422 protein-coding genes, 1 other RNA gene, 6 pseudogenes and 1 riboswitch (2 of these 430 cut by a window edge) are annotated in these 450,667 nt (G+C 61.2%); of the genes and pseudogenes, 208 read left to right on the top strand and 221 right to left on the bottom strand.

Translation table 11 applies throughout. The features are described 5' to 3' along the window. The 5 genes and pseudogenes from D109_RS0107875 to D109_RS0107890 all read left to right on the top strand — a co-directional run. Positions 1-603: the 3' portion of a sigma-70 family RNA polymerase sigma factor gene (locus D109_RS0107875; protein ID WP_032868319.1), read on the top strand. The gene continues 33 nt to the left of window position 1, outside the view; the window shows 603 of its 636 coding nt (coding positions 34-636); its start codon lies off the left edge, out of view; it ends in the stop codon at positions 601-603. Further along, a complete protein-coding gene (locus tag D109_RS0107880; RefSeq protein WP_017476415.1) occupies positions 600-1,277 on the top strand; it encodes an anti-sigma factor domain-containing protein in 678 nt (225 codons plus the stop codon). Before D109_RS0107875 ends, D109_RS0107880 begins: the two co-directional genes overlap by 4 nt. A 17-nt stretch (positions 1,278-1,294) precedes the next feature. Continuing rightward, positions 1,295-1,390 (top strand): annotated as a pseudogene (locus D109_RS1000000134855) (outer membrane lipoprotein carrier protein LolA); the annotation flags it as partial. Between the two features lie 123 nt (positions 1,391-1,513). After that, on the top strand, positions 1,514-2,035 hold the full coding sequence (locus D109_RS1000000134540) for a hypothetical protein (protein ID WP_017476416.1): 522 nt from the start codon (positions 1,514-1,516) through the stop codon (positions 2,033-2,035). A gap of 124 nt (positions 2,036-2,159) precedes the next feature. Next, positions 2,160-2,618 (top strand): anti-sigma factor domain-containing protein, encoded by a 459-nt coding sequence (locus D109_RS0107890; protein ID WP_017476417.1) that lies wholly within the window; start codon positions 2,160-2,162, stop codon positions 2,616-2,618. A gap of 65 nt (positions 2,619-2,683) precedes the next feature. Here the strand turns inward: D109_RS0107890 and fdhA are convergent, their stop codons facing one another. The 8 genes from fdhA to D109_RS0107930 all read right to left on the bottom strand — a co-directional run bounded on the left by fdhA (position 2,684) and on the right by D109_RS0107930 (position 12,664). Then, positions 2,684-3,883 carry a formaldehyde dehydrogenase, glutathione-independent gene (gene fdhA, locus D109_RS0107895; RefSeq protein ID WP_017476418.1) on the bottom strand — a complete coding sequence of 400 codons (1,200 nt, stop codon included), beginning with the start codon at positions 3,881-3,883 and terminating at the stop codon, positions 2,684-2,686. A gap of 193 nt (positions 3,884-4,076) precedes the next feature. Next, on the bottom strand, positions 4,077-4,934 hold the full coding sequence (gene purU, locus D109_RS0107900; protein WP_003209192.1) for a formyltetrahydrofolate deformylase: 858 nt from the start codon (positions 4,932-4,934) through the stop codon (positions 4,077-4,079). A 120-nt stretch (positions 4,935-5,054) separates the two neighbouring features. Further along, positions 5,055-5,687 carry a sarcosine oxidase subunit gamma gene (locus D109_RS0107905; protein WP_017476419.1) on the bottom strand — a complete coding sequence of 211 codons (633 nt, stop codon included), beginning with the start codon at positions 5,685-5,687 and terminating at the stop codon, positions 5,055-5,057. Positions 5,688-5,819: 132 nt separating this feature from the next. After that, on the bottom strand, positions 5,820-8,837 hold the full coding sequence (locus tag D109_RS0107910; protein ID WP_017476420.1) for a sarcosine oxidase subunit alpha: 3,018 nt from the start codon (positions 8,835-8,837) through the stop codon (positions 5,820-5,822). Beyond that, positions 8,834-9,136, bottom strand: coding sequence for a sarcosine oxidase subunit delta (locus tag D109_RS0107915; RefSeq protein WP_003209187.1), 303 nt, complete (start codon positions 9,134-9,136; stop codon positions 8,834-8,836). Before D109_RS0107915 ends, D109_RS0107910 begins: the two co-directional genes overlap by 4 nt. 15 nt (positions 9,137-9,151) lie before the next feature. Beyond that, positions 9,152-10,402 (bottom strand): sarcosine oxidase subunit beta, encoded by a 1,251-nt coding sequence (locus tag D109_RS0107920; RefSeq protein ID WP_003209185.1) that lies wholly within the window; start codon positions 10,400-10,402, stop codon positions 9,152-9,154. A gap of 22 nt (positions 10,403-10,424) precedes the next feature. Further along, complete coding sequence (gene glyA / locus D109_RS0107925; RefSeq protein ID WP_017476421.1) at positions 10,425-11,678, bottom strand: serine hydroxymethyltransferase; 1,254 nt, start codon at positions 11,676-11,678, stop codon at positions 10,425-10,427. Positions 11,679-11,935: 257 nt separating this feature from the next. Continuing rightward, a complete protein-coding gene (locus D109_RS0107930) occupies positions 11,936-12,664 on the bottom strand; it encodes a TraX family protein (RefSeq protein WP_017476422.1) in 729 nt (242 codons plus the stop codon). A gap of 90 nt (positions 12,665-12,754) precedes the next feature. Between D109_RS0107930 and D109_RS0107935 the strand changes: the two genes are divergently transcribed. Then, positions 12,755-13,795, top strand: coding sequence for a low specificity L-threonine aldolase (locus D109_RS0107935; protein ID WP_017476423.1), 1,041 nt, complete (start codon positions 12,755-12,757; stop codon positions 13,793-13,795). 39 nt (positions 13,796-13,834) lie between these two features. Here the strand turns inward: D109_RS0107935 and D109_RS0107940 are convergent, their stop codons facing one another. Beyond that, entirely contained in the window at positions 13,835-15,652 is a 1,818-nt protein-coding gene (locus tag D109_RS0107940) for an NAD(P)/FAD-dependent oxidoreductase (protein WP_017476424.1), read from the bottom strand. A 264-nt stretch (positions 15,653-15,916) separates the two neighbouring features. Here D109_RS0107940 and D109_RS0107945 point away from each other — a divergent pair, with 264 nt between their 5' ends. The 5 genes and pseudogenes from D109_RS0107945 to D109_RS1000000134730 all read left to right on the top strand — a co-directional run. Beyond that, complete coding sequence (locus D109_RS0107945) at positions 15,917-17,362, top strand: cytosine permease (RefSeq protein WP_017476425.1); 1,446 nt, start codon at positions 15,917-15,919, stop codon at positions 17,360-17,362. Further along, positions 17,359-18,174 carry a nitrilase-related carbon-nitrogen hydrolase gene (locus D109_RS0107950; protein WP_017476426.1) on the top strand — a complete coding sequence of 272 codons (816 nt, stop codon included), beginning with the start codon at positions 17,359-17,361 and terminating at the stop codon, positions 18,172-18,174. The genes D109_RS0107945 and D109_RS0107950 overlap by 4 nt, the downstream gene beginning before the upstream one ends. A 174-nt stretch (positions 18,175-18,348) precedes the next feature. Beyond that, positions 18,349-18,549, top strand: coding sequence for a hypothetical protein (locus D109_RS0107955; protein ID WP_017476427.1), 201 nt, complete (start codon positions 18,349-18,351; stop codon positions 18,547-18,549). An 88-nt stretch (positions 18,550-18,637) separates the two neighbouring features. Continuing rightward, a complete protein-coding gene (locus D109_RS0107960) occupies positions 18,638-19,171 on the top strand; it encodes a hypothetical protein (protein ID WP_017476428.1) in 534 nt (177 codons plus the stop codon). Positions 19,172-19,291: 120 nt separating this feature from the next. Further along, positions 19,292-19,375 (top strand): annotated as a pseudogene (locus D109_RS1000000134730) (transposase); the annotation flags it as partial. 129 nt (positions 19,376-19,504) lie between these two features. On the opposite strand, the gene gbcB reads toward D109_RS1000000134730, so the two are convergent. Then, positions 19,505-20,605, bottom strand: coding sequence for a glycine-betaine demethylase subunit GbcB (gbcB, locus tag D109_RS0107965; RefSeq protein ID WP_017476429.1), 1,101 nt, complete (start codon positions 20,603-20,605; stop codon positions 19,505-19,507). A 283-nt stretch (positions 20,606-20,888) separates the two neighbouring features. On the opposite strand from gbcB, the gene gbcA reads away from it, so the two are divergent. Beyond that, the gene (gene gbcA / locus D109_RS0107970) at positions 20,889-22,184 is read left to right on the top strand and encodes a glycine-betaine demethylase subunit GbcA (protein WP_017476430.1); all 1,296 of its coding nucleotides are present in this window, start codon (positions 20,889-20,891) and stop codon (positions 22,182-22,184) included. 759 nt (positions 22,185-22,943) lie between these two features. Here gbcA and D109_RS0107975 read toward each other — a convergent pair. The 6 genes from D109_RS0107975 to D109_RS0108000 all read right to left on the bottom strand — a co-directional run bounded on the left by D109_RS0107975 (position 22,944) and on the right by D109_RS0108000 (position 30,698). Beyond that, a complete protein-coding gene (locus D109_RS0107975) occupies positions 22,944-23,714 on the bottom strand; it encodes an electron transfer flavoprotein subunit beta (protein WP_017476431.1) in 771 nt (256 codons plus the stop codon). Between the two features lie 10 nt (positions 23,715-23,724). Continuing rightward, positions 23,725-24,945, bottom strand: a complete 1,221-nt coding sequence (locus D109_RS0107980) for an electron transfer flavoprotein subunit alpha/FixB family protein (protein WP_017476432.1) — start codon at positions 24,943-24,945, stop codon at positions 23,725-23,727. Further along, on the bottom strand, positions 24,942-26,885 hold the full coding sequence (gene dgcB, locus D109_RS0107985) for a dimethylglycine demethylation protein DgcB (protein ID WP_017476433.1): 1,944 nt from the start codon (positions 26,883-26,885) through the stop codon (positions 24,942-24,944). Before dgcB ends, D109_RS0107980 begins: the two co-directional genes overlap by 4 nt. Before the next feature lie 149 nt (positions 26,886-27,034). Beyond that, positions 27,035-29,095: a dimethylglycine demethylation protein DgcA gene (gene dgcA, locus D109_RS0107990; protein WP_017476434.1), complete on the bottom strand. Its 2,061-nt coding sequence runs from the start codon at positions 29,093-29,095 to the stop codon at positions 27,035-27,037. A 15-nt stretch (positions 29,096-29,110) separates the two neighbouring features. Continuing rightward, the gene (locus D109_RS0107995) at positions 29,111-29,641 is read right to left on the bottom strand and encodes a DUF5943 domain-containing protein (protein WP_017476435.1); all 531 of its coding nucleotides are present in this window, start codon (positions 29,639-29,641) and stop codon (positions 29,111-29,113) included. A gap of 79 nt (positions 29,642-29,720) precedes the next feature. Continuing rightward, positions 29,721-30,698 (bottom strand): dipeptidase, encoded by a 978-nt coding sequence (locus D109_RS0108000; protein WP_003216932.1) that lies wholly within the window; start codon positions 30,696-30,698, stop codon positions 29,721-29,723. Positions 30,699-30,917: 219 nt separating this feature from the next. On the opposite strand from D109_RS0108000, the gene D109_RS0108005 reads away from it, so the two are divergent. Next, the gene (locus D109_RS0108005) at positions 30,918-31,319 is read left to right on the top strand and encodes a lysozyme inhibitor LprI family protein (protein WP_017476436.1); all 402 of its coding nucleotides are present in this window, start codon (positions 30,918-30,920) and stop codon (positions 31,317-31,319) included. A gap of 42 nt (positions 31,320-31,361) precedes the next feature. Then, entirely contained in the window at positions 31,362-31,778 is a 417-nt protein-coding gene (locus tag D109_RS0108010; protein ID WP_017476437.1) for a DUF3010 family protein, read from the top strand. Between the two features lie 138 nt (positions 31,779-31,916). On the opposite strand, the gene D109_RS0108015 is transcribed toward D109_RS0108010, so the two are convergent. Further along, on the bottom strand, positions 31,917-32,861 hold the full coding sequence (locus tag D109_RS0108015; protein ID WP_017476438.1) for a GlxA family transcriptional regulator: 945 nt from the start codon (positions 32,859-32,861) through the stop codon (positions 31,917-31,919). Between the two features lie 193 nt (positions 32,862-33,054). On the opposite strand from D109_RS0108015, the gene D109_RS0108020 reads away from it, so the two are divergent. The 6 genes from D109_RS0108020 (at position 33,055) to D109_RS0108045 (ending at position 38,451) form a co-directional block, all read left to right on the top strand. Further along, on the top strand, positions 33,055-33,999 hold the full coding sequence (locus tag D109_RS0108020) for a choline ABC transporter substrate-binding protein (RefSeq protein WP_017476439.1): 945 nt from the start codon (positions 33,055-33,057) through the stop codon (positions 33,997-33,999). An 88-nt stretch (positions 34,000-34,087) separates the two neighbouring features. Then, on the top strand, positions 34,088-34,975 hold the full coding sequence (locus D109_RS0108025; RefSeq protein ID WP_003216924.1) for a 3-keto-5-aminohexanoate cleavage protein: 888 nt from the start codon (positions 34,088-34,090) through the stop codon (positions 34,973-34,975). Positions 34,976-35,062: 87 nt separating this feature from the next. Beyond that, positions 35,063-36,028, top strand: a complete 966-nt coding sequence (locus D109_RS0108030; RefSeq protein ID WP_017476440.1) for an L-carnitine dehydrogenase — start codon at positions 35,063-35,065, stop codon at positions 36,026-36,028. Positions 36,029-36,163: 135 nt separating this feature from the next. Beyond that, complete coding sequence (locus D109_RS0108035; protein WP_017476441.1) at positions 36,164-36,640, top strand: thioesterase family protein; 477 nt, start codon at positions 36,164-36,166, stop codon at positions 36,638-36,640. Between the two features lie 9 nt (positions 36,641-36,649). After that, a complete protein-coding gene (locus tag D109_RS0108040; protein WP_017476442.1) occupies positions 36,650-37,810 on the top strand; it encodes a gamma-butyrobetaine dioxygenase in 1,161 nt (386 codons plus the stop codon). A 377-nt stretch (positions 37,811-38,187) separates the two neighbouring features. Beyond that, positions 38,188-38,451 carry a hypothetical protein gene (locus D109_RS0108045; RefSeq protein ID WP_017476443.1) on the top strand — a complete coding sequence of 88 codons (264 nt, stop codon included), beginning with the start codon at positions 38,188-38,190 and terminating at the stop codon, positions 38,449-38,451. A gap of 120 nt (positions 38,452-38,571) precedes the next feature. Here D109_RS0108045 and D109_RS0108050 read toward each other — a convergent pair whose 3' ends face one another. Next, on the bottom strand, positions 38,572-39,675 hold the full coding sequence (locus D109_RS0108050; RefSeq protein ID WP_017476444.1) for a GlxA family transcriptional regulator: 1,104 nt from the start codon (positions 39,673-39,675) through the stop codon (positions 38,572-38,574). A 540-nt stretch (positions 39,676-40,215) separates the two neighbouring features. Then, entirely contained in the window at positions 40,216-41,592 is a 1,377-nt protein-coding gene (locus D109_RS0108055) for an L-serine ammonia-lyase (protein ID WP_017476445.1), read from the bottom strand. A gap of 436 nt (positions 41,593-42,028) precedes the next feature. On the opposite strand from D109_RS0108055, the gene D109_RS0108060 reads away from it, so the two are divergent. The 3 genes from D109_RS0108060 (at position 42,029) to choV (ending at position 45,064) form a co-directional block, all read left to right on the top strand. Next, a complete protein-coding gene (locus D109_RS0108060) occupies positions 42,029-42,976 on the top strand; it encodes a choline ABC transporter substrate-binding protein (RefSeq protein ID WP_017476446.1) in 948 nt (315 codons plus the stop codon). Between the two features lie 67 nt (positions 42,977-43,043). After that, positions 43,044-43,889 (top strand): choline ABC transporter permease subunit, encoded by an 846-nt coding sequence (choW, locus tag D109_RS0108065; protein WP_003216909.1) that lies wholly within the window; start codon positions 43,044-43,046, stop codon positions 43,887-43,889. Continuing rightward, on the top strand, positions 43,886-45,064 hold the full coding sequence (gene choV / locus D109_RS0108070) for a choline ABC transporter ATP-binding protein (RefSeq protein ID WP_003216907.1): 1,179 nt from the start codon (positions 43,886-43,888) through the stop codon (positions 45,062-45,064). Before choW ends, choV begins: the two co-directional genes overlap by 4 nt. A 163-nt stretch (positions 45,065-45,227) precedes the next feature. Here choV and betT read toward each other — a convergent pair whose 3' ends face one another. Continuing rightward, positions 45,228-47,219, bottom strand: a complete 1,992-nt coding sequence (betT, locus tag D109_RS0108075) for a choline BCCT transporter BetT (protein ID WP_017476447.1) — start codon at positions 47,217-47,219, stop codon at positions 45,228-45,230. Positions 47,220-47,537: 318 nt separating this feature from the next. Between betT and betI the strand changes: the two genes are divergently transcribed. The 10 genes from betI to yccS all read left to right on the top strand — a co-directional run bounded on the left by betI (position 47,538) and on the right by yccS (position 62,367). Beyond that, the gene (gene betI, locus D109_RS0108080; RefSeq protein ID WP_017476448.1) at positions 47,538-48,131 is read left to right on the top strand and encodes a transcriptional regulator BetI; all 594 of its coding nucleotides are present in this window, start codon (positions 47,538-47,540) and stop codon (positions 48,129-48,131) included. Between the two features lie 61 nt (positions 48,132-48,192). Beyond that, positions 48,193-49,665 (top strand): betaine-aldehyde dehydrogenase, encoded by a 1,473-nt coding sequence (gene betB, locus D109_RS0108085; RefSeq protein ID WP_017476449.1) that lies wholly within the window; start codon positions 48,193-48,195, stop codon positions 49,663-49,665. Positions 49,666-49,821: 156 nt separating this feature from the next. Further along, the gene (betA, locus tag D109_RS0108090) at positions 49,822-51,525 is read left to right on the top strand and encodes a choline dehydrogenase (protein WP_017476450.1); all 1,704 of its coding nucleotides are present in this window, start codon (positions 49,822-49,824) and stop codon (positions 51,523-51,525) included. A gap of 189 nt (positions 51,526-51,714) precedes the next feature. After that, complete coding sequence (locus tag D109_RS0108095) at positions 51,715-53,157, top strand: TldD/PmbA family protein (protein WP_017476451.1); 1,443 nt, start codon at positions 51,715-51,717, stop codon at positions 53,155-53,157. After that, positions 53,157-54,473, top strand: coding sequence for a TldD/PmbA family protein (locus D109_RS0108100; protein WP_017476452.1), 1,317 nt, complete (start codon positions 53,157-53,159; stop codon positions 54,471-54,473). Before D109_RS0108095 ends, D109_RS0108100 begins: the two co-directional genes overlap by 1 nt. Before the next feature lie 329 nt (positions 54,474-54,802). After that, positions 54,803-55,693 (top strand): alpha/beta fold hydrolase, encoded by an 891-nt coding sequence (locus D109_RS0108105; RefSeq protein WP_017476453.1) that lies wholly within the window; start codon positions 54,803-54,805, stop codon positions 55,691-55,693. Positions 55,694-55,729: 36 nt separating this feature from the next. Beyond that, positions 55,730-57,157 (top strand): multidrug transporter subunit MdtD, encoded by a 1,428-nt coding sequence (gene mdtD / locus D109_RS0108110; RefSeq protein ID WP_017476454.1) that lies wholly within the window; start codon positions 55,730-55,732, stop codon positions 57,155-57,157. Positions 57,158-57,287: 130 nt separating this feature from the next. Next, positions 57,288-58,625: an ATP-dependent RNA helicase DbpA gene (dbpA, locus tag D109_RS0108115; RefSeq protein ID WP_236260841.1), complete on the top strand. Its 1,338-nt coding sequence runs from the start codon at positions 57,288-57,290 to the stop codon at positions 58,623-58,625. Between the two features lie 160 nt (positions 58,626-58,785). Next, positions 58,786-59,964, top strand: a complete 1,179-nt coding sequence (locus tag D109_RS0108120) for an NAD(P)/FAD-dependent oxidoreductase (protein WP_026077838.1) — start codon at positions 58,786-58,788, stop codon at positions 59,962-59,964. A gap of 219 nt (positions 59,965-60,183) precedes the next feature. Then, entirely contained in the window at positions 60,184-62,367 is a 2,184-nt protein-coding gene (gene yccS / locus D109_RS0108125; RefSeq protein WP_017476456.1) for a YccS family putative transporter, read from the top strand. Between the two features lie 104 nt (positions 62,368-62,471). Here the strand turns inward: yccS and D109_RS0108130 are convergent, their stop codons facing one another. Beyond that, positions 62,472-63,209 carry an ABC transporter substrate-binding protein gene (locus D109_RS0108130; protein WP_017476457.1) on the bottom strand — a complete coding sequence of 246 codons (738 nt, stop codon included), beginning with the start codon at positions 63,207-63,209 and terminating at the stop codon, positions 62,472-62,474. Between the two features lie 221 nt (positions 63,210-63,430). Here D109_RS0108130 and D109_RS0108135 point away from each other — a divergent pair, with 221 nt between their 5' ends. After that, positions 63,431-63,883 (top strand): GNAT family N-acetyltransferase, encoded by a 453-nt coding sequence (locus tag D109_RS0108135; RefSeq protein ID WP_017476458.1) that lies wholly within the window; start codon positions 63,431-63,433, stop codon positions 63,881-63,883. A 115-nt stretch (positions 63,884-63,998) separates the two neighbouring features. On the opposite strand, the gene D109_RS0108140 is transcribed toward D109_RS0108135, so the two are convergent. Genes D109_RS0108140 through D109_RS0108150 form a run of 3 tightly spaced genes read right to left on the bottom strand, consistent with a single transcriptional unit; the run spans position 63,999 to position 66,970 of the window. Beyond that, entirely contained in the window at positions 63,999-64,295 is a 297-nt protein-coding gene (locus D109_RS0108140) for a helix-turn-helix domain-containing protein (protein ID WP_017476459.1), read from the bottom strand. Positions 64,296-64,314: 19 nt separating this feature from the next. Continuing rightward, complete coding sequence (locus D109_RS0108145; RefSeq protein ID WP_010167569.1) at positions 64,315-64,815, bottom strand: M48 family metallopeptidase; 501 nt, start codon at positions 64,813-64,815, stop codon at positions 64,315-64,317. A gap of 43 nt (positions 64,816-64,858) precedes the next feature. Next, positions 64,859-66,970 carry a bifunctional diguanylate cyclase/phosphodiesterase gene (locus D109_RS0108150; RefSeq protein ID WP_017476460.1) on the bottom strand — a complete coding sequence of 704 codons (2,112 nt, stop codon included), beginning with the start codon at positions 66,968-66,970 and terminating at the stop codon, positions 64,859-64,861. A 308-nt stretch (positions 66,971-67,278) separates the two neighbouring features. Between D109_RS0108150 and D109_RS0108155 the strand changes: the two genes are divergently transcribed. The 3 genes from D109_RS0108155 to D109_RS0108165 all read left to right on the top strand — a co-directional run bounded on the left by D109_RS0108155 (position 67,279) and on the right by D109_RS0108165 (position 70,086). Continuing rightward, on the top strand, positions 67,279-67,944 hold the full coding sequence (locus D109_RS0108155) for a polysaccharide lyase family 7 protein (RefSeq protein ID WP_017476461.1): 666 nt from the start codon (positions 67,279-67,281) through the stop codon (positions 67,942-67,944). A gap of 141 nt (positions 67,945-68,085) precedes the next feature. Next, positions 68,086-69,315, top strand: a complete 1,230-nt coding sequence (gene alr, locus D109_RS0108160; protein ID WP_017476462.1) for an alanine racemase — start codon at positions 68,086-68,088, stop codon at positions 69,313-69,315. Between the two features lie 477 nt (positions 69,316-69,792). Then, a complete protein-coding gene (locus tag D109_RS0108165) occupies positions 69,793-70,086 on the top strand; it encodes a hypothetical protein (protein WP_017476463.1) in 294 nt (97 codons plus the stop codon). A 59-nt stretch (positions 70,087-70,145) separates the two neighbouring features. Here D109_RS0108165 and fba read toward each other — a convergent pair whose 3' ends face one another. The 6 genes from fba to tkt all read right to left on the bottom strand — a co-directional run bounded on the left by fba (position 70,146) and on the right by tkt (position 76,359). Beyond that, positions 70,146-71,210, bottom strand: a complete 1,065-nt coding sequence (gene fba, locus D109_RS0108170; protein ID WP_003177554.1) for a class II fructose-bisphosphate aldolase — start codon at positions 71,208-71,210, stop codon at positions 70,146-70,148. 125 nt (positions 71,211-71,335) lie between these two features. After that, positions 71,336-71,671 (bottom strand): MliC family protein, encoded by a 336-nt coding sequence (locus D109_RS0108175; RefSeq protein ID WP_017476464.1) that lies wholly within the window; start codon positions 71,669-71,671, stop codon positions 71,336-71,338. 60 nt (positions 71,672-71,731) lie between these two features. After that, on the bottom strand, positions 71,732-71,959 hold the full coding sequence (locus D109_RS0108180; RefSeq protein WP_017476465.1) for a hypothetical protein: 228 nt from the start codon (positions 71,957-71,959) through the stop codon (positions 71,732-71,734). Positions 71,960-71,988: 29 nt separating this feature from the next. Continuing rightward, complete coding sequence (locus D109_RS0108185) at positions 71,989-73,152, bottom strand: phosphoglycerate kinase (RefSeq protein WP_017476466.1); 1,164 nt, start codon at positions 73,150-73,152, stop codon at positions 71,989-71,991. A gap of 19 nt (positions 73,153-73,171) precedes the next feature. Beyond that, complete coding sequence (gene epd, locus D109_RS0108190; protein WP_017476467.1) at positions 73,172-74,221, bottom strand: erythrose-4-phosphate dehydrogenase; 1,050 nt, start codon at positions 74,219-74,221, stop codon at positions 73,172-73,174. Between the two features lie 140 nt (positions 74,222-74,361). Next, positions 74,362-76,359, bottom strand: coding sequence for a transketolase (tkt, locus tag D109_RS0108195; protein ID WP_017476468.1), 1,998 nt, complete (start codon positions 76,357-76,359; stop codon positions 74,362-74,364). A 249-nt stretch (positions 76,360-76,608) separates the two neighbouring features. On the opposite strand from tkt, the gene D109_RS0108200 reads away from it, so the two are divergent. The 5 genes from D109_RS0108200 (at position 76,609) to D109_RS0108220 (ending at position 81,639) form a co-directional block, all read left to right on the top strand. Then, the gene (locus tag D109_RS0108200) at positions 76,609-77,604 is read left to right on the top strand and encodes a metalloregulator ArsR/SmtB family transcription factor (protein ID WP_017476469.1); all 996 of its coding nucleotides are present in this window, start codon (positions 76,609-76,611) and stop codon (positions 77,602-77,604) included. A gap of 19 nt (positions 77,605-77,623) precedes the next feature. Then, complete coding sequence (gene metK, locus D109_RS0108205; protein ID WP_017476470.1) at positions 77,624-78,814, top strand: methionine adenosyltransferase; 1,191 nt, start codon at positions 77,624-77,626, stop codon at positions 78,812-78,814. Positions 78,815-79,036: 222 nt separating this feature from the next. Further along, positions 79,037-79,378, top strand: a complete 342-nt coding sequence (locus D109_RS0108210; RefSeq protein ID WP_017476471.1) for a hypothetical protein — start codon at positions 79,037-79,039, stop codon at positions 79,376-79,378. A gap of 98 nt (positions 79,379-79,476) precedes the next feature. Beyond that, complete coding sequence (gene ligB, locus D109_RS0108215; RefSeq protein WP_017476472.1) at positions 79,477-81,162, top strand: NAD-dependent DNA ligase LigB; 1,686 nt, start codon at positions 79,477-79,479, stop codon at positions 81,160-81,162. An 81-nt stretch (positions 81,163-81,243) separates the two neighbouring features. Next, the gene (locus D109_RS0108220; RefSeq protein ID WP_017476473.1) at positions 81,244-81,639 is read left to right on the top strand and encodes a DUF1090 domain-containing protein; all 396 of its coding nucleotides are present in this window, start codon (positions 81,244-81,246) and stop codon (positions 81,637-81,639) included. Positions 81,640-81,645: 6 nt separating this feature from the next. Here D109_RS0108220 and D109_RS0108225 read toward each other — a convergent pair whose 3' ends face one another. After that, a complete protein-coding gene (locus tag D109_RS0108225; protein ID WP_017476474.1) occupies positions 81,646-82,095 on the bottom strand; it encodes a cytochrome c in 450 nt (149 codons plus the stop codon). Positions 82,096-82,223: 128 nt separating this feature from the next. Here D109_RS0108225 and D109_RS0108230 point away from each other — a divergent pair, with 128 nt between their 5' ends. Further along, a complete protein-coding gene (locus D109_RS0108230) occupies positions 82,224-83,396 on the top strand; it encodes a murein transglycosylase A (RefSeq protein WP_017476475.1) in 1,173 nt (390 codons plus the stop codon). 140 nt (positions 83,397-83,536) lie between these two features. Here D109_RS0108230 and D109_RS0108235 read toward each other — a convergent pair whose 3' ends face one another. Then, positions 83,537-83,923, bottom strand: a complete 387-nt coding sequence (locus D109_RS0108235) for an MAPEG family protein (protein ID WP_017476476.1) — start codon at positions 83,921-83,923, stop codon at positions 83,537-83,539. Between the two features lie 31 nt (positions 83,924-83,954). After that, entirely contained in the window at positions 83,955-84,788 is an 834-nt protein-coding gene (locus D109_RS0108240) for an EamA family transporter (protein WP_026077840.1), read from the bottom strand. Positions 84,789-84,987: 199 nt separating this feature from the next. Between D109_RS0108240 and D109_RS0108245 the strand changes: the two genes are divergently transcribed. Continuing rightward, positions 84,988-86,157: an MFS transporter gene (locus D109_RS0108245; RefSeq protein WP_017476478.1), complete on the top strand. Its 1,170-nt coding sequence runs from the start codon at positions 84,988-84,990 to the stop codon at positions 86,155-86,157. A gap of 157 nt (positions 86,158-86,314) precedes the next feature. Beyond that, positions 86,315-87,571 carry a sodium:proton antiporter gene (locus D109_RS0108250; protein ID WP_017476479.1) on the top strand — a complete coding sequence of 419 codons (1,257 nt, stop codon included), beginning with the start codon at positions 86,315-86,317 and terminating at the stop codon, positions 87,569-87,571. Between the two features lie 9 nt (positions 87,572-87,580). Here the strand turns inward: D109_RS0108250 and D109_RS0108255 are convergent, their stop codons facing one another. From D109_RS0108255 to D109_RS0108265, 3 genes are all read right to left on the bottom strand, one after another. Beyond that, positions 87,581-89,443: a DUF3857 and transglutaminase domain-containing protein gene (locus D109_RS0108255; RefSeq protein ID WP_026077841.1), complete on the bottom strand. Its 1,863-nt coding sequence runs from the start codon at positions 89,441-89,443 to the stop codon at positions 87,581-87,583. 65 nt (positions 89,444-89,508) lie between these two features. Next, complete coding sequence (locus D109_RS0108260; protein ID WP_017476481.1) at positions 89,509-90,393, bottom strand: formate/nitrite transporter family protein; 885 nt, start codon at positions 90,391-90,393, stop codon at positions 89,509-89,511. A gap of 77 nt (positions 90,394-90,470) precedes the next feature. After that, the gene (locus tag D109_RS0108265; protein WP_017476482.1) at positions 90,471-90,875 is read right to left on the bottom strand and encodes an acyl-CoA thioesterase; all 405 of its coding nucleotides are present in this window, start codon (positions 90,873-90,875) and stop codon (positions 90,471-90,473) included. Between the two features lie 198 nt (positions 90,876-91,073). Next, a riboswitch (S-adenosyl-L-homocysteine riboswitch) is annotated at positions 91,074-91,179 on the top strand. Between the two features lie 21 nt (positions 91,180-91,200). On the opposite strand from D109_RS0108265, the gene ahcY reads away from it, so the two are divergent. The 5 genes from ahcY to D109_RS0108295 all read left to right on the top strand — a co-directional run bounded on the left by ahcY (position 91,201) and on the right by D109_RS0108295 (position 97,771). After that, the gene (gene ahcY / locus D109_RS0108275; RefSeq protein ID WP_017476483.1) at positions 91,201-92,610 is read left to right on the top strand and encodes an adenosylhomocysteinase; all 1,410 of its coding nucleotides are present in this window, start codon (positions 91,201-91,203) and stop codon (positions 92,608-92,610) included. 174 nt (positions 92,611-92,784) lie between these two features. After that, positions 92,785-93,630: a methylenetetrahydrofolate reductase [NAD(P)H] gene (gene metF, locus D109_RS0108280; protein ID WP_026077842.1), complete on the top strand. Its 846-nt coding sequence runs from the start codon at positions 92,785-92,787 to the stop codon at positions 93,628-93,630. Between the two features lie 75 nt (positions 93,631-93,705). Beyond that, positions 93,706-94,788: a hypothetical protein gene (locus D109_RS0108285; RefSeq protein ID WP_017476485.1), complete on the top strand. Its 1,083-nt coding sequence runs from the start codon at positions 93,706-93,708 to the stop codon at positions 94,786-94,788. Positions 94,789-94,858: 70 nt separating this feature from the next. After that, on the top strand, positions 94,859-95,662 hold the full coding sequence (locus tag D109_RS0108290) for an ABC transporter substrate-binding protein (protein ID WP_026077843.1): 804 nt from the start codon (positions 94,859-94,861) through the stop codon (positions 95,660-95,662). Positions 95,663-95,884: 222 nt separating this feature from the next. Then, entirely contained in the window at positions 95,885-97,771 is a 1,887-nt protein-coding gene (locus D109_RS0108295) for a DEAD/DEAH box helicase (protein WP_017476487.1), read from the top strand. A gap of 69 nt (positions 97,772-97,840) precedes the next feature. Here the strand turns inward: D109_RS0108295 and D109_RS0108300 are convergent, their stop codons facing one another. Both D109_RS0108300 and D109_RS0108305 read right to left on the bottom strand, forming a co-directional pair. Beyond that, complete coding sequence (locus D109_RS0108300; RefSeq protein WP_003216844.1) at positions 97,841-98,437, bottom strand: YceI family protein; 597 nt, start codon at positions 98,435-98,437, stop codon at positions 97,841-97,843. Between the two features lie 32 nt (positions 98,438-98,469). Continuing rightward, positions 98,470-99,021 (bottom strand): cytochrome b, encoded by a 552-nt coding sequence (locus tag D109_RS0108305; RefSeq protein ID WP_003216842.1) that lies wholly within the window; start codon positions 99,019-99,021, stop codon positions 98,470-98,472. A 280-nt stretch (positions 99,022-99,301) separates the two neighbouring features. On the opposite strand from D109_RS0108305, the gene D109_RS0108310 reads away from it, so the two are divergent. Continuing rightward, positions 99,302-100,708 carry an adenosylmethionine--8-amino-7-oxononanoate transaminase gene (locus D109_RS0108310; protein ID WP_017476488.1) on the top strand — a complete coding sequence of 469 codons (1,407 nt, stop codon included), beginning with the start codon at positions 99,302-99,304 and terminating at the stop codon, positions 100,706-100,708. A gap of 86 nt (positions 100,709-100,794) precedes the next feature. Continuing rightward, entirely contained in the window at positions 100,795-101,514 is a 720-nt protein-coding gene (locus D109_RS0108315) for a 16S rRNA (uracil(1498)-N(3))-methyltransferase (protein WP_017476489.1), read from the top strand. A gap of 75 nt (positions 101,515-101,589) precedes the next feature. On the opposite strand, the gene D109_RS0108320 is transcribed toward D109_RS0108315, so the two are convergent. Genes D109_RS0108320 through D109_RS0108330 form a run of 3 tightly spaced genes read right to left on the bottom strand, consistent with a single transcriptional unit; the run spans position 101,590 to position 104,125 of the window. Then, positions 101,590-102,492, bottom strand: coding sequence for a transporter substrate-binding domain-containing protein (locus D109_RS0108320; protein WP_017476490.1), 903 nt, complete (start codon positions 102,490-102,492; stop codon positions 101,590-101,592). A gap of 27 nt (positions 102,493-102,519) precedes the next feature. Beyond that, positions 102,520-102,873, bottom strand: coding sequence for a RidA family protein (locus D109_RS0108325; protein ID WP_017476491.1), 354 nt, complete (start codon positions 102,871-102,873; stop codon positions 102,520-102,522). Positions 102,874-102,883: 10 nt separating this feature from the next. Beyond that, complete coding sequence (locus D109_RS0108330; RefSeq protein ID WP_017476492.1) at positions 102,884-104,125, bottom strand: D-amino acid dehydrogenase; 1,242 nt, start codon at positions 104,123-104,125, stop codon at positions 102,884-102,886. A gap of 108 nt (positions 104,126-104,233) precedes the next feature. Here D109_RS0108330 and D109_RS0108335 point away from each other — a divergent pair, with 108 nt between their 5' ends. After that, entirely contained in the window at positions 104,234-105,136 is a 903-nt protein-coding gene (locus D109_RS0108335) for a LysR family transcriptional regulator (protein ID WP_017476493.1), read from the top strand. On the opposite strand, the gene D109_RS0108340 is transcribed toward D109_RS0108335, so the two are convergent. Next, positions 105,131-105,748, bottom strand: a complete 618-nt coding sequence (locus D109_RS0108340) for a hemolysin III family protein (protein WP_017476494.1) — start codon at positions 105,746-105,748, stop codon at positions 105,131-105,133. The genes D109_RS0108335 and D109_RS0108340 overlap by 6 nt on opposite strands. Positions 105,749-105,983: 235 nt before the next feature. On the opposite strand from D109_RS0108340, the gene D109_RS0108345 reads away from it, so the two are divergent. The 3 genes from D109_RS0108345 to D109_RS0108355 are packed head-to-tail and all read left to right on the top strand — an operon-like array spanning position 105,984 to position 108,044. Then, positions 105,984-106,550 carry a chromate transporter gene (locus tag D109_RS0108345; protein WP_017476495.1) on the top strand — a complete coding sequence of 189 codons (567 nt, stop codon included), beginning with the start codon at positions 105,984-105,986 and terminating at the stop codon, positions 106,548-106,550. After that, positions 106,550-107,092: a chromate transporter gene (locus D109_RS0108350; RefSeq protein WP_017476496.1), complete on the top strand. Its 543-nt coding sequence runs from the start codon at positions 106,550-106,552 to the stop codon at positions 107,090-107,092. The genes D109_RS0108345 and D109_RS0108350 overlap by 1 nt, the downstream gene beginning before the upstream one ends. 37 nt (positions 107,093-107,129) lie before the next feature. Then, positions 107,130-108,044: a LysR substrate-binding domain-containing protein gene (locus D109_RS0108355; protein WP_017476497.1), complete on the top strand. Its 915-nt coding sequence runs from the start codon at positions 107,130-107,132 to the stop codon at positions 108,042-108,044. 156 nt (positions 108,045-108,200) lie between these two features. On the opposite strand, the gene madM is transcribed toward D109_RS0108355, so the two are convergent. The 17 genes from madM to pilG form a co-directional block, all read right to left on the bottom strand. Beyond that, on the bottom strand, positions 108,201-108,965 hold the full coding sequence (gene madM / locus D109_RS0108360; protein WP_017476498.1) for a malonate transporter subunit MadM: 765 nt from the start codon (positions 108,963-108,965) through the stop codon (positions 108,201-108,203). 1 nt (position 108,966) lies between these two features. Next, positions 108,967-109,380 (bottom strand): malonate transporter subunit MadL, encoded by a 414-nt coding sequence (madL, locus tag D109_RS0108365; protein ID WP_003216818.1) that lies wholly within the window; start codon positions 109,378-109,380, stop codon positions 108,967-108,969. Between the two features lie 67 nt (positions 109,381-109,447). After that, entirely contained in the window at positions 109,448-110,353 is a 906-nt protein-coding gene (gene mdcH, locus D109_RS0108370) for a malonate decarboxylase subunit epsilon (RefSeq protein WP_017476499.1), read from the bottom strand. Then, positions 110,350-110,946 carry a malonate decarboxylase holo-ACP synthase gene (locus tag D109_RS0108375; RefSeq protein WP_017476500.1) on the bottom strand — a complete coding sequence of 199 codons (597 nt, stop codon included), beginning with the start codon at positions 110,944-110,946 and terminating at the stop codon, positions 110,350-110,352. The genes mdcH and D109_RS0108375 overlap by 4 nt, the downstream gene beginning before the upstream one ends. Further along, entirely contained in the window at positions 110,940-111,716 is a 777-nt protein-coding gene (gene mdcE / locus D109_RS0108380; protein ID WP_017476501.1) for a biotin-independent malonate decarboxylase subunit gamma, read from the bottom strand. The genes D109_RS0108375 and mdcE overlap by 7 nt, the downstream gene beginning before the upstream one ends. Next, on the bottom strand, positions 111,713-112,555 hold the full coding sequence (locus tag D109_RS0108385; RefSeq protein WP_017476502.1) for a biotin-independent malonate decarboxylase subunit beta: 843 nt from the start codon (positions 112,553-112,555) through the stop codon (positions 111,713-111,715). Before D109_RS0108385 ends, mdcE begins: the two co-directional genes overlap by 4 nt. Next, positions 112,548-112,847 carry a malonate decarboxylase subunit delta gene (locus tag D109_RS0108390; protein ID WP_017476503.1) on the bottom strand — a complete coding sequence of 100 codons (300 nt, stop codon included), beginning with the start codon at positions 112,845-112,847 and terminating at the stop codon, positions 112,548-112,550. The genes D109_RS0108385 and D109_RS0108390 overlap by 8 nt, the downstream gene beginning before the upstream one ends. Next, on the bottom strand, positions 112,847-113,695 hold the full coding sequence (locus tag D109_RS0108395; protein ID WP_017476504.1) for a triphosphoribosyl-dephospho-CoA synthase: 849 nt from the start codon (positions 113,693-113,695) through the stop codon (positions 112,847-112,849). Before D109_RS0108395 ends, D109_RS0108390 begins: the two co-directional genes overlap by 1 nt. Then, positions 113,696-115,366: a malonate decarboxylase subunit alpha gene (gene mdcA / locus D109_RS0108400; protein ID WP_026077844.1), complete on the bottom strand. Its 1,671-nt coding sequence runs from the start codon at positions 115,364-115,366 to the stop codon at positions 113,696-113,698. Between the two features lie 370 nt (positions 115,367-115,736). Continuing rightward, positions 115,737-116,366: a nucleotidyltransferase domain-containing protein gene (locus D109_RS0108405; RefSeq protein WP_017476506.1), complete on the bottom strand. Its 630-nt coding sequence runs from the start codon at positions 116,364-116,366 to the stop codon at positions 115,737-115,739. A gap of 62 nt (positions 116,367-116,428) precedes the next feature. Beyond that, complete coding sequence (locus D109_RS0108410; RefSeq protein ID WP_017476507.1) at positions 116,429-116,755, bottom strand: DUF6124 family protein; 327 nt, start codon at positions 116,753-116,755, stop codon at positions 116,429-116,431. Between the two features lie 484 nt (positions 116,756-117,239). Continuing rightward, positions 117,240-117,695 carry a chemotaxis protein CheW gene (locus D109_RS0108415; RefSeq protein WP_017476508.1) on the bottom strand — a complete coding sequence of 152 codons (456 nt, stop codon included), beginning with the start codon at positions 117,693-117,695 and terminating at the stop codon, positions 117,240-117,242. Continuing rightward, positions 117,688-123,528: an Hpt domain-containing protein gene (locus D109_RS0108420; protein ID WP_017476509.1), complete on the bottom strand. Its 5,841-nt coding sequence runs from the start codon at positions 123,526-123,528 to the stop codon at positions 117,688-117,690. The genes D109_RS0108415 and D109_RS0108420 overlap by 8 nt, the downstream gene beginning before the upstream one ends. 198 nt (positions 123,529-123,726) lie before the next feature. Then, the gene (locus D109_RS0108425; RefSeq protein WP_017476510.1) at positions 123,727-125,778 is read right to left on the bottom strand and encodes a methyl-accepting chemotaxis protein; all 2,052 of its coding nucleotides are present in this window, start codon (positions 125,776-125,778) and stop codon (positions 123,727-123,729) included. After that, positions 125,775-126,299 carry a chemotaxis protein CheW gene (locus D109_RS0108430; RefSeq protein ID WP_017476511.1) on the bottom strand — a complete coding sequence of 175 codons (525 nt, stop codon included), beginning with the start codon at positions 126,297-126,299 and terminating at the stop codon, positions 125,775-125,777. Before D109_RS0108430 ends, D109_RS0108425 begins: the two co-directional genes overlap by 4 nt. Before the next feature lie 12 nt (positions 126,300-126,311). Beyond that, positions 126,312-126,677: a twitching motility response regulator PilH gene (gene pilH / locus D109_RS0108435; RefSeq protein ID WP_017476512.1), complete on the bottom strand. Its 366-nt coding sequence runs from the start codon at positions 126,675-126,677 to the stop codon at positions 126,312-126,314. A gap of 47 nt (positions 126,678-126,724) precedes the next feature. Continuing rightward, complete coding sequence (gene pilG, locus D109_RS0108440; RefSeq protein ID WP_003213736.1) at positions 126,725-127,132, bottom strand: twitching motility response regulator PilG; 408 nt, start codon at positions 127,130-127,132, stop codon at positions 126,725-126,727. Between the two features lie 239 nt (positions 127,133-127,371). Between pilG and gshB the strand changes: the two genes are divergently transcribed. From gshB to D109_RS0108475, 7 genes are all read left to right on the top strand, one after another. Next, the gene (gene gshB, locus D109_RS0108445; RefSeq protein WP_010167673.1) at positions 127,372-128,325 is read left to right on the top strand and encodes a glutathione synthase; all 954 of its coding nucleotides are present in this window, start codon (positions 127,372-127,374) and stop codon (positions 128,323-128,325) included. 77 nt (positions 128,326-128,402) lie between these two features. Further along, positions 128,403-129,302 carry an energy transducer TonB gene (locus D109_RS0108450; protein WP_017476513.1) on the top strand — a complete coding sequence of 300 codons (900 nt, stop codon included), beginning with the start codon at positions 128,403-128,405 and terminating at the stop codon, positions 129,300-129,302. A gap of 67 nt (positions 129,303-129,369) precedes the next feature. After that, a complete protein-coding gene (locus D109_RS0108455; protein WP_017476514.1) occupies positions 129,370-129,939 on the top strand; it encodes a YqgE/AlgH family protein in 570 nt (189 codons plus the stop codon). Beyond that, positions 129,939-130,376, top strand: a complete 438-nt coding sequence (gene ruvX / locus D109_RS0108460; RefSeq protein WP_003213744.1) for a Holliday junction resolvase RuvX — start codon at positions 129,939-129,941, stop codon at positions 130,374-130,376. Before D109_RS0108455 ends, ruvX begins: the two co-directional genes overlap by 1 nt. Positions 130,377-130,458: 82 nt before the next feature. After that, positions 130,459-130,965 (top strand): bifunctional pyr operon transcriptional regulator/uracil phosphoribosyltransferase PyrR, encoded by a 507-nt coding sequence (gene pyrR / locus D109_RS0108465; protein ID WP_017476515.1) that lies wholly within the window; start codon positions 130,459-130,461, stop codon positions 130,963-130,965. 24 nt (positions 130,966-130,989) lie between these two features. Then, the gene (locus D109_RS0108470) at positions 130,990-131,994 is read left to right on the top strand and encodes an aspartate carbamoyltransferase catalytic subunit (protein WP_017476516.1); all 1,005 of its coding nucleotides are present in this window, start codon (positions 130,990-130,992) and stop codon (positions 131,992-131,994) included. Next, the gene (locus D109_RS0108475; RefSeq protein WP_017476517.1) at positions 131,991-133,262 is read left to right on the top strand and encodes a dihydroorotase; all 1,272 of its coding nucleotides are present in this window, start codon (positions 131,991-131,993) and stop codon (positions 133,260-133,262) included. Before D109_RS0108470 ends, D109_RS0108475 begins: the two co-directional genes overlap by 4 nt. A gap of 137 nt (positions 133,263-133,399) precedes the next feature. Here the strand turns inward: D109_RS0108475 and D109_RS0108480 are convergent, their stop codons facing one another. Further along, positions 133,400-133,828: a TM2 domain-containing protein gene (locus D109_RS0108480; protein WP_017476518.1), complete on the bottom strand. Its 429-nt coding sequence runs from the start codon at positions 133,826-133,828 to the stop codon at positions 133,400-133,402. Between the two features lie 249 nt (positions 133,829-134,077). Here D109_RS0108480 and D109_RS0108485 point away from each other — a divergent pair, with 249 nt between their 5' ends. Next, positions 134,078-134,713, top strand: a complete 636-nt coding sequence (locus tag D109_RS0108485; RefSeq protein WP_032868331.1) for a C40 family peptidase — start codon at positions 134,078-134,080, stop codon at positions 134,711-134,713. Positions 134,714-134,854: 141 nt separating this feature from the next. On the opposite strand, the gene D109_RS0108490 is transcribed toward D109_RS0108485, so the two are convergent. After that, the gene (locus D109_RS0108490) at positions 134,855-135,889 is read right to left on the bottom strand and encodes a type IV pilus twitching motility protein PilT (protein ID WP_017476520.1); all 1,035 of its coding nucleotides are present in this window, start codon (positions 135,887-135,889) and stop codon (positions 134,855-134,857) included. Positions 135,890-135,946: 57 nt separating this feature from the next. On the opposite strand from D109_RS0108490, the gene D109_RS0108495 reads away from it, so the two are divergent. The 9 genes from D109_RS0108495 to D109_RS0108535 all read left to right on the top strand — a co-directional run bounded on the left by D109_RS0108495 (position 135,947) and on the right by D109_RS0108535 (position 142,686). Beyond that, the gene (locus tag D109_RS0108495) at positions 135,947-136,633 is read left to right on the top strand and encodes a YggS family pyridoxal phosphate-dependent enzyme (protein ID WP_017476521.1); all 687 of its coding nucleotides are present in this window, start codon (positions 135,947-135,949) and stop codon (positions 136,631-136,633) included. A gap of 33 nt (positions 136,634-136,666) precedes the next feature. Continuing rightward, positions 136,667-137,485 carry a pyrroline-5-carboxylate reductase gene (gene proC, locus D109_RS0108500; protein ID WP_017476522.1) on the top strand — a complete coding sequence of 273 codons (819 nt, stop codon included), beginning with the start codon at positions 136,667-136,669 and terminating at the stop codon, positions 137,483-137,485. A 24-nt stretch (positions 137,486-137,509) separates the two neighbouring features. Continuing rightward, a complete protein-coding gene (locus tag D109_RS0108505) occupies positions 137,510-138,097 on the top strand; it encodes a YggT family protein (RefSeq protein WP_017476523.1) in 588 nt (195 codons plus the stop codon). Between the two features lie 230 nt (positions 138,098-138,327). Continuing rightward, a complete protein-coding gene (locus D109_RS0108510; RefSeq protein WP_026077845.1) occupies positions 138,328-139,467 on the top strand; it encodes a homoserine O-acetyltransferase in 1,140 nt (379 codons plus the stop codon). Positions 139,468-139,474: 7 nt separating this feature from the next. Next, positions 139,475-140,095 carry a methionine biosynthesis protein MetW gene (gene metW / locus D109_RS0108515; protein ID WP_017476525.1) on the top strand — a complete coding sequence of 207 codons (621 nt, stop codon included), beginning with the start codon at positions 139,475-139,477 and terminating at the stop codon, positions 140,093-140,095. A gap of 21 nt (positions 140,096-140,116) precedes the next feature. Then, positions 140,117-140,551, top strand: a complete 435-nt coding sequence (locus tag D109_RS0108520; RefSeq protein ID WP_017476526.1) for a DUF4426 domain-containing protein — start codon at positions 140,117-140,119, stop codon at positions 140,549-140,551. After that, a complete protein-coding gene (gene rdgB / locus D109_RS0108525) occupies positions 140,548-141,144 on the top strand; it encodes an RdgB/HAM1 family non-canonical purine NTP pyrophosphatase (RefSeq protein ID WP_008434161.1) in 597 nt (198 codons plus the stop codon). Before D109_RS0108520 ends, rdgB begins: the two co-directional genes overlap by 4 nt. Beyond that, positions 141,141-142,343, top strand: a complete 1,203-nt coding sequence (hemW, locus tag D109_RS0108530; RefSeq protein WP_017476527.1) for a radical SAM family heme chaperone HemW — start codon at positions 141,141-141,143, stop codon at positions 142,341-142,343. Before rdgB ends, hemW begins: the two co-directional genes overlap by 4 nt. A 19-nt stretch (positions 142,344-142,362) precedes the next feature. Then, positions 142,363-142,686 (top strand): DUF3392 domain-containing protein, encoded by a 324-nt coding sequence (locus D109_RS0108535; protein WP_003213776.1) that lies wholly within the window; start codon positions 142,363-142,365, stop codon positions 142,684-142,686. A gap of 143 nt (positions 142,687-142,829) precedes the next feature. On the opposite strand, the gene trmB is transcribed toward D109_RS0108535, so the two are convergent. From trmB to D109_RS0108555, 4 genes are all read right to left on the bottom strand, one after another. Then, positions 142,830-143,555, bottom strand: a complete 726-nt coding sequence (gene trmB, locus D109_RS0108540; RefSeq protein ID WP_010167706.1) for a tRNA (guanosine(46)-N7)-methyltransferase TrmB — start codon at positions 143,553-143,555, stop codon at positions 142,830-142,832. Positions 143,556-143,564: 9 nt separating this feature from the next. Continuing rightward, positions 143,565-144,359, bottom strand: a complete 795-nt coding sequence (locus tag D109_RS0108545; RefSeq protein WP_017476528.1) for a thiazole synthase — start codon at positions 144,357-144,359, stop codon at positions 143,565-143,567. Between the two features lie 65 nt (positions 144,360-144,424). Then, complete coding sequence (gene thiS / locus D109_RS0108550) at positions 144,425-144,625, bottom strand: sulfur carrier protein ThiS (RefSeq protein ID WP_063026500.1); 201 nt, start codon at positions 144,623-144,625, stop codon at positions 144,425-144,427. Positions 144,626-144,696: 71 nt separating this feature from the next. Further along, the gene (locus tag D109_RS0108555) at positions 144,697-145,074 is read right to left on the bottom strand and encodes a DUF423 domain-containing protein (RefSeq protein WP_017476530.1); all 378 of its coding nucleotides are present in this window, start codon (positions 145,072-145,074) and stop codon (positions 144,697-144,699) included. 74 nt (positions 145,075-145,148) lie between these two features. On the opposite strand from D109_RS0108555, the gene mtgA reads away from it, so the two are divergent. After that, positions 145,149-145,871: a monofunctional biosynthetic peptidoglycan transglycosylase gene (gene mtgA, locus D109_RS0108560; protein WP_017476531.1), complete on the top strand. Its 723-nt coding sequence runs from the start codon at positions 145,149-145,151 to the stop codon at positions 145,869-145,871. 135 nt (positions 145,872-146,006) lie between these two features. Here mtgA and rpoH read toward each other — a convergent pair whose 3' ends face one another. From rpoH to ftsY, 4 genes are all read right to left on the bottom strand, one after another. Further along, complete coding sequence (rpoH, locus tag D109_RS0108565; protein ID WP_003176698.1) at positions 146,007-146,861, bottom strand: RNA polymerase sigma factor RpoH; 855 nt, start codon at positions 146,859-146,861, stop codon at positions 146,007-146,009. Positions 146,862-146,990: 129 nt separating this feature from the next. After that, positions 146,991-148,013, bottom strand: coding sequence for a permease-like cell division protein FtsX (gene ftsX, locus D109_RS0108570; protein ID WP_017476532.1), 1,023 nt, complete (start codon positions 148,011-148,013; stop codon positions 146,991-146,993). Further along, on the bottom strand, positions 148,010-148,681 hold the full coding sequence (gene ftsE / locus D109_RS0108575) for a cell division ATP-binding protein FtsE (protein ID WP_017476533.1): 672 nt from the start codon (positions 148,679-148,681) through the stop codon (positions 148,010-148,012). Before ftsE ends, ftsX begins: the two co-directional genes overlap by 4 nt. Continuing rightward, positions 148,678-150,030, bottom strand: a complete 1,353-nt coding sequence (gene ftsY / locus D109_RS0108580; RefSeq protein ID WP_017476534.1) for a signal recognition particle-docking protein FtsY — start codon at positions 150,028-150,030, stop codon at positions 148,678-148,680. The genes ftsE and ftsY overlap by 4 nt, the downstream gene beginning before the upstream one ends. Positions 150,031-150,262: 232 nt before the next feature. Between ftsY and D109_RS0108585 the strand changes: the two genes are divergently transcribed. From D109_RS0108585 to D109_RS0108600, 4 genes are all read left to right on the top strand, one after another. Then, positions 150,263-151,618: a pitrilysin family protein gene (locus tag D109_RS0108585; protein ID WP_003213786.1), complete on the top strand. Its 1,356-nt coding sequence runs from the start codon at positions 150,263-150,265 to the stop codon at positions 151,616-151,618. Beyond that, positions 151,611-153,101 (top strand): pitrilysin family protein, encoded by a 1,491-nt coding sequence (locus D109_RS0108590; protein WP_017476536.1) that lies wholly within the window; start codon positions 151,611-151,613, stop codon positions 153,099-153,101. Before D109_RS0108585 ends, D109_RS0108590 begins: the two co-directional genes overlap by 8 nt. Next, positions 153,101-153,712, top strand: coding sequence for a 16S rRNA (guanine(966)-N(2))-methyltransferase RsmD (gene rsmD / locus D109_RS0108595; RefSeq protein ID WP_017476537.1), 612 nt, complete (start codon positions 153,101-153,103; stop codon positions 153,710-153,712). Before D109_RS0108590 ends, rsmD begins: the two co-directional genes overlap by 1 nt. Positions 153,713-153,801: 89 nt before the next feature. Next, complete coding sequence (locus D109_RS0108600; protein WP_017476538.1) at positions 153,802-154,797, top strand: hydrolase; 996 nt, start codon at positions 153,802-153,804, stop codon at positions 154,795-154,797. Positions 154,798-154,844: 47 nt separating this feature from the next. Here D109_RS0108600 and D109_RS0108605 read toward each other — a convergent pair whose 3' ends face one another. Both D109_RS0108605 and D109_RS0108610 read right to left on the bottom strand, forming a co-directional pair. Beyond that, entirely contained in the window at positions 154,845-155,699 is an 855-nt protein-coding gene (locus D109_RS0108605; protein ID WP_017476539.1) for a sulfurtransferase, read from the bottom strand. A gap of 39 nt (positions 155,700-155,738) precedes the next feature. Next, positions 155,739-156,410, bottom strand: a complete 672-nt coding sequence (locus tag D109_RS0108610) for a TetR/AcrR family transcriptional regulator (RefSeq protein ID WP_003213791.1) — start codon at positions 156,408-156,410, stop codon at positions 155,739-155,741. Between the two features lie 147 nt (positions 156,411-156,557). Between D109_RS0108610 and D109_RS0108615 the strand changes: the two genes are divergently transcribed. The 5 genes from D109_RS0108615 (at position 156,558) to D109_RS0108635 (ending at position 161,136) form a co-directional block, all read left to right on the top strand. Beyond that, positions 156,558-157,985 carry a coniferyl aldehyde dehydrogenase gene (locus tag D109_RS0108615; protein WP_017476540.1) on the top strand — a complete coding sequence of 476 codons (1,428 nt, stop codon included), beginning with the start codon at positions 156,558-156,560 and terminating at the stop codon, positions 157,983-157,985. Positions 157,986-158,013: 28 nt separating this feature from the next. Next, positions 158,014-158,559: a hypothetical protein gene (locus tag D109_RS0108620; RefSeq protein WP_026077846.1), complete on the top strand. Its 546-nt coding sequence runs from the start codon at positions 158,014-158,016 to the stop codon at positions 158,557-158,559. A 33-nt stretch (positions 158,560-158,592) separates the two neighbouring features. Further along, a complete protein-coding gene (locus D109_RS0108625; RefSeq protein WP_017476542.1) occupies positions 158,593-160,188 on the top strand; it encodes a GMC family oxidoreductase in 1,596 nt (531 codons plus the stop codon). A gap of 114 nt (positions 160,189-160,302) precedes the next feature. After that, on the top strand, positions 160,303-160,782 hold the full coding sequence (gene coaD / locus D109_RS0108630; RefSeq protein ID WP_003176711.1) for a pantetheine-phosphate adenylyltransferase: 480 nt from the start codon (positions 160,303-160,305) through the stop codon (positions 160,780-160,782). A gap of 102 nt (positions 160,783-160,884) precedes the next feature. Further along, entirely contained in the window at positions 160,885-161,136 is a 252-nt protein-coding gene (locus D109_RS0108635; RefSeq protein ID WP_003213796.1) for a YfhL family 4Fe-4S dicluster ferredoxin, read from the top strand. Between the two features lie 133 nt (positions 161,137-161,269). On the opposite strand, the gene mutM is transcribed toward D109_RS0108635, so the two are convergent. Further along, entirely contained in the window at positions 161,270-162,082 is an 813-nt protein-coding gene (gene mutM, locus D109_RS0108640) for a bifunctional DNA-formamidopyrimidine glycosylase/DNA-(apurinic or apyrimidinic site) lyase (protein ID WP_017476543.1), read from the bottom strand. Between the two features lie 21 nt (positions 162,083-162,103). Next, positions 162,104-162,916 (bottom strand): HDOD domain-containing protein, encoded by an 813-nt coding sequence (locus tag D109_RS0108645; RefSeq protein ID WP_177325507.1) that lies wholly within the window; start codon positions 162,914-162,916, stop codon positions 162,104-162,106. Between the two features lie 228 nt (positions 162,917-163,144). Here D109_RS0108645 and D109_RS0108650 point away from each other — a divergent pair, with 228 nt between their 5' ends. The 3 genes from D109_RS0108650 to ilvD all read left to right on the top strand — a co-directional run bounded on the left by D109_RS0108650 (position 163,145) and on the right by ilvD (position 167,873). Continuing rightward, positions 163,145-164,341 (top strand): class I SAM-dependent rRNA methyltransferase, encoded by a 1,197-nt coding sequence (locus tag D109_RS0108650; protein ID WP_003213799.1) that lies wholly within the window; start codon positions 163,145-163,147, stop codon positions 164,339-164,341. A gap of 232 nt (positions 164,342-164,573) precedes the next feature. After that, positions 164,574-165,770, top strand: a complete 1,197-nt coding sequence (locus D109_RS0108655; RefSeq protein WP_017476545.1) for an MFS transporter — start codon at positions 164,574-164,576, stop codon at positions 165,768-165,770. A gap of 261 nt (positions 165,771-166,031) precedes the next feature. Further along, positions 166,032-167,873 carry a dihydroxy-acid dehydratase gene (gene ilvD / locus D109_RS0108660; protein ID WP_017476546.1) on the top strand — a complete coding sequence of 614 codons (1,842 nt, stop codon included), beginning with the start codon at positions 166,032-166,034 and terminating at the stop codon, positions 167,871-167,873. Between the two features lie 194 nt (positions 167,874-168,067). On the opposite strand, the gene D109_RS0108665 is transcribed toward ilvD, so the two are convergent. Further along, on the bottom strand, positions 168,068-169,126 hold the full coding sequence (locus D109_RS0108665; RefSeq protein ID WP_017476547.1) for a hypothetical protein: 1,059 nt from the start codon (positions 169,124-169,126) through the stop codon (positions 168,068-168,070). A gap of 241 nt (positions 169,127-169,367) precedes the next feature. Here D109_RS0108665 and D109_RS0108670 point away from each other — a divergent pair, with 241 nt between their 5' ends. After that, a complete protein-coding gene (locus D109_RS0108670) occupies positions 169,368-170,759 on the top strand; it encodes an L-cystine transporter (protein WP_017476548.1) in 1,392 nt (463 codons plus the stop codon). Positions 170,760-170,926: 167 nt separating this feature from the next. Here the strand turns inward: D109_RS0108670 and D109_RS0108675 are convergent, their stop codons facing one another. After that, positions 170,927-171,439, bottom strand: a complete 513-nt coding sequence (locus D109_RS0108675) for a dihydrofolate reductase (protein ID WP_026077847.1) — start codon at positions 171,437-171,439, stop codon at positions 170,927-170,929. Between the two features lie 90 nt (positions 171,440-171,529). Here D109_RS0108675 and D109_RS0108680 point away from each other — a divergent pair, with 90 nt between their 5' ends. Both D109_RS0108680 and D109_RS0108685 read left to right on the top strand, forming a co-directional pair. Continuing rightward, the gene (locus D109_RS0108680; protein WP_017476550.1) at positions 171,530-172,909 is read left to right on the top strand and encodes a DUF2868 domain-containing protein; all 1,380 of its coding nucleotides are present in this window, start codon (positions 171,530-171,532) and stop codon (positions 172,907-172,909) included. After that, on the top strand, positions 172,902-174,275 hold the full coding sequence (locus D109_RS0108685; protein WP_017476551.1) for a DUF3482 domain-containing protein: 1,374 nt from the start codon (positions 172,902-172,904) through the stop codon (positions 174,273-174,275). Before D109_RS0108680 ends, D109_RS0108685 begins: the two co-directional genes overlap by 8 nt. On the opposite strand, the gene D109_RS0108690 is transcribed toward D109_RS0108685, so the two are convergent. The 7 genes from D109_RS0108690 to D109_RS0108720 all read right to left on the bottom strand — a co-directional run bounded on the left by D109_RS0108690 (position 174,272) and on the right by D109_RS0108720 (position 183,282). Continuing rightward, entirely contained in the window at positions 174,272-174,826 is a 555-nt protein-coding gene (locus D109_RS0108690) for a phosphonate degradation HD-domain oxygenase (RefSeq protein ID WP_017476552.1), read from the bottom strand. The genes D109_RS0108685 and D109_RS0108690 overlap by 4 nt on opposite strands. Continuing rightward, on the bottom strand, positions 174,826-175,950 hold the full coding sequence (locus D109_RS0108695; protein ID WP_017476553.1) for a TIGR03364 family FAD-dependent oxidoreductase: 1,125 nt from the start codon (positions 175,948-175,950) through the stop codon (positions 174,826-174,828). Before D109_RS0108695 ends, D109_RS0108690 begins: the two co-directional genes overlap by 1 nt. 125 nt (positions 175,951-176,075) lie before the next feature. Further along, on the bottom strand, positions 176,076-177,092 hold the full coding sequence (locus D109_RS0108700; protein ID WP_017476554.1) for a putative 2-aminoethylphosphonate ABC transporter substrate-binding protein: 1,017 nt from the start codon (positions 177,090-177,092) through the stop codon (positions 176,076-176,078). Between the two features lie 23 nt (positions 177,093-177,115). Further along, positions 177,116-178,840 (bottom strand): putative 2-aminoethylphosphonate ABC transporter permease subunit, encoded by a 1,725-nt coding sequence (locus D109_RS0108705; protein WP_017476555.1) that lies wholly within the window; start codon positions 178,838-178,840, stop codon positions 177,116-177,118. 1 nt (position 178,841) lies between these two features. Then, positions 178,842-179,906, bottom strand: a complete 1,065-nt coding sequence (locus D109_RS0108710) for a putative 2-aminoethylphosphonate ABC transporter ATP-binding protein (RefSeq protein ID WP_026077848.1) — start codon at positions 179,904-179,906, stop codon at positions 178,842-178,844. A gap of 225 nt (positions 179,907-180,131) precedes the next feature. Further along, a complete protein-coding gene (locus D109_RS0108715; RefSeq protein WP_017476557.1) occupies positions 180,132-180,995 on the bottom strand; it encodes a LysR family transcriptional regulator in 864 nt (287 codons plus the stop codon). A gap of 16 nt (positions 180,996-181,011) precedes the next feature. Then, positions 181,012-183,282, bottom strand: a complete 2,271-nt coding sequence (locus D109_RS0108720; RefSeq protein WP_017476558.1) for a heavy metal translocating P-type ATPase — start codon at positions 183,280-183,282, stop codon at positions 181,012-181,014. 85 nt (positions 183,283-183,367) lie between these two features. Here D109_RS0108720 and cadR point away from each other — a divergent pair, with 85 nt between their 5' ends. Then, positions 183,368-183,817, top strand: coding sequence for a Cd(II)/Pb(II)-responsive transcriptional regulator (cadR, locus tag D109_RS0108725; RefSeq protein WP_017476559.1), 450 nt, complete (start codon positions 183,368-183,370; stop codon positions 183,815-183,817). A 125-nt stretch (positions 183,818-183,942) separates the two neighbouring features. On the opposite strand, the gene D109_RS0108730 is transcribed toward cadR, so the two are convergent. The 3 genes from D109_RS0108730 to D109_RS0108740 form a co-directional block, all read right to left on the bottom strand. Continuing rightward, positions 183,943-184,776, bottom strand: coding sequence for a thymidylate synthase (locus D109_RS0108730; RefSeq protein ID WP_003213821.1), 834 nt, complete (start codon positions 184,774-184,776; stop codon positions 183,943-183,945). A gap of 51 nt (positions 184,777-184,827) precedes the next feature. Then, a complete protein-coding gene (gene lgt, locus D109_RS0108735) occupies positions 184,828-185,640 on the bottom strand; it encodes a prolipoprotein diacylglyceryl transferase (protein ID WP_008438947.1) in 813 nt (270 codons plus the stop codon). 66 nt (positions 185,641-185,706) lie between these two features. Beyond that, complete coding sequence (locus tag D109_RS0108740; protein ID WP_017476560.1) at positions 185,707-186,489, bottom strand: sulfite exporter TauE/SafE family protein; 783 nt, start codon at positions 186,487-186,489, stop codon at positions 185,707-185,709. An 89-nt stretch (positions 186,490-186,578) separates the two neighbouring features. Between D109_RS0108740 and D109_RS0108745 the strand changes: the two genes are divergently transcribed. Further along, positions 186,579-187,325 carry an NRDE family protein gene (locus D109_RS0108745; RefSeq protein ID WP_017476561.1) on the top strand — a complete coding sequence of 249 codons (747 nt, stop codon included), beginning with the start codon at positions 186,579-186,581 and terminating at the stop codon, positions 187,323-187,325. A gap of 40 nt (positions 187,326-187,365) precedes the next feature. Here the strand turns inward: D109_RS0108745 and ptsP are convergent, their stop codons facing one another. Continuing rightward, the gene (ptsP, locus tag D109_RS0108750; RefSeq protein WP_010167790.1) at positions 187,366-189,645 is read right to left on the bottom strand and encodes a phosphoenolpyruvate--protein phosphotransferase; all 2,280 of its coding nucleotides are present in this window, start codon (positions 189,643-189,645) and stop codon (positions 187,366-187,368) included. A gap of 22 nt (positions 189,646-189,667) precedes the next feature. After that, positions 189,668-190,147: an RNA pyrophosphohydrolase gene (locus D109_RS0108755; protein WP_003176750.1), complete on the bottom strand. Its 480-nt coding sequence runs from the start codon at positions 190,145-190,147 to the stop codon at positions 189,668-189,670. A 143-nt stretch (positions 190,148-190,290) separates the two neighbouring features. Between D109_RS0108755 and D109_RS0108760 the strand changes: the two genes are divergently transcribed. Beyond that, positions 190,291-190,947: an HAD family phosphatase gene (locus tag D109_RS0108760; protein WP_017476563.1), complete on the top strand. Its 657-nt coding sequence runs from the start codon at positions 190,291-190,293 to the stop codon at positions 190,945-190,947. A 110-nt stretch (positions 190,948-191,057) separates the two neighbouring features. Here D109_RS0108760 and D109_RS0108765 read toward each other — a convergent pair whose 3' ends face one another. Beyond that, the gene (locus tag D109_RS0108765) at positions 191,058-191,471 is read right to left on the bottom strand and encodes a DUF2269 family protein (protein ID WP_017476564.1); all 414 of its coding nucleotides are present in this window, start codon (positions 191,469-191,471) and stop codon (positions 191,058-191,060) included. A gap of 40 nt (positions 191,472-191,511) precedes the next feature. Next, the gene (ilvA, locus tag D109_RS0108770; RefSeq protein WP_003213834.1) at positions 191,512-193,026 is read right to left on the bottom strand and encodes a threonine ammonia-lyase, biosynthetic; all 1,515 of its coding nucleotides are present in this window, start codon (positions 193,024-193,026) and stop codon (positions 191,512-191,514) included. Positions 193,027-193,162: 136 nt separating this feature from the next. Here ilvA and rpiA point away from each other — a divergent pair, with 136 nt between their 5' ends. Further along, the gene (gene rpiA / locus D109_RS0108775) at positions 193,163-193,834 is read left to right on the top strand and encodes a ribose-5-phosphate isomerase RpiA (RefSeq protein ID WP_008438935.1); all 672 of its coding nucleotides are present in this window, start codon (positions 193,163-193,165) and stop codon (positions 193,832-193,834) included. A gap of 118 nt (positions 193,835-193,952) precedes the next feature. Here rpiA and D109_RS0108780 read toward each other — a convergent pair whose 3' ends face one another. The 4 genes from D109_RS0108780 to D109_RS0108795 form a co-directional block, all read right to left on the bottom strand. Next, complete coding sequence (locus tag D109_RS0108780) at positions 193,953-194,867, bottom strand: SdiA-regulated domain-containing protein (protein WP_017476565.1); 915 nt, start codon at positions 194,865-194,867, stop codon at positions 193,953-193,955. A 117-nt stretch (positions 194,868-194,984) separates the two neighbouring features. Beyond that, positions 194,985-195,914 (bottom strand): SdiA-regulated domain-containing protein, encoded by a 930-nt coding sequence (locus tag D109_RS0108785; RefSeq protein ID WP_017476566.1) that lies wholly within the window; start codon positions 195,912-195,914, stop codon positions 194,985-194,987. 245 nt (positions 195,915-196,159) lie between these two features. Next, positions 196,160-196,825 carry a fumarylacetoacetate hydrolase family protein gene (locus D109_RS0108790; RefSeq protein WP_003213842.1) on the bottom strand — a complete coding sequence of 222 codons (666 nt, stop codon included), beginning with the start codon at positions 196,823-196,825 and terminating at the stop codon, positions 196,160-196,162. Between the two features lie 22 nt (positions 196,826-196,847). Then, positions 196,848-198,242, bottom strand: a complete 1,395-nt coding sequence (locus tag D109_RS0108795) for an FAD-binding oxidoreductase (RefSeq protein ID WP_003213844.1) — start codon at positions 198,240-198,242, stop codon at positions 196,848-196,850. Positions 198,243-198,446: 204 nt separating this feature from the next. On the opposite strand from D109_RS0108795, the gene serA reads away from it, so the two are divergent. Further along, the gene (serA, locus tag D109_RS0108800; RefSeq protein ID WP_017476567.1) at positions 198,447-199,676 is read left to right on the top strand and encodes a phosphoglycerate dehydrogenase; all 1,230 of its coding nucleotides are present in this window, start codon (positions 198,447-198,449) and stop codon (positions 199,674-199,676) included. Between the two features lie 141 nt (positions 199,677-199,817). On the opposite strand, the gene D109_RS0108805 is transcribed toward serA, so the two are convergent. Continuing rightward, the gene (locus D109_RS0108805) at positions 199,818-200,258 is read right to left on the bottom strand and encodes a DUF4399 domain-containing protein (protein ID WP_003213848.1); all 441 of its coding nucleotides are present in this window, start codon (positions 200,256-200,258) and stop codon (positions 199,818-199,820) included. Positions 200,259-200,392: 134 nt separating this feature from the next. On the opposite strand from D109_RS0108805, the gene D109_RS0108810 reads away from it, so the two are divergent. Then, on the top strand, positions 200,393-201,172 hold the full coding sequence (locus D109_RS0108810) for a transporter substrate-binding domain-containing protein (RefSeq protein ID WP_017476568.1): 780 nt from the start codon (positions 200,393-200,395) through the stop codon (positions 201,170-201,172). 110 nt (positions 201,173-201,282) lie between these two features. On the opposite strand, the gene D109_RS0108815 is transcribed toward D109_RS0108810, so the two are convergent. Next, entirely contained in the window at positions 201,283-201,777 is a 495-nt protein-coding gene (locus D109_RS0108815; protein ID WP_026077849.1) for a DUF523 domain-containing protein, read from the bottom strand. A 2-nt stretch (positions 201,778-201,779) separates the two neighbouring features. Beyond that, entirely contained in the window at positions 201,780-202,412 is a 633-nt protein-coding gene (locus D109_RS0108820; RefSeq protein ID WP_017476570.1) for a 2OG-Fe(II) oxygenase, read from the bottom strand. A 131-nt stretch (positions 202,413-202,543) separates the two neighbouring features. Here D109_RS0108820 and D109_RS0108825 point away from each other — a divergent pair, with 131 nt between their 5' ends. Next, positions 202,544-203,296, top strand: coding sequence for a DUF2059 domain-containing protein (locus D109_RS0108825; protein WP_017476571.1), 753 nt, complete (start codon positions 202,544-202,546; stop codon positions 203,294-203,296). A 110-nt stretch (positions 203,297-203,406) separates the two neighbouring features. On the opposite strand, the gene D109_RS0108830 is transcribed toward D109_RS0108825, so the two are convergent. Further along, the gene (locus tag D109_RS0108830) at positions 203,407-204,348 is read right to left on the bottom strand and encodes an alpha/beta hydrolase (protein ID WP_017476572.1); all 942 of its coding nucleotides are present in this window, start codon (positions 204,346-204,348) and stop codon (positions 203,407-203,409) included. Positions 204,349-204,459: 111 nt separating this feature from the next. On the opposite strand from D109_RS0108830, the gene D109_RS0108835 reads away from it, so the two are divergent. The 4 genes from D109_RS0108835 (at position 204,460) to D109_RS0108850 (ending at position 207,150) form a co-directional block, all read left to right on the top strand. Beyond that, a complete protein-coding gene (locus tag D109_RS0108835; RefSeq protein WP_017476573.1) occupies positions 204,460-205,044 on the top strand; it encodes a DUF6436 domain-containing protein in 585 nt (194 codons plus the stop codon). 113 nt (positions 205,045-205,157) lie between these two features. After that, a complete protein-coding gene (locus D109_RS0108840) occupies positions 205,158-205,514 on the top strand; it encodes an EamA family transporter (protein ID WP_003213864.1) in 357 nt (118 codons plus the stop codon). Beyond that, positions 205,514-205,927: a multidrug efflux SMR transporter gene (locus D109_RS0108845; RefSeq protein ID WP_008438917.1), complete on the top strand. Its 414-nt coding sequence runs from the start codon at positions 205,514-205,516 to the stop codon at positions 205,925-205,927. The genes D109_RS0108840 and D109_RS0108845 overlap by 1 nt, the downstream gene beginning before the upstream one ends. Then, positions 205,924-207,150 (top strand): DegT/DnrJ/EryC1/StrS family aminotransferase, encoded by a 1,227-nt coding sequence (locus D109_RS0108850; RefSeq protein ID WP_017476574.1) that lies wholly within the window; start codon positions 205,924-205,926, stop codon positions 207,148-207,150. Before D109_RS0108845 ends, D109_RS0108850 begins: the two co-directional genes overlap by 4 nt. Here D109_RS0108850 and D109_RS0108855 read toward each other — a convergent pair. After that, a complete protein-coding gene (locus tag D109_RS0108855; protein ID WP_017476575.1) occupies positions 207,140-208,021 on the bottom strand; it encodes a hypothetical protein in 882 nt (293 codons plus the stop codon). The two genes, D109_RS0108850 and D109_RS0108855, sit on opposite strands and share 11 nt — an antisense overlap. After that, complete coding sequence (locus D109_RS0108860) at positions 208,018-209,103, bottom strand: GNAT family N-acetyltransferase (RefSeq protein WP_017476576.1); 1,086 nt, start codon at positions 209,101-209,103, stop codon at positions 208,018-208,020. The genes D109_RS0108855 and D109_RS0108860 overlap by 4 nt, the downstream gene beginning before the upstream one ends. A 239-nt stretch (positions 209,104-209,342) precedes the next feature. Between D109_RS0108860 and D109_RS0108865 the strand changes: the two genes are divergently transcribed. Beyond that, complete coding sequence (locus D109_RS0108865) at positions 209,343-211,706, top strand: penicillin acylase family protein (RefSeq protein WP_017476577.1); 2,364 nt, start codon at positions 209,343-209,345, stop codon at positions 211,704-211,706. Positions 211,707-211,838: 132 nt separating this feature from the next. On the opposite strand, the gene D109_RS0108870 is transcribed toward D109_RS0108865, so the two are convergent. Continuing rightward, complete coding sequence (locus tag D109_RS0108870) at positions 211,839-212,741, bottom strand: AraC family transcriptional regulator (protein ID WP_017476578.1); 903 nt, start codon at positions 212,739-212,741, stop codon at positions 211,839-211,841. A 99-nt stretch (positions 212,742-212,840) separates the two neighbouring features. Here D109_RS0108870 and D109_RS0108875 point away from each other — a divergent pair, with 99 nt between their 5' ends. Further along, complete coding sequence (locus D109_RS0108875; RefSeq protein ID WP_017476579.1) at positions 212,841-213,194, top strand: carboxymuconolactone decarboxylase family protein; 354 nt, start codon at positions 212,841-212,843, stop codon at positions 213,192-213,194. Here D109_RS0108875 and D109_RS0108880 read toward each other — a convergent pair. Then, on the bottom strand, positions 213,172-214,137 hold the full coding sequence (locus tag D109_RS0108880) for a GlxA family transcriptional regulator (RefSeq protein WP_017476580.1): 966 nt from the start codon (positions 214,135-214,137) through the stop codon (positions 213,172-213,174). The genes D109_RS0108875 and D109_RS0108880 overlap by 23 nt on opposite strands. Positions 214,138-214,404: 267 nt before the next feature. Between D109_RS0108880 and D109_RS0108890 the strand changes: the two genes are divergently transcribed. Next, complete coding sequence (locus tag D109_RS0108890; RefSeq protein ID WP_017476582.1) at positions 214,405-215,046, top strand: HD domain-containing protein; 642 nt, start codon at positions 214,405-214,407, stop codon at positions 215,044-215,046. 119 nt (positions 215,047-215,165) lie between these two features. On the opposite strand, the gene D109_RS0108895 is transcribed toward D109_RS0108890, so the two are convergent. From D109_RS0108895 to D109_RS0108930, 8 genes are all read right to left on the bottom strand, one after another. Further along, positions 215,166-216,053, bottom strand: a complete 888-nt coding sequence (locus tag D109_RS0108895) for an ABC transporter permease subunit (RefSeq protein ID WP_017476583.1) — start codon at positions 216,051-216,053, stop codon at positions 215,166-215,168. Beyond that, positions 216,050-216,970 (bottom strand): ABC transporter permease subunit, encoded by a 921-nt coding sequence (locus D109_RS0108900; RefSeq protein ID WP_017476584.1) that lies wholly within the window; start codon positions 216,968-216,970, stop codon positions 216,050-216,052. Before D109_RS0108900 ends, D109_RS0108895 begins: the two co-directional genes overlap by 4 nt. Then, the gene (locus tag D109_RS0108905) at positions 216,967-218,109 is read right to left on the bottom strand and encodes an ABC transporter ATP-binding protein (RefSeq protein ID WP_003195240.1); all 1,143 of its coding nucleotides are present in this window, start codon (positions 218,107-218,109) and stop codon (positions 216,967-216,969) included. The genes D109_RS0108900 and D109_RS0108905 overlap by 4 nt, the downstream gene beginning before the upstream one ends. A gap of 71 nt (positions 218,110-218,180) precedes the next feature. Then, positions 218,181-219,275, bottom strand: coding sequence for a polyamine ABC transporter substrate-binding protein (locus D109_RS0108910; RefSeq protein WP_017476585.1), 1,095 nt, complete (start codon positions 219,273-219,275; stop codon positions 218,181-218,183). Positions 219,276-219,439: 164 nt separating this feature from the next. Beyond that, positions 219,440-220,534: a polyamine ABC transporter substrate-binding protein gene (locus D109_RS0108915; RefSeq protein WP_026077851.1), complete on the bottom strand. Its 1,095-nt coding sequence runs from the start codon at positions 220,532-220,534 to the stop codon at positions 219,440-219,442. A gap of 208 nt (positions 220,535-220,742) precedes the next feature. Continuing rightward, complete coding sequence (locus D109_RS0108920; protein ID WP_017476587.1) at positions 220,743-222,107, bottom strand: aspartate aminotransferase family protein; 1,365 nt, start codon at positions 222,105-222,107, stop codon at positions 220,743-220,745. Positions 222,108-222,164: 57 nt separating this feature from the next. Continuing rightward, positions 222,165-223,523 carry a glutamine synthetase family protein gene (locus D109_RS0108925; protein ID WP_010167850.1) on the bottom strand — a complete coding sequence of 453 codons (1,359 nt, stop codon included), beginning with the start codon at positions 223,521-223,523 and terminating at the stop codon, positions 222,165-222,167. Between the two features lie 39 nt (positions 223,524-223,562). Then, the gene (locus D109_RS0108930) at positions 223,563-224,342 is read right to left on the bottom strand and encodes a gamma-glutamyl-gamma-aminobutyrate hydrolase family protein (protein WP_017476588.1); all 780 of its coding nucleotides are present in this window, start codon (positions 224,340-224,342) and stop codon (positions 223,563-223,565) included. Between the two features lie 278 nt (positions 224,343-224,620). Between D109_RS0108930 and D109_RS0108935 the strand changes: the two genes are divergently transcribed. Continuing rightward, on the top strand, positions 224,621-225,997 hold the full coding sequence (locus D109_RS0108935; RefSeq protein ID WP_003213894.1) for a glutamine synthetase family protein: 1,377 nt from the start codon (positions 224,621-224,623) through the stop codon (positions 225,995-225,997). A 252-nt stretch (positions 225,998-226,249) separates the two neighbouring features. Continuing rightward, entirely contained in the window at positions 226,250-226,885 is a 636-nt protein-coding gene (locus D109_RS0108940) for a TetR/AcrR family transcriptional regulator (RefSeq protein ID WP_017476590.1), read from the top strand. 151 nt (positions 226,886-227,036) lie between these two features. Here the strand turns inward: D109_RS0108940 and D109_RS0108945 are convergent, their stop codons facing one another. The 8 genes from D109_RS0108945 to D109_RS0108980 all read right to left on the bottom strand — a co-directional run bounded on the left by D109_RS0108945 (position 227,037) and on the right by D109_RS0108980 (position 234,296). Beyond that, entirely contained in the window at positions 227,037-227,252 is a 216-nt protein-coding gene (locus D109_RS0108945) for a molybdopterin-binding protein (RefSeq protein ID WP_003213899.1), read from the bottom strand. Between the two features lie 29 nt (positions 227,253-227,281). Next, complete coding sequence (gene ssuB, locus D109_RS0108950; RefSeq protein ID WP_017476591.1) at positions 227,282-228,088, bottom strand: aliphatic sulfonates ABC transporter ATP-binding protein; 807 nt, start codon at positions 228,086-228,088, stop codon at positions 227,282-227,284. Next, positions 228,085-228,873, bottom strand: a complete 789-nt coding sequence (gene ssuC / locus D109_RS0108955; protein WP_010167854.1) for an aliphatic sulfonate ABC transporter permease SsuC — start codon at positions 228,871-228,873, stop codon at positions 228,085-228,087. The genes ssuB and ssuC overlap by 4 nt, the downstream gene beginning before the upstream one ends. A gap of 9 nt (positions 228,874-228,882) precedes the next feature. Next, positions 228,883-230,031, bottom strand: coding sequence for an FMNH2-dependent alkanesulfonate monooxygenase (gene ssuD / locus D109_RS0108960; protein ID WP_017476593.1), 1,149 nt, complete (start codon positions 230,029-230,031; stop codon positions 228,883-228,885). A gap of 25 nt (positions 230,032-230,056) precedes the next feature. Further along, a complete protein-coding gene (locus D109_RS0108965; RefSeq protein WP_017476594.1) occupies positions 230,057-231,025 on the bottom strand; it encodes a sulfonate ABC transporter substrate-binding protein in 969 nt (322 codons plus the stop codon). 104 nt (positions 231,026-231,129) lie between these two features. After that, the gene (ssuE, locus tag D109_RS0108970; RefSeq protein ID WP_017476595.1) at positions 231,130-231,723 is read right to left on the bottom strand and encodes an NADPH-dependent FMN reductase; all 594 of its coding nucleotides are present in this window, start codon (positions 231,721-231,723) and stop codon (positions 231,130-231,132) included. 317 nt (positions 231,724-232,040) lie between these two features. Continuing rightward, on the bottom strand, positions 232,041-232,679 hold the full coding sequence (locus D109_RS0108975; protein WP_003195267.1) for a peroxiredoxin: 639 nt from the start codon (positions 232,677-232,679) through the stop codon (positions 232,041-232,043). Between the two features lie 273 nt (positions 232,680-232,952). Beyond that, complete coding sequence (locus D109_RS0108980) at positions 232,953-234,296, bottom strand: OprD family porin (RefSeq protein ID WP_017476596.1); 1,344 nt, start codon at positions 234,294-234,296, stop codon at positions 232,953-232,955. A 342-nt stretch (positions 234,297-234,638) separates the two neighbouring features. Here D109_RS0108980 and D109_RS1000000134545 point away from each other — a divergent pair, with 342 nt between their 5' ends. Next, complete coding sequence (locus tag D109_RS1000000134545; RefSeq protein ID WP_177325503.1) at positions 234,639-234,884, top strand: hypothetical protein; 246 nt, start codon at positions 234,639-234,641, stop codon at positions 234,882-234,884. Positions 234,885-234,935: 51 nt separating this feature from the next. Here the strand turns inward: D109_RS1000000134545 and argA are convergent, their stop codons facing one another. Then, positions 234,936-236,234, bottom strand: coding sequence for an amino-acid N-acetyltransferase (argA, locus tag D109_RS0108985; protein WP_010167865.1), 1,299 nt, complete (start codon positions 236,232-236,234; stop codon positions 234,936-234,938). A 140-nt stretch (positions 236,235-236,374) separates the two neighbouring features. Next, positions 236,375-237,523 (bottom strand): acetylornithine deacetylase, encoded by a 1,149-nt coding sequence (gene argE, locus D109_RS0108990; RefSeq protein ID WP_026077852.1) that lies wholly within the window; start codon positions 237,521-237,523, stop codon positions 236,375-236,377. A gap of 158 nt (positions 237,524-237,681) precedes the next feature. Between argE and D109_RS0108995 the strand changes: the two genes are divergently transcribed. Continuing rightward, positions 237,682-239,049 carry an inorganic triphosphatase gene (locus tag D109_RS0108995; RefSeq protein ID WP_003213918.1) on the top strand — a complete coding sequence of 456 codons (1,368 nt, stop codon included), beginning with the start codon at positions 237,682-237,684 and terminating at the stop codon, positions 239,047-239,049. 136 nt (positions 239,050-239,185) lie between these two features. Here D109_RS0108995 and D109_RS0109000 read toward each other — a convergent pair whose 3' ends face one another. Then, entirely contained in the window at positions 239,186-239,656 is a 471-nt protein-coding gene (locus tag D109_RS0109000; protein ID WP_010167872.1) for an Lrp/AsnC family transcriptional regulator, read from the bottom strand. A 127-nt stretch (positions 239,657-239,783) separates the two neighbouring features. On the opposite strand from D109_RS0109000, the gene D109_RS0109005 reads away from it, so the two are divergent. The 7 genes and pseudogenes from D109_RS0109005 (at position 239,784) to D109_RS0109035 (ending at position 245,806) form a co-directional block, all read left to right on the top strand. Beyond that, positions 239,784-240,122, top strand: coding sequence for a hypothetical protein (locus D109_RS0109005; RefSeq protein ID WP_017476598.1), 339 nt, complete (start codon positions 239,784-239,786; stop codon positions 240,120-240,122). 84 nt (positions 240,123-240,206) lie between these two features. After that, the gene (locus D109_RS0109010; RefSeq protein WP_017476599.1) at positions 240,207-241,883 is read left to right on the top strand and encodes a GspE/PulE family protein; all 1,677 of its coding nucleotides are present in this window, start codon (positions 240,207-240,209) and stop codon (positions 241,881-241,883) included. A gap of 87 nt (positions 241,884-241,970) precedes the next feature. Continuing rightward, positions 241,971-242,891, top strand: a complete 921-nt coding sequence (locus D109_RS0109015; protein ID WP_003213925.1) for an SPFH domain-containing protein — start codon at positions 241,971-241,973, stop codon at positions 242,889-242,891. A 10-nt stretch (positions 242,892-242,901) separates the two neighbouring features. After that, entirely contained in the window at positions 242,902-243,348 is a 447-nt protein-coding gene (locus D109_RS0109020; RefSeq protein ID WP_017476600.1) for an NfeD family protein, read from the top strand. Positions 243,349-243,417: 69 nt separating this feature from the next. Then, a complete protein-coding gene (locus D109_RS0109025; protein ID WP_010167882.1) occupies positions 243,418-243,735 on the top strand; it encodes a DUF2388 domain-containing protein in 318 nt (105 codons plus the stop codon). A 160-nt stretch (positions 243,736-243,895) separates the two neighbouring features. Continuing rightward, a pseudogene (locus D109_RS01000000131780) lies at positions 243,896-244,505 on the top strand (outer membrane protein). A 158-nt stretch (positions 244,506-244,663) separates the two neighbouring features. Further along, the gene (locus tag D109_RS0109035) at positions 244,664-245,806 is read left to right on the top strand and encodes a DegT/DnrJ/EryC1/StrS aminotransferase family protein (RefSeq protein WP_026077853.1); all 1,143 of its coding nucleotides are present in this window, start codon (positions 244,664-244,666) and stop codon (positions 245,804-245,806) included. 39 nt (positions 245,807-245,845) lie between these two features. Here D109_RS0109035 and gcvH read toward each other — a convergent pair whose 3' ends face one another. The 9 genes from gcvH to D109_RS0109080 form a co-directional block, all read right to left on the bottom strand. Next, a complete protein-coding gene (gcvH, locus tag D109_RS0109040) occupies positions 245,846-246,229 on the bottom strand; it encodes a glycine cleavage system protein GcvH (protein WP_017476603.1) in 384 nt (127 codons plus the stop codon). 51 nt (positions 246,230-246,280) lie between these two features. After that, positions 246,281-247,363: a glycine cleavage system aminomethyltransferase GcvT gene (gcvT, locus tag D109_RS0109045; RefSeq protein WP_017476604.1), complete on the bottom strand. Its 1,083-nt coding sequence runs from the start codon at positions 247,361-247,363 to the stop codon at positions 246,281-246,283. Between the two features lie 156 nt (positions 247,364-247,519). Beyond that, on the bottom strand, positions 247,520-249,136 hold the full coding sequence (locus D109_RS0109050) for an iron ABC transporter permease (RefSeq protein ID WP_017476605.1): 1,617 nt from the start codon (positions 249,134-249,136) through the stop codon (positions 247,520-247,522). Between the two features lie 197 nt (positions 249,137-249,333). Continuing rightward, positions 249,334-250,338, bottom strand: coding sequence for an extracellular solute-binding protein (locus tag D109_RS0109055; RefSeq protein WP_017476606.1), 1,005 nt, complete (start codon positions 250,336-250,338; stop codon positions 249,334-249,336). A gap of 94 nt (positions 250,339-250,432) precedes the next feature. Continuing rightward, complete coding sequence (locus tag D109_RS0109060; protein WP_177325509.1) at positions 250,433-251,650, bottom strand: 2-octaprenyl-3-methyl-6-methoxy-1,4-benzoquinol hydroxylase; 1,218 nt, start codon at positions 251,648-251,650, stop codon at positions 250,433-250,435. A gap of 9 nt (positions 251,651-251,659) precedes the next feature. Continuing rightward, the gene (locus D109_RS0109065; protein WP_017476608.1) at positions 251,660-252,145 is read right to left on the bottom strand and encodes a DUF4442 domain-containing protein; all 486 of its coding nucleotides are present in this window, start codon (positions 252,143-252,145) and stop codon (positions 251,660-251,662) included. After that, entirely contained in the window at positions 252,138-253,325 is a 1,188-nt protein-coding gene (gene ubiH, locus D109_RS0109070) for a 2-octaprenyl-6-methoxyphenyl hydroxylase (RefSeq protein ID WP_017476609.1), read from the bottom strand. The genes D109_RS0109065 and ubiH overlap by 8 nt, the downstream gene beginning before the upstream one ends. After that, positions 253,322-254,644: a Xaa-Pro aminopeptidase gene (gene pepP / locus D109_RS0109075; RefSeq protein ID WP_017476610.1), complete on the bottom strand. Its 1,323-nt coding sequence runs from the start codon at positions 254,642-254,644 to the stop codon at positions 253,322-253,324. The genes ubiH and pepP overlap by 4 nt, the downstream gene beginning before the upstream one ends. A gap of 20 nt (positions 254,645-254,664) precedes the next feature. Continuing rightward, positions 254,665-255,222, bottom strand: a complete 558-nt coding sequence (locus D109_RS0109080; RefSeq protein ID WP_017476611.1) for a YecA family protein — start codon at positions 255,220-255,222, stop codon at positions 254,665-254,667. Positions 255,223-255,360: 138 nt separating this feature from the next. Here D109_RS0109080 and D109_RS0109085 point away from each other — a divergent pair, with 138 nt between their 5' ends. The 4 genes from D109_RS0109085 to D109_RS0109095 all read left to right on the top strand — a co-directional run bounded on the left by D109_RS0109085 (position 255,361) and on the right by D109_RS0109095 (position 256,779). Beyond that, positions 255,361-255,570: a TIGR02449 family protein gene (locus tag D109_RS0109085; RefSeq protein ID WP_017476612.1), complete on the top strand. Its 210-nt coding sequence runs from the start codon at positions 255,361-255,363 to the stop codon at positions 255,568-255,570. After that, complete coding sequence (locus D109_RS0109090; protein WP_003213956.1) at positions 255,567-255,884, top strand: cell division protein ZapA; 318 nt, start codon at positions 255,567-255,569, stop codon at positions 255,882-255,884. Before D109_RS0109085 ends, D109_RS0109090 begins: the two co-directional genes overlap by 4 nt. Before the next feature lie 30 nt (positions 255,885-255,914). After that, positions 255,915-256,093, top strand: a non-coding RNA gene (gene ssrS, locus D109_RS1000000132680) — 6S RNA. A gap of 56 nt (positions 256,094-256,149) precedes the next feature. Beyond that, positions 256,150-256,779 carry a 5-formyltetrahydrofolate cyclo-ligase gene (locus tag D109_RS0109095; RefSeq protein WP_017476613.1) on the top strand — a complete coding sequence of 210 codons (630 nt, stop codon included), beginning with the start codon at positions 256,150-256,152 and terminating at the stop codon, positions 256,777-256,779. A gap of 7 nt (positions 256,780-256,786) precedes the next feature. Here the strand turns inward: D109_RS0109095 and D109_RS1000000134550 are convergent, their stop codons facing one another. Further along, positions 256,787-256,936: a hypothetical protein gene (locus D109_RS1000000134550; protein ID WP_003213959.1), complete on the bottom strand. Its 150-nt coding sequence runs from the start codon at positions 256,934-256,936 to the stop codon at positions 256,787-256,789. A 196-nt stretch (positions 256,937-257,132) separates the two neighbouring features. Here D109_RS1000000134550 and D109_RS0109105 point away from each other — a divergent pair, with 196 nt between their 5' ends. The 4 genes from D109_RS0109105 (at position 257,133) to D109_RS0109120 (ending at position 262,522) form a co-directional block, all read left to right on the top strand. After that, positions 257,133-257,582 carry an EVE domain-containing protein gene (locus D109_RS0109105; protein ID WP_017476615.1) on the top strand — a complete coding sequence of 150 codons (450 nt, stop codon included), beginning with the start codon at positions 257,133-257,135 and terminating at the stop codon, positions 257,580-257,582. Between the two features lie 139 nt (positions 257,583-257,721). Beyond that, complete coding sequence (locus tag D109_RS0109110) at positions 257,722-258,687, top strand: HlyD family secretion protein (RefSeq protein ID WP_017476616.1); 966 nt, start codon at positions 257,722-257,724, stop codon at positions 258,685-258,687. Then, positions 258,684-261,404: a ribosome-associated ATPase/putative transporter RbbA gene (gene rbbA / locus D109_RS0109115; RefSeq protein ID WP_017476617.1), complete on the top strand. Its 2,721-nt coding sequence runs from the start codon at positions 258,684-258,686 to the stop codon at positions 261,402-261,404. The genes D109_RS0109110 and rbbA overlap by 4 nt, the downstream gene beginning before the upstream one ends. Next, the gene (locus D109_RS0109120) at positions 261,404-262,522 is read left to right on the top strand and encodes an ABC transporter permease (RefSeq protein ID WP_017476618.1); all 1,119 of its coding nucleotides are present in this window, start codon (positions 261,404-261,406) and stop codon (positions 262,520-262,522) included. Before rbbA ends, D109_RS0109120 begins: the two co-directional genes overlap by 1 nt. Positions 262,523-262,640: 118 nt before the next feature. Here the strand turns inward: D109_RS0109120 and D109_RS0109125 are convergent, their stop codons facing one another. Beyond that, positions 262,641-263,048, bottom strand: coding sequence for a flagellar basal body-associated protein FliL (locus D109_RS0109125; protein ID WP_017476619.1), 408 nt, complete (start codon positions 263,046-263,048; stop codon positions 262,641-262,643). Positions 263,049-263,197: 149 nt separating this feature from the next. On the opposite strand from D109_RS0109125, the gene D109_RS0109130 reads away from it, so the two are divergent. The 3 genes from D109_RS0109130 (at position 263,198) to glpT (ending at position 266,431) form a co-directional block, all read left to right on the top strand. Continuing rightward, complete coding sequence (locus D109_RS0109130; protein ID WP_017476620.1) at positions 263,198-264,175, top strand: NADPH:quinone oxidoreductase family protein; 978 nt, start codon at positions 263,198-263,200, stop codon at positions 264,173-264,175. 75 nt (positions 264,176-264,250) lie between these two features. Next, entirely contained in the window at positions 264,251-264,865 is a 615-nt protein-coding gene (locus D109_RS0109135; protein ID WP_017476621.1) for a flagellar basal body-associated protein FliL, read from the top strand. A gap of 228 nt (positions 264,866-265,093) precedes the next feature. Beyond that, positions 265,094-266,431, top strand: coding sequence for a glycerol-3-phosphate transporter (gene glpT, locus D109_RS0109140; RefSeq protein WP_003213972.1), 1,338 nt, complete (start codon positions 265,094-265,096; stop codon positions 266,429-266,431). Here glpT and D109_RS0109145 read toward each other — a convergent pair. Both D109_RS0109145 and D109_RS0109150 read right to left on the bottom strand, forming a co-directional pair. Then, positions 266,428-267,081, bottom strand: coding sequence for a gamma-glutamylcyclotransferase (locus tag D109_RS0109145; RefSeq protein WP_017476622.1), 654 nt, complete (start codon positions 267,079-267,081; stop codon positions 266,428-266,430). The genes glpT and D109_RS0109145 overlap by 4 nt on opposite strands. Positions 267,082-267,121: 40 nt before the next feature. After that, positions 267,122-269,515, bottom strand: a complete 2,394-nt coding sequence (locus tag D109_RS0109150; protein ID WP_017476623.1) for a TonB-dependent siderophore receptor — start codon at positions 269,513-269,515, stop codon at positions 267,122-267,124. A gap of 329 nt (positions 269,516-269,844) precedes the next feature. Here D109_RS0109150 and D109_RS0109155 point away from each other — a divergent pair, with 329 nt between their 5' ends. After that, a complete protein-coding gene (locus D109_RS0109155) occupies positions 269,845-270,321 on the top strand; it encodes a hypothetical protein (RefSeq protein WP_017476624.1) in 477 nt (158 codons plus the stop codon). 151 nt (positions 270,322-270,472) lie between these two features. On the opposite strand, the gene D109_RS0109160 is transcribed toward D109_RS0109155, so the two are convergent. The 6 genes from D109_RS0109160 to D109_RS0109185 all read right to left on the bottom strand — a co-directional run bounded on the left by D109_RS0109160 (position 270,473) and on the right by D109_RS0109185 (position 277,780). Continuing rightward, positions 270,473-271,441, bottom strand: a complete 969-nt coding sequence (locus D109_RS0109160) for a CDP-6-deoxy-delta-3,4-glucoseen reductase (RefSeq protein ID WP_017476625.1) — start codon at positions 271,439-271,441, stop codon at positions 270,473-270,475. Continuing rightward, complete coding sequence (gene ubiD / locus D109_RS0109165; RefSeq protein WP_017476626.1) at positions 271,441-272,907, bottom strand: 4-hydroxy-3-polyprenylbenzoate decarboxylase; 1,467 nt, start codon at positions 272,905-272,907, stop codon at positions 271,441-271,443. The genes D109_RS0109160 and ubiD overlap by 1 nt, the downstream gene beginning before the upstream one ends. An 89-nt stretch (positions 272,908-272,996) precedes the next feature. Then, entirely contained in the window at positions 272,997-274,982 is a 1,986-nt protein-coding gene (locus tag D109_RS0109170) for an acyltransferase family protein (protein WP_017476627.1), read from the bottom strand. Positions 274,983-275,138: 156 nt separating this feature from the next. Next, positions 275,139-276,398 (bottom strand): transcription termination factor Rho, encoded by a 1,260-nt coding sequence (gene rho, locus D109_RS0109175; protein ID WP_008438874.1) that lies wholly within the window; start codon positions 276,396-276,398, stop codon positions 275,139-275,141. Between the two features lie 235 nt (positions 276,399-276,633). Then, on the bottom strand, positions 276,634-276,963 hold the full coding sequence (gene trxA / locus D109_RS0109180) for a thioredoxin TrxA (protein ID WP_003213989.1): 330 nt from the start codon (positions 276,961-276,963) through the stop codon (positions 276,634-276,636). 121 nt (positions 276,964-277,084) lie between these two features. After that, on the bottom strand, positions 277,085-277,780 hold the full coding sequence (locus D109_RS0109185; protein ID WP_017476629.1) for a FadR/GntR family transcriptional regulator: 696 nt from the start codon (positions 277,778-277,780) through the stop codon (positions 277,085-277,087). A 254-nt stretch (positions 277,781-278,034) separates the two neighbouring features. Between D109_RS0109185 and D109_RS0109190 the strand changes: the two genes are divergently transcribed. From D109_RS0109190 to D109_RS0109205, 4 genes are read left to right on the top strand one after another with little or no spacing between them, the layout of a single operon-like run. Next, entirely contained in the window at positions 278,035-278,820 is a 786-nt protein-coding gene (locus D109_RS0109190; protein ID WP_017476630.1) for a transporter substrate-binding domain-containing protein, read from the top strand. A 21-nt stretch (positions 278,821-278,841) separates the two neighbouring features. Further along, positions 278,842-279,510, top strand: a complete 669-nt coding sequence (locus tag D109_RS0109195; protein WP_017476631.1) for an amino acid ABC transporter permease — start codon at positions 278,842-278,844, stop codon at positions 279,508-279,510. Next, positions 279,507-280,157, top strand: a complete 651-nt coding sequence (locus tag D109_RS0109200; protein ID WP_017476632.1) for an amino acid ABC transporter permease — start codon at positions 279,507-279,509, stop codon at positions 280,155-280,157. The genes D109_RS0109195 and D109_RS0109200 overlap by 4 nt, the downstream gene beginning before the upstream one ends. Continuing rightward, positions 280,144-280,881: an amino acid ABC transporter ATP-binding protein gene (locus D109_RS0109205; protein ID WP_017476633.1), complete on the top strand. Its 738-nt coding sequence runs from the start codon at positions 280,144-280,146 to the stop codon at positions 280,879-280,881. Before D109_RS0109200 ends, D109_RS0109205 begins: the two co-directional genes overlap by 14 nt. 4 nt (positions 280,882-280,885) lie before the next feature. Here D109_RS0109205 and D109_RS1000000132685 read toward each other — a convergent pair whose 3' ends face one another. The 4 genes from D109_RS1000000132685 to D109_RS0109225 all read right to left on the bottom strand — a co-directional run bounded on the left by D109_RS1000000132685 (position 280,886) and on the right by D109_RS0109225 (position 285,378). Then, the gene (locus tag D109_RS1000000132685) at positions 280,886-281,434 is read right to left on the bottom strand and encodes a hypothetical protein (protein WP_081585333.1); all 549 of its coding nucleotides are present in this window, start codon (positions 281,432-281,434) and stop codon (positions 280,886-280,888) included. After that, positions 281,406-283,904, bottom strand: coding sequence for a fimbria/pilus outer membrane usher protein (locus D109_RS0109215; protein ID WP_256219484.1), 2,499 nt, complete (start codon positions 283,902-283,904; stop codon positions 281,406-281,408). Before D109_RS0109215 ends, D109_RS1000000132685 begins: the two co-directional genes overlap by 29 nt. A gap of 6 nt (positions 283,905-283,910) precedes the next feature. After that, the gene (locus D109_RS0109220; RefSeq protein ID WP_017476637.1) at positions 283,911-284,624 is read right to left on the bottom strand and encodes a fimbria/pilus chaperone family protein; all 714 of its coding nucleotides are present in this window, start codon (positions 284,622-284,624) and stop codon (positions 283,911-283,913) included. A 100-nt stretch (positions 284,625-284,724) separates the two neighbouring features. Further along, a complete protein-coding gene (locus D109_RS0109225; RefSeq protein WP_017476638.1) occupies positions 284,725-285,378 on the bottom strand; it encodes a DUF1120 domain-containing protein in 654 nt (217 codons plus the stop codon). Positions 285,379-285,871: 493 nt separating this feature from the next. On the opposite strand from D109_RS0109225, the gene ppx reads away from it, so the two are divergent. Continuing rightward, on the top strand, positions 285,872-287,374 hold the full coding sequence (gene ppx / locus D109_RS0109230; RefSeq protein ID WP_017476639.1) for an exopolyphosphatase: 1,503 nt from the start codon (positions 285,872-285,874) through the stop codon (positions 287,372-287,374). A gap of 186 nt (positions 287,375-287,560) precedes the next feature. Here the strand turns inward: ppx and ppk1 are convergent, their stop codons facing one another. Next, complete coding sequence (ppk1, locus tag D109_RS0109235) at positions 287,561-289,789, bottom strand: polyphosphate kinase 1 (protein ID WP_017476640.1); 2,229 nt, start codon at positions 289,787-289,789, stop codon at positions 287,561-287,563. An 18-nt stretch (positions 289,790-289,807) separates the two neighbouring features. Then, positions 289,808-290,821, bottom strand: coding sequence for a porphobilinogen synthase (gene hemB, locus D109_RS0109240; protein WP_017476641.1), 1,014 nt, complete (start codon positions 290,819-290,821; stop codon positions 289,808-289,810). A gap of 229 nt (positions 290,822-291,050) precedes the next feature. Here hemB and D109_RS0109245 point away from each other — a divergent pair, with 229 nt between their 5' ends. Beyond that, a complete protein-coding gene (locus D109_RS0109245; protein WP_017476642.1) occupies positions 291,051-291,689 on the top strand; it encodes a DedA family protein in 639 nt (212 codons plus the stop codon). Here the strand turns inward: D109_RS0109245 and D109_RS0109250 are convergent. Next, positions 291,670-292,905, bottom strand: a complete 1,236-nt coding sequence (locus tag D109_RS0109250; protein WP_017476643.1) for a sterol desaturase family protein — start codon at positions 292,903-292,905, stop codon at positions 291,670-291,672. The two genes, D109_RS0109245 and D109_RS0109250, sit on opposite strands and share 20 nt — an antisense overlap. Before the next feature lie 115 nt (positions 292,906-293,020). Between D109_RS0109250 and elbB the strand changes: the two genes are divergently transcribed. Further along, positions 293,021-293,686: an isoprenoid biosynthesis glyoxalase ElbB gene (elbB, locus tag D109_RS0109255; RefSeq protein WP_017476644.1), complete on the top strand. Its 666-nt coding sequence runs from the start codon at positions 293,021-293,023 to the stop codon at positions 293,684-293,686. Here the strand turns inward: elbB and D109_RS0109260 are convergent. Both D109_RS0109260 and D109_RS0109265 read right to left on the bottom strand, forming a co-directional pair. Further along, positions 293,683-294,135 carry a YaiI/YqxD family protein gene (locus tag D109_RS0109260; RefSeq protein WP_017476645.1) on the bottom strand — a complete coding sequence of 151 codons (453 nt, stop codon included), beginning with the start codon at positions 294,133-294,135 and terminating at the stop codon, positions 293,683-293,685. The genes elbB and D109_RS0109260 overlap by 4 nt on opposite strands. A 2-nt stretch (positions 294,136-294,137) precedes the next feature. After that, complete coding sequence (locus D109_RS0109265; protein ID WP_017476646.1) at positions 294,138-296,033, bottom strand: cytochrome c/FTR1 family iron permease; 1,896 nt, start codon at positions 296,031-296,033, stop codon at positions 294,138-294,140. Positions 296,034-296,340: 307 nt separating this feature from the next. Between D109_RS0109265 and D109_RS0109270 the strand changes: the two genes are divergently transcribed. The 4 genes from D109_RS0109270 to D109_RS0109285 are packed head-to-tail and all read left to right on the top strand — an operon-like array spanning position 296,341 to position 299,490. Next, a complete protein-coding gene (locus tag D109_RS0109270) occupies positions 296,341-297,738 on the top strand; it encodes a COG3014 family protein (protein ID WP_017476647.1) in 1,398 nt (465 codons plus the stop codon). A gap of 10 nt (positions 297,739-297,748) precedes the next feature. After that, on the top strand, positions 297,749-298,120 hold the full coding sequence (locus D109_RS0109275; RefSeq protein ID WP_017476648.1) for a YcfL family protein: 372 nt from the start codon (positions 297,749-297,751) through the stop codon (positions 298,118-298,120). Positions 298,121-298,155: 35 nt separating this feature from the next. Beyond that, entirely contained in the window at positions 298,156-298,743 is a 588-nt protein-coding gene (gene lpoB, locus D109_RS0109280; protein WP_017476649.1) for a penicillin-binding protein activator LpoB, read from the top strand. A gap of 3 nt (positions 298,744-298,746) precedes the next feature. Continuing rightward, positions 298,747-299,490, top strand: coding sequence for a hypothetical protein (locus tag D109_RS0109285; RefSeq protein WP_017476650.1), 744 nt, complete (start codon positions 298,747-298,749; stop codon positions 299,488-299,490). A gap of 142 nt (positions 299,491-299,632) precedes the next feature. Here the strand turns inward: D109_RS0109285 and D109_RS0109290 are convergent, their stop codons facing one another. The 3 genes from D109_RS0109290 to D109_RS0109300 all read right to left on the bottom strand — a co-directional run bounded on the left by D109_RS0109290 (position 299,633) and on the right by D109_RS0109300 (position 302,923). Next, positions 299,633-300,265, bottom strand: a complete 633-nt coding sequence (locus tag D109_RS0109290; protein ID WP_017476651.1) for a LysE family transporter — start codon at positions 300,263-300,265, stop codon at positions 299,633-299,635. 184 nt (positions 300,266-300,449) lie between these two features. Next, positions 300,450-301,013, bottom strand: coding sequence for a mechanosensitive ion channel family protein (locus tag D109_RS0109295; RefSeq protein ID WP_008439307.1), 564 nt, complete (start codon positions 301,011-301,013; stop codon positions 300,450-300,452). Next, entirely contained in the window at positions 301,013-302,923 is a 1,911-nt protein-coding gene (locus tag D109_RS0109300; RefSeq protein WP_003208841.1) for an ATP-binding cassette domain-containing protein, read from the bottom strand. Before D109_RS0109300 ends, D109_RS0109295 begins: the two co-directional genes overlap by 1 nt. Before the next feature lie 50 nt (positions 302,924-302,973). On the opposite strand from D109_RS0109300, the gene D109_RS0109305 reads away from it, so the two are divergent. Continuing rightward, a complete protein-coding gene (locus D109_RS0109305; protein WP_017476652.1) occupies positions 302,974-303,435 on the top strand; it encodes a TIGR02444 family protein in 462 nt (153 codons plus the stop codon). On the opposite strand, the gene D109_RS1000000133965 is transcribed toward D109_RS0109305, so the two are convergent. Then, positions 303,432-304,559 carry an AlgP family protein gene (locus D109_RS1000000133965; protein ID WP_152416342.1) on the bottom strand — a complete coding sequence of 376 codons (1,128 nt, stop codon included), beginning with the start codon at positions 304,557-304,559 and terminating at the stop codon, positions 303,432-303,434. The two genes, D109_RS0109305 and D109_RS1000000133965, sit on opposite strands and share 4 nt — an antisense overlap. A gap of 192 nt (positions 304,560-304,751) precedes the next feature. On the opposite strand from D109_RS1000000133965, the gene D109_RS0109325 reads away from it, so the two are divergent. After that, positions 304,752-305,417 carry an FKBP-type peptidyl-prolyl cis-trans isomerase gene (locus D109_RS0109325; RefSeq protein ID WP_017476656.1) on the top strand — a complete coding sequence of 222 codons (666 nt, stop codon included), beginning with the start codon at positions 304,752-304,754 and terminating at the stop codon, positions 305,415-305,417. Between the two features lie 53 nt (positions 305,418-305,470). Here D109_RS0109325 and D109_RS0109330 read toward each other — a convergent pair whose 3' ends face one another. The 7 genes from D109_RS0109330 to D109_RS0109360 all read right to left on the bottom strand — a co-directional run bounded on the left by D109_RS0109330 (position 305,471) and on the right by D109_RS0109360 (position 311,869). Next, a complete protein-coding gene (locus D109_RS0109330; protein WP_017476657.1) occupies positions 305,471-305,929 on the bottom strand; it encodes an Rsd/AlgQ family anti-sigma factor in 459 nt (152 codons plus the stop codon). Between the two features lie 206 nt (positions 305,930-306,135). Continuing rightward, on the bottom strand, positions 306,136-306,657 hold the full coding sequence (locus tag D109_RS0109335) for a disulfide bond formation protein B (RefSeq protein WP_017476658.1): 522 nt from the start codon (positions 306,655-306,657) through the stop codon (positions 306,136-306,138). Positions 306,658-306,894: 237 nt separating this feature from the next. Continuing rightward, complete coding sequence (locus D109_RS0109340; RefSeq protein WP_017476659.1) at positions 306,895-308,136, bottom strand: heme biosynthesis protein HemY; 1,242 nt, start codon at positions 308,134-308,136, stop codon at positions 306,895-306,897. 5 nt (positions 308,137-308,141) lie between these two features. Beyond that, positions 308,142-309,260 carry a uroporphyrinogen-III C-methyltransferase gene (locus tag D109_RS1000000134860; protein ID WP_017476660.1) on the bottom strand — a complete coding sequence of 373 codons (1,119 nt, stop codon included), beginning with the start codon at positions 309,258-309,260 and terminating at the stop codon, positions 308,142-308,144. Positions 309,261-309,278: 18 nt separating this feature from the next. Then, positions 309,279-310,046 carry a uroporphyrinogen-III synthase gene (locus tag D109_RS1000000134865; protein ID WP_017476661.1) on the bottom strand — a complete coding sequence of 256 codons (768 nt, stop codon included), beginning with the start codon at positions 310,044-310,046 and terminating at the stop codon, positions 309,279-309,281. Beyond that, positions 310,043-310,984 carry a hydroxymethylbilane synthase gene (gene hemC, locus D109_RS0109355; RefSeq protein ID WP_008439333.1) on the bottom strand — a complete coding sequence of 314 codons (942 nt, stop codon included), beginning with the start codon at positions 310,982-310,984 and terminating at the stop codon, positions 310,043-310,045. Before hemC ends, D109_RS1000000134865 begins: the two co-directional genes overlap by 4 nt. A gap of 138 nt (positions 310,985-311,122) precedes the next feature. Beyond that, on the bottom strand, positions 311,123-311,869 hold the full coding sequence (locus tag D109_RS0109360; protein ID WP_017476662.1) for a LytTR family DNA-binding domain-containing protein: 747 nt from the start codon (positions 311,867-311,869) through the stop codon (positions 311,123-311,125). A 564-nt stretch (positions 311,870-312,433) separates the two neighbouring features. Between D109_RS0109360 and argH the strand changes: the two genes are divergently transcribed. Further along, positions 312,434-313,828 (top strand): argininosuccinate lyase, encoded by a 1,395-nt coding sequence (argH, locus tag D109_RS0109365; RefSeq protein WP_017476663.1) that lies wholly within the window; start codon positions 312,434-312,436, stop codon positions 313,826-313,828. A gap of 110 nt (positions 313,829-313,938) precedes the next feature. Here argH and D109_RS0109370 read toward each other — a convergent pair whose 3' ends face one another. Further along, positions 313,939-314,598 carry a glutathione S-transferase family protein gene (locus D109_RS0109370; protein ID WP_017476664.1) on the bottom strand — a complete coding sequence of 220 codons (660 nt, stop codon included), beginning with the start codon at positions 314,596-314,598 and terminating at the stop codon, positions 313,939-313,941. Between the two features lie 125 nt (positions 314,599-314,723). On the opposite strand from D109_RS0109370, the gene D109_RS0109375 reads away from it, so the two are divergent. From D109_RS0109375 to D109_RS0109385, 3 genes are all read left to right on the top strand, one after another. Beyond that, a complete protein-coding gene (locus D109_RS0109375; protein WP_003208814.1) occupies positions 314,724-315,008 on the top strand; it encodes a hypothetical protein in 285 nt (94 codons plus the stop codon). A 148-nt stretch (positions 315,009-315,156) separates the two neighbouring features. Beyond that, complete coding sequence (locus D109_RS0109380) at positions 315,157-315,405, top strand: TIGR02647 family protein (protein ID WP_017476665.1); 249 nt, start codon at positions 315,157-315,159, stop codon at positions 315,403-315,405. 168 nt (positions 315,406-315,573) lie between these two features. After that, positions 315,574-318,414: a class I adenylate cyclase gene (locus D109_RS0109385; protein ID WP_017476666.1), complete on the top strand. Its 2,841-nt coding sequence runs from the start codon at positions 315,574-315,576 to the stop codon at positions 318,412-318,414. On the opposite strand, the gene rnk is transcribed toward D109_RS0109385, so the two are convergent. The 3 genes from rnk to cyaY form a co-directional block, all read right to left on the bottom strand. After that, positions 318,411-318,821 (bottom strand): nucleoside diphosphate kinase regulator, encoded by a 411-nt coding sequence (gene rnk, locus D109_RS0109390; protein WP_017476667.1) that lies wholly within the window; start codon positions 318,819-318,821, stop codon positions 318,411-318,413. The two genes, D109_RS0109385 and rnk, sit on opposite strands and share 4 nt — an antisense overlap. 131 nt (positions 318,822-318,952) lie before the next feature. Beyond that, entirely contained in the window at positions 318,953-319,171 is a 219-nt protein-coding gene (locus tag D109_RS1000000132705; RefSeq protein WP_026077858.1) for a DUF1289 domain-containing protein, read from the bottom strand. Positions 319,172-319,173: 2 nt separating this feature from the next. Further along, positions 319,174-319,506, bottom strand: a complete 333-nt coding sequence (cyaY, locus tag D109_RS0109400; protein ID WP_017476668.1) for an iron donor protein CyaY — start codon at positions 319,504-319,506, stop codon at positions 319,174-319,176. Between the two features lie 239 nt (positions 319,507-319,745). Here cyaY and D109_RS1000000132715 point away from each other — a divergent pair, with 239 nt between their 5' ends. From D109_RS1000000132715 to D109_RS0109430, 6 genes are read left to right on the top strand one after another with little or no spacing between them, the layout of a single operon-like run. Next, entirely contained in the window at positions 319,746-319,907 is a 162-nt protein-coding gene (locus tag D109_RS1000000132715; RefSeq protein ID WP_003208801.1) for a lipoprotein, read from the top strand. Between the two features lie 9 nt (positions 319,908-319,916). After that, positions 319,917-321,164, top strand: coding sequence for a diaminopimelate decarboxylase (gene lysA / locus D109_RS0109410; RefSeq protein ID WP_017476669.1), 1,248 nt, complete (start codon positions 319,917-319,919; stop codon positions 321,162-321,164). 4 nt (positions 321,165-321,168) lie between these two features. Then, entirely contained in the window at positions 321,169-321,999 is an 831-nt protein-coding gene (gene dapF, locus D109_RS0109415) for a diaminopimelate epimerase (protein ID WP_003208798.1), read from the top strand. Between the two features lie 13 nt (positions 322,000-322,012). Then, positions 322,013-322,729, top strand: coding sequence for a DUF484 family protein (locus tag D109_RS0109420; RefSeq protein ID WP_017476670.1), 717 nt, complete (start codon positions 322,013-322,015; stop codon positions 322,727-322,729). 2 nt (positions 322,730-322,731) lie between these two features. Further along, positions 322,732-323,631 carry a tyrosine recombinase XerC gene (gene xerC / locus D109_RS0109425; protein WP_017476671.1) on the top strand — a complete coding sequence of 300 codons (900 nt, stop codon included), beginning with the start codon at positions 322,732-322,734 and terminating at the stop codon, positions 323,629-323,631. Next, positions 323,628-324,323 carry an HAD family hydrolase gene (locus D109_RS0109430; RefSeq protein ID WP_017476672.1) on the top strand — a complete coding sequence of 232 codons (696 nt, stop codon included), beginning with the start codon at positions 323,628-323,630 and terminating at the stop codon, positions 324,321-324,323. The genes xerC and D109_RS0109430 overlap by 4 nt, the downstream gene beginning before the upstream one ends. A 205-nt stretch (positions 324,324-324,528) precedes the next feature. On the opposite strand, the gene sutA is transcribed toward D109_RS0109430, so the two are convergent. The 4 genes from sutA to glnK form a co-directional block, all read right to left on the bottom strand. After that, positions 324,529-324,855 (bottom strand): transcriptional regulator SutA, encoded by a 327-nt coding sequence (gene sutA / locus D109_RS0109440; protein ID WP_017476674.1) that lies wholly within the window; start codon positions 324,853-324,855, stop codon positions 324,529-324,531. A gap of 103 nt (positions 324,856-324,958) precedes the next feature. Beyond that, a complete protein-coding gene (locus tag D109_RS0109445; RefSeq protein ID WP_017476675.1) occupies positions 324,959-325,384 on the bottom strand; it encodes a secondary thiamine-phosphate synthase enzyme YjbQ in 426 nt (141 codons plus the stop codon). 209 nt (positions 325,385-325,593) lie between these two features. Next, entirely contained in the window at positions 325,594-326,934 is a 1,341-nt protein-coding gene (locus D109_RS0109450) for an ammonium transporter (protein ID WP_026077859.1), read from the bottom strand. Positions 326,935-326,968: 34 nt separating this feature from the next. After that, positions 326,969-327,307: a P-II family nitrogen regulator gene (glnK, locus tag D109_RS0109455; RefSeq protein ID WP_002555808.1), complete on the bottom strand. Its 339-nt coding sequence runs from the start codon at positions 327,305-327,307 to the stop codon at positions 326,969-326,971. Positions 327,308-327,779: 472 nt separating this feature from the next. Here glnK and D109_RS0109460 point away from each other — a divergent pair, with 472 nt between their 5' ends. Next, entirely contained in the window at positions 327,780-327,989 is a 210-nt protein-coding gene (locus tag D109_RS0109460; RefSeq protein ID WP_371103568.1) for an accessory factor UbiK family protein, read from the top strand. A gap of 46 nt (positions 327,990-328,035) precedes the next feature. Here the strand turns inward: D109_RS0109460 and cfa are convergent. The 3 genes and pseudogenes from cfa to istA all read right to left on the bottom strand — a co-directional run bounded on the left by cfa (position 328,036) and on the right by istA (position 331,870). Continuing rightward, positions 328,036-329,119 (bottom strand): annotated as a pseudogene (cfa, locus tag D109_RS01000000131800) (cyclopropane fatty acyl phospholipid synthase). A gap of 455 nt (positions 329,120-329,574) precedes the next feature. Continuing rightward, positions 329,575-330,378, bottom strand: a complete 804-nt coding sequence (gene istB, locus D109_RS0109470) for an IS21-like element helper ATPase IstB (protein WP_017476679.1) — start codon at positions 330,376-330,378, stop codon at positions 329,575-329,577. Continuing rightward, positions 330,371-331,870 carry an IS21 family transposase gene (istA, locus tag D109_RS0109475; protein ID WP_152416348.1) on the bottom strand — a complete coding sequence of 500 codons (1,500 nt, stop codon included), beginning with the start codon at positions 331,868-331,870 and terminating at the stop codon, positions 330,371-330,373. The genes istB and istA overlap by 8 nt, the downstream gene beginning before the upstream one ends. Positions 331,871-332,243: 373 nt before the next feature. Here istA and D109_RS01000000131805 point away from each other — a divergent pair. After that, positions 332,244-332,897 (top strand): annotated as a pseudogene (locus D109_RS01000000131805) (ATP-binding protein); the annotation flags it as partial. Here D109_RS01000000131805 and D109_RS0109485 read toward each other — a convergent pair. Next, positions 332,884-333,468 carry a TetR/AcrR family transcriptional regulator gene (locus D109_RS0109485; RefSeq protein WP_017476682.1) on the bottom strand — a complete coding sequence of 195 codons (585 nt, stop codon included), beginning with the start codon at positions 333,466-333,468 and terminating at the stop codon, positions 332,884-332,886. The pseudogene D109_RS01000000131805 and the gene D109_RS0109485 sit on opposite strands and share 14 nt — an antisense overlap. A 114-nt stretch (positions 333,469-333,582) precedes the next feature. On the opposite strand from D109_RS0109485, the gene D109_RS0109490 reads away from it, so the two are divergent. Beyond that, entirely contained in the window at positions 333,583-334,506 is a 924-nt protein-coding gene (locus tag D109_RS0109490) for an ABC transporter six-transmembrane domain-containing protein (RefSeq protein ID WP_017476683.1), read from the top strand. Positions 334,507-334,623: 117 nt separating this feature from the next. On the opposite strand, the gene D109_RS0109495 is transcribed toward D109_RS0109490, so the two are convergent. Next, complete coding sequence (locus D109_RS0109495) at positions 334,624-336,600, bottom strand: methyl-accepting chemotaxis protein (protein ID WP_017476684.1); 1,977 nt, start codon at positions 336,598-336,600, stop codon at positions 334,624-334,626. A 178-nt stretch (positions 336,601-336,778) separates the two neighbouring features. After that, complete coding sequence (locus D109_RS0109500) at positions 336,779-337,699, bottom strand: LysR substrate-binding domain-containing protein (RefSeq protein WP_026077860.1); 921 nt, start codon at positions 337,697-337,699, stop codon at positions 336,779-336,781. Between the two features lie 152 nt (positions 337,700-337,851). Between D109_RS0109500 and D109_RS0109505 the strand changes: the two genes are divergently transcribed. Continuing rightward, positions 337,852-339,255 (top strand): NorM family multidrug efflux MATE transporter, encoded by a 1,404-nt coding sequence (locus D109_RS0109505; RefSeq protein WP_017476686.1) that lies wholly within the window; start codon positions 337,852-337,854, stop codon positions 339,253-339,255. A 128-nt stretch (positions 339,256-339,383) separates the two neighbouring features. On the opposite strand, the gene D109_RS0109510 is transcribed toward D109_RS0109505, so the two are convergent. Next, entirely contained in the window at positions 339,384-341,054 is a 1,671-nt protein-coding gene (locus D109_RS0109510; RefSeq protein WP_026077861.1) for a bifunctional diguanylate cyclase/phosphodiesterase, read from the bottom strand. A 267-nt stretch (positions 341,055-341,321) separates the two neighbouring features. Between D109_RS0109510 and rep the strand changes: the two genes are divergently transcribed. Further along, a complete protein-coding gene (gene rep / locus D109_RS0109515; RefSeq protein ID WP_017476688.1) occupies positions 341,322-343,331 on the top strand; it encodes a DNA helicase Rep in 2,010 nt (669 codons plus the stop codon). Positions 343,332-343,388: 57 nt separating this feature from the next. Next, complete coding sequence (locus D109_RS0109520) at positions 343,389-343,961, top strand: xanthine phosphoribosyltransferase (RefSeq protein ID WP_008439415.1); 573 nt, start codon at positions 343,389-343,391, stop codon at positions 343,959-343,961. Between the two features lie 131 nt (positions 343,962-344,092). On the opposite strand, the gene D109_RS0109525 is transcribed toward D109_RS0109520, so the two are convergent. From D109_RS0109525 to dadA, 6 genes are all read right to left on the bottom strand, one after another. Then, entirely contained in the window at positions 344,093-346,015 is a 1,923-nt protein-coding gene (locus D109_RS0109525; RefSeq protein WP_017476689.1) for an acetyl-CoA hydrolase/transferase C-terminal domain-containing protein, read from the bottom strand. A gap of 135 nt (positions 346,016-346,150) precedes the next feature. Beyond that, entirely contained in the window at positions 346,151-346,567 is a 417-nt protein-coding gene (locus D109_RS0109530) for a cytochrome c5 family protein (RefSeq protein WP_003208757.1), read from the bottom strand. Positions 346,568-346,749: 182 nt separating this feature from the next. Further along, positions 346,750-347,298: a cupin domain-containing protein gene (locus D109_RS0109535; protein WP_003208755.1), complete on the bottom strand. Its 549-nt coding sequence runs from the start codon at positions 347,296-347,298 to the stop codon at positions 346,750-346,752. Between the two features lie 116 nt (positions 347,299-347,414). Then, the gene (gene alr / locus D109_RS0109540; protein WP_017476690.1) at positions 347,415-348,491 is read right to left on the bottom strand and encodes an alanine racemase; all 1,077 of its coding nucleotides are present in this window, start codon (positions 348,489-348,491) and stop codon (positions 347,415-347,417) included. 79 nt (positions 348,492-348,570) lie between these two features. Continuing rightward, positions 348,571-348,924, bottom strand: a complete 354-nt coding sequence (locus D109_RS0109545; RefSeq protein ID WP_017476691.1) for a RidA family protein — start codon at positions 348,922-348,924, stop codon at positions 348,571-348,573. Further along, positions 348,896-350,197, bottom strand: coding sequence for a D-amino acid dehydrogenase (gene dadA, locus D109_RS0109550; protein ID WP_017476692.1), 1,302 nt, complete (start codon positions 350,195-350,197; stop codon positions 348,896-348,898). The genes D109_RS0109545 and dadA overlap by 29 nt, the downstream gene beginning before the upstream one ends. A gap of 156 nt (positions 350,198-350,353) precedes the next feature. Here dadA and D109_RS0109555 point away from each other — a divergent pair, with 156 nt between their 5' ends. Continuing rightward, on the top strand, positions 350,354-350,842 hold the full coding sequence (locus D109_RS0109555; protein ID WP_003206849.1) for an Lrp/AsnC ligand binding domain-containing protein: 489 nt from the start codon (positions 350,354-350,356) through the stop codon (positions 350,840-350,842). A gap of 128 nt (positions 350,843-350,970) precedes the next feature. Here the strand turns inward: D109_RS0109555 and D109_RS0109560 are convergent, their stop codons facing one another. Next, positions 350,971-351,324: a YkgJ family cysteine cluster protein gene (locus D109_RS0109560; RefSeq protein WP_003208747.1), complete on the bottom strand. Its 354-nt coding sequence runs from the start codon at positions 351,322-351,324 to the stop codon at positions 350,971-350,973. Positions 351,325-351,439: 115 nt separating this feature from the next. On the opposite strand from D109_RS0109560, the gene D109_RS0109565 reads away from it, so the two are divergent. Further along, the gene (locus D109_RS0109565) at positions 351,440-352,732 is read left to right on the top strand and encodes an FAD-binding oxidoreductase (RefSeq protein WP_017476693.1); all 1,293 of its coding nucleotides are present in this window, start codon (positions 351,440-351,442) and stop codon (positions 352,730-352,732) included. Position 352,733: 1 nt separating this feature from the next. On the opposite strand, the gene D109_RS0109570 is transcribed toward D109_RS0109565, so the two are convergent. Next, on the bottom strand, positions 352,734-352,970 hold the full coding sequence (locus D109_RS0109570; RefSeq protein WP_017476694.1) for a DUF1127 domain-containing protein: 237 nt from the start codon (positions 352,968-352,970) through the stop codon (positions 352,734-352,736). Between the two features lie 166 nt (positions 352,971-353,136). Between D109_RS0109570 and D109_RS0109575 the strand changes: the two genes are divergently transcribed. Then, positions 353,137-354,561, top strand: coding sequence for a PLP-dependent aminotransferase family protein (locus D109_RS0109575; RefSeq protein ID WP_017476695.1), 1,425 nt, complete (start codon positions 353,137-353,139; stop codon positions 354,559-354,561). Between the two features lie 62 nt (positions 354,562-354,623). Next, positions 354,624-356,186, top strand: coding sequence for a phospholipase D family protein (locus tag D109_RS0109580; protein WP_017476696.1), 1,563 nt, complete (start codon positions 354,624-354,626; stop codon positions 356,184-356,186). A gap of 120 nt (positions 356,187-356,306) precedes the next feature. Here D109_RS0109580 and D109_RS0109585 read toward each other — a convergent pair whose 3' ends face one another. Then, a complete protein-coding gene (locus D109_RS0109585; protein WP_017476697.1) occupies positions 356,307-357,449 on the bottom strand; it encodes an MFS transporter in 1,143 nt (380 codons plus the stop codon). A 155-nt stretch (positions 357,450-357,604) separates the two neighbouring features. Then, a complete protein-coding gene (locus tag D109_RS0109590) occupies positions 357,605-359,098 on the bottom strand; it encodes an aldehyde dehydrogenase (protein WP_017476698.1) in 1,494 nt (497 codons plus the stop codon). A gap of 231 nt (positions 359,099-359,329) precedes the next feature. On the opposite strand from D109_RS0109590, the gene D109_RS0109595 reads away from it, so the two are divergent. Then, positions 359,330-359,692 (top strand): cupin domain-containing protein, encoded by a 363-nt coding sequence (locus D109_RS0109595; protein ID WP_003213261.1) that lies wholly within the window; start codon positions 359,330-359,332, stop codon positions 359,690-359,692. Between the two features lie 71 nt (positions 359,693-359,763). On the opposite strand, the gene rpmG is transcribed toward D109_RS0109595, so the two are convergent. Together rpmG and rpmB are read right to left on the bottom strand one after the other, a co-directional pair. Beyond that, the gene (gene rpmG, locus D109_RS0109600; protein ID WP_003176906.1) at positions 359,764-359,919 is read right to left on the bottom strand and encodes a 50S ribosomal protein L33; all 156 of its coding nucleotides are present in this window, start codon (positions 359,917-359,919) and stop codon (positions 359,764-359,766) included. Positions 359,920-359,930: 11 nt separating this feature from the next. Continuing rightward, positions 359,931-360,164 carry a 50S ribosomal protein L28 gene (gene rpmB / locus D109_RS0109605; RefSeq protein ID WP_003213263.1) on the bottom strand — a complete coding sequence of 78 codons (234 nt, stop codon included), beginning with the start codon at positions 360,162-360,164 and terminating at the stop codon, positions 359,931-359,933. Positions 360,165-360,622: 458 nt separating this feature from the next. Between rpmB and D109_RS0109610 the strand changes: the two genes are divergently transcribed. After that, entirely contained in the window at positions 360,623-362,215 is a 1,593-nt protein-coding gene (locus tag D109_RS0109610; RefSeq protein ID WP_017476700.1) for an ABC transporter substrate-binding protein, read from the top strand. A gap of 28 nt (positions 362,216-362,243) precedes the next feature. On the opposite strand, the gene radC is transcribed toward D109_RS0109610, so the two are convergent. Then, a complete protein-coding gene (gene radC / locus D109_RS0109615; protein ID WP_017476701.1) occupies positions 362,244-362,918 on the bottom strand; it encodes a DNA repair protein RadC in 675 nt (224 codons plus the stop codon). A 130-nt stretch (positions 362,919-363,048) separates the two neighbouring features. Here radC and coaBC point away from each other — a divergent pair, with 130 nt between their 5' ends. The 4 genes and pseudogenes from coaBC to argB all read left to right on the top strand — a co-directional run bounded on the left by coaBC (position 363,049) and on the right by argB (position 367,319). After that, positions 363,049-364,257, top strand: a complete 1,209-nt coding sequence (gene coaBC, locus D109_RS0109620) for a bifunctional phosphopantothenoylcysteine decarboxylase/phosphopantothenate--cysteine ligase CoaBC (protein WP_017476702.1) — start codon at positions 363,049-363,051, stop codon at positions 364,255-364,257. A gap of 5 nt (positions 364,258-364,262) precedes the next feature. Beyond that, the gene (gene dut, locus D109_RS0109625) at positions 364,263-364,718 is read left to right on the top strand and encodes a dUTP diphosphatase (protein ID WP_003213270.1); all 456 of its coding nucleotides are present in this window, start codon (positions 364,263-364,265) and stop codon (positions 364,716-364,718) included. Positions 364,719-364,970: 252 nt separating this feature from the next. After that, positions 364,971-366,392: pseudogene (locus tag D109_RS0109630) on the top strand (phosphomannomutase/phosphoglucomutase); the annotation flags it as partial. Between the two features lie 21 nt (positions 366,393-366,413). Then, positions 366,414-367,319, top strand: a complete 906-nt coding sequence (gene argB, locus D109_RS0109635; protein WP_003213275.1) for an acetylglutamate kinase — start codon at positions 366,414-366,416, stop codon at positions 367,317-367,319. A 67-nt stretch (positions 367,320-367,386) separates the two neighbouring features. Here argB and pyrE read toward each other — a convergent pair whose 3' ends face one another. Next, a complete protein-coding gene (gene pyrE / locus D109_RS0109640; RefSeq protein ID WP_017476704.1) occupies positions 367,387-368,031 on the bottom strand; it encodes an orotate phosphoribosyltransferase in 645 nt (214 codons plus the stop codon). Between the two features lie 82 nt (positions 368,032-368,113). On the opposite strand from pyrE, the gene D109_RS0109645 reads away from it, so the two are divergent. Then, positions 368,114-368,893, top strand: a complete 780-nt coding sequence (locus D109_RS0109645) for an exodeoxyribonuclease III (RefSeq protein WP_003176915.1) — start codon at positions 368,114-368,116, stop codon at positions 368,891-368,893. Between the two features lie 58 nt (positions 368,894-368,951). Here D109_RS0109645 and D109_RS0109650 read toward each other — a convergent pair whose 3' ends face one another. Together D109_RS0109650 and rph are read right to left on the bottom strand one after the other, a co-directional pair. Then, positions 368,952-369,320, bottom strand: coding sequence for a DUF4870 domain-containing protein (locus tag D109_RS0109650; protein WP_017476705.1), 369 nt, complete (start codon positions 369,318-369,320; stop codon positions 368,952-368,954). 22 nt (positions 369,321-369,342) lie between these two features. Further along, on the bottom strand, positions 369,343-370,065 hold the full coding sequence (gene rph, locus D109_RS0109655) for a ribonuclease PH (protein WP_003213280.1): 723 nt from the start codon (positions 370,063-370,065) through the stop codon (positions 369,343-369,345). 217 nt (positions 370,066-370,282) lie between these two features. On the opposite strand from rph, the gene D109_RS0109660 reads away from it, so the two are divergent. The 7 genes from D109_RS0109660 (at position 370,283) to D109_RS0109690 (ending at position 376,400) form a co-directional block, all read left to right on the top strand. Beyond that, positions 370,283-371,146 (top strand): YicC/YloC family endoribonuclease, encoded by an 864-nt coding sequence (locus D109_RS0109660; protein WP_017476706.1) that lies wholly within the window; start codon positions 370,283-370,285, stop codon positions 371,144-371,146. A gap of 11 nt (positions 371,147-371,157) precedes the next feature. Then, positions 371,158-371,778 (top strand): guanylate kinase, encoded by a 621-nt coding sequence (gmk, locus tag D109_RS0109665; RefSeq protein ID WP_003213284.1) that lies wholly within the window; start codon positions 371,158-371,160, stop codon positions 371,776-371,778. A 167-nt stretch (positions 371,779-371,945) separates the two neighbouring features. Continuing rightward, entirely contained in the window at positions 371,946-372,209 is a 264-nt protein-coding gene (gene rpoZ / locus D109_RS0109670; RefSeq protein WP_003176920.1) for a DNA-directed RNA polymerase subunit omega, read from the top strand. 60 nt (positions 372,210-372,269) lie between these two features. Continuing rightward, positions 372,270-374,375: a bifunctional GTP diphosphokinase/guanosine-3',5'-bis pyrophosphate 3'-pyrophosphohydrolase gene (gene spoT / locus D109_RS0109675; protein ID WP_008439435.1), complete on the top strand. Its 2,106-nt coding sequence runs from the start codon at positions 372,270-372,272 to the stop codon at positions 374,373-374,375. A gap of 24 nt (positions 374,376-374,399) precedes the next feature. Beyond that, complete coding sequence (locus tag D109_RS0109680) at positions 374,400-374,780, top strand: RidA family protein (RefSeq protein ID WP_003176922.1); 381 nt, start codon at positions 374,400-374,402, stop codon at positions 374,778-374,780. A gap of 63 nt (positions 374,781-374,843) precedes the next feature. Then, complete coding sequence (locus tag D109_RS0109685) at positions 374,844-375,587, top strand: hypothetical protein (protein ID WP_017476707.1); 744 nt, start codon at positions 374,844-374,846, stop codon at positions 375,585-375,587. Between the two features lie 78 nt (positions 375,588-375,665). Then, positions 375,666-376,400: a hypothetical protein gene (locus D109_RS0109690; RefSeq protein WP_017476708.1), complete on the top strand. Its 735-nt coding sequence runs from the start codon at positions 375,666-375,668 to the stop codon at positions 376,398-376,400. 42 nt (positions 376,401-376,442) lie between these two features. Here D109_RS0109690 and D109_RS0109695 read toward each other — a convergent pair whose 3' ends face one another. Beyond that, the gene (locus D109_RS0109695) at positions 376,443-377,294 is read right to left on the bottom strand and encodes an SDR family oxidoreductase (protein ID WP_017476709.1); all 852 of its coding nucleotides are present in this window, start codon (positions 377,292-377,294) and stop codon (positions 376,443-376,445) included. A 189-nt stretch (positions 377,295-377,483) separates the two neighbouring features. Here D109_RS0109695 and exbB point away from each other — a divergent pair, with 189 nt between their 5' ends. From exbB to D109_RS0109740, 9 genes are all read left to right on the top strand, one after another. After that, positions 377,484-378,470 carry a tonB-system energizer ExbB gene (gene exbB / locus D109_RS0109700; RefSeq protein ID WP_026077862.1) on the top strand — a complete coding sequence of 329 codons (987 nt, stop codon included), beginning with the start codon at positions 377,484-377,486 and terminating at the stop codon, positions 378,468-378,470. A 6-nt stretch (positions 378,471-378,476) separates the two neighbouring features. Beyond that, positions 378,477-378,902 (top strand): TonB system transport protein ExbD, encoded by a 426-nt coding sequence (exbD, locus tag D109_RS0109705; RefSeq protein WP_017476711.1) that lies wholly within the window; start codon positions 378,477-378,479, stop codon positions 378,900-378,902. Continuing rightward, positions 378,899-379,648 carry an energy transducer TonB gene (locus D109_RS0109710; RefSeq protein ID WP_017476712.1) on the top strand — a complete coding sequence of 250 codons (750 nt, stop codon included), beginning with the start codon at positions 378,899-378,901 and terminating at the stop codon, positions 379,646-379,648. Before exbD ends, D109_RS0109710 begins: the two co-directional genes overlap by 4 nt. A gap of 167 nt (positions 379,649-379,815) precedes the next feature. Continuing rightward, the gene (locus tag D109_RS0109715) at positions 379,816-380,151 is read left to right on the top strand and encodes a cupredoxin domain-containing protein (RefSeq protein WP_017476713.1); all 336 of its coding nucleotides are present in this window, start codon (positions 379,816-379,818) and stop codon (positions 380,149-380,151) included. Between the two features lie 3 nt (positions 380,152-380,154). Beyond that, positions 380,155-380,973 carry an FTR1 family protein gene (locus tag D109_RS0109720; protein WP_017476714.1) on the top strand — a complete coding sequence of 273 codons (819 nt, stop codon included), beginning with the start codon at positions 380,155-380,157 and terminating at the stop codon, positions 380,971-380,973. Between the two features lie 20 nt (positions 380,974-380,993). After that, the gene (locus D109_RS0109725) at positions 380,994-381,524 is read left to right on the top strand and encodes an iron transporter (RefSeq protein ID WP_017476715.1); all 531 of its coding nucleotides are present in this window, start codon (positions 380,994-380,996) and stop codon (positions 381,522-381,524) included. A gap of 113 nt (positions 381,525-381,637) precedes the next feature. Further along, positions 381,638-382,558 carry a hydrogen peroxide-inducible genes activator gene (locus D109_RS0109730; protein WP_017476716.1) on the top strand — a complete coding sequence of 307 codons (921 nt, stop codon included), beginning with the start codon at positions 381,638-381,640 and terminating at the stop codon, positions 382,556-382,558. 8 nt (positions 382,559-382,566) lie between these two features. Continuing rightward, on the top strand, positions 382,567-384,642 hold the full coding sequence (gene recG, locus D109_RS0109735; RefSeq protein ID WP_017476717.1) for an ATP-dependent DNA helicase RecG: 2,076 nt from the start codon (positions 382,567-382,569) through the stop codon (positions 384,640-384,642). 78 nt (positions 384,643-384,720) lie between these two features. Beyond that, positions 384,721-386,121 carry an aminoacyl-tRNA deacylase and HDOD domain-containing protein gene (locus D109_RS0109740; RefSeq protein WP_017476718.1) on the top strand — a complete coding sequence of 467 codons (1,401 nt, stop codon included), beginning with the start codon at positions 384,721-384,723 and terminating at the stop codon, positions 386,119-386,121. 135 nt (positions 386,122-386,256) lie between these two features. Here D109_RS0109740 and D109_RS0109745 read toward each other — a convergent pair whose 3' ends face one another. The 13 genes from D109_RS0109745 to tagH all read right to left on the bottom strand — a co-directional run bounded on the left by D109_RS0109745 (position 386,257) and on the right by tagH (position 403,783). Continuing rightward, the gene (locus tag D109_RS0109745) at positions 386,257-386,637 is read right to left on the bottom strand and encodes a hypothetical protein (RefSeq protein WP_008439448.1); all 381 of its coding nucleotides are present in this window, start codon (positions 386,635-386,637) and stop codon (positions 386,257-386,259) included. Positions 386,638-386,762: 125 nt separating this feature from the next. Next, the gene (tagQ, locus tag D109_RS0109750) at positions 386,763-387,686 is read right to left on the bottom strand and encodes a type VI secretion system-associated lipoprotein TagQ (protein ID WP_017476719.1); all 924 of its coding nucleotides are present in this window, start codon (positions 387,684-387,686) and stop codon (positions 386,763-386,765) included. 84 nt (positions 387,687-387,770) lie between these two features. Continuing rightward, complete coding sequence (locus D109_RS0109755) at positions 387,771-389,483, bottom strand: SUMF1/EgtB/PvdO family nonheme iron enzyme (RefSeq protein ID WP_017476720.1); 1,713 nt, start codon at positions 389,481-389,483, stop codon at positions 387,771-387,773. Continuing rightward, the gene (locus tag D109_RS0109760; protein WP_017476721.1) at positions 389,476-390,660 is read right to left on the bottom strand and encodes an ABC transporter permease; all 1,185 of its coding nucleotides are present in this window, start codon (positions 390,658-390,660) and stop codon (positions 389,476-389,478) included. Before D109_RS0109760 ends, D109_RS0109755 begins: the two co-directional genes overlap by 8 nt. Further along, positions 390,660-391,364 (bottom strand): ABC transporter ATP-binding protein, encoded by a 705-nt coding sequence (locus D109_RS0109765; RefSeq protein WP_017476722.1) that lies wholly within the window; start codon positions 391,362-391,364, stop codon positions 390,660-390,662. Before D109_RS0109765 ends, D109_RS0109760 begins: the two co-directional genes overlap by 1 nt. Beyond that, complete coding sequence (locus D109_RS0109770) at positions 391,364-394,381, bottom strand: serine/threonine-protein kinase (protein WP_017476723.1); 3,018 nt, start codon at positions 394,379-394,381, stop codon at positions 391,364-391,366. Before D109_RS0109770 ends, D109_RS0109765 begins: the two co-directional genes overlap by 1 nt. Further along, positions 394,378-395,097 (bottom strand): PP2C family serine/threonine-protein phosphatase, encoded by a 720-nt coding sequence (locus tag D109_RS0109775; RefSeq protein WP_017476724.1) that lies wholly within the window; start codon positions 395,095-395,097, stop codon positions 394,378-394,380. The genes D109_RS0109770 and D109_RS0109775 overlap by 4 nt, the downstream gene beginning before the upstream one ends. Beyond that, complete coding sequence (gene tagF / locus D109_RS0109780; RefSeq protein ID WP_017476725.1) at positions 395,098-395,757, bottom strand: type VI secretion system-associated protein TagF; 660 nt, start codon at positions 395,755-395,757, stop codon at positions 395,098-395,100. Next, a complete protein-coding gene (gene tssM, locus D109_RS0109785; protein ID WP_017476726.1) occupies positions 395,754-399,254 on the bottom strand; it encodes a type VI secretion system membrane subunit TssM in 3,501 nt (1,166 codons plus the stop codon). Before tssM ends, tagF begins: the two co-directional genes overlap by 4 nt. After that, the gene (locus D109_RS0109790; protein WP_017476727.1) at positions 399,251-400,540 is read right to left on the bottom strand and encodes a DotU family type VI secretion system protein; all 1,290 of its coding nucleotides are present in this window, start codon (positions 400,538-400,540) and stop codon (positions 399,251-399,253) included. The genes tssM and D109_RS0109790 overlap by 4 nt, the downstream gene beginning before the upstream one ends. A 6-nt stretch (positions 400,541-400,546) precedes the next feature. Next, the gene (tssK, locus tag D109_RS0109795; protein WP_017476728.1) at positions 400,547-401,881 is read right to left on the bottom strand and encodes a type VI secretion system baseplate subunit TssK; all 1,335 of its coding nucleotides are present in this window, start codon (positions 401,879-401,881) and stop codon (positions 400,547-400,549) included. Between the two features lie 14 nt (positions 401,882-401,895). Continuing rightward, entirely contained in the window at positions 401,896-402,402 is a 507-nt protein-coding gene (gene tssJ / locus D109_RS0109800; protein ID WP_017476729.1) for a type VI secretion system lipoprotein TssJ, read from the bottom strand. A 52-nt stretch (positions 402,403-402,454) separates the two neighbouring features. After that, positions 402,455-403,783, bottom strand: a complete 1,329-nt coding sequence (gene tagH / locus D109_RS0109805) for a type VI secretion system-associated FHA domain protein TagH (RefSeq protein ID WP_026077863.1) — start codon at positions 403,781-403,783, stop codon at positions 402,455-402,457. A gap of 404 nt (positions 403,784-404,187) precedes the next feature. Between tagH and tssA the strand changes: the two genes are divergently transcribed. The 16 genes from tssA to D109_RS0109885 all read left to right on the top strand — a co-directional run bounded on the left by tssA (position 404,188) and on the right by D109_RS0109885 (position 423,350). Beyond that, positions 404,188-405,207, top strand: coding sequence for a type VI secretion system protein TssA (gene tssA, locus D109_RS0109810; RefSeq protein ID WP_017476731.1), 1,020 nt, complete (start codon positions 404,188-404,190; stop codon positions 405,205-405,207). Positions 405,208-405,261: 54 nt separating this feature from the next. Beyond that, complete coding sequence (tssB, locus tag D109_RS0109815) at positions 405,262-405,768, top strand: type VI secretion system contractile sheath small subunit (RefSeq protein WP_010168268.1); 507 nt, start codon at positions 405,262-405,264, stop codon at positions 405,766-405,768. Positions 405,769-405,770: 2 nt separating this feature from the next. Further along, a complete protein-coding gene (gene tssC / locus D109_RS0109820; RefSeq protein WP_017476732.1) occupies positions 405,771-407,267 on the top strand; it encodes a type VI secretion system contractile sheath large subunit in 1,497 nt (498 codons plus the stop codon). Between the two features lie 153 nt (positions 407,268-407,420). Then, a complete protein-coding gene (locus D109_RS0109825; protein WP_003213345.1) occupies positions 407,421-407,909 on the top strand; it encodes a type VI secretion system tube protein Hcp in 489 nt (162 codons plus the stop codon). 78 nt (positions 407,910-407,987) lie between these two features. Continuing rightward, a complete protein-coding gene (tssE, locus tag D109_RS0109830) occupies positions 407,988-408,503 on the top strand; it encodes a type VI secretion system baseplate subunit TssE (RefSeq protein WP_026077864.1) in 516 nt (171 codons plus the stop codon). Then, positions 408,500-410,359 (top strand): type VI secretion system baseplate subunit TssF, encoded by a 1,860-nt coding sequence (gene tssF / locus D109_RS0109835; protein ID WP_017476734.1) that lies wholly within the window; start codon positions 408,500-408,502, stop codon positions 410,357-410,359. The genes tssE and tssF overlap by 4 nt, the downstream gene beginning before the upstream one ends. Then, positions 410,323-411,366, top strand: coding sequence for a type VI secretion system baseplate subunit TssG (gene tssG, locus D109_RS0109840; protein ID WP_026077865.1), 1,044 nt, complete (start codon positions 410,323-410,325; stop codon positions 411,364-411,366). Before tssF ends, tssG begins: the two co-directional genes overlap by 37 nt. Beyond that, entirely contained in the window at positions 411,359-414,031 is a 2,673-nt protein-coding gene (gene tssH / locus D109_RS0109845; protein WP_017476736.1) for a type VI secretion system ATPase TssH, read from the top strand. The genes tssG and tssH overlap by 8 nt, the downstream gene beginning before the upstream one ends. Positions 414,032-414,189: 158 nt before the next feature. Then, entirely contained in the window at positions 414,190-416,136 is a 1,947-nt protein-coding gene (locus D109_RS0109850; protein WP_017476737.1) for a type VI secretion system Vgr family protein, read from the top strand. Between the two features lie 15 nt (positions 416,137-416,151). Continuing rightward, positions 416,152-416,586, top strand: a complete 435-nt coding sequence (locus tag D109_RS0109855; RefSeq protein ID WP_017476738.1) for a DcrB-related protein — start codon at positions 416,152-416,154, stop codon at positions 416,584-416,586. Positions 416,587-416,600: 14 nt separating this feature from the next. Beyond that, positions 416,601-420,923, top strand: a complete 4,323-nt coding sequence (locus D109_RS0109860) for an RHS repeat-associated core domain-containing protein (RefSeq protein WP_017476739.1) — start codon at positions 416,601-416,603, stop codon at positions 420,921-420,923. Further along, positions 420,923-421,510: a hypothetical protein gene (locus D109_RS1000000134870; RefSeq protein ID WP_017476740.1), complete on the top strand. Its 588-nt coding sequence runs from the start codon at positions 420,923-420,925 to the stop codon at positions 421,508-421,510. The genes D109_RS0109860 and D109_RS1000000134870 overlap by 1 nt, the downstream gene beginning before the upstream one ends. A gap of 71 nt (positions 421,511-421,581) precedes the next feature. Next, entirely contained in the window at positions 421,582-421,740 is a 159-nt protein-coding gene (locus D109_RS1000000134555) for a hypothetical protein (RefSeq protein WP_017476741.1), read from the top strand. A 12-nt stretch (positions 421,741-421,752) separates the two neighbouring features. Beyond that, positions 421,753-422,514 (top strand): pentapeptide repeat-containing protein, encoded by a 762-nt coding sequence (locus tag D109_RS0109875; protein WP_177325504.1) that lies wholly within the window; start codon positions 421,753-421,755, stop codon positions 422,512-422,514. Positions 422,515-422,643: 129 nt separating this feature from the next. After that, complete coding sequence (locus D109_RS0109880; protein ID WP_017476743.1) at positions 422,644-422,841, top strand: hypothetical protein; 198 nt, start codon at positions 422,644-422,646, stop codon at positions 422,839-422,841. A 134-nt stretch (positions 422,842-422,975) separates the two neighbouring features. Further along, on the top strand, positions 422,976-423,350 hold the full coding sequence (locus D109_RS0109885) for a DUF4259 domain-containing protein (RefSeq protein ID WP_017476744.1): 375 nt from the start codon (positions 422,976-422,978) through the stop codon (positions 423,348-423,350). A 109-nt stretch (positions 423,351-423,459) separates the two neighbouring features. Here the strand turns inward: D109_RS0109885 and D109_RS0109890 are convergent, their stop codons facing one another. The 3 genes from D109_RS0109890 to D109_RS0109900 all read right to left on the bottom strand — a co-directional run bounded on the left by D109_RS0109890 (position 423,460) and on the right by D109_RS0109900 (position 425,291). Beyond that, positions 423,460-423,735 carry an HU family DNA-binding protein gene (locus tag D109_RS0109890; RefSeq protein WP_003213368.1) on the bottom strand — a complete coding sequence of 92 codons (276 nt, stop codon included), beginning with the start codon at positions 423,733-423,735 and terminating at the stop codon, positions 423,460-423,462. Positions 423,736-423,926: 191 nt separating this feature from the next. Continuing rightward, positions 423,927-425,075, bottom strand: coding sequence for an NAD(P)/FAD-dependent oxidoreductase (locus D109_RS0109895; RefSeq protein WP_017476745.1), 1,149 nt, complete (start codon positions 425,073-425,075; stop codon positions 423,927-423,929). A gap of 48 nt (positions 425,076-425,123) precedes the next feature. Further along, the gene (locus tag D109_RS0109900) at positions 425,124-425,291 is read right to left on the bottom strand and encodes a rubredoxin (protein WP_017476746.1); all 168 of its coding nucleotides are present in this window, start codon (positions 425,289-425,291) and stop codon (positions 425,124-425,126) included. Between the two features lie 196 nt (positions 425,292-425,487). Here D109_RS0109900 and D109_RS0109905 point away from each other — a divergent pair, with 196 nt between their 5' ends. Together D109_RS0109905 and ubiA are read left to right on the top strand one after the other, a co-directional pair. Then, on the top strand, positions 425,488-426,051 hold the full coding sequence (locus D109_RS0109905; protein ID WP_017476747.1) for a chorismate lyase: 564 nt from the start codon (positions 425,488-425,490) through the stop codon (positions 426,049-426,051). Next, positions 426,051-426,941 (top strand): 4-hydroxybenzoate octaprenyltransferase, encoded by an 891-nt coding sequence (gene ubiA / locus D109_RS0109910; RefSeq protein ID WP_017476748.1) that lies wholly within the window; start codon positions 426,051-426,053, stop codon positions 426,939-426,941. The genes D109_RS0109905 and ubiA overlap by 1 nt, the downstream gene beginning before the upstream one ends. Before the next feature lie 32 nt (positions 426,942-426,973). On the opposite strand, the gene D109_RS0109915 is transcribed toward ubiA, so the two are convergent. Beyond that, on the bottom strand, positions 426,974-427,354 hold the full coding sequence (locus tag D109_RS0109915; protein ID WP_017476749.1) for a hypothetical protein: 381 nt from the start codon (positions 427,352-427,354) through the stop codon (positions 426,974-426,976). A gap of 152 nt (positions 427,355-427,506) precedes the next feature. Between D109_RS0109915 and phoB the strand changes: the two genes are divergently transcribed. The 3 genes from phoB (at position 427,507) to D109_RS0109935 (ending at position 431,027) form a co-directional block, all read left to right on the top strand. Continuing rightward, the gene (gene phoB / locus D109_RS0109920) at positions 427,507-428,196 is read left to right on the top strand and encodes a phosphate regulon transcriptional regulator PhoB (protein ID WP_003195617.1); all 690 of its coding nucleotides are present in this window, start codon (positions 427,507-427,509) and stop codon (positions 428,194-428,196) included. 43 nt (positions 428,197-428,239) lie between these two features. Beyond that, positions 428,240-429,562 (top strand): phosphate regulon sensor histidine kinase PhoR, encoded by a 1,323-nt coding sequence (gene phoR, locus D109_RS0109925; RefSeq protein ID WP_017476750.1) that lies wholly within the window; start codon positions 428,240-428,242, stop codon positions 429,560-429,562. 124 nt (positions 429,563-429,686) lie between these two features. Further along, positions 429,687-431,027 carry a hemolysin family protein gene (locus D109_RS0109935; RefSeq protein ID WP_003213385.1) on the top strand — a complete coding sequence of 447 codons (1,341 nt, stop codon included), beginning with the start codon at positions 429,687-429,689 and terminating at the stop codon, positions 431,025-431,027. A 3-nt stretch (positions 431,028-431,030) separates the two neighbouring features. Here the strand turns inward: D109_RS0109935 and D109_RS0109940 are convergent, their stop codons facing one another. The 8 genes from D109_RS0109940 to D109_RS0109975 form a co-directional block, all read right to left on the bottom strand. Then, the gene (locus D109_RS0109940) at positions 431,031-431,681 is read right to left on the bottom strand and encodes a M23 family metallopeptidase (RefSeq protein ID WP_017476752.1); all 651 of its coding nucleotides are present in this window, start codon (positions 431,679-431,681) and stop codon (positions 431,031-431,033) included. A 68-nt stretch (positions 431,682-431,749) separates the two neighbouring features. Further along, on the bottom strand, positions 431,750-432,649 hold the full coding sequence (locus tag D109_RS0109945) for a response regulator (RefSeq protein WP_017476753.1): 900 nt from the start codon (positions 432,647-432,649) through the stop codon (positions 431,750-431,752). 124 nt (positions 432,650-432,773) lie between these two features. Then, entirely contained in the window at positions 432,774-433,535 is a 762-nt protein-coding gene (phoU, locus tag D109_RS0109950; protein ID WP_003213392.1) for a phosphate signaling complex protein PhoU, read from the bottom strand. Between the two features lie 72 nt (positions 433,536-433,607). Next, positions 433,608-434,441 (bottom strand): phosphate ABC transporter ATP-binding protein PstB, encoded by an 834-nt coding sequence (pstB, locus tag D109_RS0109955; protein WP_017476754.1) that lies wholly within the window; start codon positions 434,439-434,441, stop codon positions 433,608-433,610. A gap of 139 nt (positions 434,442-434,580) precedes the next feature. After that, complete coding sequence (gene pstA / locus D109_RS0109960) at positions 434,581-436,251, bottom strand: phosphate ABC transporter permease PstA (protein ID WP_017476755.1); 1,671 nt, start codon at positions 436,249-436,251, stop codon at positions 434,581-434,583. Positions 436,252-436,266: 15 nt separating this feature from the next. After that, entirely contained in the window at positions 436,267-438,300 is a 2,034-nt protein-coding gene (locus tag D109_RS0109965; protein WP_371103569.1) for an ABC transporter permease subunit, read from the bottom strand. A gap of 430 nt (positions 438,301-438,730) precedes the next feature. Next, positions 438,731-439,720, bottom strand: a complete 990-nt coding sequence (locus tag D109_RS0109970; protein ID WP_003213401.1) for a phosphate ABC transporter substrate-binding protein PstS — start codon at positions 439,718-439,720, stop codon at positions 438,731-438,733. A 250-nt stretch (positions 439,721-439,970) separates the two neighbouring features. Then, the gene (locus D109_RS0109975) at positions 439,971-441,260 is read right to left on the bottom strand and encodes an MFS transporter (protein WP_017476757.1); all 1,290 of its coding nucleotides are present in this window, start codon (positions 441,258-441,260) and stop codon (positions 439,971-439,973) included. A 456-nt stretch (positions 441,261-441,716) separates the two neighbouring features. On the opposite strand from D109_RS0109975, the gene D109_RS0109980 reads away from it, so the two are divergent. Further along, positions 441,717-442,121, top strand: coding sequence for an acyl-CoA thioesterase (locus D109_RS0109980; RefSeq protein WP_003176975.1), 405 nt, complete (start codon positions 441,717-441,719; stop codon positions 442,119-442,121). A gap of 58 nt (positions 442,122-442,179) precedes the next feature. Continuing rightward, positions 442,180-443,079, top strand: coding sequence for a D-hexose-6-phosphate mutarotase (locus D109_RS0109985; RefSeq protein WP_017476759.1), 900 nt, complete (start codon positions 442,180-442,182; stop codon positions 443,077-443,079). A 120-nt stretch (positions 443,080-443,199) separates the two neighbouring features. On the opposite strand, the gene D109_RS0109990 is transcribed toward D109_RS0109985, so the two are convergent. The 5 genes from D109_RS0109990 to D109_RS0110010 form a co-directional block, all read right to left on the bottom strand. Beyond that, a complete protein-coding gene (locus D109_RS0109990; protein WP_023659290.1) occupies positions 443,200-443,733 on the bottom strand; it encodes a DUF3299 domain-containing protein in 534 nt (177 codons plus the stop codon). A 78-nt stretch (positions 443,734-443,811) separates the two neighbouring features. Beyond that, positions 443,812-444,057, bottom strand: coding sequence for a GlsB/YeaQ/YmgE family stress response membrane protein (locus D109_RS0109995; RefSeq protein ID WP_017476760.1), 246 nt, complete (start codon positions 444,055-444,057; stop codon positions 443,812-443,814). A gap of 105 nt (positions 444,058-444,162) precedes the next feature. Continuing rightward, complete coding sequence (locus tag D109_RS0110000; RefSeq protein WP_017476761.1) at positions 444,163-445,248, bottom strand: 5-(carboxyamino)imidazole ribonucleotide synthase; 1,086 nt, start codon at positions 445,246-445,248, stop codon at positions 444,163-444,165. Between the two features lie 11 nt (positions 445,249-445,259). Then, positions 445,260-445,751: a 5-(carboxyamino)imidazole ribonucleotide mutase gene (gene purE / locus D109_RS0110005; protein WP_003195648.1), complete on the bottom strand. Its 492-nt coding sequence runs from the start codon at positions 445,749-445,751 to the stop codon at positions 445,260-445,262. Positions 445,752-446,222: 471 nt separating this feature from the next. Beyond that, positions 446,223-447,131, bottom strand: coding sequence for a LysR substrate-binding domain-containing protein (locus D109_RS0110010; protein ID WP_003213413.1), 909 nt, complete (start codon positions 447,129-447,131; stop codon positions 446,223-446,225). Between the two features lie 181 nt (positions 447,132-447,312). Between D109_RS0110010 and aspA the strand changes: the two genes are divergently transcribed. The 3 genes from aspA to D109_RS0110025 all read left to right on the top strand — a co-directional run. Further along, a complete protein-coding gene (gene aspA, locus D109_RS0110015) occupies positions 447,313-448,737 on the top strand; it encodes an aspartate ammonia-lyase (protein WP_003213415.1) in 1,425 nt (474 codons plus the stop codon). A gap of 390 nt (positions 448,738-449,127) precedes the next feature. Continuing rightward, positions 449,128-450,579 carry a sodium:alanine symporter family protein gene (locus D109_RS0110020; protein WP_003213417.1) on the top strand — a complete coding sequence of 484 codons (1,452 nt, stop codon included), beginning with the start codon at positions 449,128-449,130 and terminating at the stop codon, positions 450,577-450,579. A gap of 77 nt (positions 450,580-450,656) precedes the next feature. Beyond that, on the top strand, positions 450,657-450,667 hold the start of the coding sequence (locus D109_RS0110025) for an asparaginase (protein WP_017476762.1). Its footprint extends 967 nt past the window's final position; only the first 11 of its 978 coding nucleotides appear in the window; the start codon lies at positions 450,657-450,659; its stop codon lies off the right edge, out of view.

The raw sequence follows: 450,667 nt of genomic DNA on the forward strand, positions 1-450,667 counted from the left end.
CGTCTTTACCGTCTGCCGTCCCATCGCCCTGTTGCACGTGCCTGGAGAAGCCCTATTTCGACCCACGATGCCGATCAGCTACGGCAATTGCTGGCCCAGTGCTCCCTGGGTAACCGCCAGGCGTTCGAAACGCTCTACCGCAGTGTTTCCCCGCGTTTGCACGGTGTTGCCTTGCGTTTCATGGGCCGCCAGGACCTGGCCGAGGAAGTGTTACAGGAGAGCTTCGTGCGCATCTGGTTCAACGCCTCGCGCTATGAGGCCCACCTGTCGGCGCCCTTGACCTGGATGATCAACATCACCCGCAACCTGGCGATCGACCAGTTGCGCAAACACCGCGAGCAGCCCTTGAGCGACGGCCAGCAAGACGCCATGGCCGATGAAAGCCCCAGCGCCCACGAACAGCTCGACAGCGAGCGCGAAGCCCTCGCCCTGAACCGCTGCCTCGACAGCCTCGAAGGCATGCAGCGCCAATCGATCACCGTGGCTTACTTCCAGGGCTTGTCCTGCTCGGAGTTGGCCGACCACCTGGCCGCGCCCCTGGGCTCGGTCAAATCCTGGATTCGCCGCGGCATGGAGCGCTTGCGCAGGTGCCTTGAATCATGAACTACCAGACCACGTCCCTGCGCCGCGCCCTCGCGGCGGATTACGCCATCGGGCTGATGCCCGCCACCGCCCGTCGACGCTTTGAAGCGCTGCTACTGGACGATGCCGCCCTGCGCGTCGAACTGGGACACTGGCAGGACGCCCTCGCCAGCCTCACCGGGCCGTTGCCTGAACGGCCAGTGCCGGATCATGTGTGGGAAGGGATCAAGGCCCGGATTGAGCCGCAAGTGCTGCATATGCCGGCGAAGAGGCCATTCTGGATGAACCTGCGGTTACTGGTAGCGGCATGCGGTGTGGTGATCGCGGTGTTGGTGGGAGTGTTGTACCAGCGGGATCTTGGGGTGGAGTACAACGCGACGCTGGTGGCGGCTAACCAGCAGCCTGCGCTGAAGATCCTGGCATATGCCGATCATCTGCAGGTGGAACCGCTGACCCTGGCGGCGGTGGAGCCAGCGCGCGCGTTGGAACTGTGGGCAATCCCGGCGGGTGGCAAACCGATCTCGCTGGGTTTGGTGCCGGTGTCGGGTAAAGGCCGGATCCAGTTGAGCAAAGAACACCAGGCGCTGCTGACGGCACCGTTGACCCTGGCAGTGAGTCTTGAGCCTCAAGGCGGCTCGCCAACCGGACAACCTACCGGACCGGTGCTGTATCAGGGCCAATTGGCCTCACTCTAATTCCTGTAGGAGCGAGCTTGCTCGCGAAGGTCGTCAACGATAACGCGGGAAACCTGAAAGCCCACGGCGCCCTCAGGTTTTTCGCGAGCAAGCTCGCTCCTACAGTGGATTGCCCTTTTGAAATAACCCCTGTTCTTTTAATCCGAAGTTGTTCTAGCCCGCTGTCAATCTTGACAGTATCTGCAACGCATCCACACGCCCACCATGAAGGCTCCTATCACGTAAGGGAGTACGACATGAAGCTGATGAACATCGCACTGAGCGCACTGCTGCTTTCGACCCTTGTGGGCAATGCCCTGGCAGATGAGATTGCCACGTGCCCGCCCAAGGCAAGTATCAAACCGGAAGAGCCATGGGGGCCGTGGGATATTTTTTATGCACCCGGCCCTCATAAGGGCGTCTGGGTGGGAGAGAACCCCTTTGGCGACGAGAACCTGCTCAAAAAGCTCCACTTCACCGGGGCGCTTTACCGGGATGTCAGTTCAGAAGGAAATGCATACGTAGTGTCCTGCGACTACGAGGGTGAAGGCTGGTTCGACTTTTTGAGGATGACGCTGTACTCCTTCAAAGGCTGGGCCCCCGTGCCGGGGACAAAATGGGTGGATGAGTCGAAAACGGATGAGAGCAAAGCCAAGGCTGGGGCCTACAAAAAAGCCAAGGAGGTCCAATACTGCTATGCCGATTCCACCGAGCAGCATCCGGAAAAACAATGCGCATTCACGTACAAGGAACTGGTCCTCCCACCCAAGCACCATTGACGCTCGCTCTACGGTTCAGGGCCAATTGACATCACGCAGCCCCAAGGCTCAATACAACGGATGAGGAACCGATCGCCGTTAACTAGGTCCATGAAAGACTACAAAACATGTCAGGAAGAGCCTAATGACTGCGATCAACCCTCAAGTGATTGAGCACAAGCCTTCATTCTGGAACCGCCCACGCCTGTTCATCGGCGCCTGTCTGGTGGTAGTCGCCGGCATCGGCGGCGCCCTCTACACCCAGGACAGCGTCAAGGCTGCCGCACTGCTGGTGAACACCACCCAGCAACCGGCCACGCAGATCGTGGCCCACAAGGATTACCTCGAAGTGCAGCCGATTGCCGCCACGGCACCGGCCCCGGACCAAAGCCTGGAGCTGTGGGCGGTTCCGGCTGACGGTACGCCGGTGTCACTGGGCCTGTTGCCGGAAGACGGCAAAGGCATTATCGGCATCAACCCTCGCCAGCAGGCGTCGATCAGCAAGCCGGTGACACTGATGGTCAGCTCGGAAACCAAGGGCGGCTCGGTGAGCAAGCAGCCGACGGGGCCAACGGTGTATCAGGGGGCTTTGGCGATTCGCTGATTCTCCCACCCAACCGCAGATGCAAAAAAGGCGACCCTGAGGTCGCCTTTTTATTTGCCCGCGATTTAAGCCGCGCTGAACAACTTGTGCGGATCAATCACAAACTTCTTCGGCACGCCCGCATCGAACTCGCCGTACCCGCGTGGTGCGTCATCCAGGCTGATGACTTCCACACCGACGATATCGGCAATGTTGATACGGTCCCACATGATCGCCTGCATCAGTTGGCGGTTGTACTTCATCACTGGGGTTTGCCCGGTGTGGAAGCTGTGGGACTTGGCCCAGCCCAGGCCGAAACGAATGCTCAGGCTGCCCATTTTCGCGGCAGCATCCACCGCCCCCGGGTCCTCCGTCACATACAGGCCCGGGATGCCGATTTTGCCGGCCACCCGCACCACACCCATCAACGAGTTGAGCACGGTGGCCGGAGCCTCCGCCTTGACCCCTTCATGGCCATGGCCGCGCGCTTCGAAACCCACGGCATCGACGGCACAATCCACTTCCGGCTCGCCCAGCAACGCAGCGATCTGTTCGTGCAGCGGGGTGTCCTTCGACAGGTCGGCAATTTCAAAACCCTGGGCCTTGGCGTGGGCCAGGCGGATCGGGTTGACGTCACCAATGATCACCACCGCAGCGCCCAGCAGACGAGCGGACGCGGCAGCCGCCAGACCCACCGGACCGGCACCGGCGATGTAGACCGTGCTGCCTGGGCCAACGCCCGCAGTGACTGCGCCGTGGTAGCCGGTGGGCAGGATGTCGGAGAGGCACGTCAGGTCGCGGATCTTCTCCATGGCCTTGTCGCGGTCCGGCAGTTTCAGCAGGTTGAAGTCAGCGTAAGGCACCAGCACGTATTCGGCCTGGCCGCCGGTCCAGTCGCCCATGTCCACATAGCCGTAGGCGCCACCGGCACGGGCCGGGTTGACGGTCAGGCACACGCCCGTGTGTTGCTCTTTGCAGGAACGGCAACGGCCGCATGCAACGTTGAACGGCACGGACACCAGGTCGCCGATCTTCAGGTTCTCGACGTCGCTGCCCTTCTCGATCACTTCGCCGGTGATTTCGTGGCCCAGGACCAGGCCGGTCTGGGCAGTAGTGCGGCCGCGCACCATGTGTTGGTCGGAGCCGCAGATGTTGGTGGAGACCACGCGCAGGATGACGCCGTGCTCAATCTTCCTGCCACGGGGGTCCTGCATTTTGGGATAGTCGATTTTCTGTACTTCGACCTTGCCGTTGCCGAGATACACGACACCACGATTACCAGACATGCTTTCACCTCGCTGTTGTTTTTATGGAACCGCGTTGCCCAGGCAGGCAGCGCGTTTAAGTGCTCGGGTACAGATGCTGTTTTGCGTTGTTAGTGATGGCCTCTTCGCGAGCAAGCCCGCTCCCACAGTTGACCGAGTCCTACCTTTGAAATGCGGTCGAATGTGGGAGCGGGCTTGCTCGCGAAGGCGTCCATCAGAGCACCACTGTCCGATTGGCGTTCAAGAACACCCGCCGCTCAATGTGATACCCCACGGCCCGGGCCAGGGTCAGGCCTTCGATGTCCCGTCCCTTGGCTATCAAATCTTCCGGATAGTGACTGTGGTCCACCACCTCCACACCCTGGGCGATGATCGGGCCCTCATCCAAATCGTTATTGATGTAATGCGCGGTGGCGCCCACCAGTTTCACGCCTTTGTTGTAGGCCTGGTGATACGGTTTGGCGCCCTTGAAACCGGGCAGCAGGGAGTGGTGGATGTTGATGGCTTTACCGTCGAGCTTGCGGCACAGTTCCGGCGACAGCACTTGCATGTAGCGCGCAAGGATCACCAGTTCAGCGCCGGACTCTTCAATCACTTGCCACACCTGGCGCTCTTGCGACGGCTTGTCGTTGGGGTCCAGGGGAAAGTGGTAATAGGGAATCTGGTGCCAGTCGGCCAAGGGCTTGAGGTCGGGGTGGTTGGAGACCACGGCGACCACGTCCATCGACAGTTGGCCGATGCGCTGGCGGTAAAGCAAATCGTTGAGGCAGTGATCGGCCTTGGAGACCATGATCACCACTTTCGGCCGGTAGTTCGGCGCGGTCAGTTCGAAGATCATGCCGAAGGCCTCGCCGCGGGTGGCCAGGCCATCGCGGAAGGCTTGTTCGTCGAAACCATCGGGCTGGCGGAACTCCACACGGATGAAGAACCGGCCCGAGAGCCGGTCATCGAAGGAGTGGTGCTCAGTGACGTAGCAGCCCTGCTCGAACAGGTAGCGGGTCACCGCGTCCACCGTGCCGAGCACGCTGGGGCAGTCGGCGGTCAAAATCCATGTATCGGGTACGCGGCTCATTATTCGTGACTCCTTGATCGTTCCCACGCTCTGCGTGGGAACGCCGCAATGGACGCTCTGCGTCCGCTCTTGGGACGCGGAGCGTCCCGGGATGCATTCCCACGCGGAGCGTGGGAACGATCAGGCCTGGACGCTTAAACCATACTCAGCCGCCGCATCCTGCAACCACAGCCACCAGTAATCCGAGAAGCTGCGACGAATCACCAGCTCCCAGGTGTCTTCAGCGGTATGGCGAATCACCAGTTGCGACTTGGCGAACACCGTGCCCACCGCCTTACCTACCGGGAAGCTGTCGGGGTGCACGTCGTAGCTGGTGGACTTCATCAGCACATCCCGCACGTTGGGGCCGCTGAGTTCGAGGATCTGCTGGCCGCCGCTGACGTTGACGATCTGGATATGCAAATCACCCAGTGCCTCGCGCAAGCTTTTTTCGGCGGCGAATTCTTCACCGCTCGGCACCACCAGCAGCCACTCGTCCGGGCCCAGCCATTGCAGGCTGGTTTCATCCTTGACGATGACTTGCAACGCGCCGGGCAACTCGATGCCCAGGGCCTTGTGCACGCCGGCGGCGAAGGCTGTGTCGTGGCCATCGCCACGAATGGTCAGGTGGCCGAGGAGTTTCTTTTCACGCACGGTCACGCCGGCGTTCTTGCGGCCCTTGCCTACCAGGCTGGCGAGGTCGGCATGGTGCAGCGACGACTCGGCCTTGGCGCCGGAGGTGGGGCGTTGTTGGTAAACATTGGCTGCTGTCATAAAGCACCTGTGTTGAATTTGATCGTTCCCACGCTCTGCGTGGGAATGCCGCCATGGACGCTCTGCGTCCGCTCTTGGGGCGCAGAGCGCCCCGGGATGCATTCCCACGCGGAGCGTAGGAACGATCAGGTGTCAGATGTTCTGGCGATCGCCTTTAGGGTCAAAGAACACCGAAGAAACAATCTCCGCCTCGATCACGCTGCCATCCGCCAACGGTGCAAACACCCGCTCGCCGATGCGCTTCAAGCCGCCCTTCACTACGCCCATGGCAAACGAATAGCCGAGGGAGTTGTGGGCATAACTGGAGGTGACGTGGCCGACCATCTTCATCGGGATCGTCTGCTTGGCGTCGAACACCAACTGCGCGCCTTCCGGCAGCCACACGTTCGGGTCAATCGGCTTCAAGCCCACCAGTTGCTTGCGGTCTTCACGCACGCAATCTTCGCGATTCATCCCGCGCCAGCCGATCCACGAGAACGGTTTGGTGCGGCCTACACACCAGCCCATGTTCAGGTCGTCCGGGGTCATCGAGCCGTCGGTATCCTGGCCAACGATGATGAAACCCTTCTCGGCCCGCAGCACGTGCATGGTCTCGGTGCCGTAAGGCGTCAGGTTGTACTTCTTGCCGGCCTCGACGATTTTCTCGAGCACGCCCATGGCGTAGTCGGCCTGCACGTTGACTTCGTACGACAGCTCACCGGTAAACGAAATCCGGAACACCCGCGCCGGCACGCCGCCTACCAGGCCTTCTTTCCAGGTCATGAACGGGAAACCGTCCTTGTCCAGGTCGATGTCGGTGACTTCGCTCAACAGCTTGCGGCTGTTGGGGCCGGACAAGGTCATGGTTGCCCAGTGGTCGGTGACCGAGGTGAAGTACACCTTGAGGTCTGGCCATTCGGTCTGCTGGTAGATTTCCAGCCACTGCAGTACGCGCGCTGCGCCGCCGGTGGTGGTGGTCATCAGGAAGTGGTTGTCGGCCAGACAAGCGGTGACGCCGTCGTCGAAGACCATGCCGTCTTCCTTGCACATCAGGCCGTAGCGGGCCTTGCCCACGTCGAGCTTGGTCCAGGCGTTGCTGTAGATGCGGTTGAGGAACTCGCGGGCATCCGGGCCCTGAATGTCGATCTTGCCGAGGGTGGACGCATCCAGCAGGCCGACGCTGTCGCGCACCGCCAGGCATTCGCGTTTCACGGCGGCGTGCAGGTCTTCACCGTTGCGCGGGAAATACCACGGACGCTTCCACTGGCCGACGTCTTCAAACTCGGCGCCGTTTTTCACGTGCCAGGCTTGCAGCGCGGTGTAGCGCACCGGCTCGAAGATGTGCCCACAGTGGCGGCCCGCTACTGCGCCGAAGGTCACCGGCGTGTAGTTGGGGCGGAACATGGTGGTGCCCATCTGCGGGATGGTCACGTTCAGCGAACGGGCCGCGATGGCCAGGCCGTTGACGTTGCCGAGCTTACCCTGGTCCGTGCCGAAGCCCAGTGCGGTGTAGCGTTTGACGTGCTCTACCGACTCGAAACCTTCACGGGTGGCGAGTTCGATAGCGGCCGCGGTGACGTCGTTTTGCAGGTCGACAAATTGCTTCGGCGCCCGTGCGGTAGCTTTCTCGTGAGGCACCTGGAACAGCGCCAGGGTCGGCTCTTCCAGACGGCTCAAGGCTTTGGGCAGCGTCCCTTCCACCGGCGCAAACCCGGCTTCGCTGGCCGCGCGCACGCCACCTTCAAAACCGTCAGCCAGGGAATCGCCGAGGCCATAGACGCCATTGATCCCACCGACGCACACGCGTTTCTGCGGTGCTTCGCCCGGCACAAAACCGAGGATGTCTTCACGCCAGGTCGGCTTGCCGCCCAGGTGCGAGGCCAGGTGAACCACCGGGCTGTAGCCGCCGGAACTGGCGACCAGGTCGCAGTCCAGCCATTCGCCGGGGCTGGTGACTTTGTGGGCTTTCACATCAATGGCCGCAACGCGGGCGCCAGTGACGTGCTTGCTGCCACGGGCTTCGATCACGGCGCTGCCGGTGAGGATGCGAATGCCTTTGGCGCGAGCTTCTTCAACCAGTGCGCCGCGTGGGTTATGACGCGCATCGGCCACTGCAACTACGGAAAGACCGGCGTCAAACCAGTCCAGCGCCACGCGGTAGGCGTGATCGTTGTTGGTCGACAGCACCAGCTTCTTGCCCGGTGCCACGCCGTAGCGGCGCACATAAGTCGATACCGCACCCGCCAGCATGTTGCCCGGCACGTCGTTGTTGCCGTACACCAGTGGACGCTCGCAAGCACCGGTGGCCAACACGACGCGCTTGGCGCGAACACGGTGGATACGCTGACGCACCTGGCCGATCGGCGCACGGTCACCGAGGTGGTCGGTAAGGCGTTCGTGAATGGTCAGGAAGTTATGGTCGTGGTAACCGTTGACGGTGGCGCGAGGCAGCAGCACCACGTCCGGCAGGGATTTCAGTTCCGCAATAACACTGGCAACCCACTCGGCCGCCGGCTTGCCATCGAGGCTTTCGCGGGAATCCAGCAAGGAGCCGCCGAACTCTTCCTGTTCGTCCGCGATGATCACCCGGGCGCCACTGCGGGCAGCCGCCAACGCAGCCGCCAGGCCGGCAGGGCCCGCGCCCACAATCAGCACGTCGCAATGACGGTTCATGTAGTCGTAGGTGTCCGGATCGTTCTCGGTCGGCGAGCGGCCTAAACCTGCAGCCTTACGGATGTACTTTTCGTAAGTCATCCAGAACGATTGCGGGTACATGAAGGTTTTGTAGTAGAAACCCGGCGGCATCAACTTGCCGCCGACCTTGCCGAGAATGCCCATCATGTCGTTGTTCACACTCGGCCAGCCGTTGGTGCTGGTGGCGACCAAACCCTGGTACAGCGCCTGTTGTGTGGCGCGTACGTTGGGGATTTGCGTGGCTTCGGTGGCGCCGATCTGCAGCACCGCGTTCGGCTCTTCGGCACCGGCGGCAAAGATGCCGCGCGGACGGGAATACTTGAAGCTGCGACCGATGATGTCGACGCCGTTGGCCAGCAGTGCGGCGGCCAGGGTGTCGCCTTCAAAGCCTTTGTAGCTCTGACCATTGAAGGTGAAGCTCAGGGCTTTGTTACGGTCGATGCGGCCACCGTTGGACAGGCGATTGATCTGGCTCATACCTTCTCTCCAGAAGCCTTGGCGGTGAATTGCGGCTTGGTGCCAATCTTGTAGGTTTCAAGAATTTCGTAGGTCACGGTGTCGCGGGTCGCGTTGAAATACTGGCGGCAGCCGGCGGCGTGAATCCACAGTTCGTGATGCAGGCCGCGCGGGTTGTCGCGGAAGAACATGTAGTCGCCCCACTCCTCGTCGGTGCAGGTGTTCGGGTCCAGTGGGCGCGGGATGTGCGCTTGGCCGGACGCGTGGAATTCCTCTTCGGAGCGCAGTTCGCCACAGTGAGGACAGAAGATATGCAACATAGGGAATTTCTCCTGTTAGTGGGCGACGGCCGCAGCGCCGTGTTCGTCGATCAGCGCACCGTTGTGGAAACGGTCGATGGAGAATGGAGCTGCCAATGGGTGCATTTCACCCTTGGCGAGGCTCGCAGCAAATACGTTGCCTGAGCCTGGCGTGGCCTTGAAGCCACCGGTGCCCCAACCGCAGTTGAAGAACATGTTCGGGACCGGCGTCTTGGAGATGATCGGGCACGCGTCCGGCGTGGTGTCGACGATGCCGCCCCACTGGCGGTTCATGCGCACGCGGGACAGCACCGGGAACATCTCGACGATGGCCTGGATGGTGTGTTCGATCACCGGGTACGAACCACGCTGGCCATAGCCGTTGTAGCCGTCGATGCCGGCGCCGATCACCAGGTCGCCCTTGTCGGACTGGCTGATGTAGCCGTGTACGGCGTTGGACATGATCACGCTGTCGATGATGGGTTTGATCGGCTCCGACACCAACGCTTGCAGCGGGTGGGATTCGATCGGCAGGCGGAAGCCCGCCAGGGATGCCATGTGGCCGGAGTTACCGGCGGTCACTACGCCGACACGCTTGGCGCCGATGAAGCCCTTGTTGGTTTCCACGCCGATGCACACGCCGTTTTCCTTGCGAAAACCGATGACTTCGGTCTGCTGGATCAGGTCCACGCCCAGTGCGTCAGCGGCGCGGGCAAAGCCCCAGGCCACGGCATCGTGACGGGCCACGCCGCCGCGACGTTGCACGGTGGCGCCCATGACCGGGTAGCGGGTGTTTTTCGAGCAGTCGAGGTAAGGGATCTCGTCGGCCACTTGCTTGGCGTTGAGCAGTTCGCCGTCCACACCGTTGAGGCGGTTGGCACTGACGCGACGCTCGGAATCACGGATGTCCTGCAGGGTGTGGCACAGGTTGTAGACGCCACGCTGGGAGAACATCACGTTGTAGTTCAGGTCCTGGGACAGACCTTCCCAGAGTTTCATCGCGTGTTCGTACAGGTGCGCCGACTCGTCCCACAGGTAGTTGGACCGCACGATGGTGGTGTTGCGCGCGGTGTTACCGCCGCCCAGCCAGCCTTTCTCGACCACGGCCACATTAGTGATACCGTGTTCCTTGGCCAGGTAGTAAGCCGTCGCCAGACCATGCCCGCCGCCGCCGACGATGACCACGTCGTAGACCTTTTTAGGAGTCGGCGTGCGCCACATTTTCTGCCAGTTTTCGTGGTGGCTGAGTGAGTGCTTGAAGAGGCCGAAGCCCGAGTAGCGTTGCATAGTCATTACTCCAAAACCGCGCTCAGCGATAAACCGGGAAATCAGCGCACAGGGCGGCCACATGCTTGGCGACGTTGGCCTCCACATCGGCGTCGCCGAGGTTGTCGAGGATGTCGCAGATCCAGCCGGCCAGTTCCAGGCATTGGGTCACTTTGAAGCCACGTGTGGTCACCGCCGGCGTGCCGATGCGCAGGCCCGAGGTCACGAAGGGCGACTGCGGGTCGTTAGGCACGGCGTTCTTGTTGACGGTGATGTGGGCGCGACCGAGGGCTGCGTCCGCGTCTTTGCCGGTGAGGCCCTGACGGATCAGGCTGACCAGGAACAAGTGGTTATCGGTGCCGCCGGACACTACATCGTAGCCGCGTTTGATAAACACGCCGGCCATGGCCTGGGCATTGTCGATCACTTGCTGTTGATAGGCCTTGAAACCCGGCTCCTGAGCTTCCTTGAAGCACACCGCCTTACCGGCGATCACGTGCATCAGCGGGCCACCCTGGGCGCCCGGGAATACCGCAGAGTTGAGTTTCTTTTCAATTTCTTCGTTGGACTTCGCCAGGATCAAACCGCCACGCGGACCGCGCAGGGTCTTGTGGGTGGTGGTGGTGACCACATCGGCGTAGGGCAGCGGGTTCGGGTACAGACCGGCGGCCACCAGGCCGGCGACGTGGGCCATGTCGACGAACAGCAGCGCACCGACCTTGTCGGCAATTTGACGGAAGCGCGGGAAATCCAGGGTCTTGGAGTAGGCGGAGAAACCGGCCACGACCATCTTCGGCTTGTGCTCCACGGCCAGGCGCTCGACTTCGTCGTAGTCGATCAGGCCAGTGGCGGTGTCGATGCCGTATTGCACCGCGTTGTACAGCTTGCCCGAGGACGACACTTTGGCGCCGTGGGTCAGGTGGCCGCCGTGGGCCAGGCTCATGCCGAGGATGGTGTCACCGGCGTTCAGCAGCGCCAGGTACACCGCGCTGTTGGCCGACGAACCGGAGTGTGGCTGCACGTTGGCGTAATCGGCACCGAACAGTTGCTTGGCGCGCTCGATGGCCAGGACTTCAACCTTGTCCACATGCTCGCAGCCGCCGTAGTAACGCTTGCCTGGATAACCTTCGGCGTATTTGTTGGTGAGGCCGCTGCCCTGGGCTTCCATGACACGCTTGCTGGTGTAGTTCTCTGACGCGATCAGCTCGATATGATCTTCCTGGCGCTGCTCCTCGGCATTCATGGCCGCCAGCAGTGCATCGTCATAACCCTGGATCTGGTCTTGCTTGCTGAACATCGCGTCTCTCCCAGCGGCGGCGGTGCGCCAATCGTATTGTTGGGGCCGCCGCACGACGGAGGGGCCCTTTGATGCGATGGTAGGGCTGGCGCAGAGAGGTCAAATGCCTATGGACGCCACGCAAAGGTGCGTTTACGACATGGCCGGAACAACACAGAACAAATGTGGGAGCGGGCTTGCTCGCGAATACGGTGGGCCAGCCAATACATGTGCTGCCTGACACACCGTATTCGCGAGCAAGCCCGCTCCCACAGGGGTTATACGATGATCTTTCGAAGGAGTAGCAGCAGCAAGAAATGCGCGGGATAAAGCGCATACGCCCAGCGCCGCATGGCCGGCGGCGACATTTGCCCGGCCTGTCGCAACAAGACCAATCCGGCCAGCGGCGCAATCAGGCATGTCGCCAATCCCAGCATCGCCACCAGCGTGCCGCTGTCGAGCAGGATCTGCCATTGATTGGCAGCCAGGCACACCACACCCGGCAGCACGCTGAAATACCAGGGCCGGCGAAACACCAGCAACATCGCCAGCGGCAGCAGTACGCCAAAGAAACCGAACATCAACTGCGCCGAGAAAAACCCCGCCAAAACCAGCGCGATCAACGCCAATCCTCGACCAATAACCGTCTTCTGCTGCCATCCCCGGGCAACCAGCAAGCCCAGTGCCAGGGTCGGCAGCACGTTGAGCGTATCGGCTTCGTCAATGAACATCCGATACGGCACCTCACTGATCACACTGAACAGCAGCAACCAGCCCAGATAGCGCCACTGCCCCGTCACCGGCGCGTCCTTGACCCGATGCAGATTCGCCGCAATCGCCAGGCAAAACCACGGGAACGCCAGGCGTCCCGGCACATACAGCCCGTCCAGGCTCAAACCGACGTAACGCAGGTGGTCCAGCACCATACTCAGCAGCGCCAGCCACTTGAGCAGGTCCAGGGCGCCATCGCGGACGCGGCTTACAGGAAGGTGTTCAGAACCGTGCATAATTCCCCAATGACTTTGCATTAACAGTGCGTGCGCCCGCCCGACAATCTTGGGTAAAGTGCGCACCAACATCGACCACAGGACTGGGCCATGACCGACAAGAGCCAACAATTCGCCAGCGACAACTATTCCGGCATCTGCCCGGAAGCCTGGGCCGCCATGGAACTCGCCAACCAGGGCCATCAACGCGCCTATGGCGATGATGAATGGACCCACCGCGCCGCCGACGGTTTCCGCAAACTGTTCGAAACCGACTGCGAAGTGTTCTTCGCCTTCAACGGCACCGCGGCCAACTCCCTGGCACTGTCCTCCTTGTGCCAGAGCTACCATAGCGTGATTTGCTCGGAAACCGCCCACGTCGAAACCGACGAATGCGGCGCGCCGGAGTTTTTCTCCAACGGTTCCAAGCTGCTCACCGCCCGCACCGAAAACGGCAAGCTGACCCCGGAGTCGATCCGCGAGATCGCCCTCAAGCGTCAGGACATCCACTACCCGAAACCCCGCGTCGTGACCCTGACCCAGGCCACCGAAGTCGGCAGCGTCTACACCCCGGAAGAGATCCGCGCCATCAGCGTCACCTGCAAGGAACTGGGGCTGAACCTGCACATGGACGGCGCTCGCTTCTCCAACGCCTGCGCATTCCTCGGCTGCTCGCCGGCCGACCTGACCTGGAAAGCCGGCGTCGACGTGCTGTGCTTTGGCGGCACCAAGAACGGCATGGCCGTGGGTGAGGCGATCCTGTTCTTCAACCACAAGCTGGCCGAAGACTTCGACTACCGCTGCAAACAGGCCGGGCAGCTTGCATCAAAGATGCGCTTCCTCTCCGCCCCGTGGGTGGGCCTGCTGGAAAACGACGCGTGGCTCAAACACGCCCGCCACGCCAACCACTGCGCGCAATTGCTCAGCAGCCTGGTGGCGGATATTCCGGGTGTGGAGTTGATGTTCCCGGTACAGGCCAACGGCGTATTCCTGCAACTGTCGGAACCGGCGATTGCCGCGCTGACGGCCAAGGGCTGGCGCTTCTACACCTTCATCGGCAAAGGTGGCGCGCGGTTCATGTGTGCGTGGGATACCGAGGAAGAGCGCGTAAGAGAATTAGCCGCTGATATTCGGGAAGTGATGCAGGGCTGAACATCCTGGGCGCGGCCATACCCGCCGCGCCCTCCGGGGTTATAGCTCTACCGGCTTGAGCACCTCCCACGCGTCCACCGGACCAAGGTTTTCGATAAAGGTACCGCCGCCGAATTTCACGGCCAACTTGTTGACCGCATTCAATGCGGTGGTCACCGCTCCCTCCGCCCAGCCGCCGGTCCAGGAAACATCATCTCCCGCCAGGATAAACCCGTCCGGGTTACTGTCCCGAATACCGTTCATGAACTGTGAAAACAACCGGCGCTGATACTCGTACTGCCCCGGCAGGTTCATCTTGAACGCGCACAGAAAGAACGGCTCGTTCTCCCAGTTGATCTCGACAAACGGGTCCACCCAGCCAAACTCGGCCGCAAGGTTCAGCTGCGAGTCGGCATACACCGTGTCCAGCAGCGTCGTGCATAGCTCAACGTGGGTCGGCAGTGGTGCCATACGATCACCGAGAAACTTCAGGCTGTCGTCGTTCCAGGTGTAGGAGAGGAACAGGCCACTGCCTTTGTGCGGTCCCTGGCTGGCGGAATAGTCCAGCAGATAGGTGCCCCGGGTCAGACGGTCCGACAAGGTCACACTCATCCTGTAGTGATCGTCGGCGCCACGCTCGGTCCAGAACGGGCGCTGGGTCGCTGCGAACACTTTGGTCGACTGCATGTAATGCGTGCCCATCACCGCTTCCCAAGTGGGTTGCGGCAACAAGCTGTCCATCTGCGTGAACCGGTCCTTGCCGTCCATATAGCGAAACTTGTCGAGAATCCGCACGTGAGGCGTGTAGATCACTGCGGGAAAGTTGTAGCGGGCATCCGCCCCCAGATTGCGGTCATGGATATGCACATCGAAGGTGCCGTCCGCGCGCCGACAGATCTGGCGGACCTCCTGGTTGAACGGCTGCGGGATCACCTGACGGGTGAGCGCTTGCACCGTAATATCGTCGTTCCAGCCGACCACCACGTCGCCCAAATCCCCCGGCGAACGGCTCCACAAGCGCTGGGGCAACTCACTGGAGCCGTCATACATCAGCGAATGGTTGGTATCCAGCCCGGTGTAGAGCACCCGCAAGACCTCGAGGAAGCAGTTTGGATAGTCGGTGTTCCAACCTCCAGTGCCAAAACCGATCTGGCCAAACAGGTCGATATCCGCACGACTCCAGCCGGCCTTCTCGACCATGGCCTCGAAGAAACTCAGGTTGTCCCAACCGTCGGCAAGGAGCGCATTCCACAGCCGCTTGATCTTGGCCTGGTCCAGTGAGCCTTCAGACATGGCCGTCTCCATCTCGCTGAAATGGATGGGGTCAGTCTCAAGGAACACTTCAAAGAACAGGCGCTCGATTTCTGCGTAGTTCGGCGGCAAGTCGCTGCCTTCGTAGTAGGTCTGGAGGTTTTGATAGTCGACCACGGTGCTGGCCGTTGCGGCTGAGCCGGGATTGGGGAAGTCTGCTGAATTGAGGGTCATGCCGACCTTGTCGAAGTAATGCAGCAGCGCCTTGCCCGACTTGGGAAAACGCATGGCGCCCAACTCGCAAATCACACTGTTGGCAGGGTCCTGTGGGTCGCCCATGACCCGCGAATACAAGCGCCCGCCGATCCGGTCCGAAGCCTCGACCAGCACAGGATGTAACCCCATGCGCAGCGCCTCATAGGCAGCCACCAGTCCGGCCACGCCGGCACCGACGATCAACACCTGGGTGCCAAGATGCCGCGTGGCAATCTGGGCCAACGGCTTGCTGTTGGCGGCAGCCTGGGACAGGTAGCGGCCATAGTGAAAAGGAAAATCCGGAATCAGCGCCGTGACGTCATTGGCCAGCAAGCGCTGAACATTGCGGGTACGCGAGGGGATGGCAGACATGGCGGGCTTCCTTGCAATGAGGGAATGTCCACCCCCGACTACAAGGCTAAAGGTGACAACGACGCGACGTGTGGTCAGCGTAGAAGACCGGGCAAAGCCTGGTTATACCGCTTCGAAATAAATCTGATTGAGTTCCATGGCAACTGACGAACAGGCGTTACTTAAGGAAAGTCTGAAGTAATTATTTATCTATCCCGATTCAATATGCCCTCCACTTACCAGATGCTCCGGCACTCAAACACTATAAAAACAGACCGTGAACCTATGAACGCGCTTTCCGAAAAAACGGCTCCGCCCGTCACCCCCGGCCTGAAAATCGAAACCCGCTCCATCGATTACGTCCCGCGCAGTGAACGCCACGGCAAGGTCTGGCATCAAGGCCCCTTCTGGTTCACCGGCAACTTTGTGCTCACCACCATGGTCACCGGTTTCACCGGCGCAGCCCTGGGCCTGAGCATGGTGTATTCGATCCTGGCGATCGTGATCGGTGTCTGCCTGGGCACCTTTGCCATGGCCTTCCACGCCAACCAGGGCCCGCGCATGGGCTTGCCGCAAATGATCCAGTCCCGGGCGCAGTTCGGTTTGCGCGGGGCAATCGTGCCGTTTATCGCCGTGATCTTCGTGTACATCGGGTTCAACGTGTTCAACGTGATCCTTGCTACCGACGCCATCAATACCGTACTGCCGGGCAGCCGTGCGCCGTGGTATGCGCTGATGATCATCCTGGCGGTGGTGATTGCGGTGATCGGCCATGACCTGCTGCACACCGTGCAACGCTGGCTGACCTACGTGATGATCAGCGTGTTTGCGGTGCTGACCGTGGCAGCCCTCATGAGCCTGACCGCCGATGCAGCGGTGGCCAATGCGCACTTCTCCTGGTCGGCATTCCTGATTCAGCTCTCTGCCGCTGCCGGTTATCAGATCAGCTACGCCGTGTACGTATCCGACTACTCGCGCTACCTGCCGCACAAAACGTCATCGCGCAGTGTGATTTTCTGGACCTACCTGGGCGCCGCCGGCTCCGCGTTGTGGCTGATGTCCCTGGGTGCATTCCTGGCTTCCGCCCTGCCCTCGCCCGACGCCATCGGCAGCGTGCGCGCCGTGGGCAACCAGGTGATTCCGGGGTTCGGCACCTTCACCGTGCTGATCGCCGTGCCGGCGCTGATCGGCATCATGGCGGTCAACTGCTATGGCGCGATGCTGACCGGTATCAGTGCGATTGACGGTTTTGTGAAGATCCAGCCGCGCCTCAAGAGCCGGGTGACGGGTATCGGCCTGGTGGCGGCGGTGATTTTCATGATCACCCTGAGCATTCCCGAGAGCTACCTGGCCAGTTTCAACACCTTTGTGTTGCTGATGCTGTACTTCCTGGTGCCGTGGACAGCGGTGAACCTTGCGGATTTCTACCTGGTGCGCAAAGGCAAATACGCCATCAGCGACATCTTCAACCCGGCCGGTATCTATGGCCAATGGGGCAGCGCAGGCCTGGTTGCCTACTGCCTGGGGCTGGTGTCGATGGTGCCGTTCATGTCGCTGAGTTTCTATGAAGGTCCTGCCGCCGCAGCACTGGGTGGCGCGGATGTGGCATTCGTCATCGGGCTGGTGGTTTCGGCAGTGATCTATTGTGTGATGAGCCGCAACCTCGACCGCGAGGCAGAACGTCGTGCTATTGCCGCCAGCGAGGCGGTGCTGGAAGGAGTTCAGCCATGAATCCTGTACGTGTGATGTGTCATCAACTATCACCACGGATCGCCGATGTACCTTACAACCGCGCGCTCTGCGCCGACGCGATTCGTGGCGCAGCGGGACTGGGCGCACAGGTGGTAGTCCTGCCGGAGCTGATACAAAGCGGCTACGTGTTCAATGACAGAGAAGAAGCCCATGGGGTGTCGGAGACACTGGACGGGCCGACGCTTAGCCAGTGGAAGACCCTGGCCGCCGAGCTGAACATCATCATCGTTGCCGGCTTTTGCGAGCGGCTGTCCGCCGGGCGCGTGGCCAACAGTGCGGCGCTGGTAGAACCCGACGGTGGCCTGACGGTGTATCGCAAGGCGCACCTGTGGAATCGCGAAAAGCTGATATTCACCCCCGGCAGCGCACCGCCGCCTCTGGTGGAAACCGTCGTGGGCCGGATTGCCGTAATGATTTGTTATGACCTGGAACTGCCCGAATGGGTGCGTCTGGCGGCACTCGCTGGCGCCGACCTGCTGTGCGCCCCGGTGAACTGGCCCGACGGCCCACGCCCCGGCGGCGAGCGGCCGGGAGAAGTCGTGCGGGTACAAGCCAACGCGGCAGTCAATCGCCTGTTCATCGCCGCCTGCGACCGCTACGGCGAAGAACGCGGCGTCAACTGGGTGGGTGGCTCAGTGATTGTCAGTGCCGACGGTTACCCATTGGCAGGCGGTACCGCCCACCAGAAAGAACTGCGGTTAATGGTTGACCTGCCACTGGCTGAGGCCCGGGACAAATACATCAGCGACTACAACCATGTGCATCAGGACCGTCGACCGGGGCTGTACTGAGCCCGATAACGGATACTGGCGGAATGCCGAGACTGTTTTTTGATATTTCTGACAGCAATCAACCTGAATTTCTTTGACTAGCCTCTTGGAACCCGGAAAGAAAACACCTCCTTCCGGGACTAACCACCAGCCGAACAATCGGCCGAAAACGGAAATCCAGCAGAGGGCAATACCATGGAAGCACAACGCTACGGCAACAATCTTCTAGGCGAAGGCACTATCAGCACCACCGTCATCGACTGGGACGAGTTCAGAAAAACCGCGAAAATCGGTGACACCATCAGCGAGCCGACGAGGACATTGCGGATCACTGACAAAGTCTATGAACTGACAGCATCAGGCCAGCACTTCGTCGTACACATCTACGCCCAATAACCTCTCACTGATCGTTCCCACGCTCTGCGTGGGAACGCCTCCCCGGACGCTCCGCGTCCAGGCCACACCACGATTCAAGGATGAATTGATGGGCAGAAGCCGCTACACCATTACCGAACCTGAAAAGCCACACTTCCTGACTTGCACCGTCATGGAATGGCTACCGCTATTTACCCGCGACTACCTCGTCGGCCACCTATTGAGTTGCTGGCGATATCAACAAACCCACGAACATCTCAATCTCTATGGCTACGTCGTTCTCGAAAACCATCTGCACTTTGTCGCTCAGGCACCGGACCTGGGTAAATGTGTCAGCCAGTTCAAATCCTTCACCGCCCGAATCATCATTGACGACCTGCAAAAACGAGGAGCGGAGCGAGTGTTGCAGCGTTTACGTTTCAGCAAACGGGCGCATAAAACGGACCGGGTTTATCAGCTATGGCAAGAGGGTTCACACGCGGAGCTGGTTTGCAGCGAAGCGGTGATGCGCCAAAAGCTTGATTACATTCACCACAACCCTGTGAAACGGGGTTATGTGGACGTGGCCGAGCACTGGCGGTATTCCAGCGCTCGCAACTATGCGGGACAGAATGGCCTGATTGAAATTCAGCGCTGGGCCTGATCGTTCCCACGCTCTGCGTGGGAATGCAGCCCGTGACGCTCCGCGTCACACAGCGGGACGCGGAGCGTCCAAGAGGCATTCCCACGCGGAGCATGGGAACGATCTGTCCCTGTGAAAGGGGGTTATGTGGACGTGGCCGAGCACTGGCGGTATTCCAGCGCCCGCAACTATGCAGGACAGGATGGCCTGATTGAGATGGCCTGATTGAGATACAGCGCCGGGCCTGATCGTTCCCACGCTCTGCGTGGGAATGCAGCCCGTGACGCTCCGCGTCACACAGCGGGACGCGGAGCGTCCAAAGAGGCATTCCCACGCAGAGCGTGGGAACGATCATTAGAACTCGATGCGCACATCGCCCTTCGGCACGCTGCAGCACGACAGGATGTAACCCTCGGCTTCGTCTTCCTCGGTGATCCCGCCGTTGTGGTCCATCTCGACCTCCCCGCCCAGTTTCATCACCTTGCACGTCCCGCAAATCCCCATGCCGCAGGCTTTCGGAATCAGCAGGCCAAGCTTGGCCGCCGCCGCATGTACGGTCTCGCCCGGTGCCACACGGATGCTTTTGCCGGAAGCAATGAATTCCACCTGATGCAGGTCGGCCAGGTCGATTTCCGGTGCGTCCGCTGCCTGCTCGGCTTGTTCGACTGCATCCGCGCGAGCTTCCGGCGGTGTCGCGCCAAAGGATTCTTCGTGGTAGCGGCTCATCTCGAAGCCGGCAGCTTCCAGCAGGCGCTTTACCGCGTTCATGTAGGGCGTAGGGCCGCAGCAGAAGACTTCCCGCTCCATGAAATCCGGCACCATCAGTTCCAGCATCTTGTGGTTCAGGTAACCGCGATAACCGGCCCAGGGTTCACCCAAGCCGTGTTTCTCGCAGATCAGGTGCAGGCTGAAGTTATCAATCCGCGACGCCATGTGCTCCAGCTCGCGGTGGTAAATGATGTCTTTCGGCGAGCGGGCGCTGTGGATAAACGTCATGTCGACGTTGGCGTTGGTGTCGTAGAACCAACGCGCCATGGACATCACTGGGGTAATACCGACACCACCACTGAGGTACAGCAGTTTCGGGCTCGGGAAGTCGATGGCATTGAACAACCCCACCGGCCCGTGCACCGCCAACTCCTGGCCTTCATGCAGCGTGTCGTGCAGCCAGTTGGACACCTTGCCCCCTGGCACGCGCTTGATGGTCACCGAAAAGCTGTAAGGCACCGACGGCGAGCTGGAGATGGTGTACGAACGCATGATCGGCTGGCCGTCGATTTCCAGCTCCAGGGTGACGAACTGCCCGGGCTTGAAAAAGAATAGGATCGGCTGGTCGGCCATAAAGCAGAAGGTGCGCACGTCCCAGGTTTCCTGGATGACTTTGACGCAACGGACGATGTGCCGACCATTGGCCCAGGTCTGGGTAGTTACCGGATTCAGGAAGCTGTTGGACATGCTGTTCTCCACCGCCGTAGTTCGGCTTTATGGTGGCGATTCTGCGTAACGCGAGAACCACCCATTTACCTATCTGCGACATTCACATACTTATCGCGACCAGCCCCCATACCATGGGGGTTGCGCGTCGGGAACAGAGTGGGCCATGTCGCTCATGGATAAGGTTCTGGCCTTTGTGGGGCCCACACTCGCTCCCAACAAAGACGCTTTCTTTACGCCTTGCAAAGCACCAACCGTAGCCACTATTCGCCGGCCACACAGAATGGCCATGAGGACACACACGATGGACGTCACCGCAACCTTAAGCTTGGGCGATCCGCTGGAACCCGCACGCAAGGCCACCGCGCAAATGCTGCAAGAGCGCGAGCGCACCTTTTCGCTGCCGCAGCCGTTTTACTCTGATGAGCGGCTGTTCGATATCGACATGCAGGAAATTTTCCAGAAAGAGTGGTTGATCGCCGGCATGACCTGCGAGATCCCCGCCAAAGGCAACTACATCACCCTGCAAGTGGGCAAGAACCCGATCATCGTGATCCGTGGCGCCGACGGCGTGGTGCATGCGTTCCATAACGTGTGCCGCCATCGCGGTTCGCGCTTGTGCACCAGCGACAAGGGCAAGGTCGCCAAGCTGGTGTGCCATTACCACCAGTGGACGTATGAACTGGACGGCCGCCTGCTGTTCGCCGGCACCGAAATGGGCGCCGACTTCGACATGAAGCAGTACGGCCTCAAGCCGGTAAACGTGAAGACCGCCGGTGGCTACATCTTTATCAGCCTGTCTTCGACTCCGCCGGCCATCGACGACTTCCTGTCGACCCTGAGCCACTACATGGAACCCTACGACATGGAGAACACCAAGGTGGCGATCCAGACCACCTTGTTTGAAAAAGCCAACTGGAAGCTGGTGCTGGAAAACAACCGCGAGTGCTACCACTGCAACGCGTCGCACCCGGAGCTGCTCAAAACCCTGCTGGAATGGGACGACGTCACCGACCCACGGGCCGACCAGGCCTTCAAGGACCACGTAGCCGCCTCCGCCGCCGCCTGGGAAGCCGAGAAGATCCCTTACGCCCACGCCAGTTTCGGCCTGCGTAACCGCATCGTGCGCATGCCACTGCTCAAGGGCACCGTGTCGATGACCCTCGACGGCAAACAGGGCTGCAACAAACTGATGGGCCGCATCAAGAATCCGGACCTGGGCTCGATGCGCATCCTGCACCTGCCACACTCGTGGAACCACTGCATGGGTGACCACATCATCGTGTTCACCGTGTGGCCGATCAGTGCCCAGGAAACAATGGTCACCACCAAGTGGATCGTGCACAAGGACGCCGTGGAAGGTGTGGACTACGACGTGGACCGCATTCGCAAAGTGTGGGACGCCACCAACGACCAGGACCGTCGCCTGGCCGAAGAGAACCAGCGTGGGATCAACTCCACCGCATACCAGCCAGGTCCGTATTCCAAGACTTACGAGTTTGGCGTGGTGAACTTTGTGGATTGGTACAGCGAGCGGATGCTGAGCAACCTGGGGGCGGCGCCGGCGCCTTATCTCAAGGGTGTCGCGGTACACGAGTAAGCCACACGCTGGCAGGGACCTGGGTTGTACAAAAAACACCCAGCTCTCTGCCAGCCCTCTGCTTTCCTGCCTTCCAGCCATTGCCCAACAACTTATCCACAAAGCCACCCACAGCAATTGTGGGCAACTGCGCTTTCCCGTCGAAATAAAACCAAGAAAATCCGTGACTTATTCAAAGGTAGAGGTTTTTTCCCGCATTGATCGTTTTTTGATCTAAAGTCTGAAAGCCTCGTTCTGCATGGGCTACAGAGGAACGCAAACACCTTATCCACAGAAGCGCCAACAGACTTTGGGGGCAACTTTGGACCCTCTGTGGAAAACCGGCTGAAACTGAGGAGAGTCGCGGGTTTGAGCGCGGAATCAAGCTGAAATGGTGATATTGATCATATTTTAACCAGCAACCTGCAAGCCACGTTTTATATGGCCCACAGCGGATAGCGAACATCTTATCCACAGAAGCACCAACAGACTTTGGGGGCAACTCTGTACTGGGCATTTTCCTTATCCACAGAAAAACCCAAGGAAAAACCGTCAGTTAGGTTGGTTGTTTTTCGTACAACGAGCTGGAGGGCTTGATTAGCATGGGGTGTGGACAGCCGCGAACAGGTTATCCACAGGCGGGTTAACAGGGATTGTGGGTAAAGCCACAATCGCGGCAAACCCCTGTGGGAGCGGGCTTGCCCGCGAAAGCGGTGGATCAGTCGGTACATGAGTCACCTGACACACCGCCTTCGCGAGCAAGCCCGCTCCCACCGTGGATCAGCGCACCACACCTTCTTCTATAAGCAATTTAAGAATGGCTTCAGCGCCTGCTTCCGGGCTCACCCCCTTGAGCACCTGCCCACCGCCACCGCTGGCCTTGGCCGTTGCAGCCTTCATCCGATCGGCACCGCTTTTGGCCTTGATCACCTTGAGCCGCTTGGGCCGAGGCTTGGCCGGCTGCAATACAGCGCCTGTGAATAACTCATCCTCCAGCACCTCAACGTCGTGGGCTTCCAGCACCCCGCGCTGAGCCGGGCCGTAGGCGCTTTGCCGTGGCTTGGGCGCGGCGTTATCCACCGTGGCCAGAAACGGCAGGCGCACCTTCAGGCGCCGCCGTTGGCCACGAGGCAAGGCTTGCAGCACATGGGCCACGCCGCCTTCGATGGATTCCACCTGGGCCAGGCCGACAATCAACGGCCAACCCAGTTGCTCGGCCAGCAGGAACGGCAACATCCCCGAGCCTTCGCCGGTTTCCGCCTGGCTGCCGGTGAGCACCACCTGGGCGCCCGCGTCCCGCAGATAGTCACTGAGTACCGGCAAGGCATCCGCGCCAGCCGGTTGTTCAAGGACATGCAACTGCGGCAAGCCCATGCCCAGGTAAGCGCGCAGGGTCGGTTCGGCGATGTCGCCGGCGTGGAGCACTTGCAGGTTATCCCCAGCCAGTTGCAGGCCCAGTTCCACAGCGCGCGCATCTTGCTCGGCGCGGCGTGGGCGGCCTGAAGTCGGGTGGGCGCCGATGGACACCAGGCTGATTACATTCGTCGTCATGGCCATTTCCTTAAGCCGCATCGCGCTTGGCGCCGTTGCGGTAGGCCTCGACCGCAACGATCAAGGCTTGCAGAATCGCGGCGCTTTCGCCGATCACCGACAAGTCGGCACGCTTGATCATGTCGCAACCCGGGTCGAGGTTGATCGCCACCACCTTGTCGCAGGCACCAATGCCTTGCAGGTGCTGGATCGCCCCGGAAATCCCCACCGCCACGTAAACCCGCGCGGTGACCCAGGTACCGCTGGCGCCGACCTGCCGATCCCGGGCCATGAAGCCGTCGTCCACCGCCACCCGCGAGGCGCCTTCCGTGGCGCCCAACGCGGCAGCAGTCTGGTGGAACAGTGCCCAGTCCTTGACCCCGTTGCCGCCCGAGAAGATGAATTCGGCTTCGGCCATGGGAATCGCTCCCGGATCGACCGCCACCGCGCCCAAATCTTCAATGCGCGGCAAGCTGCGGGCCAGGCTTGTGGATAACTCCACCGGGAGCGCTTCGTGACGGGTTTCACTGACGGGCTCGGCGCATTCCACCGCCGCCAGGATCATGCGTGGCAGTGGCCGGGCCAGGTCTTGCTGGCCGGCACCCGCACGGCCAATACATTCCTCGCCCTTGATCTGCCAGACCCGCGTGGCCGGACGTTCCTTGAGGCTTGCGGCAAAGCGCCGGCCCAATTCCCCGCCACCGCTGCGGCTGTCCGGCAGCAACCAGTGGCGCGGGTTGAACTGGTTATCCACAGCCCGCAGGCCGTGAACCCGTTGCTCCGGTGAATAACCGTCGAACTCATGCCCGTCCAGCACCAGCAGCCGATCCACACCGGCGGTGGCGAAGGCGCTTTCCTTGTGTTCGCCGAACACCACGGCCAATACCGCACCGTCGTCGCCGGCCAGCTGCCGGGCCAGGCCCAGCAAGTCGCGGTCGTGGCTGCTCAGTCGGCCGCCGACCATGTCCGGCACCACGTTGATGTAGAAAGCGGGCGCCGGTACCTGGTGCAGCGGCAACTGCACTTCCACCGCTGCCGTACGCTTGGCCGCGCCGCCCTGCTGGGCGCCGCTGCGGTCAATACGCTTGATGCCGTTGGGGCCGATAAAACCGACACCGTGCACGTTCTTGCGGATGACCCCATTGGGCCCCATCCAGCTGTGTTGCACCGGCTGCATGGCGGCATGCAGCGGGTGCAGGCGGTTACGGGCGATCCATTCGGCCCGTGGGTCGCGGCGGATAATGTCGCTCATATATGCACCTGCGCAGATTCGCGTTTCGGCGCCTTGGCCGGTGCCGCGTCTTCAAGCAACGCGTCAGCTACCAGTTCGGCAATGTCTTTGATCAACGGACGCGGTTCAACCACGCCTTCCAGCATCGCCGTGCACTGTGGACAACCCACGGCCACCAGTTCGGCGCCGGTCTCGCGGATGTCTTCCATGCGCATGTCGGGAATCCGCTGCTTGCCGGGAATGTCGGTGATCGGCGCGCCGCCACCGCCGCCGCAGCAGCGGGAACGGAAACCGGAGCGCTGCATTTCCTTGACCTCGATCCCCAGAGCCCGCAGCACTTGGCGCGGTGCTTCGTACTCGCCGTTATAGCGGCCCAGGTAGCACGGGTCGTGATAGGTCACGCTGCTGCCTTTGTGCTGGCCCAGGTTCAGGGCGCCTGCGTCGATCAGCTCGGCCATGTAGGTGCTGTGGTGCTGCACCAGGTAGTTGCCGTCGAAGGCGCCGTATTCGTTTTTCAGCACATGGAAACTGTGGGGGTCGCAGGTGACGATGCGCTTGAAGCTGTACTTGGCCAGGGTCTGGATATTGCGCGCGGCCAGCAGCTGGAAGGTGGCTTCATCGCCAAGGCGTCGGGCAACGTCACCGCTGTCGCGCTCTTCAAGGCCCAGTACGGCGAAGTCGACCTTGGCCGCTTTCAGGACTTTGACGAACGAACGCAAGGTGCGTTGGTTCCGCATGTCGAACGCGCCGTCGCCGACCCAAAAGAGTACGTCGACGGTTTTCTTGTCGCTGAGCAAGGGCAGGTTCAAATCCGCCGCCCAGTTCATCCGCCCGCCGGGTGCAAAGCCGCCGGGGTTGTCGGTGGCGATCAGGTTTTCCAGGACTTCGGCGCCCTTGTTCGGGGTCGCGCCTTTTTCCAGGGTGAGGTGGCGGCGCATGTCGACGATGGCGTCCACGTGCTCGATCATCATCGGGCACTCTTCCACGCAAGCGCGGCAGGTGGTGCAGGACCACAGGGTTTCCGCATCCACCAGGCCGTTGACGATTGGCTGGTGCGGGTTGCCACTGTGTTCGCCGATGGCTTTGCCAGGGTAAGGGCTGCCGGCGAACTTGGCGTCGGTGCCACCGGCCAGGCCGACCACCATGTCCTGAATCAGTTTTTTCGGGTTCAACGGCTGGCCGGCGGCGAACGCCGGGCACGCCGCTTCGCACTTGCCGCACTGCACGCAGGCGTCAAAACCGAGCAGTTGGTTCCAGGTGAAATCCACCGGTTTTTCCACACCCAGGGGCGCGGTTTTATCGGTGAGGTCCAGAGGCTTCAAACCGGTGGAACGGCCACCGCCGAAACGCTCGGCGCGGCGGTGCCAGGCCAGGTGCAGGGCACCGGCGAAGGCGTGTTTCATCGGGCCGCCCCAGGTCATGCCGAAGAACATCTCGGACACGCCCCACAACACGCCCAGGCTCAGCAGCGCGGCGAGCAGCCAGCCGCCGAAGTCCGCCGGCAGAATCCCGGCCACCGGCAAGGTCACCAGGAAGAAGCTCACCGAGAACGCCATCAGGCTTTTCGGCAGGCGCATCCACGGGCCTTTCGACAGGCGCGCAGGTGGATGGCGACGACGCAGGTAGACGAACGTGGCGCCGACAAACATCAGCACCGAGGCCAGCAGCAAGGCGTAGCTTAGGATGCGGTTATGCAGGCCGAAACCGTGCACCAGGATCGCCAGCAACGCCGAGAGCACAAAGCCCAGGGCGGTGGCGACGTGGGTGTTGGCGATGTATTTGTCGCGGGCAACCACATGGTGAAGGTCGACCATGTAGCGCTTGGGCATGGCCAGCAGGCCTTTGATCAGGTCGACGTTGGAGGAGCGGCCGCGGCGCCACATGTTCACCCGGCGCAAGGCGCCGAGGACGGCAAGGCCCAGGGCGGCGAAGAGCAGGATGGGAAGAAGGGTGTTCAGCATGGTGAAGCTCCCAAAGACCTCGGGGTCAATGATCGTCCCCACGCTCTGCGTGGGGATGCATCCTGTGACGCTCTGCGTCACGACCTAAGAGCGGACGCAGAGCGTCCAGGGCGGCATTCCCACGCAGAGCGTGGGAACGATCAGGCGGATCAGAAATCCTTGCACAGGCGCAGGGCGTCATAGATGGCAGCGTGGGTATTACGCTGGGCCACGCAGTCACCGATGCGGAACAGCAAGTACCCCTCACCCGGCTCGCTCAGGCACGGCTGCGGCTTGATCGCGAACAAGGCTTCGACGTCTATCTGGCCCTTGTTACGCGAACCTTCCTTGAGCCCGTAGTAGATCTCTTCATCCGGACGCACGCCGTTCTCGACCACCACCTGGTCCACCACGCGCTCTTCCTTGGCCCCGGTGTATTCGTTCTCCAGCACCGCCACCAGCTTGTCGCCTTCGCGGTAGACCTTTTCCAGCATCATGTCGCCGGTCATGATCACTTCCTTCGGGTACATGCTGCGGTAGTACGTCGGGAAAGACGTACCGCCGATGGCCACGCCCGGCTTGATGTCGTCGGTGACGATTTCCACCTGGCAACCCTTGTCCGCCAGGAAATCCGCCACCGACATACCGGTGAACTCGCAAATGGTGTCGTACACCAGCACGTTCTTGCCCGGTGCAACCTTGCCGTCGAGCACATCCCAGCTGCTGACCACCAGGCCTTCGGCCGCGCCCCAGTGTTCGTTCTGCTCCAGGAACGGATGACCGCCCACCGCCAGCACCACCACGTCCGGACGCAGGTCCAGGATGGTGGCCGCGTCCGCCGCCACGCCCAGGCGCAGGTCGACGTTCAGGCGTGCCAGTTCCAGCTGGAACCAGCGGGTGATCCCGGCAATCTGGTCGCGCTGCGGCGCCTTGGAAGCGGTCGTGATTTGCCCGCCGATAAATTCTTTCTTCTCGAACAGCGTCACGTCGTGGCCGCGCTCAGCAGCAACCCGCGAAGCTTCCATCCCGGCAGGGCCGGCACCTACCACCACGACTTTGCGTTTCGGCCCGGTGGATTTTTCGATGATGTGCGGCACGCCCATGTATTCACGGGAAGTGGCGGCGTTCTGGATGCACAGCACGTCCAGCCCTTGGTACTGACGGTCGATGCAATAGTTGGCGCCCACGCACTGTTTGATCTGGTCGATCTGGCCCATCTTGATCTTGGCGATCAGGTGCGGGTCGGCGATGTGGGCGCGGGTCATGCCGACCATGTCCACATAGCCGCCTTCGAGGATGCGCGTGGCCTGGTTCGGGTCCTTGATGTTCTGCGCGTGTAGCACCGGGACCTTGACCACTTCCTTGATACCGGCCGCCAGGTGCAGGAACGGCTCCGGTGGATAACTCATGTTGGGGATAACGTTGGCCAGGGTGTTATGGGTGTCGCAGCCCGAGCCGACGACGCCGATGAAATCGAGCATGCCGGTGTCGTCGTAGTACTTGGCGATCTGCTTCATGTCCTCGTGGGACAGGCCGTCCGGATGGAACTCATCGCCGCACAGGCGCATGCCCACGCAGAAGTCGTCACCCACTTCGGCGCGCACCGCTTTCAACACTTCCAGGCCGAACTTCATGCGGCCTTCGAAGGAGCCACCCCACTCGTCGGTACGCTTGTTGACCCGTGGGCTCCAGAACTGGTCGATCATGTGCTGGTGCACGGCGGACAGCTCCACACCGTCCAGGCCACCCGCCTTGGCACGCTTGGCGGCGCTGGCGTAGTTGCCGATCACACGCCAGATCTCTTCCGGCTCGATGGTCTTGCAGGTGGCACGGTGCACCGGCTCACGCACGCCGGACGGCGACATCAGGGTCGGCCAGTTAAAGCCATCCCAACGCGAGCGACGGCCCATGTGGGTAATCTGGATCATGATCTTGGCGCCATGCTTGTGCATGGCGTCGGCCAGGTTCTGGAAGTGCGGGATGATGCGGTCGGTGGACAGGTTCACCGAACTCCACCATTCCTGGGGGCTGTCGATGGCGACCACCGAGGAACCGCCACAGATCGCCAGGCCAATGCCGCCCTTGGCTTTCTCTTCGTAGTACTTCACATAGCGGTCGGTGGTCATCCCGCCGTCGGTGGCATACACCTCGGCGTGGGCGGTACTGAGCACGCGGTTGCGGATGGTCAGTTTGCCGATCTGGATCGGCGCAAACATTGCTTCGAAAGCCATGGCTGGGTCCTCGACTTACAACGGCTTGACGGTGAACAGGCCGTCGTCGTGGCCCTCTTCGGAGCCGCCGTAGACCTGTTGCGCAACGGTGCGGATCTTGCTGCCGCGGGCTTCGAGAATCTGGTCCATCGCACCGGCAAACCAGCCGGTGAACATGTAGTCGACCTTGCGCCCGACCTTGCCGTACACGTAGACGAATGCCGAGTGTTCGAGCTTGACGCTGGCAGTGCCTTTGTCGAGGTCGATATCCTGGATCTTGAACAGGCCCCAGCCGCGCTGCGACAGGCGCTTCATGTAGTGCTCGAACACTGCGACGCCTTCCAGGCCGTGGCATTCAGCTTCTTTTTCACACCAGTGCCAGGCGGATTTGTAGCCGGCCTTGTAGAGGATTTCGGCGTAGGCGTCGGCGCCCAGGACTTCTTCGATCCCCATGTGGTTGTTGACGAAGAAATGGCGCGGCACGTAGAGCATCGGCAGGGCATCGGACGTCCAGACACCGGTTTCGCTGTCGACTTCGATAGGCAATTGAGGGGCGATCTTGGCCATGGAAACTTAACTCCAAACAATTCGGTTTATTGCCCGCTGCGCGGACGGCGGCGGGAAAGGATTCAGAGGATGCGGTGGCTTATTCGCCCCAGACGTCCTTCAGGACGTTGACCCAGTTCTCGCCCATGATCTTGCGCACCACGCGCTCAGGATGGCCGCGCTTGAGCAGGGTCTCGGTGAGGTTGGGGAACTCGCCCACGGTGCGGATGCCCAGCGGGTTGATGATCTTGCCGAAGCTGGTCAGGCGGCGGGCGTAGCCCTTGTCGTGGGTCAGCATTTCGAAGAAATCCTGGCCATGGCCCTGGGTGAAGTCGGTGCCAATGCCGATAGCGTCTTCGCCCACGATGTTCATGGTGTATTCGATGGCTTCGGCGTAGTCGTCGATGGTCGAGTCGATACCCTTGGCCAGGAACGGCGCGAACATGGTCACGCCGACAAAGCCGCCGTGGTCGGCGATGAACTTCAGCTCTTCATCGGACTTGTTGCGCGGGTGCTCTTTAAGGCCCGACGGCAGGCAGTGGGAGTAGCACACCGGCTTTTTCGATTCGAGGATGACCTCTTCGGAGGTTTTGGAACCGACGTGGGACAGGTCGCACATGATGCCGACGCGGTTCATCTCGGCGACGACCTCGCGACCGAAGCCCGACAGGCCGCCGTCACGCTCGTAGCAGCCGGTGCCCACCAGGTTCTGGGTGTTGTAGCACATCTGCACCACGCCAACCCCGAGCTGCTTGAAGATCTCGACGTAGCCGAGTTGGTCTTCAAACGCATGGGCGTTCTGAAAGCCGAAGATGATGCCGGTCTTGCCCTGCTCCTTGGCGCGACGGATATCGGCGGTGGTCTTCACCGGGATCACCAGGTCGCTGTTTTCGCGAATCAGGGTCTGGCTGGCCACGATGTTGTTAATGGTGGCCTGGAACCCTTCCCAGACCGACACCGTGCAGTTGGCAGCCGTGAGGCCACCCTTGCGCATGTCTTCGAACAGGTCGCGGTTCCACTTGGCAATGATCAGCCCGTCGATAACGATGCTGTCGGCGTGCAATTCGGCTGGGCTCATCAGGCGTCCCCTTATTGGCGATTCATGCGCCGAATCGTCTGCCGGCGCTTTGGGGCCAGCATATGCCCCGGGGCAGAAGGAGCCGGGTGCAAAAACGACAAGGGAATTGCCGAAAGCGTCAATCCGCGACAAAGGCCAACATGACATCTCTGACGGGTGTCTGTTCTTTGTCTTACGCTTGAGCCAGAATTTGCTCATCAACTGATATGAGACGGCGCAATGAAATCGATTTTCCTGGCTTTGGCACTCATCGCAACCGGCGTGCACGCCGCTGAAGACACCGACAACACGCCTTGCGATGGCATCGAGAACGACAAGCAAACCCTGGAATGCGCCACCTACAACAAAACCACCGCCGAGCAACTGCTCAAGGATAACTACCAGGGGCTGCTGGAACGCATGGGTTCGACCTATGGCAGCAACAAGACGCAGCTGGCAGACATTACCGCTCGTCTGAAGGATGCCCAGCAGAAGTGGGAAAAGCTACGCGACGCGGATTGCGCCGTGGATACCTTCCCGGCGGTGGTGGGCAGCAAGGATTATGCGATCCAGCAGAATGATTGCCTGGCGCGGATGAGTGATGAACGGTCGGAGTTTTTGGAGTCGATTGGGCAGGAATAAGCGACAATCCCCTCCACTCTTTACTCAGAACCAAGGCTATTCATGACAATCTGCGGCATCGAAATCAAAGGCAGCGAAGCCATTATCGCTGTCGCCTCGCTCGACGGTCAGGCATTGAGCCATGTCGCCCTGGCCACCAAGAAAATCGCCCTTGAAGACGATGATGAGGCGGCCAATGTCAAAGCGTTTGCCGCCCAGGTAAGTGCGTTTGTGCGGGAAAACGCCATCACCCGCATCGCCATCAAGAAACGCAGCAAGAAAGGCGAATTCGCCGGTGGCCCGACCACGTTCAAGATGGAAGGCGTGTTTCAGCTGCTGGAGGGTGTTGAGGTGACGCTGCTGTCGCCGCAGACCATCAATGCGCAGAACAAGAAACACGACTTTGCCCTGCCGGCGACGCTGAACAAGTATCAGCATGAGGCCTTCAAAGCCGCGTGTTCAGCCCTGCTGAAGAAATAAGCCACATCACACATCCCCTGTGGGAGCGGGCTTGCTCGCGAATGCGGTACATCAGTCGATGCATTCGCCGCCTGGCACACCGCTTTCGCGAGCAAGCCCGCTCCCACATTTGATCTCTGTTGTTCTCGGGAGTGGTGCTCATACCGCTTCCCGGCGCCGATCTTCCCTTGGGCATTTGGCAAACCTTGCCCGGTAACTGCGGGTGAAATACGACGGCGACTCAAACCCGCACGCAATACTCACCTCCAACACACTCAGGTCGCTCTGGCGCAGTAACTGCCGAGCCTTCTCCAGGCGTAAGCCCAGGTAGAAATTGCTCGGGGTGTCGTTCAGGTGCAGCCGAAACAGCCGCTCCAACTGCCGCCGCGTGACCTTGATCGCTTCCGCCAGCGCCAAGGTGCTCAGCGGCGGCTCGGTGTGCTGTTCCATCTCGCCGATCACCTGCACCAACTTTTTGTTGTTGATGCCGTAGCGCGTGGCGATCTGCATGCGTTGGTGGTCTTTGCGCGGGCGGATGCGGCCGAGCACAAACTGCTCGGACACCTGGATCGCCAACTCGGGCCCGTGGGCCTGGCTGATCAGGTCGAGCATCAGGTCGATGGACGCGGTGCCGCCCGCCGAGGTGATGCGCCGGCGGTCGATCTCGAACAGCTCCTGGGTCACTGTCAGCTGTGGATAAGACTCCTTGAAGGCGTCGATGGCTTCCCAGTGCAGGGTCAGGCGGTGGCCGTCGAGCAGGCCGGCTTCAGCGAGGACGCAAGCACCGGTGTCGATGGCGCCGAGGGTCACGCCGTCGTGATCGAGGCGGCGCAGCCAGTGCTCCAGTGCCGGCGTGGCGAACTTCAGCGGTTCGAAGCCGGCCACCACCCATAAGGTCGAGCCTTTCTTCAGCGGCTCCAGCGCGGCGTCGGCGTTGACCGACATGCCATTGCTCGCCAGCACCGCGCCGCCGTCGGCACTCAATACGTGCCAGCGGTACAGCTCGCCACGAAAACGATTGGCGACACGTAAAGGCTCGATCGCGGAGATAAAGCCGATGGCGGAGAAGCCCGGCATCAGCAGAAAGTAGAAATCCTGGGACATGGAGCGCTCTCGTAGGACGGACAGCGTGGTCACTGTGATACGCCAGTTCAATCGGTCATTCAAGGGGGCAGGTCGCTGCAGTGCAAGAGCTGGTCGCCGCCGTGCGTTTTGTCGGGGACCAAGCTGCGTAACTTGGCTGCACGGTGCACAAAGACGCCGGAACCCACAATAACAACCTGCCGAGGGAACCACCATGAACCGACTGATCAGCCGCTGCGTGCTCGCACTCAGCGCCAGCGCCATTTTGAGCACCAACGTCATGGCAGCCGATGCGGCTTCTTGCCAGAACGTGCGCATGGGCGTGGTGAACTGGACCGACGTAATCGCCACCAGCGCCATGACCCAAGTGTTGCTCGACGGCCTCGGCTACAAGACCAAACAGACCAGCGCGTCCCAGCAAATCATCTTTGCCGGGATTCGCGACCAGCGCCTGGACATGTTCCTGGGCTACTGGAACCCGCTGATGACTCAGACCATCACCCCGTTTGTCGAGGCCAAGCAGGTCAAGGTGCTCGACAAACCGTCCCTGGAAGACGCCCGCGCTACGTTGGCGGTGCCGACTTACCTGGCCGACAAAGGCCTGAAGACCTTCGCCGACATCGCCAAGTTTGAAAAAGAACTGGGCGGCAAGATCTACGGCATTGAACCGGGCTCGGGCGCCAACACCCAGATCAAGGCGATGATCGCCAAGAATCAGTTTGGCCTCGGCAAGTTCCAATTGGTGGAATCCAGCGAGGCCGGCATGCTCGCCGCCGTCGACCGCGCCGTGCGTCGCAAGGAGGCCGTGGTGTTCTTTGGCTGGGCGCCGCACCCGATGAACGTCAACGTGGCAATGACTTACCTCACCGGCAGTGATGACGCGCTGGGCCCGAACGAAGGCATGGCCACCGTGTGGTCCGTCACGTCGCCGACCTACGCCGAGCAATGCCCCAACGTGCACAAGTTGCTCAGCAACCTGACCTTCACCGCCGCCGACGAGAGCCGAATGATGCAGCCGCTGCTGGATCACAAGGACGCTTTCGAATCGGCCAGGCAATGGCTCAAGGACCACCCGCAAGACCAGCAGCGCTGGCTGGAAGGCGTGACCACCTTCGACGGCAAACCCGCCGCGGCCAACCTGCAATTGACCAGCAAATAACCCGTTTTGAATCACCGTTTCGCAGCCGCTCCTGGCTGCGAAACGGTATGACTACGCCTGAAAATCACGCCTGTAAGGAACCTGCCCCATGAACCACGACGTCATCATCACCTGCGCACTCACCGGTGCTGGCGACACGACCGCCAGAAGCCCTCACGTGCCGGTCACCCCCAAACAAATCGCCGCCGCCGCGGTGGAAGCCGCCAAGGCCGGTGCCACCGTGGTGCATTGCCACGTACGTGACCCCGAAACCGGCAAGTTCAGCCGCGACGTGGCGCTGTACCGCGAAGTGATGGAGCGCATCCGCGAGGCGGACGTCGACATCATCGTCAACCTCACCGCCGGCATGGGTGGTGACCTGGAAATCGGTGGCGGAGAAAACCCCATGGAGTTCGGCCCCAACACCGACCTGGTGGGCCCGCTGACCCGCCTGGCCCACGTGGAAGAGCTACTGCCGGAAATCTGCACCCTCGATTGCGGCACCCTGAATTTCGGCGACGGCGACACCATTTACGTCTCCACCCCGGCGCAGCTTCGAGCGGGCGCGAAACGAATCCAGGAGCTGGGCGTAAAAGCCGAGCTGGAAATTTTCGACACCGGTCACCTGTGGTTCGCCAAGCAGATGATCAAGGAAGGCTTGCTCGACAACCCGCTGTTCCAGCTGTGCCTGGGCATCCCGTGGGGCGCCCCGGCCGACACCACCACCATGAAGGCGATGGTCGACAACCTGCCCGCAGACGCGGTGTGGGCCGGTTTCGGGATCGGCCGCATGCAGATGCCGATGGCGGCCCAAGCGGTGCTGCTGGGCGGCAACGTGCGGGTCGGCCTGGAAGACAACCTGTGGCTGGACAAGGGCGTGCTGGCGACCAACGGCCAGTTGGTGGAACGCGCCAGCGAAATCCTCAGCCGCTTGGGTGCGCGGGTCATGACCCCGGCTGAAGGCCGCGTGAAGATGGGCCTGACCAAGCGCGGCTAAGGCTCACCACACGACGCCCTGCAAGCCCGTTCCCACATTTTGATCTTGGCTCTCACACAGAATCACCGAACTCTTTAGGAATTTGCCATGAGCTTTATCACTGAAATCAAAACCTTCGCCGCGCTGGGCAGCGGTGTTATCGGCAGCGGCTGGGTATCCCGCGCCCTGGCCCACGGCCTGGATGTGGTGGCCTGGGACCCGGCGCCTGGCGCCGAAGCCGCCCTGCGCAAGCGTGTTGCCAACGCTTGGGGCGCCCTGGAAAAACAAGGCCTCGCCCCAGGCGCCTCCCAAGACCGTCTGCGCTTTGTGGCCACGATTGAAGAGTGCGTGAAAGACGCCGACTTCATCCAGGAAAGCGCCCCGGAACGCCTGGAATTGAAGCTGGAATTGCACAGCAAGATCAGCGCCGCGGCCAAGCCAAACGCCTTGATCGGTTCGAGTACTTCGGGGCTGTTGCCGAGCGAGTTTTATGAAGGTTCCACGCACCCGGAACGCTGCGTGGTAGGCCATCCATTCAACCCGGTTTACCTGCTGCCACTGGTTGAAGTGGTCGGCGGAAAGAACACCGCGCCGGAAGCGATTCAGGCAGCGATCAAGGTGTATGAATCCCTCGGCATGCGTCCGTTGCACGTGCGTAAGGAAGTACCTGGGTTTATCGCCGACCGACTGCTGGAAGCCTTGTGGCGTGAGGCGCTGCACCTGGTCAACGACGGGGTGGCAACCACCGGCGAGATCGATGATGCGATTCGCTTTGGCGCCGGGTTGCGCTGGTCATTCATGGGCACGTTCCTGACCTATACCCTGGCCGGCGGTGATGCCGGGATGCGCCATTTCATGGCGCAGTTCGGCCCGGCGTTGCAGTTGCCGTGGACCTATTTGCCGGCCCCGGAACTGACCGACAAGTTGATTGACGATGTGGTGGACGGCACCAGCGATCAGTTGGGCAAACACAGCATTTCGGCCCTGGAGCGCTATCGTGATGATTGCCTGCTGGCGGTGCTGGAGGCGGTGAAGACGACCAAGGAAAAACACGGCATGACCTTCGCCGAATAAGCCCTGTAAAGATCGTTCCCACGCTCTGCGTGGGAATGCAGCCAAGGACGCTCTGCGTCCCAACGCGTGACGCAGAGCGTCACAGGAGGCGTTCCCACGCAGAGCGTGGGAACGATCACCACTGGAAAATCAACCATGCCCGCACTCACTAGCTACACCACCAAAATCGTCCCGGAGTGGGTCGACTACAACGGCCACCTGCGCGATGCGTTCTACCTGCTGATCTTCAGCTACGCCACCGACGCGCTGATGGACACCCTGGGCCTGGACAGCGAAAACCGCGAAGCCAGCGGCAACTCGCTGTTCACCCTGGAGCTGCACCTCAACTACCTGCACGAAGTGAAGCTGGGCGCCGAGGTCGAAGTGCACACCCAACTCATCGCTCACGACCGCAAGCGCCTGCACCTGTATCACAGCCTGCACTTGGTGGGCGACGAAAAGGAGCTGGCGGGCAACGAACAAATGCTGCTCCACGTCGACCTCGCCGGCCCGCACTCAGCGCCGTTCAGCGAGGCGGTGCTGGGCAAGCTTGCAAGTATCAGTGCCGAACAGACCGACCTGCCGAAACCCGCCCTGCTCGGCCGCGTGATTGGACTGCCACCCCAAAAATAAGGAATCGCCATGCCAACCGCCGCCGCTGTTGCCGACTTCCGTACTTACCCGCTGATCAGTGACCTTGCCGACGTACAAGTGCACAACGACCACCTCAGCGTGCAATGGGCCGATGGGCGGGTCAGCCCGTTCCATCACCAGTGGCTGCGGGACAACTGCCCGTGCCCGTCCTGTGTGTACAGCGTGACCCGTGAGCAGGTGCTGGAAATCGTCGATGTGGACGAAAACCTCACAGCTGTCAGCGCGCGTATCGACCAGGGTTTGCTGACGGTTGAATGGAGTGGCGGGCATCGCAGCCAATACGATCCCGGGTGGTTGCGAGCACATGCCTACGACGATGAATCCCGCGCTGAACGTCGGGCGGCCAAACCGAAATCCCACCTGTGGGACCGTACTTTCCAGCTGCCCGTATTTGACTACGCAGCACTGATGGAAGACCCGAAAGCCCTGCTGCACTGGCTGCTGGCCCTGCGTGACAGCGGCCTTACGCAAGTGCGCGGCGTGCCCACCGAACCCGGCTCCCTGGCGTTGATCGCCAAGCGCATTTCGTTCATCCGCGAAAGCAACTTCGGTGTGCTGTTCAACGTGCAATCAAAAGCCGATGCCGACAGTAATGCCTACACCGCTTTCAACCTGCCGCTGCACAGCGATCTACCCACTCGCGAGCTGCAACCGGGCCTGCAGTTTTTGCATTGCCTGGTGAACGACGCCGACGGTGGCGAAAGTATTTTTGTCGATGGTTTCGCCATCGCCCGTGCGTTGCGCGATGAAGACCCCGAAGCCTTTCGTGCGTTGTGCGAAATTCCCGTGGAGTTTCGCAACAAGGACCGTCACAGCGACTATCGCCGGCTGGCGCCGATCATTGCGCTGGATGCCTTGGGTGAAGTCGCCGAGATTCGCATGGCCAACTTTCTGCGCGGGCCGTTTGAGGCACCGGCAGAGCAGATGCCGTTGCTGTATCGAGCCTACCGCCGATTTATTGCGATGACCCGGGAGGAGCGTTTTCGGCTGGTCAAACGCCTGAATCCGGGCGAGCTGTGGTGCTTCGATAATCGCCGCACCTTGCATGCCCGCAATGCGTTTGATCCGGCGTCCGGCGCGCGGCATTTCCAGGGCTGCTATATCGACCGCGATGAGTTGTTGTCCCGGATATTGGTGTTGCAGCGGTAGACTGAGGCGCGCCCTTCGCGAGCAAGCCCGCTCCCACATTTGACCGAGTTCCTCCTGAAAAAACGCGGTCAAATGTGGGAGCGGGCTTGCTCGCGAAGGGGTCAGCAGAGTCACTACAAATTCAGCCAAAAAAAGCCCCGATCAAGCCGTGACAGGATCGGGGCAGAGTGCTTTGTGTGAGCTGCACATCCCGAGGGTGACCAAACCTTCAAGCTGCTTGCTGGATTCCAGTGTGCACACTCCCGTCCAATGCGAGTTAACCGAAAACGACCTGTTCATAGGTGTGCCGGACATTCGCGAATTCAGGCCTTGCCGACTCGGTGATGGCCTACCAGAATCGACCTCAGTCCCCCGCTCCCCTAACAAGGATAAACGTCATGATGCACGCGGATTTGATTGACCAGGATGACCTGCTGGGCCAGCTGCGGTCGTTGGGTTTCGAAGTGTCCAGCGGCGCTACCGCCGAGCAGGCTTGTGAATGTGCGGTGCGCGGCTTGAGTGAAGCGCGGGCCAAGGCGCTGAAGAACATGGTTGAGCAGATGTACACCGGCAGCGCGACGATCTTGCCGGCGGTGAGGCAGGCGATCGACAAGCAGTTGCTGCCGGCGTTGGTGCAGTTTCGGCAGAACTCTGGCGCCTGAACACCTACCTTGTGGCGAGGGAGCTTGCTCCCGCTGGAGTGCGAAGCGCTCCCAAAGATTTTGGGGCCGCTGCGCAGCCCAGCGGGAGCAAGCTCCCTCGCCACAAAAGCTCTGGTGGTTTTAGAGCCTTACGCTGGCGAAAGTCGACTCATTCCTGGCCTGGCTCAACGCCGACAACGGCCCGGACAACGGTGACAACACCAGCGCCTGCGGAATCGGCATCATCGCCACCTGCTGCGTGGTGTTGGAACCCACGCGCTCATCCCGCGGCGGAATGCCGAAGTATTCGCGGTAGCACTTGGAGAAGTGCGGCGTGGAGACAAACCCGCACACCGACGCCACTTCGATGATCGACATCGGCGTTTGCTTGAGCAATTGCCGTGCACGGATCAGGCGCAACTTGAGGTAGTAGCGCGAGGGCGAACAGTGCAGGTATTTCTGGAACAGTCGCTCCAGCTGACGCCGGGAAACCGCGACGTACACCGCCAGTTCGTCGAGGTCGATCGGCTCTTCCAGGTTGGCCTCCATCAGCGCGACGATTTCCTGCAGCTTCGGCTGGTTGGTGCCGAGCATGTGCTTGAGCGGCACACGCTGGTGATCCTGTTCGTTGCGGATGCGCTCGTACACAAACATCTCGGAGATCGCCGCCGACAATTCACGGCCGTGGTCGCGGCTGATCAGGTGCAGCATCATGTCCAGCGGCGCGGTGCCGCCGGAGCTGGTGAAGCGGTTGCGGTCGAGGGTGAACAGGCGTGTGCTCATGACCACGCGGGGGAAGGCTTCCTGCATCGACGCCAGGCATTCCCAGTGCACGCTGCAATCAAAACCGTCCAGCAGGCCGGCGCAGGCCAGGGCCCAGCTGCCGGTGCACACGGCGCCAAGGCGACGGGACTGGCGCGCCTGGCTTTGCAGCCACGACACATGTTCACGGGTCACGGTGCGCTGGATACCCACGCCGCCGCAGACAATCACAGTGTCCAGGGCCGGAGCTTTGTGCATGGAAGCATCGGGAGTGATTTGCAGACCGTCGCTGGCCCACACCTGGTTTCCGTCCACACTCAACGTCGTCCAGCGATACAGCTCGCGGCCGGAGAGTTGGTTGGCCATGCGCAGGGGTTCGACTGCGGAGGCCAGGGAAATCAGCGTGAAATTGTCCAGCAGCAAAAAGCCGATGGATTGAGGCGCACGGTTCTGGGGTTGAGCCCCTGAGTTGAACGACGTCATCGCGGTATCTCCTCACACAAAGCGGGTGATGGCCTCAGGCGAGGCTCTTGTTATTGCGCTCATCACCTTAAGGAAACTCCCAGGGCAAGAGGCTTTGTATTGATAGAGCAAATGCCATGCCTAAAATTGAATACGTATTCAATAACTCCTGAAAACGACCTCCTGACGCGTCTATATGAGCCCGAGCATGCAGGGGAAATATGACCCGAAAAACGCGCCAAAGGACGTAGGCTCAATGTGTGTGAGCAGTTCGGTAGCACTTGTGGGAAGGGAGAGAAACGACGTAGGAAAAGTCTGTCACCACACGCACGGGTGACAGAGGGTCATGGCGGGAAATCGTTCGGGAGCTACTTATCTAATTACGACGCGCTAAAAGGTGGCGCTTGTGGGTGTCGGTGTTCACTTTATGAGCAGTGTTGCCTGGTCTACCGCATTCGCGAGCAAGCCCGCTCCCACACTTGACCGCGTTTTTTCAGTAGGAACTCGGTCGAATGTGGGAGCGGGCTTGCTCGCGAATGCAGGCGACGCGTTCTGTCTGGATCAACACTCCACCGCACTCACCGCCAACCCGCCCCGCGATGTTTCCTTGTACTTGTCATGCATATCCGCCCCGGTATCCCGCATGGTGCGGATCACCCGGTCCAGGGAGATAAAGTGCTGGCCATCACCCCGCAGCGCCATCTGCGCCGCGTTGATCGCCTTCACCGCAGCAATCGCATTACGCTCGATGCACGGCACCTGCACCAACCCGCCTACCGGGTCGCAGGTCAGGCCGAGGTTGTGTTCCAGGCCGATCTCCGCCGCGTTGCACAATTGCTCCGGCGTAGCACCGAGGATCTCCGCCAACCCCGCCGCCGCCATGGCGCACGCCGAACCGACTTCACCCTGGCAACCGACTTCGGCGCCCGAAATCGACGCGTTCTTTTTACACAGGATGCCCACCGCCGCCGCGCCGAGGAAATAGTCGACCACGTTGGCCTCGGTCACCTCTTCGCTGAACTTCATAAAGTAGTGCAGCACCGCCGGTATGATCCCCGCCGCGCCGTTGGTCGGTGCCGTGACCATGCGTCCGCCGGCGGCGTTTTCTTCATTCACCGCCAGGGCGAACAGGTTGACCCATTCCATCGCGCTCAAGGTCGAGCCGATCACATTCGGCTTGCCCAGCTCCTGCAAGCTGCGGTGCAACTTGGCTGCACGCCGCCTTACATTGAGGCCGCCGGGAAGAATGCCTTCGTGCTTGAGGCCTTGCTCCACGCAATCCTGCATGGCGCGCCACAGCTTCATTAGGCCGCTGCGGATTTCTTCTTCCGAGCGCCAGGTTTTTTCATTCGCCAACATCAGTTCAGCGACCCGCAGGTTGTGGGTCTTGCACAGCTGCAGCAGCTCCACCGCACTGGAAAAATCATAGGGCAGCTCGGTGCGGTCCATGTCCGCCACGCCGCTGGCGGCCTGGGCTTCATCCACCACAAACCCGCCGCCCACCGAGTAGTAGGTGTCGCGGTGCAGCTCGCCGTTATCACCGAACACCACCAGGGTCATGGCATTGGGATGGAACGGCAGGTTTTCGTCGATCAGGCGCATGTCCCGTGCCCATAAGAAAGGCACCGGCAAATGTCCGTCCAGCAGCAGTGTGTGGGTCTCGCGCAGGGTTTCGATGCGGATGCCGATCTGCGATGGATCGATTGCGTCCGGCCACTCACCCATCAGGCCCATGATCACGGCGTTGTCGCTGCCGTGCCCGATGCCGGTGGCCGATAAGGAGCCATACAGCTGAACTTCGACGCGGCGGACTTGTTCCAACACATCACGTTCACGCAATCCTTGAACGAACAACGCCGCGGCGCGCATGGGGCCGACGGTGTGAGAACTCGAAGGCCCAATGCCGATCTTGAACAGGTCGAAAACGCTGATAGCCATTGACGTGAAACTCCTCGATGAGCACAGGCCAGGCGCACATAACGCCTGGTGACGGAGCTGCTACGCTCATGTCGCAATCCGCCGAGATGCGGCCATCATCAAGCTTTTGTTGGCGCTCGCGGCGTCTCACACCGACGTACCCATGCTCATCAGCGCCGCTGTTGTGGAAGGCGACGTTTTGGCCGTTTTTTGCAGTGCAGATCGGTAAAAAGTGCAGTTTTGCCGTTGAAAAAATCTGTAAGCGACGTCACCGACACTGGATACGACCATCCCTGTACTGGATACGACGCCCCCTGTAGGCGTCAGATTTTCACTGGTACATGATCAGTCTCGACTCGTTTGCACAGTTGCGTGGCAGAGCTGTGCCGCACGCCCAACCGCAACACCTATAAGCGCGGTGTTATTGCCGCCAGAAAAACACCAGGAGTCCACCCCCATGAAAGGTTCCCCGTCGTTGTTGTTGGCCGCCATGCTGAGTCTGCCGGTCCTGGCTCACGCTGCAGAACCGGCGCAATGCCAGACCGTCAACTTCTCCGATGTCGGCTGGACCGACATCACCGTCACCACCGCCACCACCAGCGAAGTCCTCAAGGGCCTCGGCTACAAACCCCGCACCACGATGATTTCCGTACCGGTGACCTACAAGTCCCTGGCCGACGGCAAGAACATGGACATCTTCCTCGGCAACTGGATGCCGACCATGGAAAACGACATCAAGCAGTACCGTGATGCCGGCACCGTGGAAACCGTGCGCGCCAACCTGGAAAACGCCAAGTACACCCTGGCCGTACCGGAAGCGCTGTACAACAAGGGCCTGAAAGACTTCGCCGACATCGTCAAATTCAAGGATGAGCTGGGCGGCAAGATCTACGGGATCGAGCCGGGTAACGATGGCAACCGCACCATCCAGACCCTTATCGACAAAGACGCTTTCGGCCTGAAAACCGCAGGCTTCAAAGTGGTCGAATCCAGCGAAGCCGGGATGCTCTCGCAGGTGGAACGCGCCACCAAGCGCGACCAGGCCATCGTGTTCCTCGGCTGGGAACCGCACCCGATGAACACCCGCTTCAAGATGAAGTACCTGACCGGGGGTGATGATTCATTCGGCCCCAACTACGGCCAGGCCACCATCTACACCAACGTCCGCAAGGGCTACACCCAGGAATGCAGCAACGTGGGCCAGTTGCTGAAAAACCTGTCGTTCACCCTGAACATGGAAAGCACCCTGATGGGTAACGTCCTGGACGACAAAATGAAGCCTGACGCCGCCGCCAAGGCGTGGCTGAAGAAGAACCCGCAAGTGCTCGACACCTGGTTGGCTGGTGTCACCACCGTCGATGGCAAACCCGGTCTGGAGGCCGTCAAAGCGTATCTCGCCAAGTAAGTGCTGACCCCGGGCCGGCACGCTGGCCCGGGATGTTTTTCCTCTTCGCATGTGGACATTCACTACCATGCTGACTGAACATAAAATCCCGCTAGGCCAGTACATCGCTGCCTTCGTTGAATGGTTGACCCAACACGGGGCGGCCTACTTCGACGCAATCGCATCGACCCTGGAAACGATGATCCACGGCGTGACGTTCGCGCTGACCTGGTTCAATCCACTGGCATTGATCGGTCTGATTGCGCTGCTCGCTCATTTCATTCAACGCAAATGGGGCCTGACAGTATTTGTCATCGCCTCCTTCCTGCTGATCCTGAACCTGGGGTACTGGCAGGAAACCATGGAGACCCTGGCGCAAGTGCTGTTCGCCACCCTGGTCTGCGTGGTGATCGGCGTGCCGCTGGGCATTGTTGCCGCGCACAAACCGATGTTCTACACCCTGATGCGGCCGGTGCTCGATCTGATGCAGACCGTACCGACCTTCGTCTACCTCATCCCTACCCTGACCCTCTTCGGGCTGGGTGTGGTGCCCGGGCTGATTTCCACGGTGGTGTTTGCGATTGCCGCGCCTATCCGTCTGACTTACCTGGGTATCCGTGATGTGCCGCAAGAGTTGATGGACGCCGGCAAGGCCTTTGGCTGCTCGCGCCGTCAGTTGCTCTCGCGGATTGAACTGCCCCACGCCATGCCGAGCATCGCCGCCGGCATTACCCAATGCATCATGCTGTCGTTGTCGATGGTGGTGATCGCCGCCCTGGTGGGCGCCGACGGCCTCGGCAAGCCGGTGGTCAACGCACTGAACACCGCCGACATCGCCCTGGGCTTTGAAGCGGGCCTGGCGATCGTATTGCTGGCCATCATGCTCGACCGCATCTGCAAACAACCCGACGCCAAAGTAGGGGGTGATGCATGAGCATTATCCGATTCGAAAATGTCGACGTGATCTTCTCCAAAGACCCACGCGAGGCGCTCAAGCTGCTGGACCAGGGCATGACGCGCAACGAGATCCTGAAAAAGACCGGGCAGATTGTCGGCGTTGAAAACGCCAGCCTGGATGTGGAGAAAGGCGAAATCTGCGTGCTGATGGGCCTGTCCGGCTCGGGCAAGTCGAGCTTGCTGCGCTGCATCAATGGTTTGAACACCGTCAGCCGCGGCAAGCTGTTTGTGGAGCATGAAGGTCGGCAGATCGACATCGCTTCCTGCACCCCCGCCGAGCTGAAAATGATGCGCACCCAGCGCATCGCCATGGTCTTCCAGAAATTCGCCCTGATGCCTTGGCTGACGGTGCGTGAAAACATCAGCTTCGGCCTGGAGATGCAGGGCCGCCCGGAGAAAGAGCGGCGCAAGCTGGTGGATGACAAGCTGGAACTGGTGGGCCTGTCGCAGTGGCGCAACAAGAAGCCCGACGAGCTTTCCGGTGGCATGCAACAGCGTGTCGGCCTGGCCCGCGCATTGGCGATGGACGCCGATATCCTGCTGATGGACGAACCCTTCTCGGCACTCGACCCGCTGATCCGCCAAGGCTTGCAGGATGAGTTGCTGGAGCTGCAACGCAAGCTGAGCAAGACCATCGTATTTGTAAGCCACGACCTGGATGAGGCGCTGAAACTCGGCAGCCGCATCGCGATCATGAAAGACGGCCGGATCATCCAGTACAGCGTGCCGGAAGAGATCGTGCTGAACCCGGCGGATGACTATGTGCGGACCTTCGTGGCCCACACCAACCCGCTGAATGTGCTGTGTGGCCGCAGCCTGATGCGCACGGTGGACAACTGCACCCACGTCAACGGCTCCATCAGCCTGGACCCGGGTGGCGACTCGTGGCTGGACCTGGCCGAAGGCAACACCATCAAGGGCGCGCGGCAGAACGGTTCGGTGCTGAACCTGCAGAACTGGGCACCCGGGCAATCGGTGGAAGGCCTGGGCCGGATGCCGACGCTGGTGGATTCCAATATCGGGATGCGTGAGGCGTTGCAGATTCGCTATCAGACAGGCAACAAGCTGGTGCTGCAGGACAACAACAAGGTGGTGGGAATCCTGGGTGACAGCGAGCTCTACCATGCGTTGCTAGGCAAGAACCTGGGGTAAAAAAAAGGGATCGCAGTGAGCGATCCCTTTTAGTTTGATCGTTCCCACGCTCTGCGTGGGAATGCCGCCATGGACGCTCTGCGTCCGCTCTTGAAATCGTGACGCGGAGCGTCACAGGATGCGTTCCCACGCGGAGCGTGGGAACGATCATCACCAATAACCTTTAGCTATAGACACGGCCAAGGAGCTGCCGATGGCTTTCAAACTGATCGAGCACGTCCCGGGTGATCTGCTCCTGGGTGAAGCCCATCAGGTCGTACTCTTGAGGCCCGTTGTGCAGGTAAACCTCGGCGCGGTAGTAGCGCGTGCGCTCTTCCTCGGGCAAGTCGTCCGGTGCCGACGAATAAGCATCCAGGCTCACCTCGTAGACAAACGGATTACCCTCTTCCATCTCGATGCGCACACCAATACAGCGCTTGGATTTGCCCAGCAGGGTCTGCACTTCCAACCCCTGATTACGCAACGCAGTCGCCGCTTCTTCCAGCGCCGGCGTGACGTGCTTATCCATAAAGCGTTGCACGGTACCTTGGCTCGGTTGCAGGTCCAGGGCAGTCAAACGCTCGCTGAAACCACGACGACCACGTTCGGCCAATTGCGCCTGCTCCAGCTCGGTCGCCACGTCCTGGCGCATCGCCTTGTGCAGGCCGAACATGAAGAACACCAGCACCACCGAGAACGGCAAGCCCGCCAGCACCACCATGGTTTGCATGGCTTCGAAGTTACCGGCGAACAACAGGCCTATGGTCACCAGGGTGATCACCGCCGACCAGAAAATCCGCAACCAGTGGGGCGCATCTTCGTCAACGTTGCCGCCTTTGCAGGACAGGTTCGCCATCATCACCGCGCCGGAATCCGCCGGGGTCAGGAAGAGTACGAAGCCCACGAAGATCGACACACCGATGACGATTTTCGACGCCGGGTAATGCTCAAGCAGTTGGTAGATCGCCATGGACGGCTGTTCCAGCGCCGTCTTGCCCAACTCCACCGCGCCATGGTTGACCACCAGGTCCAGGGCCGAGTTACCGAAGATCGACAGCCATGCCAGGGTGAAGCCCAGCGGGATCAGCAGCACGCCGGCCACCAGTTCACGCACGGTGCGGCCACGGGAAATACGCGCGATGAACATGCCCACGAATGGCGCCCAGGAAATCCACCAGGCCCAGTAGAACAGGGTCCACAGGCCCATCCAGCGTTCGGTCTTGTCGGCGTCGCCTTCGTACACGTACAGGTCGAAGGTCTTCAGCACGATGCCGTTCATGTAATCGCCGATGTTCTGCACGAAGCCGTTGAGCAAGTGCAAGGTCGGGCCGAACAGCAGCACGAAAATCAGCAGGCCGCTGAACAGCACGATGTTCAGGTTGGACAGGCGGCGAATGCCGTTCTCCACACCCGACACGGCAGCGATGGTCGCCACGGTGCTCATCACGATGATCACGATCAGCAGGTTGGTGTTGCTGTGCTCCATGCCGAACAGGTTTTCCAGCCCGGACGACACTTGCATCGAACCAATCCCCAGGTTCGTCACCAGGCCCAGCAGCGTGACGAACATGCCGAAGCCGTCCACCGCGTGACCGGCCGCACCTTTGACCCAACGCTCGCCCACCAGCGGGTACAGCGCCGAGCGCAAGGCCAGCGGCTGGTTATGACGGTAGGCAAAGTACGCCACGGCCAGGCCGACCAGTGCGTAGATCGCCCAACCGTGCAGGCCCCAGTGCAGGAACGTCAACTGCAAGGCCTGGCGTGCGGCTTCGCCGGTGGCCGATGCGCCTTCAGGCGGGTTGAAGTAGTGGTCCAGCGGCTCGGACGCGCCGAAGTACAGCAGCGAGATGCCGATGCCCGACGAGAAGAGCATGCCGGCCCAGGCGCCGTAGCTGAAGTCCGGGGTGTCGTCCTTGCTGCCCAGTTTCAATTTGCCGTAGGACGAAAACGCCAGGCCCACCACAAACACCAGGTAGGCGGCGATCACGACCATGTAGTACCAGCCAAAGCTTTTCGACAACCAGGCTTGGGCCACACCGAGCATCCTGCCGGCTTCCTGCGGGGCGATGATCAGAATCGCGGTCAACAACAGAATCAGCGCGGTGGAGGTGTAGAACACCCAACCGTTGACCCGTACCTTTTCCGGCGGGGTCTTTATAAGAGAGGCAGAACTCATGGCACAGATGCTCCGGGCAGTGCAGAGAAACACAAGGCAACGCATGACCCGAGCCATCGATTTTTCGGCAGTCGACGGACGGGTGTATAAAGACACCCCGAAAAACCACGAACCCCGGCGAACCGCTGTGCCGGGCTGTTTCATGGGGTTTCCCGATGTCAGGTGGCACCACATGCACGTAGGAAATACCTGTAGGCAGCGACCATTTGTCGCAGATCTTATTCTTTGTTGATTGAACGTTCAATCAAAACAAAATAGACTGGCCCATAAGTCGACGGACGTTTATCGCCCGTTGGCAGGCCTAAGGAGAGGTGCACGATGCCCAAGGTCGGTATGCAACCCATACGCCGCCAGCAGTTGATCGAAGCCACATTGACTGCGGTCGATCAGGTTGGGATGGGAGACGCCAGCATTGCGCTGATCGCCCGTCTGGCCGGTGTCTCGAACGGCATCATCAGTCACTACTTTCAGGACAAGAATGGCCTGATCGCCGCCACGATGCGGTACCTGATGAACGTGCTGATCGAGAACGTCACCGAGCGCCGGTTGGCGCTGAAAGATGACAGCCCGCGGGCTCATCTTCAGGTGATCATCGAAGGCAACTTCGACGCCAGCCAAGTCAACGGCCCGGCGATGAAAACCTGGCTGGCCTTCTGGGCCACCAGCATGCACCACCCGTCATTGCACAGGTTGCAGCGGATCAACGATCACCGTCTGTATTCCAACCTGTGTTGCCAGTTCCGCCGAGCGTTGCCGTTGTCCGAGGCACGCAGCGCAGCCCGAGGCCTGGCGGCCCTGATCGACGGTTTGTGGTTGCGCGGCGCCCTGTCGGGAGACGCTTTCGACACGGAGCAGGCGCAACGGATCGCTTACGAATACATGGATTTCCAATTGGCCAAGCAGGCGAGTTAGAGCGCACATAACCGCTCAACTCCCGAACCGCGCCAACCACTTATGCACTTGCGAGGACTTTATGGCCCGTTTCGAACTGCAAAAACTCTACATTGACGGCGGCTACTCCGACGCTGGCAGCGATGCCACTTTCGAAGCCATCAACCCGGCTAACGGTGAAGTTCTCGCCAACGTGCAACGCGCCACCAAAGAAGACGTTGAGCGCGCGGTGGTCAGCGCCGAAAAGGGCCAGAAAATCTGGGCCGCCATGACCGCCATGGAGCGTTCGCGCATCCTGCGTCGCGCCGTCGACATCCTGCGCGAGCGCAACGATGAGCTGGCCGCCCTGGAAACCCTGGACACCGGCAAGCCATACTCCGAAACCCAATACGTCGACATCGTCACCGGCGCCGACGTGCTGGAATACTACGCAGGCCTGGTGCCCGCCATCGAAGGCGAGCAGATCCCGCTGCGTGACACCTCGTTCGTCTACACCCGTCGCGAGCCGCTGGGCGTCGTGGCCGGTATCGGCGCGTGGAACTACCCGATCCAGATCGCCCTGTGGAAATCCGCACCTGCCCTGGCGGCCGGTAACGCGATGATCTTCAAGCCAAGCGAAGTCACCTCGCTGACCACGTTGAAACTGGCTGAAATCTACACCGCAGCCGGCGTTCCGGACGGTGTGTTCAACGTCCTGACCGGCAGCGGCCGTGAAGTCGGCACCTGGCTGACCGAGCACCCGCGCATCGAGAAAGTCTCCTTCACTGGCGGCACCGACACCGGCAAGAAAGTCATGGCCAGCGCTTCGAGCTCCTCGCTCAAAGAAGTCACCATGGAACTGGGCGGCAAATCTCCGCTGATCATTTTCGACGACGCCGACCTCGACCGCGCCGCCGACATCGCGATGATGGCCAACTTCTACAGCTCGGGCCAGGTCTGCACCAACGGCACCCGCGTGTTCGTTCCGACCGCCCTCAAAGGCGCGTTTGAAGCCAAGATCGCCGAGCGCGTTGCCCGCATCCGCATCGGCAACCCGGAAGATGCAAACACCAACTTCGGCCCGCTGGTCAGCTTTGCCCACATGGAAAGCGTGCTTGGCTACATCGCCAAAGGTAAAGAGCAAGGCGCGCGCCTGCTGTGCGGCGGCGACCGCCTGACCGACGGCGAATTCGCCAAGGGTGCCTACGTGGCCCCGACCGTGTTCACTGACTGCACCGACGAAATGACCATCGTCCGTGAAGAGATCTTCGGCCCGGTGATGAGCATCCTCACCTACGACACCGAAGAAGAAGTGATCCGCCGCGCCAACGACACCGACTTCGGCCTGGCCGCTGGCCTGGTGACCAAGGACCTGAACCGCGCCCACCGCGTGATTCATCAGCTGGAAGCCGGTATCTGCTGGATCAACGCCTGGGGCGAGTCCGACGCGAAGATGCCGGTTGGCGGCTACAAGCAATCGGGCGTGGGCCGTGAAAACGGGATCAGCTCGCTGAACAACTTCACTCGCATCAAATCGGTACAGGTTGAACTGGGCGACTACGCCTCGGTGTTCTAACCCCTGGGTTTTGTATTGCCCGCGAGGCCGCCATCGCGGGCAAGCCCGGCTCCCACAGTTGACCGTGTGAACCCGGTCAACTGTGGGAGCTGGCTTGCCTGCGATGAGTGCGAAGCACTCGCCTGACCTGACCATATCTAAATGAGGGTGCATTTAATGTCCCAAGAATACGACTACATCATTGTGGGTGCCGGCTCCGCCGGTAACACCCTGGCGACCCGTCTGACCGAAGACGAAGGCGTCACCGTCCTGCTGCTGGAAGCCGGCGGCCCGGACTACCGTCTCGATTTCCGTACCCAGATGCCCGCCGCCCTGGCGTTCCCGCTGCAAGGCCGCCGCTACAACTGGGCCTACGAAACCGATCCAGAACCACACATGGACGGCCGCCGGATGGAATGCGGTCGCGGCAAAGGCCTCGGCGGCTCCTCGCTGATCAACGGCATGTGCTACATCCGCGGCAACGCGATGGACTACGACAACTGGTCGAAACTGCCGGGCCTGGAAGACTGGACCTACCTGGACTGCCTGCCGTATTTCCGTAAAGCCGAAACCCGCGACATCGGCCCGAACGACTACCACGGTGGCGACGGCCCGGTCAGCGTGACCACGCCAAAAGCCGGCAACAACCCGCTGTTCCACGCGATGGTTGAAGCCGGTGTACAGGCCGGCTATCCGCGCACTGAAGACTTGAACGGCTACCAGCAGGAAGGCTTCGGCCCGATGGACCGTACCGTGACGCCGAACGGTCGTCGCGCCAGCACCGCTCGCGGTTACCTGGACACGGCCAAGAAGCGCTCGACGCTGACCATCGTCACCCACGCCCTGACCGACAAAGTCCTGTTCGAAGGCAAGCGTGCCGTCGGCGTGCGCTACCTGATCGGCGCTGCGGAAGAACGTGTTGAAGCCCGTGCCCGCAAGGAAGTCCTGGTGTGCAGCGGCGCAATCGCTTCGCCGCAACTGCTGCAACGCTCCGGCGTTGGCCCGGCCAAACTGCTGGAAAGCCTCGACATCCCGGTGGTCCACGACCTGCCAGGCGTCGGCGAAAACCTGCAGGATCACCTTGAGCTGTACCTGCAATACGCCTGCACCCAACCGGTCTCGCTGTACCCGTCGCTGCTCTGGTACAACCAGCCGGCCATTGGTGCCGAGTGGCTGTTCAACGGCACCGGCATCGGCGCCAGCAACCAGTTCGAAGCGGGCGGTTTCATCCGTACCCGTGAAGACTTCGATTGGCCGAACATCCAGTACCACTTCCTGCCGGTAGCGATTAACTACAACGGCAGCAACGGTGTGAAAGAGCACGGTTTCCAGGCGCACATGGGCTCCATGCGTTCGCCGAGCCGCGGTCGCGTGCAGTTGAAGTCGAAGAACCCACGGGAATACCCGAGCATCCTCTTCAACTACATGTCTACCGAGCAGGACTGGCAGGAATTCCGCGACGGCATCCGCCTGACCCGTGAAATCATGCAACAGCCGGCACTCGATCAATACCGTGGCCGCGAAATCAGCCCGGGCATCGACGTACAGACCGACGAGCAACTGGATAAATTTATCCGTGAGCACGCCGAGACCGCGTTCCACCCGTCCTGCTCGTGCAAGATGGGCACCGACGAGATGGCCGTGGTTGATGCCGAAGGCCGTGTGCATGGCATGCAGGGGCTGCGCGTGGTTGACGCCTCGATCATGCCGATCATCACCACCGGCAACCTGAACGCGCCGACGATCATGATCGCCGAGAAAATCGCCGACAAGATCCGTGGCCGCCAGCCACTGCCGCGCAGCACTGCGGATTACTACGTAGCAGGCGATGCGCCGGTGCGTGGCAAGCCGATGCGTGAAGTAGGTCCTACTGCGCAGTAACTGATAACACTGTGGCGAGGGAGCTTGCTCCAGCTGGGCTGCGTAGCAGCCCCAAAGTCTTGGGAGCGCTTCGCACTCCAGCGGGAGCAAGCTCCCTCGCCACAGGTAATCAGCTTTCCTTGATCAGCTCCCCGCCTCAGGCCTAATCTGTTCGCCTGCCCGCGCCGCGCCGCCCACAAGGAAGGCCCCATGTTCGAACACCACGCCACACTCAAAAAGCAGTTCAGTGCCCTGCGCACCAACGCCGAATTCTTCTCCCTGCGCTATGTCCGCGAGTCCGGCCAGTACCTGTCGGTACGCAAGAACGTCGCCGAGCCGCCACACCTGAGCCAGGACGAAGGCGCGATGCTTACCGTGCGCCTCAATGGCGTCGAAGCCTATGCCGCCACCCACGACATTTCCCTGCCCGGCCTGCAAGCCGCCCTTGAGCGCGCCGAACAGCAAGCCCGGTTGATCAAGCCCCACGCCCTGCTCGACCTGCGCGACCAGCCGGTGTCCAGCGACATCGCCGACTACCTGTCGCCGAGCCTCGACCAGCCCTTCCCGTCCCTGAGCGACTGCTACCAGCTGCTCGGCGCCGAATCCGCCGCCGTGCCCAAGGACGAGCGCCTGGTGAACTGGGAAGTCAGCCTGGGCACCACCCACGTCGAACAGATCTACCTCAACAGCGCCGGCGCCGAACTGCGCCAGGCCCAGCGGTTTGTGTTCCCCGGCGTCAACGTCACGGCCTACGACGGCAACGACAGCCAGACCCGCACCCTGGGCGGCACTAACTTCGGCCAGCAAGGCGGCTTTGACGTAATCAGCCGCTTCGGCCTGGTGGGCGCCGCGCCGCAGATTGCCGACCAGGCACTGCAACTGCTGTTGGCACCAAACACGCCCCAGGGCCCACGCGACCTGCTGCTGATGCCCGACCAGATGATCCTGCAGATCCACGAATCCATCGGCCACCCGCTGGAACTCGACCGCATCCTCGGCGACGAGCGCAATTACGCCGGCACCAGCTTCGTCAAGGCCAGCGACTTCGGCCACCTGCAATACGGCTCCAGGCTGCTGAACGTAACCTTCGACCCGGACATTCCCGAGCAGCTCGCCAGCTACGGGCATGACGACGACGGCACGAAGGCCAGCAAACAATTCCTGATCCGCGAAGGCCTGCTGCTCAAGCCATTGGGCGGTGCGCTGTCTCAATACCGCTCCGGCATGCAAGGCGTGGCCAACAGCCGTGCCTGCAGCTGGAACCGCGCGCCGATCGACCGCATGGCCAACCTGAATATCGAGGCCGGCGACCAGAACATGGCGCAACTGATTGGCGGTATCGAGCACGGCATCCTGATGTCCACCAACCGTTCCTGGTCGATTGACGATGCACGCAACAAATTCCAGTTCGGTTGCGAATGGGGCCAGTTGATTGAAAACGGCGAGCTCAAAGGTGTGGTGAAGAACCCCAACTACCGGGCGATTTCCGCGCAGTTCTGGCGCAACCTCAGCGCCGTTGGCGACGCCAGCACCTTCAAGGTGCTGGGCACGCCGAACTGCGGCAAGGGCGAACCCAACCAGGTGATCCGCGTCGGCCATGCGTCGCCGGCCTGTGTGTTCAGCAATGTGGACGTGTTCGGGGGAGACGCCTGATGAAAAATTTCAAAGCCTTGGTGGACTGGCTCAAGCAGGCCATCACCGACCACGAACAATTCCACCTCGGCTACGCCGACGAATCGTCCGAGTTTGTGCGTTTCAACCACGGCAAAGTGCGCCAGGCCGGCCAGGTGCAACAGGCCAGCCTGAACCTGAAGCTGATCAACGACGGGCGCCACGCCGACCTCGGCATCACCCTGGCGGGCGAGCCTGAACTGGATCGCCAGCGCCTGGCCGACGGCCTGCAACAACTGCGCGAGACCCTGCCGTTGTTGCCGCAGGATCCGTACCTGCTGCTCAACCACAACGCCTGGCAAAACAAGGACCAGCAGGACCGACCACTGCCAGACCTGGCCCAGGTGCTGGAAGCAATCAGCGTGGCCGCTGAAGGTGTGGACATGGTCGGCTTCTACGCCGCTGGCCCGATCAGCCGTGGTTTCGCCAGTTCATCAGGCGCCTTCGGCTGGCACCAGGCCAACAGTTTCAACTTCGACTTCAGCCTGTTCCACGCCAACGGCGAAGCGGTGAAAGCCAGTTACGCCGGCAACGATTGGGACAGCGCGGCCTTCGCCCAGCGTTTCCAGCAGGCCCGCGAGCAACTGGAATTCCTCGGCCGCCCGCTGCACCCACTGGCACCGGGGCAATACCGCGCCTACCTGGCTCCGGCGGCCATGGAAGAGATCATCAGCATGCTGACCTGGGGCGGGTTTTCCGCCCAGGCCATCGCCAGCAAGGGCAGCCCGCTGCAACGGTTGTACAACGGTGATCAGGCCTTGAGCCCGCTGGTGACCCTGGACGAACAGGTCAGTGGGTCCCTGAGTTCGGCGTTTTCCCGCGACGGCTATCCGCGCGGCGACGTGAAACTGATCAACGCAGGCAAGGCTGAAGGCCAACTGGTGAACTCCCGCAGCGCGGCCGAATACGGCCTGAGCACCAACGGCGCCAGCGGCGATGAATCCCCCAGCGCGTTGCAGATGGCCGCCGGCAACCTGGCCCAGGCCGATATCCTCAAGCAATTGGGCACCGGCCTGTACATCAGCAACCTGTGGTACCTGAACTATTCCGACCAGCCCGCCGCGCGCCTGACCGGCATGACCCGCTTCGCCACGTTCTGGGTCGAGGATGGCGAGATCAAGGCGCCGGTCAGCACCATGCGCTTTGATGACAGCGTGTACAGCCTGCTGGGCTCGCAACTGGAAGCGCTGACCGCTGATCGGGAATTGCTGCTGTCGGCGAGTACGTATAGCCAGCGCAATACCTCGTCCAACCTATTACCGGGCGCATTGGTAAAGCGCCTGACCCTGACCTTATAAGCAACGCAAAACCCATGTGGGAGCGGGCTTGCTCGCGAATGCGGCGTGTCAGCCACTACATCTGTGACTGAGGCACCGCATTCGCGAGCAAGCCCGCTCCCACAGTTGATTGCATTCCACATCCAGATTCGTTTCGGCCTCAAAAGCCCACTCCAGACACCTGGTCGTCCGGCCAGTTGTCGCTCGCGAAAAACCTCGTTATAAAGGTTAGTGGCATCTAGCCACGTCCGCGCGGTAAAAAAACTCAAACAACACCCCGCCGTCCTCAACCCACTTGCACGCAAGTGATGCATGACCTTGCCCGGGATAGGGCAAGCTGGAGCGTTGACATGAACCATGGAAGTTTTGTCATTGAAAAGCTGTTCAAGCACTACAACGTTCACGTAGAGCAGCTTGGTAACAACCCAGAGAAGAAAACCGTGCTGTTGGTCAATGGCGCGCTGTCCACCACCCGCTCATTTGCCCGTACCAGCAAGTGCCTGTCCGAGCACTTCAATGTGCTGATGTTCGACTTGCCGTTCTCCGGCTATTCGCGCCCCCACAACACCGACCTCGACCTTGTGACCAAGGACGATGAAGTGCAAATCCTGAGGGCACTGGTGGAGCGCTTTCAGGTCAACCATCTGGTGTCCGCGTCATGGGGCGGGATTTCCACGCTGCTGACCCTGGCCCATAACCCGCCCTCCATTGAAAGCTCGGTGGTGATGGCGCTGGCGCCCAACCTCAATCAGGCGATGCTCGAATATGTGGAACGGGTGCGCGTACTGATCGAGGCCGATGACAAATCCGCCGTCGGCCATCTGCTGAATGAAACCGTGGGCAAATACCTGTCGCCCCGGCTCAAGCGCAACAACCACCGGCACCTGTCGACCATGGCCACCACCGAGTATCGCCAGGCACGCTTCCATATCCACCAGGTGCTGGCGCTGGGTGACGGCAACTACCTGCCGCAACTGACCCGGATCGAAACCCCGGTGCACTTCCTCAACGGTGTACTGGACGAGTACACCCCCGCAGACGAAGCCCAACTGTTCAAAAAATACGTGGGCCGCAGCAGCTTCGCCACCGCCGAACACACCGGCCATTTGCTCGACCTGGAATCCCGCGAAGCGGCCCTGGCCGTGCACCGGGCGTTGATTGATTTCCTGGTGGGCAAAGACGTGGCGTTGTCAGATATAGACGAAGCGCCAGTGGGAAAAGGAGTTGCCGATGGCGCATAATCGCCGACACATAGGCTGCTAACAAAAAGGTAACTCATGCCGAATCGCGCCCCTCTCGATGCCAAGACCGCCCGCTGGCTACCCTGGGTGGTAGCGATTGCCTTCTTCATGCAATCGCTGGATGGGACGATTCTCAACACCGCTTTGCCGGCCATGGCCCGAGACCTGGCGGAGAACCCGCTGCGCATGCAAGGCGTGGTGATCGCCTACATGCTGACCGTGGCGTTGCTGATCCCGGCCTCCGGTTGGGTGGCCGACCGCTTCGGCACCAAGAAGATTTTCTTCGGCGCGATCATGCTGTTCAGCATTGGCTCGTTGCTCTGCGCACTCTCCAGCACGCTGACCATGCTGGTGGGCGCCCGGGTGATCCAGGGCCTGGGCGGGGCCTTGATGTTACCGGTGGGCCGGCTGGTGGTGTTGCGCGCCTACCCGCGTTCGGAGCTGGTGCGGATCATGGGCTTCATCACCATTCCCGGGCTGCTGGGCCCGCTGCTCGGCCCGACCATGGGCGGCTGGATGGTGCAATACCTGACCTGGCACTGGATCTTCCTGATCAACCTGCCGGTGGGCATCATCGGCTGCTACGCCGTCTGGAAATTCATCCCCGACCTGCGCGGCAGCGAACGCACCCGTTTCGACGGCGTGGGCTTCCTGCTGTTCGGCGCGGCGATGGTGCTGATCACCATCGCCATGGAAGGCCTCGGCGAATTGCACCTGCCGCACCTGCGGGTGATGTTGCTGCTGTTCGGCGGCCTCGCGTGCCTGGCGGCGTATTGGCTGCGGGCCGGGCATATCGACAATCCACTGTTCTCGCCGGTGCTGTTCAAGACCCGAACCTTTGCCGTGGGCATCCTCGGCAACCTGTTCGCTCGCCTGGGCAGCGGCGCGTTGCCGTTCCTGGTGCCGCTGCTGTTGCAGGTGGCGCTGGGTTATTCACCGTCCGAGGCGGGGATGAGCATGCTGCCCCTGGCCGCGGCGGCGATGTTTGCCAAGTCCATCGCCCGGCCGCTGATCGAGCGCCTGGGCTACCGCGTGGTGCTCACTGGCAACACCCTGGCGCTGGGCATCATGCTGGCGAGCATGGGCCTGGTCAGCGAACACACGCCCTATCCGCTGCTGCTGTGCATGCTGGCGATCCTCGGGGCGATCAACTCGCTGCAATTTACCGCGATGAACACCGTGACCCTGATCGACCTCGACGACGCCCAGGCCAGCAGCGGCAACAGTTTGCTGTCGGTGGTGGCGCAGTTGTCCCTGAGCCTGGGGGTGGCCTGCGCCGGTGCACTGCTGGGCGGCTTTACCGCCGAAGTGGGCAACGATGGGGTCGACACCGTGCTCGGCGCGTTCCAATTGACCTTCGTCACCGTGGGCATCATGGCGATGCTGGCGGCGGCGATCTTCCTGCAATTGTCGCCAAAAGACGGCAAACGCGTGGTCAGCCGTGAGCACGACATTGAGCATTAACAGGCTTCTCGTCTAGAACTTGCAGGGAAAATCCCACGGGGCTGGTACACTGCGCGACATTTTGTTTTGCAGAGCCAGTCCCGTGACTACCATCGCCACCGCTTTTAATACTTTGCCCCTGTCCGCCGCCATGCTGGCTAACCTCGACTCGCTGGGTTATGTCGAGATGACGCAGATCCAGGCGCAAAGCTTGCCGGTGATCCTCAAAGGGCTGGACCTGATTGCCCAGGCCAAGACCGGCAGCGGCAAGACCGCAGCCTTCGGCATCGGCCTGTTGAACCCGATCAACCCGCGCTACTTCGGCTGCCAGGCACTCGTTATGTGCCCGACACGCGAACTGGCGGACCAGGTGGCCAAGGAAATCCGTCGCCTGGCCCGCGCCGAAGACAACATCAAGGTGCTGACCCTGTGCGGCGGCGTGTCCCTCGGCCCACAGATCGCCTCCCTTGAGCACGGCGCCCACGTCATCGTCGGCACCCCGGGCCGCATCCAGCAGCACCTGCGCAAGGGTTCGCTGGTGCTGGACGGCTTGAATACGCTGATCCTCGACGAAGCCGACCGCATGCTCGACATGGGCTTCTACGACGCCATCGAAGACATCATCAGCAAGACCCCGGCCCGCCGCCAGACCCTGCTGTTCTCGGCCACCTACCCGGTGAGCATCAAGCAACTGGCCTCGAAATTCATGCGCGCGCCGCAGCAGGTCAAGGCCGAAGCGTTCCACTCGGACGATCAGATCGAGCAGCGCTTCTACGAGATTTCCCCGGAAGAGCGCATGGACGCCGTGACCAAGGTCCTGGCGCATTTCCGTCCGGCGTCTTGCGTAGCCTTCTGCTTTACCAAGCAGCAAGTGCAGGAAACCGTGGACCACCTGACCGCCAAGGGCATCTCCGCCGTCGGCCTGCATGGCGACCTGGAACAGCGCGACCGCGACCAGGTGCTGGCGATGTTCGCCAACCGTAGTACATCGGTACTGGTGGCCACCGACGTAGCCGCCCGTGGCTTGGACATTGATGCACTGGACATGGTGATCAACGTCGAACTGGCCCGCGACTCGGAAATCCACATTCACCGCGTGGGCCGTACCGGCCGTGCGGGTGAGACCGGGATCGCTATCAGCCTCGTCGCACCGTCCGAAGCCCATCGCGCCCAAGCCATCGAGCAACTGCAGAAGTCGCCGCTGAACTGGGACCAACTGGACAACCTCAAGCCTCAGAGCGGCGGCCCGTTGCTGCCGGTGATGAGCACCCTGTGCATTGCCGCCGGCCGTAAGGACAAGGTTCGCCCGGGCGACATCCTTGGCGCACTGACCGGTGAAGCCGGGATTCCGGGGGCCCAGGTCGGCAAGATCGCGATCTTTGATTTCCAGGCCTTCGTGGCCGTGGAACGCGGGATCGCCAAGCAGGCGCTGCAGCGCTTGAATGACGGCAAGATCAAAGGCCGTTCGTTGCGCGTGCGTATCCTGTAAAGATCTCAAGCTATACCGAGATCAAAAATGTGGGAGCGGGCTTGCTCGCGAATGCGGTATATCAGTCGACAGATTCGGTGACTGACACTCCGCATTCGCGAGCAAGCCCGCTCCCACATTTGACTGTATTCCAATTCAGAATTTGTATGAGGACATGGCTGTGCGCTCGACCGAAGTTGTGATCATTGGCGCCGGCGCCGCAGGCTTGATGTGTGCACTGACCGCCGCCGGCCGTGGGCGCAAGGTGATGTTGATCGACCACGCGAACAAGGCCGGCAAAAAGATCCTGATGTCCGGCGGTGGCCGCTGCAACTTCACCAATATGTACACGGAGCCTGCCAACTTCCTCTCCCACAACGCGCACTTCTGCAAGTCCGCCCTGGCCCGCTACACCCAGTGGGATTTCATCGCGCTGGTGGCCAAGCACGGCGTGCCGTACCACGAGAAGAAACTCGGCCAGCTGTTCTGCGACAACAAGTCCAGCGACATCCTCGGGATGCTGCTGGATGAGTGCATCCAGGTCGGGGTGAGCATGCACCTGGACACCTCGGTGCAGGAGATTGCCAAGGTCGATGGCGGCTATCAGTTGCAAACCACCCTGGGTGAGTTGCGCTGCGAATCGCTGGTGATCGCCACCGGCGGCCTGTCGATCCCGACCCTGGGCGCCACCGGCTTTGGTTACCAGGTAGCCAAGCAGTTCGGCCATGAACTGCTGCCGACCCGGGCCGGGCTGGTGCCGTTCACCATCACCGATCAGCTCAAGGAGTTGTGCGGTGAGTTATCCGGTACGTCCGTGGATTGCCTGGTGAGCTGCAACGACCAGAGCTTTCGCGAGAACATCCTGTTTACCCACCGCGGCCTGAGCGGGCCGGCGATCCTGCAGATTTCCTCCTACTGGGAACCCGGCGACACCGTGGAAATCAACCTGCTGCCCGACCACGACGCCCACACCTGGCTGCAAGCGCAACAGGTGGAGCGCCCGAACAGCGAGCTGAAAACCCTGCTGGGTGAGATCTTCACCAAGAAGATGGCCAACCTGCTGGCCGAAACCTGGTTCGTTTCCAAGCCGATGAAGCAGTACACCCACGCCGAGATTGCCGACATCGCCAGCAAACTGGGGAGCTGGCAGTTGGTGCCGGCGGGCACTGAAGGCTATCGCACCGCCGAGGTCACCCTGGGTGGCGTGGACACCCGGGAGGTTTCGTCCAAGACCATGGAGTCCCTGAAAAGCCCCGGTTTGTACTTCATCGGCGAAGTGTTGGATGTGACCGGTCACCTGGGCGGGTTCAATTTCCAGTGGGCGTGGGCCTCCGGGTATGCCGCTGCCCAATTTGCCTGAAGCAACGCGGTAAAAAAATGTGGGAGCGGGCTTGCTCGCGAAGGCGGAGTGTCAGCTAATACATCAGTGACTGATACACCGCCTTCGCGAGCAAGCCCGCTCCCACATTGATAATGTCGGGCCCGGAACATATTTTGCTCTCAGATGTGATCGCCACGCTTGCCGTGGCGTCATTACTGGCTCAATTTAGCGGCATCGTCCCGGAAGACCCCAGACTTCATGTCATCGACCTCCTTCAAGCAGTCCATGCGGCGCCTTTGGGCACTGGATAAGTTCAGTTACAGCGTACGGGTATTCATCGCCCTGACCGGCAGCATGGCGCTGTGCTGGTACCAGAATGAGATGGCGCTGCTGATCCCGCTGTTCCTGGGGATTATCGCCAGCGCCCTCGCCGAGACCGATGACAACTGGCAGGGCCGGCTCAACGCCCTGGCCGTGACACTGGTGTGCTTCAGCACCGCGGCACTGTCCGTCGAACTGCTCTTCCCCTATCCCTGGATCTTCGCGATCTTCCTGGCGCTCTCCAGCTTCGGCCTGACCATGCTCGGTGCGCTGGGGGAGCGTTATGGGGCGATCGCCTCGGCCACCCTGATTCTCTCGGTCTACACCATGATCGGCGTGGACCAACGCGGTGGTGCGGTCACCGACTTCTGGCATGAACCCTTGCTGCTGGTGGCCGGTGCCGCGTGGTATGGCGCGCTGTCGGTGCTGTGGCAGGTGCTGTTTTCCAACCAGCCGGTGCAGCAGAGCCTGGCACGACTGTTTCGTGAGCTGGGGCGCTACCTCAAGCTCAAGTCCTCATTGTTCGAACCGATCCGCCAGCTGGATGTGGAAGCCCGGCGCCTGGAACTGGCGCAGCAAAACGGCCGGGTGGTGGCAGCGCTGAATGCCGCCAAAGAGATCATCCTGCACCGGGTCGGCAATGGCCGTCCGGGCTCCAAGGTCAGCCGCTACCTCAAGCTGTATTTCCTGGCCCAGGACATCCACGAACGCGCCAGCTCCTCCCACTACCCTTACAACGCACTCGCCGAGGCCTTCTTCCACAGCGACGTACTGTTCCGCTGTCAGCGCCTGCTGCGCCAGCAAGGCAAGGCCTGCCAGACCCTCGCCGAATCGATCCAGATGCGCCAGCCCTTCGTCTATGACGACAGCTTTGCCGAAGCCCTGGGCGACCTGAATGCCTCCCTGGAACACCTGCGCATCCAGAGCAACCCGGCCTGGCGCGGCCTGCTGCGCTCCCTGCGCGCCCTGGCCGCCAACCTGTCGACCCTGGACCGCCTGCTGGGCGACGCCGCCAACCCCGACAGCCTGGCCGACGCCACGGACAGCAGCCTGCTGGACCGTGCACCGCGCAACCTCAAGGAGATGTGGATCCGCCTGCGCACGCAGCTGACACCAACCTCCTTGCTGTTCCGCCACGCCCTGCGCCTGCCCCTGGCACTGAGTATCGGCTATTGGATGGTGCATTTGATTCACCCGTCCCAGGGCTACTGGATCATCCTCACCACCCTGTTCGTGTGCCAGCCGAACTACGGCGCCACCCGGCGCAAACTGGGACAGCGGATCATCGGCACCGCCATCGGCCTGACCATCGCCTGGGCGCTGTTCGACCTGTTCCCCAACCCGCTGATCCAGTCGATGTTCGCCATTGCCGCCGGCCTGGTGTTCTTTATCAACCGCACCACGCGCTACACCCTGGCGACTGCCGCGATCACGCTGATGGTGCTGTTCTGCTTCAACCAGGTGGGCGACGGCTACGGGCTGTTCCTGCCACGGCTGTTCGATACCTTGCTCGGCAGCCTGATCGCCGGGCTGGCAGTGTTCCTGTTCCTGCCGGACTGGCAGGGTCGACGCCTGAACAAGGTGCTGGCCAACACCCTGACCTGCAACAGCATCTATCTGCGCCAGATCATGCAGCAGTACGCCGCCGGCAAAAGCGACGACCTGGCTTACCGCCTGGCCCGGCGCAACGCCCACAACGCCGACGCCGCACTGTCCACCACCCTGGCGAATATGCTGATGGAGCCGGGGCATTTCCGTAAGGAGGCAGATGTGGGGTTCAGGTTCCTGGTGCTGTCACACACGCTGCTCAGCTACCTTTCTGGCCTGGGTGCCCACCGGGAAACCCAATTGCCGGCGGAGGTGCGCGAGCACTTGATCGAAGGCGCCGGGAAGACGCTGGCGGCGAGCATCGACGAGATCGCCACGGGACTGGCCAACAAGCAGCCGATCGCGATTCAGAGTGATGCGGAAGAAGCCTTGGCGGTGGATCTGGAGCAGATGCCGGATGAAATTGACGAAGGGCAGCGGCTGGTGCAGACGCAATTGGCGTTGATCTGCCGGCAACTGGGGCCATTGCGCACGTTGGCGGCTCACCTGATCAAAGACACCAGCGAAGCCTGAACCCCTTTCGCGAGCAAGCCCGCTCCCACATTTGACCGAGTTCCACCTTTGGAATGCGATCGAATGTGGGAGCGGGCTTGCTCGCGAAGGGGCCATTAGCCTCACTACATCCCATGCTGCTTCATCAACCGCGCATAACTGCCATCCACTTTCATCCTGGCAATCTCCCGATCAAACCCGGCAACAATCTGCTCATGCTGCGGATTTTTCAGGCTGACCAGAATGTGCAGGCTGTTTTCGCTCAACGGTACCGGTAAAAACTCCACCGCGTTGCGCACCGTGGCGGACTCCCGCGCCAGGTAGTAGCGGGCGACGAACTCATCTTCCACCGTCAGCCGCACCCGCCGTGCCGCCAACATGCGCATGGCCATGGCGAAGTTATGCACCGGGACTTTCTGCAATTGCACATCGGCGTCGAACGCCGCCGAATAAGCGTACCCACGCACCACCGCGACGGGATAGTCGTGCAATTGCTCCAGCTTCTGGTACTCGATCGGGTCATCCCGACGCTTTAGAAACAGCACCCGATTGAGCAAGTATTCGTCGGAAAACTGCCCCAGCTGAGTTCGCGCGTCGTCGTACCAGGCGTTGATGAGTACGTCGTAACGCCCATCGCCTACCCCCATCAGCGCGCGAGCCCAGGGCACCTGTTCAAAGTCACTGGCGTAGCCGGCGCGGGCCAGGGCGGTGGTGACGATGTCGGTGGCCAACCCGCCATTGATCAGGGTGGCATCGGTAAACGGCGGCCAGGCATCTGCCACCAGGCGCAAACGTTCTGCCGCCGCCATCTGGGCCAGCAACAACAAACCGATCAAAGCAACGGCACGAGAAAATCGCGGCATGCTTAAGTCCTTGGCGGGCGTTCGATGGCCAGACCTCAGGGTTGAACCCGAGGGTTTAACAGTAGCTCATCAATGAGCCTGTACCGCAGATTACACAAAGACGGCAGCGGCGCATGCACAGAATAGTGGCAATTTGATCTCACTCACAAAAACGGCGCAATTTAGACACCCGCCTCCCACGCGCTTACTATCCTGAGCAGACAATTAGCCGAGAGAACACCATGACAGTCGAATGGGTCTGCAAACACCACAGTGATCTGGGCAAGGAGCAGCTGTACGCCATTTTGCGCCTGCGCTCGGAGGTCTTCGTTGTCGAGCAGAAATGCGTGTACCAGGACATCGATGGCCAGGACCTGGACGGTGACACCCATCACCTGATGGCCTGGAGCGACGGTCAATTGCAGGCCTACCTGCGCCTGCTGGATCCTGAATCCCAGGGCGGCGATGTGGTGATCGGCCGGGTGATCGTGGCACCGAGTGCACGAGGCACCGGGCTGGGCCACCAGATGATGGATGAAGCCCTCAGGCAGGCAGAGAAACAGTGGCCCGAAGTACCGATCTATTTGTCGGCCCAGGCGCATTTGCAGGGGTATTACGGGCGGTACGGGTTTGTGGTGGCGGGCGAGGAATACCTTGAGGATGACATTCCACATATAGGCATGCGCCGGGCATGAGGGCCTCTTCGCGAGCAAGCCCGCTCCCACATTCGAGCGCATTCCAAAGGTAGGGCGCGATTAAAGGTGGGAGCGGGCTTGCTCGCGAAGGCGTCAGCCCGGTCACCACAAGCCTTCAGGGGTAACCCAACACCTGTTTAATGCTCGCCAGGTTCGCCTCGATCCAGCGCCGATCAATCGCGCCCCAATCACGAATCTGATAGCGCCCGGCATGGTTGCGAGCGCCGTCTTCCTGCTCAAACTCACACACAATGTCCAGGTCCGCCAACGCCGCAATGGTGTCCTGGGCAGTGCGTCGGGGCATGCCCGTCACTTCGGTCAATGCCGGGACGCTGCTGGCCAACTGGCTGTCGATCAGATACGCCACATACAGGCGCCGGTAGAAGCTGCTTTTGGTCTTGCTCACATCCATGCTCGATCGCCTTTGAAGGTTAGGGCTTGCCCTGCAGGTCGCGCCAGGTCAGGTAAACCCGCAGGTCGAATTCCACCTGATGGTAGCCCGGCAGCATGTATTCACAGAGTTTGTAGAACGCCTTGTTGTGGTCCGACTCCTTGAAGTGCGCCAGTTCGTGTACCACGATCATGCGCAAAAACTCCGGCGCGGCTTCCTTGAACAGTGAAGCGATGCGGATTTCTTTCTTCGACTTGAGGTTGCCACCCTGCACCCGGGAGATGGTGGTGTGCAGGCCGAGGGCGCGGTGGGTCAGGTCCAGGCGGTTATCGAACAGCACTTTGTCGATGGCCGGGGCGTTGCGCAGGTGTTCCTGCTTCAGGGCCTGGGCGTAGCTGTACAGGGCTTTGTCACTCTGTACGCCATGACGTTCGGGGTAGCGCTGGGTCAGGTAGTCGCCCAGTTGATCTTTGGCAATCAACTGGCGCACTTGCTCCTGCAATGCTGCGGGGTAGGCCTGGAGGTATTTCAGCGCGGTCATGGGGTCAACAACGGGTATTTGAATGGGCGCCAGTGTAGCGAATTCAGCGCAACGCTGCGCGCAGGTGCCAGTCGGCAATTTCATCGGCCATCAACGGTGGCGCTATCTGCGGCCCCTGGATGAACTGGCAACCATTGGCCTTTAGCCACTCCGCTTGCTCCTGGGTCTCGACGCCCTCGGCAATCACCAGCAGGTCGAAGTACCGGCACAGTTCGATAATGCTCCGCGCCATTGCCGCGTCCCGGGATGAGCCTGGCAGGCGGGCCACCAGCTTCGGGTCGAGCTTGAGGGTGTCGAACTCCAGATCCCGCAGGTGCGCCAGCGAGCAGTTGCCCGCGCCGAAGTCATCGAGGGCGATCCGCACCCCTGCCCGGCGCAACAGCTTGAGCTGCTTGGTGGACTCGTCCAGGTTGTGCATTAGGCTTTCTTCGCTGATCTCCACCTCAAGCTGCCGGCCCTGCAGCCCATGTCGCTCCAGCACCTGCTGCAGCTGGCTGGCCAGGTTCGGCATGTTGAACTGGCTGCTGCTCAAGCTCACGCTCAGTACCAGCCCGTCGCTGAACACCGCCTTCCATTCCTGCCGCTGGGCGGCCACCTGCTGATAGATCCAGGAGCTCAGTTGGCTGATCAGCCGCGCCTCTTCCAGCAACGGCAAAAACAGGCCCGGCGGCACATCGCCGACACTCGGATGCTGCCAGCGCAATAGCGCTTCGACACCCCGCAAGTGACCGTCGTGCAGCGAGACCTGCGGCTGGTACACCAGGGTGAAATCCTTGCTGTCGATGGCGTTGCGCACGCTGTCTTCGAGCATCAGCCGCGAGCGAGCCCGGCCGTTCATTTCCTGGTCGTAATAGCGATATTGCTGACGCCCGGCGCGCTTGGCCTCGTACATGGCGACGTCCGCAGCCCGCAGCAGGCCGTTGAGGTCCGAGCCGCAGTCCGGGAAGGTGGCGATGCCGATACTGACGCCCAGCATCACATCCAAACCGTCGACCTGCTGACAGATCGACACCCGCTCGATCAATTTTTCCGCAATCTTGGCCGCCTGCTCCGGGAATTCCAGCTCCAGCAGCGCGGTGAATTCATCCCCGCCCATGCGGCCAAGAATGTCGTAGGAGCGCAGGCACGCCTTCAACTGCTCCGAAACCCAGCGCAGCACCCGGTCACCGGCGTCGTGCCCCAAGGAATCATTGACCCGCTTGAACCCGTCGAGGTCCAGGTACAGCAGCACCAGCGACTGTTCGCTACGCTCGCTGCGCAACAACACATTGTCCACCGCCTGGTGAAACCCGCGCCGGTTGAGCAAGCCGGTCAGCGGGTCGGTAACCGCCTGGAACTCCAGCTGCTGATGCAGATGGCGCACCTCGGACATGTCCAGCACCGTCACCACCATGGCTTTCTGCTCGGCCGGCAACGGCGCGCAGGACATCGCCACCGGCAGTTGCTGGCCGGGCGCGGTGCGCAAGATCGCGTCGTGCAGGCGCCAGGTTTCGCCGCGCTTGTAGCCTTCGTATAAGGCCGAGTCGGGCCAGCCAGGCACGTGGGGCTTTTGCAAAAAAGCGAGGAACTCGGCGCCCTGCAACTCGGCGACCGGCGCATTCAGCAGCCGCGAAATCGCCGGGTTGGCGTAGCTGATCACGCCGTCCTCGCCCACCACCAGGATGCCTTCGGCGGCGTTGTCGAGCACCGAAGCATTGAAGGCCCGGGCTGACTCCAGGTCATGAGTCAGGCGCTGCAAGGCCCGGCGGTTACGCTGGTGCTCCAGCAGGGCCTGGACCTTGGGCTTGAGGATATTGGGGTCGAAGGGTTTGAGCAGGTAATCGATCGCGCCGCTGGCATAGCCTTCCAGCACCGCCGCCGCGGATTGGGCGTGGGCGCTGAGAAAGATGATTGGGGTCATTTGCGTGCGCTGGCTGCCGCGCATCAGCCGGGCGACTTCAAAGCCATCCATGCCGGGCATCATCACATCCAGCAACACGAGGTCGACGTCATGCTCCAGCAGTAATCCCAGGGCTTCAATCCCGGACGCCGCCGTCACCACATACCAGTCTTCACGCTGCAATAGTGCACGCATGCTGATCAGGTTCTCGGGATAGTCATCGACCACCAAAAGCACTGAACAACCATCGCGAGGCTTGATTGGAGCGCATTCCATTGCTGCTTCTCTTTCGTCGGCGTCACTCCGGTCATTTTTGCGACAAAACCGGATGAACAATAAGGACTCACTCTATCCCTGGATCCCATAAAGCAGAAGCCACGACGGTGCCATCATCGCGCCAAAGTCCAGACAACCGACTAACGGTCAGTGTCTACAGCCCGCGGTTTACGGGAAACATGGCTTTTTGACATTTAGCTGACGCCAACAAACCGCCACAAAATCATTAACAATCCATTTCGAGCCACCTATAAAGAAAGTGCCGGCCCCCGAGCCAAGGCCTTCTCTCCCCGTTAAAGGCGTATTCAATGATTGATCTGTCCACCTGGAACCTGAGCATCCCCGTCGGCTCCCCGCCCTCCACCATCGACACCCCGAAACTGCTCAGCGGGTTCAACGACCAATACTTCCAGGCCGAAGGCAGCAGCGTGCAATTCTGGACGCCGGTCACCGGCACGCGTACCGAGAACGCCGTTTATCCTCGCAGCGAACTGCGGGAAACCTACGCCGACGGCCGCCTGCGCAACTGGCTGTACAGCGACGCCGACAACTACCTGCGCGCCACGTTGGCGGTCAACAAGGTGCCGTCGTCCGGCAAGGTGGTGATCGGTCAAATCCACGCCTACGAAAGCCAGAAGCCCCTGATCAAGGTCGAGTACCAATACAAGGAAAAAACCCAGACCGGCAACATCGTTGCCAAGGTGCGCATGCGCCCCGACGAGTCAGAAGGCCGGGTGATCATCGTCGCCGAAAACGTACCGCTGGACCGCGACTTCACCTACGTCATCCACCTGAACAAGGCCGGATTGTTGAGCGTCGACGCCGCCAATGGACAATGGAACGAACGCATCGGCGCTGCGTGGGGCAAACAACCGCTGTACTTCAAGGCCGGCGCCTACGTGCAGGACAACAGCGGCAACAGCAAGGAAGGCGCCCGGGTGACGTTTGCCAAGCTGGACATAGACCACGACTGAAGCTGATTCGCTTCAGCGACCGGTCCCACGACGCTTTAGGACAGAACCGCGACCCAGGGTCTCGACTTTCTTGTAGGACAATCCGAGTATGGCGCCGCGCACGCGCACTACCCCCTATAAGAAAGTCATGGAGACTGCCCAATGCCCTTTTCCCGCACCCTGCTCGCCCTCTCCCTGGGCATGGCACTGCTGCAAAACCCGGCCTTCGCCGCCCCGCCCCTCTCGATGGCCGACGGGGTGGCCCAGGTCAATATCCAGGACAGCAACGCCTGGGTCGAAATCAACAAAGTCGCCTTCGAAAACAATATCCGTACCCTGCAAACCAGCCTCGCTGACAAGTCGAAAATCTGCGCCGTGCTGAAGGCGGATGCCTACGGTCACGGCATCGGTTTGCTGATGCCTTCGGTGATCAAACTGGGGGTGCCCTGCGTCGGCATCGCCAGCAACGAAGAAGCCCGCGTGGTCCGTGAAAGCGGCTTCAAGGGCCAACTGATCCGCGTACGCACCGCCGCCCTGAGCGAGCTGGAAGCTGCGTTGCCGTATAACGTCGAAGAGCTGGTGGGCAATCTGGACTTCGCCGTGCGCGCCAGCCTGATCGCCGAAAACCACGGCCGCCCTCTGGTCGTGCACCTGGGCCTGAATTCCAGCGGCATGAGCCGCAACGGCGTGGAAATGACCACCGCCCAAGGCCGCCGCGACGCCGTAGCTATTACCAAGGTGCCGAACCTACAGGTGACGGCGATCATGACCCACTTCGCCGTTGAAGACGCCGCCGACGTGCGCACCGGCCTCAAAGCGTTCAACGAACAAGCCAACTGGCTGATCAGCGTCGCCGAGCTCGACCGCAGCAAAATCACCCTGCACGCCGCCAACTCTTTCGCCACCCTGGAAGTGCCCGAGTCGCGGCTGGACATGGTTCGTCCGGGCGGCCTGCTGTTTGGCGATACCGTGCCCTCGTTCACCGAATACAAGCGCGTGATGCAGTTCAAATCCCACGTGGCGTCGGTCAACAGCTATCCGAAGGGCAACACCGTGGGCTACGACCGCACCTACACCCTGGCGCGGAATTCGAAACTGGCGAACATCACCGTGGGTTATTCCGACGGCTATCGCCGGGCGTTTACCAACAAAGGCGTGGTGCTGATCAACGGCCATCGCGTGCCGGTGGTGGGCAAGGTGTCGATGAACACACTGATGGTGGATGTCACCGACGTACCGACCGTGAAGAGCGGCGATGAAGTGGTGTTGTTCGGCAAGCAGGGCGCGGTGGAGACCAGCCAGGCGGAGGTTGAAGACATCAACGGTGCGTTGCTGGCGGATCTGTATACGGTGTGGGGTAACTCGAATCCGAAGGTGCTGGTGGAGAACTAAGTCTCCTCACATCTCGTAGGCACTGTCCTATGGACCGAGGGATCATTCGGTGATTAACACAATCGCTTAAACACCACTTATCCCTGTGGGAGCCGGGCTTGCCCGCGATGGCGGTGTATCAGCCAACTTATTCTTCGACTGACACACCGCCATCGCGGGCAAGCCCAGCTCCCACAGGGGCTTTGTGTCCTACAGGGCCGTTGCGGCGAATCGGAGCGCCGCTTATAGTTCGCCCCGTCGCCGGCATTGAACGGCGATAGGGTTTCGCAGCCCTAACGATACGTGTGTAACCAAGCATCATGAATGCAACGACTAGCGCTTCTACGTCCGTCGTTTATTTTATGGTGGCTGTGTGTGGGAGACCTTCGGGTCTGCCGGGTTCCTCGTATCCTCGGTCTGCGAACCCGCACACAGCTACCACCCATTCGTTTCGCAGCGAACAGCGGTAGTCCTTTTTAGATACGAGGAATATTTGCCGTGAAGCCACAACTCTCACCCCGCCGTTTCACCCCTTGCACCGAAACAGCCACCGAATACCCCGTGCTATTGATCGACAGCGATGCACCACTCACGGACCTGCACGCCTGCCTGCGTGCACGCCTCAACGCCGCCCTCGAACACCTCAACCTGATGGCCTGCTCCAGCCTGCCGGACTTTGCCGAACGTGACCTGAACAACGTGGCCAACACCGTGCGCATCCTGGTGCAGGACGTAAGCGACGTATTCCGCGTCATTGAATACCGCGGCTTCGACACACCCACAGCCGCCTGATCAAATTTCAGCCACAAAAAAGCCCGCATCGCTGCGGGCTTTTCATTAACGCGTAAGGCTTAGTTGACCTTAGCGTTCAACTCACCTTTCAGGTAACGCTGGTACATCGCTTCCAGGGAGATCGGCTTGATCTTCGAAGCGTTGCCCGCAGTACCAAAGGCTTCATAACGCGCGATACATACGTCACGCATGGCTGTCACGGTAGCGCCGAAGAATTTACGTGGGTCAAATTCGCTCGGGTTGGTAGCCATCAGGCGACGCATTGCACCGGTAGAGGCCAGGCGCAGGTCGGTGTCGATGTTGACCTTACGTACACCGTACTTGATGCCTTCGACGATTTCTTCAACCGGCACGCCGTAGGTTTCTTTGATGTCGCCGCCGTACTGGTTGATGATCGCCAGCCACTCTTGCGGTACCGAGGAAGAACCGTGCATCACCAGGTGGGTGTTAGGGATGCGTTTGTGGATTTCCTTGATGCGGTCGATGGCCAACACGTCGCCGGTAGGTGGCTTGGTGAATTTGTAGGCGCCGTGGCTGGTGCCGATGGCGATCGCCAGGGCGTCAACTTGAGTCTTTTTCACGAAGTCAGCAGCTTCTTCCGGATCGGTCAGCATTTGGCTGTGATCCAGTACGCCTTCGGCGCCGATGCCGTCTTCTTCACCGGCCATGCCGGTTTCCAGGGAACCCAGGCAGCCCAGCTCGCCTTCAACCGAAACGCCGCAGGCGTGAGCCATGGCTACGGTTTGCTGGGTAACGCGTACGTTGTATTCGTAGTCGGTCGGGGTCTTGCCGTCTTCGCCCAGGGAACCGTCCATCATCACCGAGCTGAAGCCCAACTGGATGGAGCGCTGGCACACGTCAGGGCTGGTGCCGTGGTCCTGGTGCATGCACACCGGGATGTGCGGGAATTCTTCGATCGCGGCGAGGATCAGGTGACGCAGGAACGGGGCACCGGCGTATTTGCGTGCGCCGGCCGAAGCCTGGACGATCACTGGAGAGTCAGTCTTGTCAGCGGCTTCCATGATGGCGCGCATCTGCTCAAGGTTGTTGACGTTGAAGGCTGGAACGCCATAGCCGAATTCGGCTGCGTGGTCCAACATCTGGCGCATGCTGATAAGTGCCATTGTGAGTCTCTCTCCCGGTCGAGGGTCGTTAATCGTGCAAGCCTGCCGTAGCGGCGGCTGCTATTCAAGTTATTGAAAGTCAGGCTTTCAAAGCCTGGCCTGCTGAATCGTTATTGCTGTCGGAGTTACTGTGCTTTACAGCCGCGCCCGATCAAATCGTCGGTGGCAACCCAGTAAACCAGGCCTTCCTCACCTTTTGTGTGAAACGCCAACTGGCCGTCGCTGTACAGCACGCCCGAAGCCGCCACGTCCTGCTTGAGGCGATACACCTGGTCTGAGCCGCCGAGGCGTACATCCACCTGGGTGCGGGCTTGGTCGGCAAAACGCCAGTTGACTTGCGCCTGGCTGTCACACGTCCAGGTGGTCCACTTGTCTACCGGCTCTGCCTTCTTGTCGAACATGTTCAGGTTGGTGCATCCGGCCAATAACGCCAGTGCTGCCAGGGCGAAAACGCCTTTCATTGCCAATCCTCAAGCGGCGACCTGCGGCCACCGCTGCTGTCGGTTAGTGAATCAGACCCGTCAAGGGCAACCCTGTTCCTGACCGTTGGGCGCAGAGTCGTATTTCTCCAAGCCGTCCGGCCCGATGCGCTTGCTGATCACCGGCATGGTTTCGGCTTGCCAGTCAGCCTGGTAGCAACTCTTGCGCGGCTCAGCCCCGGGCTTTTCAGACTCGGGCGCCGCTTCAGGCGTGCTGCCGCAGCCAGCCAACACGCCCGCTGCTATCACCAGTGCCAACGACTTGATCATCGGAATGCTCCTTTTCCTCAGCAAGTGCTTCAGCCCTTCGCTCGGCTTTCCAGCACTTCGACAGCCGGCAGTACCTTGCCTTCGACGAATTCGAGGAATGCACCACCACCGGTAGAAATGTAGGAGATCTGGTCAGCAACGCCATATTTATCGATGGCTGCCAGGGTGTCGCCACCGCCGGCGATGGAGAATGCCGAGCTTTCAGCGATGGCATGGGCCAGCACTTTGGTGCCGTTGCCGAACTGGTCGAACTCGAACACGCCAACCGGACCGTTCCACAGGATGGTCTGGGACGACTTCAGCAGTTCAGCGAAGTTGGCTGCAGTTTGCGGGCCGATGTCCAGGATCATGTCGTCGGCGGCCACATCAGCGATCAGCTTGACGGTGGCTTCGGCGCTTTCAGCGAATTCCTTGGCCACGACTACGTCCACCGGCAGCGGCACGCTGACCTTGGCCGCGATGGCGCGGGCGGTGTCCAGCAGGTCCGGCTCGTACAACGATTTGCCCACCGGGTGACCGGCAGCGGCCAGGAAGGTGTTGGCAATGCCGCCGCCGACGATCAACTGGTTGCAGATCTGGCTCAGGCTGTTCAGTACGTCGAGCTTGGTGGAGACCTTGGAGCCGGCAACGATGGCGGCCATCGGTTGGGCTGGAGCACCCAGCGCCTTGCCCAATGCGTCCAGCTCAGCCGCCAGCAACGGGCCAGCTGCAGCAACTTTGGCAAACTTGGCCACGCCGTGGGTCGAACCCTCGGCACGGTGAGCAGTACCGAAAGCATCCATCACGAACACGTCGCACAGGGCAGCGTATTGCTGGGCCAGTTCGTCGCTGTTCTTTTTCTCGCCCTTGTTGAAGCGCACGTTTTCGAACAGCACGATGTCGCCGGCCTTCACGTCTACACCGTTCAGGTAGTCGGTAACCAGCGGCACCTCACGGCCCAAGGCCTTGCTCAGGTACTCGGCTACAGGCTTGAGGCTGTTTTCTGCCGAGACCTCACCTTCGGTCGGGCGACCCAGGTGGGAGCAGACCATGACGGCCGCGCCTTTTTCCAGGGCCAGCTTGATGGTCGGCAGCGAAGCCAGGATTCGCGCATCGCTGGTGACAACACCGTCCTTGACTGGGACGTTGAGGTCTTCGCGGATCAGTACGCGCTTACCTTGCAGATCGAGGTCGGTCATCTTCAACACGGTCATGGGTGGCAATTCCTGAGAGCTAAAGTTGTGGAGAGGCTGTTTGCAGATAGTGTTCTGCAACGTCCAGCATACGGTTGGCAAAACCCCATTCGTTGTCGAACCACGCCAGGATGTTCACCAGCCGTGGGCCGGAAACGCGGGTCTGGCTGGCATCGACGATGGCCGAATGCGGGTCATGGTTGAAATCACAGCTGGCGTGGGGCAACTCGGTGTAGGCCAACAGGCCTTTGAGCGGGCCGCTGGTGGCGGCGTCGCGCAGGATCCGGTTGACCTCGCCGGCGTCGGTGTCGCTGACGGTTTGCAGGGTGATGTCCAGGCAGGACACGTTCACCGTCGGTACCCGTACGGCTTTGGCCTGGATTCGCCCGGCAAGTTCCGGCAACAGTCGCTCGATACCACGCGCCAGCCCGGTGGACACCGGAATCACTGACTGAAACGCCGAACGCGTGCGGCGCAGGTCTTCATGGTGGTAGGCATCGATCACCGGCTGATCGTTCATCGCCGAGTGAATGGTGGTGATCGACACGTATTCCAGGCCGATCGCCTGGTCCAGCAGGCGCAACAGCGGCACGCCGCAGTTGGTGGTGCAGGAGGCGTTGGACACCAGCAATTCAGCGCCGGTCAGGCAATCCTGGTTCACGCCGTAGACGATGGTGGCGTCGACATCCGCCTCGCTGGCCATCGGCTGGGAGAACAGGACCCGCGGCGCGCCGGCGTCGAGAAACCGCTGGCCATCGGCACGGGTGTGGTAGGCACCGGAGCATTCCAGCACCAGGTCGACGCCCAGCGCCGCCCAGTCGATGCCCTCGGGGGTGGCACTGCGCAGGACCTTCACGCAATTGCCATTGATATGCAGACAGTCGTCTTCGACGCGCACTTCGCCGGGGAACCGGCCGTGGGTGGAGTCAAAGCGTGTCAGGTATTCGATGCTGGCCATGTCAGCCAGGTCGTTGATCGCGACAATTTCAAACCCGGCCGCCGCCCCTCGCTCGAACAGAGCACGCAAGACGCAACGACCAATCCGGCCGTAGCCGTTGAGTGCAACTTTGTAGGGACGCGGTTGAGGCATGGGGTTCTCGATTACCTTGGGTAATGGGGCGAATGTGCCGCCGCCTTCGCGAGCAAGCCCGCTCCCACATTTAGACCGCGATCTAATGTGGGAGCGGGCTTGCTCGCGAAGAGGCCAGTACAGCCACCCAATCTACAGGCTTAGTCTTCCAGCAGCTCTTCAGCCTGACCCAGGATGTTTTCCAGGGTGAAGCCGAACTCTTCGAACAACGCTGGCGCCGGCGCCGACTCACCGTAGGTGGTCATGCCGATCACGCGGCCTTCCAGGCCCACGTACTTGTACCAGTAGTCGGCGTGAGCCGCTTCGATGGCGATACGCGCACTGACCTGCAACGGCAGGACGGCTTGCTTGTAGCCAGCATCCTGGGCTTCGAAGACGCTGGTGCACGGCATGGAAACCACACGCACGTTGCGACCGGCAGCGGTCAGCTTGTCGTATGCCTGAACCGCCAGGCCCACTTCGGAACCGGTGGAGATCAGGATCAGTTCCGGCTCGCCGATGCAGTCTTTCAGCACATAGCCACCACGGCTGATGCCTTCGATCTGCGCCGCGTCGCGGGTTTGGTGCTGCAGGTTCTGACGGGAGAAGATCAGCGCCGAAGGGCCGTCTTTACGCTCGATCGCGTGCTTCCAGGCCACAGCCGATTCGACGGCGTCCGATGGACGCCAGGTGTCGAGGTTAGGCGTGGTGCGCAGGCTGGTCAGTTGCTCGACCGGCTGGTGCGTCGGGCCGTCTTCGCCCAGGCCGATGGAGTCGTGGGTGTAGACGAAGATCACACGCTTCTTCATCAACGACGCCATGCGTACGGCGTTGCGGGCGTATTCCATGAACATCAGGAAGGTCGCGCCGTAAGGCACCAGGCCGCCGTGCAGGGCGACGCCGTTCATGATGGCGCTCATGCCGAACTCACGCACGCCGTAGTACATGTAGTTGCCGCTGGCGTCTTCTGCCGAAACACCTTTGCAACCTTTCCACAGGGTCAGGTTGGAACCGGCCAGGTCAGCCGAACCGCCAAGGAACTCAGGCAGCAACGGGCCGAATGCGTTCAGGGTGTTCTGGCTGGCTTTACGGCTGGCGATGGTTTCGCCCTTGGCGGCCACTTCGGCGATGTAGGCCGAGGCTTTTTCCGAGAAGTCGGCAGGCAGGTCACCAGCGAGGCGGCGAACCAGCTCGTTGGCCAACTCAGGGAATTCGGCGGAGTAGGCCGCGAAACGCTGGTCCCACTCGGCTTCGACAGCCAGGCCGGCTTCCTTGGCGTCCCACTCGGCGTAGATGTCAGCCGGGATTTCGAACGGGCCGTGGTTCCACTTCAGCGCAGCGCGGGTCAGGGCGATTTCCGCGTCACCCAGTGGGGCGCCGTGGCAGTCTTCTTTACCTTGCTTGTTCGGCGAACCGAAGCCAATGGTGGTCTTGCAGCAGATCAGGGTCGGCTGCTCGCTCTTGCGGGCCGTCTCGATCGCAATCTTGATTTCTTCCGGATCATGACCGTCGACATTGCGGATCACCTGCCAGTTGTAGGCTTCGAAACGCTTTGGCGTGTCGTCGGTGAACCAGCCTTCGACTTCGCCGTCGATGGAGATGCCGTTGTCATCGTAGAAGGCAATCAGCTTGCCCAGGCCCAGGGTACCGGCCAGGGAAGCGACTTCGTGGGAAATGCCTTCCATCATGCAGCCATCACCCAGGAACACGTAGGTGTGGTGGTCGACAATATTGTGGTTCGGGCGGTTGAACTGCGCACCCAGCACTTTTTCAGCCAGGGCAAAACCCACGGCGTTGGCCAGGCCCTGGCCCAGTGGACCGGTGGTGGTCTCGACACCCGGGGTGTAGCCGTATTCCGGGTGGCCCGGGGTGCGGCTGTGGATCTGGCGGAAGTTTTTCAGGTCGTCGATGGTGACGTCGTAGCCGGTCAGGTGCAGCAACGAGTAGATCAGCATCGAACCGTGGCCGTTGGACAGGATGAACCGGTCACGGTCGGCGAACGACGGGTTGCTCGGGTTGTGTTTCAGGTAGTCACGCCAAAGTACCTCGGCGATATCCGCCATGCCCATCGGGGCACCGGGATGGCCGCTGTTGGCTTTTTGCACGGCATCCATGCTGAGGGCACGAATGGCGTTGGCACGCTCACGACGGCTGGGCATCGCTGATCTCCTGGAGAGTGAATAAAAGAAACGGAAAAAAGGATCGGCATTTTCCCTCAGCCACGGCCCTCGGGGCAATGACAGATAGTCACTTGAGGGTGTTTTTCCTGCGGATTGGCTGGAGAAACGGTTTACCGCTTCGTCTATGGGTTATAGCGGCTGCTTATAACCACCGATTATCGACCAATATCAAAACTTTTTGATATTGCCCTTGCGGGGTTTTCCCACCGTCACTAGACTGCTGGCCTTATGAACCTAAGCGCATCTTCCATTCGCCCCGACGACAGCGACGAGCTGGCAGCCCTGTGCAAGGCCGGCGGTGATCCGTTGCGCCTGAATGTACTGCGCGCGCTGACCAACGATTCGTTCGGGGTGTTGGAGCTGGCGCAGATCTTCGCCATCGGCCAGTCCGGCATGAGCCATCACTTGAAGGTACTGGCCCAGGCCGACCTGGTGGCAACCCGCCGTGAAGGCAATGCGATTTTTTACCGTCGTGCCCTGCCCCATACCGAACAGTTGGGCGGCAAGCTGCACGCGGCGCTGCTGGAAGAAATAGACAGCCTGGCCCTGCCGGCCGAGGTGCAGTCGCGCATCAGCCAAGTACACGGGCAACGCGCTGCCGCCAGCCAGGACTTTTTCTCACGGGTAGCCGAGAAGTTTCGCGCCCAGCAGGATCTGATCGCCGGCCTGGCGCAATACCGCGAAAGCGTGCTGGCACTTTTGGACAAGCTGAGCTTCAGTAATGAAGCCACGGCAGTTGAAGTGGGCCCCGGTGACGGCGGCTTTCTGCCGGAGCTGGCGCGGCGTTTTCATCAGGTCACGGCGCTGGACAACAGCCCGGCGATGCTGGAGCTGGCCCGCCAACTGTGTGAGCGCGAGGCTCTGGGCAATGTCCACCTGCAGTTGGCGGACGCCCTGAATGACACCAGCCTGCGGGCCGATTGCGTGGTGCTGAACATGGTCCTGCACCATTTCGCCGCCCCGGCAGAAGCCCTCAAGCAGATGGCGAATTTGCTGCAACCAGGCGGCAGCCTGTTGGTCACGGATTTATGCAGCCACAACCAGAGCTGGGCCAGGGAGGCCTGCGGTGATCTCTGGCTGGGTTTTGAACAGGACGATCTGGCCCGTTGGGCCACCGCTGCGGGACTCGTTCCCGGGGAAAGCCTCTATGTAGGTTTACGTAATGGTTTCCAGATTCAGGTCCGCCATTTTCAGCGGCCGGCTGGCGACACTCACCATCGGTAAATATCAGGAAAACATCGAGATGAGCGAATACTCCCTTTTCACCTCAGAGTCCGTGTCTGAAGGGCATCCGGACAAAATCGCCGACCAGATCTCTGACGCGGTGCTGGACGCCATCATTGCTGAAGACAAGTTCGCCCGAGTGGCGTGCGAGACTCTGGTGAAAACGGGCGTGGCGATCATCGCCGGCGAAGTCACCACCTCTGCCTGGGTAGACCTGGAGCAGATCGTTCGTGACGTGATCATCGACATTGGCTACAACAGCTCCGACGTCGGCTTCGACGGCGCGACCTGCGGCGTGATGAACATCATTGGCAAGCAGTCCCCGGACATCAACCAGGGTGTCGACCGTGCCAAGCCTGAAGATCAGGGCGCCGGCGACCAGGGCCTGATGTTCGGCTACGCCAGCAACGAAACCGACGTGCTGATGCCAGCACCGATCACTTTCTCCCATCAGTTGGTGAAGCGCCAGGCCGAAGCCCGTAAATCGGGTGCGTTGCCATGGCTGCGCCCGGACGCCAAGTCCCAGGTGACCTGCCGTTATGAAGGCGGCAAAGTCGTCGCCATCGACGCTGTCGTACTGTCGACCCAGCACAACCCGGACGTGTCCTACAGCGACCTGCGCGAAGGCGTCATGGAGCTGATCGTCAAGCACGTACTGCCTGCCGAACTGCTGACCAAGGACACCCAGTTCCACATCAACCCGACTGGCCAGTTCATCATCGGTGGCCCGGTGGGCGACTGCGGCCTGACCGGTCGCAAGATCATCGTCGACAGCTACGGCGGCATGGCCCGTCACGGCGGCGGCGCGTTCTCCGGCAAAGATCCATCCAAGGTTGACCGTTCCGCCGCCTACGCCGGTCGTTATGTAGCCAAGAACATCGTGGCTGCCGGCCTGGCCGAGCGTTGCGAGATCCAGGTGTCCTACGCCATCGGTGTGGCCCAGCCTACGTCGATCTCGCTGAACACCTTCGGTACCGGCAAGATCAGCGACGACAAGATCGTCAAGCTGGTGCGTGAAATCTTCGACCTGCGCCCTTACGCAATCACCACCATGCTCGACCTGCTGCACCCGATGTACCAGGACACCGCGGCCTACGGCCACTTCGGTCGCACCCCAGAGCAGAAGACTGTTGGCAACGACACCTTCACCACGTTCACCTGGGAAAAGACCGACCGCGCCAACGACCTGCGGACCGCCGCCGGCCTGTAATCGCCTTACGGTGTACACAAAGCCCTGCCGGGTTATCCCGGCGGGGCTTTTTATTGCCGGATGATTTGCGGGCAATGCTCATTTTTTTGGATCCAATACTTGCAGGCTAAATGATGGCCCACTAGAATCCGCGCCCTCCCGGGCCTTCACCTCTTATTGGATATTGCACTGCGCCTGCCCGGGGTCGATAAGCGCGCAGGCAATCGTACATTGAGGTTTTCCATGCGCATTTCCACACTCGCCCCTGCCGCCCTTCTGCTCAGCCTGTTTGCCCTGCCGGCGCACGCCGACTTGAGCGCACTCAGCGGCCTGACTTCCCAGTTGGGCGTGTCTTCCGGCGATTGCGAAAAACAGGGCAAAGACCTGCAAGCCAAGGTCGACGCAGCCAAAGCCAATGGCGAAGAATTGAAAGTGAAGGCCATGCAGGCCGCCCTGGATCAAGTAAACAAAGGTTGCAAAAAAGTCGGCGAGTCCCAGGCCAAGCTCGATGCCAGCCAGCAAAAGCAGCAGGCCAAGGCGGACAGCAACGACACCGTGAAAGCCCTGGGTGGTCTGTTCAAGTAAACCGAAACATCGGGTAAAAAGCCTCGCGGTTGCGGGGCTTTTTTATGCCCGCAGGGATGACTTAGGCTGGGCGCCCTTTCAGAGCAAGGATGCTCATGATGACGTTGCCTATGCGCTTACTGTTCCTCTTTTTACTCAGCGTCTCGTCGCTTATTGCGTGGGCGCAGGAGTGTCCCGACTGGGAGGCCGATCACGCCCAGGCTCAGATCGCCACCCTGGCGCAGCAAGTCCACCTCTGGGATGACAGCTATCACCGACTCGGCCAGTCATTGATCAGCGATGAACTCTATGACCAGGCCCGCCAGCGCCTTGCCCAATGGCGCAGTTGTTTCGCCCCCTCCGCGCCGGCCAAGGACAATCCGCTGGCCAGCGCGCGAGGCACCATCGCTCACCCGACGCCACACACCGGCCTGGAAAAACTGCTGGACGACAATGCCGTTCAAACCTGGCTGAGCTCTCGCCAGGACGTGTGGATTCAGCCCAAGGTCGATGGCGTCGCCGTCACCCTGGTTTACCGCAAAGGCCGACTGAGCCGGGTCATCAGTCGTGGCGATGGCCGGCTGGGGCAGGATTGGTCAGCCTCCGCCCGCAGGATTCCCGGGATCGTCCAGCAACTGCCCGACCCCGTAGACTTGTTGTTGCAAGGCGAACTCTATTGGCGACTGAATGACCACGTTCAGGCCGCCAAAGGTGGCCTCGGCGCCCGCAGCAAAGTGGCTGGGCTGATGAACCGCCGTCAGTTGAGCGAAGCCGAAGCCGCCGGAATCGGCCTGTTTGTATGGGCCTGGCCCCACGGTCCCGAGGATTTTCCCAAACGACTGAGCCAGCTTGCGCAATGGGGCTTCACCGACAGCAGGCGCTACAGCCACCCGATCAAGGACTTTACCGAAGCGGCGCACTGGCGCAGCTACTGGCACAGCCACCCACTGCCCTTTGCCAGCGACGGCGTGGTGTTGCATCAAAGCCAGCGGGCGCCGGCCGAGCGCTGGCGGGTCAGTTCGCCCTATTGGGCGGTTGCCTGGAAATACCCGGTCGTCAAGGCACTGGCCCATGTGCGCAAGGTGCATTTCAAGATTGGTCGCACCGGGCGCATTACCTCCATCCTGGAGTTGGAGCCAGTACTGCTGGATGACCGGAAAATCAGCCGGGTCAGCGTTGGCTCCCTGAAACGCTGGCGGGAACTGGATGTTCGCCCGGGCGATCAGGTGTCCATCAGCCTTGCTGGCCAGGTCATTCCGCGTCTTGACCACGTCATCCTGCGCAGCCATCCACGGGTCGAGTTGCAGATCCCCCAGGCCAGTCATTTCCACCCTTTGAGTTGCTGGCAACTGGCCCCAGGCTGCGAGGAACAACTGCTTGCGCGCCTGACCTGGCTGAGCGGCGCCCAGGGACTGGCCCTGCCACATGTCGGTCGCGAAACCTGGAACACCTTGATCCAGGCCGGTCTGATCGGTGGCCTGCTCGATTGGTTAACCCTGGATGAGGCAGAGCTTGCTAACATTGACGGCTTCGGCGAACGCAGCAGTGCGCGTTTACTCGACAGCTTGCGCAGCGCCCGGCAGCGACCGTTCGCGCAATGGCTGATGGCCCTGGGAGTACCGCCCACGGCCCGTAACAATCTACAAGGCGGCTGGCAAACCCTGGCCGCCAAAGACACTCAAGCCTGGCTGGCCGAAGACGGCATAGGCCCGGGCCGCGCGGCGCAACTGAGCGCTTTTTTTCGCGACCCGCAGGTGCTGGCCTTGGGTGAAACATTACGGGCTGCCGGGATAGATGGTTTTTGACCGCTGCCCGACAGCCTTAACCGGTGCCGGCAGAATTCATCCTGCCCACCTGATCGCGACCTTGTTTCCCTTGGAGCCTTTATGAAATTCCTTGCACCTTTTGCCCTGCTGACCGTCGCCACGTTCATGGCCACACCACTTTTGGCGGCCGAGGAAACCCCGCCACTCACCGGCTGCGCCGCCAAGCGCCAGACCATCAGCACCCAAATCGAACAAGCCAAGGCCCACGGCAACAGCGAGCAGCAAGCCGGCCTGGAAAAAGCCTTGAGTGAAGTCACTGCCAACTGCACCGACGCCTCCTTGAAAAAGGAGCGCGAAAACAAGGTGCTCGACGCCAAGCACGAAGTCAGCCGCCGTCAGGCTGACCTCGACAAGGCGATGAAAAAAGGTGATTCCGACAAGATCAACAAGCGCAAGGACAAGCTGGCCCAGTCTCGCAAGGACTTGCAGGAAGCCCTGGACGAACTGGACAAGTAAGACGCCTCAATGATCGCGAAACTGTTTATGGCACGCGGTGCAGGCATCCTCGACTTTCTGCACGGCCGGACCAAGATTGCTGGCCTTGTAAGGCTGGACCTGGCTGGCGATCACCAATTCACCGGTGGCCGCTTCAAGGTTGCGGGCCATCTCCTGGAAGCGTGCCTGTTGCTGCCATACGTCGTCCTTGGCGCTGGTGTGGTCTTCTTCACGCACGCTCGGGAAGTGTTTCCACGGCTCATGGGACAACGCATCAAGCTTGACCGCGCCTTCGGCAAATTTGGCGCCGTCGAACGGAATGCGCCCGCGCAGCATGCCGCCCAGGTCTTCGCCAGTCTTGAGCATCTGCTTGAAAATGGCCTTGCGCTGGCCAAGGGGCGAATTCGGATCAACCCCGCCGCAGGCGGACAGTGTCAGGCAGGCCAGCAATACAATGGTCAGTCGTTTAAAAGTCATGATGGCTCAAGGTCACGGGAAACGGCGGCCAGTATCCTCGCCCCGCCCGCAAACACCAATACCCCCATTAATAATAAGGGTTGCTCGAGTACCAACCAGCGCGGGCAATCGCTTCAGGAATTGATTGTATGAGTATCCGCTTTAAACCCTGGAGCCGCCGCCTGGCGTGGGCTCTGCCAATGATCGCGTTGCTGGCCGGTTGCGACACCGGCAAGGACGAAAAAGCCAAGCCCCACGCCATCGCCACCTACGTCGGCGCTACCTGGGAAAACCTGCCAGCCGTGTCTGACAGCGACCTGCAAGCCGGTTTTGAATCCTGGCGCAGTGCCTGTCAACGACTCAAGGCTGACCCGGTGTGGGGCACGACGTGCGCGGCATCGGCCACTGTGCCGTCGACGGCAGTGGCGATTCGCGATTTCCTCAAGGCCAACCTCGATGTCTACGGCCTGCGCTCGGCCGACAACAGCCCCAACGGCCTGATCACCGGCTACTACGAACCGGTTTACCCCGGCAGCCTGACCGAAACCGCCACCGCCCATGTGCCGGTGTTCGGCGTGCCGGATGACCTGATCATCGTCAATCTGGAAAGCATCTACCCGGAGCTCAAAGGCAAACGCCTGCGCGGCCGCCTGGAAGGTCGGGTACTCAAACCCTATGACGACGCTGCCGCCATCAACCAGCAAGGCTCCACCGCCAAGCCCATCGCCTGGCTGACCAACCCGATGGACCTGCAATTCCTGCAGATTCAGGGTTCGGGCCGCATCCAACTGGCCGATGGCCGCCAATTGCGTGTCGGTTACGGCGACCAGAATGGCTACCCGTACCGCCCCATCGGCCGCTGGCTGGTGGAGCAAGGCGAGCTGAAAAAAGAAGACGTGACCATGGGCGCCATCGCGGCCTGGGCCAAGGCGCATCCGCAGCGCATTCCTGAATTGCTGGCAAGCAACCCCAGCTACGTATTCTTCAGTGCACGCCCCGACAGCAACGAAGGCCCCCGTGGTTCGCTGAACGTGCCACTGACGGCGGGTTATAGCGTCGCGGTGGACCGCAAGGTAATTCCCCTGGGCAGCTTGTTGTGGCTATCGACTACGCGACCGGATGGCGCGCCGATTGCGCGCCCCGTGGCCGCACAGGATACCGGTGGTGCAATTACCGGCGAAGTGCGGGCCGACCTGTTCTGGGGGACCGGCGAGGCTGCCGGCGAGTTGGCGGGCAACATGAAACAGCAGGGCCAGATCTGGATGCTGTGGCCGAAAGGCGCAGCGCTGCCGAAAGTGCCCGATGCGCCGACAGGCACCTGAAGAACACCACGGTCTATGTAGGAGCGGGCTTGTGTGGGAGCGGGCTTGCTCGCGAATGCGGTGTGTCAGTCACCGGATGTATCGACTGATCCACCGCATTCGCGAGCAAGCCCGCTCCCACATTTGAACAGTGTCAGGCTTCAGATCGAGACAAAGAAGAAACTCGCAATCAACGCCATCCCCACCGCCCATACCACCGACCGCAGAATCGCCCAGTCCGCCAGGTAGCAGATGATGTAAAGCAACCGGCTGGTAATAAACAGCACCGCCAGCACGTTGATCGTCACCAGCGACGCAGCGCCGGCCAAATGGGCAATGATCACCGCCGCCGCAAAGGCCGGGGTCACTTCAAAGCTGTTGAGTTGCGCACTGTGGGCACGCTTGGCGAACCCCTCGAGGGTTTCCAGGAAAGCTCGCGGGTCATGGTTCTGCCGGGGCCCGAACTTGCCGCCGCTGAACTTGGCCACGCCCGTGCACAGGTACGGCAGAAAAATAGCGATCAACACACACCAGAAAGCGACTGTCATAACCCATTCCTTTTTTAGTTTTGTCCGACGGTTAGAGTTTCATCACGAACATGCCGATCAGCACCAACCCACAGGCTATGAGCCGTGGGCGGCCGAAAGGTTCTTTCAGGTAACGCATGCCAAACAGCACCACCAGGATCACGCTGACTTCCCGCAGCGCGGCAGCCTCGGCAATCGAGCCCAACTGCATGGCCCAAAGCACCAGAGCGTAGCTCAACAACACGCACAACCCGACACTCAGCCCCAGTCGCCACTGCGTGCGCCAGAACAGCCCGAACGCCGCCCTTTTGCGCACCATCGCCAGCAACGGAAACGGCCACGCACTGATCAGCGTCAGCCACACCAGGTAGTCCAGCGGGTGTGACCAGCGGCGCAACGCCTGGCCATCGAGGAAGGTGTAGCAACCGATGCACAGGCCGATCAACGCTACCACCGGCAGCATCGACCAAGGCAACCGGTCGCCACCGCCGCCCTGCCACAACAGGCACAGCATGCCGAACGGAATCAGCAGAATGCCAAGAATCTGCTGGGTGCTGAGCACCTCACCGGCAAACACCAACGTCAACGCCAGCACCACCAGAGGCGACAAGCCACGCATCAGCGGGTACACCAAGCCCAGGTCACCGACGCGATAGGCCTGGATCAGCAGGTAGCGGTAGAGCAATTCAAACAGTGCCGAGGCGATGATCCACGGCCAGATTTCCAGCGGCGGAAACGATACAAACCCCACCGCCAGCACCACAAACAACAACGCCACCGTGTCCATGCACGCAATCACCAACAGGCGCTCGCCGCTGAATTTGATCAAGGTGTTCCACGTCGCATGCAACAACGCCGCTATCAGTACCAGAGCTGTTGCAATCACCGGTGACTCCCCAGTCATAAAAAGCAGAATTGATTCGCCATATTTCAGCACCTGTTTATACTAAAGCCGACCACGCCGCACTCAGTTGCGCAAAGACCTATACCAATAAATTTCTGCTGCTGCCCGATCTTCGCCGATCCGGGCCTCGGCATGCGTATGCCTGATCAAAGCGTCACGATTACCGACGGGAGATCCTCGCATGCCGCTCGCCTTGCTTGCACTGGCCGTTGCCGCCTTTGGCATCGGTACCACCGAGTTTGTCATCATGGGCTTGCTGCCCGATGTGGCCCGCGACCTGTCCGTAAGCATTCCAAACGCCGGCCTGCTGATCACCGGCTACGCCCTCGGCGTGGTGTTCGGCGCACCGATCCTGGCGATCGGCACTGCCAACATGCCGCGCAAGGCCACGCTGCTGGGCATGACCGTGATGTTCATCCTCGGCAATGTGCTGTGTGCCCTGGCGCCGAACTACGCAACGCTGATGGCCGCCCGGGTGGTCACCGCGCTGTGTCATGGGGCGTTCTTCGGCATCGGGTCGGTGGTGGCCGCCGGCCTGGTGGCGCCGAACAAGCGGGCGCAGGCGATTGCGATGATGTTCACCGGCCTGACCCTGGCCAACGTGCTCGGCGTACCGCTGGGCACCGCGCTGGGCCAATACGCCGGCTGGCGCTCGACGTTCTGGGCGGTGTCGGTGATCGGCGTGGTTGCCGCCCTGGCCCAATGGCTGTGGTTGCCCAAGCACATCGTGATGGACAAGGCCAACCTCGCCAGCGAGTTCAAGGTGCTGACCAAACCCAACGTGCTGCTGGCCCTGGGCATGAGTGCCCTGGCGTCCACCAGTCTGTTCAGCGTCTTCACCTATATCGCACCGATCCTGCAGGACATCACCGGCGTCAGCCCCCATGGCATTACCCTGATGTTGCTCCTGTTCGGCGTCGGTCTTACCGCGGGCAGCATGCTTGGCGGTCGCCTGGCCGACAGTCGCCTGCTGCCTTCGCTGGTAGGCATGGCCCTGGCGGTGGTGCTGATACTCGCGGTGTTCACCCAAACCAGCCACTCGGTGATTCCGGCCGCGATTACCTTGCTGCTGTGGGGCGTGTTCGCCTTTGCCCTGTGCCCGATCCTGCAACTGCTGATCATCGACCAGGCCCACGAAGCGCCCAACCTCGGCTCGACCCTGAACCAAAGCGCCTTCAACCTGGGCAACGCTGCCGGCGCCTGGATCGGCGGGATGGTGGTGGCCAGCGGTGCCGACCTGTCGGACTTACCGTGGACCGGCGCACTGCTCGGCTGCCTGACGGTGCTGGCGGCACTTTTCTTCATCTACCTGCAACGTCGCAGTACAACTGCGGTCAACGTACCCAACTGATAAATGTGTTCTGTGTGGGAGCTGTCGAGCTTTAGCGAGGCTGCGATGCAGACGCTGCGGTCTTGCAGGCTCACCCAGGTCATGCCATCGCAGCCTCGCTGGGGCTCGACAGCTACCACATTTGATCTCCACTCACTCCTCCATCCAAGGACCCCGGATGCTTGAACTTGTCGCTGCGTTTATTTGCCTGACCACCCTGCTCACTTACGTGAACTACCGCTTCATCGGCCTGCCGCCCACCATCGGTGTGATGGTGACGGCGCTGATGTTTTCCCTGCTGCTGCAAGGCTTGAGCTTTATCGGCTACCCCGGCCTTGAAGAGCGCATCCAGCAGTTGATCGGCCAGATCGACTTCGGCGACTTGCTGATGAACTGGATGCTCTCGTTCCTGCTGTTCGCCGGTGCCTTGCACGTTAACCTGAGCGACCTGCGCAGCTACCGCTGGCCCATCGGCCTGCTCGCCACCTTCGGCGTATTGATTGCCACGGTGGTGATCGGCAGCCTGGCCTTCTACATCTTTGCCCTGTTCGGCTGGCATGTGAGCTTCCTGTACTGCCTGCTGTTCGGTGCGCTGATTTCTCCCACCGACCCGATTGCCGTACTCGGTGTGCTGCGGACCGCCAACGCGTCGAAACCGCTGAAGACCACCATCGTCGGCGAAAGCCTGTTCAACGACGGCACGGCGGTGGTGGTGTTCACCGTGTTGCTGGGCATCGCGCAACTGGGTGAGACGCCTACCGTCGGCGCCACGGCCATGCTGTTTGCCCATGAGGCGATCGGTGGCGTGGTGTTCGGCGGGCTGATCGGCTACATCGTGTACCTGATGATCAAGAGCATCGAGCAGTATCAGATTGAAGTGATGCTGACCCTCGCCCTGGTGATCGGCGGTTCGGCGATGGCCACCGAGCTGCACGTCTCGGCACCGATTGCGATGGTGGTCGCCGGGCTGATCATCGGCAACCTGGGCCGCAAGCTGGCAATGAACGACATGACCCGCCGCTACCTGGACGGTTTCTGGGAGCTGCTCGATGACATGCTCAACGCCCTGCTGTTCGCGCTGATCGGCATGGAGCTTTTGCTGTTGCCGTTCAACTGGCTGCACGTGTTGGCGGCCAGTTTGCTGGCGGTGGCGATCCTGTTGTCACGCCTGTTGACGGTGGCCCCGGCGATCCTGCTACTGCGGCGCTGGCGCACAGTGCCCCGCGGCACCATCCGCATCCTCACCTGGGGCGGCCTGCGCGGCGGGGTTTCCGTGGCACTGGCCCTGGCCCTGCCGCTGGGCCCGGAGCGTGACTTGCTGCTGAGCATCACCTACATCGTGGTGCTGTCCTCGATCCTGTTGCAGGGCTTGAGCATCGGCAAGCTGGTCAAGCATGTGACCAAGGATGAGCCTGTTCCCGAGGCTCACCACTGAAGCTCACAGTCAAAGCGTTTGCACGATGATCTGGCTTTTCAGGTCATTGACCATAGCCTGGATCACCGGCTTCATCTGCGCGAAGAGCTCGGCGCTGCAAACCGCTTCCGGGTGGGCAAACCTGGCCGTGCGTGAAATCAGTACGGTGTTGCCCTCCCGGGAATAGGTGGCGCTGTACTCGAAGCCAGCGCCCTTGAACGAAACCGCCTTGGGCACCGCCAGAATACTGAGGGCCTTGGGAAACTCGAACCGGGCCGTCTCAGTGCTCTCTCCAGAAATGCAGATGAAGGCCTGCGCCCGCTCTTTTTCCACAGCAAGGGCAGATACGTTCTGGGCAATCCCTCCGCCCAGGCTACTCAGCGCCGGCACACCTATCGGGCCCGGCACATTCACCAGGTTGTCCGTGCGCCCCACCATAACGGCATTGAAGCTTGGGGCGTCGCTGTCCAAGGGGTCGGTTTGCAGCGTGCCGCTGCCTGCCTGGCCATAACCGTGCAGGATTTTCTGGATCATCAAGTCACGGTCCGCCGGTTTCATCGACTTAATCGAGGTCCGGGCAAACTCCGCGCGCCAACCGTCCAGGCGCTTAGCCTGGGTGAAGTCTGCAGCGCCACTGGCGTCCACCTTGAATACCAGCTCACTGAACTCTTTGCCCGGCTGAGTCGCCGGCGTGCGGCCGATCTCGCCGGTACGCGTCAACAACACCGGTTTATCCAGGTCGAGGTTGGGCAGGTAACCGGCGGCCGTGCCAGTCGCGGTTGAATCCAGGTACAGGTCCAGGCCAGGGATATAGGTGATTGCGTGGTTGATCGGGCTGACCGCCGCAACCTTGGGCAAGGTGTAGGCACTGCCGTAGCTGATCAGCGCCGGGGAGCTTTCAATGGCGACGGCCTTGAGCAACGCTTCAAGCAGGGCCACATGGTCCTTGCAGTCACCATAGCGGTTGTCCAGCACCGACTGCGCAGCGTGGGGAACCACCCCGCCGGCATCGATGTACACCGCCACATACCGGATGTTCCGGCGTACCCAGTTACTCAATACCAAAGCCTTGGCCCGAGGTGTTGGCAAGTCGCCCGTGAGTTGCTTGGCCAGCGTGCTGATCGCCGGGGTTACTTCGACGGTGGCCCGGGCATCGTAGGCTTTGGCCAATGCCTGATAGCTGGGGAACGTCGAGACCGCCAGACGCTGGCCGTAATCCACGTACGCCACCGCGCCTTGCTCGGGACGGGACTTTTCAGCCGGCACGTAATCCCAGCGATACACCTTGCGCCCGGGCGCCGCCGCCGGCGTAGATTCACTGAAGCCTTTGGCATCGACGTACAGCGGCTTATCCACCGGCAGATCGTAGGTCAGGCTGAACTGCTCCATCGGATTACGGCTTGGCGTTGCGAAGTCAATAAATTCGCCGGGGAACAACGGGGTCTTGCGCACTCGTTGAAAACGCAGGATCAAGCGATCACCCACCGCCACCTCGGGGAATATCACCACCTTGACCCGGGAGTCCTGGAACATCGGTGCGTCGGCGGAAGCCCGCTCCTGCTGCTCCTTGATCTGCTCGGCACTCACCGGCACTTTGCGCCCGTCAGGCTTGTGGGTGAACGCCTCGACAATCTCAAGCGTATCCAGGGAACGGTTGTAGCTCACCGGCTGCTGCGCCTGGGACCGAATGCCACGCTCTTCGTTGATGCGCACCACTGACTCGTAGTCCTGCACATAACTGCCGTCGGCGTTGATCACGAATGACTGAGCCATTTTCTCGACAGTCACGGAGTGGTCTGCACCATCATCCGTGGCCTGCGCAGAACCCAACACACCTGATACCAGCAGCAGCCCCAATAGCCTGCGCCATGGGAAAAGAGGGGAAGCCCGCATAAAGATCCTTCTTGATGAATGAAAAGCCGCGCCGCGACTTTGCCATTCATTTATGACGAATCGGCTTACGGTTCCTTGTTGATCTGATGAGGGTGACGCGGGTCGGCAACCTTGCCCGGCAAGCTACTTTCGCTGCGAATCTGCGCATGGCTGATCAGCGCAAAGATAAAGCTGCCGCCGATGATATTGCCCGCCAGCGTCGGCCCGGCAAACACCAGCCAGAAGTCTTTCCACGGCAGCTCGCCGGCGAAAACCAGATACGACACTTCCGCCGAGCCCACCACGATGTGGGTGAAGTCTCCCAGTGCCATCAGGTAGGTGATCAGGATGATGATCCAGATTTTGGCGCTTTCCATGGATGGGATCATCCAGACCATGGTGGCGATCATCCAGCCCGACACGATGCCCTTGGCGAACATCTGGTAGGCGTCGTTTTCCATGACCTTGCGCCCTATTTCCAGGAAGGCCAGGTCGGTCTTGGTGTCGAAGATCGGCAGGTGCAGCATCACGTACGCCACCAGCAAGGTGCCGCACAGGTTGCCCACCAGCACCACCGTCCACAGCCGCAACAGGCGCCCGGCATTGCCCAGGGTTGGCTTGCTCATCACCGGCAGCACCGCCGTCAGGGTGTTTTCGGTGAACAACTGCTGGCGCGCGAGGATCACGGCAAGAAAGCCGGCGCAGTAACCAAAACTGGCGATCACCTTGAACTCTTCGCCATCCGGCAGGCGCGAGTTCAGCAGGCCCATGCCCATCAAGGACAGGCCCATGGTCAGGCCGGCGGCCAGCGCCGACCACCACAACGCAGCCACGCTGCGCTCCAGTTCCTGGTCGCCTTGAGTGCGGATGATTTCATGCAGGACCGCCGCGCGAGGCGGCTGGTTCTTGTCGACGTCGTGTTGCTCTTCCTGCGACAGATTGGGGGTCTTGCCGTCTTCTTGGGTGGCCATGGCGTACCTGAAACGTGGTCGGGGGTTCCAGTACGACCTGTCACGGGTGAAGAGGGTTCACTGGCCGCCCCGCCGGGTTATTCGGTGATGCCGTCTTCTTGAAACTGATCCTTCACGTATTTGATCTCGGTACGGCCATGGGGCGCCGGCAGACCGTCTTCACCCAGGTTCACGAAGACCATTTTTTCCACGGTCAGGATGCTCTTGCGGGTGATCTTGTTACGCACTTCACAGGTCAAGGTGATGGAGGTGCGGCCGAACTCGGTGGCGGTGATGCCCAGTTCGATGATGTCGCCCTGGCGCGAGGCGCTGACGAAGTTGATTTCAGAGATGTACTTGGTCACCACCCGCTGGTTGCCCAGTTGGACAATCGCGTAGATGGCCGCTTCTTCGTCGATCCAGCGCAGCAGGCTGCCACCGAACAGGGTGCCGTTGGGGTTGAGGTCTTCGGGTTTTACCCATTTGCGGGTGTGGAAGTTCATGTTCACTCCAAAGCGTGTTGCGAAATGATGGGCAACATCATGGCAGAGGCCGGGCCCAAGCTCTATGAGCCATTGCCTATCAACCCCATGAGCGATCTTCATGCCGCCGACAGAAAGGCTTTAGAAGTCAGGCGCAGGCGGCTATAATCGCCTCCGCTTCAAAACGGTCATCTTCGATTGATACCGTTCTCCCGCCACCTGTCCGAGGGGCGCTGCAGCAGGCTCGACCTGTCAGGCTCGGATGGGGCGTTGTCCGGCCTGGTTAGCCAGCTGGATACTAAACGCACAACGGCGCCCATTCGCACACTACGAATGGAGGCTCTTCATGAGCGCTGTAATCACGCCTGCAGGTTTTACCGACTACAAAGTCGCCGACATGTCCCTTGCTGCCTGGGGCCGTCGCGAAACTTTTATCGCCGAATCCGAAATGCCAGCCCTGATGGGCCTGCGTCGCAAGTACGCCGCTGAGCAGCCGCTCAAGGGCGCGAAGATCCTCGGCTGCATCCACATGACCATTCAGACTGCCGTGCTGATCGAAACCCTGGTTGCCCTGGGTGCCGAAGTACGCTGGTCGTCCTGCAACATTTTCTCGACTCAAGACCAGGCCGCTGCCGCTATCGCTGCTGCCGGTATCGCCGTGTTCGCCTGGAAAGGCGAGACCGAAGAAGAGTACGAGTGGTGCCTGGAGCAAACCATCCTCAAGGATGGCAAGCCATGGGACGCCAACATGATCCTCGACGACGGCGGCGACCTGACCGAGCTGCTGCACAAGAAATACCCGCAGATCCTCGACCGCGTCCACGGCGTGACCGAAGAAACCACCACCGGCGTTCACCGTCTGCTGGACATGCTGGCCAAGGGCGAGCTGAAAATCCCGGCCATCAACGTCAACGACTCGGTGACCAAGAGCAAGAACGACAACAAGTACGGCTGCCGTCATAGCCTGAACGATGCGATCAAGCGCGGTACCGACCACCTGTTGTCCGGCAAGCAAGCGCTGGTGATCGGCTACGGTGACGTGGGCAAGGGCTCGTCCCAGTCCCTGCGTCAGGAAGGCATGATCGTCAAGGTTTCCGAAGTTGACCCGATCTGCGCCATGCAAGCCTGCATGGACGGTTTCGAAGTGGTTTCGCCGTTCATCGATGGCGTCAATGACGGCACCGAAGCCAGCATCGACAAAGCCCTGCTGGGCAAGATCGACCTGATCGTGACCACCACCGGCAACGTGAACGTGTGCGATGCAAACATGCTCAAGGCCCTGAAAAAGCGCGCCGTGGTGTGCAACATCGGTCACTTCGACAACGAAATCGACACCGCTTTCATGCGCAAGAACTGGGCATGGGAAGAAGTGAAGCCACAGGTGCACAAGGTTCACCGTACCGGCGCGGGTGATTTCGACCCACAGAACGATGACTACCTGATCCTGCTGGCCGAAGGCCGTCTGGTCAACCTGGGCAACGCCACTGGCCACCCAAGCCGCATCATGGATGGCTCGTTCGCCAACCAGGTACTGGCCCAGATCTTCCTGTTCGGCCAGAAATACGCCGACCTGTCGCCCGCCCAGAAAGCCGAGCGCCTGACCGTGGAAGTACTGCCGAAGAAACTCGACGAAGAAGTGGCCCTGGAAATGGTCCGCGGCTTCGGCGGCGTAGTGACTCAACTGACCAAGACCCAGGCCGACTACATCGGCGTGACGGTCGAAGGCCCGTTCAAGCCGCACGCTTACCGCTACTGATTTGCCTGCTGCCTGCTCCCCATGTGGGGGTGGGCTTTTGTGGGAGCGGGCTTGCTCGCGAAGGCGGTGTGTCAGTCGACTTATCGACTACTGGCATACCGCCTTCGCGAGCAAGCCCGCTCCCACATTGACGGTGTACACCTTCTGGCTTTATGAGTTTCCATAGGTATGACCATGTCCCAAGACCGTCGCTACAGCTTCGAGTTCTTCCCGACCAAGACCGATGCTGGGCATGAAAAACTGATGGCGACTGCCAAGCAGTTGGCCAGCTACAACCCCGATTTCTTCTCCTGCACCTACGGTGCCGGTGGCTCCACCCGCGATCGCACGATCAACACCGTGCTGCAGCTGGAAAGCCAAATCAAAGTCCCTGCGGCTCCGCATTTGTCCTGCGTGGGCGACAGCAAGGCCGACCTGCGCAGCCTGCTGACCCAATACAAGCAAGCCGGCATCAAGCGCATCGTCGCCCTGCGCGGTGACCTGCCGTCCGGCATGGGCATGGCCAGCGGCGAGCTGCGCTACGCCAATGACCTGGTGAGCTTCATCCGTGAAGAAACCGGCGATCACTTCCATGTCGAAGTGGCCGCTTACCCGGAGATGCACCCCCAGGCGCGCAATTTCGAAGACGATCTGCAGAACTTCGTGCGCAAGGCCAACGCCGGCGCCAACAGCGCGATCACCCAGTACTTCTTCAACGCAGAGAGCTACTTCTACTTCGTTGAGCGTGTACAAGCGATGGGTGTAAATATCCCGATCGTGCCGGGCATCATGCCGATCACCAACTACAGCAAACTGGCACGCTTCTCTGACGCCTGCGGCGCTGAAATTCCGCGCTGGATTCGCAAACAACTGGAAGCCTACGGCGACGACGTCAAGAGCATCCAGGCGTTCGGCGAGCAGGTCATCAGCGAGATGTGTGAACAATTGTTGCAAGGTGGCGCGCCAGGGTTGCACTTCTATACCCTGAACCAGGCTGAGCCTAGCCTCGCTGTCTGGAACAACCTGAAGCTGCCACGCTAAGGTCTGTTCCGAAATGCAAAGGCCCTCATAATGAGGGCCTTTGCCGTTCTAAACGCCCACGGAATCCTGCAGTCCATGAATACAACCGCCCCGACGTCCCGCCCGCAACTGGTCTACCTGGTATTCGGCGCCGAGACTTACCATCAGGAAGCGGTATTCAGCATCGCCAGCGCCCTGGCTTTCCTGCGGGATACGCCGGATGCCGGCATCGACATCCAGGTCTTCAGCGACAACCCCGAGCCCTATTGCTTGCTGCCGGTACGGGTGCGCCCGCTGGATGAAGCCACGCGCAAACGCTGGAGCGAGCCCCATGGCTACCACTTCCGCACCAAGCACGTGGTGCTGCGGCAAGTGTTGCAAGAGTCGGAAGTGGCGCTGCTGATCGACACCGACACGTTTTTCCACCATTCGCCCCTGGCGCTGTTTGAGCGCGTGCAGCCCGGCACCCTGCTGTGCAACGCCTTCTACACCAAGTACGGCGACAACCACGAAAGCATTCTGTACAGCGCCTTGTACCAACGCCTGCTGGACATGGGCGTGGCCGACGACGACATGATGACCCTCAACTCCGGGGTCATGGGCCTGACGCAGCAGGACGCGCACATCCTCGACCGCTCGATCGAGTTAATGGACGAACTGTTCCCCCACGCCCAGGGCGCCTACACCCTGGAAGAGTTCTGCCTGTCGATCGCCGCCTATCGCACCCTCAATGTGCGCGAATGCCCGGACCTGATCCACCACTACTGGAGCCGCAAGCAGCTGTTCCGGGCCAAGGTCAAGGCGTGGATCACCAAGCACGGGGCGAACCCCACCAGCGCCACGGCCCTGGACGATACCCGCCAGGTCTCCGCCCACCTGCCCCGCCCGCCGCGCCTGCAACGGCTGATGTACAAGCTGATTACCCTGGCATTGCCCAAGCACCAGCAGCAGTTCATCCGGGAAATTCTCTACGGTTGCTATGAACATGAGAACGAGTTCGACCAGGCGTGTGGCCCGGTTTGGTGGGACAAGGCCCGACAAAATCAGGAAGAGCGCCAGGGTCGGCCCGTGGATGCCCACCTGCTGGAGCACTGGTTTGCCAATCCCGTGGTGCGGCTGATTCTCGGTGAGCGGCGCGAGGCGATCTACGAACACTTGATCAAATCTCCGGGCGGGTAAAACCTGCGGGTGCCCGCAGATCACTGTGCCAGAGCTTCTCTTTAGCCCGCGACAGTCGTAATCTCAGGGCATGCCTGTCACTTTCCGGTTGTTGACTGCTGTTCTTTTCGCTTGCCTGAGCCTCAGTGCCCACGGCGAGAAATTGCGTATTGTCACCGAGCCCTGGGCGCCTTACGTGTATGACGACAACGGCACCATGCGCGGGCTCGACTACGAGACCACGGTGATTGTGTTCCAGCGCCTGGGCATCGACGTGGATTGGCAATTCTTGCCCTGGAAGCGCTGCCTGGCGATGCTCGACCAGGGCCAGGCCGATGGCGCGCTGGATATTTTCCACAGCCACGAACGCGATGCGGTGCTGCTGTACCCCGGCGAGCCGCTGTCTGACGTGGAGTTCGTGCTGTTCTATGCCAACGAGCGCCCGCATCCTTTTCAATCCTTCGACGACCTGCGCGGCCTGACCATCGGCACGTCGCCGGGCTACCTCTATGGCGCCGAGTTCAGCGAGTCCACCCTGTTCAAGCAGGAGCCGGCCGCCAGCCACGAGGCCAACTTCGGCAAGCTCGCCCTCGGGCGGATCGACCTGGTCATCACAGACCGCCGGGTCGGCCAGCATGTGCTCAAGGCCCTTGGACTTGAGGACCAGATCACCCAGGCGCACCAGGTAGTCAGCAGCCAGCCACAATTCCTGGCCGTGCGCCGGGGCGCCGGCATGGACTTGCTGGTGCAACGCTTTGCCGCCGAGCTCAAACGCTTCAAACAAGAGCCGGCCTACGCGGCCTTGAGCGCCAAATATGCCGGTGCGAGCCTCCAAACCAGCGCATCAGCCCTGCCTGCAAGCACCGTTGAGCAGCAGGAAAGCAGCGCGAAGTGATTGCTCTGTTATACTCCGGCCTTTCCGCCAGGCTTACGCCCGGACGCTTCGGTCTTGCAAAAGGCACCCGACCCCGCTACAGCGCAGCTTTCAAGCCCGCGCGAGCCGTCTGAGTGCCTGCCAGCCCCAGCAGGACCGGACGGGATTGCGTTCATCTAAACGCCATTCACGCCAGGCAAGACTATCCCTCTGGGCCAAGCCCTAACTAAAACAGGATTACTCATGTCCTTTGCTTCCCTCGGTCTCTCCGAGGCTTTAGTCCGCGCCATCGAGGCAGCGGGCTATACCGAGCCTACTCCGGTGCAACAGCGGGCCATTCCCGCCGTGTTGCAAGGCCGCGACCTGATGGTTGCGGCTCAGACAGGTACTGGTAAAACCGGCGGCTTCGCCCTTCCGATCCTGGAGCGGTTGTTCCCCAACGGTCACCCGGACAAATCCCAGCGTCACGGCCCGCGCCAACCGCGCGTACTGGTCCTGACCCCTACCCGCGAACTCGCCGCCCAGGTGCATGACAGCTTCAAGCTGTATGCCCGCGACTTGAAGTTCGTCAGCGCCTGCATCTTCGGCGGCGTCGGCATGAACCCACAGGTTCAGGCCATGTCCCGTGGTGTCGACGTGCTGGTTGCCTGCCCGGGTCGTTTGCTCGACCTGTGCGGCCAAGGCAGCGTCGATTTGTCCCACGTGGAAATCCTCGTGCTGGACGAAGCCGACCGTATGCTCGACATGGGCTTTGTCCATGACGTGAAAAAGGTCCTCGCGCGCCTGCCGGCCAAACGCCAGAACCTGCTGTTCTCGGCCACGTTCTCCAACGACATCACCGCTTTGGCGGGCAAGTTGTTGCACAACCCGGAGCGTATTGAAGTCACGCCGCCGAACACCACGGTCGAGCGTATCGAGCAGCGCGTATTCCGCCTGCCGGCCGCTCACAAGCGTTCGCTGCTGGCCCACCTGATCACCGCCGGCGCGTGGGAACAGGTGTTGGTCTTCACCCGCACCAAGCACGGCGCCAACCGCCTGGCCGAGTACCTGGACAAGCACGGCCTCACCGCCGTCGCGATCCACGGCAACAAGAGCCAGAACGCCCGCACCAAAGCCCTGGCCGACTTCAAGGCCGGTGAAGTGCGCATCCTGGTCGCCACCGACATCGCCGCTCGTGGCCTGGACATCGACCAACTGCCCCACGTGGTCAACTTCGAGCTGCCAAACGTCGACGAAGACTACGTGCACCGTATCGGCCGTACCGGCCGGGCCGGTCGTTCGGGCGAGGCCATTTCCCTGGTCGCACCGGACGAAGAAAAGCTGCTGAAAAGCATCGAGCGCATGACCAAGCAGAAAATCGCCGATGGCGACCTGATGGGCTTCGACTCCAGCGCCGTTGAGGCTGAGAAGCCTGAAGTGCGCGAGCGTCCGGACGTGCGTAACCCGCGCAACAACCCACGCGGTCCGAAGGGCGATGGCCCGAACGGCGGCGGTGGCGGTGGCGGTCGTAAAGACAAAGGCAAGGACAAGGGCGGCAAGGACAAGGCTGCGACCAATGGCCGTGGCGAACGCCCGGCCCGTGAGCAAAAGCCCCGTGAAGGCACCCCGGCCCGCGAACAGCGCCAGCCGAGCCAGCCGCCACGTGCTGCTGCCGACCGTGCTCCGGACGAGTTCCTGGACGACGACGTAGACAACTTCGGCAACCGCGTTGACTACGTGCCCCAGGCCAAGCCGGCCCAGGGTCGTGGTCGTCGTCCGGGCGCTCCAGCCCAGGGCGCAGGCGCAGGTTCCGCACCCCGCACCGGCGGCCAGCCACAAGGTCGCCAGAACGGTCCGCGCAGCAGCAACGGTGCCACCACCGGCACCCCGCCTGCCAAGCGCAGCGGCCCGCGCAACGGTGCACCCCGTGACGGCCAGGCCCGTCGCGAAGAGTCGCGCAACCGTCGCCCGGCCCGTGATGATCAACCTCGCCTGTCTGAGCCAGCGGTGCAAAACCCGCGCGGCGGCCCGGCACCGAAGATCATCCACAAAGAGTCGAAAAGCGATCGCACGCTGACACCTGAGCAGCTGGATCAACTGCCGGGCCGTCCACGTGGCGAAAAACCGGCGTTGCTGACCCGCAACCGCTGAGTTTTCAAAGCACCATAAAAAATGCCCCGGATCGCGAGATCCGGGGCATTTTTGTGTGGCTGGCGAAAATTACTTCGCTTTCACACCTTCAAACGTCACGTACAGCTCAACGTTGTTGGACGCTGGGCCCAGGTCCATCTGCTTGCCGAAGTCCTGGCGATTGAAGGAGGTAGTGCCTTCAAAGCCGGCACGGTAGCCGCCCCATGGATCCTTGCCTTCACCCAGGAAGGTCGCCTTGACGACGATCGGCTTGGTCACGCCGTGAAAGGTCAGGTCGCCGGTCACGTCAGCAGTGACTTGGCCAGCAGCGTTCTTACCAGTGGTCTTGACGCTGGTGGAGACGAACTTGGCGTCGGCAAACTTGCCAACGTCCAGGAAGTCTTTGCTGGCGATGTGCTTGTCACGTTCGGCGTGGTTGGTGAACACGCTGGCGGTACGGACGTTGAACTCAATCTTGCTGTCTTCAGGCTTGGCAGCATCGAAGCTGAACTTGCCGTCCAGGTCCTTGAAGGTACCGGTGATGAAGCTGTAGCCCAAGTGGCTGATCTTGAAGTCAACGAAGGCGTGCTGGCCTTCCTTGTCGACAACGTAGTCAGCTGCCATCGCCTGACCGGCAGTCAGCAGGGCAGAACCGATGGCCAGAGCGGCGAGAGTCTTTTTCAACATGCTTTCTATTCCTTGTGAGTCGAGGTTGAACATCAGGCTTTGCGCCCCAGCATACGAACCAGGGTCACATCACGATCAATGAAATGGTGTTTCAACGCGGCCACGCCATGCAGGCCGGCGAACACCACCAATACCCAGGCCAGGTACAAATGCACCACGCCTGCGGTGTCTGCCTGGTCCGGTAGCCCGGAAACCAGTGCAGGAATCTCAAACAGGCCAAACACCGGGATCCCGACACCGTCTGCGGTGGAAATCAGGTAACCGGCAATCATCACGGCAAACAGCCCGAGATACAGGAATGCGTGGCCAAACGCAGCCCCCAGACGCGTCATGCGGCTATAGCTGGCAAGCGGTGGCGGCGGCGGGCTGACCAGGCGCCAGACGATCCGCACAAGCATGATGGCGAACAGCGTGATGCCGATGCTTTTGTGCAGGTCCGGGGCGTCTTTGCGCCAGGCACTGTAGTAGTCGAGGCCGACCATCCACAGGCCCAATGCGAACAGACCGAACACCACCAGGGCCACGCCCCAGTGCAAAACGATGCTGACCCAGCCATAGCGCGCCGGTGAATTACGTAGTTGCATGTCCCAAATCCCGTAAGAGCTGTGGCAAGACTATCGATTTACCTATCGAATTAAAGCGGAAAATTTCGCTTTGAAATATCGAGAAATACGATCAAGAGCGTATGCAGAGTAAGTTAACAAGAGATTAAGGACTATCCAGAAGAAACGTGACGGACTGTCCTGCGTTTACCACCAATTTACCCTTCAGACTCGCAATGGGTTGTGACACAGGTCTGCATTGCATAGGCTTGCGCGATTGTTTCGCCCGCGCACGTCGCGAGCCGCTTCGAGGAGAATGAACATGGGTTTGAATAATCAGTGGATGCAACGCGACCTTGCAGTGCTGTGGCATCCCTGCACCCAGATGAAAGACCACCAGCAACTGCCGTTGATCCCGATCAAGCGCGGTGAAGGCATCTGGCTGGAAGACTTCGAAGGCAAACGCTACCTCGACGCCGTCAGCTCCTGGTGGGTCAACGTGTTTGGCCACGCCAACCCGCGCATCAACCAGCGCATCAAGGACCAGGTGGACCAGCTGGAGCACGTGATCCTCGCCGGGTTCAGCCACCAGCCGGTGATCGAACTGTCCGAGCGCCTGGTGAAGATGACCCCCGAAGGCCTGACCCGCTGCTTCTACGCCGACAACGGTTCGTCGTGCATCGAAGTCGCGCTGAAGATGAGCTTTCACTATTGGCTCAACCGCGGCCTGCCGAACAAGAAGCGCTTTGTCACCCTGACCAACAGCTATCACGGCGAAACCATCGCCGCGATGTCGGTAGGCGATGTGCCGCTGTTCACCGAAACCTACAAGGCCTTGCTGCTGGACACCATCAAGGTGCCGAGCCCGGACTGCTACCTGCGCCCCGACGGCATGAGCTGGGAAGAACATTCCCGGAACATGTTCCTGGCCATGGAGCAGACCCTCGCCGACAACCACGACACCGTGGCCGCCGTGATCGTCGAACCGCTGATCCAGGGCGCCGGCGGCATGCGCATGTACCACCCGGTGTACCTCAAGCTGCTGCGGGAAGCCTGCGACCGCTATGGCGTGCACCTGATCCACGACGAAATCGCCGTGGGCTTTGGCCGTACCGGCACGATGTTCGCCTGTGAACAGGCCGGCATTCGCCCGGACTTCCTGTGCCTGTCCAAGGCCCTGACCGGCGGCTACCTGCCATTGGCGGCGGTGGTCACCACCGACGATGTGTACGACGCCTTCTACGACGACTACCCGACCCTGCGCGCCTTCCTGCACTCCCACAGCTACACCGGCAACCCGCTGGCCTGCGCGGCGGCCCTGGCGACCCTGGATATCTTCGAAGAAGACAACGTCATCGAAAACAACAAGGCCCTGGCCCAGCGCATGGCGACCGCCACCGCGCACTTGGTGGACCACCCGCACGTCTCGGAAGTGCGCCAGACCGGCATGGTGCTGGCCATCGAGATGGTGCAGGACAAGGCCACCAAGACCGCCTACCCGTGGCAGGAACGCCGTGGCCTGAAGGTATTCGAGCATGCCCTGGAACGTGGCGCGTTGCTGCGGCCATTGGGCAGCGTGGTGTATTTCCTGCCGCCCTACGTGATCACCCCGGAGCAGATCGACTTCCTGGCTGAAGTGGCCAGCGAAGGGATTGATATCGCCACCAACAGCAAGGTCAGCGTGGCGGTGCCCAAGGATTTCCACCCGGGGTTTCGTGATCCGGGCTGATTGAGTTGATCGTTCCCACGCTCCGCGTGGGAATGCAACCATGGACGCTCCGCGTCCGCCCTGCACACTATTTCCAGAGAACAGAAATGAGACTGTCCCGCTTTTTTGTCGACGCCCCCCTGAGCCTTGGCGACCACGAGTTGCCGGAGGCCCAGGCGCATTACATCAGCCGCGTGTTGCGCATGAGCGAAGGCGACGCCGTGCAACTGTTCGACGGCTCCGGCCAGGAGTTTCGCGCCAGCTTGCTGGAAGTCGGTAAAAAACGCGTGGTGGTGCAGGTCACCGAAACCTTCGCCGGGCAGGTCGAATCGCCCTTGCAGATTCACCTCGGCCAGGGCCTGTCCCGTGGCGAGCGGATGGACTGGGCGATCCAGAAAGCCACCGAGCTGGGGGTAAATGAAATCACCCCGATCTTCAGCGACCGCTGCGAAGTGCGCCTCAAGGACGAACGCGCCGACAAACGCCTGCAGCACTGGCGCCAGGTGGCGATCAGCGCGTGCGAGCAGTGCGGTCGCTCGCGGGTGCCGGTGATTCACCCACCGCTGCTGTTGGCGGATTGGCTGAAACAGGCAGAGGCGGACTTGAAACTGGTGCTGCACCCGGTAGCCGAGCCGCTGGTGAGCCACGCCAAGCCGGGAAGCCTGGCCTTCCTGATCGGGCCGGAAGGCGGCTTGACCGATGGCGAAGTCGAGACGGCACAAGGTGCAGGTTTTCATTCTGCACGCCTGGGCCCACGCGTACTGCGTACCGAAACCGCGCCAGTTGTGGCGCTGGCCGTAGCCCAACAACTCTGGGGCGACTTCTAAACCCTGCCTTGCAAACCCAATCAAATGTGGGAGCTGGCAAGCCAGCTCCCACATTTTGATCGGGTTTCCACTCCACTACTCCACCGGGTCACTCACAGGCGTCGCAATAATCGCCTTCAACTCACTGGTCATCGGGAATTCCAGGTTCAAGCCCTTGGGCGGAATCGGCTGCTCAAACCAGCGCTGGTAAATCCCGTTGATCTCCCCCGAGCTGTACAGCCCGGCCAGGGTTTCGTTGACCACCGCGAGAAACTGCGGGTCGTCCTTGCGCACCATGCAGCTGTAGATTTCCCGCGACTGCTCCTCCCCCACCACCACCCACTTGTGCGGGTCCTTGGCCTTGGCACGCTCGCCGTAGAGCAATGCGTCGTCCATGTAGAACGCCGCCGCCCGGCCCGATTGCAGCATCTGGAAGGCTTCGCCATGGTCCTTGGCGCTGATCACCGACATGTTCAGTTTGTGATCAACGTTGTAGCTCTTGAGAAACCGCTCGTTGGTGGTACCGGCGGTGGTTACCACGTTCTTGCCCTGCAGGTCGGCGAAGCTTTTGATGCCGCTGTCGTTGGCGGTCAGCAACTGGCCCTTCACATAGATAAACCCGTAGGAAAACGCCACCTGTTTCTGCCGCTCGGCCGTCACACCGGTGGAACCGCATTCCAGGTCCACGGTGCCGTTTTGCACCAGAGCAATGCGGGTCTGGGAAGTCACCAGGTTGTACTTCACGTTGAGCTTCGGCACGCCGGTTTTCTGCTGGATGCGCTCGACGATCTTGTTCGCCAGCTCCACCGAATAGCCCATGGGCTTGCCGCTGTGATCCCCCACATAGGAAAACGGCACCGAGGCATCGCGGTAGCCGAGGGTGATGCTCTTGGCGTTGGCGATCTTGCTCAGCGTGCCTTCCAGGGGTGCCTCGTTGGCGTGGGCCTGAGCACCCAATAAAAGCCCCAGGGTGCAACCGATCAACGTGATTTTTTGCATTGTTATTCTCCGTTGGTGTTTAAAGGTTCAGGTACGGCGCACCGCAATGACACTGATCTCGACCAGCACATCCGGTCGCGCCAACTGCGCCTGCAACGTGGTACGCGTCGGTGCCTGCCCCGGCGACAACCAGGCGGACCAGACTTCATTCATCGGCGCAAAACCCTCCTGAATATTGTTCAGGTAGATGGTCGCATTCAGCAGATGATCCTTGTCGCTGCCGGCCTCCGCCAGCAGCGCATCAATCTTGGCCAACACTTCCTCGGTCTGGGTCGTCACATCGCGCCCGTCCCCCGGCACCTGGCCGGACAAAAACACCAGGTCCTGAAACACCACGGCGCCAGACAGACGACTGTTGCTGTTGATTCGGGTGATGCTCATCGAAATATCCTCAAGCGGCACGGGGCGCGAAGCCCTGCATATCAATGGAAGTGGTCTGCCGGTCAATCAACTCGGCCAGCACCTGGCCGCTGCCGCAAGCCAAGGTAAACCCAAGGGCGCCGTGGCCGAGGTTAAGCCACAGGTTGCTATAAGCGCTGGCGCCAATCAGCGGCACACCGGTGGGCGTGGCCGGGCGCATGCCGGCCCATTCGACCGCATGCGAGTAATCTCCGGCCAGCGGGAACGTCTCAAGTGCCTGACGTTTAATCAGCGCCAGGCGCTTGGGTTCAAGGCGGGTGTCGAAACCAACGATGTCCACCATCGCCGCCACCCGCAGCTGCTCACCGATGCGCGCGTAAACGATCTTGCGGTCGTAGTCGGTGATGCTGATGTTCGGCGCCTGATGCTGCGCACCAATCGGCACGCTCAGGCTGTAGCCCTTGAGGGGGTAGACCGGCAACGACATGCCGGGCAAGGCCAGCTCGGGGCCGCGGTGCCCGGCGGCCAGCACCAGGTGTTCCACCGACAGGGCCTCCTCACCCATCTCGATCGAGTGCACCCGGCCCCCATGATGATGGATCCGGGTCACCTTGCGCCCCAGCAGGAACGTGCAACGCCCCGACGCCTCAAGGCGCGCCGCCAGTTGCTGACAGAACGCGTGACAGTCGCCAACTTCTTCATTGGGCGTATAGATACCGCCAGCAAAACTGGCGCTGTCCAGGGTCGGCTCCAGCCTTGCGCAATCCGCCGCCGAGAGCACTTGTTGCTGCAAAGGGTCCGTCACTTTATTCAGCGCGCGTTCATAGCTGTCGAGGCTGCGAAAGGTCACCAGCTTGCCATTGCGCCGCCAGTGGAAATCCCCCAACTGGTCCTCTTCACGCCAGCGTTGCAGGGTGTCCTGGCTCAGGGACGCCAGGCGCAGTAGATGGGCCGCATTGCGCTGGTTCACCGAGCCACGGCAGGCAGCCAGGAATGACGCCATCCAACGCCACTGCGCCGGGTCCATGCGCGGGCGCAGCTTCAGCGGCGAGTCACCGCGCAGCATCCAGCCAATGGCTTGCAGCGGCACGCCCTTGTCGGCCAGCGGCGCGACATAGCGGTAGGACAGCTGCCCGCCGTTAGCGAAACTGGTCTCGCTGCCCAGGGTTTCCCGAGCTTCGACCACAGTCACCTGCATACCGGCACGCACCAGGGCGTAGGCACTCGCCAGGCCGATAACCCCACCACCGATGATGCAAACCTGCTGAGCCATGTGCGTCCCTTAACCGTGCGATGTCAGGCTTGAAGGTTAGAGGCAGGTGACAGCGGCGGGACAATGAATAAAGATGGGTCACCCATAAACAAAGGTTATGGACTGCCCATGCGCTTGCGTCATATCGAAATCTTCCAGGCCATCCGCCAGACCGGTTCCATCAGCGCCGCCGCCCAGTTGCTGCATGTCTCGCAGCCGGCGGTGAGCAAGGTGCTGCAGCACGCCGAGTTGCAGTTGGGGTTCCCGCTGTTCCTGCGTATACGAGGCAAGCTGCAGCCGACGCCGGAAGCGTTGGCGCTGGAGCGCGAAGTCGACAAGGTGACCGAAAGCCTGCAAGGCGTACGGCGCTTGGCGCAGAACCTGCGCCGCGAGCCGGGCCAGAGCCTGCGTATCGGCGCCACACCGGCGCTGGCCCTGTCGTTGCTGCCGCCGGCCATCCGCGAATGGACCCAACGCTACCCGGACATCGCCTGCGAGCTGTCCAGCGCCCACAGCCGCGAGCTGGTGCAAAACCTGTTGATGCGTGAGGTCGATGTGGCGCTGACGCTGCAACCGCCCGATCACCCAGGGCTGAGCGCCCAGCCGTTGGCCCACGGCGTGCTAGTGGCGCTGGCACCGCAGGGTTACTGGAAGGAAAACGAGCTGGGCAAACCGTTGCCGCTGATGGCCCTGGCGGGCGCGCCGTTGATTGGCCTGTCCAGCGCCGACCCGTTGTCGGCGAAGCTGGACAGCTACCTGGAAGCGGTCGATCCACCGCCACGGGTCAGCATCGCAGTGCAGACCTATTCCCTGGCCAGGGCCATGGTCGAATCCGGCGCCGGGCTGGCGGTGATCGATCCGTTCACCGCCCTCGGCGCATCACCGGCCACCACCTGCATTCGCCCGCTGGCGCCACCGCTGCCAATCACCTTGTACGCCCTGACCCGCGCCGACGAACCGCCGCCGCATATGCTGGCGAGCCTGCTGGAGATCTTCGGCAGCCGGGCCCAGGAGCAATTGGACCGGCTATAACACGTACCCCATAATCGCCACGAAATGCAGCAGGCTGCCGCCGATCACGAACAAATGCCAGATCCCGTGGGAGTGCCGCAGGCGGTCCTCCAGGGCAAAGAAAATAATGCCCACGGTGTACAGCACCCCGCCCGACGCCAGCCAGGCAAAACCCGTGGGGCCCAGCGCAGCAATCAGCGGCTTGACCGCCACCAGCACGATCCAGCCCATCACGGCGTAGATCACGATCGACAGGATCCGCGCCTCGGAGCGTGGCTTGATCTCCTGCAGGATGCCGATCACCGCCAGCCCCCACACAATCCCGAACAACGTCCAGCCCCACGGCCCGCGCAGCGTCACCAGGCAAAACGGCGTGTAGCTGCCGGCGATCAGCAGGTAGATCGAAAAGTGATCCACCTTCTGCATGATCGCTTTCTTGCGCCCGCGCACGCTGTGGTACACGGTCGACGCGCTGTACAGCACCAACAACGTGAAACCGTAGATCGCCACGCTGACAATCTTCCAGGGGCTGCCATCCATACTGGCCACCACCAACATCCATACCGCACCCACAAAAGCCGCAACCGCCCCGAGCAAGTGGCTCCAGGCGTTGAATCGTTCCCCGTGATACATGTGTCACTCACCTCGAATAACCGTTATCACCCAGACCATTCTGACGTCACCCACCCAATATCAGGTAACAACCTTTCTTCATTTGCCCAAATACACGAGCCGATGGATGATTCGCTTCATCCTGTGGGAGCTGGCTTGCCCGCGATAGCGGTGGGTCAGACATGCATCTGCTGCTGATACACCGCTATCGCAGGCAAGCCTGCTCCCACATAAAAACCCCTCATCGGTAACGCCCATGCCTGACCTCGAACCTGCCCAGCCTCATCCCAGTCTGTGGCAGTTGTTTTACAACTTCGCCATGGTCGGCCTGTTTGGCTTCGGCGGTGTGATGCCCTGGGCGCGGCAGATGATGGTCGACCGCAGGCAGTGGGTCAGCGAGCAAGGTTTCAACGAGCTGCTGACCACCGGCCAATTCTTCCCCGGGCCGAATATCGCCAACGTCGGCATCATCTACGGCCGGCGCCTCCACGGCTTGCCGGGTGCGGTTGTGACCGTCGTCGGCTTGTATCTGTTCCCCTCGCTGATCACCGTGCTGGCCGGCTTCGCCTATGCCAAATGGTGGAGCCATGACGTGGTGCAGCAGATCTTCGGCGCGGTGATGCCGATCGCCACCGGGCTGATGCTAGGCACCACTCTGCGCCTGCTCAAGGCCATGCCCAGGACCCTGGCGAATTACAGCGCGTTCGTCCTGACCTTCGTGTTGATGGCGGTGCTGGTGCTGCCGTTGTGGATGGTCTTGCTGATCTGCATTCCCAGCTCCCTGGCCTTGAGTTTCATGGGCAAGCAGCAGGTGGCCGGCTGATGCAGAGCGTGCTGTTCCACCTGATGATCCAATGCGCGCTGTGGTCGTTGATGGCGATTGGCGGCAACACCGTGGCCCTGAGCGATATCCACCGCTACACCGTCACCGACATGAACTGGATCACCGACGCCCAGTTCGTCGCCTTCTTCGCCCTGTCCCAGGCATTGCCAGGGCCCAATGGCATGTTCCTGGTGTTTATCGGCCAGCAAGCCGCCGGGTTGCCGGGCGCGCTGGTGGCGCTGACCGCCAAACTGCTGCCCTGCTCGGTGCTGACCTACTTCGGCGCCGGCTGGCTGGAAAAACACACTGAGACGCCATGGGTGCAGCGGGTCAAAGGCAGCCTGCTGCCGATCTCCATCGGGCTGATCCTGGCCGCCAGCTACATCCTGATGAACAGCCTGGAAAACAATGCCACCAGCCTGGTGCTGACCTTGGCCAGCGCCGCCGTGGTGTATTACACCAGGCTCAACGCAATCTGGCTGATCATCCTCGGCGTGCTGCTGGGCCTATGCAGCGCATGGCTGGGAGTGAACTGGTTTTAGGGGCACAATCGACGGCATTCGAACAAGAGTCACGCCCATGCTGATCGACGAAGAGTTCACCCTCAAAAAGCTGGAAATCTTCCTGGCGTTCATGCGCACCGGCAACCTCGCACGGGCGGCGGCTGAATTGCAGACCAGCAACGTCAGCGTGCACCGGGCGATCCACTCCCTGGAAAACGCCCTGCGCTGCCCGCTGTTCAAGCATGAAGGGCGCAACCTCACGCCGCTGGAAAGCGCCTATGTACTGGAAGAGCGTGCGCAGAAGCTGGTGCAGGACGTAGTGGACAGCGTGCGGGTTACCCGCGAGGCCGCCGGCTTTTCCGCCGAGCGCTTCAAGCTGGGCTCGCTGTATTCGCTGACGGTAAAGACCGTGCCGCAGTTGATCATGGGGCTGAAGATCCGCCGCAGCGAACTCAACATCGACCTGATCCTCGGCTCAAATTTCGACTTGCTCTACAAGTTGAAGAACATGGAAGTCGACGCGATCCTGATCTCCCTCGACGAGCACGCCAACGATCCCGACTGCGAGCAGATCGCCCTGTTCTCCGACGATATCTTCCTCGCCACCCCGGCCGATTCTCCCTTGGACCGCGAGCAGGAAATCGACCTGGCGGACGTGCGTGATGCCACCTTCATCACCCTCACCCAAGGCTTCGCCACCCACCAGGACGGCAACCGCGTATTCAAGCAGGCAGGGTTCGAGCCGAAGGTGGCGATGCAGGTCAACGACATCTTCACCCTGCTGAGCATGGTCAGCTCGGGTGTGGGCTATGCGCTGCTGCCGGGACGGATTGCGGCGGTGTATGAGAACCGGGTCAAGCTGATTCCCCTGCAACCGCGCTACCGTTTGCAGCAGCACATTGGCGTGGTGTTTCTGAAAGCCAAGGAGCGCGACCCGAATTTGCTCGCGCTGTTGGCGGAGTGCCGGATGTATGCCAATCGCCAAACCTGACAATGATCCCCTGTGGCGAGGGAGCTTGCTCCCGCTCGGCTGCGCAGCAGTCGTAAAATCAGCGCCCGCGTTGTTTCAGGAAGAATGCATTGGGACCGCTTCGCGCTCCAGCGGGAGCAAGCTCCCTCGCCACAAAAGCGGTCGACACATCTCGGGTTAGCCGACAATCCCGCGCACGATGAAGTAGAGCAACGAAGGCCCCAGCAAGCACCCAAGCCCGGTGTGAAAGGTGGCGGTCAACGCGCCATACGGCACCAGCCGCCGGTCCGTCGCCGCCAGGCCTGCCGTCACGCCGCTCACCGTACCGGCCAGGCCACCGAACACCATGGCCGAGCGCGGGTTATCCAGGCCCATCCAGCGAGCCGCCACCGGCGTGCCGACCATCACCAGGATCGCCTTGATCAACCCAGTCGCGATGGACAGCGCCATCACATCGGACGTCGCGCCAATCGCGGCCCCCGTGACCGGCCCAACGATGTAAGTCACCGCGCCCGCACCAATGGTGGTCATGCTGATCGCATCGCGATACCCAAATGCCCAGGCCATACTCGCGCCCACAATAAACGGCAACACTGTGCCCAGCAGCAAGGCAACCGCACCAATCAAACCGGCCTTGCGCGCCTCGGTGGCCTGTACTTCAAACGCCGTGGCCACGATCGCAAAGTCCCGCAGCATGGCGCCGCCCATCAAGCCGATCCCGGAAAACAGCGCCACGTCCGCCAAGCCTTTCTGGCCGCCGGTCAACGTGCCGCCCACCCAGGCCAACACCAGCCCGATCACAATCGCGATGGCCGAACCGTGGATGCGTCCGAAGGTCAGCCGCTTGGACAGCACCACCGAAATCCACATCACCACGCCGACAAACGCAAACGCCGTCACCAACCCGTTATTTTCCAGGCCTTTCTCGATGAGGTTCCACATATCAGCGACCTCCCGCGACAGGTGCAGCCGCAATCAGCGGCTCTTCATCGGGCAGCGGCTCGCCCTTGTGTGTGCGGCTGATCAAGGCAATCGTGCAACCGCACACCACCACCGAACCAATCGCCGCCAGCACCGCCACCGGGCCGCCGTGCAGCGCGGTCACGACGTTTTGCTGGGCCGCCATCGCCACCACCACCGGGATGTACATAGCGCCCCAGAAGCCGACGCCCATCTCGCATTCCTTGGTCATGCCGCCGTGCTTATGCATCCACAGCCGTGCGCAGATCAGCAGGATCATCGCGATCCCGACTCCGCCCACGTTGGATTTCACGCCCAGCAACACCCCGAGCATGTCTCCCAGAATCACGCCTGCCAACATGCAGATCGCCAGCAACGCCACACCGTAAATAATCATGATGGTTGTCCTCAAAGTGCTTCATCGAAATTGTTGTTTTTGTGCTTCGAAAGCCTTGGGTGGTGCTTTATCGGTGGTGGGCGCCCTCCTCTCGCAGCAAGGCCTGCAAGGTGTCCAGGCGGGCACCTTCGAAGGCGATGACGGTGCCTTGCTCGAACACCCGCCGCGCGAGGCCCGTGAGCACGGCGCCGGGAGGCAGTTCGAGATGCAGGCGCACACCGCGCTCAAAGGCGCTTTGCACGGTGCCGCGCCAGTCGACGATGCGGCACATGTTGAACGCGAGGTCGTCGCGCAGGTGTTCGGTGTTGTGGATCGGCCGGACGCGGGTGCTGCTCAGGTAGGTAACGTTCGGTGTTTTCAGCGGCACTTCAGCGAAGGCTTGAGCCAGTGTTTCGGCAGGCTTTTCCAGCAGCGCACAATGGGACGGCACGCTGACGGCCAGGCGTTTGGCGACGCCGTTGCCGCGCACCAGATTGGCGACCGCCTTCATGGCCTCGTCGCTGCCGGCGATGACAGTCTGGTTGTCGGCATTGATATTGGCCAGGTAAACCGGGGTTTGCGGGCTGTGGACCTGAGCAAGCAAGGCTTCGACGGTGGACAGTTCCGGGCCGATAAGGGCGGTCATGCCGTAGCCGTGGGGATACGCTTGTTGCATCAACTCGCCCCGCAGGCTGACGAGTTTCAGCGCATCGGCAAAGTCCAGGGAGCCGGCAATCACGGCTGCTGGATAGGCGCCGATGGACAGGCCGGCGACGTAATCGGGGGCGTGTTCCAACAAGCGCGCACTGGCCACGCCGGCAATCAACAGGCAGAGCTGCACGGCCCGGGTCGAGGCCAGGGCTTCGGCAGAATCAAGCTTGCGCACATCTTCGTTCAGGGCTGCACTGGCTTCGTCCAACACCGCGCGCGGCAACTGCTGGAGCATGCCGGGACGCTGGGCGCCCTGCCCCGGGAAGGCCAGGAGGCTGCTCATGCAACGGCCTGCCACGGGTCGATCACCAACTGCGCGCCACCGGCATTTTTCAGCAGCACGCGACGTGATCCACCGGCCCACTCGCGCAACGCGACGGCGCCAAACGGCGTTTGCAGTTGCAGGTCTACGGCGCATACCGCCGTATCGAGTATTGCCAGCAAGTCTTCGGCATCGCCGCGATCAAGTCGCTCGGACGTGCGCAGAATCAAATCCAAATCACTCTTGGCGTGCAGCGCTTCAATGCCACTCGCCAGTTCGAAACCGGCACTGCCGGTGACGCCCCAGTTCTTCTTCGCCAGCACCGGACGCAGTTGAGCAAGGGCCTGCAACGCCGGCAAATCCCGTGAAGAGATCGCACCGCGCAAGTCTTCCGGCACCACGCGCCGTTGCACGGCGGCCATCGGCATTACGGCGGCGAAGCGCTGCTCGCGCAAGCGCCCACGTACACCCACCGGCACATGGCCCGGCGGCGCGATGGCACGCCGCACCACCACCGGGTGCCCAGCGGCCAATGCCTCCAGCACCCAGGCCGGCGCGTCAGCGGGGGCATGCACCGGGGTCATGCCCCAGAGCAAGTCGTGGGCGTTCACCATTGTTCCCGCAGCAGTTGGCGCACATGGCTGGAGGCCGCGCGGTTGGTGGCACCCAGGCGTCCGCTCAGGTCACGGCCGCCCGCTTGCACATCCTTGATCGCCTGCATCAGGCAATCGCTGACCCGCGCCACATCTTCGGTGGTGGGTTGCTCAATCTGGCGAACCGACAAGGTCTCCCAGAGCAAGCCGAGGCTGGCATAACTGTCGATGTCATAGGCCATCGGCGGCACGCTGGCGGCCAGGGCTTCCAACTCTTCGACACTGCGCAGGGTCACCCGCGCCGCCGAGGCCTTGCCCATGGCATGCACCATCACGCCGGGATCGCGCAGGGCAATCAGGCGGTTGGCCTGGTAACCGTGGGCGAGGAAGGCGCCGGACATCGCCTTGCCCACCAGCAGCGCGATCACCGGGTGACCGGCCAAGCGGGCGCGGGCGTAGCTGTCGGCAGCGGCGGCCAATGCCTGGTGAATGCCCAAGGCCTCTTCGCGACGACCGTAGGCCTGGCTCGGCACATCGACGATGGCAATCAGCGGACGCTTGTCGCCGGTGTTGATCGCTTCATCAACTGCCTTGGCCAAGCCCCAGCCTTCCAGCAAACCGACTTCACCGTTGCGAGCGCGGGGAAAGCGGTTTTGCGCATCGGTGACCACCGCGATAAAGCGCACGGGCTGATCACCGAGCACACCGTCGGCGACTTTCAGCGAGTTCGGCAAACCGCTCACAAGCGCTGCACCGCCGCTCAATGCGTTGAACCACTGCAAACCTCTCATGAGCGTTCTCCCTGATACAGATCACGAACCGTCGCCGGGTCGATTTGCGGTTCGGCGTTCAGTGCGGCCAGGCGTTCCAGATAGTGATCAACCTGACGGCTGCGCTGTTTTTCCGGCAAGCCTTGTTGCAGCAGTTCGGTGATTTGCTGCTGAATCTGCGCCACGTCGTCAGCCACATAGCGGTCGGCCAAGCCGCTGTTGAAGCGCTGCTCGCCGCCGGTCAGGCTCCAGATAAAGGGCCGGTCGCGGGAGTCGTATTCCTCAAGCCCGGCTTCCTGTTCGATCACCTGCGGGCCGTTCAGGCCAAGGCGCGCCTCGCGGGTCACCAACAGATAACTGCACAAACCTGCCGCGATGGACATGCCGCCAAAGCAACCGACGCTGCCCGCCACCACGCCGATCACCGGCTGGTACTGACGCAGGTCGACAATCGCCGCATGGATATCGGCGATGGCGGCCAGGCCCAGGTTGGCTTCCTGCAAGCGCACGCCGCCGGTTTCCAGCAGCAGGATGGCGCGCGTCGGGATGCCGTTGCGGTTGTCTTCAGCGGCCAGCTCCAGTGCGCCAGCCATCTTTGCGCCGCCGACTTCACCGAGACTGCCACCCTGGAAATTGCCTTCGATAGCAGCGATGACCACCGGCAAGCCGGCGATGCTGCCCTTGGCGATCACCACGCCGTCGTCTGCCTGCGGCACCACGCCCTGGCGACTCAGCCATGGCGACATGACGCGCTGGAACGGATCGATCAGTTCGCGATAGCTGCCCGCGTCGAGCAAGGCCTTGGCCCGCTGCCGGGCGCCGAGTTCGACGAAGCTGTGTGTGTTCAGCAAGTCAGTCATGACCGATCTCCTCGAAGCCCTGCTCCAGGCGCAAGCGCACCACGCCGGGTGTGGCGCCGAAGTCGTGGATATCGATGTTCAGTGCGGGAGGCGTCTGTTCCTGGAAGATCCGTTCGAACAGGTGCTGCCAACGCAGCTGCGCACCGCTCACCGAGGTCTGCACCTGAATCGTCAGGGTGCCGGCGGTGCCCGGTTCCAGCAGCACTTCGAGGTCGCCGGAGCCGACGCAACCTACCAGCGCACGGCCCTTGGCGGGCTGCCCGGCGGGGAATTCAAAGGATAAGGTTTCCATCACAGCGCTCCGTCGAGGCGGTCGATAAACAGGCAGGCGGCCAACAGGTCGGCGGCGCCACCGGGGGAGGCATTCAGCGCCAGCAGTTGCTGGTCCAGCTCATGCAGTTGGCGGCGGCCGGCGAGGCTCGCACTGCCGCCGGCGTCCAGCACCGCTTGAGCGCCTTGTTGCATGGCCTGCAAGCCTTCGGGGCCGGCGCGGTAGAGCACGCAGGTGTCGGCCAGTTCGGTCATGATCGCCAGCAAGGCATCGAGGCGCGCGTTTTGTTCGCCGTGTTGTTGCAGGCGGCTTTGTTTCAGCTGTGGCAGGCCGCGTTGCAGCACTGACGGGAAGCCCAGTTGCGCTTCTTCACGGGCACCGCGAGCGCCATAGCGTTGTGCGACCTGGGCGCCGTGGCTCAGCGGTTGCGGGGCGTAGCGGTCATTGAGCAAGGCCAGGCGGGCAGCGCGCAAAGTCATTGCGTTGGCCGTGCAGGATTCGGGTTGCAGTGCGGCGGCGGCGACTAACAGGCCGAGCGCCCAGATCGCACCCCGATGGGTATTTACGCCGCTGGTGGTCACGAGCATCGCCTGTTCGCCTTCGCGACCGATCCGCCCGAGGGCTTCACGCAGGGGCAGCCCGACTTCGCCACATTCAATCGCGGCCTCGGCCATTTCCTTGAACGCCGGCCACAACGACAGCGCCGACGCGTGCATCAAGCCGAGGTGCAAATCGGTATGGGCGCCGTTGCCGCGACGGTCCACCAGGGCAGGTTTCGGCGACAGGTCGGCTTCATCAATCAATGCGTCGACGGCCATGTCGGCCAGGCGTTCGGCCAGTGTCAGGTCGTGCAGTTTGAGTGCGTGCATTTACCAGCTCCTGAACTTGGCGGGCGGGTTGTACAAGCCACCGGACCATTCCACCAGATCGGCCACGCTCTTGGCGGCCAGCAACTCGCGGGTGGCGTCGGTGCGGCGGATGCCGAGGTCTTCGGGCAGCGCGATCAGGCCTTCGCGGCGCATGCGCGCGGTGTCCTTGGGGTTGTGGCGCATGCCGATGGCGGTCACCCCGGCGACAGCGGCGATCATCGCCTGGCGCTCCTCCAGGGAACGGGCCTTGTACAGGTAGGCGATGCCTTCTTCGGTGAGCAAGTGGGTGACGTCATCGCCGTAGATCATGATCGGCGCCAGGGGCATGCCGCTTTTGCGTGCGACTTCCACTGCATCGAGGGTTTCAACGAAGGTCGGTTTGCCGCCTTCCTGGAAGGTCTCGACCATTTGCACCACGAGCTTTTTGCCGCGTTCGAGCAAGGCTTCCGGGGCATCGTCGTGGCGCATGTCGAGCCAGGCGGGCGTGCCATGGCGGCGACCGCGCGGGTCGTGGCCCATGTTCGGCGCACCACCAAAACCGGCGAGGCGGCCACGGGTGACAGTGGAGGAATGGCCGTCGCCATCGACCTGCAGGGTGGCGCCGATAAACAGGTCCACCGCGTACTGGCCGGCCAGCTGGCAAAACATTCGGTTGGAACGCAGCGAGCCGTCGCGCCCCGTGAAGAACACATCCGGCCGGGCGGCGATGTAGTTTTCCATGCCCAGTTCGGTGCCGAAGCAATGCACGCTTTCGACCCATCCGCTTTCGATGGCCGGGATCAAGGTTGGGTGCGGGTTGAGCGTCCAGTTGCGGCAGATCTTGCCCTTCAGGCCCAGGGATTCACCGTAGGTGGGCAGGATCAATTCAATGGCCGCGGTGTTGAAACCGATGCCATGGTTCAGCGACTGAACGTTGTGTTTTTCGTAGATGCCACGGATCGCCATCATCGCCATCAACACATGCACCGGCTTGATGTGCCGTGGGTCGCGGGTGAACAGCGGTTCGATGTAGAAAGGCTTGTCGGCGACCACCACGAAATCTACCCAGCTCGCGGGAATGTCAACGCGAGGCAGGTCGGTGACGTCATCCACCAGTTGGTTGACCTGGACAATGACGATGCCATCGCTGAAGGCGGCCGGCTCGATCAGCGCTGGCGTGTCTTCGGTGCTGGGGCCGGTGTAGATATTGCCGGCGCGGTCGGCCATGAAACCGGCGGAGAGCACGACGTTGGGAATCAGGTCCACCACCAGCCGTGCGTAGAGTTCGATGTAGGTGTGGATCGCACCGATTTCCAGCAAGCCGTCTTCCAGCAACTGGCTGATGCGCAGGGATTGGGTGCCGGCGAAAGAGAAGTCCAGCTTGCGGGCGATGCCCTTTTCAAACAGGTCCAAGTGCTCGGAGCGGCCGACACTGGGCATGATCATGTGCAGGTCGTGGAGCTTGGCGGGATCGGCCTTGGCCAGGGAGCGCGAGAGGAAATCGGCCTGCTTCTGGTTGTTGCCTTCCAGCACCACACGGTCGCCGGGGAGGATCAGGGCTTCCAGGGCTTCGACAATGCGCTCGCTGGGGAGCACGGCGCCATCGGCGAAGGATCGCACCAATGCGAGGCGGCGCTGCTTCTCATCGCGCCGCCGCGTCCAGCGCGAGTCGGGGGAAGTTGTTGTTGTCATGGTCGCTCCACGGGATTTGCTGTCGTGGGCTGTACCTTAGGAGGGTATTGGGGGGGCATCAATCAAGCTGCGCGGTGGATCGTTACGATTGGAGTAATGGTTTGCCAGAAAACGCTGAGGCTCCGGCTAAGCGCAGTTCAAATGTGGGAGCGGGCTTGCTCGCGAATACGGTGGGTCAGTTGATAAATCGGGTACTGACACACCGTATTCGCGAGCAAGCCCCACATTTTGTTCAGCGGTGTCTGTGAGAGGTGCGAATCAGTCCCAAAATGGGAACGATCAGTCCCTTTTGGGGACTGATCTAACTTCATCACCCAGCCGCTATTTCTGATGAGTCACCCACTGTTCGACCTCCACCTTCAAGCCACCACTACGTTGCAGGTTCTCCAGGTTTGCCTTGCTGTCCATCCTTGGACTCCACGGGGTTTTCCCCAATCAGGTTGATCTTGTCCTGCTCCGCCACCCTCTGCACAAAACTATGACCGGCATTCCATTTGCCGATCCAGTCTTCGGGGGTATAGAGCGTCGGGTTGATGGTGCGGCCCAGTTGCTCTTCCAGCGGCATGAGCTGCTCCATGACTTCACTGTAGTTGAGGCTTTCGCCGATCAGCATCAGATCTATGTCACTGGATGAGTGCGCCTCACCCTTGGCGATGGAACCGTAGATAAATGCCCACTTCAGTTGCGCGGCAAATGGAGCCAGTGCGTTGCGCAATGGCTCATCCAGGCTCAGGGTCTTGCGCACGATGGCCAACAGCTCCGAGTAGATGGGGCACTGCGGATTGGCCTGGTAGTGGGTTTGGTTGCCCTGGCGCGTCAACGTCAGGATGCCTGCCAACTGCAAACGCTCCAGCTCGCGGGTCAGGCTGCCCTTGCCCACCTTTGCCCAGCGGGCGATTTCATTGGTGAAGAAGCTTTGGTCGGGCTTGCCAAAGAGCAAACCCAAGACTTTCTGCTGAGTCACGGTGAATAGCGCAGTGATAAGGGGCAAGGTTTGCATGGCAGCGACCGAAGAGTCCCAAAAAGGGAACGATAGGTCCCTTTTTGGGAACGATCAAGTTTTTAGGCTGCGCTAGAAGGAGCAACCTGCTCCAGTGCCTGATCAACCAGTAACTGCCCCAGCTCACTCATCTGCTGAATGGCCAGCACCACACCGCGCTGGGAACCTTCCAATTCAAAGGCTAGGTTGGAAGTCAGGGCGTTGAGTGAGGCAAAGGTTTCAGAAGCGTTGGCCAGCAGGGCTTCGGTGGATTGAGAGGGCGTGACGGTAAAGAGTGACGATGAAGCGGAAGTCGGAAAGTAATGATCCATGGCACGCTCGGCGGCGGCCTGGAGTTTGCGGTGTTCGATTTCAGCGCTGTGGGGCGGATTGGGGGTAGGTTTGAACATGATGAAACTCCTAAACAGATGAGGAGCGCCACCGTTCGCTTGCACGCGAATGAGGGTGGCGACCGTGCGCAGGTGTGCAAGACCGGGCCTGTTTAGGACACCCAGCAGGTCCGAAGACCTCCTGCGCGCAGCCGCCATAAAGCAGCGAGCACAAAAAACGCCCGTTGGATGGCTGGGCGTTTGTACGCCTAAACAGTTTCGTCGGACTTGCACGTCCGTGTCACCGTTTTTTGCGATGACGGACGAAGACTAGGCGCGATCGCAGGGCACAACAAGTTCATGCACAGCGCGAGAGGTTGCAGGAAAAATCCGACTGTAAAGCGCACGCCGATGCGATCGTTCCCACGCTCTGCGTGGGAATGCATCCCGTGACGCTCCGCGTCACCACAGCGCGAGACTTGAGCCTTGCATCGCCAGTTGGACGCAGAGCGTCCGAGGCTGCATTCCCACGCGGAGCGTGGGAACGATCATCAACATGTGTAGCTCAGGCCAAACCCGCCTCCACCAGCAACGCCTCCAATCCCATCAAGTCCGGCACCTTCGCCACATGCTCTCCCACCTGCACCGCCGCCAGTTCCAGCGGGCACAACGGCACATCCACATAGCTCAACTGGCTATCAAGCTTGTACGAGCGCGGAATCCCCTGGATCACCAACGCAATAAACTTCAACGTCGGCCGTCCGCCCAAGGTGTTCAACACCACAATCCGTGCCCGCTCCCCCACCACGCCCGACTCGCCACACGCGGCCTCAAAGCTGATCAACGGCAACTGCCGATCCCGCCAGGTGACTTGCCGCAGGTACCACGGCGGCGCATCGCTGGCCGGTTCGCCGCGCTGGAAGTCGATCAACTCGGCCACGGCGACGTTGGGCAGCAACAGGTAGCGATCCGCCAATGGCAGCAGCAAGCCGGTGAGTTGGGTAGCGCGGTGATCAAGCACGGGACTTGCTCCAATAAGCGATGCTTTCCAGCAGCACCGACTCTTGATAAGGCTTGCCGAGGTAGTCGTTGACGCCAATCGCCATCGCACGATCACGGTGTTTTTGCCCGGTGCGGGAGGTGATCATGATGATGGGCATGCGCATCAACCGTGGGTCGTCGCGCACCTGGATCGCCACTTCGAAGCCGTCCATGCGCGGCATTTCAATGTCGAGCAGCATCAGGTCCGGCGTGTGTTCTTCCAGCACGGCCATGGCGTCGATGCCGTCCTTGGCGGTGAGGACGTTCATGCCGTTGCGCTCCAGCAGGCGGCTGGTGACTTTGCGTACGGTGACCGAGTCGTCCACCACCAGCACCAGCAACGGGCGCTTTTTCAGGGGGTCGTTGAGGATCAACGGTGCATCGGCTGCCTGGGCCGGCAACGCCGGTGGCCGCGCGCGGATATGCGCCAGCAGGTCGATGATCAGTACCACGCGACCATCGCCGAGGATGGTTGCACCCGACAGGCCCTTCACCCCGGCAAATTGCGGGCCCAGGCCCTTGACCACGATCTCCCGGGTCCCGGCCATGGCGTCCACCTGCACCGCCACGCGCCGTTCGTTGCACTGCACCAGCAGCACCGGCAGCGGCTGGTACTGGCCCAGCAGGTTCGGGCGGCCGACGGTGTGCAGCAGGTCGCCAAGGTAGAACAGTTCGTAGCGCTGGCCGGCGTACTCGTAACGCGGCGGATTCAGCTGATAGTGCCCTTCCAGCTCATGGGGCATGACCCGCACCAGGCCTTCGATGGTGTTCAGCGGGATCGCGTATTGATCGTCCGCGCACTGCACCATCAACGCCTGGTTGACCGACACGGTGAACGGCAGGCGAATGCGAAAGTGCACACCCTCCCCCGGCGTCGAATCGATGACCATCGAACCACCCAGCTGGCGCACTTCCTCATGCACCACGTCCATGCCCACGCCACGCCCGGAAATCTGGGTGATTTTTTCGGCAGTGGAAAACCCCGGTTGCAGGATGAACTGCAACACGTCGCGGTCGCTGATTTCCAGGTTGGGGTCGAGCAAGCCACGCTTGATCGCCTTGCGCCGCACGGCTTCAAGCGGCACGCCGGCGCCGTCGTCGCGCATGTCGAAAACGATGTCGCCGCCTTCGTGGGTCAGGTCCAGGGTGATCCGGCCTTTCTCGGGCTTGCCCGCCAGCAATCGCGCATCGCGGGATTCCAGGCCGTGGTCGACGGCGTTGCGCAGCATATGCTCCAGCGGCGCGACCATGCGCTCCAGCACGTTGCGGTCCATCTCGCCTTCGGCGTTGCCGACGATGAATTCCACATCCTTGCCCAGCTCGCCCGCCACTTGCCGCACGATGCGCTTGAGCCGTGGCAGCATGCGTTCGAAGGGCACCATGCGCGTGCGCATCAGGCCTTCTTGCAGCTCGGTGTTGATACGCGCCTGTTGCTGCAAAAGGTTGTGGGCGTCCTGGTTGCGACGCTCGAGGGTTTCCTTGAGGTCGAGCAGGTCGGAGGCGGACTCGAACAGGGCCCGGGACAGTTGTTGCAGTTGGGAATGGCGGTCCATTTCCAGCGGGTCGAATTCTTCGTAGCCCAGGCGTTCCGCCTCCGCCTGCTGTCGGCTGAGGATACGGCCCTGGGTCTCGGTATCGAGCCGACGCAGTTGGTCGCGCATACGCTCGATGGTGGTTTCCACTTCGTTGAGGGCAATGCGCGCATCGTTGACCTGCTGCTCGATACGCCCACGGAAGATAGAAGTCTCACCAGCCAGGTTGACGAGGTCATCGAGCAAGTCGGCAGAGATCTTCACCATGTCGGCGGCCGGATCGCTGGCCGGCACCGCGTCGGTTTTGGTCGCCGCCAAGGCGACTGGTGCGGCGGTCACTTCAGCCGGATGCACCAGGCTTTTGATCCGCTCGATCAGCAGATCCACCGAGCCCACCGGCATACCCGCCGCCACTGCATCGATCATCTGCGCCAGGCGGTCGTGGCAGCCTTGCAGCAACGCGAAGAGTTCCGCCGAGGGCGCCAGCAAACCGGCCGACAAGCCTTCGTAGAGAAACTCCAGCTCATGGGCCAGGTCGCCAATCGGGCCGATTTCGACCATACGCGCGCCACCCTTGAGGGTGTGCAGGTCACGCAGCAGTGTCTCGACTTCCTGGCGATTTTTCGGCTCGGCCTGCCAGCGCAACAGCGCGGCGCCAGAACTGTCGAGGATGTCAGCGGCTTCTTCGAGAAAGATATCCAGCAGCTCGGGATCACTGCCCGCCGTCTCGACTTCGGCGGCTGCGGCGGGCGCCGCTTGTCCGATGCCGTGGCGCAACTCACGCAAATGGCTGATCAGGTCGGAGGAGTCGCTCAACGGTTGCTGATGTTGCAACTGCTCAAGCAGCAGTGCCAGTCGCTCATGACTGGCCATCAACACGTTCGCCAACTCGCTGGAATAGCTGTAGCGACGGTCCACCAAACCTTCGTAAAGGTTTTCCAACTCAAGGGCCAAGTCGCCCACCGCGCCGATTTCAGCCATGCGCGCGCCACCCTTGAGGGTGTGCAAATCCCGTTGCAGCGACGACAGCGGTGCTGCGTTATCCGGGTCCAGCAGCCAGCGCTTCAGGGACTGGCCGGCGCTGTCGAGGATGTCCACCGCCTCTTCAAGGAATATCTCGACGATCTCATCGTCTACCGCAAAGCCTTGGTCCAGCTGCGCCGTGGCGGCACCCAGTTCAGAGATGCTCAGCGCGCGGCTGCCATCGGTTTTGATCAGCCCAGTGGCGGACGGGTCGAGGCCTTCATCCAACAACTCGCGCAGGGCGCGAACTCGTGCCGCAGCTGCGCTGATTTCCTGGCCGGCGGCGAGCTGGTCAAGCATGTTGATCAGGGCTTCGTGGGCCTGTTCCGCCTCGTGGAAGAAGCGTTCGCTGACCGCCAGGCTGCTTTCTTCCACCGCGCCGTAGAGGTCGAGCAAGGCTTCGCACAATTCATCCATCGGGTGCAGGTCGGCCAGGTGCGCACCTTCGCCGAGGGTGGTCAGTTCATCCAATAGCGCACTCAGTTCCTGGCGCTCGCCGGGATGCTGCTGCCAGCGACGCAACAGGCTTTCGGCGTCCAGCAGGATGTCCATGCCCTGGGCCAGGAAGTTGGTGATCAACTGCGGGTCGCGCTTGATGCGCAGCCCTGTGCTGGGTGCATTCAGCAGGGCTTCAAGCTGGCTGTTCAGCAGGTTTTGCGTGCGTTCGATCAAGGCTGCTGCGCCGGTGATAGGCGCGTGGGGATCACTGTCCAGCTGGCGCACACCACGCTGGAACAGCGCCTCGGCTTCCAGCAGCAATTCGATTTCATCCAGGTCCAGCGGCAGGCGATGGGCCTTGTATTCGCGGGTCAGGTGATCCAGCGGGCGCGCCAGTTCGGCGATGGGCAACACGCCGGCCATATAGGCGCTGCCCTTGAGGGTATGCAGCGCCCGTTGCAATTCATCACTGACTTGCAGCGGCAGGTGCTCGGTGGCCTGTTGCAGGAAATGGTTGAGGCTGTCGAGGTGGCTCTGGGCTTCGTTGCGGAAGATTTCCAGCAACTGCGGGTCCAGGGTGGCCGGGTCGGTGGCCGAAGGCTCGACCCCGCTGGCCAAGGCATGCGCCCGCGCCGCCAGTTCGTCTACGTCATCGCGCTGGCGCTGGGCATCGTCGGCGAAATCGGTGATCAGCTCCGGCAGCAATTCCAGCACATCATCCAGCACCGCTTGCACATCAGGGCCCGGCGCAACGCTGCGTTCCAGCACGCGGTTGAGCAGGTTTTCCACGGCCCAGGCCAGCTCCGCCAACACCAGGGCGCGGACCATGCGACCACTGCCTTTCAAGGTGTGGAAGGCGCGGCGCATTTCGCTCAGGGTGGCCTTGTCTGCCAGGCTCGCGGTGCCGGCGGGTACGTAGCGGTGCAGCACGTCGAGGACTTCGGCGGTTTCTTCGAGGAAGACTTCCCGCAGTTCGTCGTCGATGGGCTCTTCGCCGGCAGGCGGTGGCAGCAGGCTGCCAGGGCGTTGGAGGGCTGGCGGGTTAAGGCGTGAGGTGGGGCTGGCCAGCGCATCCGCGAGGAACGGGGTTTGTTCCGTCGGCGTATCATCCTGGGCGAGCAGCGCCTGGCGCCACGGCTTCTCGGCCGGCAAATAGCCCAGCGCTGCCAGGCCTTCGGCGGCCACTTCCAGCACCCGTTCGCCTGGGGCGTCGTGGTCCTGCAGCATGCGCTCCAGGTAGTACTCGAGGCTGGTGAGCACATCGGCAAAATGCTCAAGCTGCGCCTCGGAAGGCGCGGCCTCACTGACCATCAATTGCTCGTTGACGTAATCGTTGCAGCCACGCATCAGGCTCGCCGCACGGGGCAGCGGAATCATCGCCAGGGCACCGCGCACCTGGGTCAGCAGCTCGGGCAGCGACTCCAGGCGCTGGCGGTCCCAATGGGCCTCGATGCAGTCGATCACCAGCTCTTTGGCCTGGGTCAGGCACTGGCAGGATTCGCGGATCACCAGGTGGTGGATCTGCGTCAGGTCGGTGGTGGGCAGGCGGCTTTCTTCCCGGCGCTCCGGCTCGACCGTGCCGACCATCCCCGCCAACGTCGCTTCGACGTAGAGCAAGGCGCCGGCGACGTCCATCAACACCGCGTCGTTGGGCTCGCGCTGACCCTGGGCCAGGCCGAGCACCACCGCCAATTGGTCGATGATCACTTTGCGCGGCTGGCCGAAACCCAATACCGCCAGGGTATCGGCGATCTGGCGCAAGGGCGCCAGCAAGGCCTCAAGGTCCGAGGCGTGCTGACGGTCGCTGCGGACGAACAGGTCCAGGCGCTCCTTGACCCGTACCAACTCCTCGCACAACGCGCCGAGCACCGAGCCCATCGCGTCGCGGTCCGGGCCGGCCAGGCGGGCACGTTCGGCGTCTACCACGGCGCTGTCGGGCAGGGCTTCATCGAGGCCATAACGTTCTTTCAAACTTTGCATCCGTGGAGTCGGTCGGGTGACTTTGGCGACGTAGAACAACAGGCTCTTGAGCAACTCATCCGGGGCCGGGGTGTTGATTCCGTTGATGCCCTGGGTCAGCAGGCGCTTGAGTTGCTTGTCGCAGGCCTTGAGCAAACTGCGCAACGCCGGGCTGTTGGCGACCACGCCAATGAGCATGCCTTCCACCAGCGCCGAGGTCACCTGCCACAACGGTAACAGCGGCGCACCATGGCACAGGGCTTCGAGGCGGGCGAACACCCGCGCCATGTCTTCCAGGTTGCTGGGGCCGTGGTCTTCGCGCAGCAAGCCGACCAGCGCCTGTTGCAGCATTTGCCGCCACTGACGCAGCAGCTCGGGAAAATCCTCCGGCGAGCGCTGGGCCAATGCGTCCTCGGGCAGTGGCGGGATCACCAGCAGTTGCGGGCTGAACAGGCTGGTTTCCGAGAGCAGGCTTTCACCGCGCACGCTGCGCAGGTCGTTGAGCAGCGGCAGCACCACCAGGGGCAGGTCGCGCCGGGCGCTGTGCACGCGGTCGAGGTACAGCGGCAGTTGGCCGAGGCCCTGTTGCAGCAGGCGAATGCCTTCGTCGCGCTGGCTGACGCGCGCGCCTTGCAGGGCGAGGGCCAGTTGCTCCATTTCTTCGGCGAACAAGGCTGCGCCGTAAAACTCGACCATCAGCAAACTGCCATGGACCTGATGGATGCATTCCAGGCATTGGCCGATGGCCTCGCTGCTGCCTTCTTCAACATAGGCGTCCAGCGCCGAACGGGCCTGTTTCAGGGTTTCGGCAATTTCGCCCTTGACCCATTCGAGGGCCACGTAGTCGTGCCGATCAACCATAACCGCTCCCGTCTGAATTCATGAGTTGCTGGTACTGCTGAGTCATGCGTACACCGATCTCAAAACAAAGGAGATCAACTGTGGGAGCGGGCTTGCTCGCGAATGCGGTGGGTCAGCTAAAGATGAATCGACTGACACGCTGCTTTCGCGAGCAAGCCCGCTCCCACATTGGTTCGGTGGGGTTCTTGAGGGCGCATTTCACTCATCCACCTGCCGTGCCGCCGGCAAGGTGAATCCCGACACCGACCGCCGCAACTGACTGGCCATTTTTGCCAGGTTGCCGATGCTCTCGGCAGTGGCCGTAGAGCCCGACGAAGTCTGAGTGGTGATCTGTTGAATCACGTTCATCGTCAGGGAAATCTGCCCTGCCGACGACGTCTGCTGCTGCGCGGCGTTGGAGATACTCTGGATCAACGCCGCCAGGGTTTTCGACACGCCTTCGATCTCTTCCAGCGCCACCCCGGCGTCCTGGGCCAGCCGCGCACCGCGCACCACTTCAGTGGTGGTCTGCTCCATGGAAATCACGGCTTCGTTGGTGTCCGTCTGGATCGCCCGCACCAGGGTTTCGATCTGCCGCGTCGCCGCCGAAGAACGCTCGGCCAGGCGCTGTACCTCATCGGCCACCACCGCAAAACCACGGCCGGCGTCACCGGCCATGCTCGCCTGGATCGCGGCGTTGAGGGCAAGGATGTTGGTCTGCTCGGCGATGTCATCGATCAGGCTGACGATGTCGCCAATCTCCTGGGACGATTCCCCCAGGCGCTTGATGCGCTTGGCGGTGTCCTGGATCTGTTCGCGGATGTTGTCCATGCCGTGGATGGTGTTGTGCACCACCTCATTGCCCTTGTTGGCAATCTCCACCGAACGCTCGGCCACGGCCGACGATTCGGCGGCGTTGGCCGATACCTGGTCGATGGACTGGGCCATCTGGTTGATCGCCGTGGACGCTTCGGCAATCTGCTGCGCCTGATGCTCCGACGCTTGGGCCAGGTGCATGGCGGTGGCCTGGGTGTCCTGCACCGCGCCGGCCACCTGGCCGGCGGTGAGGTTGATGGTCGCCACCAGGTCGCGCAGCTGGTCCACGGAATAGTTGATGGAGTCGGCGATGGTGCCGGTGAAGTCTTCGGTGACCGAGGCGGTGACGGTCAGGTCGCCGTCGGCCAGGTCTTCAATCTCATCCAGCAGGCGCATGATCGCGTTCTGGTTGCGCTCGTTCTTCTCGGCGGTTTCCCGCAACTGGCGGTTGGTTTCGCGGACCATCACCAGGCCGATCAGGATGATCGAGGCCAGCGCAAGCAAGCCCAGCACGTAGCCGCCGATGGTGTCGAAGGTGCGCCCGTCCGCCAGGTTTTCAAAACCGGTGGCCAGGTGCGAGGCTTCGTCCAGCAGGGTTTGCGACAGGTTGAAAATATTGCTCGCCGAGGCGCGCACCTGGAACAGCTGCGGCGAAGTCTCGAGGATTTCATCCACGGAGCCGGAGACGAATTCGAACAGCTCGGAAATCTCCGCCAACCGGGCGCGGGCGTCGTGGTCTTCAACCTGGGTAATACGCAGCCCGGGATTGCCGTTGAGCATGCCGTTGAGCACCACGCCGAAACGGTTGGCATCGCGGCCAAAGGCATCGGCGGCCTGCACGGCGGTTTCGTCGCCCGCCAGCACGGTGTTCACCGCACCGAGGATGCGTTCGGCCAGCAACGATTGGCGCTGGGCCAACGCCACCTGGCTGGCCGGAGCACCGCGCTGCAGGAGGATATCGACGACCTTTTCCGACTCCATCTGCAATTGCGGAACGGTTTCCGCCAGGGTCGCAGCCACTTGATGCAGTGACAGCACCGTTTGCTCGCTGGCCAGAATCGCATCGGCGTTTTTCAGCAGCGCTTCCCAGTCGGTCTGCACGGCACGCATTTCTGCACGCACGGCGGTGGGTGCGGCGGGCAGACCGGTGGCCGGGTCGCCTTTTTTCAGGTAACCCCAGCGCTGGGCAAAATCATTGCGCGCCTCCCCCAGCAGCTTGAACGCAGCGGCCTTGCCGGCGGCGGCCTCGGTGGCGTTCTTGGCGATGCGCTGGGATAGCACCCGCAGCTCCCCGGCGTGGCCGATGTACTGTTTGTCGTAGGTGGACTGGGTATTGAGGTACGCGAAGTTGGCGAACAGCAGCATGATGAATACGATCAGCGCGATAAACAGCACGATGATCTGCGAGCGGCTGCGGGACGCTTCCTGGGGTTTGGCGGGGGTAACGGTACTCATGCGGCAACATCCATGAAGCCTGGAGCCTGGGCCAGGGCGAAGGGGCTGAAGACCTGCCACAGCTGGTCGCCGTCGAACTGGCCCTGGATAAACGGCGCGCCGCCTGCGCTGCTCGTCGACAATGCGTCTTGTGCGAAATGCTGCATGCCCACCACCTCGTCCACCAACAGGCCGACAAACACGTCCTGATATTCCACCACCAGCACCCGCCGTTGTTTACGCGCCACCGACAGCTCAAGGCCGAGGAACCCGCCCAGGTCCATCACCGGCAGCAAGCGCCCGCGCAGGTTGGCCACGCCCTTGACCCACGGCTTGACCCCGGGCATCAAGGTGCAGCGCGGCTCGTGCAGCACTTCCGCGACCTCACCCATGGGCGCCACGTACCAGTGCTCACCCAGGCGGAACCCGATCCCGCTCCAGCTGTGCAGCCGGGTTTCCTGGGACGGCAGGTCGGCGGCCAGCAAGCGGCAGCGGCGGTCGATGTCCAGCAGCAGCTCGAAGGCGGTTTGCGACTCGGTCATGGGAACGTGCCGTCAGCCGGCCAGCACCTTGTTCAGGGTGGCGATCAGGGTTTCTTCGTCCACGGGCTTGGTCAGGTAATCCTTGGCGCCCTGGCGCTCGCCCCAGATCTTGTCGGTTTCCTGATCCTTGGTGGTGATGATGATCACCGGGATGTGCCCGGTTTCAGGGTCTTTGGTCAACTGCCGGGTGGCCTGGAAGCCATTGAGGCCCGGCATGACGATGTCCATCAATACCGCGTCAGGCTTTTCCTGGCGGGCCAGCGCGACGCCGTCGCCGCCGTTCTGGGCCTTGAGGACTTCGTGACCATGCTTTTCGAGCATTTCAGTCAGTTTGTACATTTCAGTCGGCGAGTCGTCGACGATCAGAACACGTGCCATGGTTATCCCCACTTCTTTAGTAGACGCAAGCCCTCGTGGGGCCCTCGTCAGTGTGCTTGTTCTACTGCGGCGAAGCCCGGTACATAGGCCTTGATCGCGCTCAGCAGTTCTTCCTTGCTGAAAGGCTTGGTCAAAAACTGATCAGAACCGACGATGCGCCCCTTGGCCTTGTCGAACAGACCATCCTTGGAGGACAACATGATCACCGGGATCGACTTGAACGCCGGGTTGTTCTTCACCAGCGCGCAGGTCTGATAGCCATCCAGGCGCGGCATCATGATGTCGACAAAGATAATGTGCGGGTGATGGTCAACAATCTTGGCCAAGGCATCGAAACCGTCGATGGCCGTGATGACGTCGCACCCTACGTTCTTCAACAGTGTTTCGGCCGTGCGGCGAATCGTTTTCGAATCGTCGATCACCATCACTTTCAAGGCGTTGGAATGCTGTTCCATATCTGCTCTACCATCGCCACAGCGAATAGGTTTTCGGTGTGTACTGCCTGATGTTGCACAGGTCGAGCGCCAAAAGCCTCGGAATTCAAGGGCTGATGTGCCATGGCAGCCTTTTTAGCACAGTCTCAGAACGCAATCTATCGGCCGACCCGCGTGGTGGTTTTTCCTTGACCCACAACAGCCGCAGCGCCACTCTGACGCCACTTTTATGCGCCCTTATTTGCTAGAGGAAATCCCCCATGAGCGTTCGCGTCGGCATTGTCATGGACCCTATCGCCAGCATCTCCTATAAAAAGGATAGCTCGCTGGCCATGCTGCTGGCCGCCCAGGCCCGCGGCTGGAGCCTGTTCTATATGGAGCAGCCGGACCTTTACCAGGGCGACGGTGAAGCGCGGGCGCGGATGCGCCCCCTGCAGGTGTTTGCCAACCCTGAGAAATGGTTCGAACTGCAAGACGAAATCGACAGTCCCCTGAGCGACCTCGACGTGATCCTGATGCGCAAGGATCCGCCGTTCGACATGGAGTTCGTCTACTCCACCTACCTGCTGGAGCAGGCCGAGCGCGCAGGCGTGCTGATCGTCAACAAGCCCCAGAGCCTGCGCGACTGCAATGAAAAGCTGTTCGCCACCTTGTTCCCACAGTGCACGCCGCCCACCGTGGTCAGCCGTCGTGCCGATGTGCTGCGTGAATTCGCTGCCAAGCACGGTGATGTGATCCTCAAGCCGCTGGATGGCATGGGCGGCACCTCGATCTTCCGCCATCGAGCGGGCGACCCGAACCTGTCGGTGATCCTGGAAACCCTGACCGCGCTGGGCACCCAGCAGATCATGGGCCAGGCCTACATTCCGGCAATCAAGGACGGCGACAAGCGCATCCTGATGATCGATGGCGAGCCGGTGCCTTATTGCCTGGCGCGCATTCCGGCGGCCGGCGAGACCCGTGGCAACCTGGCAGCCGGCGGCCGGGGGGAAGCCCGCCCGCTGACGGACAAGGATCGCTGGATTGCCGCCCAAGTCGGCCCAACCCTGCGCGAAAAGGGCCTACTGTTTGTAGGACTGGACGTAATTGGCGAGAACCTCACCGAAATCAACGTCACCAGTCCGACCTGTATTCGCGAGATCGACAATGCATTTGGCACGAACATCGGCGAAATGCTGATGGCGGCCATTGCCTCCAAGCTACAAGCCAAGTGACATAGAACAGCCGGACACAAACCAACATTGCGTTATCATGCGCCACCTGTGAAACGCGCGATGTTGGTTTTCTTGTCATGACGCTCCCGCCCGATCTGCCCCCCGAACTCTCCCACAGCGGCGTGCGCCCGGCTGATCGGCTCGGATTTACCCTGTTTCTCGCGGCGTTGATTCACCTGGCGTTGATCCTCGGCCTGGGCTTCACCTTTGCCGAACCCAAGCAGATCACCAAGACTCTGGAAATCACCCTCGCCACCTTCAAAAGTGAAAAGAAGCCGGAGAAGGCTGATTTTCTCGCCCAGGACAACCAGCAAGGCAGCGGCACCCTCGACAAGAAGGCCGTGCCCAAGACCACCGAAGTGGCGCCGTTCCAGGACAACAAGGTCAATAAGGTCACGCCACCGCCAGCGCCCAAGCCGGAGGTGAAACAGGCTGCACCCAAGGCCGCTGTCACTACCGTCGCACCCAAACCGCAAAAAGCCCCGACCCAGCGCGAAAAGGCCAAGACCGAACCCACGCCCGCCCCGCCGGCCCCGACGTTTGACAGCTCGCAACTCTCCAGTGAAATCTCCAGCCTGGAAGCCGAACTGGCCCACGAACAACAGCTGTACGCCAAGCGCCCGCGGATCTACCGCCTGAATGCTGCCTCCACCATGCGCGACAAAGGCGCCTGGTATAAGGACGAGTGGCGCAAGAAGGTCGAGCGCATCGGCAACCTGAACTACCCGGACGAAGCCCGCCGCCAGCAGATCTACGGCAATTTGCGACTGCTGGTGTCGATCAACCGCGACGGCACCTTGTACGAAGTGCAGGTGCTGGAGTCCTCCGGCCAACCGCTGCTGGACCAGGCAGCGCAACGCATCGTGCGCCTGGCGGCGCCTTTTGCGCCGTTTACCGGGGACTTGAACGACATCGACCGTCTGGAAATCATTCGCACCTGGCGCTTTGCCAAAGGTGATCGGCTGTCGAGCAATTGACGCTGACGGTGATTTCCTGCGCATCCTCAGCTTGTCAGTTCGCCCCTCCAACGCCACACTAGCGGACATGAAAAATGTCAGCCCGACCTACCTCAAGCACCAATTCCTGATCGCCATGCCCCATATGGCCGACCCGAACTTTGCGCAGACCTTGACCTACATCGTCGAGCACACCGCCAATGGTGCGATGGGGTTGGTGGTCAACCGCCCGCAAGACCTGAACCTGGCCGATATCCTCGAGCAACTGCGCCCGGACATCGACCCGCCAGCCAACTGCCAGCACGTACAGATCTACATCGGCGGGCCAGTGCAGACTGACCGGGGTTTTGTGCTGCACCCCACCGGGCCGAAATTCCAGGCGACCGTGGACCTTGAAGGGCTGTCGCTTTCCACTTCCCAGGATGTGTTGTTCGCCATCGCCGATGGCATCGGGCCTGATCAAAGCGTGATCACCCTGGGCTACGCCGGCTGGGAAGCCGGGCAACTGGAGGCCGAGCTGGCGAGCAATGCCTGGCTGACCTGCCCGTTTGACGCCGACATCCTGTTCAACACCCCCAGCGAATTGCGCCTGGAAGCGGCGGCCGCCAAGCTGCGGATCAACCTCAGCCTGCTGACCAGCCAGGCGGGGCACGCCTGATGGCCTTGCGTCTGATCCTCGGTTTTGACTACGGCACCAAACAGATCGGCGTAGCGGTCGGCCAGGTGATCACCGGCCAGGCCCGCGAGCTGTGCACCTTGAAAGCCCAGAACGGCGTGCCGGACTGGAACCAGGTCGAAGCCCTGATCAAGGAGTGGAAGCCCGATGCCGTCGTGGTCGGCCTGCCCTTGAACATGGACGGCACCCCGAGCGAGATGTGCCTGCGAGCCGAAAAATTCGCCCGACGCCTGAATGGCCGCTACAACCTGCCCTTCTATACCCACGACGAACGCCTGACCACCTTTGAAGCCAAGGGCGAGCGCCGCGACCGTGGCGGGCAGAAAGGCAGTTACCGCGACAACCCGGTGGATGCCATCGCTGCGGCCCTGCTGTTGCAGGGCTGGCTGGATGAAAACACTGCTTTATTTGAATCCTGACTGACGCGGCTTGCCGCGTCTTCTTACGTTTGAGCCCGGACCTTGCCGGCACCCCGCCGCGCAAGGCCTTGAAGGAGCCACCATGAGCCTGCCCAATCCCGCCGACCTGATCAGCCAGATGGCGATCCGCCTCAAGGCGCACCTGGAACACCGTGCCATCAGCGAGCCGCGTTTTATCGGCATTCGTACCGGTGGCGTGTGGGTGGCCCAGGCGCTCTTGGAAGAACTGGGCAGCCACTCGCCCCTGGGCACTCTGGACGTGTCTTTCTACCGTGACGACTTCAGCCAGAACGGCTTGCACCCGCAAGTGCGCCCTTCGGCCCTGCCGTTCGAGATCGAAGGCCAGCACCTGGTGCTGATCGATGACGTCCTGATGAGCGGTCGCACCATCCGCGCCGCCCTGAACGAACTGTTCGACTACGGCCGCCCGGCCAGCGTGACGCTGGTCTGCCTGCTGGACCTGGACGCCGGCGAATTGCCGATCAGCCCGGACGTGGTTGGCGCCACCCTGTCCCTGGAAGCCCACCAGCGGGTAAAATTGTCCGGTCCCACGCCGCTCGAACTCGAACTGCAAGACCTTGCCCTTTAAACCGCCTTGTAAAGAGTCCCCGCGATGACGCCTCTAGATGCCAAGCGCCCGCTGCAGCTCAATGCTCAGGGCCAGCTGCAACACTTCCTGTCCCTCGACGGCTTGCCCCGCGAACTGCTCACCGAAATCCTCGACACGGCCGACTCGTTCCTCGAAGTCGGCGGCCGGGCGGTGAAAAAAGTCCCGCTGCTGCGCGGCAAGACTATCTGCAACGTGTTCTTCGAGAACTCGACCCGCACCCGCACCACCTTTGAGCTGGCGGCCCAGCGCCTGTCGGCCGACGTGATCACCCTGAACGTGTCCACCTCGTCGGCGAGCAAGGGCGAAACCCTGCTCGACACCCTGCGCAACCTGGAAGCCATGGCCGCCGACATGTTCGTGGTGCGCCACGGCGACTCCGGTGCCGCACACTTCATTGCCGAGCACGTGTGCCCGAATGTGGCGATCATCAACGGCGGCGACGGCCGTCACGCCCACCCGACCCAGGGCATGCTCGACATGCTGACGATCCGTCGGCACAAGGGCAGCTTTGAAAACCTCTCGGTGGCCATCGTCGGCGACATCCTGCACTCGCGGGTTGCGCGCTCGAACATGCTGGCCCTCAAAGCCCTGGGTTGCCCGGACATCCGCGTGATCGCGCCCAAAACCCTGCTGCCGGTCGGCATCGAGCAGTACGGCGTGAAGGTCTACACCGACATGACCGAAGGCCTGAAGGATGTGGACGTGGTGATCATGCTGCGCCTGCAGCGCGAGCGCATGGCGGGCGGCCTGTTGCCGAGCGAGGGCGAGTTCTATCGCCTGTTCGGCCTGACCACCGCGCGCCTGGCCGGCGCCAAGCCGGACGCCATCGTGATGCACCCGGGGCCGATCAACCGTGGCGTGGAGATTGAGTCGGCGGTGGCCGACGGCCCGCAGTCGGTGATTCTCAACCAGGTGACCTACGGCATCGCCGTCCGCATGGCCGTGTTGTCCATGGCCATGAGCGGGCAAACCGCACAACGTCAATTCGAGCAGGAGAACGCCCAGTGAAGCTCAGCATTCTCGGCGCCCGAGTCATCGATCCGGCCAGCGGCCTGGATCAAGTCACCGATCTGCACCTGGAAGCCGGCAAGATCATTGCCATCGGCGCCGCACCCGCAGGCTTCAGCGCCAGCGAAACCATTGAAGCCAAAGGCCTGATCGCCGCGCCCGGCCTGGTAGACCTGAACGTCGCCCTGCGCGAGCCGGGTTACAGCCGCAAGGGCAACATCACCAGCGAAACCCGCGCCGCCGCGGCCGGTGGCGTCACCAGCCTGTGCTGCCCACCCCACACCAAGCCGGTGCTGGACACCTCGGCCGTGACCGAGCTGATCCTCGACCGCGCCCGTGAAGCCGGCAACTGCAAAGTGTTCCCCATCGGCGCCCTGAGCAAAGGCCTGGACGGCGAACAGCTGGCTGAGCTGATCGCCTTGCGCGACGCCGGCTGCGTGGCCTTTGGCAACGGTCTGGAGAGCTTTCGCAGCACCCGCACCCTGTGCCGCGCGCTGGAATATGCAGCGACCTTCGACCTGACGGTGATTTTCCACTCCCAGGACCGCGACCTGGCCGAAGGCGGCCTGGCCCACGAAGGCGCCACCGCCAGCTTCCTCGGCCTGCCGGGCATCCCGGAAACCGCCGAGACCGTGGCCCTGGCCCGGGACCTGCTGCTGGTGGAGCAAAGCGGCGTGCGCGCGCACTTCAGCCAATTGACCAGCGCTCGGGGCGTGGCCCTGATCGCTCAGGCCCAGGCTCGCGGTTTGCCGGTGACGGCGGATGTGGCGTTGTATCAGCTGATTTTGACGGACGAGGCGCTGATCGACTTCTCCAGCCTGTATCACGTGCAGCCACCCCTGCGTACTCGCGCTGACCGTGACGGTTTGCGGGCGGCGGTGAAGTCCGGGGTGGTTTCGGCGATTTCCAGCCATCACCAACCCCACGAGCGGGACGCCAAGCTGGCGCCGTTCGGCGCGACAGAGCCGGGCATCAGCAGTGTCGAGCTGCTGCTGCCGCTGGCGATGACGTTGGTGGAGGATGGCTTGCTGGACCTGCCGACGCTGCTGGCGCGTCTCAGTGCGGGCCCTGCCGAGGCCCTGCGCCTGCCGGCGGGCAAGTTGGCAGTGGGTTCGGCGGCGGACCTGGTGCTGTTTGATCCGGCCAGCTCCACGATTGCCGGGGAACACTGGCTGTCCAAGGGCGAGAACTGCCCGTTCATCGGCCATAGCCTGCCGGCGACTGTGCGGTACACCTTGGTGGATGGGCGGATCAGCTACCAGGCCTAAACCCGATGATGATCGTTCCCACGCTCCGCGTGGGAACGCATCCTGTGACGCTCCGCGTCACGATTTTCAGGAGCGGACGCAGAGCGTCCAAGGCGGCATTCCCACGCAGAGCGTGGGAACGATCCGTTCCACAAGGCCTACCGGCCGCCAAGCCGCTCGGCATTGCGGATCGAAACCTGCGTATTCAGTGTCCAGAAGTCATACAACACGCCAATCAGGAACAAGCCCCCAGTCAGCAAGTAAACAATCCCGCTGATCCATTTGCCCTGATACATGCGGTGCAACCCGAACACACCCAGGAACGCCAACAGGATCCAGGCCACGTTGTATTCAATCGGCCCGGCCGTAAATCGCAGGTCCGCTTCCCGGTCCATTGCCGGAATTAGGAACAAGTCGATCAGCCAGCCGATCCCGAACAAACCGAAGGTGAAAAACCAGATCGTCCCGGTCACTGGCTTGCCGTAATAAAAGCGGTGAGCACCGGTAAAACCGAAAATCCAGAGCAGGTAACCGATCACCTTGCTGTGGGTGTCTTGTTGCGAAACATCCTGTCGATAGGTGTTCATGGAGTACCTCTTTTGCCTCGATAGATAAATTTTTTCATTTTCTTTGTGACTTTTTTACGGGCGCCCGACGCACGGCAAATGGTATCTTCCTTCCCGCAAAGCCTTATGCCACCTGACCTGAGTAGGACAATAACGACAATTCGTCGCGTTTTTCCTGAATTTGACCCCAGGGTTCAGTCGACAAACGGCCTTAGAACGACACAAAAAGCTGTTATAAAGTTGCGCGCAAACCTAAAAGAGCCACGCCTAATGCGACCATTTTTCAAGACATGGCTAACCATTTGCCTATTAATGCCACTGGCCGCCCACGCCACCAATCGTGAGCAACGACTTCCCAACGTTAACGGTTTCACCCCTAAAGTTCACGCTACCACCAGCTCCGCCAAATCGGTGAAGCTGACCGTGAAACGCCCGACTCAACTGAGCAAGGCCCACGGTAAAACAGCGCCAGGGCTGATGGCCGTCAACACCAAGCAAAGCAGCAACGTCCTCAGCCGTGCCGTCAACGTGCTCGGTACCCCTTATCGTTGGGGCGGCAGCAGCCCAAGTAAAGGGTTCGACTGCAGCGGTTTGGTGAAATATGCGTTTAACGACGTAAAAGCCGTGGATTTGCCACGCACTTCCAACGCCATGGCCGCCGGCCACGGGCTGAAGGTTGAGCGCAAGGACTTGAAACCGGGTGACCTGCTGTTCTTCAAACTGAAGAGCCGCCAGGTGAACCACGTTGCCATTTACCTGGGCAACGACCGTTTTATCCACGCACCGCGCCGTGGCAAGTCCGTGAGCATCGATACGCTGAAGAAGCCGTTCTGGGACAAGAACTACGTGATTGCCAAGCGTGTCCTGCCTAAAGAGCAGAACAATCTGCGGATTGTGCAGCGCTGATACCCGGCCGACTTGGGAGCGGGCTTGTGTGGGAGCGGGCTTGCTCGCGAATGCGGAGTGTCAGTCGATACATGCTTGACTGATACACCGCATTCGCGAGCAAGCCCGCTCCCACATTAGTTTTTCAGCGCCCACGCGACCTCAAATATCCCCAGGCACCCTCGCCTTCTCCCGGGCATGTTCCCGGCTGATCAGCCCCTGGCTGACCAACGCCTTCAAACTCATGTCCAGCGTCGTCATCCCCAGCGCCCCACCCGTCTGGATCGCCGAATACATCTGCGCCACCTTGTCCTCGCGGATCAGGTTACGAATTGCTGGCGTGCCGAGCATGATTTCGTGAGCCGCAACCCGCCCGCCGCCGACTTTCTTCACCAGCACCTGAGACACCACCGCCTGCAATGACTCCGAGAGCATCGAGCGGACCATGGCCTTTTCCCCTGCCGGAAACACATCCACCACCCGATCCACGCTTTTAGCCGCCGACGTGGTGTGCAACGTGCCAAACACCAGGTGCCCGGTTTCCGCCGCCGTCAGCGCGAGCCGAATGGTTTCCAGGTCCCGCAGCTCGCCCACCAGAATCACATCCGGGTCCTCCCGCAATGCCGAACGCAGGGCGGTCGAGAAACTGTGGGTGTCGCGATGCACCTGCCGCTGGTTGATCAGGGCGTTTTTCGGTTGATGGATAAACTCGATCGGGTCTTCAAGGGTGAGGATGTGCTGGCGACGATGGGTGTTGAGGTAATCGATCATCGCCGCCAGGGTCGTGGACTTGCCGGAACCGGTCGGCCCGGTGACCAGCACCAGCCCTCGGGACAGGTCCGCGATGCGCCGGAACACCTCGCCCAACCCGAGGCTTTCCAAACTTTGCACCGTTGAGGGAATGGTACGAAACACGGCGCCCATGCCCCGGTGCTGCTGGAACACGTTCACCCGAAACCGCGCCACCTCGGGCAACTCGAAGGCAAAATCCGTTTCAAGAGATGTTTCGAAATCCTTTTGCTGATGATTGTTCAGCAAAGGGTGGAGTAACTCCGCCACTTGCGTAGGCTCAAGCACCGGCCGATCGAGGGGCCAGACTTCGCCATCAACTCGCAACATCGGCGCCAACCCGGCCGACAAATGCAGGTCCGAGGCCCGCCGGAGTACGCCGGCAGCCAGCAGTTCAGTGATATCCATAGGGCTTTCCATTTCCAGTAGAATGCCGCGGACTCCATATCCACGGGCGCAACTTGAATGTCGACCATAGCAGACAACATCAGCCTGGTTTCCCAGCGGATCCGAGCTGCGGCCCAAGCCTCGCAGCGCGACGCAGACAGCGTGCACCTGCTGGCCGTGAGCAAGACCAAACCCGCACAAGCCGTGCGCGAAGCCCATGCCGCCGGAATGCGTGATTTTGGCGAGAACTATCTGCAGGAAGCCCTGGGCAAACAGGTCGAATTAACCGACCTGCCCTTGAGTTGGCACTTCATCGGCCCCATTCAATCGAACAAGACTCGTGCGATCGCCGAGAACTTCGCTTGGGTGCATTCCGTGGACCGCCTGAAAATCGCACAACGCCTGTCCGAGCAACGCCCGGCTGACCTGCCGCCGCTGAATATCTGCATCCAGGTCAACGTCAGTGGCGAAGCCAGCAAGTCCGGCTGTACACCCGCCGACCTGCCTGCCCTGGCCGAAGCCATCAGCGCCCTGCCGCGCCTGAAGCTGCGTGGCTTGATGGCGATCCCCGAGCCAACAGACGACCGTGCAGAGCAGGACGCAGCCTTCGCCACCGTACGCGACCTGCAGGCGAGCCTGAACCTGGGGCTCGATACACTTTCCATGGGCATGAGCCACGACCTTGAGTCGGCCATTGCCCAAGGGGCCACCTGGGTGCGGATCGGTACCGCGCTGTTTGGTGCCCGCGACTACGGCCAGCCGTGAAATGGCTGACTTCCATCTGAATAAGGACCTGTCATGAGCAACACGCGTATTGCCTTTATCGGCGCCGGCAACATGGCGGCCAGCCTGATCGGCGGCCTGCGGGCCAAGGGCCTGGAAGCACAGCAGATTCGCGCCAGCGACCCGGGAGCAGACACCCGCGCCCGCGTCAGCGCCGAGCACGGCATCGACACCTTCGCCGACAACGCAGAAGCCATTGAAGGCGTTGACGTGGTGGTGCTGGCGGTTAAGCCACAAGCCATGAAAGCCGTGTGCGAAAGCCTGCGCCCAAGCCTCAAGCCCCATCAACTGGTGGTGTCCATCGCCGCCGGCATCACCTGCGCCAGCATGACTCGCTGGCTCGGCGCCCAGCCGATTGTGCGATGCATGCCCAACACCCCGGCGCTGCTGCGCAAGGGCGTGAGCGGCTTGTACGCCACGTCCGAAGTCACTGCCCAACAGCGTGATCAGGCACAAGAGCTGCTTTCCGCCGTGGGTATCGCCCTGTGGCTGGAGCAAGAGCAGCAACTGGACGCTGTCACCGCCGTGTCCGGCAGCGGCCCGGCCTACTTCTTCCTGCTGATCGAGGCCATGACCGCCGCCGGCGTGAAACTCGGCCTGCCACAGGAAGTCGCCGAGCAATTGGCCGAGCAAACCGCACTGGGCGCCGCGCAGATGGCCGTGACCAGTGATGTCGACGCCGCCGAACTGCGCCGTCGCGTGACCTCGCCGGGCGGTACTACCCAAGCGGCAATCGAATCGTTCCAGGCCGGGGGCTTTGAAGCCCTGGTGGAAAAAGCACTGGGTGCCGCAGCACATCGTTCGGCCGAATTGGCCGAGCAGCTGGGCAAATAGTCGTCCCCCACATAGGAATTAAACATGCTCGGAATCAATGACGCTGCCATTTTCATCATCCAGACCCTGGGCAGCCTGTACCTGCTGATCGTGCTGATGCGTTTTATCCTGCAACTGGTGCGGGCGAACTTCTACAACCCGCTGTGCCAGTTCGTGGTGAAGGCCACGCAGCCGCTGCTCAAGCCACTGCGCCGGGTAATCCCGAGCATGTTCGGCCTGGACATGTCCTCGCTGGTGCTGGCGCTGCTGCTGCAGATTCTGCTGTTCGCAGTCATCCTGCTGCTCAACGGCTACCAGGCCACCACGCTGCTGTTGCTGCCGTGGGCATTGATCGGGATTTTCTCGCTGTTTTTGAAGATCATTTTCTGGTCGATGATCATCAGCGTGATCCTGTCCTGGGTCGCTCCCGGTAGCCGCAGCCCTGGCGCAGAGTTGGTGGGGCAGATCACTGAACCGGTGCTGGCGCCTTTCCGTCGCCTGATACCAAACCTGGGTGGCCTGGATATCTCGCCGATCTTCGCGTTTATTGCGATTCAGCTGCTGCAAAGCTGGGTGATTCCGCGTCTGGCTTTCTATGCATTCATGCCCAAAGAACTGTTCGGTCTGATCTGACGACAATGTGGCGAGGGAGCTTGCTCCCGCTGGGCTGCGCAGCAGTCCCAAAAAGGCCGACCGCGTTGCATCTGCAAAATCGCGGCAGCCGGACTGGGACCGCTTCGCGCTCCAGCGGGAGCAAGCTCCCTCGCCACAAAAAGCCTTAAAAACACCGGCAGCAGGCCTTCGCTTGCCGCTGGGTGCAGCGGTCTTTAGACTTACGCCTCATTTAAACGAGAGCAGGGTCGATGCCAGCTGCCTTCCCCCCCGATTCTGTTGGACTGGTCGTGCCCCAAGTGGCGCACTTCAGCGAACCGCTGGCCCTGGCCTGCGGCCGTTCGCTGCCCGCCTACGACCTGATCTATGAAACCTACGGCCAACTGAACGCCACGGGCAGCAATGCCGTGCTGATCTGCCACGCCTTGTCCGGCCATCACCACGCGGCTGGGTTCCACAGCATGGACGAGCGCAAGCCCGGCTGGTGGGACAGCTGCATCGGCCCCGGCAAACCGATCGACACCAACAAGTTCTTCGTGGTCAGCCTGAACAACCTCGGCGGCTGCAACGGTTCCACCGGCCCCAGCAGCCTCAACCCGGAAACCGGCAAGCCGTTTGGCGCGGATTTCCCGGTACTGACCGTGGAAGACTGGGTGCACAGCCAGGCGCGCCTGGCCGACGTACTGGGCATCGCCCAATGGGCCGCCGTGATCGGCGGCAGCCTGGGCGGCATGCAGGCCCTGCAATGGACCATCACCTACCCGGACCGCGTGCGCCATTGCCTGGCCATCGCCTCGGCCCCCAAGCTGTCGGCGCAGAACATCGCCTTCAACGAAGTGGCGCGCCAGGCGATCCTCACCGACCCGGAGTTCCACGGCGGTTCGTTCCAGGAAGCGGGAGTGATCCCCAAGCGCGGGCTGATGCTCGCGCGCATGGTCGGGCACATCACCTACTTGTCGGATGACTCCATGGGCGAGAAATTCGGCCGTGGCCTCAAGAGCGAGAAGCTCAACTACGACTTCCACAGCGTCGAGTTCCAGGTCGAGAGCTACCTGCGTTATCAGGGTGAGGAGTTTTCCGGGCGTTTCGACGCCAACACCTACCTGCTGATGACCAAGGCCCTGGACTACTTCGACCCGGCGGCGAACTTCGACGACGACCTGGCGCGCACCTTCGAGGCGGCCACCGCCAAGTTCTGCGTGATGTCGTTCACCACCGACTGGCGCTTCTCCCCGGCCCGCTCGCGAGAACTGGTGGATGCGCTGATGGCCGCCAAGAAAGACGTCTGCTACCTGGAGATCGATGCACCGCAAGGCCACGATGCCTTTCTGATCCCGATCCCGCGCTACCTGCAGGCCTTCAGCAACTACATGAACCGAATAGCACTGTGAGAACGCCATGAGAGCCGACCTGGAAATCATCCAAGACTGGATCCCCGCCGGCAGCCGCGTGCTCGACCTGGGTTGCGGCGATGGCGAACTGCTGAGCTGGCTGCGCGACAACAAGCAAGTCACCGGCTATGGCCTGGAAAACGACCCGGACAACATCGCCCAGTGCGTGGCCAAGGGCATCAACGTGATCGAGCAGGACCTGGACAAGGGCCTCGGCAACTTTGCCAGCAACAGCTTCGATATCGTGGTCATGACCCAGGCGCTGCAAGCCGTGCACTACCCCGACCGGATCCTCGACGAAATGTTGCGGGTCGGCCGCCAGTGCATCATCACCTTCCCCAATTTCGGCCACTGGCGCTGCCGTTGGTACCTGGCCACCAAGGGCCGCATGCCGGTGTCGGATTTCCTGCCCTACACCTGGTACAACACGCCCAACATCCACTTCTGCACCTTCGAAGACTTCGAAGCGCTGTGCAGCAAGCGCGAAGCCAAAGTCATCAACCGCCTTGCGGTCGATCAACAGCACCGTCACGGCTGGGCGAGTAAGCTATGGCCCAACCTGCTGGGTGAGATCGGGATCTACCGGGTCAGCAGCCCGGGCCTGACGGACCACCAGATTGCCGTCTAACCAATTTCAAGGAGGACGAACATGAGTCGTTTGGCTACTTTTTTACTCACCGCGTGCCTGAGCGTCAGCGCTATGGCGGCGGATGTTATCGACGGTAATCGCCAGAAAGAATTCGGCGATATCACGGTGCACTACAACACCCTGACCACCAGTTTCCTGACACCGGAAATGGCCCAGGAAGCCGGGATCGTACGCAGCAAAGAGCTGGGCATGATCAATGTGTTCGTGAACAAGGGCGTCGAATCGATAGACGCCACCGTCACCGGCACCATCAAAGACCTGAGCGGCAAGAGCGAGATGCTGACGTTCAAGAAAATCACCCAGAAAGGTTCTACGCTTTACGTCGCCCAGTACCCGGTGCCACAGCAGGAAACCAAGATTTTCACCATCAACGTTGAAACCGGTGGCAAAGCCCACGGTTTCAGTTTCAACCAGGAACTGTTTCCGGCCGAATGATGAACCTCACACAACTCGTACTGGCCAGCCATAACGCCGGCAAGCTCAAAGAACTCCAGGCCATGCTCGGCGACTCGGTGCAATTGCGCTCGATTGGCGAGTTCAGCCAGGTAGAGCCGGAAGAGACCGGCCTGTCGTTCGTCGAGAACGCCATCCTCAAGGCCCGTAATGCTGCGCGCATTTCCGGCCTGCCGGCACTGGCCGATGATTCGGGCTTGGCCGTGGACTTCCTCGGCGGCGCCCCGGGCATCTACTCGGCGCGTTACGCCGACGGCAAAGGCGACGCGGCCAACAACGCCAAACTGCTCGACGCCCTCAAGGACGTGCCCGACGCGATGCGCGGTGCACAGTTCGTCTGCGTGCTGGCCTTGGTGCGTCACGCCGATGATCCTTTGCCGATCCTCTGTGAAGGCCTGTGGCACGGTCGCATCCTGCACGCGGCCAGCGGCGAGCACGGGTTTGGCTACGACCCGCTGTTCTGGGTGCCGGAGCGCAATGTCTCCAGCGCCGAACTCAGCCCGGCTGACAAAAACCAGATCAGCCACCGTGCTCGCGCAATGGATTTGCTGCGCCAGCGTCTGGGCCTGAAATGACCCAGAACACCTCCGCGCAGCCACTGATTCTCGGTGGCGCGCAAACACCTCGGGCGGCCCTGCCTCACCTGCCGCCCCTGGCGCTGTACATCCACATCCCGTGGTGCGTGCGCAAATGCCCTTATTGCGACTTCAACTCCCACACCGCCAGCAAGGTGCTGCCGGAAGAAGAGTATGTCGACGCATTGCTGGCGGACCTCGATCAGGACCTGCACGCGGTGTATGGCCGTGAGCTGAGTTCGATCTTTTTCGGCGGCGGCACCCCGAGCCTGTTCAGCGCCGCGGCGTTGGGCCGGTTGCTCAAGGGCGTAGAGGCGCGCATCCCGTTTGCCAGCGACATCGAGATCACCCTGGAAGCCAACCCCGGGACCTTCGAGCAAGAAAAGTTCGTGGCGTACCGCAAGCTGGGGATCAATCGGCTGTCGATTGGTATCCAGAGTTTCCAGCAAGAAAAACTCGAAGCCCTGGGCCGTATCCACAACGGTGACGAAGCCGTGCGTGCCGCCGGGATGGCGCGCCAGGCCGGGTTCGACAACTTCAACCTGGACCTGATGCACGGCTTGCCCGATCAGTCCCTGGACGACGCCCTGAGCGACCTGCGCCAGGCCATTGCCCTCAAGCCCACGCACCTGTCCTGGTATCAACTGACCCTGGAACCCAACACCGTGTTCTGGAACCAGCCGCCCGTGCTGCCGGAAGACGACACCCTGTGGGACATCCAGGAAGCCGGCCAGGCGTTGCTTGCCGAACACGGTTACGCCCAGTACGAAGTCTCGGCCTACGCCCAACCGGGCCGGCCGGCGCGGCACAACCTGAACTACTGGAGCTTTGGCGATTTTATCGGCATCGGTGCCGGTGCCCACGGCAAGCTCAGCCACCCGGACGGGCGCATCGTGCGCACCTGGAAAACCCGCGCACCGAAGGACTACCTCAACCCGGCGAAAAACTACCAGGCCGGCGCGAAAGAACTGACCAACGAAGAGTTACCGTTCGAGTTCCTGATGAACGCCCTGCGCCTCACCGACGGCGTCGAAGCCCGGCTTTACGCCGAGCGCACCGGCCTTGAGCTGGCGAGTCTCGATGAGGCCCGTCGTGAGGCAGAACAAAGTGGCTTAATGCAGGTCGAACCGTCACGCCTGGCGGCCACGGACCGCGGGCAACTCTTTCTCAATGACCTGCTGCAGAAGTTTTTGAGCTGATTGCTCTTAAGGAAATCAAATGGATCTGGTACTCGACCTGCTCGCCACCGTATCCCGCTGGAGCCGTAGCAACCTGTCGGAAATCTCCCTGGCGTTGGTAGGGTGCCTGCTGGTGCTGTTTGGCGCCGACATCAAGGGCTGGGTCGAAGCACGACTGGGCAGCATCGCGGGCGCGCTGCGCGTACCGCTGATGGCGCTGGTGTGCATGATCGGCAGCGGCGCGGCACTGATCTACGCCACGCCGTGGATTGTTCGCGGGTTGAGCCAGTTCAACAACTACAGCCTGGCACCGGTGTTGTTGGTGGTGCTGGTGCTGATTGGGGTGGTGGCGGATCGCCGCTGACCTTAAGCGCGGCACAAAACAAATGTGGGAGCGGGCTTGCTCGCGAATGCGGTGTGTCAGTCAGCGTAAATGTCGACTGATCTACCGCATTCGCGAGCAAGCCCGCTCCCACATTTTTTACTGCATTCCAGGCCAGGAACTTATCAGTCCACTTTCTCGAACTTCAAATCCCAAACCCCATGACCGAGTCGCTCGCCGCGACGTTCGAACTTGGTGATCGGCCGTTCGGCCGGGCGCGGGACGCATTTGCCGTCTTCCGCCAGGTTGCGGTAGCCAGGGGCGACGTTCATCACTTCCAGCATGTATTCGGCATACGGCTCCCAGTCGGTGGCCATGTGCAGGATGCCGCCCACTTTCAGCTTGCTGCGCACCAGTTCCGCGAAGGAAGCCTGGACGATGCGGCGCTTGTGGTGGCGGCTCTTGTGCCATGGGTCCGGGAAGAACAGCATCAGGCGGTCGAGGCTGTTGTCGGCGATGCAGCGGTTGAGCACTTCGATCGCGTCGCAGTCGTAGACGCGCAGGTTGGTCAGGCCCTGAGTCAACACGCCGTTCAGCAGCGCGCCAACACCCGGACGGTGTACTTCAACCCCGATAAAGTCCTGCTCCGGCGAAGCTGCAGCCATTTCCAGCAGGGAATGACCCATGCCGAAGCCGATTTCCAGGGAACGTGGCGCCGAGCGGCCGAACACCTGGTCGTAATCCACCGGCGCGTCCACCAACGGCAGGACGAACAGTGGCGTGCCCTGCTCCAGGCCTTTTTGCTGGCCTTCGGTCATGCGACCGGCGCGCATCACAAAACTCTTGATGCGGCGGTGCTTGGACTCGTCGCCTTCTTCCAGGGTGTTCGGCGTTTCGTTTGATTCAGTCATCAATGGCTCTTACTTGATCAGACCATCCAGCGGCGAGGAGGCGCTGGCGTAAAGTTTTTTCGGCATGCGCCCGGCGAGGTACGCCAGGCGGCCGGCGACGATTGCGTGTTGCATGGCTTCGGCCATCATGACCGGTTGCTGGGCATGGGCGATGGCCGAGTTCATCAGCACCGCATCGCAACCCAGCTCCATGGCGATGGTGGCGTCGGAGGCAGTGCCCACGCCCGCATCCACCAGCACCGGGATCTTGGCTTCTTCGAGGATGATCTGCAGGTTGTACGGATTGCAGATGCCCAGGCCGGAACCGATCAGACCGGCCAGCGGCATCACCGCGATGCAGCCGATTTCGGCCAGTTGGCGGGCGATGATCGGGTCATCGCTGGTGTAAACCATCACGTCGAAGCCTTCCTTGACCAGGGTCTCGGCGGCCTTGAGGGTTTCGATCACGTTGGGGAACAGGGTTTTCTGGTCGGCCAGCACTTCCAGCTTCACCAGGTTGTGGCCGTCGAGCAGCTCACGGGCCAGGCGGCAAGTGCGCACGGCTTCGATGGCGTCGTAGCAACCGGCGGTGTTCGGCAAGAAGGTGTAGCGATCCGGCGACAGCACTTCGAGCAGGTTCGGCTCGCCCTCGATCTGGCCGAGGTTGGTGCGGCGCACGGCGAAGGTGACGATCTCGGCACCCGAGGCTTCGATGGCCAGGCGGGTTTCTTCCATGTCGCGGTACTTGCCGGTGCCGACCAGCAGACGCGACTGGAAGGTACGACCGGCCAGGACGAAAGGCTTGTCGCTACGAACGATGCTCATGGGAAATCCTCGAGTTGGGGTGAGGTTCTGCAGAATACGGGTTGGCGCTCTTGAGCGCCGTGCGGCTAGCCGCCGCCGATGGCGTGGACCACTTCGACCTGGTCACCTTCGGTGAGCGCGGTCTCGGCGTGCTGGCTACGCGGGACGATATCCTGGTTGAGCTCCACTGCGACGCGACGACCGGTCAAATCCAGACGGGTCAGCAGGGCCGAAACGGTTTCACCGTCGGGCAGTTCAAAGGATTCGCCGTTCAACTGAATGCGCATGCCACGGGCCGCCATCGTTTTTAGGGGCCCGCATTCTAGCGTGATTGCCGTTGCTGGCCCAAGCCCCTTGGTCAGGCAGTCTGTAGACGCCATGCTGCCAAACCGAGGAAGAACCAGCCCAGCAGGAACGCCAGGCCACCAAACGGGGTGATGATGCCGAGCTTGCTGATGCCGGTCATGGTCAGCACATACAGGCTGCCGGAGAACAGCAGGATGCCCACGGTGAACGAGATGCCCGCCCAGGTGACCAGTCGACCGGGAATGTGCACCGCCAGCAATGCCACGCCGAACAGCGCCAGGGTGTGCACCAGTTGGTAGGTCACGCCGGTGTGGAAAATCGCCAGGTACTCGGCGCTCAGGCGATTTTTCAGGCCATGGGCGGCAAACGCGCCCAGGGCAACGCCGGTAAAACCGAAAAAGGCAGCCAGCATCAGAAAGCCACGCAACATGAGGAACTCCAGTCAGACTCAGTGGGCAGGGTCTGTATAATGGCCCGCTCAACGGGTTCGGCCAAGCCATCTCTATGCTGCGTCTCCTCTTCAAGCGTTTTCTCAAAGTCCTCAAGTGGTTTGCCATCGGCAGCGTGCTGCTGGTGCTGCTGTTCCGTTTCGTGCCGCCACCGGGAACTGCGCTGATGGTTGAGCGCAAGGTCGAATCCTGGGTCGACGGCGAGCCGATTGATGTACAGCGCACCTGGGTGCCCTGGGATCAGATCTCCGACGAGCTTAAAGTGGCGGTGATGGCCGGCGAAGACCAGCGCTTCCCGCAGCATTGGGGTTTTGATTTCGACGCGATCCAGGCGGCGTTGCTGCATAACGAGCGCGGCGGTTCGATTCGCGGCGCCAGCACCTTGAGCCAGCAGGTGTCGAAGAACCTGTTTTTATGGGCCGGTCGCAGCTATTTCCGCAAGGGCCTGGAAGCCTGGTTTACCGGGCTGATCGAGATTCTCTGGCCCAAGCAGCGAATTCTTGAGGTCTACCTCAACAGCGTGGAGTGGGATGAAGGCGTGTTCGGCGCAGAGGCGGCGGCGCGGCATCATTTTGGGGTGAGTGCCAAGGCGCTGACCCGCCAGCAGGCCAGCTACCTGGCGGCGGTGCTGCCTAACCCACGGGTGTGGAGCGCCAGCCATCCAACATCGTATGTGGCGCGACGGGCGGCGTGGATTCGGCAGCAGATGAGTCAGTTGGGTGGCGACAGCTACCTGAATGAGCTGAACAACTCGCGCAAGGCGCCTTGGGCTGACTGACACCCCACAAAACAAAAGTGGGAGCGGGCTTGCTCGCGAAAGCGGTGTGCCAGTCAATACCTCAGGTGACTGATCCACCGCCTTCGCGAGCAAGCCCGCTCCCACATTTCGATCGCGCTGTCCTGGCTACCTGTGTCAGGCGGCGATCGACAGTTTCAGCTTGTTCATCGCACTCTTCTCGAGCTGGCGAATCCGCTCGGCCGACACGTTGTACTTCTGCGCCAGGTCGTGCAGCGTGGCTTTTTCTTCTGCCAGCCAGCGCTGGTAGAGGATGTCACGGCTGCGGTCGTCCAGCACTTCCAGCGCTTCGTGCAGGTTGTGGTTGGAGTTGTCGCTCCAGTCAGCGTCTTCCAGTTGACGCGCCGGGTCGTACCGGTGGTCTTCCAGGTAGTTGGCCGGCGATTGGAAGGCGCTGTCGTCGTCCGCTTCGGCGGCTGGGTCGAAGGCCATGTCATGGCCGGTCAGGCGACTTTCCATCTCGCGCACTTCACGTGGCTCTACGCCAAGGCTTTCGGCCACGCGATGCACTTCTTCGTTGTTCAGCCAAGCCAGGCGTTTCTTCTGGCTGCGCAGGTTGAAGAACAGTTTGCGCTGGGCCTTGGTGGTCGCGACTTTCACGATGCGCCAGTTGCGCAGGATGAACTCGTGAATTTCCGCCTTGATCCAGTGCACAGCAAACGACACCAGGCGCACACCCATTTCCGGGTTGAAACGCTTTACCGCTTTCATCAGGCCAACGTTGCCTTCCTGAATCAGGTCAGCCTGGGCCAGGCCGTAGCCGGAATAGCTACGGGCGATATGTACGACAAAACGCAGGTGGGCGAGCACCATCTGCCGAGCCGCCCCCAAATCCTGCTCATAGTAGAGACTCTCGGCCAGTTCACGCTCCTGCTCGGGCGTCAGCAATGGAATGCTGTTGACCGTGTGCACATAGGCCTCCAGGTTCGCACCCGGGACCAAGGCATAAGCAGGTTGCAAAGAAGTGGTCATACGAAAAAACCTCCGACTCACATAACTCGTGCAGTTCAGCACTGCGAAAATTGACCGGGAACCGTAGTACAAGTTCCCTAAACCACTGATACGGTCAATACAAACGAAACCACATTACCCTGACATTAACTACTTCGGTGCCAGCTCACGTAAATGCCGTGCGACCGCAATCCACGCACCGATATACCCCAAGAGCACTGCCCCAAGCAACAATGACAGACCATCGGCTGCCGGCACGCCGGCCAGGGCAAAATCACTGCCGTACAAACCGGCGAGCCCTACCACTGCGTCGTTCAGCCAGTTCAAGCCAAAAGCCAGTACGCCCCAGGATAAAATCCCCGCACCGAAGCCATAAAGCGCGCCCATGTACAGAAAAGGACGACGCACATAGCTGTCCGTGCCGCCGACGAGTTTAATCACTTCTATCTCGGTGCGACGGTTTTCGATATGAAGACGAATGGTATTGCCTATCACCAAAAGTAATGCAGACACCAGCAACACCGTCAGGCCGAACACAAACCGGTCGCCCAGCTTGAGAATTGCCGCCAACCGCTCTACCCAGACTAGATCAAGTTGGGCCTGCTGCACCTTCGGCAGCTCTGCGAGTTTTTGTCGCAGGGCTTCCAGGGTCGTCTTGTCGACTTCGTTCGGGGTAACCAGCACCACGCCTGGCAGCGGGTTTTGCGGCAGCTCCTTGAGCGCCTCACCCAGGCCGGACTGTTGCTGGAACTCTTCCAGGGCCTGATCGCGGCTGATGTATTCAGCCTCGGCCACACCTGGAAGCTCTTTGATCTCGTCGCGCAGGGACTCGCCGTCCTTGGTGCTGGCATCCAGGTTCAGGTACAGCGAAATCTGCGCCGCCCGCTGCCATGAGCCGCCAAGGCGCTCGACATTATTGAGCAGCAGCGACAGCCCCATCGGCAGGCTCAAGGCCACGGCCATCACCAGGCAGGTAAAGAAGCTGCCGATCGGCTGTTTGCCCAGGCGGCGCAGGCTGTCTACCAGGCTGGCACGGTGGCTTTCGATCCAGGCGTGCACCAGGGTGCCGAAATCCGGGCCATCGTCTTCGTCGCGTTTTTTCTTCTGTGGCTGCGGGTCGGCCGCCTTTGGCGCGACGCGTTCGGAAACCTTCGGGCTGCGTGTAGCACTCATACCCCAGCCTCCCCGTCACCAATCAGGCGGCCGCGTTGCAGGGTCAACATGCGGTGACGCATGCGGGCGATCAGCGCCAGGTCGTGACTGGCGATCAGCACGCTGGTGCCCAGGCGGTTGATGTCTTCGAACACGCCCATGATTTCTGCCGCCAGGCGCGGGTCGAGGTTACCGGTGGGTTCGTCAGCCAGCAGCAAGGCCGGGCGATGGACGATAGCGCGGGCGATGCCGACGCGCTGTTGCTGGCCGGTGGACAGGTCACCCGGGTACAGGTCGGTCTTGTCCGAGAGCGCGACGCGCTCCAGGGCCGAATCCACGCGCTTGATGATTTCGGCCTTGGACAGCCCGAGAATCTGCAACGGCAAAGCAATGTTGTTGAACACCGTGCGGTCGAACAGCAACTGGTGATTCTGGAACACCACGCCGATCTGCCGGCGCAGGAATGGAATCTGTGCGTTGCTGATGGTGGCCAGGTCCTGGCCCGCCAGCAGCAGTTTGCCGGTGGTTGGACGCTCCATGGCCAGCAGCAGGCGCAGCAAGGTACTTTTACCGGCACCCGAATGGCCGGTCACAAACAAGAATTCGCCGCGACGCACCCGGAAACTCAGCTCATGCAAGCCGACATGCCCGTTGGCGTAGCGTTTACCGACCTGTTCGAAACGAATCATGAACGCTCCCGCTCGGCAAACAGTGCCTGTACAAAGGGTTCGGCTTCAAAAGTGCGCAAGTCGTCGATGCCTTCACCGACGCCGATATAACGAATCGGCAACCCGAACTGCTTGGCCAGGGCGAAGATCACACCGCCTTTGGCCGTGCCGTCGAGCTTAGTCAATGCCAGGCCGGTCAGTTGGACCGTCTGGTGGAATTGTTTGGCCTGGCTGATGGCGTTCTGACCAGTACCGGCGTCCAGCACCAGCAACACCTCGTGGGGCGCGTCGGCGTCGAGCTTGCCGATCACGCGGCGAACTTTCTTCAATTCTTCCATCAGGTTGTCTTTGGTGTGCAGGCGACCGGCGGTATCGGCGATCAGCACGTCAATGTTGCGGGCCTTGGCAGCCTGCACCGCATCGAAGATCACCGAGGCCGAGTCGGCGCCGGTGTGCTGGGCGATGACCGGGATCTTGTTGCGCTCGCCCCAGACCTGCAACTGCTCCACGGCAGCAGCACGGAAGGTGTCACCGGCGGCGAGCATGACTTTCTTGCCTTCCAGTTGCAGCTTCTTCGCCAGCTTGCCGATGGTGGTGGTCTTGCCGGCGCCGTTGACGCCGACCACGAGGATCACAAATGGCTTTTTCTGCGTATCGATGACCAGCGGTGCTTCCACCGGCTTGAGCATGTTGGCCAGCTCGGCCTGCAGCGACTTGTAGAGCGCATCGGCGTCGGTCAGCTGCTTGCGCGCGACCTTCTGGGTCAGGCTCTGGATGATCACGGCGGTGGCTTCGACGCCCACGTCGGCCGTCAGCAGACGGGTTTCGATGTCTTCCAGCAGCTCGTCATCAATGGTCTTTTTGCCGAGGAACAGGCTGGCCATGCCTTCGCCGATGCTGGCGCTGGTCTTGCTCAGGCCTTGCTTGAGGCGGGCAAAGAAGCCGGTCTTGCTGGTTTCGGTGGGCGCAGCAGGTGCTTCGACTTCGATGACAGCAGGAGCGGCAACCACCACAGGAGCCGGTGCTGGCTCGACAACCACAGGAATCGGCGGTGCAACATGCTCGGCCTGCACATCCTCAACCAGCGCCACCGGCTCTTCGGCCACCGGCAACTCCGGCCATGGCGTGTGCTCGGGTTCAGGCTCTACCTCGGCTACCGGCTGCAACACCGGCTCGGCCATCGGCAACACCACCGGGGCCGGGGTTTCGGCAACCGGTTCGGCTTCTACTGGGGATTCAGGGATCGGTTCTGCTTGAACCTGTGGCTGTTCGACGACGGTTTCCTGCGGCTTTTTGCGCAGCCATCCGAACAGGCCTTTTTTCTCGCCAGCCGCAGCTGGGGTCTTCTTGTCGTCGTTGGAACCAAACATGGAGACGGCTATCTCAAGGTAGCGACGCGCCGAGGGGCACGTCGGTAAATAAAATTCGATGCGTAACAGACTGTTTTTTAGCCAGCTCGTTCATGCGCAACATTTTGTAAGGCCTAAATAGGGCCTCAACAAGACAGCCGTAGTGGCCGTCCCTAGGTCGGATCAGTATCCTAGCACCTCCTCGCCCGCCGACGCTAAGACCAAGCGGGCAGCTCAACAGGTTTAAAAACGAATGAATGCTCTAGCCCGCCGCGCCGCAGGCCTGCTGCTCAGCACAGTTTGTCTGCCCCTTTCAGCTTTGGCTGCCGACCCACAACCCACCCACGAATTCACCCTGGACAACGGCCTCAAGGTCGTCGTGCGCGAAGACCATCGCGCCCCGGTGGTGGTTTCCCAGGTCTGGTACAAGGTTGGCTCCAGCTATGAAACCCCGGGCCAGACCGGTTTGTCCCACGCCCTGGAGCACATGATGTTCAAGGGCAGCGCCAAGGTCGGCCCCGGCGAAGCCTCGCTGATCCTGCGTGACCTGGGCGCCGAAGAAAACGCCTTCACCAGCGACGACTACACCGCTTACTACCAAGTGCTGGCCCGTGACCGCCTGGGCGTTGCCTTCGAACTGGAAGCCGACCGCATGGCCAGCCTGCGCCTGCCGGCCGACGAGTTCAGCCGCGAGATCGAGGTGATCAAGGAAGAACGCCGGATGCGCACCGACGACAACCCGATGTCCAAGGCCTACGAGCGCTTCAAGGCCATGGCCTACCCCGCCAGCGGCTACCACACGCCGACCATTGGCTGGATGGCCGACCTGGACCGCATGAAGGTTGAAGAACTGCGCCACTGGTACCAATCCTGGTACGTGCCGAACAACGCCACCCTGGTAGTGGTGGGCGACGTGACCCCGGATGAAGTCAAGACCCTGGCCCAACGCTACTTCGGCCCGATCCCCAAGCGCGACGTGCCACCGGCGAAAATCCCGCTGGAGCTGGCCGAGCCCGGCGAACGCCTGCTGACAATGCACGTACAGACCAAACTGCCGAGCGTGATCCTTGGTTTCAACGTGCCCAGCCTCGCCACCGCTGAAGACAAGCGTTCAGTCAACGCCTTGCGCCTGATTTCAGCCCTGCTGGACGGCGGCTACAGCGCACGCATCTCGACGCAACTGGAGCGCGGCGAAGAGCTGGTGTCCGGCGGTTCGTCGAGCTACGACGCCTACACCCGCGGTGACAGCCTGTTCACCTTGACCGCCACCCCGAACCTGCAGAAGAAAAAGACCGTGGCCCAGGCTGAAGCCGGCCTGTGGCGCCTGCTGGATGAACTGAAGGCCAAGCCACCGAGCGCAGAAGAACTGGAGCGTATCCGCGCCCAAGTCATCGCCGGGGTGGTTTACCAGCGCGACTCGATCACCAGCCAGGCCACTGCCATCGGCTCCCTGGAGACCGTCGGCCTGTCCTGGAAACTCATGGACACCGAACTGGCCGAGCTGCAAAGCGTCACCGCCGAAGACATCCAGAAAGCTGCACGCACCTATTTCACCCGCGAACGTCTCAGCGTCGCCCATGTCTTGCCTGAGGAGACCGCTCATGAGTGAACGTAAAAACAACCGTCTGGTGCTGCCCGGTTTGATCGTGGTCACGTTGGCTGCCGCGTGCGCGGTGTATTTCCTGCGCCCCAGCGAATCCGTCGCCAGCCAGGCGCTGGAGCAGGCCAAGTCCGCCAACACGCTGCAATCCCTGGCCGAGCTGGACGACAAGGCGCCGACCAACCGCAAGCTCGACGTGCAAACCTGGACCACCGCCGAAGGCGCCAAGGTGCTGTTCGTCGAAGCCCATGAACTGCCGATGTTCGACATGCGCATCCTGTTCGCCGCCGGCAGCAGCCAGGACGGCGACACACCGGGCCTGGCGCTGTTGACCAACGCAATGCTCAACGAAGGCGTGCCGGGCAAAGACGTCAGCCAGATTGCCGCCGGTTTCGACGGCTTGGGTGCCGACTTCAGCAATGGCGCTTACCGCGACATGGCGCTGGTTTCCCTGCGCAGCCTGAGCGCCAGCGACAAGCGTGACGCCGCCCTGTCGCTGTTTGACGACGTGATCGGCAAGCCGACCTTCCCGGCCGACTCCCTGGCGCGGATCAAGAACCAGCTGCTGGCCGGCTTTGAATACCAGAAGCAGAACCCCGGCAAACTGGCGAGCATCGAGTTGTTCAAGCAGCTCTATGGCGACCACCCTTACGCCCATCCGAGCGAAGGCAACGCCGAGAGCGTGCCGAAGGTCACCCTTGAGCAGTTGAAGGACTTCCACGCCAAGGCCTACGCCGCCGGCAACGCGGTGATTTCTGTAGTCGGCGATCTGACCCGCGCCGAGGCCGAAGCCATGACCGCCAAGGTCTCCGCTTCACTGCCTAAAGGCCCGGCGCTGGCGAAGATCGCCCAACCTGTGGAGCCCAAGGCTGGCACCACACATATCGAGTTCCCGTCCAAGCAGACAACCCTGCTGCTGGCACAACTGGGTATCGACCGTGCCGACCCGGACTACGCCGCGCTGTCCCTGGGCAACCAGATCCTCGGCGGCGGTGGTTTCGGCACTCGTTTGATGAGCGAAGTGCGCGAGAAGCGCGGCCTGACCTACGGCGTATACTCCGGTTTCTCACCGATGCAGGTGCGCGGCCCGTTCATGATCAACCTGCAAACCCGCGCCGAAATGAGCGCTGGCACCTTGAAACTGGTGCAGGACGTGCTGGCCGATTACCTGAAGACCGGCCCGACGCAAAAAGAACTCGATGACGCCAAGCGCGAACTGGCCGGCAGCTTCCCGCTGTCCACCGCGAGCAACGCCGATATCGTCGGGCAGCTGGGCGCCATGGGTTTCTACAACCTGCCGCTGAGCTACCTTGAAGATTTCATGAAACAATCCCAGGCGCTGACCGTTGATCAGGTCAAAGCTGCTTTGAACAAACATTTGAGTGCCGACAAGCTGGTCATCGTGACCGCCGGCCCGACGATTGCGCAAAAGCCACTACCGCCCCCCACAGATAAACCCGCCGAGCAGCCGCTCGGGGTTCCGGAGCATTAATGGCCCGTCCATCCCGTCCCAAGAAACCTGTCCACAACGTTCACAACGGTGTGGGCCAACTGCGCATCATCGGTGGAGAATGGGGCAGCCGTAAGCTGAGCTTCCCCGACGTCGTGGGCCTGCGCCCGACGCCCGACCGCGTGCGTGAAACCCTGTTCAACTGGCTCGCGCCGTATATCGCCGGGGCCAAGGTGCTGGATCCGTTTGCGGGCAGCGGCGCGTTGTTCCTCGAAAGCCTGTCCCGTGGCGCTGCCTTGGGCCAGGCGCTGGATGCCAGCAATGTGGCGGTTGCCAGCCTCAAGGAACACCTGGGCACCCTGCGTTGCACCACCGGGCAAGTGCAGACGGCTGACGCGCTGCGCTACCTGGAAACCCAGGAAGCCCGTGAGTTTGACGTGGTGTTCCTCGATCCGCCGTTTAACCAGAACCTGCTGCCGACCGTTTGCGCGTTGCTGGAAGAGCGCCAGTGGTTGGCACCGGATGCCTGGATCTACACTGAAAGCGAAACTGCACCGTCCACACTCGGCCTGCCGGGCACCTGGCGCCTGCACCGCGAGCAGAAATCCGGGCGGGTGTATTACGCGTTGTGGCAACGCACGACACAAAACTAACCTGTGGCGAGGGAGCTTGCTCCCTCGCCACAGCAAGCTCCCTCGCCACAGGTTGCTCACCCGCTCTGCCACCTGCCGCGAGAACCATCGTGTCAAAAACGTCCGACCGCTTCACCCCCGCCTTCGGCCTCGGCAACCCGCACCTGCAAACGTTGTGGGGACCACTGTGGCGCAAAACCACCCACATCGAACGCCAGCGCGAACGGCTGTGGCTGGCAGACGGGGACTTTCTCGACCTCGACTGGCACGGGCCTCATGAGGCAACCACCCCGTTGGTGCTGGTCCTGCATGGCCTGACCGGCTCGTCCAACTCGCCTTACGTGGCCGGCCTGCAAAAGGCCCTGGCGGCTCAAGGCTGGGCCAGCGTGGCACTGAACTGGCGTGGCTGTTCCGGCGAGCCCAACCTGCTCGCCCGCAGCTACCATTCCGGCGCCAGTGAAGACCTGGCCGAAACCATCGCTCACTTGCGGGCCAAGCGCCCGTTGGCGCCGCTGTATGCGGTGGGTTATTCGTTGGGCGGCAATGTGCTGCTCAAGCACTTGGGTGAAACCGGTGAAACCTCCGGGCTGCAAGGCGCGGCAGCGGTGTCGGTGCCGTTTCGCCTGGATCAGTGTGCAGATCGCATCGGCCTGGGCTTTTCACGGGTTTATCAAAAGCACTTCATGCGCGAAATGCTGGCCTATATCCGCGTCAAACAAAGCCGTTTTCTAAAGGATGGCCACGAGGCTGGCCTGAAAACCCTGGCCGACTTGGGCTCGCTGGAGAAGATGCGCACGTTCTGGGACTTTGACGGCCGCGTCACCGCGCCGTTGCACGGGTTCCTCAGTGCCGAGGACTACTACCGCCGCGCCTCCAGCCGCTATTACCTCGGGGGCATTCGCACACCAACCCTGATCATCCAGGCCGCGGACGACCCGTTCGTGTTCGCCCACAGCCTGCCCGAGGCCAGCGAACTGTCGGACTGCACCGAGTTCGAACTGCTGGCCAAGGGCGGGCATGTGGGGTTTGTCGATGGTTCACTGAAACAGCCAACTTACTACCTGGAACGACGAATCCCGGAGTGGCTGCTGGCACAACGCCGATAAAAATGTGGGAGCTCCCACACTTTGGATCAGACCGGGTCAGGTAGACCTCAGTCGCCTGTTGCAACTTCCCGCTTTGGATCAGTGATCCACTCGCTCCACGACCCCGCGTACAACTTGCCCAACGGGTAACCCGCCAGGCACAGCGCAAACAGGTTGTGACAGGCAGTCACACCGGAGCCGCAGTAAGCCACTAGGTCATCCGGCGAGCGGTCTTGCAGCTTGGCGGCGAAGCGTTGCTTGAGCTGGTCCGCCGGCAGGAAACGGCCGTCGCTGCCCAGGTTTTCATTGAACGCCGCACATTGCGCACCGGGAATATGCCCGGCAACCGGATCGATCGGCTCCACTTCACCACGAAAGCGCGGCTGGGCGCGGGCGTCGATCAGGGTCAGGCCGGGTTGGCCGAGGCGTTTTTGCAGGTGTTCGGCATCCAGTTGCAGGTGGTTGTCCGGCGAGCCGCTGAAGGTGCCGGGCTCGATCGCCGGGGCATCCAGGCTCAACGGGAAGCCCGCTGCGTGCCAGGCTTTCAGGCCGCCATCGAGGATAAATACGCCGTCGCGCTTGCCCAGCCAGGCCAGCAGCCACCAGGCGCGGGCGGCGTAGGCACCGGGGCCGTCGTCATACAAAACGATATCGCTGTCGGCGTTAACGCCCCATGCCCGCAGTTGCCGGATAAACGCATCCGGCGCCGGCAGCGGATGGCGGCCGGTCACGCCCTTGGTTACCGGCCCGCTGAGGTGGCGTTCCAGATCGGCATACTGCGCCCCTTCGATATGCCCTTCGGCGTAGCTGCACAGGCCGTAATCCGGGTCTTCCAGAGCAAAGCGGCAATCGAGGATCACCAACCCGCCGGACTGCTGGCGCTCGGCCAGTTGCTGGGGGCTGATCAGTTGGGCAAGCGGCATGACTGACTCCTGTGGCTAGGTTAGCGTTCGGGAAACATCCTACTTCACTTCTTCCAGCGCCTGATTCAACGGCACGTAAAACTCTTTGAACAGAGCATCCACCGCATCCTTGGCCTTAGGGGTAATAAACCCGGCTTCCAGCACCAGCACCTGATACACACCGCGCTTGATCGCCTCGGCGCTCAGGTGCGTGGACTTTTCATTGGTGGTGCACAGGAAGCGCACCCACGAGGTGAGGATGATCCAGGCATTGAGGGTCAGGGCTTCGGTTTGTACCGGGTCCATGTTCAGGATGCCGGCGTCGACAAAACCCTGATAGATGGCCGCACCCTGGATCAGGCAGCGCTGGGAAAACCGCCGGTAGCCAGTAGCCAGCTCCGGGTCGCTTTCCAGCAGGTGTTCGAGGTCACGGTGCAAAAAGCGGTAGCGCCACATGCCGGCGAGCACCGCCTGCAGGTAGAAGCGCTTGTCTTCCACGGTCACCGCGCGGCCCTGGGGAGGGCGCAGGAAACTGTCCACCAACGCTTCGTACTCACGAAACAGCACCGCGATAATCGCCTGCTTGTTGGGGAAGTGGTAGTACAGGTTGCCCGGGGAAATTTCCATATGGGCAGCGATATGGTTGGTGCTGACACTGCGCTCGCCCTGCTGGTTAAACAGCTCCAGGCTGGTTTGCACAATGCGCTCGCTGGTCTTTACTCGTGGTGCCATGGGAAATCAACTTCTAGACCCGTGATGACGGCATCTTACGGACTATCCTTGCCCGGATAAATCGGCACGTATGTGCAATGTTATTTGACAATTTAGAGCAATGACTCTAATAAATGAAGCATTCCAATAACAATCGGGAACTTCGCCATGTCTGCCAACGTTGCCTACCTGCAAGATTCCCAGGCGCTGGACCAACTCCAGGACCTGTTCGACGCTCAACGCCGGGCCTACGCGGCCAACCCGATGCCGCCCGCTGCCCAGCGTCAGCAATGGCTCAAGGCCTTGCGCGACCTGCTGAGCGATGAGCGCCAGGCGCTGATCAACGCCATCAGCAGTGATTTCAGCCATCGTAGCGCCGACGAAACCCTGTTCGCCGAATTGATGCCCAGCCTGCATGGCATTCACTACGCCAGCAAACACCTCAAGGGCTGGATGAAACCTTCCCGCCGCGCTGTGGGCATCGCCTTCCAGCCCGCGTCGGCCAAGGTTATCTATCAACCGCTGGGCGTGGTCGGGGTGATCGTGCCTTGGAACTACCCGTTGTACCTGGCCATCGGCCCTTTGGTAGGCGCCTTGGCGGCCGGCAACCGGGTGATGCTCAAGCTCAGCGAATCTACTCCCGCCACCGGCCAGTTGCTCAAGGCGCTGCTGGCGAAGATCTTCCCCGAAGACCTCGTGTGCGTAGTGCTCGGCGAAGCGGAAGTCGGCATGGCGTTTTCCAAGTTGCGCTTCGATCACCTGTTGTTCACCGGGGCCACCAGCATCGGCAAGCACGTGATGCGCGCGGCGGCCGAACACCTGACACCGGTCACCCTGGAACTGGGCGGCAAGTCACCGGCGATTGTTTCCGCCGACGTGCCGCTCAAAGACGCCGCCGAACGCATCGCCTTCGGCAAGGCGCTGAATGCCGGGCAAACCTGCGTGGCACCGGACTACGTGCTGGTGCCGGAAGACCGTGTGGACGGTTTCGTCGAGGCCTACAGCAAGGCGGTTCGCGGGTTTTACCCGACCCTGGCCGACAACCCGGACTACACCGCCATCATCAACGAACGACAACTGGCCCGGCTCAACGGCTACGTGAAAGACGCCACCGACAAGGGTGCCACCCTGGTCCCGCTGTACGACCAGGGCCAGGACCGGCGCATGGCCCACAGCCTGCTGCTGAATGTCAGCGACGACATGACGGTGATGCAGGACGAAATCTTCGGCCCGGTGCTGCCGATCGTGCCGTATCGCGGTCTCGACCAGGCCTTCGCCTACATCAATCAGCGCCCTCGCCCATTGGCGCTGTATTACTTCGGCTACAACAAGGCTGAACAGGACCGCGTACTGCACGAGACCCATTCCGGCGGCGTGTGCCTGAACGATACCTTGCTGCACGTGGCCCAGGACGACATGCCCTTCGGCGGCATCGGCCCGTCGGGCATGGGCCATTACCACGGCCATGAAGGCTTCCTGACCTTCAGCAAGGCCAAGGGTGTGTTGATCAAGCAACGCCTGAACGCCGCCAAGCTGATTTACCCGCCCTATGGCAAATCCATCCAGAAGTTGATCCAGAAGCTGTTCGTCCGCTAACAAACCCATCACCGGGATAACAATAAGAATGAACCCTAGCCTGACTGAATCACCCGCGCTGTCACGGCGCGGCGTCTTGAAACTCGGCCTGTGCGCCAGCGCCTTCCTGGCCACCGCCGGGCTGGGTGCCAGCCTCAGCGGCTGCTCCAGCAGCACCCCGGCCAGCGGCTTTGCGATGTTGCGCAGCAGTGACCTGCCGTTTTTGCGGGCAGTGATCCCGGTGCTGCTGGAGGGCGTGACCAGCGCCGAGGTGGTGATGGCCGGCATCGACGACACCCTGAAAAAACTCGATTTCAGCCTGCAACACCTCTCGCCCGAGATGTTCAAGCTGACCCAGCAACTGTTCGACGTACTGGGCATGGCGGTCACCCGTGGACCGCTGACCGGTGTGTGGGGTAGTTGGGAAAACGCCAGCGCCGAGCAGATCCGCAACTTCCTGCACCGCTGGGAAAACAGCTACCTGAACCTGCTGCGCATGGGCCAGGGCTCGCTGCTCAAACTGGTGATCATGGCCTGGTATTTCCGCCCCGAGTCCTGGGCACATTGCGGCTACCCCGGCCCACCGAAAATCTGATTCGCATCCCGATAAAAACAAGAGACGACCCTGATGCCCGTACCTGATCTGTTCCGCGATGGCATGGCCCGCGGCTGGAAAACCCATAATGGCGCCGCCCTCGACCAGGACCTGACCCTGGAGGCGGACGTCGCAATCATCGGCAGCGGCGCCGGCGGCGGCACCACCGCCGAAATCCTCAGCGCCGCCGGCTACAAGGTGCTGTTGATCGAAGAAGGCCCGCTGAAAACCAGCAACGACTTCAAGCTGCTGGAGGACGAGGCCTACGCCACCCTGTACCAGGAAGGCATCGGCCGCATGAGCAAGGACGGCGCCATCACCATCCTGCAGGGCCGCGCGGTCGGCGGTACCACGCTGATCAACTGGACCTCCAGTTTCCGCACCCCGGACCCGACCCTCGCCCACTGGGCCAGCGAGTACGCGGTCAAGGGCCACAGCAGCGCCGAGATGGCGCCCTGGTTTGAAAAAATGGAACAACGCCTGGGCATCGCGCCCTGGGCGATGCCGCCGAACGCCAACAATGATGTGATCCGCAAAGGCTGCGAAAAACTGGGCTACAGCTGGCACGTGATCCCGCGCAACGTGCGCGGCTGTTTCAACCTGGGGTATTGCGGCATGGGTTGCCCGGTCAACGCCAAGCAATCAATGCTGGTGACGACCATTCCGTCCACCCTGGAGAAAGGTGGCGAGCTGCTGTACCTGGCCCGTGCCGAACGCCTGAAGTTCAGCGGTGACAGCATCACCAGCCTCGAATGCGTGGCCATGGACCAGTATTGCGTGGCACCGACAGGCCGCAAAATCACGGTCAAGGCCAAGCACTACGTACTGGCCGGCGGCGGCATCAACAGCCCGGCGCTGCTGCTTCGTTCCGATGCGCCCGACCCCCACTCGCGCCTGGGCAAGCGGACCTTTCTGCACCTGGTGAATTTTTCCGCCGGGCTGTTCGACGAGGTGATCAACCCGTTCTACGGGGCGCCGCAGTCGATCTACTCCGACCACTTCCAATGGCAGGACGGCACTACCGGCAAAATGTCCTACAAGCTCGAAGTACCGCCGCTGCATCCGGGCCTGGCCAGTACCTTGCTTGGCGGCTACGGCACGCAGAACGCGCTGGATATGGGCCAACTGCCCAAGACCCACGCAATGCTTGCCCTGTTGCGCGACGGTTTCCACCCCGACAGCCCGGGCGGCACCGTCGAATTGCGCGGCGATGGCACCCCGGTGCTCGATTATCAGGTCTCGCCCTACGCCTGGGACGGCCTGCGCCGGGCGTTCCACAGCATGGCGGAGATTCAGTTCGCTGGCGGTGCCAAGTCAGTGATGCCGCTGCACGGGGATGCGCGCTACGTGAACACGCTGGCCGAAGCCCGCAGCATGATTGACGGCCTGAACCTCGAATTGCATCGCACGCGGCTCGGCAGCGCGCATGTGATGGGCGGTTGCGCCATGGGCGAAGAACCGAAAAACGCGGTGGCCGACAGCCTTGGGCGCCATCATCAACTGCGCAACTTGTCGATCCACGATGGCTCGCTATTCCCTACCAGCATTGGGGCTAACCCGCAGCTATCGGTGTATGGATTGACCGCGCAACTGGCGACAGCATTGGCCGAACGTCTGAAAACGGCCTGAAAAAACCGGGTATTCGCGGTGTCTATAGTGCTTTCTTCTGAATAAGTTGACTTGGCCGACCGGGATGGCTGCGATACCATCCGGTTCCCCAACGGACTCCGCCAGGACGACGCGATGAACCGAGTGTTGTACCCAGGTACCTTCGACCCAATCACCAAGGGCCATGGCGATCTGGTCGAACGCGCCTCGCGCTTGTTCGACCATGTGATTATCGCGGTCGCTGCCAGCCCCAAGAAAAACCCGCTGTTTCCCCTGGAACAGCGCGTGGAGCTGGCCCGTGAGGTCACCAAGCATCTGCCCAACGTTGAAGTGGTCGGCTTCTCGACGCTGCTGGCGCACTTTGCCAAGGAACAGAACGCCAATGTCTTCCTGCGCGGCCTGCGGGCGGTGTCGGACTTCGAATACGAGTTCCAGCTGGCCAACATGAACCGCCAACTGGCGCCGGACGTGGAAAGCCTGTTTCTTACGCCGTCGGAGCGTTATTCGTTCATTTCCTCGACATTGGTCCGAGAAATCGCGGCGTTGGGCGGGGATATCACCAAGTTTGTGCACCCGGCTGTGGCGGATGCGCTGACGCTGCGCTTCAAGAAGTAAGACCGCTCAATCGGCGCCCGCTCGCACTGCGGGCGCCAATGCGGCACAATTGCGCGCATTCGTTTTCAGATGCCTTGGCTGACAGCCCTGGCAGGAGTTTCCATGTCCCTGATCATCACCGACGATTGCATCAACTGCGACGTCTGCGAACCCGAGTGCCCGAACGCTGCCATTTCCCAGGGTGAAGAGATCTACGTGATCGACCCCAACCTGTGCACCCAGTGTGTCGGCCACTACGACGAACCCCAGTGCCAGCAGGTCTGCCCAGTGGATTGCATCCCGCTGGACGAGGCTCATCCGGAGACGGAAGAGCAACTGATGGAGAAGTACCGGTTGATTACCGGGAAGGCCTAAGTCCCTTGGCGCTTCATTAGACCCCTTCGCGAGCAAGCCCGCTCCCACATTCGACTGCATTCCAAAGGTGGAACTCGGTCGAATGTGGGAGCGGGCTTGCTCGCGAAGAGGCCATCAGCAGCACCACAAATTGTCAGCTCTGACACTTCGGGCAAAACACACTCGCCCGCTGCCCCAGCATCACGTTGCGCAACTCAGCCCCGCACACCTTGCACGCCTCGCCTCCACGGCCATAAACGAACAATTCCTGCTGGAAATACCCCGGCTGCCCGTCGCCGCCGATAAAGTCCCGCAGCGTGGTGCCGCCGCGCTCGATGGCCGCCGCCAGGATGCGTTTGATCTCGATCGCCAGCTTCAGGTAACGCCCACGGGAAATCCCCTTGGCTTCCCGACGCGGATCAATCCCGGCGGCAAACAGCGCCTCCGTCGCGTAGATATTGCCCACCCCCACCACCACCGCGTTATCCATGATGAACGGCTTCACCGCCATCGAGCGGCCACGGGACAGCTGGAACAGCCGCTCGCCGTCAAACAGGTCGGTCAACGGCTCCGGCCCCAGGCGGATCAGCAGTTCATGGTTCAGCGGATCGAGGCTCCAGAGCATCGCGCCAAAGCGTCTCGGGTCGGTGTAGCGCAGGGCCAGGCCCGACTCCAGTTCTATATCCACATGTTCATGCTTGGCCGCCGGGCTGCCGGCCTCCACCAGGCGCAAGTTGCCCGACATGCCCAAATGGCTGATCAGGGTGCCGACTTCGGCATTGATCAACAGGTACTTGGCCCGCCGTTCCACCAGCACGATCCGTTGCCCGGAAAGCCGCACATCCAGGTCTTCCGGGATCGGCCAGCGCAGGCGCCGCTCACGCACCACCACACGGCTGACCCGCTGACCTTCCAGATGCGGCGCAATTCCGCGCCGGGTGGTTTCGACTTCCGGTAACTCGGGCATGTGTACCTCTTGGAGAAAGGGTTAGTGCGCGCCCAGCTCGCGGATCGACAACTTCAAACTCTCGAAGTCGTAGTCCGACAGGCCGATATGGTCCAGCACCAGCGGGCCGATGGCGTTCCACTCATGGTCATCCACCTGGTTGCCCAGCACGCGGTAGGACGCACAAATGTGCTCGGCCATTTTCAGGATCGCCAGCAGGTTTCTCAGCTGCGGCTTGTGGTTGGACTCGTCGCTGAAGATCGCCAGGGCATTGTGGTGATTGGCGATGGCATCGGTCACATGTTCCGGCAGGCGCCAGGATTTGGCGGTGTAGTAACCCACCACGGCATGGTTGGTGTTGAACGCCTGGTTCTCGGTGTCGACCACACGGCATTCCGGGCCGGCGTTGGCATAGGCCTCTTCCAGTACGCTCATGTAGTTCGGGAAACGCTTGAGCATCAGCGGCACGCCGCAATCGTGGAACAGCCCCAATGCGTAGGCTTCATCGACCGCCTGGCTGCCGGTGCGCTTGGCCAGGGCCAGGCAGGTCATGGCCACGTCCTGGGCGGTGTCCCAGAAACGGTTGAGGGTGACGATGGTATCGTCGCTCATCTCGCCCTTGATCGACTGCGCGTTGATCAGGTTGACGATGGAGCGGCTGCCCAGCAGGTTCACCGCGCGCTGGATCGAAACAATCTTGTTGCTCAGCCCGTAATACGGCGAGTTGACGATTTTCAGCAGCGAGCCGGAGAGGCCCGGGTCCTGGGCGATCAGCCGGGCGATCACTTCCAGGTCCGGATCGGGCATGTACTGCTCCATCTGCAAATCCACCATGATTTGCGGTTGAGGCGGCACGCTGATGCCTTGGAGGCTCTGTTGGATCTGTTCGGCGGATAGCTCTTGGGACATAGGGGCACACTCTGGACTAGGCGGCGATTCTAACCTTTATGGTAACCGGGCTGACACCTCAAAAACCCGAACTGAAACCAGCTCCCACAGGGATATCACAACCCACATGTCCGGCGGCGCGGCCAAGTACTGCACAACACGGTATACTCCCGCTCTTTTTTCCGGAGCGACGTCATGTCCCTGCCAAGCCTGCGTCTCAAAGCCAACGCCGATCGTCGTTTGCGCAACGGCCACCTGTGGGTCTACAGCAACGAAATCGATGTGGCCGCCACACCTCTTCACGGCTTCCAGGCAGGCGACCAGGCGATCCTGGAAGCAGCGGGCGGCAAGACCCTCGGCATCGTGGCCATGAGCCCGAACAACCTGATCTGCGCCCGCCTGCTGTCCCGCGACATCAAGCTGCCACTGGACAAGTCGCTGCTGGTGCACCGCATCAACGTGGCCCTGTCCCTGCGTGACCGCCTGTTCGACAAGCCGTTCTACCGCCTGGTGTACGGCGACTCCGACCTGTTGCCAGGCCTGGTGGTCGACCGTTTCGGCGACATCCTGGTGGTGCAGATTGCTTCGGCGACCATGGAAGCCCACAAGGAAGACGTGATCGCCGCACTGACCCAAGTGCTCAAGCCAAGCGGCATTTTGTTCAAGAACGACTCCGCCGCGCGGGATGCCGAAGGCCTCAACCGCTACGTCGAAACCGTATTCGGCCTGGTGCCGGAGTGGGTTGCCCTGGAAGAAAACGGCGTGAAGTTCGAAGCGCCGGTGATCCAGGGCCAGAAGACCGGCTGGTTCTACGACCACCGCATGAACCGCGCCCGCCTGGCCCCGTATGCCAAAGGCAAGCGCGTACTTGACCTGTACAGCTACATCGGCGGCTGGGGCGTGCAAGCCGCAGCCTTCGGCGCCAGTGAAGTGTTCTGCGTCGACGCCTCCGCCTTCGCCCTCGACGGCGTGGAGCGCAACGCGGCACTGAACGGTGTTGCCGAGAAGATGACCTGCATCGAAGGCGACGTGTTCGAAGCCCTCAAAGAGCTGAAAGCCAGCGAAGAGCGCTTCGACGTGATCGTGGCCGACCCGCCTGCCTTCATCAAGCGCAAGAAAGACATGAAAAACGGCGAAGGCGCCTACCGCCGCCTGAACGAGCAAGCCATGCGCCTGCTCAGCAAGGACGGCATCCTGGTCAGCGCGTCGTGCTCGATGCACTTGCCTGAAGATGACCTGCAAAACATCCTGCTGACCAGCGCCCGTCACCTGGACCGCAATATCCAGATGCTGGAACGCGGCGGCCAGGGCCCGGACCACCCGGTGCACCCGGCGATTGCCGAGACCCGGTATATCAAGAGCATTACTTGCCGGTTGTTGCCGAATAGCTAACGCCCAATTGGAACCGGATCAACTGTAGGAGCGAGCTTGCTCGCGAAAGACGAATAGACAACACGGGCTACCTGATAGCGCTGCGTTATCGTTGACGTTCTTCGCGAGCAAGCTCGCTCCTACAGCGGCAACACACACCATCATGGGCTTGGCCTCCCACAGCACTTTTGATTGAATTCCCCGTTTCGCAGACTAGTATCGGTTTCTGGTTTTACTCCGGAAAATAAAAACAATGTCTGAGTCCTCTTATTCGCCGCCCAATGGCGACGTAAAACGCCAACACCTCTCACGCTTCATCCTCATCACCTGCATCTCCCTGATCAGCTTTTTCCCGATCAACATCCTGCTGCCCTCCTTTCCTGCCCTGGCCGCGAAGTTCAACACTTCAACCGCTGAAGTCGCCCTATCCATCAGCCTGTTCACCCTGGTATTTGCGATTTCCCAGCTGATCGCCGGCCCGCTTTCAGACAAGTTCGGGCGCAAGGAAGTACTGCTGGGCTGCATTGTGGTTTCCACCCTCGGTTCGATCGGCTGCGCACTGGCGACCAGTTACCCGAGCTTCCTGCTCTTTCGCGCCGTCCAGGCCATTGGCTGTGGTTTTTTCGTACTGGGCCATGCGCTGGTGGAGGACCTGTTTGAAGAGCAGGATCGCGCCCGCATCCGCATCTACTACATGACCCTGAGCGGATCGTTTGTCGCGCTGTCGCCGCTGCTCGGCTCCTGGCTGCAAACCACATTTGATTGGCAGGGCAGCTTTTATGGATTTGCGGTGATGGCGCTGGGCATGTTTATCCATGCCGGGCTGATATTGCCGTCCAAGGCGGCCAGCCCTGAAAGAGCCCCTGTCTCGATCATCGGCACGCTGAAATCCATCGCTGGGAACAGAGACTTCATCCGCTATTGGTGGATCGCCGCGCTGGTATTCGCGTGTTACTTCGCCTTGATCAGCGTGACGCCGTTGATTTTCATGGATGAGTTGAAGCTGTCTGAATACCAGTACGCGGTGGTGCTGATGGTGTATGGCTTTGCCTATCTGCTGGGCGGCGTTGCAGCGACCGCCCTGCAGAAACGTATCTCCCTCACCCGGCAAATCAACCTCGGGCTGGGCCTGCTGGGGATCGCCGGCGTGTTGCTGGCGTTGGTGATCAGCTATAAGGCCATGACCACCATCACCCTGCTGATCCCGATGCTGATCAGCGCCCTGGCCGTGACCCTGGTACGCCCTGCCGCGATTTCCGCGGCCATGTTGCTATTCTCCAGCAGCGCCGGCACCGCCGCGTCGGCCGGCAACAGCATCATGTTCATCACCGCCGCCATCAGCAGCGCCGCCCTCGCCCAAGCGGGGGGCAGCTTGCTGATGACCATCGCCATCAGCTTCATCGTCTTCAGCGTTTGGGGCGTGATGACGAACGCCCGGGTCGGTCGCTGACCATGAAACTTGCACACCCACACGTCTCGTAGGCGCTATCTACACGCTGGCGGCCATTCCCTCCGGCCGCCAGCGGTGTAGAATCGGACCTATTCATCGCCAGTCATCCCCCGGCGGGTTTATGAGCTCGAGGCCCAAGCAAGCGGCGATCCCGCGACGCGAGTGGCAACTTCCGGACACACGGCCATTTTTCGGGTGTTCCAGTCGTCAATTAGAAGCTCACTCCCCTTTAGTACTTGATTAGCCGCCCGGAGTGCTCCAATGCCTGATTACCGCTCGAAAACATCCACCCACGGCCGCAACATGGCCGGCGCCCGCGCACTGTGGCGCGCCACGGGGATGAAAGATGACGACTTCAAAAAGCCGATCATCGCGATTGCCAACTCGTTCACCCAGTTCGTACCCGGCCACGTCCACCTCAAGGACCTGGGCCAACTGGTCGCCCGCGAGATCGAACGCGCCGGCGGTGTAGCGAAAGAATTCAACACCATCGCCGTGGATGACGGCATCGCCATGGGCCATGACGGCATGCTGTATTCCCTGCCGAGCCGCGAGATCATCGCCGACTCCGTGGAGTACATGGTCAACGCCCACTGCGCCGACGCCATTGTGTGCATCTCCAACTGCGACAAGATCACCCCCGGCATGCTGATGGCCGCCCTGCGCCTGAACATCCCGGTGATCTTCGTCTCCGGCGGCCCGATGGAAGCCGGCAAGACCAAGCTCGCCTCCCACGGCCTCGACCTGGTCGACGCCATGGTCATCGCCGCCGATTCCAGCGCTTCTGACGAGAAGGTTGCGGAATACGAGCGCAGCGCCTGTCCTACCTGCGGTTCGTGCTCCGGCATGTTCACCGCCAACTCGATGAACTGCCTGGTGGAAGCCCTGGGCCTGGCCTTGCCGGGCAACGGCTCGACACTGGCCACCCACAGCGACCGCGAGCAACTGTTCCTGCAGGCCGGCCGCACCATCGTCGAGCTGTGCAAGCGCTACTACACCGAGAACGATGAGTCGGTGTTGCCGCGCAACATCGCCAACTTCAAGGCGTTCGAAAACGCCATGACCCTGGACATCGCCATGGGCGGTTCCACCAACACCATCCTGCACTTGCTGGCCGCCGCGCAAGAAGCCGAGATCGACTTCGACCTGCGGGACATCGACCGCCTGTCGCGCCACGTGCCGCAACTGTGCAAAGTCGCGCCAAACATCCAGAAGTACCACATGGAAGACGTGCACCGTGCCGGCGGGATCTTCTCGATCCTCGGTTCCCTGGCCCGTGGCGGCTTGCTGCACACCGACCTGCCGACCGTGCACAGCAAATCCCTGGCCGAAGGCATCGCCAAGTGGGACATCACCCAGACCACCGACGAAGCCGTGCATCACTTCTTCAAGGCAGGCCCGGCCGGCATCCCGACGCAAACCGCGTTCAGCCAGTCGACCCGTTGGGAAACCCTCGACGACGACCGTGAAAACGGCTGCATCCGCAGTGTCGAGCATGCCTATTCGAAAGAAGGCGGCCTGGCCGTGCTGTACGGCAACATCGCCCTCGATGGCTGTGTAGTGAAAACCGCCGGTGTCGACGAATCGATCCACGTGTTCGAAGGCCGCGCCAAGATCTACGAAAGCCAGGACAGCTCGGTACGCGGCATCCTCGCTGACGAAGTGAAGGAAGGCGACATCGTCATCATCCGTTACGAAGGCCCGAAAGGCGGCCCGGGCATGCAAGAGATGCTCTACCCGACGTCGTACCTGAAATCCAAAGGCCTGGGCAAGGCCTGCGCCTTGCTCACCGACGGCCGTTTCTCCGGCGGTACCTCGGGCCTGTCCATCGGCCACGCTTCGCCGGAAGCCGCTGCTGGCGGCGCTATCGGCCTGGTGCAGGATGGCGACAAGGTGCTGATCGACATTCCGAACCGCTCGATCAACCTGTTGATCAGCGATGAAGAGCTGGCGGCACGCCGGGTCGAGCAGGACAAGAAAGGCTGGAAGCCGGTAGAGAAGCGTCCGCGCAAAGTCACTACCGCGTTGAAGGCTTACGCCCTGCTGGCCACCAGTGCCGACAAGGGTGCTGTGCGTAACAAGGCGATGCTGGACGGTCTGTAAGACTCGCCCATAAAAATGCCCCGCCAGGTGCGGGGCATTTTTTTGCCTGGAGATAATCGCCCCAAACAAAGGAGATCAACTGTGGGAGCGGGCTTGCTCGCGAATTGCGGTGTGCCAGTCACTGAATCAGCTAGCTGATCCACCGCCTTCGCGAGCAAGCCCGCTCCCACATTTCTGACTGAGTACAGCCGTACTTACTGAATCTCGTCCGGCTTGACGATCACCCAGTTTTTATCCGCGGTCACCGGCAACCCTTCCTTGGCCTGGGCCGCTGCGTGCTTGGCCATCATGCCGTTGAGCTGCGTCATGTACTTATCCTTGCGGTTGACCCACAGGTGGATGCCGCCCTTGGCCACGTCCACGTCATGGAACAGCATGTAGCCGTCACTGGTCGGCGTGTCGCCACCGACGATCACCGGTTTTTTCCACTCGTCGATGTAGGTCAGGATCGCCGCGTGCTTGCCGGCCATCCAGGTCGCCGGGGTCCACAGGTACGGGGTCAGTTCCAGGCCGAGGTTGGCCTTCTCGTCATACTTGCCGGCGGCGATCTGTTTGCGCGCGGTGGTCAGCTCGCCGGTCTTGCGGTCCTTGAGCAGCGTGCTCACGCCGATGACGTTCTCGGGTTTGACGTTGTAGCCGTACTTCGGATCGGCCGCGACCATGCGCACCAGTTCCTCGGACGCGGCGGTCATCACGTAGACCTCAATGCCGTTTTCCATCAGCTTGTTGTACAGCTCAGCCTGGCCGGTGAAGACTTTCGGCGGCTGCACTTCCATATTCTTGACCACGTCACCTTCGTAGTAGGTGACCGGCACCGGCTTGCCCGACGCCATCATCTCGTCGACGTAGCCCTTGAGTTCCTTGAGGGTGAAGCCGGAGAAAATCTGCGCGACCCACGGGTAGCAGACCATGTCGTCGACTTCGCAGAGGCGATAGTAGTAACTGAACAGGCTTTCCTTGTGGTCGGCGGTGTCTTTGAACGGGATCAGCTTCAGGGAAGGGTCCATGGTGTCGCGGGTGATCAGGCCCTTGTTTTCCAGGTACGGCAGCAATGACTCTTCAAGGTCGTAGCGGTAACTGGTGTTGTCCATGTCGAATACCGCGAAGTTGCCCTTGTTGGCATTGGCGGCAATCATCGTGTCCAGTTGCTTGGCGGCAGCCGCCGGCCAGTGTTTCAACTCGGTGGCGGCAAAGGCCTGGCTCGCAAGGCCCAGGCACAGCGCGGCGGCAAACAGTTTCGGCGCTAGCTTCATGTGCGTTTTCTCCCTGAGTGAAAGACATCGACGCTAACAAATCTGTGTGACAGTTATCGCCCGAGCGCGACCGCTTTCGTCGTGATCGCGCCAATGCCATACGCCTGCGCGTCAACCGCTTATTCCAAAAACGACAGTCACCATGCGATAACGTTATTAAATCAATATATTTCAAGCTGTTAGGCTTGCCGGTTCGCAATCGCAGGCTCCTGCGATTGGCTGCCTTCTCAACGGAGCTTCAATGAATCTGCCCCTGATTCTCAACTTACTGGTGTTCGTGGCCCTGTTGCTGGGCCTGGCACAAACCCGCCGAACCAACTGGAGCCTCGCCAAGAAGGTGTTGTTTGCGTTGGTCCTCGGCGTGATCTTCGGTGTGGTGCTGCACGCGATCTACGGTGCCGGCAACCCGGTGCTCAAGGCCTCGATCGGCTGGTTCGACCTGGTCGGCAACGGTTACGTGCAGTTGCTGCAAATGATCGTGATCCCGCTGGTGTTCGCCTCGATCCTCAGCGCCGTGGCCCGCCTGCATAACGCCTCGTCCCTGGGCAAGATTAGCTTCCTGACCATCGGCACGCTGCTGTTCACCACGGCGATTGCGGCGCTGATCGGTATCGGCCTGACCAACCTGTTCGGCCTCACCGCCGAAGGCCTGGTGGCCGGCACCCAGGAAATGGCACGCCTGCAAGTGATCCAGAGTGATTACGCGGGCAAGGTTGCCGACCTGAATATCCCGCAACTGCTGCTGTCGTTCATTCCGCAGAACCCGTTCTCCGACCTGGCCCGGGCCAAGCCGACGTCGATCATCAGTGTGGTGATTTTTGCCGCATTCCTCGGGGTTGCCGCGCTGCAACTGCTCAAGGATGACGTGGAAAAAGGCCAGAAAGTCCTCAACGCCATCGACACCCTGCAAGCCTGGGTGATGCGCCTGGTGCGCCTGGTGATGAAGCTGACCCCGTACGGCGTATTGGCGCTGATGACCAAAGTGGTCGCCAGCTCCAACCTGCAAGACATCATCAAGCTCGGCAGTTTTGTGGTGGTGTCGTACCTGGCCCTGGGCCTGATGTTTGTGGTGCATGGCCTGCTGCTGTCCCTGGCCGGGATCAACCCGCTGCGGTTCTTCCGCAAGGTCTGGCCGGTGCTGACGTTCGCCTTCACCAGCCGCTCCAGCGCCGCGAGCATCCCGCTGAGCATTGAAGCGCAGACCCGTCGCCTGGGGATTCCGCAGTCCATCGCCGGCTTCGCGGCGTCGTTTGGCGCGACGATTGGCCAGAACGGTTGTGCGGGCCTTTATCCGGCGATGCTGGCGGTGATGGTTGCGCCGACCGTGGGTATCAACCCGCTGGATCCGCTGTGGATCGCAACACTGGTGGCGATTGTGACCTTGAGTTCGGCCGGCGTGGCGGGCGTGGGCGGCGGTGCGACGTTTGCCGCGCTGATCGTGCTGCCGGCGATGGGCTTGCCAGTGTCACTGGTGGCGCTGCTGATTTCGGTCGAGCCGCTGATCGACATGGGCCGTACGGCGTTGAACGTGAACGGTTCGATGACGGCCGGGGCGATTACCAGCCAGATCATGGGGCAGACGGATAAAGCGTTGTTGGATGCGGATGAGCATGCGGAACTGGCGCAGGCTTAACGGCTGAACTTTGTGGCGAGGGAGCTTGCTCCCGCTGGGCTGCGCATCAGCCCCAAAGCAGGCGACCGAGTTTTCTGAGAGATTGAGGGATCAGCTTTTAGGGCCGCTTCGCAGCCCAGCGGGAGCAAGCTCCCTCGCCACAGCAAGCTCCCTCGCCACATGAGTTTTTAGGCTTTTTCCCAGACTTCGAAGTTATACGCCGGCTTGTCACCCTCAGCCGCATTCTCGACATTCGACACCAGCTTCCACTGGTTCAAATCAAACTCGGGAAACCACGCATCGCCGTCCGGGCTCAATGCCACCCGCGTCAAATACAGGCGATCCGCCTGCGCAAGCCCCTGGGCATACAACTGCGCGCCGCCGATCAGCATCAGCTCATCCACGCCCTGCGCCTTGGCCCATTCCTCAGCCCGCTCCACGGCCGCGTCCAGTGACGGAAAAACTTCCGCACCTTCCAGCACCAGATCGGTCTGACGGCTGACCACAATGTTCAACCGGCCCGGCAACGGTCGGCCCAGGGAGTCCCAGGTCTTGCGCCCCATGATGATCGGCTTGCCCAAGGTGGCGGCCTTGAAATATTTGAAATCCCCCGGCAAATGCCAGGGCATGCTGTTGTCGACGCCGATCACACGGTTTTCACCGAGGGCTGCGATCAGGCTTAAAGGGAGAGTTTTTTTCATGGCGACGAGAATACCAGAGGCGCGCGCGGCATACCCCAACCGGCGTTCCAGCGGTTATGCTCCAACCTCACTGGCTCAACAGGACGGCGCGTGACAGCTCTGAATCCCCTGCAAACACTCTGGCTGACCGAAACCGTGCGCCTGCGGGAGGAACACGCGGGCGCCCTGGAAGACCAGGAAGCCAATCGCCTGGCCCGCAGCACCGGCGGCGACTTGCCCACGCGCATTCAAAACCGCGCGCTGTGGTTGGCCGAACGCGATGGCCTGACCGCCGCCCTGACCCGCTGGCTGCAAGGCGCACGCCTGGCGCTGATCCTGCTGGCGGTGGTTGCCATTATCAGCGGCGCCGGCTTGTCCTTTGCCGCACTGGGCAACGGGCTGGTGCCGGTCAATGTCTTCTGGGCCTTGGGCAGTCTGCTGGGTTTGAACCTGATCCTGTTGTTGAGCTGGGCCCTGGGCCTGTTGTTTGCCGGTGAACACAGCGCCAGCCTCGGCCGCCTGTGGTTATGGCTCAGCGAAAAACTCGCCCGCGACGCCAAGGCCGCGCAACTGGCGCCCGCCCTGCTGCTGTTGCTGCAACGGCGCAAACTCAATCGCTGGGCCGTCGGTGTGCTGGTCAACAGCTTGTGGCTGCTGGCACTGCTCAGCGCCATGGTGATCCTGCTGACGCTGTTGGCCACCCGGCGCTACGGCTTTGTGTGGGAAACCACCATCCTGCGGGCCGACACCTTTGTCGCCGTGACCCAAACCCTCGGCGCCCTGCCCGCCTTGCTCGGCTTCAATGTGCCCACCGTCGAGATGATCCGCGCCAGCGGCGATGCCGCCCTGAATATCGAAAGCGCCCGCCAGGCCTGGGCCGCCTGGCTGGTAGGCGTGCTGCTGGTGTACGGCATCCTGCCGCGCCTGATCCTCGCGCTGCTGTGCCTGTGGCGCTGGAAACGCGGGCGTGCCGCCTTGAGCCTCGACCTTAACCTGCCCGGCTACAGCCAACTGCGTGAACGGCTGATGCCCAGCAGCGAACGGCTTGGGGTCAACGATGCGGCGCCCGAGCAGTTGCACCACGTGACCGGTGGCGTCAGCGAACTGGAAAGCGACGGCGCCCTGCTGGTGGCCATCGAACTTGATGACCAACGTACCTGGCCGCCGAAGCTCCCGGCCAGCGTCAAGGACGCCGGCATCCTCGACAGCCGCGAATCCCGCAACAAGCTGCTGGAGCAACTGACCCGCTTCCCGCCCGCACGCCTGGCCATCGCCTGCGACCCACGGCGCTCGCCGGATCGCGGCAGCCTCGCGCTGATCGCCGAACTGGCCCGCAGCGCCACCGCCACCCGCGTCTGGCTGTTGCAAGCACCTGCGGGCCAGGCCCTGGACGCGGAACGTCTGGGTGACTGGCATACAGCGTTGCAACAGTTGGAGATCCCGTTCGCCGATTGCGCGCCGCTCACTTGGCTGGAGACCGGTCATGACTAAGCCCCTGAAACTCGCGGTGGTCGGCCACACCAACGTCGGCAAGACCTCGCTGTTGCGCACCCTCACGCGAGACGTCGGCTTTGGTGAAGTGTCCCATCGGCCCAGCACCACCCGGCATGTCGAAGGTGCTCGGCTTTCGGTAGACGGCGAAGCCTTGCTGGAGCTGTACGACACGCCCGGCCTGGAAGATGCCATCGCCCTGCTCGATTACCTCGAACGCCTGGACCGCCCCGGCGAACGCCTCGACGGCCCGGCACGGCTGGCACGTTTTCTGGAGGGCAGCGAAGCCCGGCAACGCTTCGAACAGGAAGCCAAGGTGCTGCGCCAACTGCTGGCCTCGGATGCCGGGCTGTATGTGATAGATGCCCGGGAGCCGGTGCTGGCCAAGTACCGCGATGAGCTGCAAGTGCTGGCCAGCTGTGGCAAACCGTTGCTGCCAGTGCTCAATTTTGTCAGCAGCGCCGACCACCGCGAGCCGGACTGGCGCGAAGCCCTCGCCCGCCTCGGCCTGCATGCGCTGGTGCGTTTCGACAGCGTCGCGCCGCCGGAAGACGGCGAGCGCCGCCTCTATGAAAGCCTCGCCCTGCTGCTGGAAAATTCCCGTGGGCAACTGGAGCGGCTGATCCTTGATCAGGAAGCCCAGCGCCAGACTCGCCAGCAAAGTGCTGCGCGGTTGATTGCCGAACTGCTGATCGACTGCGCCGCCTGCCGCCGCAGCGTGGTCAGCGAAGCCGAAGTGGAACAGCAAGCCATCGGCGAACTGCGCAAAACCGTGCGCCAGCGCGAACAGCGCTGCGTGGAAGCCTTGCTCAAGCTGTTCGGCTTCCGCCCGCAAGACGCCGCCGCCAGCGATTTACCGCTGCTGGACGGACGTTGGGGCGATGACCTGTTCAACCCCGAAACCCTCAAGCAACTGGGTGTGCGGGTCGGTGGCGGCATCGCGGCCGGCGCCGCCGCCGGTGCGGGTGTGGATTTACTGGTGGGCGGCCTGACCCTCGGCGCTGCGGCCCTCGCCGGCGCCATCGCCGGTGGCGCCCTGCAAACTGCGCGCAGTTACGGCAGCCGCCTGCTGGGCAAGATCAAGGGCCAGCGCGAACTCACCGTCGATGACAGCGTGCTGCGCCTGTTGGCCCTGCGTCAGCGGCAACTGCTCAAGGCCCTGAACCTGCGGGGCCACGCGGCGATCCACAGCATCAAGGTCGACACGCCCCAGGACAAGACCTGGCGCGAAGGCAAGCTGCCGGAAGCCCTGAACAAGGCCCGCGCCCATCCGCAATGGTCGTCCCTCAACCCGCACCCCAAGTTGAGCCAGGCCGAACGCCAGGAACAGATCGAAGCCCTGGCCCAGCGTCTGGACGAGACCTAAGCCGCCAACAACTGCCGGGCCTTGGATTTCAACACTTCAAGGTCCATCACCGGCACGTGCATTTCCTTGGCCTGTTCATCCCAGTGACGCATGCGCAGGCTGACGGCGCACAGCGGATCCTGCTCGAACGCCCGGGCTTCCTCAGCGGTCATCACGCCGCCCTGGTAACCCAAGGTACGACGGCTGGCTTCGCTCAGGCGTGCGTAGTAGTCCGGCTGGCTGAAGGTCAGGTAACGCTTGGCTTGCACGTGGTATTCCACCAGTTTTGCCATGCGCTCGCTGAAGCCCGCCTGGCGCAGATAATCAGCCCCCAGCCGTTCATGGCTGACCACGCCATAACCCCCCATGTTCTCGCCGCCTTGACCGCAGATGTGCCCGATATCATGGAAGAACGCCGCCAATACCACTTCATCATCAAAGCCCTCAGCCATCGCCAACTGCGCAGCCTGGGACATGTGCTCGATCTGCGAGACCGGCTCACCAATGTAGTCAGCGGTGCCGTGCTGTTCGTAAAGGCCGAAGACTTCGGCGATCACCTGCTCTGCTTCCATCACGGGTTCCCCCATAGCTCTGTGATATTGCGCTCGGCCATCGCCGGCCCGACGCTCATGCCCACGCCGGTGTGCATCAACGCCGCACTCACTCCCGGCGCCGCCCGCAGGAACGAGAACGGCCCCGGCCCACGGGAACCATAGACGCCCTGCCAGCGCTCCACGACCTGGATCTTGCAGCCCAGGGTATGTTCGGCCAGTTCGATCATCCAGGTGTCCACCTGTTCGGCGTTGAACGGTGATGGATCGCTGCCGTAATGGTGGGAATCACCGATGATCAGTTCACCGTAAGGCGTTGGGCTGATCAGCAGATGGATGCCGTTTTCGTGCAGATGCGGTACATCCCGCAGGATGTCGGCCTGCACCGGCGCGGCTTCCGGCAAATCGGCGAAGGCACCGTAGTGGACGCAACTGAGGCCGGTCAGCAGCGCGTGTTGCAGGTTCAACGCCACCGCAGGCCGGGCGCGCAGCATTTGCAGGCGGCAGATTTGCGGGTGGAGTTCGGCGATCTGCTCGGCCAGCAGCGTCTGGTAGTCGTGACCGGAGCAGACAATGATCTGCTCGCCGCGAAAGGAGCCGGCGGTGGTGTGCACCTGGCCGGGCTCGATGTCGCGCACCAGGGTGGAGAAATGAAACTCCACGTTCAGTTCGCGGCTCAGGTAGTCGATCAGCGCCGGGATAGCCTCGCGGGAATACAGTTGTTGATCGTCCAGGCCATGAAGCGCAGCGCGGTGATGGGCGAACTGGCCGCCATACAGGTCAGCCAGGGCGGCGCCTTGCAGCAACTCGACGCGATAACCATGCTCCTTGGCGCGCCCGGCGCAGAAGGCTTCAAGCAAGTGCTCTTCGGCTTCGGTGCGGGCGAACAGGTAAGAGCCGTTGCGTTTGAGTTGGATACCGGCGAGCTGTGCCCACTGGCCCCAGATCTCGCGGCTGTCCCGCGCCAGGTCAAGCATCGGCCCGGGCGGCTGGCCGGTGACCAGTGCCTGGCCAAAGTTGCGCACGGAAGCGCCCAGCGGTGTGGCGCTACGCTCGAAGACCTTGACCTTGAGGCCGCGTTTGGCGGCCGCATAAGCGTGGGACAGGCCAAGGATGCCGGCGCCGATGATCAGCAGTTGTGTCATGAAGACCTCTCGTTCCCACGCTCCGCGTGGGAATGCATCCTGTGACGCTCCGCGTCACGACTACAAAAGCGGACGCAGAGCGTCCAGAGCCGCGTTCCCACGCAGAGCGTGGGAACGATCGGTGGTTATTGTTTTTCCGACTTGCCGTCATAGCGCTTGCGCCACTCGGTCAGGATGCTGTCGCGGTTTTTCGACGCCCAGGCAAAGTCGTTCTTGATCAGCCGCTGCTCGTAGTCAGCCGGCAATTCGGTCTGCGGCTTGGCGATACCCGGCTGGGCCAGTACCGCGAAGTTTTCCTTGTACAGCTCCATTGCCGCCGGGCTGGCGGAGAAGTCGGCGAGCTTCTGTGCCGCGTCCGCGTGGGCGGTGCCCTTGATCACCGCGGTGGCTTCGATGTCCCAGCCCAGACCCTCTTTCGGCAGGATGATGTCCAGCGGTGCGCCCTGGCGCTTCAGTTGAACAGCCGGGTATTCAAACGAGATACCGATCGGGAATTCACCCGACGCCGCCAGCTTGCACGGCTTGGAACCGGAGTGAACGTACTGGCCGATGTTCTGGTGCAGGTCGTCCATGTACTGCCAACCCTGCTTCTCGCCGAAGGTCTGCAGCCAGGCGCTCACATCCAGGAAACCGGTGCCGGACGAGGCCGGGTTGGGCATGACGATCTTGCCTTTGTACTCAGGCTTGGTCAGGTCTTGCCAGCTCACCGGTTTGCTCAGGCCCTGCTTTTCGGCTTCGACGGTGTTGAAGCAGATAGTCGCAGCCCACACGTCCATGCCGACCCAGGCCGGTGGATTGGCGGCGTCGCGGTAGTTCGCGCCGATCTTGCCCAGGTCCTTGGGTGCGTAGTTTTGCAGCATGCCCTGCTGGTCGAGGATCGCCAGGCTGGAAGCGGCCAGGCCCCAGACCACGTCAGCCTGCGGGCGGGCTTTTTCGGCCAGCAGCTTGGCGGTGATGATGCCGGTGGAGTCGCGCACCCATTTGATATCGATGTCCGGGTTAGCCTTTTCGAAGGCCTGTTTGTAGGTCTTCAATTGCTCGGCTTCGAGGGCCGTGTACACGGTCAACTCGGTCTTGGCGGCAAAGGCATTCAGGCTGAACGCAGTGAGCACAGCAGCGGCTAACGCCAGGGGCTTGAACATGGTGCAGTTCCTTTATGGATGATTTATTGGCCGGGCGCGGTTTGGCGCCAGGCCTGGGAGCGGCGCAACAAGCCGCGTGAGGCCCACGCCAGCAGCAAGGACACGCCCGCCGAGGTGAACAGAATCAGGGTCGACATGGCCGCCGCGCCGCCGACGTTGCCGGCGTCGTCCATGTTCAGCACGGCGACTGCCGCGAGGATGGTGTCGGGGCTGTAGAGGAAGATCGCGGCGGAGACGGTGGTCATCGCAGAGACGAACAGGTAGCGCACGATGTCCAGCAGCGCCGGCAGGCAGATCGGCACGGTGACCCGCAGGTAATGCCGGTACAGCGGCGCCTTCAGGGACAGCGCGGCGGCTTCGAACTCGGCGTCCAACTGCCGCAGAGCCGTGGTGGCGGTCATTTGTGCGGTGGTCAAATAGTGAGCAATGGTGCACACCACCAGCAGCGTCATGGTGCCGTAAAGCACATGCAGCGGGTTGCCGTTGAGGTTGAAAAAGAACACATAGCCCAGGCCCAACACCAACCCTGGCACCGCCATCGGCACGAAGCTGAGCATGCGCAGCGCCAGGTTCAAGCCCTTCTGGCACTTGGTCTTTTCCATCAGGTAAGCGCCGGTAAAGATCAGCACGCTGCCGATCAACGCGGTGCACAGGGCCATGGTGATGCTGTTGCGGTAGGCCAGCCAACCGCCGCCGGCCGTGTCCTCGAACTGGTAATGGGCCAGTGACAGCGACAGGTTGTAGGGCCAGAACTTCACCAGCGACGAGTAGACCGCCATGCCGAACACCAGCAACAGGATCGCGCAGATCAGCAGGACGATGGCCAGGTAGCAGCCATCCCGCAGTTTCGACGGCGCCGGCTGGAACACTTGGGCGCGGCCGCTCATGGAGTCGCCGTGACGACGGCGTAGCCAGGCGTCGACACCAAAACTGAACAGCGCCGGCAGCAGCAGGACCATGCCGATCAAGGCACCGCGGCCAAATTGCTGCTGGCCGACCACAGCTTTGTAGGCTTCCAGCGCCAGCACTTGATAATCGCCGCCGACTACCACGGGCACGCCGAAGTCAGTGATGGTCAGGGTGAACACCAGGCAAAACGCGGCAAACACGGCCTGGCGGGTCGCCGGCCAGGTGATGCTGCGAAACGCCCGGGCGGGACTCGCGCCCATGCTCGATGCGGCATCAAACAAGCGTGCGTCCGCCAGGGAAAGCGCTGACAGCAGGATCATCAAGGCATGGGGAAAGGTGTAGATCACTTCGCCGAGGACGATGCCCCAGAAGCCATAGATGTTGTCCGACAGCAGCCCGCGCAGCATGCCCTGGTTACCGAACAGGTAGACCAGCGCAATCCCGGGCAGCATCGACGGCGCCATCAACGGCAGCAGCGACATGCCACGCCAGATCGCCTTGCCCGGAATCAACGTGCGCTGCAGGGCGTAGGCAAACAGGTAGGCCAACGGTACGACGATGGCCGCCACGCTGCCGGAAACCTTCAGGCTGTTACCCAGCAACCAGTGGAAGTTATCGCTGGTGACCAGTTCCCGCGCCGCCACCAGGCCACCGCCCTGCCCGGCTTCACTGCTGAAGCCGCGCCAGAAGATTGCCAGCAGCGGCAGCAGTACCGCGACGCCCAGCAAACATAACCAAAGCAGCTTGCCGCCGATAACAAAAATACGGTCGCCGACTTCGGCACGGGAAACCTGACGAGCCACGTTATCGGGTATCGGCAGAGTCATATCGCGGGCCATCTCAGGCAAACACCTGCAGGCTGCGCGGGGGCAGCGCGACCCAGATGTCCTGGGCGCCGAGGCGCGGCATGGCTTCCGGGGCCAGTTCGGCGAGCAGCGGATGGCCGGGCAGTTGGTCCAGCTCAAAGCTCATGCGGCAGCGGTTGCCGAGGAAGGTGATCTCGCGGACCTTGGCCGGGAACAGGTTTTCTTCATGCACCGGCGGGTTGACGTTGATGGCTTCCGGGCGGCAGAACAGACGGCCCGATTTCGCAACGCCTGCGTTGTCCGCCAGGCGCATATTCATACCGCCAACCTGGGCGTGGCTGGCGCTGTTGCGGCTGAACGGCAGCCAGTTGCCCTGGCCGACGAACTCGGCCACGAACGGCGTGGCCGGGCGGTCGTAGATTTCCTGGGGCGTGGCGTACTGCTCGACCTTGCCGTTGTTCATCACAGCGATGCGGTCGGCCATCAGCATGGCCTCGTCCTGATTGTGGGTGACCATCAGGGTGGTGATGCCCAGGCGGCGCTGCAGTTGGCGCAGCTCGGTGCACAGATGCTCGCGTACTCGGGCGTCGAGGGCGGACATGGGTTCGTCCAGCAGCAACAAGGACGGCGCCGGCGCCAGGGCGCGGGCCAGGGCAACGCGCTGCTGTTGGCCGCCGGAGAGTTGACCGGGGAATTTCTTTTCGCTGCCCACCAGGCCTACAAGTTCCAGCATCTGCCCGACACGCTTGCGCACTTCATCGCGGCCACTGCCGGTGAGGCCGTAGCCGATGTTCGCTTCGACGGTGAGATTGGGAAACAGCGCGTAGGACTGGAACAGAATGCCGTAGTCCCGGGCCTGGGGTGCCAGCAGGGAAACGTCACGGTCGCCGAGGTACAACTCGCCACTGTCCTGGCGTTCCAGCCCGGCTATGCAGCGCAGCAAGGTGGTCTTGCCGCAGCCCGACGGGCCCAGCAGGCACACCAGTTCGCCGGCGGCGACATCCAGGGACACGTTATCCAGCGCGGTAAAGGCGCCGAAGCGTTTCTGCACACCGCGCACCTTCATTGGCGCGCCGGGATTGGTCATGGCTGTGTTCATGGAGGCACCTCATCAAACTGATGAAGGTCATCCTAGGCAGGCAATGCGTCCCTCTTGTGGCAGAAAGGCAAAACGTGGCGATAGTGGTATTGGTAGATTTGGGTTGTACCAACTGATTGTTCCTACGCTCTGCGTGGGAATACATCCTGTGACGCTCCGCGTCACGACCTTAAGAGCGGACGCGGAGCGTCCAGGCCGGCATTCCCACGCAGAGCGTGGGAACGATCAGAGAGGAGACATTTCCTGCGCCAATCCCAGGAAAGCCGCCGGCAATCGGGCGCCCTTTCGTTCTTTAAGGCAGTACAAATACTCGGGAATCTGCGGCGCATTTTCGATGGTCAGCACGCGCAATTGCGGGTCGTGGGGCACTTCCTGGCGGGCAATGATGCTGATGCCGATATTGCGCAGCACTGCCTCACGGATCGATTCCCGACTGCCAATCTCCAGCAGCGGCCCGTAACTCACGCCGGCGCCCTGCAACATCTCCTCGGTCAATCGACGGGTGGTAGAACCCGGTTCGCGCATCAGCAAGGTATGCCCGGCCAGCGCAGTCAGCGGTACATGATCAAGCACTGCCAGCGGATGATTGCGATGCACCGCCAGCACCAGCGGGTCCATGCCCAGCACCCGGCGAATCAGGCGCGGGTCTTCAAGCAGTTGGGACGAGGCGGCGACGTCGACGCGGTAGTCATCCAGCGCTTCCAGCACCTGTTGGGAGTTGCCGATTTCCACCGAGACTTCGACCTGTGGCAGCCGCTCGCGGAAGGTTTTGACCAGGTCGAGGATGTAATAAGGTGCCGTCGCGGCAATCCTCAAGGCCCCTTGTACCTGGCCACTGTTGCGCAGGAAAAACTCGATATCCGCTTCCTGCTGCAACAGCGCCTTGACCATCGGCAACAGCCGCGCACCTTCATCACTGACGGTCAGGCGGCGCCCGCCTCGGTAGAACAGCTCCACCGAGTACTGGCTTTCCAGGTGACGAATCTGGGTGGTCACCGTGGGCTGGCTCAGCCCGAGCTTTTTCGCCGCCTGGGTAATACTGCCCAGGCGGGCGACCATGTAAAACGCCTTCAGCTCGGCACTCAGCACGCCACCCTCTCATCGACTATTTGCGCAACAGGCGCAGACCATTGAATACCACCAGCAGGCTCACGCCCATGTCGGCGAACACCGCCATCCACATGGTGGCCATTCCAAGGAAGGTCACCGCGAGGAAGATCGCCTTGATCACCAAGGCCAGGGCGATGTTCTGCTTGAGGATACTTGACGTTTGCCGCGACAGCCGAATGAATGCCGGAATCTTGCGCAGGTCATCATCCATCAGGGCCACGTCGGCGGTCTCGATGGCGGTGTCGGTACCGGCCGCCGCCATGGCAAACCCGATCTCGGAACGGGCCAGGGCCGGGGCGTCATTGATACCGTCGCCGACCATGCCCACCCGGTGGCCCTTGGCGTAGAGCGCTTCGATGGCTTGCAGCTTGTCGGTAGGCAACAGGTCGCCCTGAGCCTGGTCGATGCCGACCTGATCAGCAATCGCCTTGGCAGTGTGGGAGTTGTCGCCGGTCAGCATCAGGGTCTTGATGCCCAGGTCATGCAGCTGCTGGATGGCTTCGCGGCTGGTGTCTTTCACGGTGTCGGCCACGGCGAACAGCGCCAGCGGGCCGGACTTGTCCAGCAACAGGACCACCGACTTGCCTTGTTTTTCCAGGGCGAAGAGCTTCTTCTCCAAGGCCGGCGAGCACAGGTTCAGCTCTTCCACCAGGCGGTGGTTGCCCAGGTAGTAGACCTCTCCGTTTATCTCGCCCTTCACACCGCGACCGGTCAGGGCCTCGAAGTTATCCACCGTGTGAACGGTGAGATGCTTATCCACAGCCGCGTTGGCGATGGCCAGGGACACCGGGTGATCGGAACGCCCGGCCAGACTGGCGGCCAGGGCCGGCGCGCTGTCTTCCATGTTCGGGAACAGCGCCAGGTAATCGGTTTGCACCGGTTTGCCGTGGGTGATGGTGCCGGTCTTGTCGAGGGCCAGGTAGTCGAGCTTGTAACCGCCCTCCAGGTACACGCCGCCCTTGATCAGGATGCCTTTGCGCGCTGCGGCGGCCAGGCCGCTGACGATGGTCACCGGGGTGGAAATCACCAGTGCGCATGGGCACGCGACCACCAGCAGCACCAGCGCGCGGTAAACCCATTCAAACCACACACCGCCCATGAACAGCGGCGGGATCAACGCCACACCCAAGGCAAAGATGAACACCGCCGGGGTGTAGACCTTGGCGAAGGTGTCGACAAAACGCTGGGTAGGCGCACGGGCGCCCTGGGCCTGTTCCACGGCGTGGATGATCCGCGCCAGGGTGGAGTTGTTGGCGGCGGCAGTGACTTTGTATTCCAGGGAACCGGCCTGGTTGATGGTGCCGGCGAAGACTTTATCGCCCACAGTCTTTTCAATCGGCAGGCTTTCACCGGTAATCGGCGCCTGGTCGATGGTGGACTGGCCAGAGGTGACTTCACCGTCCAGGCCAATGCGCTCGCCGGGACGAACCCGCACGATAGAGCCCAATTCGATAACTTTAACGTCCTGTTCAACCCAACTGCCGTCCGCTTGACGGACCGTGGCCTGTTCCGGCGTCATCTGCATCAGGCCGCTGATGGCGTTACGTGCACGGTCCAGAGACTTGGCTTCGATCAACTCGGCCACGGTGAACAGGAACATCACCATCGCGGCTTCCGGCCACTGGCCGATCAGGATCGCGCCGGTGACGGCGATGCTCATCAGGGCGTTGATGTTCAGGTTGAGGTTTTTCAGGGCAATCCAGCCCTTTTTATAGGTGGTGAGGCCGCCGCTGAAGATCGAGATCAGCGCGACCAGGGCGATCACCCACGTCGGGGCTGCGTTGGTGAAGTGCAGCACTTCGGCACCCAACGCGCCCACACCGGACACGGCCAGCGGCCACCAGTGCTTCTTCGCCGGCGGTTCCGCCGGGGCAACGCCTTCTTCGATAGGGTCCGCCTGCATGCCCAGAGACTTGATGGCGTCGATGATCGGCGCGGTCGTCGGCAAGTCGTGAGTCACGCCGAGAATGCGGTTGATCAGGTTGAATTCCAGTTGCTGCACACCGGCGAGCTTGCCCAGTTTGTTCTGGATCAGCGTCTGCTCGGTGGGGCAGTCCATGGCTTCGATGCGGAAAGTGCTCAGCCGCGAGCCCGCCGTGGGGGCTTCGGTCAGCTTCACCAGCGCCGGCGCGGCCTTGCTGGAACAGCAGGAATCGCCATGGCTGCCATGGTCGTGCTTCTGCACAGGTTTGAGCTTCGGGCCGTGATCATGCGCGTGGTCATGATCATGGTCGTGCTTGTGCGGGGTGTGGAGGGAGTCGCTCATTCTGTCGCGTCCGTAAAGGTGCCTGTTGCCAAGTAAAGACCCTGTAGCCACTATAGGGTCAAGCACCCTTTTGGAGATTGCTGCGATGAAGATCGGCGAATTGGCAAAATTGACGGATTGCCAGGTGGAAACCATCCGTTATTACGAGAAGGAAGGCCTGCTACCGCCGCCCGCGCGCAGCGACGGAAACTACCGCCTGTACACCCAGGCGCACACCGAACGGTTGGTGTTTATCCGCAACTGCCGCAGTCTGGACATGACCCTTGAGGAAATTCGCAGCCTGCTGGGCCTGCGGGACAGTCCTCAGGACCAGTGCGAAAGCGTGAATGCGTTGATCGACGAGCACATCCACCACGTCAAGGCGCGGATCGACGGGCTGCTGGCGTTGCAGGAACAGTTGCTCGACCTGCGCCAACGCTGCGGCGGCGGGCCGGATCTGGATCAGTGCGGGATTTTGCAGCGGCTGGAAGTCAGCGGGAGTGTCGCGGCCAGCGAGGCTGAGCCCTCACATGTGGGCAGAAGCCACGGTCATTGAATGTGTACACAAAACAAATGTGGGAGCGGGCTTGCTCGCGAATACGGAGTGTCAGCCACTGAATGTGTTTCTGATACACCGTATTCGCGAGCAAGCCCGCTCCCACATTTGGACCGAGATCGCTTTTAGATAGCCACGTCGGCCTTGATGCTCGGATCAGCGTCATAGCCCACGATTTCAAAGTCTTCGAATTTGTAATCGTAGATCGACGCGGGTTTGCGCTTGATCACCAGTTCCGGCAGCTTCTTCGGCGTGCGCGCCAGCTGGGTCTGGATCTGTTCCATATGGTTGCTGTAGGCATGGGTGTCGCCCGTGGTGACGATGATCTCGTGAGGGATCAGGTCGCACTGTTGGGCCAGCATATGGGTCAGCAGCGCCAGGGCCGCGGTGTTGTACGGCAGACCGAGGAATACATCGGAGCTGCGGATGTACAACTGCATCGACAGATGACCGTCATGCACAAACGCCTGGTACAACAAGTGGCAAGGCGGCAGTGCCTGCTTGCCGTCCCGGGCGTTTTGCTGCGGGCTCTTGGTCTCGTCCGGCAGGTACTCGACGTTCCAGCCGTGGAACAGGATGCGGCGGCTGTTGGGGTTGGTCTTCAGGGTCTCGACCATGTAGTCGATCTGGTTGATCTTGCCGCCGTCCTTGGTTGGCCAGGCGGTCCACTGCTCACCGTACACCGGGCCCAGGTCGCCGTCTTCGGTGGCCCATTCGTCCCAGATCCTTACGCCATTCTCGTTCAGCCACTTGATGTTGGTGTTGCCGCTCAACATCCAGATCAATTCGTTGGCGATGCTTTTGAAGTGAAGCTTCTTGGTGGTCAGCAGCGGGAAGCCGTCGGCCAAGCTATGCCGAAACTGACGGGCAAACACGGCCTTGGTGCCGGTGCCGGTGCGGTCGCCCTTGGTCAGGCCATTGGTCACGACATCGTTCAGTAGTTCGAGATATTGCTTCATGTGTATACCTGTATCGTTGAAGCCGGGTCCCTCGGGCCCCGGCGTTCGAATTTAAAGCGCGGTGTTCTTGATGCCTTGGGGGCGATTGTAAGCCCACCACAGCAGGCCCAGGCCGGCGATGATCATCGGCAGGCTGAGAATCTGACCCATGGTCAACCAGCCCCACGCCAGGTAGCCCAGTTGCGCATCCGGCACCCGCACGAACTCGACGATAAAGCGGAAGATCCCGTAGAACAGCGCGAACATCCCCGACACGGCCATGGTCGGGCGTGGCTTGCGCGAGAAGATATAGAGGATCAGGAACAGCGCCACACCTTCCAGGGCGAACTGGTACAGCTGCGACGGGTGACGCGGCAATTGCGCCGGGTCGCTGAACGGCGGGAACACCATGGCCCACGGCACGTCAGTCGGCTTGCCCCACAATTCGGCATTGATGAAGTTACCGATACGCCCGGCGCCCAGGCCAATCGGCACAAACGGCGCGACGAAGTCCATCAGTTGGAAGAACGACTTGCCGTTACGCCGGCCAAACCACCAAGCCGCGATCATCACGCCTACAAACCCGCCGTGGAAGGCCATGCCGCCCTTCCACACCTCGAAGATCAGCGTCGGGTTGGCGATGTAGGCTGGCAGGTCGTAGAACAGCACATACCCCAGGCGTCCGCCGACGATGACCCCCATCGACATCCAGAACACCATGTCGGAGAGCTTCTCCTTGGTCCAGGTCGGGTCGAAACGGTTCAGGCGCCGGGAAGCCAGCAGCCAGGCACCGCCGATGCCGATCAGGTACATCAACCCGTACCAGTGGATTTGCAGCGGACCGATGGCCACGGCCACCGGGTTGATCTGCGGGTAAGGCAGCATTGCGACTCCTCGTTAAATCAATAGTCATGGCGCATCGGACCATGCCGGTGCGCGATTAAGCCTGCGTTACAGCAAAAAATTCAGCCCTACGCAAAACAGCAGCCCGGCGAACAGCCGCTTGAGCAAGCGCGGCGACAACCGATGCGCCAGGCGCGCGCCGAAACGGGCCGCCACCATGCTGGTCAGGGCAATGCCCAGCAGCGCCGGCAAGTACACAAAGCCGAGACTATGCTCGGGCAGCAGCGGATCATGCCAGCCCAGAATCATGAAACTTAACGCACTGGCCAGGGCGATCGGCAAGCCGCAGGCCGACGAGGTGGCCACTGCCTGCTGCATCGGCACGCTGCGCCAGGTCAGGAACGGCACGGTCAACGAACCGCCGCCGGTACCGAAAATCGCCGACGACCAGCCGATCACGCCGCCCGCCAGGGTCAGGCCGAGCTTGCCCGGCACCTGACGGCTGGCCTTGGGCTTGAGCTCCAGGGTCATCTGCAGGGCGATCACCAGGGCGAACACACCGATGATCTTCTGCAAGTGCGGCCCGGAAATCGCTTCAGCAGTCAGCGCGCCAACGCCTGCGCCCAGCAGGATGCCCACGGCCATCCACACAAAGATCGGCCAGCGCACGGCGCCCCGGCGGTGATGCTCACGCACCGCATTCACCGACGTGAAGATAATAGACGCCAGGGACGTGCCGACAGCGAGGTGGGTCAACACCGAGGGATCGAAGCCCTGCAAGGTGAAACTGAACACCAGCACCGGCACAATAATGATCCCGCCGCCCACGCCGAACAGCCCGGCGAGCATGCCCGCACAGGAACCCAGCAGCAAATACAGCAGAAATTCCATGGGAGCCCCCGAAAACAGACCGGCATGTTAACGGATGCAAAGCACAGGGTTCTATGGGTAGAGTGGGCAAAACACAAAGGGATTGCCTTATGTGCCTGATTGTTTTTGCCTGGCGGCCGGGCCACGCCCAGCCGCTGATCGTCGCGGCCAACCGTGATGAGTTTTATGCCCGGCCCAGCCTGCCGTTGGCCCAGTGGCTGGATGCGCCCCATGTTTACGCCGGGCGCGACCAAGAAGCCGGCGGGACCTGGCTGGGAGTTGGCGCAGATGGGCGCTTTGCGGCGCTGACCAATATTCGTGACCCGCACCAGCCGCCGGCCCGCAAGTCGCGGGGCGAGCTAGTAGCGCGCTTTCTCAGCGGTTCGCTGTCAATTGACGACTATTTGGCCGACGTTAATGGCAGATCCATTGAATATGCCGGGTTTAACCTGTTGGTCGGGACGCGGGACGAGCTTTGGCATTACAACGCCAAGGAGTCTGCACCGACGCGGCTGGAAGCTGGGGTTTATGGGTTATCCAATGCAGGACTGGATACGCCGTGGCCGAAGTTGTTGAAGGCCAAGGCGGCGCTGGCGCAAGTGCTGACGGATCCGCAGCCGGAGGCTCTGCTGGGGATCTTGAGCGACCCGCAGACCGCCCCGTTTGCCGACTTGCCGGACACCAGCGTGGGACTGGCGACGGAGAGCCTGTTGTCGAGTGTGTTTATTGCCAGCCCCAGTTACGGGACGCGGGCGAGCACGGCGCTGATTGTGAATGCCGACGGGACACGGCATATCGTGGAGCGCAGTTTCGGGCCGTATGGCGGACAGTTGGGTGAAGTTGAACTCAAAATCTGAACCTCCCACATTTCGATTGGGGACAGGCTCTGAAATCCGGTTAGAGGGTTTTTGCAGACGCCGGATTGATCATCCGTGCCAACCCAAGGTTCTTCAGTGCCAGTTGCAGCGAGCTGTGGATAACTTGCGGGTTGTCGATGGTCATCAACTCTGCCAGCAGTTCCTTGGCTCGGCTCAGGTTGATCTGGCGCAGCATCCATTTCACCTTCGGCAAGTTGGTGGCGTTCATCGACAGGCTGTCAAAGCCCATCGCCATCAACAGCACGGCCGCTGCCGGGTCACCGGCCATCTCACCGCAGATACTCACTTGCTTGCCTTCGGCATGGGCGTCGCGCACCACGTTCTGCAAGGCTTGCAGCACCGCCGGGTGCAGGTAGTCGTAGAGGTCGGCCACCCGTGGGTTGTTGCGGTCCACGGCCAGCAGGTACTGGGTCAGGTCGTTGGAGCCCACCGACAGGAAGTCCACCTGCCGCGCCAGCTCCTTGGCCTGGTACACCGCCGCCGGAATCTCGATCATCACGCCAATCGGCGGCATCGGCACGTCGGCGCCTTCGTCGCGCACTTCGCCCCAGGCCCGGTGGATCAGGTGCAGCGCCTCTTCCAGCTCGTGGGTGCCGGAGATCATCGGGAGCAGGATGCGCAGGTTGTTCAAGCCTTCGCTGGCCTTGAGCATCGCGCGGGTCTGGACGAGGAAGATTTCAGGATGGTCGAGGGTAACGCGAATACCGCGCCAGCCAAGGAAGGGGTTGTCTTCCTTGATGGGGAAATACGACAGTGACTTGTCGCCGCCGATGTCCAGGCTGCGCATGGTCACCGGTAACGGATGGAAGGCGGACAGTTGCTCGCGATAAATCGCCAGCTGCTCCTTCTCACTCGGAAAACGTTGGTTGATCATGAACGGCACTTCGGTGCGGTACAGCCCAACACCTTCAGCGCCGCGCTGTTGTGCGCGTGCCACGTCCGCCAGCAGGCCGGTGTTGACCAGCAGCGGCACGCGGTGGCCGTCGAGGGTCACACACGGCAGTTCCCGCAGAGCGTCGAGGCCCTGGGACAGCTGGCGTTCTTCTTCCACCACCTCGGCGTATTGCTTGCGCAGCACTTCGCTGGGGTTGGTGTAGACCTCGCCGTGGTAGCCGTCGACGATCATTTCGATGCCGTCGACCTTGGAATACGGCAGGTCCACCAGGCCCATCACCGTCGGGATGCCCATGGCCCGGGCCAGGATCGCGACGTGGGAGTTACCCGAACCCAATACCGAGACCAGGCCCACCAGTTTGCCTTCCGGCACTTCGCCGAGCATGGTGGCGGTCAGTTCTTCACTGATCAGGATGGTGTTGTCGGGGTACACCAGGGTGGTCGAGCGTTCTTCCTGCAAGTAGGCCAGCAGACGGCGACCGAGGTCTTTCACGTCAGAGGCGCGCTCGCGCAGGTAGGCATCGTCCATCAGTTCAAAACGGTTGACGTGATCGGTGACCACCTGGCGCAGTGCGCCCTGGGCCCACTGGCCAGTCTTGATCACGTCCTTGACTTCGCTGCCCAGGGACGCGTCGTCGAGCATCATCAGGTACACGTCGAACAACGCCCGCTCTTCAGGACGCAGCTGGGTGGCGAGCTTGGTCGACAGGGTGCGCATGTCATTGCGTACGCCTTCGAGGGCGGTCTTGAACAGGATGATTTCAGCGTCGATGTCGGTGACGGTCTTGTCCGGCACCACGTCCAGGTCGGCCGGCGGCAGCATCACTACGGCGGTACCGACGGCAGCGCCTGGCGAACCCGGTACGCCGACGAACTTGGCTTCCTGGATGCCCTTGCCCTGGCGTCCCAGGCCGCGAATCGAACCGGTGGCCTCGGCGTGGGCGATAACCCCGGCGAGCTGCGCGCTCATGGTCACGAGGAAGGCTTCTTCACCTTCGTCGAACTGGCGGCGTTCTTTCTGCTGGATGACCAACACGCCGACAACGCGGCGGTGGTGAATGATCGGTGCACCGAGGAACGAGGCATAGCGCTCTTCGCCGGTTTCGGCAAAGTAGCGATAACGCGGGTGATCGGCCGCGTTTTCGAGGTTCAGGGGTTCTTCACGCGTCCCCACCAGGCCCACCAGCCCCTCATTGGGCGCCATGCTGACCTTGCCGATGGAGCGCTTGTTCAAGCCCTCGGTGGCCATCAGGACAAAACGGTTGGTCTCGGGGTCCAGCAGGTAAACCGAGCAGACCTGGCTGCCCATGGCTTCCTTGACGCGCAACACAATAATCCCCAACGCCGCCTTGAGATCCTTGGCGGAGTTAACTTCCTGGACGATCTTGCGCAGCGTATTGAGCATGGCTCGGGGTCGAACTCCGTCGTCAGTCGCGCGCTAAAAGGCGCGGGGCAAGCTCTTTAAGAGCGCGACGATAAACCTCGCGCTTGAATGTCACCACCTGGCCCAACGGATACCAATAACTGACCCAGCGCCAGCCATCGAACTCCGGTTTACCGGTCAAATCCATCCGCACCCGCTGCTCGTTGGAGATCAGGCGCAGGAGAAACCATTTCTGTTTCTGGCCGATGCACAGCGGTTGGCTGTGGGTACGTACCAGACGTTGCGGCAAACGATAGCGCAACCAGCCTCGAGTGCAGGCCAGAATTTGCACATCTTCACGTTCAAGGCCTACTTCTTCGTTCAACTCACGGTACAAGGCGTCTTCAGGGGTTTCGTCGGGGTTGATTCCGCCTTGAGGAAACTGCCAGGCATCTTGGTTGATACGGCGAGCCCATAGCACCTGTCCGGCATCATTCGTAAGAATAATCCCGACATTAGGACGGAAACCATCGGGGTCGATCACGGCAACAACCTCGCAAACGCATGTCACCGCATTGTTCCACAAAGATTGATACAGCGGCAACGAGGCTGCTTACCTTATGTGCACTCTTGTGAAAAGACCGTATTCTGGACGCCTTTTTACAGACTTTTCAGCGAGTAACTGCAATGCGCCTGGCTTTATTCGACTTGGACAACACGCTTTTGGGGGGTGACAGCGATCACGCCTGGGGCGATTACCTCTGTGAACGCGGAATTCTCGACGCCGTGGCCTACAAGGCCCGCAACGATGAGTTTTACCAGGATTACCTGGCCGGCACGCTGGATAACGCCGAGTACCTGAACTTCTGCCTGGAAATCCTCGGCCGCACCGAGATGGCCCAGTTGGATGAGTGGCACCGTGACTACATGCGCGACTGCATCGAGCCGATCATGCTGCCACAGGCGGTTGAGTTGCTGGCCAAGCACCGGGCGGCGGGCGACAAGCTGGTGATCATCACGGCGACCAACCGTTTTGTGACCGCGCCGATTGCCGCACGCCTGGGCGTGGAAACCCTGATCGCCACCGAGTGCGAGATGGAAAACGGCCGTTACACCGGGCGCAGTACGGATATCCCGTGCTTCCGCGAGGGCAAGGTGACGCGCTTGAATCGCTGGCTGGAAGAAACCGGGCATAACCTGGAGGACAGTTACTTCTATAGCGATTCGATGAATGACCTGCCGTTGCTGGAGCAGGTGACACATGCGGTGGCGGTGGATCCGGATCCGAATCTGCGGGCCGAGGCTGAGAAGCGTGGTTGGCCGGTGATTACCCTGCGCAGCTAAAGATCATTCCCACGCTCTGCGTGGGAATGCATCACTGGACGCTCTGCGTCCGCTCTTGGGACGCGGAGCGTCCCGGGTGGCGTTACCACGCGGAGCGTGGGAACGATCATCTAGACAGGTTTGGCCCCCATCAACCCGGCAATCGCCACAAACCCCACCAGGCTCACCACCGCCAGCGCCACGGTGAAATTCACACTCCCCGCCCCGCCCAACCGCAGTCGATTAAGCCGCGCCACCAGCCAGAACCAGCTCAGCGCCGCCACGGTGTAGATCACGCTTGAACCCAGAATCCAGGTTTGCCCCAGCGGCCAGCCGATCAAGTGCGCCAGCCACCAGCCAGTGAACGGCATGCTCACCACGCAAACCCCCATCAACAGCCACACAAACACCCACGGCCGCTGCACCGTATAGGCCGGCCCCGCACTGCGTTTGCGCCAGGCCAGCACCGCCAGGGCGAGGCCGCTGAGCAGCAGCAACACCGTGGCCGCGATGTGGATAACTTTAAGAGTGGTCAGCGTTTCCATGTTCTCGATTCCTTGAAGGCCGCCCAGTCAGCGTAGTCGCTCAACCGAGGAACAGCTGGTAGGCCGGGTTATCACTTTCATCCCAGTACGGGTAGCCAATGGCTTCCAGCGCCGCCGGCACCAGGTGGCGCTCGTCCGCCGGCACTTGCAGGCCCGCCACCACGCGCCCATCGGCAGCGCCGTGGTTGCGATAGTGGAACATCGAGATGTTCCAGCGCCCGCCCAATTTGTTGAGGAAGTTGAACAGTGCCCCCGGACGTTCCGGGAACTCGAAGCGGAACACCACTTCGTCGCTGACGTGCGCCGCATGGCCGCCGACCATATGGCGGATGTGCAGCTTGGCCAGTTCGTTTTCCGTCAGGTCCAGCACCGGGAAACCCTGGCTGGTGAGGCTGGCGATCAGTGCGCTGCGCGGGTCGTTTTCCGGGTGGGTCTGCACGCCGACAAAAATGTGCGCCTCGCGGCCGGAGTGGTAGCGGTAGTTGAATTCGGTGATCTGGCGTTTGCCCACGGCCTCGCAGAAGGCCTTGAAGCTGCCCGGCTTCTCGGGGATGGTCACGGCGATGATGGCTTCGCGGCCTTCACCCAGCTCGGCGCGCTCGGCCACATGGCGCAGGCGGTCGAAGTTGACGTTGGCCCCGGAATCGATGGCCACCAGGGTTTGCCCGGTGATGCCACGGGTCTCGACGTACTTCTTGATGCCCGCCACGCCCAGGGCACCAGCCGGTTCAGTGATGGAGCGGGTGTCATCGTAGATGTCCTTGATCGCCGCGCAGATTTCATCGGTGCTGACGGTGATCACTTCATCCACGTAATCCTTGCAGATGTCGAAGGTGTGCTGGCCGATCTGCGCCACTGCCACGCCGTCGGCGAAGATGCCCACGGTCGGCAGTACCACGCGCTCGCCCGCCGCCATGGCGGCTTGCAGGCAGTTGGAGTCGTCAGGCTCGACGCCGATGATCTTGATTTCAGGCCGCAGGTATTTCACGTAGGCCGCGATACCGGCGATCAGGCCACCGCCGCCCACCGGGACGAAAATCGCGTCCAGCGGTCCCGGGTGCTGGCGCAGGATCTCCATCGCCACGGTGCCCTGCCCGGCAATGGTGTGCGGATCATCGTAGGGGTGAATGTAGACGTAGCCTTTTTCGTCGACCAGCTTCAGCGAATACGCCAGCGCTTCCGGGAACGAATCCCCGTGCAGCACCACTTTGCCACCACGGGAGCGCACGCCTTCGACCTTGATCTCGGGCGTGGTCTTGGGCATCACAATGGTGGCCTTGACCCCCAGCACCTTGGCCGCCAGGGCCAGGCCCTGGGCGTGGTTGCCCGCCGAAGCGGTGACCACACCGCGCGCCCGTTCTTCGGCGCTCAGTTGCGTCAGCTTGTTGTAGGCGCCGCGAATCTTGAACGAGAACACCGGCTGCAAGTCTTCGCGCTTGAGCCAGACCTTGTTGCCCAGCCGCTCGGAGAGCTGGCGGGCGGTCTGCAGCGGGGTTTCTACGGCAACGTCATAAACGCGCGAGGTGAGGATCTTTTTGACGTACTGTTCAAGCATCGGAAAGCATCACTGGGCGGGTTGGGCAGGGTCAAGGAGTCTAACCCAGCGTTTGGCCGGGCGACCACACGAAAACCGAGGTTTTGTTGGGTTATACTCGCGCCCCTCTTTACTCCCCGCCCGTTCCGGAGCCCGCATGACCCAGGATCAACTCAAACAGGCAGTGGCCCAGGCCGCCGTCGATTTAATCCTTCCTAAACTCGACGATAAAAGCATCGTCGGTGTCGGCACCGGTTCCACTGCCAACTGCTTTATCGATGCGCTGGCCCTGCACAAAGGCGCGTTCGACGGCGCGGTTGCCAGTTCCGAAGCCACCGCTGCGCGGCTCAAGGGCCATGGTATTCCGGTGTATGAGCTGAACACCGTCAGCGACCTGGAGTTCTACGTCGACGGCGCCGATGAAAGCGACGCGCACCTGAATCTGATCAAGGGCGGCGGCGCAGCCCTGACCCGCGAGAAGATCGTCGCGGCGGTGGCCAAGACCTTCATCTGCATCGCCGACGCCAGCAAACTGGTGCCCGTCCTCGGCGCGTTCCCGCTGCCGGTGGAAGTGATCCCGATGGCCCGCAGCCACGTGGCCCGCGAGCTGGTGAAGCTGGGCGGCGACCCGGTGTACCGCGAAGGCGTGCTGACCGACAACGGCAACATCATCATCGACGTGTTCAATATGCAGATCACCAATCCGGTGGAACTGGAGCGTCAGATCAATGCCATCGTCGGCGTCGTTACCAACGGCCTGTTCGCAGCCCGTCCGGCTGACGTACTGCTGCTGGGCACCCCGGAAGGCGTGAAAACCCTTAAGGCGTAATGCAAAACCCCTGTGGGAGCGGGCTTGCTCGCGAATGCGCAGTGTCAGTCACTGAATATGGCGCCTGATACACCGCATTCGCGAGCAAGCCCGCTCCCACATTTGTTCTGCACATGACTCAAGACTTGGTTTTTTTGAATACATAGAAAAGATTGGGCTCACTGACCATGTACAACGTGCCGTCGTTGTCCATGGCAATCCCCTCGGCCTGAGGCACTCGCTGCTTCAGGCCATGGCGCCCCTTGAGCAGTGACAAACTGCTCAGGGGACGACCGTCGATATCCAGCTCCAACACCAGGAATGACTCATCCGACAGCGCCAGCAAATGGCCGCTGCGCTCATCGTATTGCAGGCTCGACAGGTCACGCACAAACAATCCGGCATCGCGCTTGGGGTTGTTGATCACGTGCACCGAGTAGGTTTTTTCCGGTTTGAAATGGGGAAAGCCGTGGACCTCGTAGATCAGCATCGGGTCGCGTTCCTTGGCCACAAACAAACGCTTGCCCACCGAGTCATAGGCCAAGCCTTCGAAGCCCTTGTTGCCGCCCAGGTGCACGCCGAGGGTCATTTGCTCGGCGTCGGCGGCATCAAGGAATTGGGTGTCGTCATCCACGTGGACCTTGATCAGCCGCTGCTGGCGCTCGTCGCTGATGACGTAGGTGTTGTCGCTGATGTACTCCACCGCCTCGGCGTCGCCAAAACCCACCAGCGCAATGCGCCGCAGGATTTTGCCCTCCAGGGACAGCTCCACCAGCTCGGCATTCTTGTTGGTCACGGTAAACAGGCTGTTGCGCACAGGATCAAAGGTCAGGGCCGAGACATCATCGTTGAGGCCGTCGATCACCTGCGCCTCCAGGGCCACCCGGTAATCCCCCAGACCAATGGAATGCTCACCGGCGGGATTGCGCCACGACTGCCAGTTGAACCAGGCACGCTCGAAAAGGCGCAATTGCTGCGCGACCACGCCGACAGCCACCAGGGCGATCAGGATCAGGATGAAAAAAGCAGGTTTTGGACGGGCAAGTCGACGCATCGGGCGGGGCTCAGAGTGAAAACTGGCGAATGAATATCACGGTCGCCTGAATTTAAACTTAAACGCCCCGGGTGTCTGGCGGATGCCGCAGATAGAGAAAAATCTGACGTAATCGAACTACTGTTTCTGCTTCTCGAAGCGATAGAACAGGTTCGGCTCGCTGACCATGTACAGCGTGCCGTTCTCGTCCATGGTTACCCCTTCGGCACGGGGAATGGTGTTCTTCAAGCCATTGAAGCCGCCGAGCAGGGTCATGAAGCTGACTTGCTCGCCCTTCTCGTCCAGTTCCAGCAACAGATGGGAGTCCGCCGACAGCGCCAGCAGGTGGCCGGTACGCGGGTCGACGGTCAGCGCTGAGAGGTTGCGCATGTCCAGCTCGGTGCTGGCGAGCTTTTGCTTGTCGCCGGTGAGGGTCTGGCTGCCGTCGCTTTTCCAGGTGAACAGCGCCGGTGGGCGCTCTTCGCCGAGGATCAGTTGCTGGTTGCGCTTGTCCCAGGTCACGGCTTCAAAGGCTTTGTTTTGGTCCTTCGACGGGCCAAGGTCGTAGGACGGGAAATCGGCTTTGTTCAACTGCTGGGTCTGCGGGTCGACCTTGATGATGGTCAGGCTGTGCTGACGCTCATCGACCACGGCCATCAAGCCGTTTTCCATCATGGTCACGCCTTCCGGGTTGTTCCAGCCGTTGAGCGGCATCTTGCGCAGCACGTCGCCTTGCAGGGTCAATTCAACCAGGAACGGGTTCTTGCCCATGACCGAGAACAGGGTCTTGGTCTGCGGGTTGTAGGTGAGGTCCGAGGCTTCGTCCTTCTCCATGCCGGGCAGCAACTTGGCATCGATCACCGCGCGGTAGTCCGGGAGCCAGACGCTTTCCAGGCGCTCGGTCGGGGTTTCGAAGCCCTCCGCCACCCACAACACGCCACGGTCGTCCCAATGCATCGCCCAGGCCACGCCGTAAATGATCGCGCCGGCCAGGAACAGCCAGGAATACCAGCGCATGGCAAGGCGTGAACGCAAGGTGGGTTTTACGGAGGGGAGAGGCACGGCCATTACGCTTTCCAGAAAGTCAGCTTAGGGGATAGCACAGGATCACAAGGTCCGCGCGCAGGAGGCTGAAGATTATCCGGATGGGGTGTGAAAAAAATGCAAAAACCGATTTTGCAGCCATACACAGATCAAATGTGGGAGCGGGCTTGCTCGCGAATGCGTAGTGTCAGTCACTGAATCTGTCGACTGGTCCACCGCATTCGCGAGCAAGCCCGCTCCCACATTTCTGACCGCGTTTCGCCAGGTATTTAGCGAACGCTGCTTTCGAAGCGGCTCACGCCCGGCAATTCCAGCACCAACTCATCGCCCACATTCAGCGGGCCTACGCCGGCCGGTGTACCGGTGAGAATTACATCGCCGGCCTGCAGGGAGAAGCAGCCGGCCATGTACTGGATCATCGGGATGATCGGGTTGAGCATGATCGCGCTGTTGCCGTCCTGGCGCACTTCGCCATTGATGGTCAGGCGAATGCCGATGTCGGTCACGTCCGGGAACGTGCTGCCGACCACGAACGGGGCAATCACTGCCGCGCCATCAAACGACTTGGCGATTTCCCACGGCAGGCCCTTGGCTTTCAGCTCGGCCTGTTTATCCCGCAGGGTCAGGTCGAGGGCCGGGGCGAAGCCGGAGATGGCGTCCAGCACTTCCTCGCGGCTCGGCTTGGCCGACAGAGGCTTGCCGATCAACACGGCGATTTCCGCTTCGTAGTGCACCGAACCGCGCTCGGTGGGGATGGCGAAACCACCTTCCAGCGCCACCACGCAGCTACCGGGCTTGATAAACAACAGCGGCTCGGTAGGTACCGGGTTATCCAGTTCCTTGGCGTGTTCGGCGTAGTTACGCCCGATGCACACCACTTTCCCCAGGGGAAAGTGAATATTGGTGCCGTCGACATACTTGTGCTGGTAGCTCATGGACCGACTCCTTCAGGGACTGTTAAACAGCGAAAATCTTGCCCGGGTTCATGATCCCGTTCGGGTCGAACACCGCTTTCACTGCTTTCATGTATTCGATTTCAACCGGCGAGCGGCTGTAGGTCAGGTAGTCGCGCTTGGTCATGCCCACGCCGTGTTCGGCGGAGATCGAGCCGTTGTACTTCTGCACGGTCTCGAACACCCACTTGTTGACGGTGGCGCACTTGGCGAAGAACTCGTCCTTGCTCAGGTTTTCCGGCTTGAGGATGTTCAGGTGCAGGTTGCCGTCGCCGATGTGGCCGAACCAGACGATTTCGAAGTCCGGGTAGTGTTCGCCGACGATCGCGTCGATTTCCTTCAGGAAGGCCGGCACTTTCGACACAGTCACCGAAATGTCGTTCTTGTACGGCGTCCAGTGGGAGATGGTTTCGGAGATGTACTCCCGCAGCTTCCACAGGTTGTGCAGTTGGGTTTCGCTCTGGCTCATCACGCCGTCGAGCACCCAGCCCTGCTCCACGCAGTGTTCGAACGTGGCCAGGGCGTCGTTGGCCACCTCTTCGGTGGTCGCTTCAAATTCCAGCAGCGCGTAGAACGGGCAGTCGGACTCGAACGGCGCCGGCACGTCGCCGCGACCGAGGACTTTGGCCAGGGCCTTGTCGGAGAAGAACTCGAATGCGGTCAGGTCCAGCTTGCTCTGGAAGGCGTGCAACACCGGCATGATCGAGTCGAAATCGGTGGTGCCGAGCACCATGGCGGTGAGGTTTTTCGGCGCACGGTCCAGGCGCATGGTCGCTTCGACCACAAAGCCCAGGGTGCCTTCAGCGCCGATGAACAGCTGACGCATGTCGTAGCCGGTGGCGTTCTTGATCAGGTCCTTGTTCAGCTCCAGCAGGTCGCCCTTGCCGGTGACGACTTTCATGCCGGCCACCCAGTTACGGGTCATGCCGTAGCGAATCACCTTGATCCCGCCGGCATTAGTGCCGATATTGCCGCCAATCTGGCTGGAACCGGACGAGGCGAAGTCCACCGGGTAGTACAGGCCTTTTTCTTCGGCGACGTTCTGCAATTGCTTGGTGACCACGCCCGGCTGGCACACGGCGGTGCGGTCGGTGAGGTTCACGTCGAGGATCTGGTTCATATAGTCGAAGGACACAACCACTTCGCCATTCGCTGCGACGGCAGCGGCCGACAGGCCGGTACGACCACCGGACGGCACCAGCGCCACCTTGTGTTCATTGGCCCAACGGACAATGGCCTGCACCTGTTCGGTGGTCTTCGGGAACACGATGGCGACCGGGGCCGGCGCGAAATGCTTGGTCCAGTCCTTGCCATAAGCCTCAAGGGAGTCAGCATCGGTCAGGACCTTGCCAGGCTCAACCAGGGTCTTCAGCTCATCAATCAGGGCAGGATGGGTCATCGACAGAACTCTCGAACAATTCATGGTCATCCTGAGAACGCTTCACGTCGCAGGAATGGGTGTTTAGCGGGGCACGTATGCTAGCATACCGCCCCCGCAGGATAGTGCCCAAGGGCGTTCTGCGGTGACGGCTTTCCTGCCGTCCGGGTCAGCTTACGTGATCCGATTCCCTGCCATTTTTCTCCGGGATACAGGTTTACGCAGATGAGCAAGACTTCTCTCGATAAGAGCAAGATCAAGTTCCTTCTTCTGGAAGGCGTCCACCCATCGGCCGTCGACGTTCTGAAGGCTGCTGGGTACTCCAGCATTGAGTACATCACCAGTTCTCTGCCGGAAGCCCAGCTCAAGGAAAAGATCGCCGACGCGCACTTTATCGGCATTCGCTCCCGCACTCAGCTGACCGAAGAGATCTTCGATCACGCCAAGAAGCTTGTCGCTGTAGGTTGTTTCTGCATCGGCACCAACCAGGTCGACCTCAACGCAGCGCGCGAGCGCGGCATCGCGGTGTTCAACGCACCGTACTCCAACACCCGCTCCGTGGCTGAGTTGGTATTGGCCGAGGCCATCCTGCTGCTGCGCGGTATTCCTGAGAAGAACGCTTCCTGCCACCGTGGCGGCTGGATCAAGAGCGCAGCCAACTCCTTCGAAATCCGCGGCAAGAAGCTGGGTATCGTCGGTTACGGCTCGATCGGCACTCAACTGTCGGTTCTGGCCGAAGGCCTGGGCATGCAGGTGTTCTTCTACGACACCCTGACCAAGCTGCCATTGGGCAACGCCACCCAGGTGTCGAGCCTGACCGAGCTGCTGGGCATGTCCGACATCGTGACCCTGCACGTACCGGAAACCGCTGAGACCCAGTGGATGATCGGCGAGAAGGAAATCCGTGCCATCAAGAAGGGCGGGATCCTGATCAACGCCGCACGCGGCACTGTTGTCGAGCTGGACGCCCTGGCCGACGCGATCAAGGACAAGCACCTGATCGGCGCCGCCATCGACGTGTTCCCGGTAGAGCCGCGCTCTAACGACGACATCTTCGAAAGCCCGCTGCGTGGCCTGGACAACGTGATCCTGACTCCGCACATCGGCGGTTCCACCGCTGAAGCCCAAGCCAACATTGGCCTGGAAGTGTCGGAGAAACTGGTCAAGTACAGCGACAACGGTACGTCGGTGTCCTCGGTCAACTTCCCGGAAGTAGCGCTGCCGGCTCACCCTGGCAAGCACCGTCTGCTGCATATCCACCAGAACATCCCTGGCGTGATGATGGAGATCAACAAGGTCTTCGCGGAAAACGGCATCAACATTTCCGGTCAGTTCCTGCAGACCAACGAGAAAGTCGGCTACGTGGTGATCGACGTAGACGCCGAATACTCGGACCTGGCGCAAGAGAAGCTGCAACACATCAAAGGCACTATCCGTAGCCGCGTGTTGTTTTAATCCTGTAGGAGCGGGCTTGCCCGCGAAAAACGTTAACGAAAACGCGTGCATCCTGGATGCACGCGGTGCCCTCAGGTTTTTCGCGAGCAAGCTCGCTCCTACAAACAAAAAACGGGAGTCCCGCAAGGGGCTCCCGTTTTTTTATTTCACGTTAACCGTGATGACTTTCGAGGCTACAGTCGGGTTGAACTGCATGTGCAGTTTGTCGCCGGCGACCAGTTGCAGCGTGTGCTTGCCTGGGGTGAGGGTCAGCTCGGTTTCGGTCTGGGCCTTGCCGTAGTGGATCACGGTGTCGGTGGCCGGGATCGGCACGCTGGCATCCGGCAACTCTTTCTGGTCGATCAGCAGGTGGTGGTGGCCGGTGCCCGGGTCCTGGCTGGTGGCCGGGGCCAGTTTCAGGCCTTCCATGCCGAATTTCACGGTGAAGGTTTTATCGACAGTGGCGCCATCTTTGGGCGACACGATGAACACTTTGGCACCTTCTGGTGGAGCGCTGCGCGGGATGCCATCAGCAGCGGTCGCCAACATCGAAGCACCCAGCAATAGGCTGGCCAGGGTTGCACGGGTCAAAAAGGCTTTCATTCACTTCTCCAGTTTTTCGGTGAAATCTGTAGGGTTATGACAACTTCGCGACAAATTGCTGTCCAAGGCACTCAACACCATAGCAAAGCGAGCCGGAACAGCGCCTCGCTCATTCGAATTCTTTAGGAGAGACCATGCGTTTCCTGCCTGGCCTGTTACTTTTACTTCCCCTTGTAAGCCCGTTGGCCCATGCCGAACTGATCGACGATGTGTTTGACCGCGGGGAATTGCGCATCGCCCTGGAAGCCAACACCCCGCCCTTCAACTTCAAGGAAGGCGACAAACTCACCGGTTTTGAAGTGGAGCTGGGTGAGTTGCTGGCCAAGGAAATGGACGTACGCCCCTCCTTTATCACCGTCGATGCCGCCGATCTGCTGCCCGGCGTGGAAAGCGCCAAGTACGACGTGGCCATCAACCATATCGCTATGACTCCTGAGCTGGCGGATCGTTTCGACTTCAGCGAGCCTTACAGCTACTCCAGTGCACAACTGATCGTGCGCAAGCAGGAACAACGCCCGCTGGGCAGCTTCGCGGCGCTCAAGGGCAAGGCGTTGGGCGTGGCCCAGGGCAGCCAGTTTGTGGAGCAGGCGCGCACCGCCGAGGGCGTTGATTTGCGCAGCTATGCCGATGCCAGGCAGCCGATCAAGGACGTCGCTGACCAACAGATTGATGCCGCCATCAGTGACCGGTTGCTGATTCCCTACGCGATTCGCGACAGTCAGTTGCCGGTGAAGGAAGGCGCAGACGTCGGCCCTACGCTGAGCCTGGCGATTCCGTTCCAGAAGGGTAACCCGGCGTTCAAGGCCAGCCTGGACAAGGCCCTGCAACGGATTAAGGCCGATGGCCGGCTGACGGCGTTGTCGGAGAAGTGGTTCGGGATGGATGCGAGCAAGCCGGTCAAAAAGGCCGAGTAAACGACTCGGTCAATGTGGGAGCGGGCTTGCTCGCGAATGCGGTGGGTCAGCTTGAGCATCCGGTGACTGACACCGCGCTTTCGCGAGCAAGCCCGCTCCCACATTTTGATCTATGTCGGGCTGGAGAGTTTTGCCAGGGCCGCTGCCGCTTCGGGCAACTCCAGCTCACTGAACACCAGCACCCCATGGCGTTTGAGCAATGCCGCCGTCACGCCTTCGCCGGTGACCTTTACGCCGGTGAAGGTGCCATCATAGGTCAGCAGATTGCCGCAAGACGGGCTGTTGGCCTTGAGCACGGCGACCCGGATGTTGTGACGCTGCACCAACGCCAACGCTTGGCGGGCGCCATCGAGGAAGGCTTCGCTGAAGTCTTCCCCTTGGGCCGTCAGCACCTGGGCACGGCCTTCCCACACATCAATCCCCTGCCCGCCCGGGATTTCGGCAGACGGCCGTGGCGTCGGCAAGCCACCCGCCACTTCCGGGCAAACAGCAACCACCCGGCCTTCGGCCTGCCATGCGGCGAGTTGGTCGAAAGGCCCGCTGGCCCCTCCGTCGTAGCGTACCCGGTGCCCCAGCAGGCAGCGGCTGACCAGAATCTTTTGCATCATCAGAACGGCTCGTTACCCCGCCGGCGAAACCAGCCGGTAAGGGACAGGCGTTCGCGGGTGGCGGGCAGGACTTCATGGGGGATCTCCCCCGACAGGAACACCACCAGGCAACCGCCGATGGGCACCACATCGTATTCGACGTCGCCCTTGAGGTACATGCGCAACTGGCCGCCATGTTCCGGCAGCCAGGCATTGTTCAAGTAGATCACCGCCGACACCATGCGCCGATCGTCATCGCGAAAACGGTCCACATGCTTGAGGTAAAACGCCCCCGGTGGGTACATCGCGAAGTGGCTTTCGAAGTCTTCCAGGCCGAGGAACAGGCCGCGGTTCATTGCCACCCGCAGGCTGTCCATCAGCTCGAGGTAAGTGTCGCAGGCGACTACTTCACCCGGTTCCAGCCACTGGATATGGTCCCCCCGAATGCCCTCGCGAATCTCCTGGGACGGTCCGCGTCCGACGGCGGCGGGCGCCAATTCGCCTTCGGCGGCGCGTTTATGGCACTCAGCCGCCAGTTCGAGGGTCAGAGCCTCGGGCAGGAAGATATTCTGCTGCGACCAGCCTTGTGCGGCCAGGTCATCGACAATGCGTAACAGCAGCGGGTGATCGGAGGGTATGGGCATGGCGCGCATAGTATCCATACGCCTGTGAATCCGACAGAGCCGCCGAGCGTCTGAATACACTTTAGTCAGGAGACCGATAGGATTTCTCGACAAATCCTACGCCCGACACGGACAATAGTGGCCGACTGACAGGAGTCCCTATGCGTCGTTTGTTTTTTTCCTTGCTGATGCTCTGCGTTTTGCCCGCCTGGGCAGACAGCCATGACCAGTTGTACAAGGTCGCCGGCTGGGCAGACCAGCGCGCGCATTTTAATGACGCCCTCAGTGCCGCCCAGCAACGCTACCGCAACAGCCTGCCGCCGGCGGTGTATCAAGCGCTGGTGGACAACAGCAATAAACGCTTCGCGCCGCAGTCGGTAGACCAGCGCGCCGAAGCACAGCTACGCAAGAATCTGGCGGACCCGAAGCCGGCTTTGGCCTTCTTCCAATCGCCCCTTGGCCGCAAGATTGTCGCCGCCGAGTTGCTGGCCACCCGCCGGGATCAACTGGCGAAGAATGCCCAGGGCTTGCCGCATATGGAGGCCGACGCCACCCGCAGCCTGATCATTGGCCACCTGGCCCAGGCGCTGCCTGCGCGGGAAGCCGGGGCTGAAGTCAGCCTGGCGATTGCCGGTGTGGCGGCCGACAGCTTGAGCCAGATGATCCCCGGCCTGTTGGGCGGCGGCCAGGCACAAGGCATGCTGAATGGCCAGCGTGAGCGCCTGATGCAGCAGATTGGCAATGATTTGAACAACACGTTGCTGTACGTCTACCGGGATCTGTCCGACCCGGAGCTGGAGGAGTTCGCGACATTCGCCGAGTCGCCGGAGGGCAAGGCGTACTACAAGGCGGCATTGGCGGCGATTCGCGCCGGGCTGGCGGTCGGTCAAAGCACTTCAAGCCTGGCACCCTGACACCGATTGATCGCTCCCACGCTCCGCGTGGGAGCGCAGCTGGTGACGCTCTGCGTCACGGGACGCGGAGCGTCCTCGGAGGCGTTCCCACGCGGAGCGTGGGAACGATCTCAGGCCAGGTGATCATTTAGAAATTTGAAGTACACCTGCCGAATCTCCGGAATCTCATTCGCCAAATGATGCCTGCCGCGCGGCAGCATCAAGATTTCCGGCTGGTCGAACTTGCTGCGCAGCACCTTCAGGTTGTGCTGCCAGTCCACCGTCATGTCTTCCTCGCCCTGCACGATCACCGGCCGCCGCGTACTGCGTGGCGCGGCTTCAATGTGTTTGATCCAGCGCGCCAACGCGCCCACCCAGGCGGTGGGCAACTGCCGTGGCTGCAACGGGTCGGCCTCCAGGAACGGCTTGAACTGCGGGTCGTTGGTGTTATCGCTGAAACGCCGGGCGATGCCTTTGACGAACGGCCTGAGCAAGTAATAACTGAGCTGCGACCAGCCCCAGGCGCGGGGACGCACCAGCGGTGAGAGCAAAAAGGTCTTGCCCTGGGCCGGGCTGTCGACGCCATGGTTAAGCAGGTGGTCCACCACAATTGCGCCGCCGGTACTTTGCCCGAACAGGTGCCACGGCTGCGGCAGCTGCAACGCCTTGGCCTGCTCAAACAGCGCCTGCACCACGTCCTGGTACACCGCAAAGTCATCGATGCTGGCCCGCTCGCCGCTGGACAAACCATGGCCCGGCAAATCGCAGGCAATCACCACAAAGCCCTGGTCCAGCGCCCAATCCACGGCATTGCGGTACAGGCCCATATGGTCGTAGAAGCCATGAAACAGGAACATCGTCGCCACCGGAACGGGCGGCCACCACACCTGGCAGACCACCTCGAACCCATCCACCGCAAACCGCCCCAGGCGGCTCACTGCGGGCACCTTGCGGGCGGGCAGGTCCAGGCCGTAGAAGCGCTGGTAGACCCGGGCCTCGGCAGAAAGCGGCTGCGCGTCCACCAGGGGCCGCAAGCTTTCGCGTAGATGATCAGGGTCAAACGTAACGGGCATAAGAACTTCCAGACTATGGCTTCAACGCATTGAACAGATGAATATCGAGTCGCGATATTCATCTGTCAGGGCAAGCATGGCAAGCTACGCGACCTCCGAGGATCGATCCAAATGCGACAGCCCTACCGCACCACCCTCTTCGCCAGCCTGATCGTGATCATTTGCGCCGGGGTGTTATGGGCGGCGTATGACTGGTTCCAGGGGCGCTACCTGCGGGCATTCAGTGAGCATACGGCGGTGTTTTCCGGTGACAGCCTGAGCCTGCCCGCCGAACTTGCCGGCCCGGGTCCGATCCGCCTGGTGCACTTCTGGGACCCGGCCTGCCCGTGCAATGTCGGCAACCAACAGCACCTCAGCGAACTGATCGAGCAGTACGCCCCCCAGGGCGTGGAGTTCTATTCCCTGCAGAAAGCCGGCAGCCACGGCCAATTACCCGCCACCCTCGGCGCGATGAAGGCCCTCAAGGCCGTGCCAGGCGCCCAGCACCTGCCTGCCAGTCCTGCCGTGGGCATCTGGGACCGCAGCGGCAAGCTGGCGTATTTCGGGCCCTACAGCGAAGGGCTGACGTGTAACTCCAGCAACAGCTTTATCGAACCCATCCTGCAAGCCCTCGAAGGCGGGCGCGAGGTCAACGCGACCCACACCCTGGCGGTAGGCTGTTACTGCGAGTGGAACGGGGCCGCGCCTGCACCCTGAGCCGGGCGCGCCAAGCTGAACAGACGCTGTTCGTTCGACAAACTCGAACAACTGTATCGGCACGCTCCTGTATCGTAAGCAGCTAGCCGTACCAGCAGACGACACGGGAACACATGAGCCAATTAACCATCATCCTCTGGATACTCAACGTTATCGTCGATACGTCCGGCCAGTTGGCGTTTAAAGCCGCCGCTTCAGCCAGCGCCGAGCATGACGGCATGGCCCACTGGCGCCATATGCTCAAGCGTCCGTGGATCTGGCTGGGCATCATCTGCTATGTCTTCGAATTCGTGCTGTGGCTGGCCTTCCTGACACTGGTGCCGTTGTCGGTCGGGGTGATGCTAGGCTCCATCAACATTGTCGTGATCATGATTGCGGGCCGTTTCCTGTTCAAGGAAAGCCTGAGCAAATGGCGGTTGATCGGCATCATGCTGATCGCCTGTGGCGTGACCGTCGTGGGGTTTGAGTAATGAAACGGTTTTATATCCTGGGTTTTCTGTCGCTGATCATTTTCGATACCTTGGCGCAGGTCAGCTTTAAGTTCGCCTCGATTCATGCCGAACCGCTGACAATGGACGCCGCGTGGCTGATACGCGTGTTTGGTGCGCCCTGGATCTACGGGGCATTCGTTGGCTACATCGGTGCATTTTTTACCTGGATGACGTTGTTGAAATACGCGCCGGTAGGCCCCGCGTTCGCGGCCTCCCACCTGGAGCTGATCAGCGTGACGTTGATCTCCGTGTGGCTGTTCAACGACACCCTGACCCTGCCCAAAATCGTCGGTGGTGCGCTGATTATTGCCGGCATCCTGTGCCTGGCGCGCAGTGAAGACAAAGAGAGCAAGACCGTCGAGGCCGAGCCCTCGCAGACGCTGGCGTCATGACGCCCGTTGTCAGCCAGCGGGAGATTCCGCCGACGGCGGGCCTTCCCCTGCGCTGGCAGGATTTGTTCAACCTCTCGGGCGACCTGGCCCGCGACCTGGCCCAACAGCTCGACATCCCGTTGCCGGCCCTGCCCTGCTCCGGCACGGCCGCCCTGATCATGGCGCTGCGGGTGTTGCAGCAACGTTGTCCTGGGCGCACCGAGCTTATTGTGCCGGCCTATACCTGCCCGCTGGTGGCCCTGGCTGCCCATCATTGCCCGCCATTACGCGTGGTGCCGTGCGATTTACAGCCCGGCAGCATCGACCTGGACGAGCAACAGCTGGCGCAGCTGTGCAACGAAAACACCCTGGCGATCGTCGTCACCCACCTGGCCGGGCGCGTGGCGGATGTGGATGCCGCCAAGCGCATTGCCGAGCCCTTCGGCGTGACGGTGATCGAAGACGCAGCCCAAGCCATGGGCGCACTGGATGACGGAAAAAGCGTCGGACTCAAAGGCGACATCGGTTTTTTCAGCATGGCGCTGGGCAAAGGCCTGACGACGGCCGAAGGCGGCGTGTTGTTCAGCCGGGACCCGGTGCTGCATCAGGCGTTGCACCAGCAATGCCGGCAGGACTTGCCCTTCAGCCTGCGCTGGGAAGTGCAACGCAGCGCCGAGCTGTGGGGCTACGCCGCGGCGTATCAGCCTCGCGGGCTGAAGTACGTGTACGGCAAACCGCTGAGGGCAGCGCTGGCGCGGGGCGATGAAGTGGCGGCGGTCGGCGATGATTTTTCCGTCAACGATATTCCGTTGCACCGGTTGGGCGGCTATCGCCAGAAGGTCGGCGCTGCCGCATTGGCACGCTTGCCCGAGCATTTGCAGCAAGGCCGCCTGCGGGCCTTGCGCCGCGTGACGCAGTTGAGCAGCTTGCCCGGCGTTTCGGTATTGAGCGACAGCCCAGGCCAGCAAGGCACCTGGCCCTTCCTGATGGTGGTGATGCCCAGCGCCCAAACCCGCGATACCGCGATGGCGCAACTGTGGACGGCGGGCCTCGGCGTCACCCGCCTGTTTATCCACGTCTTGCCGGGCTACCCGGCACTCACCCCGCTGTTACAGCCAGGCGCCGATATCCCCCACGCGCAAAGCTTCGCCGCCCAAACGCTGTCGATCAGCAACAGCCACTGGCTGACGGACGAACTGTTCGAGCAAGTGCTGGATCATCTACGGCGCATTCTTAAACGCTAGCCCAGCCTTGATCGATACGGGTCAACAAGCGCGCGTTCAACTCATTCTGCTGCTGTTGCCAGATCACCACCTGGTTCTCCGGCAGCTCTTCCTGGCCATCCGACGCACTCAGCCAACGCTTGAACTTGCTCTGGTAGTGATAAGCCGAGACATCGCCGGTAATGTCCGCGCCGATAATGCTGCCCTGGCAGGCATCGATCAGCGCATTCAAATGCTGCTCCAGAAACTCGCCCTGGTCCCAGTTGGTATTCACCACCTCCGGGCTCAGCACGTCTTTGTCGATGGAGAGATACACCGGCAGCGAAGGGTCGAGCTGCGCCAGGAACGCCCCCATCAACTCGTCCGCGCTGGTGAATCCACGGTTGCTGCGGCCTGCGCCGATCCAGTTCAACCAGCGGGTATCGACGTTGGTGTTCCAGTAGGTCAGCTTGCGTTTCACCAGCGGTGACCAGTGATTCTCCCAGGCGTGCTTGAGGGAAATGTCCGGCGAGCCAATGCCCAGCACATGCACATGCTCGACCTGCGGCAAACGGCTGGCCCAATAAACCCAGGACCCACAATGGATACCAAACGGATAGCGCATGTTGTCCGGGTGGTTATCGCAAATGATCAGCTGGATCTTTTGCTGGGTGGGAAGACGGTTCAACAACAACTGGCTGAGGTGGTGATAGTCACCGCTGCCGGTAAACACACAGCCGTAGTCATTGGGCATCTGCGCTTGCAGGGCGTTCTCCAGCTCCTTGAACTGTGCCCAGCGGCAACCGAACCGGATCTTCTCCTGCCAGGCCTGCAACGGCAGGGTGATGGCGCCGGGAATGTTATTCACGGCGCCATCGAAATCGAGGATCAACGCGGGTCGGGCCTGGCTCATGAGGTTTGCTCCTGCTGCCATTGCATGTCGCTTTCAAAGTGGTGACGGAAGCGGTTCAACACCTTGCGCAACAGCGGGTTGCGCACCCACACCAGATGGCGGGTAAAGGTGAACTTGGCGCCGAGGCTGGATTTGACCTGCGGATCGGTCCAGCCCGCGACATAAAACTGCAGGCCCTTTTCCAGGGCGTACTCCAGGTTCACAAACCAACTGACGAAGTACAGGTTGTGCTCCAGCGCCAGCGGGTAGTTCAGGCCGATGTACTTGTCGAGCAACTTGCCATCTTGCTGGTAGCACAGGTTATAGCCGACCAACTCGTCCTCGTCCCAGTAACAGAACACATGGCCACCGCTGTCAGCATCGGTGAGCAACTGGATGAAGAATTCGGGCGTGAGCAAATCGAAGTGGATTTCGCTCTGTGCGTACACCGCCTTGTACAGCCGATACAGTTCCTGCTGCCATTGCTCATCGCTGAACCGCACATCGCCGGTGTCGAGGATCTCAATGCGCAACTCATCACGGCTGCGCAACTTGCGGCGGATATTGCGGCGCCGGCTATGGGACAGCCGCGACAGATACTCGTCAATCGAGGTGAAGTCGATGGGCACATAGGCCAGCGCCTGGCCCTCTACATTGATGAATCCGCGCTGGGTGCAAGCCTCGATTAACACGTGTGCGTAACGATTGTCCTCGACACTGAGCAGTGGAGAATCCAGCGGCACGTCTTTGACGATGGTGAGTTTGCGTTGCGGTGCACACTCCTGTTGCAGCCATTGCGCCATGTCCTGTGGCGGTACGCTCAGCGGAAACGGGGAGTATTCGCTGACCGTGGTGCCGACAAAGCAGGTGTCGATATGCAGCCATGACTGCCACAAACGGTACCCCGGCCAACGGCGCAGGCGGGTGCGCAGCTCGTCGTCGGCGGTAGTTTGCAGGTCGAACCGGGTGAAAAAGTACGGCAGTCCCTGTGCTGACAGCTGGGCGTCGAAGCCCACCGGCGGGTATCGCAAAAAATTGCTGATCAGCGATGGCGTTTCCATGCAACAGGCATAAGGCACCAGTGCACGGCTGGGATCTGTCATAAATTGCATTCCGAAAGTGATAGCAAAGGCGCGCCCGGATGGCCTGGTTGATCACGGCGCGGCTGGTTTCATGTAACAGAGTAAACATAATAACCCGGCCACCCGCGTCCAACTTCATAACCCCGACTTCATGCAGGTGAGGTTCAGGGAACACGAACCCGACAGCATATTCCTCACCGCTCGCCAAACCCACTAAACTGCCCGAATCTTCACGGTGACCGACTAATAAGGGACAACCCATGAAACGCATCCTGACCGCGCTGGCCATCCTGCTCGTAGCCCTGATGGTTGGCGCCGGCTGGTACGTGTACAGCAAGCAGCCGACCCGCCAGGGCACGGTGGAGCTGGCCCATCTGCAAGGTTCGGTCACCGTGCGCTACGACGACCGTGGCGTGCCGCATATCCGCGCCGAGAACGAGACCGACCTGTACCGCGCCCTCGGCTATGTACATGCCCAGGACCGGCTGTTCCAGATGGAGATCATGCGCCGCCTGGCCCGTGGAGAGTTAGCCGAAGTGCTGGGCCCCAAGCTGCTGGAGACCGACAAATTGTTCCGCAGCCTGCGCATTCGCGAGCGTGCCTTGAGCTACGTCGAGCATATGGACCATGAGTCTGCGCCCTGGAAGGCCCTGCAAGCCTACCTGGACGGGGTCAACCAGTATCAGGACAGCCACGCCAGCCCCATGGAGTTCGACGTACTGGGCATCCCCAAGCGCCGGTTCACCGCCGAAGACACCATCAGCGTCGCCGGCTACCTGGCCTACAGCTTTGCCGTCGCCTTTCGCACCGAACCCTTGCTGACGTACGTACGCGATCAACTGGGCAGCGATTACCTGAAGGTCTTCGACCTCGACTGGCAGCCCAAGGGCGCGCTGAACCTCGCGGCCGGTGACTGGAAGGATTTGGGCGCCATCGCCCAGTTGAGCGAACAGGCCATGGCCGACAACGGCCTGCCGCAGTTCGAAGGCAGCAACGCTTGGGCCATCAGCGGCAGCCGCACCAAGAGCGGCAAGCCGTTGCTGGCGGGTGACCCGCATATCCGCTTCTCGGTGCCGTCGGTGTGGTACGAGGCGCAGCTGTCGGCGCCGGGCTTCGAGCTTTACGGTTATCACAACGCGCTGGTGCCAGTGGCGTTCCTGGGCCACAACAAGGATTTCGGCTGGAGCCTGACCATGTTCCAGAACGATGACCTCGACCTGATCGCCGAGAAGGTCAACCCGGACCACCCCAACCAGGTCTGGTACCACGACAAGTGGGTGGACATGACCAGCAGCGAGCAACAGATCGCGGTCAAGGGCCAGGACCCGGTAACCCTGACCCTGCGCACCTCGCCCCACGGCCCGATCATCAATGACGTACTCGGCGAAAACGCCGGCAAGACGCCGATTGCCATGTGGTGGGCGTTCCTCAACACCGAGAACCCGATCCTCGACGGCTTCTACCAGCTCAACCGTGCCGACACGCTGGCCAAGGCCCGCGCAGCGGCGGCCAAGGTCCAGGCGCCAGGCTTGAATATCGTATGGGCCAATGCCAAGGGCGATATCGGCTGGTGGGCGGCGGCGCAACTGCCGATCCGCCCGGCCGGGGCCAACCCGGGCTTTATACTCGACGGCAGTACCGCCCAGGCGGACAAGCTCGGCTTCTACCCGTTCAGCGCCAACCCCCAGGAAGAAAACCCGGCCCGCGGTTATGTGGTGTCCGCCAATGCCCAGCCCGCGTCCCCCACCGGCATGCCGATTCCCGGTTATTACAACCTGGCAGACCGTGGCCAGCAGTTGAACGCTCAACTGAGCGACAACAGCGTGAAATGGGACGTGGACAACAGCCAGGCCTTGCAGCTCGGCACCACCACCGCCTACGGCCCACGGCTGCTGGCACCGCTGTTGCCGGTGCTGCGTGAAGTGGTCAAGGACCCGGCGCAGTTGAAGCTGGTGGAACAATTGGCAACCTGGAAAGGCGATTATCCGCTGGGGTCCACCAGTGCCACGCTGTTCAACCAGTTCCTGTTCAACCTCACTGACGCCGCGTTCCACCCAAAACTGGGCGATGCAATGTTCAAGACCTTGCTCACCACCCGGGTCGTGGACGCTGCCTTGCCACGCCTGACCGCTTCAGCGGATTCGCCCTGGTGGAATGGCCACCGCGCCGACACCGTCAAGCTCGCGTGGGACAACAGCCTGCAACACCTCAAGGCGACCTTCGGTGACGACCCATCGCAGTGGCAATGGGGCAAGGCCCACACCCTGACCCACGGCCATCCGCTGGGCTCGCAGAAGCCGTTGGACAAGATCGTCAACGTCGGTCCCTTTGCGGCGCCCGGCACCCATGAAGTGCCCAACAACCAATCCGCCCAGATCGGCCCGGCGCCGTGGCCGGTGACGTACGGACCGTCGACCCGGCGCCTGATTGATTTCGCTGATGCCGCCCATGCACTGACCATCAACCCGGTTGGGCAGAGTGGCGTGCCGTTCGACAAGCACTACTCCGACCAGGCAGAGACGTATATCGAGGGCGGGTATGAGCAGGCGCATTTCAATGATGAGGAAGTGACGGCGAATACCCGCAGTACCCTCAAGCTATTGCCGGCCCGGACACCGCAATAACTGAAGAAACAGAAGACCCAATGTGGGAGCGGGCTTGCTCGCGAATGCGGTGGATCAGTCAATACATCTGGTGACTGACACTCCGCATTCGCGAGCAAGCCCGCTCCCACATTTTGATCTGCGTTGTGGCGTCTACCGTGCTCGCAGCCGCCCCGGCGCTTCACCGTAGGTCTCCTTGAATTTCTTGCTGAACGCCGCCTGGGACTGATACCCCGCCTGGGCAGCAATATCCGTCAGGCTCAGCCGCGACTGATGCAGCAGGTTAAACGCCAACTCCATGCGCAACTGCGTCAGTAACACCCACGGCGACACACCCGCCACTTTGACAAACCCGCGCATGAACGTCGCCCGGGACATCGACGCGGCGCTGGCCAGGCTGTCGATGGTCCACTCATGGCCGGGATCCGCCAGCATCGCCTGCCAGGCCTTGCCCAGGCGTTTGTCGGTCAACAAGGCAAAGGTGCCGGCCACCGGCGCTTGCTGCGTCAGCCACGCCCGCAGGATCAAGGTGAACAACGCCGACGACAGCGCATCAATGAAAAACCGCGCGCCCAACCGTTGCCCGTCCGCCTCGCTGCGCAGCAGTGCGATCAATGCAGCCAACTGCCCATCGGCCTGCCACTGCCGGCTGGACACCACCAGGTAGTCCGGCAACGCACCGAACAGCAACGACTGGCGGTTGTAGCGAAAGCTGCCGCAGAGCATGTCCACGTCCGGCTGCTCACCGCCCAGGCGATGGATCGGCAGCAAGCCGCCTTCGATCACGGTCTGCGCCACCGGTTTTACTCGCGCGCCCTGGCTGCGCACCAGGTGCGTCGCGCCACCGGGCATCAACAGGATGTCGCCCTCCTGCAGTGTCACCTGCTGCCCGCCGGACAATTCGGCGCGGCAGGTGCCCGCCAGCACGATGTGATAGGGCGCCACGCCCAGCGGCTCGGGCTCGTGGTCCATGGCCCACGCGCCCTGGAACTGGCAACGCAGGTCCAGGCTGCCCCGCAGGTTGGCCAACGCGATCAAGGTGTCGATGGAGTTCATTTGCGAGCATCGGTCAAAAAGGTGAGCGGATTGAACAATACCGCCAAACCGGAACGGCCCAGACTGGCTTCACACCCAACCCGTTCAGGAGTTAACGCGATGTTCAATAACTGGTCCGACTTGCTGCCTACCGTGAAGAAAGCCTTTGGCGCACTGGGCAAGAGCAACCCGAAGATGGTCAAAGCCTACATGGCGCTGGGGGAAGCTGCCGAGGGAAACAACGTCCTGGATGCCAAGACCCGTGAGCTGATTTCCATCGCCGTGGCCATCACCACACGTTGCGACGGTTGCATCGGCGTGCATGCCGACGCAGCGATCAAGGCCGGCGCCACCCGCGAAGAAGTGGCGGCGACTCTGGCCACGGCGATTTCGCTGAATGCCGGTGCGGCGTATATCTACTCGCTGCGTGCCCTGGAAGCCTACGACACGCTCAAACCGGCGCCGCAAAGTTAAGTCGGAATTGTTGCGGCGTCACGCCCAGTCGGCGATTGAACACACTGCGCATGTGCTGGGCGTCGCGAAAGCCGCACTGGTACGCCACGGTCTTGAGTGGCGCGTGGGTGCTTTCCAGCATCACCCGCGCCGCATCCACCCGCGCCCGCTCGACGAACTCCGCCGGGGTGATCTGCGCTTCCCGGGCGAATACCCGCGAGAAGTTGCGTGCACTCATGTTGGCAGCCTTGGCCAGATCAGCGATGGTCAGGTCGCCCGTCAGGTTGGCCAATACGTAGAGCTGTACCAGCGCCACCGCCGAGGTAGCTTCTGCGTGGGGTGTCAAAAACGGGCTGAACTGCGACTGCCCGCCCGAACGCTGGGTGAACACCACCAGGCGCTTGGCCACGCTGAGGGCGACTTCCGGCCCGTGGTCCTGGGCGAGCAGGTACAGCGACAGGTCGATGCCTGCCGTCACCCCGGCCGAGGTGTAGAGGTTGCCGTCTTGCACGTAGAGGCGGTCGGCTTCGACCTGGGCCGATGGGCACAAACTGGCCAAGTCGGCGGCGTCGCCCCAGTGGGTGGTGACGGTGCGCCCGTCCAGCAGGCCCGCGCGGGCGAGCATGAAGGCGCCGTTGCAAATGGAGCCGAAACGTTTGGCTCGCGCGCTGGCGTCACGCAGCCATTGATTGAACACCGGGCCGAAATCCTCGAAGGGCAGCTGCGGCCCGCCGGCCATCAACAGCAAATCGTAAGGCTCGACGGCTTCACTGAAATGCCGATGCGCCTGCAACGACAAGCCGTTGGAACAGGCCATGTTGCCGTGGCCCAGGCCAATCACCTCCAACTGGTAATGCTCCTCGGGCGGCAGAAAACGGTTGGCCTCGCAGAAAACATCCAGGGGCCCGGTCACGTCCAGTGACTGGACGCCGGGGAAGATCAGGATGGCGACGGTTTTGCCCATGGATAGAAATACCTTTTTCCAACTGAATAAATGCAAAACCCCTGTGGGAGCTGGCTTGCCTGCGATACAGGCGACTCGGTCCATCAGGTATACCGAGGTGATGCTATCGCAGGCAAGCCAGCTCCCACATTTGATCGCGCATAGCCTTGGCGCGATATCGCGGCACATTGGCCGGGATCGCACCCTCGCCGTGATGGCCCCCTCGCGAGCGCGCGACCAGACTGGACTCATCGGCGCCAACCCGGCGCTTTCTTGAGGATAACGACCATGAGCACCACCATCGCCGGCATCAAGATCCCGGACAGCGCCCTGGCCAAGGCCACCACCGAATACATCCGCGACATCGAATCCGACCTGCTGTACCACCACTCCCGCCGGGTGTTTCTGTTCGGCGCCTTGAGTGGGGAGCGCCAGCAGTTGGCCTATAACCCGGAGCTGCTGTACGTCGGCGCCATGTTCCACGACCTGGGCCTGGTGGAAGGTCACCGCAGTGATGACGAGCGCTTTGAAGTGGACGGCGCCAACGCGGCAGCGGATTTCCTCAAGCCTTACGGGCTGAGCGATGACGACATCGAACAGGTGTGGTTGTCCATCGCCCTGCACACCACGCCGGGGGTGCCCAAGCATTTGCGTCCAACCGTGGCGCTGGTGACGGCTGGCGTGGAGATGGATGTGTTGGGGATGGAGTACGCGGCGTTTACCAGCGTGCAGCGCGAAGCGGTGGTACATGCGCATCCACGGGGTGAAGGGTTCAAGGAGTGCATCATCTGCGCGTTTGCCGACGGCTTGCGCCATCGTCCGCAGACCACGTTTGGCAACGTGAAGACCGATGTGCTGGTGGATCAGGAGCCTGGGTTCAAGCCGATGAACTTTGTCGAGGTGATTCGCAAGTCGCCTTGGATGGCCTGACAGAATCGTTCCCACGCTCTGCGTGGGAATGCATCCCTGGACGCTCCGCGTCAGCTCTCAGAGTCGTGACGCAGAGCGTCACAGGAGGCGTTCCCACGCGGAGCGTGGGAACGATCATCCTAGACCGGCGCTGGCGCGCGACGCGAGTCCGCCGGCTTCTCCCAGCCATCCGCAGCCGCTTCTTCAATCGCCTGCTGGATCGCTTTCTTGCGCATCTCTTCCGCGCGGCGGCTGAAGAACCACACCAGGAAGGTCACGATCGACACCGCCAGCAGAATCAAGCTGGCCACGGCGTTGATCTCGGGTTTAACCCCCAGACGCACTGCCGAGAACACTTCCATTGGCAACGTGGTAGAACCCGGCCCCGACACGAAGCTGGCCAGTACCAGGTCGTCCAGCGACAGCGCAAACGACATCATGCCGCCCGCCGCCAGCGACGGCGCGATCATCGGGATGGTGATCAGGAAGAACACCTTCCACGGTCGCGCACCCAGGTCCATCGCGGCTTCTTCAATCGACAGGTCCAGCTCACGCAAACGCGCCGACACCACCACCGCCACATACGCCGAACAGAACGTGGTATGGGCGATCCAGATGGTCACCAGGCCACGTTCCTGGGGCCAACCGATCATCTGCGCCATGGCCACGAACAGCAGCAATAGCGACAGGCCGGTGATCACTTCCGGCATCACCAGCGGTGCCGTCACCAGGCCGCCAAACAGCGTGCGGCCCTTGAACTGGCTGATACGCGTCAGCACGAACGCCGCCAACGTACCCAGCGCCACCGCGGCAATCGCCGTGTAGCAGGCAATTTCCAGGGAGCGACCGACCGAGCCCATCAACTGGGTGTTGTCCAACAGGCCGACGTACCACTTGATCGACCAACCGCCCCACACCGTCACCAGTTTGGATTCGTTGAACGAGTAGATCACCAGGATCAGCATCGGCAGGTAGATGAACAGCAACCCCGCCACCAGCATGAAGCTTGAGAAACTGACGCGCTTCATATCTTGCCCTCCATCTCTTTGGCTTGGCTGCGGTTGAACAGGATGATCGGCACGATCAGGATCGCCAGCATCACCACCGCCAGGGCAGACGCCACCGGCCAGTCACGGTTGTTGAAGAACTCTTGCCACAACACTTTACCGATCATCAGGGTTTCCGGGCCGCCCAGCAGTTCCGGGATCACGAACTCGCCCACCACCGGGATAAACACCAGCATGCAGCCGGCGATGATGCCGTTCTTGGACAGCGGCACGGTGATTTTCCAGAAGCTGTTGAAGGTGCTCGAACCCAGGTCCGATGCGGCCTCCAGCAGGCTTTGATCGTGCTTCACCAGGTTCGCGTACAGCGGCAGGATCATGAACGGCAGGTACGAATAGACCACGCCGATATACACCGCGATGTTGGTGTTGAGGATCTGCAGCGGTTCGTTGATCAACCCCATGGACATCAGGAAGCCGTTGAGCAAGCCGTTGTTGCTGAGGATGCCCATCCACGCGTAGACGCGGATCAGGATCGCAGTCCAGGTCGGCATCATGATCAGCAGCACCAGCACCGTCTGGATTTCCTTGCGCGCGCTGGCAATGGCGTAGGCCATCGGGTAGCCGATCAGCAGGCAGAGGAGGGTGCTGAAAAACGCCATCTTCAGCGAGCCCAGGTACGCCGCGATGTACAACTCGTCATCGCCCAGCATTCCGTAGTTGGCCAGGTTCAGCACCAACTGCAGTTTCTGTTCAACGAAGGTGTAGATCTCGGTGTATGGCGGGATCGCCACGTCGGCTTCGGCAAAGCTGATCTTCAAGACGATGAAGAACGGCAGCATGAAGAACAGGAACAGCCAGAGGAAAGGGATCCCGATGACCACATGCCGGCCACCGGGGGTTATTCGTTGCAGCTGGCGTTTGAACTTCTTCATGTTCATGAGCGAAGTACCACGCCGCTGTCGTCTTCCCACCACACGTACACCTGGTCACCCCAGGTTGGACGCTGGCCACGGCGCTCGGCGTTGGCCACGAAGGATTGCACCAGCTTGCCGCTCGGCAATTCGACGTAGAACACCGAGTGGCCGCCGAGGTAGGCGATGTCGTGCACCTTGCCGCTGGACCAGTTGTGCTCGCAGGTCGGCATTTCGGTGGTCACCAGCAGCTTTTCAGGGCGGATGGCGTAGGTCACCGATTTGTCTTCCACCGAGGTGGCAATGCCGTAGCCGACGTAGATGTCGCGGTCCAGGTCCGGGCACTTGAGTACCGCGTGGCCTTCGGCGTCGTCCACCACCTGGGTGTCGAAGATGTTGACGTTGCCGATGAACTCGCACACCAGGCGGCTGGTCGGCGTTTCATAGATATCGATCGGGCTGCCGATCTGGGCGATCCAGCCCAGGTGCATGATCGCGATGCGCTCGGCCATGGTCATGGCCTCTTCCTGGTCGTGGGTCACCATCACGCAGGTCACGCCGACGCGCTCAATGATCTCAACCAGTTCCAGCTGCATCTGCGAACGCAGCTTCTTGTCCAATGCGCCCATCGGCTCATCGAGCAACAGCAGTTTCGGACGCTTGGCCAGGGAACGCGCCAGGGCCACCCGCTGGCGTTGACCGCCAGACAGCTGGTGCGGCTTGCGCTTGGCGTACTGGCTCATCTGCACCAGCTTGAGCATCTCGGCCACACGGGCGTCGACCTCAGCCTTGGGGATCTTGTCCTGTTGCAGGCCAAACGCGATGTTCTGGGCCACGGTCATGTGGGGGAACAAGGCGTAGGACTGGAACATCATGTTGATCGGCCGCTCGTACGGCGGCATGTCGGTGATGTCCACACCGTCGAGGTAAATGCGTCCTTCCGTTGGGCGCTCGAAGCCTGCGAGCATGCGCAACAAGGTGGATTTGCCCGAACCCGATCCGCCGAGCAAGGCGAAGATCTCGCCTTTCTTGATTTCCAGGGACACATCGTCCACGGCAATCGTCTCGTCGAATTTCTTCGTGACCCGGTCGATTTTGACCAGCACCTTTTTCGGTGTCTGGTCGCCCTCGAGGGCTTTCTTATAGGCGCCGGAGGCAACTGCCATTTACGAAACTCCCAACAAAATTTGCAGCAGGCCCAATACGGGCCAGCCTTGGATAGTTTGAGCCTTAAGCTTTACTTGCCCGTCTTGACCTTGGTCCAACTACGGGTCATCAAACGTTGCACTTTCGGGGGTAGCTCGAAGTTGACAAAAGTCCGGTCGAGAACCGCCTGCGGTGGGTAAACCGCTTCGTCGGTGCGTATCGATTGCTCCATCAGTTTGTCCGCCCCTGGGTTAGGGTTGGCGTAACCGACGTAATCACTGACCTGAGCGATCACCTCAGGTTTCAGCAAATAGTTGATGAAGGCGAGGGCCTCTTTGACGTTGGTCGCATCCTTGGGGATGGCCAGTACGTCGAACCACAGGTTGCCGCCTTCCTTCGGAATCACGTAGGCGATGTTCACGCCCTTACCCGCCTCGGCCGCACGGGCCTTGGCCTGGAACACATCACCGGAGAAGCCGGCCGCCACGCAGATATTGCCGTTGGCCAAGTCCGAGATGTACTTGGAAGAATGGAAGTAGGTCACGTAAGGACGCACTTTCAGGAGTTTCTCTTCAGCCTTCTTATAGTCTTCAGGGTTGGTGCTGTTGGGGTTCAAACCCATGTAGTTGAGCACCGCCGGCAGCATTTCATCCGCCGAGTCCATGAACGACACGCCGCAGCTCGCCAGCTTCTTCATGTTTTCCGGCTCGAACAGCACGGCCCAGGAATCGATCTTGTCGACGCCCAGCACTTCCTTGACCTTATCGACGTTGTAACCAATGCCGTTGGTGCCCCACAGATACGGCACGGCGTACTGGTTGCCCGGGTCGTTCTTTTCCAGACGCTTGAGCAGCGCCGGGTCGAGGTTGGCGTAGTGGGTCAGTTGCGACTTGTCGATTTTCTGGAACGCCCCGGCCTTGATCTGCTTGCCAAGGAAGTGGTTCGACGGCACTACCACGTCATACCCGGTACGCCCGGCGAGCAACTTGCCTTCCAGGGTTTCGTTCGAGTCAAACACGTCATAGACCGGCTTGATGCCGGTGACCTTTTCAAAGTTGGCCAGGGTGTCCGGGCCAATGTAGTCCGACCAGTTATAAATATGCACAGTCGGCGCGGCCTGCACGCTGACAGCCAGCGTGATACCTGCACCCACCAGCAAGGCTTTGCGAAATAACGAAATTGGCAAGTGGAGGTCCTCTTAAATAGTTGGGCCCGAAGTTGTTGCCCGGCAACAAAACCGGCGCGCAACTTACCCTCGATAAACCGATCCGGCAAAACTTTCTGTCATTTAATTGTTTCGCTAACCACCGCGCGCATCGCGGCAGTTAGCGAAACCGGTATCAAAGCGGATTATTTGCCCGATTTGATCTTGGTCCAGCTGCGGGTCATTTCCCGCTGGGTAGCAGCCGGCAAGTCAGCAATGGCATACAGCTTGGCTTGCACGTCCGCTGGCGGATAAATGCCTGGGTCGCTGGTGATGTCTTTGTCGACCAATGCAGTAGCTTTCTCGTTACCGTTCGGGAAACGTACGCTGTTGGTAATGCCCGCCATGACTTCCGGCTTGAGCAGGTAGTTCATGAACTTGTAGGCGGCGTCGACGTTTTCGGCGTCTTTAGGGATGGCGACCATGTCATAGAAGCTGCCGGCGCCTTCTTTCGGAATGTCGTAGGCAACCTTGACCTTGCCACCGGCTTCAGCCGCGCGGGACTTGGCCTGTTGCACGTCACCCGAATAACCCACGGCTACGCAGATGTTGCCGTTGGCCAGGTCGGAGATGTACTTGGACGAGTGGAAGTAGCCAATCGAAGGACGCAGTTTGAGGAACAAGGCCTCGGCTTGCTTGAGGTCTTCTTTCTTCTGGGTGTCGGTCGGCAGGCCCAGGTAATGCAGTGCCACTGGCAGCATTTCGGTTGGCGAATCGAGGAAGCTCACACCGCAGCCTTTCAGCTTGGCGAGGTTTTCCGGCTTGAGGATGGTGTCCCACGAGTCGATCTTGTCGATGCCCAGTGCAGCCTTGACCTTCTCCGGGTTGTAGCCGATGCCGATCGAGCCCCACATGTACGGGAAGGCGTGCTTGTTGCCCGGGTCACTGATGGACACGGCTTTAAGCAGGGATTTGTTCAGGTTGTCGTAGTTCGACAGCTTGGACTTGTCCAGTTCCTGGTAAACACCGGCCTTGATCTGCTTAGCGAGGAAGTTGTTCGACGGTACGACGATGTCGTAGCCGGACTTGCCTGCCAGCAACTTGGCTTCCAGGGTTTCGTTGGAGTCGAACACGTCATAGACCACCTTGATCCCGGACTCTTTTTCAAAGTTCGCGATGGTGTCCGGTGCGATGTAGTCGGACCAGTTATAAACGTGCAGCACTTTATCGTCGGCGTGCGCCGCGCCTGCCATGGCCCCCATCAGGGACAAGGCCAGGAGGGTCTTGCCAGCGTTCTTCAAACCTAATGCCTTCATTCGGTCATGCTCCAATTTTTTCTTTTTTGGGCCACGTTCGTTCTTTAAGTACAACGTGTTTCGCAGCCCGTCTAAGGGGCAACAAAACAGGGCGACAGTCTGGCAAGTTCAGGGGCCGGCTTTCAACCAATGCCCCGCTTTTCTAACACCCCAGAAGCAGCGCCCAACAGGCGCTGCGTTCTGAGCCTAGCATTTAGCCCTGCAATGCCGCCAAAGTCAGGTCCAGGCAGTGCCGCGCCTTGGTCACCAACTCGTCTATCTCGGCCTTGCTGATCACCAGCGGCGGCGAAATGATCATGGTGTCGCCCACGGCGCGCATGATCAGGCCATTCTCGAAGCAGAACGTGCGGCAGATCATGCCAACACCACGGCCTTCATAACGCTTGCGCGTTGCCTTGTCCTGAACCAACTCGATCGCACCGAGCATGCCCACACCGCGAACTTCACCCACCAACGGGTGATCAGCCAGTTCCCTCAAACGCTTTTGCAAATAGGGTGCCGTTTCGTCGTGCACGCGCTTAACAATTTGTTCATCGCGCATGATGCGGATGTTTTCCAGGGCTACCGCTGCCGCCACAGGGTGACCGGAATAGGTGAAGCCGTGGTTGAAATCACCGCCTTCGTTCAGTACTGCGACCACTTCGTCGCGCACGATCAGGCCACCCATCGGTATGTAGCCGGAGGTCAGGCCCTTGGCGATGGTCATCATGTCGGGCTTGAGGTCATAGAAATCGCTACCGAACCACTCACCGGTACGGCCAAAGCCGCAGATCACTTCATCGGCCACGAACAGGATGTCGTACTTGGCGAGGATTTCCTTGATGCGCGGCCAGTAGCTGTCGGGCGGCACGATCACGCCACCGGCACCCTGGATCGGCTCGGCAATAAAGGCGCCGACGTTGTCCACGCCCAGTTCCAGAATCTTCTCTTCCAACTGATTCGCGGCCCACACGCCGAACTCTTCCGGGCTCATGTCGCCGCCTTCGCCGAACCAGTACGGCTGGGCGATGTGGACGATGCCCGGGATCGGCAAGTCGCCCTGTTCATGCATATAGGTCATGCCGCCAAGGCTGGCGCCGGCCACGGTTGAGCCGTGGTAGCCATTCTTGCGGCTGATGATGGTCTTCTTGTTCGGCTGGCCTTTGATCGCCCAGTAGTGGCGGACCATACGCAGCATGGTGTCGTTGCCTTCGGAGCCGGAACCGGTGAAAAACACATGGTTCATGCCTTGCGGGGCGATATCGGAGATGGCTTTGGCCAGTTCCAGCACCGGCGGGTGGGCAGTCTGGAAGAACAGGTTGTAGTAAGGCAGCTCTTTCATTTGCTTGGCGGCCGCATCAGCCAGTTCATCGCGACCGTAACCGATCGCCACGCACCACAGGCCGGCCATGCCGTCGAGAATCTTGTTGCCTTCGCTGTCCCACAGGTAAACGCCGTGGGCTTTGGTGATGATCCGTGGGCCTTTCTCTTTCAATTGCTTGAAGTCGCTGAACGGCGCCAGGTGGTGATCACTGCTCAAGGCTTGCCATTCACGGGTTTGCGGGTTGTTGCTGGACATACCAATCTCCTAGTGTTTCAGGTGAGGGCGCGCCGTTTGAAGGGCGCGCCCGGCGCATCAGACGGCAAAGAGCAGGAATTCCCGCTCCCACGAACTGATCACGCGCTTGAAGTTTTCATGCTCGGCCCGCTTGACCGCGACGTAGCCTGTGATGAATTTGTGACCCAGGTATTTCTCGATGGTCTTGCTGTTTTCCATACGTTCCAGGGCGTCTTCGATGGTCAGCGGCAGGCGCAGGTTGCGGCGCTCGTAACCACGGCCCACCACTGGCGCGCTTGGGCTGATGCCTTCGACCATGCCGATGTAGCCGCACAGCAAGCTGGCGGCAATCGCCAGGTACGGGTTGGCGTCGGCACCCGGCAGGCGGTTTTCCACCCGACGGTTTTGTGGCCCGGCGTCCGGTACCCGCAGGCCTACGGTGCGGTTTTCTTCGCCCCACTCCACGTTGACCGGCGCCGAGGTGTCGGGCAGGAAGCGGCGGAACGAGTTGACGTTAGGCGCGAACAGCGGCAACAGCTCGGGGATGAATTTCTGCAGGCCGCCGATGTGGTGCAGGAACAGCTCGCTCTTGGTCCCGTCTTCGTTGGAGAACACGTTCTTGCCGGTGGCGATGTCGATGATGCTCTGGTGCAGGTGCATCGCGCTGCCGGGCTCGCCGGTCATGGGCTTGGCCATAAAGGTGGCCGCCACGTTGTGCTTGAGCGCCGCCTCGCGCATGGTGCGCTTGAACACCAGGATCTGGTCGGCCAGGGACAGGGCGTCGCCGTGACGGAAGTTGATTTCCATCTGCGCCGTGCCGTCTTCGTGGATCAGCGTATCGAGGTCCAGCTCCTGCAGCTCGCACCAGTCGTAGACGTCTTCGAACAAAGGGTCGAATTCGTTGGCCGCTTCTATAGAGAAGGACTGGCGGCCAGTCTCCGGGCGACCGGAACGGCCAATCGGCGGTTGCAGCGGGAAGTCCGGGTCTTCGCAGCGCTTGGTCAGGTAGAACTCCATCTCCGGCGCCACGATGGGCTGCCAGCCTTTATCGGCGTAGAGCTTGAGGACTTTCTTGAGCACGTTGCGCGGCGACAGTTCGATCGGGTTGCCTTGCTTGTCGTAGGTGTCGTGGATCACCTGGGCCGTAGGCTCTATGGCCCAGGGCACGAGGTACACCGCGTTCTCGTCCGGGCGGCAGATCATGTCGATATCGGCCGGGTCGAGCAATTCGTAATAGATGTCGTCTTCGACATAGTCGCCGGTCACGGTCTGCAACAGAACGCTTTCGGGCAGGCGCATGCCTTTTTCGGCGATGAACTTGTTGGTCGGCGAGATCTTGCCCCGGGTGATGCCGGTGAGGTCGCCAATCATGCATTCGACTTCTGTGATCTTGTGGTCTTTCAACCAATCGGTGAGCTGGTCGAGGTTGTTACTCATAAATGCCTCTGGGCTGTGTTTCCTGACATCCATTAAAGGTCAGGCGTAAGTTGACGCAGCATCCGCGTCGCGTTGCATCACCCGCTTTCGACAGGCATTGCCAAATGCCTGGAAGATTGCGAGGTAGTGCGGGTTAGAGCTTACCTGCCATTCGGGGTGCCATTGCACTCCTAAAGCAAAAGCCTTGCCCGCGGGGACCGAAAAGCCTTCGATCAGGCCGTCCGGCGCGGTGGCCTCGACCTGAAAACCCGGCGCCAGGCGATCGATGCCCTGTGAATGAATCGAGTTGACCTGGATCGTCGACGGCAAGCCCAGGCTTGCCAATACCCCATTCGGGGAGATGGTTACCGGATGTGCCGGGCCATACTGGATATCCAGCGGCTGGGTGTCGTCTTCGCGGTGATCCATCATGCCCGGCACTTCGTGAACCTTCTGGTGCAGGCTGCCGCCAAACGCCACGTTCATTTCCTGGAAGCCACGGCAAATCCCCAGCACCGGAACGCCTGCCGCAATCGCGGCACGCAGCAGCGGCAAGGTGGTTTGGTCCCGTGCAGAATCATGAGCAGTCCCGGGCGCGCTGGCCGGACCATCGTAGTGAAAGGGTTCGATATTGGAAGGTGAGCCGGTAAAAAGAATGCCGTCCAGGCCGTCAAGAATATTGGCCGGGTCGAGCAGATCCGCCAGGGACGGAATAATCAACGGCAAGCCCTTGGCAGCGGTGGCCACTGCACGGACGTATTTGTCGCCACTGATGTGATAAGCATGCAGACCGACCTGTTTGGAGCAGGCGGTGACGCCGATTAACGGCAGGCGAGACATGAAGCACCCCGGTATTATTGCTGTTATGGGTTTGAATCGAGCTTAGCCTTGTTCATTTTTTTACACAACACCCCCGTAAAAAATACAACACGGCCCGCTCAAACGTGCTGGTTCCAAGAGCACCGATCCCAAAAAATCGCCCCAAAAAGCCCCAAAAAAGCCCTCAAGGCGCTTTTTTAGGGCAAAAAAGGCCTCGCTTGACTTCGGCATGCCGTTCGGGTTGACTGAAACCCGAAGAGATCAATGATTGATATTTTTAACAACAAAGGTGTTGCATCATGTCGGTACCCCCGCGTGCCGTTCAGCTTAACGAAGCGAACGCGTTCCTTAAGGATCATCCTGAGGTTCTGTACGTAGACCTTCTAATTGCGGATATGAATGGTGTGGTGCGCGGCAAGCGCATCGAACGCACCAGCCTCCACAAGGTTTACGAGAAGGGCATTAACCTGCCTGCCTCTCTATTTGCCCTGGATATCAATGGCTCAACGGTGGAAAGCACCGGCCTGGGTCTGGACATCGGTGATGCTGACCGAATCTGTTATCCAATCCCCGACACCCTGTGCAATGAACCCTGGCAAAAGCGCCCAACCGCGCAACTGCTGATGACCATGCACGAACTCGAAGGTGAACCTTTCTTCGCCGATCCTCGCGAAGTACTCCGCCAAGTTGTAAGCAAATTTGACGACCTCGGTCTGACCATCTGCGCCGCATTCGAGCTGGAGTTCTACCTGATTGACCAGGAGAACGTGAATGGCCGGCCACAACCGCCCCGCTCGCCGATCTCCGGCAAACGCCCGCATTCGACACAGGTCTACCTGATCGACGACCTCGACGAATACGTCGACTGCCTCCAGGACATTCTGGAAGGTGCAAAAGAGCAAGGCATCCCTGCCGACGCCATCGTCAAGGAAAGTGCCCCGGCGCAGTTCGAAGTGAACCTGCACCACGTTGCCGACCCTATAAAGGCCTGCGACTACGCGGTACTGCTCAAGCGCTTGATCAAGAACATCGCCTACGACCATGAGATGGATACCACCTTCATGGCCAAGCCTTACCCGGGCCAGGCAGGCAACGGCTTACACGTACACATTTCGATCCTGGACAAGGACGGCAAGAACATCTTTGCCAGCGAGGATCCCGAGCAGAACGCCGCATTGCGTCACGCGATCGGCGGTGTGCTGGAGACCCTACCCGCCCAAATGGCGTTCCTGTGCCCTAACGTCAACTCCTACCGTCGTTTCGGCGCACAGTTCTACGTGCCGAACTCGCCGTGCTGGGGCCTGGATAACCGCACCGTGGCGATTCGCGTACCGACCGGCTCGTCCGACGCCGTACGTATCGAACACCGTGTGGCCGGCGCCGACGCCAACCCTTACCTGCTGATGGCTTCGGTCCTGGCGGGCGTGCATCACGGCCTGACCAACAAGATCGAGCCTGGCGCACCGGTGGAAGGCAACAGCTACGAGCAGAACGAACAGAGCCTGCCGAACAACCTGCGTGATGCCCTGCGCGAGTTGGACGACAGCGAGGTGATGGCCAAGTACATCGATCCTAAATACATCGATATCTTCGTCGCCTGTAAGGAAAGTGAGCTGGAAGAGTTTGAACACTCCATCTCCGACCTTGAGTACAACTGGTACCTGCACACCGTGTAAGCGGTTGCCGGGTTAAAAAGAACGCCGCAGGCTTTTGGCTTGCGGCGTTTTTTTATGCCTGTTGTGGCGAGGGAGCTTGCTCCCGCTGGACTGCGAAGCGGCCCCAATAAGAACACCGGGTTCTTTCAGGCAGAACCGAGGCGCAGGTCTTGGGCCTGCTGCGCAGTCCAGCGGGAGCAAGCTCCCTCGCCACAAGGTATGGATCATCCAGTGGCTCTGCGTACAATGCCCGCTGCCCTGTAGGAGACTTCAATGAATCGCCCTGCCACCCCTCGCAAACCCCGCGCCCGCAGCCAGGCCCGGATCGACGCGATCCTCGACGCCGCCCGCACCTTGCTGGCCGCCGAAGGCGTGGCCAGCCTGTCGATCTACAGCGTGGCCGAGCGGGCACAGATTCCGCCGTCATCGGTGTATCACTTCTTCGCCAGCGTGCCTGCGTTGCTGGAGGCGCTGACCGCTGATGTCCATGCTGCCTTTCGCGCGGCCATTCAGGCACCGATCGATCACCCGTCACTCAAGCATTGGCGCGACCTGTCCTACGTGATTGAGCAGCGCATGCTCACCATCTACAGCAACGACGCCGCCGCCCGGCAATTGATCCTGGCCCAGCACGGGTTGACCGAAGTGACACAGGCCGACCGCCAGCACGATCTGGAGTTGGGAAACCTGATGCATGAGGTGTTCAACCGGCACTTTGAGGTGCCGAGCCTGCCCGCCGATGTCGACGTGTTTGCCCTGGCCCTGGAACTGAGCGACCGCGTCTACGCGCGCTCGGTGCATCAGCACGGGCAAATCACCCCGCGCATGGCCGAGGAAGGCATGCGGGTGTTTGATGCGTATGTGGGGCTTTATCTGCCGGCGTTCTTGCCCAAGCGCGCACCCACATGATCATTCCCACGCTCTGCGTGGGAATGGCTCATGGGACGCTCCGCGTCCCGCCAGCCAGCACAAGACTTGAGCCCTGCGCATGGGTGACGCGGAGCGTCACGGGATGCATTCCCACGCAGAGCGTGGGAACGATCGCAGAGCGTGGGAACGATCACAGCTTGGCGATCGACACCTCGGTGGACTTCACGAAGGCAATCACTTCACTGCCGATCACCAGTTCCAGCTCTTTCACCGAGCGGGTGGTGATCACGGAAGTGACGATGCCGGACGCGGTCTGCACGTCGATTTCCGACAGCACGTCGCCTTCGACGATTTCCTTGATGGTGCCTTTGAACTGGTTACGCACGTTGATGGCTTTAATAGTCATGGTCGTTCTTCCTGTGTAAGACAAGTGAGTTATTGAGCCCAACGCAATTGCGTAGGCAGCGGTGAAACAGGTTCGGGTTCCGGCGGGGTGCCGGGCAGCGACAACACACGGTTAAGCACTTCGGTTTCCAGCGCCGCCAGGCGGTGGGAGCCACGCACCCGCGGGCGTGGGAGTTCCACGTGCAGGTCGAGGCCGATTTCGCCGTCTTCGATCAGGATCACCCGGTCGGCAATGGCCACGGCTTCGCTGACGTCGTGGGTCACCAGCAACACGGTGAAGCCGTGCTTCTGCCAGAGGTTCTCGATCAGTTGCTGCATCTCGATCCGGGTCAGGGCATCCAGGGCCCCCAGCGGTTCGTCCAGCAGCAACAGGCGTGGCTGGTGGATCAAGGCGCGGGCCAGGGCCACGCGTTGCTTCTGGCCACCAGACAACGCCGCCGGCCACTCATTGGCGCGCTCGGCCAGGCCGACCGCTTCCAGCGCTTCCAACGCCTGTGGGCGCCAGTTGCCCTTGAGGCCCAGGCCTACGTTGTCGATGATCTTTTTCCACGGCAGCAGGCGCGCTTCCTGGAACATCAACCGCGTGTCTTCAATCGCCTCGCTCAGCGGCGCGGAGCCGGCGAGCAATTCTCCGCCGCTGGCTTTGTCCAGGCCGGCGAGCAGGCGCAGCAAGGTACTTTTGCCGCAGCCACTGCGGCCCACGACCGCCACGAATTGACCGGCAGGAATATGCAGGTCGATGTCCTTCAGCACTTCCCGCGCGCCGAAAGCCTTGCGCAACTTGCGCACTGCCAGGGGAATGCCCCGTAGCAGGCGTGGAGGTTGTTGAGCGGTCATGCCGCACCTCCTTTATTCACTTGATAAGCCGGGTGCCAGCGCAGCCAGACACGTTCCAGGCCACGCGCCGCCAGATCTGCCAGCTTGCCGAGGACCGCGTAGAGCACGATCGCCAGCACCACCACGTCGGTCTGCAGGAATTCCCGGGCGTTCATCGCCAGGTAGCCGATACCGGAACTGGCGGAGATGGTTTCCGCGACGATCAACGTCAGCCACATAAAGCCCAGCGCGAAGCGCACGCCCACCAGAATCGAAGGCAAGGCGCCCGGCAAGATCACTTGGCGAAACAGGCTGAAACCGGACAGGCCATAACTGCGGGCCATTTCCACCAGCGCCGGGTCGACGTTGCGGATGCCGTGGTAAGTGTTGAGGTAGATCGGGAACAGCGTGCCGAGGGCGACCAGGAATATCTTCGCGGTCTCGTCAATGCCGAACCACAGGATCACCAGCGGGATCAGCGCCAGGTGCGGCACGTTGCGAATCATCTGCACCGAGCTGTCCAGTAGACGCTCACCCCAGGTCGACAGACCGGTGATAAAGCCCAGGGCCAGGCCGATACTGCCGCCGATCACAAAACCCAGGCCTGCACGCCAGCCACTGATAGCCAGGTGGGTCCAGATTTCACCACTGCGCACCAGGCTGATACCCGCTTCGATCACCGCGCTGGGCGCTGGCAGAATACGTGTCGACAACCAACCCGCCGACACGGACAACTGCCACACCGCCAGCAACAGGATCGGCAGCGCCCAAGGCGCCAATCGATGACTTAACTTTTCAAGGTTCATGGCGGCGCCTCAGCTCTGGGACGCAGCTTTGGGAAGAATATCGTTGGCGACCATTTCGCCGAACGGGCTGACGTAGCCGGCGCCTTTCGGCAGCTCGGGACGCTCGATGTCCAGGTGCGGGAACAGCAGCTCGGCCACGCGATACGACTCTTCCAGGTGTGGATAACCGGAGAAGATAAAGGTGTCGATGCCCAGGTCAGCGTATTCCTTCACCCGTGCGGCCACGGTGGGGCCATCACCCACCAAGGCAGTGCCGGCTCCGCCACGTACCAGGCCTACACCGGCCCACAGGTTGGGGCTGACTTCCAGGTTGTCGCGACTACCGCCGTGCAAGGCGGCCATGCGTTGCTGGCCTACGGAATCAAAACGCGACAACGAGGCCTGGGCGCGGGCGATGGTTTCATCGTCCACGTGGGAGATCAGTTTGTCGGCGGCCTGCCAGGCTTCGGCGTTGGTTTCACGCACGATCACATGCAGGCGAATGCCGAAGCGCACGGTACGCCCGAGCTTGGCGGCCTTGGCGCGAACCTGGGCGATCTTTTCCGCCACCGCAGCCGGCGGCTCGCCCCAGGTCAGGACCATTTCCACTTGTTCGGCTGCCAGGTCCTGGGCCGCTTCGGAGGAGCCCCCGAAATACAGCGGCGGACGCGGCTGCTGGATCGGCGGATAGAGCAACTTGGCGCCTTTGACGCTGATGTGCTGGCCGTCGTAATCGACGGTTTCGCCTTCCAGCACGCGGCGCCAGATGCGGGTGAACTCCACCGACGCCTGGTAACGCTCTTCATGGCTCAGGAACAAGCCGTCGCCGGCCAATTCTTCCGGATCACCGCCGGTCACCAGGTTGAACAACGCACGGCCGCCGGACAGACGATCCAGGGTTGCCGCCTGACGCGCCGCGACCGTCGGGGAAATGATCCCGGGGCGCAGCGCGACCAGGAATTTCAAGCGTTGGGTCACCGGGATCAGCGACGCGGCCACCAGCCACGAGTCTTCGCAGGAGCGGCCGGTAGGAATCAGCACCCCGCCGAAGCCAAGGCGGTCGGCCGCCTGGGCCACTTGCTGCAAGTAACCGTGATCAACGGCGCGAGCGCCTTCGGCGGTGCCAAGGTAATGGCCGTCGCCGTGGGTAGGCAGGAACCAGAAAATATTGAGGCTCATGGAGTTGTCTCCTGAAGAAGTCGGATTACGGCGCTTTGGCAACGGCGGCGGGTGGCGTCCAGATCACGTCCTTGATGCTCAAGGGTTTGGGGATCAATTTGAGTTGGTAGAAGCTGTCGGCGATTTTCTGCTGCGCGGCGACCACTTCCGGGGTCAGGAACAGCGCGCCGTAGCCCTGGCGTTTTACCGAAGTCAGGGTGATGTCGGCCGGTAGGCCCAGCAGCGGTGCGACTTGTTCGGTGACTTGCTCCGGGTTGGCCTTGGACCATTCGCCCACGGCGCGTACTTCTTCCACCAATGCCTTGATCACTTCTGGGTGTTTTTCGGCGTAGGGCTTGGTGGCCAGGTAGAATTGATGGTTGTCGGCGATGCCGGTGCCGTCACGCAGGGTGCGGGCTTGCAGTTGTTTTTCGGCCGCCGCCTGGTAAGGGTCCCAGATCACCCAGGCATCGACGCTGCCACGCTCGAACGCGGCGCGGGCATCGGCGGGCGGCAGGAATACGGTCTGCACGTCGGTGTATTTCAGGCCGGCATCTTCCAGGGCACGCACCAGCAGGTAGTGCACGTTGGAGCCTTTATTGAGGACGACTTTCTTGCCCTTGAGGTCTTGCACCGATTTGATCGGCGAATCTTTCGGTACGAGGATCGCTTCGCTGGTCGGCGCAGGTGGTTCGTAGGCGACGTAGACCAGATCGGCACCGGCGGCCTGGGCGAACACCGGTGGCGTTTCACCCGTCACGCCGAAGTCGATGGAACCGACGTTCAACCCTTCCAGCAGCTGCGGGCCGCCGGGAAACTCCGTCCACTGCACTTGCACGCCCTGCTCGGCCAGGCGCTTTTCCAGCGAGCCCTTGGCCTTGAGCAGCACCAGGGTGCCGTACTTCTGATAGCCGATCCGCAGGGTCTCGGCGGCCTGGGCTTGAACAATGGCGCCGAAGGACACAGCCGCAGCAAACAGTGCGACCAGACCACGACGCAAGATGACAGTGCGCATGGCGCTCTCTCCAAAATACGTTTAGGGGGTTGGCTGCACCTGCTTGGCCGTTGGCGGCTGAGTAAGGTGAGTAGTACTTGAATCCAGGTAAAGCTGGGTGAGGCTTAAATGCTCCAGCGAGCACTCAACAAACGTTCATTCAACACATTGGGATCAAGGGGTTTCGGGCGGCGGGCCATGGCGCTGTAGAAGGTTTCCAGAGCCTCGCTCAAACGTTGCTCCAGCACCGGCACCAGTTGCGCCTGGGCACTGCCTTCGCCATAAGCGATCTGGCTGTCTTCGGCGAAAATCCCGTGGAGCAATTCCTGGGCTTTCAGGGCCGACAGCACCGGCTTCAAGGCGTAGTCCACCGCGAGCATGTGGGCGATGCTGCCGCCGGTGGCCATCGGCAATACCACTTTGTGGGCCAGGGCGCGTTCGGGCAGCAGGTCGAGGATGGTTTTCAACGCACCGGAAAACGAAGCCTTGTACACCGGCGTGGCGATCACCAGGCCATCGGCGTTTGCCACTTGCTGCAGCAGGTCGATGATTTTCGGGCTGTCGAACCGCGCGTGCAGCAAGTCTTCGGCCGGGAAGTCCCGTATCTGATAACTCACTACTTCCACGCCTTGTTGCTGCAACCAGTTGCGGGTGTGATCCAGCAAGACCCCGGACCGGGAACGTTGGCTGGGGCTACCACCTAGTGTTACGACCAGCATGTAGGCAATTCCTTTGGAAAGTGTCGGCGGTTCGCTATGTGGCGATGGCGCCAAGATGGGACAGACCATATCAGCCAATTTATATATCTATAAATCTTATTTTTTCATTTGTTTATTCTTTAAATGCATATGCTGCCGACTAAATTGCAGGCGTAAAAAAAGGCCGTCGAAACGGCCTTAAAACCCCTGCTTTGTGAGACGTGAAATGCGATCAAGTGTGTGAGCCGGCTTGCTAGCGAAAGCGGTGTGTCATTCAAAGATGCGTCAACTGACAGTGCGCATTCGCGAGCAAGCCCGCTCCCACATTGGGTTCTGTGTCAGCGATTCGGTTGGGGGGTGAGCCGCAGGTACGGCTTCACCGCCCGGTAACCCTTCGGAAAGCGTTTCTTGATCTCTTCCTCATCCTTGAGCGACGGCACGATCACCACCTCATCACCGTCCTGCCAGTTGGCCGGGGTCGCGACTTTGTGGTTGTCGGTCAGTTGCAGCGAGTCGATCACCCGCAGGATTTCGTGGAAGTTGCGCCCGGTGCTGGCCGGGTAGGTGATGGTCAGGCGAATCTTTTTGTTCGGATCAATCACGAACAGCGAACGCACGGTGAGGGTGTCACTGGCATTCGGGTGGATCAGGTCATACAGGTCGGAGACCTTGCGGTCTGCGTCGGCCAGGATCGGGAAGTTGACGACGGTGTTCTGGGTTTCGTTGATGTCTTCGATCCACTTGTGGTGGGAGTCCACCGGGTCCACCGACAGGGCAATGGCCTTGACACCACGCTTGGCGAATTCATCTTTGAGCTTGGCGGTGAAACCCAGCTCGGTGGTGCACACCGGGGTGAAATCCGCCGGGTGGGAAAACAGCACGCCCCAGCTATCGCCCAGCCACTCGTGGAAGCGAATCTTGCCGGCGCTGGAATCCTGTTCAAAGTCGGGGGCGATGTCGCCCAGTCTGAGGCTCATGGTGTGGCTCCTGATGAGTGCTTATGGAGCCCACTGTGCCTGCGTCGCGAATTATTTAAAAAGAATAAATATCGATTTATCTAGACGATAAAGGAATATTAAAAATCTGTTCATTGGACTTGGCGACAGGCGAGGATCAACATCGGCTTCAAGGTTCGAGAAGGCCTTGAGACGCTGTACAAAGAGGGATTCAGGACGGGCTTGCGGGGGTTGAGCCCGACTTGAAAAGTAAAGCACCCTGCCCGGCGTTGCGCCGGGCAAGGTTTTACGCTCTTACAACAGCGGGATCGAGTAGCTGACGATCAGGCGGTTTTCGTCCTGGTCGCGAGTCGCAACATCGGTACGCCACATTGCGTTTTTCCACGCAACGCCGAGGTTTTTCAGCGGGCCTTCTGGAACAACGTAAGCCAGAGTCAAGTCGCGCTCCCACTCGGTTTTGTCACCAGTGGTCGTCTGGATGTTGCTGCCCTTGAGGTAGACAACACCAGCGGTCAGGCCTGGCAGGCCGACTTTGGCGAAGTCATACGCGTAACGAGCTTGCCAGGTGCGTTCGCCAGCACGGGCAAACTTCTGGATTTGCATGTCGGTGGTGGTGCTGTTCGACGAACCGTCACCTTGGTTCAGCCAAGGGAAGTCACTGTCGCCCTTGGTGTACTGGTAACCGCCACCAAAGGTGTGGCCGTTAACCGAATACAGTGCCAGGTAGCTGTACAGGTCGTTGTCAACCTTGCCGCTGGTCGCAGGGCGGGCACCGTCGGTGTAGTAACCCGAGGTGTAGTAGCCGGCGGTATTGGCATTCGCGCCGTTATCGCGGCTGCGGTAGTAACGCAGGTCGCTTTTCAGCACGCCCGGGCCGATTGCCCAGTTGTGTACCAGACCCAAGAAGTTCTGGGAGTAGAAGTCTTTCAGCTCGCCAAAGTAGTACGAAGCGGTCAGATCCTTGGTGATCTTGTAGTCAGCACCGGCGTAGTAGAACTTGTTGCTGAATTTGCCGGTGTCATAGTTGGAGCTTTTGTTCGCGCCAGCAATCGACAGGTTTTCGTTGTTGCTGGAGTTACGGCCCTTGGCGGACTCGATTTGGCCAGCAGTCAGAGTCAAGTCTTTGATTTCGTTAGAAACGATCTCGCCGCCCTGGAAGGTCTGAGGCAACAGGCGACCGTCGTTGGTCTTGATCACCGGGTTGTTTGGCTGCAGGGTGCCCAATTTTGCCACGGTCTGGGAGATTTTGACCTTGCCGGTCACACCCAGGCTGGCGAAATCACTGACTGCCTTATTGCCGTCGCTCGGGAACACAGTGCCGCCCGAAGCGGTGCCGCTGTAGTTACCGTGATTTGCGCGGCTGGAGTCCAGACGCATGCCGTACAGGCCAATAGCGTCAACACCGAACTGAACAGTGCCTTGGGTGAAACCCGAGATGAAACGCAGGTCGAAGCCTTGGCCCCATTCGGCGTTTTTGCTGCGGCTGCTGGCTGTTGGAGCACCATCACGGTTATCCGTGTTGATGTAGAAGTTACGCAGACCCAGTGTTGCCTTGCTGTCTTCGATGAAACCTGCGGCGCCTGCTTGCTGGGCGATTGCACCCAGGGTCACAGCCAACGCCAATGTCGACTTCTTCATGTACCGCTCCTCTCATTTCTAATTTTTGTATTTCTTAGGTCTCGGGTCTGACGCCCTCGATCCACAGATGCGCGATTAGCGCCAGATAGTGACTGACAAGTCAATCGTAACCTTGTGTGTCTACTACCTTCGTCTAACCGCAGTTGATTTGGTCCTTGCAGGGTAATGAGTTTTTCATACACCCAAAAAGAATTGTTTCATCCTTTTTCATACGATTCAGGAATAAGAATGTCCATGGGCCATCAAGCCGACGAGGCGGTAAAACTCCATTGGGATATTCCTGAAGAGTATTTCTCTACGCTTTTTTAGATCGCTTTGTATTGCCCATACGGGTCATACGTCATGCGCGATCAAAAACGCGACGCCATCATGGCCAAATGCCTATCGTCTCGTCAATTTGTTACAGTTTTTGTATCGATGAAACTTTCTTTTGTCATTTCACCGAACCACCTCACCCTAACGGGCGATCATGACAGTTACCGTATCGGCATGTTTCAGAGTATCGGCAGAAATGATGTCACTTTAATGTCGATCGTATCGACACATCGACAATCCGGCTCGAAGACCCGTCAGCATAGTCGCGATTGAAAAACACGCAGAACTGACAGACGAGAGGTTTGCCCTCTCGTCCGGTTAGGCTTACAACGCCTTTTCGAAAATCTTCGAATTACGCTGATAGTTGTACAGCGACGCCCGCGCCGACGGCAGGCGATCCACTGTACTCGGCACAAACCCACGCTCGCGGAACCAGTGGGCAGTGCGGGTCGTCAGCACGAACAACGTTTTCAAACCCTGGGCCCGGGCACGGGTCTCGATGCGTTCCAGCAGTTCATCACCGCGACCGCCATGACGGTACTCCGGGTTCACTGCCAGGCACGCCAGCTCCCCTGCGTCCGAGTCGGCGATCTGATACAGCGCCGCGCAGGCGATGATCATGCCTTCACGCTCCACCACGCTGAACTGCTCGATTTCCCGCTCCAGCACTTCCCGGGAACGACGCACCAGAATCCCCTGCTCTTCCAATGGGCTGATCAGGTCCAGCAAACCGCCGACGTCTTCAATCGCCGCTTCGCGCACCAGTTCGAACTGCTCCTGGGCCACCAGCGTACCGCCGCCATCCCGGGTGAACAGTTCGGTCAGCAAGGCACCGTCTTCGGCATAACTGACAATATGGCTGCGGCCTACGCCGCCTCGGCAAGCTTCAGCCGCCGCGTCCAGCAGCTCAGCCTGGTAATTACTGCCCAGGCGTTGCAGGTGTGCGGGCACCTGTTGCGGCCGCAGCTCACGCACCAGCCGTCCGTGTTCATCAATCAAACCAAGGTCGGCGCCAAACAGCAGCAACTTGTCCGCGCCCAGGTCAATGGCGGCGCGAGTGGCGACGTCTTCGCAGGCGAGGTTGAAGATTTCCCCGGTGGGCGAATAGCCCAGCGGCGACAGCAGCACGATGGAGCGCTCGTCCAGCAGGCGGTTGATGCCCTTGCGGTCGACCCGGCGGACTTCGCCGGTGTGGTGATAGTCGACGCCTTCAAGCACGCCGATCGGGCGCGCCGTCACCAGATTGCCGCTGGCCACCCGCAGGCGCGAGCCCTGCATCGGCGAAGACGCCATGTCCATGGACAACCGCGCTTCAATGGCGATACGCAGATGGCCGACCGCGTCGATCACACACTCCAGGGTCGCGGCATCGGTGATGCGCAAGCCTTCGTGGTAAGCCGGGGTCAGGCCGCGGGCGGCGAGGCGGGTTTCAATTTGTGGGCGCGACCCGTGGACCAGCACCAGCCGCACGCCCAGGCTGTGGAGCAGCACCAGGTCGTGGACGATATTGCCGAAGTTCGGGTGCTCCACACCGTCGCCTGGCAGCATGACGACAAAGGTGCAATCCCGGTGGGCATTGATGTAAGGCGAAGCGTGACGAAGCCAATTGACGTATTCGGGCATAAAACCTGGGCCTGTAATAAAAAGCAGCCAAATAAAGGATGAATCGTGGAAACGCACAGCGGGCTGTTGGTTATCGTCGGAACAGGCTTGGCGACACGCTCACTCTCCTTCTATCTATGTACGGATGGGCAGGGGTTAATTTATGCAGATGTCAGGCAGTAATGTTGAATCAGTTCCCGCAATAGACGCACTGTAGGCGTCAAGCGTGACATTTCAAGGTACTCGCCGGGCTGGTGGGCGCAGGCGATATCGCCAGGGCCGAGCACCAGGGTCTCGCAACCAAGGCGCTGAAGATAAGGCGCTTCGGTGCCAAACGCCACTGCTTCGGCGCGATGACCGGTAAGTCGTTCAGCTACCCGCACCAACTCGGCGTCCTCGGCCTGCTCGAACGGCGGCACTTCGGGGAACAACGGCGCATAGTCGATCTTCACCTGATGACGCTCGGCCAAGGGCTCAAGCTTCTGCCGAATGGCCGCGCGCAACACCTGGGGATCCATGCCCGGCAAGGGCCGCAGGTCGAATTCCAGGGAGCACTGGCCGCAGATGCGATTGGGATTGTCGCCACCGTGGATACAGCCGAAGTTCATGGTCGGTTGCGGCACGCTGAATTGTGGGTTGCGGTATTCACGCTGCCAGGCCAGGCGCAGGCCACGCAGCTCGCCGATGGCGTCGTGCATGGCTTCGAGGGCGCTGTGGCCCAGACTTGGATCCGACGAATGGCCGCTGCGCCCAAGAATATCGATGCGCTCCATCATCACGCCCTTGTGCAGGCGGATGGGCTTGAGGCCGGTCGGCTCGCCAATCACCGCTGCGCGACCTAAAGGACGACCCGCCTCGGCCAGCGCCCGGGCGCCGGCCATGGAGCTTTCTTCATCGCAGGTGGCAAGAATCAGCAGCGGTTGCTTGAAGGGCTGGTCCAGCAGCGGCTGCACGGCTTCGATCACCAGGGCGAAAAAGCCCTTCATGTCGCAGCTGCCCAGCCCTACCCAGCGACCGTCGACTTCCGTCAGCTTCAGCGGATCGGTCTGCCATAGCGCGCCGTCGTAGGGCACGGTGTCACTGTGGCCCGCCAACACGAGGCCGCCAGGGCCGCTGCCGAAACTGGCCAGCAGATTGAATTTGCCGGGGCTGACCTGCTGGATGTCGCAGGCAAATCCCAGGTCCCCCAGCCAGGTGGCGAGCAAATCGATAACCGGGCGGTTGGATTGGTCGAGAGAGGCCTGGGTACAACTGACCGAAGGCGCGGCAATCAGCGCGGCGAATTGTTCTTTCATGGACGGTAAAGGCATGCGCGGTCTCTCAACTTCCCGGACGAAACCCATCATAGAGCTATCTGAGTGACACAATAAACCGTTGCGGCGCGTTGCCGGGCTCAGTCCTGTACACTGCACGACCTTGGCAGCCACACATTTCCCCGGCTGCGCTCCCGATCCTGGATTTTCCGGCCATGCAGAAAGAAACCGAAATCAAGCTCCGCGTCAGCCGCGAAACCCTCGCCGCGCTGCGTGAGCACCCGTTACTGAAAAAACGCAACAAAAGTGGCTGGGAACGCCGTGAGTTGATGAACCAGTACTTCGACACCCCGGAACGCGACCTGGCCCAGGCCAAAGTGGCCCTGCGCCTGCGCAAAGACGGCGACGAAGTGATCCAGACCCTCAAGACCCGTGGCCAGAGCGTCGCCGGCTTGTCGGAACGCAATGAGTACAACTGGGACCTGGCCAAAGCCAAGCTCGACGTGAAGAAACTCGACGGCGAATGCTGGCCCGAGCAACTGGCCGAGCTGGACAAAAAGACCCTCAAGCCGATCTTCACCACCGATTTCGTTCGCGAACGCGCTGAAATCGCCTGGGGCCGCGGCAAGGCCAAGGTCGTGATCGAAGCCGCCTTGGACCTCGGTCACGTGGTCGCCGGCAAGCAAAAAGAAGAAATCTGCGAGCTGGAACTGGAACTGCGCGAAGGCGATCCGGCCGCCCTGCTGGAGCTGGCCGCTGAATTGGCCGCGACCCTGGCACTGATGCCATGTGATATCAGCAAGGCCGAGCGTGGCTATCGCCTGTTCGACGCCAACAGCTATTCCCTGAGCCTGCCGGCACCAGTACTGCACGCCGAAATGCCGCTCGACGACGCGTTTGCCGCCGTGATGTGGCACCTGTTGGGCAGCAGCCAGCGCCTGGCCGAGCAATACCGTTTCAATGGCCACTGGCGTCTGCTGCAGGACTGGGTGGAAAACCTCGGCGAACTGCGTGCCCTGCTCGGCAGCCTCGGCCAGGCCGCGCCACGCCAATCCACCAGCGAACTGCGCGCTGCGCTGGACGCCTTGCTGGAGGACTGGCGTCCGCTGGTTCAGGCCGGTGACGACGATGAAGACATCCGCAAAGCCGCGCCGGAACAGTTCGCCGAAGAACTGGAAGACGTGCGCTGGGGCCTGTTCTCGCTGACCACTTCCCGCTGGCTGCTGGCTCGTACCTGGGCGGCGGATCGCAACGTGCGTGGCAATCGCCAGGGCGCGGCACAGCTCGCCAACTGGCTGCCGCGCCTGCTGGCCGACGACGCCGTCGCCCTGCAACTGCCGCGCTACCAGCAACAGCCGGAAGACCTGGCCGAGCAACTGCCGCGTATCGAACGCATCCTGGCCTGGCTGCACCATGCACGCCAGGTGCTGGATATCGCCGAGCTGGACCGTCTGTATGGCGAGTTGAACAAGCTGGCGCACCTGGCCAACCAGCCGATTACCGATGAGTCGCTGGATGCGCGGATGCATCAGGCGATTGCGGTTTATCAGAATCGCGCCTGGAAGACCCTGCTGCGTCTGTAAACCCCTTGTGGCGAGGGAGCTTGCTCCCGCTGGGCTGCGTAGCGGCCCCTAATCCTGGAAGCGCTGCGCACTGGAGCGCCAGCCCGGTCCAGCGGGAGCAAGCTCCCTCGCCACTAAAATCAGGCCATGGCAACTATCAGCGCAACACCGGCAAACTCGTGGTGGACTTGATCTCCGACAAGGCCACTATCGAGTTGACCTCCTGAATCCCCGGCACCATCGAGAGTTTTTCGAAGAAAAACCGCTCATACGCTTCAATGTCCGACGTGACGATCCGCAGTAAAAAGTCCACCGCCCCCATCAGCACATAGCATTCCAACACTTCCGGAAAACCGCGAATCGCCTCGGTGAACTCAGTGAAGTTGGAACGGCCGTGGGCGTTGAGTTTCACCTCGGCGAAAATCTGCGTATTGAGGCCGATCTTCTTGCGATCCAGCAGGGTGACCTGGCCGCGAATTACACCCTCCTCTTTCAGCCGCTGAATCCTGCGCCAGCACGGCGATTGCGACAGGCCGACCTGTTCGGCAATCTGCGCGCTGGAAAGCGAAGCGTCTTCCTGCAACAGCGCGAGGATGCGCCGGTCGTACACGTCCAACTCACTGTGCATAGGAATTCCCGTTAATCGTTCTTTCTGGAATCAGATGATTCTCTTATAAGCCAATACGGGCTTTTTTAGATAAGAAATCTCCCGCCCCGAATGTAAAAATTTCTCCAGTCGAATCCGGAGAATCATCATGCACGTCGTCGAATCCACCAACCCCGCCCCACGTGTCGATGCCTGGGCCGTCAGCAACGCTCACTGCCAAGCGCACTATCAAATCCTCGCCGAGGCTGAACCCGATGTGTTGTGCCGGGTGCTCAACTATTTTGCCCTGCAATTCCTGGTTCCTCGCCAGGTGAACGTGCAGCGCGCAGACGACCTGCTGACAATCGATGTCGTGATGGATGGCCTGAGCTGGCACCGGGCCCAGGTGATCGGAGAAAAACTTCGTAACCTGATCAGCGTGTGCTCGCTGGAACTGCGCCCGGCTGATGCTGCGCGGCCTCTGGCGGTGCAGGCGGCCGGTCAGTAAAAGCCTGCAATAAACCCTGGAGGCCAACGCGCAAAGGGTGACTAGCCTGAGGACTACGCCTAATCGTTGCCCGGGAACGTCACCATGTCCGTTGCGCCAAATACTCAGGATTGCTGGCTGGAAATCCATCAACTGCTACCTGCCCTGATCGACCAGGGCCTGGTGCCCGCCGACCTGACCGTACCGGCGAACAGCGGGCTGCATCCCCTGGAATGCATTGCCAGCTCGGGCCCGTCTCTGGAAATACTGACCGAATGGCTCGCCCGTCACTGCGGCCAGCCCTACCTGCGTATCGACCCGTTGAAAATCGATGTCGCGGCGGTGGTGCCGCTGATGTCCTACGCCTTTGCCCAGCGCCACAAGATCCTGGCGGTTGCGGTCGACGCCCACAGCGTTACCGTCGCCAGTGCCCAGCCTTACGTGAGCAGTTGGGAAGCGGGCCTGGCTCAAGTGTTGAAGCGCTCCATCAGGCGGGTGGTGGCCAACCCCCAGGATATCCAGCGCTGCACCGTAGAGTTTTACCGGCTGGCGAAATCGGTCAGCGGTGCGGTTGATCAAAAAACATCCGGCGCTCCCAACATCGAGCAACTGCTCAATCTCGGCGCCAGCGACCAGGAGCCCGACGCCAACGACGCGCACATCGTCAACATCGTCGACTGGCTGCTGCAATACGCCTTCGGCCAACGGGCCAGTGATATCCATATCGAACCCGGACGCGATCAGGGCCATGTGCGTTTCCGTATTGATGGGCTATTGCACGACGTTTATCAGTTCCCATCCCAGGTCATGATGGCGGTGGTCAGCCGCCTGAAAAGTCTCGGCCGGATGAACGTGGCGGAAAAACGCAAACCCCAGGACGGCCGGGTGAAGACCAAAAGCCCGGCGGGCGGCGAAGTGGAACTGCGCCTTTCGACCTTGCCCACGGCCTTCGGTGAAAAACTGGTGATGCGCATTTTCGACCCTCAGGTGCTACACAAGGATTTCCAGCAATTGGGGCTCTCGGACGACGACCTGCACCGCTGGCAATCCATGACCGGCCAGGCCAACGGCATCATTCTGGTCACGGGCCCCACGGGCTCGGGCAAGACCAGCACCCTGTACACCACGCTCAAGCAACTGGCCACCCGCGAGGTCAACCTGTGCACCGTCGAAGACCCGATCGAGATGGTCGAGCCGGCCTTCAACCAGATGCAGGTCCAGCACAACATCGACCTGACCTTCGCCAGCGGCATCCGCGCCCTGATGCGCCAGGATCCGGACATCATCATGATCGGCGAGATTCGCGACCTGGAGACCGCAGAAATGGCGATCCAGGCCGCCCTGAACGGGCACCTGGTGCTGTCGACACTCCACACCAACGACGCACCCGGCGCCATCAGCCGCCTGCAGGAACTGGGCATTCCCCATTACCTGATCAATGCGACATTGCTGGGGGTGATGGCCCAGCGCCTGGTGCGGCTGTTATGCCCGCACTGCAAGCGACCCAGCGGGCAGTTCTATCAGGCAGTGGGTTGCAGCGACTGTCGGGAAAGTGGTTACCGAGGGCGAGCCGGGATCTACGAGATCATGCTGATGAACGACCGCCTCAAGGCGCTGGTCACCCCGGGCACCGACCTTCAGGCCCTGCGTCACGCAGCCCTTGGCCAAGGAATGTGCAGCTTGCGGTCTGCCGGTACACGCAAGGTAATGGCAGGGCTGACAACCCTGGAAGAAGTACTGCGAGTGACGCCTGGGGATTCAGAAACAAATCCTTTGATTTGATGGGCCGGTAAACCGTCCTTATCCCTGACAACACCGTTACAATCGGTTAAACCTCGCGTTACCGCCAACACCAGACAGGGAATCGTTATGCAGATCGGAACCGTACTGCTTCTTTTCGTAGGCTTGGCCGTCGCCATCCTCTTCATGGGCTTCAAAGTGGTCCCCCAGGGTTACCAGTGGACGGTCGAGCGCTTTGGCCGTTATACCAACACCCTCAAGCCGGGCCTGAACATCATCATTCCGGTCATGGACCGCATCGGTCGCAAGATCAACGTGATGGAAAGCGTGCTGGATATTCCCCCCCAGGAAGTCATCACCGCCGACAATGCCACGGTGCAGATCGACGCCGTATGCTTCTTCCAGGTGGTCAATACCGCCCAGGCTGCCTACGAGGTGAACAACCTCGAACACGCCATCCGCAACCTGCTGCAAACCAACATCCGTACCGTGCTCGGTTCCATGGAGCTGGATGCAATGCTCAGCCAGCGTGACGGCATCAACGAAAAACTGCTGCGCACCGTCGATGAAGCCACCGCACCGTGGGGCATCAAGATCACCCGGATCGAGATCAAGGACATCAGCCCGCCTGCCGACCTGATGGCCGCCATGTCCGGCCAGATGAAGGCCGAGCGGATCAAGCGTGCACAGATCCTCGAAGCCGAAGGCCTGCGAGCCTCCGCAATCCTGACTGCCGAAGGCAAGAAGCAGGCGCAGATCCTGGAAGCGGAAGGTGGTCGTCAGGCCGCCTTCCTGGAATCCGAAGCCCGCGAACGTCAGGCCGAAGCTGAAGCCCGCGCCACTCAAGTGGTATCGGAAGCGATCGCCACCGGTAACGTGCAAGCCATCAACTACTTTGTCGCCCAGAAATACATCGACGCACTGGGCAAGCTGGCTTCGGCCAACAACAGCAAGGTGATCCTGATGCCGCTGGAAGCCAGCCAGGTGATTGGTGCCGTCGGTGGCATCGGCGAGATCGTCAAGGCAACCTTCGACAACAAGAAAGCCTGAGGCACGCACCATGTGGGAATTCCTGCAGCACCTGTCGTTTTGGGACTGGCTGGCACTGGGCACGGTGCTGTTGATCCTTGAAGTGTTCGGTGCCGGTGGTTATCTGCTGTGGATGGGCATCGCCGCCGCCGCCGTGGGCGTGATCAAGTTCCTGATCCCGAACCTGGGCCTTGAATGGCAACTGCTGTTGTTCGCGGTGTTGTCGATCCTGACGGCGGTGTACTGGTGGCGACGCCAGCGCAGCAGCGCCAAGGTCAGCGACCAGCCGGGGCTCAACATGCGCGGTTCCGAGCTGATCGGCCGCACCTTTGTGGTGCATCAGGCCATTATCGAGGGCCGGGGCAAGATCAAGGTTGGCGACGGCGTGTGGATGGCTTCCGGGCCTGACGCGCCAGTTGGGGCACACGTACGTGTCATTGGTCAGGAAGGCGTGATTTTGCAGGTTGAAACTGTTTAGTCATCCATGGAACTCGGCTGGGCTATCTACAATCAAACTGTTCAGATAACCCAGTCGGAGTCACCCATCATGCGTCTAAAATATGCTGTCGCAACCCTCGCCGTGCTTTCCCTTCCTGTCGGTTCAGCCATGGCCGACAGCTTCTGGCGTAATGTCATCTCATCGGGTGCCACGACCGGCTCGACGTACCTGACCTTCAAGGACCACAAAATGGTAGTCGCCGCCCAAGACGACGCCGGTAGCTTCGTCGCCAGCGACGGCAGCATCCGTGGCCCTTACCTGGAAGCTGCGATGCAGAAGGTCCGCGCCGATAACCCCGGCCTCAAGGCCACGGACATGGACCTGGCCAACGCGATCCTGGCGAAAAACGCCATTGCTTCCGAGTAATACCGTCGCGTAAAAAATGCCGCTCTTCGAGAGCGGCATTTTTTTGCCCAGACTTCCTACACCCGAGACTGGCGATTCAACATTCGAACAGGAAAAGTCCTGTCGAGCTGCCTGCGCGCCCGGCAACAAGCTATCGATTCCCTTTAGACCGAGTGAATCGATGACCATGCAAAAACTCTCCTACGCCCTGCTACTCGCCGCCATTGCCGCCCCGTATGCCCAGGCAGAAGGCTGGTACGGGTCGGCAAAGCTCAACAGCGCCCGACAGCAGCAAGACATTCACCGGTTCATTCGCAGTGGGTCATACCTTTGCTGATGGCTGGCGCCTGGAAGGGGAATACTCCATGCCCAGCCAATCAGACTTCAAATCCCGCTGGGCGCCGTTCAATGCCAACGTCAACAGCCTGCAGACCGACAGCCAGCGTTTGATGCTCAATGGTTATAAAAACATCCCGATCAATGAATGGCTGTCGTTCTACGGTATGGCGGGAATGGGCCTGGCCCAAATTGACGCCAAGGGTTATCAAACTAACGAAAACCGTCGCTTCGCCAGCCACCGCCAACACAACTTCGCCTACAGCGTGGGCCTGGGGCTGGATGCCAAGGTCAACGAAGCCCTGACCCTGGGCACCGGCTGGCGTTATGTGGACATGGGCCGGATCGAAACCGGCTACAACACCTTCGCCAACCGGATAAATGCCCGGGACGAACAGCTCAAAGGCAAGCTCAAGGAACAGAATGTGTTTCTTGAGGCACGCGTCGCCTTCTGACACCGATGCTGAAAATGCCGCTCCCAAGGCGGCATTTTTGTTTAAGGGGGGACGATTCATTCACAGATGACAGGCTATATTCAGTCGAGCCGTGCAACCATGCCCGGCATTGATATGCTTTTTTCTCATCGCCTTCTGAAATGGATGCCTTCAACGTCATGAGCCAACTGCCCTTTCTGCCGTTCTCCAAGCCCACCATTGATGAAGCCACTATCTCGGCGGTGGGTGACGTACTGCGCTCCGGCTGGATCACCAGCGGGCCCAAAGTGCAGGCGTTCGAAGCGCAGCTGTCGGAATATTTTGGCGGCCGTCCGGTACGCACCTTCAACTCCGGCACCTGCACCATGGAGATCGCCTTGCGCATCGCCGGTATCGGGCCAGGAGACGAAGTCATCACCACCCCGATTTCGTGGGTAGCCACAGCCAACGTAATTCTGGAAGTCGGCGCCACGCCGGTGTTCGCCGATATCGACCCGGTAACCCGCAACATCGACCTGGCCCAAGTGGAGGCCGCGATCACGCCACGCACCAAGGCAATCATCCCGGTATACCTGGCCGGTCTGCCGCTGGACATGCCTTTGCTCTACGCGCTGGCCAACAAGTACAACCTGCGCATCGTCGAAGATGCGGCCCAGGCCCTGGGTTCCAGCTGGGATGGTCAGCGCATTGGTGCTACCGGCGATTTCGTGTCGTTCAGCTTCCAGGCGAACAAGAACATCACGTCCTCCGAAGGCGGCTGCCTGGTGTTGAACAACGCTGAAGAAGCGCGCCTGGCGGAAAAATATCGCCTGCAAGGCGTGACCCGTACCGGCTTCGACGGCCTGGACGTGGATGTGCTCGGCGGCAAGTTCAACATGACCGACATCGCAGCGGCCATCGGCTTGGGCCAATTTGCCCATATCGAGAAGATCACCGCCAATCGCCAGGAACTGGCGCGGCACTATTTCGAATGTTTCGGCAGTGATTTCGAAGAGCAGTACGGTGCGCAATTGCCGCCGGCAGACTTCGAAAACAGCAACTGGCACCTGTTCCAACTGGTACTGCCGGAGCGCCAGGACGGTTTGCCGGCACGCGCCACGTTCATGGAGCAGATGCAGGCCCATGGCGTCGGCATTGGCTACCACTACCCGCCAATCCACCTGCTGAGCTTGTACAAGGCGCAGGGATTCAAGGAAGGCATGTTCCCGGTAGCGGAAAAAGTGGGGCGTTTGATTGTGTCGTTGCCGATGTTCACGGCGATGACGAAGGCAGATGTAGAGCGTTCTGTGGCAGCGGTCAAAGCGGTATTGAAACGCGGATAAAACCTTTGCGGGAGCCGGTTGCCGGCTCCCGCAGCGGGATCACTCGCCGATGGCAGCCTTGTAGCCGGCAGCGTCCAGCAGCTTGTCCAGCTCAGCCGGGTTGCTTGGCTTGAGCTTGAAGATCCAGGCGCCGTAAGGGTCGGAGTTCAACAGCTCCGGCTCGCCGCTCAAGGCGTCGTTCACCGCGATCACTTCGCCAGCAATTGGCGAGTAGATATCCGAAGCGGCCTTTACCGACTCAACCACACCCGCCTGCTGAGTCGCTTCAAAGACGTTGCCGACTTCAGTCAACTCGACAAACACCACATCTCCCAATGCTTCCTGGGCATGGTCCGAGATCCCGACGGTCACGGTGCCGTCAGCTTCCAGACGGGCCCATTCGTGACTTTCGGCAAAACGCAGGTCGGCAGGGATATCGCTCATAGTCTGTGTCCTCAAGAAAAAATGTCAGCGGCCATTGGCCCGCCGGAAACGTTAAATCAATGTTTTGCCATGACGCACGAAGGTCGGTTTGACCACCCGAACCGGGTACCACTTGCCGCGGATTTCCACCTCGGCCCGGTCAGCAGTCGCCGACGGCACACGCGCCAGGGCAATGGATTTGCTTAGCGTAGGAGAGAAACTACCACTGGTGATCTCTCCTTCGCCAACATTGGCGATACGAACCACCTGATGAGCGCGTAAAACCCCGCGCTCTTCCAGTACCAGGCCGACCAGCTTGGACTTCACACCGGCAGCCTTTTCGGCCTCCAGGGCGGCGCGGCCGATGAAATCGCGCTCGGCCGGTTCCCAGGCGATGCTCCAGGCCATGTTGGCTGCCAGGGGCGAAACGTCCTGATGAATATCCTGACCGTAGAGGTTCATACCGGCCTCAAGGCGCAGCGTGTCACGGGCGCCGAGGCCGATGGGTGAAATACCTGCGCCCACCAGATCGTTGAAAAACGCCGGGGCCTGGTTGGCCGGCAGGACAATTTCCAGGCCGTCTTCGCCGGTGTAACCGGTGCGCGCAATAAACCAGTCGCCGTCGGCCAGGCCTTCAAAGGGCTTGAGCTGGTGAATCAAGGTGGCGCGTGATTGGGTGACCAGCTCGGCGATCTTCTGCCGGGCATGGGGGCCCTGAATAGCGAGCATGGCCAATTCTGGCCGCTCGTGGATCTGGGCCTGAAAGCTGCCGAGCCGAGCCTGCATCCAGGCCATGTCCTGGTCACGGGTGGCGGCGTTGACCACCAGCCGGTAACCGCTCTCGGTGCGGTACACGATCATGTCGTCCACCACGCCGCCCTGCTCGTTGAGCATGGCGCTGTACAACGCACGGCCGCAGCTGTGCAATCGGTCAACATCATTGGCCAGCAAATGCTGGAGCCATTCCTTGGCCTGGGGGCCTGTGATATCGATCACGGTCATATGGGATACATCAAACACCCCGCAGTCGCGTCGCACCTGATGGTGCTCCTCAACCTGTGAGCCGTAGTGCAAAGGCATATCCCAACCGCCAAAATCGACCATTTTCGCGCCAAGGGCGAGATGCAGGTCATACAGAGGCGTGCGCTGTCCCATGGGTTTCTCCTTCCGGGCGTGGCGAAGGTGCGGACGGTCGCCGTACGGGCCGCACGCCTTGAAATACAAGGCCTGTAGCCGCGTTCAGCAACCCGATCTGAAAGATCGACCGCACCGAATGCCGCGCATTGTAGCCTCAAGCCGTAGGACTGGCACCTAACCGATTCGTCTCGCCGAACGTCGGATCAACCCGATGACCGGTAACAGGCCCACCAACACCAGGGTCAAGGCCGGCAGCGAAGCCCGCGCCCACTCCCCTTCGCTGGTCATCTCGAAAATCCGCACCGCCAGCGTGTCCCAGCCGAACGGGCGCATCAGCAGGGTCGCCGGCATTTCCTTGAGCACATCGACAAACACCAGCAGCGCCGCGCTCAGGGTGCCCGGCAGCAAAAGCGGCAGATACACTTTGCAAAACAGTCGCGGCCCGCTGACGCCCAGGCTGCGGGCGGCTTCCGGCAAGGACGGCCGGATTCGCGCCAGGCTGTTTTCCAGCGGCCCGTAGGCCACCGCAATGAAGCGCACCAGATACGCCAGCAGCAAGGCCGACAAACTGCCCAGTAACAGCGGTTTGCCGGCGCCCCCCAGCCAGCCTGATACCGGGATCACCAGTTCCCGATCCAGGTAGCTGAACGCCAACATGATCGACACCGCCAGCACCGAGCCCGGCAGCGCGTAACCCACGTTGGCCAGGCTGATGCCGGAGCGGATGGCCCGGGTGGGCGCCAAACGATGGGCGAACGCCAGCACCAGGGCCACGCAGACGGTGATCAGGGCCGCCATGCCACCCAGGTAGAGGGTATGGACGATCAAGCCGGCGTAGCGCTCGTCGAGATCGAAACGACCACGCTGCCAAAACCAGGCCACCAGTTGCAGCATCGGAATCACAAACGCGCAGGCAAACACCAATCCGCACCAACCGCTAGCCGCCGCTGCCTTGAACCCTCGCAGGTGGTACAGCGCCTTGCCGCGAGGCCGCTCGTTGCTGGGTCGGCTGGCGCCTCGGGCACGGCGCTCGCCGTACAGCACCAGCATCACCACCAGGAGCAACAGGCTGGCCAGTTGCGCCGCACTGGAGAGGCTGAAAAAGCCATACCAGGTCTTGTAGATGGCGGTGGTGAAGGTGTCGAAGTTGAACACCGAGACGGCGCCGAAATCCGCCAGGGTTTCCATCAGCGCCAGGGCCACGCCCGCACCGATAGCGGGGCGCGCCATGGGCAAGGCCACACGCCAGAACGCTTGCCACGGCGACTGCCCCAATACCCGCGCCGCCTCCATCAGGCCCTTGCCTTGGGCGAGAAACGCGGTGCGCGCCAGCAGGTAAACGTAGGGGTAGAACACCAGCACCAGCACGATGATCACGCCGCTGGTGGACCGTACGCGAGGCAGGCGCAGCCCCATGCCGAACCAGTCACGCAGCAGGGTTTGCACCGGACCGGAGAAGTCCAGCAAGCCAACGAAGACGAACGCGAGCACATAGGCGGGAATTGCGAAAGGCAGCATCAACGCCCAGTCCAGCCAGCGCCGGCCGGGAAATTCGCAGAGGCTGGTCAGCCAGGCCAGGCTGACACCCAGCAGCGTAACGCCCACACCGACGCCCAGCACCAGGGTCAAGGTGTTGCCCAGCAGGCGTGGCATCTGGGTTTCCCACAGGTGGGACCAGATTTGGTGGTCGATGGTCTGCCACGACAGCAACAGCACGCTCAGCGGCAGCAGCACCAGGGCGGCGACGGTGAAGACCGGCAGGTACCAGCGGCGTTGGGCGGGATGGGCCAAAAGTTGATTCTCAGAGAATGAATAGCTTGAAGCCACCGCTAACCAATGTGGGAGCGAGCTTGTGTGGGAGCGGGCTTGCTCGCGAAAGCGGCGTGTCAGTCAACGCATAGGTGACTGATACACCATCTTCGCGAGCAAGCCCGCTCCCACACACGCCCGCTCCCACATTCAGATCGGCGGCGCCCTACAAATTGTATCTAGTTCCAGCCAGCCCGATCCATCAAGCGAATAGCCTCAGCCTGACGCTTGCCCGCCACTTCCACCGGCAATGTATCGGCCACAAACTTGCCCCAGGTCGCCACTTCCGCCGACGGCGGCACCGCCGGGTTGGCCGGGAACTCCTGGTTCACATCCGCAAAGATTTTCTGCGCTTCCGGCGTGGTCATCCATTCAACCAGCGCCTTGGCCGCTTCCGGGTGCGGGGCGTGCTTGGTCAAGCCGATGCCCGACAGGTTGACGTGCACCCCACGGTCGCCCTGGTTCGGCCAGAACAGCTTCACCGCCAGGTCCGGCTTCTGCTTGTGCAGGCGGCCGTAGTAGTAGGTGTTGACGATACCGACGTCGCACTGCCCGGCGTTGATCGCTTCCAGCACGGCGATGTCATCGGAGAACACGTCGGTGGACAGGTTGTTGACCCAGCCCTTGACGATTTCTTCGGTCTTGGCCGCGCCGTGGGTTTCGATCAGGGTGGCGGTCAGCGACTGGTTGTAGACCTTCTTCGCAGTGCGCAGGCACAGGCGGCCTTCCCATTGCTTGTCAGCCAGGGCTTCGTAGGTGGTCAGGTCGCCCGGCTTCACGCGATCGGTGGAATAGGCGATGGTCCGCGCACGCAGGCTCAACCCGGTCCAGGCATGGGCCGAAGAACGGTATTGAAGGGGAATATTCTTGTCGATCACCGCAGAGGTGAACGGTTGCAGGATGCCCATCTGCTCGGCCTGCCAGAGGTTGCCGGCATCGACGGTGAGCAGCAGGTCGGCGGTGGCGTTTTCACCTTCGGCCTTGATGCGCTGCATCAGCGGCGCTTCCTTGTCGGTGATGAACTTCACCTGCACGCCGGTCTTCTTGGTGTAGGCGTCGAACACCGGTTTGATCAGTTCGTCGATGCGCGAGGAGTAGACCACGACTTCGTCGGCCGCCTGCACGGTGGTGGTGCCGATCAGAGTGAGTGCCAGGGCAGTCAGGAGGCGCTTGGGTGCCAACATGGGTGCGGTCTCTCATTTGCGAAAAGAGGGCAAATGATAAGGACTCACATTTAGTAACGCTCGACGGAGCCGTTACCAAATGTTGCGCAGCCCCTCAGGCCTTGGCCAACTCCGGCAAATCCCCGGACAAGCCCAAGGCCTGACGCACAAACAACGCCTTGGCTTCCGGCATCTGCTCAACCACCTTCAGCCCGGCATTGCGCAGCCAACGCAACGGCAGTTGATCGGCCTGGAACAGGCGCTCAAAGCCCTCCATCGCCGCCATCAGCGCCAGGTTGTGCGGCATGCGCCGGCGCTCGTAACGGCTGAGCACCTTCGCATCCGCCAGGCGCTCGCCACGCTCGTTGGCCGCCAGCAGTACTTCGGCCAGCACCGCCGCATCGAGGAAGCCCAGGTTCACGCCCTGCCCCGCCAGGGGATGAATGACGTGGGCTGCGTCGCCAATCAATGCCAGGCCTTCTGCCACGTAACGTTTGGCATGGCGCTGACGCAGCGGCACGCACACCCGTGGATCAGCGCTTAACACCGTGCCCAGGCGCCCTTCGAAGGCGAGTTCCAGTTCACGGCAGAAGCTTTCATCGTCCAGCGCCATCAAGCGCTCGGACTCACTCGGGGTGGTCGACCAGACGATCGAACACCAGTCTTCCTGCCCGTCCCGCACCAGCGGCAGGAACGCCAGCGGCCCGTTGTCGGTAAAACGCTGCCAGGCCGTGCGCTGATGGGACTGACTGCTGCGCACACTGGTGACGATGGCGTTGTGCAAATAATCCCACTCACGGGTGGCGGTGCCGGTCAGGCGGCGCACGGCCGAGTTGGCACCGTCCGCCGCGATCACCAGCGGCGCGCGCAAGGTGCGGCCATCAGCCAGGGTCAGCAGCCAGTCATCGCCGGAGCGGCGCATCTGCTCCAGGCGTGCATTGGCCAGCAGGCCGAGGTCGCAGTCGTGCAGGCGATCGAGCAAGGCGTCCTGAACCACACGGTTTTCGACGATATGCCCAAGCACCTCGGCATGCACACTGGCTGCCGAGAAGTGGATCTGCCCGGTGCCGCTGCCGTCCCATACCTGCATCTCGCCGTAAGGGCTGGCACGCCGCTCGACAATGCCGTCCCACACGCCAAGACGTTCGAGGATGCGCTGGCTGGCGGCCGACAAGGCGCTGACCCGCGGCTCGAACGCAGCATGAGGGTCGAACGGTTTGACGCTCAGCGGGCTGCCGTCCAGCAGCAGCACCTGCAGGCCACTGCCCTGCAACGCCAGCGCCAGGGCGCTTCCGACCATTCCGGCCCCGACAATCAGCACATCTGCGTGCATGTCCATGCTTTAAGCCTGTCTCGTTTGCGGCTTGCGCCGCACGTAAAGGGTTTTGTCGACCCGCGCCACCAGGGTGCCGGAGCCGTCATGAATCTGCACCTGGAGCTGCGGCAAGTATTTCTCGCCGCCGGCGGTGTGCTGGCGAATCTCGTCCAGCAACGCCTGGTCGATGGAAAATTCGGCAAACACCGGGCCTTTGCCCGGCGAGATGAAATCAATGGCCGCCGCCTTGTCCCAGACAATGTAGTCGCCCCCCAGGTTCTCCATCAGCATCAGCATGTAGAACGGGTCGACCATCGAATACAGGCTGCCGCCAAACTGCGTACCGACGTAATTACGGTTGTACCAGCCCAGGCCCATGCGCACCTTGACCTCGCGAAAATCGCTGCCGATGTGCAACACCCGAACCCCGGCCCCGAGGTACGGCGGGTACAGGGTCATGATCCAGCGCAACAGCCGCGCCTTGCCCAGGCGTTGGGTCAGCCACTCACGCATCGGGACGAGTGCCCAGGCCCATGGCCTGACGCGCGAACCAGCGCTTGGCCGGCGGCAGCAGGTCCAGACCCAACAACCCCATGTTGCGGCCCAGCGCTACCAACGGTTGCGCACTGCCAAACAGACGGGTGACTTGGTCGGAGAAGCCGACGGTGAGTTTCTGGTCCATGCGCTGACGCTCGCGGTACGCCTGCAGTGTCGCCAGGTCGCCCGGGATCGCAGGCCCGGCCAGCAGCGCCTCGGCCAACGCGTAGGCATCCCGCAGGGACAGGTTGAACCCCTGACCGGCAATCGGGTGCAGGCTGTGGGCAGCATTACCGAGCACCGCCAGATGGGAGCGCACTTGTTCTTCCGCCTCCACGAGGGTCAACGGGTACAAGTGACGCGCACCGACCTGCTTGAGGGTGCCCAGGCGGTAGCCGAACACGCCCTGCAACTCACTGAGGAAGCTGCGCTCGTCCAGCTCGGCCAGGCGCTTGGCGTCCATGCCAGTGCGGGTCCAGACCAGCGCGCAACGGTTGTCCGGCAACGGCAGCAAGGCCATCGGCCCTTCGTCGGTGAACCGCTCGAACGCCTCGCCGTTGTGGGCTTCGCTTGGGGTGATGTTGGCGATCAGCGCGCTCTGGTTGTACGGCCGCTTTTTAACGCCGATGCCCAGTTGTTCGCGCAAGCCGGAGCGGCCGCCATCGGCCAGCACCGCGAGGTCGCACTCCAGCACGGTTTCGTCATTGAGGGTCAGGCGATAGCCATCGGCAAGCGGCTCCATGCGGGTGACTTCCGCCGGGCAACGCCAGCTGACGACTTCCTTGTCCAGGCCTTGCCACAGGCATTGGCCCAGCCAGGCGTTTTCCACCACGTAGCCGAGGGCGGGCACGCCTTCTTCCATCGCCGACAGACGCGCAGTGGAGAAGCGGCCACGGTCCGACACATGAATCTGCTTGATCGGCTCGGCGCGACGGGAAATGTCCTGCCAGACACCCAACCGTTGATAAATCTGCCGCGCGCCAAAGGACAGCGCTGAAGAACGCGCGTCATAGCTCGGCTGGTAACTGTCGCCAGGCGCAAACGGCTCGATCAGCACGATCTTCCAGCCACGGGCCTTGGCGCCGGCCTGCAACGCCAACGCGAGGCTGGCGCCCACCAGGCCGCCGCCGATAATCGCCAGATTGACCCGGCTCATCGGGCACCCGCCATCAGCGCTTCGATCTCGGCGACGGACTTGGGCACGCCACCGGTCAGAATTTCACAGCCTTGCTTGGTCACCACTACGTCGTCCTCGATGCGTACGCCAATGCCACGCCATTTCTTCGCCACGTTCTGGTTGTCCGGAGACACGTAAATCCCCGGCTCCACGGTCAGCGCCATGCCGACTTCCAGCACCCGCCACTCGCCGCCTACCTTGTATTCGCCCACATCGTGTACATCCATCCCCAGCCAGTGGCCGGCGCGGTGCATGTAGAAGGCTTTATAGGCTTCGCTGGCAATCAACTCGTCGACGTCACCCTGCAACAATCCCAGCTTCACCAGCCCGGCAGTGATCACTTGCACCGTCGCCTCGTGGGCCTGGTTCCAATGCTTGTTCGGGGCGATTTCGGCAAATGCAGCTTCCTGGGAAGCCAGCACGATTTCGTAAATCGCCTTTTGCTCAGCCGAAAACTTGCCACTCACCGGCCAGGTACGGGTGATGTCGCTGGCGTAGCAGTCGATCTCGCAACCGGCATCGATAAGCACCAGGTCGCCGTCCTTGAGCACCGCGTCATTCTGCTGGTAATGCAGGATGCAGCTGTTGCGCCCCGAGGCGACGATGGAACCATAGGCCGGCATCTTCGCCCCGCCTTTGCGAAACTCGTAGTCGAGCTCCGCCTCAAGGCTGAACTCATACAAACCGGCGCGGCTGGCCTGCATTGCCCGCACATGGGCCGCGCAGGAAATCCGTGCCGCCTCGCGCATCACCTTCACTTCTGCCGCCGATTTATACAGGCGCATGTCGTGAAGCAGATGATCCAGGGCAACAAATTCATTCGGCGGCTGGGCGCCGAGGTGCGCTTTAGAGCGGATCACGTTGATCCACTCCATCAGGTGCCGGTCGAATTCGGCATTGCTGCCCATGGCCGAATACACCCGGTCGCGGCCTTCGATCAGGCCGGGCAGGATGTCGTCGATATCGGTAATCGGGAAGGCATCATCGGCGCCAAAATCGCGGATCGCGCCTTCGGTGCCCGCTCGCAGGCCGTCCCACAGTTCGCGCTCGGCATTGCGTTCGCGGCAGAACAGCACGTACTCGCCGTGCTGGCGGCCGGGCATCAGCACAATGACCGCTTCCGGTTCGGGGAAGCCGCTCAGGTACTGGAAGTCGCTGTCCTGGCGGTAGACGTGCTCGACGTCACGGTTGCGGATGGCCACCGCAGCCGCCGGCAGGATGGCGATGCTGTTGGGTTCCATCTGCGCCATGAGCGCCTTGCGGCGCCGGGTGTATTCCGCTTTGGGGATATGGATCATGGGCAGATGGGCTTCCTTTCTTAGTGCAGCGACGGCTTGGGTGCAGCGGGCTCAGCCGACTTACGGGTCTCGGTGAACAGCAGCAGCGGCGCGACGCGCAGGTATTCCATGACTTCCATGTAGTCGCTTTCACCGTCTTCGGACTCTTCCAGGGCATCTTGCACCTGGGAGATGGCGGCCAGGTCTTGCAGCACTTCCTGGGCATCGGTGCTCAGGTCCAGGCCGCCGGCGTTCACGCCGAACCCGTGGAGGAAGCCTTGGCACCATTGGCCCAGCGCGGCGGCGCGCTCGGTGAGCGGCGCGTCATCGGTCGGCAGCAGCAACACGACGGTGACGTCATCACCGGTCAGCTCGCCTTTGACCATCTCTTGCAAGCCGATGAGGGCGTTGCGCACGTTCTCGGTGGGCTCGGTTTCCAGCAGCTCGGCGACGTCGGCCAGCCAGTTGTCGGCATCAAAGCCGACACCGGTGCAACTGCGACCCAGCAGCACGCCGTGCAACTCGGCAGGCGAGCAAGGATGACCGCTGGAGCTCAGCAGTTTGGAAAAAGCTTCGTACGGGGAATTCTGAATGGGCATGGTGAGCTAGGCGCCAGGCGGCGCAATGTCTAGAATGAAGCGCTGTATCCTAGCATCGGCAGACGTACCAAGACTATCGAGGGCGTCAGATCGTTTATCCAGCAGTTGCCATTCATCAGACAAATCCAGTGGAACCCAATGGAAGACACCGACCTGCAAGCGCTGATGGCCAGACTCGAGCTGCTAATTAACCGGGTCGAGCAACTTAAGAGCCAAAACGGACTCCTATTAGCTCATGAAAAGACCTGGCGCGAGGAACGCGCTCACCTCATTGAAAAAAACGAAATCGCCCGGCGTAAGGTCGAATCGATGATTTCGCGCCTGAAGGCCCTGGAGCAAGACTCATGAGTTCAAGCAATAGCGTCACCGTGCAGATTCTCGACAAAGAATATTCGATCATCTGCCCACAGGAAGAACGCAGCAACCTGGTGAGCGCTGCCCGCTACCTGGACGGCAAGATGCGTGAAATCCGCAGCAGCGGTAAAGTCATCGGCGCCGATCGCATCGCGGTGATGGCCGCCCTGAACATTACTCACGATTTGCTGCATAAGCAGGAACGGCCTGATGTGCAGGCCAGCGGCTCGACGCGCGAGCAGGTGCGCGACCTGCTGGAGCGGGTCGATCTGGTACTTTCTACCGATCCAGAGCCACCCAAGGGCTGATTGCAGCGTCGGTTTCGGGTATACTCGCCCCACTCCCTGGCGTGCTTGCCAGTCGGCGATGTCCCTGAGCCGATTCGCACTACCCTGGAAGTTACACGTTGGGCTGGTGTGCATGTCCGCTAGACGGAAAGCCTTAAAGCCTACTGTTTCTTCCACCTTGAACTTTCGGGTTCAAGGGCTAAGTCGACAGCGGTTCTGTCGGGGAGCCTGATTCCCAAATCCAATGCCAGTCCTAGGACTGGCATTGTTTTATGAGCCGAAAACCATGACCGAACCTGCGCCGCTTTCCCGCCCGCAACTTCGACGCATGCTGCGCAAAGCCCGCCGCGCCCTAACGCCCAGCGAGCAACGCCAGGCCGCCCTGGGCCTGTATCGGCAACTGGCACAGCACCCGCTGTTTCGCCGGGCCAAACACATCTCCTTGTATCTACCGACGGACGGTGAAATCGATCCGCGCCTGCTGCTGCGCGCTGCACAGCGCCGGGGCAAGGCGACGTACCTGCCGGTGCTCAGCGCGTGGCCGCGAACCAAGATGGTGTTCCAGCGAGTGCGGCCCGGCGAAAAGCTGAGGCCCAACCGTTTTCGCATCCTCGAGCCACAGGTAAATGCCAGCCGGCAGCGCAAGGTCTGGGCGCTGGACCTGGTACTGCTGCCGCTGGTGGGATTCGATGACGTGGGCGGACGGCTGGGCATGGGCGGCGGTTTCTATGACCGCAGCCTGGCCTACATGGCCCGCCGGAAATCCTGGCGCAAGCCGACGCTATTGGGCCTGGCCCATGAATGCCAGAAGGTCGAACGTTTGGCGCAGGCAAGCTGGGATGTACCGCTTGAGGGCACAGTCACCGATAAGGATTGGTATATAGCAGAGACGCTACTGGAATCAGCAGCGCCTTGAAGACGGGTCAGCGCTTGAACGGTTGCGGCTGTTGCTGTGCGAGTTCAATCGGTGCGTCAGTCTTGTTCGACCACAAGCTCTGCGCATAGCCGGTGGTCACGACACCAAGGCCAAACAAAATAACCAATATCCATAGTAAATCCGGTTTGCGTTTCATCGATTGCCCCCCTTCAGGCATCTTGCACACGATGACAGCAACGTTCCATAAGTAGTCCGTGCCAGCTGCGTCAAGCTCAAAACCCCGGCATTCTGCGTTAACGTGAACCAACACGCAAACCTTGACGCCAACCGACCGTCGGTTTGTCATAAAATTGCCGGACAACTTTCCCAATCGACTTTTGAGGAGCGAAAACATGGCCTATTGGCTGATGAAATCCGAGCCCGATGAACTGTCCATCAAGGGCCTGGAAAAGCTCGGCGAAGCCCGTTGGGACGGGGTGCGCAACTATCAAGCGCGTAACTTCCTGCGCGCGATGGCAGTGGGTGACCAGTTCTTCTTTTATCACTCCAGCTGCCCGGAGCCGGGGATTGCCGGCATCGGTAAAATCGTCGAGGCGGCGTACCCGGACCCGACCGCACTGGAGCCTGAGAGCCATTACTTTGACGCCAAGGCCAGCCCTGAAAAAAACCCGTGGAGCGCGATCAACGTCGCCCACGTCGAGACCTTCCCGAAGGTCCTGGGGCTGGGCTATCTGAAACAGCAAACCGCCCTCGCCGAACTGCCCTTGGTGCAAAAAGGCAGCCGCCTTTCGGTGATGCCGGTCACCGCCGAGCAGTGGGCCGCCGTACTCGGCCTGCGCTGAACAGCAGAACCCTGCGGTCACGCCCATGGCGCATGCATCTGTGCGCCAACCGGGTTAGGCTGGCGCTTCATTTGACCCGCATCAAGGGCCTTCGGGCAGGATCGGTCAAACTAGGACGCTAACGCCGCAGGATGCACCCATGTCGACGAATCACCGCACCTCCCATCTTTTCGCCATTCCATTGATTGTCTTGCTGCTGGCCGCCGGCGGCTTTGGCTACTGGAAATCCACTCAGGACCGCCTGCCCGAAGGCTTGAGCATGGGCAATGGCCGGCTGGAATCGACCGAAGTGCAGATCGCCGCCAAGATCCCCGGGCGCCTCGCCGAAGTGCGGGTGGACGAAGGCGACAAGGTGCTCAAGGGCCAACTGCTGGCACGCATGGACACCCGCACCCTGGAAGCCCAACGCGCCCAAGCCGAAGCCGAAGTGCTGCGGGCCAGGGAAAATTTCGCCGCCGCCCAAGCCAATGTGCAACTGCGCCAGAGCGAACAACTGCTGGCCAGCCAGGAACTCAGGCGCACCCAGGAACTGTACAAGCGCGGCTTCGCCAGCGGCCAGTTGATCGACCAGCAGCAAGCCCGACAGAACAACGGCAACGCTGCCGTGGTCGCCGCCCAAGCCCAGGTCAACTCGGTAAAGGCCGCCATTGGCGCCGCCCAGGCCCAGGTCGCGCAGCTCACCAGCGAAATCGAAGACAGCAGCCTGCGGGCGCCCATCGACGGCATCATCCAGCTGCGCCTGGCCGAACCCGGCGAAGTGCTCGGTGCCGGTGGCCGCGTGTTGCTGCTGATCGATCCCAACGACCAATACATGAACCTGTATCTGCCCGCTTCAGTCACAGGCGCTTTGACCGTGGGCAGCGACGCGCGGATCGTCCTCGACGCCCTGCCGAAGCAACCGCTGCCGGCGAAAATCAGTTTTGTCGCGGCCAAGTCGCAGTTCACCCCCAAGGAAGTGGAAACCCGCGACGAGCGCCAGAAGCTGGTGTTCCGGGTCAAACTGCGCCTGACCCAACCGAGCGCCGTGCCCCAAGCCAAACCGGGCATGCCCGGCGCCGGTTACGTGCGCACCGCTGACCTGGACTGGCCGGCCAACCTGCAATGAGCGGCCTGGCGCTGCACGCCACGGGCATCAACCACCGCTACGGCAAGCAGCAGGCGCTGATCGACATCGCCTTCAGCCTGCCCGCTGGCACCCGCTGCGGCCTGATCGGCCCGGACGGCGCCGGCAAGTCGAGTTTGCTGGGCTTGATTGCCGGGGTTAAAAAGCTTCAGGAAGGTCAACTGGACGTGCTCGGCGGTTCCATCGAAGACCGCCGCCATCGCAACAGCCTGTACCCGCGCATCGCCTTCATGCCCCAAGGCCTGGGCGGCAACCTGTACCCCGAGCTGTCCATCAGCGAGAACATCCGCTTCTTCGCCACACTGTTCGGCCTGTCGAAAGCCGATTGCGACCAGCGCATGCACAACCTGCTGCTGGCCACCGACCTCGCGCGCTTTGCCGAGCGCCCCGCCGGCAAACTCTCCGGCGGCATGAAACAGAAACTCGGCCTGTGCTGCGCACTGATCCACGACCCGGATTTGTTGATCCTCGACGAACCCACCACCGGCGTCGACCCCCTGTCCCGTCGGCGCTTCTGGGAACTGGTGGAAACCGTACGCAGTGAACGCCCGCAACTGACACTGCTGGTGGCCACGGCCTACATGGAGGAAGCCGAGCAGTTCGAACACTGCCTGATGCTCGACCGCGGCAAGCTGATCGCCGACGGCCTGAGCAGTGAACTGGCCGCTGCGACACCCAGCGGCAAACTGGACGAGGCCTTCACCCATTTCCAGGGCGACAGCGCCCATAACAACGAACCGTTAGTGATTCCGCCACGGGAAAGCGGTAACACCGACATCGCCATCGAAGCCCACGACCTGACACTGCGCTTCGGCGATTTCACGGCGGTGGACAAAGTCAGCTTCGCCATTGGCCGGGGCGAGATCTTTGGCTTCCTCGGCTCCAACGGCTGCGGCAAGACCACCACCATGAAAGTCCTCACCGGCCTGATGCCGGCCACCGAGGGTACCGCCACGCTGCTCGGCAACCCGGTCAACGCCAAGGACCTGGCCACCCGCAAGCGCGTGGGTTTCATGTCGCAAAGCTTCTCGCTGTACGGCGAGCTCAGCGTGCGCCAGAACCTGGTGTTGCATGCGCAGTTGTTCGACCTGCCCAAGGCCGAAAGCGGCCAGCGCATCGATGAGTTGATCAAGCGTTTTGACCTGGGGGACGTTGCCGAACAGCCTTCCGGCGAATTGCCCCTGGGTTTACGCCAGCGCTTGTCCCTGGCGGTGGCGGTGCTGCACCGCCCGGAAGTGCTGATCCTCGATGAGCCGACCTCGGGCGTCGACCCGGCCGCGCGGGATGACTTCTGGCGGCTGCTGATCGAACTGTCCCGGGAACAGGGCGTGACGATCTTCCTGTCCACCCACTTCATGAACGAAGCCCAGCGCTGCGACCGCATCTCGCTGATGCACGCGGGCAAGGTGCTGGCCTGCGACACGCCGGACGCGCTGCAACAGCAGTTCCACGGCGAAACCCTGGAAGCAGCGTTCGTCACCTGCCTGGAACAGGCCCAAGGCGCGCCCGAAGCGGCCACCGCGCCCTCCGAAACCGTCAGCGAACCCATGGCCCCACCCGTCAGCAAACGCGGGTTCAGCGTCGCCCGCCTGTTGGCCGTGGCCAGCCGCGAAGGCAAGGAACTGCTGCGGGACAAAGTGCGCATGGCCTTCGCCCTGTTGGGGGCGATTTTCATGATGGTGATCTTCGGCTACGGCATTTCCCTGGACGTGGAGAAACTCGCCTTCGCCGTCTACGACCAGGATCAGACGCCGCAAAGCCGGGCCTACTTGGAAGCCTTTCGCAGTTCGCGCTATTTCGCCGAACAGTCGCCGATCACTGACTCCAACGAACTGCACAAACGCCTGCAGCGCTCGGAGATCAAACTGGCGCTGGAGATTCCGCCAGGATTCGGCCGCGATCTCTACGCCGGCCGCCAACCCGCCGTGGCCGCCTGGCTCGATGGCGGCATGCCGTTCCGTGCGGAAACCAGCCGCAATTATGTCGAGGCCGTGCACCAGGCCAACCTCCAACAACTGGCCGAACTGAACAGCACACCACTGAATCAGCAAGCGGCCGCCAAACTGGAAACCCGCTTTCGCTACAACCAGGACGTGGTCAGCGTGAACGCCATCGGCCCGGGCGTGATGGCGCTGATCCTCGCCTTCATCCCGGCGATGCTTACCGCCCTGGGGATCGTGCGTGAAAAAGAACTAGGCTCGATCACCAACTTCTACGCCACGCCGCTGACCCGCCTGGAATTCCTGCTGGGCAAGCAGGCGCCGTATCTGGCCGTGAGCCTGGTCAACCTGGGGTTGCTGGTGGCGATGAACCGCTGGCTGTTCGGCGTGCCGTTCAAGGGCAGCGGTGTGACCCTGGCCTTCGGCGGCCTGTTGTATGTGCTGGCCACCACCAGCATGGGCCTGCTGATTTCCGCATTCACCCGCACCCAGATCGCGGCGATCCTCGGCACCATGATCATCACCAGCCTGCCGACCATCCAGTTCTCCGGACTGATCGTGCCGCGCTCGTCCCTGGAAGGCGCCGCCGCGTTGATGGGCATGCTGTTCCCGGCGGGCTACTTCCTCGACATTGCGGTGGGCACCTTTACCAAGGCCCTCGACCTGCGCCAGTTGTGGCCGCAGTGCCTGGCGCTGTTCGGGTTCTTCCTGGGGTTCACCGGGCTTAGCCTGATCATGCTCAAGAAGCAGGAGGCCTGATGCACAAGTTCGCCCATATCCTGCGCCTCGGCATCAAGGAACTGACCAGCCTGCGCCACGACAGCGTGTTGCTGCTGTTCCTGTTCTACGCCTTCACCGTCGCCATCTATATGCCCGCCGCCGGTTCGGTGATCGGCGTGCACAACGCCAGCGTGGCCTTTGTGGATGAAGACCACAGCGCGCTGTCCCGGCAACTGGCCGAAGCCCTGCAACCGCCGGAGTTCCAGGCGGCGGTGCCATTGCCCTATGACCAGTTGGACAAGGTGATGGACAGCGGCCAGTACACCTTCGTGATCAACGTGCCAGCGAACTTCCAGGCCGACCTGTTGGCCGGGCGCCAGCCGGGGGTGCAGGTCAACGTCGATGCCACGGCCATGAGCCAGGCATTCATGGGCGCCGGGTATATCGGGCGGATTTTCCAGCGGGAATTGCTGACCTATGGCGGCCAGGCTGATGCCGCCCAAAAGGCCCCTGCGCTGCTGACCACCCGGGCGTTGTTCAACACCAACCTGGAAGGCGGCTGGTTTCTGGCGGTGATTCAGATCGTCAACAACATCACCATTCTCGCCATCGTGCTGACCGGCACCGCGCTGCTGCGTGAGCGGGAACACGGCACCCTCGACCATCTGCTGGTGCTGCCACTGACGGCACTGGAAATCATGCTGGCGAAAATCTGGAGCAACATGCTGGTGGTGGTGCTGTGCACTTGGCTGTCGCTGGAAGTGGTGGTGAAAGGTCTGCTCGGTGTGCCGCTGGCCGGGTCGCTGACTTTGTTCTTGCTGGTGACGGCGCTTTACCTGTTTGCCAGTACTGCACTCGGCATCTTTCTCGCCACCCTCGCCCGCTCGACACCGCAGTTCGGCCTGCTGGCAATCCCGGTGATTATCCCGATGCTGCTGTTGTCCGGGGGCAGCACGCCACTGGACAGCATGCCGCAGTGGTTGCAGTGGGTGATGCAGGGCTCGCCGTCGACGCACTTTGTGAGCCTGAGTGCGGCGATTCTGTTCCGGGATGCCGGCGTGAGCGTGGTGTGGCCGGACTTGTTGGCGCTGGCGGGGATCGGGTTGTTGTTCTTTGCGGTGGCGTTGGCGCGGTTCAGGAAGAGCCTGGCTTCCTGAGGTGCCTGTCAGGGCCTCTTCGCGAGCAAGCCCGCTCCCACATTCAACCGCATTCTCATGTTAGAACTCGGTCAAGTGTGGGAGCGGGCTTGCTCGCGAAGGGCGCGAAGCGACCGGCTTACTGGATGATCAGGTTGTTGAACAACAGATCCTCAACCTGCGGCTTGCCGGTCTCGTCGTTCATTACTTGCTGGGTCTGCTTCAGGGCTTCCTGGCGCAGCTTTTCCTTGCCGTCGACGCTGCTCATAGCGTCGCTGGTTTGCTGAGTAAACAGCGCCACCAACTGGTTGCGAATCAACGCATCGTTGGCTTTGACGGCGGCCGCCGCCTCGGGGCCGGTGACACGCAGGGCGATATCCGCCTTGAATACCTTCAGCTTCGCGGTGCCATCCAGGCCGTAGTTACCGACGAACGGCGGGTTCAGGCTGATATAGCTGACCTTCGGCGCTTCGCCTTCTTTGGCTTCTTCGGCCAGGGCTGCCGTCGGCAGTGTCAGGGCCAGCATCAACAGGATCCACGCTTTCACAATTCATTCCTCAATTCGGTTGCCCAGTAGCATAACGCTAGCAGCCCTGAGCACAAGCTTATGGCGACTTATCAGGCCGGGGCATGCTCGTTGACCCGTCGCCCTGCCCACCTACACTTATCGGCCAACACGCCAAAAGGAATAGTCCGATGAAAGCTGTGCTGTGCAAAGCCTTCGGCCCCGCCGAAACCCTGGTGCTGGAAGACGTCGAAAGCCCGGCGATCAAGAAGAACGAAATCCTGTTGGACGTGCATGCCGCCGGGGTCAATTTCCCGGACACCCTGATCATCGAGGGTAAATACCAGTTCAAGCCGCCCTTCCCGTTTTCGCCGGGCGGTGAAGCGGCGGGCGTGGTCAGCGAAGTCGGTGAGAACGTCAGCCACCTGAAGGTCGGTGACCGGGTGATGGCGTTGACCGGCTGGGGCAGCTTCGCCGAGCAGGTCGCCGTGCCGGGCTACAACGTACTGCCGATCCCGCCGAGCATGGACTTCAACACCGCCGCTGCGTTCAGCATGACCTACGGCACATCGATGCATGCACTGAAGCAACGGGCCAACCTGCAGCCTGGGGAAACCTTGTTGGTGCTCGGCGCTTCCGGCGGTGTCGGCCTGGCCGCAGTGGAGATCGGCAAGGCCATGGGCGCCCGGGTGATCGCCGCTGCCAGCAGCGCCGACAAGCTTGCCGTGGCCAAGGCGGCCGGTGCCGATGAGTTGATCAACTACAGCGAAGCCAGCCTCAAGGACGAAATCAAACGCCTGACCGGCGGCAACGGTGTGGATGTGATCTACGATCCGGTAGGCGGCGACCTGTTCGACCAGGCCATCCGCGGCATCGCCTGGAATGGCCGGTTGCTGGTGGTGGGTTTTGCCAGCGGGCGCATTCCGGAATTGCCGGTGAACCTGGCGCTGCTCAAGGGCGCGGCGGTGGTCGGGGTGTTCTGGGGCTCGTTTGCCCAGCGCCAGCCGCAGGACAATGCCGCCAACTTCCAGCAACTGTTCGGCTGGTTTGCCGAAGGCAAGCTGAAGCCGTTGGTGTCCCAGGTGTACCCGCTGGAGCAGGCCGCGCAGGCGATTAATGACCTCGGCCAGCGTAAGGCTGTCGGCAAGGTCGTGGTGCAGCTACGCTGACGATTGTTTCATTTTGTCCGCGAGGTGCCTGGGCCCATGATCGGCCGAGGCACTCATTCATTGGCAGGAAGAAAAATGGTCACACGGCTGCGCGCGCTGTTTCTGGGGGTCTTGATGGTGGTATCGACCCAAGCCCTCGCCCATAAAGAAGACAAGGATGTACGAGGGCTGAGCAATGTGACGGTGCTGATCGTGCGCCACGCGGAAAAACCCGATGAAGGCCCGTTGCTAAGCCCCAAAGGCGAACAAAGGGCGGCAGCCTATGCCAGCTATTTCGACCCGCTGCTGTTGAACGGCATCTCCGTGGTGCCCCAGCGGCTGATCGCTACCAGCGACAGCAAGGACAGCTCCCGCCCTCGCCTGACCCTGACACCGCTGGCCCAGCGTCTGCAGCTCCCGCTTGAAACGCCCTACTCCGACGATCAAGTCGGCAAGCTGGTGAAGTCCCTGCGCAAGTCCAACCAAGCCCAGACCGTATTGATCGCCTGGCACCACGGGCATATCGACAAGCTGATCGAAGCCTTTGGCGGTGACGGCCCGGCGCTCACCGGCATGAAGAAATGGCCGGAAAATGTGTATGACTGGCTGATCGTGTTGCGCTTCGACGAACAGGGCCAACTGGTGGAGTCCCGCAGCCAGAAAGTCCAGGAACACCTGCTTCCGGGCGATATCGCAGCTACCATCCCCTGATCATTGGTCCAGTCCCTGTGCTTGCCACAGGGATTGGGCTCACCCCGATACATTTAGAAACATCCCCTCCCTGAACGCGCCCCTCACTTGTCCCTGAGCGACATGTTCGTAAAAGAACATGCAATTGCACTCAATTCCTATGCCCGCAGATAAGAGGCGGTGCTATTTTCGGTAACGAAACTGTAACATTCGCATCCGCAGTCAAAACAAGAAATTTGGAGCTCTTGAATGTTTGCTTTCTTCCGCCCTGCCGCACACCAGGCGCCCCTGCCTGAGGAAAAAATAGACAGCACGTATCGACGCCTGCGCTGGCAGATCTTCGCCGGTATTTTCTTCGGTTACGCCGGGTACTACCTGCTGCGCAAGAACTTCTCCCTGGCCATGCCGTACCTGATCGACGAGGGTTACACCCGTGGCCAGCTGGGCCTGGCGATGTCGGCGATTGCAATTGCCTACGGCCTGTCCAAGTTCCTCATGGGCCTGGTGTCCGACCGCTCCAACCCGCGCTACTTCCTGCCTTTCGGCCTGCTGGTGTCCGCCGGGGTAATGTTCATTTTCGGTTTCGCACCTTGGGCCACGTCCAGCGTGACCATGATGTTCATTTTGCTGTTCATCAACGGTTGGGCCCAGGGCATGGGCTGGCCGCCAAGTGGGCGGACCATGGTGCACTGGTGGTCGCAGAAGGAACGCGGCGGCGTGGTTTCCGTATGGAACGTGGCGCATAACGTCGGTGGCGGCTTGATCGGCCCGCTGTTCCTGCTGGGCATGGCCTGGTTCAACGACTGGCACGCGGCGTTCTACGTCCCGGCCACCGTGGCCCTGCTGGTGGCGGCATTTGCCTTCATCACCATGCGCGACACCCCGCAATCGGTGGGCCTGCCGCCAATCGAGCAGTACAAGAACGATTACCCGGAAGGCTACGACGCCAGCCACGAAGACGAATTCAGCGCCAAGGAAATCTTCGTCAAGTACGTGCTGCGCAACAAAATGCTGTGGTACATCGCCTTCGCCAACGTCTTCGTCTACCTGCTGCGCTACGGCGTGCTGGACTGGGCACCGACGTACCTCAAGGAAGCCAAGCACTTCGACGTGGATAAAACCTCGTGGGCGTACTTCTTCTACGAGTGGGCAGGCATTCCGGGCACGCTGCTGTGCGGCTGGATGTCGGACAAGATCTTCCGTGGCAACCGTGGCCTGACTGGCATTGTGTTCATGGGCTTGGTCACGGTCGCGACCCTGGTTTACTGGCTCAACCCGCCGGGCAACCCGATGATCGACATGATCGCGCTGTTCTCCATCGGCTTCCTGATCTACGGCCCGGTGATGCTGATCGGCCTGCAGGCGCTGGAACTGGCACCGAAGAAAGCCGCCGGCACTGCCGCGGGCTTTACGGGCCTGTTCGGTTACCTGGGTGGTTCAGTGGCAGCGAGTGCGGCCATGGGCTACACCGTTGACCATTTCGGTTGGGACGGTGGTTTCGTGCTGCTGATCGGCGCGTGCCTGCTGGCAATCGCGTTCCTGATCCCCACCTTGTGGCACACCAATAGCGTCAGTGCTGCCCGTTAATCGTCGGCACAGCCTTTGGAACACCGCTTGAGCCGCGCCTCCAGATTCTTGTCTGGCATGGCGTGGCTACGCAGGGCGTTGACGGTCTGCTCGACATAATCGCGCGTAGTGCCGTAACGCCCGCAAGCGCTTTGCAACACGTGATTCAGCACGATATCAGGCAAATTCCCGGCATAGCTGGGCAGGTGCCGTTCCAGGACAAATCCCAATGCCTGCACCTGACTGCCATCTTCCAGACGACAGCTGAGCCAGTGTGGCCGGTAGGACGGGTAAGGCATCTCGCGCTGCCACAGGGCATAAAGCGAGGCCTCCAGTTGATCTTCCGGCAAGCGGTAGGCAAACCCGCTGCACGAACCACCGCGATCCAGGCCAAACACCAACCCCGGTGTTTCCGGCGTGCCCCGGTGCTCATGGGACCACAGGTACAAGCCGCGGTGATAACCATGGACCCGCGCCCGCATGCGTTGTGTCGACGAACATTCAGGCCGCCAGATCAGCGAGCCATAAGCGAATAGCCAGACCGGCCCCCCCTTATGCAGAGCCATGGTGGCTTGCATCGAGCTCATCAACTGTTCGTGAGTGAGTTGCGGCCCCAGATCGAGCCGCGGAGGGTAAGCCAATTGCAAAAGATCAGATTCAATGGCGGTCATGGCAAATCGCTTAGGTCTCCTTTGTTGTTACGAGAAGCTGTTACCAGTTGTAAGCAACTTTACCGTAATAGAACGCGCCGCTGTAACCGTACGGCGAAAAAGTGCTATAGGCCAAATTGCCACCACTGCTGGCGTAGGCATTGAGTTTTTCCGGGTACTTGTCGGTGACGTTGTCGCCGCCGACGGTGAAGGTCCAGTTCTTCAGCTTGTAGTCCGCCGACAGGTCCAACAGCCAGGCGGCCTTGAAACGCTGGTCGTTGGTCGGGTCAGCCTGGTAGCTGGTGAATGAACCATAGCGCACCAAGTTGCTGTGCAACGCCCAGTTGCCGAAGCTCAGGTCGTTGCCCAGGCTCAACTTGTGCTGGGGTGTGGTGTCGCCCAACAGGCCGATGCGTTCGCGACGATCCACCCGGACCAGGCTCGCACCCAGGCTATCCAGTACAGACGGGTTGGCTTTTACGTCGGTGACCTTGGTGTGGTTGTAGTTGTAGCCCACGGTGCTGTTCCAGCGCACACCGTTATCCAGCTGGTAGCGATAGTTGGCCACCAGGTCGACGCCATTGGTGGTGGTGTCGGTGGCGTTGGTGAAGTAACGCACGGTGGTGTAGTTGATGTTGCCGACGCCGTTGGCCTGCAGATACGCGAGCGCAGCCGGGTTCTTACTCAGGTCCAGGTTGGAAGACAAGCTGATGCGGTCGCTGATGTCGATACGGTAGACGTCGGCGGTCACGGTCAGGTTGTCGGTCGGCTCCAGCACCAGGCCGAGGCTGTAGTTACGGGACTTCTCGGCTTTCAGGTCCTGCGCACCGAGCAGGCGCGCCACCTGGCTGTTGGCCGGGAACGTACCGGCTTCCTGGATGGTGTTGCCGATCAGCTGCGACGAGGTGTAGGCGAAGTTCTGCTGCGCCAGGGACGGCGCGCGGAAGCCGTTGGAAACACTACCGCGCAACGCAACTTGCGGGGTGAAGTCGTAGCGGGCCGAGAGCGAGCCGCTGACGTTGGAGCCAAAATCACTGTAGTCCTCATGACGCACGGCGGCGGAGGCGCTGAGTTTTTCGGTGAAGTTGGTTTCCAGGTCCAGATACTGGGCCCAGTTGTGGCGCGTGCTGGTGCCGGCGTCGGAATCACGGAAGCCACCCAGGCCCGAACTGCCGGTCTGGTAGTAGGACGCCGGGTCACCCGCCTTGATCTGGTAACCCTGGTCCAGGTACTCGCCACCGAACGCCACCGACACCGGATACGGCAACCAGCCCAGGCTGAATTCCCGCGACAGGTCGAGGCTGAGTTGTTTCTGGTCATTGACCAGGGTGCCGTTGTCGAACTTGCGCGGCGTCGCCAGGCCCAGCGAGGTGTTGATGGTTTCGGTACCGATCTGGTACTGGTTCTTGCCGTAGTTGACCGACACATCGTAGTGCCAGTCATAGGCCAACAGGCCGCGCAGACCGACCGCCAGGGACGTGTCTTCCACGTCGCCGCGAATCAGCGGCAGGTAACCGTTGGGGTTGAGCGCAGGAATGTTGTTGCTCGCGTTGCTGGCCCGGTAGAACGCCGCCGTCTCGCCGCGGGTCTTGCTGTAGCCGCCGAACGCGTAGAATTCGGCCGCTTCGCTGAAGGAATATTCCGAGTTGAGAAACAGCTTGCCCTGATCGGTAGCCGGTTCGCCCTGGCGGAATACCCGCTGGCCGTAGGTCGTCGAGCCGACGCTGCCCGGACGGAAATCCTTGCCGGCGCGGTTGGTGTAATCGTTGTCGGCGCCTTCGGCAGAGAGGTTGATAAAGCCGTTATCCCCCAGCGCCACACCCGTGTTGCCGCTGAGATTGCGCTGGATACCGTCGCCCTTCTTGTACTCACCGAACTTGCTGGTGATCGAGCCCCCGTGGTCGTCATGCTTGAGGATCACGTTGATCACCCCGGCAATCGCATCGGAGCCGTAACGGGCCGATGCGCCGTCACGCAACACTTCGATGTGGTCCACCGCCGACAACGGGATGGCATTCAAATCCGCCGGTGCCGAGCCGCGCCCCACTGCGCCGCCGAGGTTGACGAAGGCGCTGGTGTGGCGGCGCTTGCCATTGACCAGCACCAATACCTGGTCCGGCGAAAGGCCGCGCAGCTGGGCCGGGCGTACCAGTTCGGCGCCGTCTACCAGGCTGGGGCGTGGAAAGTTGATGGACGGAATCAAACGGGCAAGTACCGCGCCCAATTCATCCGAGCCGGTGCTGCGCAAGGTGTCGCCGGAAATCACATCGATGGGTGACAGTGAAGCACTGGCGGTGCGCTCTTGGGCGCGGGTGCCGGTCACGATGACTGTATCGAGTTTGGGTACATCGGCAGTGTCCGTTTCAGCGGCTGCCACTGGACTGAATCCCACAGCGGTCAGCAAATTAGCCGACAAAATCGCCGTGTACAGCAGGTGCTGCTTGTTGCTCCCCATACCGCTCCCCTTGGAATCAAAAGCCAGAACGTCAATGCTCTGAGCTCATACGATCGATCCGTGTGGCGGACGGTGGCGGTCATTTATTGGTTATTGGCAGAAAGTCGGTAGTCCGTTGTCATATAGCTTAATGATATTTATGTAACAAATTAAATACCTTTAAAGAATAAGCGAATGCATAAGCCCGGGCCGCTCCGCTCATCAGGATTGGCCGCCTCAATCCCTGTAGTTTCAGCGCAGGTTCAGCCTGGAGGCACGCTGAGCCTTCAAACTAGGCGCCTGTCACGACCCACTTAGCCGCCGACCGAACCGACTATCGAGGTCACACCATGAAATACCGACTTCCCAGCCTGTTGTTCCTGGCACAGGCCACCACCGCCCTGGCGGTGGAAGCGCCGCCTCAGGAAGAAAAAGGCTTCTGGTACGCCCAGACGAGCGTCTACACCCGGCATTTTTCGCCGGACAAGGACCATAACAACAATCAGGACCTGATCGGCCTGGAGCGCAATGAAGCGTCAGGCCTGGTGTATGGCGGGGCGACGTTTCGTAACTCGTTCAGCCAGCGTTCGTACTACGCCTATGCCGGCAAACGCTACGACATGACCGATTACCCGGTGTACTTGAAGCTGACGGGCGGCGTGATCCAGGGCTATCGCGGCAAGTACCGCGACAAGATTCCGCTGAATGGACTGGGAGTGGCGCCGGTAATCATCCCGTCCGTGGGTACTCACTACGGGCCGGTCGCCGCCGAGCTGGTGTTACTGGGGTTCAATGCGGCGATGGTGACGACAGGCGTTCGTTTCTGATTGAGCCGCTGAAGGGCTGCTGTGGCGAGGGAGCTTGCTCCCGCTGGGTCACGAAGCGGCCCCTGAAGTTCTTGCGGTCTTTGAGATAGAACCCAGCGACTGTTTTGGGGCTGCTGCGCAGCCCAGCGGGAGCAAGCTCCCTCGCCACACGTTACGGGCGGGGTGCGTAGGCAAACACATCGGCACGCATCTGGTGTACATCCATGCCGGCTTCGACCAGCGCATCCAGGGTGCCGTAGATCATCGCCGGTGAACCGCTGGCGTAGACGTGCACGGCCTTGAGGTCGCTGATGTCTTCGCACACCGCTTCATGCAGCAACCCGCAGCGCCCTTCCCAGCCGCACAGGTCGCTGACCACTTTGTGCAGGAACAGGTTGGGCAGTTGCAGCCACTGGTCCCAGTGCTCGATGTCGTAGAAGTCTTCCGGTCGACGTACACCCCAATACAGGTGCACCGGGTGCTTGAAACCACTGGCGCGGCAATGCTCGATCAGGCTGTGCATCTGCGCCATGCCGGTACCGGCGGCGATCAGCACCAGCGGCCCGTCGGGCAGTTCGGCCAGGTGGGTGTCGCCAAACGGCATCTCGATGCGGGCCATCTGGTTGCGCTGCAACTGCTCAAGCAGGCTGCGAGCACTGTCTTCCCGGGCCAGTACGTGCAGTTCCAGCTCGCGCCCGGCGTGGGGTGCGGAGGCTAGGGAGAACGCCGACTTCTCGCCGTTTTCCCGCTCGATCATCAGGTATTGCCCGGCGTGGTAACGCACAGCCTTGCCGGCCGGAGCCCGCAGGCGCACGCGCCACACGTCACCGCCCACTTCGACGCACTCACTCAGTTGGCAAGACAATTTGCGCACCGGCAATTCTCCCGGCGCCAGCACGCCATCCCACAACACAATGCAATCTTCCAGCGGTTCGGCAATACAGGTATAGAACTCGCCATGGTCACGCACCTCACCGGCTTGCTGCACCCGGCCTTCCACCAGCAGCGCTGCACACACATGGCACACACCATTGCGGCACGCCTGGGGGCAATCGTAGCCCAGGCGTCGCGCGCCTTCGAGAATCCGCTCGCCAGGCGTCAGTTCAAGTACCGCACCGGAAGGCTGCAGGGTTACACGCATCAATCTATTCCTAATTCTTTCCAGAGCGCATCCACACGGGCAGTGACCGCTTCGTCCTTGACGATCACACGGCCCCATTCGCGGGTGGTTTCACCCGGCCATTTATGGGTGGCATCCAGGCCCATTTTCGAGCCGAGGCCCGATACCGGCGAGGCAAAGTCGAGGTAGTCGATCGGCGTGTTATCGATCATCACCGTGTCGCGCTTGGGGTCCATGCGCGTGGTGATGGCCCAGATCACGTCGTTCCAGTCCCGGGCGTTGATGTCGTCGTCGGTGACAATAACGAACTTGGTGTACATGAACTGTCGCAAAAACGACCACACACCCAGCATTACCCGCTTGGCGTGGCCCGGGTACGACTTCTTCATCGTCACGATGGCCATGCGGTACGAGCAGCCTTCGGGCGGCAGGTAGAAGTCGGTGATTTCCGGAAACTGCTTTTGCAGGATCGGCACAAACACTTCGTTCAATGCCACGCCGAGGATCGCCGGCTCATCGGGCGGCCGGCCGGTGTAGGTGCTGTGGTAGATCGGCTTGATCCGGTGGGTGATGCGCTCGACGGTGAACACCGGGAAGCTGTCGACTTCGTTGTAGTAGCCAGTGTGGTCGCCGTAGGGGCCTTCATCAGCCATCTCGCCGGGGTGAATCACCCCTTCAAGGATGATTTCAGCGGTGGCCGGCACTTGCAGGTCATTGCCGCGGCACTTCACCAACTCGGTGCGGTTACCGCGCAACAGGCCGGCGAAAGCGTACTCGGACAGGCTGTCGGGTACTGGCGTGACGGCGCCGAGGATGGTCGCCGGGTCAGCGCCCAGGGCCACGGAAACAGGGAATGGCTTGCCGGGATGCTTTTCGCACCACTCACGGAAATCCAGTGCGCCGCCACGGTGGCTCAGCCAGCGCATGATGACCTTGTTGCGGCCAATCACTTGCTGACGGTAGATGCCGAGGTTCTGGCGATCTTTGTTCGGGCCTTTGGTGACGGTCAGGCCCCAGGTGATCAGCGGGCCTACATCGCCTGGCCAGCAGGTCTGAACGGGGAGCATGCCGAGGTCGACGTCATCGCCTTCGATGACCACTTCCTGGCAGACCGCGTCTTTCACGACCTTGGGGGCCATGGCGATGATCTTGCGGAAAATTGGCAGCTTCGACCAGGCGTCCTTCAAACCCTTGGGTGGCTCGGGTTCCTTGAGGAAGGCCAGCAGCTTGCCGATCTCGCGCAGTTCGCTGACGGACTCGGCGCCCATGCCGAACGCAACGCGGTCGGGGGTGCCGAACAGGTTGCCGAGCACCGGGATATCAAAGCCCACCGGGTTTTCGAACAGCAGCGCCGGGCCCTTGTTACGCAAGGTGCGGTCGCAAATCTCAGTCATCTCCAGGACCGGAGAAATCGGCACCTGAATACGTTTCAACTCTCCGCGCTGCTCAAGTTGCTGCACGAAATCCCGAAGATCCTTGAATTTCATTAACCATGCCACCCGTAAAATAGGCGTACATCCTACCTGCTCTTACGGTCGCTGGCAGCTTATTGAGCAGCATTGCCGACGACACTGACTCAAAGAGCCGATGCCTGGGTTTCATTGCGCAAGGCCTTGAACAACGGTTCAAGGAATCCCTCGACATAGCGCGAACCCACCGCCGAGAGGTGATTGTCGTCGGTGTACAGCGACTGGCCTTCCAGTTCCACGCGGCACCAGTCATTCACACTGCACAGCTTTGGCGCCGGATCCATTACCTTTACCCCGGGATCGGCCGCCGCGATTTGCTCGAATACCTGGCTGATATAGGCCTGGCGCTGGAGGTGCTCAGCCAAGGGCATGCCTTCTTTGTCGGTGGGCCGACCGAGCATCGCCAACCGGCTGAGGCGGTAAGGCGGACTGAATTCCTGCAGCGGGACTTCCTTGACCAGCCACACCCGATGGCCGCTGGCGCGCAATTGCTGCACAAGGGCGCCCAAGCTTTCAGCGAAGCGCTGCTCGGCGAAGGCGCGGTCATAGGTTCCGGTCGACGGGTCCAGCAACGAAGCCTCGGTGTCACCATCGCGCTGCCCATAGACATACAGGCTCCAGCGCGCCACCAGCACCACGTCGCTGAAGCTTTCCTTGCTCAGCAGTTGCGTGACCTGCTGGTTAAAGGTCAAGCAGCCCGGAACGCTTTCCTTGCGATTAAACGGCAGGCAACCGGCATAACCTGCCTGGGTGACGCTGACACCGTATTTTTTCGCGCCGTCTTGCAATGCCGGAACCAGAGCCGTGGCATGGCTATCGCCCCATACCAACGCGCGTGTCGGCGCGGACTGGGGCCCGAAATGACAAAATCCATGGTGGCGATTTTTACCACCATCCACCAGGCAGGCCATAAGGTCCGGGCTCCACTCGCGCGCCTGGGCAAATTGCAGCGCCTCGGGCGACAGGCGCCAAGGCAAGCCCTTCGTCAAGACCAGGCCTTTGCCGAGCAGTCCCACCGCAACAAGCGCGATACCCGCCGCCACCAGGATTTGCTTGCGGCCTGCCAACAATTGACGCTCACGGAACGGCGCCTCGACGAATCGCCAGGATCCGTAACCCAGCAACAGGCTCAACACAAACAGCGCACCCAGCTCCCACGGCCCCAGGCCATCGACACTGGCGTACTTACCGAACACGTAGACCGGCCAATGCCACAGGTACCAGGAGTAGGAGATCAGGCCAATCCCCACCAGCACGCGGCTGCCCAGCAGCTTGCCCACCAGGGTTACTTGTTGGCCGTTGGCCCAAATCAGGCAGACCACGCCCACCACCGGCAACAGCGCTGCGGCGCCGGGAAACGGTGTGCTCGGGTCATACGCGAAGACCGCCAGCAGGATCAAGCCCAGGCCAGCCAGGCTGACGGCCTGCGCCAACGCCGGGCTTGCGCGGTATTCACGTATCGGCATGACGGCCAGCATTGCGCCCGCCAACAGTTCCCAGGCACGCATATGCAGCAGGAAAAAGGCTCTTTCCGGGGCGTGGGCCACCGCCCACGTACTCATCCCGAATGACACCAGCAACAACACAAACAGCGCCGCACGCCAGTGCTTGAGCCGGCTCGACAGCACCGTCAGCAACAGAGGGAAGAGAATGTAGAACTGTTCTTCAACCGACAATGACCAGGTATGCAGCAACGGCTTGATGTCGGAGGCCACATCAAAGTAGCCGTCCTGGCGCATGAAAAACAGGTTGGAGATAAACACCACCTGGTTATGCATCGAGCGCCCCAACTCGCTGTAATCCTTGGGTGCCAGTAGAAACCAGCCCACCAACAGCGTGCCCAGCATCATCACAAACAGTGCCGGCAGGATGCGTCGCGCTCGCCGGGCCCAGAAGCTGACAAAACTGAAGCGCCCGGCCTCACGCTCGCGCCAGATGATCGAGGTAATCAAGTAACCGGAGATCACGAAAAACACGTCGACGCCAACAAAGCCGCCGGTAAAGCCCGGTACACCAAAATGAAACAGCACAACAGCGAGAACGGCTATGGCGCGCAGGCCGTCAATGTCCCTGCGATAAGCGAGAATGGTCATAAATCTTGTTGTTAGCCTGATCAGATTGACAGCAAGCGTAGTCGCACTTGCCTTTTTGTCTCTAAACAGACACACGCCTGAGCCAAACCTCCCATTCTTGACACAAAAAAAATGGCGCCCCATGGGGCGCCATTTTTTTGGACCTGAAGCGTCGTGTTACTTACGCTTCATCGACAGGAAGAACTCGTCGTTGGTCTTGGTGGTTTTCAGCTTGTCGATCAGGAACTCGATGGCCGCCACTTCATCCATCGGGTGCAGCAGCTTGCGCAGGATCCACATGCGCTGCAGTTCGTCGTCGGCGGTCAGCAACTCTTCGCGGCGTGTGCCGGAACGGTTGATGTTGATAGCCGGGAACACTCGCTTTTCAGCGATACGGCGATCCAAAGGCAGTTCCATGTTGCCGGTACCCTTGAACTCTTCGTAGATCACTTCATCCATCTTCGAGCCGGTTTCAACCAGCGCGGTGGCGATGATGGTCAGCGAGCCGCCTTCTTCGATGTTCCGCGCGGCGCCGAAGAAACGTTTCGGTTTCTCCAGGGCGTGGGCATCGACACCACCGGTGAGTACCTTGCCGGAGCTCGGGATCACGGTGTTGTAGGCACGGGCCAGACGGGTGATGGAGTCGAGCAGGATCACCACGTCTTTCTTGTGTTCGACCAGGCGCTTGGCCTTCTCGATCACCATTTCGGCAACCTGCACGTGGCGGGTGGGTGGCTCATCGAACGTCGAGGCAACCACCTCGCCGCGCACGGTGCGCTGCATTTCGGTTACTTCTTCCGGACGCTCATCGATCAGCAACACGATCAGGTGAACTTCAGGATTGTTACGAGCGATGTTCGCTGCGATGTTCTGCAGCATGATGGTCTTACCGGCTTTCGGCGGGGCCACGATCAGGCCACGCTGGCCTTTGCCGATCGGGGCGCACAGGTCGATGACACGACCGGTCAAGTCTTCGGTGGAACCGTTACCGGCTTCCATCTTCATGCGCACAGTCGGGAACAGCGGGGTCAGGTTCTCGAAGAGAATCTTGTTTTTCGCGTTCTCGGGACGATCGTAATTGATCGTGTCGACCTTGAGCAGGGCGAAATAACGCTCGCCTTCCTTTGGAGGACGGATCTTGCCAACGATGGTGTCACCGGTGCGCAAGTTGAAGCGACGGATCTGGCTCGGCGAGACGTAGATATCGTCTGGGCCGGCGAGATAGGAAGCGTCTGCAGAGCGGAGGAAGCCGAAGCCGTCCTGGAGAATCTCCAGCACGCCATCACCGGAGATTTCCTCGCCGCTTTTCGCGTGCTTTTTCAGCAGGGAGAAAATCACGTCCTGCTTGCGCGAACGGGCCATATTTTCTATGCCCATCTGTTCGGCCAATTCGAGCAGTTCGGTAATCGGCTTTTGCTTGAGTTCAGTCAGATTCATATAGGAATGACGTAATCATTTATGGAGGGGGGGAAATTAAGCTTTTGGCTTAATGAGGCCGCGCCGCAGAGAAGGCGACAGGATCGCGTACTAATCGAAAAGGAGAGCGTCGGCGACGGCTTGCAGGGGGCAGTGGAGAAACCAGTGCGGGGCCGAATGTACCACCTGAATTTCAGAGCGTCTAGCCCTGTGTCACGAAAAAGCCCCGCAATTTGCGGGGCTTTTTTAAGGACGCTTAGATGTTGGCGTCGAGGAAAGCTTGCAGCTGGGACTTCGACAGCGCGCCGACCTTGGTGGCCTCGACGTTGCCGTTCTTGAACAGCATCAGCGTAGGGATACCACGCACACCGTGCTTGGCTGGCGTTTCCTGGTTGTCGTCGATGTTCAGCTTGGCGATGGTCAACTTGCCTTCGTAAGTGGTGGCAATGTCGTCCAGGACCGGAGCGATCATTTTGCAAGGACCGCACCACTCAGCCCAGTAGTCAACCAGCACCGGGCCCTGGGCCTTCAGTACTTCGGCCTCAAAGGTCGCGTCGGTGACGTGCTTGATAAGATCGTTGCTCATGGATGTCTCCGGGTTGTAAGCAAAAAAAACGTTGCCCATCATAGCCGCCCTTCCCGCGTTCAGGAAGCCGCAGCTGATTGACTCTTCCTATGATGGCGCATGAGTTTGGGTATAGCCCAACTCATGGCGTTACGGGAGTGATGAAGGCAATGCCTGTACGCAGCGCCGCGTTACGCACATGTTCTTGCATGCTTTTTTGCGCAGCCCCGCTGGCGCGCCGGGCCAGTGCACGGAGGATCTTGCGGTGCTCCTGCCAGGTCTCCATGGCCCGCTCCGGCCGGATGAACGGTAGCTTCTGACTCTCCAGAAACACCTCGGCACTGGCGCTGAGGATGCTCACCATCGCCTGATTACCACTGGCCAGCAGGATGCGCTGGTGGAATTCGAAGTCCAGCCGGGCCGCTGCCTCAAAGTCACCGGCCTTGAGCTCCTTGCGCATCGCCTCGACGTTATCTTCCAGGAGGTCCAGCTCATCGGTGGTCAACGTCACCGCCGCCAGCCCCGCCGCAAAGCCTTCCAGGGCGTAGCGCAGCTGAAAGATATCCAGCGGCGTCGCCTGCGCCGTAAACGGCCAGGCCAACCCAGGGAGTTCTTCGGCCGCTTGCACGAACACGCCTTTACCCGGCTGCACACTCACCACGCCCAACGCACTGAGGGACGACAAGGCTTCGCGCAATGAGGCCCGGCTCACGCCCAATTGCAGCGCCAGATCGCGCTGGGAGGGCAACGCATCGCCCGGCCCGAAGCCCTCGTCAGCGATCAGTTTGCGGATGGCCTGTAGCGCCACTTCCGGTACGGCTTGGGCGATGGAATTCATAAAAACTCAAGTTTCCAGTCAACTGAGCAGCTAGTTGTAAAGCTATTCGTGACGCCCGGCAAGCCACGCCCCAAAGGGGCTCGCAAGGTTTTTGAGGCGCTCGAAAAAGGTGCAAAAAGCCCTTCAACTGTTCAGACCAGTAAGACCGCCAGAACTCAACAGCCACCGGCCTCCCAGCTGATTAATGCGCTACTGGCATGGGCTGTGCACTGGCAAAACTCAGAAAATCCTTTCGTCCTTTTCGGAGAGTTGCCATGACCAAGCGTTGCAGCGCCCTGCTCACTGCCCTGTTTGCCAGCCTGATGCTGAGCCAGGCGCCCGCCCAGGCCAACGGTCTGGACGATATCGTCGCCCGTGGCACCCTCAAGGTGGCCGTACCTCAGGACTTCCCACCGTTCGGCTCGGTCGGCCCGGACATGAAGCCCCGCGGGTTGGACATCGACACCGCAAAACTGCTGGCCGACCAGTTGAAGGTCAAGCTTGAACTGACCCCGGTCAACAGCACCAACCGCATCCCGTTCCTCACCACCGGCAAGGTCGACCTGGTGATTTCCAGCCTGGGCAAGAACCCCGAGCGCGAGAAGGTCATCGACTTCTCCAAGGCCTACGCGCCGTTCTACCTCGCCGTGTTTGGCCCGCCAGATGCGCCGATCAGCACCGTTGACGACCTCAAGGGCAAAACCATCAGCGTGACACGCGGCGCCATCGAAGACATCGAGCTGACCGCCGTTGCGCCTAAAGAAGCGACGATCAAGCGCTTTGAAGACAACAACTCCACCATCGCCGCCTACCTCGCGGGCCAAGTGGACCTGATCGCCAGCGGCAACGTGGTGATGGTGGCCATCAGCGAACGCAACCCCAAGCGCGTGCCGGCACTGAAAGTGAAGCTCAAGGACTCCCCGGTGTACGTGGGCGTAAACAAGAACGAGCCGGCGCTGCTGGACAAGGTCAACCAGATCCTGGTCGCGGCCAAAGCCGACGGCAGCCTGGAAAAGAACGCAATGCAGTGGCTTAAAGAGCCGCTGCCGGCTGATCTCTGATCGCGGTAACGAGGGTTAGACATGGCCTATCAATTCGACTTTGTGCCGGTTCTGGCCAATACCGATCTGTTGCTGCGCGGCGCGCTGTTCACCCTTGAGCTGACCGCCATCGGTGCAGTACTGGGCGTGGCGCTGGGAATCGTCGGCGCCGTGGTGCGGGCGTGGAAGATCCAGCCGTTCAGCTGGATCTTCGGGGTGTACGTCGAGTTGATCCGCAACACGCCATTCCTGGTGCAGTTGTTTTTCATCTTCTTCGGCCTGCCGTCCCTCGGACTGAGAATTACCGAATGGCAAGCGGCGGTGCTGGCGATGGTGATCAACCTGGGGGCGTACTCCACGGAGATCATCCGCGCCGGGGTCCAGGCGATCCCGCGTGGGCAACTGGAAGCCGCGGCCGCGCTGGCAATGACGCGTTTCGAGGCGTTCCGCCACGTGGTGTTATTGCCCGCACTGGGCAAGGTCTGGCCGGCCCTGAGCAGCCAGATCATCATCGTGATGCTCGGCTCGGCGGTCTGTTCGCAGATCGCCACCGAGGAGCTGAGCTTTGCCGCCAACTTTATCCAGTCGCGCAACTTCCGTGCGTTTGAAACCTACGCACTGACCACCCTGGTCTACCTGTGCATGGCGCTGATGATCCGCCAATTGCTGAACTGGATCGGCCGGCGCTATGTGATGAGGAATGCCCGATGAGTGATTTTTCCTTCTGGGACATCGTGCGCAACCTGCTCACGGGCTTGCAGTGGACGCTGCTGCTGTCGATGGTGGCGTTTATCGGCGGCGGCGTGATCGGCTTGCTGGTGATGACGATGCGCATCAGCACCAAGGCTTTCCCGCGCAACGTTGCCCGTACCTATATCGAGCTGTTCCAGGGCACGCCGCTGTTGATGCAGCTGTTCCTGGTGTTCTTCGGCATTGCCTTGCTCGGCGTGGACATTTCGCCCTGGCTGGCGGCGGCGATTGCCTTGACCCTGTTCACCAGCGCCTATCTGGCCGAGATCTGGCGTGGCTGCGTCGACTCCATCGCCCACGGGCAATGGGAGGCGTCCGCGAGCCTGGCCCTCAACCCGTTTGAGCAACTGCGCTACGTGATCCTGCCCCAAGCCCTGCGCATTGCCGTGGCGCCGACCGTGGGCTTCTCGGTGCAAGTGGTCAAAGGCACCGCCGTGACCTCGATCATCGGCTTCACCGAGCTGACCAAAACCGGCGGCATGCTCGCCAACGCAACCTTCGAGCCCTTCATGGTCTACGGCCTGGTGGCGCTCGGTTACTTCCTGCTTTGCTACCCCTTGTCCCTCAGTGCGCGCTACCTGGAAAGGAGACTGCATGCCTCTGCTTAGAATTTCCGCCCTGCATAAATATTACGGCGATCACCATGTACTCAAGGGCATCGACCTGACGGTCGAAGAAGGCCAGGTGGTGGCGATCATCGGCCGCAGCGGCTCGGGTAAATCCACCTTGCTGCGCACCCTCAATGGCCTGGAGTCGATCAATGACGGGGTGATTGAAGTCGACGGCGAATACCTCGACGCCGCCCGCGCCGACCTGCGCACCTTGCGGCAGAAAGTCGGCATGGTGTTCCAGCAGTTCAACCTGTTCCCGCACCTGACGGTGGGTGAAAACGTCATGCTCGCGCCACAAGTGGTGCAGAAAGTACCGAAGGCCAAGGCCGCGCAACTGGCGCGGCAGATGCTGGAACGGGTCGGACTGGGGGAGAAGTTCGATGCTTTCCCCGATCGGTTATCCGGCGGCCAGCAGCAGCGCGTGGCCATCGCCCGGGCGCTGGCCATGTCACCCAAGGTGTTGCTGTGCGATGAAATCACCTCGGCACTGGACCCGGAACTGGTCAACGAAGTGCTCAGTGTTGTGCGCCAACTGGCCAAGGATGGCATGACGCTGATCATGGTCACCCATGAGATGCGCTTTGCCCGGGAAGTGGGTGACAAACTGGTGTTCATGCACCATGGCAAGGTGCATGAAGTGGGCGATCCGAAAATCCTGTTTGCCAACCCGCAGACCGCCGAGCTGGCCAACTTTATTGGCTCGACAGAGGCCCCGGGCTGAACCGTCAACCAGCAGGCACCAGCTCAAAACGCCCGCCGCCCTCCAACACGGTCTTATCGCGAACGGCGGTGGCCGTATTGAAGAGATAAGTGTCGACCTGCACCTGAGCCGAAAACACGCGACCCACGGCGGGCAGCCCCGCAGCCAACACCACCATGGCCTGGTCCGGCAGCAATTGGCTGCTTCGCTCGGCCCGATGATGCAACGGGGCCAAGTCGACGGGCCTGCCGTCGAGCACCGGCTGTTGGAGGCTGAGGTTGAAATACCCCTGGTGGCCAAACCTGAAGCCTTGGCCCACAGCGGGTACGCCTCGAAAACGCATGGCGATGACCGTGTCTTGCGGGCACACCACATTCAAATGCAGCGTGCGCTTACCAAAAAGTACGCCTTGGGCAGCAACCTGCCCACCATGGCGTAACACGCCAAGATCAACCTCTGGCCGGCTCAACGACAGACGACATTCTGCGGCATGGACCTCCCCCGCCATCAACAGGCCGGATAACAGCGCGCCTGCAGCGCCTACCTTAACGGCAGGTCGCCGACGCGGTTTCATAGGGTCGCTCATCATAGGATTGCTCCGCCAGGTCGAGTTGGAGTGTGCACGAAGCCCCGCTTGGCGATGACACCGTAAGGGTTTGCGCGCTATCGATATTGCTCAGGAAAATCATGCCGCCTGCGACTACGTTGGTCAGGAATGCATTACCTGCACCCAGCACCGATGCCCCCTGGGCCAGAGGCTCGCCAGCTGTATCCGTGGCCCTCAGCAGCACCCGTCGAACTTTCACCACCTCGAAGTCGACCTTGCTGAATGAACCTCGCCCGGCCTCCAGCACTTTCGTACCGTTCTTGATATCCACCTGCCGCGGCAAGGACTTGCCTTCGATCTCAAGCTGGCTGACTTGATAGGCCGGCAGCCCGGGAAGCACCGCCATGCCCCAGCGGTCAGTCCACACTGGCCCTTGGGGGGTACTGATGCGGGCCCCAGCAATATCTCCGGCCGAGGCGACGCCGAACGTGTCCTCGACCCGGTAAGGCGTAAACGTCACGCCTCGATCATGGGCCACCACGGCGCCCTGCAATTGCCCGCTATAGCGTGTGCTGGAGGCGTCCCGGTCAACGCCCGCACCCACCTGGGCATAACGCGACAACGTATTAACCCAACCGCCCACGGCCTGCTCACGATCGCCCCTCAAGTCTCTCTCGCCACGAAGCTCATAGTTCAGGGTCTCATCCACACGTTCGGTATACGTCGTACCCATACTGGATCGACGGCCCTGGTGCCTTGCAAAAGAACTGAGGGACCGCTCGCGGCCCAACGGCACGGTGACCTGCAAGCGAACCCCGACGCCATCGTTGTCACCCCTGGTTTTACCCGACGAGCCTACTTGCGAGTCCACGGTCACTCCAACGTTGGCGTAACTGAAGTCCTTGTTCCATGAGCCATAGACATTCTGGGTGCTCCGGCTGTTGAAATGAGTCGCCCGGGAATAGCCCGCCGAAAACGCACCGACCTGCGCAGCAGCCCAACTGACGCCTGCCGTGTACTGGTTTTTAAAACGTGCGACGTCGTTCTCACCGGCGACAGTACGCACGGTGTCGAGCACTTCACGGTAACCGGGTGTCTGGGTGGTGGCACTCAGCGAAACCTGAACGTTGCCCGGCAACATGCCCCCCAGGGAAACGCTGTTGCGCATGCCCTGAAGCTTTTTTTTACGGTCCCGGGCCAGGTTGTTACGCAGCCCCAGGGAGAAGCGTTCGCCAAAGCTGCTGTCCAACGCCAGGCCCACCGAGTTGTAGCTATCGGTGCCCTGCACGCCGGAGCTTAAGGTGCTGTTCTTGCCTAATGCCCAAGTTCCACTGGCCATTCCGAGCAAAGGCTCTTTGGCGCCACTACGGTCCACATCACGTACCTTGCCCAACCCTGCCGTATAACCCGTCTTGACCGGTACTGTCGCGCGAAACGACGCCGCCGGTACCACGAAGCTGCGTTGCCCACCTCGTGTTTCGATGACACTGACCTGAAGGTCACTCGTGCCATTGAGCAAAGGTAAATTGTTCAATGAAAATGGGCCTTCGGGCACTACCGTGGTGTAGATCAGGGCGCCTGATTGACGCACTTCAACCCGTGATTGGCTGAGGGCTATGCCCTCGACCACGACGCCACCGCCGCTCGAACCGCTCGCGACCCCGTCGGGAAACAACTGCGCCCCCAACAATTGCACACCGCCAAATACCGGGCTGGTACCGGATATCTGCCCCAATTGGAGCGTAGAAGCCAACGGCCCCCAATCACGTTGCGCGTAAGCAAACAGATGCTCGGTGGTGGAGCGCCCATCGGTGGAGATGTACAGTTGGCGACTACGTGCAATCCAGTCTCCGAAGTTGAACCCTACCTCTGTCGACGCGGAGAAATAACGGTTGGTGTCCTCCCGCGAATGGCTATTGCTGCCCTGCAGGTCGTAGTTGAGCATCCCTGCGGTACCGCCCCGGACATAGTGGCCAGACCCGCGTTGCAGTTCGCGCAACGCCTGGGTAGGCACAACCAGGAATACTTCCTCGCTTCCCGGACGCAACGTTGCGACCGTATTGGGATACTCAGAGAGAAAGTCATGGCAAGCCTGGTCAACCGCTGCGTCTTTGTTCAGTACCCGGGAAGGGACTTGCAAGCCCGCTCGGTCGAGCAAACCACGGGTGAAACACAACTCGCCTTCATGATTGAAACGCACATCCGCCAGCCCGATCCGGTCACCATTCACCGTCAGCCCGACAACGCGCACGCCTTCGGTGAAACGCGCCGCGCTGCGGAAATAACGAGCGACGCCAGGGTCAATGCCGCGAGCCTGTAAGGTCGCCAGGTCGAACCCCAGCAACTGGGTGCCGGGCTGAGCAGCGTAAACCTGCTCAGTCATCCCCGATAGGATCGCCGCACACACCAGGCCATTACGCCTGAATCGCTCATCGTCACGCTTGGTTTTAGAGCGCTTTTTACTGACTGCACCGGGAATTCTTTTGACTTTTCTCATGACCGGTCAAGGCGCATTGGCGAGGAGTAATGCGTCGTAGCTGTCGACGGTAAATCCATAGATGGTGGCCGGCTCGAGGGTCACTGAAGTGGCGTCCGGTACGGCCTTCTTCAGGTCAACCCTCAACACTTCGCCGGGCAAGATGTAGGCACGCGGAAGGCTGGCTTGAATTTTTTTCGGATTGACCTTCACTTCAGTGCCCAGTCGGACCACATAAGGACTGTCGTTGCGCACGATCAAAGTGCTGGCCTGCAGTTGCCAGGTCAGTAGCTCCCAGGGTGCTTCATTTCTAGGCAAGCCTTTGGGGTGCAGGATCAAGGGCAAATTCTGCCGAAGGCTGATACCGATCGTCGCACCCGAACCGGGCCGCGTCTGAGGGACGCCCTCGAAAGATACCCGCTTCAAACGCTGAGTCTTGAGCGGTTCCTTGCCAATTGCCAGGAACCTGACCATCTGCTGCTCTCCTGCATCGACTCGCGCAACAGGCGGCGTTATAAGTACCAACGGCTCAAGGTCTTCAGGAATATCTTCGATCGTCGAATGAAGTAAGGCGGGGCCTGTATCGGTATTGGTTACGTTGATGCTGACTTCGCCCTCCGCCTCGTTCAGCACAATAACGGTTGTCTCTGGACGCATACCGTCTGCCCATACATCAGCAGCAAACACCAGATTCAAACAAACATACAAAGGCGCAAGAACTTTGAATCTCAACTGAGTCATTGACCAACCTTCCTATTACCTCAAGATTACAAACCAGTCGACGCAGGTTTGGGGAAGTCACTTACTGCCCTAACCTGCATCGACCCAATTCAAAGGATTCTTAGAGGTAACGCAGTTCCAAGGTCGCCTGACCATCAAGAGTGATTTGACTCGTCATATCAAGCTCAGAAGTTTTATTGATAACTGCCTGAATTTCCAGATTCCCGGTCAGTGTGTTGAGTTGGATTGGGGTATTGGTGCCAACGTACCATGCAGCAATATTCGCGCCTTGCCCCAAAGCCGGTCCGCCCTGCACCCAACTTGTCCCATTATTGATACTGGTAAGAACGTTTACCGCCTGGCCATCAGCGACAGAATTACGCAGATGCACAACGTAACCGCCTATTCTCTGCGCTCTTGCGGTAGAGCCCAAGCCGTAGTTGTAGATATCGGTGTAAGGCGCGCCGAACTGATTGACCATCAGATTCGGGATACGGCTGCTGGCACGGTTATCCACGGCCTTGATTCCAACCCTGGTCTTTACAGTGCTACCGCACCTGATTGCATAAGGCGTGATCTTGGTGGGCAACTTGGTATAGTTGGTGGGGCTCAAACTACTCGGATTGATAGTCCCGTAATCAATAACAGAGTTGGTGATTGTGAAACTGCAACTGCTGGGCGCGATGGTGCCCTTGACACGAAGATCGGCGGCTTGCGCGCTCAGACCTGTAACAGCCAAGAACATGCCCACCAATACAGCAACATTTTTCTTCATAAGATATTTACCCTTCAATGAGAGATATGGCTAATTACAAATGGCCAGAAACGATCATTGCCCCTCATCCACGCGGGCAAATTCATACTGCACGACGTTCTGATCCATAAATAAATACCGCCACGGCACAAATGCCGAGTCGAAGTATCGGCATATCAATTCCACAATAAAGTCGGGGAAAATTTCAATCTTCGTATGAACCGTCAGCTCTATTACCTTGAACCTTCCGGCGCCATTGTGCGAGCGCGCGTAAAAACGCTCAGGATGGATATAAAACCTTGTAGGAACTATCAGTTACCCCAGTAAGTGTTGGGTTGCACAAATATGGATTACATCACCTGTTAACTCAGTAATACGTGATGAGTGGACATTTCCTACAACATCGACTCGCCGATCTCATGCCGGTTTTGGGAAAATTACTCTGGCACTACGCGTTGGCGTCAGCGGTTGATCGTGGCACGATGGCGAGGTTATCGACCGAGATCCCTTAACCATGCCGCAATCCCAAGCCAAGAATCTGTCCCTGATCGCCGCCATCGACCTGGGCTCCAACAGCTTTCACATGGTCGTGGCCAAGGCCCAGAACGGCGAAATCCGCATCCTTGAGCGGCTCGGCGAGAAAGTGCAACTGGCTGCCGGGATCGACGACGAGCGTCAGCTCAATGAAGAATCCATGCAGCGCGGGCTCGATTGCCTGAAGCGCTTCGCCCAACTGATCAACGGCATGCCCCCGGGCGCCGTGCGGATCGTCGGCACCAACGCCCTGCGCGAAGCCCGCAACCGCGGCGAATTCATCCGCCGTGCCGAGGACATTCTCGGCCACCCCGTAGAAGTCATCTCCGGCCGTGAGGAAGCGCGCCTGATCTACCTCGGCGTGTCCCACACCCTGGCCGACACCCCGGGCAAGCGCCTGGTGGCCGACATCGGCGGCGGCAGTACCGAGTTCATCATTGGCCAACGGTTCGAACCGCTGCTGCGCGAAAGCCTGCAGATGGGTTGCGTGAGCTACACCCAACGCTATTTCAAGGACGGCAAGATCACCCCGGCGCGCTACGCCCAGGCGTATACGGCGGCGCGGCTGGAGATCATGAGCATCGAGCACGCCCTGCACCGCCTGACCTGGGATGAGGCCATCGGCTCGTCCGGTACCATCCGCGCCATCGGCCTGGCCCTCAAGGCCGGCGGCCACGGCACTGGCGAGGTCAATGCCGAGGGCCTGGCCTGGCTCAAGCGCAAACTGTTCAAGCTGGGGGATGCCGAGAAGATCGACTTCGACGGCATCAAGCCTGACCGCCGCACGATTTTCCCGGCGGGCCTGGCGATCCTCGAAGCGATTTTCGACGCCCTCGAGCTGCAACGCATGGACCACTGCGACGGCGCCCTGCGTGAAGGCGTGCTGTACGACCTGCTGGGCCGTCATCACCACGAAGACGTGCGTGAGCGCACCCTCAGCTCGTTGATGGAGCGTTACCACGTCGACCTGGAGCAAGCCGCTCGGGTTGAACGCAAGGCGCTCCATGCTTTCGATCAGGTCGCCGCGGATTGGGACCTGGAAGACGGCGTCTGGCGTGAACTGCTGGGCTGGGCGGCCAAGGTCCATGAAGTGGGGCTGGACATCGCCCACTACCATTACCACAAGCACGGCGCCTACTTGATCGAGCACTCGGACCTGGCGGGTTTCTCCCGCGAAGACCAACAAATGCTCGCCCTGCTGGTACGCGGCCACCGGCGCAATATTCCGAAAGACAAGTTTGCCGAGTTCGGTGACGAAGGCATCAAACTGATTCGTCTGTGCGCGCTGTTGCGTTTTGCGATCCTGTTCCACCACATCCGTGGTACCCAGGAAATGCCACAAGTGGTCCTGCGCGCCAATGCCGACAGCCTGGATGTGGTGTTCCCGAAAAACTGGCTGGATGAAAACCAGCTGACCCAGGCGGATTTCGCCCAGGAAGCCGAGTGGCTGACGCGGGTTGGGTTCACGCTGAACGTGCGCTGATAGGGGTGAGTGACGCGGAGCGTCACAGGATGTAATCCCACGCAGAGCGTGGGAACAATCTAACGCCACAAAACAAATGTGGGAGCGGGCTTGCTCGCGAAGGCGGAGTGTCAGTCAACAGATTCATCGACTGATCCACCGCCTTCGCGAGCAAGCCCGCTCCCACATTTTTGACCGCGTAGGCTTTTAGTTCACCGTCAGAATCGGGCTGCCCAGCTTCTCCAGCAATGTCGCCTGGGCGCTGCGCGGGTTCTGGTTGCCGGTCGGGGTGTTGCGCACGTAGCGCCCGTCCGACTGCAGGCTCCAGCTGTGGGTGTTATCGGTGAGGTAACTCTCCAGCTCCTTCTTGACCCGCATGATCAGCTTCTTGCCTTCCACCGGGAAGCAAGTCTCCACACGTTTGTCGAGGTTACGCTCCATCCAGTCGGCACTGGAGAGGAACATCTGCTCCTCGCCGCCATTGAGGAAGTAGAACACCCGTGTGTGCTCCAGGAAGCGCCCGATTATCGAACGCACGTGGATGTTATGGGAGACCCCGGCGATGCCCGGACGCAGGCAGCACATGCCACGCACCACCAGGTCGATACGTACGCCCGACTGGCTGGCCTTGTACAACGCACGGATGATCTTCGGATCGGTCAGCGAGTTGAACTTGGCGATGATGTGCGCCGGCTTGCCTTCGAGGGCGAACTGGGTCTCGCGGGCAATCATGTCGAGCATGCCCTTCTTCAGGGTAAACGGCGCGTGCAGCAGCTTCTTCATGCGCAGCGTCTTGCCCATGCCGATCAACTGGCTGAACAGTTTGCCAACGTCTTCACACAAGGCGTCATCGGAGGTCAGCAGGCTGTAGTCGGTGTAGAGCTTGGCGTTGCCGGCGTGGTAGTTGCCGGTGCCCAAGTGGGCGTAACGCACGATCTCGCCGGCTTCACGGCGCAGGATCAGCATCATCTTGGCGTGGGTCTTGAAGCCGACCACGCCGTAGATCACCACCGCACCGGCCGCTTGCAGGCGGCTGGCCAGTTGCAGGTTGGATTCTTCGTCGAACCGCGCCCGCAGTTCGATCACCGCCGTCACTTCCTTGCCGTTACGCGCGGCGTCTACCAGCGCATCGACGATTTCGGAGTTGGCGCCGGAACGGTACAGGGTTTGGCGTACAGCCAATACATGCGGGTCCTTGGCAGCCTGACGCAGCAGGTCGACCACCGGCGTGAAGGACTCGAACGGGTGCAGCAGCAAGATGTCCTGCTTGCTCACCACGCTGAAGATGTTCTCGCTGTTCTGCAGCAGTTTCGGGATCTGCGGAGTGAACGGCGTGTATTGCAGCTCCGGGTGGCTGTCCAGGCCTGTAATGCTGAACAGGCGCGTCAGGTTCACCGGGCCATTGACCTGATACAGCTCGGTCTCGCTCAGGTTGAACTGCTTGAGCAGGTAGTCGGACAGGTGTTTCGGGCAGGTGTCTGCCACTTCCAGACGTACCGCATCACCGTAGCGACGGGAGAACAGCTCTCCGCGCAGTGCGCGGGCCAAGTCTTCGACGTCTTCGGAGTCCAGCGCCAGGTCGGCGTTACGGGTCAGGCGGAACTGGTAGCAGCCCTTCACCTTCATGCCCTGGAACAGGTCATCGGCGTGGGCGTGGATCATCGACGAAAGGAATACATAGTTATCGCCAGCGCCCCCCACCTCTTCCGGTAACTTGATGATCCGTGGCAGCAAGCGCGGTGCCGGGATAATCGCCAAGCCGGAATCGCGACCGAAGGCGTCGATACCTTCCAGCTCGACGATGAAGTTCAGGCTCTTGTTCACCAACAACGGGAACGGGTGCGTCGGGTCGAGACCGATCGGGGTGATGATCGGCGAGATTTCGTCGCGGAAGTAGCGGCGCACCCAGGTCTTGATCTTGGTGGTCCAGTGACGACGCCGGATAAAGCGGACGTGATGCTTTTCCAGTTCAGGCAGCAGGATGTCATTGAGGATCGCGTATTGGCGGTCCACATGGCCGTGCACCAGCTCGCTGATACGGGCCAGGGCCTGATGCGGTTGCAGGCCATCGGCGCCGGCTTGTTCACGGGCGAAGGTGATCTGCTTCTTGAGGCCGGCGACACGAATCTCGAAGAACTCGTCCAGGTTGCTGGAGAAGATCAACAGGAACTTCAGCCGCTCCAGCAACGGGTAGGACTCATCCAGTGCCTGTTCCAGCACCCGGATGTTGAATTGCAGTTGTGACAGCTCGCGATGGATGTACAGGCTGCTGTCATCCAGATTGGTGATCGCAACCACCGGCGCCGGTGCGGCAGCTGGCGTTTCGACCACCACGGCAGGCGGTGCCGGCTCCAGCTCCGGCGGGGTCTCGGTGGCTTGTTCGACCACCGGGTGAGCGTCTTTTACGGCAACTTCTGTGAGTCCTTCGGTATTCATCGAGTGTTCCTGTGAGGGCTAGTGTTGCTCTCTAAGCAATTGGGCGGCGCGGGCGGCGAAGTAAGTCAGGATGCCATCAGCACCCGCGCGTTTAAAGGCAGTCAGGGATTCAAGGATCACCCCTTCACTCAACCAACCATTCTGGATCGCGGCCATGTGCATGGCGTATTCACCGCTGACCTGATAGACAAAGGTCGGCACCTTGAATTCCTCTTTGACCCGATAAAGGATGTCGAGGTACGGCATCCCGGGCTTGACCATGACCATGTCGGCACCTTCAGCCAAGTCCGCCGCCACTTCGTGCAGGGCTTCGTGGCTGTTGGCCGGGTCCATCTGGTACGAGGCCTTGTTGGCCTTGCCCAGGTTCAGCGCCGAGCCCACCGCATCGCGGAACGGGCCGTAATAGGCGCTGGCGTACTTGGCCGAGTAAGCCATGATGCGCACGTTGACGTGGCCGGCCAGCTCCAGGGCTTCGCGAATCGCCTGGATGCGACCGTCCATCATGTCCGACGGTGCCACCACCTGGGCACCGGCTGCAGCGTGGGACAAGGCCTGCTTGACCAGCGCATCAACGGTGATGTCGTTCTGAACATAGCCTTCTTCGTCGAGAATGCCATCCTGCCCGTGGGTGGTGAACGGGTCCAGCGCCACGTCGGTGATCACTCCCAGTTCCGGAAAGCGCTCACGCAAGGCGCGGGTGGCGCGCTGGGCAATACCGTCCGGGTTCCAGGCTTCGGCGGCGTCCAGGGACTTGAGTTCAGACGGCGTGACCGGGAACAGCGCTAGCGCCGGAATCCCCAGGTCAACCCAATTCGCGGCCTCTTCGAGCAGCAAATCAATGGTCAAGCGCTCCACACCCGGCATCGACGCCACCGCTTCCCGACGATTTTCACCGTCCAGCACAAACACCGGCAGGATCAGATCATTCACCGTCAGGACGTTTTCACGCACCAGGCGACGGGAAAAATCATCACGGCGGTTGCGACGCAAACGGGTGGCGGGAAACAGACGGTTGGCGGGGGTAAAGCTCACGGCAGACTCCTGAGCCCGGGTTGACGGGCGAGCGTGACAGTTATAAGCGGCCATTATGACGAAGGAATTACAGTTGTGGTTACCTCATCCACCGTAAGGCAACAGGCATGTGACCTGTAGTCGCATTCGTCGTTTATGTAGGAATTGTTCACTTCGTGACACATCTCGATACTTTCATGAATGTCCACGAAGGCGTAGGCTGCGCGTTCATTTCGCCAGCACCCAGACCATGCTTCAACAATTTCTGCATGACTTCGGCTACTTTGCGCTGTTCCTAGGCACCTTCTTCGAAGGCGAAACCATCTTGGTTCTCGCAGGCTTCCTGGCGTTCCGTGGATACATGGATATCAACCTGGTGGTGGTCGTTGCCTTTTTCGGCAGCTACGCCGGCGACCAGCTGTGGTACTTCCTGGGGCGCAAGCACGGCCGCAAACTGCTGGCGCGCAAGCCGCGCTGGCAACTGCTGGGCGACAAGGCCCTGGAGCATATCCGCAAGCACCCGGACATCTGGGTGCTGAGCTTCCGTTTTGTCTACGGTTTGCGCACGGTGATGCCGGTGGCCATTGGTTTGTCGGGCTACCCGCCGGGCCGCTACCTGTTGCTGAACGGGATTGGCGCCGCCGTGTGGGCCGCTGCGTTGGGGGCTGCGGCTTACCATTTCGGCGCGGTACTGGAAGGCATGCTGGGCAGCGTCAAGAAATACGAGCTGTGGGTGCTGGGCGCACTGCTGGTGCTGGGCCTGGGCTTGTGGATCCGCCGGCGCATCAAGAACGCCCGCCTGACCCGCGAAGCCTGCGCCGCAGAAAAGGTTCGCCTGGCCGCAGGCGAACCTGAAAAAGCCGAAAAGCCTACGACGCCAGTCGAGTAAGCCGGTCTCTGCAACAGTAGAGGCCGATGCCGCTGAGCAAGCTGTAACTGACCAGGCCCAGCCAGCCCAACGAGCTGGCCGGCCACAGCCCCACCAGCGGCGCCAGCCACACCAGCGGCACATTCAGTGCCAGGCGCACCAGCTCAGCCTTCAGCGCCCACGGGCGATTCTCCAGCGCCACCCCCAGGGTGAACAACCCCAACGCCATCGCGCTCCAGCCCAACACCAGGGCGGCGGTCGGCAAGCCCTCGCCGAAATTCATCAGGTAGCTGCCAAAACCCACGTACGCGGCAAACTGCAGCGCGATGTAAAGCTGTTGGCGCCCGTCCAGCGGCACCTCGAATTTGCGGAACTGGCTCAAGTCGGGCTTGGCCATCGGGTACTTCGCCGCCACGTCCGCCGGGCGCCAGCCGGTGCGCATGAACCAGATCCGCAGCTTGTCCCACCCACTTTCGGTACGCCGTGCATCGCTCCACAACTGCGCATAAAACTGCAGGTTGGCCCACAACGGGTTCCAACTGGCCAAGGGTGTGGTCACGCCAAAGATCACGGGCTCGTTATCGTCTTCTTCCTGGAAGGAGCCGAACAGGCGGTCCCAAATAATGAACACCCCGCCGTAGTTGCGATCCATGTAGAGAGCGTTCTGTGCATGGTGGGCCCGATGATTGGATGGCGTGACGAAGAACCACTCGTACCAGCCGAGCTTCGGCACATGGCGCGTGTGCACCCAGAATTGATACAGCAGGTTGAGGGACGCCACGCTGATAAACACCACCAGCGGCACGCCGAGGATGGCCAGCGGCAAGTAGAAAATCCAGCTCAGCAGAAAGCCGGTGCTGGTCTGGCGCAAGGCGGTGCTGAGGTTGTAGTCCTCGCTCTGGTGATGCACCGAGTGCGCGGCCCACAGGATGTTGCGCTCATGGCCCATGCGGTGCAGCCAGTAGTAGCAGAAGTCATAGAAGACAAAGGCAAACACCCAGGTCCAGACGCTCTGGGCCGACAGCTCGATGATTGCCAGATGCTTGAGGGCGAAGGCATAGGTGAGGATGCCCACGCCTTTGGTCAGCAGCCCGGTGGTGGTGGACAACACACCGGTGCTGAGGCTGTTGATGGCGTCGGCCACCCGGTAGTTGCGTTGGCCGCGCCGGTAGTCGGCCAGCAGCTCGACCACGATCAAGGCAATGAAAAACGGTACCGCGTAAGGGACGAAGTCCATGGGCAAGTCCGGTCAATTATTGTTACATCTAGAGTAGGTGTAGCGGCTGGATATCCCATTGGCAATGAGTGACAAATGAGTAGACATTTAACGCCATGAATCAGGAGAAATGCCCATGAGCAAAAAGATTGCAGTGATCCTTTCCGGCTGTGGCGTGTACGACGGGGCTGAGGTTCATGAGAGCGTGATCACCCTGCTGCGCCTGGACCAGCGCGGCGCCGAGGTGCAGTGTTTTGCGCCGAACATTGCCCAACTGCACGTGATCAATCACCTCACGGGCGAAGAAATGCCTGAGTCGCGCAATGTGCTGGTGGAGTCGGCGCGCATTGCCCGTGGCGAGGTGAAGGACATTCGTGAGGCCAACGCCGAGGATTTCGACGCGCTGATCGTGCCCGGTGGGTTTGGCGCGGCGAAGAACCTGTCGAACTTTGCCGTGGAAGGCGCCGGGTGCAGCGTCAACCCGCAGGTGCTGGAACTGGCCGAGGCGTTTGCCGAAGCAGGCAAGCCCGTCGGCCTGATCTGCATCTCGCCGGCCCTGGCGGCGAAGATCTATGGCCCCGGCGTGACGTGCACCATCGGTAACGATGCCGACACCGCAGCCGCCATGGACAAGATGGGCGCCACCCACCAGGAGTGCGCGGTAGACGACATCGTCGAAGACAAGGCGCGCAAGCTGGTGAGCACCCCGGCCTACATGCTGGGCAAGCGCATCAGTGAAGTGGCTTCAGGCATCAACAAGCTGGTGGACCGAGTGCTGGAACTGACCCACCAGAACGATTAAGCCTTCATCAATCGGGTCAGGATCCGATCCAGTGAGTTGGCAAACGCCTGCTTATCCTTGTCCCCATGGGGTGGCGGGCCACCGCCCATCTGCCCCTGCTCCCGCAGATCGGTGAAGAGGTTACGCACCGCCAGCCGCTCGCTCATGTTCTGCGGGCTGAACTCCTTGCCTCGCGGGTCCAGCGCCGCCACGCCGTTCTTCACCAGACGGTCGGCCAGCGGCACATCGCTGCAGATCACCAGTTCGCCGGGCACCGCGTGTTCCACCAGGTAGTCATCGGCCGCATCCGGGCCGCTGGGCACCACAATCAGCTTCACACACGAGAAGCTCGGCTTGATCTGGCTCTGCCCGGCCACCAGCACCACCTCGAACTGGCGCTTGAGGGCGAACTTCACCACCTGGTCCTTGGCCGCACGCGGGCAGGCGTCTGCATCGATCCACACGCGCATGGTTACGCCACCACCCGGCGCTTTTCAGCCAGCCGGCTGCGGCCGTACAGCACCACAATCGCCAGGATCGCCACGGCCTGGGCACTCAGGGAATAAGCGTCGGCGTGAATGCCCAGCCAGTCGAAGTCAAAGAACGCCACCGGCCGGGTGCCGAAGATCCCGGCTTCCTGCAACGCCTTGATGCCATGCCCGGCGAACACCACCGACAGCGCACAGAGCAGCGCGGCGTTGATGCCGAAGAACAGCGCCAGCGGCAGTTTCGCCGAGCCCCGCAGAATCACCCAGGCCAGGCCCACCAACAGCACCAGCGCCGTGGCGCCACCGGCCAATACCGCGTTGTGCCCGGCGGGGCCTGCCTGCAACCACAGGGTTTCATAGAACAGGATCACTTCGAACAGTTCGCGGTACACCGAGAAGAACGCCAGCATCGCAAAGCCGAAACGCCCGCCACCGCCCACCAGGCTGCTCTTGATGTAGTCCTGCCAGGCGGCCGCGTGGCGGCGGTCGTGCATCCACACCCCGAGCCACAGCACCATCACACTGGCAAACAGCGCCGTGCAGCCTTCCAGCAGCTCGCGCTGGGCGCCGCTGACATCAATCACATACGCCGCCAACGCCCAAGTGGCCAAGCCGGCCAACAGCGCCAGGCCCCAGCCGACGTTGACGCTGCGCACCGCCGATTGCTGGCCGGTGTTACGCAGGAACGCGAGGATCGCCGCCAACACCAGGATCGCTTCCAGGCCCTCGCGCAGCAGGATCAGCAAACCGGAGATGTAACTCAGGGACCAGCTCAAGCCATCGCTGCCCAACAGGCCGGCCGACTCGGTGAGCTTACCCTTGGCCACGTCCAGGCGCTGCTGCACTTGCTCGATCGGCAACCCGTCCTGCAAGGACTGCCGGTAGGCCATCAAGGCCTTTTCGGTGTCCTTGCGCACGTTGGCGTCGACGTTGTCGAGTGAGCTTTCAACCAGCTCGAAACCTTCCAGGTACGCCGCTACCGACAGGTCGTAGGCCTGCTCGTGTTCGCCATTGCGGAAGGCGGCGAGGCTTTTGTCGAGGGTGGCGGCGGTGTAATCGAGCAACTGCGCCGGGCCACGCTTGACCTGCGGCGGCTGGGCGCGCTGGGCACGGAACGTCGCGACAGCGTCCGGGCCTTCGGCGGCTAGCACTTCGTTGGGGGTCTGGCGCGCAAGGTCGGCGAGGTTGAAGGACTTTTCGATTTTCGCTGCAGCCGGATCGGCGGTGAAGCCGGCAATGTAGGTGGCCAGGTCCCAGCGCTGGCGGTCGTCCAGTTGATCGGCGAAAGACGGCATGTCGGTGCCTTCGACGCCCAGCCCAAGGGTGTTGTAGATCGCGTAGAGGCTCAAGCGGTCGAGGCGTGCAGCGTCCCGCAGATTGGCGGGCGGTGGGGTCATGCCAACGCCTGCGGGGCCATCGCCGGCACCCGTGGCACCGTGGCAGACCGAGCAATTCTGGGCGTACAGCGGTGCACCACGCGTCGGGTCGGGCGTAATGGCCGGGGCCTGGCTGACTTCATAGGCCACCGCCAGCTTGGCGCCCAATTGCCGGGCCTGGTGCGCAACCACCGCGCCGTCCTGATGGGCCGTTACGGCGGCCAGCAGTTCATCCACGCCTTTTATCAACTCGGCGCGCTCGGGCTTTTCCGGCAGTTCGGCCACCAGGCCTTGCAGGACCCCGAGAAACTCCACCTGTTCGCGGTATTCCGAATCATCGATGACCTTGCCCGCCTCCACCGTCGGCGGGTAGTCCGCGCCGATGTAGTCCAGTAAATGCAGCGCTTGGGGGGCGCCCTCGGCCGTTGCGGCCAGCACGTTGAAACTGCACGACATCAACGCCGGAAGCACCAGCCAGGCAAGAAAACGGAAGGGCGCAATCATGAATGAATCTCAAATGGAAATACGAAGTAACACATTGTCAAACCTTACGGGTTTTGACTCAAGGTGTTAGTGATCAGGGGTTGGGATTACTCAGGTGCGGATGCTGGCACCCTCACTGGAAATAGGATCCAAAAGGCCATTGTTTTGCCAGTAATGCAGCTTATAATGCCGCGCCTTCGTTATTGCGAAATGGCATTTTAGCTCCTCTTTTTATGAGGAATTGGCAGGATCGCGACGCCTTCCTGCCATTGGTGATTCGGCCCGACCAGCACATTCGGCCGATTACGTTCAGGGAAGAAGCTCCTCGATGGCATCTCGCGCCTTTACCTCGCTCGCGCTCGCAGCAGTCACCTTGCTGTCCGGTTGTTCGATGTTTCGCAGCTACGACACCGAGCTGCAAGCCACCAATCAGCAGTTGGCCACCGGCAATGTCGACGGCGCGCTGACCCTGCTTGAGAAGAACAACACCGGCGACGACAAGGACCTTCTCTACTACTTCGAAAAGGGCGAGTTGTTGCGGGCCAAGGGCGACCTGACCGGCAGCCAGACCGCCTGGCGCAGTGCCGACCTGCAAGTCTACAAGTGGGAAGAGTCGGTCAAGTTCGACACCGACAAGTACCTCGCGCAGTTCGGTGCCTTCCTGGTCAATGACAAGGTCCGCCGCTACGAAGGCTACGACTACGAAAAAGTCATGCTCACCACCCAGATGGCCCTGAACCTGCTGGCGCTGAATGACTTCGACGGTGCCCGCACCGAAATCAAGAAAACCCACGAACGCGAGGCGGTGATCGCCGACCTGCGGGACAAGGAATACCTCAAGAGCGAGAACGAAGCCGAGCGTCAGGGCATCAACACCCAGTTCAAGGACCTGCGCGGCTACCCGGTGGAAAGCCTCGACGCCCCGGAAGTGGTCGGCCTGAAAAACAGCTACCAGAGCGCGTTCAGCCATTACCTCGCCGGCTTCGTCTACGAAGCCCTGGGCGAAAAAGACCTGGCCGCACCGGGTTATCGCAAGGCTGCCGAGCTGCGCCCCAACACCCCACTGCTGGAACAGGCCCTGCTCAACCTGGACAAGTCCAAAGTCGGCGCCGACGAGACCGACGTGCTGATCGTGGTGCAAAGCGGCCTGGCACCGGCTCGCGACTCGATTCGCCTGCCGTTGCCGATCCCCATCGACGGCCACCTGGTGATCACCCCGCTGTCGTTCCCGGTGATCAAGCCCGACACCTCCACCGCGACCTTCGCACAGATCGGTGTCGACGGTCAGCAGCAGAACCTCACGGCCCTCAACAGCACCACCGTCATGTCCCGCCGCGCCCTGCGGGATGACATGCCGGGCATCATCCTGCGCACCACCGTGCGCGCCGTCACTCGCGGCATCACCCAGAACAACCTGAACAAGACCAACCCGATGGCGGGCCTGGTACTCGGCATCGCCTCGGCCGTCACCGAAGGCGCCGACACCCGCACCTGGCGCACCTTGCCGGACATGACCCAGGTGACACGCCTGCGCCTCAAGCACGGCGAGCATCAAGTCAGCCTGCCCAACGCCCTGGGCGGCACGCTGGTAACGGTCAAGGCCGACCAGCGCTACCAGGTGATCACCCTACGCGTGGTCGGCAACCAGGTATTCGCCGGCGGTCTCGCGGCCCACGTGGTGCAGAACAATCCGCCCCAGGCCGTCGCCACTCTCAAACAACCTTAAGGAGCACGCTATGCGTCATTTCATCCTCGGCGCCCTGGCGCTGATCCTGCTGGCCGGTTGCGCCACCCCGCCACCGCCGGAACCCGGCAGCGCCGCGAGCAAAGTCGTGGTGATGGGCAAGTTCAAGGGCATCGCAGTGGGCGCCATCCGCGTCGCCCGGGAAAACGGTTTCCTGACCGCCAAGGTGCAGTTGAGCAATATCACCAGCAGCAACCAGATGATGTATTACCGCTTCGCCTGGCTGGGTGCCGACGGCTTCCCGGTGGGCGACGAAGAGACCTGGAAAGTGCTGAACCTCTACGCCAACCAGGCGACCTTCCTGCCGGCCATCGCCAACCTGCCCCAGGCCGCCGACTTCCGCCTGGAAGTGAAGACGCCTTGATCCGCCCACTCATTCAGTTTCAGAGAGACATCCCCATGTTTGCACGCTTCTCGTTCCTCGCCGTGGTTGCCGTTCTGGCCAGCGGCTGCGCCAACACCTCGCCGGTACTGGGCGGTAAAAACATCAGCTACGGCGACACCAAGGCCGTGGAACTGGTGACCAACGAGTTCGGTTCCACCGACCTACAGATGATCGCCGAAAGCATGACCCGCTCCCTGGCCCAGTCCGGCATCCTCCAGGGCCGCCCGGTGGTGCAGGTGTATGACGTGAAGAACAAGACCAGCGAGTACATCGATACCCGCGAGATCACCACCTCGATCAAGACCCAGCTGATGAAGACCGGGACCGCCCGCTTCGCCAGCGACAACACCGACATGCAAAGCCAGGTCGACCAGCTGAAGCTGCAGAACCAGAGCGGCCTGTACAAGAAGTCGACCGTCAGCAAGACCGGCAACATGGTCGCCGCCAAATACCGTCTGGAAGGCTCCATCAGCTCCATCGTCAAGCGCAGCTCGGACTACAAGGACGTGTTCTACAAGTTCAGCCTGCAACTGATTGACGTTGAAAGCGGCCTGGCCGAATGGATGGACGAAAAAGAAATCCGCAAGACCACGGAGCGCTAAACAATGCGTGCATGGATCGGCATGATCGGCCTGCTGTGCGCCTTTGGCGCCTCGGCCGCACCGAAGATCGCGGTGACCGACCTGGCCTACGAGGCCCGGGTGGAGGAGTACATCCACCAGATCGCGGCCAGCAACAACTTCCAGGCCAGCGCCTACAACGCCAGCGGCGGCTCGAGCTACAGCGAGTACGAGAGCCGCAACAGCTACATCGAGCAGACCGAACTGCGCAAGTTCAGCGGCGACATAAAGGGTGAAATCCTCAAGTCGCGGCAGTTCCAGCTGGTGCAAGGCACGCCTTACACCGCTGACGCCAAAGGCGATGTGTATGACGTGATCAAGCGGATCAAGGCCGGTAACTTCAAGGGCGCGGACTACGTGTTGTTCGGCACCTTGTCGGACATCGACTTCACCCAGGACGTCAACGCCCTGGACCACACCAACAGTTATTCGGCGGTGCTGGGCCTGACGCTGGTGGCGGATTTCAGCCTGATCAACACCCGCACCTTTGAGATCACCTCGGCGTTTACCGCCATGGGCGAAGGCCAGGACACCAAGCTGGTGAACAACCGTGACGTGCGCGTGAGCCTGAACCGGCCGCGTGTGGTGCGGGAAGTGTCGAAGGCGTTGGGCGAGGATGTTGCGCGGCAGTTGGCCGAGCAGCTTGGCGGTGGTTATCAGGAAGCACCCGGGCAGCCTGCATTGCGCAATAACCTGCCACGGGATGAAGCGCCGAAGATCCTGCGCTGAACGAAAAATCCCGCTACCGACATAAAACCAATGTGGGAGCGGGCTTGCTCGCGAACGCGGTGGGTCAGTCAATACATCTGGTGACTGACACTGCGCATTCGCGAGCAAGCCCGCTCCCACATTTTTGATCCGGTTTCGTCAATTACGCCGTTGCGCGATGCAGGCTGGCCAGGAACCCCGCCGCCCCAACGAACAAGCCAGCAAACGTGCGGTTCATACGTTTCTGCTGCTTCGGTGTACGTAGCAAGCGCAACACTTTCGAAGCCAGCCCGGTATAGCCAGCCATCACGATCATGTCCACGCAGATCATGGTCGCGCCCAGGATCAGGTACTGGTTCAGCAACGGCGCCTGCGGGTTCACGAACTGTGGCAACACCGCCAGCATGAACACCAGGGCCTTGGGGTTGCTGGCGTTGACCAGGAACCCACGGAACATCATCGCCATCGGCTTGCCGAGCGGGCGAATCGCCGCGTCATCGCTCAGGTCGGTTGGCAGCGCGCGCCATTGCTTGATGGCCAGGTACACCAGGTACGCCACACCGAACCACTTGATCGCATAGAACGCGGTTGAAGACGCCGCGAGAACCGCACCCAGGCCGCCGGCAACCACGGCGATTTGCATCGCCAGGCCCAGTTGCAGGCCCAGGGCATTCCAGTAACCGCGCAGAAAACCGTATTGCAGGCCGCTGGACATCGACGCAATGGCGCCAGCGCCCGGAGAGAGACTGATGATCCAACTGGCCAGGAAAAAGGCCAGCCATGTGTCGAGTGCCATTACACACCTCACAGCTGAGTTTGCTGAATGTTTCTAAACTAACGCTGCTGGCCGAGAAATGGCTACAAAAATTTTGGGGTGTGCCTTTGTGGCGAGGGAGCTTGCTCCCGCTGGAGTGCGTAGCGCTCCCGGCTTTTTTGGGGCAGCTGCGCAGCCCAGCGGGAGCAAGCTCCCTCGCCACAGGTTAAGGCAGCACGTCACTGCCGCGCCAACGGCGCACCGAGCGCTGGAAGAACAGGCTATTGGGCACTTGCACCATGACACTGCCCGTCCCGGCCTCTTCCACTTCGATCAGCGTGGTGTAGAGCAAGTTGATCGCCACCACCCGACCTTTTACGCCGGGCTTGTCGACGGTGTCCACCAGCTCGACCACGTCACCAAGACGGAACGGCCCGACGGTGAAGATCAGGATGGCGCACAGCAGGTTGGACAACACCGACCACATGGCGAAGAACGCCACTGCGGCCACCGCCACAAAGCCCGACAACGCCGTCCACAGCACCGTGGCGGACACGCCCAGGCGCTCCAGCACGAATATCAGCGCGCTGCCCATGATCAGCCAGCGCAGGCCGCCGCGCAGGGGCATCAGCAACTGCGGCGGGAACGGATAACGTTCCCCCAGGCGGTTCAAGCATTTGGCGACGAAACGCTGGGCGAGGTAGCCAGCCAGCAGGATCAGCAGAATCTGTACCGCCACCCAGATCGGCGCGATCCATTGGGCCGGCAGTGGCAGTTGCAGCGCCTCCATCAGGACAGCGCCTCCAACTCCGCTTGCAAGGATTCCAACAGTTCAAGGGCTTCCATCCAGGTCTCCTCCAACTGCGCTTCACGTACCTTGAGCTTGGCCTGTTCGGCCAGCAGGTCGCGCAATTCATCCTTGCGGGCCGGCTCGTACACGGCGCTGTCACCGAGGCTGGTTTCGATCTTCGCCAGCTTCTCGTGGATCTTGCCCAACTCGGCTTCCAGCTTGTCGGCTTCACGCTTGTGCGGTGCCAACTGCTGACGTAGCGCAGCAGCGGCCTGGCGCTGGGCCTTCTTGTCGGTCTTGTCCGGATTGACCGGCGTGTTGCTGACCGGCGCGTTGCGCAGGCGGTAGTCCGACAGCCAACGGGCGTAGTCTTCCAGGTCGCCGTCGAATTCCTCGACCTTGCCGTCAGCCACCAGCAGGAAGTTATCCGTGGTGCTCTTGAGCAGGTGCCGATCGTGAGACACCACCAACACCGCGCCGCTGAATTCCTGCAGGGCCATGGTCAGCGCCAGGCGCATTTCCAGGTCCAGGTGGTTCGTCGGTTCGTCGAGCAGCAGCAGGTTTGGCCGGTCCCAGGCGATCAACGCCAGGGCCAGGCGGGCCTTTTCGCCACCGGAGAAATTCAGCACCGGCTCGTCGATGCGCGCGCCACGGAAGTCGAAACCACCGAGGAAGTCCCGCAGGGTCTGTTCCCGCTCGGTCGGCGCCAGGCGCTGCAAGTGCAGCAGTGGGCTGGCCTTGGCGTCGAGGGAGTCCAACTGGTGCTGGGCGAAATAGCCCACCACCAGGTTCTCACCGCGCACCAGGCGGCCGGCCAAAGGCTGCAATTCGCCCGAGAGGTTTTTGATCAGGGTCGACTTGCCCGCGCCGTTGGGGCCGAGCAGGCCGATCCGCGCGCCAGGGGTGAGCTGTAACTTGACCTTCTCGAGGATGGTCTTGTCGCCATAACCCAGTCGGGCATCGGACAGGTCCAGCAACGGGCTGGAGATTTTCACCGACTCGCGGAACACAAAGTCGAACGGTGAATCGACGTGGGCCGCCGACAGCTCTTCCATGCGTTCCAGGGCCTTGATCCGGCTCTGCGCCTGACGGGCCTTGGTGGCCTGGGCCTTGAACCGGGCGATGTAGCTTTCCATGTGCGCGCGTTGCGCCTGCTGCTTCTCGTACGCCTGCTGTTGCTGGGCCAGGCGTTCGGCGCGGGCGCGTTCGAAGGCGCTGTAGCCACCGCGGTACAGGGTGATTTTCTTCTGGTCGACGTGAGCGATGTTGTCGACCACGGCGTCGAGGAAGTCCCGGTCGTGGGAAATCAGCAGCAAGGTGCCCGGATAGCTTTTCAGGAAGTCTTCCAGCCACAGGATCGCATCGAGGTCCAAGTGGTTGGTCGGCTCATCGAGCAGCAATAGGTCCGAGGGGCACATCAGCGCCTGGGCCAGGTTCAGGCGCATGCGCCAGCCGCCGGAGAAGTCGGCGACCGGACGGTCCATCTGTTCGTTGGTAAAGCCAAGGCCGGCAAGCATCTTGCGGGCGCGGGCGTCGGCGGTGTAACCGTCGGCGCTGTCCAGTTCCGAGTGCAGGCGGGCCTGTGCGGCGCCGTCCTGGGCTTTCTCGGCCTCGGCGAGGTCGTGTTGCACCTGGCGCAGGCGCAGGTCGCCATCGAGCACGTAGTCGATCGCAATGCGGTCGAGGGTGTCGATCTCCTGGCGCATATGGGCGATGCGCCAGTCGGCCGGTAGCAGACAGTCCCCGGAATCAGGCGTCAGCTCACCCAGCAGCAAGGCGAACAACGTGGATTTGCCGGCGCCGTTGGCACCGATCAGGCCGGCTTTGTGACCGGCGTGCAGGGTCAGCTCGGCGTCTTCGAGAAGACGTTGCGGGCCACGCTGTAATGTTAGGCTTTGAAGTCGGATCATAATGGCGGCGGAGTCTACCAGCTTCGTTGGCCGCTGGCTTGGGTGTGAATATGTGCGCTGACCTGTGGAGCTTTGCCCTCTCGACTTACGCCCGCCCGGGCGCCGAGCACGCGTGCCTGCGCTTGCAGGCGCAAGGGGCCGACGTGTGCCTGATGTTATGCGGGTTGTGGTTGGAGCAACGTGGTGTGGCGCCGCAACCATTGCGTTTGCAGGCACTGCGGCAGATCGCCGGGCCGTGGCAGGCAGGGGTGGTTGAACCGCTGCGGCAAATACGCACGCAATGGCGGGCCCTGGCGCAGCAGGATGCTGAGCTGGGAGCGTTAAGGGAGCGGGTCAAGGCCCTGGAGCTGGAAGCCGAACGGCTGCTGTTGTCGCGTCTGGAAGGTGTGGCGCAAGGGTGGCCGATGGCCGATGTGAAAGATCAAGCATGGCTTGAAGGACTGGCGGCCGGAGCCGCCAACCTTGACCACGACGCGCTGCATCAGCTGCGCGCCGCAGTCACCAGCACTTAGGAAGCGCTGGTTGGGGTGACGCTTGGCGCTGCCGGTGCAGGCGTGCTGCTGGCCGGAGCGGTTGGCGCTGCGGTGCTGGCAGCCGGTGCGGCCGGTGTTGCAGGCTTTGCAGCTGGGGTAGCTGGCTTGGCTGGTGCAGGCTTGGCGGCTGCTGGTTTTGCGGCTAGTTTGGCCGCTGGTTTCGCAGCAGCAGGTTTAGCAGCTGGCTTCGCGGCGGGTTTTGCAGCAGCAGGTTTAGCGGCCGGCTTCGCAGCTGGTTTCGCAGCAACAGTTTTAGCAGCCGGCTTGGCAGCTGGTTTCGCAGCAGCGGTTTTAGCGGCTGGCTTCGCGGCGGGTTTTGCAGCAGCAGGTTTAGCGGCTGGCTTGGCAGCTGGTTTCGCAGCAGCGGTTTTAGTGGCTGGCTTGGCAGCTGGTTTTGCAGCAGCAGTTTTAGCAACTGGCTTGGCGGCTGGTTTCGCAGCAGCGGTTTTAGCAGCTGGCTTGGCGGCTGGTTTCGCAGCAGCGGTTTTAGCAGCTGGCTTGGCGGCTGGTTTCGCAGCAGCGGTTTTAGCAGCTGGCTTGGCGGCTGGTTTCGCAGCAGCGGTTTTAGCAGCTGGCTTGGCGGCTGGTTTCGCAGCAGCGGTTTTAGCAGCTGGCTTGGCCGCAGCTTTTGCAGGTGCCTTGGCGGCGGCGGCTTTGCTGGCTGGCTTCTTCGCTGCGCTGGCTGCAACAGCTTTGGCCGGAGCACGGGTGCTCAGCACTTTGCCTACAGCTTCCTTCACGCGACCAACACCCTGAGCCAGTTTCAGGCTCTCGGAAGCATCACGCTTGAGTTGGGAAATGTAGGTGCGGGTTTCGGATTGACGATCCTTGAGGGCGTCGAGCAAGTCCTCAAGTTCTTTGACGGCGTCCTTGGCTTTGGCTTGTGCCTTGGCTTTGCCAGCGGTCGCTGCGCCTTGCAGTTTGGTACGGGATTTATGCAGTTTTTCCTGAGCTTTGCCGCGTTGTTTTTCAAGCTTGGCGAGCAATTTCTCTGCATCAGCCAAGGCTTGTGAACAAGCGTTTTCCAAATGTTCGAGCAGGCTGCCCGAAAGTTGTTGGAGCAAATGCAACGGGGTATTTACAGGCTTCTGTTTGGCCGACATGGTTTACCTCCTGGCTGACGTGGGTGCGGCTCATACTAGCCCTCTGCTCTTACCGCCGCTAGGGCATGTTGACAGTATCGATTGGCTTGCGTTGCACCGCACGAAAATTCTTATTGATATAACGAAAATCCGCGCCACTTTTTAAGCATTCACACTGGCATAATCCATCGCACTTTCGGCTGGAGAACGCCCATGTCGCGTTACCTTTTTTTAGTGTTGAGCGTGGCGCTTTCAGTGGCCAATGCGAGTGAGAAATCCCCGTCCAAAGATGACCACGACCTGGCCTACAGCCTGGGCGCCAGCCTGGGTGAGCGACTGCGCCAGGAGATGCCGGGCCTGCAAATCGAGGCACTGATCGACGGACTCAAACAGGCCTATCAAGGTAAGCCACTGGCCCTGGACGACACACGCATCGAACAGATCCTTGCCCAGCACGAAGCGCAAAACGCACCGGACAATCGAGCACCACAAAGTGAAAAAGCACTCGCCGCCGAACAACAATTTTTAGCCAGTGAGAAATCCAAAAGTGGCGTGCGCGAATTGGCAGACGGCATCCTGTTGACCGAACTGGCCCCTGGCAGCGGGAAGAAACCGGCGGCCGATGATCGCGTGCAAGTGAATTATGTTGGGCGGTTACCCGACGGGACCGTCTTCGACAAGAGCACGCAACCCCAGTGGTTTCGCCTGGACAGCGTGATCAGCGGCTGGCGTAGTGCGTTGCAGCAGATGCCGGTGGGCGCGAAGTGGCGCCTGGTGATTCCATCCGACGAAGCCTATGGCGCTGAGGGTGCGGGCGAGTTGATCCCACCTTATACGCCGCTTGTATTCGAGATCGAATTGCTTGGCGCGGGTGCCTGAACCCAAATGAAAAACGGTGCGCAATGCGCACCGTTTTTTTGTGTGGCGGCGAGTCAGGCTTTAGCCGTCAACTCTTCCTTGTGAGCGTTGTGCAGCACTTCGATCAGGCAATCTTCCAGTTCGAAACGCTCGTGAAGCAAACCGCCCAACTCTTTGAATTTTTCTGCAACGCACTTGCCGGCATCACACAGGTCGTTGAACGCCAGCAGCTTTTCGGTGATGACATCGATGCGCGGGTAAATCGTCTCTGCCAAGTCCAGGCCACGTTGATCGTCGAAAGCCTCGGCCTCTTTGGTCAACTGCTCGTAGATACCGAAGTGCCCCGCCGAGACGTAATCCACCAATACCCCACAGAATTCCTGCAACGGCTTGCGGTTCTCGCTGAGCGCTTCGGGCCTGGCACCGAGAGCATCAAAGGCCCGAATCAGTTCGTGACGCGCTTTCAACCAACTATCGATCAGTTTATGCACCCCACCCCAGCGTTCCTGAGCATTCTGACAACTTTCCAGCATGATGATCTCTCTTCCCTATAGGGGCGCCGCACACTGCCCGCGCAACACTTCAAGGTTGAAGCGGCAACCGGGCAAAGGTGCATCGAACAATCTGTTTCAATAACGCGTGCGGGCCAGATTATGCCCGCATGACTATGGCATCAAGGTACGCAGGAGAGAAAGTTCATACAAGTGTTTAATCCCTTCCTACAACCTGCGGGCACCTCTCAGTGCCGTGCAAGGCCAAAACGCTGGCTCAGCAGCAACCGCGAGAACTGCGCTACGCCAAGGATCAGCATGGCCACGAAGAACAGCAGGCTCCACTCGGGAATACTCAAGTCGAACAGCGTCCAGTTGATTTCCACGCAGTCGACGGTGCCCTTGAAGATCAACGCCAACGCCTCCTGGAGCGACAGGTTTTCGATCATGGATTGAAGGCCAGGCCAACAGGCAGGCAGCTGTTCCGGCGGTGTATTTTGCAGCAGCACCTGGCGTACGGCGGTGATGGCGCCTAACACTGCGCAGCCCATACTGGCCGCCCAGTACAGGTAGATCCCGGACCGCTTGGGCCCATGAATCGCCGCCACCAGATTGATCAGCGTGAAGGCAGCCACAAGAATTCGTTGCACCTGACACAGGAAACAAGGCCGCAAAAGCGCGGCATATTCCAGGTAAAAGGACGCGCCCAGCGTCAGCGCACCAGCCAGGAACGCCAGAAGGAACAGGGAGCGTGAGGGGGCCAGAGACATTGTTTATCCGCAACGCAAGAGATAGGTAGTTACGGTAGAGGAAAGGCCTTACCCCTTTCAATACGCGCCAGAGCAGACGATTCCGCGAGAGCGTAGGGATATCCCGTCAGAAGATGAGCGATTAAACGCGCGTCTGCGTAGGAGTTTACTACAAGCCATATTGACTACAGCTACGGGGCGCTAATGAAGGGTTGGCCTCCAGAAAATCCTGAGGCAACCCTTACACCGTTTCCTACGTCAAACCCGTGCCGGCACCGGCAGCGGTGAAGCCAGCAGACGCTTGTCCAGCAGGCCCAGGCCTTCCTGGAACAACTGGTTGCTGCGCTCGGTGTCGCCCAACTGCGCCAGCAGGCGCGCCAGTTCGGCACAGGCCTCGGGGTTGCGCTGCACCTGCAGGCTGCTTTCCAGGTAGTCCCGCGCCTTGCCCCACAGGCTGTTTTGCAGGCACAGGCGTCCCAGGGTCAGCAACAGGCTGGCGTCGCCTGGATGATCCTTGAGCCAGCCTTCGGCAAACTTCAGTTGCTTCGCCGGATCGCTGCCACGCAGCAGGCCGTAGAGCCTGATCAGATGGCTGTCGTACTCGCGCTTGAGCGCACCGCGCAGCACTTCTTCAGCCTTGGCATCCGCGCCCAATTGGCGCAGTTGTTCGGCGTACGCCAGCACCAGTTGCGGCTCCTGGCGCTGGGCGGAAGTGAGTTGTTGCCAAGCTCGCTCAAGGGATTGCTGACCGGCCTCGCCCTGCTCTTCGCGCTGGGCAGCCAAGGTCAGGTTCTCGCCCCAGGCGCGACGCTCCAGGTCAGCCAGTTCGGCAGGGGGCAACGCTTTGTCCTTGCGCAGCTCCGGCAACAGCCGGATTACCGAAGACCAATCACCGCGCTGTTGATACAGCCGCTGTAATTGGCGCAATACCTGGACGTTATGCGGATGACGCTCATGCATGGCCTGCAAAGTGACCAGGGCGCCATCAGTGTCGCCACGGTCCATCTGCAACTGCGCATGACTCAAGGCCACCGCCAGTTCGGCCTGGGGCTGGCGTTCCAGCGCGCGCTCCAGCAGGCCGTCCGCCTCCTCATAACGCCCCTGCTCGTTAGCCGCGCGGGCGGCACCGAGGTAGTAGAGCAATGGCTGGCGCTCCGCTTCGGCCGCTCGGTGCAAGTGACGCTCGGCGCTGGCCCAGCGCCCTTCGGCGAGATCCATCTGGCCCTGTTCAATGGCGACCTGCACCCGACGGCTGCGATTGCGCCGCGACCACGGGTTGACCACACCACCCGAAGTCAGCACCAGGCTAAGCAGCACCCGGACCAGGTAGATCGCCAGACCGATGGCAAACAGCGCCACCAGCGTCGACCACAGCCCGGACTCGTAATGCAGCACATGGGGATAGGTAATCAGCACGTAACCGGTGTGTTTCGAGATGCCCACGGCCAGTGCCAGGGCGATCGCAATCGCCAGCACCAGGATCACATAGAAGCGCTTCATTGGCTTTACTCCTGGGTCGCCGGCTTGCCAGCGGAAGCCTTGGCTTCTTCGGCAGACAGGTGGCGACGGTCAAGGTAAGCCTGCACGGCAGCCAGGCTCGCGGCCAAGTCCGGCGTTACCACCGAGACGGCCTTGGGCTCGAGCTCGGCAATACGCGCCAGCATGGCTTTGCTTTGCGGGTTGTCTTGATTGAAGTTGTCCTGCAACACGCTGCGGGCCTCGCCGAGGGAGCGACTGTACACCGCTGGCTCGCCATTGAGCGACGCCCACTGCGCCTGCTCCAGCGCCAGGCTCAAGGCCAGGCGCACCTGGTTCAGGCCTTGCCCTGCCAGCAGCGGACGAATGTTGTCATCGGGGTTGAAGTCGATGCGGAAATACCGCGAGATCTGCTCCCACCACTGGCTCCAGCGGTTGTCCGTATCGGTCGTCGGACGCCCCTCATTGGCCGCTTCCGGGAGTTGGTATTCCGGAGCGATGGCCGCGAGTTGCACGACCTGATCGCGCAATGCCGCCAGTTGCAGGTACAACCCGGTACGGTCCGGCTGTTCGATATTGCGCAACGCGGCGAGGCTCTTGGCCAACTGCTCACGGGCGGCGTACGAGCCGGGGTCACTTTGTTCGCGAAGGATTTCGTCAGCGCCCTGGACCAGTGCCTGGGCACTGTTAATGTCCTGCAAGGCGGAAAGACGCAGGCTGGCCAGGCGGATAAGGTGTTCGGCCTCGGCCAGGCGCCAGTCCTGGCGGCTGGCGCCCAGCACGGTTTCCAGGCGCTGGCTCAAGCGCTGCTGGTCGCCCTGCAACTGGGCCACCAGCCGACGGCGCTCTTCCAGTTCGTCAGCACCCGGCAGTTGCCCCAGGCGCGCAGACAACTGCTGCTGGCTCTGTTTGAGGCTCTGGGACTGGTCGTCCAGGGTTTGCACTTGGCCCAGCTGTTGCTGGCTGCTCGCCTGCAGTGCGCGGACCTGCCAGATCCCCCAGCCACCGGCGGCAACACCGGCTGCGCCGAGTAATAAGGCCACGATAGCCAGGCCGTTGCCACGGCGCGGGGCGGTGGTGACCGGTGTCTCAACAGGCGCATCAAGCGCGGGCTGAGCTTCATCTTTAGGCAAGGCTGTTTCGCTCACGTATCCATCCTTTGCGTATTAGAGAGTGGGAACGGAGAAACTCCGTAACGCCACTAACAAAGCCGCGGCACTGGCGCCACGACAATCCACAACTTCTTGCGCGCCAGCGGCACGCGCCATCTCGGCGACTCGCGGGCTGGGCACAAACAACGGCAGTTGTGCCACCAGGGGCCAATCTGTGCCGGCCAGGGCTTGCAGGTGTAAAAAACCCTGCCCACTGCTGACCACCACGCCGTTCAAGCGTTCCACGTTTATGCGTTGGGTCAGAGCTGCACTGTCGTAATCCGGCAGGAAACGGCGGTACAACTCCAGATAGTCGACACTAGCACCTTGCTCGCGTAAACGCTCAGCCAGCAGCTCTCTCCCGCCCTCGCCCCGCAGGATCAGCACCCGGCCACCGGGCTGTGCAATAGCCTCGCGCAAGGCAGCCAATTCAAGCAAGGCCTCACTGTCGTCACCGTCCTGGGGACAGCTGACATCAAGGCCGTGGTCGGCCAACACCTTCGCCGTAGCGGCGCCGACGCTGAACCATGGCAACGCCGGAGGTTGCGGCCAGTGTTGCGCCAACAACTGCACGCCCAGGCGCGCCGCCGGCTTGCTCACCACGATCACCGCACAATAACGGTCCAGCTCGCGAAAGATCGCGTGTTGCTCAGGCGTGACGGGCAGCGCTTCGATCTCCAGCAACGGCAGGCTGCTGCTGAAAATACCTTCCTCAGATAAGGTCGCTGCCAGGGCCGCCGACTCCTCGGCGGGCCGCGTCAACAGCACACGCCATTGCGTCACTGTGGGCCGGCCTCGCCGTACACCGCTTGCAGGATGGCCCCGGCGCCTTTTTCCAGCAGCTCTTCGGCGACTTTGATACCCAGGCTGGTCGCCTCGCTTTGCGGCCCGCGAATCTCTGCAGTGAGCAGCAACCCACCACTCGGGTCGCCCACCAGGCCACGCAGCCAGAGGTTCTCGCCCTCCAGCACGGCGTAACAGGCGATCGGCACCTGGCAACCACCGTTGAGGTGTTTGTTCAGAGCGCGTTCGGCGGTGACGCGAATTTCAGTGTCCTGGTGGTCCAGCGGCTTGAGCAGCGCATGAATTTCGCTGTCGGCGGTGCGGCACTCGATACCCACGGCGCCTTGCCCGCCAGCCGGCAAGCTGTCTTCAACGCTGATGGCCGAGGTGATGCGGTCTTCAAAACCCAGGCGGATCAGGCCGGCTGCCGCGAGGATGATCGCGTCATATTCACCGGCATCCAGCTTGGCCAGGCGGGTATTGACGTTGCCCCGCAGGAAACGGATTTGCAGGTCTGGGCGGCGGGTCAGCAACTGTGCCTGGCGACGCAGGCTGGAGGTGCCGACGACGCTGCCCAGCGGCAGCTCGTCAAGAGAGGCGTAGGTATTGGAAACGAAAGCATCGCGTGGGTCTTCGCGCTCGCAGATGCAAAACAGGCCTAGGCCTTCGGGGAAGTCCATGGGCACGTCTTTCATCGAATGCACGGCGATGTCGGCTTCGTTCTCCAGCAGAGCGGTTTCCAGTTCCTTGACGAACAGGCCCTTGCCGCCGATTTTCGACAATGGCGAATCAAGCAGCTTGTCGCCGCGACTGACCATGGGCACCAGGGACACCTTGAGGCCGGGATGGGCCTGCTCAAGACGTGCTTTGACGTATTCGGCCTGCCATAAGGCCAGGGCGCTTTTACGGGTGGCGATGCGGATTTCGCGAGAGGACATGGATCAATCCGTACTGAATAGATACGGCAGATAATAACAGCTCAGGCAAAGCCGCTTTGATTTGAATCAGCAAGTGCGGGGCCTCCCTGGCCGCGTCGCACCGGGATATGGACGGTGAAGCTCGCGTCAGCCCTTGGGCTAAAGCTGCTGCATCATCTTGCGCACACCGGCGACATGGCGCCGGCTGACGATCAAGGCATCGCCATTGAGTCCCTTCAGGAACAGTTGAAAGTGCCCAAGCGGCGTGCGCTGCAGGCGCTCGATGCGCTCGCGTGCCACCAGCGCATTGCGGTGGATGCGCACAAAGCGGTCGCCAAATTCATCTTCCAGCGCCTTGAGTGGCTCATCGAGCAGCACTTCACCGGCCTCGTGACGCAAGGTCACGTACTTGTGATCGGCGATGAAATAGACCACCTGATCCAGGGGAATCAGTTCGATGCCCTTGCGGGTGCGGGCACTGATATGGCTGCGCGGCCCGTTGCCGCCCTGGGCTGCGGGCTGGGTCAAGGCGGCCAGTTGGACACGATTGGGACGCTCGGCCTTTTTCAAGGCACGAAGCAAGGCATCGGCGTTGATCGGCTTGACCAGGAAACTGGCGCCGCTGGCATCCAGGGCCTCGGAAGAGAACTCATCCTGGGAGGCGCACAGCACCACCGAAGGCGGCGATTCTCGCTCGCTCAGGCGGGCAGCAACCTGCAAGCCATCAAGGCCCGGCATGCGGATGTCGAGTAACACGACGTCCGGCTTGAGGCTGTCAATAAGGGCCAAGGCTTCCTCGCCACTGGTGGCGCTCGGCTCAAGGACACTGTAACCCTCGAGTTCACTGACCAAACGGCTCAGTCGCTCGCGGGCTTGGGGTTCGTCATCAACGATCAGGACATTCATATTGCGCTGGATTCCTGCGTGAGTCTCGCACAAGGATAGCGTAGACAGGTGCGGTGACTTCCGTCACGGCGATCCACGCTAAGACTAGCGCGAGCGGCAAAAAGTGCCCCGAGAGTGGCACCAATATTTACCCGGACCTGTTCAATCGCGCCCAAAACCTGCTGCCTTCGGGCATCGTCGTAGGGTTTGCTGATACACAATATGAACACCCCCTTTCTAATGGATAGCCTTTAGTTCGACCTCATCGCCCGGCATTGGTGCAGTGCACCGTCTGTCAGCGCGACGCTCTATCAGTGCAACTGTAGACGCTCGCGAAGACGATATTGCTCAATCGTCAAATATCGTTTCAATAAACACGCTTTGTTTACCCAAGGACCGTTAGTTTTAAACCCCCGTTCGGTCCTGGTTCCAGTCTCGTCCTGCGCGAGGCCGGCGGCAAGGCACTTAGCCATCTTGGAAACAAATAAAAATGCCCCGCCCTGGCATCATCGCCTCAGGGAGCAACCCTGTTATTATCGGCGCCACACTTTCATGCCCTCTTTCCAGCAGATCACGAGCGAATCCATGAGCACCGACAAGACCAACCAGTCCTGGGGCGGCCGCTTCAGTGAACCCGTCGACGCCTTCGTCGCGCGCTTCACCGCCTCCGTCACCTTCGACCAGCGCCTGTACCGCCACGACATCATGGGCTCGATCGCCCACGCCACGATGCTGGCCAAGGTCGGCGTACTGACCGATGCCGAGCGCGACAGCATCATCGACGGCCTGACCACCATCCGTGGCGAGATCGAAGCCGGCACCTTCGACTGGCGCGTCGACCTGGAAGACGTGCACATGAACATCGAGGCCCGCCTCACCGACCGCATCGGTGTGACCGGCAAGAAACTGCACACAGGTCGCAGCCGTAACGACCAGGTGGCCACCGATATCCGCCTGTGGCTGCGGGACGAGATCGACCTGATCCTGGCCGAAATCACCCGCCTGCAAAAAGGCCTGCTGGAGCAGGCAGAGCGTGAGTCCGGCACCATCATGCCCGGCTTCACCCACCTGCAAACCGCACAGCCTGTGACCTTCGGCCACCACCTGCTGGCCTGGTTCGAAATGCTCAGCCGCGACTACGAGCGCCTGGTGGACTGCCGTAAGCGCGCCAACCGCATGCCCCTGGGCAGCGCCGCACTGGCCGGCACCACCTACCCGATCGACCGCGAATACACCGCGCAACTGTTGGGTTTCGACGCCGTGGGCGGCAACTCTCTGGACGGCGTGTCGGACCGTGACTTCGCCATCGAATTCTGCGCCGCCGCCAGCATCGCGATGATGCACTTGTCGCGTTTCTCCGAAGAGCTGGTGCTGTGGACCAGTGCGCAATTCCAGTTCATCGACCTGCCGGACCGCTTCTGCACCGGCAGCTCGATCATGCCGCAAAAGAAAAACCCCGACGTGCCGGAATTGGTGCGTGGCAAAAGCGGCCGTGTATTCGGCGCGCTGATGGGCCTGTTGACCTTGATGAAAGGCCAGCCGCTGGCCTACAACAAGGACAACCAGGAAGACAAGGAACCGCTGTTCGACGCCGCCGACACCCTGCGCGACTCGCTGCGGGCCTTTGCCGACATGATCCCGGCGATCAAGCCCAAGCACGCCATCATGCGTGAAGCGGCCCTGCGTGGTTTCTCCACCGCCACCGACCTGGCCGACTACCTGGTACGCCGCGGCCTGCCGTTCCGTGACTGCCACGAAATCGTCGGCCATGCCGTGAAATACGGCGTGGACACCGGCAAGGACCTGGCGGAAATGAGCCTGGAAGAACTGCGCCAGTTCAGCGACCAGATCGAGCAGGACGTGTTTGCGGTGCTGACCCTGGAAGGCTCGGTGAATGCCCGTAACCATATCGGCGGGACTGCGCCGGCGCAGGTGAAGGCTGCCGTGGTTCGCGGCCAGGAATTGCTCGCCAGCCGCTAAAAGCTTCGCGAGCAAGCCCGCTCCCACATTTGACCGAGTGCCACCTTTGGAATGCAGTCGAATGTGGGAGCGGGCTTGCTCGCGAAAGCGTCATCACAAACACCCAAGATTTATTTCTTGGCAGCAATCATCGCCATAAACGCCGGCATCGCCGCTTCCTTGTCCGCCGCTACCCGCTGGGCATTCGGCAACGCCTGCAAGCGCTCCAGCAACGCCTTGGCCTTCGGCAACTCAGCCAACAGATCCAGCCCGAACAGCTTCCCAGCCACGGCACAGGCCAGGTCCACGCTGTACACAAAATACAAATCCGCAATCGTGAAGCTGTCCCCCGCCACATACGGCGCGAACTTCCCGTGCCGCCCCAGCGATGCGACGCCCAGCAATAACTCCGCCCTGGATTTTTCCTTGATCGCCTCAGGTACCGGCATTCCGAAAAACGCCTCGGCAAAACACGCCCGGGCCGGCAACTCGATGTACAACTCGATTTCCCTGCACAACGCCAGCACCTGGGCGCGCTGGAACGGATCGCTCGGCAACAGCGATCGCCCTCCCTGGGTCTGTTCGATGTATTCGAGGATCACGCTGGTTTCGTTGATAAAGCCTTGCTCGACACCCAGCACCGGCACCTTGCCCCGCGGGCTCACAGCCAATGCTTCAGGGGTCTGGCCTGCGTAGAACGGCACCTCTTCGAAGGGCAGCCCTTTCTCCAGCAGCGCCAGTTTGACCATGTTGTAGTAGTTGCTGACCGAAAATCCATAAAGCTTGAGCATCACAAAGCCTCCAGGCCGTGTACGGGGTTGGCAGCAGTGGTTATAGAACGGGATGCCATGCCTGACCAGCAGCATCAGCCGAGTGAATGGGGGTAGACTGGCGCCCTTTCCTCCAGGAGCCTGCCATGAGCGAGCCAACCGATATCGACAACGACGAAGAAGAGTTCGCCGAGACCACCTTGATTGAAGCGATCGAAAACCAGATCGAAAGCGACAACCCGCCCGCCGCCAAGGCCACGTTCAACAAGCTGACCCTGGTGGGCTACGAGCGCGAAGACATCCTGCAAATGATGGCCCACGTACTCGCCATCGAGATCGACGCCCTGCTCGAAGAAGACCGGGCCTTCAATACCGAATGGTATGAAACTGCCTTGCGCGCCCTGCCCGAGCTGCCGCCCGAGAAGCAATAAGCCCGACACCGCGCTGGCCAGCAAGCGCTTGCTGGCCACAATCCTGCGCCACATCAACCCTGCATGAGTTCCGACTGGACAGCTCGCCTAAGTGCGTTCACCTTATGGCTGCTAACGTCTAAAAATTCCTAGAAAGTCTGGAGTCCTTATGTCGTATACCCCTGAGTTGGTTGCCGAACTGGAAATCCTTGCACTCTTCAACCTGGGCAGCTCCCAGGAAGGTCTGAAAGTTCATCAGACCGCCGCTCCCACTGCCATTGCCGCTGCCCGGCGCCTGTTTGAAAAAGACCTGATCGACCAGCCAGACGGTGGTTACCTCACCAGCCTTGGCCGGGATGCTGCCGAACACGCACAAAGCCTGCTGACTATTCTGAAGACCAGCAAAGAAGCCGCCTGACACCTCGAATCGCCCACGGGATCCTCTTTTCACGGATTCCGCGGGCATTTCTGCGCCTGGGATAAAATTCTGGCGCCAAAAACAAAATCCCGCTAAACCTCCTACGCTACTGGTTGTAAACTCCCACTCGGCCGCCCACGTCGGGCCCTGCGAGCCACCGAGTTCGACATGACCCGCACCCATGAAATCCGCCCCGACCTGGACGAAGGCATCGACCGCAAGGTGCTGACCCAGTTGCGCGCGCGGTTTCTGGCCCTTAACGAGGGCCGCATGGCCCGGGCCGTCGAAGGGCTGACGCCGCGCCAGCAAAGCGTACTGACGCTGTTGCCGCTGTTTTTCCACGTCAATCACCCGCTGCTCCCGGGTTATGTGTCGGGCAGCACACCGGCCGGCCTGTCGAACTTTGAACCCGACGCGCAAGCGTTGGCAGAAGCCCAGCGCCTGACCCGCACGTTTTCCTACAAGCCACGGCACGGCAACCCACCGCGCCCGATTCATGGCCTGTTCCTGATGGGCAGCCTGGGCACACTGGCCCAGGCCGATCAAAGTGATATGGACGTGTGGGTCTGCCACGCTGACGATCTCAGCGAGAACGAGCTGGCCGAGCTACGAAAAAAATGCCAATTGCTGGAAACCTGGGCCCTGACCATGGGCGCCGAGGCGCACTTCTTCCTGATCGAGCCGACACGTTTTATCCAGGGTGAGCGCGACACCCAACTGAGCTCGGAAGACTGCGGCACCAGCCAGCATTACCTGCTGCTGGACGAGTTCTACCGCACCGCCATCTGGCTGGCCGGGCGCACGCCGATCTGGTGGCTGGTGCCGGTGTATGAAGAAACCCGCTACGCCGAATTCACCCACGCGCTGATCTCCAAGCGCTTTATCCGCGCCGATGAAACCCTCGACCTGGGCCATCTGGCCCACATCCCGCCGGGTGAATTTATCGGCGCCGGCCTGTGGCAGTTGTTCAAGGGCATCGAATCGCCCTACAAGTCGGTACTCAAACTCCTACTGACCGAGGTCTACGCCAGCGAACACCCGAAGGTGCAGTGCCTGAGCCTGCGCTTCAAGCGGGCGGTTTTTGCCAACCAGATGGACCTGGACGAGCTGGACCCGTACATCGTGGTCTACCGCCGTATCGAGGAATACCTCAAGGCCCGCAACGAACCGGAGCGCCTGGAACTGGTGCGACGCGCCCTGTACCTGAAGGTCAACCTCAAGCTCACGGCCGGCCAGCGCACCGACCGCTGGCAACGTTTGCTGCTGGAGCGCCTGGCCCATGAATGGGGTTGGGACCAGCGCCAACTGGCGCTGCTGGACAGCCGCAGCCAATGGAAAGTCCGCCAGGTGGCCTCCGAGCGCCGGGCGCTGGTCAATGAGCTGAACTACAGCTATCGCTTCCTGACCCAGTTTGCCCGCACCGAACAGACCGTCAGCCTGATCAACAAGCGCGACCTCAATGTGCTCGGCCGGCGCCTGTACGCCGCCTTCGAACGCAAGGCCGGCAAGGTTGAGTTCATCAACCCCGGCATTGCCCCGGACCTGGCCGAAGACACCCTGACCCTGGTGCACGCGCCCAACCGCAAAGAACCGGGTCAGCACCATTGGGGCTTGTACAATGGCAGCCTGACCGCCCTGGAATGGGAGCACTTCGCACCGATCAAGCGCAGCCGCGACCTGCTGGAAATGCTCACCTGGTGCCACCGCAACGGCGTGATCGACAGCAGCACCCGCCTGGCCTTGCACCCCGGCAGCAGCGACATGACCGAATTCGAGCTGTTCAACCTGCTGGGCAGCCTGCAACAGACCGTCGCCCTGCCCATGGCCAGCGTGGATGAGGAACGCCTGCTGCGCTCGGCAGTGCCCGAGGAAGTGCTGCTGTTGATCAACGTCGGCGTCGATCCGCTCAAGCACCACCGCGACCTGAATATCCTGATGACCACCGAGCGCACCGACTCCCTGAGTTACGCCGGCGTGCGGGAAAATCTGGTGCTAACCCTGGACCAGGTCACGCTCAACAGCTGGAACGAGGTAATGGTCAGCCGCTACGACGGCCCCCACGCGCTGCTCGACTGCCTGCGGGATTACCTGAATCAGCTGCCGGCCAATCACCTGCCGCGATTGCGGGTGCGTTGCTTCTGCCACAACCGCGCGCAATTCATTGCCCAGCGCGTGGAAGAAATCTTCGACACCGCGCAAAACCTGATGCTGAGCCAGGAAAACCACCGCTACCTGGTGCAGGTGCAGCAGCACTACCACGTGATGGAACTGACACCCGGCCAAGCCAACCATGTGTCACTGGCGACCCAGGACGCGCTGATTGCCTACCTCAGCGAGGAATTGGCCAGCTACAGCCCGCTGCACCTGGACACCATGGCCCTCGAAGACCACGACCTGGCGCTGTTGCTGCCCATGGGCCTGCCCGACTGCGTGCAGGTGTTCTACCGGATCAACGAAGGGGTTGCCGAGCTGTACGTGCTGGATGAATTCAACGCGCTCTGGCAGCAGCGCCTGCCGTTTCACGACGAGCAAAGCCTGTTGGTGCCGCTGCAGCGCTTCCTGCAATCGATTATTTATCGGCGCGACGCGCTGCTGCCGCTGGACCCGCAACAGCCTCTCGGCGCGGTGCAAATCCTGTATTACCAGCTGTTGCCGTCAGGCAGCGGCCGCGCACGTCGGGCCGAACCGCGCACAGCGCCGCAAACCCCGGCCAATAAACCGTTCTACGACGTGCAGGCGATTATCGGCAAGGCAGCGCCGGGCCAGGTGGGGATCACCTTGTACTGCAATCAACGGGAGTTTTCCGAGCTGGAATTTGGCGACCAACTGTTTGCGGTGGTCGCCCAGCAAATCGTCGGGCAACGCCGGGAGGCCGAGCGTTACCGCTGCTACATCACCGATCTGGACCTGTCCGGCCTGCTCGGTGATGTTCAAAGCCCGAGCAATCTGTACCTGCGCTACAAAGCTGATCTGGAACTGGCGCTCAATGAAGCGCTGAACCAGGTTTAGAGAGGAAAGGCGCCACCGTCTTTCGGCTGGCCTTCGACGCCAAGCAATTCAAGCTTGAGGGTCTTGCCACCCGGCGCTGGCCAGTCGATGTGCTGGCCGACTTGCAGGCCCAACAAAGCGCTGCCCACCGGCGCCAGGATCGAGATTTTGCCTTCGTCGGCGTTCGCGTCCTTGGGGTAGACCAGGGTCAGGTGATAGTCCTTGCCACTGCCTTGTTCACGGCAATGCACGCTGGAGTTCATGGTCACGACAGTTGCAGGCACTTCATCGTGGCCAACCACTTCTTCGGCGCGGTCGAGTTCGTGTTGCAGGGCTTCAACGCCCGGCGACGCCTCGCCGACACGGTCGATCAGTTGCTCAAGACGCTGCACGTCAAGACGGGTGAGGATGATGGAAGGTGCGGTCATGATTCAGGCAGACTCCTTTTTTCTGCACAAAAAAGCAAAACCCCGCCAGGAAAAGGCGGGGTTCTCACGGACCTCGATGAGTTGAGGTGTATCCGGACACTACCACAGCACAATAAATAAACAAGACGGCCTCAGGTGGAGGCCCTGCGCTGCTCGGCCTGGGCGACGATCACGCGGCGCCGCGCATCATCGGCGGAGCGCCATTCCCGGATGTCTTCCACATGACGGAAGCAGCCGAGGCAGACTTTGTGCTCATCCAGCCGACATAAACTGATACAAGGTGACGGCACCGCCGGGCTGACATTGCTGAACAGCGGCTTGGGCGGGCGTACGGGTACGGGCTGCGTCACGATCAGATCTCGTCGAAGTCCAGCTCGACGCCGGTATATTCATGAATCAGGCGCGTGAGCATCTCGCCCAACAACTCTTCGCTCTTGTCGCACTGCCATTTGCCGCTTTCTTCGTCGTAGTCGAAGTGAACGCCACCGGAGCGCGCAGCCAGCCACAGCTGACGCAGCGGTTCCTGGCGACTGAAGATCAGTTGCTGGCCACTCTCAAACTTGACGGTCAGCACACCAGCCGAGTTCTCCAGGTCCACATCCAGACCGCTGTCGTCGAAAATATCCTCCAGCGCTTGCTGGGTCGAATCCACCAGGTCGTGAAAACGGGCTTCGGTCAAACTCATTGTGGGAACCTCGAAAAGTGTCTGGTCTCGCTCAAGCGCCGCACAATACGGACGCGCCATCATGATTGCAAAGGATACCGATTTCATTACCCGCAGCTGCGTGAATTATCCCTGACTGGTGTAAGCGCAATCGCGACAAACTCGGCAAAGCCCCGCCGGACGGGTATTTCGGCACATAGGCAATCCGGCGGGTGGTCGGTATACTCGGGCGCAATTAATGCATATTCAAGGATTTCGCCATGAAGCGCCTGATCTCTTCCCTTGCTGCGCTCGTCGCGGTCGCTTGCCTCGTTAGTGCCTGTGGTCAAAAAGGCCCGCTGTATCTGCCCGATGACAGCAAAGACCCGAATGAACAGGCGCAATCGTCGCAAACCAAAGCGCACAAGCACGACACCTACTAAGGGAACATCATGGACGCTTTTAACTACCGGGACGGCGAGCTGTTCGCGGAAGGTGTCGCGCTGTCCGCCATTGCCGAGCGCTTTGGTACCCCGACCTACGTGTACTCCCGTGCCCACATCGAAGCGCAATACCGCTCCTTTGCCGACGCGCTGGAAGGCACGCCAAGCCTGGTGTGCTACGCGGTAAAAGCCAACTCCAACCTGGGTGTACTGAATGTCCTGGCGCGCCTTGGCGCCGGTTTCGACATCGTGTCCCGTGGCGAGCTGGAGCGTGTACTGGCCGCCGGCGGCAAGGCTGACAAAATTGTGTTCTCCGGTGTCGGCAAGAGCCGCGAAGACATGCGCCGCGCCCTGGAAGTTGGCGTGCACTGCTTCAACGTCGAGTCCACCGACGAGCTGGAGCGCCTGCAAGTGGTGGCCGCCGAGATGGGCGTTCGCGCACCGATCTCCCTGCGGGTCAACCCGGACGTCGACGCCGGCACTCATCCGTATATTTCTACCGGCCTCAAAGAGAACAAGTTCGGCATCGCCATTGCCGACGCCGAAGACGTGTACATCCGCGCCGCCCAACTGCCGAACCTGGAAGTATTGGGCGTCGACTGCCATATCGGCTCGCAACTGACCAGCCTGCCACCGTTCCTCGACGCCCTCGACCGCCTGCTGGCGCTGATCGACCGCCTCGGCGAATGCGGCATCTACCTGCACCACATCGACCTCGGTGGCGGCGTGGGCGTGCGCTATCGCGACGAAGAGCCGCCGCTGGTTTCCGACTACATCAAGGCCGTGCGCGAGCGCACCGAAGGCCGCGACTTGACGCTGATGTTCGAGCCAGGCCGCTACGTCGTCGCCAATGCCGGCGTGCTGTTGACCCAGGTCGAGTACCTCAAGCACACCGAGCACAAGGATTTTGCCATCGTCGACGCGGCGATGAACGACCTGATCCGCCCGGCGCTGTACCAGGCCTGGATGGACGTGACGGCCGTCAAGCCACGCGCTGGCGAAGGCCGCACCTACGACGTGGTCGGCCCGATCTGCGAGACCGGCGACTTCCTGGCCAAGGAACGTCAGCTGGCCCTGGAGGAAGGCGACTTGCTGGCCGTGCATTCGGCCGGTGCCTACGGGTTTGTCATGAGCTCCAACTACAACACCCGCGGGCGTACCGCCGAGGTGCTGGTGGACGGTGATCAAGCGTTTGAAGTGCGTCGCCGCGAGACGGTAGCCGAGTTGTTTGCTGGCGAAAGCCTGCTGCCGGAGTAAGGCCATGTTGCTGCGTTTTACCAAGATGCATGGGCTGGGCAATGACTTCATGGTTCTCGACCTGGTCAGCCAGCACGCGCACATCCTGCCCAAGCACGCCAAGCTGTGGGGCGACCGGCACACCGGTGTCGGCTTCGACCAGTTGCTGCTGGTGGAAGCACCGAGCAACCCGGAAGTGGATTTCCGTTACCGGATCTTTAACTCCGACGGCTCCGAAGTGGAACAGTGCGGCAACGGTGCCCGCTGTTTCGCCCGCTTTGTGCTGGACAAGCGCCTGACCGCCAAGCGGCAGATTCGCGTCGAGACCAAAAGCGGCATTATCGAGCTGGATATTCGCAGTGACGGCCAGATCGGCGTCAACATGGGCGCCCCACGGCTGGTGCCGGCGGACATTCCGTTCCAGGCCACCGAGCAAGCCTTGAGCTATGCGGTGGACGTGGACGGCAAGACCGTCAACCTGGCTGCCGTGTCCATGGGCAACCCCCATGCCGTGCTGCGGGTCGATGACATCAACAGCGCACCGGTTCACGAACTGGGGCCGAAGATCGAAAACCACCCGCGCTTTCCGGCACGGGTTAACGTGGGTTTCCTGCAGGTCATTGACCGTTCCCGTGCGCTATTGCGCGTCTGGGAACGCGGTGCCGGCGAAACCCAGGCTTGCGGTACCGGCGCCTGCGCCGCTGCCGTAGCCGCGATCAGCCAGGGGTGGATGGATTCGCCACTGCTGATCGACCTGCCCGGCGGACGTCTGTCCATCGAATGGGCAGGCCCTGGCCAACCGGTGAAAATGACCGGCCCGGCCACCCGCGTCTACGAAGGACAGGTCCGTCTATGAGTGAGAAAATCTAATGACTGATAAGCCTCAAGTACCCGCGAACGCATCCCCAAGCGAAAGTCTGGAGGCCGCAGCCGTTGCGGCGTATCTGGAGGCTAATCCGGACTTCTTCGTCGAACACGAGGAGCTGCTGCCGGCCCTGCGCATTCCCCACCAGCGCGGCGATACCGTGTCGCTGGTGGAGCGGCAGATGAAGATCCTGCGCGAGCGCAATATCGAGATGCGCCATCGGCTCTCGCAGCTGATGGACGTGGCCCGCGACAACGACCGCCTGTTCGACAAGACCCGCCGCCTGGTCCTGACCCTAATGGACGCCGCCAGCCTGGAAGAAGCGGTTATTGCCGTCGAAGACAGCCTGCGCCAGGACTTCCAGGTGCCTTTTGTCAGCCTGATCCTGTTCAGCGACAACCCGATGCCGGTAGGGCGCTGGGTCAGCGGCAGCGATGCCCAGACCGCCATTGGCGGCTTGCTGTCCGAAGGAAAGACCATCAGCGGCACCCTGCGCGAGCATGAGCTGGACTTCCTGTTTGGCGCCGAACAGCGCCAGCAGATCGGCTCCACTGCCGTGGTCGCCCTGAGTCATCAAGGTTTGCACGGTGTGCTGGCCATCGCCAGCCGTGATCCACAGCACTACAAAAGCTCGGTGGGCACGCTGTTCCTAAGCTACATCGCCGAAGTGCTGGGCCGCGTCCTGCCGCGCTTCACCACCGCCTTGCGCGCGGTGCGCTAACCATGGAACGACAACTGGACGCCTACTGCGCTCACCTGCGCAGCGAGCGCCAGGTGTCGCCGCATACCCTGGAAGCCTACCGTCGGGACTTGAACAAGGTCCTGGCGTTCTGCGAGAAACAACACATCAGCAGCTGGAAGGCCCTGGATATCCAGGGTCTGCGCAGCCTGATCGCCCGCCTGCACCAGCAAGGCCAATCCTCCCGCAGCCTGGCACGCCTGCTGTCGGCGGTACGCGGCCTCTATCACTACCTGAACCGCGAAGGCCTGTGCGACCACGACCCGGCCAACGGCCTGGCGCCGCCCAAGGGTGAACGCCGCCTGCCCAAGACCCTCGACACCGACCGTGCCCTGCAATTGCTCGACGGCGCCGTGGAGGACGACTTCCTGGCCCACCGCGACCAGGCGATCCTCGAACTGTTCTACTCCTCGGGCCTGCGCCTGTCGGAGCTGACCGGGCTCAACCTCGATCAGCTGGACCTGGCGGATGGCCTGGTGCAGGTGCTGGGCAAAGGCAGCAAGACCCGCGTATTACCGGTGGGCAAGAAGGCCCGCGAAGCCCTGCTGCTGTGGCTGCCCCTGCGTGCCCTGGCCAACCCGGCGGATGACGCCGTATTTATCAGCCAGCAAGGCCGCCGCCTCGGGCCACGGGCCATTCAGTTAAGGGTCAAGGCCGCCGGCGAGCGCGAGCTGGGGCAAAACCTGCACCCTCACATGCTCAGGCACTCCTTTGCCAGCCACTTGCTGGAGTCATCCCAGGACCTGCGCGCGGTGCAGGAACTGCTTGGCCACTCAGACATCAAGACCACCCAGATCTACACCCACCTGGACTTCCAACACCTGGCAACGGTGTACGACAGCGCCCATCCACGGGCCAAACGCATTAAGGGCAGTGACTCATGAGCATCAAGCTGATCACCTTCGACCTGGACGATACGCTCTGGGATAACGTGCCGGTCATCATCAGCGCCGAAGCGTCGATGCGCGAGTGGCTGGCGACCCATGCCACCAAGGTGGGCGACTTGCCTCTGGAGAAGTTTGCCAGCCTGCGCCAACAGGTGCTGGAGCGACATCCGGAGCTGAAATACCGCATCAGCGTGTTGCGTCAAAAGGTGCTGCAACATGCTTTCGAGGAAGCCGGATACCCGTTGCCGGAAGCGGCGCAGATGGCGGACGTGTGCTTTGAAGCGTTTATCCACGCCCGGCATCAACTCACCGTATTCCCCGAAGCGGAACCGATGCTGCAAGCACTGCGCCGCGACTATCTGCTAGGGGTGATTACCAACGGCAATGCCGATGTGCAGCGTGTGGGGCTGGCGGATTACTTTCACTTTGCCCTGCGGGCGGAAGACATTGGTATCGCCAAGCCGGATGCACGGTTGTTCCAGGAGGCCTTGCAGCGCGGTGGCGTAGAGCCGGGCGCAGCGGTGCATGTCGGGGATCATCCGGGAGATGACATCGCCGGTGCGCAAGAGGCGGGACTGCGGGCCGTGTGGTTCAATCCGGCGGGCAAGGTCTGGGAAGCGCAAAAGCGCCCAGACGCCGAGATTCGCAGCCTGACTGAATTGCCAGAACTATTACGAAGCTGGCAATAACGCAATTCCCGCAACCCTGAAGATCCAATGTGGGAGCGGGCTTGCTCGCGAATGCGGTGTATCAGTCAACCATGTATCAACTGATCCAACGCATTCGCGAGCAAGCCCGCTCCCACACTGACAGTCAGCAGCCTGAAGGGATGTGTTTGACCCATGAAAAAGCCCGCAGCGACGGCGGGCTTTTTCAGCAAGCAAACAGCAAGCCTTAGATAGGCCGGCTGCCGTACTTGTTATCAGGCTTCTTCGGTGGATCTGCCACCACGTTAGCCTCGACTTCCTGCACTTTGCCGCCTTTAGCGAGGAACTCTTCCATCGCACGGGCCAGCGCATCGCGCTCTTTGTTCTTGGCTTCTACGCTCGGCAGTTCGTCGACCGACACCGCAGCCTTGGCTTTGCCCTTGGCTACCGGGACCGGTGCATCATCGCCACCGTCGTCGTCAGCCACGTCTTCGGCAGCCGCCTCAAGACCTTCTTCGGTTTCGTCGTCGTCGCCTACTTCGAGGTCGTCGTTTTCCAGATCATCGTCGCTCATGTTCTACCTCATGACTTGCGAAAAGCAGATTAGTTATAGCCCAGCTTCGCCACCTGTCGACGGCCGCCGGAAAAAAATCAACATCCACCGGATCACCAGTGGCTTATGCCCCATCACCGTGCAAGGTGGCGAGGACTTTACGAGCACCGCCATGATCACGGTGCTCGCCCAGATAAACACCTTGCCAGGTCCCCATCGCCAAGCGGCCGGCCCTTACCGGCAAACTCAACTGACAGCCCAGCAGACTGGCCTTGAAGTGCGCCGGCAGATCATCCGGACCTTCGTCGTTGTGTTCATATCCCGCCATGCCTTGCGGCACCAGCGCATTGAAAAAACGCTCGAAGTCACGGCGAACCGCCGGGTCGGCATTCTCGTTGACCGTCAACGAAGCCGAGGTGTGCTGCAGCCACAAATGCAACAGGCCCACCCGACAGGCCTTCAATTCAGGCAAGCCGGCGAGCAACTCGTCCGTCACCAGATGAAAGCCCCGGGGCTTGGCCCGCAGGGTTATCAGGGTCTGTTGCCACATACAGTTCTCCGCCTATCGGCGCGCATTCTAGCGCGCTCAGGGAAAAAACAAAGTGCCGAATACGCCTACATGCCTGTAAGACATTCGCACGCTGAAAAGTGCGGTGTGGATCCCATCACAAAGTCGCCAAAAAACCCATACACCTTTAGCCACAGACAAACCCCAGGCAAAAAAATGCCCGGCAAGCCGGGCATCTTTTTTTCGCGTACTTACAAGTTGTAGCCGCGCTCGTTGTGTTGCGCCAGGTCGAGGCCGACAGCCTCTTCTTCTTCGGTCACCCGCAGGCCCATCACAGCGTCCAGCACCTTGAGGATGATGAACGTCACGATGGCGGTGTAGATGACGGTGAAGCCGACGCCTTTGCACTGGATCCAGACTTGTGCAGCGATATCAGTGGTGGTGGCGTTGAAGCCGCCCATCGCTGGTGCCGCGAACACACCGGTCAGGATCGCGCCGAGGATACCGCCGATACCGTGCACGCCGAAGGCGTCCAGGGAGTCGTCGTAGCCCAATTTGCGTTTCAGGGTAGTGGCGCAGAAGAAACACACCACACCGGCCGCCAGGCCGATCACCAGGGCGCCCATCGGGCCCACGGTGCCCGCGGCTGGAGTGATTGCCACCAGGCCAGCAACCACACCCGAGGCAATGCCCAGCGCGCTTGGCTTACCGTGGGTGACCCACTCGGCGAACATCCAGCCCAGCGCCGCCGCAGCGGTAGCGATCTGGGTGACCAGCATCGCCATGCCGGCAGTGCCGTTGGCCGCAGCCGCGGAGCCGGCGTTGAAGCCGAACCAGCCGACCCACAGCATGGCCGCGCCCACCAGGGTGTAACCGAGGTTGTGCGGTGCCATTGGGGTGGTTGGGAAGCCTTTACGCTTGCCGAGTACCAGGCACGCTACCAGGCCGGCAACACCGGCGTTGATGTGCACCACGGTGCCGCCAGCGAAGTCCAGTACGCCCCAGTCGCCCAGCAACGAACCCGGACCGCCCCATACCATGTGGGCAATCGGTGCGTAGACCAGAGTGAACCAGACGCCCATGAAGATCAGCATCGCGGAGAACTTCATACGCTCGGCGAACGCACCGACGATCAGCGCCGGGGTGATGATCGCGAAGGTCATCTGGAAGGTCACAAACACGGCTTCAGGGAACAACGCCGCCGGGCCGGTGATGCTGGCCGGGGTCACACCCGAAAGGAACAGTTTGGACAAGCCACCCACAAACGAGTTGAGGTTGACGACGCCTGCTTCCATACCGGTGGTATCGAACGCCATGCTGTAGCCGTAGACGAACCACAGGATGGTGATCAGGCCGGTGATGGCGAAGCACTGCATCATCACGGAAAGAATGTTTTTGGACCGAACCATGCCGCCATAAAACAGCGCGAGGCCTGGAATGGTCATGAACAGTACCAGCGCGGTGGACGTGAGCATCCACGCGGTGTCGCCGGAATTGAGGACTGGAGCAGGTACTGGGTCCGCCGCCATGGCCAGGGCCGGCATTACGAGGGACAACAGGGCTCCTAGCCCTGCGAATTTACGCAGAGTCATATTGTTTTCTCCTGGGGCGTTGGGGTTTGGCGGCTTAGATTGCGTCGGTATCGGTTTCGCCGGTACGGATGCGAATAGCCTGTTCCAGATTGACCACGAAGATCTTGCCGTCACCGATCTTGCCGGTGTTGGCGGCCTTGGTTATCGCCTCGATAACCCGGTCAAGATCCTTGTCGTCAATGGCGACATCAATCTTCACCTTTGGCAGGAAATCGACCACGTATTCCGCGCCGCGATACAGCTCGGTGTGACCCTTCTGCCGACCGAAGCCTTTGACCTCAGTAACGGTAATGCCCTGCACGCCGATCTCGGACAGTGACTCGCGTACATCGTCCAACTTGAACGGCTTGATGATGGCAGTGACTAGCTTCATGAAAACTCTCTCCCGAATTGGTGGACTTGCCCCAGGAAAACAAACCCGTCTCAAGTCTAAGCGCAGTGCCTGGCTTTGTAACGCTTCGTCGCCTTGGCATTTGCCATTGCGACGCTCGCTAACCACTGGTGACGAAACATGTACCGCTGGTCCGTCGGCGCACTGCATCGTCACAGCGACTGCATCAGTGCATGGGTCATGATCGTCTAAGCAGAAAGCTTGCCAGCTCCGTAAAAATCACTGAAATCAGTCCTTTGTTCGCTTGTGCCCACCTCCCGGGCGCCGTTGTCGCGAAGATACGCACGAAAACGGTGCGTGACCGCCCGGCCACATGCGCGAAAAGCGTGCGCCTGTGCCTGGGAAAAGACTATAGACGCTGCGTGATACACTGCCGGCCAACAGATTTTCCGGACGATTTCCCATGCTCGCGCCCAAAGACCTCCTCGACGCCCTGAGCGGCCACGCCTCCCGCCTGTTCAGCAGCGACACGCCGCTGCCACGCAATGAAATTGAAAGCCAGTTCAAGGCGCTGCTGCAAAGCGGTTTCAGCAAGCTGGACCTGGTAAGCCGGGAAGAGTTTGATAGCCAGATGGTGGTGTTGGCGCGCACTCGGGCGCGGTTGGAAAGCCTTGAGGCCAAGGTGGCGGAGCTGGAAGCGCGATTAACGCCGGCCGCCGAGTAAACCGGCCAAACCGGGGCAGGTTTCGCCTGTCCCCGTTAAGTAACCCTCAGCTCACCCGCTGATACCCGCCTACAACCCCCTTCTTCGACAACACCCACTGCCACAACTGGATATCCCGCGCGCGAAACGCCCCTGCACACGACAGCAGGTAATAGCGCCACATCCGGTAGAAACGCCGGCCAAAGGTTTCGGCGAAATCCGGCCACGCCAATTCGAAGTTTTCGCACCAGGCCATCAGTGTCTTGTCGTAATCGGCGCCAAAGTTGTGCAAATCCTCGGCAACAAACAACCCGTCCATGGCATCGCCGATCTGCCCGATCGAGGGCAAATCACCATTGGGAAAGATGTATTTGTCGATCCACGGGTCCGGCGTGCTGTTGCGTTGGTTCTTGCCGATGGTGTGCAACAGGAACAGCCCGTCGTCCTTCAGGCAGCGGTTGGCCACCTCCATATAGGCACGATGGTTCTTGCGGCCCACATGCTCAAACATGCCGACACTGGCGATATGGTCGAATTGCTCGTCGATGTCCCGATAGTCCTGCAAACGAAACTCGATAGGCAGATGTGAATACTTGGCGCGGCCCCACTCCGCCTGCTCTTTGGAGATGGTCACACCCACGCACTCCACGCCATAGTGCTCGGCCGCATGGCTCATGAAACTGCCCCAGCCACAGCCGATATCCAGCACGCGCATGCCCGGCTTGAGCCCCAGTTTTTTTACAGATTAGGTCCAGCTTGGCGAACTGCGCCTGCTCCAGGGTGGTGGCATCTTTCCAGTAGCCACAGGTGTACGTCATGCGCGAGTCGAGCATGCGCGCGTAGAAGTCATTGCCGAGGTCGTAGTGCGCCTCGCCGACTTGCCAGGCGCGCTTCTTGTTTTGCAGGTTCAGCCAGCGGGAGCTGAACGCGTGAAACAACAAAGTGGCCGGGTTGGCCTGGTCGATCACCCCAGAGCGCATGAGGCGGTAGAAAAACTCATCCAGCGCCTCGGCGTCCCAACCGCCATCCATGTAGTCCTCGCCGAGGCCAAGGTTGCCTTTGGCCAGGGCCAGGTCGAACGTAGCACTGTGGTGCAGTTGCATATCCGCAGCCGACGGCCCGTTGACCTCAATCTGTGCCTGCGCCAGCAACTCCTTAACGAAGCGCGCTCCCTGAGACATCTCATCAGAACCGGAAAAAGAATGACGCGTTTTGTTAAGCACAATTGCTCTCCAGAAATAGCGTTGCCTTTGATTCATACACTGCGAGAAATCTGGCCATGGAAGCGTCTGGCAAGGCCCTCAAGGCATGACCGGGAACGCTGGCTGGGAACAGATGTAACAAATCTTATCCAGGCATTTTTTAAAGATATAATGAATTAATCTTATGAAAACCATGCGAAATTGGAATGCAAAATGGACATCAGGGCGCTTCGTTTGTTGGCGCTGATTGAAAACTGACCCACCCTGCCGATTGAAAATTGACCCAGGGCGGATTGCTGATTTTTGTCCCAGCAATTGTGGATAAGCTTAGCAGTCGTGTTCCGCTTGAAGGCTCATCAAGCCCCACCGCATGTAGGCATGCGGCAGGGTGTTTACGATGCAGATCAAAACGGTTCATCGTCCTCGATACCATCTTCGTCCTTGCGCTTTCGTTCACGCGATTTGATCTTTGTCTGGTCTGCCAAGGTGCTGTGTTGCAGGCGGTAGGACTCGTTGCCCGTTTCGACGATGTGGCAGTGGTGTGTCAGCCGATCCAGTAACGCTGTGGTCATCTTGGCGTCACCAAACACACTCGACCATTCCGAGAAGCTGAGGTTGGTGGTGATGACCACGCTGGTGTGTTCGTACAGCTTGGAAAGCAGGTGAAATAACAGCGCGCCACCACTCTGGCTGAAGGGCAAATACCCAAGCTCATCGAGTATCACTAGGTCTGTCCGAAGCAGTCCCTGGGCGATTCTGCCTGCCTTACCATCGTACTTTTCACGTTCCAGCAGGTTGACGAGATCGACCGTGGAGAAGAACCGTACTCGTTTGTTATGAGTGGTGATTCCGGACACGGCCAAGGCACTGGCCAGGTGTGTTTTTCCGGTTCCAGGCCCACCGATGAACACGACATTTTGCGCAGTCTCCGTAAACTCAAGGCTGGATAATTCCTTGACCAGACGGGCATCAGCGCTGGAAGCGCTGAAGTCAAAGCCAGCTAAATCACGGTGCATGGGGAGCTTTGCCATGTTCATCTGATGATTCACAGAGCGCACGGCGCGATCTGCCTGCTCCTGTTGGAGCAGATGCTCAAGCAGCCATTTCGAGGATGCCGTCGAAGCTTCTCCCTGGGCCGCCAGTTCTTCCCAAGCCTGCGCCATGCCATGCAGACGCAGTTCTTTAAGTTCTGCCATCAAGTCACGCATTGCGGCTCTCCTCATCTGTTGTACGGAGTTGGTCATATCGGGCCGTGTTGGCAACGGGAGCCACCTTGAGTTGCAGGCTGGTTTCTACGGAAGGCGGTGGTGCAGTGGAGGTCAGTCGAGCTAGAATATTCAGGATGTGATCGGCGCTCAAGCTTCCCGACTCAAGCACCAGTTCTACCGCTACCAGCACCGGGTCGAGACCGGCGATGGGCACGGCAGCCAGCACCTGCGTCATGATTCGATCACCGTTGCTGTGACGTCTCAGGCCCCGTTTGAGAAGCCGCAACGGATTGGGCAGATCGGCAAACGGTGCGCCATTGCGCAGTGCACCCGGCTTGCGCTCGATGAGTGGGATGTAATGCTGCCAGTCAAAACTGACCTGATCTCGATCAAAGAGACGCTCGTGGCTGGCGATCATCATGTCATCGGCGATGACCACGATCCGGGATGGGTAAAGACGGCTGCTGACCCACTGGCCGACTCGCTCACAAGGCACCGAGTAGCGATTTCGTGCCACGCTGATCAGGCAGGTGCTGGAGACCCTTACGGTGCGCTCGACGTAGCCATCAAAGGCGGTCGGCATCGGCATCATTTCGACCCGCTCCAGCTCCAAAACTTCCGCCACCGTCAGCCCGTTGTACTGCGGATGCAGCAGCTCGCTCCAGAGCGCACGACAGCGTAGGCCGAGCCAGGCATTCAGTTCCTCGAAGGTGCGGAACATGCAGTTTTGAGCGTCAAGCCAAATGCGCCGTCGACTGTCTTGAACGTTCTTCTCGACAATGCCCTTTTCCCAGCCAGAGGCTACGTTGCAGAAATCCGGATCGAACAGGTAGTGCGCGCACATCACGGCAAACCGTGCATTGACCGTGCGGCCCTTGCCTTTATTGACCTTGTCGACAGCCGTTTTCATGTTGTCGTAGATGCCGCGACGCGGCACCCCACCTAACGCGCCAAACGAGCGGGTATGGGCATCGAACAACATCTCGTGGCCTTGGCTGGGATACGCAACCAACCAAAATGCGCGACTGGCGCAGAGCTTCATGTGGGAAACCTGGATGCGTCGAAACAGGCCACCGATCAGCAGACCTTCTTCGCTCCAGTCAAACTGGAAGGCCTCTCCAAGTGCAAACGTCAGCGGTACAAAAGCGCGTAAAGACTTGCCTTGCTCACCTCGCCACGAACGCACAAACGCTGTGAGCTGGCTGTAGCCGCCGTCATAACCCTCGGTCTTGATCTGCTCGAAAAGTGCTTTGGCGCTCCTGCGGTTGTGCTTTGCCCGGAACGAATCGGCCTTCAGCGCCTGTTCCAGCGTCTCGTGGAATGGGCTGAGTTTGTTGAAGGTTGCGCTGCGCTGGTACGCCGGCTGAGTTGCTTCGGGCGCTCTGACCCATTTTCGGATGGTGTTTCTCGACAGCCCGGTACGCTTGGCTATCTGATGCAGCGAGAGCTTGTCGCGGAAGTACATCCGCCGGATTTTTCCCAACATTTCCATGCTGATCACCCTGTGTTCTCCTGCTCGAAAAGTGAGCAGAAGCAGTTGAACACCTGGGTCAGTTTTCAGTCGGCAGAACAGCCTTTACTGGGTCAGTTTTCGGTCAGCGGCAACACATACGCTTCAGAAAGTCTCTTTCCAATGAGGATTCGAAAGCGACCCCACCTAGCCCTTTGAAAGCCATCACTCCTGAAATGCTGCGGCGGGTCGGTTTGATCTTTCGAACCGGCTTAATCTGGTCGCATCTATTTCCGGTCATTTTCTATCTGGTCTCATTTATTACCGAGATTTTTCTCAGCAATTTCAGAAGGTCTTAATGGCCTAAAGCGGCCTCTAGCGTAGTCATTTATCATTTATTTCGAAAGCCTACAGTGGCTCGAAACCGCAGCCGGGGGAAATCACCCTCGCCCATCATGGTGTGTTATTTCTCGACGAGCTGCCGGAGTTTGATCGCAAGGTCTTGGAAGTGCTGCGTGAGCCGCTGGAGTCCGGGCATATCGTGATTGCCCGCGCCCGCGACCGGGTGAGTTTCCCGGCGCGCTTTCAGTTGGTGGCGGCAATGAACCCCTGCCCGTGCGGCTATGTGGGCGAGCCGAGCGGGCGCTGTCGCTGCACGCCGGAGCAGATCCAGCGCTATCGCAACAAACTCTCGGGGCCGCTGCTGGACCGGATTGACCTGCACGTGACCGTCGCCCGGGAAAGCACTGCGCTGAACCCGGGCAAACAGTCCGGCGACGATACCGCCAGCGCATCCGCCCTCGTGGCCGAGGCTCGAGAACGCCAGCAACGGCGCCAGGGCTGCGCCAATGCCTTTCTCGACCTGCCGGGGCTACGCGAGCACTGCATGCTGGCGAAGGCCGATGAAGGCTGGCTGGAGAGCGCCTGCGAACGACTGACGTTGTCGCTGCGGGCAGCCCATCGCTTGCTCAAGGTCGCGCGCACCCTGGCCGACCTGGAACAGGTGGAAGCCATCGCCCGGCATCATCTGGCGGAAGCCTTACAGTACCGCCCCGCTAGCGCTTCTTAGGCAACGCCAGGAGCAGCCCTGCCACTTCCATCACCTCACCCATCGCCGCCTCAGCCGATTCAACGGAGGGTTTGAGCATCAAGTCATCGGCATACCCCATGGCCACGGCGAAGAGCTGCCGCGCCGCTCGTTTGGGCGACTCACAGTGGAAAACTTTGGCCGCCACACCTTGCTCGATGATCTCCGCGAGCATCGCTTGCCATTGGGCGTTGATCGTCAGGTAAGCCTCGGCGAATGGCTCGTCATGCATGGCTTCGTCCCACGCATCCAGCCACAACGCCCATCCGGCATCTGCCGTGGAGGGCAGGCAGTCACGCAGGAAACCTTCGAGTGCTTCCAGTGGAGGCAGCCCCTCCAACGGCACCCGCACCTCGTCCAGTTGCTCGTTGGCAAACCGCACAAACGCTTCGCGGCGCAGTTCTTTCCAGTCGCTGAAGTAGTGATAGACGTGGCTACGGGACAGCCCGGCATGTTCCGCCAGGTCGCGGGTGGAAACATCGGCGAAGCCTTTGCTGCGAAACAGCTCCAGGGCAGCGGCGATGATCTGGTCTTTACGGTCGATACGCGACATGAGGCTTTTCCTTCAGGCACCGGCAGATCGACGGCGCTTGCTTTTTGAGCGATCGCTCAAGGATACTTGAGCAGTCGCTCAATACTAGCGTTTATCTCACCCTTGGTGCACCCCATGTCATCCGTAACACCGCAAATCCTGATCGAAGAAAGCAAAAAGATCGGGCAACAATCCGCCAGCCAAACCCTCAAGGCGATCGCCAGGGCCTATCCCGGCAAGTTGTTCTGCACCTTGTCGCTGGTGGCCCTGGAGAACGCATTGCTGCTGGCCTACCCGCTGTTTGCCGGGTTCGCGGTGGACTCAATTATCCGCGGCGACGCCGGCAGCGCGCTGTTCTACGCCGCCGTGGTGCTGGCGTTCTGGGTGGTCGGGGCGGCGCGACGGGCGCTGGACACACGCACCTTCACCCGCATTTACGCCGACCTGGCGGTGCCGGTGATTCTCAACCAGCGCCTGCAAAACCACAGCACCTCACGGGCGGCGGCGCGGGTGGTGTTGGCGCGGGACTTTGTGGATTTCTTCGAAAAACACGTGCCGATCATCGCGACGGCGCTGGTGTCAATCGTCGGTGCGGCCGTGATGTTGCTGGTGATCGAACCGTGGATCGGCCTGGCCTGCCTGACGGCGCTGGTGCTGTGCACAACCTTGTTGCCACGTTTCGCCCGGCGCAATCAGGAGTTGTACGAGCGCTTGAATGACCGCCTGGAAAAGGAAATCGGCCTGGTGGAAAAGGTCGGCGCGCAGACCTTGCAGCGCCACTACCAGGTGCTGTCACGCCTGCGGATCTGGCTGTCGGACCGCGAGGCTGCAGCGTTCCTGTTTATCGGTACGCTGGCCGCGCTGTTGTTTGTGGTCGCCATCAGCCAGTTGGCGCTGTCGCCGGCGGTCAAGGCCGGCCATGTGTATGCGGTGATGACTTACCTGTGGACCTTTGTCAGCAGCCTGGATGAAGCACCAGGGATGGTCGACCAACTGGCGCGACTCAAGGACATTGGCAAGCGTGTGGACCCGGGGCTGGGGGACCGATCCGACGTTTGAGGCGTCGGGTCGGCCGTCATCGCGGGCAAGCCCGGCTCCCACAGTGGACCGCGTACTCCAGAACAACACGGTCAACGGTGGGAGCGGGCTTGCCCGCGATAGGGCCCGAACAGTCAATCAACGAAACCGGTCAACCTCATGCCGCAAGCCCGCCGCCAGGGTCTCCAGTTCCTTGGCGGTGATCGCCAGGTTCGACACCACTTCACGCTGCTCGCTGTTGGCCAGGGCAATGCTCTGCAAGTTGCTGCTCAGCAAGGTCGCCGTGCTGCTCTGCTCCTGGGTGGCAGTGGTAATGGCCGCAAACTGCTGGCCCGCCGAGCGGCTTTGCTCATCGATCCGCGCCAGCGCCGAAGCCACGTCAGCATTGCGCGCCAGGCCTTCCTGCATCAGCACGTTGCCTTGTTCCATGGTGCTGATGGCGTTGCCGGTTTCCTGCTGGATGCTCTGGATCATCCCGGAAATTTCGTCCGTGGCCTGACGGGTACGCGAGGCGAGGTTGCGCACTTCATCCGCCACCACCGCAAACCCGCGCCCTTGCTCACCGGCCCGCGCAGCTTCGATGGCGGCGTTGAGCGCCAGCAGGTTGGTCTGTTCGGCAATCGCAGTGATGACCCCGACAATCCCGCCGATTTCCTGGGAGCGCTGGCCCAAGGTGTTGATCACCGTGGCTGTGCTGTTCAGCGCGGTGGCGATGTGTTCCAGGGACGAAGACGCCTCTTCCATCGAGGTGCGGCCAATCTTGGTTTGCTGGGCATTGTCCTGGGCCAGGCGCTCGGTGTTGCCCATGTTGTCGGCGATGTTCAGCGAGGTGGCGCTGAACTCTTCCACCGCGCCGGCCATGCTGGTGATCTCGCCGGACTGTTGCTCCATGCCTTCGTACGCTCCGCCGGACAAACCCGACAGTGCCTGGGCGCGGCTGTTCACGTCTTCAGCCGCCTTGCGGATATGCGACACCATGGTCGACAGCGCTTCGCCCATCTGGTTGAAACTGCGGGCCAACTGGCCGATTTCGTCATGGCTGGAAACGTTCAGCCGTGCGCTCAAATCACCAGCGCCCAAGGCTTCCGCTTGACGCACCAGGTCGCCCAACGGCTGCAACTTGCTGCGCAGCAGCCAGACCGCCGCGCCCACCGCCAGCAGCATTGCGAGCAAACTGCCAATCGCCAGGCGAATACCCACCGACCAGGTCACCGCCCGAATTTCGGCTTTCGGCATGCTCGCCACCACCGACCACGGACCGCCTTCAAACGGCACGGCAACGCTGTAGAAGTCTTCGTTCTTGTCGCTCCAGAAACGGCCTTTTCCAGGTTTGGCGGCCAGGTCGAGCATCACCGGAATTGCTTGATCCAGCGCCTGCACGCCAGCCGGCGGCACCAGCCAATGTTTCTGTTCATCCAGCAGCGCGAGGGAGCCGGTCTGGCCGATTCGGAAGCGCTTGAGGTTGTCGAACTGGGCGTTCTGCGCGTCGGTGTAGTCGAAGCCGACAAACAGCACCGCAATCACTTTGCCGCTGGCATCACGCACCGGGCTGTACTGGGTCATGTAGGAGCGATCGAACAGCACCGCGCGACCCACGTAACCCTGCCCGCCGAGCAAGCGTTGATAGGCCGGGTGCTGGTGATCCAGCGCCGTACCGATGGCGCGGCTGCCGTCCTGCTTGGTCAGGGACGTGCTGACACGGACAAAGTCCTCGCCACTGCGTACGAACAAGGTCGCCACGCCGCCCGACATCTGCTTGAACTCATCAACTTCCGTGAAGTTGTTGTTCAGCACTTCCTCGCCCAGGTACAGGCCCGGTGTCTGCACACCCGCTACCGTCACCGGCTGCCCAGGCCGCACACTCAAGCCGGCGCTGAAGCGCTTTTCAAACAGCCCGCTCAAACGCTGGGTACTTTCGCGCAAGGTGCTGTGGAAGGTATTGAGTTGGTCAGCCAGCAAGCGAGCCTCGCTGGCCAGATGCTCCTCGCGGGTGTCGAGGTTGGCGGAGTCCAGCGAACGCAAGGCGAACACCGTACTGCCGCTGATGACGACAGCCAGTATCACGGCGAGGGCAAGCCCCAGTTGAGAGGCGATCCGGGCGCGAGGTTGAGACATGAAGGCTCCTGGCCGAGGCCAGGATCATCCTGATCTCATAGCGCTGCTCGGCAAAATTCTAATAGGGGAAACGTTGTAGAACGGTAGTTCCAACAACCCTACTTCGGCGGGCAGGCTGAATACTTGAGCGATTCGCAGGGGTATCACGCAAACGATTGCTGCCCGGTGCGCAATCCACTCAGGCGAGGCGCTCTACCTGGGGCAATTCCATGGCCTGCACCTCGCTCTGGAGAAAGTCACCCAGCCGTCGCAAACGCTCACCGCCCGGCCTGGTCTTTGGCCACACCAGATAGTAATTTTCCCCACTGGCCACGGCGGTGGGCCACGGCAGGCTCAGCCGGCCCTGGGCCACGTCTTCGGCCACCATCAGCAAGTCGCCCATGGACACGCCATAACCCCGAGCGGCGGCAATCATGCCCAGCTCCAATGTATCGAACACCTGCCCGCCCTTGAGCGATACCTGGGATGACAGCCCCATGCGCTCCAGCCAGTAGCGCCAGTCACGGCGGTCCGGCGTCGGGTGCAGCAATTCGGCAGAGGCCAGCCGCGTGACGTCCCAGGGCCCGTCGCTCAACAGGTTCGGCGCGCCCACTGGAATCAGCAGTTCAGGAAACAGGTAGCAGGCTTCCCAGTCCGGCGGGAAATGACCGTTACTCAGCAATACCGCGCAATCGAACGGCTCCTGATTGAAGTCCACCTCATCGACACTCATCCAGGCGCTGGTCAGTTGCACTTCATTGCCCGGCTGTAAATGCCGGAAGCGACTGAGCCGCGCCAGCAGCCAGCGCATGGTCAGGGTGGATGGCGCCTTCATGCGCAGGATGTCGTCCTCCGCGTTCAACGTATGGCAGGCGCGCTCCAGGGCCGCAAACCCTTCGCGCACGCCTGGCAGCAACAGGCGCGCCGCCTCGGTGAGCTGCAAGGTGCGGCCGCTGCGCTGGAACAGGCGGCAGGCGAAATGCTCTTCCAGCGTGCGAATGTGCCGGCTCACCGCACTTTGGGTAATCGATAACTCTTCCGCCGCGCGGGTGAACGAGTTGTAGCGGGACGCAGCTTCAAACGCCCGCAAGGCGTAAAGAGGAGGAAGACGACGAGACATGGCGAAAGCTCCGACGGCGCAATCTCGAAACCCTACCAGAATCATTCAGGCATGAGTTTTAATCATGCGCACCATCGGATTTATCCCTTTGTGCAATGCGCTGTGGGCGCCGAGAATCAACCCTTCCACCCTTCCCTGACTTTTTGAGCGTGATGATCATGCAGCATCCGGCACGTACCGAACTCTGGGCCATTCTGCGGCTGTCAGGGCCGTTGATTGCCTCACAGTTGGCCCACATGCTGATGGTGCTGACCGACACCCTGATGATGGCCCGCCTGAGCCCCGAGGCCCTGGCCGGCGGCGGCCTGGGTGCGGCGAGCTATTCGTTCGTGTCGATTTTCTGCATCGGCGTGATCGCCGCCGTGGGCACGCTGGTCGCCATCCGTCAGGGCGCCGGCGACATTGAAGGCGCCACTCGCCTGACCCAGGCCGGGCTGTGGCTGGCCTGGTTGATGGCGCTGGTGGCCGGCTTGCTGCTGTGGAACCTCAAGCCGGTGTTGCTGATGTTCGGCCAGACCGAAACCAATGTCGCGTCCGCCGGCCAGTTCCTGACCATCCTGCCGTTCGCCCTGCCCGGCTACCTGACGTTCATGGCCCTGCGCGGCTTCACCAGCGCCATCGGCAAGGCCACGCCGGTGATGGTCATCAGCCTGGGCGGCACGGTGATCAACTACCTGCTCAACCACGCGCTGATCGAAGGCATGTTCGGCCTGCCGAAACTCGGGCTGGTGGGCATTGGCCTGGTCACGGCCATCGTCGCCAACTGCATGGCACTGGCGCTGATCTGGTACATCAAATACAACCGTGCTTACGACGCCTACCCGCTGCGCAAGGGCCTGCTGCGGCCGAACCTGCATTACCTGCGGGAACTGTGGCGCCTGGGCCTGCCGATTGGGGGCACCTATGCGGTGGAAGTCGGGCTGTTTGCGTTCGCGGCGCTGTGCATGGGCACCATGGGCAGCACGCAATTGGCTGCGCACCAGATTGCCCTGCAGATTGTGTCGGTGGCGTTCATGGTGCCGGCGGGCATGTCTTACGCAATCACCATGCGCATCGGCCAGCATTACGGGGCCGGGAACCTGCTGGAAGCACGGCTGGCCGGGCGGGTGGGCATCGGCTTTGGCGCGCTGGTGATGCTGGGCTTTGCAGCGGTGCTGTGGTTGTTCTCGCATCAGTTGATCAGCTTGTTCCTCGACCAGCATGACCCGGCGTTTCGCGACGTGATCAACCTCGCCGTGAGCCTGCTGGCCGTGGCCGCTTGGTTTGAGCTGTTCGACGGCGTGCAGACTATCGCCATGGGCTGCATTCGCGGGCTCAAGGACGCCAAGACCACCTTCCTGGTCGGGTTGGGATGCTACTGGCTGATCGGCGCACCGGCTGCGTGGTTGATGGCGTTCAACCTCGGCTGGGGGCCGACTGGCGTGTGGTGGGGGCTGGCCCTGGGCCTGGCGTGCGCGGCAGTCAGCCTGACCTGGGCGTTTGAACGGAAGATGACGCGGATGATTCGCCAGGAGCCTGAAACCCACCGCGGATTTCAAGCCGCGCAGCCTGAGTAACGGCTGTACTCGGTCAAATGTGGGAGCGGGCTTGCTCGCGAATGCGGCGGGTCAGCTATGAATGGGTTGACTGAAATACCGCATTCGCGAGCAAGCCCGCTCCCACATTTTTGATCGGATTCACAGCATCAGATCACGCCGCCCACCAATTCCTGGCTGTTACCAAACGTCAGGTAGTCCACCAGTTCCGCCAGCGGCAACGGCTTGCTGATCAGATAACCCTGAGCCTGATCGCAACCGAACAACCGCAGCAACGCCAGTTGCTCTGCGGTTTCCACGCCCTCGGCTACTACTTCCAGGTTCAGGTTGTGGGCCAGGTTGATCATCGCGTGGACCAACTTGCGATTCTCTTCGCGCTCTTCCATGCCGCCGACGAAGCTCTTGTCGATCTTCAGCAAGGCAATCGGCAGGCTGTTGAGGTGCACGAACGACGAGAAGCCGGTGCCAAAGTCATCCAGGGAAAAGCGCACGCCCAGGCGGCCAAGGGCGTCCATGGTCTGCTTGACCAGGTCGCTGCGGCGCATCACGGCGGTTTCCGTCAGTTCAAATTCCAGCCACTGAGCTTCCACGCCACGCTCGGCAATCAGCCGGCTGAGGGTGCTGAGCAATTGGCTGTCCTGAAACTGGCGGAACGATAGGTTGACCGCCATGTGCAACGGCGCAATCCCGCGTTCGCGCAGGTCCTGCATGTCGCGCAGCGCCCGGGAAATCACCCAGTAGCCCAGCGGCACGATCAAGCCGCTCTGCTCGGCCAGGGGCACGAACTCGCTCGGCGGCAACAGCCCACGCTCGCCGTGGCGCCAGCGCACCAGCGCTTCGAGGCCGACGATATGCCCGTCATCGAGGTCCAGGCGCGGTTGGTAATGCAGTTCCAGCTCGTCACGGCGCAACGCCCGGCGCAGTTCGCTTTCCAGGTCGGCGAGGCTGCGGGCATTGCGGTTGATGCGTTCGTTGAAGATATGAAAGGTACAGCCCTGGGTACTCTTGGCTTGCTGCATGGCGATATGGGCGTGCCACATCAGCGGGTCGGCGCCGGCCCTGGCGCGGGCATGTGCCACGCCGAGGCTGCAACCGATCAGCAGGCTTTCGCCATCGACCCAATACGGCTCGGCCATGGCTTCGATGATGCGCTCGGCCATCCATTCGGCGCGCTGGGGCGCACGGCGGGTATCGATCAGCAGGGCGAATTCATCGCTGCCCAGGCGTGCCAGTTGATCACCGGCCTCCAGCTGGCTCTTGAGCCGCGAGACCACTTGCAGGATCAGCCGGTCACCGGCCTGGTGGCCGAGGGCATCGTTGGCGTGACGGAAGTTGTCCAGGTCGAGGTGACCGAGGGCGACGCCACGGCCTTCGTTTTCCGCCAGGCGGGCGGTCAACAGGGTCTGGAAGCCCTGGCGGTTGGCGATGCCGGTCAGCGGGTCCTGCTCGGCCAGGCGTTGCAGGGTGTTTTCCAGCACACCGCGCTCGCGCACATGCCGCAGGCACCGGCGCAATGTATCGACATCCAATGCATTGAAAATCAGCCAGTCGCTGACGCCAAGGGGCGAAACCAGAGGTTCCTCTTCCAACAGCAATACCGTTGGCAAGCTGCAACGACCGGGGCCGGGCTGAAGACTGGCCGTGGTCAACAACACCGCACTGTGATCGTCGTCGAACAGATTGCTCACAGACTCCCAGTTTGGCGCGCTGATCAGCACAGCTCCGTCGCCCATCGGCGCCAGGCACTCGCGCAATAACGCTGCCCACGCTGGCTCATCGGCCAGTAGCAGCAAACGCAAGGGTTCGACAGGCGTAGACAAGCTAGCTCCCTAGACTCTGCAAAATTTCGTTGGCGGCGGGCATTATGACGTGCGACCTGATAATGACCAATGATATGGGTTATCAAATACACACTGTGCGGCGCTAGACCGAACAATAGTCCTAAATGCCCTGCACATCCTGCGGCAAAGTAACAAAACCGGCAAATTTAGATCGAGTGGTACGTCACACTGTCGTTCAGAGGCAGCAGAATCTTGCCAGCCTGTTAAAATGCCCGCCCTTTTGATCAATGACTCCCTGAATTCTGTATGTCCCGACTCAATCCCCGGCAGCAAGAAGCCGTGAACTACGTCGGCGGCCCTCTATTGGTGCTCGCCGGTGCCGGTTCCGGCAAGACCAGCGTGATCACCCGCAAGATCGCGCACCTGATCCAGAGCTGCGGCATCCGCGCCCAGTACATCGTCGCCATGACCTTTACCAACAAGGCGGCGCGGGAAATGAAAGAGCGCGTCGGCACCCTGCTCAAGGGTGGCGAAGGCCGTGGCCTCACCGTGTGTACCTTCCACAACCTGGGGCTGAACATCATCCGCAAGGAGCATGTGCGGTTGGGCTACAAGCCGGGCTTCTCGATCTTTGACGAGACTGACGTCAAGGCGCTGATGACCGACATCATGCAAAAGGAATACGCGGGCGACGACGGCGTCGACGAGATCAAGAACATGATCGGCTCGTGGAAAAACGACCTGATCCTGCCCGCCGAAGCCCTGGAAAACGCGCGCAACCCCAAGGAACAGACAGCCGCCATCGTCTACACCCACTACCAGCGCACGCTCAAGGCGTTCAACGCGGTGGACTTCGACGACCTGATCCTGCTGCCGGTAAAGCTGTTCCAGGAACACGCCGACATCCTCGAAAAGTGGCAGAACAAAGTCCGCTACCTGCTGGTGGACGAATACCAGGACACCAACGCCAGCCAATACCTGCTGGTGAAGCTGCTGATCGGCAAGCGCAACCAGTTCACCGTGGTAGGCGACGACGACCAGTCGATCTACGCCTGGCGCGGCGCCCGTCCGGAAAACCTGATGCTGCTCAAGGACGACTATCCGTCCCTGAAAGTGGTGATGCTGGAGCAGAACTACCGCTCCACCAGCCGCATCCTGCGTTGCGCCAACGTGCTGATCTCCAACAACCCCCACGAGTTTGAAAAACAACTGTGGAGCGAGATGGGCCACGGCGACGAGATCCGCGTGATCCGCTGCCGCAACGAAGACGCCGAAGCCGAGCGCGTGGCCGTCGAACTGCTCACGCTGCACCTGCGTACCGACCGGCCCTACAGCGATTTCGCGATCCTGTACCGCGGCAACTACCAGGCCAAGCTGATCGAGCTGAAGCTGCAGCACCACCAGATTCCTTATCGTCTGTCGGGCGGCAACAGCTTTTTCGGACGCCAGGAAGTGAAAGACCTGATGGCCTACTTCCGGCTGATCGTGAACCCGGACGACGACAACGCGTTCCTGCGGGTGATCAACGTCCCACGTCGGGAAATCGGTTCGACCACCCTGGAAAAGCTCGGCAACTACGCCACCGAACGCAAGATCTCGATGTACGCCGCCACCGACGAAATCGGCCTGGGCGAGCATCTGGACACCCGCTTCACCGATCGCCTGGCGCGCTTCAAGCGCTTCATGGACAAGGTGCGCGAGCAGTGCGCCGGCGAAGACCCGATCAGCGCCCTGCGCAGCATGGTCATGGACATCGACTACGAGAACTGGCTGCGCACCAACAGCTCCAGCGACAAGGCCGCCGATTACCGCATGGGCAACGTGTGGTTCCTGATCGAGGCGTTGAAAAATACCCTCGAGAAGGACGAAGAAGGCGAGATGACCGTCGAGGACGCCATCGGCAAGCTGGTCCTGCGGGACATGCTTGAACGCCAGCAGGAAGAGGAAGACGGCGCCGAAGGCGTGCAGATGATGACCTTGCATGCGTCCAAGGGCCTGGAATTCCCCTACGTGTTCATCATGGGCATGGAAGAGGAAATCCTCCCGCACCGCTCCAGCATCGAAGCCGACACCATCGAAGAAGAACGGCGCCTGGCCTACGTGGGCATTACCCGCGCGCGTCAGACATTGGCCTTCACCTTTGCCGCCAAGCGCAAGCAGTACGGCGAGATCATCGATTGTGCCCCCAGCCGGTTCCTCGACGAACTGCCCCCGGATGACCTGGCGTGGGAAGGCAACGACGACACACCGACCGAAGTCAAAGCCGTTCGCGGCAATACCGCCCTGGCGGATATACGCGCGATGTTAAAGCGCTAAAATCGACTACTTTTTAATCTACTTTCGGCGCGTGTTGCGCCAACAGAGGAAGCTTTCGTGGAAGCACTGCACAAGAAAATTCGCGAAGAAGGCATCGTGCTTTCCGATCAGGTACTCAAGGTCGACGCCTTTCTGAACCACCAGATCGACCCGGCGCTGATGAAACTGATCGGTGACGAATTCGCTGCGTTGTTCAAGGATTCGGGCATCACCAAGATCGTCACCATCGAAGCCTCGGGCATTGCACCGGCGATCATGACCGGCCTGAACCTCGGCGTTCCGGTGATTTTCGCGCGCAAGCAACAGTCCCTGACCCTGACCGAAAACCTGCTGTCGGCGACGGTGTATTCCTTCACCAAGAAAACCGAAAGCACCGTGGCGATCTCCCCGCGCCACCTGACCAGCAGCGACCGCGTGCTGATCATCGATGACTTCCTGGCCAACGGTAAGGCGTCCCAGGCGCTGATCTCGATCATCAAACAGGCCGGCGCGACCGTTGCAGGTTTGGGGATTGTGATCGAGAAGTCGTTCCAGGGTGGCCGGGCGGAGCTGGATGCCCAGGGTTATCGGGTTGAGTCGCTGGCGCGGGTGCAGTCGTTGGCGGGTGGCGTCGTAACCTTCATCGAGTAATCGGTGCGGGCACGGTTAAAAAATGTGGGAGCGGGCTTGCTCGCGAATGCGATGTGTCAGTCACTGGATAGGTCGACTGATCCACCGCATTCGCGAGCAAGCCCGCTCCCACATTTGATCTCCTGTGTCATCTAGTGTGCGGTGGCCCGTAGGCCGGCGAGCAGCAGCCGCTGGTACAGGTCCTCTTTCAACCCCTCCGGCTTATCCAACCCCATCCGCACCAAATGCCCGGGAAACGCCTCCGGCTCCGGTGCATCCAGCGCCGCCTTGCCCAGTTCCAGAATCTCCGTCAGCTTGAATTTGCTCTTGAGCCAGTTCAACGCCCTCAGCAAATCCCGCTCTTCGTCGGTGAAATCACAGCCCAACGGATACTCCGGGAACAACCGTGGATGCCGCGCCTGAATCCCCTGCAAACGCTCCGGCGTGTTGTCGGCAAACCGCGGATCCAGCTGGAAATCCTTCGGCAACTTCCCGGCCTTCTGCGCCTGTTCGATCAAATCGTCCTGGAATCGTGAGTCGGTGATATTCAGCAGCGCCTCGATTACCTTGGCATCGGTCTGCCCACGCAAATCCGCGATCCCGTATTCGGTGATGACGATGTCCCGCAGGTGCCGGGGAATCGTGCAGTGGCCGTATTCCCAGACGATATTGGAACTGACCTCGCCCCCCGATTCGCGCCAGCTGCGCAGGATCAGGATCGAGCGCGCGCCTTCCAGCGCATGGCCCTGGGCGACAAAGTTGTATTGCCCGCCGACGCCGCTGAGCACCCGGCCGTCTTCCAACTGGTCGGCCACGCCCGCGCCCAGCAGCGTCACCGTAAATGCACTGTTGATAAACCGCGCATCCAGGCGCTGCAAACGCTTGAGTTCTTCCTGCCCGTAAAGCTCGTTGATGTAGCTGATGCGGGTCATGTTGAATTCCAGACGCTTGTTCTGGGGCAAATCCCGCAGCCGCTCGTAGAAGCTTTGCGGGCCGAGGAAAAAGCCGCCGTGCACCGAGATCCCGTCGGTCTGCGCCGCTTCGTCCAGGGTGCCGGCGTTGGCCCGCTCCTGACTCGCCACGTCCGGGTACACCTTGCGCCGCACAATCCCGGCGTCGGCCAGCACCAGCAGGCCGTTGACGAACATTTCGCTGCAACCGTAAAGGCCACGGGCGAAGGGTGCGACGCCGCCTTCATGGCTGATCAGCGGCGCCCATTGGTACACATCCAGGTCGGTGAGCAACAGGCGATACGCCTCGTTGTCCGCCTGACGCGCCAGCAAGGCGGCGGTCAGTGCGTCGCCCATGGAGCCGATGCCGATCTGCAGGGTGCCGCCGTCGCGTACCAGGGTGCTGGCGTGCAAACCGATAAAGTGGTCCTGGAAACCTACTGGCATGTTGGGCGTGGAGAACAGCGTGGTGCTGTCCTTCTCGTCGATCAGGAAGTCGAATTCATCCATGCCCAGTTCGGCGTCGCCGGGCATGTAGGGCAAATCGCTGTGAACCTGGCCCACCACCAGGATGGTTTCACCGGCTTCGCGGCGCTTGGCGATCATCGGCAACAGGTCGAGGGTGATGTCGGGGTTGCAGCTCAGGCTCAGGCGATCCGGGTGTTCGGCGCTGCTGGCCACCAGTTGCGCAACGAGGTTCAGGCCGGCGGCGTTGATATCACGGGCGGCGTGGCTGTAGTTGCTGCTGACGTAATCCTGCTGGGCCGAGGCGCTGTGCAACAAACTGCCGGGCTGCATGAAAAACTGCTGCACATGAATGTTGGCCGGCAGATTGTCCTTGTGCAGGGCGGCGAGGAAATCCAGCTCGGGATAGTCGCCGAAAACCCGTTCGATAAAGGGTTCGAGGAAGCGCTTCTGCAAACCATCGCCCAAAGTGGGACGACCCAGGACCAGAGCGGTGTAAATGGTCAGCGCCCGATCCGGCAGCTTGGCGACACGCCGGTACAGCGCGTTGACGAACAGGTTGGGTTTGCCCAGGCCCAGGGGCATGCCCATGTGAATATGCGCCGGCAGCCGTGCCAGTACGTCGTCGACCGCTTGCTCGATTGAACACAACTGCACCATCCGACTTCTCCCGAACATTCCATGAATTGGGGTTGGACCGAGCTTGCCGGGTCTTTGCTGCAAAGAACAGCCTAAAAAGGCAAATCGCGGGCACAAAAAAGCCGCTGGTCAGCGGCTTTTTTGGCGAAGATCGGTTTATTTAAGACCCGACATCTTCTCGATCGCGCCTTTAAGCTCGGCATCCGAGCAGTCGGCGCAGGTGCCTTTGGGTGGCATGGCGTTCAGGCCGGTGATGGCCTTGGCCAGCAGGCCGTCGAGGCCACCCTGGTGGTCCGCGCGGTCTTTCCAGGCGGCGGTGTCACCAATTTTCGGTGCGCCCAACAGACCGGTACCGTGGCAAGCGTTGCAGTGCTTGGCGATCACGTCATCCGGCGATTTCGCACCGCCGCCGCCGCCCGCAGCCACTGCCACTTCCATCCCCTTGCACTCTTGCCCCTGGACACACACCTGGCCGACAGGCTCCAGGCGTTTGGCAATTTCATCATTGGTCGCAGCTTGAGCGCTGACAGCCCATAGGGCCAGTACGGTTGCTGGTGCAGCCAGCATTTTCATAATTAGGTTCACGCGTTCACCCTCAATGGTGGCTATTCACGCCTGCGGCCACGGTTTCGCAGGCGGCGAAAGTATAACGGTTAGCCCGCCCCGCCGAAACAACCCTATTAACCAAAGGGAGATTCAGCAGGCCGGAATGCTGCTACGGGCGTCTCTGCGACATAGGCAGGACGCCTCTTTTCTTAAAAGTTCGCGGGTGTGGCTGCGCTGATTAGTCGCGCCGGCACTTCGAACGGATTACGAAAACGGTGCGGCTTGGTGCTTTCAAAGTAGTAGCTATCGCCGGCTTCGAGCACAAAAGTTTCAAGACCGACTACCAGCTCCAGGCGGCCTTCCACCAGAATCCCGGTTTCCTCGCCCTCATGGGTGAGCATCTCTTCGCCGGTATCAGCACCTGGTGGGTAGATCTCGTTGAGGAACGCAATCGCCCGGCTCGGATGCGCGCGGCCCACCAGTTTCATGGTGACGGCGCCGTCGGAGATATCGATCAGCTCATTGGCTTTATAGACGATCTGGGTCGGTTTTTCCTGGAGGATCTCCTCGGAAAAGAACTCCACCATCGACATGGGAATGCCGCCCAGCACCTTGCGCAAGGAGCTGATGGAGGGGCTGACACTGTTTTTTTCGATCATCGAAATGGTGCTGTTGGTGACGCCCGCGCGCTTGGCTAGCTCACGCTGGGAAAGACCTTTCAGTTTACGGATGGATTGCAGTCGTTCGCCGACGTCCAATGCAGGAGCCTCCTAGGATTCAGGCGTTGTTGTAATTGAGCGTTATCATGGCGACAGCGTTCAGTATTTACAACACTTTGGCCTAAATCCCGGGATCTGCCATTCGTGGGTGCCGCTCAAGCGCCGGAATAGAGGCGTGGCACCCGCCGCAGGTTGCAGAAGATCTGGTAGGGAATGGTGTCGGCGGCGGTGGCAACGTCACTGGCGAGGATGTTTTTGCCCCACAACTCGACGGTGGAGCCGAGCCCGGCCTGGGGCACGTCAGTCAGGTCGATACACAGCATGTCCATCGACACCCGGCCCAGCAACTGGCTGCGCTGGCCGGCCACCAACACCGGGGTGCCGGTTGGCGCGTGGCGCGGGTAGCCGTCGGCGTACCCCATGGCAACCACGCCGACGCGCATCGGTTTCGGGGTGATGAACTTGGCGCCGTAGCCCACCGGCTCGCCGGCCGGCAGTTCACGTACGCAGATGACTTTCGATTCGAGGGTCATCACCGGCTGCAAGCGCGCGGCGATGGCCTGGTCTTCGCCAAACGGCGTGGCGCCGTAGAGCATGATGCCCGGGCGTACCCAGTCACTGGACACGTTCGGCCAGCCCAGCACCGACGGCGAATTGCGCAGGCTGACCTGGGCCGACAAGCCCTGGCGCGCCGCTTCAAACACCGCGACTTGCTCTTCGCTGCTGGTGCTGTCCAGCTCATCGGCACGGGCGAAGTGGCTCATCAGCACGATCTTCGCGACTTTGCCGCTGGCCAGCAGGCGCTGGTAAGCGTCGTGATAATCCTTGGGGTGCAAGCCGACACGGTGCATGCCCGAATCAAGCTTGAGCCAAACGGTCAGCGGCTTGCTGAACTGCGCCTGTTCGATCGCGTCGAGTTGCCACAGCGAATGCACCACGCACCAGAAATCATGCTCGATGATCAGCGGCAGCTCGTCGGCTTCGAAAAAACCTTCCAACAACAACACCGGCCCGCGAATGCCGGCGGCCCGCAGTTCCAGCGCTTCCTCGATGCAGGCCACGGCAAACCCGTCCGCCTCGGCTTCCAGCGCCTGAGCAACGCGCACGGCACCATGGCCGTAGGCATCGGCCTTGATCACGGCGAGGGCCTTGGCCCCACCCGTGACTTCACGGGCCAGTTGGTAGTTATGGCGCAGGGCTTGGAGGTCGATCAGGGCACGGGCAGGACGCATGGCGGCAGGCTTCTAGGCGGCAATTGGAAGAAAAAACCGGCACCCACTGACTGCGCGGGCACCGGGAGAGGAGTTTTGCTTAAGGCAGAGCGGCCACAACCGACAGCTCCACCAGGATTTCCGGTTCGCAGAGTTTCGCTTCAACCGTGGCACGGGCCGGCGCGACGCCTTTTGGCAGCCACCTGTCCCATACCGCGTTCATTCCGGCGAAATCGGCGTCGATGTCTTTCAGGTAGATGGTCACCGACAGCAGCTTGGTCTTGTCGGTACCGGCCAGGTCCAGCAAACGCTCGATATTGACGAGGGTTTCGCGGGTCTGCTGTTCAATCCCGGCACTCATGTCGTCGCCGACCTGCCCTGCCAGATACACGGTACCGCTGTGAACAACGATCTGGCTCATGCGCTCATTGGTGAGCTGGCGCTGGATTGACATGTTTTGCGGACTCCTGGTGGTTGCTATAACGGGAAATATCGAGGCCTTCGGCACTGATTTGCGGAGTTTTCTTCGCCATCAAATCGGCCAGCAAACGACCAGAGCCACAAGCCATGGTCCAACCGAGGGTGCCGTGACCGGTGTTCAGGAACAGGTTTTTGAACGGGGTAGCACCGACAATCGGCGTGCCGTCTGGCGTGGTCGGGCGCAGGCCGGTCCAGAAACTGGCCTGGCTCAAATCACCGCCCTGAGGATAAAGGTCGTTGACGATCATCTCCAGGGTTTCCCGCCGGCGTGGGTTCAGCGACAGGTCAAAACCGGCTATTTCAGCCATGCCACCGACGCGGATACGGTTGTCGAAACGGGTGATCGCGACCTTGTAGGTCTCGTCGAGAATGGTCGAAGTCGGGGCCATCGCCGCATTGGTGATCGGCACGGTCATCGAGTAGCCCTTGAGCGGGTACACCGGCGCCTTGATCCCCAGTGGCTTGAGCAGCTTCGGCGAGTAGCTGCCGAGGGCCAGCACGTAGCGGTCGGCAGTTTCCAGTTTGCCGTCGATCCACACGCCGTTGATCCGGTCACCGGCGTAGTCCAGGCGCTGGATGTCTTGCTCGAAGCGGAATTCGACACCCAGTTGCTTGCACATGTCGGCAAGGCGGGTGGTAAACATCTGACAGTCGCCGGTCTGGTCGTTCGGCAGGCGCAGGGCACCGGCGAGGATATCCGTAACGCTGGCCAGGGCTGGTTCAACCCGGGCAATGCCGGCGCGGTCCAGTAGCTCGTAAGGCACGCCAGACTCTTTCAACACGGCGATGTCCTTGGCGGCACCGTCCAGCTGGGCCTGGGTACGGAACAGCTGGGTAGTCCCCAGGGTGCGGCCTTCGTAGGCAATGCCCGTCTCGGCGCGCAGCTCATCGATGCAGTCGCGACTGTACTCGGACAGGCGCACCATGCGCTCCTTGTTCACCGCATAACGGCTGGCGGTGCAGTTGCGCAACATCTGCGCCATCCACAGGTATTGGTCGATGTCGGCGGTGGCCTTAATCGCCAGGGGTGCGTGGCGCTCCAGTAGCCATTTGATGGCCTTGAGCGGCACACCTGGTGCAGCCCAGGGCGAGGCGTAGCCCGGCGAGATCTGCCCGGCGTTGGCGAAACTGGTCTCCATGGCCACAGCCGGCTGACGGTCGACCACGACCACTTCAAAACCAGCTCGTGCCAAATAGTAGGCACTGGCCACGCCAATGACACCGCTACCCAAGACCAGAACGCGCATTTTTATTCCCTCATCACGGCTTGACCGCTGACGTTTGTTGTTCAGCACAAAGATGTGGGCAGTATAAAAAGCAATCACCAGTGCATTTCACTATATAACTGCCTATATTTGGCGACAATTCTCGGCAAAAACCCTTTTCACGGAGGAGCATCCCCTATGCGGACCAACACTCAAACCAAGCGGGAGCTGGACAAGATCGACCGCAACATCCTGCGCATCCTGCAGGCAGACGGGCGAATTTCGTTTACCGAGCTGGGGGAAAAGGTCGGCCTGTCGACCACGCCATGCACCGAGCGGGTCCGGCGCCTTGAGCGCGAAGGGATCATCATGGGCTACAACGCCCGGCTTAATCCGCAGCACTTGAAGGGCAGCCTGCTGGTGTTTGTCGAGATCAGCCTCGACTACAAGTCCGGCGACACCTTTGAAGAGTTCCGACGTGCCGTGCTGAAACTGCCCCACGTGCTGGAGTGCCACCTGGTGTCGGGGGATTTCGACTACCTGGTGAAGGCGCGAATCTCGGAGATGGCGTCGTACCGCAAATTGCTCGGCGATATCCTGCTCAAGCTGCCCCACGTAAGGGAGTCCAAGAGCTACATCGTGATGGAAGAGGTGAAAGAGAGCCTGAACCTGCCGATCCCGGATTAAGACAGCACCACAGGCCAATGTGGGAGCGGGCTTGCTCGCGAAGTCGGCATGCCAGCCAACCCTATATCCACTGATCCACCGCATTCGCGAGCAAGCCCGCTCCCACACTAGTTGATCGGGGACATCCGCTAGACCAATACCTGACGCGTCGACGCCATGTACGCGTGAATCTGCTTTTCCACCCGTGGGTGGATCAACTCCACCGGGCGGCGGTCGTTTGGGCATGGCAAGGTCGGCGTGGTGCCGAACAGCCGGCAAATCAGCGGGCGCTCGTCGTACACGGTGCAGCCATTGGGGCCGAGGTGCACGCAGTTGAGTTCATCCATCGCCGCTTCCTGCTCGGCAGCGGTCTTGCGCGGCAGGCGCGACATTTCCTCGGGGGACGTGGTCACCGGCCCGCAGCAGTCGTGGCAACCCGGGACGCACTCGAACGAGGGAATCTGCCGGCGCAGCGCGTTGACTTTCTGACTGTTGCAACTCATCGACACAGGGACCGAACGGCGAATAGGCGTGGATTCTGCCCTAAAAGCCCCCGGTGAGACAGCTTCGCCCGACCGCTGTATCCTGCGTCAAATTTTCCAAACAGGGATGCTCCCCATGACCGCCAGCGCCCGGCACGCCAATTCCTACTACGCCGCCAGCAGTTTCCCGCAGCCTGATTATCCGGTGCTGACAGGTGAAATCGTGGCCGATGTGTGCGTGGTCGGCGGCGGCTTTTCGGGGCTCAACACCGCCCTGGAACTGGTAGAACGGGGTTTCAGCGTGGTCCTGCTGGAAGCCCGCAAGATCGCCTGGGGCGCCAGCGGGCGCAATGGCGGGCAACTGATTCGCGGCGTCGGTCACGGCCTGGATCAGTTCACCAACGTCATCGGCAGCGAGGGCGTGCACCAGATGAAACTGATGGGCCTGGAAGCCGTGGAAATCGTACGCCAACGGGTCGAACGTTCGCAGATTGCCTGCGACCTGACCTGGGGCTACTGCGACCTGGCCAACAAACCCCGCGACCTGGAGCACTTGGCCGCTGACGCCGAAGAACTGCGAAGCCTCGGTTATCGCCATGAAGTACGCCTGCTGCAAGCCAGCGAGATGCCCGGCGTGATCGGCTCCAACCGCTATGTGGGCGGCATGATCGACATGGGCTCCGGCCACTTGCACCCTCTGAACCTGGCCCTCGGTGAAGCAGCGGCTGCACAACAGTTGGGCGTCCAGCTGTTCGAGCATTCCGAAGCGGTGCGCATCGATTACGGCCCGGAGGTCAATGTTCACACCGCCCAGGGCAATGTACGCGCCAAGACCCTGGTGCTGGGCTGCAACGCTTATTTGAACGGCCTCAACCCGCACCTGAGCGGCAAGGTGCTGCCCGCCGGCAGCTACATCATCGCCACCGAGCCGTTGAGCGAAGCCCAGGCAGCCGAGTTGCTGCCGCAAAACATGGCGGTGTGCGACCAGCGGGTGACGGTGGACTACTTCCGGCTGTCCGCCGACCGACGCTTGTTGTTCGGGGGTGCCTGCCATTATTCCGGACGGGATCCGAAGGACATCGGCGCCTACATGCGTCCGAAAATGCTGCAGGTATTCCCACAACTGGCCAGCGTGAAAATCGATTACCAGTGGGGCGGCATGATTGGCATCGGCGCCAACCGCCTGCCGCAGATTGGCCGGCTGGCCGACCAACCCAATGTGTATTTCGCCCAGGCGTATGCTGGCCACGGCCTCAATGCCACCCACCTGGCGGGCAAACTGCTGGGCGAAGCCATCAGCGGCCAGCAAAGCGGGCGGTTCGATCTGTTTGCGAAGGTGCCGCACATCACCTTCCCGGGCGGCAAGCATCTGCGCTCGCCGCTGCTGGCGCTGGGAATGCTCTGGCACCGATTGAAGGAACTGGTCTGAATCAACCGCGCCAGAAGGGTTTCAATCCTTCATGGCGCGCCTGATCGACACTCAGGCCCACGTCTCGCAGTTGCTCAGGGGTCAGCTCCAGCAAGGTCTTGCGCGTCTGCATACGGTGCCAGAACAACGCCCACGAGCTGAGTGCGGGGGCCGTGGTCCGCGCCGCCATGCGCCGCTCCTGCCCGGCTTCCAGTTCCTGACCGTGTAACGCCAACCGCACATCACTCAACCCGCTCATTTTTCCTGCCCCTCATTTGCGTATTGCCATGAGTACGTAGGATGAGCCGATGCGCGAAACCATGACAGATTCAACCACCCAGTATTAAATCCATACAGATACTGCCTATTGGCGGCTGAATCCTGTATTTTCAGCCTATCTGTACTGGTAGCCGGGAAGCATCTCCATGACCCTATACGTCAATCTCGCCGAACTGCTGGGCACGCGCATTGAGCAGGGCTTCTATCGCCCGGGCGATCGATTGCCGTCAGTGCGGGCCTTGAGTGTGGAGCACGGAGTGAGCCTGAGCACCGTGCAGCAGGCCTACCGGATGCTGGAAGACAACGGTCTGGCGATGCCAAAACCCAAATCCGGCTACTTCGTACCCGTGGGCCGCGACTTGCCCGCACTGCCCGCCGTCGGCCGCCCGGCCCAGCGCCCGGTGGAGATTTCCCAGTGGGACCAGGTGCTGGAACTGATCCGCGCAGTGCCACGCAAAGACACCATACAGTTGGGTCGGGGTATGCCGGATGTATTGTCGCCGACCATGAAACCCCTGTTGCGCAGCCTCGCCCGGATCAGCCGCCGCCAAGACATGCCAGGGCTGTATTACGACACCATCCACGGCAACCTGGAGCTGCGCGAACAGATCGCACGCCTGATGCTCGATTCAGGCTGCCAACTGACGCCCCAGGATCTGGTGATCACCACCGGTTGCCACGAAGCGCTGTCCGCGAGCATTCACGCCATCTGCGAACCGGGCGACATCGTTGCCGTCGACTCGCCAAGCTTCCATGGCGCCATGCAGACCCTGAAAGGCCTGGGCATGAAAGCCCTGGAAATCCCCACCGACCCACTCACGGGTATCAGCCTGGAAGCGCTGGAACTGGCGCTGGAGCAGTGGCCAATCAAAGTCATCCAGCTGACCCCCAACTGCAACAACCCACTGGGCTACATCATGCCGGAGTCGCGTAAACGCGCGCTGCTGACCCTGGCCCAGCGCTTCGACGTGGCAATCATCGAAGACGATGTGTATGGCGAACTGGCCTACAGCTACCCGCGCCCACGTACCATCAAGTCCTTCGACGAAGATGGCCGCGTCGTACTGTGCAGTTCCTTCTCGAAAACCCTGGCGCCCGGCCTGCGGATTGGCTGGGTAGCACCCGGTCGTTACCTCGAGCGCGTCCTGCACATGAAATACATCAGCACCGGCGCCACCGCGACCCAGCCGCAGATCGCGATTGCCGAGTTTCTGAAAAGTGGACATTTCGAACCGCATTTGCGCCGGATGCGTACGCAATACCAGCGTAATCGCGACCTGATGCTCGATTGGGTCAGCCGCTATTTCCCGGCGGGCACCCGCGCCAGTCGTCCACAGGGCAGTTTCATGCTGTGGGTGGAGCTGCCGGAAGGCTTCGACACCCTGAAGCTCAACCGGCTGCTGGTGGATGAAGCTGTACAGATTGCCGTGGGAAGTATCTTTTCCGCCTCCGGCAAGTACCGGAATTGTTTGCGCATGAACTACGCTGCCAAACCGACGCCGCAGATTGAAGAGGCCGTGCGCAAGGTCGGCGCAACCGCCATCAGGTTACTGGCCGAAGCGGTGGACTGACCTTTTGCGGGAAATAACCGTCATATGCCGACAATCGCCCTGACTCGGAACCCATGTCATTGATGACCCAACGGCTATTACCGTTTTTCCTGCTGGGCATCCTGGCCCTGGGCGGCTGCGCAACCATCGACCAGCCGCGCACACCCAGCGAGGCGCTGCCGGCCAGCGAGTCGTCCTTCGGCCGCTCGATCCAGGCCCAGGCCGCGCCGTACAAAGGCCGCTCCGGTTTCCGCCTGCTGCCCAACAGCAGCGAAGCCTTCATGGCCCGCGCCGAACTGATCCGCAACGCCCAGACCAGCCTCGACTTGCAGTACTACATCGTCCACGACGGCATCAGTACGCGGATGCTCGTGGATGAACTGCTCAAGGCCGCCGACCGTGGCGTGCGCGTGCGCATCCTGCTGGACGACACCACCAGCGACGGCCTGGACCAGATCATCGCCACCCTCGCCGCCCACCCGCAGATCCAGATTCGCCTGTTCAACCCGCTGCACCTGGGCCGCAGCACCGGTGTGACCCGGGCCATGGCACGGCTGTTCGACCTGTCGCTGCAACACCGGCGCATGCACAACAAGTTGTGGCTGGCGGACAACAGCGTGGCCATCGTCGGCGGTCGCAACCTGGGGGATGAGTATTTCGACGCCGAACCCGACCTCAACTTCACCGATATCGACATGCTCAGCGTAGGCCCGGTGGCCGAACAACTGGGCCACAGTTTCGATCAGTACTGGAACAGTGCGTTGAGCAAGCCCATTGGCGATTTCGTCAGCAGCGCCTCCAAAGGCGACCTCGCCAGCGCCCGCGTAAGCCTGGAGGAATCCCTCGCGCAATCACGCCAGCAAAACCATGCCCTGTACAACCGCCTGCGCACTTACAAGACCCAACCGCGCATGGACATCTGGCGCCGAGAATTGATCTGGGCCTGGAACCAGGCACTGTGGGATGCGCCGAGCAAGGTGCTGGCCAAGGCCGATCCGGATCCACGGCTGCTGCTGACCACCCAACTGGCACCGGAGCTGGAAGGTGTCAGCCACGAGCTGATGATGATTTCGGCTTACTTCGTGCCCGGGCAGCCCGGGCTGGTGTACCTGACCGGTCGTGCGGACGCCGGCGTCTCGGTGAGCCTGCTGACCAACTCCCTGGAAGCCACCGACGTGCCCGCCGTGCACGGTGGCTATGCGCCCTACCGCAAGGCGCTGCTGGAGCACGGGGTAAAGCTCTACGAATTGCGCCGCCAGCCGGGAGACGGCGGCGGCAGCGGCCCTCATCTGTTCCGCAAAGGCACTTTCCACGGCTCGGATTCCAGCCTGCACAGCAAGGCGATCATCTTTGACCGGGAGAAGTCCTTTATCGGCTCATTCAACTTCGACCCACGCTCGGTGCTGTGGAACACCGAAGTCGGGGTGCTGGTGGACAGCCCTGAGCTGGCGGAGCACGTGCGCAACCTGGCCCTGGAAGGTATGGCGCCGCCTTTGAGTTATCAGGCGAAACTGCAGGACGGCAAGGTGGTGTGGGTGACCGAAGACAACGGCCAACTGCACACCCTGACCCGCGAGCCGAGCAGTTGGTGGCGCCGGTTCAATGCCTGGTTTGCCACATCCGTCGGGCTGGAACGCATGCTTTAAGAACAGCGCAGAGCCCTGTGGGAGCCGGGCTTGCCCGCGATTGCGGAGTCTCAGGCACAGGATGCACAAGCTGACACTTCGCTATCGCAGGCAAGCCACACAGTTGTTCGCATTTCAAGTTCAGGCCGGCTGGGTGGCGCCGAATGCACCTTGGCGCAGCAACAGAATCACCAACCCCAGCGCCCCCGCCGCCATCAACAGCGGCAACGCATGCCCGCTGACCCACTGGCTGCCGGCACCGGCCACCAGTGGGCCGATCAGGCAACCAATGCCCCACAGCTGCGCGATATGCGCATTGGCGCGCACCAGCGCGTCGTCACGGTAGCGCTCGCCAATCAGGATCAGCGACAGGGTGAACAACCCGCCGGCACTGGCCCCGAACAGCACCCACACCGGCCAGATCAGCAGCGTATCCAGCAACAGCGGAATTGCCAGGCTCGTCGCCAGCAGCATCAGCGCGCAGCCGAGAAACAGCGTGCGTCGAGGCAGGTAGTCCGCCAGCGCGCCAATCGGCAGTTGCAGCAACGCATCACCGACCACCACCGTGCTGACCATCGCCAGGGCAATCTCGGCGGTGAAGCCCTGTTGCAGGCAATAAACCGGCAACAACGTCAGAATCATCGCCTCGAACGCGGCGAATAACGCCACCGCCCAGGCAATCGCCGGCAAGCCCTGGCAGAAGCGCAGCAGGTCGCTGAAGGTCACGCTGAAGGACTCGGCGGTGGGCGCCCCGGAGCGGCCCAGCAGCAGGATCGGCGAGAACGTCAGCAGACCAACGCCCACCCAGAACCCAATGTCGTTGTCCGTACCCAGCGCGCCCAGCAGCAACGGGCCCGACAGTTGGCTCAAGGCATAGCTACAGCCATACAGCGCCACCAGACGGCCGCGCCAGCGCTCGATCACCAGTTGATTGATCCAGCTTTCGCCGAGGATGAATACGATGGTCAGGATCACCCCGATCATCAGCCGCAGCACCAGCCATACCGGGTAGCTGGGCAATACCGCCAGCAAGCCGATGGAAATCGCCCCGGCCCACAGGCACAGGCGCATCAGGTTGGCCGTGCCCAGGCGCGAGGCCAGGCCGCTGGAGACCTTGGCACCCAGCAGCACACCAAAGGCCGGCATCGCCGCCATCACGCCAATGGCGAAGCTGCCGTAGCCCCAGCTTTCCAGGCGCAGGGACACCAGCGGCATGCTCACGCCCAAGGCCAGGCCCACGCTCAAGACCGACGCCAACACGGCGAAATAGGTCGCCCAACGCATTTCCACGCTCCTGTGGATGATTTGGAGATCACACAAAACAGTGTGGGAGCGGGCTTGCTCGCGAATGCGGTGTACCAGTCAATACATCAGCGACTGTGCTACCTCATTCGCGAGCAAGCCCGCTCCCACATTTTTTACGGCGGTGTTGCTGGAGCTTACAACTTGATCCAGGTCGCCTTCAGCTCGGTGTACTTGTCGAACGCGTGCAGCGACTTGTCGCGGCCGTTACCCGACTGCTTGAAACCACCGAACGGAGCGGTCATGTCGCCGCCATCGTACTGGTTGACCCAAACGCTACCGGCACGCAGTGCCTTGGCGGTCAGGTGCGCCTTGGAGATGTTCGACGTCCACACCGCAGCGGCCAGGCCGTATTGGGTGTCGTTGGCGATCGCAATGGCTTCTTCCACGCTGTCGAAGGCAATCACCGACAGCACGGGGCCGAAGATTTCTTCCTGGGCGATCTTCATGGCGTTGGTCACGCCGTCGAAAATCGTTGGCTCGACATAGGTGCCACCGCTTTCCTGCAGCGTGCGCTTGCCGCCGGCCACCAGCTTGGCGCCATCGGCATGCCCGGCTTCGATGTACGACAGCACGGTGTTCATCTGCTGGGTATCCACCAGCGCGCCCACCGTGGTGGCCGGGTCCAGCGGGTTGCCCGGTTTCCAGGCCTTGAGGGCCTCGATTACCAGCGGCAGGAATTTATCCTTGATGGAACGCTCCACCAGCAGGCGCGAACCGGCGGTGCACACTTCGCCCTGGTTGAAGGCGATGGCGCCGGCCGCGGATTCGGCGGCGGCTTGCAGGTCCGGGGCATCGGCAAACACGATGTTCGGGCTCTTGCCGCCGGCTTCCAGCCAGACGCGCTTCATGTTCGACTCGCCGGAGCGAATCAGCAGTTGCTTGGCGATCTTGGTGGAACCGGTGAACACCAGGGTGTCGACGTCCATGTGCAGCGCCAGGGCGTTACCCACGGTGTGGCCATAACCCGGCAGTACGTTGAACACGCCTTTCGGGATACCGGCTTCAACCGCCAGCTCGGCGATACGGATGGCGGTCAGCGGCGACTTTTCAGACGGCTTGAGGATCACCGAGTTACCGGTGGACAGCGCCGGCCCGAGTTTCCAGCAGGCCATCATCAGCGGGAAGTTCCACGGCACGATGGCCGCGACAACGCCGACGGGCTCACGGGTCACCAGGCCAAGCTGGTCGTGGGGAGTGGCTGCGACTTCGTCGTAGATTTTGTCGATGGCCTCGCCGCTCCAGCTCAGGGCTTGCGCCGCGCCAGGAACGTCGATGTTCAGGGAGTCGCTGATCGGCTTGCCCATGTCCAGGGTTTCAAGCAGTGCCAGCTCTTCGGCGTTGGCCTTGAGCAAGCCGGCGAAACGGATCATGGTGGCTTTGCGCTTGGCTGGCGCCAGGCGCGACCAGGCACCGGAATTGAAGGTGGCGCGGGCGTTTTCAACCGCGCGCTGGGCGTCGGCGACGTCACAGCTGGCAACGGTGGCCAGCAGGCGGCCATCGACCGGGCTCAGGCATTCGAACGTGTCGCCGGAAACAGCAGCGGTGTATTCGCCATTGATGTAGGCGCGGCCTTCGATCTTCAGATCCTTGGCGCGTTGTTCCCAGTCGGCACGGGTCAGGGTGGTCATGCGAGTGTCCTCCTCTTATTGAATACAAGGGCCGGGCAAATGTACCCAGGCACCTTCGAAGAATGCTTGCCCGGCCAGCCAGCTGTTCGGCTCAAGGCAGCTGCCACCCTAAACCAGCGGCGATGGATGTTTCAATATATTTGACATAACGGCAGCAAACGCCCTTGCGATGTTCATTTTAATAAACATAGACTTTGAGCTCTCCAACCGCAGGCCAGACGGGACACGCCCATGAACATCCAGAATATCGTCGACTTCAGCCAGGCCAGGACCGAGCCTGACCGCTACCGTCCGGCCGCGGAGAAAATCCTCAAGGGCGACCCTGAGCAAACCGTCTACAACCACTACAACAGTCCGTGCGGCCAGATGAGCGCCGGGGTCTGGGAAGGTGAAGTCGGGCAGTGGAAGGTCAATTACACCGAGCATGAGTACTGCGAGATCGTGCAGGGCGTCTCTGTATTGCGCGACGCCGACGGCAACGCCAAGACCTTGCGGGCCGGTGACCGCTTCGTGATTCCGGCCGGTTTCAGCGGCACCTGGGAAGTGCTGGAACCCTGCCGCAAGATCTACGTGGTGTTCGAAGAAAAGGCCTGATCAATTCTTCAGGCACAAAAAAAAGCCCGCATCGTGAGATACGGGCTTTTTTTCACAAGAAAGAAAACCAATTACTTGATTTTGCCTTCTTTGTAGATCACGTGCTTGCGAACGCGCGGGTCGAACATTTTCTTTTCGAGCTTGTCCGGGGTAGTACGCTTGTTCTTGTCGGTAGTGTAGAAGTGACCAGTACCGGCGCTAGAGATCATTCGAATCAATTCACGCATGATTTAGCTCCTTAGATTTTGCCGTCGCGGCGCAGTTCGGCCAGCACGACAGTGATGCCACGCTTGTCGATAACACGCATGCCTTTGGCAGATACGCGCAGACGGACAAAACGTTTCTCTTCTTCAACCCAAAAGCGATGATGCTGCAGGTTTGGCAGGAAACGACGACGGGTTTTGTTGTTTGCGTGGGAAATGTTATTCCCAGTCACCGGACCCTTACCGGTAACTTGACAGACTCTCGACATGCCTCAGCCCTCTAAAACCACATGCCCAACCCGGCATGGGTTGGCCGCTTAATCTCTCAGTCATTTGGCGCCAGGCGCCGCGTTTCTTTAGGGTCTTACCGGCTACACCTACTAGCGAAGGAACCGGGCCCCTAGAAAAGAGCGCTGCTTTATACCAGAAAGACCCCAATGCAACAACAGGCCGTGTGTTTTTACACGCGTAAATCCAGGCTATGGACGCCTGAACCGTTGCCAGGGTGGGCCGCTATAGAAGCTAACCGCTCGTCGCACAGAATGATTTACAGCGCCCGCGCGCACTGCAAAGTGCTCGGCAAAACGACCTGAGGCGCCATCAAAACAGTATTTGAGGCAAAAGCACAGGCAAAAATGGGCTAGTCATTTGTCAATCCGCCCACTACGGTAGGACTTTTCCAGACTGCACTCGCAGATGGGCCTTCGATCTGCAAAGGAAACCGAATATGCGCCTCGCTGCCCTACCGCTATTGCTAGCCCCTCTTTTTATTGCTGCACACGCCCAGGCGGCCACCACCCTGAGCGTCTGCACTGAAGCCAGTCCCGAAGGCTTCGACGTGGTGCAATACAACTCGCTGACCACCACCAACGCCTCGGCAGACGTATTGATGAACCGCCTGGTGGACTTCGACGCCGCCAGCGGCAAGCTGGTCCCGAGCCTGGCGGACAGCTGGGAAGTGTCGCCGGACGGCCTGACCTACACCTTCAAGCTGCACCCGGATGTGAAATTCCATCGCACTGAATACTTCACCCCAAGCCGCACCCTGACCGCCGAAGACGTGCGCTTCAGCTTCGAGCGCATGCTCGACCCGGCCAACCCGTGGCACAAGATCGCCCAGAGCGGCTTCCCCCACGCCCAGTCCCTGCAGTTACCCACACTGATCAAGAAGATCGATGCCCTCGACCCGCTGACCGTGCGCTTTACCCTGGACCACGCCGATTCGACCTTCCTCGCCGCGTTAAGCATGGGCTTTGCCTCGATCTACCCGGCAGAATACGCCGACAAACTGCTCAAGGCCGGCACCCCGGAGAAGCTCAACAGCCAGCCTATCGGCACCGGCCCGTTTATTTTCGGACGTTTCCAGAAGGATGCAACGATTCGCTACAAGGCCAACCCAGACTACTTCGCCGGCAAGCCTGCGGTGGATAACCTGATCTTTGCGATCACCCCGGACGCCAACGTGCGCCTGCAGAGACTGCGGCGCGACGAGTGCCAGATCGCCTTGTCGCCCAAGCCCCTGGATATCGATGCAGCCCAGAAAGACGCCGACCTGAAGATCGAGAAAACGGCGGCCTTCATGACCGCGTTTGTCGCCATCAACAGCCAGCATCCGCCACTGGACAAGCCGGAAGTCCGTCAGGCAATCAACCTGGCCTTCGACAAGGCCAGCTACCTCAAGGCGGTATTCGAAGGCACCGCTGAAGCCGCCAACGGCCCGTACCCACCCAATACCTGGAGCTACGCCAAAGAGTTGCCGGGCTATCCGCAGGACATCGCCAAGGCCAAGCAGCTACTGGATCGCGCCGGGCTCAAGGATGGTTTCAAGACCACCATCTGGACCCGGCCGTCGGGCAGCCTGCTGAACCCGAACCCGAGCCTGGGCGCACAACTGCTGCAAGCGGACCTGGCCAAGGTCGGCATCCAGGCTGAAATCCGCGTGATCGAATGGGGCGAGCTGATCCGCCGCGCCAAGGCCGGCGAGCACGACCTGCTGTTCATGGGCTGGGCCGGCGATAACGGCGACCCGGATAACTTCCTGACGCCGCAGTTCTCCTGCGCGGCCGTGAAGTCCGGGACCAACTTCGCCCGCTACTGCGACCCTGCGCTGGACAAGCTGATCAGCGCCGGCAAGACCACCAGCGAACAAGGCGTACGCAGCAAGCTGTACCAGCAGGCCCAGGCGCAGATCCAGCAACAGGCGCTGTGGCTGCCACTGGCGCACCCGACTGCGTTTGCGCTGACGCGCAAGAATGTCGAGGGGTATCAGGTGAGCCCGTTCGGGCGCCAGGATTACTCCAAGGTCAGCGTCAAACCCTGAACCCTGCCAGGGGCTGGCGTGCCAGCCCCTACATCCACCCATATTCCGCCATCGACAGCGGATCACCCTCCCCCACAATGATGTGGTCCAGCACACGCACGTCCACCATCTCCAACGTCTTTTGCAGCACTCTGGTCAGTTTTCGATCAGCAATGCTGGGCTCGGCGCTGCCGGAAGGATGGTTATGGCACAGGATCAGCGCAGCAGCGTTGTAGTCCAACGCGCGCTTCACCACTTGCCGGGGATAGACGATGGCGTTGTCGATGGTGCCCTGAAACAGCTTCTCGAAGCCCAGCACCCGGTGTTTGGAGTCGAGAAACAGGCAGCCGAATATCTCGTGAGGCTCATGGCGCAGTAGCGCTTTGAGGTAGTCGCGCACGGCCTCCGGACTTTCCAGCACCGAGTCGCTGCGTAGGCGCTCGGCCAAATGACGGCGGGCCATTTCCAGTACGGCTTGAAGCTGGGCGAACTTCGCCGGCCCCAGGCCCAGGTGCTGGCTGAACACCATCTGCCTGGCCTCCATCAGCGCGCGCAAGCTGCCAAATTGCGCCAGCAGATGCCGCGCCAGGTCCACGGCACTTTTACCGGATACCCCGGTGCGCAGGAAAATCGCCAGCAATTCAGCGTCGGAAAGATTCTCCGCGCCCAGCTCCAACAACTTCTCCCGCGGACGCTCTGCCGCAGGCCAATCACGAATACTCATGGCACCTCCGTGTGCATGTGCGCCGCTGTTGCATGGCGGACGCTGTGGTATCTTAGGCCATCTTTTTGCGTGCGATTTCACCTGGGGAGGGGGCATCGCAACGCCATCACTGAACTGGAAAGGCAAGCCAATGCAGCGTCTGTATCGGAAACGCATCGTTCTCGGCGTCGGCGGCGGCATTGCCGCCTACAAGAGCGCAGAGCTGGTTCGCAGGCTCCTCGACCAAGGCGCTGAAGTACGCGTGGTCATGACCCGGGGCGGCAGTGAATTCATTACCCCACTGACCATGCAGGCCCTGTCCGGCCACCCGGTTCACCTCGACCTGCTGGACCCCGCAGCCGAAGCTGCCATGGGCCACATCGAGCTGGCCAAATGGGCCGACCTGGTGCTGATCGCCCCGGCCACCGCCGACTTGATCGCCCGCCTGGCCCAAGGCATTGCCGACGACCTGCTGACCACCCTGGTGCTGGCCACCGACGCCACCGTCGCGATCGCCCCGGCCATGAACCAGGCCATGTGGCGCGACCCGGCCACCCAGGCCAACACCCAACTCCTGCAAAGCCGCGGCCTCAAGGTCTTCGGCCCGGCCTCCGGCAGCCAGGCCTGCGGCGACGTGGGCCTTGGCCGCATGCTCGAAGCCACCGACCTCGCCCAGTGCGCCGCCGACTGCTTCCAGCACCTGGCCCTGACCGGCAAGCACGTGTTGATCACCGCCGGCCCGACCCAGGAAAACATCGACCCGGTGCGCTACATCACCAACCATAGCTCAGGAAAAATGGGCTTTGCCCTGGCTGAAGCAGCGGTCGAGGCAGGCGCCCGTGTGACGTTGATCACCGGCCCGGTGCATCTGCCGACCCCGGATCGCGTCACCCGAATCGACGTAGTCAGCGCCCGCGACATGCTGGCGGCCTGTGAAGCGGCGATTCCCTGCGACCTGTTTATCGCTTCGGCTGCGGTAGCGGACTACCGCCCTGAAGTGGTTGCACCACAGAAACTCAAGAAAGACCCTACAAGCGGTGACGGCCTGCTCCTGCAAATGGTCCGCAACCCGGACATTCTGGCAACCATCGCCACCCGTGAAGACCGCCCGTTCAGCGTCGGCTTCGCTGCCGAAACCGAGCATTTGCTGGACTACGCCGCACGAAAATTGAAAGACAAGAACCTCGATCTGATTGTCGCCAACGATGTCGCCAACCCGAGCATCGGCTTCAACAGCGAGGAAAATGCCATCAGCGTGATCGACCGCGAGTTGCACGCTACCGTTTTCGCCCAGACCAGCAAGGGCAAGATTGCCCGCCAACTGATCTCTTTTATCGCCCTACGGCTGAACCAGGTTTAATTTCCATGCACGCTTTGCAAGCCAAGATCCTCGACCCACGCATCGGCAACGAATTCCCGCTGCCGGCCTACGCCACTCCAGGCTCCGCCGGCCTCGACCTGCGCGCCATGCTCAAGCAGGACACCGTGCTTGAGCCGGGCCAGACCATTCTGATTCCGACCGGCCTGTCGATCTACGTAGGCGACCCTGGCCTCGCGGCGCTGATCCTGCCGCGCTCCGGCCTGGGCCACAAACACGGCATCGTCCTCGGCAACCTGGTGGGCCTGATCGACTCGGACTACCAGGGCGAGTTGATGGTGTCGTGCTGGAACCGTGGCCAGACTGCGTTCAACATCGCCGTTGGCGAGCGTATTGCCCAACTCGTACTTGTGCCGGTGGTGCAGGCGCACTTCGAGCTGGTCGAAGAGTTCGACGAAACCCAGCGCGGTGCAGGTGGCTTCGGACATTCCGGCAGCCACTGACTAAGCTGAACTGACGTAGCCGGACAAGCCGGGTGCCTCACCCGGCCTGACGCCAACGCATGGCCTTTCAGGATGAAGAATGCGCGGAACTTATCAGCAAGATTTCCCCAGTGAAATCAGGGCATTAGGCGGACGAAAGAGCGGTGCTTCGGCGCCGATGGCACTTTTGCACCACGAACTCTATGCCAAAAACGCCGTCTTACCCTTCAGTTTGAGCCTGCCGGTCAGCACCCCTGAGGCCAGCCCAGCCCCTTATCGATGGAGTTCCCCCCCGCAATGAGCAACGCAGCCCGAGTCGCCCCGACGTTTCCCGACAGCATTTTCCGCGCCTATGACATCCGTGGCGTGGTCCCCAAGACCCTGACCGCCGAGACCGCCTACTGGATCGGCCGTGCCATTGGCTCCCAGAGCCTGGCCCAGGGCGAGCCCAATGTTTCCGTAGGCCGTGATGGCCGCCTGTCCGGCCCCGAGCTGGTGGAGCAGCTGATCCAGGGCCTGGCCGACAGCGGCTGCCATGTCAGCGACGTGGGCCTGGTGCCAACGCCTGCGCTGTACTACGCGGCCAACGTGCTGGCCGGCAAGTCGGGCGTGATGCTCACCGGCAGCCACAACCCGTCGGACTACAACGGCTTCAAGATCGTCATCGCTGGCGACACCCTGGCCAACGAACAGATCCAGGCCCTGCACACCCGCCTGAAGACCAACGACCTGACCAGCGGCACCGGCAGCATCACCAAGGTGCAAATCCTTGATCGCTACTCGGACGAAATCACCCGCGACGTCAAACTCGCCCGCCGCCTGAAAGTGGTGGTGGACTGCGGCAACGGTGCGGCCGGCGTGATCGCCCCGCAACTGATCGAAGCCCTGAATTGCGAAGTGATCCCGCTATTCTGCGAGGTCGACGGCAACTTCCCTAACCACCACCCGGACCCGGGCAAGCCTGAAAACCTGGTGGACCTGATCGCCAAGGTTAAGGAAACCGGTGCCGACCTGGGCCTGGCTTTCGACGGTGACGGCGACCGCGTCGGCGTGGTGACCAACACCGGCAATATCGTGTTCCCGGACCGCCTGCTGATGCTGTTTGCCCGCGACGTCGTGGCGCGCAACCCGGGCGCCGAGATCATCTTCGACGTCAAATGCACCCGCCGCCTGACGCCGCTGATCAAGGAATACGGTGGTCGTCCGCTAATGTGGAAGACCGGTCACTCGTTGATCAAAAAGAAAATGAAAGAAACCGGCGCCCTGTTGGCCGGCGAAATGAGTGGTCACGTGTTCTTCAAGGAACGCTGGTTCGGTTTTGACGACGGTATTTACAGCGCCGCCCGTCTGCTGGAGATCCTCAGCAACGAAAAATCCACCGCCGAAGACCTGTTTGCAACCTTCCCGGATGATATTTCTACGCCAGAGATCAATATCCATGTGACCGAAGAGAGCAAATTCAGCATCATTGACGCACTGCACGATGCACAATGGGGCGAAGGCGCCAACCTGACCACCATTGACGGCGTGCGGGTCGATTACGCCAAAGGCTGGGGCCTGGTTCGCGCATCCAACACCACACCGGTGCTGGTGCTGCGTTTCGAGGCGGATTCCGAGGCTGAGTTGCAGCGCATCAAGGACGTGTTCCACGCCCAGTTGAAACGTGTTGCCCCTGATCTCCAATTACCGTTCTGATTTTTTGTACCGGAGCCCTGAATGACCCTCGAACGCGAAGCCGCCGCCAATACCGCCAAGGTCCTTTCCGAAGCGTTGCCTTACATTCGACGCTACGTCGGCAAGACGCTGGTGATCAAGTACGGCGGCAATGCCATGGAAAGCGACGAGCTGAAAACCGGCTTTGCCCGCGACATCGTGTTGATGAAAGCCGTCGGGATTAACCCGGTGGTGGTACACGGTGGCGGCCCGCAAATCGGTGACCTGCTCAAGCGCCTGTCCATCGAGAGTCACTTCATCGACGGCATGCGTGTCACCGACGCCCAGACCATGGACGTGGTGGAGATGGTCCTGGGTGGCCAGGTGAACAAAGACATCGTCAACCTGATCAACCGCCATGGCGGCAGCGCCATCGGCCTGACCGGCAAGGACGCCGAGCTGATCCGGGCGAAGAAGCTCACCGTGACCCGCAAGACCCCGGAGATGACCCAGCCGGAAATCATCGACATCGGCCAGGTGGGCGAAGTGATCGGCATCAACACCGATCTGCTGAACCTGCTGGTGAAAGGCGATTTCATCCCGGTGATCGCGCCAATCGGCGTGGGCGCCAACGGTGAGTCCTACAACATCAACGCCGACCTGGTGGCCGGCAAGGTGGCCGAGGCGCTGAAGGCCGAGAAGCTGATGCTGCTCACCAACATCGCTGGTTTGATGGACAAGGAAGGCAAGGTCTTGACCGGCCTGACGACCCAGCAAGTGGACGACCTGATCGCCGACGGCACCATCTACGGCGGCATGCTGCCGAAGATCCGCTGTGCACTGGAAGCCGTGCAAGGCGGCGTCGGCAGCTCGCTGATCCTGGATGGCCGGGTTCCGAATGCGATCCTGCTGGAAATCTTCACCGACACCGGTGTGGGTACGTTGATCAGCAATCGCAAGCGCCCTTAAAGCGCTGCAAACAAAAAGCCCCCGCTCAACCTGGTTGAGCGGGGGCTTTTTTTGTCCGGCGTTTAGATCAAACGCCGAACTGCTCGCGGTAGGCCTTGACCGCTGGCAAGTGCTGCTTGAGCTGCGGGTCATCTTCCAGGAACTGCAACACCTGGTTCAGGGACACGATGCTCACCACCGGAATCGCGAAGTCACGTTCCACTTCCTGGATCGCCGACAATTCACCGTTGCCGCGCTCCTGGCGGTTCAGCGCGATCAGCACGCCGGCTGCCTTGGCGCCATCCTGGGAAGCGATGATCTGCATCACTTCGCGAATCGCCGTACCGGCAGTGATCACGTCGTCGATGATCAGCACGTCGCCCTTGAGCGGCGCGCCCACCAGGCTACCGCCTTCGCCATGGGCCTTGGCTTCCTTGCGGTTGAAGCACCAAGGCAAATCCAGCCCGTGATGTTCGGCCAACGCCACGGCGGTCGCGGCGGCCAGGGGAATGCCCTTGTAGGCCGGGCCGAACAGCACGTCGAAGGAAATACCGCTTTCAACGATGGCGGCCGCATAGAAACGACCCAACTGCGCCAGGGCAGAACCCGAGTTGAAAAGGCCGGCATTGAAGAAGTAAGGGCTGGTGCGCCCGGACTTCAGGGTGAACTCACCGAAGCGCAATACGCCGCGATCGATGGCAAAACGAATGAAATCGCGTTGATACGCCTGCATGAAAAAAGCCTCAGATACCACGGATTTAGCTAATTAGGTAGACGGCGTGTATCATACACGCACGCGATTTTTGGGGCCATTTATGCGGATCATCAGTGTGAACGTCAATGGTATTCAGGCTGCAGTCGAGCGTGGTTTGCTCAGTTGGCTGCAAGCCCAGAATGCCGACGTCATCTGCCTGCAGGACACCCGCGCCTCCGCCTTTGAACTGGACGACCCAGCCTTCCAACTGGATGGCTACTTCCTTTATGCCTGTGATGCCGAAGTTCCCGCCCAAGGCGGCGTGGCTTTGTATTCGCGGTTGCAACCCAAGGCGGTCATCAGCGGCCTCGGCTTCGAGACAGCCGACCGCTACGGGCGCTACCTGCAAGCCGATTTCGACAAGGTCAGCATCGCGACCTTGCTGCTTCCATCAGGGCAGAATGGCGATGAAGACTTGAACCAGAAGTTCAAGCTAATGGACGATTTCGCCCGTTATCTGGATAAACAGCGGCGCAAACGTCGCGAGTACATTTACTGTGGCTCGCTGTACGTGGCGCAACAGAAGCTGGATATCAAGAACTGGCGCGACAGCCAGCAATCCCCGGGTTTCCTGGCGCCGGAACGGGCCTGGATGGACGAGATTGTCGGCAACATGGGCTATGTGGATGCCCTGCGGGAAGTCAGCCGCGAAGGCGACCAGTACAGCTGGTGGCCGGATAACGAACAGGCTGAGATGCTCAACCTCGGCTGGCGTTTTGACTACCAGTTGCTGACACCAGGCCTGCGCCGCTTCGTGCGCAGCGCACGCCTGCCACGCCAGCCGCGCTTCTCGCAGCACGCGCCGCTGATCGTGGACTACGACTGGACATTGACCATCTAAGGTCTTTTCCCAGGCACAAAAAAACCGACATCGCTGTCGGTTTTTTTGTGGGCGGTGGTTATTTGATCAACCGCAACGTCCACGGATAACGATAAGCCACGCCCTTGTTGGCCTTGATGCCCCCAATGATCGTCATCACCACCGCGCCGATCACCAGGACGGTCATCAACACGAAGCCGATCACGATAAAACCCAGCAGGAAGCAGACCGCCCAGGCAATGCCCACGGTGATCTGGAAATTCAGCGCTTCCTTGCCCTGGTCATCAATGAACGGGTCCGTATCCTTCTTCACCTGCCAGAGAATCAAAGGCCCCAGCAGGCTGCCGAACGGGAACATCAAGCCGAAAAACGCCGCGAAGTGACAGAGCATCGCCCACTGGCGAACTTCCTTGGACGGTGTCGGCAGCGGAAGTTGACTGTCACTCATGGCGTAGCTCCTTGGGGTTGAATCAGTCGGCCAGGGCGGCGTTCTGCAGTTCGAAGATCTCGGTCATGCCTTTCTGGGCCAATGCCAGCATGGCATTCAGGTCCGCCGGCTGGAATGGCGCGCCTTCGGCGGTGCCCTGCACTTCGATGAAACCACCGGTGCTGGTCATCACCACGTTCAGGTCGGTCTCTGCAGCCGAATCTTCAAGATAGTCCAGATCCAGAACCGGCTCGCCCTGATACATGCCTACCGACACAGCCGCGATCATCTGCTTGAGCGGATCGCCGCCTTTCAGGCCGCCACGCTTCTTGATGACTTTGAGCGCATCGACCAGGGCAACCATGGCGCCGGTGATGGACGCCGTGCGGGTGCCACCGTCGGCCTGGATCACGTCGCAGTCGACGTACAGGGTCACGTCGCCCAGCTTGGACATGTCCAGGGCAGCACGCAGGGAACGACCGATCAGGCGCTGGATTTCCAGGGTGCGCCCGCCTTGCTTGCCACGGCTGGCTTCACGCTGGTTACGCTCGCCGGTGGCGCGCGGCAGCATGCCGTATTCGGCAGTCAACCAACCCTGGCCCTGGCCCTTGAGGAAACGCGGCACGCCATTTTCGACGCTGACGGTGCAGATAACCTTGGTATCGCCAAACTCGACCAGTACAGATCCCTCGGCGTGTTTGGTGTAGTTGCGGGTGATGCGGATCGAGCGGAGCTGATCGGCAGCGCGACCACTTGGACGTTTCATAGGGGATACCTGTACGGAGGACGAAAAACTGCCGAGCATTATAGAGCCGCCAGCCCTGATCGGCACTTCTAAAAAATCCTGTTACAAACCCGGTCACCGAAGCCACTGTTTGGGGCCACCCGTCCCGTTGAGCTACAATCCTGCGCCTTCGCAGCCTGTCGGCTTCAATCTACCCATCAGCCCGCCTGTTTGCGGGACTGCATCGCGAGGTACCTCCATGGTGCACAGCATGACCGCCTTCGCCCGCGTCGAAAAAGCCGGCGTCCAAGGCACCCTGAGCTGGGAGTTGCGCTCGGTCAACAGCCGCTACCTGGAGCCGCACCTGCGCCTGCCGGAATCGTTTCGCGACCTCGAAGGCGCGGTGCGTGAGGCACTGCGCCAGGGCATCTCTCGCGGCAAGCTGGAATGCACCCTGCGCTTTACCGAGGAAACCACCGGCAAGCCATTGCAGGTGGATCGCGAGCGCGCCGCCCAATTGGTCGCCGCCGCCGAAACCATCGCCAGCCTGATCAAACAGCCTGCCGCCATCAATCCTTTGGAAGTTCTGGCCTGGCCCGGCGTGCTGGTGGCCGACGCCACCGACCCGCAGGCGTTGAATGCCGAGGCCCTGGCCCTGTTCAACCAAGGCTTGAAAGAACTCAAGGCCGGCCGCGAACGCGAAGGTGCCGAACTGGCCCGCCTGATCAGCGACCGCCTGACCTCCATCGAAGAAGACGTGGTCACCCTGCGCGAACTGGTGCCGCAGATGCTTGCCACCCAGCGCCAGAAGGTCCTCGACCGCTTCGCCGACATGCAGGCCGAACTGGACCCGGCGCGCCTGGAGCAGGAAATGGTCCTGCTGGCGCAAAAGAGCGACGTCGCCGAAGAGCTCGACCGCCTGAGCACCCACATCCTGGAAGTGCGCCGCGTACTGAAGTCCGCCGGTGCCGCCGGTCGGCGCCTGGACTTCCTGATGCAGGAACTCAACCGCGAAGCCAATACACTGGGCTCCAAAGCCTTTGATCCGCGCAGCACCCAGGCGGCGGTCAACCTCAAAGTGTTGATCGAGCAAATGCGCGAACAAGTACAGAATATCGAGTAAGGCACCCTGACATGACCCACAGCACCGGCACCCTTTACATCATTTCTGCCCCATCGGGCGCGGGCAAAAGCAGCCTGGTCAAAGCCCTGACCGACGCTGACGAGCAGATCCGCATCTCGGTGTCCCACACCACCCGCGCCATGCGCCCGGGTGAAGTGAACGGCGTGCACTACCACTTCGTCGAGCGCACCGAGTTCGTCAAGATGATCGAGCACGGTGATTTCCTTGAGCGCGCCGAAGTCTTCGGCAACCTCTACGGCACCTCCCAAAGCCACCTGCAGCAGACCCTGGACGAAGGCCACGACCTGATCCTGGAAATCGACTGGCAGGGCGCCGAACAAGTGCGTCAGCTGATGCCCAAAGCCCGCTCGATCTTCATCCTGCCGCCGTCGCTGGAAGCGTTGCACCAACGCCTGACCAACCGCGGCCAGGACAGCGACGAGATCATCGAAGGCCGCATGCGCGAAGCCGTCAGTGAAATGAGCCACTACGTCGACTACGACTACCTGATCATCAACGACGATTTCGCCCACGCACTGGACGACTTGAAGGCGATTTTCCGCGCCAATCAGCTCCAGCAAAAGCGTCAGCAGCAGCGTTTCGGCAAATTATTGGCCGAACTGCTCGGTTGATTGGCTCTTCCCAAAACCGCTGCAAGGGCTTTACATTGGCACTTGTAGCGCGTTTGCGATGGCCTGCGAAAAATCAGCGCTTCCCTAAACGCTGGTGATTTTTTAAACTGTTCAGTCCGCTCGCCCAACCGGGCAGCGCGCATATTGCATTCGCTCCGAGGAATACCATGGCCCGCGTAACCGTTGAAGACTGCCTAGAACACGTGGATAACCGCTTTGAGCTGGTCATGCTCTCTACCAAGCGTGCCCGTCAACTGGCCACTGGCGGCAAAGAGCCTCTGGTCCAGTGGGAAAACGACAAGCCTACCGTTGTAGCCCTGCGTGAAATCGCTGAAGGCCTGATGAGCTACGAGTTCATCGCCAACGCCGAAATCGTTGAAGACGAACCGCTGTTTGCAGCGTTCGAGGACGAGTCCAACGAGGCCGTCTAAGCCTATGCCTGGTCGACGTAGCACGGCGCGGGGTCACAGCCAACGGCAGGAGTTAATACTTTGCCGAGCATAGACGCCCTCGCCGATCGCTTATCGACCTACCTCGGCCCAGACCAGGTCAACCTGGTCCGCCGAGCGTATTTCTACGCCGAACAAGCCCACGACGGCCAACGCCGCCGCAGTGGCGAGGCGTATGTCACGCATCCTCTTGCCGTGGCAAACATTCTTGCCGACATGCACATGGACCATCAGAGTTTGATGGCCGCGATGCTGCATGACGTGATCGAAGACACTGGCATTGCCAAGGAAGCGCTCAGTGCGCAATTTGGCGAAACCGTGGCCGAACTGGTCGATGGGGTCAGCAAACTGACCCAGATGAACTTCGAAACCAAGGCCGAAGCTCAGGCAGAAAACTTCCAGAAGATGGCCATGGCCATGGCCCGGGACATCCGGGTGATCCTGGTCAAACTGGCCGACCGCCTGCACAACATGCGCACGCTGGAAGTGCTGTCCGGCGAAAAACGTCGGCGCATCGCCAAGGAAACCCTGGAAATCTACGCGCCCATCGCCAACCGGCTGGGCATGCACGCCATTCGTATCGAATTCGAAGACCTCGGCTTCAAAGCCATGCACCCGATGCGTTCCGCGCGCATTTATCAGGCGGTCAAACGCGCCCGGGGCAATCGCAAGGAAATCGTCAACAAGATCGAAGAGTCCCTGAGCCATTGCCTGGCGATCGATGAGATCGAGGGCGAGGTCAGCGGCCGGCAGAAACACATCTACGGCATCTACAAGAAGATGCGCGGCAAACGTCGGGCCTTCAACGAGATAATGGACGTGTACGCGTTCCGGATCATCGTCGACAAGGTCGATACGTGCTACCGCGTGCTGGGCGCTGTACATAATTTGTACAAGCCCCTGCCGGGTCGTTTCAAGGACTACATCGCAATTCCCAAGGCCAACGGCTATCAGTCGCTGCATACCACGCTGTTCGGCATGCACGGGGTGCCGATCGAGATCCAGATCCGCACCCGCGAAATGGAAGAGATGGCCAACAATGGCATCGCCGCCCATTGGCTGTACAAGTCCACCGGCGACGAGCAGCCGAAAGGTACCCATGCCCGCGCCCGCCAGTGGGTCAAGGGCGTGTTGGAAATGCAGCAACGTGCCGGCAACTCCCTGGAATTTATCGAAAGCGTGAAGATCGATCTGTTCCCGGACGAGGTCTACGTGTTCACGCCCAAAGGCCGGATCATGGAGCTGCCCAAAGGCTCCACCGCGGTCGACTTTGCCTACGCGGTGCACACCGACGTGGGTAACAGCTGCATAGCCTGTCGGATCAATCGTCGACTGGCCCCGCTGTCGGAACCACTGCAAAGCGGTTCCACGGTGGAGATCGTCAGCGCACCAGGCGCGCGCCCGAACCCGGCCTGGCTCAACTTTGTGGTCACCGGCAAGGCCCGCACCCACATCCGTCACGCCCTGAAACTGCAACGCCGTTCCGAGTCCATCAGCCTGGGCGAGCGCCTGCTGAACAAGGTGCTCAACGGCTTCGACAGCTCCCTGGACAAGATCCCGGCCGAGCGGGTGCAGGCGATGCTCCACGAGTACCGCCAGGAACTGATCGAAGACTTGCTGGAAGACATCGGCCTGGGCAACCGCATGGCCTATGTAGTCGCCCGCCGCCTGCTGGGCGAAGGCGAACAGTTGCCAAGCCCCGAAGGCCCGCTGGCGATTCGCGGCACCGAAGGCTTGGTGCTCAGCTACGCCAAGTGCTGCACGCCGATCCCGGGTGACCCGATTGTCGGCCACCTGTCCGCGGGCAAAGGCATGGTGGTGCACCTGGACAACTGCCGCAATATCAGTGAAATCCGACACAACCCCGAGAAATGCATCCAGCTTTCGTGGGCCAAGGATGTCACTGGCGAATTCAACGTCGAGCTGCGGGTCGAGCTGGAACACCAGCGCGGCTTGATCGCCCTGCTGGCCAGCAGCGTGAACGCGGCCGACGGCAATATCGAGAAAATCAGCATGGACGAACGCGATGGCCGCATCAGCGTGGTCCAACTGGTGGTCAGCGTGCACGACCGCGTGCACCTGGCCCGCGTGATCAAGAAACTGCGCGCCCTGACCGGGGTCATCCGCATCACCCGCATGCGCGCCTAGCCCATCCATTACAAGGAGTCATTCATGACCAAGACTGTTATCACCAGCGACAAGGCACCAGCAGCAATCGGTACTTACTCCCAGGCGATCAAGGCGGGCAATACCGTCTACATGTCCGGCCAGATTCCACTGGACCCAAAAACCATGGAGCTGGTTGAAGGCTTTGAAGCCCAGACCGTACAGGTCTTCGAAAACCTGAAGTCGGTTGCCGAAGCTGCGGGCGGTTCGTTCAAGGACATCGTCAAACTGAACATCTTCCTCACCGACCTGAGCCACTTCGCCAAGGTTAACGAGATCATGGGCAAGTACTTCGAACAGCCGTACCCGGCCCGCGCCGCCATCGGCGTTGCCGCCCTGCCAAAGGGCGCGCAGGTTGAGATGGACGCCATTCTGGTCATCGAGTAAAACATCCGGCGCAGCGCTTCCACGGGAAGGCTGCGCCGAATTGGTTCTTGGAAGGATTTCGTAATGCGCAAAGCGCTCGTTGCCTCTTCGTTGCTCGCCCTGCTGCTCGGCGGGTGCGCCAGCAATCCCGCCGACCTGGATGTGAGCGGCACCTGGATCAACCAGGCCGCCATCGACGCGGCAGCCAAGGGCGGCCCTTTGCGTGAAGCCCTGCAGAGCTACGGTCCGAACCTCGAATGGGAGGTGAACACCAAAGCATCCCAGGCCCGCTACTACAACGGTTTTGAAGTAGCTGAAGGCAAGTTGCTGGGTGAAAAATCCGGCGCCTGGAGCGTCGATTTCTACGGCGGCTCCGCCACCGAACTCAAGCGTAAAGGCAAACTATTGCTGCAAGGGGCCAATGATAACGAGCCCGAGCAACTGTTCGCCCGTGCCAAGGACCCAGCCCCCGAAGGCGCGCCGCTGGGTGCCAACTTCGAACGCACGCTGTACGCCGCTTATATGGGTGGCACCTGGAAGATCAGCAGCGGCAATGGCGAAGGCGCAACCGTGCAGTTCCAGGCCAACGGCCAGGTGACCGGCCTGCCGGGCGCTGATCAGTATTCGCTGTGCCTCGCGGGCGATTGCGCCTCCATGAGCGGTGGCTACGACAGTATCTGGCTGCAGCTGAACGGCCAGGGCAACCCCTGGATCTTCGCGCGCAAGGGCAAGCAACTGGAGATCTTCCAGGCGATCAACACCGCCCAGGCCGACGAGGTGCCCTCGTTTACCCCCGGGCCGCGACAATGGTTGCTGGAAAAACAGTGATACAGAACAAAGGAGCCCACGGGCTCCTTTTTCTTTAGTGTGCGCCATGGTTTTTTTCATCTGCCGCCAGATCACCCCATGCATAAATTACTTGTTCTCAGCCTGTTCCTGCTGGGCGGCTGTACCCAAGCGCCGCAGCCAACCGACATCAGCGGACTGTGGATAAACCAGGCAGCCATCGATTCGGCTGCCCAAGGCAGGCCCTTGCTGCGAGCCATTGATGCGCATGGCTTAAATCTGGAATGGAACATCGACACCCGCAGCAACAAGGCGCAAGTCAGCAATGCATTTGAACTGGGCGAAGGCCAATTACAGCCGAAGGCGCCGGGTGCATGGACCGTCGACTACAACGGCCATGGCACCGATGAACTGCAATTGGATGGCAACCAACTGATCCAGCAGGCCACAAAAAATCATGCAGCCCAGCGCTTCACCCGTCCCGTCCAACCTGCCGTTGCGCACGCCCAGTGGGGCATGACGTTCAGACGTGCACTGAACTCGGCTTATATGGGCGGCCAGTGGAAAATCATTGAGGGCCAGGGCGCCGGCAACATCGTCGTGTTCAACGCTGATGGCAGCGTATCCGGCCTGACGCAAAACAACCGGTACGAGCTGTGCCTGGGAGGCGATTGCGCCACTCAAGGGGCCGGCAATGACACCCTCTACCTGGGCAAGGGCGATGTGGGAGACAGCTGGATTTTTGTGCGTTACGGCAAACAGCTGGAGATTCTCCAGGCGATCAACCCGTCCCCACCGGATGAAATCCCACAGCTCACCCCAGGCCCGCGCAAATGGCTGCTGGAAAAACAGTGACGTAAAAAAGGAGCCCCTGGGCTCCTTTACTTCTGAGTGCAATCAACCCTCGAGAATCGCCGCATACCCTTCGCGATAACTCGGATAACGCGGCACCCAGCCCAACGCCTTGGCCCGGGCATTGCTGCACTGCTTGCTACCGGCGCGTCGCACGCTGGCGTTCTCGGCCCATTCGGTCACGCCAAGGTACTCGCGCAACCAGCCAACCACCTCGGCCAGCGGGGCCGGAGCATCGTCGACGCCGATATAGCACTTATCCAGCACACCGCCCTGCTCCACGTGCCGCAGCAAAAACGCCAGCAAGCCCGCTGCGTCATCCGCGTGAATCCGGTTGCCATATAAAGGCGGATCAATCGCCACGCGATAACCCTGGCGCACTTGGCTCAACAACCACTCCCGACCTGGACCATAAATCCCGGTAAGGCGCACGACACTGGCGGGAATCCCACTATCCAATGCCACTTGCTCGGCCTCCAGCATCACTTGTCCGGAATAACCACCTGCCTTGGTCTCGGAGCTTTCGTCGACCCACTCACCGTTCTGCTGCCCATACACACTGCTGCTGGACACAAACAGCAAGTGTTTAGGTTCCTGGCCGTAGTCGTTCAACCATTCCAGCACATGCCGCAGCCCTTGCACGTACGCCGCACGATAGCCCGCCTCGTCGTGATCGGTGGCCGCCGCGCAATACACCAGGTAATCCACCCCGCCCACCGGCCAGGTGTCGGGACAGTCTTCATTGAACAGGTCGCCGGCAATCCCGATAACGCCCTTGGGAAGGCGCGAGATATCCCGCCGTAGGCCATGAACCTCCCAGCCCTGGGCCAGCAATTGGGTGGCCAGACGGCTACCGACATCGCCGCAACCGGCAATCACCACAGAAGGCGCAGACATCACAAAACTCCATTCTTAAAGGTCAAGATTAGCCCCCACAGATGACCAGCGGCCAGCAAAACGACAAATAAAGTAACTGTATTACTTCTGTTAACAAGAATTACTTGCAATAATAACCGCCCATTTGTCCTCGACCCGTTACGGTCTGGAAGGACGCTCACTCATTTTTTTCTCTCAGGTCCGGCCAGCATGACACGCAATACATCCCCCGCTTCGCCAACCAAGCCTCACAGCCCATCCCGCGCCTGGCGTGCGATTGCGGCAGTGCTGTTCAGCGTTCTGCTGGCACCGACCGCCGCCTTCGCCGACAACACCGCGCCGGCCGCCCCGCCTGCAGCGACCGCACCAGCCCAAGAGCAAAACACTGCTGCGCCAGCCGCCGCACCTGCCGCTACCGACCCGGCCCTGGCCGCCGAAGGCGCACCGGCTGACGATTCCGGCGTCGTGCTGGAAGAAGACAACAGCCTGGGCATGGCCCACGACCTGTCGCCCTGGGGCATGTACCAGAACGCTGACATCATCGTGAAGATCGTGATGATCGGCCTGGCCATCGCCTCGATCATCACCTGGACCATCTGGATCGCCAAAGGCTTCGAGCTGCTGGGCGCCAAGCGTCGCCTGCGCACTGAAATCGTCCACCTGAAAAAAGCCACCACCCTGAAAGAAGCCAGCGAAAGCGCGGCGAAGAAGGGCACCCTGGCGCACCTGCTGGTTCACGACGCACTCGAAGAAATGCGCCTGTCGGCCAACAGCCGTGAAAAAGAAGGCATCAAGGAACGTGTCAGCTTCCGTCTTGAGCGCCTGGTTGCCGCCTGCGGTCGCAACATGAGCAACGGCACCGGCGTGCTGGCCACCATCGGTTCCACCGCGCCTTTCGTCGGCCTGTTCGGTACCGTGTGGGGCATCATGAACAGCTTCATCGGCATCGCCAAAACCCAGACCACCAACCTCGCCGTCGTGGCTCCCGGCATCGCCGAAGCCCTGCTGGCAACGGCACTGGGCCTGGTTGCCGCGATTCCTGCGGTCGTCATCTACAACGTCTTCGCCCGTTCGATCGCCGGCTACAAGGCCCAGGTGTCGGACGCTTCGGCAGAAGTCCTGTTGCTGGTCAGCCGTGACCTCGATCACCTGCCTACCGAGCGCAGCTCGCAACCGCATATGGTGAAAGTGGGGTAATCGGCCATGGGCCTGCATTTGAATCAAGGCGACGACGAGCTCGTCGAGAACCACGAAATCAACGTCACACCGTTTATCGACGTGATGCTGGTGCTGCTGATCATCTTCATGGTGGCCGCACCACTGGCCACTGTGGACATCAAGGTCGACCTGCCCGCTTCCAGCGCGAAACCTGCGCCGCGGCCGGAGAAACCGATATTCCTCAGCGTCAAGGCGGACCAGCGTCTGTTCCTGGGCGAAGAAGAAGTCAAATCCGAAACCCTGGGCGCGGTGCTCGACGCCAAGACCCAGGGCAAGAAAGACACGACCATCTTCTTCCAGGCCGACAAGGGCGTGGACTACGGCGACCTGATGAGCGTGATGGATGCCCTGCGGGCAGCCGGCTACCTTAAGGTAGGCCTGGTCGGACTTGAGACGGCAGCCAAGAAATGATCACGACGCGCCACAAACTGACGCGTTATGGCACCAGCCTCGCCGTCGTGCTGGGCGTCCACGCCGTCGCGATCATCCTCGCGCTCCAGTGGTCGGCGCCACACACGGTCCAGTTGCCTCCGGCTGCCATGGTCATCGACCTGGCACCGATGCCGGCGCCACCGCCTCCGGCTCCGCCAAAGGTGATCACGCCGCCGCAACCGCCGGCGCCGGTGGAAGAGCTGCCATTGCCGAAACTGGCCGAGGCACCGAAGCCGACGATCCAGGTGCCCAAGCCGGTCAAGCCCAAGCCGAAACCACAGCCACCCAAGCCTGTGGAGAAGAAGCCCGATCCGCCCAAGGAAAAACCTTCCGAAGAGCCGCCGAGCGAAACTCCGCAGAACAACGCGCCTACGGAAAAGTCCGCTCAGCCACAACCGGGCCCTTCACCGCAGCAGATCGCGGCCAAGGCCACCTGGGAAAGTACCCTGCTGGGCCACCTGCAGAAGTACAAGAAGTACCCGCCGGGCGCCCAGGCCCGTGGCAAGGAAGGCCTGAACCGCTTGCGTTTCGTGGTGGATGCCGATGGCAACGTGCTGTCCTATGAACTGGTGGGCCGCTCTGGCAACGCCGATCTGGACCGCGCCACCCTCGACATGATCCGTCGCGCCCAGCCGCTGCCCAAGCCGCCGGCCGACATGTTGAAAGGCGGCAGCATCGAGATCGTTGCGCCGTTCGTTTACAACATCGAAAAACGTCGCCGGTAATCCTCACCGTAGGCACCCTCGGGTGCCTACGGTTGCTGCTCACTCCCCCGCACATCCCGCAACCTGAACCAGGCTTGAACAAGCTGGCACCTAACACGATCTTCACTTGTAACATTTAAAGACAAAGCCAATTATCCGCGAATCGTTCTCATTAGCGGACATTCGGCATGCCCAACCTTGCCCGGCTGGCTCTCCTCCTACTGGTTTTTCCCGTCGCAGCGCAGGCAGATCAGCTGGTCACCCTGGTCATTCAAAACCACACCTTCAGCCCCTCGACGTTCGAGGTGCCGGCCGGTGAGCGTTTCCGCATTCAACTCACCAGCCACGACGAAAGCGTCGATGAGTTCGAAAGCTACGACATGAAATTCGAAAAAATCATCGTCCCCGGCAACACCGTCACGGTGTTTGCAGGCCCGTTGCATCCCGGCACCTACACCTTCTTCGATGACTACCACCCGGACCAGGCCAAAGGCACGGTCACTGCTGTCGCGGCCAAGGAGTAAGCCATGCTGGCCTGTCTGTTGATCGTGTTTCGAGAAGTGCTGGAAGCCGGGATTGTGGTGGGCATCGTGATGGCCGCCACCCAAGGTCTGGCTCGGCGTGGCCTGCTTATCGGTGGAGGGATTGCGGCCGGCGTACTCGGTGCCGGCATCTTGGCGCTGTTTACCGGCGCAATCACCCAGGCGCTGCAAGGCTTCGGCCAGGAAATCTTCAACGCGGCCATTCTGGTGGTCGCCGTGGTGATGCTGGGCTGGCACAACCTGTGGATGGCCAGTCACGGACGCGAGCTGGCGACCCAACTGCGCAGCGCCGGCAATGCGGTACTCACTGGCGAAAAATCCCTCTGGGCCCTGGCCGTGGTCATCACCGTGGCCGTACTGCGCGAAGGCTCGGAAATCGTGCTGTTCCTCTACGGCATCGCCGCGTCGAGCCAGGCAGACCCACTGTCAATGCTGGCAGGCGGCGTGCTCGGCATTGCCGCCGGCGCCGCGCTGTCCTGGCTGATGTACCGCGGCCTGGTCGCCATCAGCCTCAAGCGTCTGTTCTCGATTACCGGCTGGATGATCGCCTTGCTCGCCGCCGGCATGGCTGGCCGGGCCGCTGCGATCCTTGCCGGTATCGACCTGATTCCCGCCTGGGGCTACCAGCTCTGGGACACCTCCTGGCTGGTCTCCGATGGCAGCCTCATCGGCCGCGCGCTGACTGCGCTGGTGGGCTACACCGACCGGCCGCTGGGGGTCCAGTTGGTCGCCTGGTCCGTCACCCTCGTGCTCCTGGTGCTGGGTAACCGCTTGATGCATTCACGCCCGACGCAATCACGTTAACCTCCCCGAGGAGCCCCACCATGAAACACCTGCGCAACCCCTTGGCCACCGCACTGGTACTGGTCAGTGCCCTGGCCGCTTCCGCCCTGGTCCAAGCCCGCGAATACCCGATTGGCGGGCCCGTCCAGGTCAACGACATGGAAATCGCCTCCTCTTATCTGGTGGGCATCGAAATGGCCCCGATGCCACCGGGCATGGTGATGAGCAAGGACTCGGTGCACCTGGAGACGGACGTGCACGCCACCGCCGACAACAAGTACGGCCTGTCCAACGGTGAATGGGTGCCCTACCTGACCATCACCTACTCGCTGGTCAAGCAAGGCTCGCCCGACTACAAGGAAATCGGCACCTTGTTGCCGATGGTGGCCAAAGACGGCGCTCACTACGCCAACAACGTGAAAATGGACGGCCCCGGCACCTACACCGTGGTGCTGCGCTATGAAAGCCCGCAAATCAAAGGCTTCTTCCACCATGTGGACAAGGAAACCGGCGTGCCTGACTGGTGGGCCCCCTTCACCAAAACCTTCACCTTCAAATACCCACAAAGCTGAAAGCATGAACGCGACACCTGATTACCAGGTGTCGTAAACCCCATGCTGTCTGATAACGTGCGTCTATCGATTGCAGCCGGTATGCTTGGCCCGCAACCTCATGGACGCCCGCTATGACTCTTACAGAATTACGCTACATCGTTACCCTCGCCCAAGAGCAGCACTTCGGCCACGCGGCCGAGCGTTGCCACGTCAGCCAGCCGACGCTGTCGGTGGGTGTGAAGAAGCTTGAAGACGAACTCGGTGTGCTGATTTTCGAGCGCAGCAAAAGCGCCGTGCGCCTCACGCCCGTCGGCGAAGGCATCGTCGCCCAGGCCCAGAAGGTGCTGGAACAGGCCCAAAGCATTCGCGAGCTGGCCCAGGCTGGCAAGAACCAGCTGACCGCCCCGCTGAAGGTCGGCGCCATCTACACCGTTGGCCCGTACCTGTTCCCGCATTTGATTCCGCAACTGCACCGCGTCGCGCCGCAGATGCCGCTGTATATCGAAGAAAACTTCACCCATGTGCTGCGCGACAAACTGCGCAACGGCGAGCTGGACGCGATCATCATCGCCCTGCCGTTCAACGAGGCAGACGTGCTGACCCTGCCGCTCTACGATGAGCCGTTCTACGTGCTGATGCCGGCGTCCCACCCGTGGACGCAAAAAGAAACCATCGACGCCGCCCTGCTCAACGACAAGAGCCTGCTGTTGTTGGGCGAAGGCCATTGCTTCCGCGACCAGGTGCTGGAAGCCTGCCCGACCCTGACCAAAGGCAACGACGGCGCCAAGCACACCACCGTGGAGTCCAGCTCCCTGGAAACCATTCGCCATATGGTCGCGTCCGGCCTGGGCATTTCGATCCTGCCGTTGTCGGCGGTGGACAGCCATCACTACGCCCCCGGCGTGATTGCCGTACGCCCACTGACGCCGCCGGTGCCATTCCGTACCGTGGCAATTGCCTGGCGCGCCAGCTTCCCGCGCCCGAAAGCGATTGAAATCCTCGCCGACTCGATCCGCCTGTGTTCGGTGGCAAAGCCGCCTGCTGCGAGCTAAGTAACGGTATGACTGAGCTGTCGCAGGTGTCGGTGACGGCACTCAAGGGTGTCGGGGAGGCCATGGCCGAGAAATTGGCCAAGGTCGGCCTGGAAAATCTCCAGGACGTATTGTTCCACCTGCCCCTGCGTTACCAGGACCGCACCCGCGTGGTGCCCATCGGCCAATTGCGCCCCGGGCAGGACGCGGTGGTTGAAGGCACTGTGAGCGGTGCCGACGTGGTGATGGGCAAGCGCCGCAGCTTGGTCGTGCGCCTGCAAGACGGCACCGGCGGCCTGAGCCTGCGCTTCTACCACTTCAGCAACGCCCAGAAGGAAGGTCTCAAGCGGGGCACCCGCGTGCGTTGCTACGGCGAAGCCCGGCCCGGCGCCTCGGGGCTGGAAATCTACCACCCGGAATACCGCGCCATTACCGGCGACGAACCGCCGCCAGTGGACACCACCCTCACACCGATCTACCCGCTCACCGAAGGCCTGACCCAACAGCGCCTGCGCCAGTTGTGCATGCAAACCCTGACGATGCTCGGGCCGAAAAGCCTGCCCGACTGGCTGCCCCAGGAACTGGCGCGCGACTATCAACTGGCACCGCTGGATGACGCGATTCGCTACCTGCATCACCCACCTGCCGACGCCGATGTCGACGAGCTGGCCCTCGGTCATCACTGGGCCCAGCATCGCCTGGCGTTTGAAGAACTGCTGACCCACCAACTCTCCCAGCAACGCCTGCGCGAAAGCATGCGCTCTCTGCGCGCACCGGCAATGCCCAAGGCCACAAGGCTTCCGGCTCAATATTTGGCCAACCTGGGGTTTGCACCGACGGGCGCCCAGCAACGGGTCGGCAACGAAATCGCCTACGACCTGAGCCAGAAAGAACCCATGCTGCGGCTGATCCAGGGCGACGTGGGCGCGGGTAAAACCGTGGTCGCCGCCCTCGCCGCGTTGCAGGCCCTTGAAGCCGGGTATCAGGTCGCACTGATGGCGCCCACCGAGATTCTTGCCGAACAGCACTTCATCACCTTCAAGCGCTGGCTCGAACCACTGGGCCTGGAAGTCGCGTGGCTGGCCGGCAAGCTCAAGGGCAAGAACCGCGTAGCCGCCCTGGAACAGATCGCCGCTGGCGCCCCGATGGTGGTGGGCACCCACGCGCTGTTCCAGGACGAAGTGAAGTTCAAGAACCTGGCGCTGGTGATCATCGACGAACAGCACCGCTTCGGCGTGCAGCAGCGCCTGGCCCTGCGCCAGAAAGGCGTGGGCGGCCGCATGAGCCCGCACCAGTTGATCATGACCGCCACGCCGATCCCGCGCACCTTGGCCATGAGCGCCTACGCCGACCTCGACACGTCAATCCTCGATGAACTGCCGCCGGGCCGAACGCCGGTCAACACGGTGCTGGTCACCGATACCCGCCGGGTCGAAGTGATCGAACGGGTGCGCGGTGCCTGTGCCGAAGGGCGCCAGGCGTATTGGGTGTGCACGCTGATCGAAGAGTCGGAAGAGTTGACTTGCCAGGCCGCCGAAACCACCTATGAAGACCTCACCAGCGCCCTGGGCGAACTCAAGGTCGGGCTGATCCACGGTCGCATGAAGCCGGTGGAAAAGGCCGCGGTGATGGCCGAGTTCAAGGCTGGCAATTTGCAATTGCTGGTGGCGACCACGGTGATCGAAGTCGGCGTGGACGTCCCCAACGCCAGCCTGATGATCATCGAGAACCCCGAGCGTCTGGGCCTGGCGCAACTGCACCAATTACGTGGCCGCGTCGGCCGGGGCAGCGCCGCCAGCCATTGCGTGCTGCTGTACCACCCGCCACTTTCACAGATCGGTCGCCAGCGCCTCGGTATCATGCGTGAGACCAACGATGGTTTCGTGATCGCCGAAAAAGACCTCGAACTGCGCGGCCCCGGCGAAATGCTTGGCACCCGCCAGACCGGCCTGCTGCAATTCAAGGTCGCCGACCTGATGCGCGATGCCGACCTGTTGCCCGCCGTACGCGATGCCGCCCAGGCGTTGATCGAGCGCTGGCCCGAACATGTCAGCCCGCTGCTGGATCGCTGGCTCAGGCATGGGCAGCAATACGGCCAAGTGTGACGGCTGACTCACTTAGACGACCCTCACTTGTATCAAGCTGGTTATACTCCAATGACTGTAGGAAATTGGATTCAGGCCATGTCAGAAGTTGCCCTCGCCACAGCCCCACCGACCGCACCCTCGGTGATTCGGACGCTGCTTGCAAAGCTCGCTATCAGCTACACGGAAGTTGCCGAACGCCCTGGCCTGAACCCGGCACAGAAGGTTCAGGCCGTGCTGCTCGATGATGCCGTGGGTGCACTCATGGTGCTGTTTCCGCAGAATCAACTGCTGGACCTCAACCGCCTGGCCGAACTCACAGGCCGCCGCCTCACGGCCGTGTCGCCGGAGCGCCTCGAGCGCATGCTCGGCAAGCACAGCCTGAGCCTGCTGCCCGGCCTGCCGCCGCTCACCAGCTCCCCGTGCCTGTACGAAGAAAGCCTGTTGCGCGAGCCGACCGTGCTGGTGCACTCGGGCGAAGCCGGGCTGCTGCTGGAGATTTCCAGCGAGGCCTTCAAGAGCATGCTGACCAAGGCCAGCGCCGCGCATTTCGGCGAACCGCTGAGCAACATCCGGCCAAACCTCGATCGCCCCAACGACGACCGCGAGGAAATCACCCAGGCGATGCAGGCGTTCACCGCCCGCCGTATCCAGCAGCGCCTGGAAGCGACCATCGAGATTCCACCGCTGGCCGATACCGCGCAAAAGATCATCAAGCTGCGGGTCGACCCCAACGCCACCATCGACGACATCACCGGCGTCGTCGAAACCGACCCGGCCCTGGCCGCCCAAGTGGTGAGCTGGGCTGCGTCGCCCTACTACGCCTCGCCGGGCAAGATCCGCTCGGTGGAAGACGCCATCGTCCGCGTGCTGGGCTTTGATCTGGTGATCAACCTCGCGCTAGGCCTGGCCCTGGGCAAGACCTTGAGCCTGCCCAAAGACCACCCGCAACAGGCCACGCCGTACTGGCACCAGTCGATCTACACCGCCGCCGTCATCGAAGGCCTGACCCGCGCCATGCCCCGCGCCCAGCGCCCGGAAGCCGGCCTGACCTACCTGGCCGGCCTGCTGCACAACTTCGGCTACCTGTTGCTGGCCCACGTCTTCCCGCCGCATTTCTCGCTGATCTGCCGGCACCTGGAGGTCAACCCGCACCTGTGCCACAGCTACATCGAACAGCACCTGCTGGGCATCAGCCGCGAGCAGATTGGTGCCTGGTTGATGCGTTACTGGGACATGCCGGACGAACTGTCCACCGCCCTGCGCTTCCAGCACGACCCGACCTACGACGGTCAATATGCGGAATACCCGAACCTGGTATGCCTGGCCGTGCGCTTGTTGCGCAGCAGTGGCATCGGCTCCGGGCCGGATGAAGCCATCCCGGACGAACTGCTTGAGCGCCTGGGGCTGGCCCGGGACAAGGCAGAGGATGTGGTGGCCAAAGTGCTGGATGCGGAAACGTTGCTGCGCGAACTGGCGTCGCAGTTCAGTCAGGGATAAATCGGGCGCCTGTTACACCGTATTCGCGAGCAAGCCCGCTCCCACATTCAATCCCATTCCAAAGTTGGAACTCGGTCGAATGTGGGAGCGGGCTTGCTCGCGAATGCAGGCGACGCGGTATTGCTGAAGAAACCCCTAGCCTTTGGGCTTTTTCTTCGGCTTCAAATACTTGGTCAGCCCCTGGAACCAGATCACCAGCGCCGGGTTGCCCTTGATCTGGATCGACTTGTCCTGAATCCCCGTCATGAACGCCAGTTGCTTGTTCTTCGCCTGCATCGTGGCGAAGCCGTAGGCGGCGTCTTTAAAGGCGATGGCAAACGCAGGCGCGGGATGGACACCCGAACGGCTGGTGATGCGCTGGTCTTTGACGATGAAGTGACGGGCAACCTTGCCGTCGAGGGTCTGCAGCTGGAACGCCAGGTCCTTGTCACCCAACTGCTGCTGGAACGCAGGGTTGGTGCGGCTGGCTTTGCCCATCAACAGGCCAAGCATCCAGAGAAGAAAACGAAATTTCATGCACACGGCCTCAGTGTAATTATTGGGTGGCCGCAGCAGTTTAACGATTTGTGCAAATAACGCTACCGATCTCCCGTTTTAGCAGGAGATCGGCTGGCGTTTACCGCTTATAGCAACAACTTTGCTTAGACGTTAGGGCAAGGAACCGGTGCCCAGTCCGCCAGGTTTGGATCACGGCAAGTGCCTTCGATCTGCGCTTTACCGGCGCTGGCAACCTGCTTGCTTTCAGCCTGCTTGGTCTGGGCGGTCTGGATGGTTTTCTCGGTGGCTACGGCTTCTTTCGGCACGGTCGGCAGTACCGGTTTCTTGGCAACTTTCACCGGCTTCTTGCCTTTGGTCGGCGTCACCACCGGCGTGGTGTCAGCAGTCGCAACAGTGACTACGTCAGCACGTTGTACACCCACTTGTTGCAGGTCCTGCTCGTAAGCCTGGGTGTAGTTGTTCAGGTCTTCGCTGGCCTTGCCGTTGACCGCGACGATCAGGTCGTTGGACTCTTTCAGGCCCGAGACGATTTCTGCCAGACGCTTGCGGCCTTCGACGTCGTTGACGGCCTTGGCCTTGCGGTCAGCCACCAGCTTGGTGAACGCGCTCTGGTAGCACTGCTGGGACGCCTTGGCGTACGCAGTGCTGCGGTCGATGTCCGAAGCGCGCTTGTTGACGTCAGTGGCGTAGGAGGCGATGCGCTGGTTGTCATCGGTGATCTGCTTCTGGCGCTCGGTGTAGTAACCCGCAGCACCACCGGCCAGAGCGCCGCCCGCTGCACCGATGGCAGCATTGCGGCCGCGCTTGTCGGAGTCACCGGTCAGGGCGCCCAGCAAGGCACCACCGGCCGCACCCAGGGCGGCACCGGTAACCACTGACTTGGTCAGGTCCGAATCGGTAGCGCGCAGGTGCTGCACCGGCTCGTAGCAGTTCGGGTAGTACTCGACCTTGGTGGTCGAGGCGACCTTGTTGGTCGGCGACGTTGCGCAACCGGTCAGCACCGTGCTGAAGCCAGCGGCAATCAACAGCAGATGACGCTTGGAAACTGCCTTACGGGAAAAAATCATCGTTGTGTTCTCTTTTAAGTTTGACTTGCCCAGCACGGCCCACCGCCGCCTGAGTCCCTTCCAAGCTCGCCATACAACCAGCGGTCAAGACCGCTGACCGCTCGCTGCGAGCAATTCCTTCAAAATCGTCGCCGGGTCGGCCCGCTGTTGCTTGCGGTAGTTGCCCACATGGCGAACGAATAACGTCGCACGCGTCACCAGGCTCTTGCCCAGTACCGGCTTGCGATCCAACTCTTCCTTGATCCGTTGAAACTGCGCCTGGATCACCGCATCGGTGTAGCGCGTGCCGGTGGCCAGGTTGTCGATGTAGATCGCCACCGCGCCGTCCAGCGCACTGCGCCCATTGGTGATCGCCGTGGCGAACAGCTGCGCGCTGGCTTCGTCCTTGGCGTCGATGGCCTGCTGGCGGCTCTTCTGCAAATTGATCAGGCGGATGTTGTAGTTGTTGATGGTCTCGGCCACCAGGGCCGCAGACTGAATCAGGTTGCCGGCCGCTTCTTCGCGCTGCTGGGCGATCAGCGAAACGTTGCGCTTGAGTTCTTCGTTGACCAGCCCGAGTTCGGCTTGCAGGCGCGGGTCGACGCTGGCGGCGATGATGCTGTCCAGGCGTTTGGTCGGGTCCTGGGCATCATCAATGGCGTCGGTCAGCGAAGCCAGGCGGCCTTCTTTCTGCCACTGGGCGAACAGCTCCTTGTAGCGCGAACGCGGCGCCGACAAGGCGCCAATCGCCACGCGAAAGCCGGTGGTCTCGTTGCTTTGTTCAGTGCCGTCAGCGGCGAACAACGGGTACTCGCGGCGCATGCCGGTGAACAGGGTGCCCTCGCCTTCCAGGTAGTTGCCGCCCTTGACCACGAACCCGCCATAGGTGCCCTGACGACGCCCGGCGTGCACCAGCTGGAAGGATTCCTGGACCATTTCCGCCGCGTTGCCGATCACATCGAACATGCCGATCGGGTTGGGCAGCTTAGTGCCGATAGGCATCAACCGCGCCGCTTGGCCGGTGCCACCGGCAACCTGATTGAACACCGCATAATCGGCGAGGGGGCCATCGCTTTCGCTGCCCTCGGTGCGCCGTGGGAACAGTCGGCCTTCCAGGTCCTGACGGCTGACCGCCTGGCCACCGCGTGCGGCGAACTCCCACTCCACTTCGGTAGGCAGGCGCACAAAGCCCAGGCCGCCGTCATCTGCCGAAGCACCGCGACCACTCACCGGCAACAGCTCGCGGTGGTATTTCATCAACCAGGCGCTGTACACCGCCGAGAAGCGTTCCGCTTCAAAACGCGACAGCTTGACCTTGGGCAGGCGCGCCGCCATCCCGGTGGGTACGTCGCACGCCGGGGCCGGCTCGCCACTGGCCAGGGACTGCGCCTGGGACATGACCTGCGCGTATTGCCGTGCGGTGACTTCGTACTTGCCGATGAAGTACAGCATCGGCTTGAGCGGGGTCTTGGCGTCGGTCTTGGGCATCAACGGCGCGATGACTTTGTTCCATTCCTTGGGCAGGTCCTTGAGGGTGAACTGGCCGTTGATAAAGTCCCGGCGATAACCGGAAATGAACGATTGCTGGTAGCCCGCTTCGCCTTCGCTGAACGGGTAGCCGAGGCTGATCTCGCGGTCATCCAGGGTGCCTTGGGCCAGCACGTAGGCGTAGCGGAACACCATGTTGCCTTCGCAGGGCAGCGGCAGGCTGACGTCATCCGGCAACGGTTTGGGGTTGTCCAGCTTGTCGCTGGCCTCATCGGCCCAGGCCACGCAAGACAGGGTCAGCGCCACGGCGGCGCCCAGTAACTTATACATCTCTGACTCCTTCAGAAGCCTGGATCCGCGCCACACGCCAACCGCCACAGGCCGCCGCCACGGCACTGACGCCAAGGACAGTTGCCAGGGCCAGGCCGTAATGACGCGCCAGCAGGTGACTGGCGTATTCGCCCGGCACCTGCACGAATAATTGGTTCAGGCCTGACTCTGCCAAGCCGTACAACACACCGCTGAATACAGCGGCAAACCCCGCGCTGTAGAGCGCCTGCACCACCACAAACAGCAACAGCCCAGCGGTGGAAAACCCCAACAGCCGCAACACCGACAACTCCCGGCGCTTGCGTGCAACCGACGCCAGCGCACCGGCAAAGATCGCCGCAAACGCGCCCGCCAACGCCAGCCCGGCGATGATCCAGAACACGATCGACAGGTTGCGGCTCAACGACTGCACCTGGGCGATGGTCTGTGCCTGGGTCGACACCAGCAGATTCTGCCCGGCGAAATACACCCGCAGCGGCTCCACATCCACCAGGCGCCGCGCATACAAACGAAACGCCGGGTAAACCCGCTGCTCGCTCACACCCACCGCATCGCCGTCCCAGCCAAACGCCGGCACCGCACGGCCATCGCGATAATCTTCTGCCGCTTCCAGCAAGCCCAAGGGCGCAAACAGTCCATCCCGGGCGAAGGCTTCCAGCGGCAATACGTGCAGCACCTGGACCCGAGTGCCCTGCGACTCGACCCGCCCCGCCACCTGACGACCAAAACTGGCCTCCAGCCAATCACCGGCCTTCGCCCCGAGCTTCTCGGCGGCGGTGTGGCTCAGCACGATCTGATCCAGGCCCTTGGGCATCGGCATGCCGGCCAGCAACGGATCGTTGTCGGCGGTCGGCAGCATCTCCACGGTCACTGCGCCCAACTGCGCCGTCGCTGCAATCTGCCGGGTGCGCGGCAAGGCAAACGCCACGTCATTGCGCTGGCGCAGTTGCTCGACAAATTCACTGCTGAATCGACCACCGCCCAACGGAATAATTTCCCGGGTGGCCGGGTCGTTTTCCAAACGTTCGGTCAAACTGCTAACCAGTCCATATTTCAGGCCAAATAACACCAGCAGCGGGGCGATCACCGCCACCAGCGCGAGCACCGAACACACCGACAGCCACGCGTCGTTGCGGTAATCCTGCCAGGCCAGGGAAGCCACCAGGGCGATACGCATCAGCAGGCCTCCCCGAGGGTCGCGGTGACGCCGCCGTCGGTGTCGCGCCGGCAACTGATGCGCCTTACCTGCAGGCCACTGGCCCGGGCCAGGGGTTCATCATGGGTAGCGATCACGCAGCACGCGCCGTTATTCCGGGCCTGGGCCAACAGTGCCTGCATCACCCGTTCGGCGTTCAACGGGTCGAGCGCAGCGGTGGGTTCATCCGCCAGCAACAGCTGCGGACCGTGGGCCAGTGCCCTCGCGCAGCTGACCCGCTGACGCTGGCCGACGGACAACGCCGCCGGCTTCTTATCCAACTGATCCGTGATCTCCAACTGCTCGGCCAGCCGCGCCACGCTGCCATCGTCCTTCAACCCCAGGAGTTGCCGCGACAACGCAATGTTGCCGCGCACATCGAGAAAACCCAGCAGGCCGCCAGTTTGCAGCACATAACCCAGGTGCCGACTGCGCAGGTCTGCCAGCGCGCTTTGCTGGTCACCGCGCCAGAGTCCGGCGATGTCGACACGGTTGAGCTCGAACTGCCCGACCTGATCCGGCGCCAATACCAGCGCGAGCAAATCCAGCAAGGTGCTCTTGCCACAGCCGCTCGGCCCAACCACCGCCAACTGTTCACCCGCACGCAGTTGCAGGCCCGGAATCACCAGGCTATAGCGCTGGGCGCCAACGCCCCGGCTCTTGTGCACCGCGCTCAAGTTCAGCATTAGGGCAGCGTCGACAGCGGCACGCGGTACAACGCATCCCCCGGCTCGGCATCGCCGAAACGGACCCAGTTCGCCACGTCATTGTGGAAGGTTTCGTAGAGGCGGATCTTCGAATCCAGCTCGTCGATAAAGTCTTCCTGCTCGGCCACGCTCAACGACAGCCACAAGTCCTGGGTCATGTTCAGCGACTTGCTGCGATACGGCAGGCCTTCGAGGTATTCGCCAAGGATGCCGCCGTCCGCCAGGTTGCCGCCTTTTTTCAGGGCCTGTGGATCGCGGCTCATATAGGCCGAGGCGCTGGCGATTTCCTGGAAGAAATCCTTCGGTGAGGTCTGGGTTTTACGCGCGGCGTCGACGATCAGTTTCAAGGATTGCTGCAAATCGTTGAGCTGCAATTTGGTCAGCATCACGCACACCTGGAAGGCCGGCAACGCGGTGTTGGTCAGGTCGCGGTCGGCGGTCCAGGCACTCACCAGTTGCGGCGCCTGGCTCGCCGTTTTGCGGCCGAGGAAATCCATGTGCATCGCATAACCGACGGCGGCGGACTTGTCCGCCAGGGTCGGTGCGGCACTGAGCAGCGGTACCGGCTGCGGCGTGTTGCTGCGTACTTGATGCACCAGGTTGGCGAACACGGTGCCGATCTCGTCGACCCGCTCACCGAACTTGCGCACATCGCCGCCGGGCACCGGCGTGTACAGGTCGCCGATCTGCGGGTTGGCGTCGGCGGTGAGGGTGCGATATTGGGTTTCGGCGCCGCTGTGGGTTTTCTTGCCGGCGTCGGTGCGCAGGTGCAAGGCGTAGATCTTGATCTGCTTGCCCAACGCCGCCTGGCGCACTTCGGCTTCGTTCATCTGGGTGGTGGCGAACGGGTCGTTCTTGCGCAGCGCACCGGCGTCGGTCACCAGCAGGATCAGGCGTCCGCCGTAACCGGACCAGTCCATGCCTTCCACTGCCTGCATCACACCGGCGAACGCATCTTCGTTGAAGGAGTGGCTGGACACAGTGGACGCCTTCACCTGGCGCGCCATGTCGAGGAAGCGTTGCGGGTCGCGGCCCTGGTCGAGGGTGATCAGGGTCTTGGCCACGTATTCCAGGCCCGGGGTTTTCTTGATGCTGTTGCGAAAACCCACCAGGCCGAAACTCACGCTGTCCAGCTCGCCACGTTCGGCGATGCGGGTTTGCAGCTCGTGGACCACGTCGCGGACCTGGTCGATATACGGCTGCATGGACACGGTGGTGTCGACCACCAGCACCACGGCCGTGCGGAAGGCATCGGCATTGGCATCGATCACCGGCGTTCGACCGACCGCCTTGGCGACGACATCAGGCGTGTTGCCGGGGTCGATGGAGGCGATGTTGAGCAACTGCACCGGCTGGCCGTTTTCGTCGAAGCTCTCTTTGGAGTCGAAGATCGGCAGCAGGTAAAACTGGTTCTGCGGCACAGCACTGGCGGTCGGTTCCAAGGCCAGCACTTGCTGGTTGTCCTCGCCGTTTTTCTGCACCTTGAGCAGCAGGTTTTTCGCCGCCGCCGGATCAGCCAGCAGCTTTTCCACTTCCGCGGATTGGCGCAGGAACATCACCGGCGCCCGGCCCGAACGCTCGGTGAACTTGAGCACCAGGCTCTGCTTCCAGTCGCTGACTTGCGCCGCCGGCAACCAGCCGTCGCTGCGCCCGTCGGTGGCGGCGCCAACCCGCAGCCACAGGCTGCCGTCGACATCCTTGCGCTGGTAGACGTAAAGCACGGAAAACGCTGGCAAACCTTCGCCTGCCGCGCCGCCCGCGTCACTCGACAGTTTTGCGCCGGGCTTGCTCAGTACCCGCTGGAACAGGGTTTTCTTGCCGGCCATCAGCAACGGGCGTTGGCCGCCATCGGCCTGCGTCGCCACAGGTTGCGCGGCAGGCAGCGTGGCAGGTGGCGTGGCGGTCTTGGCAGCCTCGGCAACCGGCGGCGCGGCGGGCGCGTCATCTTTCAACCACCAGTAACTCGCGCCCCCAATCGCCAGCGCCACCGCCACGGCAACCGCTGCCAGCGCCAGCACCGGCCCACGGTTTTGTTCAGACACCGCAGAGTGTTGCGTCGGCGTCACCACCGGTTGCCGCACGGGTTGTGGCTGCGGCTTGTCGGTCGGGATTTCGATGGAGACCGGCGTGAGTCCGGCCAGGTCATTCGAGACCGCCACCGGAATCGGCAGAGGCCGAATCAACGTCGCCTCGACCTGCTCTTCCTTCGGCAAATGATCCAACGCCCGCAACAACGCCGCCGCATCCGGGAAGCGTTCCGCCGGATCCTTGGCCAGCAGCTTGCGCAGCACCTCCTGATAGCGCCCGTGATGCACCGGCAACTCCGGCAGCGGTTCAGTCAGGTGCGCCAGCGCAGTGGAAAGTGCATCGGTGCCGTTATAAGGCAGTTTGCCCACGAGGATTTCGTAGAGCACCACGCCCAACGCATAAAGGTCGGCGCGACCATCAATCTCCTGGCCCCGGGCTTGCTCCGGGCTCATATAGCTCGGCGTGCCGACGGCAAATCCGGCCTGGGTGAACTGCGTGCGGTCATCCAGGGACTTGGCGATACCAAAGTCCGACAACACCGCCGTGCCATCCGCGCGGAACAGAATGTTCGCCGGCTTCACATCGCGATGCACCAGACCCTGAGCATGGGCATAGCCCAGCGCCGAGGCGATCTGGCGGATATACGTCAGCCCCTGCTCCGGCGTCAGGCCGGCGGCGATGCGCTCCTTGAGCGTGCCGTTGGGCAGGTATTCCATGGCCATGTAGTACAGCTCACCGACATTGCCGATGTCATGGATGGTCACGGTGTGCGGGTGGGACAGGCGCGCCAGGGTCTTGCCTTCGCGCAGGAAGCGTTCGCAGAAGCTCGGGTCGGCCGCCAGCGCTGCCGCCATGATCTTCAGCGCGACCTTGCGCTCCAGGGAACGCTGGGTCGCCAGGTACACGCTGGCCATGGCGCCAACGCCGATTTCGCCTTCGATGTCGTAGCCGGGAATGCTGATGTTCATGTCGACACCTTCACGACAATGGCGGTGATGTTGTCCGGCGCGCCGCGATTGAGCCCCAGGTGCACCAGGCTGCGGACGATTTCATCCGGCTCGGCATGGCTCAGCACTTCGCGGATCTCGTGGTCTTCGACGGTCTTGTTCAGGCCGTCGCTGCACAGCAGGTAACTGTCGCCGGGGGCGATCAACAGGTCGACCGACGACAACGCCAACTGTGCTTCCACGCCAATCGCTCGGGTGACGATATTCGCCCGAGGATGCACCCGGGCATCGGCTTCGCTGAGCAGGCCGCTGTCCTGCAAGTCCTGCACGTAGCTGTGGTCGCGGGAAATGCCTTCCAGCACGCCGTCCCGCAGGCGATACAGGCGGCTGTCGCCGGCCCACAAGCACACGCCACGCAAGCCGCGAGTGGCAAGCAACACCACGGTGCTGCCCATCATGGTCACGCCACGGTTGGCGGTTTCTTCGCGCACCGCGCCGTTGACTCGCAGCAGGTCGCTGCGCAATGCCGCCGTATATTCCTCAAGGGAACGGCCCACAGGAATGCTGCGCAGGCTGTCGACAATCAGGCTGCTGACGTAATCCCCTGCTGCGTGCCCGCCCATGCCGTCGGCCACCACCCACAGGCCGTTTTCCGGCAGGTCGAGGCAGGCGTCTTCATTGACTTGGCGAACCATGCCGACGTGGCTTTTGCTGGCGGATTTGAACGTGGACCGCATCTACACAACACCTTCTTGTTCTTGGCCGAGCAAAAATTGCGCAAAATCGTCGGCGGCAGGCAGGCCCTGACACCGCAATAAACCGGGGGAAATCTGTTGCGAACCACGGCCCCACCACAGGCTCGCGCCTTCGCAGGCGTGTTCGGCAAGCGCGGTCATCCGCGCCTGCGGGTCTGTGGCGTTGACACGCTGCAGGCCGGCAAAGCGGCTGCTCAAGGTACGTGGGCGGCAGGCCGGAGCACTGAGGGATTCGATCCCGTCGCTGAAACCTTCGAAAGTGGCCCCGGCATCCAGGGTGCTCAGCAGCAGCTCTTCCACCTGCTCAAACCAGGCGTCCGGCCCGCCGATGATGGAGGCCGGGTCGGTGTCATGATCCAACAACGCAGCCACCGTCAGCGGGAAATAGCGCCCCACCCGGTCGATACTCGGCATCACCACGCCCACCGCCGCGTCCGGCCCGCACACACCCGGCGCCAACACGAAGCGCCACAGCGGGCTGACCAAGTACGCGTTCAACCAGTCAGCCCCCAGACGGGTCTGGCTGGCGAGCAATCCGGACGCCAGCCAGCTGTCCCAAGGACCGATAAAACTCTGGGGCAGCGCACGGCTGACAAAGTCGCCGCGGCACGCCAACTTGCCGTAGAAACCCAGCGTGGTCATAGACGCTCCGGCAGGCTGAAGCCGTTAAGCACGCGACTCTTGAACGGGTTGAAGGCGCTGTTGGCCCGCAACTCGTAGGAGATGCTCGCGCCGTCGACCCGCAGGCGCAGGTTGAAGCGGTCCGGTGAATTACCGGCGGTCAGGTCCGATTGCTCCAGCAACCGGAACCACGCCCACGGGCCGTCCAGCGTCACGCCGGAGCGCCCGCTGGCCGACGGCGGCATGATGGAAATGCGCACCACGCCAATGCTGCCGGGATTCGGCCACTGCATCGCAACCGGGCGGCTCGGGCCGTGGTCGTAGCTCAGTTGCTGGCCGTCCAGGTCCAACAGGAACTGGGTGATGGTCGCGTCCATCGCCACCGGCTTGAGTTCAAAGCGCACGATCGGCTGGGTGCCACCGGCGCGGAAAAACGCGTCACGAATGGTCGCCGCGCGCTGGAAGGTTTGCAGCACGCCCGGCGCGATGCCAAGCTTCTGCGCCGCGCCCGGCTGCCAGCGCCAGGTTTGCGTGGAGGTGTCGACGTAAGGTTGCAGGTACTTGCGGAAGTAATTGTCCATCACCCCGCCCACCCCAAAGAACTGCCCGAAGTCATCCAGGGTGGCGTCCCGCGCACTGCCGGGCGACATCGGATAACGCCCGGCCAGGGACTGGCGGTACACGTTCACCACTTCGCTGACCCACGCCGCATTCAGCTGGTTACGCACCCCGCCCATCATGCTGTTGGTGGTGGAGTTGACCACTGACTTGACCATGCCCTGCACCAGCGGCGGCTGGCGTTCGGCATTCAGGCTGACCCGCGTGGCCGCAGCCGCCGCCTGGTTTTTCGCTTCGCCGAGCAACGCATCGCCGCTGGCGCCGACCATGGCGCTGACCTGCACATACAACGCATTCATGTCCGCCAGCAGGCCATCAATGGCCGCCGGTTCGCCTTCGTTCTTGCTGACGATGCTATTGAGTTCGGCGAAGTGTGCCGTCACCGGATCTTCACTGGCCGCCGGTGCATTCGCAGTCGGCTGGTCCTGGCCGAGCAGGCTGCCGAGGCGTTCCTTGAGCTTGTCCACGCCACCTTCCACCGGCGCGCCCTTGGCGGCCAGAAGGCGTTCTTCCGCCTGCAGGTCCGTCTCCTTGGAGACCGCCACCAGCAGCTTCTTCAGCGGCGAGGTCGGCCCGGAAATCACCCGCAAAACGTCGGCCGCCTGGGCCACGCTGGTGATCGGCACAAAGTCGATATCAGCCAGCAAGGCGTCCCACTGGCGCTGATAGTCCTGGAAGTACAGGCGGCGCACGTCGGCTGCGAGGCTGACCACGTTCTGTTGATCCGCCGGCTCGCGGCCCAGCACCCATTGCTCTTCCGCGAGGGTACCGGCCTGGTTCAGGCTGGTCAGCAGGAAGCCCTGGCGATAACCCTTGGCGGTGAAGAACCCGCTCAACGGCTCACCCAACGGCTTGCCACTTTTGCGACTGAACACCAGCGCGGCATCGCGGCCCGCCGCTTCGTTGATGCGAAAGTCCGGCACACCTTCCGGCAGTTTCTGACGCTTGATCCGGTCGTACACACGCTGGGCCACCGGCAGTTGCTGCAGTTGCCGACGCAGGTCGTCGATCAAGCGCGGGTCGAGCCGGGCGCTGGGCGGGTGCCGCTCGAACAAGGCCTGCAAGTGCCCGATCAATGCCTGACGCTGATCCGCCGGCAGATCCCGTGGCAGGTTGCGGTCCCAGTCCAGGGCGATCCAGGCCTTGATGAAGTCCGGGTCGTAATGCTCGCTGTCGGCGAGCATCAGGTAGGCCTTCAAGCCTTCATAGAGGAAGTCGGAATTGCCACCGCCGTGCAGTTGCTCTTCGATGCGCGTCACCAAACGGGGGGCGAACACGGCGATCAACAGCTTGCGGTAGACACTGGCGGATTCAGCTTCGAGCATGTCGCCCTGATACAGGCCCAACCCTTCGGACCAGCTCGGCGAGTCCCCCGCCAGGTTCTTCACGGCGTTGAGCAGCGGCAGCACCGCCAGTACTTCGCGTTGCGCCGGGCTCAGGTTCTGCACGGTCTGGCCCAGCGGTGCGACCTTCTGGTCAACTTGGGCGATGTAGGCCTGGTTGGCGCGATAACTCACCCACAACAGGGTACTGACCACCAGCACCAACGCCACGGTTGCGGCCAGCACGCCACGGGCAATCCACTTGCGACGGCGCTCGACCTTCGGGTTGACGCCCACCAGGCCACGCTCGGCAAACGCCACGGCGGTGAACAGTTTTTCGATGAAGTAGCTGCGCCCGGTGCCGGTCTGACGCGCCAGGTGTTGACGGTCCAGGTTCATGCTCTGGGCCATGGCGCCGATCAAGCGGTCAATCGGGCTGCCTTCCTGGGTGCCGCTGGTGAAGTACACGCCGCGCAGCAAGACGCGCTCTTCAAAGGCATTGGGTTTGAACACGCCTTCGAGGAAGCCTTGCAGGCAATCTTTCAACGCGCCGAACTGCTGCGGGAAACCGTAGATCAGGTCGCGCCGCGCCGGGTCGCGTTCCTGTTGCAGGCGTTCCACCAGGCGCTCGTTGAGGCGCTGCTCCAGGCCGGCGAATTCGCTTTGCAGATGGGCCAGCGGGCTGTCGCTGTTCTTGCCGTCATCGAGGGCGAAGGTCATGCCCCACACCTGGGCGCGTTCTTCCTTGCTCAGGTTGTCGAAGAACTCCATGAAGCCCGGCACCAGGTCGAGCTTGGTGAGCATCAGGTAGATCGGGAAGCGCACGCCCAGTTGGGTGTACAGCTCCTGGATCCGCAAGCGGATCGCGGCGGCATGGGCGGCGCGTTCGGCGTCGCTGCCCAGCAGCAGGTCCGAGAGGCTGATGGCGATAAACGCACCATCAATCGGGCGCCGGGAACGCTGCTTTTTCAGCAGGTCGAGGAAGCCCAGCCAGGCGGCTTTATCCACCGTGGAGTTGCTGTCCTGGGTGGTGTAGCGGCCGGCGGTGTCGAGCAATACGGCTTGGTCGGTAAACCACCAATCGCAATTGCGCGTACCGCCCACGCCCCGCACCGCACCGGCGCCCAACTGCGCGGCCAAGGGAAAGTGCAGCCCGGAATTGACCAGCGCGGTGGTCTTGCCCGAACCCGGCGGGCCGATGATCACGTACCACGGCAGCTCATACAGGTTGCGGCGCTCGTCACCGCCCAGCTTGGCCTTTTTCAACAGGGCCAGGGCTTCGTCCATGCGCTGGCGCAGGGTCGCCAGCTCTTCGGCGGTAGCGACGCTGGCCGGGTCTGGCGGTGTTTCTGCGGCGAGGCTGCGCATCACTTCGGCGGCCTGGCGACGAGCCTGGATAATACGGAACACGCGGTAGGCAATCCACACCGCGAACACCAGGATGATCAGCGCCCAGCGGCGCCCTTCCGGCACCAGCACATCGAGCAACGGCCCCACAAACCAGATGATCAGGCTCAAGGCGATCAGGCCCAGCAACGGGATCACCCAGCGAATCACAAAACTGAAAAACGCCTTCACTCGACCCCCTCCGCCAATACGGTGATTTCTACCCGGCGATTGCGCGCACGGCCTTCGGCAGTGGCATTGGTCGCCACCGGCTCAGTGTCGCTGCGGCCCTCGGCACTGAAGCGTTCCGGCTGGCCGGTCTTGGCCGCGAGAATCTCCAGCACCGATTTGGCCCGCGCCTCGGACAGCGCCCAGTTGGACGGGAACCGCAGGGTCGCAATCGGACGGTTATCGCTGTGGCCGGTGACCCGCACCTGGCCCTTGACCTTGCGGATGGCGTCGGCAATGCGCAGCATCAGTGGCTGGAAGTCATCGACGATGCTGGAGCTGGCCGAGGCGAACAGTTCATCGCCACGGATGGTCACCACGGAACGGTCGACCGCATCTTCCACAGCCACGCGGCCGGCCTTGATGTCTTCCACCAGGAAGCCCGCCAGACGCGGTCGCTCAATGATTTTTGGCTGGGCGACCGGGCGGTCGATGGCCTGCACCGGGATCTCGCCCAGGGCATGAATATTCTTGAACACCGGCTCGGCATCCGACGCCAGTTTCATCCGCAACCCGAACAGCAATGCCAGCAACAGCGCCACGCCGATGGCCACGGCGATCCACGGCGGCATGAACTGCGCCAGGCGATCACGGGCCACGGTGACGCCACGCCAATGGGGCGACAGTTCGCGCTCATGCTCGCCACGGGCACTGCGAATGGCCGCAGCGGTGCGCTCGCGCAAGGCTTCCAGCTGGCTGCGGCCGTCGTTCATCACACGGTAGCGACCTTCGAAACCCAGGCACAGGCACAGGTACAACAGCTCCAGCAGGTACAGGCGTTCCCGCGGGCTTTGCAGGCAGTGATCCAGCAACTGGAAGACCTTTTCGCCACCCCAGGCTTCGTTGTGCACGGTGATCAGCAAGCTCTGTTTGCCCCAGTCACTGGCACTGCCCCACGGCGTACTCAGCACGGCTTCATCGAGGGCGGTGCACAGCGCGTAACGCGCCAACAGCACGTCATTGCGGGCTACGCCGGCGGCCTCGGCACGCTCTTCGAACTGGCGCAAGTAGGCCAGCAACTGCGCGCGCAGGCTCGACGGCGCCGGGTGGGCAATCGTATTACGCAGGCGCGTCAGCAGCGACAGCAACGGGCCGGCGGCGCTTTCCAGGGGGTTCAGGCCTTGGGCCTTGCCGGTCAGGATCGGCGCGGCAGGCATCGACAGCGGCGCCGGTTCTGCGCGAACCGGCTCCGGTGCGCGGCCACCCGGGCGCGGCATGAACTGGGTGCGGTCATCATCATTCGGATGCATCGCGGATTACCCTCGGATGGCCCAGAAAGCCAGGTTCAACCCCGGGAACTGGCCGGCGATGTGGAACGCAAAGCCACCGGAATTACTCAGTTGCTGCCAGTGCTCGCTGCCCCGGTCCAGCTCGTAATAGGTGCTGCCTGCGTGGTACGGAATCTGCCGTGGCGCCACCGGCAGCGGCAGCAGGCCGATGCCCGGCAGTTGCAGGTTGACCATGTCGCGGATGTGCTCCACCGAGCCGACTTTGCTTTGCTGGCCGAAATGCGCGCGCAGGGTTTCTCCCGGCACATCGGCGCGCACCACCAGGATGAAACTGGCGCTGTCGATCAGGGTTTTGTCGGCCAGCATCGCCACGTGTATGCCGTAGGCTTTCTCGACAATCGGGATCGGCGTGGCCTTGCTGTCGATCAGCATCGACAGCGCCTCGCGCAGGGCCTGCATCACCGGGGTGAAGCTCAGGGCCAGGTCGTCGTGCTGGTATTGCGGGTATTCCTTGGGGCGGCGGCCAGTGGTGGAGAAGGTCGAGAACTCGCCGGCCAGGCTCACCAGTTCACTGAAGAAACGCTCCGGGTGCAGCGGGCTCAACTGGCTCAGGTGCTGGATCAGCGGCTGGGCGCGGTTGACCAGTTGCAGCAGCATGAAGTCGGCAATTTCCGAAGCGCCACCGGCGCCCGAGGCCACCACGCGCCCGGCCAACGCTTCGCCGCGCTGGTGCAACAGGCCCAGCAGTTCACTGCGGAACGCGGTCAGCGGCTTGCTGGCGGTCACGTCGAGTACCGGCGGGATGTAGCTGTCGTCGAGTACCAAAGCGCGGTCGGCGCGTTTTTCCTTGATGCGCACCAGACCGATGGCGGCGTAATCGCTGATGCCATCCTGGGCGGTCAACAGGCGCAAGGCGCGGGAGCCCACCGCCACCGGCGCTCGGTTTTCGAAGGGTGCGTTGTCGTCGCGCACTTCCCGCACCTGGCTGACGTAGCGCGCCGCTTCGAGGGCTTCGCCTTCGTCGACGGTGTCGCGGGCACCGGCACGCTTGAGGGGCAGCGCCAGGTAGACCAAGCCATCACGCAGGTGGTCGTCGATGTTCAACGGGCTCGGCGCCACGTCGTCCTGGGGGATATTGAACGGCGTGCCGTCGGGCAACAAACCGCGTGCCGAGACAATCGCCAGCTTGCCCTGGGCCAGCAGACCCTGGTCAATCAACAGTTCGGAGAAGCCCCAGGCCCCTGCCGACAACGGGCGGCTGCGCGCATCGATCAGGTTTTCCAGGTAACGGTCATGCTGCTGGAAGTGCTGCGTTCCGATGAACATGCCTTCCGACCAGACCACGCGATTGTTCCAGGACATGGGGGCTCCGATTCTTATTGGGCAGGGCTGGATGGGGGAACCACGACGTCGGCACGCACGGCATGCACATCGAGGCTGATCTGGTATTCGGTGTATTGGCGCGCCGGCACGTTGAGCACCGTGCGCCACTGGGCACGGTCCAGCTCGCGATAGCCCACCAGCAGGCCGATCTGGCGGGTGGACGGGTCGAGGTCGCGCTGGATGCTCAATTGCTGGCCGGGCTGGATCACCACTTCGTCCTGGTCGAGCAGGTCGAGGCCGAGGGTCGACTGGGCGCGATCGGCCAAGGCGAAGTAGTCGGAACGGCTGAAGGTGGCGGCGTTTTTCAGTTCGAAAATTCGCACCCGTACCGGGGCTGCCTGGCCATTGGCACCGGGGTTGAGCCCGGCAATGGCGTGGAAATGCAGCTCGACGGCGGCGGTGTCTGCCTCAGCCTCGGGGGCCTCGGGTTTAGCTGCATCCTTGGCACACGCCGTCAGCAGAAGCGCGGTGGCGGCTGCGAGTAAAAACCTGGGAATCATCCTGCGTCCTCAATGACGTACTTAGCTATCCGTTGTTCCATGTACTGCGTTGTTAGTGACGCTGTCGGCTGCTGTGCTCTTCGTAGGCACGGCTGAACTCACGCCCGAACAGGTCCTGGAAATCTTCCTGGGCCTCGCGGGAAATATTGCTGTAGAGCTCGCTGAACTGCTGCCAGTACTGGGCCTGGCGCGAACCGTTGAAAATGCTCGAGAGCCCGCCGGGCTTGCCCATGCGCTCTTCGAGCTGCGCCGGCTCAAAGCGCGTCAGCAGGTGCTTGATGGCGGCTTCGACCCCGGCCATGACGGCCAGCTGGTGCGCCCGCAGATCGTCGAAACTGTCGCGCACTGCCACGTCCGGTGCCATAAACGCCTGGTTGCTGTGACGCAGTAGCAGCAGTAACGCTTCATCGGCATTCGGGGCAAATTTCAACGGATTGTTTTCCACCGGCTGTATCACCGTCTGTTGCATGCGGAACTCGCCCTTGAGGCTGCTGCGGGCACGCAACACGTCGATCAAACCTTCGACCATCAGCCGGTAGCTGCGACCGATGCTTTCCATCTGGGCTTCGGCCTGGGCCTTGTCCAGGCGCAACTGATCGAGGCCAGCGCCGCGCAGGAAGGCTTGCAGCAAATCGGGTTGGTTGGTGTCAGCCACCGGGAGCGGCTGCTCAACCTTGGGCGGCTCGACAATCGGCGGCTGTGGCGGTATTGGCGGCGGCGCAACAGGCTGGGGTGCCGGGGCATCGCCAAACAAATCCCAGTCGTCGGGAATGATTGAGCCGGAGACCAACGGCGCCGGAGGTTCAGCCACAGGCAACGGTGTCGGCGGGCGGAAATCGTGCTGCTCGGCCGGCACGTGATCATGCACGGTGGCCGGCGGGACGCTGGTGGGCGCGAGGAAGTCGAACAGGTCCGGCAGGGTGTCCATCGACGAGGCGCCCTGGAACTGCGGCGCGATCACCGGGTGCGGCGTCGGGGTGCTCACGGCGGCACCCATCAGGGCTTCGAAGCTGTTGGAGGCGTGACCGGTGAAAGACGGGGAATCTGTCACTTTCAGGTTGAAATCGATACGCGCCTGGATTTCGTAATCACCGATGCGAATCAGCTCGCCGTCTTGCAATGGCTCACTGTTTCCCCGGCGCAAACGGATGCCGGCGTTGACTAGCTCAACACCGTTAGTGCTGTTATCGGTTAAATAATAACGACCCTCTTTGTATTGAATAACGCAATGTTGCGTGGAAACCAGGCGCTCTGGATCAGGCAGTATCCAGTCATTTTCGGAACCGCGGCCAATAGCCATTGCACCCTGATCCATGGACTTTTCAGGGCACTGGCCAGGGGTAATCTTGTGATAACTAGTGATAGTCAAACACAGCGACATCATGCCTCCTTGCTGATACTTCACGCGCGGCCGTTCCCTGGGAGAACTGCTGCCGAGGGATCCACGACAGATCCTTCCAAAACCTTGAAAGCCTGCTTCAACCCGCGTAATTGCTGATCTTAACCGGCCTGTATGACAAAAATCCTGCCTCGGCACCTGCTTCGACTGATCAGTCGCGCAAGATGTTAAGCACCGCACATCTGTCATAGAGGGCGAATAGCTTACCTTGACAAGGCATAAGTACTACACCAAAAATGCACAACTTCTTGAACACCAGTGATGGCACTTTGAAATCAGCACGATATCAAAGCGCTAAATATGACCAAGAAAACATGCAAAGTTCCTCGCGCAACTAATGCATGAGTTGCCCGTTATCTAACGGGCTGATAGGGAGATCGAATTTAGTGGATGTGCCTCTGCTGCTCGCCGCCGTTTCCGCGACTTCGCCTTGTGGCGAAGACTTGGAATATGACGCCGATTATTTGCATCTTGAGCGTGCCGCACAGGGTCAACCCGAGCGCAGCATGGGCGACTCGATCCTGCCTGCCGAACCTCCGGAATGGCGCAGCATCCAGCAGCAAAGCCTCGACCTCCTGCAACGCAGCAAAGACCTGCGCATCACCCATTTCCTGTTGCAAAGCGCCCTCGCCCTCCAAGGCATCGCGGGGCTTGCCGACGCGCTCACGCTGATCAACGCGCTGCTGCGCGAATACTGGGCCGACCTGCATCCGCGCCTGGATGCCGATGAAGACAACGACCCCACCGTGCGCATCAACGCCCTCAGCGGCGTGGCCAGCGACGCGAACATCCGCCTGCTGCGCGAAGCCATTCTCACCCGTTCGCGCACCTTTGGCCCCGTCAGCCTGCGCGCTGCGCTGAATGCCAGCGGGCTGCAGAGTTTCCCCGGCGAAAGCCTCGGCGCCGAACAGCTCAACGGCGCGTTTCTCGACAGCGATGCCGAGCAACTGCAAGCCACTCGCGACGCGCTGAACACCGCCCGCACCGCCTGTGATGCCATCGAACAATACGTCAGCGACCAGGTCGGTTCCGCCCAGGGCGTGGACCTCGGCCCCTTGAAGCAACTGCTCAAGCAGGCCGTGCAGATACTCAACCAATACGCCCCACACAGCGGCGCCGCCAGCGAGCCCGAGGTTGTCAGTGACGACAATGCCCCCTCGGTTGAATACGCCGCCGCGCCCGTTGCAGCACGCCCGACCGGCGACATCGCAAGCCGCGATGAAGTGCTGCGCAGCCTCGACAAAATCCTTGCGTACTACACCCGGCACGAGCCTTCGAGCCCGCTGCCGGTGCTGTTGAACCGAGCGAAGAATCTGGTGCACGCCGACTTTGCGGCCATCGTGCGCAACCTGATTCCCGACGGCATGTCCCAATTTGAAAATCTGCGCGGGCCGGACAGCGAATAAGCGTACGGATCGCGCAGTTACAACACCGTCGCTCAAGCGACCAGGAGCAGCAACGTGGCGAAGCAAAGTTCTCAGAAATTCATCGCGCGCAACCGTGCGCCTCGGGTGCAGATCGAGTACGACGTCGAGCTCTACGGCGCCGAGAAAAAGGTCCAGCTGCCCTTCGTCATGGGCGTGATGGCCGACCTCGCCGGCAAGCCCGCGGAACCTCTGGCGCCTGTGGCCGACCGCAAGTTTCTTGAAGTGGACGTCGACAACTTCGACTCGCGCCTCAAGGCCATGCAGCCACGCGTCGCGTTCCACGTGCCCAACGAGCTGACCGGCGAAGGCAACCTGAGCCTGGACATCACCTTCGAAAGCATGGACGACTTCAGCCCCGCTGCCGTGGCACGCAAGGTCGACTCGCTGAACAAGCTGCTCGAAGCCCGCACGCAGCTGGCCAACCTGCTGACCTACATGGACGGCAAGACCGGCGCTGAAGAAATCATCATGAAAGCGATCAAGGACCCGGCATTGCTGCAGGCCCTTGCGAGCGCGCCGAAGCCGGCAGGGGACCAGTAATCATGACCGAGAATACCGCCCGCGAAGGCGCCCAGAACCTGGGCGCTACCGAAGAAACCAGCGAGTTCGCGTCGCTGCTGCTGCAAGAATTCAAACCCAAGACCGAGCGTGCTCGCGAAGCCGTGGAAACCGCCGTGCGCACCCTGGCCGAGCAGGCACTGGCCCAGACCGACCTGGTGTCCAACGACGCGATCAAGTCGATCGAATCGATCATCGCCGCCATCGACGCCAAGCTCACCGCCCAGGTCAACCAGATCATCCATCACCAGGATTTCCAGCAACTGGAAAGCGCCTGGCGTGGCCTGCACTATCTGGTGAACAACACCGAGAGCGATGAGCAACTGAAGATTCGCGTGCTCAACATCTCCAAGCCGGACCTGCACAAGACCCTGAAGAAATTCAAGGGCACCGCGTGGGACCAGAGCCCGATCTTCAAGAAGATGTACGAAGAAGAATACGGCCAGTTCGGCGGCGAACCGTACGGTTGCCTGGTGGGCGACTACTACTTTGACCAGTCGCCTCCCGACGTGGAACTGCTGGGGGAGCTGTCGAAAGTCTGCGCCGCGATGCACGCACCGTTCATTGCCGCTGCTTCGCCGACCGTAATGGGCATGGGCTCGTGGCAGGAACTGTCGAACCCGCGCGACCTGACCAAGATCTTCACCACCCCGGAATACGCCGGCTGGCGCTCCCTGCGTGAATCGGAAGACTCGCGCTACATCGGCCTGACCATGCCGCGCTTCCTGGCGCGCCTGCCGTACGGCGCCAAGACCGACCCGGTGGAAGCCTTCGCCTTCGAAGAAAACACCGACGGTGCCGACAGCTCCAAGTACACCTGGGCCAACGCGGCCTACGCGATGGCGGTGAACATCAACCGTTCGTTCAAGCACTTCGGCTGGTGCTCGCGCATCCGTGGCGTGGAGTCTGGCGGTGAAGTCGAGAACCTGCCGGCCCACACCTTCCCGACGGATGACGGCGGTGTGGACATGAAATGCCCGACCGAAATCGCCATCAGCGACCGCCGCGAAGCGGAACTGGCGAAGAACGGTTTCATGCCGCTGCTGCACAAGAAAAACACCGACTTTGCTGCCTTCATCGGCGCCCAGTCGTTGCAGAAACCGGCCGAATACGATGACCCGGACGCCACCGCCAACGCCAACCTGGCCGCGCGCCTGCCGTACCTGTTCGCCACCTGCCGTTTCGCTCACTACTTGAAGTGCATCGTGCGCGACAAGATCGGTTCCTTCAAAGAGAAGGACGAGATGCAGCGCTGGTTGCAGGACTGGATCCTCAACTACGTGGACGGCGACCCGGCGCACTCCACCGAAACCACCAAGGCCCAGCACCCATTGGCCGCTGCCGAAGTGATCGTGGAAGACGTTGAAGGCAACCCGGGGTACTACAACTCCCGGTTCTACCTGCGCCCGCACTATCAGCTTGAAGGGCTGACCGTGTCGCTGCGCCTGGTATCGAAACTGCCTTCGGCAAAAGGCGCGTAACACCGTCGCTCGTTCCCACGCTTCGCGTGGGAATGTCGCTCGGGACGCTCCGCGTCCCAGTGACGCGGAGCGTCACAAGATGCGTTACCACGCAGAGCGTGGGAACGATCAGCGTTAACAAATTCTGTGGCTGAGACCACACAGGGAGAAAACATGGCTGTTGATATTTTCATCAAGATCGGCGACATCAAGGGCGAGTCCATGGACAAGGCCCACAAGGACGAAATCGACGTATTGAACTGGAGCTGGGGCATGGCCCAGTCCGGCAACATGCACGTGGGCGGTGGCGGCGGCGCGGGCAAGGTGAACATCCAGGACCTGTCGCTGACCAAGTACGTCGACAAGGCCTCGCCCAACCTGATGATGCACTGCGCCAGCGGCAAGCACATCGACAAGGTCACGCTGACCGTGCGCAAGGCCGGCGGTGAAAGCCAGGTCGAGTACATGATCATCAACCTGGAAGAAGTACTGGTCACCTCCCTGAGCACCGGCGGTTCGGGCAGCGATGATCGCCTGACCGAAAACGTGACCCTGAACTTTGCCCAGGTGATGGTGGACTACCAGCCACAGAAAGCCGATGGCACCAAAGACGGCGGCGCGATCAAGTTTGGCTGGAACATTCGCTCCAACACCAAACGCTGATTGCCCCTGTAGCCGCCGCCCCAGGTGGCGGCTGCAAGCCCCCTGTTCCTCTCGCAACCCGTCCGTGGAGCTGCTTTGGTGGTAACTGAAATTGCTTCCCGCGATCGCCTGCAACCGTCCCTGCTGGACCGGTTGACCGACGATGACCCGACCAATCCCAAGGAAAGCGCCGACAAACGCGTGCTGTCCCTGAGCCAATTGAAAGCCTCGGTGCTGCGTGACCTGACGTGGCTGCTCAACACCACTTCACTGCTCAACGCCGATGCAACCCTGCACACGCCGGCCGGTACGTCGGTGGTCAATTACGGGCTGCCGGCCCTGGCGGGCAACAGTGTCTCCAGTGTCGACGTCAGTGCCCTGGAAGCCTTGATTCGACAAGCTATCGCCACCTTCGAACCGCGCATCCTGCGTCATACCCTGCGGGTCAAGGCGCGCGTCGGCCACGGTGAGATGAACCATAACGCCCTGAGTTTCGAGATCGAAGGCGACCTGTGGGCGCAGCCGGTGCCGTTGCGCCTGTTGCTGCAAACCGACCTGGACCTGGAAACCGGCCATGTGCGTGTGGTCAACGCCGACCAGCGGAGACGCCCATGAACCCGCGCCTGCTGGAGCTATATAACCAGGAACTGCACCACGTGCGCGAAAGCGCCGCCGAGTTCGCCAAGGAATACCCGAAGATCGCCAGTCGGCTGACCCTGTCCGGCATGGACTGCGCCGACCCGTATGTCGAACGGTTGCTCGAAGGCTTTGCGTACCTCACGGCCCGGGTCCAGCTCAAACTCGACGCCGAGTACCCGACCTTCACCCACAACCTGCTGGAGATCGCCTACCCGCACTACCTGGCGCCGACCCCGTCGATGACCGTGGTGCAGTTGCAGGCCGATCCCGATGAAGGCTCCCTGGCCAGTGGTTTTCCACTGCCCCGCGACACCGTATTGCGCGCCGCCTTGGGCCGCGAAACCCAGACCTGCTGCGAATACCGCACCGCGCACCCGGTGACGCTGTGGCCGTTGCAGGTCGCCCAGGCCGAGTACTTCGGCAACCCGTCCGCGGTGCTCGGGCGTTTGGCTGCCAGCGAACCCAAGGCCAAGGCCGGCCTGCGCCTGACCTTGCGTACCGGCGCCGAGCTGCCGTTCAACAGCCTCGCCCTGGATAATTTGCCGCTGTACCTCAGCGGTGCCGACGAACAACCGTTCCGCCTTTACGAACAACTGCTGGGCAATGCCTGCGCGGTGTTCGCGCGCAAGCCCGGCGGTGATTGGGTTGAACGCCTGCCGGCGGACGCCTTGCGCTCCCGGGGTTTCGACGACGCCGATGCGGCAATGCCGGTGGTGCCTCGGGCATTCCAGGGCTATCGCTTGCTTCAGGAATACTTCGCCCTGCCCCACCGTTTTCTGTTCGTTGAATTCGCTGAGCTAAGCCGCGCCGTCAAGCGCTGTGACGGCCAGGAGCTGGAACTGATCGTGCTGTTCGACCGCCACGATCCGAGCCTGGAAGGCAGCGTCGGCAAGGCGCAATTCGTGCCGTTCTGCACCCCGGCAATCAACCTGTTTCCCAAGCGGGTGGACCGGATTCACTTGTCCGAGCGGGTCAACGAACACCATGTGATCGCCGACCGCACGCGACCGATGGACTTCGAGATTCACTCCTTGAGCGGCATCACGGGCCACGGCACCGGACCGGAGCAGCCGTTCTTGCCGTTCTACGCCGTGCGCGATCCGTCGCGCTATGGCCGTGACCAGGCTTATTACACAGTGCGCCGCGAACCCCGCGTGTTGTCCAGCGAGCAGCGCCGCAACGGACCACGCTCCACCTATGTGGGCAGCGAAACCTTCGTCAGCCTGGTGGACACCCAGCAAGCGCCGTACCGCCATGACCTACGCCAACTGGGCGTTACCGCGCTGTGCACCAACCGCGATTTGCCGTTGTTCATGAGCGTGGGCAACGGCAAGACCGACTTCACCCTGGCCGACAGTGCGCCGGTCTTGGCCGTGCGTTGCGTCGCCGGGCCAAGCCGCCCGCGCGCCAGCCATGCCCATGACGCCAAGGCCTGGCGCCTGATCAGCCAGTTGTCGTTGAACTACCTGTCGCTGAGCGAGCAAGGCCAGGGCGCCGCCGCCCTGCGCGAACTGCTGCGCCTGTATGGCGACAGCAACGACGCCGCCCTGCAATTGCAGATCGAAGGCTTGCGGGAAGTCAGCAGCAAAGCGGTGACCCGCCGCCTGCCAATGCCCGGCCCGATCGTGTTTGGCCGGGGCCTTGAGATCACTCTGGAATTTGATGAAAACGCGTTCCGCGGCACCGGCGTGTTTCTGCTCGGTGCGGTGTTTGAACGGTTCCTGGCACGCTACGTGTCGATCAACAGTTTTACCGAGACGGTGATCCGTACCACCGAACGCGGCGAGATCATGCGATGGAAAGCCAAGCCCGGACGCCGTCCGACCCTGTGAGTACCCTGGATGCGATGCATCAGGAGCCCTGGGAATATGACTTCTTCCAGGCGCTGCGTCGTATCGAGTGCGAATCCCCGGAGCTGCCACGCCTGGGGCATTCCCTGCGCCTGGCGGATGACCCGCTGCGTCTCGGTCAGCAGGCCGATTGCACCTTTGCGCCGGCCACATTGGCCTCGGTCGAACCTGGGGCTGAAGGCCAGCCGGCACGGCTGGAGCAGTTCTTCTTCGGCCTCGGCGGCCCCAACGGCCCGCTGCCTCTGCACATAACCGAGTACGTGCGTGAGCGCCAGCGCAACAATGCCGACAGCACCAGCAAGCGCTTTCTGGATGTGTTCCACCACCGCCTGCTGACCCTGTTTTATCGGGCCTGGGCCGAGGCGCGGCCTACCGTCAGCCATGACCGCCCGGACGATGACTACTGGTCAGCGCGCCTCGCGGCACTGAGCGGTCGCGGTACTCCGAGCCTGCTCAACCAGGGCCTGATCCCCGACACGGCGAAGCTGCATTACAGCGGCCACCTGTCGGCGCAAACCCGCTACCCGGATGGCCTGAAGGCGATTCTCGGTGAGTACTTCGGCCTGCCGGTGGAGATCGAAGAATACGTCGGCCAATGGCTGGAACTGCCCGAACGCAGCCGCGTGAGTGTCAGCGCCAACCAGCTGGGCGTGGACTTTTGCCTGGGCAGCCATGTGTGGGACCGCCAGCATAAATTCCGCATCCGCCTGGGCCCGCTGAAGCTCGATGACTACATGGGCATGCTGCCCGGCAGCCAGCCGTTCAACGAGCTGGTGGCGTGGGTCGCCGAGTACCTGGGCCACGAACTGGACTGGGACCTGAACCTGATCCTGCAACAACCGGAAGTGCCGGCCCTGCAACTCAACGGCCAGTTCCGCCTGGGCTTCAACACCTGGCTCGGCCAACCCGAGCATGACGCCAACGACCTAATCCTGGCCCGGCATTACGCCGAACACGCCAACACCTCAAGGAATCCAGAGCATGGGTGAAATCAGTCGCGCCGCACTGTTCGGCAAACTCAACAGCGTGGCCTACAAGGCCATCGAAGCCGCCACCGTGTTCTGCAAGCTGCGGGGCAACCCGTATGTGGAACTGGCCCACTGGTTTCACCAGTTGCTGCAACTGCAGGACTCGGACCTGCACCGCATCATCCGGCAGTTCAACGTCGAGCCGGCACGCTTGGCCCGTGACCTGACTGAAGCCCTGGACCGCCTGCCCCGTGGCTCGACGTCGATCACCGACCTGTCATCCCATGTGGAGGAAGCGGTTGAGCGTGGCTGGGTCTACGGAAGCCTGATGTTTGGCGAAAGCCAGGTGCGCACCGGCTACCTGGTGCTGGGGATTCTCAAGACGCCAAGCCTGCGCAATGCGCTGTTGGGGTTGTCCGGTGAATTCGACAAGATCAAGGCCGAAGCTCTGAGCGAACGCTTTGACGAATACGTCGGCGACTCGCCCGAAAATGCACTGAGCGCCAGCGACGGTTTCAATGCCGGGGCAGTGCCCGGCGAAGCCAGCGGTGCCATGGCCCCGAGCGCGATGGGCAAGCAGGAAGCCCTCAAGCGCTTCACCGTCGACCTGACCGAACAGGCCCGCAGCGGCAAGCTCGACCCGATCGTCGGGCGTGACGAAGAGATCCGCCAACTGGTGGACATCCTCATGCGTCGCCGCCAGAACAACCCGATCCTTACCGGTGAAGCCGGTGTCGGCAAGACCGCCGTGGTCGAAGGCTTCGCCCTGCGCATCGTCGCTGGCGACGTACCGCCAGCGCTGAAAGACGTGGAGCTGCGCAGCCTGGATGTGGGCCTGCTGCAAGCCGGCGCGAGCATGAAAGGCGAGTTCGAACAGCGCCTGCGCCAGGTCATCGAAGACGTCCAGGCTTCGCCGAAACCGATCATCCTGTTTATCGACGAAGCCCACACCCTGGTAGGTGCCGGTGGCGCCGCCGGGACCGGTGACGCGGCCAACCTGCTTAAACCCGCACTCGCCCGTGGCACCTTGCGTACCGTGGCCGCCACCACCTGGGCCGAGTACAAGAAGCACATCGAAAAGGACCCGGCCCTGACCCGCCGTTTCCAGGTGGTGCAAGTGGCCGAGCCGTCGGAAGACAAGGCGTTGCTGATGATGCGCGGCGTGGCCTCGACCATGGAAAAACACCACCAGGTACAGATCCTCGACGAAGCGCTGGAAGCGTCGGTGAAGCTGTCCCACCGCTACATTCCGGCGCGCCAGTTGCCGGACAAATCCGTGAGCCTGCTGGACACCGCCTGCGCCCGCGTCGCCATCAGCCTGCACGCAGTACCGGCGGAAGTCGACGACAGCCGCCGTCGAATCGAGGCGCTGGAAACCGAGCTGCAAATCATCGCCCGCGAGCATGCGATCGGCATCGCCATCGGCGCGCGCCAGACCAACAGCGAAGCGCTGCTGAGCGCCGAACGCGAGCGCCTGGCCACCCTGGAAAGCCGTTGGGCCGAAGAGAAAACCCTGGTGGATGAGTTGCTCGCCACCCGTGCAACCCTGCGTGAAAAAGCCGGTGTAGTGGACAGTGATGCGGGTAACCACGAGAGCGACGAACTACGTGCAAAACTGGTCGACCTGCAACAGCGCCTCTCCACACTGCAAGGCGAAACCCCGCTGATCCTGCCGACCGTGGATTACCAGGCCGTGGCCTCAGTGGTCGCCGACTGGACCGGCATCCCGGTGGGCCGCATGGCCCGCAACGAACTGGAGACGGTGCTCAACCTCGACCAGCACCTGAAGAAACGCATCATCGGCCAGGACCACGCGTTGCAGATGATCGCCAAGCGCATCCAGACCTCCCGCGCCGGCCTCGACAACCCGAGCAAGCCGATTGGCGTGTTCATGCTCGCCGGCACCTCCGGCGTGGGCAAGACCGAAACCGCCCTGGCCCTGGCCGAGGCCATGTACGGCGGTGAGCAGAACGTGATCACCATCAACATGAGCGAGTTCCAGGAAGCCCACACCGTGTCCACTCTCAAGGGCGCGCCACCGGGCTACATCGGCTACGGCGAAGGCGGCGTACTGACCGAAGCCGTGCGGCGCAAACCCTACAGCGTGGTGCTGCTGGACGAGGTGGAAAAAGCCCACCCGGACGTGCATGAAATCTTCTTCCAGGTGTTCGACAAAGGCGTGATGGAAGACGGCGAAGGCCGGGTGATCGACTTCAAGAACACCTTGATCCTGCTGACCACCAACGCCGGTACCGAGCTGATTTCCCAGGTCTGCAAAGACCCGGCGAACATCCCCGAACCCGAGGAAATCGCCAAGGCCCTGCGCCAGCCGTTGCTGGAGATTTTCCCGCCGGCACTGCTCGGCCGTCTGGTGACCATTCCGTACTACCCGCTCAGCGACGAGATGCTCAAGGCAATCACCCGCCTGCAACTCAACCGCATCAAGAAGCGCGTGGAGAACACCCACAAAGTCGCCTTCGATTACGACGACGACGTGGTCGACCTGATCGTGTCCCGCTGCACCGAAACCGAAAGCGGCGGACGGATGATCGACACCATCCTCACCAACAGCCTGCTGCCGGACATGAGCCGCGAATTCCTCACCCGCATGCTCGAAGGCAAGGCGCTGGCGGGGGTGCGGATCAGCACGCGGGATAACGAATTGCACTACGACTTCAACGATTGACCTGACGGAATGCGATCAAAACTGTGGGAGCGGGCTTGCTCGCGAACGCGGTGTATCAGTTGATGCATCCGGTGACTGATTCACCGCGTTCGCGAGCAAGCCCGCTCCCACATTTGGAGCCGGTTCCTACAGTTATTACGCAATTTACGGGTTAACCGATGTTATTCAACCAATCGTCACGCCTGGCCAAGATCACCAGCCCACTGGGGCCGGATGTGCTGCTGCTCAATGAAATGGGTGGCGGCGAAGAGCTGGGGCGACTGTTCAATTTCGAATTGCAGCTGACCTCGCTGGACGCCAACATCGACCTCAACCAGTTGCTGGGCAAGCCCATGAGCCTGAACCTGCAACTGGCGGACGGGGGCGAGCGGCACTTCCACGGCATCGTCGCCCGCTGCAGCCAGAACATCGACCAGGGCCAGTTCGCCAGTTACCAGGTGACCCTGCGCCCGTGGTTGTGGCTGCTGAGCCGCACCTCCGACTGCAGGATTTTCCAGAACCTGAGCATCCCGCAGATCATCAAGCAGGTGTTCCGCGACCTGGGCTTTTCCGACTTCGAAGACGCTCTGAGCCGGCCGTACCGCGAGTGGGAATACTGCGTGCAGTACCGCGAGACCAGCTTCGATTTCGTCAGTCGCCTGATGGAACAGGAAGGCATCTACTACTTCTTCCGCCACGAACAGGACCGCCACGTGCTGGTGCTGGCCGATGCCTACGGAGCCCACGCCAACGTGCCCGGCTACGCCTCGGTGCCCTACTACCCCAAGGACGAGCAGCAGCGCGAACGCGACCATATGCACAACTGGCACCTGGCACAGGAAGTACAGCCCGGCTCCCTTGAGCTCAACGACTACGACTTCCAGCGTCCCAGCGCCAGCATCGACGTACGCTCGGCCATGCCGCGCCCGCACACCGCCGGCGACTACCCGCTGTACGACTACCCCGGCACCTACGTCAAAAGCGAAGACGGCGAACACTACGCCCGCACCCGCATCGAAGCCTTGCAAACCCTGCACGAACAAGTGGAGTTCAGCGGCAACGCACGGGGCCTGGGCTCAGGCCACCTGTTCAGCCTCACCGGCTTCAGCCGCCGCGACCAGAACCGCGAATACCTGATCGTCGGCGCCCGCTACTACATCTCCCAGGAAAGCCTCGAAAGCGGCGGTGGCGCGCCTTCGGCCCAGTTCGAAAGCACCCTCACCTGCATCGACGCGCAACAGAGTTTCCGCCCGCTGGCCAACACCTACCGGCCCATCGTCAAAGGCCCGCAAACGGCGCTGGTGGTGGGCCCCAAGGGCGAAGAAATCTGGACCGACCAATATGGCCGGGTAAAGGTGCATTTCTATTGGGACCGCCACGACCAGTCCAACGAAAACAGCTCGTGCTGGATTCGCGTGTCGCAGTCCTGGGCCGGAAAAAACTGGGGCTCGATGCAGATTCCACGGATCGGCCAGGAAGTGATTGTGAGCTTCCTGGAAGGTGATCCCGACCGGCCGATCATCACCGGGCGGGTGTACAACGCCGAGCAGACGGTGCCTTACGACTTGCCGGAAAACGCCACCCAAAGCGGGATGAAAAGCCGCTCCAGCAAAGGCGGCACGCCGGCCAACTTCAATGAAATCCGCATGGAGGACAAGAAGGGGTTGGAGCAGTTGTACATCCATGCCGAGCGTAATCAGGACATCGTGGTGGAGGTGGATGAAAGTCATTCGGTGGGGCATGACCGGAACAAGAGTATTGGGCATAACGAGACGGTGACGATTGGCTCAAACCGCCTGCGGGTCGTGCGCAACAACGACACCGTGATTGTGGGCGGGGCCAAGTCTGACAGTGCCGCCACGACCTACACCGTCGAGGCTGGCGACAGTATTCGCCTGGTGTGCGGCGCCAGTGTGATTGAGCTCAAGGCCGGTGGAGACATCAACCTGACCTGTGGCTCGTTCAACCTGTTTTCCACCGGCAGCAGCAAAATCCAGACGAAGGGCAAACTGGATATCAACCTGGGCAGTGACAAGGGCACGGTGCCCGGTGCCCAAGGCGTGCAAAGCACGATCAAGTCCGCCGTCGAATCAAAATTCCCCGGCAAGCCCGGCGCTGGTCAATAACGAGATTTATCCACCATGAATTACCTGATCAACGAAGCCCAATTCACCCTGCCCGATGCAGAGGTGCAGGACACCTCGATCAACATTCTCAAGTTCGCCAAGCTGGGCACCACCCTGGTGGTGAGTCGCAGCCCCTTGGCAGATGGCGAGACCTTGCAAAACAACTTCGAGGGCCAGCTGAAAAAGCTCGAACAGCAGGTCAAGGACCTTCGTTATTCGCCGGCGCAAGCCATCAAGGTGGGGCCAGCGCAGGACATCGACGCCTTTGAAGTCCAGAACCGTTTCAACAAAGGCAGCGACAATATTTACCAATATCAGTTGGCAATGCAGATACCCGGCACACGCAACCTGATCGCCTTGAGCTACGTCAAGACCCAGCCCCTGGGGCCTGCCGAGGCGGCACATTGGGCAACGCTCAAGAACACGCTCAACTTTGCCGTCACCCCCTGAGCAGAGTCTGAACAATGAGTGAAGACCTCTGGGCTGCCCGCGAAGGCGACGCGCTGCTGCACACCTCGGTGATGGCCGATATTCTCGGCGGCGTGCTGGAAGTGGCCGCCTATGCCGCACTCACTACTGTGGGCTGCCTGGCCGTTGCAGGGGCGGTTTTCCTCGCGACCGGTGCGACCATCGCCACAGGCGGCGTTGCATTGGTCTTGGTAGTGGGGGCAGTCGTTGGGATCACCGCAGGGCTCACAGGGGCCGACCTGAAAATATCCAGTTGGTGCGAGTCCGCCGCCAACTGGGTGTTCCCGCCGGTGATTGATGCCTTCATCACCAGCGGTTCGGACAACGTCTTCATCAATGGCAAAAAAGCTGCCCGCGCCGCTGGCAAGATGACTGCGGTTCCGGTCGCACCCAGCGAACCGCCAGCCCCCAGCTTCCTGGACATGGCCGGGGAGTTTTTCTCACAGATGTGGCGCCCGACCGTCGCCTCCCCCGCCCCCGGTACCGAGCCTTGCCCGCTGGACACCGTGGGGTGCAACAAGCACCCGCCCATGCCCTTGCAATTCATTGCCGAGGGTTCCAGCTCGGTGTTCATCAATGGCCAGCCTGCGGCGCGCAGTGGCGATCGCAGCACGTGCGACGCCAAAATCGGCACAGCCCCGGGCCTGATCTCGCCGGATGTGCGCATCGGTGGCGGGACCATCGTGGTGCAAGAGATTCGCAGCGGCAAGACGCCGGGCGTGGGTTTGGCAATTGCGGTGGTGATGGCGTTGCGGGGTAACGTGAAGTGTTTCTGGACCAAGCTGCCGTGCATGCTCGGAAGTGCGCTGGTGGGGGGGGCGATCTCTTATGGAACAGCCAAGGTCACGTCCGCCCTCAAGAGTGCCATGAACGGCTCGCCCAATCCGGTGCACAGTGCGACGGGGGCCAAGGTCCTGGGCGAAGAGGAGGAGCTGGACTTTGTACTGCCGGGCCTGCTTCCGATTGATTGGCAACGTTTCTACAACAGTCTCGATACACGTCGCGATGGCCTCTTTGGCGCCGGCTGGAGCGTTGCGTATGAAGTGTCGATCGAGATAGAGGCCGACGAAAACCTGTTCTACATCGATGAGCAAGGGCGCCGCCTGGAGATCGGTTACATCCCCTTGTCCGGCGGAGCATTCGACCCGGGCGAAGGCCTTGCGGTCAGGCGTAGTGTCCACGGCGCGGTATTGATCGAGAGCATCGACGGCCTGTATCGCCTGTTCGAACCCGACCCGCTGAACAGCGCGCGGATGCGTCTGCAGCTGCTGGGTGATCGCAATGAAGGGCGGATCTTTCTCGACTACGACACTCAGGGGCGGCTGTATCGCCTGCGCGACACCCATGACTTGATGCACGTCGAACTGAGCTACTCGGCTGAACACCCACGCCGCGTGAGCCACATCGAACGGCGTTATCTGCGCCAGGAACATTTCGATGCGCGCAGCGACGTACTCGTCAGTTATCGCTATGACAGCAATGGCGATCTTTCCGAGGTCTTGGACGCACAAGGTACAACCCTTCGACGCTTTGCCTACGACAGCGGCAGGCGCATGGCCGAGCACCAATTGCCGAGCGGTTTGCGCTGCTTCTACCAATGGGCTGAAGTACCTGGGCCAGGCGGCGCGGAATGGCGCGTCAGTCGTCACTGGACAGATGCAGGCGATGAATACACCTTCGACTACGATCTCGATGCCGGCATTACCCGCGTGACCGATGGCCTGATGCGCGTCAGCACACGAGAGTGGAACCCGCAGTACCAGATCACTCGCTACGTCGACAACCTGGGCCATACGTGGCAGTTCGAGTGGAGCGAAGACCGCCAGTTGCTCGGCGCGACTGACCCGCAAAACGGTCAGTGGCGCTTCAATTACGATGAGTCCGGCAACCTGAGCGCGGTGATCGACCCGCTGTCCAGAACCAGCGGCACGCAGTGGCTGGCACATTGGGCATTGCCCCAAGTAGAAACCGACCCGGCGGGCAACAGTTGGCACTATCGCTATGACCAGCGAGGCAACTGCATTGAGGAAATCGACCCGCTGGGCAATAGCACACGCTATGTCTATGACGGGTTCGGTCAACCAGTGCGCATCATCGATGCCACGGAAAAAACCAAAACGCTGCATTGGAACGAATGGAGCCAACTGGTCGAAGCGGTGGATTGCTCGGGTTATCCCACCCGTTATCAATACGATGCCTTTGGCAATCTGGTGGTGCAGACCAATGCGGAAGGTGAGTCGGTTCGCTACCGGTACGGTCCTCAGGGGCTATTGCTGGAATGCCAGCTCCCGGATGGCCGCGTGGAACAGTTCCAGCGCAGCGCCAGCGGTTACTTGACGGCCCATGTCGACCCGGCCGGCAGCACCACGCGCTATGCCTATGACTTGCGTGGCCTGGTCAAACAACGCTGGGATGCGCACAACCGCACGGTCATGTTCGACCATGACGCCTATGGCCGATTGCGCAGGCTGACCAATGAGAACGGCGAAAGCTATCGCTTTGAGTGGGATGCATGCGACCGCATGGTGCGGCAGCAAGACCTCGACCAGAGTCAGCGCTGCTACACCTATGATCCGCTGGATGATGTCGTCGCCGTGGACTTCCTGCCGGGGACGGAAGGCGAACCGGTAGCGCCGCTGTTACACCAATTTCAGCGAGATCCGGTTGGACGCCTGGTCAGCAAAGTCACCGCGGACGGCACCACCGTTTACGAACATGATCTGAACGACCAACTGGTCGGCGTCACGTTCACCGCGATTGACGGTCGACAGCAGCGACTGGGTTTCAGCTACGACGCGCTGGGGCAACTGCTGCAGGAGCAAAGCACAGCGGGCTCCTTGCAGCATCACTACGACGAATTGGGGAACCTGATTCAGACCCAGTTGCCCGACGGTCGATGGCTGAACCGCCTCTACTACGGCAGCGGTCACCTGCATCAGTTGAATCTCGATGGAAAGGTCATCAGCGACTTCGAGCGTGATCGTTTGCATCGCGAAGTGCAGCGCACTCAAGGTCAACTCAGAACGAACACCGCGTATGACCGCAGTGGAAGGGTTCGCTCGCGCCAGCGCCGCAGTATTGACCAACCGTGGCAGTTGCCGCCGTTGGTTGAGACTGACTACAGCTACGATCCCAGCGATAACCTGATCGGGCGTCGGCGTGTTGACCGTGTTCATGATCGTCAAGAGCAGTTGGGTTACGACAGTACCGAACGTATTCTCGTCAGCCACCAAGTAGGCCAGACCGAAACCTTTGGTTATGACGCGGCAGCCAACCTGCTCGACGGCCCACGACAGGGTGGCTTGGTAAGGCATAACAGGCTGCTCACCTACCAAGACAAACGCTATAAATACGATGCTTTTGGTCGAATGATCGAAAAGCGTAGTTCTGCTCGAGGCTTGCAACGGTTTGCCTACGACGCAGAAAGCCGACTGGTTGAAGTGCGCAATGAAAACGGTAATGTGGTCAGGATGACCTACGACCCATTGGGCCGTCGCACTGAAAAAACAGAGCATGACAACGATGGCTATCCACTGGGGGTGACACGCTTCACCTGGGACGGATTACGCCTTCTGCAGGAACATAAACACAGTCAAACCAGCCTCTATATTTATGAGGACGAGGGTTACGAACCCCTTGCGCGTGTCGACGGTATGGGGCCGCTGCAAAAAATCCGCTATTACCACAACGACCTCAGTGGCCTACCGGAGCAGCTAACTGAGGATGACGGTCGTGATGTTTGGCGCGCGAGCTATCGGGTATGGGGTAACACCTCGGAAGAGGTGCGTGAACCGTCCTACATTGAAGAGCAGAACCTGCGATTTCAGGGGCAATACCTGGATCGGGAGACGGGGCTGCACTTCAATACGTTCAGGTTTTACGATCCGGCTGTCGGGCGGTTTACAACGCCGGATCCGATTGGGTTGGCTGGGGGGATCAATCTATATCAGTACGCGGTAAACCCGACAGGCTGGGTTGATCCTTGGGGGCTTTCGGCTTGCGCGCCGACACATCACATTGCCACCAATAAACACTCTAAATGGACTGCTAAATTTCGCGTCCTGTTTGAGAAAAACGGGTTGGGCAAGTTCAAAAATGGCAAGTCCCGCAGAGATGTCCTCAATGACCCGTTGAACAAAGTTGATGTGCCTGGACACAAAGGCCCGCACCCTGAAAAAATGCACGCAGAGATTTATAAACGTTTGAAAGCTGCTAGCAGAAAAGGATCGGATCAGTTTAAAGCGGAGCTCGCAGAGCTTAAAAAGGAAGCACTAGACCCCACATCCACTCTTAACAAAATTTTGAGGATGGTTGATTAATGAACTATTTCAAGCTCAATCCGAATGTCAGCAGTGAGAAATGGGAGGGGTACGTCAATCTTGGAGAGCTCATTTACAAGGGGGAGGAGGTCGATGACATAGCGCTTTCCAATAGCCGAGGACCGTGCAATTTGAAACCGCTGCATTATGAAATTCTTGTCGACGGTATAACCGCCCCAGTCAACACAATCGGAGCGGATTTCTTTGTATTCGATGAGTCTATTAAAGGGCTGGATAACCTGGCGGCCGAGCGTGTGCAATATTTACGCATCGCCCATGAAAGCCAAAAAGCACGTTACCGACTCTTGCATGCCTACAATCATGTCGACTGCGTCGATTGGGCCTTATCCAAATACGAAGCCTGGCCGGAAGAGCACGTGGTCAAGGAATGGCAAAATCCAAGAGGACGTTTTTTCTTCGATCCGGTACTGATCGCCAAAAAAATCCCTGAGACTGCCGAGGTCTTTCGTTTGGTGGGCTGGGGGGGAGCGTTCAACATCGTCATTTGTGAAGCCTACAAAGAGAAGTTGCTGGCGTTGGATTTCGATCACTCTTTTTTGGGGTTCCATCCCATCAACCTAATGTAATTGGAGAACTATTATAGGATCTGAGCCAAGAGCTTAAGCGCAATGTCAAAGCACGCTTTAAGAGATCGGACATGAGTCAGCTGACTGACTGTCACGTTTTTTGCGGCGTGGAGATGGCTCTTGCTGAAAAGAAACCCGCCTCGATGGAGGCCGACGGCGCAGAGGATTTCGCCCGGCAGCTTTACGAAGACGAAGACCATTTACCCTTAGGGTTGGGGCAATGGTTATGAAGGAATATTATGGTGAGTGACAAAATTTCATCAAAATTACTTTCCAGCGTTTCGCAGGACGGACTCGTTTTACCTAAAAAAACGCGTTTTGAAAACGAGCTGATCAGCGGTTGCAAATTAAAAGACGCGAAACTCTGCGATCCGATTTTTGATCAATGCTTTGTGGAAAATTGCGACTTTGAGAAAGCTGACTTTTCCGGCTCGCGATTCTTCAATAAAACATCCTTGACCCATTGCTCGTTCAAAAACACAAACTTTCAAGGATCAGGGTTCAGCAATAGCAAATTTGAGAACTGCACGTTTGTGAAGTGCGACTTTCGAGAAGCGTCCTTGAGGGACTGCACCTTCGTCAACTGTACGTTCTCTCAGTGCAAAATTATTGACAATTCATTTAATGCAAAAAACATATCCACTATTAAATTCGCTGGAAAACTCCAGGAAGTTAATTTCATATCAGACCAACCCAACACCCCACTTTCTGCCGACTTTGAACTTTGCAAACTCGATTATGTAACCTTTGAAAACTGCAACCTGGAAAATGTAATCCCCCCCATCGAGCCTGAACACATTTTCTTCAAAGACGTGGCGGTCCGTGCGAAAAAAGCACTTACCAGCATATCTGCAGAACCTGAAAGTCAGATCAATAAAATATTGAAGCGTCGACTGTTAAAGCTTACAACTCAAAAGGGCGCCATTTTCAATATTGAAAACCTTGAAGATTATGAGGGAAAGGAATTCACCTCACGATTTATTTCACTTCTTCAAGATGCTTAAGCAAGGCGCAGGAAAAAGACACATTAAGAGGGGACGGCCGTTTAATTACCGCACACCCATCTGCCCTCCTACTCCTATAAACTCAATTGGATGTACTAGGCAGAGAAAATCACTTATTAGGATTTGCCTATGTCTCGCCACGAATTAATAAAGCTTATATTGAAAATCCAGCACAACGAAGGAACTGAAGAAGAGGCAAGTGCGAACATAGACTTATTGGCAAATAGTGTTTTAGATCCGGATGCTGTCGACTATATCTTCCAACATGACTGGACTGCTGAGTTCATCGCCGACAAAATTATTTCGTACATCCCCATAGTATTATAAAGTGCAATCCTTATAGGGTGAGCACTAGGCCTGAGAACTATAAAATGGGCAGATTTATTTAGACCAATCATCATCAGGTAAATTAAATAAATCCGTGCCGGTCACCGGCGGGAAAGTTTTCTGAGAAGTAAAAAATGGGCGCCTGGAATTACAATCCTTGGGAAAACGATGAAGCCGCCGACTGGTTTCAAGAATTTTGGAAACAACAGAATTTCGCAGTCCTGATCAACGAAATTAACCAGTTTGATCCCACTGAAGAACGTTATGACGCCTTTAGGGCTGCCTGTTATCTATTACAAACCCTAGGCAACCCCTATATATGGCCAGCGGAGCATTTGGCAGAACTGAAGCCCCTGATCCAGCGCGCGATTTCAATACTGACGCAAATGATTGACCCAACCAATGAAGACTTGGGGTTTCTTGATATGTGGGGAGGCAGTGCTGATGTCATCAAGGCAGTGGAGGAGCAAGTCGACGCTCTAAAAACGCGTTTAGGCGAACTGGCTTAATCTGGCATACGTACCAGCCCCCAACAAAAAATGGGCACCCGACCCAGTCGGCGTGCCCATTTTTTATCCCGCGCTCACACTCGCATGTGCGTAGCGCAGGCTTCTTTACTTACGGATTGACGCTGTCTTTAAGCGACTTGCCTGGCTTGAACGCAACGGTGTTGCTCGCCTTGATTTTCACCGGCTCGCCGGTTTGCGGGTTTTTGCCGGTGCGGGCGCCGCGGTGGCGCTGCAGGAAGGTGCCGAAGCCCACCAGGGTGACGCTGTCCTTGCGATGCAGCGCGCCGGTGATTTCTTCGAGTACGGCGTTGAGTACGCGGTTGGCCTGTTCTTTGGTCAGGTCTGCTTTTTCAGCAATAGCGGCTGCGAGTTCTGGTTTACGCATAAGTGAAGCCTCTTTGACGGTTTTTTGTTGTTATGTCCGTGCTGCTCTCTTTTGGAGCAGCGCCCAAGGCGCCGCAGGCTCTACTCTGCGGCAGACGGGAGTGAGGATGGCATGCCATCGGGGCCTGCGCCAGTCTCACGGCGACCTTTCTACGGTCAAAATGATGCTTATTCCGACAGAACGACCAGCATTTACGCCAGCAGCGGCGGAAGTTCTTTGTTAAGGGCCAGTTTCTCCATCACGGCTGTGCCGGTCAGGGCGTAACCCAGCAGGCGGCCGCTGGCGTCGCGGCACAGGGCCTTGATGTCGCCGCCCTGCCCTTCGACGCTCCACACGCCTTCGGTACCCCGGGGCGGTGGCGAGACGACCAGCGGGCAGACCGGGGTTTTTACTGTGACGGGCATCGGCCCGTAGCTGACAGCGGTCGCGTTGCCCGCCAGCGTCTGCGCCAGGGCGCGGGCGCAGTTCATCAGGGGCATTACGTACAGCAGGTTCAGGCCATCGACCTCGGCGCAGTCGCCCAGGGCATAGATGTTGGCGTGGGACGTCTTGAGGTGGCGGTCCACCATGATCCCGCGATTGATCTGCAACCCGGCGGCCGCGGCCAGGTCGACACGCGGGCGCAGGCCGATGGCAGACACCACCAGGTCGCACTGGATCACTTCGCCATCAGACAGGTGGGCTTCCAGGCCGTCAGCGTTGCGCTGCAGGCGATTGAGCACCGGGCCCAAGTGGAAACGCGCCCCCAGGCCTTCGAGGCCGGCCTGCACCGCTGCGGCGGCTGCCGGGTGCAGCAGGGTCGGCATGACTTGCTCGCACGGCGCCACCAGGTCGATCTCGTAGCCCCCGAGGATCAGGTCGTTGGCGAACTCGCAGCCGATCAGCCCGGCGCCCAGCAGCAGCACCCGGCGCTTACCGGCCGCCGCCGCACGAAAGCGTGCGTAGTCTTCAAGGTCGTTGATCGGGAAAATCAGCTCGGCGGCGTCGCCCTGTACCGGCACCCGCACGGTTTCTGCGCCCCAGGCCAAGATCAGGTCGCGGTAGATCACCGCTTCCTCACCGATCCACAGGCGCTTGTGGCCCGGGTCTATGCCGCTGATGCGGGTGTGGGTACGCACTTCGGCCTTCAATTGCTCGGCCATGGCGCCCGGTTCAGCCATGCTCAGGCCGTCGGCTTCCTTGTTCTTGCCAAAGCCGGTGGAGAGCATGGGCTTGGAGTAGGAGCGCCCGTCATCTGCGGTGATCAGCAACAGCGGGGTTTCGCTATCGAGTTTGCGAAACTCCCGAGCCAGGTTGTAACCGGCCAAACCCGTGCCGACGATCACGACAGGTGCGTTCATTCCTTTCTCCTTGTAGTACGGTTCTTTAATTGCGTCTTAAATCAGCAATCAGCCGATTTCGATCATTTCGAAATCCATTTTGCCCACGCCGCAGTCCGGGCACAGCCAGTCTTCGGGGACGTCCTGCCACAGGGTGCCCGGGGCGATGCCGTCATCCGGCCATCCGTCTTTTTCGTCGTAGATCAGGCCACAGACGATACATTGCCACTTCTTCATTGCTCGCTTCCTCAAGGTCCAGGCGTACTGGCCGACGGTCGATAGATCCAGCCTTGCCGTGCGGCTCAGGGCGTTTTGTACTGATCGGCACGCGCAGATGCAAGCATGATCGACGCATGGGCCTGGCGCGCTCCGGCAAAAGTCCAGGGCACCATGGTAAGCTCGCCGCCTCATTAACTGCCAATAATGACCCTCCGTGCCGCATTCAATCGCCCTTTCCGATGCTTGCCGATGGCTGACCCAGAGCCTTCTGAGCCCACTGCCCGCGCCGCTGACACTCAACTGGTTGTTTGATGAAGGTTCCCTGACCCGGCGCTTGACTCGCCTGTCCGGCGATGGCTTCAGTGTGACCCCGCTGTTCGAAGGCTGGCAGCCGCTGCGAGACGACGAATGTGCCGCCCTGGGCTTGCCCGCCGCCAGCATCGGCTGGGTGCGCGAGGTGTATTTGCGTGGCCATGGGCAGCCGTGGGTGTTTGCCCGCAGCGTGGCAGCCCGCAGCGCCTTGCAGGGCGACGGTTTGCACATGGATGAGTTGGGCAGCCGCTCGCTGGGGGAGTTGCTGTTTTGTGACCATGCCTTCACGCGCCAGGCCATCGAGGTGTGCCGCTATCCACGGCAATGGCTGCCTACGGCAGACCAGGTCGATAACCTGTGGGCGCGCCGCTCCCGTTTTGATCGCGGGCCGCTGAGCGTGCTGGTGGCCGAAATTTTCCTACCGACCCTGTGGCAAGCCGTGCACGACCATCCGGAGCATTTCTGATGTACCAGCGCCTGCTCAAATCCCTGAATCACGTGAACCCGAGGGCCTGGGACTTCATCCAGTTGACCCGCATGGACAAGCCCATCGGTATCTATCTGCTGCTGTGGCCCACGCTGTGGGCGCTGTGGATTGCCGGCAAGGGTTCGCCATCGCTGCTCAATATCGCGATCTTCGTGCTTGGCGTGATACTCACCCGGGCCGGTGGTTGTGTCATCAATGACTGGGCTGATCGCAAGGTCGACGGCCACGTGAAACGCACCGAACAGCGGCCGCTGGTGAGCGGCAAGATCAGCTCGAAAGAGGCGCTGGTGTTCTTCGCGGTGCTGATGTTCATCAGCTTCCTGCTGGTGTTGCTGACCAATTCCATGACGATCTGGCTGTCCCTGGGCGGCCTCGCGCTGGCGGCCAGTTATCCGTTCATGAAGCGCTACACCTATTACCCGCAGGTGGTATTGGGCGCGGCGTTTTCCTGGGGCATGCCGATGGCGTTCACCGCCGAGACGGGCAGCCTGCCAGCTGCGGCATGGCTGTTGTACATCGCCAACCTTTTATGGACGGTGGGGTACGACACGTACTACGCCATGACCGATCGTGACGATGACCTGAAAATCGGGGTCAAATCCACCGCCATTCTGTTTGGCGATGCAGACCGGGTGATCATCCTGACATTGCAGGGCCTGGCACTGGTTTGCCTGTGGCTGGCGGGCATGCGTTTTGAGCTGGGGGGCTGGTTCCACCTCGGTTTGCTGGCGGCGGCCGGGTGTTTTGCCTGGGAGTTCTGGTACACCCGGGACAAGGACCGCCTCAAATGCTTCAAGGCGTTTTTGCACAACCACTGGGCCGGATTGGCGATTTTTGTCGGGATTGTGGCGGACTACGGGTTTCGGTGAAGGGCCAGGCCCCTCACCGCTAGCGGGTTGACTCAGGGCTTGGCGACCTTCCAGGCCCCGTCCATTTTGCCTTCGCCGGTCATGTCACCGGCCTTCTTGTCCATGACGAAGGTGTAGAGCGGCTTGCCGCTGTAGGCCCACTGGCTTTTCTGGTCGTCACGGGTGATGACGGTCCACTTGCCCATGGGCTTGTCGGTGGATTCGGCCATCAATGGCGGCCAATTGGCGGCGCACTTGTCGTTGCACATGGATTTGCCATCAGCGTCCTTGGCAAAGGTGTAGAGGGTCATGCCTTTGTGGTCCACCAGCATCCCGTCCTTGGTCATCGCCGGGTCTGCCGCAAACGCCAGTGTCGGCAGTGTTAACGCGGCCGTTACCAGCAGGGCTTTCCAGGAAAAAGTACTTTGAGTCATGGGAACCTTCCTTTTGTGGTTGTCAGGATTCGGATCCAAAGCGTAGTCCAGAGAGGCAAGGATTGCCCAAGCGACTAAATTACTGTCACACGACTGCAATAATTCCGTTATCTAATGCGGCGCAAGACAGTTAAATGACAAGAGGATTTAGCATGGTTGGCAGGAGCATTCTGATCGTTGACGACGAAGCGCCCATTCGCGAGATGATCGCCGTTGCGTTGGAAATGGCCGGCTATGACTGCCTGGAGGCGGAGAACTCCCAGCAGGCCCATGCCATTATCGTCGACCGCAAGCCGGACCTGATCCTGCTGGACTGGATGCTGCCCGGCACCTCCGGCATTGAACTGGCCCGCCGCCTCAAGCGTGACGAGCTGACCGGGGATATCCCGATCATCATGCTCACCGCCAAGGGCGAAGAGGACAACAAGATCCAGGGCCTGGAAGTCGGCGCCGATGACTACATCACCAAGCCCTTTTCCCCACGGGAACTGGTCGCCCGTCTGAAAGCTGTTCTGCGCCGTGCCGGCCCAACCGATGGCGAAGCGCCTATCGAAGTCGACGGCCTGATTCTGGACCCTATCAGCCACCGCGTGACCATCGACGGCAAACCCGCCGAGATGGGCCCCACGGAATACCGCCTGCTGCAATTCTTCATGACCCATCAGGAGCGCGCCTACACCCGCGGCCAACTGCTGGACCAGGTCTGGGGCGGCAACGTGTATGTTGAGGAGCGCACCGTCGACGTGCATATCCGCCGCCTGCGCAAAGCCTTGGGCGACGCTTACGAGAATCTGGTACAAACCGTGCGCGGCACCGGCTACCGGTTTTCAACCAAAGGCTGAGACAGACTGAACTGCACAGACAGCTGAAAGGACGCGTGTTTAAGTGAATCAAAACTGGTATGGCACCCTGATCCGCCACATGCTCCTGTTGATCACTGGCTGCCTGCTGGTGGGCCTGGTCAGCGGCTATTACGGCTGGAGCCTGGCCGTCGGCCTGGGCGTTTACCTGGGCTGGACCCTCAAGCAATTGCTGCGCCTTCACGAGTGGCTGCGCCAGCATAAACCTGATGAAGCACCACCCGACGGTTACGGCCTGTGGGGCGAGGTGTTCGACAGCATCTACCATCTGCAACGCCGCGACCAACGCGTACGCGGGCGCCTGCAAGCCGTGATCGACCGGGTGCAGGAGTCCACGGCCGCGCTGAAAGACGCCGTCATCATGCTCGACAGCGACGGCAACCTGGAATGGTGGAACCGCGCCGCAGAAACCCTGCTGGGCCTCAAGACGCCCCAGGACAGCGGCCAGCCGGTGACCAACCTGGTGCGCCACCCGCGTTTCAAGGAGTACTTCGAGCAGGACAACTACGAAGAAGCCCTGGAAATTCCGTCACCCACCAACGACCGCGTGCGCATCCAGCTGTACCTGACGCGCTACGGCAATAACGAACATTTGATGCTGGTGCGCGATGTCACGCGCATCCATCAGTTGGAACAGATGCGCAAGGACTTCGTCGCCAACGTCTCCCACGAACTGCGCACGCCGCTGACGGTGATCTGCGGTTATCTGGAGACACTGCTCGATAACGTTGAAGACGTGAACCCGCGCTGGACCCGTGCCCTGCAACAGATGCAGCAGCAAGGCGGGCGCATGCAAACCCTGCTCAACGACCTGCTGTTGCTGGCCAAGCTGGAAGCCACCGATTACCCCTCGGACAACCACCCGGTGCCGGTGCAAAGCCTGTTGCAGACCATCAAGAGCGACGCCCATGCATTGTCCGGGCAGCGTGAACAGCAGATTACCCTCGAAGCCGACCCATCGATCCTGCTCAAGGGCAGCGAGGGCGAGTTGCGCAGCGCGTTTTCCAACCTGGTGTTCAACGCCGTCAAATACACCCAGGACAAAGGCAACATCCGCATCCGCTGGTGGGCCGACGACCAGGGCGCACACCTCAGTGTGCAGGACTCCGGGATGGGCATCGACGCCAAGCATTTGCCGCGTCTCACCGAGCGCTTCTACCGCGTCGACTCCAGCCGCAACTCCAACACCGGCGGCACCGGGCTCGGCCTGGCCATCGTCAAGCATGTGTTGCTGCGCCATCGCGCGCGGCTGGAAATCAGCAGTGTGTTGGGCCATGGCAGTACCTTTACCTGCCATTTCCCGCCGGCACAGATGACACGTTCACGGGTCATTCATCAGGACGAGTGACCCTCCACCCGGCAGCCGCCACTAGGCAAGCGCCCCGTCAGCCGCTACATTGGCGGACTTGCGCCTGCCTTTCAGGCCCACCTGCTCACCCTTTTTGATTAGACGGAACCCGCAAAACCCCATCATGGACCCTTCCCCTGGCATCACCCTCGCGACACTCTTCGCCGACTTCGGCATGATTCTTTTTGCACTGATCCTGGTACTGCTCAACGGCTTTTTCGTTGCGGCGGAATTTGCCATGGTCAAACTGCGCTCGACCCGGGTCGAGGCCATCGCCCACAAGAACGGCTGGCGCGGGCAGATCCTGCGCACCGTACACAGCCAGCTCGACGCCTACCTGTCGGCCTGTCAGCTGGGTATCACCCTCGCCTCCCTGGGCCTGGGCTGGGTCGGTGAGCCGGCCTTTGCGCACATCCTCGAGCCCTTGCTCGGCGCGATCGGCGTGCAATCGCCGGAAGTGATCAAGGGCGTGTCGTTCTTTGCCGCCTTCTTCGTCATCTCTTACCTGCACATCGTCGTCGGTGAACTGGCGCCCAAGTCCTGGGCCATTCGCAAGCCCGAGTTGCTGTCGCTGTGGACCGCCGTGCCGCTGTACCTGTTCTACTGGGCCATGTACCCGGCGATCTACCTGCTCAACGCCAGTGCCAACGCCATCCTGCGCATCGCCGGCCAAGGCGAGCCTGGCCCGCACCACGAGCACCATTACAGCCGCGAAGAACTGAAACTGATCCTGCACTCCAGCCGTGGCCAGGACCCGAGCGACCAAGGGATGCGCGTGCTGGCCTCCGCCGTGGAAATGGGTGAGCTGGAAGTGGTGGACTGGGCCAACTCCCGGGAGGACCTGGTAACCCTGGACTTCAACGCCCCGCTCAAGGAAATCCTGGCGCTGTTCCGTCGCCACAAGTTCAGCCGCTACCCGGTGTACGACGCCGTGCGCAACGAGTTCGTCGGCCTGCTGCACATCAAGGACCTGCTGCTGGAACTGGCGGCCCTGGACCACATTCCCGAGTCGTTCAACCTGGCCGAGCTGACCCGCCCGCTGGAGCGCGTATCGCGCCACATGCCGCTGTCGCAACTGCTCGAGCAGTTCCGTAAAGGCGGCGCGCACTTCGCCCTGGTGGAAGAAGCCGACGGCAAGGTCATCGGCTACCTGACCATGGAAGACGTGCTGGAAGTGCTGGTAGGCGACATCCAGGACGAACACCGCAAGGCCGAGCGCGGCATCCTCGCTTACCAGCCGGGCAAATTGCTGGTGCGTGGCGACACGCCGCTGTTCAAGGTGGAGCGCCTGTTGGGCGTAGACCTGGACCACATCGAGGCCGAAACCCTGGCCGGACTGATCTACGACACCCTGAAGCGGGTGCCGGAAGAGGAAGAAGTGCTGGAAGTCGAAGGCCTGCGCATCATCATCAAGAAGATGAAAGGGCCGAAGATCGTGTTGGCCAAGGTGCTGTTGCTGGATTAAGCCTTACCGCGTGCCCAATGCAAAATTGGGCAGCGCCTGCACCGGCTGGTTGAATTCATAGGGAATCGACACCAGCCCCAGCGCCGTCGTGCGCTGCACCACAAAATGCAGATGCGGCCCGCTGCTGTTGCCGGTATTGCCCGACAACGCCAACGGGCTGCCTACCGCCACGCTTTGCCCTTCCCTGACGCTGACCGACCCGTGCTTGAGGTGCAGGTACACGCCCTGGGTGCCGTCATCGTGCTGGACCCGCACGAAATTGCCCGATGGATCACTGCCGCGCCCGGATTGGGTGTTCTCGGTTTTCAGCACCACACCTGCGCGTGCCGCAATGATCGGCGTGCCTTCGGGCATGGCGATGTCCATCGCATAGCGGCTTTTGAGCTCGGAGTGGCTGAAGGTGCCGTTGGGGCCTTGGGTGAGACGGAACGGGCCGCCACGCCAGGGTAATGGATAGCGATAGGATGCAGGCTGCGGAGGGAATAAAGGCTTGGGAATTACCCGCTCCTGATACACAAACGCCTGCGCTCCGGGCGTGTATCGGTCGCTGAAGACCACAACGCCGTCAGCGTCGATGGATTTGTAGAGGGTCATGGACATCGCCGGCATGACGACGGCGAACAGTCCACAGCACAGCAGTGAGCGCACGAGCATCGGTTGGCCTGCCAGGGACGACTGAATGGCAGGCTAACAAGGGATCATGACAGTGCTATGTGGGCCTATCACGCACCCGGCACAAAATGCTTCTGTGCTGTCCCGCGGGCGATCAGCCGCGAGATGTAGTCGAGCTTCTGCGCATCCTGATCGATAAACCGGAAGGTCAGTTGCAGCCAGTCACTGTCAGGCTTGGGCTCGTAGGCCACGACGGCGTGCAGGTAGCCGTTAAGACGGGCCACCTCGGCGTTTTCGCCCTGCTCCAGGTCGAGCACAGCGCTTTCCAGGACCTGGGGCAGGATTTCACCGCGACGCACCACCAGCAGCGCCTCCTTGATGCTCAGGGCCTTGATCACACATTGCTGGGTGCCACTGGACAGGCGCAGCTGGCCTTGGCCACGACCACCGGCTGGCGACGCTACCGCAGCAGCCTGCACCGGCTGGCTGTTGAGCAGGCCTTTGCTCGGCGCGGCCACCGGAGCCGGCTTGAGCGCTTCAGGCTTGCCGCCGGTCAGGGCGCTCAAGGAATCGTTGCCGAACGCCGAGTTCATCTTGGTCGGCGCGCTGGCGATCAGCGCGTCGAGGCGGCCGATCTTGTTCAGTGCCTGCTTGACCTTGTTCAGCAACTGCTCGTTGGTGAAGGGCTTGCTGACGTAGCCGGAAACCCCGGCCTGGATCGCCTGCACCACGTTTTCCTTGTCGCCACGGCTGGTCACCATGACAAACGGCATGGCTTTGAGATGAGGCTGCTCACGGCACCAGGTCAACAGCTCCAGGCCGGACATTTCCGGCATTTCCCAGTCGCACAACACCATGTCGAAGGTTTCGCGCATCAGGATGGCCTGGGCCTTTTTGCCGTTCACCGCGTCTTCGATCTTGATCCCCGGGAAGTAGTTACGCAGGCACTTCTTCACCAGGTCGCGAATAAACGAGGCGTCATCCACCACCAATACACTGACTTTGCTCATCGACCCTTCATCCTATAAAAACCCCGGCAAGCATAACGCTTCGCTGATGGCGTTTTGCCAAAAATTCCACCGCCACAAACGAAAACGCCCGACCAAAGGCCGGGCGTTTATTTCTCGGGCAATCTTACTTATCGTCAGGAACGCCCGGAACATTAGGGATTTGATCGGTTGTGCCTTCAACTTCTGCTTTCATGCGCTTGAGGCCCATGTGCCGCACGTCGGTACCACGGACCAGGTAGATCACCAGTTCCGAGATATTGCGCGCGTGGTCACCGATACGCTCCAGCGAACGCAGCACCCAGATGATGCTCAATACCCGCGAGATAGAACGCGGGTCTTCCATCATGTAAGTCGCCAGTTCGCGCAGGGCGGTCTTGTACTCACGGTCGATGGTCTTGTCGTACTGGGCCACCGACAATGCCAGTTCGGCGTCGAAGCGGGCAAACGCGTCGAGGGCATCGCGAACCATGTTGCGAACCTGGTCACCGATATGACGCACTTCGACGTACCCGCGCGGCGCTTCGCCCTCTTCGCACAACTGGATGGCGCGGCGAGCGATCTTGGTGGCTTCGTCGCCGATACGCTCCAGGTCGATCACCGACTTGGAAATGCTGATGATCAAACGCAAGTCGGATGCCGCCGGCTGACGACGGGCCAGGATGCGCAGGCATTCCTCGTCAATGTTGCGTTCCATCTGGTTGATCTGGTCATCGATCTCGCGCACTTGCTGGGCCAGGCCGGAGTCGGCCTCGATCAGCGCGGTGACCGCGTCGTTGACTTGCTTCTCCACCAGACCGCCCATGGCCAGGAGGTGGCTGCGCACTTCCTCAAGCTCGGCGTTGAACTGCGCGGAGATGTGATGGGTAAGGCCTTCTTTGCTAATCATGTTGGCGTCCTTGGAACGTCCAGTAAGGTGCGGTCGACCGCAGCATCAGTTCAGTGAGCAACCAGCCACCTGCTAGCCGTAGCGACCGGTAATGTAGTCTTCGGTCTGCTTCTTCGCCGGGTTGGTGAACAGGGTATCGGTATCGCCAAATTCCACCAGTTTGCCCATGTACATGAATGCGGTGTAGTCGGAAACCCGCGCCGCCTGTTGCATGTTGTGGGTCACGATGACGATGGTGAACTTGGATTTGAGTTCGTAGATCAGCTCTTCGACTTTCAGCGTGGAAATCGGGTCGAGTGCCGAGCAGGGTTCGTCGAGCAGCAGCACTTCCGGCTCCACGGCGATGGTGCGGGCAATCACCAGACGTTGCTGCTGGCCGCCGGACAAACCGAGGGCCGACTCGTGCAGGCGGTCCTTGACCTCGTCCCACAGTGCCGCGCCTTTCAATGCCCACTCAACGGCTTCGTCGAGAATGCGCTTCTTGTTGATGCCCTGGATACGCAGGCCGTAGACCACGTTTTCATAGATGGTCTTGGGAAACGGGTTGGGCTTCTGGAACACCATGCCCACGCGGCGGCGCAGCTCGGCCACGTCTTCGCCCTTGCGGTAGATGTTGGTGCCGTACAGGTTGATCGCGCCCTCGACGCGGCAGCCGTCCACCAGATCATTCATCCGGTTGAAAGTGCGCAGCAGGGTCGACTTGCCGCAGCCGGACGGGCCGATGAAGGCGGTCACGCGCTGCTTCGGGATGTTCATGCTGACGTCATACAGCGCCTGCTTGTCGCCGTAGTACAGGCTCAAGCCCGGGACTTCGATGGCCACGGTTTCCTGGGCCAGGCTCAGGCTCTGCTTGTCGCGACCCAGGGCTGACATGTTGATGCCGTGGGAATGGGTTTCATGTTGCATGGGATGCTCCCTGTGCTACCAATTCGTTTTGTGGGAGCGGGCTTGCTCGCGAAGGCGTCAGGTCAGTTGACCCATGTATTACTGATACACCGCATTCGCGAGCAAGCCCGCTCCCACATTTAGTCCGCGTTCACTTCAATTAACTGTCCAACGCTTTGTATTTTTCGCGCAGGTGGTTACGAATCCACACCGCCGACAGGTTGAGCGTGGCGATCACCAGCACCAGCAGCAAGGCGGTGGCGTACACCAGCGGCCGTGCGGCCTCGACGTTGGGGCTCTGGAAGCCGACGTCATAGATATGGAAGCCCAAGTGCATGATCTTCTGGTCCAGGTGCAGGTACGGGTAGTTGCCGTCCACCGGCAGCGACGGTGCCAGTTTCACCACACCCACCAGCATCAGCGGCGCCACTTCACCGGCGGCGCGGGCCACGGCGAGGATCATGCCGGTCATCATCGCCGGGCTGGCCATCGGCAGCACGATCTTCCACAGCGTTTCCGCCTTGGTCGCGCCCAGTGCCAAAGAGCCTTCACGTACGGTGCGAGGGATCCGCGCCAGGCCTTCTTCGGTGGCCACGATCACCACGGGTACCGCCAGCAGCGCCAGGGTCAGGGACGCCCAGAGCAGGCCAGGCGTACCGAAGGTCGGTGCCGGCAAGGCTTCGGCGAAGAACAGCCGGTCGACCGAGCCGCCCAGTACGTACACAAAGAAGCCGAGGCCGAATACGCCGTAAACGATGGCGGGTACACCGGCCAGGTTGTTCACGGCGATACGGATGATCCGCGTCAGGGTGTTCTGCTTGGCGTATTCACGCAGGTACACCGCCGCCAGCACGCCGAACGGGGTCACGATCATCGCCATGATCAGGGTCATCATCACGGTGCCGAAGATCGCCGGGAAAATCCCGCCTTCGGTGTTGGCTTCCCGCGGGTCGTCGCTGAGGAATTCCCAGACCTTGCTGAAGTAGAAGCCGACCTTGGTCATGTAACCCATGGCGTTCGGCTGGTAGGCATGCACCACCTTGCCGATGCCGATTTCGATTTCTTTGCCGTTGGCATCGCGGGCGGTGAGGCTGTCGCGGTTGAACTGGGTGTGCAGGTCCGCCAGGCGGGCTTCGATGTCCTTGTAGCGGTTGTTCAGTTCAGCGCGGCCGCTGTCCATGTCGGCCTGGGCGGTGGCGTCCAGCTTGCCTTCCAGCTCCAGCTTGCGACCGTGCAGGCGGATGCGTTCAAGGCCGGCGTTGATGGCGCCGATGTCGGACTTCTCAAGGGTCTTGAGCTGGGCCGCGAGCTTGTTGACGCGGTCCACACGGGCTTGCAGTTCCGGCCAGGCCGCTTCGCCTTCAGCGATGACCTTGCCGTCCTGCTTGACGTTGACCAGGGTGCCGTAGAAGTTGCCCCACTCACGACGCTCGATGGCCATCAGCTCGACCGGCTTGGTCTGGTTGGTCAACCACTCGCCGACGATCCAGGTGAAGTCGTTGCCGTTCAAATCCCGGTTGCCGACCTTGATCAGCTCCCGAGTCATGAACTCCGGGCCTTGGTCTGGCACCGGCAAACCAGCGCTTTTCAGGCGCTCGCGGGGCACTTCTTCTTTCTGCACCACTTCGCCGACGACGATATGGTTTTCCTGGCCCGGCACGTTGTAGCTGGCCTGGATCAGGTCGGCCGGCCAGAAGTGGCCCAGGCCACGCACGGCAATCACGGCCAACAAACCAATGGTCATGATGACCGCGATGGACACCGCGCCACCGCTGATCCAGACGCCTGGGGCGCCGCTCTTGAACCATCCATTCAGGGAGTTCTGTTTCACAGACTTCTACCTTTCTTAAAGCGACGAGTATTTCTTGCGCAGACGCTGACGAATCAGCTCGGCGAGGGTGTTCATGATGAAGGTGAACAGCAGCAGCACCAGCGCCGAGAGGAACAGCACGCGGTAGTGGCTGCCGCCCACTTCCGATTCGGGCATTTCCACTGCGACGTTGGCCGCCAGGGTTCGCAGGCCTTCAAACAGGTTCATCTCCATCACCGGCGTGTTACCGGTGGCCATCAGCACGATCATGGTTTCACCGACCGCGCGGCCCATGCCGATCATCAGCGCCGAGAAGATGCCCGGGCTGGCGGTCAGGATCACCACACGCGTCATGGTCTGCCATGGCGTGGCACCCAGGGCCAGGGAGCCCAGGGTCAGGCCGCGCGGCACGCTGAATACGGCGTCTTCGGCGATGGAGTAGATGTTCGGGATGACCGCAAAACCCATGGCCAGGCCGACGACCAGTGCGTTGCGCTGGTCGTAGGTAATCCCCAGATCGTGGGAGATCCACATGCGCATGTCGCCACCGAAGAACCAGGTTTCCAGGTACGGGCTCATGTACAGCGAGAGCCAGCCCACAAACAGGATCACCGGGATCAGGATTGCGCTTTCCCAGCCATCCGGGACCCGCAGGCGGATCGACTCAGGCAGGCGGCTGAAGATGAAGCCGGCCACCAGGATGCCAATCGGCAGCAGCATCAGCAGGCTGAAAATACCCGGCAAATGCCCTTCGACATACGGCGCCAGGAACAGGCCGGCGAAGAAGCCGAGGATCACCGTCGGCATCGCTTCCATCAACTCGATCACCGGCTTGACCTTGCGGCGCAGGCTCGGGGCCATGAAGTAGGCGGTGTAGATCGCAGCGGCGACGGCCAGTGGCGCCGCCAGCAGCATGGCGTAGAACGCGGCCTTCAGGGTACCGAAGGTCAGGGGCGCCAGGCTCATCTTGGGTTCGAAGTCGGTGTTGGCGGCGGTCGATTGCCAGACGTATTTAGGCTCGTCGTAGTTTTCGTACCAGACCTTGCTCCACAACGCGCTCCAGGAAACTTCCGGGTGCGGGTTGTCCAGCAGCAGCGGTTGCAGCTTGCCACCGGCTTCGACGATCACCCGGTTGGCCCGTGGCGACATGCCGAAGATGCCGGTGCCATCGACCACCTGGTCCACCAGCAATGTACGGTGGGCGGTGCTGTGGAACACGCCGAACTTGCCGGAAGCGTCGAGGGCGGTGAAGCCTTTGCGACGTTCTTCAGCGGTGATTTCAACGATAGGCGCGGTGCCCATCTGGAAAGTCCGAATCTGCTTCAGGCGTTGTTCGCCGTCCGGGTCACGGGCCATGAACCATTGCGCCAGGCCACCGCTGGAGTTACCGATGATCAGCGAGATGCCGCCCACCAGTTGGGTGCTGGCCGTGACTTGTGCCACGCCGTCGTCCAACAATTTGTAGCGACCGTTGAGGCTCTTGTCCCGCAGGCTGAACACGTCGGCCTGGGCGCGGCCGTTGATCACGTACAGCCACTGCTGGCGTGGATCAACGAAGATGGCTTTCACCGGCTCGGTCATTTGCGGCAGTTCAATGCGCTTCTGCTCGGTGGTGACTTCCTCGGTCATCATGTTTTCTTCACGGCTGATGGACAGCACGTTCAGATGAGCACCACTGGAACCGGCCACCACCAGCGTCGAGTCGGTCGCGTTCAAGGCGACGTGCTCAAGGGAGCGGCCTTGTTCGTCGAGGACGATCGGCGTTTCGCCGTAAGGGTATTCGACAGCTGGGGAGATGGTCTTCTTGCCGTCCGGGTACGACACTTTATAGGTGTGACGGAACACCAGAGACTGCCCGTTGGACAGGCCGAGGATCACCAGCGGGCTGCCGGGCTGATCTTCACCAATGGAGGCGACTGTCACACCCGCCGGCAACGGCAGGTCAACGCGCTTGAGTTCGGCACCCGTGTCAACATTGAAGAACAGCGCCTGGCCCTTGTCGGAAACCCGCATGGCGACCTGGTTCTGCTCTTCCATGGAGATCATCAGCGGTTTGCCGGCGTCCTGCAGCCAGGCAGGCGCCAGGGCGTCTTCCTTGGTCAGGTTGGCGCCGTGGAACAGTGGCGCGACCACATAGGCGAGGAAAAAGAAGATCAAGGTGATCGCGCCCAGGACGGCGAGGCCGCCAATCAGCACATACCAGCGGGTCAGGCGATCCTTGAGCGCGCGCATACGGCGCTTGCGTTGCAGTTCAGGCGTATTGAAATCAATGCGCTTGGGGGGAGAAGTCGTCGTCATGGTGGAATTGGCCAGATCATTCATGCGCACACCCTAGCGATCCTGTATGACAGAAAGATGACAATGCAGTGACGCAAGAAATCCGCCGCGTAGCAGGGCTGGCAGCGGATTAAAAAATGGGAGGCGAGGTCCAGGTCTTACAGACCCCGCCCAGGCCCTGAACCGTGAGTAAACCCCGGTCCAAGGCAGGTTTATCGGAGGCTTATTTGCCACCTTCTTTCAAGCCCAGGTCAGCCAGTGCCTTGGCGGCAACTTTGGCTGGCAGCGGGATGTAGCCGTCTTTCACTACAACTTCCTGGCCTTGCTTGGACAGGACCAGCTTCACGAACTCGGCTTCCAGCGGGGCCAGAGGCTTGTTCGGAGCTTTGTTGACGTAAACGTAGAGGAAGCGCGACAGCGGGTATTTGCCGTTCAGGGCGTTTTCTTCGCTGTCTTCGATGAAGTCAGTGCTGCCTTTCTTGGCCAGGGCCACGGTCTTCACGCTAGCGGTTTTGTAACCGATGCCCGAGTAACCGATACCGTTCAGCGAGGAGCTGATGGACTGCACAACCGACGCCGAACCAGGTTGTTCGTTCACGTTAGGTTTGTAGTCGCCTTTGCACAGGGCTTCTTCCTTGAAGTAGCCGTAGGTGCCGGATACCGAGTTACGACCGAACAGTTGCACTGGCTTGTTGGCCAGGTCGCCGGTCACGCCCAGGTCGCCCCAGGTCTTGACGTCAGCTTTGGCGCCGCACAGACGAGTCGAGGAGAAGATCGCGTCGACTTGTTCCATGGTCAGGTGCTGGATCGGGTTGTCCTTGTGCACGAACACGGCCAGGGCATCCACGGCAACCGGGATAGCGGTTGGCTTGTAGCCGTACTTCTGCTCGAAGGCAGCCAGTTCGGTGTCCTTCATCTTGCGGCTCATCGGGCCCAGGTTGGAGGTGCCTTCAGTCAGCGCAGGAGGTGCAGTGGCGGAGCCGGCGGCCTGAATCTGGATGTTGACGTTCGGGTATTCCTTTTTGTAACCCTCAGCCCACAGGGTCATCAGGTTTGCCAGGGTATCGGAACCAACGCTGGACAGGTTGCCCGACACACCAGTGGTCTTCACGTAAGCCGGAATTGCCGGGTCAACACCAGCGGCTACCGCGTTAGCGGTCGCAACGCCAGCAGCGACAAAAGTCATTGCCGCCATCAAACGTTTCAGTTTCATGCCTTGCTCCTAGCAGATAGGGATAGTTGGATCGGGGCCAAGTATCGGTAGGTCGTGTGAACACTCTATGTCTGGAATATGACAATTAGATGAAAGGCCAGCATTTATGAAAAAGCTGACAGGAAGGAGAAACGTCAATAAATCCGGGGCTTGCGAGGAGTTTTAGGCGGTTTGAGCGGTGTTTCAGAAATACTCTGCAATCTATGATTGTTCCTACGCGACTGCGTAGGAACAATCTTCAGGGAGTGGGTTAACGCCCACGCTTCCACAGGTACCCACCCACGGCCATCCCCATCACGCACAGGACAGCAACGTAGTAAGCGGGGCCCATCGGGCTTTCCTTCATCAGCAGCGACACCGCTAAGGGTGTCAGTCCACCGAATACGGCATAGGCGACGTTATAGGAGAACGACAAACCACTGAAACGCACCACTGGCGGGAACGCTTTCACCATGACATAGGGCACCACACCGATAGTGCCTACAAACAGGCCGGTCAAGGCGTACAACGGGAACAGCCAGTCCGGGTGAGCCATCAGGCTGTGATAGAGCGTCCAGGAAGTTGACAGCAACAGCGCGCAACCGATGATCAGCACACGCCCGGCACCGAAGCGGTCGGCCAGGGCCCCGGAGGCAATACACCCCAGGCTCAGGGTGACGATGGCCAGGCTATTGGCCTGCAGCGCCACGGTAGGGCTGAAGTGGTAGACCGTTTGCAGCACGGTCGGCGTCATCAGGATAACGACGACCACACCGGCCGAGAGCAACCAGGTCAGCAGCATCGACAACACGATGGCACCACGGTGGTCACGCAACACGGCGCGCAATGGCAGCTCGGCGGCCAGGGTCTTGCGCTGCTGCATCTCGGCGAAGATCGGGGTTTCGTGCAGCCAGCGACGCAGGTACACCGACAACAGGCCGAACACACCACCCAGCAGGAACGGGATGCGCCAGGCGTAATCCGACACCTGCTCCGGGCTATAGAGAGTGTTGATGGCAGTGGCCACCAGCGAACCCAGGAGAATGCCGGCAGTGAGGCCGCTGGTCAGGGTGCCGCAGGCATACCCGATGTGACGGGGCGGCACGTGCTCGGAGACGAACACCCACGCGCCTGGCACTTCACCGCCAATCGCCGCGCCCTGGATCACGCGCATCAGCAGCAACAGGATCGGCGCCCACAGGCCGATCTGCGCATAGGTCGGCAGCAGGCCCATGATCAGGGTCGGCACGGCCATCATGAAGATGCTCAGGGTGAACATCTTCTTGCGACCCAGCAGGTCGCCGAAGTGCGCCATGATGATCCCGCCCAACGGCCGCGCCAGATAGCCTGCAGCGAAGATGCCGAAGGTCTGCATCATGCGCAGCCATTCGGGCATCTCGGCAGGGAAAAACAGTTTCCCGACCACCGTGGCGAAAAACACAAAAATGATGAAGTCGTAGAACTCCAGCGCCCCGCCCAAGGCAGACAGCGACAGGGTTTTGTAGTCGTTGCGGGTCAGCGGGCGCGAGGGTTGCGCACTGCTTGCGGGCACGGAGGACATGGCAAGGCTTCTCTTATAGTAGTCAGGACGGCAAGCCCGGGACTTGCGGCAGGGTTGGCAAGATAGCAAATCGCTCGAAAAAGCACAGCGTTGGGCCGTTAACCGTTCAGATAAGCGAAATATTCCGGTAGCAGAAGCGCAATTAGCATGAGCAGGAGCACAGTTGCCGGAAAAAGCCGCGATACAGCCTCTATTTACCGACCAAATGAGCGCCGGGAGGTCGTCGTGGCGCCGACGGCTCGATATACTCGGCCACTGCAAGCGCCAGACCCGCATCCTTGAGGGGCTGCTGTGCCAAAACGCCGTTGGCTGCCCGCCAGCCGATTTGGCAGAGTTTCCCTTTAGTACGCCTTACGAGAAACGCATCGAGCGGTGTATGTTGGTGCTGAAACGTTTTTCCAGAGACGGCTATCCACTTGAAATACCCATAAAGCGTCACGGGTCAGAGGCACCGGCATGATCGAACTCGAACAAGAAGATCCTATCCCGCAAGGCGATCTCGCCCTGCAAATCACCGCACTCCCGCGCGAAACCAACGGTTTCGGCGATATCTTCGGCGGCTGGCTGGTCGCGCAGATGGACCTGGCCGGAACCGCCATGGCGAGCAAGGTGGCCGGTGGCCGCGTCGCGACCGTGGCGATTGATCGCATGGCATTCCTGGTGCCGGTGGCCGTCGGCGCGCAGTTGTCCTTCTATACCCAGGCCCTGGAAATCGGCCGCAGCTCGATCCAGATGATGGTCGAAGTGTGGAGCGACGACCCGCTGTCCAGCGAATGGCGCAAAGTCACCGAGGCGGTGTTTGTGTTCGTTGCCATTGATGGCAGCGGTCGCACCCGGTCGGTTCCGTCACGGGCGCGTTAAACATCGCGACGTTTTGACGGTCCATTGCCCCATTGTCTGCCATTGAGAGCGCGCGCCTATGTCTACGCCCAACGTTGAAACCGTAAAACTGGATGAGCTGAACGCGTGGCGCATCCGCCATAACGGCGCCGAATTGGTGGTGGCCCAGCAAGGCGCGCATATCGTCAGCTACCAGCGCGCTGGCGAGAAGCCAATCATCTGGCCCAACGATCAGGTGGTGTACAAGAAAGGCAAAGGCATTCGTACCGGCGTGCCGGTGTGCTGGCCATGGTTTGGCGTGTTCGACCGCAACCCGCAAAGCGTCAAGGCGATGTACCAGGGTGACGAGCCGGCTGGGGCGCATGGTTTCGTACGGACCGCCGACTGGACATTGGCTGGTGTTGAAGCTGAAGGCACGGCGTTGCGGGTTGAACTGGAACTGCCGGTGCCTGAAGGTGGCTTCCCAGGTTGGCCGCATCAGGTCGACTTGAAGATGAGCATCCTGCTGGATGATCAACTGCACATCCGCCTGACCAGCCATAACCGTGGTACCGAGACCGTCAGCCTCAGCCAGGCGCTGCACAGCTACTTTGCCGTCAGCGACGTACGCAACGTGCAGGTCGACGGCCTGGACGGGCGAACCTATATCGACACCGCCGACGGTTGGACCCACAAGCAGCAATCCGGACTCCTGCACTTCACCGCCGAGACCGACCGCATCTACCTCGACACGCCAGCGCAACTGAACATCGTCGATAAAGACTGGCAGCGCCGCGTCCAACTCACCAGCACAGGCTCGCGCTCGACGGTGATCTGGAACCCGTGGACCGAACGCGCCAAGGCTTTCAGCGACATGGCCGACGACGGCTGGCAAGGGATGCTGTGCATCGAGACGGCGAACGTGCTGGACGATGGGGTGACACTGGCGCCGGGTGAGAGCCATACCCTGGGCGTGAGCATCGCCGGTACTGCCCTTTAAACCCAATCAAAAATGTGGGAGCGGGCTTGCTCGCGAATGCGGTTTTCCAGTTAGTGCATGTGCTGACTGACACACCGCTTTCGCGAGCAAGCCCGCTCCCACATTAGGTTCTGCGTCAGATCAGAGATCCGACTCTTTGACCGCCCGCACTTTCCCCGCATCCAGCGCATACGCCGCATCGGCCAGGTCATTGTTGACCTTTTCCACCTTCAGCGTGCCCGTCACCCACAGCGGCGTGTAGATGTCATCCAGCTTCAAACCCTTGGGATAACGCACCAGCACCAACTGATTGGGCGGCGGTGGCGGCACGTGGATGCAGGCGCCCGGGTAAGGCACCAGGAAGAACAGCGTACTGCGGCCCTTCGCGTCGGTTTCCAGCGGCACGGGGTAGCCGCCGATGCGGATGTTCTTGCCGTTCATGGCAGCCACGGTCTTGGTGGAATACATCACTGCCGGCAAGCCCTTGCTCTGCTTCAGGCCACCCTTTGCGGTGAAGGTGCCTTGGGCTTCCGGGGAGTTGTGGTCGATTTCCGGCATTTCTTCAAGGGCTTTCTGGTCCGACTTGGGCATCAGTTCCAGCCAGTCGGTTTCCGGCAGTTCGCCAGCGTGGGCCAACCCGGTGCATAGAAGAAGGGATAACAGAAGACGGCGCATGGAGAGGCTCGGCAAGGATTACAGTGCCGGCATTCTAGCCCTCTGCGCCTGCGCAGCGCAGAGGGCTTGGTCGCTAAATTACTTCTTTTTCAGCAGACCGTAGATCACCAACAGCACGATGGCGCCGATCAGCGCACCGATAAAGCCGGCGCCCTGGCCCGCCTGGTAGATACCCAGTGCCTGGCCACCATAGGTCGCAACCAGCGAACCGGCGATACCCAGCAGGATGGTCATGATCCAGCCCATGCTGTCGTCGCCTGGTTTCAGGAAACGCGCCAGCAGGCCGACGATCAAGCCGATAAAGATGGTTCCAATGATACCCATGGCATTTCCCTCTGAATGAACTGAACGTAAGTCAAAGCCTAGTCAGACTTTGGCTTCCTGCAATCAGAGGGTGGCGGGTACCAATGGTTCCCGCCCGGCCTTGGGTTATTGCTCGGCGATCAGCGCTTCGACCTTGAGGATCTGCGCTTGCAGCGTCGCGCGATCCTTGCAGCGCAGGTTGGCGTGGCCGACCTTGCGCCCGGCCTTGAACGCCTTGCCGTAGTGATGCAGATGGCAGTCATCAATCGCGATCACGCGATCCACCGGCGGCACCACGCCGATGAAGTTGAGCATGGCGCTCTCACCGACCTTGGCCGTGGAGCCCAACGGCAAGCCCGCCACCGCCCGCAGGTGGTTTTCGAACTGGCTGCACTCGGCGCCTTCGGTGGTCCAGTGCCCGGAATTGTGCACGCGCGGGGCGATTTCATTGGCCTTGAGGCCACCGTCGACTTCAAAGAACTCGAACGCCATCACGCCGACGTAATCCAGCTGCTTCAGCACACGGCTCGAATAATCTTCGGCCAGGGCTTGCAGCGGGTGGTCGGTGCTGGCCACGGACAGCTTGAGGATGCCGCTGTCGTGGGTGTTGTGTACCAGCGGGTAGAAGCGGGTTTCGCCATCCCGGGCACGCACGGCGATCAGCGAGACTTCACCGGTGAACGGCACGAAGCCTTCCAGCAGGCAGGCGACGCTGCCCAGCTCGGCGAAGGTACCGACCACATCGGCGGCGGTGCGCAGGACTTTCTGGCCCTTGCCGTCATAACCCAAGGTGCGGGTCTTCAGCACGGCCGGCAGGCCGATGGAGGCGACTGCAGCGTCCAGGTCGGCCTGGGACTGGATGTCGGCAAAGGCCGGCGTCGGGATGCCCAGGTCCTTGAACATGCTCTTCTCGAACCAGCGGTCACGAGCGATGCGCAAGGCTTCGGCGCTCGGGTACACCGGCACGAACTGCGACAGGAAGGCCACGGTTTCAGCCGGGACACTTTCGAACTCGAAGGTCACCAGGTCGACTTCATCCGCCAGTTGGCGCAGGTGATCCGGGTCGCTGTAGTCAGCCCGCAGGTGTTCACCCAACGCAGCCGCGCAGGCGTCCGGCGCCGGGTCCAGGAAAGCGAAGTTCATCCCCAGCGGCGTACCCGCCAGGGCCAGCATGCGACCCAGTTGGCCGCCACCGATTACACCGATTTTCATCGTCAACAACCTCAGGCAATGCGTGGGTCTGGATTGTCCAGGACGCTGTCTGTCTGTTCAGCACGGAATTTTTTCAGCACCGCGTGGAACTGCGGGTGCTTGGCACCGAGGATGCTGGCGGACAGCAAGGCTGCGTTGATCGCGCCGGCCTTGCCGATCGCCAGGGTGGCCACCGGAATACCGGCGGGCATCTGCACGATGGACAACAGCGAATCCACGCCCGAGAGCATCGACGACTGCACCGGCACGCCCAGTACTGGCAGGTGAGTCTTGGCCGCACACATGCCTGGCAGGTGAGCTGCACCGCCGGCACCGGCGATAATCACCTCGATGCCACGGGATTCTGCTTCATCGGCATACTGGAACAGCAAATCCGGAGTGCGGTGGGCGGAAACCACCTTCACTTCGTAGGGAATGCCGAGTTTTTCCAGCATATCGGCGGTGTGGCTAAGGGTGGACCAATCGGACTTGGAGCCCATGATCACGCCAACCAATGCACTCATCGTCGTGCCTCTTCTCTCTGGGCGCCCGCAGGCGCGTCAAAAAACAACAAGCCACGCGGGAGACCGGCGTGGCTTGTTGTACGAATTAGTTTCGGGCCAGAACTGCCTGCGCTCGATCATGCTGCGTTAAAAACAAACTCGGAATGCTCATTGGCTAAAGCCAACTCCGCTTCCTCGCTTGTTTTTGCCTTGCCTGATCTTCGCTCGGCGAGTTCTGACCTCGAAACTCGGCCGGTTGGACCGGCCGAAGGCCGCGCAGTATACCGTAATAACGCAGATAAACAGCCCCTGGCATGACCATCTGTCTTACACCTCAAACAGGCGGTTTTATTGACTTCCAGGTCAGCGAAAACACCAGAAAACTAATGTGGGAGCGGGCTTGCTCGCGAATGCGGTGGATCAGCCACAAATGGGTTGACTGACACTACGCTTTCGCGAGCAAGCCCGCTCCCACATTTGATCTGTGTTGGCTCAAGTATTCTGCGCCGCACCACCTTCCAGCTTGCGCCACAACAACCGCACATTCGCCTTGCGCACCAACGCGCAGCGATACAACCGGATCTCCAGCGGCACATGCCATTGCGGGCCGCCGCACACCACCAGTTCACCCCGGGCCAGCTCGGCGCGCACGCTCAACTGCGGCACCCAGGCAATGCCCAAGCCTTCAAGGGCCATGCTTTTCAGGCTGTCGGCCATGGCGGTTTCGTAAATCGTGGTGAAGCGCAGCGCCCGCTGACGCAGCAGCAGGTTTACCGAACGCCCCAGGAAGGCGCCGGCGCTGTAGGCCAACAGCGGCACACTGCCCTCGCCCTCCAGGTCGAACAGCGGCTTGCCATCGGCATCCGCGGCGCACACCGGCAGCATCTCGGTGTTGCCCAGGTGCAGCGACGGGAAGATTTCCGGGTCCATCTGCATGGCCGCATCCGGGTCGTAGAACGCCAGCATCAAATCGCAGCCGCCTTCACGCAAGGCATGCACGGCGTCGCCCACGTTGGTGGCGACCAACCGCGTGGCGATGTTCAGCCCTTCGTTGCGCAATTGCGCGATCCAGCGCGGGAAGAAGCCCAGTGCCAGGGAGTGCGCCGCCGCGACTTGCATGACTTCACCCTGCCCGCCTTCCAGGTGATGCAAGTGCCGCAGCACTTCGCCGAGCTGCTCGACCACGGTGCGCGCGGTGACCAGGAACAGCTGCCCCGCCGCCGTCAGTTCGACAGGCGTGCGTGAGCGATTGACCAGCGTCAGCCCCAGCGCGGCCTCGAGGCTACGGATGCGCCGACTGAACGCCGGCTGGGTGACGAAGCGCCGCTCAGCCGCCTGGGAGAAGCTGCGGGTGGCAGCCAGGGCGCTAAAGTCTTCCAGCCATTTGCTTTCAAGGTTCATCACATCCTCCCGGGGCACGCACCATTTTGGCACACACGTCCGTCATGGTAACGGGGTCACACCGACATTATGCCGTTTATGCATAGGCCAGTGTTTAACAGCATTGGCCCAAAATCTCCTGCAAGCCTAGCATTCACAGCGTTCCGGCCTAGCCCGGGTCCCTATCGAGATGATTTCCGTCATGTCCTCCGCTGCATCTTTCCGCACAGAAAAAGACCTGCTTGGCGTACTCGAAGTACCCGCTCAAGCGTATTACGGCATCCAGACCCTGCGAGCGGTGAATAACTTCCGCCTCTCGGGCGTTCCGATTTCGCATTACCCGAAATTGGTGGTCGGCCTGGCAATGGTCAAGCAGGCAGCTGCTGACGCCAACCGCGAGTTGGGCCAGCTCAGCGAAGCCAAGCACGCTGCCATCAGCGAAGCCTGTGCCCGTCTGATCCGCGGCGATTTCCACGAAGAGTTCGTGGTGGACATGATTCAAGGCGGCGCTGGCACTTCAACCAACATGAATGCCAACGAAGTCATCGCCAACATCGCGCTGGAGGCCATGGGCCACAGCAAGGGCGAATACCAATACCTGCACCCCAACAACGACGTGAACATGGCGCAGTCCACCAACGACGCCTACCCGACCGCGATCCGCCTGGGTCTGCTGCTGGGCCACGACGCGCTGTTGGCCAGCCTCGACAGCCTGATCCAGGCGTTCGCTGCCAAAGGTGAAGAATTCAGCCACGTCCTGAAGATGGGCCGTACCCAGCTGCAAGACGCCGTGCCGATGACCCTCGGCCAGGAATTCCGCGCCTTCGCCACCACCCTCGGTGAAGACCTGGCTCGCCTGAAGACACTGGCCCCTGAGCTGCTGACCGAAGTGAACCTGGGCGGCACCGCCATCGGCACCGGCATCAACGCCGACCCGCGTTACCAGGCCCTGGCCGTGCAACGTCTGGCAACCATCAGCGGCCAGCCGCTGGTACCGGCTGCCGACCTGATCGAAGCCACCTCCGACATGGGCGCGTTCGTGCTGTTCTCCGGCATGCTCAAGCGTACCGCGGTGAAGCTGTCGAAGATCTGCAACGACCTGCGCCTGCTGTCCAGCGGCCCACGCACCGGCATCAACGAAATCAACCTGCCAGCGCGCCAGCCAGGCAGCTCGATCATGCCCGGCAAGGTCAACCCGGTCATCCCGGAAGCCGTGAACCAGGTAGCGTTCCAGATCATCGGTAACGACTTGGCACTGACCATCGCGGCCGAAGGCGGCCAGCTGCAACTGAACGTGATGGAGCCGCTGATCGCCTACAAGATCTTCGACTCGATCCGCCTGCTGCAACGCGCCATGGACATGCTGCGCGAGCACTGCATCGTCGGCATCACCGCCAACGAAGCCCGCTGCCGCGAACTGGTGGAGCATTCCATCGGCCTGGTCACCGCGCTGAACCCGTACATCGGCTATGAAAACGCCACCCGCATCGCCCGTATCGCCCTTGAAAGCGGCCGCGGCGTGCTGGAACTGGTGCGCGAAGAAGGCTTGCTCGACGACGCCATGCTCGACGACATCCTGCGCCCCGAAAACATGATTGCCCCACGCTTGGTCCCCTTGAAGGCCTAAGCGTTTGTTGCACCGCTCACCAGGTTGAGGGACTAGACACCTCTCACCTTTTGAGGGCCTGAAGGCTCGTTCTTCAGGCCCTTTTTTTTGCCTCAAGGTTGCGAAATGATGCCAATAAAAACGCCAAGATCGCCCCACAAAACCGCCTTGCCCGTAACGCCCTGGCTGAAACCTTTAATCGCCTCGTGCAGACGGATCACACACTCCTAGGTATAGTGCCGCCCCTCTTCGCGTCAGCGGTTGTCGGTAACGAGACCCTGGAAGCGCGAAACCGCATGAATAACAACACCCGCAAAAGGATTGGGGCGAAGCGTCGTGCACTGCCTGGTGCCGAGCGATGCGTCGGACCGTCCTGCGTTTGCCATTAGAAAAATCAGCGAGGAACACTCCATGCTAGAAGTCATCAACGACTTCCTCTCAGGGAAAGTATTGATCGTGCTCATTGTCGGGCTCGGTGGTTACTTCACGATCCGCTCGCGTTTCGTTCAGTTGCGTCACTTTTTCCACATGTTTTCGGTGTTTCGCGACAGCCTGAAAAGCAGCGCCGGCCAGCTCAGCTCGTTCCAGGCGCTGATGCTCAGCCTCGCCGGGCGCGTGGGTGCCGGTAACATCGCAGGCGTCGGCATTGCCGTGACCCTGGGTGGCCCGGGCGCCGTATTCTGGATGTGGGTCACCGCACTGGTGGGCATGTCTTCGAGCTTTATCGAGTGCTCCCTCGGCCAGCTCTACAAGCGCACCGACGCTGAAGGCACCTACCGTGGCGGCCCGGCGTATTACATCCAGCACGGCCTGCACAAACGCTGGCTGGGCATGGTAATGGCGTTCCTGCTGCTGGTGACTTTCGGCTTCGCCTTCAACGGCCTGCAAGCCCACGCTGTAACCCACTCACTGAACAATGCATTTGGCCTCGACACCACCTACACCGGCCTGGCCCTGGCCGTGCTGCTGGGCCTGGTGTTCATCGGCGGGATCAAGCGTATCGCCTCGATCGCCGACCTGCTGGTGCCGGTCAAGACCCTGGTCTACATCGCAGTGACCCTGTACGTGATCGTGCTGCAATTCGACCACGTGCCGGCCATGCTCGCGACCATCGTCAAGAGCGCCTTCGGCCTCGACCAAGCCTTCGGTGGCCTGGTGGGCAGCGCGATCATCATGGGCGTGAAACGCGGCGTGTTCGCCAACGAAGCCGGCCTGGGCAGTGCGCCTAACGTGGCGGCAGTCGCTTCGGTTGAACACCCGATCGCCCAAGGCGTGGTGCAAGCGTTCAGCGTGTTCCTCGACACCTTCGTGATCTGCACCTGCACCGCGCTGCTGATCCTGCTCTCGGGCTTCTATACCCCGGGCTTTGAAGGCGACGGCATTGCCCTGACCCAGAACTCCCTGGCGGCGGTCGTGGGTGACTGGGGCCGGATGTTCATCTCGGTGGCCCTGGCGTTGTTCGTGTTCACCTCGATCATGTACAACTACTACCTTGGCGAGAGCAACCTGCGCTTCATCGTGGGCGACAACCGCAAGGTCCTGATGGGCTACCGCGCGCTGGTGCTGGTGCTGATTTTCTGGGGTTCCATCGAGAACCTGAGCACCGTGTTTGCCTTCGCCGACATCACCATGACCATGCTGGCGTTCGTCAACCTGTTCGCCCTGGCGTTCCTGTTCAAGATCGCCATGCGCATCCTGAATGACTACGACGGCCAGCGTGCTGCGGGCATCAAGACCCCGGTGTTTGATTCCAGCAAGTTCCCGGACCTGGACCTGGACCGCAAGGCCTGGCCGGCCAATCCGGTGAAGCCTGAGCCAGCCGCTCAAGCGACCGCAGAACTGAACGCTCAAGCGCAACGCTAAACCCAGATAGATGACACGCCGCCCGGCCTTGGGCATGCTCTGGGCCCGGCGGCGTTTTTCGTTCAGGAGATTCTTCAATGCAACCAGC

Source organism: Pseudomonas sp. PAMC 26793 (assembly GCF_000313235.1).
GTDB lineage: Bacteria > Pseudomonadota > Gammaproteobacteria > Pseudomonadales > Pseudomonadaceae > Aquipseudomonas > Aquipseudomonas yamanorum.

What these genes read in the sequence shown, in the direction of transcription:
- rdgB (WP_008434161.1), top strand. Translation starts at nt 140,548, where the DNA reads ATGATGAACCTCACACAACTCGTACTGGCCAGCCATAACGCCGGCAAG.
- gshB (WP_010167673.1), top strand. Translation starts at nt 127,372, where the DNA reads ATGAGCGTTCGCGTCGGCATTGTCATGGACCCTATCGCCAGCATCTCC.
- D109_RS0109740 (WP_017476718.1), top strand. Translation starts at nt 384,721, where the DNA reads ATGTCAGAAGTTGCCCTCGCCACAGCCCCACCGACCGCACCCTCGGTG.
- D109_RS0108455 (WP_017476514.1), top strand. Translation starts at nt 129,370, where the DNA reads ATGAAAAATGTCAGCCCGACCTACCTCAAGCACCAATTCCTGATCGCC.
- D109_RS0109265 (WP_017476646.1), bottom strand. Translation starts at nt 296,033, where the DNA reads ATGATTGCGCCCTTCCGTTTTCTTGCCTGGCTGGTGCTTCCGGCGTTG.
- glpT (WP_003213972.1), top strand. Translation starts at nt 265,094, where the DNA reads ATGTTTGCTTTCTTCCGCCCTGCCGCACACCAGGCGCCCCTGCCTGAG.
- D109_RS0109980 (WP_003176975.1), top strand. Translation starts at nt 441,717, where the DNA reads ATGATCGAACTCGAACAAGAAGATCCTATCCCGCAAGGCGATCTCGCC.
- dgcB (WP_017476433.1), bottom strand. Translation starts at nt 26,885, where the DNA reads ATGCTGAACACCCTTCTTCCCATCCTGCTCTTCGCCGCCCTGGGCCTT.
- D109_RS0108690 (WP_017476552.1), bottom strand. Translation starts at nt 174,826, where the DNA reads ATGGAAGCAGAGCAGGTGATCGCCGAAGTCTTCGGCCTTTACGAACAG.
- D109_RS0107975 (WP_017476431.1), bottom strand. Translation starts at nt 23,714, where the DNA reads ATGACGACGAATGTAATCAGCCTGGTGTCCATCGGCGCCCACCCGACT.
- rpoH (WP_003176698.1), bottom strand. Translation starts at nt 146,861, where the DNA reads ATGACCACTTCTTTGCAACCTGCTTATGCCTTGGTCCCGGGTGCGAAC.
- D109_RS0108390 (WP_017476503.1), bottom strand. Translation starts at nt 112,847, where the DNA reads ATGGAAACCTTATCCTTTGAATTCCCCGCCGGGCAGCCCGCCAAGGGC.
- D109_RS0108670 (WP_017476548.1), top strand. Translation starts at nt 169,368, where the DNA reads ATGAATCTGCCCCTGATTCTCAACTTACTGGTGTTCGTGGCCCTGTTG.
- D109_RS0109155 (WP_017476624.1), top strand. Translation starts at nt 269,845, where the DNA reads ATGAAATACCGACTTCCCAGCCTGTTGTTCCTGGCACAGGCCACCACC.
- D109_RS0108815 (WP_026077849.1), bottom strand. Translation starts at nt 201,777, where the DNA reads ATGCAAAAGATTCTGGTCAGCCGCTGCCTGCTGGGGCACCGGGTACGC.
- D109_RS0108310 (WP_017476488.1), top strand. Translation starts at nt 99,302, where the DNA reads ATGGGTTTGAATAATCAGTGGATGCAACGCGACCTTGCAGTGCTGTGG.
- metF (WP_026077842.1), top strand. Translation starts at nt 92,785, where the DNA reads ATGTCCCAAGACCGTCGCTACAGCTTCGAGTTCTTCCCGACCAAGACC.
- ppx (WP_017476639.1), top strand. Translation starts at nt 285,872, where the DNA reads ATGCCGCAATCCCAAGCCAAGAATCTGTCCCTGATCGCCGCCATCGAC.
- D109_RS0109770 (WP_017476723.1), bottom strand. Translation starts at nt 394,381, where the DNA reads ATGAACATCAGCATTCCCGGCTACGACATCGAAGGCGAAATCGGCGTT.
- D109_RS0108935 (WP_003213894.1), top strand. Translation starts at nt 224,621, where the DNA reads ATGTCGGTACCCCCGCGTGCCGTTCAGCTTAACGAAGCGAACGCGTTC.
- D109_RS0108300 (WP_003216844.1), bottom strand. Translation starts at nt 98,437, where the DNA reads ATGTTGAAAAAGACTCTCGCCGCTCTGGCCATCGGTTCTGCCCTGCTG.
- D109_RS0108710 (WP_026077848.1), bottom strand. Translation starts at nt 179,906, where the DNA reads ATGAACACAGCCATGACCAATCCCGGCGCGCCAATGAAGGTGCGCGGT.
- D109_RS0110010 (WP_003213413.1), bottom strand. Translation starts at nt 447,131, where the DNA reads ATGAACCTTGAAAGCAAATGGCTGGAAGACTTTAGCGCCCTGGCTGCC.
- betI (WP_017476448.1), top strand. Translation starts at nt 47,538, where the DNA reads ATGCCCAAGGTCGGTATGCAACCCATACGCCGCCAGCAGTTGATCGAA.
- D109_RS0108355 (WP_017476497.1), top strand. Translation starts at nt 107,130, where the DNA reads ATGCTGATCGACGAAGAGTTCACCCTCAAAAAGCTGGAAATCTTCCTG.
- purU (WP_003209192.1), bottom strand. Translation starts at nt 4,934, where the DNA reads ATGAGCCGCGTACCCGATACATGGATTTTGACCGCCGACTGCCCCAGC.
- D109_RS0108975 (WP_003195267.1), bottom strand. Translation starts at nt 232,679, where the DNA reads ATGAGCCTCAGACTGGGCGACATCGCCCCCGACTTTGAACAGGATTCC.
- D109_RS0109560 (WP_003208747.1), bottom strand. Translation starts at nt 351,324, where the DNA reads ATGAGTTGCAACAGTCAGAAAGTCAACGCGCTGCGCCGGCAGATTCCC.
- D109_RS0109250 (WP_017476643.1), bottom strand. Translation starts at nt 292,905, where the DNA reads ATGGACTTCGTCCCTTACGCGGTACCGTTTTTCATTGCCTTGATCGTG.
- D109_RS0107980 (WP_017476432.1), bottom strand. Translation starts at nt 24,945, where the DNA reads ATGAGCGACATTATCCGCCGCGACCCACGGGCCGAATGGATCGCCCGT.
- D109_RS0109490 (WP_017476683.1), top strand. Translation starts at nt 333,583, where the DNA reads ATGTCATCCGTAACACCGCAAATCCTGATCGAAGAAAGCAAAAAGATC.
- phoB (WP_003195617.1), top strand. Translation starts at nt 427,507, where the DNA reads ATGGTTGGCAGGAGCATTCTGATCGTTGACGACGAAGCGCCCATTCGC.
- D109_RS0109660 (WP_017476706.1), top strand. Translation starts at nt 370,283, where the DNA reads ATGGTGCACAGCATGACCGCCTTCGCCCGCGTCGAAAAAGCCGGCGTC.
- D109_RS0109260 (WP_017476645.1), bottom strand. Translation starts at nt 294,135, where the DNA reads ATGCGCGTGTGGATCGATGCAGACGCCTGCCCGCGTGCGGCCAAGGAC.
- D109_RS0108805 (WP_003213848.1), bottom strand. Translation starts at nt 200,258, where the DNA reads ATGAAAGCCTTTTTGACCCGTGCAACCCTGGCCAGCCTATTGCTGGGT.
- D109_RS0108625 (WP_017476542.1), top strand. Translation starts at nt 158,593, where the DNA reads ATGCCCGTACCTGATCTGTTCCGCGATGGCATGGCCCGCGGCTGGAAA.
- D109_RS0108705 (WP_017476555.1), bottom strand. Translation starts at nt 178,840, where the DNA reads ATGGCCCGCGATATGACTCTGCCGATACCCGATAACGTGGCTCGTCAG.
- D109_RS0109645 (WP_003176915.1), top strand. Translation starts at nt 368,114, where the DNA reads ATGCGGATCATCAGTGTGAACGTCAATGGTATTCAGGCTGCAGTCGAG.
- D109_RS0109135 (WP_017476621.1), top strand. Translation starts at nt 264,251, where the DNA reads ATGGTCACACGGCTGCGCGCGCTGTTTCTGGGGGTCTTGATGGTGGTA.
- D109_RS0107940 (WP_017476424.1), bottom strand. Translation starts at nt 15,652, where the DNA reads ATGTCTGCCATCCCCTCGCGTACCCGCAATGTTCAGCGCTTGCTGGCC.
- mutM (WP_017476543.1), bottom strand. Translation starts at nt 162,082, where the DNA reads ATGCCCGAGTTACCGGAAGTCGAAACCACCCGGCGCGGAATTGCGCCG.
- D109_RS0108260 (WP_017476481.1), bottom strand. Translation starts at nt 90,393, where the DNA reads ATGGCCACCCAAGAAGACGGCAAGACCCCCAATCTGTCGCAGGAAGAG.
- D109_RS0110020 (WP_003213417.1), top strand. Translation starts at nt 449,128, where the DNA reads ATGCTAGAAGTCATCAACGACTTCCTCTCAGGGAAAGTATTGATCGTG.
- purE (WP_003195648.1), bottom strand. Translation starts at nt 445,751, where the DNA reads ATGAGTGCATTGGTTGGCGTGATCATGGGCTCCAAGTCCGATTGGTCC.
- D109_RS0108995 (WP_003213918.1), top strand. Translation starts at nt 237,682, where the DNA reads ATGCAGAAAGAAACCGAAATCAAGCTCCGCGTCAGCCGCGAAACCCTC.
- D109_RS0109710 (WP_017476712.1), top strand. Translation starts at nt 378,899, where the DNA reads ATGATCACGACGCGCCACAAACTGACGCGTTATGGCACCAGCCTCGCC.
- D109_RS0109275 (WP_017476648.1), top strand. Translation starts at nt 297,749, where the DNA reads ATGCGTCATTTCATCCTCGGCGCCCTGGCGCTGATCCTGCTGGCCGGT.
- argH (WP_017476663.1), top strand. Translation starts at nt 312,434, where the DNA reads ATGAGCACCGACAAGACCAACCAGTCCTGGGGCGGCCGCTTCAGTGAA.
- D109_RS0109945 (WP_017476753.1), bottom strand. Translation starts at nt 432,649, where the DNA reads ATGAGCAAAGTCAGTGTATTGGTGGTGGATGACGCCTCGTTTATTCGC.
- hemC (WP_008439333.1), bottom strand. Translation starts at nt 310,984, where the DNA reads ATGTCCTCTCGCGAAATCCGCATCGCCACCCGTAAAAGCGCCCTGGCC.
- coaD (WP_003176711.1), top strand. Translation starts at nt 160,303, where the DNA reads ATGAACCGAGTGTTGTACCCAGGTACCTTCGACCCAATCACCAAGGGC.
- D109_RS0109445 (WP_017476675.1), bottom strand. Translation starts at nt 325,384, where the DNA reads ATGTGGCAACAGACCCTGATAACCCTGCGGGCCAAGCCCCGGGGCTTT.
- D109_RS0109215 (WP_256219484.1), bottom strand. Translation starts at nt 283,904, where the DNA reads ATGAGAAAAGTCAAAAGAATTCCCGGTGCAGTCAGTAAAAAGCGCTCT.
- D109_RS0109545 (WP_017476691.1), bottom strand. Translation starts at nt 348,924, where the DNA reads ATGTCAATCCAGCGCCAGCTCACCAATGAGCGCATGAGCCAGATCGTT.
- ilvA (WP_003213834.1), bottom strand. Translation starts at nt 193,026, where the DNA reads ATGCTTGAACAGTACGTCAAAAAGATCCTCACCTCGCGCGTTTATGAC.
- D109_RS0108225 (WP_017476474.1), bottom strand. Translation starts at nt 82,095, where the DNA reads ATGACTTTTAAACGACTGACCATTGTATTGCTGGCCTGCCTGACACTG.
- D109_RS0108420 (WP_017476509.1), bottom strand. Translation starts at nt 123,528, where the DNA reads ATGGTTGATCGGCACGACTACGTGGCCCTCGAATGGGTCAAGGGCGAA.
- istA (WP_152416348.1), bottom strand. Translation starts at nt 331,870, where the DNA reads ATGGAAATGTTGGGAAAAATCCGGCGGATGTACTTCCGCGACAAGCTC.
- D109_RS0108135 (WP_017476458.1), top strand. Translation starts at nt 63,431, where the DNA reads ATGACAGTCGAATGGGTCTGCAAACACCACAGTGATCTGGGCAAGGAG.
- dut (WP_003213270.1), top strand. Translation starts at nt 364,263, where the DNA reads ATGCACGCTTTGCAAGCCAAGATCCTCGACCCACGCATCGGCAACGAA.
- D109_RS0109720 (WP_017476714.1), top strand. Translation starts at nt 380,155, where the DNA reads ATGCTGGCCTGTCTGTTGATCGTGTTTCGAGAAGTGCTGGAAGCCGGG.
- D109_RS0108535 (WP_003213776.1), top strand. Translation starts at nt 142,363, where the DNA reads ATGGATCTGGTACTCGACCTGCTCGCCACCGTATCCCGCTGGAGCCGT.
- D109_RS0108340 (WP_017476494.1), bottom strand. Translation starts at nt 105,748, where the DNA reads ATGTATCACGGGGAACGATTCAACGCCTGGAGCCACTTGCTCGGGGCG.
- D109_RS0108320 (WP_017476490.1), bottom strand. Translation starts at nt 102,492, where the DNA reads ATGCAAAAAATCACGTTGATCGGTTGCACCCTGGGGCTTTTATTGGGT.
- D109_RS0108695 (WP_017476553.1), bottom strand. Translation starts at nt 175,950, where the DNA reads ATGACACAACTGCTGATCATCGGCGCCGGCATCCTTGGCCTGTCCCAC.
- D109_RS0108965 (WP_017476594.1), bottom strand. Translation starts at nt 231,025, where the DNA reads ATGCGCACTGTCATCTTGCGTCGTGGTCTGGTCGCACTGTTTGCTGCG.
- D109_RS0108845 (WP_008438917.1), top strand. Translation starts at nt 205,514, where the DNA reads ATGAAACGGTTTTATATCCTGGGTTTTCTGTCGCTGATCATTTTCGAT.
- D109_RS0108760 (WP_017476563.1), top strand. Translation starts at nt 190,291, where the DNA reads ATGCGCCTGGCTTTATTCGACTTGGACAACACGCTTTTGGGGGGTGAC.
- D109_RS0107930 (WP_017476422.1), bottom strand. Translation starts at nt 12,664, where the DNA reads ATGCACGGTTCTGAACACCTTCCTGTAAGCCGCGTCCGCGATGGCGCC.
- D109_RS0108220 (WP_017476473.1), top strand. Translation starts at nt 81,244, where the DNA reads ATGAAATTCCTTGCACCTTTTGCCCTGCTGACCGTCGCCACGTTCATG.
- D109_RS0108005 (WP_017476436.1), top strand. Translation starts at nt 30,918, where the DNA reads ATGAAATCGATTTTCCTGGCTTTGGCACTCATCGCAACCGGCGTGCAC.
- D109_RS0109010 (WP_017476599.1), top strand. Translation starts at nt 240,207, where the DNA reads ATGTCCGTTGCGCCAAATACTCAGGATTGCTGGCTGGAAATCCATCAA.
- D109_RS0108335 (WP_017476493.1), top strand. Translation starts at nt 104,234, where the DNA reads ATGCGCTTGCGTCATATCGAAATCTTCCAGGCCATCCGCCAGACCGGT.
- D109_RS0109005 (WP_017476598.1), top strand. Translation starts at nt 239,784, where the DNA reads ATGCACGTCGTCGAATCCACCAACCCCGCCCCACGTGTCGATGCCTGG.
- D109_RS0108940 (WP_017476590.1), top strand. Translation starts at nt 226,250, where the DNA reads ATGAATCGCCCTGCCACCCCTCGCAAACCCCGCGCCCGCAGCCAGGCC.
- D109_RS0108685 (WP_017476551.1), top strand. Translation starts at nt 172,902, where the DNA reads ATGACTAAGCCCCTGAAACTCGCGGTGGTCGGCCACACCAACGTCGGC.
- D109_RS0109105 (WP_017476615.1), top strand. Translation starts at nt 257,133, where the DNA reads ATGGCCTATTGGCTGATGAAATCCGAGCCCGATGAACTGTCCATCAAG.
- D109_RS0108295 (WP_017476487.1), top strand. Translation starts at nt 95,885, where the DNA reads ATGTCCTTTGCTTCCCTCGGTCTCTCCGAGGCTTTAGTCCGCGCCATC.
- D109_RS0108330 (WP_017476492.1), bottom strand. Translation starts at nt 104,125, where the DNA reads ATGGCTCAGCAGGTTTGCATCATCGGTGGTGGGGTTATCGGCCTGGCG.
- D109_RS1000000134545 (WP_177325503.1), top strand. Translation starts at nt 234,639, where the DNA reads ATGCGCGATCAAAAACGCGACGCCATCATGGCCAAATGCCTATCGTCT.
- ftsE (WP_017476533.1), bottom strand. Translation starts at nt 148,681, where the DNA reads ATGATTCGTTTCGAACAGGTCGGTAAACGCTACGCCAACGGGCATGTC.
- D109_RS0108285 (WP_017476485.1), top strand. Translation starts at nt 93,706, where the DNA reads ATGAATACAACCGCCCCGACGTCCCGCCCGCAACTGGTCTACCTGGTA.
- D109_RS0108620 (WP_026077846.1), top strand. Translation starts at nt 158,014, where the DNA reads ATGAACCCTAGCCTGACTGAATCACCCGCGCTGTCACGGCGCGGCGTC.
- D109_RS1000000134540 (WP_017476416.1), top strand. Translation starts at nt 1,514, where the DNA reads ATGAAGCTGATGAACATCGCACTGAGCGCACTGCTGCTTTCGACCCTT.
- D109_RS0109690 (WP_017476708.1), top strand. Translation starts at nt 375,666, where the DNA reads ATGCATAAATTACTTGTTCTCAGCCTGTTCCTGCTGGGCGGCTGTACC.
- D109_RS0109225 (WP_017476638.1), bottom strand. Translation starts at nt 285,378, where the DNA reads ATGAAGAAAAATGTTGCTGTATTGGTGGGCATGTTCTTGGCTGTTACA.
- lysA (WP_017476669.1), top strand. Translation starts at nt 319,917, where the DNA reads ATGGACGCTTTTAACTACCGGGACGGCGAGCTGTTCGCGGAAGGTGTC.
- D109_RS0109650 (WP_017476705.1), bottom strand. Translation starts at nt 369,320, where the DNA reads ATGAGTGACAGTCAACTTCCGCTGCCGACACCGTCCAAGGAAGTTCGC.
- radC (WP_017476701.1), bottom strand. Translation starts at nt 362,918, where the DNA reads ATGAGTATTCGTGATTGGCCTGCGGCAGAGCGTCCGCGGGAGAAGTTG.
- D109_RS0108555 (WP_017476530.1), bottom strand. Translation starts at nt 145,074, where the DNA reads ATGTTGCGTGGCTTTCTGATGCTGGCTGCCTTTTTCGGTTTTACCGGC.
- D109_RS0108880 (WP_017476580.1), bottom strand. Translation starts at nt 214,137, where the DNA reads ATGGGCAAAACCGTCGCCATCCTGATCTTCCCCGGCGTCCAGTCACTG.
- D109_RS0108105 (WP_017476453.1), top strand. Translation starts at nt 54,803, where the DNA reads ATGAACCATGGAAGTTTTGTCATTGAAAAGCTGTTCAAGCACTACAAC.
- mdcA (WP_026077844.1), bottom strand. Translation starts at nt 115,366, where the DNA reads ATGACAACAACAACTTCCCCCGACTCGCGCTGGACGCGGCGGCGCGAT.
- D109_RS0108485 (WP_032868331.1), top strand. Translation starts at nt 134,078, where the DNA reads ATGCGACCATTTTTCAAGACATGGCTAACCATTTGCCTATTAATGCCA.
- D109_RS0108325 (WP_017476491.1), bottom strand. Translation starts at nt 102,873, where the DNA reads ATGAGCATCACCCGAATCAACAGCAACAGTCGTCTGTCTGGCGCCGTG.
- D109_RS0108675 (WP_026077847.1), bottom strand. Translation starts at nt 171,439, where the DNA reads ATGAAAAAAACTCTCCCTTTAAGCCTGATCGCAGCCCTCGGTGAAAAC.
- D109_RS0108385 (WP_017476502.1), bottom strand. Translation starts at nt 112,555, where the DNA reads ATGACTGACTTGCTGAACACACACAGCTTCGTCGAACTCGGCGCCCGG.
- D109_RS0108245 (WP_017476478.1), top strand. Translation starts at nt 84,988, where the DNA reads ATGCCGCTCGCCTTGCTTGCACTGGCCGTTGCCGCCTTTGGCATCGGT.
- tssK (WP_017476728.1), bottom strand. Translation starts at nt 401,881, where the DNA reads ATGTCCTGGAACAATCGCGTGGTCTGGTCGGAAGGCATGTTCATCGGA.
- D109_RS0108255 (WP_026077841.1), bottom strand. Translation starts at nt 89,443, where the DNA reads ATGCGGGCTTCCCCTCTTTTCCCATGGCGCAGGCTATTGGGGCTGCTG.
- rpiA (WP_008438935.1), top strand. Translation starts at nt 193,163, where the DNA reads ATGACCCAGGATCAACTCAAACAGGCAGTGGCCCAGGCCGCCGTCGAT.
- D109_RS0108100 (WP_017476452.1), top strand. Translation starts at nt 53,157, where the DNA reads ATGAAAAATTTCAAAGCCTTGGTGGACTGGCTCAAGCAGGCCATCACC.
- tssG (WP_026077865.1), top strand. Translation starts at nt 410,323, where the DNA reads ATGGAAAGCCAAGCCCGGACGCCGTCCGACCCTGTGAGTACCCTGGAT.
- rep (WP_017476688.1), top strand. Translation starts at nt 341,322, where the DNA reads ATGTCCCGACTCAATCCCCGGCAGCAAGAAGCCGTGAACTACGTCGGC.
- rnk (WP_017476667.1), bottom strand. Translation starts at nt 318,821, where the DNA reads ATGACCGCACCTTCCATCATCCTCACCCGTCTTGACGTGCAGCGTCTT.
- madM (WP_017476498.1), bottom strand. Translation starts at nt 108,965, where the DNA reads ATGTGGAACCTCATCGAGAAAGGCCTGGAAAATAACGGGTTGGTGACG.
- D109_RS0109745 (WP_008439448.1), bottom strand. Translation starts at nt 386,637, where the DNA reads ATGAAATTTCGTTTTCTTCTCTGGATGCTTGGCCTGTTGATGGGCAAA.
- pstB (WP_017476754.1), bottom strand. Translation starts at nt 434,441, where the DNA reads ATGCAACATGAAACCCATTCCCACGGCATCAACATGTCAGCCCTGGGT.
- D109_RS0109860 (WP_017476739.1), top strand. Translation starts at nt 416,601, where the DNA reads ATGAGTGAAGACCTCTGGGCTGCCCGCGAAGGCGACGCGCTGCTGCAC.
- phoU (WP_003213392.1), bottom strand. Translation starts at nt 433,535, where the DNA reads ATGATTAGCAAAGAAGGCCTTACCCATCACATCTCCGCGCAGTTCAAC.
- D109_RS0109380 (WP_017476665.1), top strand. Translation starts at nt 315,157, where the DNA reads ATGTCGTATACCCCTGAGTTGGTTGCCGAACTGGAAATCCTTGCACTC.
- D109_RS0109190 (WP_017476630.1), top strand. Translation starts at nt 278,035, where the DNA reads ATGACCAAGCGTTGCAGCGCCCTGCTCACTGCCCTGTTTGCCAGCCTG.
- D109_RS0108145 (WP_010167569.1), bottom strand. Translation starts at nt 64,815, where the DNA reads ATGACCGCGCTGAAATACCTCCAGGCCTACCCCGCAGCATTGCAGGAG.
- betB (WP_017476449.1), top strand. Translation starts at nt 48,193, where the DNA reads ATGGCCCGTTTCGAACTGCAAAAACTCTACATTGACGGCGGCTACTCC.
- D109_RS0109970 (WP_003213401.1), bottom strand. Translation starts at nt 439,720, where the DNA reads ATGAAACTGAAACGTTTGATGGCGGCAATGACTTTTGTCGCTGCTGGC.
- alr (WP_017476462.1), top strand. Translation starts at nt 68,086, where the DNA reads ATGCCCTTTTCCCGCACCCTGCTCGCCCTCTCCCTGGGCATGGCACTG.
- D109_RS0108175 (WP_017476464.1), bottom strand. Translation starts at nt 71,671, where the DNA reads ATGAAAGGCGTTTTCGCCCTGGCAGCACTGGCGTTATTGGCCGGATGC.
- pilG (WP_003213736.1), bottom strand. Translation starts at nt 127,132, where the DNA reads ATGGAACAGCATTCCAACGCCTTGAAAGTGATGGTGATCGACGATTCG.
- D109_RS0108900 (WP_017476584.1), bottom strand. Translation starts at nt 216,970, where the DNA reads ATGAACATGAAGAAGTTCAAACGCCAGCTGCAACGAATAACCCCCGGT.
- D109_RS0108615 (WP_017476540.1), top strand. Translation starts at nt 156,558, where the DNA reads ATGTCTGCCAACGTTGCCTACCTGCAAGATTCCCAGGCGCTGGACCAA.
- argA (WP_010167865.1), bottom strand. Translation starts at nt 236,234, where the DNA reads ATGCCCGAATACGTCAATTGGCTTCGTCACGCTTCGCCTTACATCAAT.
- D109_RS0109205 (WP_017476633.1), top strand. Translation starts at nt 280,144, where the DNA reads ATGCCTCTGCTTAGAATTTCCGCCCTGCATAAATATTACGGCGATCAC.
- D109_RS0109220 (WP_017476637.1), bottom strand. Translation starts at nt 284,624, where the DNA reads ATGACTCAGTTGAGATTCAAAGTTCTTGCGCCTTTGTATGTTTGTTTG.
- D109_RS0109020 (WP_017476600.1), top strand. Translation starts at nt 242,902, where the DNA reads ATGTGGGAATTCCTGCAGCACCTGTCGTTTTGGGACTGGCTGGCACTG.
- D109_RS0109290 (WP_017476651.1), bottom strand. Translation starts at nt 300,265, where the DNA reads ATGGCACTCGACACATGGCTGGCCTTTTTCCTGGCCAGTTGGATCATC.
- D109_RS0108895 (WP_017476583.1), bottom strand. Translation starts at nt 216,053, where the DNA reads ATGAAGCGCGTCAGTTTCTCAAGCTTCATGCTGGTGGCGGGGTTGCTG.
- D109_RS0109090 (WP_003213956.1), top strand. Translation starts at nt 255,567, where the DNA reads ATGAGTTCAAGCAATAGCGTCACCGTGCAGATTCTCGACAAAGAATAT.
- D109_RS0109610 (WP_017476700.1), top strand. Translation starts at nt 360,623, where the DNA reads ATGCGCCTCGCTGCCCTACCGCTATTGCTAGCCCCTCTTTTTATTGCT.
- gcvH (WP_017476603.1), bottom strand. Translation starts at nt 246,229, where the DNA reads ATGAGCGATATCCCTGCCGACCTGCGTTTTGCCGAAAGTCACGAATGG.
- D109_RS0108980 (WP_017476596.1), bottom strand. Translation starts at nt 234,296, where the DNA reads ATGAAGAAGTCGACATTGGCGTTGGCTGTGACCCTGGGTGCAATCGCC.
- D109_RS0108610 (WP_003213791.1), bottom strand. Translation starts at nt 156,410, where the DNA reads ATGGCACCACGAGTAAAGACCAGCGAGCGCATTGTGCAAACCAGCCTG.
- D109_RS0109760 (WP_017476721.1), bottom strand. Translation starts at nt 390,660, where the DNA reads ATGCGTATCGCCCTGGTGGCTTCCCTGGCCTGGCAGGATTACCGCAAC.
- D109_RS0109305 (WP_017476652.1), top strand. Translation starts at nt 302,974, where the DNA reads ATGTGCGCTGACCTGTGGAGCTTTGCCCTCTCGACTTACGCCCGCCCG.
- D109_RS0108510 (WP_026077845.1), top strand. Translation starts at nt 138,328, where the DNA reads ATGCCAGCTGCCTTCCCCCCCGATTCTGTTGGACTGGTCGTGCCCCAA.
- gbcB (WP_017476429.1), bottom strand. Translation starts at nt 20,605, where the DNA reads ATGTCCAACAGCTTCCTGAATCCGGTAACTACCCAGACCTGGGCCAAT.
- tssC (WP_017476732.1), top strand. Translation starts at nt 405,771, where the DNA reads ATGACCGAGAATACCGCCCGCGAAGGCGCCCAGAACCTGGGCGCTACC.
- D109_RS0107955 (WP_017476427.1), top strand. Translation starts at nt 18,349, where the DNA reads ATGGAAGCACAACGCTACGGCAACAATCTTCTAGGCGAAGGCACTATC.
- D109_RS0109895 (WP_017476745.1), bottom strand. Translation starts at nt 425,075, where the DNA reads ATGAACGCACCTGTCGTGATCGTCGGCACGGGTTTGGCCGGTTACAAC.
- D109_RS0108905 (WP_003195240.1), bottom strand. Translation starts at nt 218,109, where the DNA reads ATGGCAGTTGCCTCCGGCGCCTATAAGAAAGCCCTCGAGGGCGACCAG.
- ilvD (WP_017476546.1), top strand. Translation starts at nt 166,032, where the DNA reads ATGCCTGATTACCGCTCGAAAACATCCACCCACGGCCGCAACATGGCC.
- D109_RS0108585 (WP_003213786.1), top strand. Translation starts at nt 150,263, where the DNA reads ATGAATGCTCTAGCCCGCCGCGCCGCAGGCCTGCTGCTCAGCACAGTT.
- D109_RS0108210 (WP_017476471.1), top strand. Translation starts at nt 79,037, where the DNA reads ATGCGCATTTCCACACTCGCCCCTGCCGCCCTTCTGCTCAGCCTGTTT.
- ahcY (WP_017476483.1), top strand. Translation starts at nt 91,201, where the DNA reads ATGAGCGCTGTAATCACGCCTGCAGGTTTTACCGACTACAAAGTCGCC.
- mdcE (WP_017476501.1), bottom strand. Translation starts at nt 111,716, where the DNA reads ATGAGAGGTTTGCAGTGGTTCAACGCATTGAGCGGCGGTGCAGCGCTT.
- D109_RS0109340 (WP_017476659.1), bottom strand. Translation starts at nt 308,136, where the DNA reads ATGAAGCGCTTCTATGTGATCCTGGTGCTGGCGATTGCGATCGCCCTG.
- D109_RS0108200 (WP_017476469.1), top strand. Translation starts at nt 76,609, where the DNA reads ATGAACCTAAGCGCATCTTCCATTCGCCCCGACGACAGCGACGAGCTG.
- D109_RS0109295 (WP_008439307.1), bottom strand. Translation starts at nt 301,013, where the DNA reads ATGGAGGCGCTGCAACTGCCACTGCCGGCCCAATGGATCGCGCCGATC.
- ubiA (WP_017476748.1), top strand. Translation starts at nt 426,051, where the DNA reads ATGTACCAGCGCCTGCTCAAATCCCTGAATCACGTGAACCCGAGGGCC.
- D109_RS0109915 (WP_017476749.1), bottom strand. Translation starts at nt 427,354, where the DNA reads ATGACTCAAAGTACTTTTTCCTGGAAAGCCCTGCTGGTAACGGCCGCG.
- tssH (WP_017476736.1), top strand. Translation starts at nt 411,359, where the DNA reads ATGGGTGAAATCAGTCGCGCCGCACTGTTCGGCAAACTCAACAGCGTG.
- D109_RS0108850 (WP_017476574.1), top strand. Translation starts at nt 205,924, where the DNA reads ATGACGCCCGTTGTCAGCCAGCGGGAGATTCCGCCGACGGCGGGCCTT.
- D109_RS0108745 (WP_017476561.1), top strand. Translation starts at nt 186,579, where the DNA reads ATGTGCCTGATTGTTTTTGCCTGGCGGCCGGGCCACGCCCAGCCGCTG.
- D109_RS0108030 (WP_017476440.1), top strand. Translation starts at nt 35,063, where the DNA reads ATGAGCTTTATCACTGAAATCAAAACCTTCGCCGCGCTGGGCAGCGGT.
- fba (WP_003177554.1), bottom strand. Translation starts at nt 71,210, where the DNA reads ATGGCACTTATCAGCATGCGCCAGATGTTGGACCACGCAGCCGAATTC.
- gmk (WP_003213284.1), top strand. Translation starts at nt 371,158, where the DNA reads ATGACCCACAGCACCGGCACCCTTTACATCATTTCTGCCCCATCGGGC.
- D109_RS0107880 (WP_017476415.1), top strand. Translation starts at nt 600, where the DNA reads ATGAACTACCAGACCACGTCCCTGCGCCGCGCCCTCGCGGCGGATTAC.
- D109_RS0109585 (WP_017476697.1), bottom strand. Translation starts at nt 357,449, where the DNA reads ATGCGTTGGGCGACCTATTTCGCCGTGTTGGCGTCGGTCTTGAGCGTG.
- D109_RS0108040 (WP_017476442.1), top strand. Translation starts at nt 36,650, where the DNA reads ATGCCAACCGCCGCCGCTGTTGCCGACTTCCGTACTTACCCGCTGATC.
- D109_RS0109015 (WP_003213925.1), top strand. Translation starts at nt 241,971, where the DNA reads ATGCAGATCGGAACCGTACTGCTTCTTTTCGTAGGCTTGGCCGTCGCC.
- D109_RS0108180 (WP_017476465.1), bottom strand. Translation starts at nt 71,959, where the DNA reads ATGATCAAGTCGTTGGCACTGGTGATAGCAGCGGGCGTGTTGGCTGGC.
- D109_RS0109680 (WP_003176922.1), top strand. Translation starts at nt 374,400, where the DNA reads ATGACCAAGACTGTTATCACCAGCGACAAGGCACCAGCAGCAATCGGT.
- coaBC (WP_017476702.1), top strand. Translation starts at nt 363,049, where the DNA reads ATGCAGCGTCTGTATCGGAAACGCATCGTTCTCGGCGTCGGCGGCGGC.
- hemW (WP_017476527.1), top strand. Translation starts at nt 141,141, where the DNA reads ATGACCCAGAACACCTCCGCGCAGCCACTGATTCTCGGTGGCGCGCAA.
- D109_RS0108740 (WP_017476560.1), bottom strand. Translation starts at nt 186,489, where the DNA reads ATGGAATTTCTGCTGTATTTGCTGCTGGGTTCCTGTGCGGGCATGCTC.
- D109_RS0108020 (WP_017476439.1), top strand. Translation starts at nt 33,055, where the DNA reads ATGAACCGACTGATCAGCCGCTGCGTGCTCGCACTCAGCGCCAGCGCC.
- D109_RS0109300 (WP_003208841.1), bottom strand. Translation starts at nt 302,923, where the DNA reads ATGATCCGACTTCAAAGCCTAACATTACAGCGTGGCCCGCAACGTCTT.
- ppk1 (WP_017476640.1), bottom strand. Translation starts at nt 289,789, where the DNA reads ATGAATACCGAAGGACTCACAGAAGTTGCCGTAAAAGACGCTCACCCG.
- tkt (WP_017476468.1), bottom strand. Translation starts at nt 76,359, where the DNA reads ATGCCCAGCCGTCGTGAGCGTGCCAACGCCATTCGTGCCCTCAGCATG.
- istB (WP_017476679.1), bottom strand. Translation starts at nt 330,378, where the DNA reads ATGCGTGACTTGATGGCAGAACTTAAAGAACTGCGTCTGCATGGCATG.
- D109_RS0109990 (WP_023659290.1), bottom strand. Translation starts at nt 443,733, where the DNA reads ATGCGCCGTCTTCTGTTATCCCTTCTTCTATGCACCGGGTTGGCCCAC.
- D109_RS0109765 (WP_017476722.1), bottom strand. Translation starts at nt 391,364, where the DNA reads ATGCTGAACTTGAGCGCGGTGCACAAGAGCCGGGGCGTTGGCGCCCAG.
- D109_RS0108920 (WP_017476587.1), bottom strand. Translation starts at nt 222,107, where the DNA reads ATGTCCAGCAACAACCCGCAAACCCGTGAATGGCAAGCCTTGAGCAGT.
- D109_RS0108785 (WP_017476566.1), bottom strand. Translation starts at nt 195,914, where the DNA reads ATGGCCGTGCCTCTCCCCTCCGTAAAACCCACCTTGCGTTCACGCCTT.
- argE (WP_026077852.1), bottom strand. Translation starts at nt 237,523, where the DNA reads ATGCCTTTACCGTCCATGAAAGAACAATTCGCCGCGCTGATTGCCGCG.
- D109_RS0109500 (WP_026077860.1), bottom strand. Translation starts at nt 337,699, where the DNA reads ATGTCTCGTCGTCTTCCTCCTCTTTACGCCTTGCGGGCGTTTGAAGCT.
- rbbA (WP_017476617.1), top strand. Translation starts at nt 258,684, where the DNA reads ATGAGCGGCCTGGCGCTGCACGCCACGGGCATCAACCACCGCTACGGC.
- D109_RS0108505 (WP_017476523.1), top strand. Translation starts at nt 137,510, where the DNA reads ATGCTCGGAATCAATGACGCTGCCATTTTCATCATCCAGACCCTGGGC.
- ssuC (WP_010167854.1), bottom strand. Translation starts at nt 228,873, where the DNA reads ATGAACCTTGAAAAGTTAAGTCATCGATTGGCGCCTTGGGCGCTGCCG.
- D109_RS0108045 (WP_017476443.1), top strand. Translation starts at nt 38,188, where the DNA reads ATGATGCACGCGGATTTGATTGACCAGGATGACCTGCTGGGCCAGCTG.
- pyrE (WP_017476704.1), bottom strand. Translation starts at nt 368,031, where the DNA reads ATGCAGGCGTATCAACGCGATTTCATTCGTTTTGCCATCGATCGCGGC.
- D109_RS0108450 (WP_017476513.1), top strand. Translation starts at nt 128,403, where the DNA reads ATGACGCTCCCGCCCGATCTGCCCCCCGAACTCTCCCACAGCGGCGTG.
- D109_RS0108495 (WP_017476521.1), top strand. Translation starts at nt 135,947, where the DNA reads ATGTCGACCATAGCAGACAACATCAGCCTGGTTTCCCAGCGGATCCGA.
- lgt (WP_008438947.1), bottom strand. Translation starts at nt 185,640, where the DNA reads ATGCTGCCTTACCCGCAGATCAACCCGGTGGCCGTGGCCATCGGTCCG.
- D109_RS0108345 (WP_017476495.1), top strand. Translation starts at nt 105,984, where the DNA reads ATGCCTGACCTCGAACCTGCCCAGCCTCATCCCAGTCTGTGGCAGTTG.
- betT (WP_017476447.1), bottom strand. Translation starts at nt 47,219, where the DNA reads ATGAGTTCTGCCTCTCTTATAAAGACCCCGCCGGAAAAGGTACGGGTC.
- choV (WP_003216907.1), top strand. Translation starts at nt 43,886, where the DNA reads ATGAGCATTATCCGATTCGAAAATGTCGACGTGATCTTCTCCAAAGAC.
- epd (WP_017476467.1), bottom strand. Translation starts at nt 74,221, where the DNA reads ATGCCTCAACCGCGTCCCTACAAAGTTGCACTCAACGGCTACGGCCGG.
- D109_RS0109430 (WP_017476672.1), top strand. Translation starts at nt 323,628, where the DNA reads ATGAGCATCAAGCTGATCACCTTCGACCTGGACGATACGCTCTGGGAT.
- D109_RS0108865 (WP_017476577.1), top strand. Translation starts at nt 209,343, where the DNA reads ATGAAACGCATCCTGACCGCGCTGGCCATCCTGCTCGTAGCCCTGATG.
- metK (WP_017476470.1), top strand. Translation starts at nt 77,624, where the DNA reads ATGAGCGAATACTCCCTTTTCACCTCAGAGTCCGTGTCTGAAGGGCAT.
- D109_RS0107910 (WP_017476420.1), bottom strand. Translation starts at nt 8,837, where the DNA reads ATGAGCCAGATCAATCGCCTGTCCAACGGTGGCCGCATCGACCGTAAC.
- D109_RS0109375 (WP_003208814.1), top strand. Translation starts at nt 314,724, where the DNA reads ATGAGCGAGCCAACCGATATCGACAACGACGAAGAAGAGTTCGCCGAG.
- rsmD (WP_017476537.1), top strand. Translation starts at nt 153,101, where the DNA reads ATGGCCCGTCCATCCCGTCCCAAGAAACCTGTCCACAACGTTCACAAC.
- D109_RS0108825 (WP_017476571.1), top strand. Translation starts at nt 202,544, where the DNA reads ATGCGTCGTTTGTTTTTTTCCTTGCTGATGCTCTGCGTTTTGCCCGCC.
- exbD (WP_017476711.1), top strand. Translation starts at nt 378,477, where the DNA reads ATGGGCCTGCATTTGAATCAAGGCGACGACGAGCTCGTCGAGAACCAC.
- serA (WP_017476567.1), top strand. Translation starts at nt 198,447, where the DNA reads ATGAGCAAGACTTCTCTCGATAAGAGCAAGATCAAGTTCCTTCTTCTG.
- D109_RS0108060 (WP_017476446.1), top strand. Translation starts at nt 42,029, where the DNA reads ATGAAAGGTTCCCCGTCGTTGTTGTTGGCCGCCATGCTGAGTCTGCCG.
- D109_RS0108780 (WP_017476565.1), bottom strand. Translation starts at nt 194,867, where the DNA reads ATGCGTCGACTTGCCCGTCCAAAACCTGCTTTTTTCATCCTGATCCTG.
- D109_RS0109370 (WP_017476664.1), bottom strand. Translation starts at nt 314,598, where the DNA reads ATGCTCAAGCTTTATGGATTTTCGGTCAGCAACTACTACAACATGGTC.
- fdhA (WP_017476418.1), bottom strand. Translation starts at nt 3,883, where the DNA reads ATGTCTGGTAATCGTGGTGTCGTGTATCTCGGCAACGGCAAGGTCGAA.
- D109_RS0108230 (WP_017476475.1), top strand. Translation starts at nt 82,224, where the DNA reads ATGAGTATCCGCTTTAAACCCTGGAGCCGCCGCCTGGCGTGGGCTCTG.
- D109_RS0108655 (WP_017476545.1), top strand. Translation starts at nt 164,574, where the DNA reads ATGTCTGAGTCCTCTTATTCGCCGCCCAATGGCGACGTAAAACGCCAA.
- D109_RS0108635 (WP_003213796.1), top strand. Translation starts at nt 160,885, where the DNA reads ATGTCCCTGATCATCACCGACGATTGCATCAACTGCGACGTCTGCGAA.
- D109_RS0107995 (WP_017476435.1), bottom strand. Translation starts at nt 29,641, where the DNA reads ATGGCCAAGATCGCCCCTCAATTGCCTATCGAAGTCGACAGCGAAACC.
- D109_RS0109200 (WP_017476632.1), top strand. Translation starts at nt 279,507, where the DNA reads ATGAGTGATTTTTCCTTCTGGGACATCGTGCGCAACCTGCTCACGGGC.
- D109_RS0108870 (WP_017476578.1), bottom strand. Translation starts at nt 212,741, where the DNA reads ATGAACTCCATCGACACCTTGATCGCGTTGGCCAACCTGCGGGGCAGC.
- D109_RS0108810 (WP_017476568.1), top strand. Translation starts at nt 200,393, where the DNA reads ATGCGTTTCCTGCCTGGCCTGTTACTTTTACTTCCCCTTGTAAGCCCG.
- D109_RS0109525 (WP_017476689.1), bottom strand. Translation starts at nt 346,015, where the DNA reads ATGGTGCAGTTGTGTTCAATCGAGCAAGCGGTCGACGACGTACTGGCA.
- gbcA (WP_017476430.1), top strand. Translation starts at nt 20,889, where the DNA reads ATGGACGTCACCGCAACCTTAAGCTTGGGCGATCCGCTGGAACCCGCA.
- D109_RS0109725 (WP_017476715.1), top strand. Translation starts at nt 380,994, where the DNA reads ATGAAACACCTGCGCAACCCCTTGGCCACCGCACTGGTACTGGTCAGT.
- D109_RS1000000133965 (WP_152416342.1), bottom strand. Translation starts at nt 304,559, where the DNA reads ATGTCGGCCAAACAGAAGCCTGTAAATACCCCGTTGCATTTGCTCCAA.
- tssJ (WP_017476729.1), bottom strand. Translation starts at nt 402,402, where the DNA reads ATGATTCCCAGGTTTTTACTCGCAGCCGCCACCGCGCTTCTGCTGACG.
- D109_RS0108820 (WP_017476570.1), bottom strand. Translation starts at nt 202,412, where the DNA reads ATGCGCGCCATGCCCATACCCTCCGATCACCCGCTGCTGTTACGCATT.
- D109_RS1000000134555 (WP_017476741.1), top strand. Translation starts at nt 421,582, where the DNA reads ATGAGTCAGCTGACTGACTGTCACGTTTTTTGCGGCGTGGAGATGGCT.
- xerC (WP_017476671.1), top strand. Translation starts at nt 322,732, where the DNA reads ATGGAACGACAACTGGACGCCTACTGCGCTCACCTGCGCAGCGAGCGC.
- D109_RS0109035 (WP_026077853.1), top strand. Translation starts at nt 244,664, where the DNA reads ATGAGCCAACTGCCCTTTCTGCCGTTCTCCAAGCCCACCATTGATGAA.
- D109_RS0109000 (WP_010167872.1), bottom strand. Translation starts at nt 239,656, where the DNA reads ATGCACAGTGAGTTGGACGTGTACGACCGGCGCATCCTCGCGCTGTTG.
- D109_RS0108855 (WP_017476575.1), bottom strand. Translation starts at nt 208,021, where the DNA reads ATGAGCCAGGCCCGACCCGCGTTGATCCTCGATTTCGATGGCGCCGTG.
- D109_RS0109170 (WP_017476627.1), bottom strand. Translation starts at nt 274,982, where the DNA reads ATGACCATTCTCGCTTATCGCAGGGACATTGACGGCCTGCGCGCCATA.
- D109_RS0108095 (WP_017476451.1), top strand. Translation starts at nt 51,715, where the DNA reads ATGTTCGAACACCACGCCACACTCAAAAAGCAGTTCAGTGCCCTGCGC.
- D109_RS0109595 (WP_003213261.1), top strand. Translation starts at nt 359,330, where the DNA reads ATGAACATCCAGAATATCGTCGACTTCAGCCAGGCCAGGACCGAGCCT.
- rho (WP_008438874.1), bottom strand. Translation starts at nt 276,398, where the DNA reads ATGAATCTGACTGAACTCAAGCAAAAGCCGATTACCGAACTGCTCGAA.
- tagH (WP_026077863.1), bottom strand. Translation starts at nt 403,783, where the DNA reads ATGTCGCTGTGTTTGACTATCACTAGTTATCACAAGATTACCCCTGGC.
- D109_RS0108430 (WP_017476511.1), bottom strand. Translation starts at nt 126,299, where the DNA reads ATGACCGAGTCGCAAACCGCCTTCGAGCTGCTGCTGGACATCGACCGC.
- dadA (WP_017476692.1), bottom strand. Translation starts at nt 350,197, where the DNA reads ATGCGCGTTCTGGTCTTGGGTAGCGGTGTCATTGGCGTGGCCAGTGCC.
- choW (WP_003216909.1), top strand. Translation starts at nt 43,044, where the DNA reads ATGCTGACTGAACATAAAATCCCGCTAGGCCAGTACATCGCTGCCTTC.
- D109_RS0109565 (WP_017476693.1), top strand. Translation starts at nt 351,440, where the DNA reads ATGACCGCCAGCGCCCGGCACGCCAATTCCTACTACGCCGCCAGCAGT.
- D109_RS0109085 (WP_017476612.1), top strand. Translation starts at nt 255,361, where the DNA reads ATGGAAGACACCGACCTGCAAGCGCTGATGGCCAGACTCGAGCTGCTA.
- trxA (WP_003213989.1), bottom strand. Translation starts at nt 276,963, where the DNA reads ATGAGCAACGATCTTATCAAGCACGTCACCGACGCGACCTTTGAGGCC.
- D109_RS0108035 (WP_017476441.1), top strand. Translation starts at nt 36,164, where the DNA reads ATGCCCGCACTCACTAGCTACACCACCAAAATCGTCCCGGAGTGGGTC.
- D109_RS1000000134550 (WP_003213959.1), bottom strand. Translation starts at nt 256,936, where the DNA reads ATGAAACGCAAACCGGATTTACTATGGATATTGGTTATTTTGTTTGGC.
- thiS (WP_063026500.1), bottom strand. Translation starts at nt 144,625, where the DNA reads ATGCGCATTCAGTTGAACGGCGAATCCTTTGAACTGCCCGACGGTGAA.
- D109_RS0107950 (WP_017476426.1), top strand. Translation starts at nt 17,359, where the DNA reads ATGAATCCTGTACGTGTGATGTGTCATCAACTATCACCACGGATCGCC.
- metW (WP_017476525.1), top strand. Translation starts at nt 139,475, where the DNA reads ATGAGAGCCGACCTGGAAATCATCCAAGACTGGATCCCCGCCGGCAGC.
- D109_RS0109285 (WP_017476650.1), top strand. Translation starts at nt 298,747, where the DNA reads ATGCGTGCATGGATCGGCATGATCGGCCTGCTGTGCGCCTTTGGCGCC.
- ssuE (WP_017476595.1), bottom strand. Translation starts at nt 231,723, where the DNA reads ATGCTGGTCGTAACACTAGGTGGTAGCCCCAGCCAACGTTCCCGGTCC.
- D109_RS0108480 (WP_017476518.1), bottom strand. Translation starts at nt 133,828, where the DNA reads ATGAACACCTATCGACAGGATGTTTCGCAACAAGACACCCACAGCAAG.
- pilH (WP_017476512.1), bottom strand. Translation starts at nt 126,677, where the DNA reads ATGGCACGTGTTCTGATCGTCGACGACTCGCCGACTGAAATGTACAAA.
- ssuB (WP_017476591.1), bottom strand. Translation starts at nt 228,088, where the DNA reads ATGACCGCTCAACAACCTCCACGCCTGCTACGGGGCATTCCCCTGGCA.
- trmB (WP_010167706.1), bottom strand. Translation starts at nt 143,555, where the DNA reads ATGACTGAATCAAACGAAACGCCGAACACCCTGGAAGAAGGCGACGAG.
- D109_RS0107945 (WP_017476425.1), top strand. Translation starts at nt 15,917, where the DNA reads ATGAACGCGCTTTCCGAAAAAACGGCTCCGCCCGTCACCCCCGGCCTG.
- D109_RS0109185 (WP_017476629.1), bottom strand. Translation starts at nt 277,780, where the DNA reads ATGAATTCCATCGCCCAAGCCGTACCGGAAGTGGCGCTACAGGCCATC.
- D109_RS0108315 (WP_017476489.1), top strand. Translation starts at nt 100,795, where the DNA reads ATGAGACTGTCCCGCTTTTTTGTCGACGCCCCCCTGAGCCTTGGCGAC.
- pyrR (WP_017476515.1), top strand. Translation starts at nt 130,459, where the DNA reads ATGAGCCTGCCCAATCCCGCCGACCTGATCAGCCAGATGGCGATCCGC.
- D109_RS0108000 (WP_003216932.1), bottom strand. Translation starts at nt 30,698, where the DNA reads ATGAGCCCAGCCGAATTGCACGCCGACAGCATCGTTATCGACGGGCTG.
- D109_RS0108925 (WP_010167850.1), bottom strand. Translation starts at nt 223,523, where the DNA reads ATGAGTAACAACCTCGACCAGCTCACCGATTGGTTGAAAGACCACAAG.
- D109_RS1000000132685 (WP_081585333.1), bottom strand. Translation starts at nt 281,434, where the DNA reads ATGAAACCGCGTCGGCGACCTGCCGTTAAGGTAGGCGCTGCAGGCGCG.
- D109_RS0108875 (WP_017476579.1), top strand. Translation starts at nt 212,841, where the DNA reads ATGTTCAATAACTGGTCCGACTTGCTGCCTACCGTGAAGAAAGCCTTT.
- D109_RS0109450 (WP_026077859.1), bottom strand. Translation starts at nt 326,934, where the DNA reads ATGACTCTGCGTAAATTCGCAGGGCTAGGAGCCCTGTTGTCCCTCGTA.
- tagQ (WP_017476719.1), bottom strand. Translation starts at nt 387,686, where the DNA reads ATGATTTTTTCCCGTAAGGCAGTTTCCAAGCGTCATCTGCTGTTGATT.
- exbB (WP_026077862.1), top strand. Translation starts at nt 377,484, where the DNA reads ATGACACGCAATACATCCCCCGCTTCGCCAACCAAGCCTCACAGCCCA.
- D109_RS0108765 (WP_017476564.1), bottom strand. Translation starts at nt 191,471, where the DNA reads ATGGAAACGCTGACCACTCTTAAAGTTATCCACATCGCGGCCACGGTG.
- D109_RS0109555 (WP_003206849.1), top strand. Translation starts at nt 350,354, where the DNA reads ATGCGGACCAACACTCAAACCAAGCGGGAGCTGGACAAGATCGACCGC.
- D109_RS0108590 (WP_017476536.1), top strand. Translation starts at nt 151,611, where the DNA reads ATGAGTGAACGTAAAAACAACCGTCTGGTGCTGCCCGGTTTGATCGTG.
- D109_RS0108490 (WP_017476520.1), bottom strand. Translation starts at nt 135,889, where the DNA reads ATGGATATCACTGAACTGCTGGCTGCCGGCGTACTCCGGCGGGCCTCG.
- D109_RS0109160 (WP_017476625.1), bottom strand. Translation starts at nt 271,441, where the DNA reads ATGCGTGTAACCCTGCAGCCTTCCGGTGCGGTACTTGAACTGACGCCT.
- D109_RS0108700 (WP_017476554.1), bottom strand. Translation starts at nt 177,092, where the DNA reads ATGTTCAAGCCCCTGGCGTTAGCCGCTGCTGTGCTCACTGCGTTCAGC.
- D109_RS1000000134870 (WP_017476740.1), top strand. Translation starts at nt 420,923, where the DNA reads ATGAACTATTTCAAGCTCAATCCGAATGTCAGCAGTGAGAAATGGGAG.
- D109_RS0109360 (WP_017476662.1), bottom strand. Translation starts at nt 311,869, where the DNA reads ATGAATGTCCTGATCGTTGATGACGAACCCCAAGCCCGCGAGCGACTG.
- D109_RS0108130 (WP_017476457.1), bottom strand. Translation starts at nt 63,209, where the DNA reads ATGCCGCGATTTTCTCGTGCCGTTGCTTTGATCGGTTTGTTGTTGCTG.
- ssuD (WP_017476593.1), bottom strand. Translation starts at nt 230,031, where the DNA reads ATGAGCCTCAATATTTTCTGGTTCCTGCCTACCCACGGCGACGGCCAT.
- elbB (WP_017476644.1), top strand. Translation starts at nt 293,021, where the DNA reads ATGAGCAAAAAGATTGCAGTGATCCTTTCCGGCTGTGGCGTGTACGAC.
- D109_RS0108150 (WP_017476460.1), bottom strand. Translation starts at nt 66,970, where the DNA reads ATGGAATGCGCTCCAATCAAGCCTCGCGATGGTTGTTCAGTGCTTTTG.
- yccS (WP_017476456.1), top strand. Translation starts at nt 60,184, where the DNA reads ATGTCATCGACCTCCTTCAAGCAGTCCATGCGGCGCCTTTGGGCACTG.
- D109_RS0107905 (WP_017476419.1), bottom strand. Translation starts at nt 5,687, where the DNA reads ATGACAGCAGCCAATGTTTACCAACAACGCCCCACCTCCGGCGCCAAG.
- D109_RS0109940 (WP_017476752.1), bottom strand. Translation starts at nt 431,681, where the DNA reads ATGCTCGTGCGCTCACTGCTGTGCTGTGGACTGTTCGCCGTCGTCATG.
- D109_RS0109855 (WP_017476738.1), top strand. Translation starts at nt 416,152, where the DNA reads ATGAATTACCTGATCAACGAAGCCCAATTCACCCTGCCCGATGCAGAG.
- D109_RS0108015 (WP_017476438.1), bottom strand. Translation starts at nt 32,861, where the DNA reads ATGTCCCAGGATTTCTACTTTCTGCTGATGCCGGGCTTCTCCGCCATC.
- D109_RS0109995 (WP_017476760.1), bottom strand. Translation starts at nt 444,057, where the DNA reads ATGGGTATCATTGGAACCATCTTTATCGGCTTGATCGTCGGCCTGCTG.
- D109_RS0109485 (WP_017476682.1), bottom strand. Translation starts at nt 333,468, where the DNA reads ATGTCGCGTATCGACCGTAAAGACCAGATCATCGCCGCTGCCCTGGAG.
- D109_RS0108250 (WP_017476479.1), top strand. Translation starts at nt 86,315, where the DNA reads ATGCTTGAACTTGTCGCTGCGTTTATTTGCCTGACCACCCTGCTCACT.
- D109_RS0108290 (WP_026077843.1), top strand. Translation starts at nt 94,859, where the DNA reads ATGCCTGTCACTTTCCGGTTGTTGACTGCTGTTCTTTTCGCTTGCCTG.
- ruvX (WP_003213744.1), top strand. Translation starts at nt 129,939, where the DNA reads ATGGCCTTGCGTCTGATCCTCGGTTTTGACTACGGCACCAAACAGATC.
- D109_RS0108155 (WP_017476461.1), top strand. Translation starts at nt 67,279, where the DNA reads ATGATTGATCTGTCCACCTGGAACCTGAGCATCCCCGTCGGCTCCCCG.
- lpoB (WP_017476649.1), top strand. Translation starts at nt 298,156, where the DNA reads ATGTTTGCACGCTTCTCGTTCCTCGCCGTGGTTGCCGTTCTGGCCAGC.
- ligB (WP_017476472.1), top strand. Translation starts at nt 79,477, where the DNA reads ATGACGTTGCCTATGCGCTTACTGTTCCTCTTTTTACTCAGCGTCTCG.
- D109_RS0109270 (WP_017476647.1), top strand. Translation starts at nt 296,341, where the DNA reads ATGGCATCTCGCGCCTTTACCTCGCTCGCGCTCGCAGCAGTCACCTTG.
- D109_RS0109715 (WP_017476713.1), top strand. Translation starts at nt 379,816, where the DNA reads ATGCCCAACCTTGCCCGGCTGGCTCTCCTCCTACTGGTTTTTCCCGTC.
- D109_RS0108140 (WP_017476459.1), bottom strand. Translation starts at nt 64,295, where the DNA reads ATGGATGTGAGCAAGACCAAAAGCAGCTTCTACCGGCGCCTGTATGTG.
- D109_RS0109885 (WP_017476744.1), top strand. Translation starts at nt 422,976, where the DNA reads ATGGGCGCCTGGAATTACAATCCTTGGGAAAACGATGAAGCCGCCGAC.
- D109_RS0108405 (WP_017476506.1), bottom strand. Translation starts at nt 116,366, where the DNA reads ATGCAAACCTTGCCCCTTATCACTGCGCTATTCACCGTGACTCAGCAG.
- argB (WP_003213275.1), top strand. Translation starts at nt 366,414, where the DNA reads ATGACCCTCGAACGCGAAGCCGCCGCCAATACCGCCAAGGTCCTTTCC.
- D109_RS0109420 (WP_017476670.1), top strand. Translation starts at nt 322,013, where the DNA reads ATGACTGATAAGCCTCAAGTACCCGCGAACGCATCCCCAAGCGAAAGT.
- D109_RS1000000132715 (WP_003208801.1), top strand. Translation starts at nt 319,746, where the DNA reads ATGAAGCGCCTGATCTCTTCCCTTGCTGCGCTCGTCGCGGTCGCTTGC.
- D109_RS0109880 (WP_017476743.1), top strand. Translation starts at nt 422,644, where the DNA reads ATGTCTCGCCACGAATTAATAAAGCTTATATTGAAAATCCAGCACAAC.
- D109_RS0109060 (WP_177325509.1), bottom strand. Translation starts at nt 251,650, where the DNA reads ATGCACGCAGATGTGCTGATTGTCGGGGCCGGAATGGTCGGAAGCGCC.
- D109_RS0109825 (WP_003213345.1), top strand. Translation starts at nt 407,421, where the DNA reads ATGGCTGTTGATATTTTCATCAAGATCGGCGACATCAAGGGCGAGTCC.
- D109_RS0107890 (WP_017476417.1), top strand. Translation starts at nt 2,160, where the DNA reads ATGACTGCGATCAACCCTCAAGTGATTGAGCACAAGCCTTCATTCTGG.
- D109_RS0108410 (WP_017476507.1), bottom strand. Translation starts at nt 116,755, where the DNA reads ATGTTCAAACCTACCCCCAATCCGCCCCACAGCGCTGAAATCGAACAC.
- D109_RS0109120 (WP_017476618.1), top strand. Translation starts at nt 261,404, where the DNA reads ATGCACAAGTTCGCCCATATCCTGCGCCTCGGCATCAAGGAACTGACC.
- D109_RS0109530 (WP_003208757.1), bottom strand. Translation starts at nt 346,567, where the DNA reads ATGAAAATGCTGGCTGCACCAGCAACCGTACTGGCCCTATGGGCTGTC.
- rpmG (WP_003176906.1), bottom strand. Translation starts at nt 359,919, where the DNA reads ATGCGTGAATTGATTCGAATGATCTCTAGCGCCGGTACTGGTCACTTC.
- D109_RS0109975 (WP_017476757.1), bottom strand. Translation starts at nt 441,260, where the DNA reads ATGTCCTCCGTGCCCGCAAGCAGTGCGCAACCCTCGCGCCCGCTGACC.
- D109_RS0109080 (WP_017476611.1), bottom strand. Translation starts at nt 255,222, where the DNA reads ATGCCCATTCAGAATTCCCCGTACGAAGCTTTTTCCAAACTGCTGAGC.
- D109_RS0109570 (WP_017476694.1), bottom strand. Translation starts at nt 352,970, where the DNA reads ATGAGCGGGTTGAGTGATGTGCGGTTGGCGTTACACGGTCAGGAACTG.
- rph (WP_003213280.1), bottom strand. Translation starts at nt 370,065, where the DNA reads ATGAAACGTCCAAGTGGTCGCGCTGCCGATCAGCTCCGCTCGATCCGC.
- D109_RS0108545 (WP_017476528.1), bottom strand. Translation starts at nt 144,359, where the DNA reads ATGAGCATCGTTCGTAGCGACAAGCCTTTCGTCCTGGCCGGTCGTACC.
- D109_RS0108305 (WP_003216842.1), bottom strand. Translation starts at nt 99,021, where the DNA reads ATGCAACTACGTAATTCACCGGCGCGCTATGGCTGGGTCAGCATCGTT.
- D109_RS0109695 (WP_017476709.1), bottom strand. Translation starts at nt 377,294, where the DNA reads ATGTCTGCGCCTTCTGTGGTGATTGCCGGTTGCGGCGATGTCGGTAGC.
- D109_RS0108945 (WP_003213899.1), bottom strand. Translation starts at nt 227,252, where the DNA reads ATGACTATTAAAGCCATCAACGTGCGTAACCAGTTCAAAGGCACCATC.
- ptsP (WP_010167790.1), bottom strand. Translation starts at nt 189,645, where the DNA reads ATGCTCAATACGCTGCGCAAGATCGTCCAGGAAGTTAACTCCGCCAAG.
- tagF (WP_017476725.1), bottom strand. Translation starts at nt 395,757, where the DNA reads ATGACCACGCTGGGTTTCTACGGCAAGTTGGCGTGCCGCGGCGACTTT.
- D109_RS0110000 (WP_017476761.1), bottom strand. Translation starts at nt 445,248, where the DNA reads ATGAAAATCGGTGTAATCGGTGGCGGCCAACTGGGTCGCATGCTGGCC.
- rpmB (WP_003213263.1), bottom strand. Translation starts at nt 360,164, where the DNA reads ATGTCGAGAGTCTGTCAAGTTACCGGTAAGGGTCCGGTGACTGGGAAT.
- D109_RS0109330 (WP_017476657.1), bottom strand. Translation starts at nt 305,929, where the DNA reads ATGCTGGAAAGTTGTCAGAATGCTCAGGAACGCTGGGGTGGGGTGCAT.
- D109_RS0108350 (WP_017476496.1), top strand. Translation starts at nt 106,550, where the DNA reads ATGCAGAGCGTGCTGTTCCACCTGATGATCCAATGCGCGCTGTGGTCG.
- D109_RS0108265 (WP_017476482.1), bottom strand. Translation starts at nt 90,875, where the DNA reads ATGAACTTCCACACCCGCAAATGGGTAAAACCCGAAGACCTCAACCCC.
- D109_RS0109755 (WP_017476720.1), bottom strand. Translation starts at nt 389,483, where the DNA reads ATGTATAAGTTACTGGGCGCCGCCGTGGCGCTGACCCTGTCTTGCGTG.
- D109_RS0108010 (WP_017476437.1), top strand. Translation starts at nt 31,362, where the DNA reads ATGACAATCTGCGGCATCGAAATCAAAGGCAGCGAAGCCATTATCGCT.
- mtgA (WP_017476531.1), top strand. Translation starts at nt 145,149, where the DNA reads ATGCTGCGTCTCCTCTTCAAGCGTTTTCTCAAAGTCCTCAAGTGGTTT.
- D109_RS0109900 (WP_017476746.1), bottom strand. Translation starts at nt 425,291, where the DNA reads ATGAAGAAGTGGCAATGTATCGTCTGTGGCCTGATCTACGACGAAAAA.
- glyA (WP_017476421.1), bottom strand. Translation starts at nt 11,678, where the DNA reads ATGTTCAGCAAGCAAGACCAGATCCAGGGTTATGACGATGCACTGCTG.
- D109_RS0109575 (WP_017476695.1), top strand. Translation starts at nt 353,137, where the DNA reads ATGACCCTATACGTCAATCTCGCCGAACTGCTGGGCACGCGCATTGAG.
- dapF (WP_003208798.1), top strand. Translation starts at nt 321,169, where the DNA reads ATGTTGCTGCGTTTTACCAAGATGCATGGGCTGGGCAATGACTTCATG.
- D109_RS0108790 (WP_003213842.1), bottom strand. Translation starts at nt 196,825, where the DNA reads ATGAGCTACCAGCACAAGTATGTCGACGGCACCAATATTCACTTTCCC.
- D109_RS0109385 (WP_017476666.1), top strand. Translation starts at nt 315,574, where the DNA reads ATGACCCGCACCCATGAAATCCGCCCCGACCTGGACGAAGGCATCGAC.
- D109_RS0108890 (WP_017476582.1), top strand. Translation starts at nt 214,405, where the DNA reads ATGAGCACCACCATCGCCGGCATCAAGATCCCGGACAGCGCCCTGGCC.
- gcvT (WP_017476604.1), bottom strand. Translation starts at nt 247,363, where the DNA reads ATGGGACAGCGCACGCCTCTGTATGACCTGCATCTCGCCCTTGGCGCG.
- proC (WP_017476522.1), top strand. Translation starts at nt 136,667, where the DNA reads ATGAGCAACACGCGTATTGCCTTTATCGGCGCCGGCAACATGGCGGCC.
- D109_RS0107960 (WP_017476428.1), top strand. Translation starts at nt 18,638, where the DNA reads ATGGGCAGAAGCCGCTACACCATTACCGAACCTGAAAAGCCACACTTC.
- D109_RS0109985 (WP_017476759.1), top strand. Translation starts at nt 442,180, where the DNA reads ATGTCTACGCCCAACGTTGAAACCGTAAAACTGGATGAGCTGAACGCG.
- sutA (WP_017476674.1), bottom strand. Translation starts at nt 324,855, where the DNA reads ATGAGCGACGATGATCTGGAAAACGACGACCTCGAAGTAGGCGACGAC.
- mdtD (WP_017476454.1), top strand. Translation starts at nt 55,730, where the DNA reads ATGCCGAATCGCGCCCCTCTCGATGCCAAGACCGCCCGCTGGCTACCC.
- D109_RS0108830 (WP_017476572.1), bottom strand. Translation starts at nt 204,348, where the DNA reads ATGCCCGTTACGTTTGACCCTGATCATCTACGCGAAAGCTTGCGGCCC.
- D109_RS0108605 (WP_017476539.1), bottom strand. Translation starts at nt 155,699, where the DNA reads ATGCCGCTTGCCCAACTGATCAGCCCCCAGCAACTGGCCGAGCGCCAG.
- ftsX (WP_017476532.1), bottom strand. Translation starts at nt 148,013, where the DNA reads ATGAGTGCTACACGCAGCCCGAAGGTTTCCGAACGCGTCGCGCCAAAG.
- D109_RS0107935 (WP_017476423.1), top strand. Translation starts at nt 12,755, where the DNA reads ATGACCGACAAGAGCCAACAATTCGCCAGCGACAACTATTCCGGCATC.
- D109_RS0108795 (WP_003213844.1), bottom strand. Translation starts at nt 198,242, where the DNA reads ATGACCCATCCTGCCCTGATTGATGAGCTGAAGACCCTGGTTGAGCCT.
- D109_RS0109580 (WP_017476696.1), top strand. Translation starts at nt 354,624, where the DNA reads ATGACCCAACGGCTATTACCGTTTTTCCTGCTGGGCATCCTGGCCCTG.
- alr (WP_017476690.1), bottom strand. Translation starts at nt 348,491, where the DNA reads ATGCGTCCTGCCCGTGCCCTGATCGACCTCCAAGCCCTGCGCCATAAC.
- D109_RS0108470 (WP_017476516.1), top strand. Translation starts at nt 130,990, where the DNA reads ATGACGCCTCTAGATGCCAAGCGCCCGCTGCAGCTCAATGCTCAGGGC.
- pepP (WP_017476610.1), bottom strand. Translation starts at nt 254,644, where the DNA reads ATGATCCATATCCCCAAAGCGGAATACACCCGGCGCCGCAAGGCGCTC.
- D109_RS0109935 (WP_003213385.1), top strand. Translation starts at nt 429,687, where the DNA reads ATGGACCCTTCCCCTGGCATCACCCTCGCGACACTCTTCGCCGACTTC.
- aspA (WP_003213415.1), top strand. Translation starts at nt 447,313, where the DNA reads ATGTCCTCCGCTGCATCTTTCCGCACAGAAAAAGACCTGCTTGGCGTA.
- D109_RS0109335 (WP_017476658.1), bottom strand. Translation starts at nt 306,657, where the DNA reads ATGTCTCTGGCCCCCTCACGCTCCCTGTTCCTTCTGGCGTTCCTGGCT.
- D109_RS0109110 (WP_017476616.1), top strand. Translation starts at nt 257,722, where the DNA reads ATGTCGACGAATCACCGCACCTCCCATCTTTTCGCCATTCCATTGATT.
- D109_RS0108025 (WP_003216924.1), top strand. Translation starts at nt 34,088, where the DNA reads ATGAACCACGACGTCATCATCACCTGCGCACTCACCGGTGCTGGCGAC.
- D109_RS0108235 (WP_017476476.1), bottom strand. Translation starts at nt 83,923, where the DNA reads ATGACAGTCGCTTTCTGGTGTGTGTTGATCGCTATTTTTCTGCCGTAC.
- D109_RS0109130 (WP_017476620.1), top strand. Translation starts at nt 263,198, where the DNA reads ATGAAAGCTGTGCTGTGCAAAGCCTTCGGCCCCGCCGAAACCCTGGTG.
- D109_RS0109055 (WP_017476606.1), bottom strand. Translation starts at nt 250,338, where the DNA reads ATGTTGGCACCCAAGCGCCTCCTGACTGCCCTGGCACTCACTCTGATC.
- D109_RS0108055 (WP_017476445.1), bottom strand. Translation starts at nt 41,592, where the DNA reads ATGGCTATCAGCGTTTTCGACCTGTTCAAGATCGGCATTGGGCCTTCG.
- ubiD (WP_017476626.1), bottom strand. Translation starts at nt 272,907, where the DNA reads ATGAAATTCAAGGATCTTCGGGATTTCGTGCAGCAACTTGAGCAGCGC.
- D109_RS0108425 (WP_017476510.1), bottom strand. Translation starts at nt 125,778, where the DNA reads ATGAGTACCGTTACCCCCGCCAAACCCCAGGAAGCGTCCCGCAGCCGC.
- D109_RS0108650 (WP_003213799.1), top strand. Translation starts at nt 163,145, where the DNA reads ATGTCCCTGCCAAGCCTGCGTCTCAAAGCCAACGCCGATCGTCGTTTG.
- D109_RS0109590 (WP_017476698.1), bottom strand. Translation starts at nt 359,098, where the DNA reads ATGACCACCCTGACCCGTGCCGACTGGGAACAACGCGCCAAGGATCTG.
- mdcH (WP_017476499.1), bottom strand. Translation starts at nt 110,353, where the DNA reads ATGAGCAGCCTCCTGGCCTTCCCGGGGCAGGGCGCCCAGCGTCCCGGC.
- D109_RS0108665 (WP_017476547.1), bottom strand. Translation starts at nt 169,126, where the DNA reads ATGAAGCTAGCGCCGAAACTGTTTGCCGCCGCGCTGTGCCTGGGCCTT.
- D109_RS0109775 (WP_017476724.1), bottom strand. Translation starts at nt 395,097, where the DNA reads ATGCGGTCCACGTTCAAATCCGCCAGCAAAAGCCACGTCGGCATGGTT.
- dbpA (WP_236260841.1), top strand. Translation starts at nt 57,288, where the DNA reads ATGCTGGCTAACCTCGACTCGCTGGGTTATGTCGAGATGACGCAGATC.
- D109_RS0107915 (WP_003209187.1), bottom strand. Translation starts at nt 9,136, where the DNA reads ATGTTGCATATCTTCTGTCCTCACTGTGGCGAACTGCGCTCCGAAGAG.
- D109_RS0108520 (WP_017476526.1), top strand. Translation starts at nt 140,117, where the DNA reads ATGAGTCGTTTGGCTACTTTTTTACTCACCGCGTGCCTGAGCGTCAGC.
- D109_RS0108730 (WP_003213821.1), bottom strand. Translation starts at nt 184,776, where the DNA reads ATGAAGCAATATCTCGAACTACTGAACGATGTCGTGACCAATGGCCTG.
- D109_RS0109495 (WP_017476684.1), bottom strand. Translation starts at nt 336,600, where the DNA reads ATGTCTCAACCTCGCGCCCGGATCGCCTCTCAACTGGGGCTTGCCCTC.
- D109_RS0108840 (WP_003213864.1), top strand. Translation starts at nt 205,158, where the DNA reads ATGAGCCAATTAACCATCATCCTCTGGATACTCAACGTTATCGTCGAT.
- D109_RS0108375 (WP_017476500.1), bottom strand. Translation starts at nt 110,946, where the DNA reads ATGGTGAACGCCCACGACTTGCTCTGGGGCATGACCCCGGTGCATGCC.
- D109_RS0109065 (WP_017476608.1), bottom strand. Translation starts at nt 252,145, where the DNA reads ATGCGTGAGTGGCTGACCCAACGCCTGGGCAAGGCGCGGCTGTTGCGC.
- D109_RS0109025 (WP_010167882.1), top strand. Translation starts at nt 243,418, where the DNA reads ATGCGTCTAAAATATGCTGTCGCAACCCTCGCCGTGCTTTCCCTTCCT.
- glnK (WP_002555808.1), bottom strand. Translation starts at nt 327,307, where the DNA reads ATGAAGCTAGTCACTGCCATCATCAAGCCGTTCAAGTTGGACGATGTA.
- betA (WP_017476450.1), top strand. Translation starts at nt 49,822, where the DNA reads ATGTCCCAAGAATACGACTACATCATTGTGGGTGCCGGCTCCGCCGGT.
- recG (WP_017476717.1), top strand. Translation starts at nt 382,567, where the DNA reads ATGACTGAGCTGTCGCAGGTGTCGGTGACGGCACTCAAGGGTGTCGGG.
- D109_RS0109095 (WP_017476613.1), top strand. Translation starts at nt 256,150, where the DNA reads ATGACCGAACCTGCGCCGCTTTCCCGCCCGCAACTTCGACGCATGCTG.
- dgcA (WP_017476434.1), bottom strand. Translation starts at nt 29,095, where the DNA reads ATGGCTTTCGAAGCAATGTTTGCGCCGATCCAGATCGGCAAACTGACC.
- D109_RS0109325 (WP_017476656.1), top strand. Translation starts at nt 304,752, where the DNA reads ATGTCGCGTTACCTTTTTTTAGTGTTGAGCGTGGCGCTTTCAGTGGCC.
- D109_RS0109505 (WP_017476686.1), top strand. Translation starts at nt 337,852, where the DNA reads ATGATCATGCAGCATCCGGCACGTACCGAACTCTGGGCCATTCTGCGG.
- D109_RS0108720 (WP_017476558.1), bottom strand. Translation starts at nt 183,282, where the DNA reads ATGAGCGACTCCCTCCACACCCCGCACAAGCACGACCATGATCATGAC.
- D109_RS0109790 (WP_017476727.1), bottom strand. Translation starts at nt 400,540, where the DNA reads ATGCATCCGAATGATGATGACCGCACCCAGTTCATGCCGCGCCCGGGT.
- D109_RS0109850 (WP_017476737.1), top strand. Translation starts at nt 414,190, where the DNA reads ATGTTATTCAACCAATCGTCACGCCTGGCCAAGATCACCAGCCCACTG.
- D109_RS0109685 (WP_017476707.1), top strand. Translation starts at nt 374,844, where the DNA reads ATGCGCAAAGCGCTCGTTGCCTCTTCGTTGCTCGCCCTGCTGCTCGGC.
- ubiH (WP_017476609.1), bottom strand. Translation starts at nt 253,325, where the DNA reads ATGAGCCGGGTCAATCTGGCGATTATCGGCGGCGGCCTGGTGGGCGCC.
- D109_RS0107920 (WP_003209185.1), bottom strand. Translation starts at nt 10,402, where the DNA reads ATGCAACGCTACTCGGGCTTCGGCCTCTTCAAGCACTCACTCAGCCAC.
- rpoZ (WP_003176920.1), top strand. Translation starts at nt 371,946, where the DNA reads ATGGCCCGCGTAACCGTTGAAGACTGCCTAGAACACGTGGATAACCGC.
- D109_RS0109730 (WP_017476716.1), top strand. Translation starts at nt 381,638, where the DNA reads ATGACTCTTACAGAATTACGCTACATCGTTACCCTCGCCCAAGAGCAG.
- cyaY (WP_017476668.1), bottom strand. Translation starts at nt 319,506, where the DNA reads ATGAGTTTGACCGAAGCCCGTTTTCACGACCTGGTGGATTCGACCCAG.
- ftsY (WP_017476534.1), bottom strand. Translation starts at nt 150,030, where the DNA reads ATGTTTGGTTCCAACGACGACAAGAAGACCCCAGCTGCGGCTGGCGAG.
- D109_RS0109245 (WP_017476642.1), top strand. Translation starts at nt 291,051, where the DNA reads ATGCTTCAACAATTTCTGCATGACTTCGGCTACTTTGCGCTGTTCCTA.
- cadR (WP_017476559.1), top strand. Translation starts at nt 183,368, where the DNA reads ATGAAGATCGGCGAATTGGCAAAATTGACGGATTGCCAGGTGGAAACC.
- madL (WP_003216818.1), bottom strand. Translation starts at nt 109,380, where the DNA reads ATGATTATTTACGGTGTGGCGTTGCTGGCGATCTGCATGTTGGCAGGC.
- tssF (WP_017476734.1), top strand. Translation starts at nt 408,500, where the DNA reads ATGAACCCGCGCCTGCTGGAGCTATATAACCAGGAACTGCACCACGTG.
- D109_RS0109195 (WP_017476631.1), top strand. Translation starts at nt 278,842, where the DNA reads ATGGCCTATCAATTCGACTTTGTGCCGGTTCTGGCCAATACCGATCTG.
- D109_RS0109145 (WP_017476622.1), bottom strand. Translation starts at nt 267,081, where the DNA reads ATGACCGCCATTGAATCTGATCTTTTGCAATTGGCTTACCCTCCGCGG.
- D109_RS0108835 (WP_017476573.1), top strand. Translation starts at nt 204,460, where the DNA reads ATGCGACAGCCCTACCGCACCACCCTCTTCGCCAGCCTGATCGTGATC.
- D109_RS0109890 (WP_003213368.1), bottom strand. Translation starts at nt 423,735, where the DNA reads ATGCGTAAACCAGAACTCGCAGCCGCTATTGCTGAAAAAGCAGACCTG.
- D109_RS0108860 (WP_017476576.1), bottom strand. Translation starts at nt 209,103, where the DNA reads ATGACAGATCCCAGCCGTGCACTGGTGCCTTATGCCTGTTGCATGGAA.
- D109_RS0108050 (WP_017476444.1), bottom strand. Translation starts at nt 39,675, where the DNA reads ATGACGTCGTTCAACTCAGGGGCTCAACCCCAGAACCGTGCGCCTCAA.
- D109_RS0109150 (WP_017476623.1), bottom strand. Translation starts at nt 269,515, where the DNA reads ATGGGGAGCAACAAGCAGCACCTGCTGTACACGGCGATTTTGTCGGCT.
- D109_RS0108930 (WP_017476588.1), bottom strand. Translation starts at nt 224,342, where the DNA reads ATGTCTCGCCTGCCGTTAATCGGCGTCACCGCCTGCTCCAAACAGGTC.
- D109_RS0108185 (WP_017476466.1), bottom strand. Translation starts at nt 73,152, where the DNA reads ATGACCGTGTTGAAGATGACCGACCTCGATCTGCAAGGTAAGCGCGTA.
- D109_RS0108395 (WP_017476504.1), bottom strand. Translation starts at nt 113,695, where the DNA reads ATGCACGCACTCAAACTGCACGACCTGACACTGGCCGAACGCCTGGCC.